Consider the following 461,373-nt stretch of genomic DNA (forward strand, 5'->3'; position numbering starts at 1 on the left):
TTGCATGCCCTCCATGCGATGGCCGTGCTGCCGCTGTGTCTCACGGATGTCGGCCACCATCTTTCTGGTGCCGTTCGCTACTTCATAGAGACCCTCCACATCTTCCTTGAGTTGGCTTATTCGGATCTTGTTGGCGGGAACCGTCATGGCGCCACCCTACCGCCTCCGCTGACCCTGAAAACGTTTTAGCCGCAAGCCGATTTGAGGATCACTCGACCGGGTTGACCTGCGGAAATCCCGATTTCGGCACTCCCGCGGGAGTACTCGTAACTGCATCCCTCAGCCGGACGGAATCAGCGCCCCACGACGGCAGAGTGGACGCCATGAAAGACCGTTGGGCAACCGTGCTCCTAGCCATCGCCACCGCACTCACCGCCGCCAACGTCGGCCAGATCCTCATGACCCACGCGCACTACCAATCCTGGCAACACATGTCCCCGCAAGACATGACCGCCGTGCACGACAGCTGGGCATCCACCGTCGACACCGTCATCATGCCGCTCGCCATCGCCTCCGCCGCCTGCACACTCGCCACGCCCTTCCTACGCCACTCACGACTGCCGTGGTGAACCGTCACCACCGCAGCCACCATCCACGCCGCCGTGTTCATCACCTCGTTCACCATGTGGGCGAAATGGCAGCACCAGATCGGCAACGGCGGCTATGTTCGCGATGCCAACAACACCTTCAGCGTCCCCTCCGAGCGGATCATGGACACCCACTGGCTACGCATCACCCTCATGACCACCCTCGCCATGCTGATCCGCGCCACGCGCAAAACCCATGCGTAACAAAGACATCCTGCTCGGCCTCGTGCTCACCGTGCTCGTGCTCGCCTGGGGCTACCTCGCACCCGAAACCCGGACCCTCGACCTACAGGGCGCCGCTCTCGCCACCGCAGCAACACTCCCGCTCATCGCACGCCGACGCTGGCCCATACCCGTCCTCGCCGTCCACGTCGCACTGTCCACGGCCTACAACACCCTCGACTACCCACACGACGCCCTCATGCCACCCGCGCTCGTCGCGCTCTACACCGTCATCTCAACCGGCAACCGGATCTGGGGGACCACCGCAGCCGCCGTCACCTGCGTCATCGTCCTCGCCGTACGCGCCATCGACGACCAGGCACTCGGCATCGACGCCCTCAGCACACTCGGCTGGCTCGTCGCAGCCATCGTCCTCGGCAAACACGCGCGGCAACGCAACGCCAACCACGCCAAGCAAACCCGTCAGCAAGTCACCGAAGAACGCCTACGCATCGCACGCGACCTCCACGACCTCCTCGCACACACCATCACCACCATCCGCGTACAAGCCAGCGTCGCCGCACACCTGACCACCGACACCACCCAGCCACTCGACCGCGACACCGTCGCACGCACCCTCAACACCATCACCGACGCCTGCGACCAAGCACGCACCGAACTACGCTCCACCGTCGAAGTCCTCCGCGACCCCATGCCCGTCCTGCCCAACATCACCGACCTCGGCAGTCTCGTACGCGCCGTCGGTATCGACATCACGTTCGACAACTCCGGAACCCGACGCCCACTACCACCACACGTCGAAATCGCCGCGTACCGCATCGTCCAGGAAAGCCTCACCAACATCGTGAAGCACTCCAACGCCACCACAGCCACCGTCCACCTCGACTACGGTGCCGACATGCTCACCGTCACCGTCTCAGACAACGGCACCAACCCTGGCGACAGCGACGGCCACGGCATCATCGGCATGACCGAACGCGCGCGCACCATCGACGGCACCCTCACCATCCACACCGACAACGGCTTCACCATCACCGCGCACCTGCCGACAGGACAGTCATGACCATCCGCGTCCTGCTCGCCGACGACCAAGCACTCGTACGCGGCGCGTTCGCCATGCTCATCGACTCCGCGCCCGACATCGAATGCGTCGGCGAAGCCTCCACCGGACGCCACGCCATCACCGCGGCCGCCGAGCTCACCCCGGACGTCGTACTCATGGACATCCGCATGCCCGACCTCGACGGCATCGACGCCACACGCCACATCGTCGACAAGCACCCCGACACCCGCGTGCTCGTGCTCACCACCTACGACACCGACGACAACGTCGCCGCCGCCCTGCGGGCCGGCGCGAGTGGATTCGTCGTCAAAGACATCCGCCCCGCCGACCTGCTCGACGCCATCCGCACCATCGCCGCAGGGGAGCAGCTGCTCTCACCCGGACCCACCGCCACACTGATCGCCCGATTCCTGCGCGCCCCCGACCACGCACCCGTGACGAAACGAATGGACCGACTCACCGAACGGGAACGCGAAGTCCTCACCCTCGTCGCCACCGGACTCACCAACCACGAGATCGCGGACACCCTGGTGCTCAGCCCGCTCACGGTCAAGACACACGTCAGCCGCATCCTGACGAAACTCCACGCCCGCGACCGCGTGCACCTGGTCATCGCAGGCTACGAATCCGGACTCGTCACCCCCGGCTCCAACCCGGACAACGCCCGATAGGTCCGGTTGCCCGCAGCCGCCGCACGACGCTCTTTCCCCGTCGCCTCAATGTAGTTCTGGCTCGTGTTCAGATTCGCGTGCCCCAGCAACGCCATGATCTCCGCCGCGTTCGCGCCATCCTCAGCCAGACGCGTCGCGAACGTGTGCCGCAGTGCGTGCAGATTCGCACCAGTCGGAACCTGATCCCGGATCCCCGCCCAGCGATAACTCGTCTTCACCAGGTAATCCAGCGCGCCACGACCGATCGGCTTCCCCTGATAATCCAGCAACAGCGCCGAACTCGCCCCGAACCGCTGATGCGGGAACCTCGCCGCACACGACGCCAGATACGCGTCGATCACACGCTCCAACGGCGGCTCGATCGGGATCGACCGCTCCCGGCTTCCCTTACCCTGCACGTGAAGCCGCTGTTCACCAGGCCGCCCGACCACCGAAGACCGTTGCAGCGCACGAACTTCCGCCGACCTCAACCCCGCAACCAGCCCAAGCGCGATCACCAGGACGTCACGTTCCGGCCAGGGATCACGAGCCTTACGAGCACCCGACGCCGCAGCGGCCAGCAGCTTTTCCGGGGTGTCCTCGCCACGCAGAGGTTTGGGGGAGGACTGCGGCGCCTTCGGCCGACTCACCGCGCCCATCGGATTGCCATCCAGCAGCCCATCGGCCACACAGAAGTTCAGGAACTGGTTCCACGTCGACCATGCGCGCGCGACCGAGGTTTTCGCGTGCCCGTCGGCGAACTCACCGAACGCTGCCCGCAGCGCCTTCGCTGTCAGGTCGTGAATGGTCAGCTCCGTGATGGATTTGCGTGCAGTGTCGGCGAGGAGAGAGGTGACGCCGTGCAGATCGCGGCGGTAGGCGGCTGTGGTGTGCGGTGAGTCCTTACGAGGTTTGCGGGCGAGGAAGAACGCGTCCTGGGCGTCGAGCAGCTGCACATGATCTTGATACCGGTAACCACCGACAATTCGCGATTCAGCACCGGGTGAATTCATCCGGACGTACGAATGGCCTGGTCAGGCGAAAGGGTTAGAGCTGGTGGAGTTGCGGGGTGGGCTAGGGGAGAGAACCGCCCAGGAAGCCGGGGAGATCAGTGCACACGGGCCTGAGCGGCTGGGGGATTCTGGGCGGTTGTCGCGAGAGGGAACTGGCGTCGGATGGCCGTCGGGCGTGACGAGTCGTCCTGGCGGAGTTTCGAGTCCGCGAGCCATATTTCATGCCCTGTTGAATTGATGCATAACGGTCATTATGCATCAATTAGGACAGAACCCCGCTTGACGAGGTCCGGAGACCCGGGCGCCTTACGTCACGGTGACGATTAAGCGGATGGCTTGGACACCTGCAGCCTGGGGGCCAGGGCGTGGACTGCGCGCCTCGGCGCGGAGGTTCCTTGCGACCAAGGTTGCCGGACATCACCAAGTTCGCCAGGAGTTACCTTGCGGTCAACCTCGGGTCTTGGTCAGTCGCCGCGGCGGCCTGGTTCATCTGTCGTTGCCCGAACCGTCGACTCGACGTGCCTCGCGGCGTTCGGCTCGAGCTTGATCCCGTGCCGCGTTCGCCAGGAGCCAACGACAGAGCGTTTGAGTCTTCGCGGACCGTCGCAACTGCCCAAATGTCGCCGGACGAGCCTCTCTCGGCGGTCTGATATTCGATCTTCGCTAAGTTCGATAATCTACATTATGTCAAGTAATGGGTGCCGGGCTTGGACGATGGTCACGATGTGGATGACGGGTCTTCCCCGGCGTCTGAACCGGAACTTCCGGAACCGGACTGGTCCGCGGCCAGATCGAGGGACGCCTTCTGCAGAATCGCTGGGATGTCCGCGTCTGGGCAGTCCCGTTCGTAGGCCATCGCGACGTCCACGAACGCCTTCACACAGCCGTTGACCATCAACTGCGCTCGGCGGCTCAATTCCTCGGCTACTTGGTGCGCTACTTGCCTTACCGCTTCGTTCTGCTCCGGCGGGATCGCGCTGATGTCGATCTCCAGATCCAGTACGCCGTGCCGGAGAAGCGACAGCGCCGCTTTGACGTCCGTCATGTCCGGACTGCGGATGGCGCCGTGGGCGACGGTCAGGATGCCGACTCCGGCCTGCATAGCTTCGACCCTGTTGATCACGGGCTCAGCATGGCACGCGATCGGCCCTGCTTCAGTCGCCCGTCTGGGCGGTGTCTGCTCCCCTGGCGTCCCGGCTGCCGTGTCAGAAGCCTCGGAAGATTCCGTCGTCGTCAACGGCTGTGGCGAAATCGGCCCAGTCCATGTTTGCCCACGTGATGTTGTTTTCGATCGACCACAGCTCGTGGGCGATAACTCGCAGCTGCTCGGTTCCGCTGTCACGCCCGTAGATTGCCAGTAATGGCTGTTCGGGCGACGTGATGGCTTGTTTGTCGCGAGCTGCTCAGGAGTGACGTCACGGTAGGCGGAATCGTCCACGAAGTGCACGTTCGCCAGGAAATCGTCTTCGTTAGGTGTTGTGACGGCCGTTCGCAGGGCTTCCCAGCCTTCTTGGTCGGAGAAGTCGGTGCGAATCAATAGTGTTTCTTCGGACTGTGGCAAGTTCTTCATGCGCGACATCGTTACACGCTTGTCGTGTCTGGCTTGACGGTCCGAGTAAATGGTGCAGGTTTTTCGGCCGAGTTGTACTCATTCTTGGAAGTGCTCCCGGTGAACCGCGGTCGGTGGGGTTGTTTCGGTGAAGCTGGGTCGTGCGTGCAAAGTTCTCATCGGTTGAGCACTTTGTTTGCGAGACTCTCCCCTATGCGTGCTGATCGGCTTGTGGCGACGTTGCTGTTGATGCAGGCGCGTGGGCGGGTGACCGCGGCGGAGTTGGCTGAGGAGTTGGAGATCTCGGTGGCGACCGCGCGGCGGGATCTTGAGGCGTTGTCGACGGCGGGGATTCCGGTGTATCCGCAGCCGGGGCGTGGTGGTGGGTGGCAGCTGGTTGGCGGGGCGCGAACGGATTTGAGTGGGTTGAGCGCGGTGGAGGCGCAGGCGTTGTTTCTTCTGGTGGGGCCTGCTGCGGCGATCGCGCCGGAGGCGAAGGCGGCGTTGCGGAAGTTGGTGAGGGCGTTGCCGGATACGTTCCGGGCTGACGCGGAGGCGGCGGCGAGCGCGGTGGTGATTGATTCGAGCCGGTGGGGTGAGCGGCAGAAGGTGCGTCAGGGACCGGTTGAGGTGTTGCAGTCGGCGGTGGTGCGGCGGGTTCGTGTGCGGTTTGTCTACAAGCAGGTGGTGCGGGTGGTGGATCCGCTTGGTTTGGTGGACAAGGACGAGGTTTGGTATTTGATCGCGGGGACGGACAAGGGTCGGCGGACGTTTCGACTGGATCGGATGTCCGATGTGGAGGTGACGGACTCCCCTGCTGATCGTCCGGATGATTTCGATTTGTCCGTGGCGTGGGATGAGGTGGTTGAGCGGGTTGAGCGGCGGCGTGGGATGGTTTTCGCCGTTGTTGTGGCGCAGGCGCGGCATGTGTTTGTGTTGCGGGATCAGTTCGGGCGGCATTGTGAGGTTGTGGGTGAATTGCCCGATGGGCGGGTGCGGCTTCGGTTGGCCGCTTCGGCGCCGATCATGATCGCGCAGGTGTTGGCGGGGTGGGGTGCGTTGGTGGAGGTTGAGGAGTCGGACGCGGTGAAGGCTGAGTTGGCCCGGCTTGGTTCTGAACTGGTGGCGCTGTACCGATAATCGGTGCCGTGATGGTGTCGGCTCAGGTTGCGGTGCCAGTACCTAGACGCGGTTTCGTTGAGGTGAGCGCTGCGACGGTGGCGATTCACTTGCGGGCCGGTGCACTGTGGGTTGCGCTGCGTTCGGCATTCTGCACGGTGGCGATCCGCGTAGTTCCGGTCGTGCCTTGCTGGCCTGGTTTTGTTCGTCAGTTGTTGTGACCGCGTTTCTCCGCGAGAACCGACCGCACCGTGTTCGGTGGGGAGGTTTGTGTTCGTGAGAACTGACCGCGCCCGCCCCCAGCGTATGAGGCGGGCACACTCCGCCTTTCCTTGACCCGCGCAGCCCTTTGACTGTTGCGGGATCACCTGTTCCAGATCTCCCGTGAGATCATGGTCCGTTTCCTGCGCGACAAGCTCGTCTAGGTGATTCCGTCCAGCATGAGGCGGACGGCGGCGTCGAGGGTGCGGGTGCGCTGCGCGGGTTCGAGGTTTGGGTTGATGAGCAGGGTTTCGGTGCCGATGATCAGGCCGACAACGGCTCGTGCCGTCGCCGTGCTGTCCAGGTCGGCCCGGAGGTAGCCGCGGTCGCGGCCGTTGTCGAAGTACCCGGTGGTGAGCCTGACAGCGAGTTCGTAGACGCCGAAGATCCGCTGTTCGAGTTCGGTGTCGACGGCGCCGGCCTGGATGAGCATCAGGCGCGCCACGCGGGGGTCGCGGAAGATGTCGTCGAGGGCGATGGCGATCCGCCGTGCCTGCTTGCGGTATTCCTCGGTGCTGGTGGCGGCCTCTGGCGCGTTCTCGGCGGCGAGGGCGGCTTTGATCCGCTCGATCACGTTGGTGACGACCTGGTCGAGGATCGCCCGCTTGGACTCGAAGTGCCGGTAGAAGGTCGAGTGGCCCATCCCCACGCGCGCGGCGATGTCGGCCACCCCTGCCTCGTGGTAGCCCTGCTCGGCGAAGACGTCGAATGCGGTGTTCACGATCTCTTCGCGGAGTTCCCGTTTCTTGCGTTCGGCGTAGGTCAGAGGTTTGCTCACGCCCTCAGGATACTTGATTCCGGAACGGAATGATGGTTCCGTCAATACACACGATGTCTCGTTTCGTCGACCGGAGGGGGCCACATGACCACCGAGTCGTGCGTCACCGTGACCGTGGCGAGCCAGATCGCCGAGCGGCTCACCGCCGCAGAGGCCGCTTGGGCGGCTGTCTCACGCTGTACGCGACCTGGGGCGCCTACACCGGTCATCGGCTCGACGACATCCAGAGCGGGCAGCGCCACCACCGGCCGGCGGCTGAGCTCGTTCGCCGCGCGCCTCCGCTGGCGAGCCCTGCCCGGCATCTTCGCCTCGGCGCTGCGCGGCTGAACACCACCGCCCCGCACGCCGGGGCATCGCACCAGTGCGACCCACCAACCGCAGAGTCAGAGAGGACACGCAGATGGTTCAGGTAGATGTGATCTGGGGATACGGCTTCGGCTCCGGCCTCGCGACCGCGGCCACGTACCAACTGACCAAACGGCGTGACGGCGGCCAGGACACCATGTGGGCGAGCAAGTACACGACGGCCATGTTGCTGTTCATCGCGGTGGCCTTCGCGCCCAGCGGCTTGTGGTTGCTGTTCTCCTTCCCCGACTGGGAGACCATGCAAGTGGCCCACGTGCTCAGCGATATGCCGGTATGGCTGCTGGTCGCGTTCGGCGTCACCAGCATCACGCAGGGCATCCTCGGCTTCGCGGTCACCCGGTGGCTGGTCCAGCGGGGCAAGCCCTACCTGGGCTATCTGCAGTCGGTCTTCGCCTACGCTGGCTTCTTCTTTGTGCTGGTGCACGGCTGGGATGGCCGCGGCTACCAGCGGTTCTTCTCCGAGGGCTACGAGGTGTTCGCCACCTGGCCGGCCAGCCCGACCTTCTCCGACGCGCTGTCCCGCATCGGTGACTGGTTCTCTTCCCCGGTGGCGCTGACCCTCGCGGTAATGACCGTCATCCTGCTCCCGCTGGTGCTGTGGATGACCGTGTCGTGGCTGCGGGATGGACAGCGCACGGCCGTCGCGGCCGGCCAGCTCGACCGCGAGCGCAGCGTCGGCGCCCTGATCGGCTGGTACTTCGTCGGGACCTGGGTGGTTGGTCTGATCACCGCGATCACCGCGAGCGTGATCATCCACTTCGTCGGCTGGTGGATCGGCGTGCCGATCACCTTGGCGCTGGCCTACTTCGGCGTCTTCCGCACCGGGACCGGTGTGGCCTGGCACGTCTACCGCCAGTGGGGCCTTCCCCCGCAGCAGGCCGGCCAGCCCGCTGCCAACGCCGCCCGGCATCCCGCCTCGGTCTGACCACTCGCTCGAAAAGAGACAGCGTCATGAAGCGCAGAAACAAGCCGATCGACCTCGACGGCGCCGTCGTCGCCATCACCGGTGGCGCCCGCGGGATCGGGCTGGAGACCGCCAAAGCATTCACCGTCGAGGGCGCCGTGGTGTTCATCGGCGACCTCGACGGCGAAGCCGCCGCCAAAGCCGCCACCGAGTTCGGCGGCGAGGGCTTCGCGCTGGACGTGCGGTCCAAGAAGTCCTTCGCGGACTTCTTGAGCGGCATCGAACGGGCCGCCGGACCGATCGACGTGCTGGTCAACAACGCCGGCATCATGCCCCTCGGGCCACTGGTCGACGAGACCGACGCCACCACCGAGGCCATCCTCGACATCAACGTGCTCGGCCTGCTGTGGGGCCTGAAGCTGGTGCTGCCCGACATGATCGAGCGCGGCGAGGGCCACGTCGTCAACATCGCCTCGTACTTCGGCCGACTCCCCGGCGCCGGCGCCGTCACCTACTGCGCGAGCAAGTTCGCCGCCGTCGGACTGTCCGAGTCGATCCGCGACGAACTCAACGGCACCGGCGTCACCGTCTCCGCCATCCTGCCCTCGGCCGTGCGCACCGACTTAACCTCTGGCGTCAACCTCGACGGCATCGTGCCCACCGTTGACCCGGACCGCATCGCCAACGCCGTGGTGCACTCCTGCAAACGCCGTCGCGCGATCATCCCCGTACCCGGCTGGATGAAAGCCTACGAACCCATCGCCGCTCTCACCCCACAACCCCTACTAGCCATGCTCCGCGGCAAACTCACCCGAAAACGCACCATCGAAACGATCGACAAGACGGCCCGCGCCTCCTACGACGCCCGCATGCGCGACCTCGAACGCACGCCACAACAGGCATGACCGAAACACTTCCAGCTTCACCCAGCTGCTCCAAGATGAAGGCCGTTTACAGCTGGTCGGGATGTTGACTCTCGGGTCGGGCGAGACGGCACAGTGGCCACGTGGGTGATGCGGAGTTGCTGACGATCGGGCGGTTCGAGCCCGGCCAGGCGGACTCGGGTGCTGGCCGGCCACCGCCAGCGGCTGCTGCGCCGACGCGGTCTGCTCACCGCCCAGATCGACACCGTCGATCGTCTTCTGGAGAAAGGGTCGACCATGTCCGCTCCGCTGTCGGGATGCCGACCGGTCCAGATCAAGATCGCCGTGGATGACCTGGCTTCTCGGCACTTGTGGGCTCTGGCCGCTCCCCTGTCCCCTGTCAGTTCATTGGGTCAGTTTTGTCCATGCACTGAGGCCTAGTTTGGTGGTGTTGCCGAGGTCGATGCCGCCGTCGGGTTCGATTCTTTGGTAGGTGGCGCCGAGTGTTGGTGCGATGTCGAGGTAGACGCCGTGGGTTGCGGTGCGGTCGGGTTCCGTGACCAGGTTGCGCCACAGCAGTCCGACGCGGGCGGATTGGCCGGGTTCGAGGGTGAGGGGTTGGGGTGGGGCGTTGAAGGCGGCGTCCATGGTGGAGATGTCGCTTGAGCCGTGGCCGATGGTGGCGGTGATGGGTTGGCGGTCTTTGTCGAGGATGCGGATGTCTGGGTAGCCGTTGATCTGGGTGGTGTCGGGGCCGTAGTTGGTCAGGTGGATGTCCAGTACGCGGATGCCCATGGCGGCGTCGGTGTAGGCGGGTCTGATCACCAGGCCGGTGGGTGGTGGCTGTGATGTGGTTGTGGGTTGTGGTGGTGTTGGGGTGGGTTCGGGTGCGGTGCAGGCGGTGAGCAGTAGCAGGGTCAGGATGATCGCGGTACGCACATGATCATCCTTTCAGGCGATACTTTCCGTTTACATGTGACCACCGTTCGTAGGTTCTAATCACATGCATGTCACCTCATACTCGCGTTCGGCGCGGCGGTCCTGTTCGTCCCTGCACTGACCGTCGGCCCCATGTGGAGGTGTGTCGATGAAGTTCCGGGTCGGATTGCTGGCTGCGGCGTTGGCGGTGCCGTTGGTGCTGGTCAATACGCCGTCGAATGCTCCGTTGGCGGCTCAGCCGGATGCGACGCCGTATTACTGGCAGGTGCCGGATGCGAGCGAGCGGGTGCTGAAGGCCGCCGGGTTTGATGTGGAGCACGGTGAGGGTGGCGCGTTGCAGGTCGTTGGTGATCAGCGGGTCGCCGATCGGTTGACTGGTATGGGTTTGCGGCCGGTGAAGCAAGACACCGTGTACAAGCCGGTGCTCCCCCGTGTGATGGATGTGGGGGTTCAGTCGTTTTACGGCGGCTATCGCACGCCCGCGGAGAACTCGACGCGGTTGTCGGCGGTGGCGTCGGCGTTTCCGGCGTTGACGCAGCTCTATGACATCGGTGATTCGTGGTTGAAGACCCAGGGTCGTGGTGGGCATGACATCCGAGCGATCTGTATCACCAAGAAGCAGGCTGGGGATTGTGCGCTGAACCCGAATTCGGCGAAGCCGCGGTTCGCGATGATCGCGCAGATCCATGCGCGGGAGTTGGCGACGAGTGAGTTGGCGTTCCGGTGGATCGATCATCTGACCAAGGGGTATGGGTCGGATGCCGAGGTGACGTCCATTATGGACACGACGGAGTTGTGGGTTGTGCCGGTGGCCAACCCTGATGGTGTGGACATTGTGGCTTCGGGTGGGAATTCGCCGCGGATGCAGCGCAAGAACGCCAACAACCCGACGGGGTGTGCGTCGCCGACCGGTGGGGTGGATTTGAACCGGAATTCGACGTTCAAGTGGGGCGGTGCGGGGACGAGCCGGTGTGATGAGACGTATCAGGGCACGTCGGCTGGTTCCGAGCCGGAGACGAAGGCGCTTGAGGCGTGGTTCCGGCAGTTGTTCCCCGACCAGCGTGGTCCTGGTGACACGGATCCGGCGCCAGTGACGACCAAGGGTGTGATGATCACGGTGCACAGCTACGGCAACTTGATCATGCCGCCGTGGGGGTGGACGTGGAACGCGAACCCGAACAAGGCTGGGTTGGACCGGTTGGGTGCCAAGATGGCCGCGTTCAACGGCTATCGGGTGGTGGCCGAGGGTGACACGACCGGGACGACGGACGATTTCACCTACGGCAACTTGGGGATCGCGAGTTTCACGTTCGAGCTTGGTTCCGGTAGCGGCAACTGTGGCGGGTTCTTCCCGCAGTTCTCGTGTATCGACAGTTTGTTCTGGCCGCGTAACAAGGGTGCGTTCGTGGAGGCGGCGAAGGCCGCGAAGGCGCCGTACGCCAGTTGACCTCGACTTCGGTTGAGGTTGCAGGCTGGGTCGTATGACTTCACGTGCGATTCGGCAGTACGAGTTCGGCCCGGCTGAGGTGTTGCGGTTTGAGGAGGTGCCTGCCCCGGTCCCTGACCGGGGTCAGGTGCGTGTTCGGGTTGCGGTGTCGGGTGTGCATCTGGTGGACACGTCGATTCGCAGTGGTGAGGGTGGTGGGCCGTTCGGGTTGCCGCAGTTGCCGATGACGCCGGGCCGTGAGGTGGCGGGTGTGGTGGACGCGGTGGGTGCGCAGGTGGATCAGGCGTGGCTGGGTAAGCGTGTGGTGGCGCATCTGGGGCAGGCCAGTGGTGGGTATGCGGAGTTGGCGGTGGCGCGGGTGGAGTCGTTGCACGAGTTGCCGGTGGGTGTGGATTTCGCTGAGGCGGTGGCGATGATCGGCACGGGGCGTACGACGTTGGCGGTGTTGGAGTCGGCGGGTGTGACGGCCGATGATGTGGTGTTGGTGCCCGCGGCCGCGGGTGGGATGGGTGCGTTGTTGGTGCAGGCGGCCAAGAATGTGGGCGCGTTCGTGGTGGCGTTGGCTGGTGGGTCGCGCAAGGTTGAGTTGGTGCGGGGTTTGGGCGCGGATGTGGTGCTGGATTATCGGGTGGCGGATTGGCCGTCGCGGGTTCGTGCGGCGTTGGGTGGTCGTGAGGTGTCGGTGTACTTCGATGGTGTGGGTGGTGCGCCGGGGCGCGCGGCGTTCGAGTTGCTGGGGGTGGGTGGGCGTGTGGTGATGTACGGGTATTCCTCGGGTGAGCCGTTGGAGTTGTCGGCTGGGGATTTGTGGGCGCGGAGTTTGTCCGCGACTGCGGCGATCGGTCCGCGGATGTTGCGGCGGCCGGGTGGGTTGCGTGATTTGGAGTCTGCGGCGCTTGCGGCGTTGGCTGCGAAGGAGTTGGTGCCGTTGACGCAGAGTTTCCCGTTGGCGGACGCGGCGGCGGCGCATCGGGCGTTGGAGACACGCGGCACGGTGGGCAAGGTGGTTTTGGTGGCGTGATGCGATGATGGCCGGCATGTCTTCGGCCGAGTTCCAGTCGTTGTCGATCGGTGTGGATGAGGGCCCGTCGGGTCCGGTGTTGTCGGTGCGAGGTGAGATCGACACGGTGACGGCGCCGCAGTTGCAGGTGAGTGTGGAGCAGGCGTTGCCGTCGGATGGTGTGTTGGTGGTGGATTTGTCTGGGGTGACGTTTTTGAGCTCGGCGGGGTTGTCGGTGTTGGTGCGGGCGCATCAGCGGGGTGATGTGCGGATCGTGACCAACCCGACGATCCTGCGGGTGTTTACGTTGACGGGGTTGGCGCAGACGTTGCGGTTGTTCGCCTCGCTCGATGAGGCTCGGGTCTGAGCGTCATGTGGGTGTGCCGGGAGCAGCCGGGTGATGTGGCGTTGGCGCGTGCGGTGCACGTGGAGGCGTTTGGGCAGGAGTTGGAGGCGTCGCTGCTGGATGCGTTGCGGGCCAGTGACGCGTGGATTGATGAGTTGTCGTTCGTGGTGCGGTTCGGGGTTGAGGTCGCGGGGCATGTGGTGGTGACGCGGGCGCATGTGGATGATCGGCCGGTGTTGGCGTTGGGTCCGATTGGTGTGCTTCCGCGTTTCCATGGTCAGGGTTTGGGCAGTGCGTTGATGCATACGGTGTTGGGTGCGGCGGATGCGTTGGGTGAGCCGTTGGTGGGGTTGCTGGGTGATCCGCGGTTTTATGAGCGGTTCGGGTTCGAGTTGGGGGCGATGATGCACGTGTTGCCGCCGGATCCGGATTGGTTGCAGCATTTTCAGGTGCGCCGGTTGTCGGCGTATAAGGACAAGATTCAGGGGACGTTCCGGTACGCGGCGCCGTTCGATGAGGTGTAGGTCATCCGCGTACTGTAATGACTTAATGCATTTCAACCCTTACGGCGGTCCTGCTGCTGAGCTGGCCGCGGCGCTGGTCAACCTCGATTCGGGTGACGCGCGGGGCGTGAGCGGGTTGGTGCCGCAGTTTCACCGTAGCGCGGAGCCGATCACGGCGGAGTCGGCCGGGCAGATCCTGGTGTGGGCGCGGCGCCTCTCCCCTGTGTTCGGTGAGCGGGATCTGGATCGCCTGGTGGATAGCGTGAACGGCCTGCTGGCGGATTCGGCGAGCAGGCCGTACATCTCGCGGCATGACGGGCGGGACCCGCATATCCATTACGCGCACGAGCGCGACGACATCGTCACGCGGGTGAAGGCGTTCACCGCGGCGGGCGTGGCGCATGTGCTGTGCCTGGATCCGGCGCGGTTGGGGCGGTGTGACAACGATGGGTGTGAGGTGGTGTACGTGGACACTTCGCGCAACGGGCGTCGCAGGTTTTGCTCAACCCGTTGCGCTACGCGTGTGCATGTGGCCGATCATCGGTCACGGGTTGCGCGGGTCGTCTGACAGTTCTGGTGAGTCGGCCAGGTCCACGCCGGGTCCGGGTGGCTGGGGTGGGTTCAGTGGCTGGCGGCCTGCTGGGGTGGGCCGGACCTGCAGTGGGCTGGGAACTTCCTTGCGGGCCACGGCTTCCGCAGCGCGCACGGCTTCGGCGACGTGCGGGTCGGGTGCGGTGTCGAACCAGTCCTTGATTTCCTCGTCGTCCTGTTCTGGCCGGGACAAGGGGACGTCTTCGACGGGTGGTTCGTAGCGGAACACGCCGTCGTCGCCGGGGGCGCCGAGCATTTTGGCGAATCCCTCGAGGGCTTTGCCGAAGTCGGTCGGGATCATCCAGACCTTGTTCGCGTCGCCCTGTGCCATCTGCGGCAGGGTCTGCAGGTACTGGTAGGCCAGCACTTCCGGGGTGGGTTTGCCCGCTTTGATCGCGGTGAAGACTTTCTCGATCGCTTTGGCTTGGCCTTGGGCTTGCAGGTAGCGGGCGGCTCGTTCGCCTTGGGCGCGCAGGATTCGGGATTGGCGTTCGGCTTCCGCAGCGAGGATCGCTGCTTGCTTCGCGCCTTCGGCCGAGAGGATCTGGGATTGTTTCTGGCCTTCGGCTGTTTTGATCGCGGCTTCGCGCTGGCCTTCGGCGGTGAGGATCATGGCGCGCTTCTCCCGGTCGGCGCGCATCTGCTTTTCCATCGAGTCCTGGATCGAGGGTGGTGGGTCGATCGCTTTGAGCTCGACCCTCGCGACACGGATACCCCAGCGGCCGGTGGCTTCGTCCAGCACGCCGCGTAGCTGGTTGTTGATCTCGTCACGGGAGGTCAGCGTGTCTTCCAGGCTCATGCCGCCGACGAGGTTACGCAGGGTTGTGGTGGCCAGCTGTTCCACACCGACGATGTAGTTGGAGATCTCGTAGACCGCCGCGCGGGAGTCGGTGACCTGGAAGTACACGACGGTGTCGATGGACACGGTCAGGTTGTCCTGGGTGATCACCGGTTGCGGCGGGAAGGACACGACTTGTTCACGCAGGTCGATGCGGGCGCGGACCCGGTCGACGAACGGGGCGAGGAAGTTCAGTCCCGGTTCGGCGACCTTGGTGAACTTGCCGAGTCGTTCGATGACCGCGGACTGTGCCTGCGGGATGACCAGGATCGATTTGACCACGATGGTCAGTACGAAGATCACGATGACCGCGACGATGATGATCGCGACGGCGTCCAAAGCTGTACCTCCACACCTTTCGCGCGCTACTTGAGTTCGTTCTACTCGCTGCCGGCTGATCGCGCCGGTCCTTGGCGCGCGTTTCGGGTCACGGTTCGGGCGCGACGATGGCGGTGGCGCCGGAGATCTCGACCACGACGACCGGTGTGCCGGGTTCGGCGATGATGTCGTCGGCGTTGTGTGCGCGGGCGGACCAGATCTCGCCGCCGATCTTGACCTGGCCTTGGTGTTCGTCGACCTTGGTCACGGTCAGCGCGCGGGCGCCGATGAGTGCCTGTGTGTTGGTTTTGTGGTCGCCGCCGGCGAGCATTTTGCGTTTCAGCATCGGGCGCAGGCCGCCGACGAGCGCGATCGTGGCGATGGCGAACACGATCGCGCTGATCACGAGGTTGCCGCCGAGCGCGGCCGCGCCCGCGCCACCGAGTGCGCCGAGTCCGATCATCAACAGCCACAGGTCTCCGGAGAGCACCTCGGCCGAGATCAGGATGAAACCTGCGATCAACCACACCAGCCAGGCCGCCATGGTCACATCCTGGCAGAGAATGGGGTCATTTCGATGGTGTTGTCACCCGAAGTGACCCACGAAGTCGATGAGCCGTTCGACCGACCCGATCAACGGGGTCTCCAGGTCGCGGAATCCGCGCACGTGACGAAGGATGTGCCGCCACCCCTCGGCGGGTTCGCCCCACCCGAGCTGTGCGCAGACGCCTTCCTTCCACGGCGTGCCGCGCGGGATCACCGGCCACGCCTCGATGCCCAAGGCGGCGGGTTTGACCGCTTGCCAGATGTCGACGTAAGGGTGGCCAGTGATCATGACGTTGGGGTCGGTGACCGCGTCGACGATTCGCGATTCCTTGCTGCCCTTGACGAGGTGGTCGACCAGCACCCCGAGGCGGCGTTCGGGCCCTGGCGCGAAGTCGCGAATGTGTTCCTGCAGCTCATCGATGCCGTCAAGGGGTTGCACGACGATGCCTTCGACGCGCAGGTCATGTCCCCACACGCGTTCGACCAATTCGGCGTCATGGATCCCTTCGACCCAGATGCGGCTGGCGCGCGCGGTGCGGGCCTTGACGCCCTCGACTTTGACCGACCCGGACGCGGACATCATGGGTTTCTTGGCAGCGGCGGCGGGTTTAACCAAGGTGACCGGGGCGCCGTCGAGCAGGAACCCGGCGGGCTGCATAGGGAACACGCGGTGGCGGCCATGCCGGTCCTCCAGAACGACATTGCCATACTCGATCCTGACCACAGCGCCGCAAAACCCGCTGGCCGGATCCTCAACCACCAGCCCCGGCTCAGCAGGCAGTTCAGGAATCCGCCGTTTGGGTTTGCCGGAGAGAATATCGCCATAATCCTGAGATCGCACGAAAGGAACACTACCCACCTCCCATGAAAGAACAGGCGGCTAACCGCACCAACATGTCCGGAGACAAAGGAACATGTCCGGAGACAAAGGGGCTGTCCGTACATGGGTCGAGAGGACAGAGGACTATCCGGTACGTACATCGGTCAAGGGAACAGAGGACTGTCCCGTACGTACATTGGTTGAGGGGATAGAGGGTTTGGGCCTGGAATGTGTGGCGTGCACCCGGTAGCACAATGACGTATCGCCGTGAGCGGTAGCGAACTGGCGGGGAGTCAGTGACGGGTGCCCGCGCGTGTCTGCCGCTCCGGCATGGCGTGTTGAACGCGCGAGCGGCGCACGGCGGCAACCGAGCCACGGCGAGAGCGAGTCGAGCAGTTTGACTCGCCGTGCCGGTGGGGCGGACACGCGGTAGTTCATCCAACCCAACCCGGCAGTGAACGTCAGGCAAGCCATAGGCCGCGTCTGTCGGTCACGCCGGGCCGTAAAAGTCGGGGCTTCCACCGGACGGTGTCTGGCATTGCTCCGCCCTGGCGCGTGTCCACCGTTCCGTCACGGTGTGTCAAACTGCTCGACTCGCTTCCAGCGCGGTTGCTTCTCCCCGGGCGCCGCTCGCGTGTTCAACACACCATGACGGAGCCGGTGGACACGCGAACGCGAGCCCGGACAGCACTTCCAGGGTGTACCTCGTGGCTGGGGTGTGCTTCAGTGGTGGTGGTGGTCAGTGTGGCGGGTAATGCTGCGGCGACGAAGATGATTGCGCGGCGGCCCTTCCGGAGCTTGGCTCGATGCAAGACCGTTCACGATAACCGCGCCGCCGCGCGGTTTTTTGAGGGTCTAACTGCCTAATCCGTTCAGAACGCTGGCCATGGGATCGGGCGGCCGTCCGGGTTGGGTTCGGGATATACCGGCGCGCGCAACACGGCGTCGGTGCGTTCCCGCAAGGCGTGGATCTCGCGGCGGGTCAGGTGTGGGCGCAGCTGCTGACCCAGTTCGCCCTCAAGCTGTTCACGCAGCCGCGTCAGCGCCTCGACCGCATCCTCGGGCAGGGGTTCTCCGAGGAACCCCCACAGCACGGTCCTCAGTTTCGGGTCGGTGTGCAGGCAGATGCCGTGATCCACGCCGTAGACGCGCCCGTCGGTGCCGTGCAGCACGTGCCCGCCCTTGCGGTCGGCGTTGTTGAGCACCACGTCCAACGCGGCCAGCAGTTTCACGCTGGCGTGATCGGCGTGGGTAAGCACCGCCGGGTCGCCGTAGCGGTCGTGCGCGCGCAGCACCGTGCGCCATCCGTCGGGGACGTCCTCAGGTGCCAGGACGTCGACCAGGTCGTCGCCTTCCTTGGTGTCGATCCACAGCTGGACCATGCCGCGGCCGAACGGGCCCGCGCGCAGCACGGTCGGCGGGATCAGGCCGAGCCCGCTGGCCTGGGAGACCAGGTAGGAGGCGACTTCCCGGCCGGCGAGGGTGCCGTCGGGGAAGTCCCACAGCGCGCGTTCGCCGTTGATCGGCTTGTACACGCAGTGCGCCGCGATCCCGTCGTGGCTGATCGCGCCGTAGAGGGTGGCGTTGGAGGCGTCCACCAGACGGCCTTCGACGTCGATCTGGCCGTGGGTGATCAGCTCGAGCGCTGCCGGGTCACCCGCGTGCACGCTCAGCCTTCTTCGTTTCTGCGGTAGCCGTTCTGCCGCGGGCAGACGTGGCCCTCGGCATCCAACGGTTCGCCGCACAGCGGACAGGGTTTACGTCCGGCGCGCACTACCCGGTCGGCGCGGTCGGCGAAGGCTTTGGCCGAGGCCGGGGTGAGGAACACGCGCACGGCGTCCGGGCCTTCCTCGGTGTCGTCGAGCACGACCGCTTCGTCCACTTCGGCCTCGCTGACCGCGAGCAGTTCGATCACCACCGCGCGGGTGTCGGCGTCCCAGCCAAGGCCCATCGTGCCGACCTTGAACTCCTCCTCGACCGGCACCGTGAGCGGTTCGGAGTCCATCTGGTCGTCGGGGGTGTCGGGCGGGACTTCGGCGCCGAAGCGGCGGCCGACTTCGTCAAGCAGTGACCCGATCCGTTCGGCGAGCACCGCGACCTGCTGTTTCTCCAGTGCGACGCTGATCGTGCGGGCGTCTTGCGAGGCCTGCAGGAAGAACGTGCGGTCGCCTGGTTGCCCGACGGTACCGGCGATGAACCGGTCGGGCTGACGGAAGACATGTATGACACGAGCCATGGCACCTTCGACCTTATGGCACGCGGTGGCCCCTCAGCAGCCCGGCCGCCCGAGTTCGCTCATGGCGGATATGTGTCTGCGCCGACTGTTGCGGGCGTGGCGATCCGGTGTGTCCCGGCATGTCCGGATACCGACTCCTCCCACCTGGGTGGTGTCGCGGCGATTACGTCTCACGGACGGTGACCGCGCCTGGTCGCGGCCAGTAGGGTCGTTGCTTGTGGTAAAGATCGCTTCCTACGGGACGTGGGCCTCGCCGATCACCGCGCAGCGCGCGGCGGCCGCGGCGGGTGGCCCTGACTGGGTGGACCTGTACGGCGCGGACGTGTGGTGGACCGAGAGCAGACCCAGCGAGGGCGGCCGGATCGCGTTGATGCGCCTGCCCGCCGGTGGGCAGGCCTACGAAGTCCTCGACACGCGGTGGAGTGCGCGTAACCGGCTGCACGAGTACGGCAGCCGGTCCTGGGTGGTGCTGCACGAGCGGGTGGTGTTCACCAACTGGGCGGATCAACGCGTCTATCAGGCCTCGTGGGAGGCCGGTGGTGAGCCGGAGCCGATCACGCCGCAACCGCAGCGCGAGCACGGCTGGCGCTACGGCGACCTGCAGGCCGGTCCGGACGGCGCGGTGTGGTGTGTACGCGAGACCGTCACCGGGGATCGGCCCACCGACATCCGCCGTGACCTGGTCGCCCTGGCCGACGGTCAGGTGCGGGTGCTGGGAGCGAGCCATCATTTCCTGTCGGGACCCAAGATCAGCCCGGATGGTCGGCACGCGGCGTGGCTCGGCTGGGATCACCCGGAGATGCCGTGGGACGCCGCGCGCCTGTGCGTCGCGCCGGTCCTGGCGGATGGGACGTTCGGTGAGCACCGCGTGGTGGCGGGCGGTCCGAGCGAGGCGGTGTGCCAGTTCGAGTGGGAGGACAGCGCGGCGCTGTTGGTGCTGACCGACCCGAGCGGCTGGTGGAACCTCTACCGGGTCGGTATCGACGGGCGGTCACGGAATCTGGCGCCGTGTGAGCTGGAGTTGGGTGGCCCGTTGTGGCGGATGGGCGCACGGTTTTTCACCCCGCTGGGCTCAGGCCGGTTCGCGGTGGTGCACTCCGGCGGACAGTTGGCGATCCTGGATGAACGCAGCGCCACCGTGACCGATGTGGACACCGACCTCACCGCGTGGCGCGCGGATCTGGTTGCCGCCGATGGGGTGTTGTATGGCGCGGCGGGCAGCGCGTCGTTGCCGATGGCGGTGATGAGCCTGGATTTGTCACGCGGCGAGGTGAGGGCCTATACGCCGCAGCAGGCGCCGTTTGATCCGGTGTTGCTGCCCGAGCCGCAGGCGCGGACGGTCGCAGGCGTCCCAGCGTATGTGTATCCGCCATGCAACCCCGACTACGCGGCGCCGTCTGGGGAGAAGCCGCCGTATGTGGTGTACGTGCACGGCGGTCCGACGCACAAATACACCCCGACGCTCAACCTGGACTTCGCGTACCTGACCAGTCGCGGGATTGGTGTGGTCGCGGTGAATTACGGCGGCTCCACGGGGTATGGGCGGGCGTTTCGTGAGTCGCTGCGTGAGCAGTGGGGCGTGGTCGATGTGGACGACTGCGCCGCAGTCGGGCTCGCGTTGGCGGCCGAGAATGTGGCGGATGGGTCGCGGCTGGCGGTGATGGGCGGCAGCGCGGGCGGGTGGACCTCGGCGGCGTCGATCACCAGCACGAGCGTGTACGCGTGCGCGACGATCATGTACCCGATCCTGGATTTGGCGGGCTGGACGGCGTTGGGTGGCGAGGTCCACGACATGGAGTCGCGGTATGTCGAGGGCCTGGTGGGTGCGTGGCCGGCGCAGCGGGAGCGGTATGCCGAGCGTTCGCCGATCAACAACGTGCACCGGCTGGCCGGTCCGGTGCTGTTGCTGCAGGGCTTGGAGGATGAGATCTGCCCGCCCGAGCAGGCCGACCGGTTCGTGGCGTTGCTGGCGGGTAAGGGGATTCCGTACGCGTATCTGACCTTCGAGGGCGAGCAGCACGGGTTTCGCAAGGCCGAGAACCAGCGCACGGTGCTGGAGGCGCAGTTGTCGTTCTACGGTCAGGTGTTCGGGTTCATCCCGCCGGGTGTGCCGGTGCTGGAGCTGCAGTCATGAAGATCCATCCGGCCCGGTTGCGGCCGGGCAGCCGGGTGGCGCTGGTGGCGCCATCCGGCCCGGTGAAACACCGTCTGCTGGCCGCGGGGATCAAGTATCTGGAGGCGTGGGGGCTGCGCGTCGAGGTCGGCAAACACGTCCTGGACCGCCACCCGACGCTGCCGTATTTGGCGGGCGCGGACGCTGATCGCGCGGCGGATCTGCAGCGCGCGTGGTGCGATCCGGCGATTGACGCGGTGTTGTGCGTGCGTGGCGGGTACGGCACGTTGCGGATGGTGGATCTGCTGGACTGGGACGCGATGGCCGCGGCCGGTCCGAAACTGCTGGCCGGGTCCAGCGACATCACGGTGTTGCACGAGGCGTTTCTGCATCACCTGAACGTGACGACGTTGTTCTCGCCGTTGATCGCCACGGATGGGTTCATCGGCGACGCGGTGGCGCGTGAGCATTTCCGGCAGACGTTGTTCGAGCCGGAGAAGACCCAGGTGCTGACCGGGCCGAACACCGCCACGATGGTGCACGGCACCGCGCGCGGGATGGTGGTGGGCGGCAACGCGAGCCTGCTCGGGTACGGTCCGCCGCCGCAGGAGGCGATCCTGCTGTTGGAGGACATCACCGAGGAGACCTATCGGCTGGATCGGATCCTGACCGGGTTGTTGCGCCAAGGCTGGTTCACCGGCGTGAACGGGATCGCGCTGGGGTCGTGGACCGACTGCGGGGATCCGGCGGTGGTGGAGGCGATCCTGCACGACCTGATCGGGTCGTTGGGGATTCCGACGGTGTGGGAGTTGGGGTTCGGGCATTGCCGTGGGCAGTTGACGGTGCCGTTGGGCGTGGAGGCGGAACTGGACGCCGACAACGGCACCTTGACGATCCTGCAACCCGCGCTCAGCCCAGGTGGTAGTCCAGGCTGATTTCCCCGTGCCGCATCCGGCAGGTCCCGGTCAGTGTGGCCAACTGACCGGTGGCACTGCCCGGGACGATGAACCCGTACTGCTCGCTGCCGTCCGGGCCACCGCACGCGCCGTGCTGCAGTACGAAGGTGCCGGTTTTGCCCTCAAGTTCGCCGGTGACGCGTTCCTGTGCCATGTATCCGGCGCCGTCGCTGGGGTCCTCGCCGGTTTGGCAGGCCAGCATGTGCACCTGCCCGGTGGCCTGCAGCGCGCCGGTGTAGGTCTTGGTGATGGTGGCGCTGGTCAACGGCGGGTGGTGGTCGTCGTAGACCAGCTGGTCCCAGCCGGTGATCTCGAAGGTGGCGGTGAGCTTCATGCCCGGTGATCCTGCCCGGGATACCTGACATCCGCTGTCAGGAAGAGTATCGGGTTTCGCGCTGCCAGGTGTCTCGGAACGTTGCCGCGTTTGTTCGGCGGAGCCGGTCTTCGCTAGCCAGGGTCAATCCGAGGTGGTCCGAGTGACCCCGAATGAGGCATTTCCTCGGCGAGAGGGCTGCCTCCTGCGTCGTGCGCCGCTGGTCACGCCCGCGACTGTTCATGAGGGCCGAGTTAGGCGCGTTCAACGCCGCCAAGGTGACCTTCACGGCATCACCATGGGTAACAAGTGTGGCATGTGCGACAGGTGTGACTCGGGTGACGATTGATCATCCATTACGGACAGACCCGAAGCCCGGCTACATGGTCAACGATTTGAGACGAGCCACCACTAGAGTAATGCGGTTGCTCTACCGGCGGTTTCGTGGTTGTGAATGGATGACGGGTGTCTTGGTCGTTCATTCATGGAGGAGATCACGGCATGAGAAGAATCATCGCCCTCGTGCTTTCCGCGCTGGCCGTGGGAACCGTCGCCGTTGTGGCGGCAACCCCGGCCGCCGCGGCGACGTGCGGTTCGTATCTGCATGTGCACAAGGCCCCACCGAGCGGGTCGGTGTTGTTCGGAATCGGAAACCAGATCGGAGCGGAAAGTTTCACCGGCAGTACGTTGCGGATCAACCGGTTCTCGTTCTACAGCCATATCGCACATTCGGGGACAACATCAAACTGGGTTCGAAGGCTACGTTTATTTATTCGAACACCGCTAATGGGGAGGTGCGCACTCATCAGGCGGGTGCGTCCAGCAACGGTGTTGTCCGTGACGACAACCGGGATGCGGTCAACCGGGTGAACGTCAACAGTTTGCTGTACCCGGGCACGTGGAATGTGCTCGCGCTGTGGGTCGGTGACTGCGGGGATCAGACCGAGAATGAGGAGTTCCTCGGGTACGTCCAGGTGACCTGACCGCGGGTTCCTTCATGGCCGCTCCTGACTATGGGGCGGCCATGAAGCTGTTGCTCTTTCTGTAGCGAATCCGCTACGCGCCGCGACGCTTTCTGTCACGATGAGCGACGCGCGTGTGACGGACGCGTACACGAGGAGGGGACCAGCAATGTCGACACCAGGCGCAGGCAGACATCCAGACTTCGCGATCAACCCAGACGAGCTGACGCTCAAAATCAACAAATTCCTCAGGCCAGTGATTGAGCAGTTGGAAAAGCTCACCGGCCGATACGACCAAGCTCATGGTGACGTGACTGCGGCGCACGCCAGCCAGGCAGGTGGCTGGTTCGGCGGAGTCGGCAACGGCGAGATCCAGGCGGCCAGTAGTTCGTTTCTCAACGCCATGGAGTGGCAGCTTCGTCAAGTCGCGCATGACCAGGAGAGTCTTACCGCCTCACTGCGGGACTACGAGAGCTCCCTGCACCAGATCATCGCCCAGGCCAAACAGACCGACCAGGCGATCGCCGACCGGTTCCGGTCCATCGAGAGCCAGCTCGATGAGATGGGCCGGTGAGAAAGATGCCTCTTCCTCCTGGTCGTGGACCTGCGCCGGTCGCGAGCATCACCGGGGGCGTCCCATCCCGACCTGGCCAGAGCGTCCGCGGAACTCAACTCCTGGGTCGAGTACCTGTTGGCACCCGCCACGCACAACGGCCCGCGTATCTATCGGGCGACTGGTGTCGACGACAGTGGCAGCGTGCCGCCGGATGCTGAAATGCCCCAGCGCATGCCGAATCTCGACGCGGACCCGCTGTATCAGACGGTATCGGTGATCGATGGCTTCGCCGCAGACCCTGGTGCGCTGTTCCGGTCGGCGGAGGCTGTCGCAGGTGTGCAGGACGCGGCGATTGATTCGGTTTACCAGAAACTCGTGACCGGATATTTCACCTGGCAGCATCCGAGTCAAGGCGGCGGCCGCGACGGGAGCAAAATCGTCAACGCGGCCCCGCACGTCAAATATAACGAAGAGTGCAGCGTTCGTGACGACTGGACCGAAATGAAAGAAGGGTGGTTCGGTCGAGCGAGAACGAGTGCCTACGAATACGAGAAGGATTTCATCCGGTATCAGGTTTACACCGAGAGCGTTATTCATGAGGGTTACCAGCCGAGTCGATAGAACTCGAGCGATGTGATGATCCGGATGATGTTGGGGAGCTCGGAAAGGCGTCCTCGATAGCCGGTCGCAATCATCTTCCAGTTCTTGATATGCGCGATACATCGCTCGACGGCGGATCGAAGTGAGGAGATGAATTTATTGTTCACCTTGTCGCCAGCCGAGAGCTCGCCGCCCTTTGGCTTTTTGCGAGGCGTAATCGTGTGAGTGCCCTGATAGGCAGGGTCACCGATGACTGAGGTCTCGGCCAGAAGATCTTCCCAGTCACACTCGGCGAACGCTTTCCGGTCATGCATCGAGCCAGGCAGAGGGGCGGATATTCCCAGCAGGCCTCCCTCCGTATCGGCGGCGACCTGGATGTTCAGCCCCGCGCGGCGCCGCTTGCCGGAGAAGTTGTCTTCGTGACCAGCACGGTTGCCGGTCGGGACATCGGTTCCGTCGACCAGGACGAGCCGGCCGCGGATGGCCTCCTTGAGGTTTGGAATGTGCAGGCACAGGGCCTGCCCAATCAATGGGAGAATGCCTCGATAGATCCGCGATACGGTCGACTGACTGACGCCGAACAGATCGCCCACGGCCGCCTGGTTCAGATTCTGTCGGACGTACACCAAAGTGATCACGACAGCGCGATACAGTCCCACGGTCGGAGGCCACGCTTGGTTCTCATGGCATTGGATGATCTGCCAGATGCGCGCGACAAGCTCCTGGATCTGGTCAGCAGCAAGCCCTGTAGTAGACTGATAACGCAACGACCCCGCCTGTAAGTTGTCTTCTGTGAGAGGAAAACGATCTTACTTGCCTGGGGTCGTTGTCCTATTTTGAGGTGATCAAGTCGCCAGAATAACGCTCCGAGAACCTTGGTTACATCCTGGCCGAACACGTGGCCCGCTATCGGGCGATCTTTGACAAGGCGAGCCAGGACATCGCCGCGCTGATGGACGCGATGACGAAAGTTTTCGCCGGACATGACTGGTATGGCCGCGGCGGTGGCCTGAAAATCGATCTCGCCTCGGTTGTGATATCAGCGATCGCCACCGCGGCGACAACCGTACTGTCCGGGGGTGGCGCTGCTCTGATCGCGGCGGTGTCGTTGATCGACGCGGCCAGCGAGGCGATCAAGACCGCATCTGGGCAACCGGCGAACAAGATCACCGTGTTGCTGGAGGACCACGATTTTCTGCGTGACACGGTGAAGCAGTATCTGGACGCGGTCGCCAAGGTTGAGCGGGACGCCGCGGATGCGATCAGGCAGTTGGCCGAAGCGTTGCCGAACAAGGTGGACGAGATGCGGTTGCATCGTGATCACCCCACCCATCCCGGCAGCACGACGCACTCGGGCGGATCGGTGCCGCTCTACCGTGATTACTTCTGATCTGCCTTGATGTTGGCCAAGACCGCCGATGCCAGGTCCTTCGCTGTCGAGCATCGGGCAACACCGGACTTGTCTTCGGCGGTCACCGAAAAAAACAAGGTGTCTGCCAGTCCGATGGCGAAGCTGCAGAGGTCAGGTCCTGGATCCTCTGGCTTGGTGGCGGTGTATCCCACGGCTGGATAGCCGTCGACATCTGTGGGTTGCCAGTAGTCATAGGACCCTCGCGCGTGTTCCGCGTATCGGTAGCTCAGGCCGATGCTCACTTTGGTGGCGTATTCGACCGCTGAGGCGGTGGGTGTCCAGTTGGGGTAGCCGTAGCGACAGCCGACACCTTCGCGGTCGTCGTCCACGTCGGTTCGGATTATGCCGAATTGCTGTTGCTGCGCGCTGGTCAGGCTGCTGCAGGGGTCGGCGGTGAAGCGGTCGGCCTTCAGCGGGTTCGTGACGCGAGGTGCCAGTGTCGCGGGGTTCACGCTCGTGGTTGTCGCTGGCGTGCTGCTGGTTGTCGTGGCGGGCGGTGGAGCTGGATCGCTGCTGTCGCAGGCGGCCGCGAGCGCCAACGGCAGCAGAACCACGGCGGTGATGCGCGCGCGTCGGCCAGTCATGATCCTCCCCTGTCATCGACTCGTCGCCGAGCGTAGCGGAACCACGTTGGTGCCATGAGCGCTTTGGGGAAGGTGGGTCCGCCGCGGTAGCCGGGTCATGGTGCGGATGTGGCCAGGGTGAAGGTCTGGGTGAGTTCGCGGGCGACTTCGTCGAGGTCCAGGGACGGGTTGGCGACGTATTGGCGTGCTACCTCGTCCAAGGCCGCACGGATCGTCCATGCCATCAGTCTGGGTGAGAAGGTGCGGAATTCGCCGTCGCGTTGTCCTTGGCGTAGGCGTTCTTCCAGGGGTGTGGTGTCTTCGTCCATGGTGATCTGGGTTCGGTGGTAGATCAGGATTTCCGAGACGGCCGCGACATGCTTCGGGTGGGTGCGCATGAAGTCCAGGTGGGACTGGATGTAGGCGTGCAGCATTCCCGCTGAGGTTGTTTCTGCTTGCACGCGGGGCCACATCACGGCCGCTCCTGCTTGGTTGACGTCTGCCAGTACTTGCTGGATCAGTTCGTCTTTGCCCGCGAAATGGTAGGAGATCACGCTTTTGGAGATGCCTGCCCGCTCGGCGATCTGGTTCAGCGACGCTTGTGCGTATCCGAGCACTGCGATGGTTTCGATGGCGCACTCCACGATCTGGGCACGCCTGGCCACCTCGATGAACGATGGCCCGTCCCGGCCGATCGTGCGGGTCTTCGACTGCATCGCCGCAACCTAACACCCATGATCAACCACCCTGTGTGCAGGTCCGGTCACTGCGCGCGTCAGACCGGGTGGCCGGAAAACAGACCACGTGGTCTCGTGCTGTGTGGCCAGGGTGATCCTGATCAGGCGGTGGCGGGGACCGTGGATGGCGCACTGTCGTGGTCACCGGATCGGGTGTACACAAACAAAATGCCCGCGGCCACGATGGCCGGGGGCATGAGGACGATGTCAGTTCGTTTTCACGGGTGTTGGGCCGACGTCGACCAGGGCGGGTCGCTTGTGGCCGAACATGTTCAGCGGGTCGATCATGGTCAGGGCCTTCGCCGCGAGGATCGACACGAGGATCGCGGCGGCCATGAACGGGTAGTTGTAGAGCTGGTCTTCCCCGGCTGGTGAGTAGGTCAGCACGAGGAACACCGACAGGCCGACCACGAACGGCAGTCGCTTTGTCTGCCACGGCAACGCCGCGGCGATGACGAAGCCCCAGGTGAGGTACCACGGCAGGGTCGCTGGGGACAGCAGCGCGATGCACAGCAGCACGATCGCCATGCGGCGCACGGCATCCGGCCCGCCGTCGCGCGCGGCCCACCACTGCCGCACGAAGATGTAGACCAGCAGCAACGCGCCGATGGTGCGGGTGACCATGATGAACGGCTCTTTGGACACGTTGAACACCAGGGACACGAGCCAGTGCAGCAGTTCACCGGCCGCGGTCGGCGGCGACATCCAGTTCACGATCATCGCCGGTGCGCGCAGGGCCGGGAACCAGCCGAGGTTCACGCCCGCGGCCAGTGTCACGGCGGTGAAGGTGGTGGCGAAGATCCCGATGGACACCGAGGCGGCACGCACGAACCGGCGCCAGAAGGTGCCGTCGAGGTGGTTGGCCCAGATCCACACCAGGAACGGCAGCGCGGGCGCGGCCGAGGCTTTCACGGCCATCGCCAGGGTCGCCAGGATGATGCCCAGCGCGTGTTTGCGGTTGAGCATGCACAGGGTGCCCGCGGCGAGCAGGCCGATCATCAGGATGTCGTTGTGCGGTCCGCCGACCAGGTGCACCACGGTCATCGGGCTGGCCACGGCGAGCCACAGCGCGATCGGCAGTTTTCCGCCGAGGTGTTTGACCAGGCCGGGCAGTGCCCAGATCAGCAGGCCGAGGCCGACCGCCAGGGCCAGGCGCATGAGGATGACGCCGAAGATGGCGTTGTCGCCGGTGACCGACACGACGCCTTTGGCGAGCAGGATGAACAGCGGCCCGTAGGGGGCGGGGGTGGTTTGCCAGAACGAGTGCACGTTCTGGGAGATCTCGGGGATGTTCTCCAGGTTGGCCGGGCCGACCAGGTAGGGGTCGAAGCCTTGCAGCGGCAGCATGCCCTGGCCGAGGTAGGAGAACACGTCGCGGGTGAACACCGGCGGGGAGAACAGCAGCGGCGCGGTCCAGCACAGTGCCGCGGTGAGCACCGCGCGGGCGTCGACCCGGCCGGCCAGCACGTGGCGGCCCAGCCGCACCCACGCCCAGACCACGAGGGCGAAGCCGATGTAGAGGATCGCGGTGGCGAGCATCTGGCCGTGGCCGTAACGGATCCACGACATCGGGCCGTCGCCGAGGATCGGGTCGCGAACAAGGATCCCGGCCGCGCCGACGGCCGTGAGCAGGATCAGGACTGTGCCGAGTGTGCCGAGCGCGATCGTGCGTACCGGCATGCCCAGTGCGGGCTTGCCGACGCTCGTGTCGGTGTTGTCGGAGTCAGCACCCAAAGTGGTATCCAGGTTCGGCGCCGGATCTTCAGTGGTGGTGGCCATGGCGTCTAGCAGGTTACACACCGTCCTCAGGCGTGCGGTGAGGGCCACCCGTGGTCAACATCACTGCGACGCGGACACTGCATTGGTCTTAACACAGGACTAACACCGCTAGCCGGGCGTTGCGACGACCGGCACAGCGGCCAGCAGCGATTTGGTGTAATCGTGCTGCGGCGCAAGCAGGACATCCGCGACATCACCGACTTCCACCAGCTCGCCCTGATACATCACCGCGACCCGGTCGGCGATGTTCCATGCCAGCCCCAGATCATGGGTGATCACGAGCGCGGCCAGGCCGAGATCGGCGCGCAGCCGCAGCAGCAGCGCCAGGATCTCGCCGCGCACGGAGGCGTCAAGGGAGGCGACGGGTTCGTCGGCGACCAGCAGCCGGGGTTGCAGCGCCAAGGCCCCGGCGATGACGACGCGTTGCCGTTGCCCGCCGGACAAATGGTGCGGCAGGACCGGCATGAACCGCTCCGCCGGGCGTAGTTCGGCCGCCTCGAGCGCCGCGGCGACCAGGGCGCGCTCATCGCCGGGCACGTTGTGGATACGCAGGCCTTCGGCGATCGACTCATATACGGTGTGGCGCGGGTTGAGCGCGCTGGCGGGGTCTTGCAGGACCAACTGGGCTTGTTTGCGGTAGTCACGCAGCCCCCGTGAGGAACGCGGCAACGGCCGCCCGTCGAACGACACGTCTCCGCTGGTGGGTTGCTGCAGGCCCAGCACGGTCCGCGCCAGCGTGGTCTTGCCGGACCCGGACTGGCCGACCAGGGCGACGATCTCGCCGTGACCGACCTGCAGGCTCACGTCCTTGACCGCCCGGGTCCACCCGCCGCCGCGCCGACGGAAGTCCACGACGAGATTCTCGGTCTGCAGCAACGGTTTCCCCGCTTCTGGCACGACCGGTGCTGGAAGCCCAGCGGGGTTGGTCGTGGCGGGCGCGTAGCGCGAGGCCGGGTCGCCGACGGTCGGGAACGCCGCCGCGAGAGCTTTGGTGTGCTCGTGCTGCGGATCGTGCACGACCGTGGCGGCGGTGCCCAGCTCCACGATCTGCCCGTCGTACATGATCGCCAGCCGCTGGCACATCGACCCGAGCACCGACAGGTCGTGGCTGATCATGACCAGGCCGATGCCGTGCTCGGTGACCAGGCGGGTCATCAGGGCCAGCACTTGGGCTTGGACGATGACATCCAGGGCGGTGGTCGGTTCGTCGGCGATCACCAGCCGCGGCTCGCACGCCAGGGCCATCGCGATCATCACGCGTTGTTTCTGCCCACCGGACAGCTCGTGCGGGTAGGCCTGTGCCTTGTCGACCGGCAGTTCCACCTGGGTGAGCAGTTCGGCCACGCGGGCGCTGATCTTGGCCTCCGGCACGCTGGCGTGCAGGCGCAGCGGTTCGGCGATCTGCCAGCCGATCGTGCGCACCGGGTTGAGCGCGTGCATCGCGCCCTGGAACACCACCGAGGCCGACGACCAGCGCACGGTGCGCAGCCGTCCCCAGCTCATCGTGCGGGTGTCCTCGCCATCCAGCAGGATCTCGCCGGTGACCTGCGCGTCTTTGGGCAACAGCCGCAGTACCGACATCGCCAGGGTCGATTTGCCGCAGCCGGACTCCCCCGCCAGCCCGAGCGTCTGGCCCGCTGGCAGGGTCAGATCGACGCCACGCACCGCCTCCTGGCCGCCCGCATAGGTCACCCGCAGGTCACGCAGTTCCAACACCGGCGTCGTCATCGGCGCTCCCGCAGTTTCGGGTTCAACACGGTCTCCAACGCGCGCCCCACCATGGTGAACGCCAATACCAGCAGCACGATCGCGACGCCGGGCGGAAGCAGGTACCACCAGGCGCCCGCGGTGATCGCGCCGCTGCTGCCCGCCGAGCGCAACAGCCCACCCCAGGTGATCTCGGTCGGGTCGCCCAGGCCGAGGAACCGCAGGGTCGATTCGGCCACGATCGCCGAACCGACCGCCAATGTCGTGTTGACGAACACCAGCGGCAGTACCGAGGGCAGGACGTGCTTGAAGATCACGTGCCCGTGCCCGCCGCCCAACGCCCGCGCCCGCTCGATATAAGGCCGCGCCTCCACCGACAGGGTCTGGGCGCGCACGAGCCGGGCGCTGGTGGGCCAGGACACCAGGCCGATGGCGAGGATGATCGTGCCCGCGCCGCCTTCCAGCACCGCCGAGAGCGCGATCGCCAGCACCAGCGACGGCATGATCAAAAAGAAATCGGTGAACCGCAACAGCACCGCGGAAAACCAGCCGCCGAAGTGCCCGGCCAGGATGCCCACGATCGTGCCGATCAGCATCGACAGCAGCGCCGCGGCCAGCCCCACGATGAGCGAGAGCCGCGTGCCCCACAGCGTGAGCGCCAGCACCGACACGCCGTTCTCGTCGGTGCCGAGCCAGAAGCTGCCGCTGGGCGATTCCAGCCGTGCACCGGTGGCTTTGGTGACATCCAGCGACGCATCCGAGATCAACAGCGGCGCCAGGATCCCCGTCGCGACGAACAACAGCAGGATGACCAGGCCGAACAGGCCGCCTTTGTTGCCAGCGAACTCACGCCACACTTTGCCCGCCGCCGCGCGGCGACGGGCCCACGCCGGACTGGTCATGACGCACGCACCCTCGGATCCAGCACCCGCAGCAGCAGGTCGGCGATCAAGTTCATGATCACCACGGTGATCACCAGCACAATGAAGATTCCTTGCAGCAACGGCAGATCCTTGGCCGCCAGGGCCTGCGCCGTCAGCTGCCCAAGGCCGGGCCACGAGTAGACCGCCTCGACCGTGATCGCGCCGGACACCACCATGCCCAGGTGCAGGAACACCAGGGTCGTGGCGGGCAGCAACGCGTTGGGCAGCGCGTGACGGCGACGCACCAAATCGTCACGCAATCCCTTGGCCCGAGCCGTGGTCAGGTAGTCGGAGTTCATTTCCTCCAGCAGCGAGGCCCGCATCACCAGCTGATACTGCCCGTAGAGCACGAGCACGAGCGTGATCACCGGCAGCACCATGTGATGCGCCACGTCCAGCGCATGCGGGATCAACGCAGTCGGCGAGTCCGGCCGCTGCATACCCCCAGAGGGGAACACACCACCCAGGACCATCAGCAGCACCACACCCAGCCACCACGGCGGGATCGACCAGAACACCAGCGCCACACCACTCGAGCCCCGATCAAGGGGCCCGTTGCGGCGCCACGCCGTTTTCACGCCCATCCACAGCCCGAACGCGGCCGCCAGCAGCGTCGCGGTGCCCATCAACAGCAGGGTCGGGCCGATCCGCTCGCCGATGATCACCCCAGCGGGGGCGTTGAAGGCGTACGAGGGGCCGAAGTCGCCGTGCAGCAAACCGACCAGATAATCCCAAAACTGCGCCAGGATCGGCTTGTCGAACCCGAAATCGGCGCGCAGCTTCTCCAACTGGGCGCCGGACACCGGACGACCGCGGGTCATGGTCACCAACGGGTCACCCGGCATCACCCGGAACAGGAAAAACCCCAGCACCACGACCATGAGCACGCTCATGATCGCGCCACCGATCTTCGTGAGCAGATAGCGAACAACCCCGCCACCGCGCTGCGGCGGCGGGGCTTCCACGATCGACTCCTCGACAGGCGCGAGGAAATCGGTCACCGGTGCCTACTCCCGTTCGTCAGCCGAGCCACGGCGACGCAGCCGCGCGAACACCAACGCGCCCGCGATCACCACGACCACACCACCGCCGACCAAACCAAGCACCAGGCCGGTGTTGCTGCTGGACTCCGCCGTCGCGGCGTTGTCGTCGCTGGTGGTCTTGCCCGGGGTGGCACTGTAGTAACCCCAGTAACCCTGCTGGTTCATGATCACGCCACCGTCGGACGGCTGCGTGGTGAACGGCGCCCACCGGTCAGCCCGGTAGGCCTCCAGCGGGTTGTCATACCCCAGCAGCACCAGCGTCGCCCGATCAGCCAGGACCTGCTGCATCTTCTTGACGATCTCCACGCGCTTGGCCCGGTCGGTCTCGGCCGCCTGCTGGGCATACAGCGTCTCGTATTCCTGGTCGCACAGGAACGAGTCCGGGGTGCCGCCCTTGCCGTCGGCGTTCGGGCGGTTGGCGCAGGTCTGCAGCGACAGCACATAGTCGGGGTCGGGGTTGGCGTTCCAGCCCGACACCGCCAGGTCGAAGTTGCCGCCCGTGGTGGCGTCGTTGACCTTCTGGTCGGACACCATCTGCGGCTCAAGCGCGATACCGATGTCCTTGAGCCAGTTCACCACGAACTTCGACGACTGCTCATCCAGGTTCGTGCCCGCGTGGCCCAACAACCGCAACCGCAACGCCTTACCGGTCTTGTCGACCCGGACGCCGTCCGCGCCCTTGGCGTACCCGGCGGCATCCAGCATCCGGTTGGCCTCGGCCGGGTCGAACTTCTGCTTCTGCGGCCAGTGGAACTCCGAGAACCCCGGCGGGATGTACCCGGCCGCTTCCACGGCGTACCCGCCCCACACCCGGTCCACGATCGTCTTGGAATCGATCGACAACGCGATCGCCTTACGCAACTGGATGTCCTTGAGCGCCGGGTTGCCATCCCCGATCGGCGCGCCATCCTTCGACGTCGCACCCGGGTTGATCAGGATCTCGTTGAACCGGCGGCCCGCCCCGGTGTTCAGCTTGACGTTCGGATCGCTCTTGAGCGCGTCGTACTGGGCGGGCACCAGCCGTGACATCAGGTCGATGTCACCGTTCTTCAGCGCCTGCACCTCAGCGTCGACGTTCTTGTAGTACACGAAATCCAACGCGTCGATCTTCGGCGCGCCCCGCCAGTAGTCCTTGTTGGCCTTCATCTTGATGAACTGGCTGGCCTTGTAGTCCTGCAGAATGAACGGCCCGCTGCCCACCAGCGGCAGTGGCGGTTCGGCCTTCAAGTCGGTGACGTTCTCCCACACGTGCTTGGGCACGATCGGGATGTCCAGCGCCAGCATCGTCGAACGCGGCTGCTTGGTCTTGATCACCAGGGTCTGCGGATCGGGCGCGGTCACCGACTCCCAGCCCTGCACGAAGCTGCCGTTGGCCGTGGCCGCGTCGTCATTGGTCATCATCTTGGTCAGCGTGAACTCCGGGTCCGCCGAGGTGATCGGCTGCCCGTCCGACCACTTCGCCCCAGAGCGGATCTTGAACGTCCACGTCAGCTTGTCGTCCGAGGTCGACCACGACTCCGCCAGACCCGGCACCGGGTGGTAGTCCTTCGCGTCATACGTGGTCAGATACTCATAGGTCAACCGGGTCAGATCCGTACCGATCCGGGTGATGCTGATGAACGGGTTGAGCGAATCCAGATCCTGGGTCACCCCAGCCCGCAACACCTTCTCCTGAGCCTGCGCGGTACCGGCCACCCCCGGCGCGGCCACCGCGACCAGCGCGATCACCCCCGCCACCCCAGCCACCCGACGTCTGACCAGCACGACGAACCACCTCTCCTCCGCAATTCGGAAAGAAATAACCATTCATCAACCTGAGAAGTCAATGAGTACCGGCAGATCGTGCCAAGACGTAACTTAAAGCCTTACGGTGAGCCCGTGCGGATCATGATATCGGCCGATATGGAAGGCGCGACGGGGGTCACCTACACCCAGGACGTCGTGCCCGGCACCGAGCAATGGCAGCGGATGCGACGCCTGTTCACCGGCGACGTCAACGCCTGCATCGAAGGCCTCTTCGACGCGGGCGCCACCAGCGTGCTGGTCAACGAAGCCCACTCCGCGCAGCGCAACCTCCTGCTGGAAGACCTCGACGAACGCGCGACCATGCTCACCGGACGCCACAAGCCACTGTCCATGATGCAAGGCATCGACACCGGCATGGACGGCGTGGTGTTCCTCGGCTACCACACCGGCGCGGGCCTCGACGGCGTCCTGGCCCACACCTACCTGGAAAACTCCATCACCAGCGTCTGGCTCGACGGCGTGCACGCCAGCGAAGGCCGCCTCAACGCCGCCATGGCCGCCGAACACGGCGTCCCCGTCCTGCTGGTCACCGGCGACGACAAGACCTGTGAAGACGCTCGCGATTACGTGCCACACGCACGGGTAGCCGTAGTCAAGCAATGCGTCAGCCGGTACGCGGCCATCTGCTTTCCCCCAGCCAGGACCAGGGAGGTGATCCGCACCCAAGCAGCCGAGGGGATGAAAAACGCTGGCCGTACCGAAAGCCACACCGCGCCGCATCGCATTGAGGTGGAATTCGACGCCACACACCTGGCGCACGCCGCCGCGGTCGTACCGACCGTGGAACTCATCGACGTGCGACGGGTCGGCTTCGACGCAGCCACCATGACCGAAGCCATGAAAGCGTTTAAAGTGGTGACCGCCATCGCGGCGGGCGCCGTGGAGGGTATCTATGGATGACGTTGAAGCATTGTGCTCCCGGCTGATCCGCCTGGACACCACCAACTACGGTGGCGGGCAATCAGCCGGCGAACGCGACGCCGCCGAACTCGTCGCGACCGTCCTGGCCGCCGCAGGCATCGAATCGAAAATCCTCGAACGCGACGCCCGCCGCAGCAACGTCATCGCCCGCGTCACCGGCACCGACTCCACACTGCCCGCGCTGCTGGTACAGGGACACCTCGACGTCGTCCCCGCCGACCCCGCGCAATGGTCACGCGATCCCTTCTCCGGAGAGATCACCGACGGATACGTCTGGGGCCGCGGCGCCACCGACATGAAAGACTTCATCGCCATGGTCCTGACCGTGCTGTCCACCTGGGCACACGAAGACCGCAGACCACGCCGCGACATCGTCCTCGCCTTCGTCGCCGACGAAGAAGACACCGGCGCATACGGCGCCGAATGGCTAGTAAAGGAACACCCCACACTGTTCGACGGCTGCGGCGCCACCATCAGCGAATCCGGCGGCTACTCCTACCACGTCACCCACGCCTCCGGCGCACCCATACGCCTATACCCAATCGGCACCGCCGAACGCGGCACCAGCCACTTGCGACTCACCGCCACCGGACGCGCCGGACACGGCTCCCGCCGCAACGACGACAACGCCGTCGTCAAACTCATCAGCGCCCTCGACCGCATCGCCCACCACGAATGGCCCATCCGCCTCACACCCACCGTGACCGCGTTCCTGCAACGCACCGGCGCCGCACTGGGCATCGACGTCGACCTGTCCGATGTGGACGCCACCGTCCAACGCCTCGGCAAAGCCGCACCACTGGTGGAAAACACCGTCCGCAACAGCACCCGCCCGACCGTGCTCAAAGCCGGATACAAGGTCAACGTCATCCCATCCACCGCAGAGGCCGAAGTGGACACCCGCACCCTGCCCGGCACCGAACAGGAACTGCTGACCACCATCGACTCCCTGCTCGGACCGGGCGTCACCCGCGAATTCGTCTACCGCAACCCCGCCATCCAGGCACCCGTCGACTCACCCTGGTTCGACGCCATGGCCGCCGCCATCCGCACCCAAGACCCCGACGCCGTCGTCGTGCCCTACTGCATGGGCGGCGGAACCGACGCCAAAGCCTTCGCCCGCCTAGGAATCCCCGGCTACGGCTTCGCACCCCTATCACTGCCGGAAGGCTTCGACTACCGCGCCATGGCCCACGGCGTCGACGAACGCGTCCCCATCGACGGCCTACGCTTCGGCACCCGCGTGCTCGACCACTTCCTGTCAACCGTCTAAGCCAGCTCAGGCACGGTCACACAACAACGGTCAATAATCGGCTTGAGTCTCCAGTCGCTGGAAGGTTGAGGCTGATCACGTGACCGAGTTGTTCAGCATCGGGCAGCTCGCCCGAACCACCGGCCTGCCGGTGCGCACCGTACGGTTCTGGTCCGACCTCGGCCTCGTCCCACCCGCGGGACGCACCTCCGGCAACTACCGGATGTACGACGCCGAGGCCGCCGCCAGACTCGACCTGGTCCGCACCCTGCGCGAACTGGGCATCGACCTCGACACCGTCGAACGAGTCCTGCGCGACCAGGTCACCCTCGCGGACGTCGCCAAAGCACACGTCCGCGCGCTGGACACGGAAATCCGCACCCTGCGGCTCCGCCGCGCGGTACTGAACTCGGTCGCCAGCAGAGGCAGTACGACTGAGGAGATGAAACTGATGCACGAACTGGCCAAGCTGTCCGCGCAGGAGCGGCAGCGAATCATCGACACATTCGTCGATGAAGCCTTCGCGGGCGTCGACAACCGGCCAGAAGGCACACGCATCGCCGACGGCATGCGCACCATGCCAACCGAACTGCCCGACGACCCCACACCCGAACAGGTCGACGCCTGGATCGAACTCGCCGAACTCGTCGCCGACCCGTCCTTCAAACAACGCGTCCGCGAAATGGCCGTCGCGGGCGCGTCCGACCAACAACCGCCAGCACATGGCGACCCACAGAAAGTGTTCGAACACGCGGCACCAGCACTGGCCGCGGGCATCGACCCGACGTCAGCCGAAGGCCAGGACATCCTGCACCGGATCATCCCCGCCGACATGTCCACCACTGAACGCCGCGAACTCGCCGACACGCTCGCCACGTTCAGCGACCGCCGCGTCGAGCGGTACTGGACCCTGCTCGGCAAGATCAACGGATGGAGCGAACGACCCGCGTCCGTCCCAGTGTTCGAATGGTTCATCGACGCCCTGCGCACATAGATAGCTGCTGGGGGCATAATTTCGCCAGCGACACGGTGGCCATGCGCTCCATGATGGACGCATGGCCACCCTCACGGCACAGCAACTCGGGCACCTGCGCCACTTCGACAACCTTTCCCGCCAGCAACCCAACGACTGGTCGCTGATGCAAGGAAAAGGCACCGGGCAAGAAGACTTCGGCAGCTACCGCTTCCAGCTGGCCTACATGGCCTACGCACTCGCCCTCACCCACCGCCACCACCTGCCAGCCGCACCAGGCCTCTTCCAACCCACGATCGTGCGCCTGATCGACAAAATCCTCCTGCCGGAAACCTGGCTCTACTGGCGCGACCTCTCCCGCGGCGGCGCCGTCGCCAACGCCTGGCTCGGCACACTGCCCGAAGAATGGAACCCCGTCGTCCGCGACAACATCATGTACAGCGCCTACGTCCAATCCATGGCACTGCTACACGACTACATGTTCGCCAGCGACCGCTACGCCCAACCCGAATCCCTCACCTTCCACCACTGGTCCTACTTCTGGGGCGGCGAGGAAAAACGATTCGCATACGACAGAGACACCCTCAACGACCACATCTACTGGCAAATGGTCGAAAACGGCTACCTCGGCGTCGCCTGCGAACCCAACTGCGTCTTCCAGATCTGCAACCAACCCGCCATCCTCGGCTTCCGCCTGCACGACCTGATCACCGGCACAACCAGAGCAGACGAAGTCGTCGCGGGCTACGAACAAGCATGGGCCGACTTCGGCCGACTCGACACCAACGGCCACTACAACATGATGATCTCGCAAGACACCCGCGCCGTGCGAGCCAACGAAGCACCCTCACCCTGGGTCGACGCCTGGTGCGGAGCACTGATGAACATGTGGAACCACGACTTCGTGCACGACAACTACCCCAGGCAAAGCAAAGCCTTCTACCGCCACAAACCAGACGGAACAGTGTCCGTCGACCCCGCACCCGCACGCTACGTGCAAGGAAACCGAGTCATCAGCGACACCTGCAACTTCGGCTGGACCGCCGTCTGGGCCGCGGAAATGGGCGACACACCCAACCTGACCGGCATGCTCAAACACGCCGACACGTACATGAACCCCACCTGGCGCGACAGCGGCCTCTACTACCCCCGCAACGACACCCCAACCGACACCGACGGCAACCTCACCGAGATCGAACCGATGACCGGCAACGTCCTACTGGCCTACGCCAGACTCAACGTGCCCGACGGACTGTGGGGTCTCTACAACACCCCCTGGCCACCCAGCCACTTCACCCAACCCGCCCTCGTCTCGGTCTCCCGAGACGTCGACGTGAGCCAGGCCGAAGTCATCGACGGCACACTGATCACCCGGCTACGCCGTGACGAAACCCTGCCCGGCGACGGCATCGTGCACGTCGGCCGCGTCCCCGGCCACTGGCAACTGCGTATCGACGGCCAACCCGCCAACATCCGACGCGTCGACGATCACCTTGTACTGCAAGCAAAACCGCAGTGGCAAACGTACACAGTGGAGCCACGGCCATGACCATCACCGCCACCTTCACCCTCACCGATCATGACGGCAACCCGGTAACCGCAGAGACCTACCACGGCTCGTGGGTCGTGGTGTTCTTCGGCTTCACCCACTGCCGCATGGTGTGCCCGCGCGCCCTGACCCGCCTGTCGACCGTCCTGGACGCCGTCGACAACCCGATCACCGCGCTCTACATCACCGTCGACCCCGACCGCGACCACCCAGTGCGAATGCGCTCGTTCCTCAAGGACTATCCACACTTCACCGGCCTGACCGGCAGCACCGAGGACATCGACACAGCGAAGAAGGCATTCCGCGTGTTCGCCCGCCGCAAAGACGATCCGCAAGATCCCGACGGATACGCCGTCCCACACACCGCGATCACCTACCTGCTCAACCCAGCCGGACAGTACGCGGCCCACTTCCTCGACTCACACCCCACCGACGACCTCATCACCCAAATCCGCGCGCTGACCGGCTAACTCACCAAGCCCTAGAGTGAAGTTATGACCGGCGGGCCAGGCGGTTTGTGACAACCTCGGCGGTGTTCACTGTGGACTGGGGACGCGGGACACCAGCGACGCCGCCACCGCCGCCAGACCTCCAGCGATCGCGATCACCAGGTACACCTCGGCATAACCGACCCGCACCACAGCGATCAACATCGCGATCCCCACCACCGCACCGATCTGCCGGGCAGCCGACGTGATACCCGTGCCCGTCGCCATGCGGTTGGCAGGCAACTGCGACACCGCCGCACTGGTGAACGACGGAATCGACAACCCAACGCCGAGACCCGTCATCAGCATGCCCGGCAAAAACCCCGTCAGATAAGAAGAATCCCCATGCAGCGACAACCACAACGCGCCCGCGCCGAACACCAGACCACCGGGCACCGCGATCGCCCGTGAACCAAAGCGATCCACCAACCTGCCCGCGAACGGCGCCGTTAGCGCCGCCACCACAGGCCCCGGCGTGACAGCAAGGCCCGCGTCAGCCTCCGAATAGTGCCAGACACCCGTCAAAAACAAGATATTGCACAGCAAAACCGCATAGAAACCGACATTGAACACGAACGCACCCGCATTCGCCGCCGAAAAACCCTTGCTACGGAACAAAGACAGCTCGAACACCGGCGACTCGTGCCGCTTGGACCGCACCACGAACCAGACCATCAACCCCACGGCGGCCGCGAAGCCAGCCACCACCCGCACCGAACCCCACCCCCAATCCTCGCCCTTGACCAGCGACAACGCCAGGAAGCCGATCGACAAGGCCAACAACCCCGCACCCACCATGTCCGGCCAGCGCGCCTCGACGTCCTTTGAGGATTCGCGCAACAAACGCACCGCGGGCACGAACACCAGCGCGAACACGATCAAGTTCACGAAGAACACCCACCGCCACCCCTGCCACGACACCAGCACGCCACCCAACGACGGACCCGCCGCCGCGGCGATCGCCCCGGTCATGGTCGACAACGCCACCGCCGTACCCCGCCGCTCGGGCGGAAACTCCGGCAACACCAAACTCAAGGAGATCGGCACCAGCGCCGCGGCCCCAACCGCCTGCACAACCCGGGCCGCGATCAGGACTTCGACACTCGGAGCCGCTCCACACAGGACAGACGCGGCGACGAACACGACCAACCCGGTCAGGAACGTCCGCTTGCGCCCCAACCGATCGGCCAAGCGCCCTGCGGGCACGAGCATCGCGGCGAAGACGACGTTGTAGGCGTTGAGCACCCACGACAGGTCGCTGAGCGGGACGTTCGCGAACGACGCCCGCATGTCCGGGAACGCCACGTTCACGATCGTCACGTCCAGCAACGCCATGAACACCGCGACCGAGGTGACGATCAGGACTTTCCACTGCCGGGCGAGTTGCATGATGAAACCCTAAGCCGAGCGGATTTCATCATGCAACCCTGTTGGTAGAGTTGGTCACATGCTGGGGAAGATGTACGACAACCAGGTCTGCTCGATCGCCAGGACGCTCGAGGTCGTCGGCGAGCGATGGAGTTTGCTGATCGTGCGTGACGCACTGCAGGGCAAACGCCGGTTCGACGAGTTCCAGCAAAGCCTCGGCGTCGCCCGCAACATCCTGTCCGACCGCCTGAACAAACTGGTCGCCGACGGCATCCTCGACCGGGTCGAGTACCAGCAACACCCAGCCCGCTACGAATACGTTCTCACCGAACGCGGCCGAGACCTCCGCCCAGTCCTGATCACCATGCTCAACTGGGGCGACCACCACGCACCCGACCCCGACGGCCCACCTCGCGTCGTCGAGCACGCAACCTGCGGAAACCCCACCACCTACGAGCCCGTCTGCCAGAACTGCGGAATCATCCACCGCGACGAGGTCAGGGTCCTCCCCCGCTCGTGAGCTGTTGGGTGTATTTCGTTACGATGAAAGCCACATAGCCTGTAGTACTCACAGCAGTCGCACAGCGAGCTCGTAGACGACATCCTCGGCGTCCACTGTGGCCGGATCGGCCAGGAAAGTCTGCCGCGGCCGCCAGTCAGACTGTTCCTTGTGCGCCTCAAGCCACCGATACAGCGACTCAAATCCCAGTGCGGTCGCCATATCGGCCTTGGACACACAGATGTACGCCTCCCGGCCCGCGTCCTCCGTGCGCCGGGTCATGTCAGGCACATCGACCTGGTCCCGCGTGACAGGGCAGCAGAATTCGACCAAACCGTCGGTGTCGTTGCTGATTTCCCCGTGATAGCGCAGAAATGGACGACCAGCCACGCCCTCTGGCCGGGCCACCGTTGGACCAGCGAACAGCGCGAACAACGGCGCCGCGAACGCACTGATCTGGTCGGCGGTGAGGTGTTCGCTCGTGGTCAGCAGCGCACGAGCCGGGATGTCACGGACAGATACGTCGAACATGGGGGTTTCCTTGCCAGTCAAGTGGTTCACGAGGAAATCGACCAGTTCCCGTCTCGCCCGCCAGCCCCGTTCCTGCTCTTCCCAGTACGCGCCGAGCTCGCTGGCCAGCGCTTCGGCCGGTAGATCGAGGACCGTCCTGATCCGGGCCAGTGGCATGTCGAGTTGCCGCAACTGGGCGACCTGCCGTGCTCGGTCGAGCTGATCCTCGGAGTACCAGCGGTAGCCGGTATCCGGGTCCACTCGCGCCGGTGGCAGCAGGTTCAGCTCGTCATACAGCCGCAAGGCTTTGGGTGACAGGCGCGCCAAACGTGCGAACGCGCCGATCGTCAGCAGGTCCATGGTCGTCTCCTCGTGTCGGACGCTGCCCACTCTGCGGCCGTCCCCAAGGGCAAGGTCAAGTCCACGGCGCTATCCGCAGCTCGGGCCACTCGCGCTGCCAGCGAGCCGTCTTGGCTTCGTACACGCTCCGAGGGGCGAGCACCCGATTGGGCCGCAGCACGAGGTCGAACATGTCCGCCAGGCCGTAGGGCGCGCAGACCCGCCACTCCCCTCCCCCATCGATGGCGGACACCCACACAGCAGGCAACTGCGGCAAAGGTGCCAATGGCGTCCTCAGTGGAGTTGTACGGCGGGCACGGGACGCCGAACTTCTTCTCGTACCACAGGTGTACCCGGGCTTCGTTGCGGATCTCGACCGGCGCGTCCCCGAACTCAGCCGACCTGATCACCGCGTCTTCCGCCTCCCACGACAGATCCGAGTCGTCGAAGTACATCAGGTCGTAGTCCCTGATGCCGTGTGTCGGCGGCCGTCCGGTCCGCACGTTCCACACCGTCTGGAACACGCACCCGGCTGCCAGATACCAGCCAGGCAACGCCAGTTCCGCAGCGCGATCGAGCACCTCGAGCAGAACCTTGTTGCACGACAGGACATCCCGAAGGTCTGCCGCGTTCACCGACTTCTTGGGATCCATCGGTCTTTCCCTGTGCGGTTTTGGCTCTATTTCGTCAAGATGTAATTCACAGTGTTCGTAGTATCAAGTGAAGTGTATGCACTCGGTTGCTACAACCGGACCATGACCTCCCGAATCACCTCCGTCATCCCCGCTCCAGTAGAGGTACACCCCTCCACCGACAGTTTCGTGATCACCGAGCACACGACAGTCCGCATCACCGACGACACCGCCACCGTCGCGCAGTACCTCGCCGAAACCCTCGCCCTCCCCACAGGCGCAACAGGCGAGATCACGCTGTCGCTGCAGGATGCCGACCCGAGAGTCGGCGACAGCGGCTATCAGCTGGCCGTCACCAACACAGCCGTCGACCTGCGGGCCAACACCGAAACCGGCCTGTTCCTGGCCGTACAAACCCTGCGCCAGTTGGTTTCGGATGAGCAGGTTGTGGACGGCGGCCAGATCCTGGACTATCCGCGATTCGCCCACCGGGGCACGATGCTGGACGTCTCCCGGCATTTCTTCACTGTCGACGAGGTCAAGCGGTTCATCGACCAGATCGTCCAGTACAAGATCAACGTCCTGCACCTGCACCTCACCGACGACCAGGGCTGGCGGCTGGAGATCGCCAGCTGGCCCAAGCTGACCACGATCGGCGCCGCGACACAGGTCGGCGGCGGGCCGAGCGGGTTCTACACACAGCAGGAATTCCGCGAAATCGTTGCCTATGCCCAATCCCGGCACATCACGCTCATCCCCGAGATCGACCTCCCCGGTCACGTCAACGCGGCCCTCGTGGCCTACCCCGAACTCACGTGTGGCGGCGTCGCGCCCGAGCCCTTCATCAGGACCGGTACAGCCACCGGATTCAGTTCACTGTGCACAGACAAGGAAGTCACGTACCAGTTCACCGACGACGTCCTGCGCGAAGTCGCCGCCCTCACCCCCGGCCCGTATCTGCACATCGGTACGGACGAAACCCACGCCACACCCGAGGAGGGCTACGTCAAGTACGTGCGCCGGGCCGTGGACATGGTCAACCGGTATGGCAAACAAGCCATTGGCTGGCACGAGATCCTGCGCGCCGACCCGCCCGCAGGCACCATCCCCCAGTTCTGGAGCAAGGCCGACGACGACCCACGCGTCGCCGAGGCGGCCGCCCGAGGACACAAGATCCTCCTCTCCCCCGCCAACAAGGTGTATCTGGACATGAAATACACCCCCGACTCCCCCACCGGGTACAAGTGGGCCGGTTACCTCGATGTCCAGGACGTCTACGACTGGGATCCCGGCAGCTACCTCGCCAACGTGCCCGAAGAAGCCATCTTCGGGGTTGAGGGTCCGCTGTGGACCGAGCATGTGGAACACCGCGGCCACATCGACTTCATGGTCTTCCCCCGCCTGCCCGCGATCGCCGAACTCGGCTGGTCGCCGCGGGAAAGCCATGACTGGCAAGACTTCCGCAGGCGCCTGGCAACCCACGGCCCGCGCTGGACCGCACAGGGCATCGAGTTCTACGCATCGACCCAGATCCCCTGGGCCGACTGAGCCCACGCCCCCCTCGTGAGTGGTTGGACGAGTTAGAACTCGTCTAACCACTCACGACAGACCTTGTGGCTTGCCTTGGCCACAGGCTCGGCCGGCGCAGGTTTCCCTTCAGGGCTGAGGGGCGTTTTGTCACTCTGAAATACACCGTGTCCGTAGTACTAGCTGCCGCACGGACCGGCTGGAGCTGATTCTTGTGGTGTGGTGTCGAATGGCGTCGAGCCCGTTCGTCGCGAAGGTGAGACAGCACTCACGAAGGAGCCAGCCATGAAGCAGTACCTGCTCGCCGTCCAGCTCGACGAGACCGTACGCGAAACCGGCGACGAGCTGCGGGAAATGATGGCAAGGACGGGCCGGGTCACCGATGAGATGCGGGCCGCGGGCGCGTGGGTCTTTGTCGGCGGGCTGGTCCCCTCGGACGCCAGCACGGTCGTCCGCCCAGCCAACGGCACGACCACGATGACCGACGGCCCGTTCGCGGAAACGAAAGAGCAGCTCGGCGGCTTCTGGGTGATCCAGTGTGACGATCTTGACCAAGCACTGGCCTGGGCGCACAAATGTGCGTTGGCCTGCGGGCGCGTGATCGAGGTCCGCCCCTTCGACCAGGTCGACTGAAATGGATCTGGACGGCGTCTACCGGGCGGAATACGGCCGGTGCGTGGCCACCCTGACACGCCTCCTCGGCGACATCGGGCTGGCCGAGGAGGCCGTGCAGGACGCGTTCACGGTGGCCATCGACAAGTGGGCCGAAGCCCTGCCCGCGAACCCAGGCGCGTGGATCGTGACCACAGCCAGAAACCGCGCGATCGACCGCCTGCGTAGGGAGTCCACGCGCGAAGCCCGTCACGCACAAGCCCTGCTGCTGCATGAACCCGACGAGCCTGGGCAACTAGGACCAGTGCGTGACGACCAGCTCAGGATGATCTTCACCTGCTGCCACCCGGCACTGTCACCCCTCGCCCAGACCGCGCTCACGCTCAGAATGCTCGGCGGCCTGGAAGCCCCCGAGATCGCGCGGGCCTACCTCGTCCCCGAAGCGACGATCTTTCAACGTATCGTCCGGGCGAAGAAGAAGATCCGGGACGCGGGAATCCCCTACCGCGTACCCAATTCCGCCGACCTGCCACAGCGACTGTCCTCTGTGCTCACGGTCGTCTACCTGATCTTCAACGAGGGATACGCGTCCACCTCGGGCCCGCTGGTCCGCACAGACCTGTGCCAGGAAGCAATCCGCCTTGCCAGGGCGCTCGCCGAGCTGATGCCCGACGAGCCTGAGGTGATCGGGCTGCTCGCCTTGCTCCTGCTCACCGAAGCCCGGCGACCGGCACGCGTCGGGCCCGATGGCGAACTCGTGGTGCTCGCCGAACAGGACCGGACACTGTGGAACCAGGACCTGATCGAAGAAGGGCATGATCTGGTACGCCAGTGCCTGCGCCGAGCCCAACCCGGCCCCTATCAGCTACAAGCCGCGATCAACGCCGTGCACACCGACGGGCCGAAGACCGACTGGACGCAGGTCCTGGCTCTCTACGACCAGCTGGTGCAGCACACCCCGACCGCGATCGTCGCCCTCAACCGCGCGGTCGCCGTCGCCGAGGTTCACGGGCCGGCGGCCGCGCTCAACGCCATCGAGGAGCTGGACCTCCCTGGCTACCACCTGTTGCCCGCGACCCGCGCGGACCTGCTTGCCCGCCTTGGGGAAAACGAAGAGGCCAATGCCGCCTACGCCGAGGCAATAGCCTTGGCCACCAACGACACCGAACGAGCCTTCCTCAAGACCCGGCGGGCGAATCTCTAAGAGCACCTCTGTCCATTGAGGACGCCGGCGCCTCGCTGATCAGCGGGTCGAGGTTCTCCCGCACGCAAGCCGTTGCCGCGGCATGGCTGGACGAGACGTGATCGAGTGCGAAGCCGATCGGCACGCCGCACGGGAAGTCACAGATGATTGGCGTGCTGGCGGCGCGACTGGCGCGACTGGCAACGGAGGGCGGCGACGTGGCCGCGCTGCCCACATTGACCGATGTCAGCGGGGTCTTGGAGTCGTTCGTGGCGCCAAGACCGAGACAGGTCTTCCGCGCTTCCGCGAGCTTTTACCGCGTAGCGGCGGCATTCGCGGCTGTGTACGCTCCAGGGGCCTTGATCAAAGATCGTCTGGGGGTTGCCCATGTCCTTATTTCGTCGTGCTTTCGTCGCCCTCGCGACACTCGTTCTCACACTCGGTTTAACGCCCGCCGTCCAGGCGAAGACCGCCGTCGCGAACGCGCCGGTCAGGATCATCAACGTCCACACCGGCCGCTGCCTCGTGATCCAGGGGGCCAACAACGTCAACGGCTCACCGGCGTTCCAGTACGACTGCCTGAACTACCGGGACCAGCAGTGGGTGCTCCAGACGGTCTGAGAGACCGTTGTTCAACTTGATCTTGGTTCGGCGTGCCGTGTAGACGAAGGAACTCCTGGTAGATCGGTCAGCCACCGTCCACCAGGAGTTGCCCACAAGGTTCAGGAGCGCTAAGCGTCCGGCAGACGCTCGCCAGTCTCCTTGTCGAACAGGTGCACCGCGCCCGCCCGAGGCCGAACCCCGAGCTGCTGGCCACGGCTCCAGTCCGACATGCCCGGCGTCCGCACGACAACCGGATGCGGCGCCTCTTTGTGCTCGGCGCTCTCCCCCGCTGCCACCAGTTCAGCGTCCGACGAGCCGTACAGGTACTGGTCGGAACCCAGCTCCTCCACGGCCTCGATGGTCACTGACAGGCCTTCGGCGGCAGCCACGATGTCCCAGCCCTCCGGCCGGATCCCGACGATCACCTCGGATCCCGTCACCGCGGCCTTTTGCTCCGGAGTCAACGGAATCGTCGTACCACCAAGCACAACACCGGAGTCCGACACGCGCGCCGGGATCAGGTTCATCGCGGGCGAGCCGATGAACCCGGCCACGAACACGTTGCGCGGCTTGGAGAACAGCCCAACTGGGGTGTCGCACTGCTGCAGCAGGCCGTCGCGCATCACCGCGACCCGGTCGCCCATGGTCATCGCCTCGACCTGGTCGTGCGTGACGTAGATCGTCGTGGTGCCAAGGCGTCGCTGCAAGGACGCGATCTGCGTGCGGGTCTGCACCCGCAGCTTGGCGTCCAGGTTGGACAGTGGTTCGTCCATGCAGAACACCTGCGGCTGACGCACGATCGCGCGTCCCATCGCCACACGCTGCCGCTGGCCACCGGAGAGCTTGGCGGGCTTGCGGTCGAGGTACTGCTCCAGGTCGAGCAGCTTGGCCGCTTCCCGCACGCGCTCGTCGCGCTGGTCTTTGGGCATCTTGGCGATCTTGAGGTGGAACGCGATGTTCTCGTGCACTGTCATGTGCGGGTAGAGCGCGTAGTTCTGGAACACCATGGCGATGTCACGCGAGCGCGGCTCCATGTCGGTGACGTTCTTGTCGCCGATCCAGATCTCGCCGTCGTCGACGCCTTCCAGACCGGCGAGCATCCGCAGCGTGGTGGACTTTCCGCAGCCTGATGGGCCGACCAGGACGAGGAACTCCCCGTCGGCGACTTCGAGATCGAGTCCGTCGACCGCGGGCTTGTCGTTGCCCGCGTAGTACCGGGTCGCGCCCCGGAACGAGACCGTAGCCATCTTGGAGCTCTCCCTACTTTCCGGCGCCGAGCGTGAGGCCGGTGATGATCCGACGAGCAAGCAGGATGTACATCACGAGCATCGGCAGCACGATGATGGCCACACCGGCCAGCAGTCCGCCGTACTCCGACTGGTAGGACGCGGCGTTGTAGAAGGTGAACAACGCGCGTGCCAGCGTGAAGTTCGCGTTCTCCTGCAGGAACACGATCGCGAGCAACGTCTCGTTCCACAGCCCGATCGCGTTGAGGATCAGCGCGGTGATCATGCCGCCTCTGGCCAGCGGCAGCATGATCGACCAGAACGTGCGGGTGGCTGACGCGCCGTCGATCGACGCGGCCTCCTCCAGCTCGTCGGGCAGTGTCCGGAAGAAGCCGGTCAACAAGAACACCGTGAACGGCAACGACAACGCGATGTAGATCAGCGCGAGCCCGAACAAGTTGTTGTTCAGGTCGATCTTCGACATCGCGATGAACAGCGGGATGATCACCGTCTGGAACGGCACACCCATCCCGATCGCGATGAACGCGGTCATCGGCCCTGATCCGCGCACGCCCAGCCGGGACAGCGCGTACGCCGCGGGCGCGGAGACCAGCACGATCACCACCGAGCAGATCGCGACCAGCAGCACGGTGTTCAGGAACGCCGTGCCGAAGTCCGCGCTGTCCCACGCGTAGATGAAGTTGCGGAACGGCGTGCCGCGTTCGAACAGCACCGCGGGCAACGACAGCGGCTCACGGAAGATCTCCAGCGGTGTCTTGAACGCCGCCATGATCAGCCAATAGAGCACGAGCAGGTTGAACGCGGTGAACAGCCACACAACGGCAAGCCCGATCACCCGCATCGGGCTGATCCGCTTGGTTCCCGGCGCGGGCTTCGGCCGCCTCGGCGCTTTGCGGCGCGGCGGCGTGTCCACAGTGGAAGGTGAAACAGCGGTGGTCGACACTCGCGCCTCTCAGAACTGGATCGCGTCGCGGCGCAGCAACCTGCGCAGCGCCACCACGAAAACCGACACCAGCACGATCATCACGACCGCGCACGCACAGGCCGTGCCGAAGGCTGGCGTACCGCCGAACGAACGGTCGAACACGAAGATGCCCAGCGTCCACGTGTGGATCGGCGGTGCGTAGGTCCCCGAACCGGCCATCACGAAGACCAGCTCGAAGATCTTGATCGCGTTGATCGTCCACAGCACACCGGCGATCCCGACCACGTCCCACGTCAGCGGGAGCGTGATGTTGCGGAACTTCTGCCACGGGGACGCGCCCGCGATCGAGGCGTCCTCGTAGAGATACGGCGGGATCCGGTCGACCGCGGCCATCAGGATGGTGATGTAGAAACCCGCGCTCGCCCAGATGATCGACAGCAGCACCACCCAGGTGATCGACTCGGCGTCGAGGAACTTCACCGCCGAGAGCCCGACGCTCTCCAGCAGGAAGTTCGCCAGGCCTTGCCGGTTGGGCTGGTAGCGGTACACCACGCCGAAGAACATGCCAAGGGCCACCGGGGCGACGATGTTCGGGAAGAACAGGATGGCGCGGACCATCTTGTTGCCCCGCATGTCCCGCAGCACCATTGTGAACAGGAACGCGAGCACGAACGTGCCGACGCCGCCGAGCGTGATGTAGATCAGCGTGTTGACGAAGGCGTTCTGGAACCCCTCGTCGGCGAAGATCTGCGAGTACTGGGTGAACCCGTTGAACTCCGGCGTATCACCGGCGCCGCGCCAGTTGGAGAAACTGAGCACGATCGTGGCGATCGTCGGCGCGACCAGGAACACCCCGTACAGCACCAGCGTCGGCGCGAGAAACGGCCAGAACAGCTTCTTGCGCCGGGCGACGTGCGCGGCGGGCGTACTACGACCGCCTGCCCCCGGCTTGTGGCCGGCGGCAGGCGGCGTGGCCAAACTAGCGGTCATCCCCTCGACTTCCAGAAGTCCGCGGTCTTCGGGCCGATCTGGTCGACGAACTGCTGCGCGGAGATCTTGCCCTTGAGCAGCTCGTTGTTCAGCGGGTAGAAGACGTTCTTGACGTAGGTGCCCTCATAGAGCGAGTCGATCGAGTCCATGAAGATGACCTTCTCCTTGGCGGGGTTGGTCAGGGCCTCGTTGAGCTGTTTGAGGTCGTCGGGCACCGGCAGCTCGGCCCGCGGGTGCAGGTTGTCGGCCACCGCGGGGATGCCACGGGCGAGGTCCTTGTTGGAGAAGTACGCGATGAACGCCTTCGCGGCCTCCGCGTTCTTCGCCTTCTTGGTCACCGACCAGCCGATCGGCAGGAACTCGATGGTGTCGTGGGTCGCGTCGGCTGGCTTGGGGAACTGGAACGAGCCGTAGTCGATGGTCGCACCGCCACCCTGCTTGCCGAGGTACTCGCGGGTCTCACTCGGGCCCCACGAGCCGACGAACAGGAACGCCGCGGTTCCGTCCGCCCACTGCTGCTGGACCTGCGGGAACTTGCTGGCGTCCCAGCCGTCGACGAAGTAGCCGCCCTTGGCGATCCGCTCGACGTACTGCGCGGCCTTGAGGAAGCCGGGCTCGCTCTTCCACAGGGTGCCGGTCTTGTCGTCGACCGCCTTCTGGATCCCGCCGGCGCCGACGTACTTCTCGGCGATCTGGGTCAGGAAGTAGGCGTTGTAGAAGTCGATGTCGCCGTCCTGCGCGATCGCGCCGCCAGCGGCCTTGGCCTTGTCCAGCGCCGCGAAGAGCTCTTCGGTCGTCTTCGGCTCGACGAAGTCCTTCTGCGTCTTCTTGTTGTACCACCAGCCGTTGGACAGCACCTCGTAAGGAACGGAGAAGAGCTTGCCGTCCTTGTCCTTGGCCTGCGGGATGTCGTAGAGGTAGGAGGGAATGACGTCCTTGACGGTCTTGTCACCCTCGCCGACCTTCATCGCCAGCACATCGTCGAGACCCTGCGTGCCGCCCGTGTCCACAACCGCCGCCTTGACCTGGCTGATGTCCTGGTCGATCAGGTCGGGCACGGTGTCGGTGTTCAGCGCGGGCGCGACGTTCTGGGTGAGGAACTTGCGGCCGAACCACTGGACGTTGACCTTGACGCCGGCCTTCTCCTCGAAGCACTTGAAGGCCTTCTGCAGCACGCGGCCCTGCGGTTCGTCCTTGGTCCACATCGACCAGTAGGTGAACTCCTTCTGGGCGGGCTTGACCGCGGCCTCGGGGCAGGGAGCGTTGATGTACTCCTGCTCACCGACAAGCTTGCCGTCATCGCCCGCTGGGGCGTTGCCCGAACCGCCGCCCGCGTTGTCCGTGCCGGACCCGCAGCCGGCCAGCACGAGCGAGACGGCAGCGGTCAGCACAAGAGCGGACGTGCCTCGTCTACCGCCATAGATCGATCGCATCCAGTCACCACCTATGAAGCCTTGTTGGCAAGACGAACCAAGCGCCTTGCGCGGATGTGCAACTATTCCGGCAGTTTCAAGCAGAAGTCAACACAAAGATGCACTCTCGTTGCATTGGTCTGTACCAACCTAGCTCGGGGCAGAGCATGCCTCGCGGGCCCCCACTTGTCCAGTCCCGGGCATCCCCCGCATGAGCGGCCGATTCGCACCCAATGTCCCTCTTCGCGCCTTTGTCTGCACGCGTCGATCCTCGCGGGTCTCCGGACGACCAGCCACCGCACGTGCGAAACCGCAGCCTAACCGTGAAGGACCACGGATCAGCCCATTTCGTTGGGGAATGTCCAACGCGTCCGGTCAGTACGAAGTGGCCATCGCGCGCCGCGGGATGGCCGCGCGCTGAGCGGCGGGCACCGATTCCAGGCCGAAACCGATCACCACCGAGTGCGCGGTCGAGATCGCGGCCTGCGTGCGCAGAACCGCGCCGGACTGGACCCACTGAGCGCTGCGCCAGCCGCCGAGACCAGACTCGAAGTCCATGCTGTCGACCGCGTTCCCGCCCACCACCAAGCTGGCGTTGTCCACGAACGCGCCACGACCGCCGAAGGCCGGGTCAGATATACAGGTGATCGACACTTCGACCTGTTTGCCCGCATAGGCCGACAGATCCACCGTCGTCTGCCGCCAGCCGTTGCTGCTGCCGTGGACGCGGTTCCACGTACCTGTGGTGCCGCGCGGCTGACAGGTACCACAGGACACGGTCAGGTAGTTCGCGAGCGCTGGGTACTGCCCGACCGCCTCGACGCAGCCTTCCGGCACGCCGGTGTCGCTGCCGTTCTGCGGCAGCGTCGTCCAGTCGTCCTGGCCAACCGTGTGTGCCTCGATGATCAGGTTGTCGTAGCCGGGTTCAGTATCATACGACAACGCGAACCGAAGTTCCGGCGTCTGATCGGCCCGCACTCCCGTCAGGTCAGCGGTCCTGGTCAAGCGTGCATAGCTGTTGTCCGCGTGCCGGGTCGCGGCGAATCCGTTGCCTGCGAAGGGCTCGAACGGGCCGCGTACCCCGTCGTACGTTCCCGCGAGGGCGCTGCGGAACTGCGGGTACTGCGCGGCAGGCAGGATGTCGCTGATTGAGGTGAATCCGGCGGCCGTGGCCTGCGACAACGAGGCCGTGGTCCCGGACAGGGCACCTGTTCCGGTGAATCCGGTCGGTCCGTGCGGCCAGCCCGCCCTGAACCACCCTGCCGCCTTCATTGAGGTAATCACGCACGGCCAACGTGGTCGCCACGTTCGCAGCCTGGAATCCAACCGCCCACACCACAGTCTTGAAGTGGCTCAACACGCCCAACGCGTCCGGGGCACCTTGGGTACGCACATCCCATACAGCCACATCGCCCGCGAGCGCGTCGACATACGTCTTCGGGTCGGCGCCGTCAGCCACAACCAAAGTGTCACTGTCAGCGGGATTGGCGACGGTGCGGGTCACGTGCGGGCTCGTCACGGTCGTGCCATTGGCCACGCCCGAAAACCAGAACTCGACAGTAGAACCCGGCCGGGCGCCATCGATCCTGCCCCGGTACTCGTCGTAGTACTTGTTGTTATGCCCGCCGTAACCTTGCCGCCCGCCCACGCGGCAACGGCCACGGAGCGCGGACTGCCCTGGTCGATCCGGTAGTGCAACTGCTTGGTGCCAAGGTTCTTGCGCCCGGTGACAGCGACGGTCTGCGCTCCCCCATCCGCGTACGACGTGGTGAAAGCCCTTGGGGTCAGCGGCGTGGCGGTTCGACCAAGCACCGACACTGGCTCGTCCGGCCGCGGAGCCGACTGGGCCACCGACAGCGCGAACGGCAGGTTCGTGGCGTACTCGGCCTGGATCAGTTTCTCGCTGTCCGGGAACGCGAAGCCGCTGGGGATGCCCTGCAGCAGCCATTCGTCGTTCGGATCCCTCTGCGAGGCCACCTGGCAGCTGGACATCTCGTCGGCCAGCATCAGCACACCGTGCACGTTGGCCGCATGCTGCATGGAATCGCCGTTGGATGTGGAGATGTCGGACGTCACCTGCGGCCGGACACCAGGGATCGCGGGGTTGGCCGGGTCACCGGTCAGCACCTCGCGCAGCAGCCTGCGCGTCATCTCCGGGGTGATCCACTCCCGGGCGTGTTGCGCGCCAAGGTACAAAGTGCCAGGCCGGGTGCCATCGGCACGGTCCGGGCGTTCTTCGTCACCTTGACAACGAGAATGTCCTTGCCCTGCACCGATTTCCCGATCGACTCCAGTTTGGCCAGAGTCGGATACTGGTCAGCGAGACTGCGCATTTCCTGCGCCAGTCCCGTACTTCCGCTGTACGGCCGGAAAACGCCTTCCGCCCACGGGGTCGCGTTGGCCATCGGGGCGGCTAACACCCCTGTGCTCAGCGCAGCCGTCAACGCCATCGCCGCAGCGATCTGTCTCATGTAGAAACCTCCGGAACCCGGAAACCCCGGGTGTTACGAAGAAGCGAGTGTCACGGCCGTTGTTCCCCTTTGCTGGCCGGACTGTTCGAGTTTAGAACGCCCGGTGCGATATGTCTGGGCGTCTTCTCACCAGGCGTATCGCTGAATTGGAGCAGACCGAGCGCGTGAGCCCGTTGGATCGCACTGAGCCGGTCGGAGGTACCAAGCTTGCGATAGAGGTTTTCCACGTGCTTGTGCACGGTTCGCGGGGAAATCCTTAACTGACGGGCGATCGACGGCGCCGTACGGGCCTGAGCGAGCAAGTGCAACACCGTTATCTCACGCGAAGTCAGGCGGAAATCCTCGGCGACCTCGGCGGCACGCGCGGGCGAGGCAATGCTTGTGTGCCAATGGCGATACGTTCGCTGATGCCGGTCCAGGCTCATCAACAAAGCCTGAACTCGTTCCAACAGGGCAAGCTCTGCCGCCGAATAGGCGCCATCCGAACGACCGAGTGAGTAGCCGCGCATCGCGCCCAGCGGAATGGTCACGTGCTCACGGATGTCAAGTAACGCACGGGATATCGAGAAGATCTCGTGGTTACGCCACAACGATCCGCCCAGCAGCGTGCGGGCGTCGAGCACCTCGTGCGTTCCGGTGTCGCGATAGTGCTGGAACAACGGATGGGACGCGGCCACCGTCATCATCGTGCGAAACGCACCGGGGTCACGGTCAAAGCTGATCGCCGACACGTCGGCTGATTCGACGCCAATGTCTATGTAGAACGCGACATTCGAGCGCAGGATCGAGGCAAGGGTCGTTGCGATCGTCGTCGATGGCGCAGACTCAGGATTGTCGAGGATGTCCACGGCGAGGTCCAGCACCCGCTGGTACCCCGTAAGCAAACTGTCGGGCACGGCCGGTAGATCGCCGGACACGCACCGCGCGTGATCAGCATTGCGGGCTGGCCGCCCGAAAGGACGGCCAGCCAGGCCGATCAGAAGTTGGTGTTCCAGTACTGCTTGTGCCCGCCGACGCAGTCCGACTGCGCGAGGAACAACCCGTTGCCCGTGTTCCAGCCGGGGATCTCCAGGCACTTCTCGCTGTTGACGTTCACCAGCCATGACGAGTTGGTCGCGTTCGGGAACGGGTTACGCACCCGGTTCCACTGCTGCGCCCTGTCACCGGGGATGCAGTCCCAGACCACGGCCAGCGCACCCGACCGGGTGTCGCGGCCGTCGATCATCAGGCATTTCCCGCTGCGCTCACTGATCAGCTGGAAGAACCCGTTGGGCTGCTGCACCGGCAGCCACCGCTGGTTGGACACGCTCTTGCAGTCCCATTGCTGCACATGCGCGCCGTTGACCTGACGGTCCTGGTCCTTCTCGTCAACGCACTTCGTACTGAACTTGTTCTGGATCTGGCCCCACGTCGCCGCCTGTGCCGGTGCGACGAGCACCGCGAGCGCCGTCATGGCCAGTACGGCCACGTAACCCAACCGCCGCAATCGAATCAGCCTTTCTCTTCTGCCGGATCTTGCGTAGAGAAGGCTCGTCGAACGGCCGACCATGATCCATACGCACAACTGCGTAGATCCACCGATGAGTTTCGCCGCGGCCTGGAGTCCATCCAGCGACCGAAAGAAGGAGACCGATGGACACCCTGGCCGCGATCCACGCCGAACGCCGTTCCCTTGCCGATTTCCTCGACACCCTCAAGCCCGAGGACTGGCACGTCCAGTCGCTCTGTACGGCATGGACCATCCACGAGGTACTCGCCCACATCACGCTGTCCACGCGCCAGTCGCTGCCGAAAACGCTGCTCAGGGTGGCCAAGGCGAAAGGCAACTATCCCAAGGCCGAAGCCGACTGGGCCAAGGAACGCGCCCGCGACCTCACGCCTGAGCAGCTCATCGCCCAGCTGCGCGAAGACGCCACCAGCGACAAGAAATTCGCCCTCGGCGGCCGAGTCGACGCTCTGGTCGACCTGCTCGTGCACGCCCAGGACATCGCCCGCCCGCTGGACCGTGACCGGCACATGTCCATCGAATACGTCGTTACCGCCCTCGATCACGTCTGGCCGAGCAGCTTCTACGGCGGCAAGAAGCGGTTCGCCGGGATGCGGCTGATCGCCACCGACGCGGACTGGCAGGGCGGCGACGGGCCGCAGGAGCTGCACGCAGCAGCATCCGAACTACTGATGCTCGCGACTGGGCGAGTGGCTAGGGTCAGTGGGCCTGGTGCGGAGGAAGCGACAGCGAGGGTTGTATGACTGATCCGTGGTCCGAGGTCGCCGAGACCTGGGCGCAGCTGTGGGGTGGGTTCGCCGGACCCGCCCAGCGCGAGATCGCTGAGGTGACCGGCATCGGGCCCGGTGTGCGGGTGCTGGACATCGGCTGTGGCAGCGGTGAGTTCCTGGCGTACGTGCATGAACTGTGTGGCGAGGCGGTGGGGATCGACTCTTCGCCGGGAATGGTGGCCTTGGCCAAGCAGCGGGCGCCGCACGCCGAGGTCAGGCTCGGTGACCTCGACCGGCCGCTGCCATGGCCGGACGACGACTTCGACGTGGTGACGGCCTTCAACGTGCTGGAGTTCGCGGCCGATCCGGTCAAGAGCGTCGACGAGTTCGCCTTCATGGGCACCCAGGTCGCGCTCGTCGGATGGGCCGAACGTGCCCGCAACGACTTCAACGCGATCGACGAGGTGTTGGCCGACGAGCCCTCAGCGGATGGCGAGTTCCGTAAACCCGGTGGCTTCGAGGCCGTGCTGCGCGAGGTCAACCTGAAGGTCAGCACGAGCGGTCTTGTCGAGGTCGTGTGGGAAGTGCCCGATGAGGAGACGCTTCTGCGCGGCATCCTGCTCGGCGAGAACCCGCAAGACGCGCCGACGGTCGTGCAGGCCGCGAAGCCCTTCAAGACCGCCGACGGCGGATACCGCCTGGTCAACCACTTCCGTTATGCCATCGGAACGCGGCCTTAGGCGTTCTCCACGCGGGCCCGGTTCTGCTCGGCGGCTTCCTCCATCGACTGCGGCCGCTGCGGCCAGCCGACGTTCGGCCGGGCCAGCAAGTCGTTCAACGGTTCCGGCCGGCCGAGGTGGAAGCCCTGGGCGACCCTGACTCCCAGCCGGGACAACGCCTGCACCTGCGTCGGCCGCTCAACCCATTCCGCCACAACCGAAAGCCCGAGACCGCGGGCGATATCCACGATGCCGCTGACCAAAACGGTGTCGCGGCTGCCGTAGTCGATGCCGTGCACGAACTCGCCGTCGATCTTCAGCCCGGTGATCGGCAACTGCTTCAGATGCACGAACGAGCCGAATCCGGAGCCGAAGTCGTCCAACGTGATCCGGCAACCGCTGGCCCGCAGCTGCTGCGCCAGGCTGCGCGCGGCATCCAAATTGGTCACCGCCGCGGTCTCGGTGATCTCGAAACCCAGCCGTCCCGGCGCCACACCGGCGGCCGCGATCCGGTCGAGCACGAAGTCGCCGAAGTCCTCGTCTTCCAACGTGCGGCCGGAGACGTTCACGTTGAACCGCAGACCCGGGTACGGGTGCTCGACCAGCGCGTCGATCGCCGTGCCCGCCACCCACCGGTCGATATCCAGGACCAGGTCGCTGCGCTCGGCGGCGGGCAGGAACTCTCCGGGGCCCAGGCGCGGGTGCTTGTTGTCCTCAAGACGCAGCAGAAGCTCGTGGCCGACCACGCGTCCGCTCGCGAGCTTGACCATCGGCATGGCGTGCAGCGCGAAACCGCCGTCCTGCAACGCTCCTCGCAGACGGTCCAGTACCGACACTCGCAACGCGGTGTCCTGGTAGTGGCCCTGCTCGTAGACCGTGACCCTGTTACGGCCCGCGGCCTTCGAGGCGTACAGCGCCAGGTCCGCGTTGGCTAGGATCGCCTGCCAGCTCTCCCCCGAGTCGAACCGTGCCACGCCCGCGCTGATCGTCGTACGAGCCGCGCCAGAGCCACCGCTGAGCGGAATCGCGGCCACGGCCGTGCGCAACCGGTCGGCCACCGCGACTGCTTCCCGCTCGTCCGCCCCAGGCAGGACGACCGCGAACTCGTCGCCGCCGAGGCGTCCGACGATCTGCCCGTCGGTCAGCCGGTCGCGCAGCAGGTTGGCCAGCGTGCACATCACCCGGTCACCGGCAGGGTGGCCGCGCAGGTCGTTGATGTCTTTGAAGTTGTCGAGGTCAAGCAGGAGCAACGCGCCCCGCACGCCCAGCGCGAGCTGGCGCTCCAGCTCCCTGGTCAGCGCGCGGCGGTTGGGCAGGCCCGTGAGCGGGTCTTCCTCCACCATCCGCAGCAGGTCCTCGTGCCGGTGCCCGAGCTTGGCGGCCCGCAGCTCCTGGTCACGCCAGCGCGTCACGTCCACCGCGCGGAACAGCAGGTCGTTCTCGGCCATCGGGGCGCAGAAGATCTCCAGCCACCGGTGGTCGAGCTCGTCATGGGACCGCCACGAGACCACGACAGCCTCGTCGGTCGGCGACTCAGGCGCGCCCGCCAGCAGGGCAGGCAGGGACCGGCCCACACTCTGTTCGGCGCTCAGGCCGAGCAGCTCGGCCATCCGGGGGTTGGCCCACTTCACCCGGCACCGCTGGTCGGTGACGGCAAACGCGATATCGCTGGCCGCCAGCACCTCGCCCAATGAGGCGCTGTCGTCGCTCACTAACACCCTCGCAGGATCTCTGGCACAGCAGGTTATCGGTCTTTCTCATGCGCGCACGAAGCGTAGCCGACCGGCTTCGTCAGCGCAGACGCTCCAGCGCATCCGCTGAACGCAGGATCTGTGCCGCCAGACGGCCCAGCTCCGCCGCGTCCGCCCCATCCTGCGCCGCAGTCACCACATCCTCTGCCGCACACCGCAATTGAAACAACCTGTCCTGCAGATCCGCCAGTTCCGCGGTGGACAACACGACCGCGTCGTCCGGCAACCCGCTGCGCTGAAGGGCGGACCGGCGTTCATAGGCACGTTGCCGGCATGGTTGCGCACAATAGCGCCTCGGCCTGCCAACCCTGTCCTCGTCGGGCAACCTGCGGCCGCACCAGCCGCAGTGCTTCGGCTCGGCGCGCAGCGGATCCCGCTGCAGCCCGGATTCCGTCCCGGAAACCACCGTCATGACAATTGACCGTATCTGGACATCGCGTCGCCACCCATCCGCCACGCCGCCGGTGCACACTCGTATTGTGCGCGAACACGACTATCTGGCCGGACCCTACCCTCGGGCATTCGCCCACCGTGGGTGGCACCTCGGCGATCTCAAAGACATGGAGAACTCCCTCAGCGCCTTCAAGCGCGCGGTCCAAGAGGGCTACAGCTATCTGGAAACCGACGTGCACGCCACATCGGACGGAGTGGTCGTCGTGCACCACGACGACGCGCTCGACCGAACGACCGACAGCAAGGGGATAGTCGGACGTCTGCCGTGGCGAAGCGTTCGGACGGCCAAGATCGGCGGCAAGGAACCGGTCTGCCGCCTGGAAGACCTCCTCGAAGAGCTGCCGGACGCGTTGATCAACATCGACGTGAAATCAGACGCGGCAGTCGAGCCCGTGGTCCGCACACTGCGCCGAACCGGCGCGCTCAACCGAGTCTGCCTAGCGTCCTTCTCCGACTCACGGCTCCAGCGGCTGCGCACCCGCATGGGTCCGCGTCTGATGACCTCAATGGGCCCCCGATCAGTCGCAGCCCTGTGGGCCGCTGGCCGGGTATGGGCGCCCCGGGCCTGGCGGGCGATCCGTGGCCGGATGGCTCAGGTCCCGGTGACCCAGGGCAAGCTCACGGTGGTGGACCGGCGTCTGGTGACCGCGGCGCATCGGCGTGGCATGGAGGTGCACGTCTGGACGATCGATGACGCGCCCCAAATGCACCGCCTGCTGGACCTTGGCGTGGACGGCCTGGTGACCGACCAGCCCTCGATCCTCCGGGACGTGCTGCGGGCGCGTGGGATGTGGCCAGCCGCCCAACCCGCCTAACCCACACCCACCGCTCCCCCAACGCCGTGTCCACCATTCCGGCACATCGTGTCCACCGTTGCGGCACATGGTTTCGCACGGTGCCGCACATCGTGTCGGCCTTTCGCGCGCCATAGCGGGGCGGCAGCGAGCGCCGGGGTGAGGGCCGAGTTGGCTGCGTTGAACGCCGCCAGGGTGACCTTCACGGCATCACATCCCGTCACAGGTGAGGCTTCGCGCACCGGAGTTTGGCTTTCGCCTGAAATCGGCTATTCGACTCGCGGTTCCGATCAGCGAATGGCAATAACGAGCCGTTTTCACGCGGTCACTGCCCGTAAAACACGCCGTTGCCAATGGCCCTGCCAGTCACTCTGTCGTGAACATTCGATACCGCATCGATGAGCCGGTCACAGTGCGTCGAAATCGACCAGTACAGTCCGCGTACCAGCCGACTGGGAGGACCCGAGTGAGCACTGAGACAGAGGCCCAAAGCCGCAGGCGTGAGCAGCGCGGATGGGTGTGGTACGACTGGGCGAACTCAGTTTTCCCGACGTCTGTCACCACGGTTTTCGGGTCGCTGTATCTCACCGCGATCGCGGCCAACGCGGCCAAGGCCGACATCGCGTTGAACGGGCCCAATGCCTGCCCGGCCGACGACCGGCTGCGTGACTGCGACATCTCCCTGTTCGGCCTGCAGTTCCCGGCCGGTTCGCTGTGGGGCTACCTGCTGTCGTTCGCGACCGTGATCCAGGTCCTGGTCGTGCCGCTGATGGGCGCGATCGCCGACCGGACGCAGAACAAGAAGCGGATGCTGGCCGTCTTCGCGTTCTCCGGTTCGGTCGCCACCGCGCTCATTGCCTTGGTCGCGGGCGAGAACTGGCAGCTTGGTGCCATCTTGTTCATCCTCGGCAACATCTGTTACGGCACCTCGGTCGCCATCTACTACTCGTTCATCCCGGACATCGCCACGGGCGAGGAGCGCGACGACCTGTCCACCAAGGGCTGGGCGTTCGGCTACCTCGGCGGCGGCGCGGCGCTGGCCCTGCAGCTGGTGCTCGTGCTGTTCGGCGACAGCATCGGCGTCGACGAGAGCACCGCCGCCCGGATCGCGTTCCTCACCTCCGGCCTCTGGTGGGCGATCTTCACAGTGATCCCCCTGCGGCGGCTCAAGGAGCACCAGCCCGCGCACGCCCCCGAAGAGGGCACCTCGGTGTTCAGCGCGGGCTTCAAGGAGCTCGGGAGCACGCTGCGCGGCGCCAAGGCGTTCCCGCTCACCCTCGCGTTCCTGGGCACCTACCTGATCTTCACCGACGGCATCTCCACCGTCGCGAACGTCTCAGCCCAGTACGGCAGCGAGGAGCTCAAGTTCGAGCAGCAGGTGCTGATCACCACGATCCTGATCGTGCAGTTCGTGGCCTACCTCGGTGGCGTGCTGCACGGCATGGTCGCGCGCCGGATCGGCGCCAAGCGCACCATCCTGATCAGCCTGGGGATCTGGGTTGTGGTCATCGCTGGCGCGTACTTCGTGCAGGCGGGCCAGCAGTTGCAGTTCTACCTCGTCGCCGCGGGCATCGGCATCGTGCTCGGCGGGACCAACGCACTGGCGCGGGCGCTGTTCAGCCAGATGATCCCGCCGGGGAAGGAGGCGCAGTACTTCTCGGTGTACGAGGTCGGCGAGCGTGCCACGTCGTGGCTCGGGCCGTTGCTGTTCGCGTTCATGGCGCAGCAGACCGGGTCCTACCGGTACGCGATCATCTCGCTGGTGATCTTCTTCGCGGTCGGGTTCGTGCTGATGATCTTCGTGCCGGTCAAGCGGGCGATCGAAGCGGTCGGTAACACCGTGCCACAGACACTTGAGAGCAAGGCGTGACAATCGATAAACGCTGAGTGGTGTTCGTATTCGAGTACGAACGACTACTTCACGTCATCATTTCTCACCCGTCCGATCGGCGTTTACAGTTTGGTCGGACCGGGTACCTGCGGAACTTGGACTGACCTGTGACATAACTCCTCCGAACGGGTGAGATGTTGGTGTCGATTGTGGGATAACGCGTCACTTTCCCGCGCCGATTGCCTCCCTTAGGAGGAAGCTGTTGTTGACGGGTGAAACATGTCACTGTGCGCGACGAAGTGCCGGGCGAAGGGAATCTCCCGGCCGTTCCGTTCGTTGCACACGGTGAGCACCACCCTGGTCCGAGGGAACTCGGGCCGAACGAAAGGACACCGCCATGGCCGACCGTGTTCTCCGTGGAAGCCGGCTGGGAGCGGTCAGTTACGAGACTGACCGGAACCACGATCTCGCGCCGCGTCGTACGGTCAGGTATGCGTGCCCGAAGGACCACGATTTCGAGGTGCCCTTCTCGGACGACGCCGAAGTGCCGCCGGTGTGGGAGTGCCGACTGCACGGCTTGGAATCCAAGATGATCGACGGCTCCCTGCCGGAGCCCAAGAAGGTCAAGCCGCCGAGGACGCACTGGGACATGCTGCTCGAGCGCCGGACCATTCCGGAACTCGAGGACCTGCTCACCGAACGGCTTGAAGAACTTCGTGGCCGGCGCAGCCGGACAGCCTGACAGCCTGTGACGTAACTCCCACCACGAGACAACCCCGCCCAGACCTCCCGCCTGGGCGGGGTTCTTCGTGTCCACACTTTTGCAGGAACCTGCGGCGGATTCGCGCCACGGTATTGCCGATAACGGCCAAAACGCGGCCGGTCCGCGATTCACCGGACATACCGTGATCGCGTGCCGCATTTCCCGCTTGAGCCCGATCCGGCCGAGATGGGGCAGCTCGTCTGGATCATCTCGTCGACTTCGTCGAGACACTTCCCGACTTGCTCGATCGGCTCGGCCAAGCGACCACGCGCGGGCTTGAGTTGATCAAGTCATCGGTACCAGACGCGGAGCGGCCCTAGCGCGGCGAATCCGACCTCGATCGCCGCCTCAAGATCGTCGCCGTGCTCGTACCCGACCAGCGAAACGCCAGGAAACCTCGCTGAGGCCGCGGTGATCGCGGCAGCCCAAAGGTCGCTGTCATCGACCGAGAAGAGGTTGGAAACGCCCACCACCCCGGCACTGTGGTTCAGCACCACGCCACCGGCCAGGTCATCGCCACGATAAAACGCCAGCACCCGGACCGACGGATCGTCGAGCAGCGCGGGCCGCAAGACATCCACGTCATCCCACCCGGTCCGCCACGCGGCCAGCTCGACAGCGGTGGAGACCTCCTCGACGCGCACGTCTAGAGCCGGTGCCGCAACGTCTGGTGGGCGGTGGATCCACTGGGCCGTGAACAGTTCCGCGAAGCCGTCACCAATCAGGTCCTGGGTGGCGAAGCTGTCTTTCACCGAGCACCCAGGCGACGTGTCGATGCCCGCCAAGAACCCGTTAGCGTTGGGCTGCAACGTAACCGCATCGGGGTAATACATCGGGGTACGGCGTGCACTGCGCCAGACCGCCTCATCGAAGGTGCTCTAGATACCGTGCGACCGGCACATCGAAGCGCACCACTCGGCGTTGTTCCGAGCCGCCGTAGCCACGTTCATTCGAACAACCCACTCGATAAGTACTTCAGTCCACTGTCGACCTGAACAGTCAGCACGCGATGCCCCGAGCCGAGACGCCTCGCGAGCCGCGCGGCCGCCACGAGGTTCGCGCCCGTCGACGGGCCGGAGAACAACCCATACTCCGCGGCCGCCACACGAGCCATCTCAAGCGCGTCAGCACTCGTCACGCTGATCACCTCGTCGAAGTCATACGACTCCAGCAGCGGCGGCCAGAACCCGATGCCCGCGCCCTCGATCTGGTGTGTCCCCGGCTCGCCACCCGACAACACAGGCGACTCCGCAGGCTCGACCGCGACGCGCAACATCTCCGGGAACCGTTGCCGCAGCGCGCGCCCGGCACCGATCAGGCAGCCGCCTGTGCCCACGGACACGCAGAACGCGTCGATCTGACCAGGGACCTGGGCTGCGACCTCGTAGCCGAGCGGCTTGTAGGCGTTGATCACGTCCTGGTTGTGGAACTGGTCCGTGGCGAACCCGTCCACCTGGTCGGCAACCAGCCTCGCCAGCTCGATCAGCTGCGGCCACAGCTCAGGCTGGAACCCGCCCGGCGGGCTGGTCACCATGTCGACATCGGCACCGAACGCCCGCATCGCCGACAGCTTCTCCAGCGCGAACGCGTCCGACGTGACCACCCGCAACGGGTGACCGGTCAGCGCGCACACCATCGCCAGCGAGGCGCCGGTGCTGCCACCGGTCGCCTCGACCACGATCTGCCCTGGACGTAACCGGCCGGTCTGCTCGGCGCCGCGGATCATCGCCAACGCCATCCGGTCCTTGTACGACCCCGTCGGGTTGGCTGCCTCCAGCTTCACCCAGACCTCGGCGTCGTTCGCGCCGGTCAGCCCGTCCAGCCGGACCGCTCTTGTCCAGCCGATGCCAGCGAGTAAGCCTTGCTCCGCCATGCGTCAGGCGGACTTGCTGCCGCCCTTGACCAACGACCGCAACTGGTTGCCGCGCAGCCGCACACCCCACTTGAACACGCGCCACAGCGCCTCACGCACGATCGCGCCGTCCATCTTGGACACGCCGATGGCCCGCTCGGTGAAGGTGATCGGGGTTTCCGACACGGTGAACCCGGCCTCCAGGGTGCGCCAGGTCAGGTCGATCTGGAAGCAGTAGCCCGCCGAGGCGACGTTGTGCAGCTTGACCTTCTCCAGCACCGCCCGGCGGAACGCGCGGAAGCCCGCGGTCATGTCGTTGACCTTGGCCCCCAGCCAGATCCGCGAGTACAGGTTGGCGCCCTTGGACAGCAGGAACCGCCGCTTTGGCCAGTTCACCGTCTTGCCGCCGGGCACGTAGCGCGACCCGATCGCCAGGTCGGAGTCGTGCAGCGCGTCGATGATCCTCGGCAGGTCCTCCGGCGAGTGCGAGCCGTCGGCGTCCATCTCGACGATGACGTTGTAGTCGCGCTCAAGCGCCCAGCTGAAGCCGGCGACATACGCGGCGCCGAGACCGGCCTTCTCGGTTCGGTGCATGACGTGCACACGGTCGTCGGTCGCGGCCATCTTGTCCACGACCTCCCCAGTACCGTCCGGGCTGCCGTCATCGACGACCAGCACGTGCGCCTTGGGCAACGCGGCGTGCAGCCGGGAGATGATCGGCGTGATGTTCTCCCGCTCGTTGTACGTCGGGATCACCACAAGCACCGGCTCGAGCTCCGCCATACGTTCCTCTCCTACTCTTTCCCTGTCCGCGGTCGCTGGTGTCGGACCCGCGAGCCGACGCTGAACAGCAGCGCAAGCAAGCCCCCGAGCACCATGACGAGTTCAGGCCAGGCGCCCATCCGGGTCGCCAGGGTAACGGTCGACTTTTTGGCCACGGTGGCCACCAGCGTGTCGGCGGTGTACAAGTCAGTCTGACGGGTGACCGAGCCGTCCGGTTGCACAATCGCGCTGACGCCGGTCGTGGCGGACACCACTACCGCCCGGTCGTGTTCGACCGCACGGATCCGCGACATCGCCAGCTGCTGGTAGCTCATCTCCGTGCGTCCAAACCAGTTGTTGTTCGTCGGGACGGTGAGCACCTCGGCGCCGTCCCGCGCGGCCTGCGTGAGGACGTCGTCGTACGCGACCTCGAAGCAGATGGCCACACCGAGCTTTGTGCCCGCGGCGGTCAGTATCGGGGGCTCGACACCCGGCTGCATATCAACTTGACCGTCCACGAAAGGTGTAAAAAGGCGCGCGATCGAGCGAATCGGCACAAACTCCCCGAACGGCACGAGCTTGCTCTTCGCGTACTGCGCCCCAGGCCCGGAAACCGGATCCCACACGACCATGACGTTCTGATCAGTGCCGTTGCCGTGCGACTGACGCGCACCGATCAGCGTGGGAACGCCGAGATCGGTCACCATCCGGTTGAGCGCGACATCGTCAGCCGGATCCGGGCCGAGCCCGGTGAACGTCTCCGGCATGATCACCACATCCGGCCTAGCCACCCGACCAGCCCGAATGTCGGCGGCCAGCTGCTCAGCCCGCGCGATGTGGTTGCGCCGCATCTCGTCACCCGCGCCGAGCGCCCCCAACCCCTCCGGCGCGTTGCCCTGCACGATGGCAACCGTCAGCGTGCCGTTCTGCGCGTCGGTACCGACGAACGGCAGTGTCGCGAACGCGACGGCGAGTGGAACGACGGCCATCAAGGCAGGAGAAACCCGCTTTCGGAACAGGAACTCGGTGATCGCGCACCCGGTGAGCACCACCGCGAACGAAAGAAGTGGAGCGCCCCCCAGCGACGCAAGAGGCAGGTACCACCCGTCGGGCTGTCCGAAACCAACCCGCGACCAAGGAAACCCACCGAACGGAAAACGCCCCCGCAGAGCCTCCCCGGCGACGAACAGCGCGGCCATCCACACCGGACCGCCACGCATAGTGCTGACGACAGCCATCGCAGCACCCGCCACGGCGATGAACAGCGAAAGCACCGCCGACAAACCAACCCACGGCGACGGCCCAAACCCAGACCCGAGGAAATCCTGCAGCCAAAACAGCGATGGGAGTAGGAAGGCCATCCCGAAGAGGAAGCCATAGCCGAACCCAGCCCGCGCCCGCCTCCCCCGGATGGCCACGGCGAACAGCGCGAACGCCGGAACAGCCAGCCACCAGACGGTCCGAGGCGGAAAGCTCAAGAAGAGAAGCAATCCGGCGACAACCGAGACTGCCGACCGCCAGATCACCGGATGCCGACGGACGTACGAGACCGTGCGCCGAGCAGGCGTCGGCTTAGGCGACACGGGAGCAGCGATCACGCAATCAGACTACGGGCGCGGTGTGAACGCTCCGTGACGAGCGTGCCCATGCGACCATTGCCCGCTGATGGATACCGAGCAGCGCCGAGCCGCCGTAGCGCTAGCGCTCATCGCGACGAGCACGCTGCTCTCGATGAGCGTCTGGTTCTCAGCGTCGTTCGTCGTCCCCCAGTTGCGGTCGCTGTGGGACTTGAGCAGCGGCCAATCCTCTCTGCTGACCATCGCCGTACAACTGGGTTTCGTGGTCGGCGCGCTCACGTTGGCCGCGAGCGGTCTCGCGGACGCGGTGCCAGGGCGCGTGCTGATGAGCGTTGGGGCGTTCGGCGCGGCCGTGGTCAACCTGGTTCTGTTGTGGGCTCCCGGTTTCGCGGTCGCGTTGGCGTTGCGAGCACTCACCGGTGCGTTGCTCGCGGCCGTGTATCCGCCTGCGTTGAAGGAAGTCTCGTCGTGGTACCGATCGGGCCGTGGGACGGCCTTGGGCATCATGATCGGCGCCCTGACCTTGGGATCCGCGGCTCCGCAGCTGGTCAAGGCGTCCGGCGGGCTGAGTTGGCAGGTCGTGATCGTGTCGACCACGGTCCTGACTGCCCTTGGCGGGGTGATCGTGATGCTGGTACGCGGGAAGGGGCCGTATCCGTTCCCACGGTCGGTGTTCAGCCTGCGTGCCGCGCTGCGTGCGATGCGCAGGCGCGCTGTCGTGTTGGCCAATGTCGGGTATGTCGGGCACATGTGGGAGCTGTACGCCATGTGGGCGTGGATCGGCACGTTCCTCAGTGGACTAGTGCCGTTCACGCAGACGGCCGACGGGCAGAGGTACGCGGCCTTGGCGGCTTTCGGATGTATTGCCGTGGGTGCGGCGGGATGTCTGGTCGGTGGGCGGATCAGCGACAGGTTCGGACGGGCCCAGGCGGCTTTGGTGAGCCTGATCTTGTCTGGTGGGTCCGCGGTGACGTTGGCTTTCGTCCGCGACCTGCCGGTGCCAGTGGTGCTTGTGGTCTGCGCGTTCTGGGGCTTCTGGGTGATCGCGGACTCCGCCCAGTTCTCCGCGATGGTCACCGAAAGCGCGGACCCCAGATACGTTGGCAGCGCGGTGTCGCTGCAGTTGGCGTTGGGCTTCACCACGACCGCGGTGACGATCTATCTGGTTCCAGTGCTGGCGGAAGACGTGTCGTGGACGGTGGCGTTGCTTGTCCTCGCGCTGGGACCCGCTGTTGGCATCACGGCCCTGGTCGCCTACCTGCGCCGCCCTGCCGGGACGGTGCCCTAGTGCCGTGAAGGTCTTCCTACCTTCACGGACATGCTCCTCATTGGCTCCCAGCCCTTGTCCCTTTGCTCTTGCCCTTGATGCATCGCCGTAGTTTCGTCATTTATTAATCAACCGTGTCCGTAGTACTAGACGTTGTCCAGATCGGCGACGGATTTCCGGCGGCCACATCGGCACCTCGGATGATCTGGATCCGGTACGGCCTCAACTCCCACGCCGCGAAGTCCGGCGACTCAGGGCCGTCTGGCCACAGCGTCGACGGGTCATACCCGACCGCGAGCCGGTCCCAAGCCTCCGCCCCTACCCACAAAACTTGACAGTCCACGAACGCGGCATCGTGCTCGGGCGACCAATAAGCGCAGCTCACCCACGGCGACCTGGCCACATGGGCAGTCTTGACCGGGGTGCGGCGGGTGCCGATGAAGCCGATCACCGCCTCGGGGCTGATCTCCCAGACCGGATGCATGATCCGGACTCGTGGCCGACCAAGGTGGTCCGTTGTCGAGACCGTGCTCCAGACGATTCGGCCAGTGATCTCGGTCAGTGGGGCGACGATTTCGTCAAGGGGAACGGGACGTCCGGCGACCATGACTGCACCTCCATGAATATTCAACCTAAGTTGCACAACCATGGTTGCATATTAGACCCTGAGATCGTGACCGCCCCTGAGCCGATCGCCGAAGATCTGGTCCTGTTGTTCGCCGCCCTTGCCGCGACCACGCAGGCGCAAGTCACCGCAGAGATCGCCAAGGCGGGTTTCGGCGACCTGCGGCCATCGGACGGATACGTGGTCCAGCACCTGCAGCACGGCCCGCAGACCATCGGCGAACTCGCGACCAAGCTCGGCATCACGGCCCAGGGCGTCTCGAAAGCTGTGATCGAGATGGAGCGCAAGGGCTACGTCTCGCGCACGCCATCCTCAGGCGACCAGCGCAAACGGCTCGTCGAGTTGACCATGCGCGGATGGGACGCGATCTACGCGAGCCGGAAAGCCCGCGCGCACGTCAACCGGGACCTGCGAGCCAGCTTGGGATCGGGCGCCCGTGCGTTCCTCGACCAAGTTCACCACCTCGCCGAGAACACGGGCGCCCTCGCCGCTCTCACCGAGCGACGGCTGAGGCCCTAGGCGGCGTCGTGGAACACCAGGCCGAGCGTGTGCCGGATCCCGGAGCGAACAACGCTCACCCCATGCCGCACGGGTGATGCCGACCAGCCACGGGCAGAGCGCACCGGACGGTCCCGAGTGGTGAAGATCAAGCCGTGCCCCTGCGGCAAAAGTGTTGCCATGCCACGAGATTGCGCACGCGGGCGCTGCTCGACGAGCATGAACTCCCCGCCGGAATGATCGACCCCAGGCACGTTCAACCCGATCACCACCTGAAGCGGGAACACCAAGTCACCATACAGATCCCGATGCAGCGCGTTCCAGTCGCCTTGCTTGTACCGCAACAGGATTGGCGTGGGTTTCACCTGCCCCGCACGGTGGCACATGTCGAGCCACGCGTCCAAAGTGTCCGGCCACGGCGCTGGTTGGCCGAGCTTCGCGGCCCAGTCACGGGCGATCGGCAGCAGGTGTGGGTAGAAAGCCTGCCGCAGCTCGGAAACCACTGAAGGGAAAGGCGAGGAGAAGTACCGGTACTGACCGGAGCCAAACCGGTAACGCGCCATGTCGATGGTTGAGCGGAACCGGGAGACATCGTCGTACAGCGCCGCGATCTTCCCGCATTCCGACGCCGTGAGGATCTGGGGCGTCAGCGCGCACCCGTAGGTGTTCACCTCGTCGACGAGGACAGTCCAGTCAGCTGAAGACACAGATCTCATGTCTCCAGCTTGTGCCGGAACCCGCGAACAAGCTGGCGGCTTTCAGACGGCACTCTGTGGCACCACCACGGTTCCCTGTGCACGCGTGACCGGGATCGGCGGGTCCAGCACGTCTGCGGCGGACGGTCCACGGTCGGGGTTCGCGCGGCAGACGACGCGTGCCTCGAACGCGATCTCCCGGGACCGGTTGCCGACCCGGATGATGGTTCCGGTCGCCTCGATCACGTCACCTGCCTGGATCGGCGCCAGGAACTCCACGATCGAGTAGCCCGCGAACAGACCTTCATCGCCATCCGTCCAGATCATCATCTCGGTCGCCACGTCGCCGAACATGCCAAGCCCGTAGGCTCCGTCGACCAAGTTGCCGCCGTAATGGGCGTGCGAGTGCGGCACGTATCGCCGCTGAGTCACGGTGAATCCCTCGACCAACGCCCCGCTCAAACTCCGGCTCCTGTCTTGTGTCCCAACGCATGAACTAGAAAACTCGCGACTTCACCGGGAGTGGTACCACGGCCGAAGACACGGTCGACACCAAGTTCCCCAGCCATCAGCGGATCAAACCGGGGCCCGCCCGCGATCAACAGCGGCCGCTTCTGCCCCATCGCTTCACGGAACGCGGCCGACATCTCCTGCGTGTTGTGGATGTGCGCGTCGCGTTGCGTGACCACTTGGGACACCAGCACCGCGTCGGCTTTCTCCGCGCGAGAGCGTTTGACCAGTTCAGGTACGGAAACTTGGGCGCCGAGGTTGATTACGCGCAGTTCGCGGTAGTACTCGAGGCCCTTCTCCCCCGCGAAGCCTTTGATGTTCAGGATCGCGTCGATGCCGACCGTGTGGGCGTCCGTGCCGATGCAGCCGCCGACCACGACCATCTTGCGGCGCAGGCTTTTCTTGACCGTCGAGTTCACTTCGGACGGTGAGAGCAGCGGGTATTCCTTTTCCACCACACGGATTTCGTCCATGTCCACAATGTGCTTGACCGAGCCGTATACCACGAAGAACGTGAAGTCCGGGCCGATCGGCTTGGAGTGCACGACCATCGCCGGGTCCATGCCCATCTTGTTCGCCAGCTGCAACGCGGCGCCGTCGGCGCGTGGGCCGTGCGGTACCGGCAGGGTGAACGATGTCTGGATCATGCCGTCGCCGGTGGTGTCGCCGTAGGGCCTGATGTGGCGTTTCATGCTGAGCCCTCCTCCAACAAGTCGCTGGCCGGGTTGCGGTAGCCGTCGGTTTTCTCGATCACGCCGTCGGCGCCTTTTCCGCCGGTGGGTGGGCGTTTCATCAGGCCGAATGTGCCGTCGGCGATCGCGTTGAGCAGGCCGTCGGCCACGATCCGGTCAAGCAGGTCGACGGCCTCACCAAGCACTTGGTGGGCTCGTTTGACGATCAGGCCGTCCGGCGCGGGCCGGAAGTCCTCACGCAGGCTTCCTGCCGCGTTCAGCACGTACCGCACGTTGGCCAACGCGAGATCGCGGTCGGAAAGGAACGGTGTGACAACGGCTTCCGTCATCATTCCGACGAGCAAAATGGACTGTCCGGTCAGGACACCGGCGAGGTTGAAGAACCCGTCGAGCAAGTGCCCGTTGAACACGTCGCCGGTCATATGCTTGGTTGGTGGCATCCACTTCAGCGGCGCGTCCGGGAACAGTTCCCGTGCAAGCAAAGCATGTGCGAGCTCTAGCCGGAAGGAATCTGGGATCGACGGGTTGATCTCGAACGCGTGCCCCAAACCGAGCAGCGAGTCAGGCAGTCCCGCTTCGTGCGCGAAGTGCTCGTTCAGCAGCTGTGACACGGTGACCGTATGCGCGGCGTCCACCGCGTCGGCGGTGGTGAGGTAGTTGTCCTCGCCGGTGTTGATGATGATTCCGGCGCGGGCGTGTACCTGGCGGGAGAACCGTTGATCCACAAAGGTCCGGATCGGGTTGATGTCACGGAACAGGATGCCGTACATCGAGTCGTTGAGCATCATGTCCAGCCGCTGCAATCCGCCCAGCACAGCGATTTCGGGCATACACAGCCCGGAGGCGTAGTTGGTCAGCCGGATGTATCGACCGACCTCTTTGGACACGTCATCCAACGCTGCCCGCATGATCCGGAAGTTCTCCTGGGTCGCGTATGTGCCCGCGAACCCGTGATGAGTGGCACCTTCCGGCACGTAGTCCAAAAGCGACTGTCCAGTTGAGCGGATCACGGCGATGATGTCCGCGCCCGCTCGTGCCGCGTTCCCGGCCTGCACAACGTCTTCGTCGATGTCCCCAGTTGCCACGATCAGGTAGATCCACGGACGCTGCGCGGGATCACCGAACTTCGCGATCAGCTTGTCGCGCTGGGCACGGTTGCGGTCAACCGTCCGCATCCCCTTCCCGACCGCAGTGCGAGCCAGTTTGTAGGCACGTTCCGCGTCCCGGCCAGTAGGCACCTTGTACTGGATCTGTCCGGCCGCGGTCGCCTCGGCCAGTTCGGTCAAGGACGCGAGATCGTGTTCCCGCAACGCATGGAAAGCGGGCAGGACGGAACCCTGTTCCAGTCCACAGTGGTCACGGATGGTGTCCACGACCCGGTTGACCCACGGCACATCACCGGCGCGGTGAGCGGTGTCCGCGCCGGTGATGCCCGCGAGGCGGAGGGTCGCGCGTTCGACGGCGACCGTCGTATGCGCTTTGGCCAGCGCGATCACTGGTTCGCTCGCCCTGGCCGCGAGCTGCCGAGCCTTGGCCACGACGCTGGGGTCGAGGTTCAGCAGATCACCCATCCGCTCATCCTTCCTGGTAGATCGTCTTTCCGCGCAACACAGTCCGAATGCACCGAGGCAGCTTCACGCCCGGCTCAAGCGAAGGCAAGCCCGGCACGCCGGAGCGTGGATCCATCGACCAGCGCTGGACCCGGCTGTCGCTGCCCGCGACCACAAGATCACCGGTCTCCCACACCGCATAAGTCGCCGGAGCGCCCGGCTGAAGCGTCCCAGTGACGCCGTCGTCCACGCCCGCCGCACGCCAGCCGCCCCGCGTGTGCGCGGTAAACGCGGCCCGCGCCGAAACCCCATGACCAGAGGTTTTGTGATGTACGGCAGCCTGCACGGAACGCCACGGGTCCACGGGCGTGACCGGCGAGTCAGATCCGAACGCCAGCACAACCCCGGCGCGCGCGAGCGCCGAGAACGGGTTCAGTGACGTGCCCCGCTCCCCCAGACGCTGCACGTACATCCCGTCCGGGCCGCCCCACGCGGCGTCGAACTGCGGCTGCATCGACGCGATGATGCCCCACGAAGCCAATTGCTCGGCCTGCTCCGCTGTGACCATCTCGACGTGTTCCAGCCGGTGCCGGGCCGCCGCGAGGGCATCGCGACCAACGGACTCCTGCGCCTTGGCGAAGCCGTCGACGACCGCTGACACCGCGGCGTCGCCGATCACGTGAAATCCGGCTTGGATCGAGGCATTCGTGCACGCGATGAGGTGCTCGGCGATCTCGCCCGCGTCCAAGTAGCGCGCTCCGCTAGTTGGCGCGTCGGCGTAGGGCTCGTGCAGCGCCGCGGTTCGTGAGCCGATGGCGCCGTCTACGAACAGGTCACCGGCCAGTCCCTGCAGGCCCAGTTCCGCGGCGAGTTCGAACGCGCCGATCTCGCCCCAGTAGCCCACGACATCAGGCAGCGTCTCCGCGCGCCCCAACTCGAGGACCTCGGCCAGGTCTTGCTTGCTGGAGATGTCCGGGCCCGCGCACTCGTGCACGCTGGCAACCCCGCGCGAGGCCGCGTGCTGCAGGAACGCCAGCTTGGCCGCGTGGCGCTGGTCAGCTGACAACTGGCGAAGAGCAACGCGCCGGACGCGGTGGTGAGCGTCGCGAGACAACGGCCCGACCCGGTCCCATCCATCCGCTCCCTCGGCGTCCGGGGCGTGCTCCACCGTGGCTGACGACACGAGCGCCGAGTGCACGTCGATACGCGACAGGTACACCGGGCGCCCGCCCGTCGCCTCGTCTATTTCCGCGCGCGTTGGCGGCCTGCGCTCTGGCCACGCGGTTTCGTCCCATCCATGGCCCCAGATGGTGGCGCCGTCAGTTTTCCGCAGCGTGTCGAGCAGCTCAGTCAACGAGCGGCACCCGGTCAGGTCCAAGCCCGTGAGCAGCAATCCTGACGCGGTGGCGTGCACGTGCGGGTCGACGAACGCGGGCGCGACGAAGGCTCCGTCCAGCTGGACGGTCTCCGCGTCCGGGTACAGCGCTTTCGCCGGGCCGTCCTGGCCGATCCACACCACTGTGCCGTCTTCGACCGCCATCGCGGTCGCGTCCGGCGCTCCCATGGCGTGGATCCGTCCGCCCAGCAACAACATCCTCATGCCCCGGAAGTCTGCCGTTCGCGGGCTTCGAACAACTGGCGGACCCCGGGTTCGGAGCGCAGCAGGTCGAGGGCGAACTCGGCGTGACCAGGCACGTACCCGTTGCCGATGATCATCTCGACGTCCGCGGCCAGTCCTTCGGCGCCCAACGCGGCCGCGGAGAACGACGTGGCCATCGAGAAGAACACGATGGTTCCGCCGTCCGCCGTTGCCAAGACGGCGCCGTGTTCGCATCCGGGCACGTCGACGCACACGATCGTGACGTCCACCTGGTCGCCGACCCCCTCGGCGACGGCGACCGGATTGCGCGCGTCCGCGACCACGACGGAGTCGGCCAAGCCGACCTCCCGCACCGACTTGGCCTCCCTCTCTGTGGGCACCAGTGCGACGAGCCTGCTGGCGCCCGCCCGGCGCGCCGCCGCGAGCGACAACGAGCCGGACTTCCCTCCCCCGCCGAGTACCAGCACCGACGGCTTCCCGTAGCGCCGGACCACGCGATCAGTCAACGCGGGCGCACCACACACATCCAACACAGAAAGCGCCAGCCGGTCGGGCATGTCGTCAGGCAGAACAGCCACGATTGACCTGCCGAACAGGATCGCCGTTGCCTCGCACGGCACCTGCTCGCTCGTTCCGTCCCATTTCACCAGGTCATCGGTGATACGCAGGGGTGTCAGCGTCAACGAGACGAGCGTGGCGATCCGGTCGCCCGGTTTGAGCCCCAGCGGCGACTCCGGGCCGACCGCGCGGACCGTGCCCAGCAACATGCCACCCGATCCAGTGACCGGGTTATGCATTTTCCCGCGTGCCCGGACGATCTCCAGGACGGCCGTACGGATTCCGTCGCCGTACTGCTCCCTGAGCTGGCGAAAGGACGCCGCGTCCAGGTTGAGGCATTCGACGTCGACAACTACCTCGTCCGGCCCAGGTTGCGGGCTCGCGTCCAGCCGTTGTGCCTGCTGCGGAAGCACGCCGACGGGCTCGGCCACCCGGTGCAGACCGTACGAGGACATCCACGCACCTCCGAAAGATTTACGTTGTACTGTCGTTCTGACAGTATATCTTTACGCAACGTTGACGGCGAGGAGGAGATATGACTGCAGCAACCACGGTGACCGCAGCTATCCAGGCCACTGATGAGCAGCCCTACTCCTACACGCGGCATGAGCTGGTCGAGCCCGATTGGCGGCGCTTCCCAGGCTGGCGGGACGTGACCGAGGCGCAGTGGCGTGACGCCCAATGGCAGCGTGTGCACTGCCTGCGCAACATCAAGCAGCTGCGGGCGTTGCTCGGCGACTTGCTCGAGGAGCGGTTCTACGATGACCTCGCCGCCGACCAGCAGCATCTGGCGACCATGTCGATGTTGCTGCCGCCGCAGATGCTCAACACGATGGCGCCGGACGCGGGCGACGATCCGGTGAAGTTCACCGAGGCCTTCTACGCCGACCCGATCCGCCGCTACATGCTGCCGGTACGCAGCGACCGTGACCCGCGCTGGCCGAACCACCCGTACTCGTCACGGGATTCCTTGCACGAAGCGGAAATGTGGGCCGTGGAAGGCCTGACGCACCGCTACCCCACCAAGGTCCTCGCCGAGATGATCTCGACGTGCCCGCAGTACTGCGGGCACTGCACGCGCATGGACCTGGTCGGCAACTCGACTGCGCAGGTGGACAAGCACAAGCTGGCGCTCAAGCCGGTTGACCGCCAGGACCTGATGATCGACTACCTGAAGAAGACCCCGGGTGTGCGGGATGTCGTGGTGTCCGGCGGTGACGTGGCGAACGTGCCGTGGCCGCAGCTGGAATCGTTCCTGATGCGGCTGATGGACATCGACACCGTGCGCGATATCCGCTTGGCTACCAAGGCGTTGGCCGGTCTGCCACAGCACTGGATCCAGCCGAAGGTCGTCGAAGGCCTTGAGCGCGTTGCCCGCACGGCGCATCGCCGGGGCGTGAACCTCGCTATTCACACGCACGTCAACCATGTTCAGTCGGTGACGCCGCTCGTGGCCGAGGCCGCGCGGACGGCGCTTGAGGTGGGCGTGCGCGATGTGCGTAACCAAGGTGTGCTGATGCGTGGCGTGAACGCGACCCCGGCCGACTTGCTGGACCTTTGCTTTGCGCTGCAAGGGGAAGCGAACATCCTGCCGTACTACTTCTACATGTGCGACATGATCCCGAACGCCGAGCACTGGCGGGTGGCGGTGTGGGAGGCGCAGGAGCTGCAGCACGCGATCATGGGCTACCTGCCCGGTTACGCGACGCCGCGCATCGTCTGCGACGTGCCGTACGTCGGCAAGCGCTGGGTGCACCAGTTGCACGAATATGATCGTGAGCGCGGTATTTCATATTGGACAAAGAACTACCGGACCGGAATCGAACACCACGACCCGGACGCGTTGACCCGGCAATACCCGTACTACGACCCGATCGGAACATTGCCGGACGCCGGCCAGGAATGGTGGTCCCGCCAGTCCTGAAAGACCTCGTGAGTGGTTAGCCGTGTTCTAACACGACTAACCACTCACGAGTGTTTTACGGGCCGGTGTAAAGCAGGCGGTTCGGTGAGCCTGCGCCCGGGTTATTCACAATTCCGGGAGTCGCTTTGCTGACCAGTGCCGACGAAACCTGCGCGGGTGTGGCCGTGGTGTTCGTCGACAGGAACAGCGCGGCCGCACCCGCGGCGTGTGGCGAGGCGAAGGACGTGCCGTTGCCGGTGTAGGTGGCCGTGTCGCTGGTCGCCCAGGACGAAGTAATGGCCGAACCCGGCGCGAACAGGTCGAGCGCGGCCCCATAGTTGGAGTAGGACGCGCGGGTGTCCGTACGGTCCGTCGCGCCGACCGTGATCGCCTCACGGACACGCGCCGGGGAGAACGAATCCGCGTTGGTGTTCGAGTTACCGGCGGCAACAACCCAGGTCACGCCAGACGCGACCGAACGTCGCACGGCGTCGTCCAAGGTCGCCGAGACGCCACCGCCGAGGCTGGCGTTGGCGACCGCGGGCTTGCGTGCGTTCTGTGTGATCCAGTTGACGCCCGCGATGACACCGGCCGTCGTGCCGCTGCCCTGGTTGTTCAACACGCGGACTGGGTAAACCGACGCTCCCTTGGCAACGCCGTACTGCGAGCCCGCGATCGTGCCCGCGACGTGCGTGCCGTGTCCATGACCGTCGTTGGCGTCGGTGTCGTTGTCCACGAAGTCGTAGCCCTGACGAACGCGACCACCGAACGTCTGGTGCGTCGTGCGTACACCGGTGTCGAGGACGTACACGTTCACGTTGGCGGCCGTGGTCGCGTAGGTGTAGCTGTTGTTGAGGGGCAGTTGCCGCTGGTCAACGCGGTCCAGGCCCCATGACGGCGGGTTGGGCTGGGTCGCGGTGATGCTGACGGTCTTGTTCTGCTCGACGTACTCCACGTTCTTGTCCGCGGCCAGTCGCTTGGCCTGCCGTTCGCTGGCGTGGACCTCGACGCCGTTGACCGCCTCGAACGTGTAGCCAAGGGCGCCGACCTTCCCTGCAAGGTCGGCGGCCTTGGCACCCTTCTTCAGAATGACGATGTAGCTGTCGTGAACAGCGCCTTCCGCGCCCGCGCCGACAATGTTTCCCTCGGCTGCTTGAGCGGGCGCGGCAATCGCGGCCAGCACCGCGATACCGGCGACGGAAATCCCTAAGACTTTGCGCACTTTCTATTCTCCCTCGCTGCCGGGCCTCCTTGGGTGGGCCCGCTATTGAAGTTAAGTGCGTGCGCAGCGGGGTTCCAGACCGTCTCATTTACAGACAATCGGGTTATTGCCAGTGTTTTACTTGTTAACCGCAGGTTTCCGGATACTGTTGGGCACGAGCGGACTGCGGCGGGCGTGGGACAACTACGACGTCCGGCTGACTGGCATCGACTTCAGCCCGGCATGCCGCCGCACTCGTGAGTGGTTACGCGTGTTCTAACCTGTCTAACCACTCACGAGGTCTTTGATGAAGTCGATCAGGACCTTGTAGACGTCGTCGCGGTCTATCTCGTTCAGGATGTTGTGCAGGTCGTCCGGGAAGATCACCGCGCGGGCGTTGGGCAGGAGGCGAGCGGCTTCTTGGGCGCCTACAGCGGGGGCCATGTCGTCTTTTTCGCCGTGTAGCAACAGGACTGGGACGTCGAGTACTTCGGACTCCAGCACGGCCGATACCCTGGCGGCCGCGATTCCCAAGGCTTGCAAGGTTTCCAGGCGGATGCCGCCCTGCCAGGTCAATGGGTCTTCGCGGATCTGCTGGGCGTATGCCTCGTCGCGGGACATCTCCCCCGGATCTTTGCGTAGGTCCATGGGGTCGATGCCGGACGCCAGCATGTCCACCAGGGCACTGTCGGCACCGGGCACGTGAACCAGGGAAGATCCTGCGAGGACTAGGGCCCGAGGTGAGTGAAGGGTCGGCAGCAACCGTTCGGCCGACAGCAGCGTAGCTGCGGTGGCACCCAGGGAGTGGCCGGAGATGACCAGAGGCAAAGTGGGATGAGCTGCCCGGGCGAGTGAGAGCAAGGAAGCGGCGTCGTCCAGCACGTGGTCGATGTTGTCGACCAGGACCCGCACGCCCTCGCTCTGCCCATGACCTGCGTGATCATGGGCCCAGACAGCGATTCCGGCTGCGTTCAAGGCGGCGGCGAAGGGCTCGTAGAGCCCGGTGTGTTCGCCGAGGCCGTGGAAGTGGACGAGCAGTACTCGCGGGTCCTCGGGGTCCCAGTTGCGGTAGAAGATCTTGCCGGTGCTGCCGGTGAACTCAGGCATCCAAACCCCGCTTCAGGTCCGCGATCAGATCATCGATACCCTCCAGGCCCACGGACAGCCGCACAAGCCCCGGCGTGACACCGCTGGCCAGCTGCTGGGCCGGGCTGAGTTGGGCGTGGGTGGTCGAGGCGGGGTGGATCACCAGGCTGCGCACGTCCCCGATGTTCGCAAGGTGGCTGAACAAGGACACGCTGTCCACGAACTTCTTGCCCGCGTCCACTCCCCCGGCGAGCTCGAACGCCACCACCGCACCGACCCCGGAGGGCAGATACCGCTGCGCCGCGGCATGCCAGCGACTGGACGGCAGGCCTGCGTAGTGCACCTGCGTCACGCTGGGGTGGGAGGAAAGGAAATCCGCGATCGCCACAGCATTCGAAACATGCCGTTCCATCCGCAGCGACAAGGTCTCGATACCTTGCAGCAGAAGGAAACTGTTGAACGGCGACACCGCGGGACCAAGATCGCGGACCAGCTTGGTTCGCAACCGCAGAAGATACGCCAGTTTGCCGAACGACGGGCCGAACTCCAGGCCGTTGTAGCTGGGGTCCGGCTGGGACAACGACGGCCACCGAGAAGGCGCGGCATCGAAAGGGAACTGTCCACTGTCGATGATCACGCCACCGATGCCGGTTCCATGACCAGACAAGAACTTCGTGGTCGAATGCACCACGATGTCCGCACCATGATCAATCGGGCGCGTCAGGAACGGTGTGGGCACGGTGTTGTCGACGATCAACGGCACACCCGCAGAATGCGCGACCGAAGCAACGGCCGTGATATCGAGGACGTTGCCAAGCGGATTGCCGACGGTCTCGGCATAGAAAGCCTTGGTATTCGGACGAACCGCGGCACGCCACGCGTCAAGGGAGTCGGGATCGGTGACGAACGTGACCTCGATCCCCATATCCTGCAACGTGTACGCGAACAAATTGTACGTCCCGCCATACAGAGTCGCCGCTGACACGATGTGGTCGCCAACCCGGGCCAAGTTCAGGACCGCCAAAGCCGAGGCGGCCTGCCCGGACGCGACAGCCACAGCCGCATAGCCGTTCTCCAGGTCCGCCAAGCGACCTTCAACCACAGCCGTCGTCGGGTTGGACAATCGGCTGTAGGCGTGGGTTTCCAAGTCCTGCAAGGCAAATGCGGCCGCCGCGTGATCGGCGTTGTCGAACACGAACGACGTCGTCTGGTACAGCGGCGTGGCTCGGGCACCGGTGGTCGGGTCGGGTTGTGCGCCCGCGTGGATCTGGCGGGTTTCGAAGGACCAGCGCGTCATCCGACGACGTCCGCCCACCAGCGCTCGGCCACCTTCGGGTGTGACCGGAGCCAGCCGACCAGCGCGTTCGCGCCGAACTGGGAGTGCAGCGGGTTGTCCTCCTCCGCGCTCACTCCCCTGGCTTGAGCCGCGAGCGAGGGCGGAAGCGTGAGCGGGGAGACGACCGCGTCGAGCCGTGGGCCCAGGAAGAACGGAATGGAGAACCGTTCGACGCCTGCTGGCGGGCTGACCACTCGGTGGCGGGTCGCGGTCAGGTAGCCCTGGGTTGCGATCTCCAGCATCTCGCCGATGTTGAACACGAAGCTGCCCGGGATCGGGGTCGCGTCGATCCAGCTACCGTCCTGGGCCTGGACCTGCAGGCCACCGACCGAATCCTGCTGCAGAAGCGCCAGGTAGCCGTAGTCCTTGTGCGCGCCGACACCCTGCTGGACGTCGTCGCGGCCGGGATAGCGGACGATCTTGACGTGGGTGGAGGCTTCCTCGTCGAACCAGGCGTCGAAGTAGCTCTCGTCCTGGCCCAAGGCCGCGGCCAAGGCACGCAGGACCTCCAGACTCACCCGCAACGCCTCGTCCTGCCAGGCGAGCACGGTCGCGCGCAGTTCCGGCAGTGCGGCGGGCCATTGGTTCGGGCCGATCAGGCGCTGCCAGGTCGGGCCGCCCTCCGGGACAACCGCGCGTTCGGGGCCGATGTCGATTTGTTCACGCCAGTCCTGTTTGCCGCCGGTGAACTCGTAGCCCGTCCTGGTGTAGCCGCGGAACTGGGGTGAGTTGATGTTCTCGATCGCCAGCCGATGCTCCAACGGCAGCGCGAAGAACTTCTTGGCGACCTCGTAGATGCCTGTGGTCAGCGAGTCAGGGACGCCGTGCCCGACGACGTAGAAGAAGCCGACGTCGTGGGCGGCGTGCCGCAACTCGTCGAGGAAAGCCGCCCGGTCGGCCGTGGGATCACGAAACCGGGACAAGTCGATCAACGGCAGTGCACTCACACATTGCAGCCTATTGGCCCAACGCAACTTGAGTCCCATGAAGTGGACCTAGATGACTGATTCCGTGAAATTGGTGTTCAGTGATCGAACGCGATCAGTGACCGCTTGCTGGTCACGCCGGTTTCCCAGTTCTGCCAGATCCCGGCGGCCATGGCCAATAGCCGCTGGGCGACGCGGGTGAACACCCCGGCTGGAGTGCGGGCGCCGTGGTGCTCCAGGTCGAGCTGGCCTTTGAGGGTTTGGTTGACCGATTCGATCCACTGGCGCACGTGGCCGAGGTTGCCGTGGCGGTAGGTCTCGTCGCGGCGGTCCGGGCGCAGCAGTCGCAGGCCCAGCGCCGCGGTCAACTCGTGGAAGTGCTTGCCGGCGAAGCCTTTGTCGGCCAGCAGGATCTGCCCGGAACGGATGAGGTGGTGGTTGCGCTCCAGCAATGCGGCGAGTACCTCGCGCTCGCCGAGCTTCGGGTTGGCCAGGCACCACATGATCGGCATCCCGTCGCCCGCGCAGACCAGGTAGAGTTTCAGGCCCCAGTAGAACCGGGAATGCGCGGCGCAGTAGCCGTAGCCGGCGTGCCCGGCCAGGTCCGAGCGTTTCACCGTCTCGCGCGACATGCCGCACGGAACGGGGGTGGCGTCGGCGATCCACACATCGTCGAACCAGGACGGGCAACACGCAGCCAGGACAAGAACCGCCTTGCACAGCAACGGATGGACGTTCTTGAGCCGCTTGTGGTAGCCGGACTGCTCCGGCAGGTACGGGAACATGACCTGCCACTCGGCGCTGGAGCGGATATGCCGGATCCAGCGCCGCTCGCTGGGGTACCGCAGCAGCACCTGAGCCACGGCCAGGGTGATCAGCTCGCTGTCGGACAGCAACGGCCGACGGCCGCGTCCGGCGCGGGGTGGTACCACGTGATCGTCGATGAGCACGTAGAGTGCGGTCAGGAGGGTGTTCAGTTCTTTCGTCACACATTGATCTTGAACACCCTCCTCTCATGTCCGCGCCCCGGCCTCACTTCACGTGATCTTCACGGAATCAGTCATCTAGGCTGGGTACATGACGCGAGTGCTGATCACGGGATCCGCCGACGGACTCGGGCAGATGGTGGCCCGTGGACTGATCGAGAAAGGGCACGAGGTCACCCTGCACGCACGCAGTGAAAGCCGGGCGCAGGACGCCCTGAAAGGCGCGCCGGGAGCGGCCGGTGCGCTGGTCGGGGATCTGTCCAGCATCGCGGAGACCAAGAAGATCGCCGAACAGGCCAACACGTCCGGACGATTCGACGTGATCGTGCACAACGCCGCGATCGGCTACCGGGAGCGGCGGCGCATCGAGACAGCAGCCGGCCTCGCCCACGTCTTCGCGGTCAACTCGCTGGCCCCCTACCTGCTGACGGCCTTGATCGACCGGCCCGATCGGCTGATCTACCTGAGCTCAGGCATGCACCTCGGCGGCAATCCCGACCTGACTGACCTGCAGTGGGAACGCCGCCGCTGGAACGGCTCGCAGGCGTACTCCGATTCGAAGCTGCACGACGCCCTGCTGGCGTTCGCCGTCGCCCGGTTGTGGCCGGACGTGCAGTCCAACGCCGTCGACCCGGGCTGGGTGGCCACGAAAATGGGTGGGCCCGGGGCGTCGAGGGATTTGTCTCGCGCGCCGGAAACCCAGGTGTGGCTGGCGACCGCGGACGAGCCCGGCAGCGGCGGCTACTACTACCACCGCAAACCGCACCGGACCCATCCCGCGGTCTCGGACACCCGCATACAGGACGGGTTCCTCAAGGCGTGTGCAGACCTCACGAACGTGACCCTCTAGTCCGCGTGCGCCCACGCCTTCTTCAAGGCAACCTTGCCACCGGTCTGTAGCAACGAACCGCTGAACAACCTGCTGGCCAGCTGCACAATCAGCACGACCGTCACAGCCAGGATGCCCAACGAGACGAAGGCCTCCCACGCCTGGGCGTCGCCCGTGAACATCCGGATCGGCATTGCCACACCCGCCGAGAACGGGATGTACGACAGCACGGTCATCAGTGGCTGGTTGTCGGACGCGAACACGACCGCGAAGTACGGCGCCATCACCAGCAACATCACCGGACCCGTACTAGCCCCGAGATCCTCCTGACGACTGACCAAAGCCCCGGCAACCGCCCAAATCCCGGCCAGCAGCACAAACCCGACGACCAGGAACGGCACGAACCAGCCAAGCGCGGGCGCGACCATGTTCACCAGTTCCGTATGGCCACCGATGCTCAACGCGATCGGCGCCGCGATGGCGATCAGCAGCACCTGACCAAGCGTCAGGATCGAGTGGCCGATGATCTTGCCTGCCAGCATGGCCCTGACCGGGATCGTGGCCACCAGGATCTCCACGATCCTGGTCTGCTTCTCCGTGACTGTGCCCTGGGCGATGGCCACACCGCCCATGCCGAACAGGAAGAAGAACAAGGCGAACAGCTGCGTTACGATGCCCTGCACGTCCTGACTGACCGCAGACGGCTCCAGCAACTGCACCGGCGGTGCCGTGCCCAACGCCGCCACCACAGCGTTCGGCGGGTCGTTCAACGCGATCACGCGAGGCCCCGGCAAGACCGCAGCCCTGACCTCCTCCGCGCGCACGAGTTGCTCCGCCGCGGCGACATCCGGCACCTCACGGACGTCGAAACCGGTGTTGGACAACAGTTGCCGGGCCTCCGCGCCCACCACGGCCACTGTGGGGCCTGATCCGCCGATCACGGTAGGCAGGATGGCTGCCGCAAAGAGTCCAACCAACAGAACCGCGACGCTGATCCAGAAGCCCTTGGTCCGGGTGTAGGTCTTGATCTCCCGTTCGGCGATGAGTTTGGTCGCCGGCCAGAACGCCGCCATCAGATCGCCTCCTTGAAGATCTCTTCCAACGACGGCACCACCGGGCTGAAGCTGCGGACCGCGCCGCGGCTCAGCGCCGATTCCAGCACCCGCTGGTCGGTCTGCCCGTTCTGTTCGGACAACGGGTCCACTTCGAACACCGCGCGTGGACCGTCCACATCCACCACTCGCACGCCGGGATGGTCACGAAGCCAGCCCGCGTCGGAGTCCACGACCAGCTCGAACCGTGTGGTGCCGTACTTGGCCCGCAGCTCTTCCCTGCCGCCGCTTGCCTTGATCTGGCCGCCTGAGATGATCACGAGGTCGTCACACAGCCGTTCGACCACGGCCAGCTGGTGGCTGGAGAACAGTACCGGGACGCCGCTGGATGCCCGTTCACGCAACACCTTCAGCACGGTGTCGACGGCGATCGGGTCGAGTCCGGAGAACGGTTCGTCGAGGATCATCGCGGTTGGTTCGTGCACGAGCGCGGCCGCGATCTGTGCGCGCTGCTGGTTGCCCAGTGACAGCTGTTCGAGCATGTCGTTGCCGCGCTCGGTGAGTTCAAGCTGCTCAAGCAGGTCCGCGGTGTTGGCTTTGGCCTTGGCCGACGACAGTCCGTGCAGCTGGCCGAGCCACTGGATCTGTTCGGCCACCTTCATTTTCGGGTACAGGCCGCGCTCTTCGGGCATGTACCCGAAGGTCTGCCGTACCGGCTGCGTGATCGGTTCGTCGTTCCACGTCACCGTTCCGCCATGCGGAGCCAGGACGCCGAGGATGATCCGCATGGTCGTCGTCTTGCCGGAGCCGTTCGCACCGAGGAAACCTGTCATCCGTCCAGGCCGGACGTTGAACGAGATCTCATCGAGGACCCGGTGGGTGCCGAAACTCCGGCTGACCCCCATCACCTTCAACATGCCGGGCAGCGTAATTCGGTGGTCGGGTGTCCCGCGTCCGGCGCGCGCCGGATAGTCCATCCTCCGCGCGGACTACGACCGGCCCGGCGCGACGATTCCGTTCTCGTAGGCGTAAACGACCGCGTGCGTACGGTCACGAAGCCCCAGTTTGGTGAGAATCCTGGACACGTGTGTCTTCACGGTCGTCTCGCCGAGGAACAGCTCGCTGGCGATCTCCGCGTTGCTCACCCCGCGCGCCAACTGAATCAGCACCTCGCACTCGCGCTCGGTGAGCTCCGGCGGGCGGTGCAACGGTTTCGCGGGTTCGTTTCCGCTGAACCGCGCGATGACCCGGCGCGTGACCTCGGGCGACAGCAGTCCATCGCCGCGTGCCACGACCCGCACCGCGTCCACGAGGTCCTCCGGAGACGCGTTCTTCAGCAGGAATCCGCTTGCGCCTGCCCGCAGGGCTTCGAACAGGTAGTCCTCGCGGTCGAACGTGGTCAGGATGACGACTTTGGCCACGTCCACGACCCGCCGGGTGGCTTCCAGACCGTCGATCCCTGGCATCTGCACGTCCATCAGCACCACGTCCGGGCGCAGCCGCGTGACCATCTCGACCGCGGCGAGACCGTTGCCTGCCTCCCCGACGACCTCGATGTCGTCCTCGGCACCGAGAATCACCCGGAACCCGACACGCACCAGGTCGTGGTCGTCGGCAAGGACCACCCGCAGCGTCACACACCCTCCTCAGTGGACAGACGTCGGCAGGCTGACCCGTACGCGGAACCCGCCGTCGCGGCGCGGTCCGGCGTCCAGTTCACCGCCGTGCACCGCGACCCGCTCGCGCATGCCGAGCAGACCGAACCCGTTGGATCCTTTCACGTCGCCGCGGCCGTCGTCAGAGACCTCGATCTCCAACGCTGTTTCCAAAAACCGCACCCGCACATCGGCCCGGCGCGCGCCCGCGTGTTTCACCACGTTGGTCAACGCCTCCTGCACCACGCGATACGCCGACAGCGCCACGCCTTGCGGCACCGGCCTTGGCTCACCGTAGACGCCGTGCACCACCTCAAGCCCGGCGCTCTTGGCGGCGGAAAACAGTTCTGGCAACTGATCCAGCCCTGGCGAGGACGTCGTGTCGGACGCCTCGGTGTCCTCCGCGCGCAGCACACCGAGCAGGCCGCGTAGCTCGGTGATGGCCGTGCGCGCGGTCTGCTCGACTGTGCGCAACGCTTCGCTGGCGACGTCAGGATCCTTGCCGAGGACGCTGCGTGCGGCGCCTGCGTGCACGCCCATCACCGAGACGTGGTGTGCGACGACATCATGCAGGTCACGGGCGATCCGCACCCGCTCGGCCACGATCGCGCCCCGCGTGTTCTGCTCCTGCGACAACCGGAGTTCCTCGGCACGCCACACCAACTCGGCCTGCCGCCTGGCCGACAACCACGCCATGTTGCCGAAGAAGTAGGCACCGGCGAAGAACAACAGGTTCATCGCGAGCGTGTACAAGACACCTGCCAGTACCGGGTTCATCGGCCCGGCTGCGTGCGGCAGGTCCGGCGGGTCGGCGATCGCGGTCAGCAGGTTGTAACCGAGCAAGATAAACATCGCCGCGATGACCGCGATCCGCGACCAGCGCGCCCACGTCCGGTTCTGCGCCCACGCACCGACCGTGTAGGTCGCGAGGAACACCGCGATCGACGGCATGAGGTTGTCGCCGACCGCGCGGATCGCTGCCGCGATGAACACCGCGCCGACCAGCAGCAGCACAACGATGGGATAGCGCCTGCGCAGTGCGAGCGGCAGCGCCAGACTGGCCGCCCAGACGAGCTGTTCCCATAACGGTGGGGCATTGGGTGTGCCGACGCTTTTCACGAGCACCATCGCCACGAGGGCGCCGACCAGCACCAGCAAGGCGATCCAGACGTCCTGCCGTTGCTCAGCGGGCGTGGGCGACGGCCGCCGCCAGTACGCCGGATCCACTCCTGTCCCCATACCCGCAAGGTAGCCCTCGTGAGTGGTTAGCCGTGTTAGAACACGACTAACCACTCACGAGTCATACCCTGGGGCTATGACCTTGGTCTGAAGTGCCCGCTACCGCGCTCGCGCGTGCGCGGAGATCCTGTGAGCTATGTGGGTTGCGGTAGCGGGTGCGGCGGTCGCACTGGTGGTGAACTACTTCGTTCCGGTGCTCAGCGCGTTGACGGTCGCGGTCCTGCTCGGCGTGATGGTCCCGGTCCGGGCCGATCTACAGCTGGTGACACGGCGGTTCCTGCGTACAGGTGTGGTGTTGCTCGGGTTGCAGCTGAGCCTGACCGAGGTGACCAAGCTGGGATTCGGGACCGTGCTCGCGGTCGTGGTCACGGTGTCTGCCGGATTCTTCGGCACATTGGCGATGGCGCGCTGGATCGGGGTGTCGCGTGGCCTGGGGTTGATGGTCGCGACCGGGTTCTCGATCTGCGGTGCGTCCGCGATCGTCGCGATGGACAGCGTCGCCAAGTCTGACAAGGAAGACGTGGCCGCCAGCGTCACGCTCGTGACGTTGTACGGCAGCTTGGCGATCGCGCTGGTTCCGTTGATCGGCAGCGGGATGGGCAGCGAATTCCTTGGCAAATGGGCAGGTTTGAGCGTGCACGAGGTCGCTCAGGTGGTCGCGGCCGCCTCCCCTGCCGGGGCCGCGGCGGTCGGGATCGCGGTGGTCGTGAAGCTGACGCGGGTCGTGCTGCTGGCTCCGATCGTGGCCGGTGTCGGGTTTTTTCAGCGCCAGGACGGACCGCGACCGCCGATCGTGCCGTTGTTCGTCGTTGGCTTCTTGGCCATGGTTTTGGTGCGTAGCACGGGATTGCTGCCCGGTCTGGTCTTGGATGGCGCGAAGTTCAGCACGACCGTCTTGCTGGCTGCCGCCATGTTCGGGCTGGGTACGACGGTCCGGATCGGGAAAGTCCTGCGGTCCGGGCGTAAGGGACTTGTCCTCGGCGCGCTGTCGACCGTGTTGGTCGGCGGGGTCGCGTTCGGCTCGCTCATGTTGATCGAGCCTGCGCCCACAGCGCCGCCGCCCCAGGCGACAGCCGTCGTTCGTTGAGGCACGCCAGGCCGACGCGCCGGGAGAACCGTGGCGTGATCCGCCGGTAGACCACGCCTTCGTGCTGGTCAGGCAGGGCTAGCGAGGCCACGATCGTCACGCCGTGTCCCAGTGCCACGAATTCGAGGATCGAGATGATCTGCTGCAGCTCGTGGGTCACCCGCGGCTGGATGCCCGCCATGGCGAACATCCGGTTCACCAGCTCCTGCGAGCCAGCCTGCGCCGCGCTGCCAACGCACCCACGCCAAGGACGCCTGTGCTCAGCAGGATGAACAAACCGAGTTCGGTGAACTGGAACCGCCAGAACTGGGTCGGCAGGTGCACCTTCGCGTAGGACTTGGCGTACTGATTGACGTTCGTACAGCCCGGCACGTCCGTTGAACTCATGCAGTTGCTAGCGCGGATATGGTTGCCGTTGGCATCCACCAAACCGGACTCGACCATCCAGGAGTCCGTCGGTTGGGCTTGGCCGGTGACGGTCTGGACCTCGGACTCGAAGTACGACGGGGTGGCGTAGTGCTCCCTGACGTTGTGGGCCACGGTCATCACCACGACGGTGTACAGGATCAGGGTGACCACCATCGCGGCCAAAGTGTTACGCAGCACCAAACCCGCTACCGCGCCGACCGCGAACGCCAGCAGTGTGTACCCGACGAGCGCGACGCCTTGGACCTCGAACACGCCGTTTTCCATCCTGCCCTGCATGACGAAGTTGATCGGTTCCAAGGCCCACACGCCGACGAGGCCGAGGATGACTGTCGCCGCAGTGAGAGCACTGCCGGCCATCGCCAGTTTGGTGACCGCCCAGCGGGTCCGGCTGACCGACTGGGTGAGGCCGAAGACGTGCGTGCCATGTTCGATTTCCCGTGCGAACAGCGGAGCACCGAAGAACATCCCGAACAGCACAGGAAAAACCAGCAACAGGAACACGTAGTACTGCAGGAACATGTTGTAGGTGTCGCTGACGAGTGCCTTGTCCGGCAACAACGTCACGGCGTCCGCCCGCACGTACGCCAGAACTGCCGAGATCACCGCGACAACACCGAACACTGCGAAGATCTGCAGCCGCTGTTGCCGCCAAGCTACCCAGATCATGTTCTCCCCTTAGGTCAATCTGCGTTTGCCTGCTATCGCCAAAGCACCGAACACACCCGCGCTGAGCAGCAGGACCAGTCCGAGTTCGGTGAACTGGAACCGCCAGAACCGGTCGGGCAGATGCACCCGCAGGTACTCGCCGACGAACCGCGAGTCGTTCATACAGGCCACCATCTGCCCGGAACGCGTGCACTCCAAGACGCTGATCCGTGAACCGTCCGCCTCCATGAAACCCCGTTCGAGCAGCCACGCTTCCGGCGGCTCGATACGGCCGCTCATACCGTCCACACGGGTTTCGTACACGGTTGGCGCGGCGTAATGTTCCCTGACTTCGTTTGCCACAGCCATCAACACGACCGTGTACAGAGCCAGAGTCACGACCATCGCCGCCAAAGTGTTACGCAGCACCAAACCCGCCGTCGCACCGATCGCGAACGCCAGAATCGCGTACCCGCCGACGACCACACCCTGAGCCTCGAACACGCCGGTCCCGATCCGGCCGCGTAACACGAAACTCACCGGTTCCAACGCCCACACCGACACCATGCCGAGAATGAGCATCGCCAGCGCCAGCGACCCGCCCGCGATCGCCAGTTTGGTGACGATCCAACGGGTTCTGCTGACCGACTGCGTCAACCCGAACACGTGCGTGCCCGACTCGATCTCTCGCGCGAACAACGGCGCACCGAAGAACATCCCAAGCAGCACAGGTAATGCCAGCATCAGTAACGAGAAGTACTGCAGTGGCAAGTTGTACTCGTTCATGACGAGTTCCTTGTCCGGCAACAAGGACACCGCGTCCGCCCGCACGTACACCAGCACTGCCGAGATCAGCGTGACGATGCCGAAGACAGCGAAGATCTGCAGCCGCTGCTGCCGCCACGTCACCCAGATCACGTCAGCCTCCGCTTGGCCATCACCGCACCGCCGCCGAGCACAACCATGCTCAGGGCAAGCACCAGGCCGAGTTCGGTGAACTGGAACCGCCAGAACTGGCTTGGCAGATGCACTTTGACGTACGAGGCCACGAGGTTCAACCCGTCCAGACAGCCCTTGGGGTCCACTACGTTCCTGCACTCGGTCATGGTCAGCCCCGAGTATTGTTTGCCGGTGGCGTCGACGTAACCAAAATCGACCTGCCATGACCTGGCTGTATCGGCCTCACCGGCGACCATGTTCTTCGGTGCCTCGAAGTACGACGGCTCGGCGTAATTCCCCCGAATGCTCTGACCGAGGGTGAGTAGCACGGCTCCGTACAGGATCAGCGTGACCACCATCGCGGCCAACGTGTTACGCAGCACCAAACCCGCGGTCGCACCGACCGCGAACGCCAGAATCGCGTATCCGCCGACGACCACACCCTGAACCTCGAACGCGCCGGTTTCCATCCGGGCCAGCGTCGACGACTGCAGCGGTTCCATCGCCCACTCGGCGACAACGCCGAGCACGAACATCGCAACCGCGAGCGAGCCGCCCGCCATCAAGCCCTTGGTCAGCAGCCATTTCTTGCGGCTGATCGACTGGCTCAGCGCGAAGATGTGCGTGCCCGATTCGATCTCCCGCGCGAACAGTGGCGCACCGACGAACATGCCGACCAGGGCAGGCAAAACGGCTATCAGCATAACCATGTACGACAGGAGCAGATCGTTGCTGTTAGAGGATGCCTGCGAACGCAGGACCGCCAGCACGACCGACACCGCCGCGACGACCGCGAACACAGCGAGAATCTGGACCCGCTGCTGCCGCCACGTCACCCAGATCACGCGGCTCCCTTCGCCGAACGCAGGTAGGCCAGCGTGAGTTCTTCCAGCGTCGGTTCGTGCGGTTCCCAGCCCTCGGCGGCCGTTCTCGTCCTGGCGACCAATGTGGCCTGTCGTTCGGTCGTCCTGCTGTCGACAATGGACACATCGGGCGTCGCCAGCTCGCGTGAACCGATCAGCACCCGGTGCTCGGCCAGCAGTTCGTCGACATCCCCGGCCAGCCGGATCCGCCCGTTCGCGAGGAGAATCAGATAGTCGCAGACGCCTTCGAGGTCCGCGAGCACGTGCGAGGACAGCAACACTGTCATCCCGGTGTCCACGACTTCGCCGAGCAGTGCCTGCATGACCTCGGTACGGGCCAACGGGTCCAAATCGGACAGTGGTTCGTCCAGCAGGATCAGGCTTGGCCTGCGGCCCAACGCGATCGCCAGCGCGACCCGGGTGCGCTGGCCGCCGGACAAGGTGCGGATCTTCGCGTCGAGCGGCACGTCCGCTTCTTTGATCAGCTTGATCGCGTATTCGTTGTCCCACTTGGTGTTCATCGACGCGCCCGCGCGCAGCATCTCCTCGACTGTGAAGCCCTTGTACAACGGCTTGTCCTGGCTCAGAAACGCCAGGGTGTCACGAGCGTGGACGCGCCCGGTGGTCGGTTCGAGCAGCCCGACCGCCAGCCGCATCAGCGTGCTCTTGCCAGCGCCGTTCGGGCCAACCAGCGCCGCGATCCGGCCTTCCGGCAGGTCGAACGTGCATTCGCGCAGGGCCCAGCCGCGGCGGTAGCGCTTGCCCAGGTCGACCGCCTCAAGTTCGGTAGTCACATCTCCCCTTGGTATTTCTCATCGAGCGTGGCCTTGACCAGCGCTTCTACGTCTTCACGCGCCAAACCTGTCTGCTTGGCGCGGCCCACCCAGTCCGCGAGTTCGTCCCGCAACGGACCGTCAGCGGCGATCTCGGGCATCGCCAGCGACCGGGACACGAATGTGCCCATCCCCCGTCTGCCCTCGACCAGGCCGTCGCGCTCCAGCTCGCGGTACGCCTTGAGCACGGTGTTCGGGTTGATCGCGGTCGCGGCCACCACCTCTTTGGCGGTGGGCAACCGGTCCCCCGGCCGCAGCAGACCAAGCCGCAGCGCGTGCTTGGTCTGGTCGACGATCTGCTGGTAGGTGGCCGTGCCGGAGCGACGGTCGATCCGGAACTCGATCACCCAAACACCCTTTCACTAATTAACTAGTGAAAGCATGCCACGCCGGTCCGGCGCCGTCAATGCAGAATGGTGGCCATGAGCAAAGTCAAGCTGCACACGTCGCACGGCCCGATCGTTCTCGAGCTCGACGCTGCGAAGGCTCCCGAGACCGTGGCGAACTTCCTGCAGTACGTGAACAGCGGGCACTACGACGGCACGATCTTCCACCGCGTGATCAAGACCTTCATGATCCAGGGCGGTGGCTTCGAGCCGGGCCTGCGGCAGAAGCCGACCGGCACCCCGATCAAGAACGAGGCCCAGAACGGGCTCCGCAACGACCACTACACCGTGGCGATGGCCAGGACTGGCGACCCGCACTCGGCGACCGCGCAGTTCTTCATCAACACCTCGACCAACGACTTCCTCAACCACACCGCACCGGCCGGTCAGGGCTGGGGCTACGCGGTGTTCGGCAAGGTCGTCGAGGGTACGGACACCGTTGACGCGATCGCGGGCGTGCCGACCGGCAACGCGGGTGGCCACCAGGACGTGCCGAAGAGCGATGTCATCATCGAAAAGGCCGAGGTCCTCGACTGACGTTTTGCCGTGAAGGTCACCCTCGCGGCGTTAGACGCGCGAGGGCCTCCCCTGACGCGTTAGACGCCGCATGGGTGGCCTTCACGGCATTACATCCTGGCCGCTAACCGGGGCTTACCTGGACCTGCCAGCTCATCTAGGGCCACGTCCCGCCCGGCGATCGCCAGCAGCACGGCCTCCCCAGGTCCGCGCACCTCAGGACCGGAGCCACGCGTCCAGTCCACATCGGTCGCCACCAGCCTCAGGCCACGTGCCCGCACGAACGCCCGGATCGGCGGCGCCTTCATCGCCAAGCCCAACGCGGTACGCAGACGCTCCGCCGGAATCTCGCGCCGCATTCCCAACGGGCGCCGGATGTCCTGCTGGTGGATCATGCAGTCCAGCAACGCCACCATCCCGCCGAACGCGGCGACCAGCCCGCGAGGCCGCAGGTGGGCGCGCAGAACGTCAAGCAACTCCGCCGGCCCGCGAGTGTCCTCACGAACCCCGACGGCATTCGTCCCGTTCAGCCCGAATCTGCCGCGGACCATCCGTTTGACCGTCTCCGGCCAGGTCAGTTCGTCGTAGCTGAGGTGGTGGGCCACGACGTCACGGACCGTCCAGTCCGAGCACAGGCTCCGCACCTGCCACTGCTCTTCGGTCAGCGTTGCCAGGAAGTCGGCGAAGTCCGACCGTTCCTGGATCGCATGGGTCATCAGGTCCACATGGGCCAACCTAGACAAGGCAGCACCTCGGTGCTGCCTTGTCTAGGTTTCTCGGCTACAGCAGTTTGTCCTGCGAGATGGGCAGGTCACGGATCCGCCTGCCGGTGGCGTGATACACCGCGTTGCCGATCGCCGCTGGCACACCGGTGATCGGGGTCTCACCGAAACCCTTGGCACCCAGCGCCGAGCTGCCCGGATCCGGCCGGTCGACGAACATCGACTCGATCACCGGCACGTCCGCGTTCACCGGGATGAGGTACGTCGACAGGGTGGGATTGACCACGCGCGCCGTGTGCGGGTCGTACACCGTGTGCTCCATCAACGCATAGCCCATACCCCACGTCACGCCGCCGATGACCTGGCTTTCCGCGGTCTTCTTGTTCATCACGCGCCCTGGGTCGTGGGCCGCCACGACGCGCGTGACACGCACGGCACCAACCCGAGGATCCACACGGACCTCAACAAACACGCAGCCCGTGGTGTAGCCGCGCTCGTTCGGCACGGTGGCCGTGTTGCTCACCGGCTGTCCGTGACGACGCATGACCGCGCGATACGTGTCGTTGCGGTAGCGCCGGTTCTTCACGTACATCACGCCGTGGTCGACCTCGATGTCCGTGGGCGCGACCCCGTTCAGTGGCGAACGTGGGTCGGCGACGGCCAGTTGAATCACCGCGTCACGGACCGATGTCGCCGCCTTCGACACCGAGCCGGTCACGCTGTTCACCGTGGCCGAGGCCGCGGAGATACCCGCTGCCGGGAAGTTCGTGTCACCGAGGTCGAACTTCACATCGCCGAGGTCCATCCCCAGCGCGGACGCCGCCACCTGGGTCATCACGGTGTACGTGCCCGTGCCAATCTCTTGGGTCCCGCACTGCGCGACGACCTTGCCGTCCTGGTTCATCGTGACAGTGGCCCCGGAGAGGAGCGCGTTGAAGGTATGGCCTTCGGTGGCCATGCCCCACCCGATCAGCTCGTGCCCGTCGCGCATCGACCGCGGCCTGGGGTTACGGCGTGACCAGCCGAACCTCTTGGAGGCCATGTCGTAGCACTCCCGCAGGTACTTGCTCGACCACCGGACGCCGGTCTCCGGGTTGACCTCCGAGTAGTTCCGCAGCCGCAGCTCCAGCGGGTCGATGCCGAGCTTGTAGCTCAGCTCGTCCATCGCGGTCTCCAGCCCGAAGTGCGAGGTCGTCTCCGGCGAACGCTGGAAACTCGCGGCCGCGATGTCGAGCTTCACCCCTTGCTGGCGCACATGCATGTTCGGCACGGCATACAGGAACATCGACGATTCGCTCAGGTTGAACACGATCTCGCTGGTCGTGGCCACCTGCTGGGTGCTGATGTTGGCCAACGCGGTCAGCGTGCCGTCCCGCTTCGCACCGAGCGTGACGCGCTGGTGGAACTGCGCACGATGCCCGTGCGAGGTGTACATCTGGGCGCGGGTCAGCGTGAACTTGACCGGTTTGCCGAGCGCGCGGGCCACCGCCGCGGTCAGCAGGGTGTGCGGCCAGACCGTCCCCTTGGCGCCGAACCCGCCGCCGAGGTACTTCGAGATGATCCGGACGTTCGCCTGCGGGATGCCCATGGCGTTGGACACCGCGAACCGGGAAAAGCTCAGGCCCTGCGCGGTTTCGTACAGGGTCAGCTGGTCGCCTGACCACTGCGCGATCGTGCTCGACGGCTCGATCGGGTTGTGGTGATGGGTCGGACTGCTGAACTCCAGCTCGACTTGCACGTCGGCCTGGTCGAGGCCAGCTTTGACGTCGCCTCGGATGAACTCGTTCTCGCCGTTGCGGCTGGGCGGCGGCAGGTACGCGTCGGCCATGTTCGCCGACAGCGACGACTTGGGCTGCGCCTCCTCGTACTTGGCCGTGACAAGGTTCGCGGCCTCGATCGCCTCTTCGAGCGACCGGGCGACCACATAGGCGATCGGCTGTCCATTGTGGTGGATCCGGTCGTCCTGCAGTGGATAGAAACCCTTGACGTACGGGAACGGCGGCTGCGCCACCAGCTTCGGCATGTTCACATGCGTGAATACCGCGACGACGCCCGGCGCGGCCAACGCGCGGGCGGTGTCGATCGAAACGATCCGGCCCCGCGCGATCGTGCTCATCACCAGGTGGCCATACAGCGCACCAGGCACCTGGTAGTCCGCGGTGTAGACGGCCGCACCGGTCACCTTGGCGCGGCCGTCTACCCGTTCGATGGGCTGGCCGACCAGCTGGCTCATCGCAGATCCTCCAGAATTACCGGGATGGCCCGTTTCAGCAGTTCGATCTTGAAGGCGTTCCCGTGCCTGGCGACCGCGCCACGCAGCACGACATCGGCCGCGGCGGCCATCGATTCGGTCGTCAAGGGCTTGCCCCGCAGCACGTTCTCCGCTTCGAGAACACGCCATGGTTTGGTCGCCACGCCACCGAACGCGAGCCGGACGTCCTGTACGACCCGGCCGCGCATCCGCAGCGCGCCACCGACGGCGACGACCGCGAACTCGAACGTCGTGCGGTCACGCAGTTTCAGGTAGCTCTGCTTCATGTTCAGCATCGGCACCTCGACCGCGACGATCAACTCGCCGTGCGACAAGGCGGTCTCCCGATGCGGAGTGGTTCCCGGCAGCTGATATAATTCCTTGAACGCGATTCGACGACTGTTGGTCACCACGGTCGCGTCGAGTGCGAGCAGAGCTACCGCCAGGTCCGACGGATTCACCGCGATGCAGTGATCGCTGCCACCGAGCACCGCGTGGCCCCGGTTTTCTCCTTCCAACGCAGGGCATCCGCTGCCGGGAGTGCGCTTGTTGCACGACGATCCGGCGTCGCGGTAGTAGCCGCATCGAGTGCGTTGCAACAGGTTGCCGCCGATCGCGGCCATGTTGCGTACCTGCGGCGAAGCCGATGCCAGCAGGGCTTGCGACAGCATCGCGAAGTTGCCGCGCACCAACGGGTGCGCCGCCACGTCGGTCATCCTGGCGAGTGCGCCGATCGTCAGGACGCCGTTGCGCATGCGAATATCCGCTAACGGTAGCGAGTTGATGTCGATGAGACGGTCCTGGCTCTGCGCACCGTCTTTCATCAGGTTGAGCAGATCCGTGCCACCCGCGATGAAGGTCGCGCCGGGGTTGCTCGCCACGGATCTGACGGCCTCGTCGACGTTACGGACTTGGGCGTACGAGAAAGCCTTCACCAACCGGCTCCCTTGCGCGCTGCGGCCTTCACGGCCGAGACGATGTTCGGGTAGCAGGCGCACCGGCACAGGTTGCCGCTCATCCACTCCCTGATCTCGTCGTCCGAGCCGGTATGGCCCTCCTTGATGCACGCGACCGCCGACATGATCTGGCCGGGTGTGCAGCCTCCACATTGGAACGCGTCGTGCCGGATGAACTCCTCCTGCACCGGGTGCAGCCGGTCGCCTTTGGCAAGGCCTTCGACCGTGGTGACCGACGCTCCCTGCCGCATGACAGCGAGTGTCAGGCACGACTTGATCCGTTTGCCGTCGACAAGGACCGTACATGCGCCACACTCGCCCCGGTCACAGCCCTTTTTCGTCCCGGTAAGCGCCATTCGCTCACGCAGGGCGTCCAACAGGGTCGTCCGGGGTTCCACTGTCACGCGCTTGGTGACACCATTGACCTTCAGCGTGACGTCGACCGTCCCGCTCGCTTCGGCTGCCACCGCCTCGGTGTCCACTGTGACCGCCGCCGCAGCAGCGGCAACGCCAGTGGCTTTGAGCACGGTGCGGCGTTTCAGGTTGTCCTGCATCAACCCCTCCAGACCTGACTAATTTCCGTCAACCTAAGCCAGCACCGAGTCAACATGCTGTCCCCGGATTGCTCGGCCATTCCCCAAAATTGCTCTCGCGCCTTGTTGCTTGACACCACGGGGTGTGATTGCCTGCGAAACGTGAAACCCTGGCAGGCTTTGGGGATCCGGACCGACACTGATGTCGAAGGCGTTGGCTCGTTGCAGAAACAGGCCACTGACGTGCTCAGTATCGTGGTGATGGTGGACGGCGCGTGCTGGCTGGAGTCACGCAAGGGTGCGAACTGGCGGTCGGCTACGTTCAGTACCGGCGACATCGGAATCACCGTGCCCGGCAAAGAGATCACCATCCGCTGGCGAAAATTCGCCGCCGCCCCGCTGCGGACCGTCCACATAGACCTGCCACGCGCACTGTTCGATCAGGACGTGGATCTCGCACCCCTCGACGTACTCAGCCGCCCAGACCCGGTGATCGCAGCGATGGCGACAGCAATGGCGAAGGCGAAAGCCGCAGGCGCGGAAGAGTTGTACGCCCAATGCGCGGCGCAGTACCTCGCGGCGCATCTGCTGGCGCCAGACCGGGTGCGCGAGCCGGAGCGGCACGCCTTGAGCGACGTGCAGATGCGCAAGGTCGTCGAGTACATGCGCGGAAACCTCCCTGGCCGCATCACCTTGGACGATCTGGCGAAAGAAGCCGCGCTGAGCAGGTTCCACTTCCTGCGCCTGTTCACGGCAAGGACCGGGCGGCCGCCGCTGAAGTTCCTGACCGAGTTGCGTATCGCAGAAGCTCGTCGCCGCCTGCAGAACAGCGATGAGCCAGTGGCGACGATCGGCAGGCGGTCGGGATTTCCCAGTGCCAGCCACTTCTCCGCGACCTTCAGCCGCTACGTGGGTTGCTCGCCAACGGAGTACCGGTTGCGTAGCCGCTGAAACCCATACGGAATCGACAGGTTCATCGCGGCGCGCAGGGCGTACAATTACCGGTCCACTGTGGAAGTCCGGTCTTCGTAAGTGGTTAAGCGCGTTAGAACACGGCTAACCACTCACGAGGGATCCCCTTGATGGCGGGCACCCGTTTGGCCTATCGGCAACAGGAAACCCGTCGGCTGCTCTTCCCTCGCGCGGTACCGTGCACGGGGGAGGTGCGCTGGATGAGCCACGAATTCGGCGCCGAGTTACGGCGACGGCGCGTGCATGCCGACATCTCCCTCAACGAGATGGCCAGGCGCCTGAACTTCAGCAAGGGCTACCTCAGCAAGATCGAGAACGGCAGGCAGCCACCCACCGAGCAACTCGCCCGTCTCGCCGACGCCGAACTCGGCGCCAACGGCAAGCTCGCCGCGCTCGTCCAACGGACCGGGCCCGATCAACCAAACGGGCCCGACACCGAGTTCACGCACCCAGGCAGGCGCGAAGTGCTCGCCTTCGGCAGCTCGCTGTTCCTTCCACTGGGGATCACCGAGGCCGACGCCGAGATGGCGGCCGAGGATCCCCAGACGCGCCTGTACTACCGCGACCAGTTCGATCGACTTCGCAAGCGCGGGCAGCAAAGCGCGCCAGGGCTGGTGCTGCGCACGGTCGCCATCGAGTACTGCACGCTGGTCGAACTCGCCGAAGCCGCGCCACACCCACAGGGTCGCGCGACCTTCGAAATCCTTGCCGCCCGCTACGCCGAATACGCCGGCTGGATGGCACAGGAAGCCGGGGACAACCAAGCTTCCATGGCGTGGACCCGGCAATCCGCCAAGCTCGCCGCCTCCGCGGGCGATCAGGCCATCTCGGCATACGCTCTGGTCAGGGAAGCCGAACTGGCCATGTACGCCCGCGACGCCACTCGGACGATCTCCCTTGCGCAGCAGGCACAACACCATGTGGGCGCCGATCCGCGCGTCAAGGCGTTGGCCGCGCATCGCGAGGCGCAGGGGCACGCGATGCTCAACAACGGCCACGAATGCCGTGCCGCGTTGGACCGGGCCGAAACGTTGCTGGGCAACGGAGTCCATGACGGCCCAGGCGGCTCACCGCTCGGCTCGACCACGGTCAAGGACCTCAACCTTGCCGTCTCCGGATGGTGCACCTTCGATCTCGGCAGGCCCAAGCAAGCGGCTGAGCTATTGGAACGAGCGCTATCCCGGACCGCGCCCACCGCCCGGCGAGCGCGCGCGATGTACGGCGCGCGGCTTGCGTTGGCTTACGAGGCAACCAGTGACCTCGACCGGATGTGTGAGGTCGCGTCGCAGGTCATCGCCATCGCGCAGCCGATCGGTTCGGCGACCGCACGCACCGAGCTGCGCAGGCTGACCCGCGCCATGGCGCGCAGGCACAACTACCGTCCGGCCAAACAATTGCACGTCGAAATCACCGCCGCTCTTTTCGGGTTTCCTGTTTCCTGATCGTTTCCACCACAGGAAACGCCTTCCGGGCCAGGCGTGTGCCGACCATTGTGGTGTTCACCAGCTGGTGTGCAGATCCACGAAGGTCGGCCTTGTGGGTCACGCATGGCTTCCTGAAGGAGGAAATACCATGGAGCCACACTGATTCTTCTCGCTTTCGGTGACGTCCGGGGTGACGCTTCCCTGGACGTCACCGCCATTGAATGCCGTACGCACAGCCATTGATGAGATCCCGGAACTGGGCGCTGACCTCGTTGGCCAGGTTCGGTTCCAGCTCACTGCCCGGCTTCGGCTCGTCGTGCACCGCACTGTGCGGTACGCCTTCGTGCCGCCAGATCCGCTGCGGCACATTGTTCGGCGGAAATCTGACCAACAGGGTGAAATAACGGCATTGCCGGTAGGGCACGTACACGTATCTGTTCACCATTTCCTGACCTGGCGGAATTCGGGCGATCAGACCGTACGTGTGCCGTTCGCCCCGGCGCAGGGTCCTCGGCAGGATGATCTCGGTACTGAAATTGGTACTCGATCCCATGCCGGTGCCCGCGACCACGCCGCCGAACATCATTTCGCGGGTGAGCTCGACCCGTGTGCTGTGGTTCGAGGGGTGCCTCGGTACGTCGATCGACGTCTCGATCCGGTCGAGCGAGCCCGCCGTCGCCACGATCGTGCGCCGTTCGATCGCCTCCGGGTTCGCCGTGTCCAGCCGCAACACGGCGTCGAAAATGTCGACGTACCAACCTATCCCGCCGTGCCCGACGCCCGGCATCGGGACCTGCCCGCGGTCGGCGTTGCCTGCCATCTGCAGGAAGGCCTCGTCCATCCGCCTGCGCGCGGTCCGCTCGTCGCAGAAGAATTCGGCCGCCAGCACGGAAAGCCGCTGCTGCAACGTCTCGCCGTCGGTGGACGGCGGCAGGTTCAGACCACACCTCGCCGCCCGGCGCCATTGCGTGGGCAGCGCGACCATCAACTCCTCGAGGTAGCCGATCACCTTCTGGCGCAACACACTTCCGGTATCGGTCGTCGCGCCGAAAAGCTCGGCGAACTCCGGCCGGACCCGCGATTCCAGGTCCCGCGCCAAAACACCTCGCCCTTTCCGTAACCGGACGAGGTTCTCTTTCACGATCTCACCGACGGTCCGAGGGTGCACAGGCTGAAATCTTTCGTCAGATGGCCGGTTTGTAGAAAAACGAGCGGCGGCGGCAGATCCTGTCGGCCTCGAAAACATACCAGTCGGCGAACAGCTCGAACAGCGGTTCACCCGAATGGGATACGCCTTCGAAACTGCCCCAGCAGAATCCTTGCCGCTCGTCGGTCAGCAGGCTTTCCAGCTTGTGCCGCCCGTCCGCGATCACCCTGGTGTGCCGGTAGAAGTCGAGCAACTGCGCGACTCCGTGAATAGTCGGATAGCCGGGCCGGTCGTAGCGGATGTCCGGCGTCACCAATGTGCCAAGCTGTTCCCAGTCACGCAGGTCAATGACCTTCAGCAGGTGCTGGACCAGGTCGTCGGTCATCATCGGAGCCCACCTCGCGTTTCGTCAGATCCTTCACCCTGATCTCCTCTGATCCCCGGTTGAGCTCGGTGAACCACTGCATGAACCGTGGCACGAGCAAGGCGTCAGGGTCGGTGATGATGAAGACGCCCATGATCCGTTCGAACTCCTTGGCGGGCGCGCTCGGATCGTGCATGTTGACCTGCCAGATGATCCGCCCGCCGGACGAGTTGCGGTCCTTGACCACCACGAACGACGCTGGCAGCTTGGCCGGAACCTTCACGATCTTGACGTCCTTGCTCGGATTGCGCTCGGCGAACGTGGCCATTTCCAGGTAGTGCTCCAGGTACGCTGGCGCGAGCGAGGTCGCGAGGTCGTACTTGCCGTTGTCCTTGTTGTCCTTGAAATGACCAGTCTCTACCTGGATCAGCCGGTGATACAGCACCGATTCGAACTTGCGCTCGAACTGTTTCAGGTAATCGCGTTGCTCACGCACGTCCTTCTCGGACTCGACGCTGCCCGCGCCTGCGGCCTTGCGGAAGACTTCGACGTACGAGTTCACCGCGTAGATCTGCGCTTCCGAGCCCGCCTGGCTGATCACCTCCCGGCTGCGCTGGTACAACGTGTCCGGCGCGTCGGCCGGGTAGTAGCGGATGGAGAACGCGGCCTTCTCGATGAGGTGGTCCACCTTCGTCGACGTCCGGGTGACCACCCCGATCAGCACGCACACCGCGACGATCAACGCGACTATCACCCAAACGACGGAACCGGACAGTCCGTCGATGACCCCGTCCCACGCCAGCTTCGCCCCGACGCCGATCAGCGTCGCGACGATGCCACCTGCGGCGAAAGCTGTGAGATTCCCACGCGAATTGACCACGTCGGTGCCGCCTCTCCCTCGTCCACCGATACCTGCCCATGGACTAGTCGCCGTTACTCCCCCGCACGCTACAGTCGGGCAGATGAGCCAGAAGAGCTTCGCCTCATCGGCCGACCTCGCCGACAAGGAGCGAACCCTGGAAATCCTCGGCGACGGCGTCTACGCGCTGACCGCCGAAGGCGATCCGAACATCGGCGCGATCGAAGGCGAAGACTTCCTTGTGTGCTTCGAAGCGATGGCAACCCCAGTCGCCGCACAGGAATGGCTCGCCCGGCTGCGCGAACACACCGACAAGCCCGTGCGATACCTGGTTCTGTCGCACTATCACGCGGTCCGCACGCTCGGCGCCTCGGCGTTCGATGCTGAGGTCATCGTCGCGCACGAGAACACCAAGGCACTCATCGCCGAACGCGGCAAGCAGGACTGGGCCAGCGAGTTCGCCCGGATGCCACGGCTGGCCAAGTCCCCGGAGTCGGTGCCCGGCCTGACCTGGCCGACGCTGACCTTCGCCGACCGGATGACGATCGACCTCGGTGGCGAGCGCGGCGATCTGATCCTGCAGTACTGCGGACGCGGCCACACCGAAGGCGACATCATCGCCTGGCTGCCCCGGCGGAAGATCCTGTACGCGGGCGATCTCGTGGAAGCGCAGACGGCCTTGTACACCGGTGACGCGTTCCACCGCGACTGGTCAACCTCCACTTTGGACAAGGTGAGGTCCTACGACGCGACGACACTGATCGGCGGCCGCGGCGCGGTCACGCACGGCCGGGACGCGGTCAACGCCGCGATCGACCAGACCAGGCACTTCCTGACCGTGCTGCTGGCCGAGGTCTCGTCGGTGTTCGAATCGGGCGGGGCATTGAAGGAAGCGTTCGAGCGGACGCACGCGGCTTTGGCCCCGCGATACGGCAAGTGGCCGATCTTCGAGCACTGCCTGCCGTTCGACGTCTCCCGCGCGTGGGACGAACTGGCCGGAATCGAGCGCCCGGTGATCTGGACGGCCGAGCGCGATCGTGAAGTCTGGGACCAGCTGGCATGAGTGTCGTGGTGGTCGGCAACGGACCCGTCGGTCAGACGACGGCGTTGCTGCTCGCCCGTTGGGGTATCGAGACGATCCTGTTGGACGGTCGCGCGCAGCGGGATCCGATCGGCTCGAAGTCGATCTGCCAGCAACGAGATGTGCTGGACATCTGGCATTCGGTCGGCGCGGGCGCGCAGATCACCGCCGAGGGCCTGACGTGGACGACCTCGCGGACGTTCTACCAGGACACTGAGTTGTTCGCGCTCACTCTGCCGACCGGCGGTGAGTTGCCGCCGTTCGTGAACCTGTCGCAGTCACGCACCGAGGAAATCCTCGATACCTGGATAGCCAGGCAGCCGTTGATCGACGTCCGCTGGGGCCATCACGTGATTGGTGTGGACCAGGACTCGTCCGGCGCTACGGTCCGAAGTGCCAACGGCTCGGCGATCAGGGCTTCGTATGTGGTGCTGTGCGCGGGTTCGCACGCAGACGACTTGCGGGCCGCGCTTGACGTCACGTTCGACGGGCAATCCTTCGACGACCAGTTCCTGATCTGCGACATCCGTGCCGACCTGCCGGGCTGGGCGCGGGAACGCCGGTTCTACTTCGATCCACCGTGGAACCCGGGCCGCCAGGTGCTGATCCACCCGTGTCCCGACTCGACATTCCGGATCGACTGGCAGGTCCCGGCCGACTACTCGATCGAGACGGACGATCTGGACGAACGGATCCGCGCGATCATCGGCGACGCGGACTATTCGGTGGTGTGGCAGTCGGTGTACCGCTTCCATTCCCGTGTGGCTTCACGGATGCGCGTCGGCCGCGTCCTGCTCGCCGGTGACTGTGCGCATGTCATGGCACCCTTTGGCGCACGTGGCCTGAACTCGGGTGTTGCCGACGCGGAGAACGCGGCGTGGAAGATCGCCCTTGTCCTGCGTGGGGAGTCTACTGAGGAGCTGCTGGAGACGTACCACATCGAACGCCACGCGGCCGCGCTTGACAACATCAGAATCACCACCGACACCATGGATTTCCTTGTCCCCCAGACGGATGTGCAGCGCCAGCACCGCCAGTCCATCCTTTCGAGGGCCCGGCATGATCCGTCGGTGCATTCCCAGGTGAACTCCGGCCGCCTGTCAGCGCCGTTCCCCTACCACTCCTCTCCCCTGACTCATGGGACGCACCCGGCGGCTGGCTTGCTTGTCCCGGAAGAACTCCGTGCTCGTTCGCGCAGTGGTTTGCACGTGGTCTCGTATTCTGACTTGTTGTGGGTGATCCGCCCGGATGCTTATGTCGCCGCGGTTGTCACATCGTTGGCAGAGGCGGATTCCGTGCTCTCCCAGTTCTGACGCCGCCACGGCATCGACAGCGGGATCAGCAACAACAGCACCCCAGCGATCGCTATGGCCGTCCTGGAACTGGTCAGGCTGCCCAGCACTCCCCACAACGCGGTCAATGCGGCGATCGTGGCGCGGCTGCTGATCGTCCACGCTGTCAGGACGCGTGAGACAGTCTCTTTGTTGGCGCGCTGCAGGCGATGCGCGGCGAGCACGGGATTGAAGATCCCCATACACACGATCATCGTGAACTCCACACCGATGAACACCAGCAGCCCGACCAGGCCCGGCTGGATGAACACCAACCCAGGCACCCAGATCACCCTGGCGATCCCGAAGCCAAGCAGGATTCGCCGCTGCCCAAACCGGTTTACCAGTGACCGGGACATGCGGGCGCCGAGAACCCCACCGAGACAAGAGATGCCGAGCGCGAGCCCGTACTGCAGGGTGGTGAAGTTCAGCTCCCGCACCATCCAATAGAGAAGGAGTGGCGCGGTGGCCATGATCAACCCATTCGTCAGCAGGCTGTAGATGAAGAAGCCGCGCAGGTTCGGGTCTTTCGTGATCGCCCGCCACCCTTCGGCTATCCCGGTTTTGTCCCGCTGTTTCGCGGGCGGCTCAGGCTCCGGAGCTTTGATCATCCGAATGGCCAATGCGGACAACAGGAAGCTGACGGCATTGAGGATCGTGGTGATGACCGGGCCGAGAAGCTGCAGCAGGCCACCGCCCAACGGCGGCCCGACGGCCGAGGACGTCCACATGACGTTCTCGAACTTCCCGTTCGCCGCAACCAGATGTTCCTTCGGTACCAGGGCTTTCAGATGCGCGCCGCTGGCGGCGAAGAAGACGATGTCCGCGACCGCTACCCCGACGGTGACCACGAGAAGTTGGCCGTAGGTCAGCATGCCGAGCAGGTATGCGACTGGAACCGTGAGCAGGATCAGGAATCGCAGCAGGTCCGCGTGGATCATCAGCGGCCGCTTGCGCCGGAACTCCACCCATGGCCCCAATGGAAGCGCGAGCAGCGCCGCCATCGCGCCACCGACCGCTGCCAGCAGCGAGACTTGAGCTGGGGTCGTGTGCAGGGCGAGGATCGCTATCAGGGGAAAGGCATCCAGCGCCAGCCATGTACCCGCTGCGCTGATCGTGTACGCCCGCCACAACCACCCGAAGTCCCGCCCCACGGGAACATCCAATCACCCTGGTCAGACCTCGTGAGTGGTTAGGCGCGTTCTAACCCGCGTAACCACTCACGAGGTCTAGCCATCATGGCCGCGCTTCTATTTCGTCACGAACTAAACAACACTGGCCGTAGTCCGAACCACTGTCCGCGCCGGGTTTGTCTTGTCACGAACCAATCCCCGCGCCCGAAGTTGGGTGTCTCACGAAAATGACAGAAGTCTGTCCGATTCGTTACGCCGTTTGGCCCTTAACTTTTGTCTGCAGAATGCATAAGTTGCATGGGATCGACACGAAAGAACACCGGACCCGTCGAACTGAGGCCAGACAACAACATCGGCAGCCGTCCATGCAAGCGCGGCATGGATGGTTTTACCGATTGCTGGGGATGAGCGAGCCGCCACGCTGAGGTCGCGGCGTGCCGCCATGCCCTCGTAGCGCTGTCGAAGACGCTTCGAGGACCGTTCGGATTTTTGGCCGCTGACCCGAATGGAGAAGGATGGACAAGCACGCCCAGACCGGCTGGTTGAGCAAGCTCGTCACCCGCCGCTCTGTGCTCGCGACAAGCACCGTCGGGCTGGCCGTTCCGGCCGCCATGACGTTGGGTACCGGTGCTTCGGGTGTGCACACCGCCCAGGCGCAGACCGGCGTCGTCAAGAAGATCACGATGTACGTCGAGGACCTGCCCGGTGGTCTGCTCGGCTACGGTCTCGAGCCAGGCAAGGCCTCGATTCCCGGCCCCCTGCTGGAGATCTACGAGGGCGACACGCTGGAGATCACGCTCGTCAACCGGACCACCCAGCGGGTGTCCATCCACCCGCACGGCGTGGACTACTCCGTCGAGTCGGATGGCAGTCCCCTCAACGCTTCCTTCAACGGCCCGGGTGAGACCCGCGTGTACACCTGGCGTTCACGCGAGATGACGTCCGCGGGCGTCGGACGGCTCTTCACGCCGGGCAGCGCGGGCTACTGGCACTACCACGATCACGCCAACGGCACCGACCACGGCACGGGTGGCCTGGCGAAGGGCCTGTACGGCGGCCTGATCGTGCGGCGGCGAGGCGACGCGTTGCCAGTCAAGACCTTCGTGGCCGTGCTGAACGACACCATGATCAACCACAAGAAGGCACCGAACACGCCGATGTTCGAGTGCAATCTCGGTGAGCGGGTCGAGTGGCTTGCCATTGGTCACGCCAACTCGCTGCACACGTTCCACCTGCACGCACACCGCTGGGCGGACAACCGGACCGGTTACCTCGAGGGACCGGCCGACCCCAGCGCGATCATCGACATCAAGGACCTCAACCCGGGTACGTCGTTCGGGTTCCAGGTCATCGCGGGCCAGGGCGTCGGGCCCGGCGCGTGGATGTACCACTGCCATGTCCAGAGCCACTCCGACACGGGCATGGCCGGGATCTTCCTCGTCCGCAACGCCGACGGCAGCATGCCGCCAGGCGCGCAGGAGGCGATCGACCGGTTCCACGGCCACGTACACGCCGCCGGGCCAGCAGTCGACGTGCCGCCGCCGGCGAGCACTGAGGGGCACAGTCACAACTGACGCTGGCAACAACTAGGACCTCCTGGCCTGCCTACGACAAAGGAGTTAGGGATGGGGCGACGGTTCACAGCCGGTCGATTTCGCAGGAGAACAGGGAGACAAGCCTTATTGGTGCTGACCGCCACCGCGGCCATGGTCGGCGGCACCCTGACCACGGCCGCGGCAGCACCGCAGCAGGCACCAGCCGCTGCCGTCGCGGACAGCCCGATCAAGGTTCTTGTGTTCCACGGCCCATTGGCCGATCAGCAGGACCCGGTGGCCAAGGCGGCCGCCACTTTCCAGGAACTCGGCGCGGCCAACGGGGTCGGAGTCGACACGACCTCGGACCCCGCCGCGTTCACCGCGGAGAACCTCGCCAACTACCGCGGTGTGGTGTTCCTGTCCGCGGAGAAGGCGACGCTCACGCGTGACCAGGAAGGCGCGCTGCAGGCCTTTGTCAAGGCAGGCAACGGCTTCTTCGGCATCGGCGACGCCGCCAAGGCGCAGGCCGAGTCGAGCTGGTTCACCGGCCTGATCGGCACCCGCCCGGTCGGCGCCGTCTCCACCCCTGAGGCCGTCGGCACGGTCACCGCGAGCGCGGAGAACCCGCCGAACGAGACCAAGGAAAAGGCCGCGGACAACGATCCGCAGACCAAGTGGCTGACTTTCGCGACGACCGGCTGGATCGCCTACCAGCTGCCCGCGGCCAAGGCGGTCAACCGGTACACGCTCACGTCCGCCAACGACTTCCCCGGCCGTGACCCGAAGGACTGGACGCTGGAAGGTTCCAACGACGGAACCAACTGGACCACGGTCGACACGCGGACCAACCAGACCTTCGACGCACGCTTCCAGACCAGGCTGTTCACGATCGCCTCGCCGGTGTCCTACAGCCGCTACCGGCTCAACGTCACGGCCAACGGCGGCGAGCCGATCATCCAGCTGGCCGGTCTGACCCTGTTCGCGGGTGACCCGGCGCCCCCGCCAACGCCCGGCATCAACCAGGCTGTCGTGAACATCCTCGACAGCAGGCACCCTGCCACCAAGGGCCTGCCGCAGAACATCACGCGGTCGGACCGTTGGTACAACTGGGATCCCAACCCGGTCGGCGCCGTGCACACGGTCGCGCAGGTCGAGGAATGGCGCTACAACCCGGGTCCCGGCGCGAACGGGCCGTTCCACCCGGTGTCGTGGTGCCGTGACTACGACGGTGGCCGTTCCTTCTACACCGGCATGGGCCACACCGAGGGCAGCTACAGCGAGCCCGCGTTCCGTAGCCATCTGACCGGTGCTCTCAAGTGGACGACCGGCATCGTGCGTGGCGACTGCCAGGCCACCATCGCCGCGAACTACAAGATCGAGCGGCTGACCGCCCAGAACCAGACAGGTCAGCTCGACCAGATCGGTGAGTCGCACGGCATCACTGCCGCTCAGGACGGCACGATGTTCTACGTCGGCAAGGCGGCCTGCCCGAGCGGCCCGATCGCCAGCTGGGACAACCCGAACGTCGGCCTCGGCTGTGGCACGATCCACCAGTTCAAACCGGACACCAACCAGGTCAAGCTGCTGGCCACGTTGCCGGTGATGGGCAACAGGGGCAGCGGCACCGAGCTGACGAAGAACGAGGAGGGTCTCCTCGGCATCGTCACCGATCCGAAGTTCACCGAGAACGGCTGGATCTACGTCTACTGGATGCCGCACGACACCGTCGACCGGGAAAAGCGGATCGGCAAGCGGACGGTCTCGCGGCTGACCTACGACCGGGCCGCGCAGACGATCGACCTGTCCTCGCGCAAGGATCTGCTGCAGTGGGAAGTCCAGCAGCACAGCTGCTGCCACGCCGGTGGTGGCATGGCGTTCGACGCCAAGGGCAACCTGTACGTCGGTTCCGGTGACAGCAACTCGTCCGAGGCTTCCTCCGGCGGTTACTCCGGCAACAACTGGACCGCGGACTACCAGGGGCTGTCCTTCCAGGACGCTCGCCGGACGGCCGGTAACACCAACGACCTGAACGGCAAGATCATCCGCATCCACCCGGAGGCGGACGGCACGTACACCATCCCGCAGGGCAACCTGTTCCCGCCGGGTACCGACAAGACCCGCGCGGAGATCTACGTGATGGGCGTGCGGAACATCTCGCGCCTGCAGATCGACCCGGTCACGCAGTGGCTGACCGCCGCGTGGGTCGGTCCGGACGCGCCTTCGCCCAACCCGGAGCTCGGCCCGGCCAAGTACGAGACCGCCACAATCATCACCGAGGCGGGCAACCACGGCTGGCCGTACTGCATGGGCAACAAGCAGCCGTACCGCGACCGCAGCAACACCGACGCGAGCGTGTTGACCGGTTGGTACGACTGCAACGCGCCGAAGAACAACTCGCCGCGCAACACGGGTCTTGTCGACCTGCCGCCGGTGAAGAACAACATGATCTGGTATTCGCCGGACGGCGGCGGCGCGGTCTTCCCCGCCCGGACGGACGGCAGTGGCATCCCCACGTACAACAAGGCGGACGCCATCTACACCCAGCCGTACCTCAAGGGTGGCAACCAGGCCGTCATGACCGGCCCGACCTACCACCGTGAGCTGGTCGACACCAACAGCGGCCGGGCGTGGCCGGAGTACTGGAACAACAAGTGGTTCATCGGTGACCAGGGCAACGACCAGAACCGCATCGCGGTGACGGTCGACCCGGCCGGCGTGGCGACCGCACAGCCTCCGGTGTTCGCGGAGTCGCTGCGGGCGATCGTTCCGGGTGGCCCAGGAAACCTGCAGCTGCAGCAGTGGATGGACGCGAAGTTCGGCACGGACGGCGCGCTCTACGTGCTGGACTACGGCGGCGGGTTCTTCAGCCTGACCCGTAACCAGAAACTGCTGCGGATCAGCTACCAGGGTGGTGCGCCAACGCCACGGCCTGCCGCGACTTCCGTCGCCGTGCAGAACAAGCCGCTGACCGTCGGGTTCTCCGGGTCCAAGTCCGGTGGCGTGTCCTACCGCTGGGACTTCGGTGACGGCACGCAGTCGACCGAGGCCAACCCGCGTCACACCTACGCCCGCGTCGGTAACTACAACGCGAAGCTGACGGTGACCTACGCGGACGGCGAGACCCAGGTTGTGCCGGTGGCTGTGAACGTCGGCTGCGCGGTGCCGGACAGTCGCGGCACAGTGTTCATGGGCGACTCGGACTCCGGCGTTGCCAACAAGCAGGTCGGCAGTGGCTGCACGATCAACGACCTGATCGACGACGAGAGCCCGTGGTCCGACCACGCCGCCTTCGTCCGGCACGTCGAGGCGGTCGCCGCGCAGCTGCAACGCGACGGCGTGCTCAACGCCAGGGACAGCTCGGCACTGACCAGGACCGCGGCGGGGTCGAACGTCGGCACCGCGGCGAACACCGGGTACGAGCCGATCTTCGACGGCACCGAGGCGTCGCTGAAGGGCTGGACGCAGGCGCCTGGCGGGTCGTTCTCGATCCAGCCGGACGGTTCACTGCGCTCGGCAGGCGGGCTCGGCATGCTGTGGTACTCGCAGAAGCAGTTCGGCAACTTCTCGGTGAAGCTCCAGTTCCGGGATTCCTCGCCGGGTGACACCCGTGCCAACAGCGGTCTGTTCACCAGGTTCCCGGATCCGCGGATTCCGCTGGAGCAGCGTCCGCCAGGCAGCTGTGGCACGGTCGGCTCCGCTCGTACTTCGCCTGCCTGGGTCGCGATCTACTGCGGCCAGGAAGTCCAGATCTACGACGGCGAGACCGGTGAGCCGCAGAAGACCGGGTCGATCTACAACTTCGACCCGATCGCACTGCCGGGTGCCGGTGCCACTCCGAAGGGCGTCTGGAACGACTACGAGGTCAAGGTTGTCGGACAGCACTACACGATCATCCGCAACGGCAAGGTGATCAACGAGTTCGACAACACGCCGGGCAAGCAGTCGTCAAGAGCCGGTGACCCGCCGACGGATCTGCGCCAGTTCCTCAGTGGACACCTTGGTCTGCAGAACCACGGCAACGCCGACGTGATCGATTTCCGCAACATCCGAGTGCGGTCGCTCTAGCGACCACGACCGGCCGGTGCGCCATCCCCTCGGCGCACCGGCCGGTTCCGGCGCACTCATGGAAGGTGCAGTATGTTTCGACGCTTGATCGCTGGGGTGGCCGGCGCGTTGATGGCGACATCGATCGTCGTTGCCGTTCCAGCCTCCGCATTGCCCGCCCCGCCACCGGTTCCCGCACCCGCACCTTCGCCCGCGCCCGTTGCCGCGCAGGCCCAGGAGCAAGTGCTGGAATGGACAACGGACGACGACCGAACGCGATACTTGACCGCGCCGTCCGGTGCGGTCGCCGGTCCAGCGAAGTTCGTCTTCGTGAACGCTTCGCCCAAAAGCGCGACGCCGCACACACTCACGTTCGACACAGACACGCCTGGCTACAACCATGACGTGACCACCAACGTCTACCTGGACCCGTTCGATCCCGAAGCCAACGGCAGGTGGGAGGGAACGGTCACCCTCACGCCCGGCAAGTACCGGTACTTCTGTGCACTGCCTGGGCACGTCATGAGTGGTGAATTCACCGTCACCTCCGGCGAACCGGACACCACGCCGCCGGTGGTCAACGCGACGGTCACCGGAACCAAGGACACGAACGGCAACTACGTCGGCAAGGCGACCGTGGCCGTCAGCGCCTCGGACAACCAGTCCGGCGTGAAAACGGTCGAGTACCAGATCGACGACCAGAGCTGGCTGCCGTACACGCAGCCGTTCGACGTGACGGCGATCGGCGACCACTCCGTGCAGTACCGCGCGACGGACAACGCGGGCAACGTCTCGCCGACTGGTTCGCAACAGTTCAGAGTCGTCGAGACGCCGCCGGACTCCACTCCCCCGACGGTCAACGCTACCGTTGCCGGTGACAAGGACCCGCAGGGCAACTACATCAACAAGGCCACTGTCACCATCACCGCAACCGACGCGCAGTCGGGCGTGAAGTCCATTGAGTACAAGGTGGACAATGGCAACTGGACTCCGTACACGGTCCCGGTCGAGGTGACCGGCGCCGGTATGCGCATGGTTTCCTACCGTGCCACGGACAACGCGAACAACGTGTCGCCGGAAGGCATGGCGCACATCGTGATCGTGGCACCGCGGGACACCACGCCGCCGACCGTGAATGCCACGGTTGCCGGTGACAAGGACCCGCAGGGCAACTACATCAACAAGGCCACTGTCACAGTCACTGCTACGGACGCTGGCGGTATCAAGTCCACTGAATACAAACTGGACTCCGGCGCCTGGACCGCGTACACGGCGCCTGTCGAGGTGTCCACTGTGGGCGCACACACCGTCGCCTACCGGGCCACGGACAACGCCAACAACGTCTCGCCGGAGGGCAGCGTCAACTTCACCGTTGCGCCGCCGAGGGACACCACTGCCCCGACGACAAACGCGACAGTCGCCGGTGATCGTGATCCCAACGGCAACTACATCGGCAAAGCGACCGTCACGGTCACCGCGACGGACGCCTCGGGCATCCGGTCGACTGAGTACAAATTGGACTCGGGCGCCTGGACTGCTTACACCACACCGGTCGAGGTGACCGCCGTCGGAGCCCACACGCTCTCCTACCGGGCGACGGACAACGCGGGCAACGTCGCGGCGGAGAAGTCGGTGAACTTCACGGTCGCCGGGCCGCCGGACACGACTCCGCCGACCGTGAACGCGGCGGTTGCCGGTGACAAGGACCCGAACGGCAACTACATCGGCAAGGCCACGGTGACCATCACCGCGACTGACGCCTCCGGCATCAAGTCCACCGAGTACAAGTTGGACAGTGGAAACTGGACTGCGTACACGACACCCGTCGAGGTGACCGGTGCCGGTGCGCACACAGTTGCCTATCGCGCCACGGACAACGCGAACAACGTGTCACCGGAAGGCACGGCGATCTTCACGATCATCACGCCTCCGGACACTACGGCGCCTGCCATTGACGCGACCGTCACCGGCCCGAAGGATCCAAACGGGAACTTCATCGGCAGCGCATCAGTAACCGTCACCGCCTCAGATGCGCAGTCCGGCGTGAAGCTGATCGAGTACTCATTGGACAACGGTGCCTGGCAGCAGTACCTGAACACCGTCCAGGTCACGGCCAAGGGCGCACACACCGTCAAGTACCGGGCCAGTGACAACGCGGGCAACGCGGCACCGGAGAAGGCGGTGGCCTTCACGGTGGTCGAGCAGGGATCGGATGCCTGCCCGAACTCCGACACACGGGAAACCGTGATCATCAAGCAGGACAACACCGGTGTGGCCAATGTGGACACCGGGAACGGCTGCACCGTCAGCGATCTCGTGGACCAGAACCGCAGCTGGCCGAGCCACGGGGAATTCGTCAGGCACGTCGACACGGTGACCAGCGAGCTGGTGACCCGTGGCGTGCTGTCCCGCCGGGACGCAGGCACGATCGTGCGCGCGGCCTCGCGATCCGACATCGGCAACTAGTTCCTTTCAACGCAGCAGGGAGAAACGAAGATGGCTAGACGGACCGCATCAGCGCTCGCGACCCTGAGCGCACTGGCGACCGCGTCCGTGATGATGGCCGCGCCGGCGAACGCCGATCTGGTCATGTACTGCGTCGGGACGGGCGGTGCCGTGACGGTGCCGAGCGACCTCTATGTTCCGCCGGGCGAGTCCTGCTCCCTGCAGGGCACGACCATCACCGGCAACGTCAAGATCGCCAAGGACGCCAACCTGGTGATCAAGGGCGGCACCATCAACGGCGAGGTCCAGGTGGCCGCGAACGGCTACTTCGACTCGGTCGACACCAGGGTCGACGGAGACGTGACCCTGGCAACCGGCGGCTTCGGCATGTTCCTGCGCAACACCGACACCGGCCGGATCGTGACGCAGCCGAAGGGCTCACAGCAGATCGAAGGCTTCCTGTTCGTGGAAGCCGGCTCGAAGGTCGACGGAAACATCAACGCCCAGGTCGGCGAAGTCAGCGTGGCCGACAGTGAAGTGACCGGCAACGTCAGCTCGACCGGCGCGTACTTCACGGACGTGCAGAACACCTTCGTCGACGGAACCCTGTCGGTGCTCAACAACGCGAACGGCAGCGTGGTCTGCGGTTCAGCGGTGCAGGGCAAGGCAACGTTCGCCGGAAACCAGGGCGGGGTGCAGCTCGGCCCGAACGGCGGCCTGGACTCGTGTGCGACCGGTGGTTACTTCGCGAGGGATGTCAGCATCTCGAACACCGCTGGTCGTTCAACGTTGGATGACAACATCATCCAAGGGCAGCTGCAGCTGACCGCGAACAACCCGGTGACCGAGGTCGCCGCGAACAACAAGATCCGCGGTGGCATCTCCGGCGAGTCGGCGTCCCCGACGGCTTCTCGCGGTTTGGCGGCGGCTGAGCGGGATGGCACTGCCGCTGAGCGCGCTGCCGCCCGTCTGGCCGCAGCCAACGACGCAGCTGCCGCCAAGGGCAAAGCGCGTCTCTGAAAGACCCTCGTGAGTGGTTATTCGTGTTCTAGCACGGATAACCACTCACGAGCTTTTCTGGGCCAGGCTGTGAAAGGCTGGGCCGTGTGGACCGATCGTTCGACACGCCAGAACTCCGGGCGTTCCTGGAATCACTGAGTTGGGGCGAACTTCTTTCTGGGACCGTGGCGGCGATCGAACGGTTCGGCGTGTTCGTCGCGTTGGACAGAGGACCCGAACATCCGCTCTTTCCTGGAGTTGGTTTCATCGCCATTCCTGAGCTCTCATGGCGACGCTTCGCGGCAGCTACCGAGATCGTTCAGGTTGGGAAGCGTGTCACCTGCGCGTTCCTTCAGTTCGACACATGGAATATGGAAGCCCGGCTGTCGCTGCGAGCGACCCACCCGGATCCGTTCAAGCTGTTCGCTGATCGCGTTGCGGTAGGCGACGAGCTCAGTGGCCGGATCACCGTGGTGGTGCCGTTTGGTGTCTTCGTTCGAGTCGCTGATGGCGTCGAAGGACTCATCCACCAGCCCAACCCCACGTCGATGATGCCCGGCGACGAGCTCTCGGTCGTCGTCACTGGCGTCGACCGAGAGCGCCGCCAACTGGCACTACGCAAGTCCGAGTAGGGACACCATCAGTGGCAGTCCAATGAGGATCAGGATCGCACCGAGGATGTCGAACGAGATCCCGGACCGGATCATCCGGGTGATCGACACCGCACCGGAGCCGTAAACCACAGCGTTCTGTGGCGTGGACACCGGCAGCATGAACCCGAACGAAGCCGCGGAAGTCGCAGCCAGTGCGGGAATGAACGGATTCGCCCCCGCGGCAACGGCAATGGGGATGATGATCGGCACGACAACGGAAGCCGACGCCGTATTGCTCGTCGTCTCCGACACGATCACGGCAAGCAGCACCGCGAAGATCGTGATCGTCACCGTGCTCGATCCGCCATGATCGCCTCCCATCCACGCTGGGTAGATGGTTCAAGAGGGTGGCACAGTGTCCCGATACCCGAAACACCGCCGGGCAATGCGCGGGTTCGTGGCCGTGGCGTTGAAGAATGTGGGCTTGTGATCAGCGTTCCGAAGGTCCTCGAGCAGCAGCTGCGCACGGCGGATTCCTTGCTTGGCAAGGTCTTGTCCCTGGACTACGCAGTCCACGTACACGAGGTCTGTCACGAGGAGTTGACGCCGGAGCAGCAGGACCTGTCGGCGATCTACCTGCGTACGGCCAAGGCGCTGTTCGATGGCGAGGCGAGCATGACCGCGCTTGCCGATGCGAGTTCCGCACACGCCAAAATCAGGATTTCCGGGAGCCGCCTGGCCGAGGAGATCATGTGGGTCGGCGTTCTGGCAGTCTCCGTCTGCTGGCAGCGGGAGTTGGTGCGGGAGGGATTGAGCCGCGGTGAGCTGAAGAATGTCACCGTCAAGACGGTCGCTGCCGAGGCGCAGAACGTTGTCCGGTTGTTCTCCGGGGCGCGGGAGGCGACCTGGCAGTTGGTTCATTTGCTTGAAACCGCCGACCGGGTGGATCCACAGGTGCTCGTCAATCTCATCGACGAGGTGTCCGCGGAGCAAGCCGCGTTCCTCAAGGTGGAGTATGCCAAGCATGCGTTGGCACGACACCCGGATGCTCGTTATTTCCTAGCGGTGCTTGACGATCCTGATCGGTTGCCGCTGGCCGTCGTCGCCAGGCAGGCTCAGCACATGATGGGCCCGGCGGAGGCCATCTGGCAGCTGATCACGCTGGTGGTCTCCATCGAGCAGTAGGAACGTCCGCAGTGGCCGCGCATCCGGTCCACCAATTCAACTATTGCGTTCCGCGCATCCATTCGCATCTTTCGCAGGCGTTTCCGCACGCTCCGCGCGGCGCACAATGGGCGTTCGGTCACCTCTTCGTTTTGTTCCATGCCAGCCAGTCTGCTCCCGTTCGGGCATAGGCCCACAGTACACGATTAGGTGATGCCATTGACGCAAGAACACCCACTAACTTATCGCAGTCATCTCCCGATTTGGCGGGATTCAATGGCGAATCCAGAAATGGGATTTCCACATTACCCGAGAGAATAGAGTCATGGCAGGCCTCACCCCGGAACCCAACTATTACGGCAGACAACTCCAGCGCGAGGTGAAAAGACTCCGCGAACAGGCCAGGCTTACCCAGGAGGAGGCTGGCGAGCTCGTCCACATGGAGTTCAAGAAACTCAGCCGGATCGAGCGCCGCCAGCTGCCGACCTACCACGAACTGGTCATGCTTCTCGACGCGTACGGCGTCTTGGCCTGCGACTACGGGCCATACATCGAACTGTGGGAGTTGGCGAAGCAGCGCCCGTGGTGGCGCGACTTCCACCTCGAGGACACGCGCTACGTCCGGATGGAGGATGAGGCGGACACCAAATACGAGTTCCAGCTCGGGCATATTCCAACCCTGTTGCAGACCGAGGAATACGCCGAGCTGTCCATCAACGCAAGCAAACGCTCGGTCAGGAAGTTCACCGACCTGCGGATGCGTCAGCAGGAGCGCCTCACCAGCGATCCTCGGCTGCAATTGCAGGCGCTGATCCACGCGCCGGTACTACACCAGGGGGTGAATCGGGAGCAGATGAATCTCCTCATCGAGAGAGCCGAATTGCCGAACGTGACAATTCAGATCGTGCCGCAACGAAATACTCTACATGACGGCCTGCACGGCTCCGTGATTTTGTTGTCCTTCGACGACCTCAACGAGCCGGACGCGGCTTTCTCCGAAACCCTGGTCGGCCTGCAGGAGACACAGGATCCGGAACGCACGGCAACCATCCGGCACGCGCTCGACCGCATCAGCGAGCAGGCGATGAGCCCGGAGGAAACCCTGGCGTGCCTGAAATCGGCGAGGCCCGCGCTCTGACCAGAGTGCTCCGTCCGGCCCTTGTGGACCCCTGAACAGCGCATTACTGTCCGCGACACAGTGATCACCTGGAGGAACCTGTGCGCGGTCGGCATCGGGGCCCAGTCGCTGGGGCCATGGTTATCGCTTTGATAGCAACGTTTTCATCGCCACCAGGGCACGCCGCTCCGGCACGGACGCAGGCTGAGGCGATCATCCTGCTCACGGGTGATCGGGTTTTCCTTTCAGGACAAGGAACTCCCCGATACCTTCAGCCCGCGCCCGGCCGGGAGCGGCACAACTTCTCGGTGTACCAGTCAAAGGGACATACCTACGTCGTCCCTGCCGACGCGATGCCGTTGCTGGCCAAGGGTGTGCTCGACGAGCGCCTTTTCGACGTGACCGAGCTGCGGCTGAATGGCCACGTCAAGGGCACGGTCCCGGTGATCGTGCAGTACGAAGCCGGGCGCAGGCCACTGACCGCGCAGGTCACAAAACTATTGCCGAGCATCGACGCGGTCGCCCTCAAAACCCGGGGCTCCGACGTGTGGGAGACCGCGAAATCCGGCAGTGCCAAGAAAGTCTGGCTGGACGCCACCCGCAAGGCCACGCTTGATCAGAGTGTCCGGCAGATCGGCGCCCCCGCGGCGTGGCAAGCCGCATACACCGGCAAGGGCATAAAGGTCGCGGTGCTGGACACGGGCGTCGACCAGACACACCCGGACCTGGCCACACAGGAGATCGCCGAGAAAAACTTCTCCAGTTCACGCGACAACGTCGACCGGTACGGCCATGGCACCCATGTGGCATCGATCGTCGCGGGGACCGGCGCCAAGTCGGGAGGGAAATATCGTGGTGTGGCGCCGGATGCCAAGATCCTGGACGTCAAAGTGCTCGGGGACAACGGTTCCGGCACGGACTCCGGAATCATCGCGGGCATGCAGTGGGCGGCCGAGCAAGGCGCCGATGTGATCAACATGAGCCTCGGCTCCTTCGACGGCCCAGAGGTCGACCCGCTCGAAGAGGCCGTGAACACGTTGTCCGCCAAGTACGGCACGCTGTTCGTGATCGCGGCGGGCAACTTCGGGCCTGGCGACGGCACAATCGATTCGCCGGGCAGTGCCGATGCGGCATTGACGGTCGGCGCGGTCGATCGTGCCAACAAGATCGCTGATTTCTCCGGCCGTGGCCCCCGTGACGGCGGCGGCATGATCAAGCCGGACATCACAGCCCCTGGCGTGGACATCATGGCCGCGCTACACGCGGCTGGGCGGATAGGTGAGCCGATCGTCGACGGATACACAGCGCTGTCGGGCACATCGATGGCCGCGCCACACGTGGCGGGCGCGGCTGCTTTGCTTGCACAGCAACATCCTTCGCTGAGCGGCAGCCAACTCAAGGCGCGCCTGGTCGGGTCGAGCACGCCGACTCCAGGCCTGACGCCGTTCGAGCAAGGCGCCGGAAGAGTTGATTCGGCGGCAGCGTTGAAGCAGACCGTGGACGCCCGGCCGACCAGTGCGAGCTTCGGCCAACACCGCTGGCCGCACAGCAATCAACCCGCGGTGACCAAGGAAATCACGTACACCAACGATAGCTCTGAGCCAGTCACGCTTGACCTGACAATGGAAACCAACGCACCGGCGAACCTGTTCACGATATCACCGGCACAGCTTGTGGTTCCCGCCCGCTCCAAGGCAACCGCGGTCGCAGCGGCGGACATCCGCAACGTTCCCGATGGCGGCCAGTTCGGTGGCGCGATCGTGGCAACCGGTGGCGGACAACAAGTACGGACCGCGATCGAGGTCGAGCTCGAAGTCGAGAGTTACGATCTGACGCTGAACGCGATCGCCCGCAGCGGAGAACACGCGGACTTCGCATCGGCCTACCTGATCAATGTGGACACTGGCGACCGGATCTTCCCCGAAGCCACTGTGGACGGCAAGCTTGTCCAACGGTTACCAAGGGGACGCTACATCCTGTCCGGTTCCGTGCTCGGACACGATCCGTACACGCATGACGTGCTGAACTATCCGGACCTCACAATCACCGGGCCCGCGACGATCGATCTGGACGCACGACTGACCAAACCGGTATCGATCACCCTCCCCACCGAGAAGCCAGTCACGTTGTCGTTGCTGCAGACCGGATTCGAACGTAAGACCGAAAAGGACAGTTTCAAGGTCTCGAACCTGTCATTGGGCGGCGACATCGACCACATCGGACTCGCGCAACTCGGGCCAGATTCCGACGAGATACTCGGCCAGCTCAGTACAAGTTGGACAGTCGAGAACGACTTCTACGGCCTGGCCTGGTACACAAAGGGCAGTTTCCCCTCAGGCATCACCAAAGAAGTTCAACCGAGCGAGCTCGCAACCGTGAAGGTCGACGCGGGACCGCTGTTGCCCGGCCAGTCCGCACTGATCGGCGCGACGTCCTCGCCGCGAGACCAAGGCAACTGGGGCCTTGGCGCCCTTGGTACCTTCGCCCCGCCCGGAATCCGCACCGAGTATTACGGTGGTGAGAACGCGGACTGGGCGCGTCGGATGACCGTGTCGGACAGCAACGGTTATCAGGGTGGAGTGGACGGTCCACTCAGGACATACGTCCCCGGCAAAGCGTACACAGAGTCGTTCTACCGTGGCGTTTTCGGTCCGTCCTTCTCGGACAACAGGACAGACCCATGGGTTCAGCAACGCGGCGATTCGTTGATCGCCCACGTCCCACTTTTCGGTGACGGCGCAGGCAACGCCGGATTCTCGACGGCCTCAGAGGCCACGACGAAACTGTATCGCGACGGGGAACTGATGGCCGAAAGCCCGGATACCGGGTTCGTACGCATGGTCGTCCCGCGAGGATCAGCCAAGTACCAGCTCACCGCGGAAGCCACCCGCGCGGGTTACAGCAAGTCAACGCATGTGGCCGCGTCGTGGACCTTCACCTCCGACCACAGTTCGGGTATCACGGCGTTGCCCGTGTCGGCGATCCGGTACACGCCGAAGCTCGACGCGTCGGACAAGGCCAAAACCGGAATCCTGTTCGCGGTACCGATCCAGGCGCAGCCCCAGGCCGCAACAACGTCCAAACCTCGGCTGACGTCGACTGAGGTCTCCTACGACCGCGGCGCGACCTGGCAGCAAGCCGCGCTGTTCGGCGACTTCCTGCTGCTGTACCACCCGCCGGGCGCTGCCTCGGTGTCGTTCCGCGCCAGCGCGGCCGACGACGCGGGCAACAAGGTCGAGCAGACGATCATTGACGCCTACCTGTTGGTTTGACGGCAGTTCCCTGGGCGACCGCGCACAGCTCATCATCGGAGTAGACGTCACACCGGCAGGTCGCCCGGGAACCGCTGGACTGAACCACCCTCGCCTCCGCGCGCAGCGTGCGCCCACCAGCAGGCCGGACATAGTCGATCGAAAAACCGGCGGTGAGCAGAGCCGGTCCCAGCACAGAGCCCGCGGCGAAAGTGAGCGTGTTGTCCGCCGCGTAGGCCACAACGCCCCCGTGCAAGTAACCGTTTTGCTGGCGAAGGTCGTCCCGTGCGTCGATCTCGATGACCGCCTCCCCTGAACCGAACGCCATCAGCCGCGCGCCGACCAGCACACTGAACGGTTGGCCCGCCAAACCCTTCCGCGCGTCGTCGAAATTCATCCCATCCCCTCACTTCACTACTGAAGTGAGGATGTGCCCGGCGTGGTTCTTTGTCAATATCTGGAGCCATGGCGGACGAGCGGCTGTACTTCCAGCTCCAGCGAGCGGCACACCACCTGCGCGTCGCGGCTGACCGGCGATGCATGGGAGCAGCCGGAATCACCACGGCCCAACTGGGCGCACTGTTCGCCGTCCAGCAACAACCAGGCGTGACCCAGCAGGAACTGGCGCACACCCTCGGACAACGCGAGTCCGCGATCACCTCGATGGTCACGCGACTCGTGGACGCGGGCCTGATCAGCAAGAGGACTCATCCCCGCCAATACCGTGCGATCGCCTTGGAGCTCACCGCGTCCGGCAAACGAGCGCTTGACCGAGTCCGCCCGGCGATGGACGAGTTCAACGAGCAGATGCGCGCAGCCATCGGCGCCGACAAGTTCACCGAGACAGCGGAAGCATTGGCCCGATTGGACCAATGGTTCGAGGCCACCTAAAGCCGTGTCCACCGTTGCGACACACTGAAACACACGCTCCGACACCATGAGTTGCACGTTCCGGCACAGCGAGATCGCTGGGCGGTCGGCGCTACATCGAGGAGCGGCGAGCCAGGGAATGCCCGCTGCCGGTCAAGGGCATCGGTATGCCGGAGTGGTGAACATGGTGTGCTGGAACGGTCGACACGATGTGCCGCAACGGTCGACACGGTATGCCGGAGTGGTGGACACGATGTGCCGGAGTGGTGGACACGGTGTGTCGGAACGGTGGACACGGTGTGCTGGAACGGTCATCTTGGGGTGTTGGAATGGTGGACACGCCGGGTTTTTGCCCATATTCGGGGTCTGTTGCCTTTGATTCACGCTCAGTAAGGTCGGAGGTATGAAACTCTGGCGACTCGGTCTTGCCCTGGCTGTCGGTCTCTCCATCGCCGCGGCGGCCCCCGCGCAGGCTGAATCGAACGGCGGCGTGCGCGTCATGCCGCTTGGCGACTCGATCACTGACGGCTGGAACGTCCAAGGTGGATATCGGGTCGGTTTATGGCAACGCGCCACCGGCCGGTACACAGTGGACTTCGTCGGGTCCGGCTTCAACGGCCCCGCCAGCCTTGGCGACCACGATCACGAAGGCCATCCTGGCTGGCGGATCGACGAACTGGACAACAACATCGTGTCGTGGATCCGCTCGGCCAATCCACGGACCGTGCTGTTGCACATCGGCACCAACGATGTGAACCAGGACCACGACATGGCCAACGCCCCGGCGAGGCTTGGCGCGTTGATCGACAAGATCCGGGCGAACGCCCCGCTCGCGGAGATCTTCGTCGCCCAGTTGACCCCGGAGGTCAACCCGGCGTGGGAGGCTCGGATCCGGACGTTCAACGCCGCTGTCCCCGGCGTGGTCGCGGCTAAAGGTCCGAGGACTCACCTCGTTGACATGCACACCGGGCTCACTGAGGCGGATCTCGCGGACGGCGTGCACCCCAATGAGGCGGGGTACGACAAGATGGCCGCCCGATGGATCGCCGCGCTGGAGAAGGTGCCAGGCAGCCTGCGCCACATCCTCGAACCGCCGGTCAACGAGGACGCTGTGCTGTCGAACCCGCAGTCGAAGCGGTGCATGGATGTCGCGGGCGGCGGCAACGGGCCAGGTTCGCAGATCATCATCTGGGACTGTCACGGCGGCGCGAACCAGCACTGGGTCCGGACCACCGCCCGTGAACTGCGCGTTTACGGCGACCGCTGCCTTGACGTGAGCAACGGCGCCAAGATCCAGCTCTGCAACGGCTCCCCGGGGCAGCAATTCGTGTTCGCCAGCAACGGGTCCATTGTGAACGCGTCAGGCAAGTGTGTTGACGTCACGCAAAGCGGCACCGAGAACGGCACCCACGTGCAACTCCACCGGTGCAACGGGACAGGCGCGCAGGTCTGGTCCGTGAGGTAGATCCACAAGCGGGCGTCCTATTCGGTCACGACCGGGACGCCCGCGTCCTCAATCCGTTGCCTGACACCCAAATCCACATCCTCGGCGGTGATCAGCGCGGCCACATCGGTCAGCGGGCAGATCCGGGCGAACGCCGCCGCGCCCACCTCGGGAGTGTCGAAAACCGCGAGAGTGCGGGCCGCGGATTCCATAAAGGACCGTGCGGTCTGCGCGACCTGGACGTCCTCAGTGGTCAGCCCGGCTGCCAGACTCACGCCGTCACCACCGATAATCGCCAGGTCAAGGTACACATCGCGCAGCACTGAGCCGGTCAGCACCGACGCCCCCACGCTTGTGACACCGCCAGGCACCATCACGCGCACACCAGGCCGCAAAGACGCCTCGTAAGCCGCTTCCAGTTCGTTGGTGACCACAGTCAACGACGAGCGGTCAGCAAGGCTACGCACGATCAACACCGACAAAGACCCTGCGGCAAGGGCAATCCGAGCGCCATCGGGCACCTGCGCGGCGGCGAGCTCGGCAATCCGGAACCGCTCAGCCTGCCGTTCGGCCACCAAAGAGACGCTTGCGGGCAACGCCGAGCGGGCGACTGCGCCGCCGTGGGTCCGGGAAAGCCACTTCTGCGCTTCGAGGAACGACAGATCTCTGCGCACCGACGCTTCGGAGACGCCCAGCCCGCGCGACAGCGCGGTCACGGCCACGCTGCCGTCCTTGGCCAGGCGCTCCATGATCGCATTCAACCGATCAGATCGACGCACTCCAGAAGCATACGAACCGCTGACGAAAGGTCAATCGAGCAATAACGCGCAAGATATCTGCGCGGTTCTGCTTGTCTCGTCTTCATCGACGGTGTTACGTTGCGGACTTCCTCCAGCGGAAGCTGAACGGAGCGCGCCCATGTCGGTCGGTCAGGCTCTCTTACTCGCGTTCATCGCGGGCTTCGCCTACTTCAGCCGCCGGTTCATGGGCGATTTGTTCCTCGAACGGGCCATCGTCCTCGGCCCGGTGACCGGTCTGATCCTCGGCGACCTGCCGACCGGCCTGATCGTGGGCGCCTCGCTCGAACTGATCTTCATCGGCGCGGCCGACATCGGCGGATCGGTCCCGCCGAACCTGGCCATCGGCAGCATCATCGGCACCGCGCTGGCCATCGACAGCGGACTGGATCCCGGTCAGGCCTTGCTGATCGCGGTGCCCGCGGCGCTGCTCGGCTCGTTCGGAGAACTGCTGGCCAAGGCGGTCAGCTCGGTCTTCGTCACTGGCGCGGAGAGATACGCCGACCGAGGCAGTACGCGCGGCATCACCGCGATGCTGCATCTCGGCAACCTGGTGCACTTTCTGTGTATCGCGGTGCCCACGTACCTCGGGCTCGTGCTTGGAAACGACGTTGTACGCGGTCTTGCCGACAGCATCCGTGGCCCTGTCGGCGATGGCCTCGCGGTCGCCGGGGCGGTGCTGCCCGCGCTCGGTTTCGCGCTGCTGATGAACACCCTGGTCACGACGTCCCTGCTGCCGTTCTTCTTCATCGGCTTCCTGCTGGCCGCGTACACCGGGTTCGGCGTGCTTGGGGTGGCACTGCTCGGCGCCATGGTCGCAGCGCTATGGATCTCTCATAAGGGCGGAATCCGCCTGGTCCGGTCGGATTCCGATGACGAAACCGGCGCTCTGGTGTCCAAAAGAGACCAGCGCAGGCTGTTCTGGCGGTCGTTCGCCGTGCAGTCGGCGTTCAGTTTCGACCGGATGCAGGCGATCGGCTTCACCTGGGGCATGATGCCGCTGCTCAAGCGGATCTACCCGGAACGCCAAGACCTCAGTGCGGCCCTCAAACGGCACCTGACCTTCTTCAACACACACCCGTGGCTGCCCGGACCGATCTACGCCCTGGTGGCCGACCTGGAAACCCGGCACGCGACGAAACCTGCGAAACCGAAGACCGACAAGGAAGTCAATGGCGCCGCGGTCGCCGACGGCATCGGCGCCTCGGACGTCAGCGTGCAGACCATCCAAGGCGTCAAAGGCTCTTTGATGGGACCGCTGGCCGGTGTCGGCGACTCGGCGTTCCACGGCACACTCCGGCCGATCTTCTCGGGCATCGGCGCGTCCCTCGGGATGCAGGCCAACCTGCTGGCGCCGTTGATCTTCCTTGTGCCGGTCAACATCGTGCACGTCGTCGTGCGCTGGCTGACGCTGAAAGCCGGATTCCGGCTCGGCAGCAGGCTCTTCGAACGAATCGACCAAAGCGCGCTGCGCAGGTTGATGGAAGGCGCGTCGATCACCGGTCTCATGGGTGTCGGGGCGCTCGTGGGCACGTGGTTGGTGGTCAACGTGCCGTTGTCGTACATCGAGGGCAAGGCCACTATCAAGCTGCAGGAAATGCTCGACCACATCATGCCCAAGCTGGTTCCGTTGCTGATCACGTTGCTGGTGTTCTGGCTCGTGCGGCGCGGCGCCAACGCGGTGCTGATCCTCATCGGGCTCGCCGTCGGCGGGTTCGCACTCGGAGCGTTGGGGGTTCTTGGTGTCCCGTCCTCATGACGAGGTCGCGATCGTGGTGTCCGGCCACGGCGACTTCGCCCTCGGCCTGGCCAGTGCGGTCGAAGTGATCATTGGTCCGCAGCACGACTTCGCCGCGATCTCGCTGCCGGCCGAGGAGTCGCCGAGCGACTTCCTTGCCCGATTACGCGAAGCGATCGAGGACATCGACACTGGCGCCGGAGTCGTCGTCCTCGTGGATCTGCCCGGCGCGACGCCGTTTTCCACCGCTGCCCGGATCTCCCACGAGCGCGCGGGCGTCGAAGTGATCGGCGGGGTGAACCTGCCGATGGTGCTCGAGGCGTTGGTGCGCAGGCAAGGCAGGCAGCTCGACGAGCTCGTGAAGATCATGATCGAGGCCGGGCCCGCTGGCATCATCCGCTGGCGCCCGCCATCCGAGGAGACATGAGTGCCGATCGAACTGGTCCGCGTCGATCACCGGCTCGTGCACGGCCAAGTGACCATGGGGTGGTCACGGGCCGTCGGCGCGGACGTCCTGCTCGTCGTCAGCGACCGCGTGGCCGCGAGCCCTTTCGACATCAGCTTGATGGAAATGGCCGTGCCGACAGGCGCCCGGCTGGTGGTGTGGAGCGTCGAGCAAGCCAGCCAAGCAGCTTCGGATGGCACGTGGCCGGACGGCAAAGTCCTGATGCTCGTGGCCAACCCGGTCGATCTGGCACGCGTGGTAGCGGCCGGGTTGGAGCTCAGCGAGGTCAACATCGGCGGCGTACGTTCGGAAGGCGCGCGGCACAAGCTGACCAAAGAGGTACACGCGACCGACGAGGAGATCCTGGCCTGGAAAACTCTCGCTGACCACGGCATCCGGTTGTCCGTGCAGTGGCTGCCCGCGCAGAAACGCAAGCTGTTGAACGACGAGATCGCCAAACGATGACCGAATACCAGATGTGGGGAGGCATTCTGGCCATCCCCGACGCCTTGCGCCACTCCCCCATCGGTCTTGGGATCGCTGCGGAAGCTGTCGCGTCACGGCAGTCCATAGACCTGATCGGTTGCGGTACATCACATTTCGCCGCCATCGCCATCGCCCACGCGTTTCAGAACTTCGCGGGAATCACGGCCCGCGTGCACAATGCTTTCGAGTACGCGGCCTACCCGCCACCGCATCCCGACACGTTGATCGCCTTGTCGCACACCGGTACCACAGCTGACGTCATGGCCGCCGTGACCAGCCACACTGGACTGTCGGTCGCGTTGACCGACGCACCGATGTCACCACTCGCGCAGGCGTGTGACCACGTGCTGGTCGGCCCCGGTGGCCTCGAACCGCCGTTGACCAAGACCCGGAGTTACGCGACCACGTTGGCGCGCGGGTACGCGCTCGCGCTGGCCGTGGCCAGGTTGCTCGGCCGTCCAGTCCCTGCGATGGAGAAAACTCTCGCTCAGGCTGGTGACCTGGCTGCCTTCACGCTGGCCACGAACTCGGCGGACGCGACCGCACTGGCATCGAGGTTCGCGTCGGCAAGCAGAATTGTCGTGGTCGGCGGCGGCCCGGAGCTGGCGACGGCTCGTGAAGGCGCGTTGAAGGTGACCGAAGCGGCGGCCATGCATTCGGAGGCGTGGCAAGTCGAAGAGGCAGCACATGGCACGTGGGCGAGCACCGAACCCGGCGAACTGGTCATCGTTCTCGCGCCACACGGTCGTTCCGAGGCCCACGCGCACCGCATCGCCGAAGGAATGCGGCTTGTGGGAGCCGAGGTGTGGTTGCTGCGCGACTCGCTGCCCGACGTCGACGAGATGCTGATGCCGCTGTTCAGCGTGCTTCCCCTGTACGTCTTCGCCTACCGGCTGGCGTTGGCACGCGGGCTGAACCCGGACATCATGCGTACCAACGAGTCAAAGCACCGTGCGGCGCGGGAAATCATGCGCCGCTCAGTCACCGCTTGATGACCACGGTGTCGTCGGTGCGCGGCAGAATGACCGTATCGGCTGATTCCGGTGCGGGACGCGGTTTCCGGCCGAACTTCGTCACCAGGATGGTCATCGTCAGGCCGACGATTCCGCCGCAGATCACGTCCGACGGCCAGTGCACGCCGACGTACACCCGTGAGATCGCGACCAGAAGCGCCGGGGCGAACAGGATCCAGCCCCACTTGCGGGAGATCAGGAAGCCGATGACGAACGCGAAAGTGAGTGCGGCGGTCGCGTGATTGCTCGGGAACGACACGCCCGGGTCGTGCTGGACCAGTTGGTTGACTTGCCGTGTCTGGAACGGCCGCTCGTGAAACGCCAGGACCCGCAGCATTCGGTTCACCACGAACGACGCGACCAGCGCGACTGCGGCCTGTCCGACGAGCCAGAGGTTCGATTTCCGGTCCCGATGCCGCATGTGGACCAAGGCGACGGCCAGCGCGGCCGCGCCGAGGATGTAGATCAGCGGTCCCGCTGCGAAGAGCATCACCGCGTCCAGTACGGCGTTCTGCCCGGCCAGTCCGTTGATCACATCGAACAACACACAACCCCCTGAAGATGAACGGCAGATGAATAATGATCATGGTATCGAGCCGTGTCGACGCGAGGACGAGGCATCTGAGCTGCCGTATCCTGACGCGCATGCCAAGCCAGCGGGGCCTGTTGACCGAACGCATCGCCTTGCAGCTTGAGCACGACATCCGCAACGGCGACATCGCGGCAGGCGACAAACTCCCGTCAGAGCGGGAACTCGCGGCACAGTTCGGCGCCAGCCGCAACGTGGTCCGTGAAGTCCTCCGACGCCTCGAAGCGCAACACTTGATCGAGGTCGCGCCTGGCCGCGGCGCGTTCGTCAGCGACCGCTCATCGGCACATGCCCGCAGCTACGACGCGCTCTACCGAGCCGGACGGCCGACCGTGCGGCATCTGATCGAGGCCCGGATCCCAGTCGAGGTCGAAATCGTCGGCCTAGCCGCCAAGCGCGCCTCCGACACGCAGATCGCCACGATGCGCGAAGCGAACGCCCGGATGGAGGCGGCGTCCGACGTCGTCGACAAGGCGCATGCGGACCTCGATTTCCACGACACCATCGCGGCTGCGAGCGGCAACCCGGTGCTGCGGATCATGTTGGCGTCGATCAGCGGCATGATGTTCGAGATGATGCTGCGGTCGCACTCAGATCCGTCGATCGGCGAGCCGGGCGTGCCGCATCACCCGGAGATCATCGAGGCGATCTCGGCGCATGACGTCGAACGGGCCCGCATGTGCATGCGTGAGCACCTGGCTCTTGGGCTACGCACATACGGGCCTTCGCTTGATATGAGTGTGGACCTGATGGCCACCGAACACATTGAACGGCTCCTGCGCCGCTAGCGTCGCTCCCCTCGGTTCACCCACGAGTCGAACGCGACGATCAGCCCAGCGAAGACGACAAGGACCAAGCCGAAGAGCACCACGCCATTGAGCAGTAGGACCAGCGCAAAACTCGCCACCGCCGCCGTCGGCAGCAGGGCATATGGATCGATCGGCCCGAATAACGGGCGCCCGTTGTTGCTCACCAAAGACCTCCTCGCCGTACAGTCTGGCCGAAATGGGCGTCGCGTGCCGATTAACCCGATTGTTTGATCCAACCGGATCGTCCGGCGGGCGGCTCGCGGGCATGGTCGACTACTCCGAACGCTCGCACGCTGGCTACGCCGCTGGCCGCAAGATGTCGCCCGTTTCACTGCGAACCTGGATGGCGGCACCTGCCGTCTTCGGGCCTGTGGCCTGGGTGGACGTGGGTTCGGGCGCGAGACGGATGACTTTGGTGGGCGGCCAGTAGGACGCGGTCCAAGCCTTCGGCATCGGTGATCAGTGACTTCGTCTCAAGGCTGGTCACCACCCCCTTCGACTTGCTATGGTCCGACTGGTCCTACCAGTTGGACCAGTAAGGACGATGATGTCCCTGAGCCGTCGTAACCTGGGAAAACTTGTTCTTGCGGGCGTGGGGGGCGGGCTGTCGCTCGGTTCGTGTGGGAGACCGAGCGCCAGCCCGGCTACCCCGCTGCGCATCATGGCCGTCAACCACGTCTGGCCCCGCGCGATCAACAAGCGGATCGGCGAGTTCGAGCAGCGGATCAGCCGCAGGGTCTCGATGTCCCTTCTCACCGCCGATCAACTGGCGAACAGCTACAACGTCAAACTCAACGCCTCGGCCACCGACATCGACGTGATGATGGTCCGTGCGCTGCAGGAACAATTGTTGTTCGCACGCAACGGGTGGCTGGCCGATCTCACCGGACTGGTCAATGATCCGGCCTATCAGTGGGACGATTTTCAGGACGCGCCAAGGCAACGCTCGAACACGGCAGGCAAAGTCCTCAGTGTCCCCGTGGTGACCGAGCGGCCTGCGTTGTACTACCGCAAGGACTTGACTGAGCCACCGGCCACTTTGGACGCACTAAGGACAGTGCGTTCAGGCTCAAGAAAAACGGCTTCTTCGGCTACGTCGGCCGAGGCCAACGAGCGGGCGCGGTCAGCCAGTGGTCAAGTTTCCTCTACTCGTTCGGCGGCGACTTCACTGTGGATGGCAAGTCCGCCATCGCCACACCCAATGCGATCGCCGCGTACGAGTACTACGGCCAACTGCTGGGACGAGCCGGGCCGCCGGGTGCCACAAACATGAGTCTCGAGCAAGCCATGCCGATTTTCGCCCAAGGCAAGGCCGCGTTCTACATCGATGCCGACGCGATCTACACCAGCTTCCTGGACCCCAAGGTTTCCACGGTCAAGGACACCATCGGATACGCGCCCTTCCCGGCAGGACCGGCAGGGTCGAAGCCGTACAACATCCCCTCGTGGAGCCTGGCGATCAGCAAGTTCTCCCTGCTGCAAGACCATGCCTGGGAGTTCATCCGCTGGGCCTCCAGCCCGGACGTGGTCGGACAGATCCAAGCCGACGGTATCCCTGGCGCGAGGCAATCCGCCTGGCAGAACCCGGCGACTGTCAAAGCGTTCCCGCCGGACCTCGCGAGGACCATGCAGACGAGTGCCGCGACCGGGGTCAGTCATGATCGGCCGGATGTGGTGCAGGTTGGGCGCGCCAGGGACATTGTCGGACGCCCGCTTGTGGCCGGAATCTTGGGCAATCCAGTTGCCAATGTCGTACGAGACGCCGATGCCGAGTTCGCCACTTTCCTCGCGCGGGACAACAGTTACCGGGCGGCGGAATGACCCGGTCGTTGAAATGGGCGATGCTCGCACCCTCCCTCGCGTTCATCGGGCTGATGATCATATTTCCGCTCGTGTTCACGGTGAACCTGAGCTTCACCAACGCCTTCGGGGCAGTGAACGCGGACGAGCGTTATGTCGGACTCCTCAACTTCATCGACGCCATTGAGGACATTCGCAGGTTCTGGCCCGCGGTCGAACGGACGATCTACTTCACGGTCGTGGCCGTGGTGATCGAGACCATCTTCGGGCTCGCGCTGGCCATGCTCATGCGCAAGGCGTTCCGTGGCAACAGGATTGTCCGCACTGTGCTCGTGATTCCGTTGCTGGCGACGCCGGTCGCCGTCGGCATCCTGTGGCTGCTGATTCTCGATCCGACCAACGGCATCGCCAACCACCTGCTGAGCGCTGCCGGTCTGCCGAGGCTGGAGTTTCTCGGGTCGGCCAGCCAGTCGTTGCCGACGTTGATGGGCATCGACATCTGGCAGTGGACGCCGATGATGACTCTGCTGACACTCGCTGGATTGTCCACATTGCCCAGTGAGCCGGAAGAGGCGGCTCAAGTGGACGGTGCCAACGCGTGGCAGCGGTTGCGGCACGTGGTCCTGCCGCTGCTGTGGCCGACGTTGGTCGCCGCGATCGTGCTGCGCAGTGTCGACGCGCTCAAGACGTTCGACATCATCTATGCCACCAAAGGCCCGGGTGGCGGGTCGGATTTCGAGGCGGAAACCCTGAACATCTACGCATACGGCCTGACGTTCGACTACCAGGAATACGGCTTCGCCGCAGCCGTTCTGGTGTTGTTCACGCTGGTGATCGTGGGGGTCGTGGTGATACTGCGGCGGGGTGGCAGCAGGGAGGCGAAATGAGGATTCTCCGGCTGACCGCCATCACTCTTGTCACTCTTTTCTTCTCTCTGCCCATCCTCTGGTTGTTCGCCGCCGCCTTCAAGACCAATATCCAAGTGACCGATCCGAGCGTCGGCCTGTTCTTCGACCCCACCCTCGCCAACTTCCAGGCGATCTTCAAGGACGGCGAGATCCTCAGATCCCTGCTCAACTCGGTGATCGTCGGCGTCGTGTCGACCGCACTCGCCGCGCCAGGAACGGCGACCGCGTGTCTGCTGGCCTTTGTGTCCAGTTGGAACAACTTCATGTTCGCGTTGATCTTTTCCAATGAGGACACCAAGACCGCGCCGGTCGCCTTGTTCAACTTCATTTCCTACGCGAGCACGGACTGGGGCGGGTTGATGGCCGCGGCGACGTTGATGACGTTGCCGGTCGTGCTCGCCGCAATCCTCGGCCAGAAGTACATCGTCTCCGGTCTAACGAAAGGGATATCTTGAAGATCGTCGCCGCGACCGTGGTCGTGACAAGTCCCGGTCGCAACTTCGTCACCCTCAAGATCGAGACGGACGAGGGCGTGACCGGCCTTGGCGACGCCACCTTGAACGGGCGCGAACTGGCCGTGGCCAGCTACCTCACCGACCACGTGGTGCCACTGCTGATCGGCACGGATCCACACAGGATCGAGGACACCTGGCAGTCGCTCTATCGAGGCGCGTACTGGCGACGCGGACCAGTCACGATGGCGGCGATCGCCGCGGTTGACGTCGCACTCTGGGATATCAAAGCGAAAGCGGCCGGGTTGCCGCTGTACCAGTTGCTAGGCGGACAAAGCCGCGAACGCGTCCGGACGTACGGTCACGCACACGGAAGCGACATCCCCGAGCTGTTCGATTCGGTGCGCGCGATGCTGGCTCAGGGATACAAGTCCATCAGGATCCAAACTGGAATCCCCGGCCTGCGGAAGGTGTACGGCGTAAGGTCCACATTGGACCAGGCGGATCTGCCTGTGGTCGAGGACTGGGACACCGGCGCCTATCTGCGGCACGTGCCCAGGGTGTTCGAAGCAGTGCGCACCGAGTTCGGCCCGGAACTGCCGTTGCTGCACGACGTCCACCATCGCCTGACGCCAATCCAGGCCGCGCGCCTAGGCAAAGACCTTGAACCCTACGACCTGTACTGGCTGGAAGACTGCACTCCGGCGGAGAACCAAGACGGGCTGCGCCTGGTCCGCAAGCACACCACAACCCCGCTGGCGATCGGCGAGGTCTTCAACACCGTGTTCGACTACCAGACCCTGGTACAGGAACAGCTGATCGACTACGTCCGGTCCTCGGTCACGCATTTCGGCGGTGTCACACCGCTCCGCAAGCTTTTCGACTTCGCCGCGATCCACCAGATCAAGAGCGCCATCCACGGCCCAGAGGACATCTCCCCCGTCGGCATGGCCGCCGGAATCCACCTGGACCTGGCGATCCACAACTTCGGAATCCAGGAGTACGCCGGATACACCGAGCAGACCGACGAGGTTTTCCCGCACGCGTTCACCTTCAGCGACGGCTACCTACACCCGGGCGAGACGCCCGGAATCGGTGTCGAGCTGAACGAGGAACTGGCCGCCGCGCACCCGTACGCACAGGCATATCTGCCGGTGAATCGGCTGCACGACGGCACAGTTCACGACTGGTGATCAGTCGATCGGGAAAATCGACGCGCTCCCCGCGGCAGCCGCGCCCTCGCCGGACACGTCGGTGCGCGGCTGCCGATGCCCCACAGTGGATGGTGCATCCAGGACGAAGTCGAGCGAACTCGTGACCTGGTGTCCAACCGCGACTCGATCGGCAGCGGCCCGGTAGCGCGGCGAGATCACAATCACGGTCACGTACTGCGGTGACACGTCGGTCAGCGAGAACGTGTACGTCCCATTGTCCTTGATCCGCGTGATGCCGAGCTGCTTGCCCGCGTGGTCGGTCACGGTCACCGTGCCATCGGTAACCGGCCATCCGTTGCGGTCACGCACCTCGCCCATCAACACGCGTGCCTCGTGATGCCCTGGCTGTGGGTCCAATTTGGACAGCTCGGCATCGAGGTCTTCAGCCTCTGCGTCAGCCGTCTTGCGGTTGCGCCAACCCGCGAACACCAGCAAGCCGACGCCCAGCAAGAACCAGGCGAACAGGCCAAGCAGCGGACCCACGACGCCTTTGCCGTCGAAGTACAGGATTCCTCGCGCCGCGTCAATCGTCTGTCCAAGAGGCATGATCGGGTGCAGGGCACGGAAGAAGCCAGGAACCATCTCCTTGGGAATGGCGCCACCGCTCGACGGGATGCTCATCAGCACGAACAAACCCATTGCCACGCCCGGGATGTACTGCCGCACAAGAGGCTCGAGGCCGAACGTGACCCACGAGGTCGCCTGAGTCAGCAGGAACAGCACGGGCAACAGCCACAGGTCGAACGGGATGACGTCCAGCGCCAAACCGGTCGCGAAGACCACAATGGACGTCGCCGCTCCAAACCCAGCCAAGGTCAACAGCTTGCGTTTGCCTTGAATGGCCGTGGCCTGCAACAACATCATGACACCGATGTAGCCGACGAGGTTGCACACCATTACGAGATAGAACAAACCGGTTCCGGTGCTGTCCCCTGGCGCGCCAGAAGCCAGGTCGACGACCGTCGGGTTCTGCGAAGCAAAAGTCGCCTGCAAGACCGGCAACAACGGCGCGCCATTCACCTTCGCCACGAACAGCGTGTGCGTGCCAGGGTCGTACGCGCCGACGACATCTCGATCAAGCACGGCTTGCCTCGCGGCCTGCTCGGAGCCAACGGCCGTGATGTCGAAAGCGCCGGGCGCACGCTGCTCAAGTGCCGTGGATAGGGAGCCCGCGGCCTGCTGGCCCACGACGGCGACCGGAACGTGATGCGGCGCGGGCGCGTGGAACGGAACCAGGTAGAAGACCATGAACCCGACCACGAAGAACGCCGGAAACCACAACGCCTGGACCAGGGCCTTTCCCATACCCGGCGTCTTTGTTGCTGCCGCTGGCACCACTTCCGCCATAACGACCTCCTCTGCCGTCCTCCACCGTAGCCCGATCTTGCAGCACTGCAAGTTTGCAGTAGTGTAAGATCGAGCACATGGAGACGATGGGGCTGCGCGAGCGCAAGAAACTCGCCACCAGGCAGGCGCTGCACGAAGCCGCGCTGAAGCTGATGCGCGCCGCGGGCCCCGACGCGGTGACGGTTGAGGAGATCTGCCGGGAGGCAGGCGTCTCCCCAAGGACGTTCTTCAACTACTTCGAGACCAAGGAAGATGCCGTTTTCCTGCCGCGGCAAGGCATGGCCGCGCAGATCATCGAGTCGATCACGTCGTATCGGCGCGACGCGACGATGTTCGAAGCCGCCGCGCAGGCCGTGGGCGATGTGTTCCACACCGCGATGAACTCTGATGTCTGGCAGACCCAGCAGGCCCTGCTCCAGGCGCATCCGCATCTCATGATCACGGGCCTGCGGCTGGGCAAGGACCTGGAACGCGCCGTCGCCGCCGGTATCGCCAAGCGAACGGGACTGCCGGAGACCGATATCCGGGTCCGGACGGTCGCGTCCGCCTCGATCGCGGGCTCCCGGCTCGTGATCGAGAGCCTGCGTGACGACCCCACGGCCGACGTGAACGACCTGTTCGAGCAGGTCTTCACGGCACTCGCGACCCTAGGTGACCGCGACGTCGACCGCTGGCACATTGGCGCAGCTGCTGACTGAGGCCACAGCGGCGCCCAACCGTCTGGCCGCCTCGACGAGCTGGTCTGGCGGCAACGTGAAGGGCACCCGCAACCACCGTTCCAACCCGCCGTGCACGCCGAACCGCGACCCTGGCGCCAGTTGCACGCCATGATTGGCCGCCGACACCGCGATCCGTGTACTCATCGGGTTAGGCAGCCTGCACCACAACGACAGCCCGCCGTCCGGCAGGTTGAACGTCCAATCCGGACAGTGCTCGCCCAGCGCCTGAGCCAGCACGTCCCGCTGATGCCGGAAGTCCTCCCGGCGCCGCGCCAAAGGCTTGTCGGATTCCAGCAGTGACGCCAGCACGAGCTGCTCGAACGCCGGCGCGCCGAGGTCAACGGCGACCCGGGATGACAGCAGCCGGTCCAGCAGGTCGACCGACGCCCGGATCCAGCCCAACCGCAGCCCGCCCCAATGCGACTTCGCGGCCGAACCCATGGTCAGCGACAGGTCACCCGCGAACGCTGCCAGTGGTGGCGGCCCGCCGACCGGATCACCCTGATAGTCCAGTTCCACAAGGGACTCGTCGATCAGGACCGGAGTCCGTGTCCTGGCAAGCAATCCGCCGAGCCGCTCGCGTCCTTCGACGTCCAGCCGCAGCCCGGTCGGGTTCTGGAAGTCCACGACCAGATAGGCGAACCGCGGTGACGCCTGGCGCAGCGCGGCCTCGACCCCGGCGAAATCCCAGCCACTCACCGAATCCAACGCGACCGGAACCGGCAACGCATGCGCGGCACGGACGGCGTCGAGCGCGTTAGGGTACGTCGGCTGCTCGACCAGGACCCGATCACCCGGACCGGCGAGCATCCGCAGGCACAGCACGAAAGCCGAGTACGCACCGCTGGTGATCATGACCTGCTCGGCAGTCGTCGGCAGGCCACGAGCCGTGTAGCGCTCCGCGATCCGCTCACGCAGCAGCGGCAGACCGCCAGTGATGTACCCGTTGCCGCCGATGTACGCGGCCAGCTCGTGCGTCGCCGCGTCGACCGCCGCCGTCATCCCCGGCAGAGCTGGCGGAGCGGCTTTCGCCAGGTCAAACAAGGCGTCGGTGGTCGGCATCGTGGGTTGCTGCCGCCGCGCACCCGTGCCCGCGATCCACGACCCCGCACCTTGGCGGCTCGCGACGATGCCGTCTTCGCGCAGCTTGTCGAGGGCCGCACCGATCAGCGTCCGGCTCACCCCGAGCGACGCCGCCAACTCGCGTTCGGCAGGCAGCCGCGTCCCGATCGGCAACTGGCCGTCGCGGACGTAGAGCTCGATCGCCCCAGCGAGGTTGATCGAGCCTTGCCGGGCGCCCCGACGACGCCACTCGCCCAACAAGACAGCCAATCGCTCGCCCGAAATGCGGCTCCCGAGGGGGATGATGGCGGTCATAAGGCCAATTATCGCGTATTGGCTCTGGAATGCCAGACCAGTTGTGCCAGAGACTGCGGAAGTGGCATCAGTCGATTTCAGTCCGCTCAGTCTCCGTCGCGCCCCTGTCCGCCGGTCCGCCCAGCTGCTCATCGGACTCGTGCTCTATGGCGTGAGCACGGCAATCCTGTCCCGCTCCCTGCTCGGGCTGTTTCCGTGGGGCGTGCTGACGGATGGCCTGGTCAAGCGGACCGGGCTGACATTCGGCACGCTCACGGCCATCATCTCCGTGTTCGTCATGCTGCTCTGGATCCCGCTGCGACAACGGCCAGGGATCGGCACGATCGCCAATATCGTCGTCATCTCGATCGCGGTCGACCTGACCCGCGCCATCGTGCCTGACCAGCACATTCTTGGGTGGCAGATCGCGCTGATGATCGGCGGGATCGTCCTCAACGCCATCGCGACCGCGGTCTACGTCGGCCCCCGGCTCGGCCCCGGCCCCCGTGACGGCCTGATGACCGGCCTCGCCGCCCGCACAGGCCGGTCGATTCGCCTCGTGCGCACCGGCATCGAGCTCACGGTGCTCGGCGTGGGGTGGCTGCTCGGTGGCACGGTCGGTATTGGCACTGTCCTTTATGCGCTCGCGGTCGGCCCGCTCATGCACCTACTCCTGCCTTTTGTCACGTGGAAATCGGCGGAGGTGCCGCAACCCGTCTGACACTGTGCAAGAAAATCACAAGCGCGGTCCACGAGACTCACGTCGTTCTTCTACAGCGGGAAAACGGAGGGTCTCGGATGCGCACACGCGCGCTCGCCATCATTACCAGCCTGGTTACCGCAGGTGCTGTGCTAATGCCAGGCACAGCGTCCGCCGAGCCGTGGCCGTCGAACTGCGATTGGGGCATCTCCGGCCTACGCACCACGAGCGCCAAGTGCAAGGCGGGCGGGGGCTACTACCGTGCGGTCGCCAAGTGCACAAGCTCAAGCTATGCCTATGGCAGCTGGGAGCCGGCAGGCACCTATCCCGGGTTCTCACAAGCCACCTGCGGCAACAGCCCGATCGCCGCGAACATCGGACTTTGCCGGGTCCAGCCGTCAGGAAAGAACCCCTGTCCCTGATCGACCTGCGGTGTCCACTGTGTACTCCTACGATCCACCACGGTGATCATTCACGTGGGGAGTCGCTTGTGGACCGTCGGACACTCATCGGTGTCGCTGCGGGATCGGTCGTCGCGGCCACCGTCGTACCAGGGATCGCGTCGGCCGGCACCGACTTCCCGCCGGTACCGGGCATGCTCGGTGACCGGCGGGCGAACGAGTTCTGGTACCGGTTCGACGAAGCGTCGACACAAGGTGCCGCCGACGAGACGGTGGCCGCGTACAACCAGATGCAGGAGTTCTTCGGCGGCGCGCCGAACTACCTGCCACTGTTCCTGAACAAGTGGCAGGAGCTCAGCAAACTACCGGACTACCCACAACTGGGCGGAGTTCGTGACGCCACTGCGGGCGCCGCTGACCTATCTCTCCCAGTTCCAACCGGGCCTGTTCGACCGCATCCACCAGCCCCGATCCGCGGACTTCGTGCTGGCGTTCTCGTGGTTCGGCCAGGGCGTGCTCGACGACCCGCGGCGGGCGAACGCCACATCGGACATCGCTGCCGAGATCCACACCATGGACGGCAACCCGCCGAGGGCGTACCACGGCTGGTTCGCGTTCATGCGAGCCATGATCCTGCTCGGTATCGACGTGGACCGGTGGACGAGGATCGCGCCCGTGGTCGCGTTCGCGTGGGCCTTGCAATCCATCGCCAAGCCTCATCCGCGCGATCCGAATCCTGGCCTGCCCGCGGCCGTGGTCACTGAGCAGGCCGCGCGCTGGCTGCCACGGACCATCAAGCAACTGGACAAGGATTTCCAGTCAGCGCCCTACCCCCAGGGAATCGGCTAGCAGAGCGCCTTGTCGATGACGTCCTTGGCAGCCTTTACCCCGGCCACCGGGTCGCCGAACGTTCCCGGCAAAGCTGTCTGTGCCATCGCGGCTGCCCGGCCGGTGTCGGTCGCGGCCGCGATCGTCATGTAGCCGTGAATGCCGCCGCCATGTCCCCACGCGACACCGCCGCAACTCAATTCCTGAGACACCAGACCGAGTCCATAGTGGACGCCAGGCTGGCCTGCGTCGACCGTCTCACGCATCTCGGCCAGCTGCGCAGGCGGTAGCAGGGTTGGCAGCTTTCGGTAGAAAGTGGCCAGATCGGCCGGAGTGGACACCATCTGCCCGGCTGCCCAGGCCCACGACGGGTCCATCTCGGTAATGTCGATCACCGGCGACTTCGGGTCGCGCTCGTCGGTCAGGTGGTAACCGCGCGGATGCTTGCCGCGCAAACCCAGCTCGCCTTCAGCGGGCCAATACGTGTCGCGCAAACCAAGGCGGTCGATGACCCGCGAGGTGATCTGCTCCTCGACCGGCCGCCCGGTCACCTGCTGCACAAGCAACCCGGCAACAATGTAGTTCGTGTTGGTGTACTGGAACTTCGCGCCAGGTTCGAACTGAGCTGGCTGTGCCAGCGCGATGTCGAGCAGGTCGTGTGGCCGCAGGTAGCGGTTACGGACCTCCCCAATCCGGTCAAGCCCGATGCTTTCCGTGTACTCCGGCAAACCACTGGTGTGCTGCAACAATTGCCTTACAGTGATGCGCTTGTCCTTGACAGCAGGCACATACCGCTGCGCCGGGCCGTCAAGGGAAACCTTCCCCTCGGCGACCAGTTGCAGGATCACCACGGACACGAAAGCCTTGGCGTTACTCCCGATTCGGATATGCCCGTTCACCGGAACGTTCCTGCCCGCGACATAGGAGCGTAAGGTGCCATCGCGCTGAATCGCGGCCAACGCACCAGGCGCGTATCCCGAGTCAACGATCGGTTGCACGGGATTCCTGCCCGGTGCGGCAACCGCGAAGGACGCGGGAACCAGCAGTGCCACAGCCATCACAGCACCGACCAACGCACGTTTCATCACTTGTCCCCCTTGCAAAATGCCTTGTCCACAGTGGATACGACGCCCGCGTGCGCACGATCGGCGTTCGCCGGGTCGAACGTGCCCGGCAGCGCAGTCACCACGATCGACACCCGACGACCGTCCTCGGTCGCACCACCACGAGTCTCGAAACCAGGGATATCGCCACCATGACCCCAATACACGCCCCCGCAACTGAGCGGGATACGAGCCAACCCAAGCCCATAGCCCGATCCCGGGAACATGTCCGACGGAACCGTCTTCTGCATCTCAGACAACTGCGCGGCAGGCAGCAATCGGCCGTCCAGGAGCGCGGCGAAGAACGTCGAGAGGTCACGCGGCGTGGAGATCAGCTGCCCGGCGGCCCATCCCGCGGACGGATCCAACGAGGTCACGTCGATAACCGAGCCATCCTTGGCCAAGCCATATCCCTGTGGGTGCTGGCCACGGATGGTCTTGTCCCCCACACCCGGCCAGTACGTGTCCCGCAGGCCGATCTTGTCGATCACTCGCTTGGTGACCTGTTCGGCGACCGGGCGTCCGGTCACCCGCTCAATCACCATCCCGGCGAGAATGTAGTTGGTATTGCTGTACTCCCAGCGCTCCCCCGGCTGGAAATTCGCCGGATGCGCCAACGCGAGCTCGAGCAGCTGCCGTGGCTCGTAATAGCGGTTCCGGAACGCCTCGAAGTCCTCCAGCCCGATGTACGCGGTGTAGTTCGGCAACCCAGTGGTGTGCTGCAACAGCTGACGCACGGTGATCTTGCGACCATCAATGCCGTCCCCGCGCACCAAACCCGGCAGATAGGTCTCGACAGGCGCGTCCAACGCGATCTTGCCCTCGGCCACCAGCTGCAGAATCACCACGGCAACGAATGTCTTGGTGTTGCTCGCCGCCCGGACCCTGCCGTTCACCGGCGGCTTCCCAGGTTGGCCGCGTCGTGCCACCCCAGCGGTGTACGAAGTGGACTGTGTGACCAGGACGGCACCAGGGAACTTCTCGTTCTTGACCAAGTGCTCCAGGTCATTCGGCGGTGCCGCCGACGCGGTGGCCGCACCGGCCGCCACCCCGAAGGCCACGATCAGGCTCGCAAGCTTGATTGTCGTTTTCACGCCACAAACCCTGTCAGTCACGGGCAGTCACGCGCGATCGTGGAAAGTTGCCTATTCGTGGTGTAGGTGGCTCCACCCCTGCTAGTAGGTTGTTCGCACCCTGCCAATGTCGCCCATGGGAGTTCGGATGAGATCACGCCTGCTCGCCGCACTCGTGTCTGTGCTGTTAGCCGTCTCAGCCTGCGGTGCCCCGCCGCCCGCACCAGGCAAGATCAAGCTGGGGTTTTCCGCGTGGCCCGGCTGGATGCCGTGGCAGGTCGCCAAGGAGCGCGGCTTCTTCAAGATCAACGGCGTCGACGTTGATCTGCGGTACTTCGACAGCTACACCGACAGCCTCACCGCCTTGTCGACCGGGGCGATCGACGCGAACAGCCAGACCCTCAACGACACCATCGCCTCCGCCAGCAGCGGCGGGCGGCAGAAGATCGTGCTGGTCAACGACACCTCCACGGGCAACGACCAGATCATCGCCCGTGACGGCATCACCCGCGTCGCCGACCTCAAAGGCAAGAAGGTCGCCGTTGAGCCCGGCACGGTCGACCACTATCTGCTGTTGCTCGCGCTCAACCGGGCCAAACTCCACCAAGGTGACGTTCAGCTCGTCTCGACATTGACCGACTCCGCGGCAGCCGCCTTCGCCGCAGGTCACGTCGACGCGGTTGGGGCTTTCGCGCCGCATACGTCGATCGCGTTGTCCCGGCCGGGCAGTGGTCCGGTGACCAGTTCAGCGGACTTCCCGACCTCGATCCCTGACCTGCTTGTGGCCAGGGCAGACCTGGCTCGCAGCCGGCCGGACCTGGTGCAGCGCCTGGTCAATACGTGGTTCGAGACGCTCGCGTGGATCGAACGGAATCCGGACGAAGCCATCGAAATCATGGCCCGCGGGGCAGGCGTGGCCACTGTGGCCTATCGGGCGTATCAGCCAGGAACGACTTTCCTGACCAAGCAGGAAAACCAGTCCTTTTTCGGCACCAAGAGCTTGCAGCAACGGGCCGGTCAGGTCGCCGACTTCATGGTCGACGCCGGTCTGATACCCGCCCGGCCGTCCCTCGACGGGCTGTTCGACGACCAGTTCGTCAACGCACTGTAGGTCCGTGTCGCATTTCCGCTAGCGAGGTGCCCGGCCAGGGACGATGCTAGGACGCGTGGACGAGGAGACCTACGCGCGGGCGGTGCTGGCCAAAGACGCCCGCTTCGACGGCTGGTTCTACGCGGCAGTGACCACCACCGGCATCTACTGCAGACCCAGCTGCCCGGCGCAGCCGCCGAAGGTCGAGAACCTGCGCTTCTACCCAAGCGCGGCAGCTGCTCAGCAGGCCGGTTTCCGGGCATGTCGGCGCTGCAGGCCGGACGCCAGTCCAGGCTCGCCACACTGGAACGAACGCGCTGACCTGGTGGCGCGCGCGATGCGACTGATCGCGGACGGAGTGGTCGACCGGGACGGCATCCCGGGTCTGGCCGCGCAGCTCGGCTACAGCGTTCGCCAGGTCCAGCGGCAGCTCCAGGCGGAGCTGGGCGCGGGGCCGCTGGCCATCGCACGGGCGCAACGCGCACAGACCGCGCGCCTGCTGATCGAGACGACCGAGGTGCCGCTGGGCGATGTCGCGTTCGCCGCCGGATTCGCCAGCGTACGGACCTTCAACGACACCGTGCGTGAGGTCTTTGCCTTGACGCCCAGCGACTTGCGGGTACGTGCCCGCCGACACCAGCAGTCCGCGGCGCCCGGGACCTTGTCCCTGCGGTTGCCGTTTCGTCAGCCGCTCAGTGCCGACAACCTGTTCAGCCAGCTCGACGTCCTGCCCGGCGTTGAGGAATGGCGCGATGACACGTACCGTCGGACGCTGGATTTGCCACACGGCCACGGCATTGTGGCGCTGAGACCGCATCCTGACCACATCGACTGCCGGCTGACCCTGGCTGACCTGCGCGACCTTGCAACGGCCATCACCCGGTGCCGATGGCTGCTTGACCTCGATGCCGACCCGGTCGCCGTCGACGAGCTGCTGCGAGCCGACCCAGTGTTGCAACCGTTGGTGGACAAGGATCCTGGCCGTCGAGTGGCTCGGACCGTGTGCCCGGACGAGTTCGCTGTCCGAACCGTGGTCGGATCGGGTGAGCTGGTTGCCCAGGGCACTCCGGTGCCGGATCCGGTGGGCGGGCTCACCCACGTGTTTCCGAGTGCGATCACGTTGGCAGCGCTCGATATCGGTGGCGAACTCGTGCGAGCATTGGCCGATCGTTCACTCGATCTGGGAGTCGGCAGCGACTGGGTTCGGGTTCGGGCCCAACTCGCGGCGATGCCCGGTATCAGCGCCCTGCCTGTGGAGACGATCGCCAAGCGCGCCCTCGGCGATCCCGACGCCTTCAGCGCTGATGACCCCGTTGTCCAGCGGTTCGGCCTGGCACAGCAGGCGTCCGCATGGCGTCCGTGGCGTGCCTACGCGACCGAGTACCTGAGAGGCTGATGTCGCAAATCTGCCAGCCTCCTGCCCGTGGCCGAGCCATCCTCGAAGGCAGAGACCACAGAGGAGGAAGAAGATGGTACGTCCATTCCGGATCGACATCAGCGAGGAACAGCTCACGGATCTGCGGGATCGGCTGGCAAGGACCCGGTTCGCGCCCGCACTGTCCGGACAGGACTGGACGCTGGGCACGCCACCCGGTTATCTCGAAGAACTGGTGGAGTACTGGCACACGAAGTTCGACTGGCGCGCGGTCGAGGCACGGCTGAACGAGCTGCCTCAGTTCCTCACCGAGGTCGACGGCCAGACCGTCCACTTCGTACATGCCAAGGGCGTGGGGCCCAAGCCGTTGCCGCTGCTGTTCTCGCACGGCTGGCCTGGTTCGTTCTACGAGGTCACCAAGATCATCGGCCCGTTGACCGACCCGGCAGCGTACGGCGGAGACCCGGCCGACGCGTTCGACGTGGTCGCGCCCAGCCTGCCTGGCTTCGGCTTCTCCCCGCACCCTGGTACGCCCGGGATGAACCCGACGGCCATGGGAGCCTTGTTCGCCAAACTGATGACGGACGCCCTCGGCTATGCACGGTTCGGCGCGCAGGGTGGCGACTTCGGCGCACAGGTCACCAGCCGTCTCGCCCGCGACCACAGCGACCACGTCGTCGGGATCCACTTGAACCTCATGGGCGCGACGCCTGTGCTCGACGACACCCCGCTCACCGCAGCCGAGCAGGACTTCCTGGCCGCCGCTGACCACTTCTTCTCCGCGGAGGGCGCGTACGCCCAGATCCAGGGCACCAAACCGGCCACGCTGGGTGCCGGTCTTTCCGACTCACCCGCGGGCTTGGCCGCGTGGATCGTGGAGAAATTCCGTGCGTGGAGCGACAACGGCGGTGACCTCGAGTCGATCTTCAGCAAGGATGAACTGCTCACCGACATCACCCTCTACTGGCTGACCAACACGATCACCACGTCCGCCCGGCTGTACTACGAGACCATGCACACCGAGGGCATGCTCGGCCGCAACGTGCCCGGTTACGTCGACACGCCGACCGGCTTCGCCTCATTCGCCAAGGACAACTTCGTCCCGCCCCGGGAGTGGGTCGCGCGTGCGTACAACCTGCAGCGGTACACCCACTTCGACAAAGGCGGCCACTTCGCGGCGCTGGAACGACCGGGAGACCTGGTTAACGAGATCCGCGAGTTCTTCCGGCCGCTACGGTGACGCCAGGTACAACCCAGCACGCACGACAGCCGCGGCGGACCAGGCCTGCGGCACACACGCGTTCGGGTACGCCAACGGTTGATCGTCCAAAACCGCGTACAACTCAGGGGTGTGGCCGCCGAAGTGCTCGCTGCCTCGCAGAATCCCTTCAGCCAGCAGGGTTGCGAGCTCGTGTTTCCCTTCGGCGGCAAGGCCGACCATGGCGATCGCGGTGTCATGCGGCCAAACAGAGCCCCGGTGATAGCTGAACGGGTTGAACGTCGGACTGTCGGCGGTTGCGGTGCGTAGTCCGTACGGCGTCAGCATGTCCGGGCGGCTGAGACGGGCCGCGACCAGCTCGACCTCCTCGGCATCGAGCAGGCCCGTGCCCAGCAGGTGGCCCATGTTGGATGTCGCTCCGATTATGGGCTTCTTGTCGCCGTCCAAGGCGATCGCCGGATACCGGCCGGAGGCGTCCTGCACCCAGAAGGTCGCGCGGAACCGTTCTTTCAGCCGCTCGGCCCAGTCCATCCACTGTGGACTTCCGGTCAGTGCGGCCGCGGCGTAGGCGTATCCGTGGACCTCAGACAGGGCGATCGGGCCGGTCGGCTGACGGCCGTCCTGATGCAGGAACGCGTCGTGCGAGTCTTTCCAGCCGTGGTGGGTCAGCCCGCCGGACGCCGAGGGCAAGTACTCGATCAGGCCATCGCCGTCCGGATCGGCGTCCGGGCCGGTCAGCCACTCCATTGCCGCCGCCAGCTGGGGCCCGAACTGCGCGGCCAGCCCGGCTTCGTGCAGCAGGCAGATCCACAACGGTGTGGCGTCGATCGTGCCGTAGTAGCGCGAGGCCAGCTGCACCTGGCCGGTGTCGATCGGGCCTGGCCGCAGCTCGTGCGGGATCTTTCCCGGCTGCTCCTCGGAATCCGGGTCATGCCGGGTTCCCTGGCGTCGGGCGAGTGCACGGACAGTGCCCGCGGCGAGCTCGGTTCCCAACGGCAGCATCAGCCGGGCGGCCCAGATCGAGTCACGGCCGAAGAGCGTGAGATACCAGGGACTTCCTGCCGCCGCGTAGATGTCGTCGCCGTCAGCGAGCACCAACGCCCGCAGGTCTTCAAGGTTGGCGTCGGCGACGTCGTTCGCCGTTTTCGTCCACTTTGGACTAATACCCGGATTCGAAGCGAAATCCGCGGGATCTGGCGAGGCTTCGGCGTGTAGTGCAAGCCGCCATGTCTCCCCCGCGTTTAGGGAGACCTGCCAGGTCATTTCGGCGACGCCGCCACGGATCGCGACCTCGCCAGCCGGAGAAGCACGCAGCGTCACAGACTCCTGCCAGCGCAGACCTTCGCCGGTGACGTCAGGCGCGATCAACTCAGTGACACGACCGGCTTTCACCGCATCCACACCCGCGAAGTCCGTAGCCACGTACAGAGTCACGGTCAGTGTCCGGTTTCTGGCATCAAAGTTGGTTACTTCAAAACCTTCCATCAGGTTCGATGCCTCAAGCACGCGCGACCGCCGGACATGCAGCGTCGAATCCCGCCACTGCGCCCCGGAATCCCTTGCCACCGAGTGAAACGACGCTGTCCACGGGCTTTCCTGATGACGACCAACCGTCACCACGTCCGTATTCGCGATCGTCAGCTGGACACGAGCAAGCGCACGCTTGTCCCTGATGAACCATCCGGACGGCCCCGAACCGGACAGCTGCCCGTCTTTGTCCGACAGCACAAGGGAAGGCGCCTTCAGCACGGTGACGAGCGAGTGCAGGGATGTGCTCGGTCCGGTCACAAGTCCTCCCGCCGTACTTGACACGGGCGACTGCCGTCAGCGACAGTTACCCGTCCAATTTGACCGGTCAAATCGCGGACAGTATGCCAGCTGCCACGCTCAGCGACCAACAGTCTGGAGTGGACAGTGAGACAAGCGGTCACGCTTCGCCAGGTCGCGGCGCATGCCGGGGTGTCACGTCAGACAGTGTCGAACGTGCTCAACGCGCCACACCGGGTCGAGGAGATCACGCGGGTCAAAGTCCAGGCCGCGATCGAGGCGCTCGGCTACCAGCCGAATCGCACCGCGCGCAGCCTCGCGACCCGCCAGGCCGGGCTGATCGGCTACTGCCTCGCACGCCGTCCCGGCCGGAGCCTGTTCATGGATCCGTTCCTGCACGCGCTCACCGAGGCGATCGAGGGAACCGGCAGGCGAATGCTCGTGTTCACCGCACCGGACGGCGAGCAGGGCATCGCCACGTACGCCGATCTGATCGCCCAGCGAGCGGTTGACGCGTTCATCCTCTCCGACACCGTGCCCGACGACCCACGGCATTCCTGGCTGGCCAGCCGTGGCGTGCCGTTCGCGTCTTTCGGTCGTACGTGGCCTGAGCAGGGTGAACAGCCCGGGCCGTGGGTGGACGTGGATGGCGCGGGTGCGTGCGCCGAACTGGTTCGCAGGCTGCATTCGGCCGGGCACGACCAGATTGCCTTTGTCGGCTGGTGCGATCTCCTCGCCATGGGCGCCGGGAAGGACCGGCAGCGCGGATGGCAGGACGAATGCGCCCGGCTGGGCCTGTTGGAGCAGGCCGCGTACGCCGATTCCGACAGCATGGACGGCGCCGCAAGCGCCGCGGCGCAGCTGCTGGACGGAAGTACCCCGCCGACAGCGATCGTCGCGGCAAGTGACCTGCTCGCAGTGGGTGTCGTCGGCGAGCTCAGGCGCCGCAAGCTGCGTCCTGGACATGACGTGTGGGTGACCGGTTTCGACGACTCCGTGCTTGCCAGTTCGGTGGAAGGCGGCCTGACTTCGGTCAGCCAGCCGACAGCGGAGATCACATCGGCCCTGGTCAAGCGGCTTGACGCCGAGCAGGACCCGGCCGGTGTGCTGCTGGCCGGTCAGATCGTGTCCAGATGCAGTGCGCCAGTGGATTTGTGACCGACAAACTGGGATGGGAGACAAGCTGATGGCAGGGTCAACGAGGACCGGACTGCGCATGGCTGCCTTGGCCTGCGTTGCGCTTCTGGCCGCGTCGTGCGGCAGCGACAGCGGTTCAACGGGATCGACCGGCGGCACTGGCGCCGCTCCGGCACTCGAAGGACGTGGCGACATCACGCTCGTCACCGGCAAGGACACGTCCAACAACATGCAGCGGCTGACCGACGAGTGGAACAACGCGCACCCGACCGAGAAAGTGCGGATCGTCGAACTGCCGGAGTCCGCGGACGCCCAGCGCCAGCAGCTCGTGCAGAACGCGCAGGTGAAGTCGGACGCGTACACCATATTGACCCTTGACGTGGTCTGGACCGCGGAGTTCGCGGCCAACCGATGGGCCATCGAACTGCCGCGTGACCAGTTCGGCTTGGAGAACTTCCTCAAACCTGCCGTGGAAACCGGCGAATACCGCGGCAAGCTGTACGCGGTTCCGGTCTACTCCGACGCGGGATTGCTGTTCTACCGCAAGGACTTGCTGGACAAGGTAGGCCTGACGGCGCCGAAGACGTGGGATGAGCTGACCGCGGCCTGCCAGAAGGTCAAGGCGTTGCCCGAAGGCGCGAACATGAGCTGCTACACCGGGCAGTTCGAGAAGTACGAGGGCCTGACGGTCAACTTCGACGAGGCCGTGCACACCGCTGGCGGCGCGATCGTCAACGAAGCCGGGCAGCCCACTGTGGACACTCCGCAAGCCAAGGCCGGGCTGGACAAGCTCGTCGAGGGCTTCAAGAACGGCACCTTCCCGCAGAAGGCGATCACGTTCAAGGAAGAGGACGGCCGCCGCTCGTTCCAAGCCGGTGAGCTGATCTTCATGCGCCAATGGCCGTACCAGTGGGCGCTCGCGAACAAGACCGACGGTTCCTCGCAGGTCGCGGGCAAGTTCGACGTGGCTCCGCTGCCCGGCGTCGGCGCAGGCCCGGGTGCGGCCAGCCTCGGCGGGCACAACTTCGCGATCTCGGCGTTCGCCAAGAACAAGGCCACCGCGCTGGACTTCATCAAGTACTTCACCACCGACGCCGCCGAGCGGTCGAACCTGCTGGCCACCTCGCAGGCGCCGACCCGCGCCAACCTGTACGACGACCCTGAGCTGGTCAAACAGTTCCCGTACCTGCCGACGCTCAAGGAAGCGATCATGGCAGCCAAGCCGCGTCCGAAGGCCGTCCGGTACGGCGATGTCACCACCGCGATCCAGGAAGCGGCGTACGGGGCGATCACCGGAGCCAAGGACAGCGGCACAGCGCTGAAGGAACTGCAGACCAAGCTGCAGGATCTGCTCAAGTGACTCCGACGAGCCGGGGCAGCAGGGCGACGAGCGAAGCCGGACGGCTCGCCGCCCTGCTGCTCTCCCCCACGTTCGTCGTTCTGGGTCTGGTAGTCGGCTATCCGCTGGTGGCGGCACTGCGTGAGTCGCTGTACCGGACCGGGCAGACGATCGACGCGGACGGATTCGTCGTCCAGGGCGAGCAGTTCGTGGGTGTGGACAACTACGCGGCGATCTTCACCGGGGACGCGGCCGGCCGGTTCTGGAACGCCTTCGGCAACACCACTTTGTTCACGGTGGTGACGGTGACCGCCGAAATGATCATCGGTGTCGCGATGGCTTTGGTTATGCACCAGGCGTTACGCTGGCGAGGCATCGTGCGCGCGGGGATCCTGGTTCCGTGGGCGATTCCGACCGCGGTGTCCGCGATCCTGTGGCAGTGGATCTTCCAGGCCGACGGCGTGGCCAACGCGATCATCGGCAGCCAGGTGCTGTGGACGACCGAGGGCTGGCAGGCGAAGGTCGCGGTGATGATCGCGGATACGTGGAAAACCGCGCCGTTCATCGGTTTGCTCGTACTGGCGGGGTTGCAGATCATCCCTCGGGACATCTACGAAGCGGCCAGAGTGGACGGTGTGGGTCCGGTACGGCAGTTCTGGTCCATCACCCTTCCCCTTGTCCGACCGGTACTCGTCGTCGCGGTGTTGTTCCGAGTGCTGGACTCGTTGCGGATGTTCGACTTGCCGTTCGTCCTCATTGGAAACCGCAAGGAATCCGTTGAGACACTGACCATGCTGGCGTGGGATGAGGCAAGCAACCTCAGATTCGGGCCTGCGGCCGCGTATGCCACGGTGTTGTTCATCTATGTGGCGGTTGCCGCGCTCGTGTTCGTGAAACTGCTCGGGGCCGATGTCATTGGCGAGGCGCGAGAACGCACTCGAAAAGCGCCTCCTCGGTTGGCGAAGCCTGAGGTGGTGCACGCGTGAACACTCGTGTTGCGCTTCGATACGTTGGCCTCGCGGCGATTCTGTTGTACTGCCTCACGCCGTTCTACTGGATGCTGGCCTCCGCGTTCCGGCGCCCGTCGGACCAGTTCTCGCTTTCGCCGTTTCCGGCCCCGATCTCTGTCACGAACTTCGCCGCGGTGTTCGGTGTGGACGTCGGCTTCGGCCGTGCGCTGCTCAACAGCGTGGTGGTGGCTGGGATCGCCACAGTGTTGACACTGCTGATCGGACTCTCGGCGGCGTACGCGCTGGCGCGGCTTCGGTTCCGGTTCAAGAACGCGGTCGCCGCGATGATCATCGCGACTTCCATGTTCCCAGGGATCTCGTTGGTCGTGCCGTTGCTGAAGCTGTTCACGGACATCAACTGGATCAACACGTACCAGGCGATGATCGTGCCGAGTATGTCGTTCGCGCTGCCGTTGGCGGTGTGGAATCTCAACGCGTTCTTCCGGCAGATGCCAGGAGAACTCGAGGAAGCCGCGATGATCGACGGATGCACGCGGCTGCAGGCGTTCCGCAAGATCATCCTGCCGCTGGCCGCGCCCGGCGTGTTCACCACCGCGATCATCACCTTCATCACGGCGTGGAACGAGTTCATCATCGCGCTGTCGATGGTTAACGACAAGAACATGCAGACCGCGACCGTCGCCATTTCCCGGTTCACCGGCGCGTATGCGTTCGACCAGCCGTTTGGTACACAGATGGCGGCAGGCGTGGTCGTCACCGTCCCCTTGGTCATCCTCGTTCTGGTGTTCCAGCGACGGATCATCGCCGGGCTGACTGCCGGAGGTGTCAAGTGAAAACCTTGGTAGTAACGGCTTTGGTGGCTGCCCTGTTACCCGTGTCGACCGCGTCGGCCACTGTTTCGGATGAATTGTCGGAGACCGCCCGGCTCAGTGATCGGCGCGCGTTGGTCGCTGGAGATCGTGCGTTCACGATGGGTGACGAATCCGGCTTGTATCCGGCGACTGGCTGGCACATCCGTGGCGAGATGGGAGGTTTCTGGGCGCCGCCGGTGAAGCTACTGGATGGCGTGTGGTTCGCGGCGGACGGATCGTGGCTCGGGAAGGACATTCCCGCGATTCGGTATTCCCGCGGTCATGGGTATCAACGGTTTTCGTACGGCGGCGGTGGGATATCGGCGGAACGCGTGGAGTTCGTGCCTTCTGGGAGCCGGGCGACCGTGATCGGGCTGACTTTGCGGGCCGATCGCCGCCGTGACGTTCGGCTGGCCATGGACGCCCATTCTGAGTTGATGCCCGCTTATCCTTGGGGCTGGACGACTCCCAACGCGGGCACCAACGCTCCGGACTCCGGGTCTTTCGGGGATGGCGCATTGGTTTTCCAGGATCCCGTTGGCGCGGCAGCGGTTGGGGCTTCGGTGCGTCCTGTTGACCAAGCGCTAGGTCCTCACTACCGAGGCCCGCAGGATCCCGCTGTCATCTGCCCGGCCGATGGTCCTGCTCCCCCACGATGCGACGATTCCGCTTTTGGCAAGGGAACCGGCGGCCGGTTGACGTACTCACTCCAGCTGACCGCTGGCCGTCCGTCCACAGTCTGGTTCGCCGTCACCGGCGGTGACAACAGCGCCGAGGCACGGTCCTTGTTGGACAAGGTGTTACGTGATCCAGCAGGCAGTCTTCGTGAGACCGTCGCAGCGCGACGCGCGGCGGCTTCGTCCACGGTGGTCGACCTGCCGGGTGACCGGTTGTTGCAGCAGAGTATCGAGTGGAGCAAGCACAACCTGCTCGACTCGGTCCAGGAAGCCCGCGACGCGCGGATTCGTGATGTCAACGAGGGCAAGGACTATCCCGCACCTGTGGGTACCGTACCCAAGATGCGGTGGCTCGCCGCTGGATTCCCAGACTATCCCTGGCTTTTCGGGACAGATGGTGAATACACGGCCTACCCGGCCGTCGCGGCTGGCCAGTTCGACATTGTCCGCGATCACCTCCGAGCACTGCGCAATGTCAGTGACATGCTGAACAATCGCAGCGGCAAAGTGGTGCACGAAGTCGTGTCCACAGGAGACGTCTACTTCGGAAGCAACAAGTCCGCGGGTAACACTGACGAGACCGCCAAGTTCCCGAGCACAGTCGCGCTGGTCTGGCGCTGGACCGGTGACTCCCGATTCCGCGACGAGATGTACGACTTCACCGTCCGGAACATGCGTTATATCACCGAAACACTGGACAAGGACGGCGACGGCTGGCCTGAGGGCCTTGGCAACGTCGAACGCCAAGGCATGGGCGAGGAGAAGCTGGACAGTGCCGTGTACTTGATCCGCGGCCTGCGTGACCTCGCCGATCTGGCTGCCAGCAAGCATGATCAGGCGGTCGCCTCGTGGGCCGCTTCGAAGGCTTCCTCGTTGCTGAGCCGGTTCGAAGCGCAGTGGTGGGTCCCGCAGGGCGTCGGATACGCGGAGTCGATCGACGACCCAGCCGATCCTTCGAACGACAACAAGCCAGTGTTCCAACGGCACTGGACCGGAATCACACCGATGGAGGCAGGTCCGATCGCCTCAGCCGCGAGAGGCCACCAAGCGCTCGTGCAACGTTCCCGCGACTGCTACAACGGCGAATTCGGGACCTATCACACGGGCACCGGCCCAACCAGCGCCCCAGCTGGCAACCCCGGGCCGTCGTGCGATCCTCTTGTGTCCACTGTGGCAAGCGAACGAGCCACGTATTCCTTGAACACGGCCGTGATGGCGGTGGCGCTGGGCAACTTCGGCCTTTCCGCGCGGCGCTACACAACCGGCAACGCACGGATCCAACTCGATCCCGCGGTCTGGGAGACCCCGGGCGCCATGCCAGAGGTCGCGCCCTCACCCGATTTCAAGGCCAACATCGATCGGCCGTTCTACGACCGGTCCATGACGCTGCAGGCGTGGGGCACGTACGGCACGCTCTGGCCGGTCGTCAATCAGCAGCTCGGAGTTTCGCCGGACCTCGGCAACGGCCGCCTCGCTGTGATCCCGCAACTGCCGCCTGACCAGAACTCCATCAGCGGCAGGGACATCCGTGTCGGGGCCGGTTGCGTGGATGTCTCTGTATCGCGCAGCGGGAACGTGTTTCGCACTTCGGTACAGTCACGTTCGGTCTCCGCAGCACTGACTGTGGGCCTTGTCGTTCCTTCGCCGGTGTCCTCAGTGCTCCTGGACGGCAAGCCCGTCAAGTACTCGCTGGTTCAGACAACCCGCGGCACGGAGGTGCACGTGGCAATCGCTGCCACCTCAGCCCGCGTGGAAGTTCGGACGCGATAGCAGGTGGGGCCGCTCCCCCTCGGATACGGCCCCACCCTGTTCAACTCAGGCGGCCTTGAAGCTCTTGCCGACGAAGTTGAAGCTGCGCAGCTCGGTCGACGGGTACGCCCGCTTGACGCCCGAGCAGTCCGAGGTCTCGAACACGTAGATGTCGGTGGGCGTCTGGTTGGACACCGAACCCGCACCGAACGGGATTGCCGTGCAGCCCGCGGGAACCGCGGCGTAGTTCTTCTCGACCCCGGTCAGCACACCCGACCAGAAGTTCAAGCCCTTCGGCAGCTCGGACGCGGCGGCAGGGGCCTGCAGGGCAGCGGTCATCGCACCCGCGACAGCAAGGGTCGACGCGATCTTGATGGCGGTTTTCCGCAAGGGGATCTCCTCAATACGACGAACAGGAAATAACGGCGGCACAACGCAACCATCTTTGTTGAACGATCAAATGTCAACAACCATGCCTATATAGCAGCCATTCGCACGAACGCAATGGCACAATCTTGCCACGATGCCCAGGGGCATTGAACCGCTCGCTCAACTGTCCACTGAAGACAGTTCCCGGCGAGCTTCCAGTCCGATGTAGACGGTATGTTTTGGCCGGTGACCGACTTGCCGCACTCGATCATGAGTGAGGTCCAGGCTGTCACACACCCATTGCCAGGCAACCTCATTGAACGTGATACAACAAGTATCGCCTGTGGCGCAAGCGAACTACCACCTGATAGAAGCCGGGTGCGCAGACCGCACACGCGACCGGATGGAATGCCGCGAAGGCCACCCTCGCGGCGCTCAACGCGCCAAAACCGGCCCTCGCGGCACCAAGACCCGGCACCCGCGACCGTTGCGCGCCCAGAAAACCTTGGCCAGCGATCTGCTGCTGTCCACCAGCCGATTTCTCACCAAACAGGAGGTGTCCGACGACCTGCGTGCGACGTTCCGCCAAGGCGGACGCGTTCTACCGCGACCGCTGGAGCCACGACAAGGTCGTCCCGTCGACACACGGGGTCAACTGCACCGGCTCGTGCCGGTGGAACGTGTACGTCAAGGACGGCATCATCACCTGGGAATCGTCGCGCTCGGCTTGTTACACACCCCGCTTCAGCTGCGATTGATCATGCTGAGCGTCGCCGTGCTCACCCTGCTCGGCCGACTCAGCAACCGGCTCGGCGGGTTCATCGCAACGCGGCGACAACGTGGTTCGCGGTATCCACACTCGACTGTGGGTTCTGGCCGGTGATCAGGGTGCCGTCCGCGACCACTGTGTCCGACCAAGGCGCACCGACTTCGACAATCGCCCCGAGTTCCCGCAACCTGGTCTCAAGGAAGTACGGAGTCTTCTCCCCCGTACCACCCTTGAGCTCCTCAGTATCGCTGAACACGGTCGGCCGCTTACCCACAAATGCGAACTCGCCATCCACAGCCGTGCTCAAAAGTGCGGCTTGGCCATGGCACAGAGAACCGACAATCTTGCCCTGGTCAACCGCGGCCCGTAGCAGCCTCGCCACGTCCTTGTCCTCCGCGAGATCGGTCATCGGCCCGTGGCCACCTGGGAAGTAGATGGCATCGTAGTCGCCGAACGACACCTCCCTGAGCACCAACGGCTTGGCGAGGGCGTCGGCGATGCTGTCGAGGTACTCGTCGAATGGTGCGACCAGGCTGCCCTTGTCGGGCGTCGCCCGCACACCGCCAGGTGTGGCGAAGTCGACATCGACGCCAGCCTCGACGAAGACCTTGTGCGACGCCGCGACCTCCTCGGCCCAGAACCCAGTGGGATGCACGGAACCGTCTGTCAGCACAAGCGAGTCAGCGCCGGTGATGACCATGAGGACCCTTGCCATGAATGTCGTCCTTTCCTCGACTGGTGATCACGACAACGGCCATTCCACCAGAAGTAATCCACCCACGCTCAACCGAACCCGGAGCGAAGCGACCGGATACCTGCACGAAGGGCGCGCGGTCAAGGATGGCCAAAGCAAAGCCGGGTGCCCACGAAACAACCCAGCTGGAAGCAGCAAACCCGCAAGCAGCGGTCAACACGCTGTGCCGCAATGGTGGACACACCGTTCAGCAACGGCGGACACGGTCTTCAGCAACGGTGGACACGGTGTTCAGGAATGGTGGACACGGGGTGTTGTTGGGTGGGGTGTGAGGCCTAGTTGGGTCATCAGGAATGTCAGGATTTCGGCGCGGGTTTCGGCTGCGATCGTTGGGTTGAGGCTGCCGTGGCCGACGTCCGGCCAGATTCTCAGCAGTACTGGGTTGTTGCTGGTTGTGGCGTGCTGCAGGGCTGCGGTGAACTTTCGGCCTTGGAAGGGTGGGCAGCCGATGTCGTGCTCGCCGATGACCTGCAAGACTGCCGGATAGGACACTCCCGGTTGGACATTCTGGTACGGCGAGTACGAAGCAAGGGTCTTGGCGTCTTCCTCTGGGGAGCCATAGTCCTTGGCGTACACCGCGAGGATAGCGTCCGCGCCCTCCACTCCGGACAGTGGTTCCAGGACGTCGAGCACCGGGACCTGTGCCACGATCGCCTGCCATAGGTCGGGCTGTTGCACGGCCGCGACACCCGCGAGCAGGCCACCGTTGGAAGCCCCATGGAAGGCCAGTGAGCTGGCAATGCCGCGCGCCCGCAGGTCCTCGGCGACGGCACGCAGGTCGTCGAAGACGTTCTGTTTGTCCTGCCGTCGCCCGGATTCATACCATTCGCGGCCGTATTCGCTGCCGCCTCGGAGGTTCGCGCGGACATAGATCCCGCCAGCTTCGATGAACGGCAGAGTGTTGCCGAGAAAGACCGGCAGCCACGGGATGTTGAACCCACCATAGGCGTTCACCAAGGTCGGCCGTGGCATCTCGACACCGGCTTTGGCAATGACGAAGTACGGGACCTGCGTGCCATCCCCCGAAGTGGCGAAGTGTTGCGTGACTTCGATGCCATGCAGGCTCGGCCCTTCTGAGAGCACGGCAAGATCGACCGCGCGGACATCAAGGCAATACACCGTGTCAGCTGAGGTAAAAGTGTTGGCAGCGAAGATGAACGAGTCCGATCGCGGCCGCACCCGATCAAGCACAAGGCCAAAAGACGCACTAGCGGGCGGCAGCGGCGCGGTGCCCACGAACGTGCCGTCGAGTTCGTGCACGCTGATGTCCAACGAAACGTCCCGCAAGGCCGAGATGACCAGCCGACCATCCACAATGTCCAATGCGCGTAGAACTCGGTCACCAGCTGGAATGATCTCACGCCAGGTGGCACGGTCGGTGGATGTCGCCGCAGGGATCGCGACTACGCGCCCTCGTGGTGTGTCGGTCACGATCGCCAGATAGGTGTCGTCGTCCAGCCACGCACCGTGGAGTTCCTCACCAAAATCAGGTGGTGTGAAACGTCGCCATTGGCCTGTCGACAGATCCCCGATCACCGAAGCCGTGTACTCATGCGGGACCGTCACCCCAAGCACATACCGACCGGATGGCGAGACCTGTGGCGTCAACCCGAGCGCAGTCGGTGACACATTGTCAAACGAGAACACAGCTTCCGGCCGTTCCGCCGCGGTCACCGAGACAAAGCGGAGTGCGTGCATTCCTTCCGGTGTACGGCCGCTCAGGAAGAAACCCGTCCCATCCGGCAGCCAGTCGACGCGGAGCATGTTGCCCTGCATGGTCGGCGCGGCCACGTCAAGCAAGCGTCCTGTTTCCACCTCGACCACGCCGTACTGGCCGAAAGCTTCGCCACCTGCAGAGTGACTGAACGCCACCAAGCGCCCGTCAGGCGACGGAATCACGTAAATGAAGGTCGTTGGACGCTCATCCCCGCGCCTGGCAGTCATTTCCGCGGCGTCGACGAGCACCCGACCGGGACCGTCCAGCGAATCGGAGACGAGAAGTGCCTGCGCCGGACCATTGCGTCCTAACCAGAACCATCGCCCGCCCGCAGCAACACGAACACCTAGCAGGCTGTCCACGCTCGACGGCATGGCGCGCAACGACTCCAGCACGACCTCGAAGTTCGGCGACTCGCGGATCGTGCGAACAGCCCGCGCCACCTGACGGTCCTGCCATTCGCGTACCTCGTCGGAGGAGTCCCGCAGCCAATCGTACGGGTCCTCAAAGGTCACGCCGCCAATCGTCTTGCTGACCGGTCGCCGAGGAGTCACGTCAACCCTTCCACTTGAGATGCTGTCATCATTCGCATGATGTCATCATCTCAAATACCACGCAAGGCGGCTTACCGTTCCGCGACCAAGCTCTCCCGGTGCTGCCGCGGACTCACGCCACGGACCCGCTTGAACGCCGCACTGAGCGCGAAACTGCTGCCATAACCGACTTTCCGGGCAACCGAACCAACCGTCGCATCGGGTTCCTGCAACAAGTCAGCAGCCAGGACCAGCCGCCAGTCGGTCAAGAACGCCATCGGTGATTCGCCGACGAGCTCGGTGAACCGGCGCGCGAACGTGGCCCTGGAAACCCCCGTCGCATCCGCGAGACTGGCGACCGTCCATGGCTGCGCGGGGTCGTTGTAGATCATCCGCAACGCGGCACCCACCACCGGATCGCCGTGTGCGCGATACCAAGCTGGCGTTTCGGCTTCCGCACGGGCGAACCACGCTCGCAACACCGTGATCAGCACCAGATCAAGTAGCCGGTCAAGCACGACAGACTGGCCCGGTTCGTCCTTGACGATCTCGTCGGCCAGAACCGGGATGATCGGCGAGTCCCACGTCCCCGCCGGCACGATCATCATGGGCGGCAACGCGTCCAGCAGCCGCCTACTCACCTCGCCGGATATCTGGTACGTCCCGATCAGCATCATCGTGCCGCTGTCGACGCTGTCGCCCCACGTGCGGATGCCCAGCCCCAGTTTCTCCGCCAACGGCTCACCCCACAGCGTCACGCAGTGGTCTCCCGGCAGGATGACGACCTGCGGCGGCGTGGCCGGATCGTCGGCGAGGACATACGGCGCCGGACCTCGCGCGATCACGACATCGCCGACATTCATCCGCATCGGCGCAGCGTCGCCCAGCATCACCCATCCACCGCCGCGCATCATCGTGACCAGCGCGAGTGTCGCTTCGTCCTTGACGTGAATGCCCCATGGCGGATCGAGCACGACCTTCAGCAGGAACGCGCCTCGGGCGCGCGGACCGTCCAGGAGATTCGCGAGTGCGTCCACACGGCCAGATTAGACGCATGATTATGGAAACGAGCTTCTCAACCATGGTTCGTCTCACGAAGATCACGTGTACTTGGGCCATGACAACGAAACCAATCCTGATTCTCGGCGGCACCGGCAAGACCGGCGGCCGCATCGCCAGCCGTCTCACCGCCATGGACGTACCGATCCGGATCGGCTCGCGATCGGCGCCGGTGCCGTTCCTCTGGGAGGACGAGACCACGTGGGCGCCGGTCCTCAACGACGTCAAGGCGGTCTACATCGCCTACTACCCGGACATCGGCGCGCCCGGCGCGTCGGCCAAGATCGCCTCGTTCACGCAGCTCGCCGTCTCGATGGACGTCACCAGGATCGTGCTGTTGTCCGGCCGTGGCGAGGACGAAGCCGAACGCAGTGAGCAGGAGCTCCAGAAATCCGGCGCGGACTGGACGATCCTGCGGTGCAACTGGTTCGCGCAGAACTTCAGCGAAGGCATCACGTACGACCAGGTCATCCGCGGCGAAGTGCAACTGCCAGGTGGCAGCGTGCCCGAGCCGTTCGTCGACATCGAGGACATCGCCGACGTCGCCGTGGCCGCGCTGACCGAGCCTGGTCACGAGGGCGAGCTGTACGAACTGAGCGGTCCGACCGCGTTGACGTTCGCTGAGGCTGTCTCGGAGATCGCGGCCGCGTCCGGCCGTGACGTCCGCTACCGGCAGATCTCGGTCGAGGAGTTCTCCACGGCCCTTGCCGCCGAGATCGACGAGCCGGACTACATCGAGTTCTTGACCTATCTGTTCACCGACATACTGGACGGGCGCAACGCCAAGCCGACCGACGGCGTGTTCAAGGCCATCGGCCGGCGGGCGCGCTCCTTTCGTGACTACGCCAAAACCACTGCGGCCACTGGGGTGTGGGCCGTCAGCGAATGAAGTTCGCGATCGCGTCGGCGAAGTCGTCCGGCTGCTCGATGTGTCCGAAGTGGCCACTGTCAGCGAGTGCGACCAATGTGGAATCCGGGATCTTGTCGTGCAGCTCGCGCGCCCATCGCGGACCACAGATGAAGTCGTAGAGGCCGACGATCACCAAGGCAGGAACGGAAAGCATACCGAGCACAGCTCGATCGTCGATCATTTCCGGAACCAGGTCATCGTCCAAACCGGACACGTGGCGACCGGTCACCGCGGCCCGTATCGCCACGAGATCCGCCTCCTTGGCCCAGTAGTTCTTGAAGTAGACGGGAAGCAGCGTGCGGATGGTCCGCGTGGTCGACTCGTCGTCCTTGAGCGTCGGCACCGCCTGCCATGCCTTCAGGATCTCCGGCAGTTCCGGGTGGCCCGCGTACCTTGCGGTGAACTCGTCGAACTTGCTCTGGGCCTCGGTGAACAGTTCAGGCCCGGTGACCGGTGAGGTGTCGTACAGGATGACCCCGGCGAGATTCTGCGGGCGGGTCAACGCGTAGTGCTGGGCCACGAAGCCACCGGCCGAGTGGCCCATCAGGTACACCTGCTGCTCGCCGAGGTCGTCGATCACGGCGTCGACCGCCTTGGCGTACCGCTCGCGTGTGTAGCCGTGCGGGTGGTTCGGCAACTGGTCGGCGCCGGGCGTGCCAACAGGCTCGATGTATACGGCTGTCACGTGCTTCTCGACCTCCGGCATCCGCAGGTACTCCCACGCGATGCCGGGACCGCCCGAGTGCATCAGGCACACCGGGCCCTGGCCGTGCACGTGGTAGCGCTGGACAGTGCCGTCGATCTGGATGGTGTGTGTCGTCATGCCCGCAAGATGCAGCCGTTGTCGGGAAGTTCGATTTCTACGCTGTGACCGTGGTCACAGGGTGGATCAGCCGGATTCGGCTTGGCCTGCCGTCCTCCAACGTCATCAGCCACACGACCGCGGGTGGGCAGTGGAACGGGTCGTCCGGCGGATTGATCATGTCCATTTCCCAGATGGTGACGTCCTTGCTGGCCACCGTGTGCCGCATGCGCTGTCGCACGCCGTCCGCGAGATCGCCGTCCATGCCTCGGATGACGAAGTCGGCGCCACCGCGCAGCGGCCCAGAGCTCAGCTCCATGCGAGGTGACCATCCGGCGACGACCTCGGCGAACCTGCCTTTTTCGGCCGCTTCGAGGGTCTCGATCCCCTCGTTGCGGCGCTGCACGGTCAGCTTCGCGGCATCGTCGTGCGCCTGCTCCGCCGTGTTCTGCAACGCCGCCGCCAGCTTGGCGCTTGCCTGGTTGAGCCGACTCCGCACGGTCCCGACCGGCACCTCACAGGCCGCAGCGATCTGGTCGTAGGACGTCACTCCGGTGAAATGCCTGAGCATCAACGGAAGCCGCAGTTTCGGGGACAGTTCCCCCATCGCGTGCCAGATCCAGTCCCGCAACGCGTGCTGCTCGATAACTTTGTCCGGCCCCGCGTCACCGGCTCGCAGGTCTGCACCATCGAACGGGATTTCCTGCGGGCGACGCAGCCGCATCCGGCACTCGTTGCGAACAATCATTTTCAGCCATGGACCGATGGCTGCCGGATCCCGCAGATCGCCGATGCGCCGCAATGCGATCAGGGACGCGTCCTGGATGACGTCGTCAACGTCCGGGCCGTAGCCGAGAATGCTCAACGCGACCGCGCGCATGCCCGCTTCGTGCCGGGCAAGCAGCAGTCCGAGAGCTTCGACGGTGCCCCGCTTGGCGCTGAACACAAGCTCCACATCAGACGGTACGACGATCACACATCCACTCTAACTCGTTCAGGGCGGCCCAACATGGCCAGATCCGGCCGCCCCGACGCTTACCACCAACCGTCGCAGCGGTTGGCGAGCCAGTCGCAGAGCCTGAAATGGATCTTCTTGACACATCCTGGTAGCTGCCTGAGTAGGCGGAGTTCTTGACAACCCCGGCCTCCGATCGCTGCAGATACGTCTGCGACGGCAGCGAAGACGGACCATTGGTCCACCACTTACCGTCATAGTCGTTGCCGTCCCAGTTCCACGACTTGCACAGCGGAAGCGATCCGCCCGCGGGCCCGCCGAGGTTGCCGCACTGCTGAGCGGCCGCGGCGGGCGACGCGACCATGATTCCGGCGCTGACCACAGTGGCCGCGACAACACCGATCTTTTTCACGAAAGGCACAATTCCCCCAATGGGATTCCGGTGAACGGCGGAACCGTAGCCACGACGCATCAAGAAGCCGTGCAAATTTGACGTCGCTCGGCCAATGGCCGCGATTTCCCCACCGGTTCGTTCATACTCCGTTCATGTTCGCGTCATCTAATAAGGCCAGGCGCGAAACAAATGAGAGGACCGAGGCAAGCATGGACACCACCACGCATTCCATCGAAGCCACCGCCGGCCGGACCGACACTCATCTCGACCAAGTCGAAGACCGCCTGATCAACCGCTATGAGAAGACCGTGCCACCCGAACAGGTACGCCAGACCATGCGTGCCGAGGCACACCGTTTCGACGACGCACCCGTCAAGTCGTTCGTGCCGATCCTGGTCGAACGCGCGGTCCGCGCCCGCCTCGACCGCCCCGCTTAGCCGACGAAAGCCCGGCTCCGACGGGAGGCCGGAGTCGGGCTTCAGGTTTGAATGTCCGCTCGCCTGATCGAGGAAGGCCTCTGATCATCGAAGATTCGCCGTGGCGCGAACGCGATGAGGCGGTTGCCCACTGGCATCCCTTGGCTGCCACCATGCGCATCTTCACCAGCTGGGACTGTCTGGACGTAGTAGTGCAGCCACTCGGGAGGACTCCCCACCGGTATGCCGTCAAATTGGGGCCGGGGTATCGATCGGGGAGGTTCAGAGTGAACATCGGCATGCTGCTGGAGGCGGCCACTTCCGAGGTCGTCGTGATGAGCAGCCTTTCCTGCGACAGACACGACCCGATCAGCTCCGCGCGGCTGGCCCAGCATGTTCGGCCGGGCGTGCGGTATCGGGTTTTGGTGCCCGACTGGGCCAGAGTCATGCCGGTTCTGGGAGCGCTCACACTCGCCGACGCCATCGTGCGGACTGTGCCGCACGTGCCGTCCGACGCCCTTGTGGTTGACCGTCACACCGTTCTGGTTCCCGCTGATCAGGCCAGGTTGGCTGTGTTCCAGTTGCCCGCTGTCGTCACGACGACGTTGGAACTGTTCGAGCAGATCTGGCCGCGCGCGGTCCCGTTGTTCACCTCCGACCTTCCCGATTCTGCTGAACTGACCGTGCGGCAACGGGAAATCCTCACTCTGTTGTGGGAAGGGCATACTGACGAGTCCGCCGCGGCGCGTTTGGAGATCTCGGTGCGGACTGTGCGCCGGTCGGTTGCCGAGATCATGTCCCGGCTCGGTGCGCGTAGCCGGTTTCAGGCGGGTGCCAAGGCTGCCGATCGTGGTTGGCTGCTTGCTGACGCGAGCTGATTCGTCCACAAGGGAGTTTTCATCTTCCGTTGGTTGATATTGGGCATCGGGTCCACTTAGGTGTTACTTGGCTGGCGCACTCTTGGGGTGGCTTCGAGAGGTAAGCGCCGTGGATCTCACCGAACTGGCCGATCTCGCCCACACCCGACGCGTCAGCCTGTACCGCTTGCGCCCGAGCGAAGATCTCACCGAGATGTGCTCGGATCGCGTGATCCAGGACGACCACGAGTTCATCACCCTGCGAGTGTTCGTCGGCGGCCTGCCCGCACTGCTGGTCGCCGGTCTGCCCGAAGACGATCCGGCCGAGTGGGGCGCGATGGTACGCAGCCTCACCCGCGTGGACATCGACTTCCGCACCAGGACCGCGTCCGCGGCGTTGATCATCCGCAGCGGTGCCGAGGTGTACGCGGTCACGTTCGGCCAAGGCTGGCGGTTGATCCGGGAAAGCCGTATCGACAGGGACTTCGGGCTGCAGTTCGCGGTACGTGTGCTCGATCCCGACGAGATCCGCCAGATCACCCGCTGGGCATTGAGTGCTCAAGCGCGCGTGGATCGCAGTTCGGTTCCCGGCGGCCAAGGTTTGTGGGCGTTCGGTCTACGCGAGCACGCCGAACTCGTCCGGCAACTGACCGGCTACGTCCGCGCCGAACTGCCTGTGGAACTCACGCATCTGCGCCGAATGCGTAACCGCGCGAAGTTCCGGCTGCGCCTGGAGTTCGGTGACGGTGTTCGGATGCCGTTGAGCAGTGACGGCGCCGGGATGGCGGCCGATCTGGCCGAGATCACCAGGATTCTGCGCGACAACACCATCGATCCGCGCCTGCAGCCGCTGACGTGGGTCCGGCGCATCTCCTCGCGCGACGAACGCCGGGCCGCGCTTGACCGCGCCGTGCTGGATCTGCTGGCTGGACGCGGCGAAGGTGAAGTGGGCATCGCGTATCCAGCGCGATATTACGAAGGTCCGGCCGTGGACCATTTCAGGGGCCGGATCAACGGAACCGAGATCAACACACCGGATCTGACGCTCGCAGATCTCACCCGGCCGCTGTTGGATCCGCTGTCCACCGGACGGCTGGACGCATTGAGGTAATCTCACCAAGATTCTGGTTCGTTTGTTGAGCCGCGAAGCTGCTCGGACGAGCGCTGGTCGATGTGCTGGGGAGTGGTGAGACCCGGGGAAAGATGGGCGGGGAGCCCTTGGTAGAACTGGATTGCGAAGATCAAGTCCGGACCAGAAGGCTCCCCGTGATTGCGTATCGTGCCATGCTCGATGTCCCGCGTGAACTGGCCCTCTACCTCAGCCGGCTGCTGCACGCCGAACGCCGCCGACGCGGCACCCGCAAGAACAGCAGGGCGTTGACCTGCTTTCGCCACGCGGTGCTGGGCCTGCGCTGGTTCCGGCAGAACACCGACGTCCCCGCCCTGGCTCGCGATCACGGCATCTCCCGCGCCACCGGCTACCGCTACTTGGATGAGGTCGTCATCGTGCTCGCCGAGCAGGCGCCGGACCTGCATGAGGCCCTGCAGCGGGCCAAGGATGAGGGCACGGCCTACGTGATCCTCGATGGAAAGGTCTTCTCCGCCGATCGCTGTAGCGAGAAAACGTTGAGCGTGAAAGGCGAGCCGATCGACCTGTGGTACTCCGGCAAAGCCCGCGAGCACGGCGGCAACATCCAAGCGCTGTGCGCGCCGGACGGTTTTCCGTGGTGGGTCTCGGATGTCGAGCCCGGTTCACTCCATGACTTGACCGTGGCGCGCGAGCATGTGCTGGGTGCGCTGTACTGGGCCGCCTCGCACCTTGATCTGCCGACGCTGGCCGATGGCGGCTACGACGGTGCCGGCATCGGCGTGCACACCCCGGTCAAACAGCCTGCCGATGGCCAGGTCCTCGACGTGGACACCCGCACACGCAACGCTCTGCTGCGTGGCCTGCGGTGTCTGGGCGAACGTGGTTTCGCCCTACTCACCGGACGCTGGCGCAGCCTGCGGCATCTCACCGCCAGCCCCAGCAAGATCGGCGACATCGTCAAAGCCGCCCTTGTCCTCACGCATTTCGAACACGGCAAGATCGCGTGAAAGTCGCTGAGATCACCTCATTGCGGGCCGGTCGGATCGGTGGTTACGACGAGCAAGGGCAGACCGTCGGCGGAGACGTCCCCGCGCTGCATTGGATCGCCGCCGAGGTGGCGTACGGGGAAACACGCTGCGTGTTGCTCGACGGCGACTGGTACGAATTGGGCGACGAATATATCCGGCACGTCCAAGCCGTGACCGAACGTGCATTTGCACATGCGCCGGAATGGGCGCTGCCCGCGTGGAACGACTCAAGCTGCGAGCCGTCTCCGAATGAGGACACCTACAACCGATATGTCGCCAGGATGGACCCGAGGTTTCTGTTGATGGACAAGAACCTGGTGTTCACCAGAGCGCATCGGCGCGGTTTCGAGGCATGCGATCTGCTCGGCCCGGACAACGAGTTGGTGCATGTCAAACGTACTAGCGCGCGAACTGGGTCATCCCCGCTGAGTCATTTGTTCGCACAGGGACTCGTTGCCGCCGAAACACTCACCGACCCGCGAGCATGGCAGGACTTCACCGCCCTTGTCGCCGACCGGTCGCCGGAAAGAGCGGCCCGTCTCGGGCATCGGCCGTCGGCTATCGTCTACGCGATTCACCGGTCGGATCGGGCCCTGACTCCAGATACCTTGTTCACGTTCGCAAGGTCTGCCTTGGTATCCGCGTGGGTAACGCTAACGACGTATGGAATCCCTGTGTACGTGCACGTTATCCCCTGATGTCGGCGAGAATAACTCTGCCAATTCGCCCGATCGGCCTAAGTTAGTGGCATTGTTACGCCACCAGTGTCACGCGGCCCGTTGACGATTCCACCGAGTGAAGAGGCGGCACAGCCGCAGGGCTGAGGGAAATCGGCCGGCCGGGCCCGATCGCCGAGTGGACACCAATAGCGATACACCGCGTGAATGTCTAGGCTTGCTGGCGACCGCTCGCTCCCGTTTACCGACACCGTGAGGGCATCGCAGCATGGAGGCACTACCGGCGTTCTCGCACGATGAGCCCCTCACCCGCCGGGATCTGGAGTCGATCACCGATGAACGTCACCGCTACGAACTAGTCGACGGAACTCTGATCATGAGCCCGTCACCGCGTCCGTTGCACCAGCGAGCGGTCGCTCGGCTGCTGGCGGCGTTGACGAAAGTGTGCCCGGCAGGCTGTGAGGCACTGCCTGCTCCCGTGGACGTGTGGATCACCGACGACACCGTGCTGATCCCGGACGTTGTGGTCGGCAGGCGTGAGGCGTTCACCGAACGCGCCCTGATCGGCGCCCCGGAACTGGTGGTCGAGGTGATGTCACCGTCCAGCGAGCACATCGACCGCTTCCTCAAACCGGCCCGGCTGGCCACAGCGGGCTGTCCGTACTACTGGCTGATCGACCCCCGCGAACCGAGCATCGCCTGTTATGCCCTGCGCAACGGCGGTTACACGCTCGCCGCCGAAGCGCGCGGCACGGACCAGATCCACCTCACCGAGCCGTATCAGATGACGTTGGTCCCCGAAGATCTAGTCACGCCCTACTGACAAGAGGTTGAGATTCGGGCCGCCATCCGGCCCAAAGACCCACCGAACGGAGGAACCGCCCTGGCGGAGGCCGCCGTACGGCACGCGATCGCGGTGAAGTTGATGGCGGGAATGATCGATCAGGCTTGACCTTGCTCGGCGATCGAGGCCCTGACCTCGTCCATGTCGAGGTCCTTCACCTTGCCGATCAGCTCAGCCAACGCGGGCGCTGGCAGCGCGCCTGGCTGCGCGTACACGACCACGCCGTCCTTGACCGCCATCAGCGTGGGAATCGACGAGATGCCGAACGCCTGAGCCAGTGCGACCTGGGCCTCGGTATCGACCGTGCCGAAGGTGATGTCCTCGTGTTCCTCGGAGGCACTCTCATAGACGGGAGCGAACTGGCGGCACGGGCCGCACCAGGACGCCCAGAAGTCGACGAGCACCGTGCCCGGTGCACTCACGACCTCGTTGAAGTTCTCCTCGGTCAGTTCCACGGTCGCCAACGCGATCTCCTTCTATTCGGACCCTCACCAACACAACACGACCACGGCCCGCAATGTTCCTCAGACCTCCGCGACCACGCAGTAGCGCTCGTCGCTGATGTCGCGTCCCCACAGGTCAGCGTCGGAAAGTGGCTCGACACGAAGCTCAGTGACGAGCGGCCGCACCGTGGCGGTCAGTTCGTTGGCCGTGATCCCGGTTGTCCCCCATCGACCTTCGATCAACACCAGTCGGCCACGGCAGTGCCCGATCCAGTGCCGCAGGGCCGCCTCGGGATCAGGCAGCGTCCAGACCAGGTGCCGGACCACGACCACATCGACCTCGTGCTCGATCCGTACATCGGTGGCGTCGGCGACCGTGAAGCGCGCGTCCCGCCCGGCGAGTTTCTGCCGCGCGATCTCGATCATTTTCGGCGAGAGGTCGACGCCGGTGACACGGTGACCAAGCTCGGTCATCAGCAACGTCAACGAGCCTGTGCCGCAGCCGACGTCCAGGATGTCGGACGGCTCAGCGGGCAGCCATGACTCGAACCGTGTTCTCCAGGCCTCGCGAACCCGCGGATCACGCAGTCCATGGTCGGCTTCGTCGTCGAAGGAAACCGCGGCAGCATCCCAGAAATCGGATATCGACATGCGGCCGATTCTTCCGCAGCAACGTGACTTCGTTCAGCCGGTCACCTGGGCGTAGGTCTTGTACTCCTGGAACTCCTCGAGTCCGCGCAGGCCGTTGAGCCTGCCGAGCCCGCTTTGCTTGAAACCGCCCTCTTCGAACTGGTCAACCACCAGTGCCCAGGTATTCGTCCAGACCGTGCCAGCGCGCAGTTGCCGTCCGACACGTCGTGGACGGTCGATGTCGCGCGACCAGATCGAGGCCGACAGGCCATACTGCGTGGCGTTGGCCAGCCGGACGGCATCGGCCTCGGTGTCGAACAGTTCCAATGTGGCCACCGGGCCGAAGACCTCCTGCTGCACGATCGGCGTCGCCGGATCGTCGACCTCGATCAGCGAGGGGTGGTAGAAGGCATCGCCGACGGTCCCGCCCCGGACCACGATCTTCGCGTAGCTCGCAGCCTCGTCGACCAAGTCGTTGACCCGGCGCGCACTGGCCGCGTCGATCATCGGGCCCATTTGACTTTCCGGATCGTCGCCAGGGCCGACACGTACCGCGGTGAGCGAAGTGGACAGTCGTTGACGCAGTTCGTCCGCGATGCCTCGCTGGGCGAGGATCCTGCTTCCGGTCATGCAGAACTGCCCGGCGAAGGTCGTCACAGCCGCGGTCAGGACAGGAACCACGGCGTCAAGGTCGGCGTCATCGAACACGATCATCGGTGTCTTGCCACCAAGTTCGAGGGACACACGCTTGAGCGTGTCGCTCGCGTTGGCCATGATCAACCGCCCGACCTTCGTGCTGCCGGTGTAACTGATGGCGTCGACGTCCGGTGCCGCGACAAGGGATCGTGCGACGTCATCGCCGGATTCGGTCAACGAGTTGAGCACGCCGGGCGGCAGGCCGATCACGTCGGTGTAGATCTCGTGCAGGATTCCGTTGACCAGTCCGGTCTGGCCGGGCATTTTGACGACCGCGGTGCAGCCGGCGGCCAGTGCCGGTGCGATGGATCGGATTGCCAGCACCACGGGCGAATTCCATGGCACGATCATCCCGGCGACCCCGATCGGCTCCGGCACCGAACTCATCTGGACCCCACGCGAGACCTCGGCCGCGCGGCCGCTTTCGGTGAGGGCGAGAGCGGCGTAGTAGCGCAGCTTCGGGGCCGTGAGACTGAGCTCAAAACCCGCCTCAGCGAGGATCTTGCCGTTTTCCCTTGCGAGCATGGTGATCAGGTCGTTGGTACGCCGCTCGACCTCATCGGCCAGCGCGTTCAGTACCCGGTGGCGCAGTACCCGGTCCCGGGACCAGTCCGACTCGACGAACGCGGCGCGCGCCGCCGCGATGGCCTGTGCCGCCTGACCGACATCGGCATCGGCGAAGTGGCCGAGTATCGAGTTGTCGGCAGGGCTGGTCGAGGCACTCGTGCGGTCCGACGACACGAGTTCGCCCTCGATGAAGTGCCGGGCCTCGGCTGATGTCGTCAACTTCCTCGCCGCCTATGGTCGCAGGGTTCGATGGGACAAGCATGCTTTGCTTCCCGCTCTGAGGTACGCTCTTTTCTGTTATGCAGAACAAACCTCCGTACCCCGTCAATTCGGTCGACCACGCGCTGCACCTGGCGACCCTGCTGCAGCAGGAAGGTCCGCTGCGTGTCCGCGACGCCGCCGGCCGCATCGGCGTGTCACCGTCCACCGCGCACCGACTGCTCGCGATGCTCGTCTACCGGGGCTTCGCCGAACAGCGTCCCGATCGGCGCTACCAGGCCGGGGATATCCTGCGCCCGGCCGCGCCTTCCCTCGCGCCCGTGGCACTGCTGCGCCAGGTGGCCCTGCCGCACATGCAGGAACTCGTCGACCGTGTCCAGGAATCGGTCAATCTCATGGTCGTCGCCGCTACCGAGGCCCGGTTCGTCGCCAGCGTCGAATGCACCCAGGTACTGCGAGTCGGCAGCCGTGTCGGGCGCACCCTGCCCGCGCATTTGTCCTCAGGGGGCAAGGCCATCCTCGCCGCACTGCCCGTCGACCAGATCACGACGCTCTACAGTGGATCAGACGATGTCGGCCTTCCTCGGCTGCAGCGAGAACTCTCGCTGGTGCGCAAGCGTGGTTTCGCCATCAACGACCAGCGCACCGAGGCCGGGCTGACCGCGATCGGTGTTGTCGTGCGGGATTTCGCCCGAGCTCCGGTCGCCGCCGTGGCGATCGCGATGCCGACCGTCCGATTCCATCGTGATCGGGTGCCCAGCTTGGTCAGCGCCCTTGGCGCCACCGTCGCGGCCGTCGAGCAGGATCTGCAACTGCACGGTTGACGACTGTTCCGCACAGCAGAAAATGTTCTACCGCCTGGCGGGAGATCGGGCAGGCTTGCGATATCACTCCGCACGTCTCGTCTCGGGAAGCGCAGGCATGACTACACTTTCCTCACCCGTTAAGATCACAGCGACCGACGCGCCGGACCAACCCGTCCAAACACCGGAGTTGGCGGCGCTGTACCAGAGGTTCGAGGCTGAACTGCTCGTACCGCTCTGGACAGAGATCGGTGAACTGATGCCACCCATGCCGTCGTCCAACGCACTGCCGCACCGGTGGCAGTGGAAACAGTTGCTGCCGATGGCCGAGCAAGCCGGGCATCTCGTACCCATCGGCCGTGGCGGCGAACGTCGCGCTATCGCGCTGGCCAATCCCGGCCTCGGCGGGCGTCCATTCGCAACACCGACGCTGTGGGCCGCGATCCAGTATCTCAACCCGCGCGAAGACGCGCCGGTGCACCGGCACACCCAGAACGCCTTCCGTTTCGTGGTGGAAGGCGAAGGCGTGTGGACAGTCGTCAACGGTGACCCGGTCGCCATGCGCCGCGGCGACTTCCTGCCACAGGCCGGATGGAACTGGCACGGGCACCACAACATCAGCGACGGCCCAATGGCCTGGATCGACGGCCTGGACATCCCCTTCCAGCACTACACCGACTCGACGTTCTTCGAGTTCGGACCGGACGAAGTGGACACTCGGGACGCCCCAGACCGGTCAAGGGCCGAGCGGCTGTGGGGACACCCCGGGCTGCGTCCACTGACCCACCTGACACCGACACCGGCCACACCGCTGCTCGCATACCGTTGGGAGCACACGGATCGAGCACTGTCCGAGCAGCTCGCGCTCGAAGCCGAGGGCTACCCGGCCACGACCGAGCCTGGTCACGCTGCCGTGCGGTACACCAATCCCACGACTGGTGGCGACGTCCTGCCGACGGTCCGTACCGAGTTCCACCGGCTGGCCCCAGACACGCGGACATCCACGCAGCGTGAGGTTGGCTCGTCGGTCTACCAGGTATTCGACGGAGCGGGCGAGATCACCGTCGGCTCAGTGCGCTGGACTGTCGAACGCGGCGACCTGATCGCAGTCCCGTCCTGGCACGCCATGAGCCTCGCCACCGACACCGGGATGGACCTGTTCCGGTTCAGCGACACCCCGATCTTCGAACGTCTACACCTGGACCGTGTCGTGCGGGAAGGAGCCGTGACGTGAAGCTCGCGACTCTGCGTATGGATGATGGGCTGCATGTCGCACGCGTGCACGGTGACGGGTACGTGGATCTCGGCAAGGGCGATGTCGGCGAGCTGCTGGCCGATCCGGATTGGCGGTCACGTGCCGCAGCCGGTGGAACCTACGTCGAGCGCCGTCCGGGAGACCTCGCGCCCGTGATCCCGCGACCGGGCAAGATCGTGTGTGTCGGATTGAACTACCGCACGCACATTGCCGAGATGAAACGGGAGGTTCCTCGTCACCCTGCCTTGTTCGCGAAGTTCCCAGAGGTCCTAATAGGACCGTACGACGTGCTGACGCTGCCGCCAGAATCGGCGGCAGTGGACTGGGAAGCCGAACTCGTCGTTGTCATCGGCCAGCGGGTACGGCGGGCCGACAAGGCATCGGCACAGGCCGCCATCGCCGGATACACGATCATGAACGACGTGTCCATGCGGGACTGGCAGTTCCGCACCTCGGAATGGTTGCAGGGAAAGACATGGGAGGCGACCACTCCCCTCGGTCCGTATCTGGTCACCCCGGACGAACTCGCACCCGACGCCACCATCCAGTGCACTGTGGACGAAGAGCGTATGCAGCACTCGACCGTCGACGACCTGCTGTTCGGGCCGGTCGATCTGGTCGAGTACATCTCGGCGATGGTCACGCTCAACCCAGGTGACCTGATCGCCACCGGCACCACCGGCGGCGTGGGGCATGCCCGGACTCCCCCGCGATACCTGCGGGACGGGCAGACGTTGGTCACCGAGATCTACGGTATCGGCGCGATGGCCAACCAGGTGCGATGCGAAACGACGTGACCGACGCCATCCGGTGGATGACCGACGGGCACGCGTACTTCCTCTCCCGCCTGGCATCGGCCAGCGACGACGACCTGATCGGCGCCAGCCGACTGCCCGGTTGGTCCGGCAGACATGTGCTCTCCCACGTCGGCCACAACGCCCGCGCGTTGGGACGACTGGCCCATTGGGCGGCGACCGGAGAACGTACGCCGATGTATCCCGACCCTCAGGCTCGAATTGACGAGATCGAGTCCGGCGCACAATGGCCAGTTCGTTACCTGCGTGAATTCGTTGACGTGGAACAGAACAAGCTGGCCGAGGCCTTGGCCAGCCTGACTGATGCGATGTGGCACGCCGAAGTCGTCACGGCACAAGGCCGCGTAGTTCCCGCAAGTACCGTCCCGTGGTTACGCAGCCGTGAAGTGTGGGTGCACGCGTGCGATCTGCCTTCAGGCGGAGATTTCGCGCACTTTCCCGCAGACTTCCTCGATGCCCTGATCGACGACGCGCTCGCCCGTCGTGCCGCCCAGTCGGTCGTGGTGAACGTGTCCTCACGCGATCGAACAACAGAATTCGCACGATGGCTCACCGGACGCGGCGAAGCCCCACGCACGAACTCACCGTTGCCAGATCTTCCACCGTGGCTGTAACCCACAAAGAAATGAGTATCGAGATGTCATCCGCCGACACGGCCACCCACCCCACTGTCGACGTTCGCGTCTACGACGCTGGCCTGTTGCTGCTTCGCTTGGGAATAGGTCTTCTCATGGCGGCACACGGGGCACAGCACCTGTTCGGCTGGTTCGGCGGACTCGGTCTTGACGGGACGGCGGCCTACTTCACCTCAAGCGGCTATCCGATGGGCGGGGTGATGGCTGTCGTCGCAGGCGTCAGCGAGCTACTCGGCGGGCTGGGTCTCGCGTTGGGGCTGCTGACGCCACTGTCGGCGGCCGCGATCCTCGGAACCATGATCAACGCCGTCGCCGTGTCGTGGGAAGGCGAAGTGCTCAACCCGTCTGGTGTCGAGCACGAGCTGCTGCTCGCTCTCGGCGCGGCGGCCCTTGCGCTGACCGGGCCTGGCCGGATCGCGGCAGACCGTTTCCTTCCCGGAGTTCGCCTGCATCGCATCGAGTACGGGCTGGCCGCCGTGGTTCTGGGGGCGCTGACCGCGCTGGCGGTGCTGTTGGTACGCAACTGACTGGCAATGCCAAGATCCACGAGAGCGCTTGAACACCACCATTCAGCCAGCCAGATGGGCACGGACCTGTTCGGCGTCCGGATGGCCCAGCTCTTCCAGGATCTCCAGCGCCTGACGCCATGCGGCCCGAGCCGACTCGACCTCGCCGAGCGCTTGATACGCCTCACCGATGTGCGTATACGTGTACGCCACAAGGGACAGATCGTTGATGTCCTGGTACAGCCGCAACGCCCGTTCATACCACTGGATCGCCTCGATGTCCTTGCCCAGGTGGTGGTACGCGTATCCGACGCTGTCCACAGCGGACGCCTCGCCGTTGCGGTTGCCGAGCTGTTCCTGCATCGACACGGCACGTTCGCATTCGATCAGGGCCTTGGTGTAGTCGCCGGACAGGATGTACGTCCAGCCGACTTCATTGTGGACAGTCGCCTGGCCGCTCCTATCCATTGTGGATTCATAACAGGACAGTGCGACCGTGTAGTGCTGTAGCGCGTCCGAGTACCTGGTTCGCCGGTTGGCGAGGAAAGCCTGGTTCCGGTTGGTGACAGCGATGCCATCCAAGTCCCGGAGTTCCTCGAACAAGGCGAGCGCCGAGGCCAGGTTCGAGTCGGCCTCCTCGTAGGAATCCGATCTCCCCAACGCAAATCCGAGCGCGCGTTGAGCGCGGGCGCGTCCAGGGTCATCGGTCGCGGTCGCCAACGCGTCACGTTGCAAGGCGACCTGATCGCGCCATCTTCCTTGCCGGTCAAGGAAGATCTCCAGTGCGGCGGCGATGGCACCATGCGTCTGCCCGGCGATCGCCAGCAGCACTGGCAACTCTGTCCGCAGCCACGATTCGGCTTGCTGGTTGGCGGCGAACTGCATGACCGTCACCTCGGCGCCGGGTGGTTGCAGCCTTGTGTGGCTTCGATACCAGTACGGATACAGCAGCGTTGCCGCGGCACGAGCTGAATGGAGGTAGTGCCGGACCAGCCGGGACTTCGCCTCCGCCGCTTCATCCGCGGCCACCAGTTCGGCGGCGTGAACGCGCACGAGGTCGTGGAAGGTATACCGGCCCGGGAGTTGCTCGTTGATCAGATGTGCGCGGGACAGTTCGGCCAGCAACGCAGTCGCCCGGTTGCTGGGCAGCGCGGCGATGCTGGCCGCGGCCGCGCCGGAGATGAACCCACTGGGATGCACTGACAGCAGCCGGTACATCCGGGCCGCGGCAGGACTGACCGCTTGATACGACCACGAGAAGACCGCGTACACGCTGCCGTCCAGCGCGGCCAGCCGGTCGGCGCCCAGTTGCTTGGCGATCTCCGAGAGTGGCAGGTCCGGTGTCGCGGCCGCACGCGCCGCGACGACACTCAGCGCGAGCGGGAGATATCCACAGTGGACGATGATTTCCGTCGCGGCAGCTGGTTCCGCGGCCACCCGTGCGGCACCGATCAGACGCGCCAGCAGTTCACGAGACTCGTCCAAAGAGGGCAGTCCGAGCACGACAGGATGCGCGCCATTCCTCGCGACCAGTCCAAGAAGCCGGTCCCGGCTTGTCACGATCACCGTCGCGTCGGGCGTCCCCGGCAACAACGGGCCCGCGTGTTCCGAATCGCGCGCGTCATCAATCAAAACAAGGACGCGTTTGCCTGAAAGCATGCTGCGATACAACGCGGTCCGGCCATCGATTCCATCCGGCACCCGTTGCGGCGGAACCCCCATGGCCTCCAACAGCGTGCCGAGTGCGTCATTGGTACTCAGTACGTCGCCAGAACCGTAGCCACGCATGTGGACGTACAACAAACCGTCCGGGAAACGATCAGCGATCATGTGTGCAAAATGGACGGCCAATGTGGTCTTACCGACTCCCGCCATTCCGGAAATCGCAACACAGGTCATGCCCGGCGTCCCAGCCTTGAGCAGCGCCATCGTTTTGGCCAATTCACCCGCGCGGCCAGTGAACGATGGCAGATCCGCTGGCAATTGCGCTGGGATGGCACGATGTTGCCGCAATGCCCGACGCAATTCGGGCCCTGGATCCACTCCCAGCGTATCCGCCAGCCGGGCACGCGTGGACTCGTACACGTCGCGAGCCTCGGGCTGCTGGCCGGTCGCGGCCAACGCGGTGATCAGCTTGGCGTGCAGTCTCTCGTCCAACGGATGGTCCCGTGCCGCTTGCCTGAGCAGCGGCAGCACCTCACTTGCTGAACCGGTGTCAACCGCTTCGCCAAGTACAGCAAGGTATTCCTGCGTGACAGCTTCGAATTCGGGGCGCCCACGGACGTTCTTGGGCAGATCGGACGCGATCGGCCCACGCCACAACGCCAATGCCTCGACAACCGCGCCAGCCGCCCGCAACTGCCGAAAGCGCACCAGATCCAGCGTGTCCGCGTCGACAACCAGCCGATATCCACCGGAACTCGGCAGCAGCAGCCGTCCAGCGGCCCTGGCCGGCAGGCTCGGATCGGTCAACCGCCGCAACGCACCCACCGATCGGTGGACGATGTTCATGGCTGTCCGAGGCGGATCGTCGCCCCACAAGGCGTTGATGATCTCGGTCATCGTCACCGGCTGACCGGCATGGACGAGCAGGATGCCAAGCAGCGACACCTGCGTCGGCGGGCCCGCGTCCACTTCGGCGCCGTCCAGCCAGATCCTGACTGGACCGAGGATCTCGAACCGTGCGCGCACGACGGTCAGGGTCGCATGATCCGGCGCGGCGCGCGGAACGAGTCCGTCGCTGCCGAATAAGGAAATATTCGTTCAGCTGCTGAAAACACAGTTGAACAAAAGCATGGAATCCGCACATCGTGTTCGGTGGAATATGTCGATGTATAACTGCGGAACTTTGCCGGTTGTACGGTCACAGACAGTTGATCTTGACGTGGCCAGCGGTATAAGTACGATGGAATGCGTCGCCACACCGTTGGCGAAATACCGAAGCAGAAACCTTGTACTGAGGTCCGACGCTGTTCACCGTCAGCCGCCAATCTGTCACGGTGTCAGCGATTCACCATGCTTGGAAACGACGACATGCCACAATCTGACAGCTATCTTTACCGCGCCACTTCGGATATCCCGTATTTCAGCTCGGACGCCGACACATATCTCGCCAAGACGCCGTTGCGCGATGTGCACAAAACACAGCCACTGCGTGTGCTGTCCGAAGAGGACTTCGCGCAGTGGCAGACGTACGGCTACGTCGTGGTCGAACAGGCCATTCCGCATGCCAAAGAGCTGCTGGACTTCGCGTGGGAGTTCCAGGGCCTCGACCCGAAGCGGCCGGAGACCTGGTACCCGGAGCGCGAGTTCCGCGACGACCTTGAGCGTGACCTGTACGTCTACGGGTTCGTCGAGGCATACCAGCACCAGCTGATCTGGGACAGCCGCCAGAACCAGCGGGTGTACGACGCATTCGTCGACGTGTGGGACTGCGAGGAGCTCTGGGTCACGCTCGACCGGCTCAACCTCAACCCGCCGAACGTCGGCAACCGCTCCCGTTCGCTCATCCCGGCGACCGAGAAGGGTTTCGACATCGACCTGCACTGGGACGTCGACAGCACGCTCAGCGTTCTGCCGCAACGGGTCCAGGGCATCATCGCGCTGACCGACACGACCGAGGACGAGGGCGGCTTCCAGTGCTGCCCGGAGCTGTTCCGCCAGTTCGACAAGTGGAAGGTCAGCCAGCCGGCCGACCGCGACCCGATCCGTCCCAAGATCGACCGCACCGAGCTCCCGGTCATCCGGCCGCAGCTCAAAGCGGGCGACATGCTGATCTGGAACGGCATGGTCGCGCACGGCGTCGCTCCGAACCTGTCCAAGGACGGTGTGCGCTCGGTGCAGTACCTGTCCATGATGCCCGCGCTGGAATCCCACGAAGAGCTGGTCAAGTCCCGGGTCAACTCGTGGCGCACGCTCAGCACGCCGGAGTGGAACAAGACCTTGGTCGGCGACCCGATCAGGCACGAGGCCCTGCGCTACCCGGCAGCCGAGCTGACCGGACTCGGCCGCAGGCTGCTCGGCCTTGACTCGTGGAAAGACAAAGCCGGTGCCGCGATCGGAGACTCGGCATGCGCCGCATCTGCCTGACGCTACCGACCAACCGGGCCTGCTCGGTCACGCTGAAAGCCGTGGCCGAGGAGGCCGCGTACGCGGCGAAGAACTTCGACGTCGAGGTGGTCCTGCTGGTCCTGGATTCGTCCAGTGAGCAGCATCGCGCCGAGCACGCCGAACTGCTCGCCGGTCTGCCCAAGACGCCCGGTGTCGTGCCGCTGCACATGGATGAGGCCGAGCAGCGGGTGTTCCTGCAGCAGTCGATCGAGCTGGCTGACCTGGCCAAGCCCGATCTCGTGCTCGACCTCATGCTGCCGGACGCGGTGTCCTACGGCGCCTGCACCAACCGCGCGTTCCTGATCGCCAGTGCGCTCGGCTGCGACTCCGTGCACCGCAGGGATTCCGATCTGCACTACCAGGTGAAGGATGGCGAGCAGGCCTTCCCGATCCACCACGAGCTCACGTCGATCGGCAAGCGTGCCGGGGACGCGAAGCCCGGTGTGTCCGCAGTGGCGCTCGACGAGTCCGATGAGGACAAGCCGGTTGTGCTGGTGGGTGGCTCGTTCATCGGCGACCTGTCGGTGGACATCAGCGAGATCCAGGAGCTCGACCCGGCCCTGTACCACGACGTCGTCAGCCTGTGGGCGCACAGCGGCGCGACCGAAGCCGAGAAGCGCGACCTGGTCGAGGAGTCCTTCAAGGGAGCGGGCACCGAACCGTTCACTGAGGACCACTCGATAATCACGATCGTCGATCCAATGCGGATCGACATGAGCAACATCGCCTTCCACCGTGTGCAGGAACAGGTTCCGTTGCCGCCAGCGCGGGACACCATTGGCAGTGACTACTTCCACTTCCACCTGATCCACGATTCGCGGCTGCCAGGCGTGCTGCACAACCGGCACATCGTGAACTTCCACACCGGCGAACGCAAGACCGACGCCGGGTTCGCGGCCTACCAGCTGCGGTTCGCGAAGTTCTTCCTGTCGATGTTGTACTTCCACCACATCTACCAGCGGATGGCCGAACTGGGCCAGTCGCTGCTCGACGAGCGATACGACGTCAAAGCGTCCGTCATCGCCGATCTGGCCAGGGAAAGCACATCGCTGGCCAAGGACGAGAACACCGCACGGCTCGACACGATCGACCGTGCCTACCGCGAACTGGGCGGGCGGTACGCCACGTTCGCCGAATCCCTTGTACCGCAGCGAGACCGGCTGCTCGCCGACGCGCAGCAGGACATCGAGGACTTCGCTCTGCTCATCGAGGTGTGGGCGCCGTTGGTGCGGGCGAGCGAGTCCACCGACCTGGCCAATGCGTGGCGCTAGGGCGTGTTTCGAATGTCCCGGTCGATGAGAGCCGGGATCGGGGCGGTTCCTGGCGACGCCGCGGCGACGCCGCGAATACTGGTTGTCTTTGGGCGTTGCCGCGGTGGCGTCAGGGGCCGCATCCGGCCCGGCTATCGCGATCGGGCATTTGAAACACGACCTAGGCAGAAGCGGGCTCATGAGTTTTCGTGTTAGTTCCAGGATGCGGGCCGCGTTGGCGGCCGCGTCGGAAGACCAGATCATTTTCGACCTTGCCGGGATCGAGCGGGCGTACGACTCGTTGGTCAGCGAGTTGCCAGGGATCTCGATCCGGTTCGCGATGAAGGCCTGCCCGGTCGACGAGGTGCTGGCGAGCCTGGCGCGCCGAGGCGCCGGTTTCGACGCGGCCAGTCCAGGAGAAATCGTCCAAGCGTTGGGCACTGGCGTGCCGGCCGGGCTTGTGCACTACGGCAACACCGTCAAGTCCGATCGCAACATCGTCGACGCGTACCAACTGGGCGTCCGTGACTTCGCCACAGACAGCATCGCCGACGTCACGGCCATTGCAACATACGCACCGGGTTCCCGTGTGTTCTGCCGGCTGGCGACCACGGGAGCGGGAGCCGTGTGGGGCCTGAGCCGCAAGGCTGGCTGCTCTGGTACGGACGCGGTCCGCGTGCTCGCGGCCGCCGAAGAGAAAGGCCTGACACCATCGGGCCTTTCGGTACACGTCGGCTCGCAGCAGATGACAACCGCTGCGTGGCAGGACGCGTTCAACCGGCTCACCGGAGTCCTCATCGCACTGTCCCGGTTGGACATCCGGATCGATCACATCAACCTTGGCGGCGGCTTGCCCGCGCTCGGTTATCGCGACCGGGCTGGTCATGCGCTCAACCCGCCGCTGGACGCGATCTTCGCGACCATCCGCAACGGCATGTGCCGCCTGCGTGAAATCGCGGGCACACCGCTGGATTTCATCATGGAGCCCGGCCGCCACCTGGTGGCCGATCATGGTGCGATCCGGGCGCACGTCTCCCGGCTGTCGTCCCGGCGGCAGCTGACCGGGGACCGTGAACACTGGCTGTATCTCAGCTGTGGCAAGTTCAACGGGCTCTACGAGATCGACCAGTTGCAGTACCGGCTGGCATTTCCAACACATCACGACGGCCACACGGTCCCGGCGATCGTGGCGGGACCGACGTGCGACAGCGACGACACCTTCGGGCACGAGCACAATCTCGTCGAGGTGCCGGAAGCGGTCGCGTCCGGCGATCCAGTGTGGATCCTGTCGTGCGGTGCGTATTCGACCAGCTACACAACGCAGGGATTCAACGGGTTCGCGCCACTGCCGGTGACGCTGTTGCCCAGCGAGCAGATGGCGCACGTCGATGCTTGTTGAGACAGTGCGTATCCGCCCCATCGGTGCAGCCGATTGGGCCGGTATCGCCACGCTGGAACACAGCGTGTACGCGCCCAAAGGCCTGTCCGAGGGCCAGGCGGTGCTGGAATCCAAGGCAAACGCGTCACCGGAGACGTGCTTTGTCCTGACGTCTGACGAACAGATCGCGGGCTATGTACTGGCGATGCCATACCCGGAAGGCCAGTTCCCGGATCTGGACTCGCCGGAGGCTGCCGGTTGCGCGTCCCGCAATCTGCATCTGCACGACCTCGCCATCGCCGCTGCCTTCAGGGGCAGCGGCCTGGCGGGGCGGCTGCTGCGGCATCTCACCGCGACGGCCCGATCACGCTCATACAACCGGATCTCGTTGATCGCCGTTGCGGGCAGCGCAACCTTCTGGTCCGCCAACGGTTTTCAGCCCCACCCCGAGATCGCGCTGCCCGCCAGCTACGGCGCGAACGCGATGTACATGTCCACGGCAATCTAGGAAAAACGATAATGCGCAACGAGTTCCGTCGGGCCCAGCTGGCCATCGCGGCACTGTTCTTCTCGCTCGGCTTCCAGTACGCGAGCTGGGCCGCACGGATCCCGGTGATCAAGGCATCGCTTGACTTGACGCCTGCCGAGGTCGGTGTCCTGCTGCTGGCAACGGGTGTGGGCGCGGCAGCCGCGTTCCCGCTCGTGTCACTGCTGATGAAAAACCTCGGGTCACGACGGCTCGCGACGCTCTCCTGCCTTGGGCTCGTCCTTGTTCTCGGCGGAATCGCCTCGGCACCGAACTATCCGGTCGCCCTGGTGGTCATGCTCGCTGATGGCGTGATCGTCGCGTGCCTCAACGTGGCGATGAACGCCCAAGGTGCTGCGCTGGAGGTCAAGTTCGAGCGCAACACCATGGCGAAGCTGCACGCGGTGTTCAGCGGTGGCACGTTCATCGCCGCATTGCTCGCTTCCGGGGTCACGGCGGCGACCGATTCGCTGACCGTGCACTTCGGAATCTCCGCGGTGATCTTGCTCGCGTTGACAGCTTTCGCATGGCCTGGACTGCTTCTTGAAGACCTGCCCGCGCAGGAAAAGAAGCGTAGCAAGTTGACTCTGCCGTCCAAGGTGACCGCGTGGCTGGGACTGGCCATGGTGTTCGGCACGATCGTCGAGGGTGCCATGACTGACTGGTCAGCGCTGTACCTCAAGGAAATCGCGGGTGCTCCCGAGGAACTGTTGCCGATGGGCATTGCTGTCGTGTCGGCCATGATGGTTCTGGCGCGCTTGTTCGCCGACGGTTGGCGTGCACGCTGGGGCGACCGGCAAATCGTCATCACCGGCGCCACGCTGGCCGCGGCCGGTCTGGCCGTTGCCTTGCTACTCGGCGGTTTGGTGCCCGCGCTGATTGGGTTTGCCTGCGTTGGTCTCGGTATGGCGGCGGTCACGCCTTGTATCTACGTTGCCGCTGCCAAGGAAGGCCCGAACGCGCTGACTCTCGTTGCCACCATGGGAACGACAGGATTGCTCGCTGGGCCGCCCGTGATTGGCTTCATTACCAACGCAACCACGTTGGTGTGGGGCATGGCGGCTGTGGCATTGTCCGCTTTGCTCGTCACCGCGTGCGTGTCACAGGTCCGTTGGCACGCACGCAGCTCGGAGAACGTCCCGGCATGAAGGTACGGCGGGTCCTTTAAGCGGGGGCCCGCTGTTCCAGCCGTTCAGCGAATTCGCGCCACGAGTCACTGCATTGGCGCGCTATGTCGGCCACCGTGTTCGCGCCCCGTCCTTGCGCTTCGTCGACGAGGGCCTGCCATTCCTCGGCTCCGATGCCGTCACTGGCCAGCCAGCGCAGCAAACCGCGGCCGGACTCCGTGTCCCGCAATGACGGGTCGACCAGCAGGACTTCCATCACCATCGTGATGATCCGCTGCGGGATCGGCTCGGCCGCTTGCTTCGCACGGTGTTTCGCCGGCACGGGGTCCTCGCCGCGCAGCACGCGCTCACGGACATCCGCCGCCGTTCCCAGCGAGATCCCTGCCTGCTTGGCGATCTGCCGTAACGGCATCCGTGGATTGGCCTTAACCAGCTCCCCAGCCGACCTGCGACCCTCCACACTGCTCAGTGGACGACGTTTGCCGTCGCGCCCGATCCGCAACGACGCGACGTCCGCGGCGGAATCCCTGCGGATCCCGGAGACTGTCTTGGCCGCGAGGCCGGTCGCCGCCGCGATCGCCCGATCCGACCACTGCGGATGGGAAATCAGGATGCGCGCTGCCGCGGCCCGCCTGTCGTACAGCGACAGTGGCAGCCCGTGGGCAAGGTTGAGCCGCACGGCAAGCAGAAACATCTCTTCGTCGGTTCCCTCGACGAACCGCGCTTCGACTGTCTGCCTGCCTCGCGATATCGCGGCCTTGACACGGTGTACACCGTCGACGATCCGCATGCTCGGTCTGTGCACGACGATCGGCGGGAGCGGCAGTTCGGACTCGGCGAGCATCCGGATGTGGTCGGCGTCTTCGCCTTGCAGTCGTGGCGAGTCCGCCGGGCGTAAGGACGTGATCACGACCGGCTCGCACGGACCAGCCGGATCGATCTCCACAAGCACTGGGCGATTCCCCCTTGTTACTGGCACTCGGTTCTCCCCTCGGCATGCACTCCCCCAGCGACAACCCTTCGGCGCGGTGTGATGGTTCAATTGATTCAAGCCGTGAAAAAAGCCGGCTCGACGTGACCCCTTACAGTCTTCACCACTGGTTTAGACCAATACCACCGTCCCAGCAGTCGGCGCACGCTGTCAAGTGCGACACGGCGGCCGTCCGATTTCAGACAAGACCCAATTGGCCCGATAGCACAGGACTTGGTGAATATCCACCATGGGTCGGTCCATAAAGGACATGGGAAGGGCGGCAAATCCGGCTATTGTGGACAATCTTCCGGGCATGGGAAGCGCCCGAAGGGGCATGCCAGTAGCGGCCATGACCAAGGTGGGCATAGCCGGGTGGGCGGGCTTGGGGTCTTCAGCAGGGTGGGTGGTAGTCCAGTCCTGGGAAGTACTGGTTCCACTCCGGTTGGCTGATGCTTGGGTGTGCGAGCGCGCACACTCTGTTCGCCGCGTTGTTCACGTCCGTCTGCCACAACCGGGCTGTTCGGTCGTGACTACCAGTCGCAACGGTCCGACCGTCCGGGCTGAACACCACCGAGACGACCACGCCGGTGTGCCCTGCCAGAGTGGCTACTTCGCGTGGATTGGCGGGGTCACGGACATCCCATAGCCTCGCGGTCCTGTCGTGGCTGCCCGATACCAAGGTCGAGCCGTCTGGGTTGAAGGCGACCGAGGTTACGGTTTCCGTGTGGCCCTTGAGGATGCCGATCTGCTTGGGATTGGCCATGTCGGCTACATCCCATAGGCGAACATCGTGATCCCAGCTGGCTGTGGCGAGGACACGTCCATCTGGGCGGAACGCGACTTGGGTGACGCGGGAGGTGTGGCCGCGCAAGGTGTTCACTTCACGCGGGTGCGCCGGGTCAGTCACGTCCCACAGGTCAGCCGTGTTGTCCGCGCTCGCCGTGGCCAGGGTGCGGCCGTCGGGGCTGAAGCGGACCGAGGTGATCGGCTTGCCCTCGATCGTGCCGAGTGGCCTTGGGTTTGCGGGATCCCTGATGTCCCACAAGCGGACCGCGTCCCCGCCGACCGACGCCAAAGTCCGCCCATCTGGGCTGAATCTGGTCGACCATACGGCCTCGGCATGCCGGATCTCCCCCATCGGCCGTGGGTGTGCCAGGTCGCGTACGTCCCACAGCCGCGCGGTCTGGTCCTCGTGACTGGTCGCCAACTGTGTGCCGTCCGGGCTGAACAACGCGGACCACACGGTTGTCTCCAGTTGGATCACCGCGAGCTCGCGTGGCCGCATGGCATCGCTGATGTCCCAGAGACGCACGGTCTGGTCGTTGGCCGCGGTCGCCAGCGTGCGCCCGTCAGGGCTGAAGACCGCCGAGCGCAGCGAGTCGGCGTGCTTGCCGAAGATCAACTGGGCGAAGTTTTCCACCCGGGTTGTCTTGTCCGCGCTGCTTGTGATCAGGCTGCGGCCGTCGCGGGTGAAGGACACCGCTTTCACCATGTTCGTGTGCCCGTTGAGGATAGTGATCTCGCTGCGCTCAGATACGTCCCACAGCCGCACGGTGTAGTCGTTGCTACCACTGGCTAGGTACCGGCCGTCGTTGCTGAAGGCCACCGTGTTGACGATGTCCGTATGTCCGTTCAGGACGGCCATTTCACGGCGTTCACGTACGTCCCATAGCCGAACCGACTTGTCGCTGCCAGCCGAGGCGACGGTAAAACCGTCCGGACTGAAGGTGACGCCGTTGATTCCACCCGGGGTTGAGAACTTGACGATCTCGCGTTGCGCGCGTACGTCCCACAGCCGGACCGTCTTGTCGTTGCTGCCGCTGGCGAGCGTGATTCCGTCGGGACTGAACATCAGCGCCCTAACGCCGCCGGTGTGCCCAGGCAAGGTAGCGACTAGGCGGCGGTCACGGACGTTCCACAGCCGAATAGTCTTGTCGTTGCTGGCCGTGGCCAACGTGCCGTCTGGACCGAACGCTACGGCGTTGACCGCGCCCGTATGTCCGTCCAAGGCACCAATCTCGCGGCGCTGATGGACGTCCCACAGTCGTACGGACTTGTCAGCTCCACCGGTGACCAGGATGCCGTCTGGGCCAAAGGCCACGGCGTTGACGCTGTCGGTGTGTCCAGTCAGCGTGCCGAGTTCGGTCACGTTCTGCGGGTTGCTGATATCCCATAGGCGCACGGTCTTGTCCGAGCCTGCCGTGGCCAGCATGCGGCTGTTGGCATCCTCAGCAGAGGCCAGCACCTCGGCGGTGTGCGCGGCGAGCCTGCTGGCGATCGGGTTCGATGTCGTCGCCAGCAACCTGTCGCGTGTCTCCGGGATCGCGCTCAGCCGGTACGCGGCGAGGCTGAGCTGAGCGGCCAGTGCGGGGTTTGTCGCCTCCAACGCGGCCGCGTCGCTGACAACCTTGTTGGCGAGCGCGATGTCGCGTTGTGCTGTGGCGTCGCGTTGGGACTGGATGGCGTAGACCGTCGCGCCGGACGCCAACATCAGCAGCGCCGCGAGCAAAGCCACGAGCTGACGCAGCCGACGAGTGCGGCGCCGGGCAGTGGCCTGTTCCACGGCCAAGGCCCGCTGGCTGGAGTCGAGGAACTCGCGTTCCCGCTTGGTCAGCATCTCGCCGTGCGCGGCCGCCCAGTCGCTCGCCCTGGCCAGTCGTGTGCCACGAAGTAGCGCGCCTGGATCGCGCTCCGCAGTCTCCCAAGCGTCGGTCGCGTCCGTGAGCTGCCGGTGGACCCGCAGTCCTTCGCGGTCGTCGGACAACCAATCCCGAAGGCGAGGCCAGGAGCGGATCAACGCCTCGTGCGCGATGTCGACGGTGTCGCTGTGCAGCGTCAGCAGCCGGGCGCTGGCGAGCCTTTCCAGCACGGCCCGCGTGTCTGGATTGTCCGCATCGAGTTCCCGTCGGTGGACGCGGCGTTTGGTGTCCTCGGTTCCTTCGCCCAACGCGACCAGTCGTAGGAAGATCCGATGAGCTGTCTCGCGCTGCCCGGCGTCCAGGCCGCTGTAGACGTCCTCCGCGGTGCGCGCGATGGCGTGGTGGATTCCGCCCGCCGCCTCGTAGCCGCCGAGAGTGAGGCGGGCTCCGCTACGCCGACGCCAGGTCTCCAGCAACGCGTGCGACACCAGCGGCAGGACCGCGCCCTCGCCCGCGGTGTCGGCGATCAGTTTGGACACCAGCGCCGTTTCGACCATGCAGTCCGCACGCGCCGCAGGCCCGGTGATGGCCTCGCGCAGCTCGTCCGCGGACATCGGTCCGACCAGAACCTGGGCGTCTTCCAGGGCTTCCACGAGCTGCGGGTACTGGGCGCAGTGGCCGTAGAAATCCGCCCTGACGCCGATCACCACCCGGGCCCGGCTGGTCTCCGACCTCGCTGCGTAAACCAAAGCCGCGATGAACCGGGATCGCTGGTCGCGGTCGGCGCACAGGGTGAACGCCTCTTCGAACTGGTCGATCACCAGCAGCAGATCCGTCCCGTCCGGCTCGCGGGCCACAGCCTGGCGGATGACCAGGTGCAGGTTGTTCGGATCCGCGTCCAGCTCGGCACGTACCGACCCCGCTGACCCGCTGGTCAACGCGGCAAGCCGGACCGCGCACTCCTCCATGGGATTCGGCCCTGGCGTGAACACCACGCTCGGAGTGGAAGTCCCAGCGATCAGGCCCGCCCGCAGCAAGGACGACTTACCTGACCCGGAGGCGCCGAACACCCCGACGAACCGCCGCTGGTCAACCCGGGCGCGAAGCGTGTTGACCAGTTTCTCGCGGCCGAAGAACCGGTCGGTGTCGTCCGGTTGGAACGCAGCCAGCCCCACGTAGGGCGGGACCTCGTCATCCGAGGTCGCGACCGCCGGTTGCCGGTCGTTGAGGGCGTGCCAGCGCTGCTCCCACTCGTCGCGGTCGCCCCCGCAGGCGTCGACGTAGGCCAATGTCACGGCGAGGCTTGGCCTTGTCCGGCCGTTCGCGGCCTCGGACAGGACGCTCGGCGAGTAGTGGGCGACCTTGCTCAGTTCGCGGTACGTGGGGCTGCCGGCCTTGTCGCGCAGGCCGCGCAGATCCGCGGCGAACGAGAGCAGGACGTCGTCCGCGGACTCGAGCGGACGCTCTGGTCGTGGCACAGCTCGTCCTCGTCTTTCCCAGTCTTTTCCACTTGACCAGTGGTCATACCCAGTATCCCATTGGTTGTTTTTGATTGATCGGCGGTTACGCTCCGGCGCCGATCAACGGATCTACCGTAGACACAGCGTTATGGGCGAGCTGGGGATCGTCGGCCGTGCGGCGGAATTGGCGCGGATCAACTGGTTGCTTGACCACACGTCCACGCTGGTGCTCGAAGGGCCAGCGGGGATCGGTAAGACGACGGTCGTGGCGGCGGCCGTCGCGCAGGCGCGGGCGCGCGGCTGGACCGTGCTGCAGTGCAGTCCTACGCCTGCCGAAACCGGCTACGCGTATGCCGGGTTGTCGGACCTGTTCACGTCGTTGCCGGAGATTCCGGCCGTCCAGCGTCGCGCGTTCGAAGTCGCTACGCACCGCGCGGACGCTCACGAACCGGTCGACCCTCACGTGGTCGCGGCTGCCACCGTGAGCGCGTTGCGTGCGTACGGTCCGGTGCTCGTGGTCGTGGACGACGTTCAGTGGTTGGACCCGGAGACCAACGCGGTCCTGGACTTCGCAAGCCGCAGGTTGGGCGGTGCGCCCGTCGCGCTGCTGGTCGCTCGGCGCGCCGCGCGTCCAGGCGCGCCGCCCTGGGGTCCTTGTTCACAGCTGTGGCTGGACGGGTTGTCCGAGGGCGAGTTGCACGACGTGGTGTATCGGCAGCGTGGCAAGAGTCTGCCGCGGCCGACGGTGGCTCGGCTGAACGCGGTGTGCCAGGGCAACCCGCAGATGTTCCTGGAGATGGCTGGCTCGGACGCGATTCCAGCGTCGCTTCTTGGTTTGGTTCCGCCTCGTCCCTCGGGTGACGTGCTGCTGACCGCCGCGGCGATGACGTCTCCGACCGTGGAAGGGCTGTGCGCGGCGCTGGATGACGACGTGGCCGCTGAGCTTGAGGCAGGTGAGCTCGCTGGGCTCATCGAGATTGACGGCAACGACGTCAGGTTCGTCCACCCGCTGTTCGCGGAGGTGATCTATGGCGAGGCCGCCGCGCCACGGCGACGGGCCGTGCATCGTCGCCTCGCCGAGGTCTCGCGAGACCCTCGGCATCTCGCGTTGGGCGTGATCGGGCCGTCTGAGCCGGTCGCTCAGATGTTGGAGGACGCGGGCGGCGTGGACATGCTGCGGCTGTCGCTGGCCAAGACGCCGAGCCAGGGCCCCCGCGGCAGGCGTGTGGTGTCGCTCGCCGAGGCACTGTTCTCTTCCGGCGACCTTGATGCCGCCCGGGAGTTGCTTGAGGAGGAAATACCCGGGTTGGCTGGGCCGTTGCGAGCGCGGGGGCTGATGGTTCGCGGCACGATCGCGTGGTATCAGGAAAGCAGCGTGGTGGCGGCGAAACTCCTGGAGTCAGCCCTCGATGACGCCGATGAGGAACTGACTGGTGAGCTGCACTCGCGGCTTTCGGTGTTCTACGAGAACGACCGGGCCGAGGCCCACCGGCATGCCGAAGCAGCGGTGGCGACGCATCCGGACGCGTTCGCCAACCTGTCCTATATCGAGACGCAGCTCGGCCTGCCACCTCGGCAAGTCGACAATGGCACGTGGCACCTCGCCGTTGACTCCACAGTGGACCGTGCGCGGGACTGGTTCACCACCAGGCTCGCGTCCAGCCGGGACGTACCCAGCGAGGCCGATCTGCTTGTCCGGCTCGGCGAGGTCGAGCTGATCGCCGACAACCTCGTTGCCGCCCGGGACTACGCCAAAGCAGCAGCTACCGCAGCTCTGCAACTCGGCCAACCGTTCGCGGACTCCGCGCTCCGATTGCGCGCCCTTGTCGATGCTTATCGAGGCGACCTCACCGCGGCCAAACAGGTAGCGGAGGATGGCGCGGACCGGGCCGAAGCCAGCGGTGAACTCGCCGTGGCCGTCGAGTACCTGCGCGTGCTCGCCTTCATCGCCGCTTCCTCAGGCGATCCCGAAGCCGTCGTCGCGTACACCGGACGCAGCCGCCGACACCTCGAAACCATGGGAATCAAGGAGCCGATCGGGCGCCACGACCCCGCGGCCGAGCGGATCTGCGCGTTGGCCGAGCTCGGCCGGATCACGGAAGCCTCCGCCGAACTCGCCGCCTTCGAACAGCGTTATGCGCGGTTCCCGCGGCCGTGGATGGAGCCGGTGATCGCACGTGCCCGTGCGACGATCAGCGGTGCAGCGCTTGAAGTTTCCCCGCAGTGGGGACAGTTCGAGCAGGCTCGGGCCTTGGTGCTGCGCGGCCGTTTGCTCCGCCGCGCCCGGCAACCCGGCGCAGCCGCGGCAGCACTCACCGAAGCCGAATCGATCCTGACATCCCTCAACTACCTGGTGTGGGTGGAGATGGCTCGCGCCGAACTGGCGAGAGTCAGCCGTCGCCGAACCGCGGCCGCCCAGCTGAGCGAAACCGAACAACGCGTCGCCGAACTGGTGGTCACCGGCATGACCACCAAGCAGGTGGCGGCAACCCTGTTCATGAGTCCGCGGACGGTCGAGTCGCACGTTGCCCGTTCGTACCGGAAGCTCGGCATCCATTCCCGCGCCGAACTCGGGCGGGTGATCGGGTAGCCGTAATCTATTGCCATGACTGCAGAAGAGCGTTCGGCTCAGATCGCTGACGTCCTGTCGACTGAGTTCGCAGCGCTGATCGCCTTGGACCGCGCCGCGTTCCGCCGTAAGTTCCGCAAGATGGCGGCTTCGCCGTTCGCGTTCTACCGTGGCAGTGCCTGTCTGTTCTACGCGGACATGACCGGCAGGTACGCCGCCACCGATTTTCTTGACTCGGAAACCAGCCGGGTGTGGATCCATGGTGACCTGCACGCGGAGAACTTCGGAACGTACATGAACGGTTCCGGACGGCTCGTGTTCAACGTCAACGACTTCGACGAGGCCTACGTCGGACCGTTCTCATGGGACCTCAAGCGCCTCTCCGCCAGCGTCGCCTTGATCGGTTACGCGAAGGCCTTATCAGACAAGGTGATCACCGACCTGGTCACCCGATTCGCAACGGCGTATCTGACCGAACTGCGGGCAATCGTCGCCGGCGGAGAAGAGGCGATCGGCTCGATCACCCTCGACAACGCCAACGGCGTCCTGCTCAGGGTGCTCCAGCGCGCCCGGCTCAACACCCGCGTCGAACTGCTCGCCGATCAGACCACACTAGACAACTACGAACGGCGTTTCGCCGACGGTGACGGCGTTTTTCGGATCGACGAGGACACGAAGCAGGCCGTTCTCGCTTCGTTCGAGAACTACCTCGGCACACTCCCCCACCCGGCGACCACCCTGCAGTCAGTGGCCACCCAGGTCAAGGATGTGGTGCTGCGTAAGGGAGTCGGCATTGGCTCTGCCGGGCTGCCGTCGTACAACCTCCTGCTGGAGGGGCACACCGAAGCACTGGAAAACGACGTCGTGATCTACATGAAGCAGGCCCAGGTCCCTGCCGTCGCCAGGCACATCTCGGACGCGTCCGTGCAGGGGTACTTCAAGCACCAAGGGCACCGGACTGTGGAGTCCCAGCGGGCGCTGCAGGCGCATGCCGACCAGTGGCTGGGTTACACGGAGTTCAACGGCATCGGTCAGATCGTCGCCGAGGTGTCGCCTTATGCGGCCGATTTGGACTGGTCGGACGTGAACGAGCCGGAAGAACTGTCCGGTGTGATCGGTGACCTTGGCCGCGCGGTGGCCAGGATGCACTCGGTCGCCGACGACGAGTCCGGGCACGATCTTGTCGACTTCGCGACCGAAGAGGCGATTGTGGCCGTAGTGGACAAGGATGAAGACGGGTTCGTCGCGCACCTGGTCGACTTCGCCCACGCCTATGGCGCGCAGACCCGCCAAGACCACCAGAGCTTTGTGGACCTGTTCCGCAACGACCAGATGCCCGGCCTTTAGCCTGGTCACCCCTCGTGAGTGGTTAGCAGCGTTAGAACACGCGTAACCACTCACGAGGGTTTTAGATCCGGCGGGCCGCGCGGAAACCACGGGAGTACATGCCGCCATCGTCCAACAGGGACGTTCCACCGACGTCGCCGAGGGTCGGGCCGTTGACGCGTTCGCGGCTGGACATGAACCTGTGCCGCCCGTCGGAGTCGACACCGAGGTAGATGCCCGCGTGGTCGAGTTCGTCCGCGCCGCCCTCGACCTCGAAGAACACCAGGTCCCCTGCTTGCAAGGTCTCGAATGTGGTGCTGCGCCGCCCGGTGTTGGGAATCGGCGTGACCCCTGGCCCGAACTCAGCCATCGCGTACGCCCGTCTCGGCAGCCCTGGGCCGGGGGTGTTCGTGCCAAGCAGCGGGAAATCGTGGCGGTAGCCGTACACCAGCCGAACGAACCCTGAACAGTCGACGGCACCATAGTGCTTGCTGTCGGGTTTGGTCCGCGTGCCGTCCTCGAATTCCCATGGCACGCCTAAGTAATCGTAGAAGTCCGAGCGTTCTAAGCGGCCCGCGCCCGTCGCCGCCACCGGGCCGAAGGCGGCGTCGCCGCGGAACCGTACGCCCTCGGCATTCTTCTGCGCGGCGGCGCCGTCGATGTATTCCATTGCCACTGCGAGGATGTCCGGGCTGGTGTCGCGCAAGGCTTTGGTCAACCATGGCTGGAACCAGGAGGCTTGTTCGTCGCCTTGACGCCATGGTTGCGGCGCCAGGCGTACCCAGGCGTCGGTCGTGACTTCGGCTTTGGTGGCTTTGGGCTCGCCGAATGTCCTGCTCGCGCCGGTGATCACGACCGTCCTCGCGCCGTCGGTCATCGTCGCGGCCACGGCCGTTCCATTCCGGACGACCGTGCGCGCCGGATTGTCCAGCCGCTCGAAGGTGTAGCCCTCTTGTTGTTTCGACGTCACGGATTGAGGTGCCGTGGAGCTGCTCTGGGCCGGTTCCTGATCAAAGTAGACGAAGGCAACGGCGGCCACACCGATTGCCACGATCAAAGCGATCGTCGCGATTCTGGACATGTCACATCCTGCCTTTCGTCATGTGGTCGGCACCAATCCGATCAGGACACCGCTGATCAAAACGCCATAGCTGGCCAAACTGACCGCGGCCGTGCTCAGCACTGTGGCAACCGGCGGCTGCCGCACAAGCTGGTACGCGATCAACCCTGGCACAACGAAACCGAGCGTCTGATGGGCGAACAACAACGGAAAATCGCTCTGGATCAACACGAACAACGAGGTCTGCAGGAGCACACCGGTCAGGACGACCGAGGCGAACAGCCGCTTGCCATACAGGATGACCACTCGTTGCAGGACTTTGGTCAGGATGAAGGTCGCGATCGTCGTGCCGACGATAATGCCTGCGCGGCGATAATCCTCGACCATTGTCAACGCGATCCAGCCGGGGGTGATCATCCCACCTGGCGAGAGGTTGGTTGCCAGGTAGCAACCGAGGGAGAAGACGAGTCCGATCGCGAGCCCGAGGGTGGCGACTTCGCTCAGCAGGTTACCCGTGATCATGAGGTTGTCCCCGGTGGTCTACGGGGTAATGGGGTTGTCTCATGGGTCCACCGTGGAACGGGACTCGGCCGGAATCCAAGAGGCTTTTGTGGCACTACAACCGCCTCTTCCGCCGTCACCTCTTTCAGCTCCTTCAACCCTTGCAGGAGCACTTCTCCTTGTCCGTGGATATTGCCGATCGTCACAAGCGAAACCTCTGTGCTTCCCCTCGTAGCGTGGAGACCTGAACCAAGAGAGATGATCAGGTCGTGGGAGATAAGAGGCGCCGGTTTGATCCGGAGTTTCGGGCGGGTGCGGTGCGCATCGTGTCCGAGACCGGCAAGTCGGTGGCGCAGGTCGCACGGGATCTGGGGATCAGCGCGTACACCCTGCACAACTGGGTACAGGCCGACCGGCGCCAGACCGGGCAGCCCGCAGACGGGTTGAACGAGGCCGAGCGTGCGGAGTTGGCCCGGCTGCGGGCCGAACGAGCACAGTGGGCGAAGGAGAAGGCCGAGTTGGAGATGGAGCGTGATGTGCTCAAGCGCTCCGTGGTCCTGTGGGTGAAGGACGCGATGAACCAGTGATCGTGGCGGAGTTCATCGCGTCCCAGAGGACCAAGCACGGTGTCCCGCATGCGATCGCCTGCCGGGCCTTGGAGGTCTCGCAGTCCTGGTTCTACAAGTGGATCAACCGCAAGCCCACTGCCCGTGATCAGCGGCGGGAGCAGTTGGATGAGCAGATCAGGAGGTTGTTCACTGTTTCGGGTGAGACCTATGGCAGTCCCCGGATCACCCGTGACCTGCGGGAGGCCGGCTGGAAGGTCTCGGAGAACACCGTGGCGGCGCGGATGGTCGAGCTCGGTCTGGCCGGACGACCGCCGAAACGCCGGCGGTCGCTGACCCGGCCGGGGAAACGGCCAGTGGCTCGCGATCTGGTTCGGCGGAACTTCACCGCGGTGGCACCGGATGTGTTGTGGTGCGGGGATGTCACGCAGATCGACACCGATGAGGGGCCGCTGTATCTCGCGACCACTGAGGATCTGTTCTCCCGCCGGATGCTGGGTTACGCGATGTCCGCCCACCATGACGCGGCTGTGGTGGTGGCGTCGCTGCGGATGGCCGCGACCACCCGGGGCGGGGACGTGGACGGGGTGATCTTCCATACCGACCGCGGATCGGAATACACCGCCGCAGCGACCGCGGCGGCCTGCCGGACGCTGGGTGTGGTGCAGTCGATGGGCCGGGTCGGGTCCGCATTGGACAACGCCGCGGCCGAGGCGTTCAACAGCACACTCAAGGTCGAATTCGTACACCGACACCGGTTCACTACCCGAGCTGAGGCGCGGATCAAGGTCGCGACCTGGATCGCGGACTTCTACAACACCACCCGCCGGCACAGCGCCAACGACGGCCTGGCCCCGATCCCGTTCGAGCATCAGATGGCACACGCACGAGCAGTATCAGCGACGCAGGTCAGAACCGAAGTGGCATAAACCGTCTCCACGATCTGAGGGGATTGACACCTCACCAGCCAGTCCATCCAAAACCCCGCCGAGCAACCGCGCCGGATCCCGCTTGCCGCCGAGGTCCACCACTTCCCCACGCCAATCCCCCGGAATCGCCAACCGGGCACTGCGCGTCGACTCGCCGATCAGCACGACACGATCCGGCGCGATATCCGGGATCAGGGCACCCATCTGCCCATTGCGCTCCACCCGGTCAGCCCGGCAATTGATCACTACGTGCATCGGCCGTCCGATCGCGCCACGGTCAAGCAACTGTGTGATGTTCATCAGAGTCGACTCCGGGTCATTGGCCGCGAACACATTCGCGAACCGAAGCCGCACGCCATCCGCCTGATACCGTTGTACGGTAAGCACTCCGGGATCCGGCGCGGCGGCCCACATCCCGGCGAGCGCCGACTGTCTGTTCACTCCAAGCAAATCGGCCACGGCAAGCGCGATGGCGACGTTCTCCTTGAAGGTGATCCAGCTGAATCCGGCCATCTGCTCGTCGGTCACCGAAGACGCATCCACCGCGATCAGCGAGCAATCCCGCCGAGCGGCCTCTTCCCGCAGAATGTGCAGACGGTCCTGCTCCGCGGTCACGCACACGCCACCAACCGGCATCGACCGGCTCAGTGAACGCGCCACGTCATCCAGGGTTGGCCCCATTTCGGCCAAATGGTCCTCACGGACGTTGCACAGCACGCCAATGGTCGACTGGATCAGCTTGCTCTGATTGATTTCCTGCAGATCTGGTTGCACAGCCATACATTCGATTGCCAGCACGTCCGGTTTGTACGCAGCCGCACGCCGCACAATCCAGATTTGCTCGACCACATTCGCAATCCCGAACTTCCGGTACACCGGTTCCTCGCTGCCATCGGGATGGATGAACCGCGCTGCCGTGCCGGTCGTCTTGGCCACGGTCACCAAACCGCCGCCCCGCAAAGCGCCTGCGCACAGCCGGGTGATCGAGCTCTTGCCACGAATCCCGTTGATGAGCACGCGGGTCGGGATCTGGCGGAGGCTGGCGTAGTGCCGACGCTGCTCGGCCAGCCCGAGCACGAGTAGCGCCAGGCAACTGGTCGCGAAGACCACGAAGAGGAACAACACCGTCAGACCTCGGTCAATGGGTCGTCAACAGGGATCCGCGGTATTTGTGCGGTTTCATCGGTCGCGGCCCCACGGGGACGGCGCGCCGAGCCGAGTCTGCCGACCCCCTCGGATAACGCCTGCCGGCAGATCTCCAGGCAGCACGCGATGGTGCCGATCTGGTCCTGGCGCTGTGGATAGATCACGTCCGTGAACTTCCCGGCGGCTGCGACCGCACGCAGCGGCCGGACCAGCACCAAGTAATGCCAGCCGAACAACAAAACCGCGAGCAAACCGCCGACCAAAGCCACGAGCATCGCCCGGTTACGCACCTCGTTGCCAGGCAAACTCAACTCTCGCACAGGTTTCGTGGACACCACGGCCCACGGAAGGTCGTCGACGGCCCGGGCTGTGATCACTGACCGGTCGAGGCCAACGCCATCGACTCGAGCAATGGACCGGCCTGCCAGGGCATCCGTCACGCCACGCCGCGCATCTTCGCCGCGAAGTTGTTCGAACGCCACGAAACCATCGGTCGCGGCCAGGGTGTTCAGCTCCGAATTGACCAGTCGCACCTGCCCCGGCGCCCGCCGCAACAGGTCCGACAGATGGTCCACATCGAACTCCGCGACCAGCGTGTAATTCCCACCGGCCAGCAAAGCGTGCGCGAACAACACCGGCACCCGGCCAGCGGTGTCCTGTAATCGCACGCCAGGATCGGGCGGGAGCACGTTGATCCCGCGCAACGGCGGCCTGCCCGCGGATGTCGACGTCACCAGACCCTGCTGATCAACGACGTAAACGCTGCGAAACCGCTCCTGCCCAGCGAGTTCCCGCACCACAGGCAACAGCGACGACGGATCCTTGGCGCCGTTGAGCCCAGCGACCGATCGCAGGTCGGCCAGTCCATCATTCACAGTCCGGCTGATCGTCTCGGCCGCGTTGCCCACCTGGCTGCGATGACCGCTGACCACCGAGTCCGGCACCTTGGGAACGCCACCACCCACCGTCACCGCGACCCATCCTGACCACCCGAGCACGCCAAGCGCGGCCACAACAACCGCCACGCGAGCCGACAACCGTGGGCGACGCTTCACCACAGGCGTCGGGTCGCCAAGCAACGTCTGACGGCAATGCTCGAAAGCCACAGCGATCCGACGAGCCTCCGAAGCATGGGGAAGCCGCACCCGATGCCGCAGGTTGCCACTCGCGACCTGCAACGCGTCCGCACGTAACCGCCGAACCGGGCTGACGAGGGTCGCGCGAATGAGCCCGTACCCAACCAGCACCACGATGATCAGCGCCAGGGCAGGCCGTAACCCTTGCCGCGCAGGACCAGCCTCGGCAACAGGCGCCCGCGCAACCGACAGCAACGCAAGCCCCAAGGTTGTCCCCACTGGCGCGTAAGCCACAACCAAAGCACGGTTGTTGTTGCCGGGTTCACCGACGTAACTGCCCGTCTGCCCAGCACTGGCCGCAGCCGCCGCGTCCGCCAGCAACGACTGCGCCGCCGCGTCATCGGTTTTCGGCAGCGTGCCTCGGGAATCGACTATCTGGCTCTCCCGATTGGCCAGCACAAGGCCGTGCTGCAAGTCAGTATCCAGCGGCGCCGACGGAATGCCCGCAGGCGTGACCGCCGAGAGGACACGTTCCGAGCCGGGTATCGGCACAGACACCTGCATCCGCAGTTGGCCGTCCTGTCCCACGACTGGCGTGACCGTGGCTTCACCGGCCGCCAGAACTGGTTCGCCACGGGTGACAATCGGCTTGCCCGACCGTTCCGCCAATGTCAGGCCGCGCCACTTCGGCTGGTTCTGGTTCACCGCCGCCAGCAGATCAGCGGGCTGGCTGGCGGGATCTGAGACCGTGACGGCCGCACGAAGGTCTGACGCGGTCTGCTCCGCTGTCGCGGCCATGGATCTGGCCAGGCTCTCCACCAGTGCCTGCTGCGACTCCACGACCGCCTTCGGCGCGGACGCCGCAGGCTCTCGTAACTGCAGTACGCAGAAACCGGCGAGCAGAACCAACAGGACCGCGACGACGGTCGAAGGAACGCCGACACCAGCGGGAAACCCGCCTTCCGCCAGCTGCCCCTCCAGATCCGTACGCCTGCGCCCTTTCTCTTTGCCCCTCAAGGCCACTCCGATACGTCGGCTGCGGTGGCACACATCGCATACGGATTCATGCGCGGAGTGGTTCATCCGGATTCAGATCCGCTTGAATCCCGTACACTGCCCGGCGATGACGTTACGCACGCGGCACTGGATACCGATCGTCACTGTCGCGGTCGCTCTCGTGGCAGGAGTGGCTCTTCTGGTGGGTATCAGTGGCGACGATCCACCACCCCCCACGCCCGACAACCCGCCGCCGAGCCTGGACGACGTGCTCACCAATTTCGCAGCAGGGCTACGGCCGGACGCGTCCTACAAACCGCCAACCGCGGATGAGCGCAATGACGTCGTCAACGCCCTGGAGCCGTTGCTCAATCAGGACGCGGGACCTCAAGTGGCCTCGTCCTTACGGTCCTTGGGGTTCACGCTGGCCGTCGAAACTGATGCGGCGACTGGCCGTCAATACGCACTGGTCCGCAGCGACCGTGCCTGGGGCGTCTACGTGTTCGACCTGTCGAAACCGGTAGGACGGGCCGTCGAGGTGCCGCACCCGAACTCCGATCTACGCACCGAGCGCATGGGGTTGGCGCTGTTTCGTGCCATGCCAGGGTCAGTCCTGCTAGTTTCCGGGACCCATCGCCGGGTGGAGCGCGGCGACGTCGCACATCGCACCGATTCGGCATTCCACGCCCTCGCCGCCGAGCTCGCTGCACGGAAGGTTCCGCAGGTGCAGGTGCACGGCTTCCACGATGACAGCCTGCCGGACACAGACGTGGTGATATCGCCGGGCGCCGGGAAACCGAGTTCCGAGATTCGCCGGATGGCCGACGGCATCAGGGATGACGGGTTGTCGATCTGCCGTTCAGGGGAACGTGAGTGCGGCAAGCTCGAAGGCACCCGCAACGAACAAGGCAAGGTAGCCGCCGACCACGACGCACTGTTCGTCCATCTGGAGACGAGCCGCAGTGTTCGCGACGATGAACAACTGTGGCCAAAGCTTTTTAAGCCGATTGCCGACGAGTTGACGAAATAATTCCACTCGCCTTCGCTTGCCTGCCGTTCCCGCCTTACCTTCCCTGCCTTGCCGCCTCGGAGTTCCCTTCCCGCCTTACGCCTTGCCCTGCCCTTCCCCTTGTCGCCTTGACCATGCCCTTGCCGCTTCGCCACCGCGCCCCCTTGACCTCCGCCTTCCCCCATCGCTACCTTTCCCTCCGGCAGAACGAACGTTCTTTCTTTCGACTCGGAGGATGGCATGGCCCCCACGGTGGTGCTCGTACACGGCGCCTTTGGCGAGGCAGCAGCTGGTCAGGCGTGATCCGACGCCTGCCGCAAGCCGACGTGACCGCGCGAGCCGTGGCCAACCCGCTGCGCGGCCTCACCTACGACTCGGCATACGTGGCCAACGCAATCGCCGATGTCGAAGGCCCTGTCGTGCTGGTCGGCCACTCCTACGCCGGGGCAGTGATCGGAGCCGCGAGCGCCCAGGCCCAGAACGTAACGGCCCTTGTCTACGTAGCCGCGTTCGTGCCCGACGAGGGCGAAAGCCCGTTCGAGCTAACCGCGAGGTTCGCCGAGTCTGACCTGGGCAATAGCCTCCGCCCGAGCAGCTATCCGTTGCCCGAGGGTGGAACAGCACTGGAGATGTACATGAGCGACGACGCCTTCCGGCACGTCCTAGCCGCGGACCTACCGGAAGATGTGACCAGTGTGCTTGTCGTGAGCCAGCGACCAGTCGCGGCGAACGCGCTCGGCGAGAAGTCCGGTCCCGTCGGGTGGAAGTCGCTGCCGTCCTGGCACGCCATCGCTACCGCTGATCACGCCCTGAACCCTGAGGTGCAACGGTTCGGCGCGAAGCGCGCGGGCTCAACGACTGTCGAGATCGACGGATCGCACCTGATCCACGTAACCTACTGACACCCTTTTGGACGGTGTTCGTCGAACGGAAACCAGGTATAGCAGGTCCATGCCAAGAATTTCCGGACGAGCGCTGGCCGCGGCCGCCTGATCACGTTGACCGCTATCGCTACCCCTGTACGGGCAGCGGAACCGACCGCGCCCAAGAAGTTCGTCGCGTTGTCCGACATAGCGCCGACGATCATCCACGAGATGCGCTATTTAAAGACCTTTCGGTATTTGGGTGAGTTATGTCATAGGGAAAGGCCGGTGTGGTCGAGGAAGTTGAAGCACAGTTGGTAGCTGCTGCCGACACGTTCCAGGCCGGCCTGGGTGGCGGTGTGGGCTTCGTCGAGGGTGTCGGGGCACAAGTTGGCCAGCTCGGTGGCTTTGACGTTGCCCCACACCATTTCCATCGGGTTGAGGTCGGGGGCGTAGCCGGGCAACGGTTCCACGCGCAGCCAGTGTCGTTGGGTGGTCAGCCATGCCTTCATGTCGTTCGATCGGTGGGCGGGCAGGCCGTCCCAGATCAGGGTGACTTTCTGGCGGTCAAGGTGCTCGTGCAGAGCGGTGAGGAACTCGATCAGCGAGGCGGTGTTGTAGGCGCCTTCTTTGATGCCGAACACGAACACCGCCTCGCTGCGGTCGGGCCGGTAGGCCAGCGCGCCGGACATCGACAGGCGTTTCCAGGAGAACCGGTGGGTCAGCACCGGGGTCTGGCCGCGTGGCGCCCAGGTGGCCCGTACTACGGGCAGCAGGGAGAATCCGGACTCGTCCTGGAAGCAGATCCAGGCCCCTCGGCGCCGGGCGCTTTTTTTATGCGTGGCCACTCCTTTTTCACCCACCTGTCGATGGCCTCCTGGTCGCGTTCGGTGGCGCGGCGGGCGGGACGCTGCCTGCTCCAGCCCAGCCGCTCGCGCAGGATCGTCCAGGTCTGGGTTTGCGAGTACCGCACCCCGGTGACCTTCTCGATCACCTTGGCCACCCGCGCCAGCGTCCACATGTCGGTCGGGAATCCGTTCGCCTTCGGCCCCTGCGCCAGCGCGCCTGCCACCGCGGCTACCTGCTCATCGGTCAGCTTACGCAGCCGCCCGGCACGGCCAGCCCCGGCCAATGCCTGCCGTCCGCCGGTCGACCACGCCCGGTGCCACCGTGAAGCGGTCTGCGCCGAGACTCCCAACTCCACCACCACATCGACCTGCCGCTTGCCGCGATCGAACATCTCCGCAGCCCGCATCCGGCGTTCCCGCAACGCCTCAAAATCACGGCGGGCAGCTACTTTCTTGCCGCTCCGGGCTTTCCGACGCTGGCCGGCCGATCGTGACGGTTCTGGCATACCACGATTGTCCTACCAGGCAAGGCGAATCACCCGCAACGACTCACCCTATTACCGAAAGATCTTTAGGTCAGCTCAACTTCGTGGGCACGCGGATTGACGGATACGAACAGCCGCTCTGCATCCTCACCCGCCCAGCGGCCGAAGCGTTGCGCGATGCCCAAAGGCGACTGCTGCGGCACGGATACACCCTGAAGGTGTACGACTGCTACCGCCCGCAGCGCGCGGTCAACCACTTCGTCCGCTGGGCCAAGGATCTGGCTGACGAGAAGATGAAGGCTGAGTTCTATCCCAACGTGACCAAGAACCGCCTGTTCGAAGACGGCTACATCGCTGAGAAGTCTGGCCACAGTCGAGGGAGCACAGTGGACCTGACGATCGTGAAGCTGCCTCCGCGCTGGCAACGGCCGTACATCCCAGGCGAGCGGCTCGCGCCGTGTTTCGCGCCGAACCGCTTCCCTGACAACACAGTGAACATGGGCACCGGCTACGACTGCTTCGACACACTGTCCCATACGGACAACCCAGCGATCACTGGCGAAGCACGGGAAGATCGGCAGCTACTCAAGAACACGCTCGCGGCGGTGGGTTTCCGTAACCTGCCTGAGGAATGGTGGCACTACACACTCAACGGCGAACCGTTCCCCGGCACGTTCTTCGACTTCCCGGTCAGCCGTCGGTCCCTATCGGACTGTTAACTCGCTGTACGTCGCCAGGTCGGCGTTGGCGCCGGTGAGGACGACCGCTAGCACGTCGCCGGGAACATCGTGCCCGGCGACGGCCGCGAGTCCAGCGGCACCGGCAGGTTCGAGCAGTACACCGAGGGTTCGGGCAGCGAGGTGCATCGTGTCCACGATCGCCGCGTCCGCCACCAGGATCATGTCGTCGACCAGGTCACGCATCCGCGTCACGGCCTCCGGCCACGGCTTGGAAATCGAGATCCCCGCGGTGAACGTGTTGCGGCGCTCGATCTCGATCACGGTGCCGGCGCGCCAACTCTCGGCCATCGCAGGCGCGGCCGAAGTGCCGACGCCGACGATGCGGACGTCCGGTCGCTGCGCCTTGATCCACTTGGCCACACCTGTGGCCAACGCGCCATCGCCGACCGGCACCACCACCGTGTCGATATCAACGCGTGAGCGCAGCAGTTCGACGCCGATCGTCCCTGCGCCCTCGGATATCCGAGCGTCCTTGCCGTCGGCAACCAGTATCCGCTCGGGTTTCTCGGCCGCGTACGTGGTAGCCATCGCCTTCGGGTCATCGTGAGTCTTGTGGACGGTCGCGCCCAGCGCGGTCATCCGGTCGAGCTTCACTGGGGACATGCTCGCGGGCACAAAGACTTCGGCTCGAAGCCCGTGGCGCCGGGCCGCGTAAGCAATGGCTTGGCCGAAGTTTCCGCCACCGGAACCGCACACCGCCGTGCTACCCGGCGGCAAGGCGCCGACCATGAAGTCCGCGCCGCGCCCTTTGAAGCTACGCAACGGGTTCAACGTCTCCACTTTGGTCAGTACGCGCCTTGACCTGGTGCAACAGGACGCGACCCGGCCGTTGCGCGAGCTCGGCGACCGCGTCGGCCTGTCACCCAGCGCCGTGCAGCGACGCCTGACCCAGTTGCGCCGGGCAGGCGTGATCCGAGCTGAGGTCGCGGTTGTGGATCCGCGCGCTGTCGGCGTGAGCTTCACGGCCGTGGTGCTTGTGGCGTTGGTGGACGACAAACCGGCGCGGCACAAGGAGTTTCGCGCCAGCATGGTTGCCGAGCCGTGCGTGCAGCAGTGCTTCAGCATCGTGGGCCAGTGGGATTACGTGGTCATCCTGGTCACGACCGATCTCGCGGCGAACCGTGAGGTGTCGCAGCGACTGTTTGCCGAGGTCAGCCGGTATGAGACCCTGCCAGCCGCCACGGCGGTCAAGGCTGGGCTCACAGTGCCGGTAGGTGGTCCACAAGCAGGTCGTTGAACAGGGCGCGCCACCCACCATCAGCAAGAAAGAACGATCGTTCTGTACCCTGGCCTCGTGACCGAGACACCCCGTGACCGCCTGTTGCACACCGCAGCACGGCTCTTCTACACGGAAGGCATCCGCGCGGTCGGGATGGATCGGCTGGTCGCCGAGGCCTCAGTCACCCGGGCCACGTGCTACCGGCACTTCGCGGGCAAAGACGACCTCGTGCTTGCCTACCTCGACCTGGTCGACGGGCAGATCCGCGACGAGATCGGCGCCATCATCGCCAAGCGCCCGCCAGCCGAGGCCCTGATCGAGATCTTCGAATACTTCGGCGCCTACACCAACAGCGCGGGCTTCCGTGGCTGCAACTTCCTCAACGCGGCCGCCGAACACCCCGACCGCGACAGCCCGGCCCGCAAGCTGATCGCCACACACCGTGCCTGGCTGCGCGAAACCTTCCGGGAGTTGCTGGAAAAGTCCGGGCACCCCAAGCCGGACGAAGTGGTCGGCACCCTCGTCCTGCTGCGGGACGGCGCCATGTCCGGCGGCGAACTGGACGACCCGAAAGCCGTCCGCGCGGCACTGCGCAACGCCGTCAAAGCGATAGTCGGCTGAGAACCTCGTCCGGCCACGGGGTCGCAGCCGACTCAGCAGGATCAGAGTGGACGATCACGACCGCACCTTCCGCTGCGAGCCCGCGCTCGCCATGCACCTCGAACGTCAGTCTCATCGAGGTACGCCCGACGTTGTCGACCGCGATCCGGGCACGGATGCGTTCGCCAGGCCACAAGCGACTCAGGTAGTTGACCTCGTGCCGCACGCGGGGCGTCCGTCCCCAAAGGTCGTTCAGGCCGAGTTGGCGGAACAACTCCCCTTCGGCTTCCTCGGCCCAGCGGATGATCGCCGAGTGGTGCTGATGCCCGGCAGCATCCGTGTCATGCCACTCGACCCAGCGTTCGATGGTCGCTTCGGGCACCGCGCATCTCCATTCAGGCTGGGTTGAACCTCGGCAACTGCCGATATGTCTGCGGATTGGCCAGCGCACGGGAGATCCCGCGCGACGCCACGGTCAACGCCGGAACCAAAGTCATCGGATTGCAGTCGTGAATCGGCACCGCGACCGTAAGCGCGGCAACGACTTTGCCCTGGGCTGACCACACTGGAACCCCAACGCCCATCGCATGCGGCGAGACGTAACCCTTGCACACCACATAACCGTGCTCTCGCACACCGGCGAGAATGCGCCGAATCTCCGAAGGCGTCGTTGGCGTGTTCGGTGTGTACTCCCGCAATGGCACAGACAGGAAGGTGTCCTGCAGTTTCTGATCAGCGTGCGCCAGCACGATCAAGCCACCCGTCGTCGCGTGCATGTTCTGTTCAGTGAGAATCGAGGAGGTGGCGAATAGTGGCTCGTCTCAAATCATTGACCATGTCACCAAGCTTCCAGTCTGTCCTTAATACGACAGCAGCACAGTGTGATCTTGGTGCGGGGTCGTGATCATGGGTGCGGCCACCGCGTGATCAACTTCGAGGTGTGATTGGACTCGAGGAAGACGCGGTGGCCGCGTCGGAGACTGTAGTAGACGAGGGTTTCGCCCGCTGGCAGGCCGGGTTTGACGACATGTTCGCGCTGGTAGCTGGCCGGTTCGCGCAGGCCGATTCGCGTGCCCGTGCTCAGAAGTACCTACTAGGGCTGCTGTCTGGTGTGGAGCGCAAGAACTCCTGGTCGTTGGCGGAGCTCGCCGGGGACAGCAGCCCGGACGGCATGCAGCGCCTGCTGAACTTCTACCGCTGGGACGCCGAGGCGGTGCGCGACGATGTGCGTGGCTACGTGCTGGCGCATCTGGATGACCCGAGTGGGGTGTTCGTCGGCGACGAGACCGGATTCATCAAGAAGGGCACCAAATCCGCGGGTGTGCAACGCCAGTACACCGGCACCTCGGGCAAGATCGACAACTGTCAGGTCGGCGTGTTTCTGACCTATGTCTCCCGGCATGGCCGGGCGTTGATCGACCGGGAGCTCTACCTGCCGCAGAAGTCCTGGTGCGCCGACCGGGATCGCTGTCGCGAGGCCGGGATCGACGACGAGGTCGAGTTCGCGACCAAACCCCAGCTGGCCTGCCGGATGCTCGCCCGGCTGCTGGACGCCGGGGTCACAGTGGGCTGGTTCACCGCGGACGAGCTCTACGGCGACAACCCAGCCCTACGCAACTGGCTGGCCGAGCAGGCAGTGAACTACGTGCTGGCCGTGTCGTGCGATCACCTGCTGACCACGCCGACCGGCCCGGTACGAGCGGACGTGCTGACCGGCCAGGCGCCGGCACGGGGCTGGCAGCGGCTCTCCGCCGGGCGGGGCAGCAAAGGCCACCGCTTGTATGACTGGCTGCTGATCGATCCCGGTCCCGGCGAGCGGCACCACCTGCTGGTGCGCCGCTCGATCACCGACCCGACCGACCTGGCCTACTACGTCTGCCACGCTGGCAACCCCGTGCCGCTGGCCGAGTTGGTCCGGGTGGCCGGATCCCGCTGGGCGGTGGAGGAAACCTTCCAGTTCGCCAAGAACGAGACCGGCCTGGATCACTACCAAGTCCGCAAGTACATCGCGTGGTACCGGCACATCACCCTGGCCATGCTCGCCGCGGCGTTCCTGGCCGTGACCGCCCATACTGAACGCATCCGCACCCCACCACCGCCCCATCCGGCGCCGGAAAAGGGGGCGCCAGAACCGATCCTGATCGGCTGATCCCGTTATCCTGCAACGAAATCCGACGACTCTGGGCCACCCTCACCCGTCCAGTACATCCCCGAGCACACATCCAGCACTGGTCTACCTGGCGCCGACGCCACCAAACCCGCGCCCGTCACAGCCACTACCAGCGACAACACCGCACATATCAACAGGCATAACACTGTGCTGCTGTCGTACTAACCGCCGCGCGACCAGCGACACCTGATCGCCCTGCAGACGCATGGAATCCGCGACCGTTCCCCGCTGGGACTTCGCCAGCGTTTCCACGATCCGCTGATGCCGAGCGGGATACGTCCACTCGAAACCGAGTGGGTAGGGATAGTTCGGCGGCAGGTTGAACTCGTTGGCTGTGGCGATGAATCCCTCGGTGGGGTTGTACGAGCGCGGCAGGATGTCGCCGTTGTAGAACCCGTCCCATTCGTAGCGGCCGTCTCCTGGGATTGGCATCAGGCCGTCATATCCGCGCCGGATCGGCGCCAGCCCGCCTGGCACCCAGCCGATGTTGCCGTGGACGTCCGCGTAGACCTGGTTTTCGGTCGGCGCGCCCCAGTCGCGCATCGCGTCGGTGAATTGGGTGAAGTTCTTGGCCGTCATGTACTTCTGGCTGCCGTAGTACGGGCTCATCCCCGGCTGTAACCAGGCTGTGCGTACGGCGTAGGCCCGGGTGCCGTCGACTGCGATCACCGGACCGTGCCTGGTGTACGACAGTTCGACCTGACGCGCGGGCTCACCGGCCACAGATACCTTCTCTGTGCTGGTCCGGAGGCGTTCCCAGCCGTCGCCGTAGCGATATCGGCTGTGGTCATTGGGGTCCAACTGGTAGACGTAGAGATCTTCTTGGTCCATCGGCATGACAGTCAGCCCGAACGCGATGGTCCCGTTGTGCCCGATCGAGATCCCGGGCAAGAATGGTTCGTTGGCGCCAATGACATTCATCCCAGGCGCGACCAACTGGGAGATGTAACGCAGCGATGGCGCCGAATACACGCGGTGCGGGTCGTTGGCCAGGATCGGACGACCAGTCGCGGTCCGCTTTGGCGCGACGACCCAGTTGTTGCTGCCCTCCAAGGCTTCGTCAGGTTGGGACGGCAACGCACGGACCTGCCCGTTGGCGAACGTCACCTCCTGCGTCGCCAACTGGAACACCCGCAGCACGTCACTCGGCAGCGCACAGGGATCGAAACCAACAGGAACAACCGTTTCCCGTTTGGGCTTGAGCGACACGCGCACCAGGTCAGCGGGCAGACCAGCCACGCACGCAACCTTTGACCTCGCCACCTCACTGGTGAGATTTCTGGTCAGCCCATGGCTGCGGATCCGGACGATATCCGTTGCTTCCCAGTGGTCCGGGGTGTAACCGAGGATCCGGAACTCCTCAGGCATGGCCTCAGGATGCCTGCCGAGCCAGTCGACATAGGCATTGATCCCCTGCGTGAAACGACTGGCCGCGAGCTCGGCGTTGGGGCCGTAGCTGTCCCATTCCCGCCGCATGTCCCCGCGATACAGGAACAATCGCGCGGCCCGATCCTGCTCCACATAGGACGGACCAAGGACCTCGGACAGCTTGCCGAGGCCGCGCCGACGCCACAGGTCAATCTGGAACAACCGCTCACGCGCGGCGTTGAATCCCTGTGCGAGGAAGGCATCCGCGACAGACTCGGCGTACATGTGCGGAACACCCCAGCGGTCCACCACAAGCTGAACCGGCTGCCGTAAACCAGGAATGCTGAATCTTTCCAGCTGTGTCGCCATGGCTGGCGTCACACCGAACACCAAGCCGAGAACGAAGATCACGACCACAAGTCGCTTGCTGAGCCTCCGTCGGGTCACCATCTCGTTCTACTCGGTAACCATCACATGAACAACACTGGTCGCCGCTTCCTGCCCGCCCGGGAACGACGACACGCACCGACGGTCCCGGCGACCAACTGCCCAATAAGGACTGACACAAGGGCTTTGTGTCGCCAGTGGCCACGCCGGTCATGGCCCGTCGTTCACCAAACGAACAGTTTTCGTGTTGACCTTGTCGGTCTGATCGGGACATCCAGCAGGCATCGGCTTGAATCTCACAGTGCCGTCACTATCTGGCGTCCTGCCCCTCAGCGCCTCACTGCATGGTGCGGATACGCGAAGTGCGACGATCGGATAAACCGTCCCCTTCTTGTCACCAGCATTGCCGATAGGCGCATTGTGAAAACTCCACTTCCCATCTACCACCGGGACAGGATAAGGATTCACTTGATAGTAGTAGCCATCGGTCGGATCAAAGTCCACCAGCCAAATCAGATCACTCTCGCACGCAGTCCCTTCGAACAACGCACCACCCGCTGCCGATATCTTCGTGTTGTCAGCGGGCGCGGTGACGGCGAAAGCGCAGGTAAGGGATGTTGCCGCGCTCGGTGGCGGAGGCGCGTCGGGAATGATCGGCAGCGATGGAGAAGAGACAGGCGTTACGGAAGGCTTGGAGGCAAGGATGATCGCAGCCACGATCGCGCCCACAGCGGTCAGCACGGCGGCAACGATCGCACCAACAGGCGCTGCCCAATGGGTTGAGCTCCGCGTTTTTCCTGACTCCTGACCAGAGTCTCCCTTGGTGTCGTCTGCCATTAGGCCTCTCCAGCACTTCAAGCATCGGGTGCACGATCTATCACCGCACCGTGTTGCCCTGTACTCGCGAAAGAATGGTGCGACATTACAATTCCTTGCAATGTTCACCCTTTTGGTAGTCCGAGGACCGTCGATCGGCGGTCGTCACCACCACAACGGACAAAATCACGAACACAGAGCCGACGATCGTGGTCGCGGGCAGTGGTTCGTCCAGCACGAGCCAGCCGAGGAACAACGCGACTGCCGGATTGACGTAGGCATACGTCGTGGCCAGCCAGACCGGAACGTTGTCCAACAACCACACCAGCGACACATACGCCACCCCAAGCAGCTAGTGGCTCGTCTCAAGTCGTCGACCATGCAACCGGGCTTCCGGCCTGTCCATAAAGGATGATCAATCGTCACCTGAGTCACACCCGTCGCACATGCCACACCTGTTACCCAGGTTGACGCCGTGAAGGTCACCTTGACGGCGTTCAATTGAACGCACCTAACTCGGCCCTCACGAACAGTCGCGGGCGTGACCAGCGCCAGACGACGCAGGAAGCAGCCCTCCCGCCGATGAATGCCTCATTCGGGGTCACTCGGACCACCTCGGATCGATCCTGCTAGTGGCTCGTCTCAAACCGTTGACCATGCAACCGGGCTTCCGGTCTGTCCATAATGGATGATCAATCGTCACCTGAGTTACATCCGTCGCATGCACCACACCTGTTACCCACGTTGATGCCGTGAAGGTCACCTTGACGGCGTTGAACGCACCGAATCTTCCCCTCGCAAAGGCCTACCGCCCGCACGGCGCCGCAGCACGCCAGCGTGACCGTGGCAGCCTTCGCGCTGTATCACCAGGCAAACCTGCAGGTCACCGACCCGAACACGGTCCAGCAGGATGAAGCCAGCGACGAGAAACCGGATGCCCATGCCGAACAGTGGCGGGCTTGTCCGAACGGCCGCGGTGATGGCCAGGTACGTCGAACCCCATACCAGGTACAGGATCGCCAGGTTCGTCGCCGCCAGCAGCCTCATCGGGCTCGCAGGTGGGCGCCCCGTGGACGGTCCGAAACTGGCCACACGTAAGGCAGATCGTCGGACACGTCCGGAAAGAACGGGCGATAGTGCTCCGGGTCCTTGCGGACAAGCGCTGACTGGTGGCTCTCATGGAATGCGGCTTCACCCAGCCACGGCGGAAGCTCGCCCGCTTCGGCCAGTGCGGTCTGAGCCCGAACGTCAGCAGACCCGACCGTGCTACGGAAATCCGTCAACAGAGTCGCTGCGCAGGTGTCGCGTCGCCCCAGAGCACACCACACGTCACATACGTCCAGGCCGTACCGGGTGAGCGCCTCGTCGTACCCTGCCCACATGGCCGCAGCCGGGTGGTGCCGCCAGCCGTAGTCCGCGATTGTGAGCGCCCGCAATACTTGGATCGCCTCGACGCGTTGTTTGCCGAGCCGCCGAGCATCCAATACCGCCGCGGTTGCACGGAAGTCGGGATACGGCAGGAAAGTCTGCATCTCCTCAGCGATTACCAGCGGGCACTGTGTCGACGAGCGTGAATCGTTGCGCTAGTCCAGTCAGCTCGATCGTGCGCCGGGACGCGGGGCCACAGACCAGCCGGACTTCGACTCCGCGCAACGCGGCCTCGTCCTGGAACCGGATCAACGCCGCCAGCCCGGCCGAACCAAGAAAGCTGATCTTGAGCAGGTCGACGAACAGGACACCGCCACAGGTAGTCAGGGCTGCACTGAGCTGCGTGGCGAAGTGCTGCCCGGTCGCCACGTCGACCTCACCCCGCAGCGACAGCACAGACGGGGAATGGGTCAAACCGTCGCCTGCCTCGTTCATGGCATCCTCCGATTCACCGGCGCGGTACTCACCGCCGACGGATACCCGAGCCTGATTGCCACGAAACGCCCGCACAAGGCGCACTCGGCTGGAGCCGGACCGAGCCAAGCCTGCCAGCAAGCTCGGCGGACAAGTTCCGAGAGCTCCTTGTCCGTTTCGGCACGGACGTCTGAAGTTTCTCACCGATTCCACCGGGTAGACGCAATGAGTACCCGGCAAAAGGAGAAGCGCCATGGTCGTCAGGGACGGCATTGGGCAGCCTTGGGGCGCTCGAACTCCGTACGGCGCTGGTCAGAGCTGGCCTGTCCGCGTCGACAGTCACCTCGCCGACGGTGTCACGCCTGAGGACGTCGACAAGTGGGTGCACACCGCGGCGGTGCTGCATTCCAATGGCGACGGTCTGGATCTGGCGGTCAAGGACGGCCGCATTGTCGGGGTTCGCGGTCGAGCTGACGACCGGGTCAATCACGGCAGGCTCGATCCGAAGGACCTGTTCGGCTGGCAGGCCAACAGTTCACCCGATCGACTGACGACTCCCCTTGTTCGCGATGGCGACCGGCTTGTTGAGTCCACATGGGACGTCGCGATGGGACGTGTGGTCGACCACAGCAAGAAGCTGTTGGCCGAGCAGGGCCCCAGCGCCTTGGGGTTCTACACCAGCGGCCAACTGTTCGCCGAGGAGTACTACACCCTCGCCGCCATCGCGCACGGCGCCATCGGAACCAACCACCTGGACGGCAACACCCGGCTGTGTACCGCCACAGCCGCCGAAGCGCTGAAACAATCGTTCGGCTGCGACGGTCAACCCGCCTCCTACACCGATGTCGACCATGCCGACGTCATCGCGCTGTTTGGGCACAACGCCGCGGAAACCCAAGCCGTGCTGTGGAGCCGCATCCTCGATCGTCTCGCCGGACCGAACCCGCCGCGCCTGCTGTGCGTCGATCCACGGGAGACCGCGGTGGCACGCGCGGCGACTGTCCACTTGGCACCACTGCCCGGCACGAACCTGGCTCTGATGAACGGGATCCTGCACGAGATCATTGCGAACGACTGGGTCGATCACGGTTACATCGAGCGGAACACCGTTGGATATGACGATCTCGTCCAGCAGGTCGCCGACTATCCGCCAGACCGTGTCGCGTCTATCTGTGGCGTTTCCATCGGTGAGATCCGTGACGCCGCACGACTTCTTGGCCAGGCGGAACGTCTACTGTGCACGGTGTTGCAGGGTTTCTACCAGTCACATCAGGCAACAGCGGCGGCAGTTCAGGTGAACAACGTCAACCTGATCCGCGGGATGATCGGCAAACCAGGCGCGGGCGTCCTGCAGATGAACGGGCAGCCGACAGCCGAGAACACCCGCGAGTGCGGCGCGGACGGCGATCTGACGGGATTCCGCAACTGGGCCAACGATTCTCACGTCGCCGAACTGGCGAGGCTGTGGAACATCAACCAAGCCCAGATCCCGCATTACGCGCCGCCAACCCATCTGATGCAGATGCTGAGGTATGCCGAGAACGGCACGATGAGATTCCTGTGGGTCTCGGCGACCAATCCCGCTGTGTCGTTGCCCGAACTGCGCCGGATCCGGTCGATTCTCAGCCAGGACCGGCTTTTCCTCGTTGTCCAGGACGCGTTCCGGACCGAGACGGCCGAACTCGCCGATGTCGTCCTGCCCGCTGCCATGTGGGGCGAGAAGACCGGCACCTTCACAAACGCAGACCGCACCGTGCACCTGTCGGACAAAGCAATCGACCCACCAGGGCAAGCGAAGTCCGATTTGGACATATTCTTGGACTATGCACGCCGCATGGACTTCCGTGACAAGGACGGCGAACCGTTCCCGCCTTGGCACGACCCGGAGTCGGCATTCGAGGCCTGGAAAGCGGCATCCGAGGGACGGCCGTGTGACTACTCCGGCTTGAGCTATGACAGACTACGTGCCGTCGGCGGAATCCAATGGCCGTGCAACACCGGCAATTCCGACGGAACCGAGCGTCTCTACGCCGACGGACAGTTCTTCGCCCAACCGGACTACTGCGAAAGCTACGGCCGAGACCTGATCACCGGCGCATCGGTCGAACCCGACGAGTACCGTGCCATGAACCCCGACGGCAAAGCCATGATCAAAGCCGCCGAATACCTGCCACCGCACCAGCAAATGACGGAGGAATTCCCATACGCGCTGATCACCGGACGCACAATCTACCACTTCCACACACGCACGAAGACGGCCCGAGCGCCCCAGCTCCAGCACGCCGCACCGGAAGTGTGGGTCGAGATATCCACTGTGGACGCGAAGAAACTCGGTATCACCGAAGGCGACCTCACCGAGATCCGCACTCCGCGAGGAGAAGTGCATGCACGAGCCCGCATCTGCGGCATCCGGGAACACGTGCTCTTCCTCCCATTCCACTATGGCTACTGGGACACCGGGATGGACGGGCATCGAGCCGCCAACGAACTGACGCCGACGGAATGGGATCCAGCATCCAAACAACCTCTGTTCAAAACCGCCGCGGCCGCCATCAGTCTCCTCGCGCGCGGCGACGGTCCTTCTCCCGCGCCCACCACCGCCGCGTCAGCACCGGCTGCCGCTGACGTCCCCGACACCCAAGGTGACGCCAGCGCGCACGTGACCGAACAGGACGGTCAGGGATGAAACTCGACCTCGCCCTGCGCGAACTGCACCGCTCCGAGACGTCATTGGCCAAGGACCTGCGCAAAGTCTCCCAACGGCACGCAGCCGACCACGACATCCACTACGTCACCCATGACCTGGCCGGATGGTCGGCGGATCATGTCCGCGGACTGGCCGAAGCCGCCCGGCACTACGACCTGGAGTTGTCCGGCGACGTGCCAGAGACCATCCTCGCATCGATCCGCACGGCCATCAGCACATTGGCCGCCACCCGGCCGGAGCCGGGTCTGCTCCTCCTCGCTGATCTACGCCGCTTGCACCGCAAGGCCGCTGGCGTATCCCTCGATTGGGAACTACTGGCCCAAGGCGCGCAAGCCGCCAAGGACACCGAGCTGCTCAACCTGACGCAACGCTGCCACCCACAGACACTGCGTCAGATGAAGTGGACCAACGCGATGCTCAAAACCTTGTCGCCACAGGTCATCACTAGCTGACGTGCTTCGTGTCGCGGGCCAGCACATCGAGGTAATGCGGGTTGTACGTCAGCCCGAGCACATTCCCGAAGGGGTCGAGCACCGACGCACTGACAAACCCGCCTTCCATCACGGTCTTGGGCTCGTGTGCAGTGGCCCCCATCGCAATGAGCCGCTCCAATGCGGCGTCGATGTCGTCGACGTGCCAAGCAACGGCCGCACTACCTGGTTGACCGGCAGCGGCCGTGGCGTAGCGGCGATCGAGGATGCCGAGCTCATGCTCATAGTCACCCACCCGGAACTCGACGTAGGCCGGGTTTTCGGCGTCGGGGCGCAGGAAGTACGGCTCAATGCCGAGAAAGTCCGCGTACCACTTGGCGGCGGCTGGGACGTCGTCGGCGACATAGCCAACGGTGGCAAGTCCGCGCAACATCGCAACTCCTCTCATCGAGAACAACCTGACGTACCAACCCTATGAACGATTGAGGTCACTTTCTGTCCCCATCGGCAACAATCATGTCGCCGACGGGACGTAGAAGTTCCGCTCGGCCACCTCGGTCCGCAGACCGGCCGTGTTGACGCTCCACAGGCGCAACACCAGGTAGGCATTGGAAGGCTGATCAGCGGGCACGGTGAACTCGATCGCCGCCGTGCCGTCCGGCCCTGGCGGCACGGTGTTCTCGGGTCCGTTCTCAAGGGCCCAGCCGAATGTCGCCACGTTGGCCTGCACCGGGTTGAGCGTGCACCGGACAACCTGGCCCGGCTTGACGTATCCCTGGTCGTCGCAGGTTGCCTGGGGTGCCAGGTACCTGACGGAGATCGCGTAGGTCGCGGTCTCCGAAGTCCCGCCACCAGGGAGGGGGCTGGTCACGGTCAGGTGCGTCCAGTCCGGCTTCGTCGGCGTGAAGGTGATCGACGCCTTGCCGTCCACGTCGGCCGGCACCGTGACCGGTGGCGCGGAATCGAACGAATAGGTGTACGCGGTGACGCCAGGGAACAGCGAAGTGAACGTAAACGTGCCAGGGATGCCAACCCCGCCACTGGATACGTACTCCGGGTACTCCGCACTGAAGATCCGCGGCTTGTTCGACGCGACGTCCACGTTCATGTACTGGAGGCCCGACTGCTGGCCCTGTGCGGTGACGCTGCGGACGTACAGCATGTTCCAGCCGGAAGCAGGGGCGTTCAGGCGCAGGGCCGCGGTTCCGTCCGGTCCAACCGGGACAGTCGTCCATTCGCCGTCGGCCCAGCTGTACGTGAACGTCTCCGAGCCTGGCAGTACCGCGCGCAGGGTGAAGTCGACCGGCTGGCCGAAGATGGGTCGCTCGGTCCGCCGCTCGATGATCGGACGGCCGGGGTCGATGTCGAGCCCGGCCTCGCTGGACGAGGTCAGGTAGCCGGTGCTGAGCTTGGCACGGACGTGGATCCAAAATTGGTGGTCGGGATTGTCCGGGTAGACGGTGACAGTCGCGGATCCGTCCGGACCAGCGGACACAGTGGACTCGGTTTCTTGGTTGAGCCGGTAGGCGTACCCGGCGACGAGGGTGTCGCCCCGCGGCTTGAAGGTGCACTGCCGTGGCGCGTAAACATAGGCGGTGTCAGGGGTGCAGCTGACCTCGGGCTGATTGCGGAAGACCCAGAAGCGGTAGTCCGTGAAGGGAGAGCCGTTGCCCGCCGCGTCCACGCCGCGCACCGACAGCGTGTTCGCGCCTGAATAGTCGGGGGTGTACCGGACAACGGCCTTGCCACCGGGGCGGTCCGCGGCCGCGTTCATGGGCCTGCCGAGGATGTCGGTGTAGAAGAAGCCGACCACGTCGGTGTCCCCGCCCGCGTCGAAGATGAAAATCCCGGGCACGCCGGTACCGCCGGTGCCCTCCTCGCTGTCGAAGTAGTCGGACGAAGTGACCGTCGGAGCCTTGGTGGGCGAGGTGAAGTCGGTCGTGAACTTGCAGACCGCGCTCCACGGCCCGAGCCCGCCTGAGTCGTCCTTGCCTCGCACCTGCCAGGCGTAGGTGACGTCCCCGGTCAGCAGGCGTCCGACGTCAGCCCACACCTTGTCCCCGACGGATCTGCCGGTTTCGGGAAACGTGACCCGCTGGTCTGGGCGATCGACGGGCCAGAGCGCGTACTCGGCGCCGATGTTGGAATGGTCGCCGTCCTTGACGGTCGCACCGAGATTCACCGAGCGGCTGACCATTGTGGGTTTGGCGGCGCACGGCTCTCGGTTGATGGTGAAGTCCGTGGCCTTGCCGGGAAGCTTGTTGTGACTGAGGGTCAGCTTCATCTTCGGCGAGTATTCGCGACCGAACCGAACATCGGCCTGCTGAGCCTCCGGCAGCCGGAACGCGAAACTCACGTTCGGGCGACCGGCGGCCACAGCGTTGCGGACGCCTTCCGTGACCGTCCACGTGAGACTCGGTGACGGGCAACGGTCATCGATGTACGGCCCGCCCATCTTGACCAACTCCGCGGGCTGGTTGTTCCAGGTCGGCTTCCTGACAGGTTCGGTGAGCCAGACCTCGGTCGCCCGCGGCTGTGCGCAATCGGTCACCCCGGTTTCGGCGGTGCTCAAGACGGCGAAGGTGAAGTCGCTGCCCCGCAACGTCGACAGATCGAAGGTCACGTAGGACTTGGAGATGTGGGTCGAACCGTTCGCGTAGGTACGGGCTCCTACGGGGGCATTGCCCGGATGGTCGACGAAGCTGGCCTTCGGCGCGGCCGAGTCGATGTAGGCCCATGACGTCGGTGCGACATCGGTGACGGTCGCGGCCGCGGCTGGCGTGACCGCGATGCCCGCGATGAGCAGTGCGCTGAGAAGCGCGGTGCCGATTGAGCGTGTACGCAACTGGTCCTCCCCCCAGAGGTGCGACGAACGCGAACGCCGTCGCACCGGTCTGCACCTATGGATTACGCTTCGAACGGACCCGCGGTGACCGGAAGTTCGGTCCGCTTCCAGGTGACCCAGAAGTAAGTGACCGGGTTGCTCGCGGTGCCCGGAAATACCTCGCTGCAGCCAGATGAGCTGCCGTTGGCGTCATCGACGTACCCCTTCACCCCGTTGCGCAGCTGGTACGTCGTACGGAATCCGTAGCCGTCGCTCTTGGTGTCACAGGCGTAGACCCGCGTGTGATTGTTGGTGACACCGCCGTAGCCACATCGGCCGTTGCAGTTGTTGATCGACCCGATGTTGTCGTGTGCCAAGGCTGCAGGCGCGACGGCCAGCACACCACCCACCGCAAGCAGCACTGCCGTCAAGCCCCGCACTGTTCCCCGCATGAATTGTCTCTTCTCATCTCAGCCAACATCCGGACGTGCCCAAGCATTCATTGGCCGAGTAGGTGGCTGGGAGGGGTTTCCCGTCGACTGCGGCAGTGGGAAACGGGCAACGCGTGACCAGCAAGGTCTTGAAGAGGGTCGGCGACTGGCTACCGGCCCTTCCACCAGGTCAGCACCTCTGGAGCCAGGTCGCGTGCTTGCTTGGCGCCCGCGGCGGCCCCGGCGTCGATGAAGCGCGGATCAATCAAATCCATGGGCGCGTTGTAGAAACGTTCCGCGACGATGACATGGACGCGGTACCCACGCTCGGCCAGAAAGGCCTCCTCGCGCACGAGGTCGTTGCCTCCTATGGGTGCGACTACCAGCACCTGCCCCGGGTCGCTCTCGGTAACCAGGTCGGCATTGGTGCCGCTACGCACTCCCCCGTCCAGCCAAACCTCGCCATTTACCGCGACCGGTGGAGCGATACCTGGTGCCGCTGTGGAACACGCGACCCCGACGGCGAGTGGAATGCCATCCCGAGCCGACCACGCCTTGGGCTGGCCGGTACTGGCGTTCACCGACATCATCCGCAGCCGGGGCGACCACGCGCCCTTCGGCAGCATCGCCTTCCACAGATCGTTGGCCTGCCCAACGGAAATCGGCGGCATTGCCGCGACCGCGCCCCGGCCGACTTCCTCTGGCGAACCGGCACCCGCCAGGACTGTCTCGAACAAGCTGGTGTCCGGGCGCCCAGCTGAGGCGTTGTTCGCGTGCCAGGCGGCACGCTTGTGCATCAGAGCAGGCACCTCCGCGAGGCCGTCCGGCTCGACAGTCAGCCACGCGCCGACCACCGCGCCAGCCGACGTCCCGATGACGACATCGGAGTCGGCCACCGGGACCCCAGCACTGCGCAATCCGTTCAGCAGAGCCGACGTCCACGACGCACCGACGGGCCCGCCGCCGCCCAGAACCAGAGCGTTGTTCGGCATCGTCATGACCCCTTCTGATTTATGTCGTCCGTCATACATGATAGCCCGTATACTCGGACTATGGCTCGACGTTCAGACACCAAACAGCGCATGGTCGGGGCTGCCCGCCAACTCATCCGCGAGCATGGCTACAACTCCATGGCACTGTCGGACGTGGTCGAGCGCAGCGCCTCCCCGCGCGGATCGCTCTACTACCACTTCCCCCAGGGGAAAGTGCAGATGGCGACCGAAGCGGCCGAGGCGCATACCCGCGAGCAGGTCGACTTGATCAACCAGCTCGCCGGACAGGCGGCGACGGCCGAGGATCTGGTCCGGGCCTACATCGACCTGGCCCGCGACAACATGCAGGTCAGCGGCTACGGACGTGGCTGCGCCATCGCCCCGTTGGTGATCGAGGTCGGCGAGTCCTCCGAGGAACTGGCCGCCGCCAGCCGACGCGCGTACTTCCTCATTATCGAGACCCTGGCGCTTCAATTCGTCGTGCTCGGTGCGGACAATGCCAGCGCCCGTGAGCTGGCGCACGCCACGCTGGCTGGCGTCCAGGGAGCGATGGTGACCTCACGCGCACTGCACAGCCTCGAACCGTTCAACGCCGTCCGGGACGCCATGGCCAGCCGCGCGCATGCCCTCACCGTGTCCAGCGACTGACACCCTGCCCGTCGGGTGAATCGTCGCGCCTCGAAATTATGTCGCTCGACATATATATTTGGTGGCCACAGCCGGCTGTCACAAGCCCATCAGCTCAACTGGAGATCCAGACATGTCCTCAATCCTCATCACCGGTGCCTCACAGGGAATCGGTCGCGCCATGGCACTCAAGCTCGCCAGCCGCGGTCATCGCGTCATCGGCACCGCCCGTAACCCGGACAGCCTGGCCAGCCTCCCCATCGCCGAGCGGCTCCAACTCGACGTCACCGACCAGACCAGCGTCGACACCGCGATCAAAGCCGCTGGCCAAATCGACGTCGTGATCAACAACGCGGGCGAGACCATGCGCGCCCCGCTGGAGACCGTCCCGGTGTCCGAGGTCGCCCGCCTGTTCGACCTGAACACGCTAGGCGCTCTGCGCGTCGCCCAGGCCGCCCTGCCTGGCATGCGCGAACGCGGCAAAGGCCACTTGATCTTCATGTCCAGCATCCAGGGCCGAATGGTCCTGCCGATCATCGGCCCATACGGAATGAGCAAATGGGCAACGGAAGCAATGGCGGAAGTCCTGGCCATCGAAACCGGACACTTCGGTGTAAAGGTCAGCGTCATCCAACCGGGCGTAGTAGCCACCGACGGCGGCGCGAAAGCCAAGGTCTACCGCACCGACGACGACCCATACGGCCCACTGTTCGACGAACTGGTCAAAACCCGAGGCGAAGTCGTGACACCGGAAGAGGTGGCCGCGGTCGTCGCCGACACGATCGAGCAGGAAAACCCGCCGCTGCGCGTGACAGCAGGTGCGTCCGCCGCCAAGGTCCTGGCCACCCGCAAGACCTCGCCAGAGGATGAGGTTTTCTTCCCCTACGACATCAACTGGTAGCCCGCAACAGACCCAACAGAACGAGCTCGGCCAGGGTGTCGGCATCCTTGATGATGTCGGCGTCCGCCGGACGACCCAGCCGTTGGGTGAGCGGGGCCTGCGTCAAGGCGATCGCAGGTCCGGTCAGTGCCACGAAAAGCATGTGCATCGGCACATCTGGCAGGCGTCCGGCCTTGACGAGCCGCTGCAGCGTTGGTTCCAGCGCGGTGAGGATCGGTTGGAGGTACGTGGAATGCACGAAGTCGAGCCGGTCTGATTCCCGGTTGGACTCGTCGGCCATCAGGCGGTTGACATCGGGCTGCCTCCCGGCGGCGCGATAGAACGCGCGGACCATGTTGCCGAGACGGTTCGCGTCGTCGTCGCCGTGTTCGGCGATCGCGGCTTCGATATCCGTCTTGATCCGGTTGAACGCGCCGTGCACCGCCGCGCGCCAGAAGGCTGCCTTCGAGCCGTAACGGTCGTTGATGAAGTTGTGGCTCACGTTCAGCCGCTTCGCGAGTTCCCGCACGGACGTGCCGTCGTAGCCGAGTTCGGCGAAGGCATGTAGCCCTTGATCGAGGATCTCTTGCTCGTCGGGCACCGCGGGTTGGTCCGCGGTGCGACGACCTGGGCGGCGTGTCACGAGTCCGGACTCTACTTGACGGATGTCAGAACGGGCCTGAAGTGCCGTGCGGCGGCGGTGGCGGCCGTCTCGACCGCCTGGCAGCAAGCATCTTCCCGCAGACACCAGGCGCGGAATACCCCGAACTCGAACGATGGACAAGAGAACTGAGCGCAGGAAACGGCGACGACATCTTCCGCGTCCACGGCCCAGGGGAAACACTGGTGTGGAACGGCGTCGACTTCGACAACTTCCTCGAACCCATGCCGGTGTTCCCACCGGAAATGGAAGCCGACCTCACCCGTGTCGTCCGGATGACCGTCGAACGCGGTTGGCCGTTCCGCTATCACGCGAGCTACGACCAGTCGATCGAACGATTCCTCGGCGTGATGGAAACCATCAACCAAGACCTCCCGGTCGGCAACGTCCGATGGATCCTCGACCACGCGGAAACCATCAGCGCCCGAAACGTCGACAGAGTCGCCGCATTGGGCGGCGTGATCGCCGTCCAACACCAGATGGCGTTCCAAGGAGACATCTTCCGCGAACACTACGGCGACCAAGTAGCACGCCGTAGCCCACCGGTCGGTGAAATGCTCCGCGCCGGAGTCCACGTCGGAATGGGAACCGACACCACCCGAGTCGCCAGCTACAACCCATGGGTCGGCCTCTGGTGGCTGATAACCGGCAAAACCCTGGCAGGAACGAAGATGCGCGCCGCGGAGAACAACGTCGACCGCCTCACGGCGCTAAGGCTCTACACCCAAGGCAGCGCCTGGATGGAGAGCAAAGAACAAGACAAAGGCACCCTCATGGCAGGGCAGTTGGCCGATCTCGCCGTGCTGTCCGACGATTACCTCAAAGTGCCAGTCGACCGGATCAAAGAGATCGAATCCGTGCTGACCGTCATGGACGGCAAGACGCCTTCGGCAACCTCTCCCCCGCACCATTGCCCATCAGTTCCGACTGGTCACCTGTCGGCCCCTTCGGCGGATACCCCCGCTCCGGCGGCACCGGACACCTCTGCTGACAGCAGTGGACAGTCAGCTTCCCTTGCCAGGGAAGAAGACCCAGCGATCGACACGCGCACAGCTGGCGAACCCGAAGCGCTGCGCTGCCGCCCCGGCATCCTTGGCCGCACTGTCCACGACGTTCATTCCCGCAGCGACATACAGGTCCGCGCCGCGTGTCGCGTTCTGGGAGAAGTTGCTCCGCCTCGCCGACTCGAAGGCGAAGGTTTCCAGCTTGTCCATCCAGTCGCGCAGTTCGTCCTGTCCGGACTCCGGCGCTGGCAAGCCACGCACATGGTCCCGCAGGTCCCTGATGAGCGCCACCCGGTCGGTCATCTTCCGGTAGTCTTCGTCCCCGCCGAAGCCGTCGCCAAAGGACAGATCCCCGGCGAACCGCTGGCTGATCGTGTCGCACTTCTGGTCGGCGCTTGTGATCAGCTCCTGCTTCGGCGAGGACGAACACCCACCAACGGCAAGCAGCACGACCATGGCACCAGTCATGGCGAGGTCTCGCGCCTGTGTCATGCCACGCACGGTACGACTGGTAACCGGGAGCGGTCCCGACCTCGCCGATGTCACAACGTGGCGACCTGTCTGGTCTTAGCGGATATGAGCCAATCCCTGGAGTCGAGCACCGGCGTTGACACGCCGGTCACCGTGATCAAGAACTACACAGTGCCAGCGGACGAAGCCGAATACTTCGTCGAGGTATATCGGGAGAACGCCTGGATCATGTCGGCCCAACCCGGTTTTGTCCGATCCCGGTTGCACAGGGCACTTGCCGACGCACCTGAGGTACGGTTCGTCCACATTGCCGACTGGAATTCGGGCACCGCGCTCGACAAAGCCACCGCCAACCCCGAGTGGCTCGCGTCACTGCGACAAATGTTCGACGATCCCGGCCTGCACATCACCTCAGAACCCGCTGCCTACCGCGTCGCGGTCGAACTTCACCCCTCCTGACCTAGCCGCCGTCACGTCGACCGCACAATGATCTCCGGCGTGTCCGGCACCGACTGCGCGACCAGCTTCCCTGCCTCCGCGGTCGACAGCAACCCCAACTCGTGCAGGATCGTGATCGCCTGGTCCCAGGTCGCCCTTGCACCTTGACCAAGCGCATGCTGGGCCTGGCCGAGGCCCCACAGCGCCTCGGCCTCCAGGTATCGGTCGCCGACCTCGCGCGCGATCGTGAGCCCGTCGGTGTGATGTCCGATGGCTTCACCCGCACGGCCAGCGCGCAGATGAGCCCAGCCGAGGTTGGCGTACGCGACGCCTTGCCCGTAGCGGTTCTCCAAGTCACGGTCAATTTCCAGGCAATCGGTGTGACAGGTGATCGCCTCAGCCAGCTGCCCCATTCGCTGGTACGCCAGGCCGAGCGTGTTCAGCACTCGAGCCTCTCCCCTGCGATGCCCAGCTGTACGGCTGATCCGCAGGGCCTTGGTCAGACACTCGACAGCTTCCGAGTAGCGCCGCAGCTGCATGTAGTCGCGCCCAAGGATGTCAAGGCAGCTCGCCTCGCCCGTGGTGTCACCAGATTCCTGATAAATGGCCATGGCTTCGCCAACCGCGGCGATCGCCTCGGCATACTGTCCACTTCGGCCGTACACATAGGCCATATCCTCCTTGGACTGCGCCTCGGCTGCAGCGTCACCAAGGGATCGGGCGGAGGTCGCGGCCAGCCGCAGCAGCACGATCAAGTCTGTCCAATGGCCACGGATGTCGAACGGCCGGAACAACGCAGCCGCCAACGCAATGGCGTCCGCCGGGGCGGCCTGATGCACAGTGGCCACGAGGTTCGCACGCTCGGTGTCCACCCACGAGATAGCCTCGGCCGAAGTCGTCAAGGACGGCTCAACCGAACACTGTGGAAGCCGACGAGTACTGCTCGGATGCAGCAACACACTCGCCTGACGCGCATCGGCCAAGTAAGCATGGAACGCACGCTGCCGGGCATCCTCGGGAGCCGGGAATTCCCGGGCATAAAGCCGGATCAGGTCGTGCATCCGAAACCGGCCGGGCGCGGGCGAACCGAGTAGCTGCGCGTCCACGATCTCGTACAGCAGCTCCTCCACGTCACCGCCGTCGACCAACGCGGCCGCGATCCGGACACCGAAATCCGGCCCATCAAGCAGACCTATCAACCGGAACAACCGGGCGGCCTCGGCGGACAACCCCTCATAACCAATCGCGAAACCCGCCCGCACAGCCAAATCAGCGACTTGAAGCTCATCAAGACGTTTCCGTGAATCAGCCAACCGAGCAGCCAGATCAGCCAAGGACCAATGTGGACGAACCGCCAGCCGGGCACCAGCGATGCGCACAGCCAACGGAAGCAGTCCGCACAACCCGACAATGGCCCGAGCCTCGGCAGGTTCCGCGGCCACACGTTCGGCCGGAGCGAGCAGAGCCACCGCGCTCTCCTCGCTCAGAACATCCAGGCTCACGTGTTCCGCACCGGCCAAAGTGGTCAGTGCCCGTCTGCTGGTGATCAGCACCGCACAACCCGGGCTGGCCGGAAGCAACGGCCGGACCTGGGCAGCGTCCAAGGCATTGTCCAGAACCACAAGGAGCTTGCGACCGGCCACAAGGGACCGAAACCGGCCGGCAGCCTCCGACACATGGACATGACCCACGTCGTCGCCGAGCGTGTGCAGCCAGCGGTCCAGTACCTCGCCCGGGGTCAACGGCGCCAGCCCGGCCGTCGCACCCTGCAAGTCCACGTACAACTGGCCATCCGGGAACTCGGACCGAAGCCGGTGCGCGGCATGGATCGCGAGGGTGGACTTGCCGATCCCGCCAGGGCCGTTGATCGCCACCATCCGGACCGGCCCAGGCTTGGCCAAGGCACGGCACAGCAGGTCAACCTCGAAGGTCCGGCCGGTGAAGTCGGGGATGTCCATCAGCAGTTCCGCGGGCACCGGCGCGGTCACGGGCTTCGAGGTGCCGAGGGACGGATCGTCCCGCAGGATCAACGAGTGCGTGCGCCGCAACTCCGGGCTCGGGTCCGCGCCCAGCTCATCGGCAAGCCGGGTCTTGATGTCCGTGAACATCGCCAAGGCCTCGGCCGGACAGCCCGACCGGTACGCCGCGACCATGAACTGAGCAGCCAGCCGTTCATCCAGAGGCCTCTCGGCCAGCAAGGCCCGCAGTTCCGGCAACAACGCGGCGTGCCGTCCGAGGCGCAGCTCAAGAGCATTGCGTTCCAACACGGCCGCGGCCCATTCGTTGACCAAAGCAGCCCTGGTATGCGTGGCCCAATCACCGGTGACATCCGCCAAGGGCGTGCCTTGCCACAGCTCCAAGGCATACCCGTACAGCGAGGAAGCTTCCTCGTCACCAGCAGCCCTGGCCCGGGTCACCAGTTGGCGGAACCGGTGAATGTCCACAGCCGACTGATCAACACTCAGCAGATAGCCACCCGATCGTCGGATGATCTCCATCTCGGGCCCGAGTGCCCGCCGCAGCCGAGCGATGTGCGCATACAGCGTGTTACGGACCGAAGCAGGCGGATCGTCGCCCCACACCCGGTCGATCAGCGAGCTGACGGCGACAACGGAGTTGGGTTCCATCAGCAGCACAGCAAGCACGCATCGCTGCCGCGGCGTGCCGATATCGGCGAATTCGCCGCGAACACGCACCTCGACCGGGCCCGCCAGACGGCACCAGACAGCCACTCCCCACCTCCCCTGTTCTCCGCAAGGTTCCCACAAGGTTCCGGGCATCTCGACCACTGAGGGTTGTGACGTCACACCGATTCAGAGGGGAGACAGCGTGCTACGAAGAGCTGCTGCACTGCTGACCACAACCGCCGCCATGCTGGCCGGACTGGCCGTCACGCCAGCGTCGGCGCACACATACAGCATCATCAGCGGCCACACGGTCACCGTCCGGTCCGGACCGGCCACCACATACGGGTCCAAAGGCAGCGTCACCGGCGGCCAACGCGTCGCCATCGCGTGCACAGTCCGGGGTCAGTCGGTCACCGGGCCCTACGGCACCACGGATGTCTGGGACTACATCCACCTTGAGGGCTACATCTCCGACGCGTTCGTCTACACCGGAGTGTCCGGCCCGGTCGGTCCGCCCTGCGGCAGCGACCAGCTGCACTGGGATCCGTCCGAGATGCGCCTTGGCGTCGACCAGCCCGGCACCCGCCGGCTCTACAACGAGATGAAGGCCAAACCCGCGTGGAACCTGCGCGGCGGGGACGCGCACTTCGCCGGGATTTACGTCAACAAACCTGGCGAGCACGGCGAAGGCCGCGCGCTGGACTACTGGATGGACATCGACCGGCCAGCGGAATTCCAAGCGGGCTGGAACATCGCGAACTTCATGAAGGACAACGCCCGCTCGTACGGCGTTCAGACAGTCATCTGGAACGACAAGGTCTGGCTGGCCAGCAACCCGAACGCGGGCTGGCAGGAGTACGACGAGATCGGCAACTGCGGCGATTCGAGCAAGCGCTGCAAGCACAACGACCACGTGCACATCAGCCAGAACTGGGCCGGTGCCGTGCTGAAGACCACGCACTGGATGTGACATGAGAGTCCTTCTTCTCGCAGCTTGCCTCGCGCTCGTCGGGGCGCCGATGGCGCACGCGGCGACCACCGCGAAAATCGACACGAGTGGCAGCGCGGTGAACCTCCGGTTCGGACCAGGCACGCAGTACGGCATCACCGGCAGCGTGTCCAACGGCCAGACCGTGACCATCGTGTGCACGACGAGGTCTGAACCGGTGACCGGGAAGTACGGCACCTCGACCATCTGGGACAAGCTCAGCAACGGCTCATGGGTGGCGGACGCGTTCGTCTTCACTGGGACATCCGGCCCGGTCGAGCCGGAGTGCGGACCGACGGGCATCCGGCCGACTGCGGATGACTATCCATACCGTGGCAACCCGAACGCCGTGGATCGCTGGTTCATGTATTCCGGGCAGTGCACGTCTTGGGTCGCGTGGCGGATGGAGCAGGTGAACGGCTACTTCCACAACAACGGCTGGCGCAACGGGATCTCCGGCCACTGGGGCGACGCACACGAGTGGAACGACAACGCGGTACGACTGGGGTATCGCGTGGACCGGACTCCTCGGGTCGGCGCCATCGCCCAATGGGAACGTGGCGCGGGCGGCGCGTCGGGCTGGGGTCACGTCGCGTACATCTCGGCGGTGAACGGAAACACGGTCACCGTGCAGGAATACAACTGGACAACGGAGTTGGGCTTCGGCACACGGAATGTCCCATTGAGCGAGATCAGCAACATCATCCACCTCCACTCGTGAGTGGTTATGCGCGTTCTAACGCGCGTAACCACTCACGAGTCCTGAGCTGGGCACATGTTGAACCTTCGCGGCTGACCCGGAAACCGGAAACTTCCGACACTTTTCCCCTCGTGGTCACGAAGTTACCCGCCTTAAGGTTGCGGGCAACTTCGCACCCGAGGGGAAAAGTTGAGTCGTTCTGCAGTGGTGCTCTTCGCGGTCGCCGGAGGCGCTTTCATCGCGGCGACCACGCTCACCGCCGTGGTGATCTCCGCCGACATCCCTGAGCCCTCCGACAATGCCCCGCCGACGATCACCCCGCTGGCAGCAACCGCGACAACCCAAACAACGAGGCCAGTCGGCCCACCCGCATGTTTGATCGGGACCTGGCGGAGCACCGACGAGCACACGACGGTCAAGTTTTACACCGATCAGCCGCCATTCTCGTTCACCGGGCGTGGCCGGTTCTTGATTCTCCGGCCGGACGGAACTGGCGGCGAGCGGCGCGAGGGCTTCACGCAGACCGCCCAGTATCGCGGCCGTGAACAGCGGATCGTCAGCGACGGCAAGTACGAGTTCCGGTGGAGCGCGGACGCCAAAGCCATCACCTACGAAGGGCCGTCAGCCGCAGAGATGACCTTCCGGTACTTCGACCATCGCGGGCTGCTCAATACGCAGCCGCTGGTCCCGGACCCGAACTGGAAAGAAGTCGACAACTACACCTGTTCGGCGACACGGCTGACCGAGACCGCCACGAACAGCTCGGGCTATCGGTCGGTGTGGGTCCGTACCAAGGAAACCGGGGTGTACGGATGATCCGCGTCCTGCTCGCAGCAGCCCTGATGACCTTCCCCGCACCGCCCGTCGACCCGGTGGACATCGCCGAACCCGCGTTCGTGGCGGTCAGCGTAACCTGGCACGGCTGGGTCCGTGACAAGCAAACCGGCGAGGTTTTCGGCGGCGCCAAGGGATACGAGGTCAAAGCGAACTGCCCAGGCGCGGTGATCAACCCGGCCGGATACGTCGTGACCACCAGCCACTGCGTCCACAGTAGAGCAGGCAGCGAAGCGTTGTTCGACCGAGCCATCGCGGATCTACGGAAGGTCGGACGGGTCGGTGATGCCTTAAAGGCCCGCACTATGTTGGCAGAGAAAGCGATCGCCGAAGGCCCCGCGCAGGACCGATCGCTCGGTCGTGTGATCACAGTGGACAGGGACACCGCCACGGTCGTCGATCTCAAAGCACCGGATGACGGCGATATAGCAGTGCTCTGGATTCCCCGCACCGGTTTGCCGTCGATCGAAGTCGCGGCCGGGCCGGTCGACGTCATGCAAGACGGCCGCGCGCTTGACAAACAAGGCCGCCTGCTCGGCCTCGCACGCCACAGTGGAGGAATCGCGCAGGCGAAGGCAGTGCACGACCTGATGCGGGACATCAAACCCGCGCTAGGTGTCCACGACCGCAACTACCGCACCGGCCTAGAACGCTTCTACGCCGGAAGCTACGACTCAGCCGTGGACTACTTCACCGCCGTGGTCAAAGACTCCCCAACCAACACCCAAGCCGCCGATTTCAGAGACATGGCCCTAGCCAAAGGCGGTTCGCCGAGCGACGGCCGCGAACTGACAACTCTTCTCGCGTACATCCTCGGCGGGATCACGCTGGTTACCGCAGGTCTGGGGGTGTGGCTGGTCCTGCGTCGGGCCGCTGGCGCGCGGATCGCTCAACCGCAGCCAGATCCGTCACTGTGACCAGGCGCATTTCTGCCGCACGACGGGCGACAGCGAACCGAATGTTCTGCAACCGCCCGTCGTGCGGCGCCAAGTACGGATCGTCGCGCGCGCCGAACGCGATCGCGGAGATGACCCGGATGGCGTCGTCAACCCGTTGCGGCCGTTGCAGATTCCAGGCGTAGCCGTGCCAGTACAGCACCCGTTCGTAGATCTCACGGTTCGACAGCGGCCTCGGGTAATCGTCCTTCCCAACCAGCCAGGGCTCAGTCAACGCAAGCGCCACGTACCAATCCCGGCTCTCCCGGATGAGGCCTGGCCCGGCGGTCGTGATCTGGCCGGTCGGGTTCGCGGCAACCTCCGCAGGCGGTTGCCCGAGAGTGACATCGATGCTGATCAGCAGGTCGGCGAAGCCCTGGTCGGTCTGCCTGCCGAGCAGTACGACCAGTTGGTTCTCGCCATCGTCCAGCAGCGCGGACATCGATCTGGTCATGATCACCCGACGGGCGCCACCGGGCGCGTCGAACAGTCCCGAAAGCTGCCCTTCCCCCGCACCAAGCCATTTCAGCGTCACGGTGTCCGTGCCGACCACCAGCTCACCGACCAATCGTGAGATGTGTGGCGCGCAGTTGGGCAACGTCAACGCGATGGCGCCGGGTTTGAGCGCGTGGTGTGGCGCACGGCCGAACAGCAACGACTCCCCCGGTTTCAGGACGACTGAAGCAATCCCTGGCCCGCGAACAACTACTTGGGACACGTTGGCACACTACCGCGATCCGGTCCGAGCGACGCCCATTGATCGGCCATCGCGTCCTTGTCCAACCGGCCACAGATATCCCGGACCGCGTTGTCCGCATTGAGATCCCAGATCCGTGCGCTGCCGTCGGCCGAGGCACTGATCACCCGCGTTCCGGTGGCGTCGAAGGTCGCGTCGTTCAGCGAGTCGTCATGCCGGTCAAGGCGCGCGAGTTGCTTGCCGCTCGGGAACTCCCACAGCCGCAGCACGGTGTCCTGGCTGGCGGTGACCATGGTCTTGCCATCGGGCGTGAACCGGATCCGGCGGATTGGGGCGTCGTGCCCGTTGATCTCGCCAATTGCTTGCCCGTCTTGCACACGCCACAGGCGCACGACCCGGTCCGATCCGCCGGTCACGAGGGTCTGACCGTCCGGGGTGAACTCGGCGTCCATGGCCAGGCCGTCGTGCCCAGCCAGGATCTTCATCGGCCCAGCGGGATCGGCCATGTTGAGCAGCCCGACCTTGCCCGCGGACAACGCGACCGCCAGGAACCGGCCGTCCCGGCTGTACATGACCGAAGTCGGGTAGTTGGCCGAGATCACGGTGACGTTCTGCGGTTCCTGCCTGGTCGGCCGCCTGCTCGTCATCGTGAGGTCATCGGCCTTCAGGAAGACGATCTCGTCCCGGTCGGCGTCTTTGCCCGCGTCCGCTGGGCTCTTGCCCGCCAGTGCGATGGTCTGGCCGTCCGGGCTGATCGAGAACTCGCCGAACTCCGTGCCAGGCCTGGAGAACCTTGCTTTCTCTGCCCCGGTGGCCACGTCGAAGGCAACGACCGCGCCATCCGAACCGGCCGTGATCACCCTGGACCCGTCCGGGGTGAAGGCAACCGAGGTGGCTTTGCCGCCGTGTGAGAACTGTCTGATCAGGTCGCCGGTTGTGCTGTCCCACAACCGGCCCCTGCCATCGCCGCCAACCGTGGCCAGCAGTTTCCCGTGGCTGGCGACACCGACCATCGCCGCGTCACGCGGGCCCAGCACAGCTCGTTGGAAAGCCCAGACCGTGATCTGGCCTGCTGAGTCGGCGCTGAGGAACGTATGGCCGTCGCCGCCGGTCGTGAGCGCGAACGTGGTGACCGAGCCTGTCCCGAGGCTCAGCATCGATTGGCCGGACGCGATATCCCAGATATGGATGGTCGTCCCCGCTCCCGCGGCCATCAACACCGTTCCGACGGAGTTGAACGCCACCGCGCTGAATCCGCCTTCGGCCGCTTGCTTTTCCATCACCTGTGTCCACTTTGCCGTGTCCCACAGTCGTAAGTGGCCGTCCGGATCGACCGTCGCGAACGCGGTTCCGCTGCGATCGAACGTCATCGCGCTGACCTCATCGGTGTGGCCGGTCAAGGTCGCGACCGTAGCGCCATCACGCGCTTGGCGGACAACGACATCTTTGCCGCTGGTGGATGCGACGAACTTGCCGTCCGGGCTGTAGGACATCACAAGCGAGCCGGGTGCGGCGAATTTCGCGGTTTCGGTGAGCTTGGCCGTGTCCCACACGGCCATGCCCTGTTCGGTGAACGCGGCGAAGGACGATCCGTCCGGCGAGATCTGGCCGTCGATCGCCTTGCCGGGCAAAGCAAAGATCTGCTTGCGTTCCGGGACGTTCCACAGTGTCAACGACGCCTTGAGAACGTTGACAGCCAACAGGAATCGGCCGTCCCGTGACATCGAAACCGAGCGGTACCAGCCATCATCGTCGTACAGGACGGCCAATTGCTTGCGGTTGGGCACATCCCACAACCGCAGCGAGCCGTCCCGGCCACCGCTGGCGGCGATCTTGCCGTCGTCACTCATCGCGACTGCCGAGATTGGACCGTCGTGTCCGGACATCCGGCCGCGGTAGTGATCAGTCTGCACGCCAAGCAAAGCGCTACGGCTTTCGATCGTCTGCCCGGCTTGCCAGGAACCCAACGCCAGCAAACCCGTTCTGGCGTGGTCGATCCCTCTGGCCAATTCGGATTCCGCGGCGAGCTGACGTGACAAGTTCAGCTGCCGTCCCAAATCAGCGCGGTCACGCTCGTTGCTCGCGTCCTGTTGCAACTGAGTCGCCACCACGACAGCACCCGCAGCCACCAGCAACAGCACACTCAGCGCGGCAACCATCGTGCGCAGGCGCCTGGTCCGCTTGCGTGCCGCGATCGCGCCCGCGTGCTCGGCCGCGTTCGAACGCTCGAGAAACTCCTGTTCAGCGGGTTGGAGCTGGGTTCGTCCCTGCTCAAGCCACGCGTTGACGGTCCCGAGCCGGACCCCACGATAGAGGTCGTCTTCCTGCTGCCCGGAGTCCACCCAAATCCGGACCGCGTCCGTGAACCGCCGGTGCTGGATGAGGCCAGCGCGGTCCTCGTCGATCCAGTCGCGTAATCGCGGCCACGCCGTCAACAGCGCCTCATGGCTCAACCGTGCCCCGGTGTCGTCCACCGTGACCAGGCGGGATGCGATCAGGCCGTCCAGGATGTGCCCGCCGATCTCACGCGGATCCACCCGCCGCCGCGCGACCGCGCCATCGTCGGACACCGTGACCAGGCGCAACAACACCGCGCGGAGCACCTCACGCCCCGGCGGGTCGAGCTGGGCATAGATGTCCTCCGCGGTACGGGACACCGCGCCGTCGATCCCGCCTGCCCGGCGATACGCGGCGAGCGTGAGCGTCGAGCCTTCGCGGAAGTTCCATGCTTCTCGCAGCGCGTGTGCCATTCTCGGCAACGCTCCGGGGTCATACCCGGCCTCGCCCCGGACTCCAAGATCGGCGATCAGCCGTTCCGGCAGCCCCGGCTCGATGTCCACACCGAAGTCCCGCGCTGGCTGCACGATCGCCTGCCGCAGCTCGGTCGCGTCCATCGCGCCCAGCAGCACAGGCGCGGTCAGGGCCGGGATCAGCGGCGACAGTTCGATACACCGGTCCACCAGGTCGGCCCGCACAGCAAGCAGCACCAACACTGGTCGGGCGTTGGCCAGGGCCGTGGCGAACGCGCGGCAATCTTCGTCCGGGACGCCATGCGTGAACAGCTCCTCGAACTGGTCGACCACGATCACCATGCGTTTCCCGCACAACGACCCGAATTCCTGCGGCTGCTGCCGGATCCTCGCCGCCAGCTCAGCCGGTTCCCCGCCGACGTGCGGCGCGATCGCCGCGGCCAGCGTGCCAATCGGGTCCGGCCCTGGCGTGATCACGACGTGCTGCCAGTCGATCAACGTCGGCATCAGGCCCGCGTGCAGCACCGAGGACTTGCCCGCGCCAGAAGCACCGACCAACACGACAGGTTCGCCGCCGTCGAGCTGCTCTGCCATTCGTACCAACAAATCCGTGACGACGTGCGCGCGGCCATGGAACAGATCGGCGTCGTGTTCGTCGAATCCAACCAGGCCCGGGTAAGGCGTGGTCGCGGTGATCGGCAAGGTCGGTTTACGGCGTGGCGAGGACGATCGCAGGATCGCTTTGACCAGTTTCGCCTGGTCCTCGGTGGCGGGCGCGGCCTTCTCGGTGGCACCGGCATAGGCGGCCGCTTTCGCCTTGTCCACGAGCTCGGCGGTCGTGGTGAACCGGCGTGCCGGATCTTTGGCCATCCCGCGCATCACCACAGAGTCCAGTTCCCTGGTGATCGCCGGGTGAAACACCGAGGGCGCGGGCGGCGGCTGCAACAGATGCGCCGCGATCTTGGCCGCCGGGTCGGACGCTGGATGCGCCAACCGCCCGGTCAAGCACTCGAACAGCACGCAGGCCAGGGAGTATTGGTCGGACCGGCCGTCGACGGGACCTGCCGACAGCCGTTCCGGCGCCATGTAATCCCAGGTGCCGATCAGGTCGCCGGACCTGGTCAGCGCGGTCGCTTCTGGTGAGGTTTCCCTGGCGATGCCGAAATCGGCGAGATAGGCGTGGTCGTTCTCGTCGAGCAGGATGTTCGAGGGCTTCACGTCCCGGTGGATCAGGCCTTCGGCGTGCGCGGCATCCAGGGCGGACGCCACCTGGGCGAGGATTTTCGTCACGCGATCGGGGGCCATCGCGCCATCGCCCAAGGCCCGGCGCAGGTCGGTCCCTTCGATCAGCATCATGTCGATGAACAGGTCGCCGTCGACCTCGCCGAAGTCGTTGACCGGGATGACGTTCGGGTGCTTCAACGCGGCCGCCAGCCGTGCCTCCCGCTTGAACCGGGCCCGGTAGTCGCGATCGGTGACCGAATTGGGCAGCCGCTTGAGGGCGATGACCCGGTCGTGCACGGTGTCGTAGGCACGGTGAACCACGCCCATCCCGCCCGTGCCAAGCAGTCCTTGGATCCGATACGGGCCAAATACTGGGACGTCCGTGGGTTCCGCGTTCAGCGCACCGGCCACCATGTGGGAAACCTACCGATGCCTCGCCCCTCTCCGCGGCGGCAAGTTTGCCGTCAACGGCGGATACTTGATCGCGATGGGAATCGTGTACTCGAGCGTCCTGGACGCTCCACTGCAGCAGGTGTTCGACTGGCACGCGCGGCCGGGTGCTTTGGTCCGGCTCAGCCCGCCGTGGCAGCCGGTCCACGTCGTGCAGGAGTCCGACTCACTCCGGGACGGCACAGCAATCCTCGGCATGCCCGGTGGCGTGCGGTGGATCGCCCAGCACCAAGCCGCTGGCTATCACCCGCCGGACGTGTTCGTCGACCATCTCGAAGGGCCTTTGTCGCGGGTCACGTATTGGCGCCATCGGCACGAGTTCACGGCCGAGGGCCCGTTGCGGACTCGGTTGACCGATCGGGTCGAAACTCCGGTGCCGAAGGCCGTGCTTCGGCCCATGTTCGACTACCGCCACCAACAGCTAGCGGCCGATCTGGCCGTACACGCGGCATACAGCAAGACTCCGTTGACCGTCGCGGTGACAGGTTCCGAAAGTGCGATCGGTACTGCGTTCACCGCGTTGTTGTCGACGGGCGGGCATCGCGTTGTCCGGTCATTGGACGGAGTCGATGGCGTTGTAGACCTGGCTGGTTCTTCCATCGAGCTTGCTCGGCGCGCTGCCAGTGCTGGCGCACGGGTTTTCGTGAACACGTCACGTTACCGGGAGGACACTCCTGGGATTCGGATGGTGTGGGTGCGTCCGTCGAGCCTTTCTCGTGATCATCTCTGCGATTTCTACCTTCGGGCACTCGTGGACGATCGGTTGAGCGGCCCGGTGAACGCCGTTTTGCCCGAAACCACAGTGGTTCGTCCGCGGGGGAACTTGCTGAAGTCCATAGTGGACCGGCTGACCAGCCGGTAGGCTCCGCGCCATGAAGTACCGCACGATCGGTCAGGATCCCAAGACACGCCGTGAAGTCAGCGTGCTCGCGCTCGGCACGATGCACTTCGGCACGGGGACAGATGAGGAGACCGCGTTCGCGATCCTCGACCGGTACGTCGATGCCGGGGGCACGTTCATCGACACGTCAAACAACTACGCGTTCTGGGTGAACAGCAGCCAGGGCGGGCAAAGCGAGGCCGTCTTAGGCCGCTGGCGGGCAAGCCGCCATGTCCCCGACAGCGTGCTGATCGCGACCAAGCTCGGCGGCCGTCCCAACGCGGCGGGCCTCGACTTCGCCGCGACCGCCAAGCCAGAGAACATCGAAGGCCTGTCCGCCAAGGTGATCCGCGAATCCGCCGAGCGCAGCCGGGACACCTTGGGGGTCAACAAGATCGACCTGCTCTACGCCCACGTGGAGGACACGGCCACACCATTGCAGGAAACCGTCGAAGGTTTCGCCGAACTGGTCACGGACGGAACGGTCGGGCTGCTTGGCGTGAGCAACCACTGGTCCTGGCGGGTCGAGCGGGCTCGCGCGCTCGCGGCGGCCGCTGGTTTACCGGGTTACGAACTCCTGCAATATCAGTACAGCTATCTGCGGTCCCGGACCGACCGGCCGGGACGCCGTTCCCAGGACGGGAATCAGGGGTACTTGAGCGGCGATCTGTTGGCGTACCTGCGTGAAACGCCAGATCTGTCGTTGGTCGCTTACTCACCACTGTTGGGTGGCGCGTACGCCCACGCGGACCGCGACCTCGGCCCGGACTGGGATCACTCCGGAACTCCATTGCGGCGCACGGCTTTGCAGGAAGTTGCGAAGGAGACCGGCGCCACGGTCAACCAGGTCGTCCTGGCCTGGATGCTCGGTGGCGACCTGCCAATCATCCCGCTCGTCGGCGCCTCATCGGTCAAACAGATCGAGGAAAGCATTGCCGCTGTGGACCTTGAACTGTCCGCGGACCAGCGGCTCAAACTCAATTCCACGCACTGAAGCCTGTCGTGAGTGGTTATCCGCGTTCTAACGCGCCTAACCACTCACGAGGAAAGAATGGGAACAAACCGATCCGAACGGACCTACTTCGGACACCGACGGGCGGGGAAGCTCACGTGAATGATGCGTACGCGAACCCTGCTAGCCACCCTCACAGCCAGTGCGCTGGCCGTGGGCGGGCTGGTCATCGGATCATCAACCGCGACGGCGTTACCGGCGAAGGCCCTTGCGGCGCCGGACATTTCGCTGACCAACGTGCAAGCTCACCTGAACACCTTACAAACCATCGCGAACAACAACGGCGGCAACAGAGCACACGGCCGTCCGGGCTACCGGGCGTCGATCGACTACCTCCAGTCACAGCTCAACGCCGCTGGCTACACCACGAGCCTGCAGCAGTTCACCAGCAGCGGCGCCACCGGATGGAACCTGATCGCGGACTGGCCTGGCGGGGACGCCAACAATGTCCTCATGTCCGGCGCGCACCTGGACAGCGTCTCCGCGGGCCCAGGCATCAACGACAACGGATCCGGGTCATCCGGTTTGCTCGAGGTCGCGTTGACGGTTGCCCGGACGAGCTTCCAGCCAGACAAGCACTTGCGGTTCGGGTGGTGGGGCGCCGAGGAGCTGGGCCTGATCGGGTCGACGTACTACGTCAACAACCTGCCAGCGGCCGAACGGACCAAGATCAAGGGCTACCTGAACTTCGACATGATCGGCTCGCCGAACCCCGGCTACTTCGTCTACAGCGCAAGCGGACAGCCCACGGGGTCGATCGAATTCCAGCGTGCCCTTGAAGCACACTTCGCGGGCATCGGCGTGCCGACCGAGCTGACCTCGGTGGGTGGACGGTCAGACCACGCGGCCTTCGCCAGGGCAGGTATCCCGACCGGTGGACTGTTCACGGGCGCTGAGGTGATCATGACAGCCGCTCAGGCGCAGAAGTGGGGCGGCACCAGCGGAGTCGCGTTCGACCGTTGCTACCACCGCGCCTGTGACACGACGACCAACATCAACGCCACGGCGCTCGACCGTAACAGTGACGCGATTGCCACGGCGATCTGGGCGCTGTCGGGACCGGTCACGCCTCCTGGCCCGCGCTTCGAGAACCCTGACGACGTTGCCATCCCGGACCTCGCGACGGTCGAAAGCCCGATCACGGTGACGGGCGTGCCGGGTAACGCCCCTGCAGCGCTCGCGGTTGGCGTCGACATCATCCACACCTACCGTGGCGACCTCATCGTCGACGTGGTCGCGCCCGATGGCACGGCCTACAACATCCATAACCGCGGGGGCGGTAGCGCCGACAACCTGACTGGAACCTTCACTATCAACGCGTCCAGTGAGGTGGCCAACGGAACGTGGAAGCTGCGTGTGCGTGACGCGGCCAACGCGGACGTCGGCCGCATCAACGCATGGAGCCTGCAGTTCTGACGATGCTCACGGGTTGGCCGGGCTCCCCGGCCAACCCGCCTTCAGCCACGCGTCCACCTGACACTGGCCACGCAACCGGACGACCACCAAATGCGGAAAACGCTTCTCCCGCAGGACTTCGATCACCTGCTGCCGGATCTTCGGGTACATCCGCCACGAGAGCTTCACGATGTGGTCCGGATCCTTGAAGACATCGCGCAGCGGCCCTTCGGTGTTGCCCGACCAGAGCTCGGTCTTGGTGATCCGCCGGTGCAGTGTGCGCTTGATGACCCGATACATGGTCAGCCACCTCGGGTGATCAAGCCACACCAGCAGTTCCGCGTTCGCGCCGATCTGGTCACGGACCTCGTCGCCCTGCCATTCGATGACCCATTCCGGACCGCTGACAACCTGCTTCACGTCATCGATCCAGGTCTCCCTGACTGTCCAATTAGGTCCGTGGAACAACGAGTCGATGTCCACATATGGCACGCCAAGCGCACGGGCCAAGCTCGACTTCCCTGAACCAGCGGGACCGGCCACAGCGATCTTGCGCGGGCGAATGGGCAACGGGTCATCGAAACGCAGCAACGGCACGGTGTTGATCTTATTGCTCGACCAGTCCACTCAGTGCCTGCGGCAACCAGCCTCGGTGCAGAACGCCGAGACGTTGGGTCGCACGCGTGAGAGCGACGTAGAGCTCAGCCGCGCCACGAGGGCCATCGGCAAGGATCCGCTCCGGATCCACGACCAACACCGCGTCGAACTCAAGCCCATTGGTCTCCGACGCGGGCACCGCGCCAGGCACTCCCGGCGGCCCGATCACGATGCTGGTTCCTTCACGACCGGCTTCCTCGCGCACGAATTCCTCAATGGCGCCAGGCAATTCGTCCGCGGTGACCTGCCGGGACCATGGCTGGACACCGGATGCGCGGACCGACTCCGGCGGTTGGACGGTGGGCGCGAACTCGGCGAGCACCGCGGCCGCGACGTTCATGATCTCAGCCGGGGTGCGGTAGTTGACCGTCAGCGACCGGTAAACCCAGCGGTCCGGCACGTACGGCGCCAGCATCGCGTCCCACGAAGTCGCTCCGGCCTCCGACCGGCGTTGCGCGAGATCCCCCACGACCGTGAAGGATCGGTTGGGGCAGCGCCGCATCAGCACCCGCCAGTCCATTTCGGACAGTTCCTGTGCCTCGTCGACCACGACGTGCCGATAGGTCCAGTCCCGGTCCGCCGCAGCACGTTCGACCAGTTCACGGGTGTCGCGCTCGACGAACCGGTCGGCCAGCGCCCCGGAGTAGAGCAGGTCGTCCACGCGCACAAGGACGTCCTCATCCATCTCCGCGTAGTCCAGCCGGAGGATGTCCATGACACCAGCCGCATACTCGGCTTCCGCCTGACGTTCCCGCTCGATCGCCTGCTCAGCGACCTTGTCGGCTGCCTTGTCGCGGCCAAGCAGGTCCACGAGCTCGTCGAGCAGCGGCACGTCCGACACTGTCCACGCCTCTCCGTCAGCGCGCAGCAACGCTTGGTCAGCGCCCGCCGCACGCAGCCGTGACGCAGACGAGTAGAGCGGCGCCAACAGCGTCTCCGGCGTCAGGATCGGCCAGAGCTCGTCCATCGCGACCGTGAACGTCTCATCTGCCGCCAACTCTTTGAGCAGGTCCGTACGCATCTCCTCCCACGCTTCCTTGTCGGATCGCGTCAGCCAGCCCTTGCCAATCCGAGCGATCGCCCGCTCAGTGAGCACATACGTGACGATCTCGATGAACACCGAGCGGGCCTCGTTGTGCGGCAACCCGCTGATCCGCGCTTCATCCCTGGCCCACTCCGCGGTTTCGGCGTCGATCCGGACCGTGACGTCACGCAACTCGATGGGTATCGGGTTCTCCGGCAACCGCTGACGGTCAGCGATCGCGGCCTTGAGCACGTCAAGGATCTTCAGCGATCCCTTGAGCCGGGCGGCTTCCGGCGTGTCCTCGGCGGTGACGTGCAGACCGGGGACGAGGTCGCCCGGCGTCATGAACACGACATCGGACTCGCCAAGCGACGGCAGAACGCGGCCGATGTGGTTCAGGAACGCCGGGTTGGGCCCGACCACGAGCACGCCGTGACGCTCCATCCGTTCCCGCTGGGTGTAGAGCAGGTACGCGACGCGGTGCAGCGCGACCACGGTCTTGCCGGTACCTGGGCCGCCCTCGATCACGAGGACTCCCGGGTGGTCGAGCCGGATGATCTCGTCCTGCTCGGCCTGGATCGTGGCCACGATGTCGCGCATACCCTCATCACGCGGCGCGTTGACCGCCGCCAGCAGGGCCGCGTCGCCGCGCTCATCGGCACTGGGACGGCCGAACACCTCGTCGGTGAAATCGACTATCCGCCGCCCCTTGGTGAGGAACTGGCGGCGCCGGCGCATGTTCTCCGGGTTCGCGCCGGTGGCGACGTAGAACGCACGTGCCGCGGGCGCGCGCCAATCGAGCAGCACCGGCTCGTACTGGTCGTCCTCGTCGAAAAGGCCGATCCGGCCGATGTACGAATGCTCGCCCGAAATGGTGTCCAACCGGCCGAAACACAATCCGTTGTCGGCGACGTCCAACCGCTTCGCCTCTTTGGCCAAGGCGCGAACCTCGACGTCACGCTCCATCGGCGTACCGCCGTTTCCGCGCAATGCCGCGGTGTATTCGCGCCTCACCCTGGCACGTTCGGCGTCGAGCCGGGTGTAGAGCCCGGATACGTAGTTCTGCTCGGACCGCAATTCCTCGTCGTACCCCAGAGTTGACACATGCCCCTCACAGCGGCTAAGTTGGTACCAGGAAGGCGGGTTTGCCATTCATTGAATGGCGAGCACGCCAATTTTTTATTCTCCCTACCTTGTCAAGTGGCGCCGTACGACGACCGCGTTTCCTGCCCGATATCTCCCAATCGCCACCCAAGATCCGCAGCACCGGTAAGCTGGCGGCAAGAGGGGTGTCGTTCACGTCCACTTTCCGGGACGGTTGTTTGGCGTTGAGATTGGGCGAGTACTGGGGCTATGACTGACTTGATCATCGCGGTGGTGCTGTGTGTGATCGTCGCGATCGCGTACGCCGCGGCAGCGCTCATCCAGGCGCGATACGCGCACCTGACGGTTGCCCAGCTTGCCCGCGTGCCGGTGTTATGGCTGGCGATCGGCCTCAACGTCCTCGGCGCGGCGCTGCACGTCGCCTCATTGAACTTCGGTCCGCTGTCCCTGATCCAGCCCCTCGGCGTGCTCACGCTGGTGATCGCGGTGCCGTTCGCGGCGTGGACCGCCCGGCGCAAGCCGACCCGCCTGGAAATGACCGGCATGACCTACACGGTCGTCGGCCTCACCGGCCTCGCCCTGATCATCACCACATCCGGCAAGGCCGACACGCTCACGTCGCTTGAACTGGTCCTCCTCGTCGTCGGCACGACAATCCTCGTCACGGTGCTTGCCCTCATAGGCCGCCGACCGGGCGCGTCGACCTTATGGGAGGCCATCGCTGGCGGTGTGGCGTTCAGCGTGTGCTCGGCCTTATGCCAGACGATCGTGGTCACCGCAGGCAATAACGGTTTCGCAGCGTTGTTCTGGCCCACGACAATCCTCGCCATGGTCGCGGTGGGCACGTTCGCGATCACCGCGACGATCCTGACGCAGCGCTCGTACCGCAACGGACTCAGCGCGCCACTCGCCGTGACCAACCTCGTCAACCCCGCCAGCGCCACCATCATCGGTGTGTCACTGCTCGGCGAAAACCTCGCCACCACCAACGTCGAAATCGCCCTGGCAGTCATTTGCGGCGTGCTCGCTGGCCACGGCGTCGCCCAGCTCGCCCGTGCCCGGGACGTCGCGGCGACGATCACCGTGCCGCCGACGACGCCCCAGAAGGACGCGCAGCCCGTCCCGTAGCTACTTGAAGTCGACCTCGGCCGCCAAGCGCACGGTCAATTCGCCGCCGGGATGCACAGCAGTGCTCAGGATCCGGTTGTGCCGGTCGATGATCTGCTCCGCAGTCAGCCCCGCGGCAGGATCGCCATCCGCCGCCGGTGCGTGCCCATCGCCAACAAGCACCACATCCAACCCGTGGCTCAACGACGACCGTGCGGTCGCGTCCACGCAGTAGTCGGTGGCAACCCCAGCCAGCACAACGGTGTCCACATCGTGTTCGAGGAGCAATGCGGCGAGGTTCGTGCCGTAGAAGCAATCCGTTGCGGTCTTACGAATCACCACGTCGTCGGGTTGCAGGTCAAGCCGGGCGGTGAGCTGCGCGTCCGGCGACTCGGGATCGAACGTCGTCCCACTCGGACCGATCTGCTGAAGCGCGATCACCGGAATGCCGCTGTCACGCGCCTTTCGGGCAACGACAGCGATCCGATCAGCCAGTTCCTCCCCGCGCCACACCTGTGGCATGAGAACTTCCTGCATGTCCACGATGACCAACGCCGTACTCATTTGAGATCCCTCCAGACAGCGGCCACAGCCGCGAGGTCACGCCATGCCCGCTCAGGATGCTTGAGTTCATCGGGATCGCCCCCGAACGTGTCCAGCAGCACCGCCTCAGCCCCAAGGGACCGCAGCGTTTCGAGGTCCCCGGCAATCTGTGCGAGATCACCGACGCCCGCCAGCCGGTCATCACCGGTCACCTGTTCGTCTGACGGCCGGAGCACGATCCGCGGCGCCAACCCGGGAACCGGAAGGCCTTCTTGGGCGGCAACGGATTTCAGCCATTCGGCGGCTTCGTCCAACCAGGATGCCTTGCAGCGCAGCGGATGCCACGCTTCGCCGAGCCGTACCGACCGCCGGACCGCCGCCGCGCTGTTGCCGCCGACCCAGATGGGAATCCGGCCTGCGCGGTAGTCGTCTTCCCGCTGCCACGCTGTTCGCACCGCCAGCAGGTGCTCGTCGGTGAGCTTTCCGCGCTGCCTGAACGGCACGCCGAGCGCGTCGAACTCCTGCTCGGCCCAGCCGACGCCGACCCCGAGGACGAACCGGCCGCCGCTGAGATCGGCCAAGTTCGCCGCCATCCGCGCGGTCAGCAACGGGTGCCGGTAGGGCACGATGAGCACGGTCGTGCCAAGCATGATCCGTCGAGTGGCACCGGCGAGCCACGAAAGCGTGGTGAACGGTTCGAAGAACGGCGCCGGGTACTTCTTGGCGACGTCCGGCGTGACCGCGATGTGGTCGGACATCATGAGCAGGTCGAATCCCAGGCCTTCGACCGTCTGCGCCCAGTCGCGCAGCACACCTGGATCGGTGCCTGGACCATAGTTGGGGACGTTCACGCCAATCTTCATGAAACGCTCGAATCCATGGCGCGACCCTAGCGACGCTTGCCCTTCAGCGGCAGTGGCGATCGCAGCTTCGGCGTGCCGAACGCGAAGGACGTGTCGATCGACGCGAGCGAGGGGATCGTCCGGATCTTGGTGCGCAGCAGGTCCTCGTACCCGGGAAAACTGTCGACGACGACCCTGAGCAGGTAGTCGGCGTCGCCTGCCATCAGGTACACCTCGACGATGTTGTCGATCTCGCGAAACCGCTGCTCGACCTCATCCACCACGTCCGCCGAGTGGGATTCGAGCCGGATCCGGACGAACGCGGTGATCGTGAGCCCGACCGAAGGCGGGTCCACATTCGCCGTATACCCGGTGATGACGCCGTCCCGCTCCAACTGCCGGACCCGGCGCAGGCATGGAGATGGCGACAGCCCGACCCGGTCCGCCAGCTCCTGGTTGGTCAGCCGTCCGTCGGTCTGCAGGTGCGTGAGGATCTTCAGGTCGATGTCGTCCACGATCCATTCTTAGCAGAATCTGCCAATCCAGGCGTCTGTCGAGGCAGAACTAGCAATCATTTGCCAGCCCGAATTACATACCCTGCCAGCATGAAGTCACGGATCGGACTGGCGGCAATGTTGGTCACAGTCACGGTGTGGGCGGCCTTCGCCCTCAGCATCCGAGGAGTCGCGTCCTCGTCCCTGACGCAGGGCGACCTGGCCGTGCTGAGGTTCACGATCCCCGCCCTCGTTCTGCTGCCGTGGCTGCCGCGGACCATCCGCAAATGCCGCACCGCTCCCCTGCCCGCGCTCCCCGTGATCGCACTCGGCGCAGGCCTGCCTCACCTGCTTGTCTCCGAGGCAGGCGGCGCCATGACCACGGCACCGCTCGTCGGATTGGTGATCCCAGGGACTGTCCCACTGTTCGTCAGCATCTTCGCGAGGAAACGCCTCAGCAAAGCCAAAATCGCGGCTCTCGGGTTGATCATCACGGGCGTGGCCGTGACTCTCCTCTTTGGACCCAATGGCGCCCCGGCTGGCGGCGTCGCGTTCCTGCTCGCCGCAGGCGCATTGTGGAGCGCCTACACCGTCGCCTTGCGACGCCTCGACCTGGAACCCGTCGAGGTCGCCGTGCTGATCTCTGGGATTTCCATGCCTTTCGCGATCGCCGCAAGTCTGCTCGACAGCAACATCCTGCGCGGCAACGCAACCCTGCACGACATCGTCACTTTTGGACTCATCCAGGGTATCGCGGTCGGTGTGCTGTCGACCCTTTGCTACTCCTTCGCTGTACGGCGCATCGGATCAGCGACCGCGGCAACTCTCGGCGCCTTGAGCCCTGGGCTGACTGCGATCCTAGCGATCCCCTTGTTCGGTGAGATCCCGGACGGCCCGATGACCGTCAGCCTTGTCCTCATCGTCGCCGGTGTGATCGCTCTCAACGCGCCGATCCGTGTGCCCGAGGCTCCTGCCGGGGGCGATCCTGTCCCGGACCAGCCGCTTGAGCTCGGCGAGATCCGGGAACCCGCCCTGCTGCTTGCGCGACCAGAGCAGGTCACCGTCCAGCCGGACGTCGAAGACCCCGCCTGTCCCGGGGATCAGCGCGACCTCGCCGAGCTCGACGGTGAAGGTGGTCAGCAGTTCCTGTGCGGTCCACCCCGCACGCAGTAGCCAGCGGCATTGCGTGCAGTACTCGATCTCGAGACGAGGATGCCGGGAAGTCATGGTGATCAGTATGCGGCCGCGTACGCCAGGATGAAGCAATGATCGAGGTGACTGACCACGACGGCGTAGCGATCCTGTCGCTCAACCACGGCCCGGTGAACGCGCTTGACCTGGAGATTCTCACCGAGCTGCCCACCGCATTGGCCCGCGTGGCCGATGCCCGAGCGGTGGTGCTGACCGGCGAAGGCCGCTGCTTCTCCGCAGGTGTGGACCTCAAGCGGGTGATCGACGGCGGCGCGGGCTACGTCCAGGAATTCCTCCCGGCGCTCAGCACGGCTGCCTTCGCGTGGTTCACGCACCCGAAACCGACTGTCGCGGCGGTCAACGGGCACGCGTTGGCCGGTGGATGCGTGCTCGGCGCGGCCGCCGACGTGACGCTGATGTCGGGCGGCACGATCGGGCTGACCGAACTGGGCGCCGGAGTGCCCTTTCCGACCGTGCCATTGGAGATCATGCGGTACGCGTGCGCCGCAGTCTCATCGCTTGTGCTGACAGCCAAGACAATCGGCCTAGCCGAGGCGGTCAGTATCGGGCTGGTTGATCAGGCCGTCATCCCCGAAGAGCTGATGTCCACGGCACTCAAGCATGCGCGGAAACTTGCCGCTGTTCCCGCGGATGTCTATGCGCTGAGCAAGAAGCAGCTGCAACAGCCTGCCGTGCAACGCATCGAGACGTTGCGGGAACAGGACGATCCCGGGGTGACCGAGATCTGGGGATCGCCCGCGACACGGGACTTCCTTGCCGAGTTCATGCGCTCGCTCGGCCGTAAGTAGGGCCGCTCGGGCCGGGCGGCGCGACCACCGGGCACCCTAAGAGGGCATCTGATCTTGGTTGGGGCGATATGTCTGTGTCGGGTGACGGCTGATACCTTGATCAACTTGTGGGGTCCCGGCGTGCGTACCGCAGCGACTTGTCCGATACTCGCTGGGCGTTGATCGAGCCAACGCTGACGGCGTGGCGTGCTGCCCGGCGTGGGCCGGGAACCGTGATGCGCGTGCATGACTTGCGGGAGATCGTGAACGCGATCCTGTACGTGTGCCGGACCGGGATCGCCTGGGAGTATCTGCCGCACGACTTCCCGCCCTGCAAGACGGTTTATGACTACTACGCCAAGTGGGAAGCCGATGGCACAACGGAAACGCTGCATGACCTGTTGCGTGACCAAGTCCGCGTCGCGAAAGGCCGCGCTGCTGCCCCGACGGCGGCGATCATCGACTCGCAGAGCGTGAAAACCTCCTGCAATGTCAGCGAATCCAGTCAGGGTATCGACGCGGGCAAGAAGATCAAGGGCCGCAAACGGCACATCGCCACCGATGTGCTCGGCCTGCTGCTGGCGGTAATCGTGACCGCGGCGTCGGTGCAGGATTCCGCTGGCGGGCAACAGGTTCTCGATCATCTCGCCGCTGCGCATCCGACCGTGTCGGCGGCATGGGTGGACGGTGGCTACAACAACACAGTCATCCGTCATGGAGCCCAGCGGGGTATCCGGGTTGAGGTCGTCAAACGCCCTTCTGCCAAGGGATTCCACGTGTTGCCCCGGCGGTGGGTAGTGGAGCGCAGTCTGGGCTGGCTGATGCAACACCGCCGACTCGCGCGCGACTACGAAGCCCTGCCCCAGCGGTCGCGCACGATGGTCCACTGGGCGATGACTAACATAATGAGCCGCACCCTGACCGGGGAATCCACCCAAACCTGGCGAAACGATCCACCCAAAGCAGACATTCTTGCCTAACTAAGATCAGATGCCCTCTAAGGGGTAGATCGTCGACATGGTCGGCGCGTGGTCCAAGTATGAACCCATGCGCTACGCATTCAAACGGGCGACCGTTCTCGGGATCACGGTGTTGACCGCCGTGGCCCCGGTCGTGGTTGCCGCCCCTGCTGTCGCGGACGGCCGCGTCATCGGGACCGTCCAAATGGGGACGAACTCCCGATTGTCGGCCGCGATCTACGACGAACGGGGCCAACTCGTCCGCCATCTCTACGACCTCGCGCCCAGATCCGGTACCGTACAGCTCAAATGGGACGGGAAGCACGACGAAGGCTACGACGTCCCCAAAGGCAAGTACAACTGGCGCGCCGCGACCACCGGCGCCGTCGGCTCGTACGACGGCAGTGCCGGTGACAACGGCAAGCCGGTCGAGGGCGAATCCTTGGACTTCACCGAGAATCCCGGCAATGCCACGGCCGTCGCGTACGGACCCGAAGGCGACCTCTACACCGTGTCGAGGTACGAGGAAACCGCCAACCACGTCCGCCGGTACTCGCCTGCGGACATCGCGACGGGCAAGCAGAAGTGGCTTGCTGCCACCGGATGGGACCAACGAGGCCACGCCGTCACGGCCGACGACAAGTACGTCTACAACGCGGGCTGGGGCAATGGCTCCAACAACTCCAATCACTTCTACCAGATCTATCGGCACGCGGCCGACACCGGCCGGACCGTGAACTGGAGCGGCAAACCCATCGAGTTGAAGGCGGGATGGAAGTCGGGCGACCAGGTGGTCACCGGTCTCGCCGTGGACGCGACGCACCTCTGGGTCTCCGACGCCATCAACAACCAGCTTCGCGTGTACGACAAGGAAACCGGCGCGCCAGCGCCGATCCTTGGCGGCCAGAGCACGATGCCGCTCACCGATCCACGTGGGATCGTGACCGACGGTGCCGGGCGGTTCTGGGTCGTGACCGGCAACGAAGTCCGGCATTACACCTACGATGCCACGGCCAAGAACCTCAAACAGACCAACAGCATCACGCAACTGGATCGCCCCTATGGTCTGGCATGGGACCGGTCCGGCGGTAAGTCCATTCTGTACGTGTCCGAAATAGGCACTGGCAACATCAAGCGGTACAACCTCGCTTTGGGCATCCCATTGCAGGTACTGCCCGCGTGGTCGTTCTCGAACATGGCCGGTGCTGGCAAAGTCAGTGACACCACGTTCGGCTGGAAGTACGACACCGCCTCGGCAGTGCCCGGCGGTGACGCCGCCATCGCGGTCTCCCCGGACGGCAAAACCCTTGCCGTGGTCGACTACTGGAACAGCCGCACTCTGTTCTACGACACGGCAACGGCTACCGCCAAAGAGGAACGTCTGCAGAGCAACAACAACCCGCAGCCCGATGTGGACGTGCTCGCCGGCGAAGACCGGATGACAAGCCAGAGCTACGAGTACACAGTAGACTTCACGAAGCCGAACGCCGCCCACGGATACACATGGGACCTGACGGCGAACTGGAAGCCGACAGACGACCTCAAGTCCGAGTACACCGCCTCGACCTCTGTACTACGCAAGATCAACGGCAACGAGTACCTGTACGTGTTCGTCAACCCCCGCTGTACCGTGCCGAACAACCAGAACTGCGGGGACCTGCAGCCAGGAACGTTCGCCTATGGCGGCGTCATCGTCTACCGGCTGAACACCGAAGGTCCTGGTCGCGGCATGAAACGGATCGCCCAGATCCGCAAGCACATCCCCGACCCCGGGCCGCGTACCGAGATCGAAACCAAGAACAAGCACCTGACGATCACCAACGACACCAACGGAAACGGCGTCCTCGACAACGACGCGACGCCAGGTGACGTCGCCGATCCCACCAACAACAAGGGTTACATCGTCGGCAACCCGTCGGTTTCGGTGGACAGCACGGGTACGATCTGGTTCGCGAACGCGGCCACATACGACACCGCACACCACTCGGGTGTCGGCCGCCTGAAGGTCAACAGCTTCGACGCGCAGGGCGACCCGGTGTACCGAATCGCCGACTTCACTGTGCCGGACCAGACTTCCTACGACATCGACCTCGGGACCGGGTCTCCAGTGGAGCTTCCCAGCAGACCGCGTACGACGTCACGAACAACCGGCTGTACACCACAGTGGACACCGACGAGTTCAACCCGATCGCCAACGCGGGCGGCAACGCGGTCCGGATCATCGACCTCAAGCCCGGTGGCCAGCAGACGACGATCAGCGGACGAGCCCGCCTTGACGGCCCTCTGCACCTGCTGCGGGACTCCGTCACCGGCCTCGCCGTCGACGGCGCCGGTTTCTTCTACACTGGCGGCAACTCCGGTGAAGGCCAGCGGGTTTCCATGCACACATGGGACGGTCTGCCGATCGCCCGTGCCTTCTCCCCCTTGCCGGCAATCGCGCCTGGATGGTTTGACCGTGGCCAGTCACTGACCGCGTTCAAGCGCAGCAACGGAGTCCATTACGCCTACTCACAGGACAACTGGTACGGAACCAATCAGCGTTACGCGTTCAGCAACGTCGCCAGCACGCAACGCTCGGGCAGCGACCCGGCGACCGGTTCCACCCTCGGCGCGTTCGACTGGGCAGGCACGGCAACCACGAACGACTTGATCGGCTGGTGGCGGCTCGACGCGGGCCGCACAAAGGCGGAGTACGTCACCGACAGCTCGGGCGGCGGCCATTGGGGCCTGTATGAGAAGGCTCCGGAACAACCCAACTGGTGGCGTCCGGCCGGCAGCATCGACGCCGACGGCGTGCACGCCGGAAGCCTGGCGTTCACGGGCCAGAACGCGGTGAACTTCGGCCAGGAGAGCCGAGGCGCGAAACCGGACACCATGGCCGACAATCCGGACAATCCGGCATTGAGTGTTGGAACGTGGTTCAACACCAAGGCATCCGGCGTTCTCGTCGCGTACCAGAACGCTTGGGCGCGCGAGGCCGGGCCGCCACCAACCGCCTCCGCACCTGCGCTCTACGTCGGCCAGGATGGCAAGCTGCGTGGCGGAGCGCTGACGGCCGCTGGATGTGCTACGCCGCAAGTAGTTTCACCGGCTGCCGTCAACGACGGGAAGTGGCACCACGCGGCACTGGTGGCAACCAAGACCGGCCAGACGCTGTATATCGACGGGAAACCGGTCGGCACCATCCCCTGTGGACGGGTCACCGGCGGCCTGGGCTTCACCGTGCTGGGCAAGGGATACACGACGCGAACCGGTGGCACCTGGCCGTCGACTCCTGGCGGGTATTTCTCTTACACCGGTTCGCTTGACGACGTCCGGATGTACCGCAAAGAACTGTCCGCTTCGGACGTCCAGGCCCTGGCAACGAAGCCAGTACCGTCAGGTCCCTTGGCGCACTGGAAGTTCGACGAGGCAAGCGGAACCACTGCGGCGGATGCCAGTGACCACGGCAAAGAAGCCACCGCCGCAGGTACAACATGGCAACCACAAGGCGGCCGGAACGGTGGCGGCGCGATTGCCTTTGACGGCACCACGTCACGGGTGACAGTGCCGAGCACCATGACGACCTTCGCTCCGGCCAGCATCGCGGTCTGGGTCAAAACGACCAAGGGTGGCCCGGTCCTCGGCGACCAACGCGGCCCGTATCCGACCAAGATGGTCGATCACTGGTTGATGTCCGGTGTTGCCGAGCGTCCGTACAACGAGACGATCTCGATCCTGCCGGACGGCTCGGTACGAACCCAGGTCGTGTCGGTGTCGCTCACCGGTCGTCCCAAGTCAGGCGCGAGCCTGCTGGACGGCGGATGGCACCACATCGTGGTGACGGCGCAACCCAAGCGAAACCCCACCCCGGTTGCGTCCAAACCGGACGAACCGGTCTACACCAGCACCCTGTACATCGACGGCCAGCAAGTCGCGCAGGGCCCGGTGGCCCCGACCGACCAAGGCGGTTACGCGAAGATGCGGCCGAACGCCCAGTTCGGTGCGGCCAGGGACGCGGCGAACAAGTGGAGCTACTTCAACGGTTGGATTGATGACGCCAAGATCTACGACCGTGTGCTGACTGCCGAGGACGTACAGCAGCTGTTCAGCTCGTGACCACCGTGGCCCGGCATCGCTCCCGCGGTGCCGGGCCACCGGCTCACTTCCTCCGAAGTGGACGGAACGCGGCGCGGATCTCCCGGCTGAACAGCTCGGGTTCCTCCCACGCGGCGAAGTGACCGCCCTTGTCCACCTCGTTGAAGTAAATGAGCTTGTGGTAAGCGCGTTCGGCCCAACTGCGCGGCGCGCGATAGATCTCGCCGGGGAACACCGTGATGCCAGCGGGAATGTCGATGTCCACCGCGTTGAAGTTGTTCGCGTTGTTCTCCCAGTACAACTGAGCCGACGAGATCGCGGTGCCGGTGAGCCAGTAGAGCGTGATGTCGTCGAGCATCTCGTCCCGGGTGAGCGAGCGCTCCGGTTCACCGCCGCTGTAGGTCCACTGCGCGAACTTGTCGTACATCCACGCGGCCAAGCCCACTGGCGAGTCGATCAGTCCATAACCGACAGTCTGCGGACGCGTGACCATCATCGCGGAATAGCCGGTGTTCTTGCGATAGAACTCATCCAGCGCGTCGAAGGCCCGCTTCTCGTCCGGTTTGAGGTTTTTCGGGGCCGGTTCCCCATCATTGAGGATCTTGGCGATGTCCGGCGGGACGGTCGCGGGCATGTTGATGTGGATCCCGAGCAGCCCAGCCGGTTTCTGGGCCGCGAGCTTGTCGGAGATCACCGCACCCCAGTCACCGCCCTGCGACACGTACTGCTCGTAACCGAGGCGCCGCATCAACTCCTGCCACGCCCGCGCGGTCCGGTCAGGACCCCAGCCAGGTTTGGTCGGGATTTCGGAGAACCCGTAGCCAGGCATCGACGGAATCACCAGGTGGAAGGCATCCTCGGCCTTACCGCCGTGGGCGGTCGGGTCACTCAGTGGCCCGATCACCTTGAGCAGCTCAGCGACGGACCCCGGCCATCCGTGCGTGATGATCAGCGGCAACGCGTCCCGATGCTGGGACCGGACGTGCAGGAAGTGGATATCCAGCCCGTCGATCCGGGTTTTGAACTGGGGGAACGAGTTCAGCCTCGCCTCGAACCGGCGCCAGTCGTACTTGGTGGTCCAGTGGTCGACCAGCGCTTTCAGCTTCGCGAGCTGGACACCTTGGGACTGATCGGACACGGTTTGGCTGCCCGGCCACCGCGTCGCAGCGAGCCTGCGGCGCAAGTCGTTGAGTTGTCCCTGCGGAACGGCGACCTTGAACGGCCGGATCGCCGTACTGGATTCCGTGGCTGCTTCGGCATGTCCGGACAGCGACACCGCCGCGACCGCGGCCGCCGACGTGCCGATGAACGTACGCCGTGGCATGTCTGTCATTGTTCGTCTCCATCGATCGACGCGGCGCCACCCGACGACGCCTGCCTGAGACGAATGCTGACCCCGCGATGTTGACGACGGATTGACGATTCGTCTACACGAGAGCCGACCCCATTCCGGTCAGTTGGGAACTGACATCCCACAGCCGTTCGACCGAGCGCCGGTCCTGCACTTCGGCGGACGTCGGCGCGAGACGAAGATGCTCGTCGTAGTAGCCGCCATTGATCACGCGCATCGAGCACAGGCGCGCGACGATCGCGGCGTCATCGCTCGGCCTGCCCAGTCCGGGGTGGACACTCACCGCCTTGACGCCGACCGGACCGAATTCCGGAAGCGCGTTGGCGAACATGGCCATCGCCAGCTTCGACTGGGCGTACGCGGCCCCACGCGTGTAGCGGCTGTTCCTGTTGAGGTCGAGCCAGTGGATGTTCGAGCCGCGGTGCACAGTGGACGACACGTTGACGATCCTGGCGTTGGCAAGGCACCGTTCCAGCATCGTCGTCAACAGATAGTGGGACAGGTAGTTCACCTGGAAGGTGCGCTCGTGGCCGTCCTCGGTCAGCACGCGTTTGTGGTCGCCCGCGGTGGAGGCGTTGTTCACCAGGATGTCGATCTGGGGATGCGCGTCGGCGATGAGGTGCGCCATCGTCGCGACCTCGGTGAACCTGGCGAAGTCGGCGACCGCCAGATCCAGCCGCGCGGGGTTCACGCCGTCCTTCACCAAGCGCCGCAACGCGGCTTCGCCACGTTCGTCGGAACGGGCATGGACGATGACCGCACAACCTTCCGCAGCGAGCAGACGAGCGGTTTCGTAGCCGATGCCATCAGTCGCGCCAGTAATCAACGCAGTACGAACTAGAGTCACACTTCAGCTAACACCCGCCTGAACCACTGGGTGACGCGCCCATACACCATCTTGACACGATCACGCTCCGGATTGACGCGCCTCGAACTACCCTTACCCAGTGGCCGTCGATCTGATCCTGTTGTCGCGAGTGTCCTACTGCGGCAAAGAGATCACCGGCCCACGGATGCGTAACCTGTTCGCCGCGCTCGCGGGCGACCTGCGGACCGGGTGCAGCGCGGCGCGCCTGGTCAACGAGCTCTGGCCGGACCAGCAGCCGGAGAAGCCAGCCAAGGCGCTGCAGATCCTCGTCTCACGCGCCCGCTCGCAACTGGGCAGCGACCTGATCGTGAGCACACCGACCGGCTACCGGCTGTCGCTGAACGAAGACCAGGTCGACACCTCGGCCGTACTGCTCAGCGCCTCCGCGAGCGCCCAGTGCTACCGCGAAGGCGACCACGCCGCGGCCCTGACGCACGCTGAAGCGGGCCTCGCGTGTTGGGACGGCGCCGAGCCGAGTGACGACCTGGTGGATCCGCTGTCGATGCTGCGTGCCGAACGGGTGAGCACATACCGTTCCCTGGTCCGGATGCGCGCGATGGCGCTGTCACGGCTGGGGCGTCACGCGGACGCCGTCGAGCCGCTCATCGAGGTGTTCCGCGAGCGGCCTCGTGACGAAGAAGTGCTCCTGGAGTTGCTGCGCTCTGAATCGGCGACAGCCGGGCCATCGGCGGCGATAACGAGATACGAGTCCTACCGGCGTTCCCTGCGCGACGAGCTGGGCACCGACCCAGGCCACGGCCTGCAGGACATGCACCAGCAGCTGCTGCACGGGTCCCTGCCGGTCCGCGCGACTGTCCCGGCCGACCCCAATCCCATGGTCGGCCGTGACGCCGACATCGCCGCCGTGACCAGCATGATCTCCAGCTCACGGGTCACTTCGATCGTTGGCCCCGGCGGGCTTGGCAAGACACGCCTCGCCTACGCCGTCAGCCGCCAGGTCACGCAGCAGGCCGTCTACCTCGTGGCGTTGGCGGGCGTCGCCGCCGATGAGGAGGTTATCGGCGCGGTCTCGTCAGCCCTGGGTGTCGGCGGGAAGGCGTCCGAGGCGGTCAGCGGCATCGCCACCGCTGTCGGCAACGGCCCGACCCTGCTGGTGCTCGACAACTGCGAACACGTCGTCCACGGCGTCGCCGAGCTCGTCCAAGCGCTGGTCGCGATGCGCGCGGACCTGAGCGTGCTCACCACGAGCCGCGCGCCGCTCGGTATCTCCTCTGAGTCGGTGTACTTGTTGCCAGAGCTCAGCCTGCGGGCGAGCATGGAGTTGTTCGTCAACCGCGCGAAGGCCGCACGCTCCACTGTGGACCTGAACCCGGCCGCTGTCGAAGACATCTGCCGCAAGCTGGACGGGTTGCCGCTCGCACTGGAACTGGCCGCGGCGCGGGTGCCGGTGATGTCCATTGCCGACATCGCGGCACGGTTGGCAGACCGCTTCGCGTTGCTGCGCAGTGGTGCCAGGGACGCGCCCGAACGCCACCGCACGCTGCAGGCCGTGATCGACTGGAGCTGGAACCTGCTCGATGCCGGATGCCAAGCCGCGATGCGGGCGTTGTCGATCTTCCCCGACGGGTTCACCGCCGACGCCGCGCAGCACATGCTCGAAGCCGGAGACGTGCTGGACGTGCTCACCCAGCTGACCCAGCAATCCCTGCTCAAAGTCACCGACACGCCGTCAGGCACGCGGTACCGGATGCTGGAGACAGTGCGCGAGTTCAGCACCGCGCGCATGGAGCCCGGCGAAGTCGAGAAGGTGACCAGGCGTTTCGTCGAATGGGCGCGTGATTTCGGGATCGCGCACCACGAAGCGCTGTTCGAAACCCACCCCGCACCGCTGGCCAACATGCTGCGCGCGGAACAGGACAATCTCCAGCTGGCCCTGCGGCACGCGCTCGACCTGCACGACAGCGTGACCGTGGCGGCGACCACATCGACTCTCGGCATGTTGTGGCTCGTGGAGTCCAACTTCGCCCGGCTCGCGTGGCTGATCACCCAGTCCGAATGGATCCTGTCCCACGCCCGGCCGCAACCGGCGCACGTCGGCATCGTCCGGATGGCAGCGGCCGTGTCCGCCCTGTACGCCTTCATCATCAGCGGTCCACATGCGACTCGATCGACGGTCACGTTGCGCCGCCTGCCATCGGGCTCGCCGCGGACATTCGCTGGCGCCATCCAAGAGATCGTGCGCACCGATGATCCGTCATCACTGTGCGACCGCGATGAACCGATGCTGGCGGTCATGGCGTGCTTGACCGTGACGTTTCTCCGTCAGGTGAGCGGCGATATGGCCGGTGCGCTGGCCATGTCCGAGCGGACGTTGACCGTGGCCAAGGCAATACCCGGTCCGCTGATGACGGCCATGGCCCACTCCCGCGTCGGTGAGCTGTATCTGAAGGCTGATCAAGGTGCGCGGGCGCAACGACACCTGGCCACGGCGTTGTCGTTGCTCGGCGACATGATGACGACCGCAGGCGCCATCCGTGGCACCTGGGCGCTGACCATGGCCAGTCTCCAGACGGGCGACCTCGACACGGCCGAGCGCTTGGTCGAGGAAGTCGCCTTGCTGGGCGGGCATGATGTGGTCGGCTTGGCCATCCGCAGCGAACTGATGCTGGCTCGTGGTCAGATCGACGCTGGCCTGCGCTCATGGCGGCGAGTGGTCGACCGGATGAGCACAACCGACGACCTGGTGCTCGGCATCGAGCGGTCCATCCAGGAAGCCTGGTGGCTGGAGACGCACGCGGCCAGCCTCACCGCGCACGCCCAACACGGCCGCCTCGCCGTGGTCCAAGACACCGCGCAAATTCTTCGAGAAGTCCTGACAGACATTCTCACCAACCGCCCGTCCCCGCCGAATTTCCCTTGCTACGGAACGGTGTTGCTTGCGATCGCCACAGTCCTCATCAACTCGGGACGGCCGCGAGAGGGCGCCCGAATGACCGCCTTGGCCGAGGCTTTCCAGTTCTCGCACGGATTCCAGCCGACCCTGGCGCCTGCCCGTGCCCGCGCGGCGGCCGAACAAGCAGACCAGCAGGCGTACGCCGAGGCGCAGGCGACGTACGCCAAACTGGACACTCACTCGCTACCAGCAGCAGCCCTTGCCGCTATCGCACAGGATCGCGGTTGAACAGCGCACGCGCCCAGAAGTAACCACCCACGGCCATCACCACACACCACCCAACCGCGAAAACCCCACTGTTGCCGATCGGCGTCCCGGTGAGCAATCCACGCAAAGTCTCGATGACCGGCGTGAACGGCTGGTTGTCGGTGAACCACCGCACGCCATTTGGCATCGTCCGCGTTGGCGCGAAAGCACTGCTGACGAACGGAAGGAACACCAAGGGAAACGTAGCAAAGCTCGCCCCTTCGGGAGTCTTGGCGGCAAGTCCAAACGCGACAGTCAACCACGTCATCGCCAAGGCGACGAGGAGAACCAACCCCGCCGCCCCAAGCCACTCCACAAAGCCCGCGTTCGGCCGAAACCCCATCAGCAGCATGACGCAGACGACCACCGTGACGGACACCACCGTGCGAATCACGCTGCCCACCACATGCCCGGTAAGCACCGCGGTCCGGCTGATGGCCATCGTCCGAAACCGCGCGATGATCCCGGCCGTCATGTCGTTGGCCACACCGATCGCCGTCGACGAAACGCCGTATCCCATGGTGAGCATGAGGATGCCGGGAGCGATGTAGTCGATGTAGTCGACGCCGACACTGAAGGCGCCACCGAAGATGTAGACGAAGATCAGCAACAGCAGGATCGGTACCATCAGCGACCCGAACAGCGTGGTCGGATTGCGCATCGTGTGCCGAAGGTTGCGCCCGAGCATGAGGGTCGAGTCGATCATCGGACAACCTCCTGCTGCTTGTGCCCGGTGAGTGCGAAGAAGACGTCATCGAGATCCGGCGTGTGCACGGACAGCTCCTCAACCTCAACCCCGGCGGCATCAAGCCGGTCAAGCACCTGCCGCAACACCCGCACCCCACCATCACTCGGCACCTGCAACGCGAGCCCCTCGTCATCCCGCGAAACCCTGCCGAGCAACCGCCCTGCGGCATCCAGACTCGGCACATCCGCGAACCGCAACCGGACGTGTCCGCCCGGAACCCGCCGTTTGAGCTCGTCAGGAGTGCCCTGTGCGACCAACGTGCCCTGATCGAGCACGGCGATCCGGTCCGCGAGCTGATCCGCCTCCTCCAGGTACTGAGTGGTGAGGAAGATCGTGACCCCATCAGCGGCCAATTCCCGGATCCGCTGCCACATTGTCCGCCTGCTGCGTGGATCCAACCCGGTGGTCGGCTCATCGAGAAAGATCACCCTCGGCTTGCCGACCAGCGTCATCGCCAGGTCGAGCCGTCGCCGCATCCCACCGGAATACGTGCTGGCCATCTTGCTGGCAGCTTCGGTCAAGTCGAACTGCGCCAGCAGTTCCTCGGCCCGTCGCCTGCCCGCTTCCCGCCCAAGCCGGTGCAACCCGGCCATGAGAACAAGGTTCTCGGTCCCGGTGAGCAGCGTGTCGACTGCCGAGAACTGGCCAGTGACCCCGATCGACGCCCGCACGTCATCGGGCGCGTTCGCCAAGTCATGCCCAGCGATGCGCACCTGGCCGCCATCCGGCCGGATCAAGGTGGAGAGTATGTGCACGGTCGTGGTCTTCCCGGCACCATTGGGCCCGAGCAGGGAGAAAATCGACCCCTCGGCGATGTCCAGGTCGATCCCGTCGAGCACGACCTTGTCACCGAACGACTTACGCAGCCCACTGGCCACGATCGCCGCTCCGCTCATCGCCCCTCCTTTCGTAGTTCGTGGCTACGAGGATGCGGGGCGGACGGTTTGCGGCGGTTTCACCGCGGTTTCACGAGGTTTCATGGCCATCGCGAAAACCACCGCGGGAAGGACGACGGTCGTAACCAAGTTGGTGATGGTCAGCATGGTCGCGTCAGCAGCACTCATGTGATCCATCCGAAGGATGTGGAACACCATGTGTGGCAGGCCGAACACGAACAACGCCCCTGCGCTGACGCGGACCATGGTCGGAGTCAGCGTGATCGCGGCGACGATGAAAAACAGGGTCATTCCGAGGTTCATGAAGCCGTAGTCGCGCACCAGATGCTCGTTGTACGGCGGCAGCATCGCCATCCAGGACGCTCCCAGACGCGCCCACGCCCAGTCGACCACGCGGGCGTGCGGGGCCATCAGGATGTTCAATGACTGCAAGTCCGTGTGCAGCACTGGCCTCGACAGTCCAATGCAACGCGATGGCCAATGCTTGGTCCACCACGCGGACTACCAAAGCCGGTTCGTATCCCTCCTCCATGGCAACCCGCTGGGTCAACCGCGCGAACAACTCTCCCGTCGCCAACGAACGGCCTGTCAGTCGATCCACTGCGACAGCGGTCATCGTCTCGTCCCCAGGCTTACTGCCTTTCAACTAAGGTCGACATCCACAGCGCAGCCCCACGAGCACGAGGAGCAGAGCAATGACCTCCGCCGGTCCGTGGACAAGTGTGTCAATGCCCTACGTGACCGCACGCCCCAGTGACGCATGGGGCGCTGAGGCTGCCGAGCACGGAGGCAAGGGAACCCAGAAGCTGCTAAGCGTCGACGAGGTCGAAGCATCCGCGATGATCGCCGACGTGCTGAGCCTGGCCGCTCGGGAGCCGGTTGTCGTGCGGCGCCGTCTCATGCTATTCAACGAGCACCCGGTCGAGCTCGTGGACTCGTACTATCCGGCGACCATCGCCCGAGACACTGCACTCGCCGAACATCGCAAAATCCGCGGCGGCGCCGTCGCATTCCTGGCGGAACTCGGCTACCCGCCTCGCCACGTGCGCGAGGACATCAGCGCCCGCCTGGCGACACCAGAGGAACAGACCGCGCTGCAGTTGGATGGTCCGTCCTGCGTGCTGCTGCTCTCCCGCACCCTCATGACCAACAACCAACTGCCGGTCGAAGCCAGCGTCATGACGATGGTGGCCGACGGGCGGCGGCTGCGCTACGAGCTGACACCATGACCACCTCAACGAGCGCACCCGGAGTCGGCTCTGCCTCGCGCACATGACAACCGGCCGCGGCACCAGCTGATCGCCGCGGAACTGCGCGACCTCATCATGCGCGGCGAACTCCCTCCAGGCACTCAACTGCCGTCCACCGCGCAACTGGTCGAGCGATACGACGCGGCCCACGCCATCATCCAACACGCGCTCAAAACCTTCAAAGACGAAGGCTTCCTCGACAACCGCGTCGGCATAAGGCGTCTACGTCCGCGACCGCCAACCCTTCGTCATTGACGCCGCGCACAGAGTTTTGTGACACGAGAAGGAATCAGCTGGCACAGACCGGCGCGGGCGCGTCCTCAGACGGCGGGCTCCCCGTAGGCAATACGTAGAGGACCTTCAGCGCGGTCGGCTCCGGACCAAGGTTCTTGCCGATGTGCACCGCGTCAGCACCCGGCGGCTCGTAAACCGGCGCCCCCTTGGGATACACACCGTCGACCGCACACGAGTCGTCATAGTGAGTGAGAGTGCCCGCGACGATCACTGCGTACAGTGGACCGTCGTGGTAGTGCCAACCCGTGCTTCCACCAGGCTGAATAGTGATCTCTTTGCCGATGTAGTCAGTGCCATCGACGGTGAACTTGAACAGTTCCTTGGCGCTGACACCCGAACCAGGAGTCGCTGAAGCCCCAACCGCGGTCCCAGTCAGCACCGAGGCGGTCAGTGCGCAGGCAGTGGCCGCCCGCGAAATAACGTTGCCCATGAACCTTAGGACCGGATGGCCCCAGGTTTTGTGACACCGTCGCCATCGAGTGCCGCAAGCCAAGGGTTCGGTGGGGTTTCGGGCACGGGAGGCAAAACAACAGCGTGCTGGCGGACGGTGTCGACCCCAGCGGCCTGGGCAGCGGCGAGATCCACATCCGTACTGCCGATGAAGACGCACGATTCCACAGGGCGGGTACCTGCGGCCAAGGTGATGAGGTCCGGCGCGGGCGGCAAGATCGCACGATCAGGCCCGGAGCGTCCGGCGACCTGGTGCACGTACTGCTCCAACCCATGCAACACAAGGAAAGCACGAACCGCCGAAACGTCCAAACTGGTCACCACAGTCACCCGGGTACCCGCCGCGACGGCCACAGCCAACGCATCATGAACGCCCGGCGTGACCCCAGCGGCGCTCACGAGCGAGTGCTCGATCCGGCATAGCTGGGCATAAACCGCCCGCGCGGTGGCTGGACCAATTGTCGCCGCATGCGAGAGGACGATGAACGGGTCATCCGTGCGACGAACCTTCCGCGGCAACGGCGCATCGGCGATCAGCACCCGCAGACGGGAAGCGGGAGAAGACAGAACAGGCAGCTGCGCGATGGGCCCATCGAAGGCCACAAGTAAGTGATCTCGCTCAGTCAGCACGTCCATAACACCCATAATGCCCGTCAAGCGCGCAAAGTGGTGTCAACGAATGCCTGAGTCGCAGCAGTCAACTGCCCGCGCCGATACACCAGCCATTGCGGAAGACGTTCCGGCGGCGAAAACCGGTACACCGAAGCCCCAGCACGCACCGCGAGATCGGCCCACCCATCAGGCATCAACCCGGCGCCAATTCCCTTCAACACCATAGGAAGCACGACACTCCGGTCACCAACCTCAGCCGCGATCGTCATATCCCCAACGGTGGCAGCGAGCCGGTCGAACAGCGCGCGAACAGCAGTCGCAGGCTGCGTCACGACAAACTGCATCCCGCGCAACTGCGCAGGAGTCACGGTCGGCCCAGGAGAAAGCGTTCCCGGTGGCACAACAAGCAAAAACTCCTCGTCCCGCAAATGATGAGCCACGAGCCCACGGCCAGTGGGACGTTCGGCATGGCCGCACACGCCAACCTCGCACCGTCCCTGCAGCACCATGGCGATCACCTCAGCCGCAGACAAAGCGGACGAAGTACTCACCACGACGCCAGGATGACGAGCCCGCAGCTCAGCAATGATGCTCGTAACCGGCTCCAAAGCCGACGACGACGTAGCCGCGACGTCAACCCGGCCAACAGCACCCTCGCCAATAGACCGCGCCGCAGCCCGCATCGCGTCCAGGTCACGAAGCACAAGCCGCGCCCGATCGGCAAGCATCTCCCCAGCGCTACTCAACACCACATTGCGCCCCACCCGGTGAAACAGCGACACCCCAAGCTCATGTTCAAGCTTGGTGATCGCGCGTGACAGGGACGGTTGGGCCACACGCAGAGCACGGGCAGCGTGAGTGAAACCGCCATGTTCGACGATGGCGACGAAGTATTCGAGCTGGCGGCGTTCCATAGCAAGACGCTATCGGAATGGTGTCTTAGATGTCTTGGACATCTCACCCGGCCGGGGTGTGTACTGCCAGAACGGCAGGCGAAAGGACCCGATGTTCACCACCCGGCCCACCTTGCAGGGCACATTCGGCATGGTGTCCTCCACCCACTGGCTCGCCTCGGCAACAGCCATGGCGGTGCTGGAGGACGACGGCAACGCGTTCGACGCGGCGGTCGCCGCGGCCTTCGTCCTTCACGTGGTCGAACCACACCTCAACGGACCCGCGGGCGAGGTCCCGATCATCCTCGTTCCCCGGGGAGGACGGCCGCAGGTCCTCTGTGGACAAGGCCACGCCCCCGAAAAGGCCACGATCGACCACTACACCTCGCTGGGCCTTGCCCTCGTCCCAGGCACGGGCCCGCTCGCGTCCGCCGTTCCCGGAGCGTTCGACGCGTGGATGCTCCTGCTCAGGGACCACGGCACAAAGCGAATGGCCGAGGTGCTGAAATACGCCATCGGTTACGCCGAAAACGGACACCCGGCGGTCGAACGGATCGGCACGACGGTCGAAACGGTCCAAGAGCTGTTCGAAACCGAATGGACCAGCTCCGCCGAGCTGTACCTGAAAGACGGCAAGCCACCGAAACCCGGCGCACTGCTGAAAAATCCCGCACTGGCCAGCACCTGGCTACGGCTCATCGGCCAAGCCACCGGCCCAACCAGGGAAGCCGAGATCGACAAGGCACGGCAGATCTGGCGCGACGGATTCATCGCCGAAGCGCTCGCCGAAGCGGCCGCACAGCCCACAATGGACACCTCAGGCGAACGACACGTCGGCACCCTGACCCAGAACGACACCTTCGAAGCCAGCTACGAAGACCCAGTCACCTACGACTGGAACGGCTGGACAATCGCGAAACCAGGCCTCTGGAGCCAAGGCCCGGTCTTCCTCCAGCAACTCGCCCTGCTGCCAACCGAGCTCGAGCACGGCACACCGGACTATGTCCACACCCTCGTCGAGGGCACGAAACTCGCGATGGCCGACCGGGAAGCATGGTACGGCGACAGCACGCCGATCGAAGCCGGAGCCCTACTCGCCAAGGAATACAACGAATCCCGCACAATCGGCGACACCGCGTCGTTCGACCTGAGGCCAGGAAGCCCCGGTGGGCGCGCGCCGAGACTGCCGAAACTGCTCATCGACGGCACCCTGCACGACGTCCCGAAAGCCGCAGGCGCCGGAGAACCGACCGTCGCCAAGAACGGCCAGACGCGCGGCGACACATGCCATATCGACGTAGTCGACAAGTGGGGCAACATGATCGCGGCCACGCCAAGCGGCGGCTGGCTGCAATCCAACCCGGTCATCCCAAGCCTCGGTTTCCCATTGGGCACCAGGCTGCAAATGGCCTGGCTCGAACCCGGACTACCCAACTCACTCACCCCCGGACGGCGCCCGCGAACCACGCTGTCGCCATCGTTGGCCCTCCGGGACGGGACACCGGTCATGGCATTCGGCACGCCAGGAGGCGATCAACAAGACCAATGGAGCCTGCATTTCTTCCTTGCCGTCGCCATCGCCGGAAATGACCTGCAAGGCGCTATCGACGCACCAAACTGGCATACCAGCAGTTTCCCCAGCTCCTTCTATCCACGCGAGACGATCCCGGGAAGTGTGACGGTCGAATCGCGTATCGGCGATGACGTGATCGGCGGTCTGAAAAACCGAGGCCATCAGGTGACCGTGGGCGAACCCTGGTCGGAGGGCAGATTGTGCGCCGTGGCGCGTGACCCGGAAACGGGCGTGCTCTCCGCTGGGGCCAACCCGCGCGGCATGCAGGGCTACGCCGCAGGGCGATAGTGCCGCACGGGTAGGAAAATAGCGGTCCGACCACCGGACCGCTATTTTCCGCGCCATTTTTCGACCGAAACATTTTAACTGTTTCGAAATGCAAAATAGCGAATAGGTGTCGTAGGTTACTGGCCATGCGAACCCCACGCGCGCTGGTGATCGCGACAGCCGCCGCCACACTGGCCGCCTGTGTGCCGATCCAGGCGGTCACATCGAGCGGTGAGCGTACCGACAACTTCGGCGTACCCATTGGCGCCCAACGGGTCCGCGAGGGCGGCGAGCTGGTGATGGGCCTGTCCAACGAACCCGACAAGCTCGACCCGACGACATCGAGCTCGCTGTACACGCGCTACGTGATGAGCACGATCTGCGAGAAGCTCTACGACCTTGACGCGAAAGGCCAAGTCGTCCCCCAGCTCGCCACCGCGCTCCCGACGATCTCAGAGGACGGCCGGACCGTGACGTTCCCCGTCCGCACCGGAATCACCTTCGCCGACGGCACATCGTTCGACGCCAACGCGGTGACAACGAGCCTGCAACGGCATCTCACGCTGAAAACCTCGCAGCGCGCCAGCGAAATGGGTCCGATCGAAAGCATCGCGGCGACAAGCCAGGACACGGTCGTGATCCGCTACAAGCGCCCGTTCGCGCCGATCACAGCGGCACTCGCGGACCGCGCCGGGATGATCATGTCCCCAGCGGCCTTGCAAGCCAAGGGCGACAGCTTCGGCGAAGCGCCGGTCTGTGTCGGGCCGTTCAAGTTCGTCCGGCGCATCCCGCAGACCTCGATCGAGGTCACGCGTGACCCCCGGTACTACGACGCGGCCAAGGTCCACTTCGACAAGATCGTCTACCGGATCATGCCGGACACCAACAGTCGTGCCGCGAACCTGCGCTCTGGGGATGTGCAGGTCGCGGACACCATCTCGCCCCAGGACGTGGATGCACTGGCCAAGGACAGCTCGCTGCGCGTGCTGCAGTCAGGATCCCTTGGCTACCAAGCCGTCACGATCAACACGGGCAACGTGGACGGCGCGGGCAAGCCACCAAAGCCGATCGACACACCGCTAGGCCGGGACCCGCGCGTGCGGGAAGCCTTCGTGCTCACGGTGGACCGCAGAACGCTCGTCAACACGGTGTTCAACAACTGGTTCGAGCCTGCGTGCTCCCCCATCGCCCCGCAAAGCCCGTACGCCTCAGCGGCGAGCAACACCTGCCAGAAGTTCGATCCAGCCAGGTCACGACGGCTACTGGCCGAAGCCGGAGTGCCGATCCCGCTGACCGTGAACCTTCAGGTCACCAACACCCAGGACCAGCTGAGGTTCGCACAGGCGCTGCAGGCCAGCGCCGCGGAAGGCGGGTTCGACGTGCGGCTGGTCCCTGTCGAATATTCCACGCTGCTGGACGTGCAGAAACGCGGCGATTTCGAGCTGCTGCAACTGGGCTGGTCCGGACGAATCGACCCGGACGGCAACATGACCCGGTTCCTGGTGACCGGCGCCGCGGCGAACTACGGTGGCTTCTCCTCGAAAGAATTCGACGACCTGCTGGCCCAGGCTTCCCGGACAAACGACGTCGCACAACGGTCCGAGTTGTACGGCAAAGCGATCGGCATCATCCAGCAACAGAACCCGATCGTGTACACGTATCGGCTGCGCAATCTGACCGTGCACAGCAGAAGTGTCGCTGGCATCGAGGTCTACTCCGACGGTGTCGTCCGGCTCGGCAAGGCCGCCTTCGTCGAAGGTCAGGAGGGATGATGGCCCGCCACCTGTTGCACCGGCTCTGGCAGTCCGCGCTCACCCTGGTGCTCGCGTCGGTGATCGTTTTCATCGGAGTCCGTGCCCTGCCAGGCGATCCGGCATTGGCGATGGCCGGTGAGGAAGCCGACCCGGCGACTGTCGCCGCGGTGCGCGCCGAGCTCGGCCTGGACGAATCCCTTGTGTCGCAGTACTTCAAGTTCGCGGGCAACGCGTTGAGCGGCGACTTCGGCGAGTCGGTCCGGACCAGAACCCCGGTCAGCGAGATGCTCGGCGCGACCTTGCCGGTGACCATCCAGCTCGCGATCTACGCCATGCTCATCGCGATGCTGCTCGGCCTTGCCGCGGGAGTGGCCGCCGCCGTATATCGTGGCCGCTGGCCAGAGTGGACAGCCAACGGGTTCTCGCTGTTCGCCTTGTCCGTGCCCACGTTCTGGCTCGGAATCCTTGCCGTGCTTTATCTTTCCGTGCAGCTTGGCTGGTTTCCCGCATCCGGGTACGTGTCGCCGTTCGAGCATCCGGTGCGCGGGGTCTACTACCTGACCTTGCCCGCGTTGATCCTCGGACTGACGCACGCGGCCGTGGTGCAACGACAGACCAGATCCTCGATGGTCGAAACCTTGACCGCCGACTTCGTGCGCACGGCACGGGCCAAAGGACTCGGTCGCGGCACCGTGATCTTCCGGATCGGCCTGCGTAACAGCCTTATCGTGGTGACCACGATCGTCGGCCTGCAGCTTGGCGGGCTGATCGCGGGGGCGGTGGTCACCGAACGGATCTTCAGCCTGCCAGGGATCGGCAAGCTCACCCTGGACTCGGTGTTCACAAGGGACTATCCGGTCATCCAAGCGGTCGTGTTGGTGATCACCGCCGCGTACATCGTGATCAACCTGCTGGTCGACTTCCTCTATACGGTCATCGACCCCCGCATGCGCGTCTCCGGGAGGGCCTCATGACCACCCAACTGCAGCGCGTACGCGGCCGCACGCTGCGAAAACTGTGGCACAACCCGTTGGGCGTCGTCGGCGGCGTTTTGCTGCTGATCGTGATCATCGCCGGGGTGTTCGCGCCGTTGCTGGCGCCCTACTCCCCAGCGCAGGTCCATTTCACGACACCGTTCCAGCAGCCGTTCACGGTCGGGTTCGCACTCGGAACCGACGACCTCGGCCGTGATGTGTTGTCCCGCGTGCTCTACGGCACACGCGCGTCACTGGAGGTTGGCGCGCTGTCGGTGCTGCTCGCGGTGGTCGTTGGGGTGCCTTTGGGGCTGCTGGCCGGGTATTGGCGGTGGCTGGACGCTGTGGTGTCGCGGATCGCGGACGTGATGCTGGCGTTCCCGTTCCTCGTGCTGGCTGTGGGTCTTGCCGCGATCAACGGCGGCGGGATCGGCAACGCGGCCATCGCCCTTGGCATTGCCAACATCCCGACCATGATCCGCGTGGTGCGCGCGGAGACGTTGCGCCTCAAGGAATCCGACTTCGTCCTGGCAGCGCACACAATGGACGCGAGCGCCACCCGGATCCTCGGCACGCACATCCTGCCGAACGCCTTGTCCGCGATCATCGTGCAGGCCACGGTCATCATGCCATCGGCGGTGCTTGGCGAGGCGATCCTGTCGTTCCTCGGCCTTGGCATCCAGCCCCCGGACCCAAGCCTTGGCATCATGTTGTCCGACGCACAGCAATACCTGTTCCGCACGGTCTGGCCTGGCGTGTTCCCCGGTGTGGCGATCGCGTTGATCTGCCTGGGATTCAACCTGTTCGGCGACGCATTGCGCGACGCACTCGACCCCAAGACATGAGGAACGCAGGATGAGTGAGCCGCTGCTGGAAGTCAGCGACCTTGAGGTGGCCTTCGGCTCCGTGCCCGCCGTGCGCGGCGCCAGTTTCCGCCTGATGCCAGGGGAACGCGTCGCTGTCGTCGGTGCGTCCGGTTCAGGAAAGTCGACCACGGCGCACGCGATCATGGGTCTCCTGCCAGGATCCGGTCACATCACCGGCGGCCGGATCAGTTTCCGCGGCGAGGACATCACCCATATCGGCGAGAAGCGGCTTCGCCGGTTGCGTGGACGCGAGATCGGCCTGGTCCCGCAAGACCCGATGTCCAACCTCAACCCTGTGGCACGCGTCGGCCGTCAAGTCGCGGAAACCCTTGTGGCGCATGGCTTGACAGGCCGCCTCGAAGCTCGGACCCGCGCGGTGGAAATCCTTGCCGAAGCTGGGTTGCCTGATCCTGAACGGCGTGCGCGGCAGTATCCACACGAGTTTTCCGGAGGTATGCGGCAACGTGTCTTGATCGCGATCGGGCTGGCGTGTCGTCCGGATCTACTGATCGCCGACGAGCCCACGTCAGCTTTGGATGTGACCGTGCAGCGGCAGATCCTGGACCACCTGGAGAAACTGACCCAGGATCTCGGCACAGCCCTGCTCTTGGTCACCCATGACCTCGGGCTGGCCGCGGATCGCGCGGACCACGTCGTGGTGATGTCCGAAGGCAAGGTCGTGGAAGTCGGTCCCGCGCGCGATATTCTCACCTCACCGCAACACGAGTACACCAAACGCCTCGTCGCCGCCGCACCTTCGCTGACAAGGTCACCGACCCGCTCGGGCGCTTCAGCCGATCCCATCCTTGAAGTCATTGGGGTGTCGAAAGAATATCGGATCCGTGGCGGCGGTGGCGTACTGCAAGCCGCCGACGACGTCTCCTTCACTGTCCGGCGTGGACAGACAACCGCGATCGTCGGCGAATCAGGTTCCGGAAAGACCACGACCGCCCACATGGTACTCGGCCTCGTCACCCCGACCGCCGGAACAATCCGCTTGCACGGAACCGAATCGCGCCGCCGAGCGATGCAAGCGGTGTTCCAGGACCCGTACGGTTCGCTCAATCCAATGTTCACAGTGGAACGACTGATCACCGAACCACTGCGCATCTTGCGTGTTGGCGACCGTACCTCCCGCCGGGCACGGGTGGCCGAACTGCTTGACCAGGTCGGCCTTCCGTCCACAATGGCCCAGCGATACCCGAACGAACTCTCCGGCGGCCAACGCCAACGCGTCGCGATCGCACGAGCACTGGCGCCCGCTCCACAGCTGGTGGTGTGCGACGAAGCCGTATCAGCACTCGATGTCCTTGTGCAGGACCAAATTCTACGGTTACTCGAATCGCTTCAGCAGGAGCTCGGGCTCAGTTACCTGTTCATTTCCCATGACCTCGCGGTCGTCCGATCCATCGCGCACGACGTGGTAGTCATGCGCAATGGCCGCGTGGTCGAACAAGGACAGGTCGCCCAGGTACTCGATTCGCCCGCCGATCCATACACCCGGCAACTGCTCGACGCCATCCCGGGCGCCGGGGTGTTCGGTTAGTCGTCGACCCACTCAAGAAGATCCCCTGGCTGACACTCAAGCACGCGGCACATCGCCTCCAATGTGGAGAACCGGACAGCCTTGGCGCGACCGTTCTTCAGCACAGCGACATTGGCTGGCGTCAAGCCAACCTTCTCAGCGAACTCCCCGACACTCATCTTGCGTTTGGCCAACTCGACATCGATACGGACAACGATCGCCATCAGATCACCGCGTCCATGTCGGTACGCAGTGTCGTGGCCTGCCGAAGAAGCGCCCGCAACACCACAACGAGCAAAACGAAGACAGAGACAGCCCCCATGACCAAAGCCAGCACCACCCCAGTCCCAGGATCATCCGCGTTGACAAAGACAACGCCAACCACACCCAACAGAACCACCCACCCGGCACCAATCGCCCACAAGATCACATTGACCCACACCATAGCCCCCGCGGTGAAGATCCTGTCCTTACGTACCAAGGTGAGCAACTGCCAGATGCACACAATGACAACCTGTGCGCACACAACCCAGAAGATCGTAACGGCGGTCAAAGGCCAGCGAAGATGAGCGTCATCGGGCGACTGCCGCGCCATATGAGCAAACTGCCCCGGAAGCGAAACAGTCTCCAACATAACCATGAGCCCAAAGAGCAGAACTAAAAGGACCCGCAGCGGAACAACCGCCCGACGCACAGTGATCATACATCGAGTGTCGCGCGAAACCTATCGAAAGTCAATCGATACCAACCGTCAGTCAACACGGGAGGTCCATGCCGCGCGAGGGGAAGGTTTGACGCGTTGGATGCCGCGAAGGTGACCTTCACGGCATCCACTGGCGGTCAGCCAGTCACCGGTTCGCCGGACAATGCCGCTGCGAGCCGCAGCCACGGAGTCGCCTCCTCGTGACGACCCTGCCGTTGCAGCGTCCGCCCAAGCATCAAATGCGCGTAATGCTCAACCGGATCCCGCTCAACCACCGCACGCAACTGCTCCTCAGCGCGCCGCAACTGCGCGGAGTGGTAGTAAGCGCGAGCCAAAAGCAGCCTCGGCGCGACCTGCTCCGGAACCTCAGCCACAACGTCAGCCAGCACCGCCGCCGCCTTGGCATAGTCCCTATCCGCGAACAGCATCTCGGCTCGTTCCCAGCGCTCGGCGATGGTCTCCTCATGGTCGTCGTCGAACAGGTGCAGCGCGGTTACCCAACGGTCCGCGGCCACCCCAGTCGCTTGGTAGTTGGTCACGAGTGGTTCAACGTTCAACCACCTTCGCGGCATTCCCGAGTGATGTCACACGCGCTGGATCCAGCCTTTGCCCTCAGCGGCGATGCCTTCGAGGATGTGGAGCCGTTGACGCGTACAGGCGTTCCTCGTCGAGGTTGTTCAGAAACCTTTCGAGTGGTTGGCGAGCGGATCTATCGTGAAGATCCGCTCGCCGACGACGAGGATGTGACTGTTCCCGTGGCCCCACAGGAGATCGTCGACAGAGCTGCGGACGGCCTGACCGAACTGTCGGCAACTATCGCGGATTTCCTGGGCAGGCCACCGACCCTCGCCGAACTCCTCGACGTGCTCGCCTGGGCGGCCGCGCCGTTGGCGGGCGGGCCGGTGAAGATCACGGCCACGCCAAGTGGCGAGAAGGCCGGGCTGTCCGACCTGCCAGCGGAAGTGTTCGTCCAAGCCGCCGACCTTGTCACCGATATCGCCTCCGACCTTGCAAGCCTCGGCGACCTTCTGCTCAGGGGCCTGCGCCGGGCCGGAGTGCTGAGCGACGGCGTGACCATCGAGGTCCAGGCCGAATGGCGAACCTCTGCCTCCCAAGTGGACGACGCGACCACGCAGCGTTAACTTAGTTGCTGTACGCACCTAAGGACTCTGGGTGCTGGCGACGGGAGACCGCGGATGTCCGGATATCGCGAGGACCGCACGGCCGAAACGCTGTACCAGAACGACCGGCAGATCCGGGACGCTCGACCAGACCCGCAGGTCATGGCCGCCGCCAACCGGCCGGGAATCAGTATCCCCGAGCTCGTCGACACCCTGGTCCGTGCCTACGCCGACCGGCCTGCTCTCGGCCAGCGGGCGACACAGCCAGTGACCGATCCCACCACCGGCCGGACCTCGAGACGGCTGCTTCCGCACTTCGAAACCATCACTTACCGTGAGTTTGGCGAATTGGTCGACGCTGTCGCCGCGGAATGGCAGCAGACACTGCGTGCAGGCGACTTCGTGGCCGTACTTGGCTTCGGCAGCACCGATTTCGCGACCGTCGACACGGCCTGTTCGCGCCTGTCCGCTGTCGCCGTGCCGTTGCAGGCGAACACGACGGCCGCGAACTTGCAGCCGATCATCGCGGAGACCGATCCGCGCATTGTCGCGACAAGTGTGGAGTTGCTGGATATTGCGCTCGAGGCGACCGTCGACAGTACGTCGCTGCAGCGTGTTGTGGTGTTCGACTATCACCCCGAGGTTGACGACGATCGCGAGCTGCTCGAAGCGGCCCGCGCCCGCAGCGCACTCCCGATCGACACCCTCGCCGAGGTGATCGAGCGTGGCCGGGACCTGCCTGCACCGCCAATCCCAGCTCTCGTGCCGGACCGGCTGTCCACGCTGATCTACACCTCCGGAAGCACCGGTGCGCCGAAAGGCGCGATGTACACCGAAGCGATCGCCGTGGCCCTGTGGCAGCGTTGCGTTCCCCGCCCGGCGGAAATGCCGGTCATCAGCCTCAGCTACATGCCGCTCAGCCACGCGGTCGGCCGCGGGATGTTGCAGATGACGCTGGTGTGGGGCGGAACCGTCTTCTTCACCGCCAAGAGCGACCTTTCGATGCTGTTCGACGACATCGCCCTCGTCCGGCCGACCGAAGTGCTGCTCGTGCCGCGTGTCTGGGACATGGTCCGGCAGCGCTACGAGACGGAACCCACCGGCGATGAAGCCGCGAAGCGGGCCTGGGTGAAAAACGACGTGCTAGGTGGACGGATCCTGAGGGCGATCACCGCGTCGGCGCCGTTGTCGGCGGACACCGCCGAGTTGATGGAAGCGTGTCTGGAGACGCCACTGCACGAGATGTACGGCTCGACCGAAGCCGGTATCATGATCGTCGACCGCCAGTTCGTCGCGCCGCCTGTACGCGACTATCGGCTGGCCGATGTGCCAGAGCTCGGGTACTTCCGCACCGATTCCCCTTATCCGCGCGGTGAGCTGCAGATCAAGACCGACATCATTGTGCCCGGATACTACAGGCGGCCGGACGCCACCGCGGATGTGTTCACTGAGGACGGTTTCTACCGGACCGGTGACGTGATGGCCGAGATCAGTCCAGGCGAATTGGTGTACGTCGACCGTCGCAACAACGTCCAGAAGCTCTCACAGGGCGAGTTCGTGACAGTGTCCAATTTGGAAGCTATGTTCGCGGCCGCTGATCTGGTCCGGCAGATCTTCATCTACGGCAACAGCGCCAGGGCATATCTGCTCGCAGTCGTCGTGCCAACACCCGAAGCGCTTGAATCCGGTGATCTCAAGGCACGGCTGACCGAGTCTATCCAGCGGCTGGCTAAGGAAAACGGGCTCAACTCCTACGAGGTCCCGCGTGACTTCCTGATCGAGACCGAGCCGTTCACCATCGAGAACGGACTGTTGTCTGGCCTTCGGAAGTCGTTGCGCCCCAAGCTCAAAGAGCACTATGGCGAACGCCTGGAACAGCTGTACGACGAACTCGCGGACCGCGAAATCCAAGAGCTGAACCGACTCCGGCAGGCGGGCTCGGACCAGCCGGTGTTCGACGCCGTGATCCGGACCGCCAAGGCCATTCTCGGCACGCAGGACGACCTCGCGCCGGACACGTACTTCATCGATCTCGGCGGCGACTCGATGTCCGCGCTGTCGTTCTCGAACCTGCTGACCGAGATCTTCGGTGTCGACGTGCCGGTTGGCGTGATCATCAGCCCGGCGACCGACCTGCGAGCGCTCAGCACCTACATCGAGTCAGCGCTGGCAACCGACGCCAAACGGCCCACGTTCGCCGCAGTGCACGGCGAAGGCAGCGCGTCAGCCCGCGCGGAAGACCTCACGCTGGCCAAGTTCATCGCCCCCGAGATCCTGGCGAAAGCCACATCGCTGCCCTTGCCGGAAGGCCCAGCGCGTACGGTCCTGCTGACCGGCGCGAACGGCTATCTCGGCCGGTTCCTGTGCCTTGAATGGCTCGAACGGGTCGCGGAACTCGGCGGCAAGCTCGTGTGCATTGTCCGTGGCGCCACAACGGAAGCAGCCCGCGCGCGGCTCGAAGACGCGTTCGACAGCGGTGATCCCGAACTGCTGCGACGGTTCAAGACCGCAGCCGAGAATCTCGAAGTGCTCGCCGGTGACATCACCGAACCGAACCTGGGCCTTGACGAGCAGACGTGGCAGCGGCTCGCCGAATCCGTCGATCTGATCATGCATCCGGCCGCGCTGGTCAATCACATGCTGCCCTACGAGCAGTTGTTCGGCCCCAACGTCGTCGGCACGGCTGAGCTAATCCGACTGGCGCTGACGAGCAAACTCAAGACGTTCAGCTATCTGTCCACAATCGCCGTTCTCGCCTCGCAGAACTCCTCACCCGCTGAGGATCCGGACATTCGTACGACCAGCCCGGTCCGCGATCTCGACGAGCGCTACGCAAGCGGTTACGCCGCAAGCAAATGGGCGGGCGAAATCCTGCTGCGCGAAGCAAACGACCTCTGTGGACTGCCGGTCACGGTCTTCCGATCGGACATGATCCTCGCCCACAGCCGCTACCGCGGGCAGCTCAACGTGCCAGACCTGTTCACCCGGTTGCTGCTCAGCCTGATCGTCACGGGCATCGCGCCACATTCCTTCTACGCGAACGAAGTGACGAAAGCACACTACAACGGGCTGCCGGTGGACTTCACCGCGGAGGCGATCGCCACCCTGAGCAACGTGACGTCGGGCTATCACACCTACAACGTCCTCAACACCCACGACGACGGCATCTCGCTGGACGTGTTCGTCGACTGGCTTGTTGAGGCAGGCCACCGGATTCAGCGCATCGACTCGTACGCCGACTGGCTGGCACGATTCGAGACGGTGTTGCGTGCCTTGCCGGAGAAGCAGAAGCAACACACTGTGCTGCCTCTGCTTCACGCCTACGCCAAGCCTGATGACCACAATGGACTCGGCATCCCCACGGACCGCTTCCGTTCAGCGGTCCGGAAAGCGGGTGTCGGCCCGGACAAGGACGTCCCGCACATCACGAAGGCACTGATCCGCAAGTACGCCACCGACCTTGCGCAACTCGGCTTGATCTAACGGTCGATCGGCAGCTGCTCCACGCCTTCCCGCGACACGCCACAGCTCGGCGCCGACCAGAAGCGGGAAGACCGGTGCGCGACGTGCACGTGATCGTCGTGACCGACATAGCCAGGACCGAGGATCTCGCTGAAGCCGTGGTTACGCGCCTGCCGTGCCAACGCGCAGAAACCTTGCGGGCCAGCGCCAAGGTCGACCGCGTCGCCGTAGAGATGACGGCTCGCGGGCGCGCCACCGACAGCGTTGTTGCAGGCAACGCTGCGGAAGCCGCCGTTGACGTCGATCGGCCTGTCCCCCATGGCATGCCGCATCGCCTGCAGCTTCCACATGGACACCAACGCGTTGGCCCGCGCCGTGGCCGCCGAGACGTTTCCGCCCGACCAGTCGGAGTTGCAGTTGTTCAGCTCGTCATAGCTGAAGTTGACCGGCGTGCAGTCGTTGTCCTGCAACTCATAGATCTTGGTGTACGTCGCCGGGCCCGCGATGCCGTCCGCGCCGAGACCGTAGGCCTGCTGGAACCGCGTGACAGCGGCCTTGGTCCCTGGCCCGAACTGCCCGTCGAGGGCGAGCACGCCGCCGTAGCCCGGATAGCCGGCCACCCGGATCTGCAGCTGGCGCACGTCATCACCGGACGCGCCTTCGGAAAGCGTGCGTCCCCAGGTGTAGCAGGCATCCAGGGGCGCCGGTTCGGCCACCGCGGGAGCGACCGCACCGGCGCCGATCCCGGCCATCACGGCGAACAGGGCTAAAACCGATCTAAGGTTCATATCGGCAGGACCCTGACGACCGAGTACGGCGTTGTCAAGGAGCAACCAAGTCAATCGCAGGTATGGGCAGAACTAACCACCCGATCGGCCCACGACCCTCGCGTGCAGGTGGATTCCGTTGCTCCCGGTCACCAGCGCCTTGACGAGATCGCCTGGCTGAAGCTCCTCATCGAACGTGACCTTGCCGTCGACCTCCGGCGCCTGGTGCTCAGCCCAGCCGATACCACCGGACCCGACAAGAACCTCGATGGTCGTGCCAATTCGTTGCTCGGCACGCTTGCCGCACATCTCGTCAGCAAGGATCGCCAGCTCGTCGGCACGCCGGGAGATCACCTCGGCCGGTACCTTGTCATGGAAACCCGCTGCCTCGGTGCCTTCTTCGTCGGAGTAACCGAAAACGCCGATGGCATCCAGCCCGGCCTGCGCGACGAACTGGGACAACTCCGCGAAGTCTGATTCGGACTCACCGGGGAACCCGACGATGAAGTTCGACCGGATTCCGGCATCCGGCCGCAGTGCCCGGATCGACTCGATCAGCTCGAGAAATCGTTGCCGGTCACCGAATCGCCGCATCCGGCGCAACACCGGCCCGCTCGCGTGCTGGAACGGCAGGTCGAAGTACGGCGTGACACCGGGGGTCGACGCGATCACCTCGATCAGGTCAGGCCGGAGCTCCGCTGGCTGCAAGTAGTTCAGCCGGACTCGGTCGACCACCTCGGCCAACCGGGGCAAGAGCTTGTCCAGCGCGCGGATGTCACCGAGATCCTTGCCGTAGGACGTGGAGTTCTCGCTGACCAGAATGACTTCACGAACACCGTGCGCGGCAAGCCATTCCGCCTCAGCCACGATCTCATCCGGTGTGCGGGACACGAACGCCCCGCGAAAGCTGGGAATAGCACAGAAAGCGCAGCGACGGTCGCATCCGGACGCCAGTTTCAACGGCGCGATCGGGCCGCCGCCAAGCCTGTGCCGCAGGACGCGCGGCCCACTGGCCGGTGCATGACCCGGCACGTAAGCCTCAGATTCCCTGCGTCGCACTGGAGTCAGCGGCAACAGTTTCCGGCGATCCCGTGGCGTGTGCGCTGCCTTGATCCGTCCTTCAAGGACATCGTCGAGCCGCTCACCGATTTCCGGATAGTCGTCGAACGACAGCACGGCGCTGGCTTCCGGCAGCGCTTCGGCGAGTTCCTTGCCGTAGCGCTCGGCCATGCAGCCGACCGCGACGACCTTGGCGCCCGACCCGGACGCCGCGAGCATGGCGTCGATCGAGGCTTTCTTCGCGGGTTCGATGAACCCACAGGTGTTCACGACGACGACATCGGCCTCGTTCGTCTCGGCGAGCCGCCACCCGGCTTGGTCAAGCCGGGCAGCGAGCTCATCCGAATCGACCGAATTTCGCGTGCAGCCCACTGTCACAACGGACACAGTGCGATCGGTCGTCATCGGCTAACCGACGATCGTGAAATCTTCGACCGGCTCATCCGGGCTCAGCGCACCGGCGACAACGACGTCGGAACCGATCTCCGGTATCACGGCACTCACGCCGAGATACGCGGTGACAACGAATCCACTGGCCAGCAGGATGCGGGCCACCTTACGCAAGCCGATCTCGTACACCCCGACACATTTGCCGCTGTGCTCGCCGGGGCGATTGCGCGGCTGGGGGTTGTTCCGGCGTTCTTCTGCCATCTGCCTGATCGTGTTCAGGATTCCTCCTCAGGTGAGGTCCTTCACTGACGTCAAGGCACGATCGCAGGGTGATCTTGCAGGATTCTTGTGGTCAGCTCGGGCCGTGGTTCGTCACGCGCTGACCAACGTTGACCCGCACGCCGTTGCGCATCGCGTAACCGTCATAGGCCTGTGAACCCTCATAGAAGGTCCACCCGCCGATGGTCTGGTTGTTCACGCTGATGTGCGTGTTGCCGCGGAGCAACGAGAAGTGCACGTGCGCGCCTGTGCTCGAACCACCACAGGGCAACTCGTTGCCGATGTGCCCGAGGTAGGTCCCGGTCTGCACGTTCGCGCCGTTGGCGAGCGTTGTCAGGTCGTACATGTGGTAGTAGGTCGTGCTCAAACCATTGCCGTGCATGACTTTCACCAGTGCGCTGCGGCCACGGACGCAGCTCTTGTAGACCTTTCCGGCTCCCGCGGACAGGACGCGACCGTCGCCACCGTTGAAGTCGATCGAGCTGAACGGACGACTGCTTCCGCTGTCACCGTGCGGACCGCCGCCCATCCACCAGGAGACGCCTTGCGGCCACGGCAATCCAAGACCCGTGGCGGCAAGTGGCTGAACGCCGGTGAACAGATCCTTCTCGCTGTCACTGACGACTTCGCTCGGTGCTTGCTTGGTGAGTTCGGCGAAACCGGCGGTGCCTTCCAGTTCGACCCGCCACTTCTTGCCGAGGTTGCGGGCCACGAACAGCGAGCTGCGGGGCGCCTCGTGCGCGTGCCCGGACAACGGCACTGTGCTCGACCCGAAGACCCAGCCGTCGTGGCTGCGGTCGGGTTCGACGAGGGCGTTGTTGGCGCCCATTGAGGTAATCTCACCAAGATTCTGGTTCGTTTGTTGAGCCGCGAAGCTGCTCGGACGAGCGCTGGTCGATGTGCTGGGGAGTGGTGAGACCCGGGGAAAGATGGGCGGGGAGCCCTTGGTAGAACTGGATTGCGAAGATCAAGTCCGGACCAGAAGGCTCCCCGTGATTGCGTATCGTGCCATGCTCGATGTCCCGCGTGAACTGGCCCTCTACCTCAGCCGGCTGCTGCACGCCGAACGCCGCCGACGCGGCACCCGCAAGAACAGCAGGGCGTTGACCTGCTTTCGCCACGCGGTGCTGGGCCTGCGCTGGTTCCGGCAGAACACCGACGTCCCCGCCCTGGCTCGCGATCACGGCATCTCCCGCGCCACCGGCTACCGCTACTTGGATGAGGTCGTCATCGTGCTCGCCGAGCAGGCGCCGGACCTGCATGAGGCCCTGCAGCGGGCCAAGGATGAGGGCACGGCCTACGTGATCCTCGATGGAAAGGTCTTCTCCGCCGATCGCTGTAGCGAGAAAACGTTGAGCGTGAAAGGCGAGCCGATCGACCTGTGGTACTCCGGCAAAGCCCGCGAGCACGGCGGCAACATCCAAGCGCTGTGCGCGCCGGACGGTTTTCCGTGGTGGGTCTCGGATGTCGAGCCCGGTTCACTCCATGACTTGACCGTGGCGCGCGAGCATGTGCTGGGTGCGCTGTACTGGGCCGCCTCGCACCTTGATCTGCCGACGCTGGCCGATGGCGGCTACGACGGTGCCGGCATCGGCGTGCACACCCCGGTCAAACAGCCTGCCGATGGCCAGGTCCTCGACGTGGACACCCGCACACGCAACGCTCTGCTGCGTGGCCTACGGTGTCTGGGCGAACGTGGTTTCGCCCTACTCACCGAACGCTGGCGCAGCCTGCGGCATCTCACCGCCAACCCCAGCAAGATCGGCGACATCATCAAAGCCGCCCTTGTCCTCACGCATTTCGAACACGGCAAGATCGCGTGAAAGTCGCTGAGATCACCTCATTGACTTACGTACTTCGTCAGCCAAGGTAGGTGCCGCGGACGCTGAAGGCGATACGACGAACGCCCCTAAGACGACCACGACCATGGCTCTGACCAAAAACATGTGTCCTCCAACAGGGATAGGGACACGAGCAGGGTGACCAGAAGAAAAGCCATGGCCGTCGCGGACGTCAAGGCGTTCGTGTCGCCGCTGTAAAACTCTTTGAACAGTGTGTTCAAAACTGTGAATGACCGTGACCAGGGCCGTTTTGTGCCGTTAGATGACCAAAAGCTGCGAACACTGTGTTCGTTCACAGAATCGACCGGGGGTGAATGGATGCCCGATCAATTCCATTCCGCGCTCAGAGCCGCCATCGAGGACAGCGGCCTGACGCTTGACCGGCTGCGGCACCGGTTGGCGCAGCGCGGCATCCAGGTCAGCGTGACCAGCCTGAGTTACTGGCAGCAGGGGCGCAGCAGGCCGGAGCGCGCCGATTCACTGCGGGCCGTGCACGCGATCGAGAACATCTTCGGAATGCCACGGCATTCGCTGTCCGCGCTGCTCGGTCCACCCCGGCCACGCGGCCGGTGGACCAGACGCGACCGTGATTACGACGGCATTCTGGCGCCATCCGACGCGCTGGCCGAAGCCGTGACGCCGATGCTCGGCCCGTCGGACTCGAAACTGCGCGTGTTCAGCCAGGAAGACACCGTTCACGTCAGCGCCGAACGCACGATCCAGTCCGTGCACACGCGGTTCGTGGTCGAGGCAACCGCGCAAGGACCGGACAGGCACCTCGCGGTCTATTGCGCCGAACCCGGCACCGATTCCGCGGACATCAGCCTGCAGGCCGTGGCGAATTGCCGCATTGGCCGTCTTCGGCGGCACCCCGACGCCGCGGTGATCGCCGCGGAGTTGCTGTTCGATCGTCGGCTGCGATTCGGTGAAACCCACTTCTTCGACTACTCGATCACCGTTGCCGCGCCCGTGGTCAGCTTCGATTACCGCCGTGGATTCCGGTATCCAGCCGATGTGTACGTCCTGCGCGTGCAGTTCGCCGACGATGTCCTGCCGACTCGCGTGCGCGGCTTCACCCAAGTCAAGCCGCACGCGGGTGTCACGGTCGACGACGAGCTGATCGTCACTTCGGGACGGTGGGTGCACCGCGCCGAACGGGCCGTCAAGCCCGGTGTGATCGGCATCAGCTGGGAGTGGGACTAAATCATTTGCCCGGCCAAGGAAGATCATTTGCGTGACGACGACAACGGATGGACGAGCCGGAATCGACGCCGCGTTGGTCAGCCGATTGGTCGCCGCACAGTTCCCGCGGTGGGCAGGCTTGCCGGTGACCCCGGTGCCAGTCGACGGATGGGACAACAGGACCTACCGCCTCGGCGACAAGATGACCGCGCGCCTGCCGACCGCCGCGACCTATGCCCTGGCCGTATCCAAGGAAACCCAGTGGCTGCCACGACTGGCGCCGTCGTTGCCGGTCGCCGTGCCGCCGATCCTTGGCGAGGGCGCTGCGGGCGAGGGGTATCCGTTCCCGTGGTCGATCCGTGGCTGGCTGCCAGGCGAGACCGCCGCTGACCTCGGGCGTATCGCCGATTTGTCGCAGTTCGCGGTCTCAGTGGCCGAGTTCATCCGTGCCCTGCAGGCCTGCGACACGACCGGCGGCCCGGTCGCCGGGGAGCACAGCTTCTACCGAGGCTGCCCGCCTGCCCACTACGACGACGAATTCCGGCGCTACCGGACCGAGCTCGACACCCGAGTCGACGCGGCACGGGCAACCGCCGTCTGGGACGCGGCGCTGGCTGCCGAGTGGCGTGGCACGCCGGTGTGGTTCCACGGCGACGTCGCCTCCGGCAACCTGCTGGTCGAGGATGGCAAGCTCGCGGCCGTGATCGACTTCGGCACCTCGGGTGTCGGCGACCCGGCGTGCGACCTGGTGATCGCGTGGACGATGTTCTCCGGCGAGAGCCGCGAGGCGTTCCGGCGGGCAGTGGCCCAGGACGAGGGCATGTGGGCGCGCGCCCGCGGCTGGGCGCTGTGGAAGGCCATGCTGACCATCACCGAGTCATCGGACGCCGATCAGGTTGCCGCGAACGAGCGCGTGATCAACGACGTCATCGCCGAGCATGCGGGAGTCGCCTGACCGTTCACAATGGACGGTCAAAGAGTGAGAACTACCCCATGCGGCCGTACCATCCGCGTCGATGATCGACTACTCTGAGTAAGATCACGACGGAAAGGAGTAGGTACGAATGACCATCATCACCGGTGCGCCGACGTGGACGATCACGGTTGCCGGTGACACCGTCAGCTTCGGCTATACAGGTTCGAGCAGGTACTCGACGCCGCGGGTGTGGGGCGGACGAGGCCTCGGCATCACCCAAACCGACCTTCCCGGTTTCGTCCAGGCACTCGCCACAGTGCCCGAGTACGAGAGTCTGGTTCCCTCGCAGGACGACCGCGCGCCGATCTGGTCGAAGCCCCGGTACGACCCCGATGAAGCGTTCGTATATGTCACCGGCCCATGTCAGCTGCCCGTTGTCCTTCCTGGATACGCGCCTACGGCGACGTTCACCATCCAGCTGCGCCACATAGCCGCGCTACGGGCCCGCCTGACCGCATATCTGAGCTGAGAACCGCGAGGGCTCACCTGATGAGCCCTCGCCCGCTCGGCTCCACTTGTGGTGCCGTGAAGGCCACCCTTGCGGCGTTCAACGCCAATGCCAGGAACTTAACCAAGTCCGCGGGCTGACCGCTGCCGAGCCCCTCAAGGTCCACTAAGGACAAAAAATCGCCTCATTAATCACACATGTCACACCAGCCCCACCTACCACGGGAGGGGATGCCGTGAAGGTCACCTTGGCGGCGTTGGACGCACCAAACTCGGCCTTCGCACCCTGAACGTCACGTCATGCCCGCACTCCTCGCCCGGGCGGCCGTTCCCACCCGCGCCAGCCATAGATCATCGCAGGTCAACCGCCCGCGCCCGTCGACAGTCTCGATCGAGCTCCGAACCTTAAGTTCCTGACATTGCGGTTCAACGCACCACACTCGGCCCTCACGACGACACCCGTGGCCTCAAGCGACGCCGCGATGTCCACAATGGACACATCACGCCCCCGCACGAACCCACTACGATGATCACGTGACGACGAGCAAGGAGCTGGCAGCGCAGGAAGAGCGGCTGCAGTTCGACCGATTCGACAACGACACTGCCATCGCACTCGGCCAGCAGATGCTCGCGGCCGCGGCCCAGCGCGGCCTGCCAGTGGTGATCTCGGTACGACGCAACGGACAGCGCCTGTTCCACGTCGCACTGCCCGGCACCTCACCGGACAACGACGCCTGGATCGAGCGGAAGTCTCGGGTGGTCGACCGCTACGGCCACAGCTCCTTCCACATCGGGACACAAGCCCGCGAATCGGGCAGCACCTTCGAGGAGCAGTCCCGGCTCGACCCCGACCTGTACGCAGCCCACGGTGGCGTGTTCCCGGTCGTCCTGCGCGGCACAGGTCCTATTGGGACAGTCGGAGTGTCCGGGTTGCCGCAGGCCGAGGACCACGCGTTCGTGGTCGAGCAGCTCACCGCGTTCCTGAACGCCTGAGCGAGCGAACTCGCCCGAACCGGGTGACAATCAAGGTATGGCCGACATCGAACGTCCCGGCGTCAACGCCGGGCGGCTCTGGGCGAGTGGGCTGGCGACGGCGGTGGTCGCGGCGCTGCTCGCCATCGTGGGGATCATGATCGCCAGGGGCCTCGTCGAAGTGGCCGTGCTGGCGCCGAAGGGCGAGGGCGTCTGGGGCAACGCGAACACCTTCACCTACGCCTTGCTGTCCGGTGCGGCGGCGCTACTCGCGACCGGGTTGATGCATCTGCTCATCCTCGCGGTCGCCACGCCGCGCCAGTTCTTCACGTGGATCATGGTGCTCGTCACGCTCATCGCTGTCGTCCTACCGCTGTCGCTGACCGTCGACCCTGGGGCGAAGGTGGCCACGGCGGTGATCAACCTGGTGATCGGACTGGCCATCACGATCATCATCAACAGCGCCTCGTCCGCTGCCCTCGTGATCAGGCGAGACCCGCCGACCGAGCAGTGGCACCAACCGCCGAACACGTATTAGTACCCCTATTCGGTGATATGCACTCGGACGGAGTTTTTGTGTGATAGGGGGCACGTAGAGCCGTCCATATGGCTCGAAGGCACCTGTTTTTTGGCAGGTATCTACAAAGGCGGGGGCATGGCGTGTTCCCCTGGCGACATTTCGTTACTGGCGAGTAGACGAAAAGCTAGACCCAGCGCGCGAGGGGTGCCATCCGGTGGCGTGCGCACAGTCAACCTGAAAGGGCTCGGTCGAGTGTTCAGTCGTGTCGCCATCGTCAACCGTGGAGAGGCCGCGATGCGGCTCATCCACGCAGTCAGGGACCTGGCCGCCGAGACCGCTACACAGATCGAAACCATCGCCCTGCACACCGACGTCGACCGCACCGCCACATTCGTGCGCGAGGCCGACGTCGCCTACGACCTCGGTCCAGCGTCGGCGCGCCCGTACCTGGACCTGAAGGCGTTGGAGCGGGCACTGGTCGAGACCAAGGCGGACGCCGCGTGGGTGGGCTGGGGCTTCGTCGCCGAGGACCCGGCCTTCGCGGAACTGTGCGAGAAGGTCGGAGTCACCTTCATCGGCCCGAGCGCCGACGCCATGCGCAAACTCGGCGACAAGATCGGCGCCAAGCTGATCGCCGAAGAGGTCGGCGTGCCGGTCGCGCCGTGGAGCCGCGGCGCGGTCGAGACCCTGGAAGCCGCCACGGAGGCGGCGGCCGAGATCGGCTACCCGTTGATGCTGAAGGCAACCGCCGGTGGCGGTGGCCGTGGTATCCGCGTGATCACGAGCGCGGCCGAACTGGCGGACGCCTACGAGCGCACGAGCCAGGAAGCGGCGCGCGCGTTCGGTAGCGGCATCGTGTTCCTTGAGCGCCTGGTCACGGGCGCGCGCCACGTCGAGGTCCAGGTCATCGCCGACGGCCAGGGCACCGCGTGGGCGCTGGGCGTGCGTGACTGCTCGGTGCAGCGCCGCAACCAGAAGGTCATCGAGGAGTCGGCCTCGCCAGTGCTCAGCCCCGAGCAGACGGCCGAGCTCAAAGGGTCCGCCGAGCGCCTGGCCGTCGCGGTCGGGTACCGCGGCGCGGCGACCGTCGAGTTCCTGTATCACCCTGGCGACAAGCTTTTCGCGTTCCTCGAGGTCAACACGCGGCTGCAGGTCGAGCACCCGATCACCGAGGCGACGACCGGGTTCGACCTGGTCAAGGCCCAGCTGCACGTGGCATCCGGCGGCAAGCTCGAAGGAACGCCGCCAGCCGAGCGCGGACACGCTATCGAGGCCCGCCTGAACGCCGAAGACCCCGACCGCGACTTCGCGCCCTCCCCCGGCCGGATCGCGCGGCTGGATCTGCCTGCCGGACCGGGTATCCGGGTGGACACCGGTGTCAGCGAAGGCGACACGATCCCGGCGGACTTCGACTCGATGATCGCCAAGATCATCGCGTACGGCAAAGACCGCGACGAGGCGCTCGGCCGCCTGCGCCGCGCGATGACCGAGACCACCGTGGTCATCGAGGGCGGCGCGACCAACAAGAGCTTCGTACTCGACCTGCTCGACCAGCCCGAGGTGATCGACGCCAGCGCGGACACCGGCTGGATCGACCGGGTTCGCGCCGAAGGCAGGCTCGTCTCGCACCGCCACTCCGCTGTCGCCGTCGCGGCAGCCGCGATCGAGGCGTACGAAGACGAAGAGCAGGTCGAGCGGCAGCGTCTGCTGTCCACCGCGTTCGGTGGACGCCCGCAGGTGCGGCACGAAAGCGGCCGCGCCCTTGATCTGAAACTGCGTGGCGTCGGCTACCGCGTGCGGGTCGCGCGCGTTGGCGCGAACCGGTTCCGCGTTGGCATCGAAGCAGGTGAGGACGTCCGCGCCGTCGATGTCGAGCTCGAGCGCTTCGACGAGCACACCGGCCGCGTCATCGTCGACGGCACGCGCTACCGCGTGCTCACCCACACGCACGGTCCGATCCACTTCGTCGAGGTCGACGGCGTGACTCACCGCGTCAGCCGTGACGAGGGCGGTGTCGTCCGCTCCCCCGCGCCCGCGCTCGTCGTCGCTACGCCCGTACAGGTGGGCAGCGAGGTCGAGGCAGGCGCGCCCGTACTCGTGCTGGAAAGCATGAAGATGGAAACGGTGCTGCGCGCGCCGTTCAAGGCACGCCTCAAGGAATGCGTCGTGTCCGTCGGCAGCCAGGTCGGCACGGGTGCGCCCTTGCTGCGTCTTGAGCCGCTCGCCGACAGCGACGCCGAGGAGACCGCGCAGGAAGAGTCCGTCGAGCTGGACCTGCCTGCCGCACCCGAGGTGACCCCGGTCTGGGAGCGCGTGGCACGTGGCCAGGAGGACCTGCGGGGTCTGCTGCTCGGCTTCGACGTCGACCCACACGACGAGGGCCGGGTCCTTGACGACTACCTCACCGCCCGCCAAGCCTCCATTGTGGACGGTAACCGGCCGCTGGCCGAGGAGCTCCAGCTCATCGACGTGTTCGCCGACCTGGCCGAGCTGAGCCGCAACCGCCCGTCGGGTGAGGACAACAATGGCGACTCGCACGTGCACAGTGCGCGCGAGTACTTCCACACGTACCTGCAGAGCCTGGACGTCGAGCGGGCCGGGTTGCCGGAGTCCTTCCAGGCCAAGCTTTCCAAGGCGCTCGGGCACTATGGTGTGACCGAACTGGAGCGCACCGGCGAGCTCGAAGCCGCGGTGTTCCGGATCTTCCTCGCGCAGCAGCGTTCCTCCGCTGACGCCGCCGTGATCGCCAAGCTGCTGCGTTCGTGGCTGCAGGAGCCGCCGCCGGACGAGACGCTGCGTGAACCCGCGGGTCTCGCGTTGGAGCGGCTCGTTTCCGCGACACAGATCCGTTTCCCTGTAGTCGCTGACATCGCACGTGGTGTGGTGTTCGCGTGGTTCGGCCAGCCGTTGCTGCGCCGCAACCGTGCGCGCGTCTACGCCGATGTCCGTAAGCACCTGCGTTACCTTGACGCGAACCCGCAGGCGCCAGACCGCAGCGAGCGCATCGCCGAGATGGTTCGCAGCACCGAACCGTTGGTGCGTGTGCTTGGTCAGCGCCTTGTCCGTGCGGACGTGGACAACTCGGTCATGCTGGAAGTGCTGACGCGTCGCTACTACGGCAACAAGGGCCTGACCGGCGTGCGTACGAGTCACGTCGCGGACTGCACGTTCGTGGTCGCCGAGCGCGAGGGTTCGTCGCTTGTCTCGGCCGCGGTCGCGTTTGAGGCGTTGGGCGGCGCGCTGACCGGGCTCGCGCAGTTGGCCGACAGCACGGCCGCCATCGACGCGGACATCTACGTCGCGTGGGAGAACCAGCCCGAAGACTCCGACGCGATGGTTGCCGCGCTGCTTGACGTGATCAGCGCGCACCCGTTGCCTGAGCAGGTCCGTCGCCTGACGGCCACGATCGCGGGCGCGCGTGGCGCGGTCATGCACCACCACGTCACGTTCCGCCCGTCGGCCGCCGGCATGGTCGAGGAACGCCTGATCCGCGGCCTGCACCCGTACATCGCGCAGCGGATGCAGATGGAGCGGCTCAGCAAGTTCGACCTCACCCGCTTGCCGTCCTCCGACGAAGAGGTCTACCTCTTCCAGTGCGTGGCGCGGGAAAACCCGTCGGACGACAGGCTTGTCGCGTTCGCGCAGGTGCGTAACCTGACCGAGCTGCGTGAGCAGGACGGCAGGCTGGTCGCGCTGCCCACGGCCGAGGACATCATCGCGACGTGCCTCGACTCGATCCGCCGGGCGCAGACGCGGCGGCCGTCGAAGAAACGCTTCAACACCAACCGGATCGTGGTGTACGTGTGGCCGCCGAGCCACATCACCCGCGCCGAGCTTGAGATGATCGTCAAGCGTGTCCTGCCGACCACGGCAGGCGCGGGCCTTGAGGAGATCCTGTTCATCGCCCGCCAGCGGGACGAGAAGACCGGCGAGCTGAGCAAGAGCTCTGTGCGGATCGCCTTCAACGCCACCGGCGGCATCGAGCTGACCGTCGGCGAGCCACCGGCCGACCTGGTCGAGCCGCTCGACGACTACCGCCTGAAGGTGCTGCGCGCGAGCAGCCGTAACACCGTCTACCCGTACGAGTTGACGGGTCTGCTGGGCGACTTCACCGAGTACGACTTCGACGACGCCAAGAAGCTCGTGCCGGTTGACCGGCCGAAGGGCCACAACAAGGCGGCCATGGTCGTTGGCGTGGTCACCACGAAGACCCGACGGTACCGCGAGGGCGTGACGCGTGTCGTGCTGCTCGGCGACCCCACGAAGTCGCTCGGCGCGTTGTCAGAGCCGGAGTGCAGTCGCGTGATCGCCGCGCTCGACCTCGCCGAGCAGATGCGAGTTCCGGTCGAGTGGTACGCACTGTCCTCAGGCGCCCGGATCTCCATGGAGTCGGGTACCGAGAACATGGACTGGGTGGCCGCGGCGCTCAAGCGGATCGTCGAATTCACCCAGGACGGCGGCGAGATCAACATCGTCGTCAACGGGATCAACGTCGGCGCGCAGCCGTACTGGAACGCCGAAGCCACGATGCTCATGCACACCAAGGGAATCCTGGTGATGACACCGGAGTCCGCGATGGTGCTCACCGGCAAGCAGGCGCTGGACTTCTCAGGCGCCGTGTCGGCCGAGGACAACTTCGGTATCGGTGGCTACGACCGCGTGATGGGCCCGAACGGCCAAGCGCAGTACTGGGCGCCGGACCTGGCCTCCGCGCGCGATGTGCTGATGTCGTACTACGACCACACGTATATCGCGCCCGGTGAGAACGCACCGCGACGGGCGAAGACGAACGACCCGGTCAACCGGGACATCTCGGACTTCCCGCACACCTTGGCGGACAGCGACTTCACGACCGTCGGCGAGATCTTCTCGGCCGCCAAGAACCCGGACCGCAAGAAGCCGTTCGACATCCGGACCGTGATGCGTGCCCTGTCCGACCAGGACCACCCGGTGCTGGAACGTTGGGCAGGCATGGCCGACGCGGAGACCGCGGCCGTGCAGGACGTGCACCTCGGCGGAATCCCGGTGTGCCTGCTCGGTATCGAGTCCCGATCGGTGCAGCGCCGCGGCTTCCCTCCCACCGACGGCCCGGACACCTATACAGCGGGCACGCTGTTCCCACGGTCGTCCAAGAAGGCCGCGCGGGCGATCAACGCGGCCAGCGGCAACCGTCCGTTGGTGGTGCTGGCGAACCTGTCGGGCTTCGACGGCTCGCCGGAGTCGATGCGCAAGCTGCAACTGGAGTACGGCGCGGAAATCGGCCGGGCGATCGTGAACTTCCGTGGCCCCATCGTGTTCTGTGTGATCTCGCGGTACCACGGCGGCGCGTTCGTGGTCTTCTCCAAGGCGCTCAACAAGAACATGACCGTGCTCGCGCTGGAGGGCTCGTTCGCCTCAGTGCTCGGTGGCGCTCCGGCCGCCGCCGTCGTGTTCTCCGGTGACGTCAACGCCCGCACGGCAGCGGACCCACGCGTTCGCGAGGTCGAAGCTCGCCTCGCAGCCGCATCGGGCGCGGACCGCGCGGCGCTGTCGGCCGAACTCGACGAGGTCCGTTCGTCGGTCCGTGCCGAAAAGCTGGGCGAGGTGGCCACGGAGTTCGACCGTGTGCACAACATCCAGCGTGCGGTCGAGGTCGGCTCGGTTGACGCGGTGATCAAGGCGGCCGAACTGCGGCCGAAGATCATCGAAGCGATCGAGGCCCGGCTGGAGGCCTGAGTGGAGACAATGCCCGCACTCGGGCTGGGCACTTGGTATTTCGCCGAGCGCCCGGCCCGGCGCGAGCAGGAGATCGCGGCGTTGCGGCTGGGCCTGGACCTGGGCATGACGCTCGTCGACACGGCCGAGATGTACGCCGACGGGGCCGCGGAGATCCTCGTCGGCGAGGCCATCGCCGGTCGCCGTGACGAAGTGTTCCTTGTGGACAAAGTCCTGCCGCATCACGCGACCCGTGCCGGGACGGTCACGGCCTGCCAGGCCAGCCTCGAACGCCTCGGCGTCGATCACATCGACCTGTATCTGTTGCATTGGCGTGGCCGGGTGCCGTTCGAGGAAACGATCGCCGGGTTCGCGGATCTGATCGACGCTGGCCTGATCCGGCATTGGGGCGTCAGCAACCTCGACCTCGAAGACATGCGTGAAGTGGCAAGTGTGGCCGACGGATGTCAGACGAATCAGATCCTGTACAACCCGAGCAGGCGAGGCCCGGAGCACGACCTGATGCCCTGGCTGTCGCAGCAAGGCATCCCGGTCATGGCGTACTCCCCCATCGAGCAAGGCCGCATCCTCAACAACCGGACGCTGACCGCAGTCGCCCGCAGGCACAACGCGACCGCGGCCCAGATCGCGCTGGCGTGGGTGTTGCGTGTGGACGGTGTCAACGCCATTCCCCGGGCCGCGAATCCGGAGCACGTGCGGCAGAACGCGGCCGCGGCCGACATCGAGCTCACCCCGGAGGACCTGGCTGAGATCGACAGGGAGTTCCCGCCACCGACCCGGCCCCAGCCGCTCGAAATGCTGTGATGAAAAAACGGATGACTGCCTCGCTGGCGGTGATCTACTCTGCCTGACGTGATACAGCAGCTGTTCTACCTCTGAGGAGACGACGCCTCCCATCGGTGCCGCGGACCGCGGTGCCGTTGCTCGTCATTCCTTCTGTATCACCTCTTGTCGGAGGCATTTCTTCATGTCATCTCGAATCACGCTCGCCCCTGCGCGCGCGGCGCACGTCCGCGCGTCCGGCGTACATCTGTCTTACGGCGGCCGTCCTGTGCTCGCCGGAGTCGACCTTGTGGCCGCTGCGGGCGATCGCGTCGCCGTAGTCGGTGAGAACGGTCGTGGCAAGACAACGTTGCTCAAGGTGCTCGCTGGTGAGCTTGCTACGGACCGCGGCGAAGTGCATCTCGCGGGCTCGCTCGGTGTCGCGGCACAGCAGATCCAGGTCGACGGGACTGTCGGCGACCTGATCGACCTCGAACTGACGGCGGTACGGCGTGCGTTGGCCGACCTGGAAGCCGCAACCGAGGCACTTTCCGAGGATCGCCCGGGCGCCGAGGACGCTTTCGCCAACGCGCTGGCGGAGGCCGAAGCCCTCGACGCGTGGGACGCCGACCGCCGCGTCGAGGTCTCGCTCGCTGCTTTGAACTCGGTCAACTCGCGTAGTCGCGCGCTCTCGTCGCTGTCGGTTGGGCAGCGTCACCGCGTACGGCTCGCTTGTTTGCTCGGGGCACGGCATTCCGTGTTATTGCTTGATGAGCCAACGAACCATCTGGACGCGGGTGGACTGCAGCACCTGACTGAGCAACTGCTCACCTACCCAGGTGTGGTTGTGATCGTGAGTCACGACCGCGCTTTGCTTGCGGACGTGGCCACCACGGTGGTGGACCTGGATCCGTCGAGCGACGGCAGGCCGCGGGTGTATGGCGGCGGTTACGCCTCGTACGTCGACGGCCGTCGTGCGGAGCGCGCTCGTTGGGAGGCTGCTCATAGCGCCGAAGTCGCTGAGCGACAGCGGCTTGCGGATGACCTGTCTACGGCACAGAGCCGTCTGCGTGACAACTGGCGCCCAGACAAGGGCCACGGCAAACACACGCGGGCTACCCGGGCGTCTGGGCTCGTACGCGCGGTTCACCGCAGGCAAGAGGAGCTGGAGGCACACGTGGTGGCGGTACCTTCGCCGCCCAAGCGGTTCACCATGCCTTCGTTGCCGGAGTTCCGTGGCGCGACCTTGTTGCGAGCTGACGAGGTGACGGTCGATGGTCGGCTCACGCGTCCCGTCTCGCTGGCGTTGGATTCCGGCTCTCGCATGGTGGTCACCGGGCCCAATGGCGCGGGCAAGTCGACGCTCCTGGGCGTGTTGTCCGGCGACCTTGCGCCAAGCAGCGGCACGGTCAACCGCGCGCGGCCCGTACGAATCGGATGGTTGGGGCAGGAGTCCGAGCCGTCAGGTAGTCGTACTGCGCACTCGCTGTACGCCGAACAGGCTTCCGCATGGGCGCCTGGATTGGGCGAGTTGGGCTTGCTGGATTCGTACGACATGCATCGGCCGTTGACTGAGTTGTCGGTCGGTGCACGGCGACGGCTGGATCTAGCTTTGGTATTGGCGCGCCAGCCGCACGTGTTGCTGCTCGACGAGCCCACCAACCACCTGTCATCCTCGCTCGTTGACGAGCTGACAGACGCCCTAGGGGCTACGTTGGCGGCTGTCGTACTCGCGACACACGACCGGCAACTGTTGCGCGACACTGCCTCCTGGCAACGCCTGGCGCTTTAGGAATGCAGCGCTTTTGCCGTAGGTGAGCTCGGAACGTCGCCAGGGTTTGGGTACGTGCCCAACACCCTGTCGGCGGTTCCGGACGTGGTCACGGTGAACCAGTAATGCTCGTTCTTGAAGTGGTGCAGCCGGTGATTACGCCACACCGCACGGAACAGCGCGGTACGCGGCTTGTAGTCGCTGTGGATGAGGTAGTGCGTCCACTCGTAGCCGATGCCAAGCAGCCCAAGAAATGTCAGGAACGTCAATCCCGTCGCCGTGCTGGGGAATGCGAGCAGCCCGATCGCGATCACTCCTGGCAGCAACCAGAGCAACGTCTGCCACGGGATGAAGATCAGCGGGACGTCGCGCGGGTCGGCGTGGTGCTCCCGATGCTTGCGGGCCAGTAGTGAATCTATCGTGACCGAGCCAAGCCGCCGCGGCCGCCAATGCAGGATCACGACGTGCACGATCCACTCGAACAGCGGGAACACGGCCAGCATGATCGCGGGGACCAGAGCATCAACCAGCCGCCAACCACCGAGCGAGATACGGGCGATCGCGGCGCCGATGAGGACCGCGGTGATCATCCACGGTGATGGATAGCGCCAGAACACCCGGGCGGCTTCGGTCAAGGAGAGTTTCGCGGCGCGTTCCATCGCCATCCATCCTTCAGCTGGTCAAGTGGTCAGACCACTGTAGGCACATCTCGCCACAAAGGACAAGTGGTATGACCAGTTGACCGCCGCTACCCTGGGCGACGTGGCATTCAAACGTGTCGAGCGCCGATCGGTCCCCGACGAGGTCTACGAGCAGCTGCTCGCCGACGTCGTAGGTGGCGAGCTCGCCCCCGGCAAGAACCTCCCAGCGGAGCGCCAGCTCGCGGAGGTGCTCGGCGTCTCCCGCCCGGCGGTCCGCGAAGCCCTTCAGCGGCTCGCCCACTCCGGCCTGCTCGCGGTTCGCCAAGGCGACGGCACCACAGTGCTCGACTACCGCAAGCACGCCGGGCTGGACCTGTTGCCACGCCTGCTGATCCGCGACGGCGAACTCGACTTCGACGTGATCCGCAGCATTGTCGAAGCTCGCCTGCTGATCGGCCAGGAAGTGGCCGCGCTGGCCGCCGAACGATCCGGCGAAGACCTGAAAACCCCGCTACAGCAAGCAATCGCGGAACTCGCCGCCGCGACCGACCCGGTCACCCAACAACGCTGCGCCCTCGTCTACTGGGAACACATCGTGGACGCCGCCGACTCCATCGTGTTCAGGTTGATGTTCAACAACTTGCGTGCCGCATACGAACCCGCCATCGACGCGCTCGCAACGGTCCTCAGCGCCGAAGTCAGCCGCGTCGACAGCTACCGGGACCTGGCTGAGGCCATCACATCCGGCGACGGGACGCGCGCGAAGCAGTCGGCCGCCAAGCTCCTTCGCCTGGCGACCGACGAAATGCTCACAGTCATCAACAACCTCGTGAGTGGTTAAGCGCGTTAGAACACGTCTAACCACTCACGAGGGGAATCCGTCGCCGTCGACGTCCATTGCGGAAAGACACTCTGGACCTTGCGGATGGTGACGTGGGTCCGGTTCGCCGATTCCGGCACTGGCAAGCAGTTCGTCGTGGTCAACACGCATTTCGACCACGAGTCGGAGAACTCACGCGTGCGTAGCGCCGAACTGGTGCGAGACCGGATCAACGCCATCGCCCCAGGCCTACCAGTCGTACTCACCGGCGACTTCAACGCGGCCGCCCAAAGCACGCCGACGTACGACATCCTCATGTCCGGCGCCAGGTTGACCGACACCTGGCGTGCTGCCGCAGAACGCCGCACACCGTTGTACGCCACATTCCACGGCTATCGCCCACTGGTACCCAATGGCCCACGGATCGACTGGATCCTGACCCGAGGAATCACCACAATCCAAGCCGCGGCCATCAACACTTTCGCGGCAGGCAACCAGTTCCCGTCGGATCATCTTCCCGTTCAGGCATTGATCACCTTCAGTCCAGCACAGCAGTAGCCTCGACTTCGACAAGGAGATCCGGCTCGCCCAACGCCGCAACGCCGATGAGGGTGATCGGTTTGACCGGATCGACACCGAGTTTCGCCGCGGCCCTGGCAACGCCTTCGCCAAGCAACGGCATCTTCTCGGGACTCCAGTCGACGACGTAGACCGTCAGCTTGGCCACGTCGCCGAACGAACCGCCGATCTCGGCCATCGCCCGGCCGATGTTCAGATAGGCCTGCTCGATCTGCGCGGCCAGGTCGCCCGCGCCAACGGGGTTGCCGTCGGCGTCGCGGGCGACCTGGCCTGCCATGAACACCATCCTTGATCCCCGCGCGATCGACAGCTGCCGGTAGACCTCGGGTTTCGGTAAGCAGTCCGGGTTGACCAGCTCGACAGCCATAGTTCCTCCTCCAGCTCGAAACCTGACCATAGCATTGCAATGCTATAGTTAGGAGCATGGCGAGGACCAAGGATCCGGCGGTCCGGTCCCTGCTGATCACCCGGGCCGCCCACATGCTGCGTGTGCGCGAGCCGATCACCCTGCGGTCCCTTGTCGAAGGAACCGGCGTGTCAACAATGGCCGTCTACACCTATTTCGGCAGCATGGACGGCCTGTGGCGAGCAGTACGCCAAGAGGGATTCCGCCGGTTGGCCACACGACTGGACACAGTCGGCAAGACCCGTGACCCCGTCCGTGACCTCGCGGCCCTTGGCGCCTGCTACATCTCCCACGCGCTGACCGAGCCCGATCTCTACCGGGTCATGTTCGACGACGGCTTCGAACTCGAAGATCCCGAACAGGCGGATCGGGCGTTGCACCATCTCGTCGAGACAGTGCAACGAGCCCGATCCGCCGAACGGTTTCGCGCTGACGTCAACCCGTTGACGACGGCCATGCAAAGCTGGGCGATCGGGCACGGGCTGGCGTCATTGGTCGCCTGCGGCCCGCTCCCCCGCGACACCCTCGCCAACGGCATCCCGATGCTGACCGCGTTGTACGTCAGCTACGGCGACGATCCTGTCCGATGTCGACGGTCGGTCACGCGGGGGTGGCGTGCCGGTTAGGCGAGGCCGATCTGCTGATAGAACGTCTGGTTGTCCCAGAACAGGAATTCCTCGTCCATCGTTCCGCGCCTGTTCCAGATGCCGACCGTGGCCATGTTGATCGCGTACTTCTTGCCGGTCGGCTTGATGAAGCCGCCTTTGCCGTCCGGCATCGGCCGGGTGAACGTCCCTTGCATCACGCCGGTGACCGCGGTCAGTTCGTTCTTGGCCACCCGTAGTGGATGCGAGAGGATCCGGGTGTCGGGCGCCCACACGAACAGCGCGGCCAGATCCGCGATGTGCTTGTCGATGCCGTCCGTGTAGTGCCCGTCCGGCCAGTGCACACGGATGTTGCGCGCGTGGCTTTCGGCCAATCGGTCCCATTTCGCGTGGGTGAAGACGTCGAAGTCCAGCTCGTCGAACGTCTTCAGGTGCTCCCGCTCGCCGCGCGTCAGGTTCTTCGGGAACGGTGGGTTCGGCACCGGGGTTGCCGCCGGGTCAGGCATCGGAACCCACGGATGGGCCGATGTCGCCTCGGCAACGCTCGTGCCACTGGCCACAGCGGACAGTGCCACGGCCCCCAATGCCGCTGCTCCCAGTGAACGACGGTCGATCATGGTTCTCCTTTTGCTACGACCGCGGCGATGTCAGCGCCACGGCCTCGATCTCTACCAACTGCTGGGGAAACGCGAGATCGACGACACCGACGATCGTGTCGGTCGGCCGGTGCCGTCCGAAGTACTCCTTGTGTAATCGGGCGGCGGTATCGAAGTTCGCCGGCAGGTTCTTTGTGTAGATCTTCACGCTGATGATCTGGTTGCGCGGGATCCGGTAGTGCGCGAGTACCTTGTCCAGATTGCCGAACGCGGTACGGACTTGGAGCTCGAAATCGCCTTCGCCGATGAAGTTCCCGGCCGCGTCGTGCGACAGCTGCCCGGAGATGTACACCATGTTGCCCGCCCTCGCGGCCTGTGAGTATCCGTACGAGTCCTCCCATGGCACTCCGAAGTTGAAGTGGTCCCAGCCGCGGCGCTGCTCCGCACTGGCGCCCTGCAGTCCGACGATGACGATCATCACCGCGGCCAGCACGGCAAAGCCGAGTCTGCGTCCTGTCTTGCTCATCAATTGTCCTTTCGTCCCAACGGAACCCGCAAAACAATGCCCTGCGGGCCGAGCACCGCAAAGGTCGAAGAAGGACGACGGATGGTCATAACGGGACATTTCGGTACGCGGCACGGAAAGCCATCGGCGGCATCCCGGTGCAGCGCTCGAAGAACTTTCCGAAGTTGGTCGGCTCGCTGAACCCGAGCGAGACCGCGATCTCGGCGGCGTTGGCATCGCCGTACACCAGGAGTCGTTTCGCCTCAAGGACGATGCGCTGAATGATGTACTCCTTGGCGGTCATCCCCACGGCCGCCTGAGCCGATCGGTTGAGCGTGCGGGACGAATATCCAAGCGCTGTCGCGTACGCGTTGACCTGATGGTTGTGGCGGTAATCGCGTTCGACCGCCTCATGAAACCGAGTGAAGACGCCGTCGGGCTCGCATAATCGACGCTGCGGCACCTGCCCGAGCAAGAGCAACAGCACAGACAGCAGTGAGTGCCACAGCTCCATCCGGACCTGTACCGCAAACTTCTCAGTGAACTGCAACAGTCGCAGCACCTGCAAGAGCTGTTGCTGTGTCGATGGATCCGGCAGCCAGTGCGCCGGGCCGCACGTTCTGGTCAACTCCTGCGCGAGCAAGGTCTGTGGTTTGAGCAGGCATGGTTCAAAAAGGACAGCTGTCGCCTCGTAGGTCAACGGATCGATCCACCGGTGTATCGGCCCTGGCCGCACCCACAGCCAACTCCCGGTGGACAACGAGTATTCGGCGGAGTCCACTTCGTGCACACCGCTACCACCGGTGACTGCGAGCAACCAATGGAACTCCGACCGCGACGATTCCGCGGCCGTCCGGGCACGCAGATCGGCGGCGGTGATGACTTCGAGCAGACTGATGTCCTGCTGCTGCAAACCTGAACCCTACTTTCACAGACGGTCGGCGCCCACCACGGGCGGCGAGTGCCCTCGGATGGACTTCCGGTTGGTCACCTCAACTCAACGCGGCGAACCGGACAAGTGGGATCACGATCGGCGAGGCGATTCATTCGCGGAATTGGGTTGTCCCTGGCTCTTGTTAAACTGTCTCGACTGTGAACAGTGGATTGACCACAGCCGAATTATCCGCGTTACGCACCTTCCTCGCGGTGTACCGCTGGGGTGCCGTCGGCAAGGCAGCGGAAGCGCTGCACCTGTCCCAGCCTGCTGTTTCGCATCACGTCAAGGCGCTGGAGCAGGTCACGGGCCGTCCGCTGTTCGAACGCTCCGGCCGTGGCATCGCCCCCACCGCCGCCGGTCACGCGCTGGCCGCCGAAGTCAGCGAACACGTCGACGCGATCGAGCGCGCGATGCACTCGCTGCGGCCAACGGTCGCCACCGAAACCGGCATCGTGTTCCTCGGTGGCCCGATCGAACTGCTGACCGGGATTGTTCCGCGACTTGCGCCGTTGCTCGACACTGGTCTACGGATCCGGTGCCGTCACGGGCTGGCGGACGACTTGCTCGACGGCCTGATCGCCGATCAACTGGACATCGCGGTGCTCACCAGGATCGAAGGCGCGCCACAGAAGAAGCTACGCCTCGTGCAGTGGCAGGAGGAGGAGTTCGTCCTGATCGGACGACGCGGCGAAGCACCCTATGATCCGGCAACGGACACGCGACGGTTCATCGGTTACGGCGAGGAAATGCCGATGACGCGCCGCTACTTCCGAACCTGCTGGGGCATACCCGCGCCAGCGCCCGCGCTGACCGTGCCGAACCTGCGCGCGGTCGTCGACGCGGTGAAAGCGGGTGCCGGTCTTGCCGTTGTCCCGACGTACCTGTTCGGCCAGGAGATCGCCGACGGGACGTTGGACATCGTGCACACGCCGCCGAAACCGGTACTGAACTCGATCTACCTGGCCACGCGCCGTGGCCGGGAACACGAGCCCCGTGTACGGATGGTGCTGAGCCACCTCGTCACGTGAGCTGCCACGTCGCCTGAATCCACCACCGGTCGCCGTTCTGCATGGCTGAGATACTCACATCGCCCATGTCCGATGTGGACGAGAACGGTTCACACGCGGCCAGCACGCTGACCGTGACGGTCTCGTCTGTACCTGTCACGGTCACGCGCGCCTTTCCACGTGCTGTAGCCAAAGCCGCGATGGTGGGTTCGGTCAGGCGCCGACGAATCTGCGCGGGCAACGTCGGACGCGTGCCACGCTCCGCAAAGGACACTGGCACACCAAGGCGCTCAGCCGTTTCGATGCACGCCCGCAGTTCGTGCAGCAGCGGGTCGCTGACCGTGCTGCCTTCGGCGAACAGGCGACGCATCCTGGCCGCCTCCACCGCGCACCCCCGCCGCACAGTCTCCTCGGCTGGATCCAGGTCTCCGGAAGCCAACCCTTGCAACAGTGGCACGGTCGTGTCCGCCAACCCGGCGTAGCGTTGCTTGCGGTCCTCATGTAGTTGCTGGGCAACAGCTTCAGCCGTGCGCAATTGTTCTTCGTCACGCGCGACCTTCGCGGATCTCACTGCGAGGCCTCGCAACACGGCCGCGATCATCGCGATCGCCAACTGGTACGTGAGCACGGCCCAGGTCGCGTTCACGACACCGACGACCGACAACGCTGACTGCCCAACGAAAATAGCCACACCGAACGTCATCAGGTATTGCGCGACAAGGACACTGGCGAAGACCACGACACGGCTGTCCATCAACAGCAGCACAACCTGCCAACCGGCGTCGCCTTCCGACCAGTGCGCGGGCCCCAACAAGTACTCCGGCCGCATCGACAACGCACCCAGCAACGATAGCCCGAACACAACCACGAGAAGCGGCCATCGCCAACGACCCAGAGGCTTGTCACGCCAGGTCGCAACGGCAACCACCAACGTCACCGCCAGCAAACCAAACCACGTCACATACTGCGGCCACATGACGTAATACGCGTCCTGGCTCGACAGCAGCCTCGGCAGATCCAGACCGAACAGGATGGCCGTGCTCATCACGATGACGCCCCAACGCAAGCCGCGTTGGAAAGAGGTGCCGATCAACTTCGCGTCATCGCCCGACGGTTGTTCACGCCTGAGCGGAACCGCCATCCGGACCGTGGTTCCCGCACCCGGGCTACTGATGATCTCCGCGCTGCCGCCCGCGCGCGTCATCCGTTCCACCAAGGAACGCGTTACGCCATAACGGTGATCCGGGATCTGCTCGGGCGTGAATCCCTTGCCCGTGTCCTCAACTTCAACTGTGACAGCGTTTTCTTCCTGAAGCACGCGGATCCCGACATGATCGGTGTCGGCGTGCCGGACGACGTTCGTCAACGCCTCCCGCACACCGCGACTGAGCAAAACCGCGTCCACGGCAGGTAATCGCACATCTTCACCAGCCCAGGAGATCTGCAACGGCGTGTCCGCGGCAACTTCCCTGAGGAGCTCAAAGAGCCCGGTTTCCGCTGTCGGCTCGACCTGTGACCCGCTGACCTCACGAAGATCCCGCGCCGCCTGTTCGGCAAGCCAGGATTCGCGCCCCTGAACCACTCCCGCGCCAACCATCAGCAAGGTGGCCGACGCGGTGTCGTGCAATGCAGCAAGATATTCACGCTCGTCCGCACGCCTCGCCGCCGACACCGCGGCTTCCCGCCGCAACGCCTCTTCCCGCTCGACAACCCGATCCGCCGCCCGCGCGCTGCGACGCACAAACCGATAGAGCCCCCACGACAACGCAACCTCAGCGACCGTCCACACCACGACCGCTTCACTGACAAGCCATCCGCCCGGATCCGCCAACCAGGTCCCGGCGTAATGCAGGCCGACGATCAGGACGGTGATCGCGGCCAGCACCCAGCCTCGGACCAGCCAGGGGTACGTGATCAGGCTGATCGCCATCGCGATCAACACCCAGGTCCCGCCCGCGCGGGGATCGGATGTGACCGTCCAGAACTGGGTCAGCACCACCCCGCACAGCAGGACGACGTCAACCGCCACCAGCCAATGCCGCCGAGTGGACCTGGGCAAAGCGTAGGCGTACCACAGGTTCCAGAGGTTCAGCCCGAGGATGATCACCGTCGTGATCGCCTGGTTGGGCGCCACCGCGAACAACAGCGACCACAGGCTGGAGGTGCCGACCAGAACGAGCCGCAACCCCAAGGCGTAGCGCATTCCTTTCGGAAGCAGCTCCCGCTCTGCCGAGCCCATCATGCGCAGAAAATAGCGGTTCCCCCGTCGCCGGGGGAACCGCGGTCTCTCAGCCCACGCGAAGCCGGAAAGCCCCTCGTGAGTGGTTAGCAGCGTTAGAACGCCGCTAACCACTCACGAGGTCTGATCAGGCGATGTCGTAGCGGTCGGCGTCCATGACCTTGGTCCACGCGGCGACGAAGTCCTTCACGAACTTCTCCTTCGCGTCGTCGCTCGCGTACACCTCGGCAACCGCCCGCAGCTCGGAGTTCGAGCCGAAGACCAGGTCGGCGCGGGTGCCGGTCCACTTGACCTCACCGGTCGCGCGGTCACGGCCCTCGAAGACCTCGCCGTCGCCGTTGACCGACTTCCACTCCGTGCCCATGTCGAGCAGATTGGCGAAGAAGTCGTTGGTCAGCCGACCCGGAGTCGTGGTCAGCACGCCATGCGTGGACTGCTGGTAGTTCGCGCCGAGCACACGCAGACCACCGACGAGCACGGTCAATTCAGGTGCGCTGAGGTTGAGCAGGTTCGCGCGGTCGATCAGCAGGTACTCCGCCGGGAGGCGGTTGCCCTTGCCACGGTAGTTACGGAAACCGTCGGACTTCGGCTCAAGCGGGGCGAACGACTCGGCATCCGTCTGCTCCTGCGAAGCGTCCGTACGACCCGGGGTGAACGGCACCTGGACGTCGAAACCGGCGTCCTTGGCGGCCTTCTCCACCGCGGCAACGCCACCGAGCACGATCACGTCGGCCAGCGAGACCTTCTTGCCGAAGGACTGCTGAACGCCTTCCAGGGTGCGCAGCACCTGGGCGAGCTCGTCGGGCTCGTTGACCTCCCAGCCACGCTGCGGCTCCAAGCGGATGCGCGCACCGTTGGCGCCACCGCGCTTGTCGCTGCTGCGGAACGTCGAAGCCGACGCCCACGCGGTCGTGACCAGCTGCGAGACCGACAGGCCCGAGTCGAGGATCTGCTGCTTGAGCGCGGCGATGTCCTCGGCGTTGACCAGCTCGTGGTCCACCGCGGGCACGCGGTCCTGCCAGATCAGCTCCTCCTGCGGCACCTGCGCGCCGAGGTAACGCTGGATCGGGCCCATGTCGCGGTGGGTCAGCTTGAACCACGCACGCGCGAACGCGTCCGCGAACTCCTCCGGGTTCTCGTAGAACCGGCGGGAGATGCGCTCGTAGATCGGGTCGAAACGCAGCGCCAGGTCCGTGGTCAGCATGCCAGGCGTGCGGTTGAGCTTGCCGTCCTCCGGGTCCGGCACGGTGTTCTTGGCCTTGCCGTTCTTCGGCGTCCACTGGTTGGCGCCGGCCGGGCTCTGGGTCAGCTCCCAGTCGTACTCGAACAGGTTGTGGAAGAACCAGTTGCTCCACTGCGCCGGAGTCGGCGTCCAGGTGACCTCGAGGCCACTGGTGATCGCGTCGCGGCCCTTGCCGGTGCCGAACTTGTTGCTCCAGCCGAGGCCCTGCTCCTCGATCGAGGCGCCCTCGGGCTCCGCGCCGACGTACTCGTCGGGGTTCGCGGCACCGTGCGTCTTGCCGAAGGTGTGGCCACCGGCGATGAGGGCGACGGTCTCCTCGTCGTTCATCGCCATCCGGCCGAACGTCTCACGGATGTCGCGGGCCGCGGCCAGCGGGTCCGGGTTGCCGTTCGGGCCTTCCGGGTTGACGTAGATGAGTCCCATTTGGACAGCGGCGAGCGGGGCTTCCAGCTGACGGTCGCCGGTGTAGCGCTCGTCGCCGAGCCACGTGCGCTCAGGACCCCAGTACACGTCCTGGTCCGGCTCCCACACGTCCGCGCGGCCACCGGCGAAGCCGAAGGTCTTGAAGCCCATGGTCTCAAGGGCGCGGTTGCCCGTGAAGATCATCAGGTCGGCCCACGAGATCTTGCGGCCCCACTTCTTCTTCACCGGCCACAGCAGACGGCGCGCCTTGTCCAGGTTGCCGTTGTCCGGCCAGCTGTTCAGCGGTGCGAAGCGCTGCATACCGGCGCCGGCGCCACCACGGCCGTCCTCGACGCGGTACGTACCGGCGCTGTGCCACGCCATCCGGATCATGAACGGGCCGTAGTGACCGAAGTCGGCCGGCCACCACTCCTGCGAGGTGGTCAGCACGGCATCGACGTCCTTGGCCAACTCGTCCAAGTCAACGGTCTTGAACTCGGCGGCGTAGTCGAACCCGTCGTCCATCGGGTTGGCGACCGCGGAGTGCTTACGCAGGATCGCCAGGTTCAGCTGGTTCGGCCACCAGTCACGGTTGCTTCCACCCTCGGTGGGGTGGTTGAAACGACCGGACGAGACCGGGCACCCGCCCGCTTCCGGCTCGTTCATCTCACCAACGACGGCGTCAGGCTTGTCGGACACGAGAATCCTTCCAGGTGTTCAGGAACTAGTCGGGATGCGGCAGCCGGGGCACAGGCCCCAGTAGATGACCTCGGCTTCGTCGATCTGGAAGCCGTGGTCGTCGGACGCGGTCAGGCAGGGCGCGTGGCCGACGGCGCAGTCGACGTCGGCGATGACGCCGCACGATCGACACACGACGTGGTGGTGGTTGTCCCCGACCCTGGCCTCGTAACGCGCCACGGAGCCCTGCGGCTCGATGCGCCGGAGCAGACCTGCCTCGGTCAGGGCGCGTAGCACGTCATAGACGGCTTGGTGGGACACGCCGCCGAGTTCGTCACGAACAGCACCGATGATCGAATCGGTGTCGGCGTGCGGATGGGCGTACACCGCGGACAGCACAGCGAGCCGTGGGCGCGTCACACGCAGTGCGACGTCCCGCAGCATCCGCTCGTAGTCCGTAGTGGGCACGACGCAGAGTCTGCCCTGTTTTCTGGAATGAATCAAGTTTAGGAAGTAGGCGTGTCTTTCACCGATCACAGATCGCGGTCGACGATCGCGGTGGCCGCGACCTCGTGCAGGTAGCCCTCCATCCACAGGCCAGGCACTGCCGCGGCGGTCCACGCCGGTGAATTCTCGCCTAGGTACTGCTTGGCCACGGACAGCACTCCCGGCAACGACCGCGGATCCTTGTGGTACGAGTTGATCTCCACAATGTCGGCCATGCTCGCCCCGACGCCAGCGAGCGCCTCGCGCATGCACTCGAAGATGTACGCGGCCTGCCGATCCGGATCGCCGGGCGCGTGAATGCTGGCGTCCGGATTGCACGCCACCTGACCAGCGACCGTGACCACCCGGCCCTGGCGTTTGCGCGCCGCGCCCGCGATCGGGAGCACGCCTTTCCACCAGATGCTGTCCGGCGTGCAGCCGACGCGGCCGCCTCCCGACAGGTCCGCCAGTGCATGGAACGTGCCAAGGGCGCCGCGGGTCATCAGGCCGGTCGATCCCAAGTGGCTGGTGGTGGCCGACAGTTCAGTGTCCACTCCGGCCATGATCTCCGGGATGTACACGTCGTCCATTGTAGGCAGTGCACCTCGGATGTCCTCGTGGAACGAGGTGAAGTCGAGGACGTCGGCGAAATCGCCACCGGCCTGCTTCAGGCATTCCAGCATGCCCGCGTAGCACTCTCTGGCCTGCTTGACGTGGTCGTAGGGCCGCTCGACCGTGCCATCGAGTTTGGTCGCGAGCTGACCGCTGACGAAGACAAGCGGCCCTTTCATCACGGCCGCCGACATCGGGTAGTCGTCACGCCAGGTCTGCGTGTGCGGCGTGATGCACGTTTTCGGCTCGTCGCCCAGGTACGCGACCGCGCGGACCATCACCAGGGCATCGGGCGATCCTGCGGCGCCGGTGAATCCAGCGAGCGTCCACGCTGGCGGGTTCTCTGGGAAGAACGGCCTTGCTACTTCGAGCACGTCGACGCACCAGCGCGGATCCTTCACGAATGCCGTGATGTCCACGACGTCCTGCAGGCTGGCTTCGTGCGTCGCGAGTTGCTCCTCGATCAGCCTCAGGACCTCGGTTGTCTGCTCGCAGATGTCACCACCGGCCGCTGGCGCGATTTGGCCAGACACGAACACCAGGTTGCCAACGCGTCGAGACGGGCTGAACGTCAGCATGCCGAGTACCCGCCGTCCACCAGCAGGGATGCGCCGAGTACGTAGCGCGACAGGTCGGATGCCATGAACACCACGGCGTTCGCGATGTCCTGTGGCTCCCCGATCGTGCCGACCGGGGTCGCGTCGAGCGCTTCTCGTTCGAGCACCGGATCTTCCAGGCGTGCGGTCATCTGTGTCCGGGTCATACCAGGGGACACGATGTTCACCCGGATCCCGCGGGGCGCGAGTTCGATCGACAACGCGCGCGCCATGGCTTCCAGGCCGCCCTTTGTCGCCGAATACGCGGCCGTCTGCGGCCATCCGATGGATGTGACGTTCGAGCCGACGAACACGACCGACGACCCTGCGGCCAGGTGCGGCAGCGCCAGCTGCGTCAACACATAGGGCGCTCGGACATTGCTGCGGAACTGGGAGTCCAGGTCGTCCACAGTGGTCTCTTCGAACGGGCCGAAGACGAACGTGCCCGCGTTGTGGACCAGGGTGTCGATCTTCCCGAACCGGTCGAGCGTGTGTTCAACGGCCTGCCTCGGGCCGTCGTCGCTGGCCAGGTCGACGGCGAAGGCCGATGCCACACCGCCGTTGGCCTCGATCCCGCTCGCGACGTCACCCAGACGCTGGGCGTCCCGGCCTAACAGCACGACGTTCGCGCCACAGGCACCGAACGTCTCCGCAGTGGCGACGCCGATGCCCGCGCTCGCGCCGGTGACAACCACGGTGCGGCCACGCAGGTCGACGTGCAGGCGAGGGTCCGACATCGGCACTCCTGTTCACCTGGTGTTCAGTTCAAATGAACATAGCACCGTATGCGGCGTTTGTGTAGCGCCCACCACCCTGTTGAACCACTGTTTCGTTCGCTACAGTTGAACAGTATGAGATAGTCACTAAACAGTGACTAATTTGATTCCCGAGGAGCGCACCCCCATGACCAGCCCGTTCGACCCAGTCAAGCTCGGCGACCTGATGCTGCCGCATCGCATCGCGATGTCCCCGATGACCCGCAACCGGGCATACGGGCAGATCCCCAACGACCTGATGGCGGAGTACTACTCGCAGCGCGCCAGCGCCGGGCTCATCATCACCGAGGGAACGCAGCCGTCGGTCGTCGGCCAGGGCTACATGAACAGCCCAGGCCTGCACAGCGAGGAGCAGATCCACGGCTGGCGAAAAGTGACCGACGCCGTGCACGCGCGCGGCGGCCGGATCTTCGCCCAGCTCATGCACAGCGGCCGAGTTGGCCACTCCAGCCTGCTGCCGGACGGCGTGCAGCACGTCGGACCGTCGCCGATCAGGGCGAACGTCCAGGTCTTCATCGGTGACGGCATGGGCGACGCGCCGGTGCCCGTCGAGCTGACCGAAGCAGGCATCGCCGCGACCATCGAGGACTACGCCTCCGCCGCGGCGAACGCGATCGAGGCAGGCTTCGACGGCGTGGAACTGCACGGCGCCAACGGTTACCTGATCCACCAGTTCCTGTCGACGAACGCCAATCAGCGTACGGACAAGTGGGGCGGCTCCCGGCACAACCGCGTCCGGTTCGCCATCGAGACCGCCAAGGCCGTCGCCGACCGGATCGGCTCACACCGCGTCGGCCTGCGCGTCTCCCCTGGCGTGACCAACAACGACATCCACGAGGCCGACCCGCACGAAACCTATGCCGAGCTCGTCGACGGCCTCAAGCCCATCGGCCTCGCCTACCTGCACGTCTTCGAGGGCCCGTACCGCGACATCACCTTGTTGCTGCGCAAGGAGTTCAACGGCACGTTCATCCTCAACCCGTCCACGCCAGGCGGGTTCACCAGCAAGGAGAACTTCGACCTGATCGAGGACGGCACGACCGACATCCTCACCTTCGGTGCCCTGTTCCTCGCCAACCCGGACCTGCCCCGGCGCCTTGCCGAAGACAAGCCCCTCAACACCCCAGACCCCAAGACCTTCTACGGCGGCGACCACCACGGCTACACCGACTACCCAACCCTCTGAAAAGACCTCGTGAGTGGTTATCAGTGTTCTAACCCTGATAACCACTCACGAGGGTTGAGCTGGGGTTATTGTTCGCCGCGGCCCGCTGGGGTGTTCAGGTGGGACTGTGACTCCCGCAGCAGGTTCATCGGCCCGTCCACGCTGTAGTACCGGCGTCCACCGGCAACAAGCAGTTGCTCGGCCGGGAACTTGGTGATCACTTCGCAGCCGTCGGCCGTGACCACGACTTCTTCCTCGATCCGGGCGGCACCGACCCCATCAGCCGACGGCCAGTACGTTTCCAGGGCAAAGACCATGCCTTCTGCAATGGTTTCCGGGTGTTCGAGCGACACCAGCCGCGAGAAAATCGGCTTCTCCCAAATGGACAGTCCGACGCCATGCCCGTATTGCAAACCGAACGCCGCTTCCTCGTCCGCGAACCCGAATTCCTGGGCCGTCGGCCACAGGCGCACGATGTCCGCAGTGGTCACACCAGGTTTCACCGCCGCGATCGCGCGATCCATGTACTCACGTGACCGCGTGTACGCGTCCCGCTGGGCGACACTGGCCGAGCCGACCGCGAACGTCCGGTAGTAGCAGGTGCGGTAGCCGTTGAAGCTGTGCAGGATGTCGAAGAACGCCGGATCGCCAGGCCTGATCAGCCGGTCCGAGTAGACGTGCGGATGCGGTGAACACCGCTCGCCGGAGATCGCGTTGACGCCTTCAACGTACTCCGAGCCCAGGTCATAGAGCTTCTTGGCGACCAGGCCGACCGTCTCGTTCTCCCGCACACCGGGCCGGAGGAATTCGTACAGATCCTCGTACGCGGCATCGACCATCGCGGCCGAGTGCGTCAGCAGCGTGATCTCGTCCGGCGTCTTGATCCGACGCGCCTCCATGAACACCTGCTGCCCGTCGACCACACGGATTCCCGCCTCCTGCAAGGCAAAGAGCACCGGTGGTTCAACGACATCAATCCCGAGCGGTTCGCCCGACAGACCCTGCGCGTCGAGCTCGCGCTTGATCTTGGCCGCGACTTCCCGCGCGATTCCAGCGTCCGGGTGAAACGCCCCGCGCAACGTCGAAATGCCCGCCCGGGCCCTGGGCTCGCCGTCCATCAGCCACGGGTTGTGCAGCTGGTGGTGTCGTGCCGCCGAACCGAAGTCCCACGAAATCGGCTTGCCGGTCCGGGTGAGCAGGCTGAAGCGGATCAGCTTGTCCATCGCCCACGTGCCGATGTGCGTCGCGGTCATGTACCGGATGTTCGAGAAGTCGAACGCCAGGACCGCGCCAAGCTCCGAACGCTCGAGCTGGGCGCGCAACCGGTCGAGGCGGGCGTGGCGCAACCGGTCGAAGTCCACGCGCTGTTCCCAGTCCACGGCCATCGTTCCCGACGTCGCCGTCGCACTGCTCACGGTTCTCCCCTTTTCCTGTGGAATATCGCAATCACTGGCTCGCCGAGACAGTGAAGCCTTCCGGGTACAGATCGGCGTTGGCTGTTGGCGACCCGATATCCGCCTTGGCAAGCGCGGGCGCGGGCAGACATGTGGTGACTGGCGGCTTTTCACCGTTGAGCACGCTCACGGTCCTTGCCAACGTGATGTACCCGAGCTTGACGTTCTGCACCGAGGTGGTGGCGGTCAGGCTGCCGTTCTGCAGCGACTTGATCGCGGTCGGTTCATAGCCGGTTGTGATGAACGGAATTCCCTTGAACTGTGCGGGAATCGACTCCGGCAGCAGCTGGTAGTAGTACACCGAGTACACCCACTTGATGCCAGGGTTGGCCTGCGCGGCGTTGGTGAAGTCCTTCAGCCCCTGCGCCGGATCCACCGGCTGCGTCGGGGATGCCACGATCTTCAGGTTGGGATACTTGGCTTTCAGCTGATCCTCGAACCCGGCGACCCGGCGCAGCGACCACGTCGCGTTGGCCGGCCCAGCGATCACGATCCCCTCGCCGCCCTGCGGCGCCGCTTGCGCGAGCTGATCGGCACCGATCTTGCCGAGCGTGTAGTCGTCCTGGATCACGGACGCGGCCGTATCGGTGGACGCCAGCTGCGTGCTCATCACGACCACTGGAATGCCCTTGGCCTTCGCCTTGTCCACCACAGGCACGGAACCGTTGATGTCACTGGGGAACAGGATGATGGCGTCGGGGTTACGCGCGAGCACGCTGTCCACTTGCGACACCTGTAGCGCCGGGCTGGCGTAACCTTGACCGGCCACTGTGGTCAGCTCGACACCGGCATCCTTGGCAGCTTGCTGAGCGCCATAGACGTTGGCCTGGTAGTAGTACCCGGCGAGGCTGACTTCCATCAGGCTGATCCGGTAAGGCCGGTTTGCCTTGGGGGCTTTGAAAGCCAGCACTTCGTCCTGTGTTGGGCTGGCGTCACACGCGGTGGCCTGCCGTAAGCCGTCTGGCGCACTGGCTTCTTGTGGTTTGGGCGTTGCCGTGCATCCTGCGAGGAGGGCGACGGCGAGTATCCATCTGATCATGCTGGGACTCCACGGTTCGATCTGGCCTGCGACTGTGCGAGCAAGACGGCGAGCACCAGCACGGCGCCCGTGATCATCTGCTGCGTGAACTCGTCAACCGCCCCTATGTCCAACCCTGTGGTCAGCACGGTGAACAGCGATACCCCCAACACCACGCCGATCAACCGCCCAGCCCCACCACCAATGACCACGCCACCAATCACAGCCGCGGCAATGGAAAGCAGGTCATAGCTCAACCCCAACGCCGCCTGCCCGATCCCGACCCGCGCGGAGAGCAAAAGCCCAGCCAACGCGGACAGCACCCCACACAGGCAGTATGCCCCGGCCTGAACTGCGGCAACCGGGACACCAGCCAGTTTGCTGGCCTCAGTGCTACCACCAACCGCGAACAGATAGAGCCCGAACCGCATCCGCGCGGTGATCACCCAGGCAACGATCAGAACGATGATCGCCACTCCGACACCGGCAGGCAGCACTCCCCATTCACCACTACCTAGGTACTGCGTGAACACCGGATCGAGTCCAGATACCGACTGCCCACCGGCCAGCAGATTGGCGTAACCAGTCAGGAACGTCAGCATGCCAAGCGTGGCAACGAACGGACTGATTTTGAAGTACGCGATCAGGACGCCATTCACCGCCCCGATCACCGCGCCACACCCAAGCCCAGCCAGGATGGCGGTGGCGGGCGCCGCCCCGTTCTGCATGAGCAGCGCGGAGATCGTGCTTGCGAACCCCATCGTCGCCGCGACCGACAGATCGAACCCGCCGACGACCAGCGCGAACATCTGTCCAATCGAGACGACGAGCAGGATGCTGCCCTCCCGCGACATGTTGTCGAGGTTGGTCAGATCAGCGAACATCGCCCCCTGGCTGATCGTGAAGTAGCCGACGAGGACAACGAGAGCGATCAGGATCTGAACCTCGGCCCGACCGAACTGGGTTAACCGACGCTGAACACTCAGCCGATCTCGACTCTCACTGTCCATCATGACTGAACACCATGCGCCTGTGTACGATGAAAGTCAACAGTCGTGTTAACCAAGGAGACGCGCCGTGCAACTAACAGGGAATGTGCTCGGCGACATCGGCTCCCGGCTCCGCAAGGCCCGAACCGACGTCGGCATCAGCGTCCGCGAGCTCGCGCGCAAGGCTGGTGTGTCCGCGAGCCTGGTCAGCCAGATCGAAACGGGCAAAGCCCGCCCGTCGGTGGCCACCCTGTACGCCCTGGTTCAACACCTGAACCTGCGCGTCGACGAACTCTTCGAAGACACTCCCCCCGTGCCCACCCCAGAAGAGCCAGAGTCCCCCTCGACTCCCGCACCCGCAGGCTTCGCAGTGATGCGCAAGCTGATCAGCGCTCCCATGATCCAACACGCCGAAACTCGAAGCACACTGAAGCTCGAAGGCGGCATCACCTGGGAGCGTCTGACCCCATTCGACGTACCAGGAGTGGACTTCCTGAAGATCACCTACGACGTGGGCGGCGCGTCATGCCCGGATGGTCTGCGGCAGACCCACAGTGGGCATGAGTTCGGACATCTGCTGAGCGGACGCCTTTGTGTCACGGTGGGTTTTGACACGACCGAGATCGGCCCTGGGGATTCCATCTACTTCGACTCGTCGACGCCCCACAGGCTGCACAACCCGGGTAATGAGCCAGCCGTGGGAATTTGGATGGTCCACGCGCCATTCGGAGAGTGACTGGGCACTGTTTGTGACCCCGCGTGGGTGATGGGCCGTTGCGAGGGGAAGATCCGTGGCGTTCAACGCCGCGAAGGTAAGAAGACCTTCACGGCAAAGCGTGATGCAGGATCTCCCGGTAGCTTGTCGCATGGCCGTCAAGGCGCGCCACAACTCTCCCCGCGCGCATCACCAGAATCTCATCGGCGAGGCCGATCAAATCCTCGAACTCCGAGGCCGCGACGACGACGCACCTGTCCTGGCCTGCCGCTTGCCGTAACAGCGCGCGGATCTCGGCCTTCGCGCCGACGTCCACTCCCTGTGTCGGTTCGTCGATCAGCAGCACGGTCGGGTCGGACGCGAGTGCGCGCGCCAGGGATACCTTCTGCTGGTTGCCGCCGGACAGCGTGCCTGCCGATTGACGCACATCCCGGCACCACACCCCGAAATCACGCACGTAACCACGCGCGAGACGGGCTTCGGCGCGCAGTCCGCGGAAACCGAACCGGCGGGTACTGCGGTCGGCTCGAGCCGGGAGAGCGAGGTTCCGTTGAATCGACATCCCGCCGACGATCCCCGCGCCTCGTCTGTCCGCGGGCACGAGCGCCATCCCGGCACGATAAGCCCGATGCACCGAGCCTTGCGGGACCGGCGAGCCTGCGACACGCACGGTCCCGCTGGAATACGTGCCCTGACCAGCGATAGCCGCGAGAAGCTGCCCTTGGCCGGAGCCCTGCACACCGGCGATGCCCAAGATCCGGTGTCCAGCCACACTGAACGAGACGTCGGAGAACCGGCCAGGCGAACTGAGCCCGTCGACCGACAACAGCACAGGCCCCGACTCCAGCACCGGAGACGACTGCGGTGGAGAGGTGTGCTTGGTCATCAGCTCAACGATGGTCGCCCGGTCGAAAGAGGACCGCTCGAAACGCCCCACGGCCTGACCATTGCGCAGCACAGTCACCACGTCCGCGAGCCGGAAGACCTCGCTGAGCCGATGCGACACGTACACGATCGCCTTTCCGTCGTCCCGCAAAGCTTCCAGACGCGACAGCAGATGATCGGCATCAGCCGCGGACAACGCCGCAGTCGGCTCATCAAGCACAACGGTGTGGCCGGTGCCGATCAACGCCCGAGCCAACTGCGCCAGCCGCAACTGCGGGACGCTCAGCGAAGCAGTCGGAGCCGAAGCCGAGAAGTCCGCGCCGACCTGCCGCAACGCCGTCGAAACAAGGTCACGCTCGGAAGCTGACAACACCGACTTCCGAGCCAAACCCCCTTCAAGCCCAAGCAGCACATTGCGCCCGATCGAAAGCTGGGGCACGAGCACGACATCCTGCGGAACGGCCGTGATGCCCAACTCCCTGGCAGCACGCGGTGAATGCAGCCGTACCGGCCGATCGAGCGTGATCGAGCCGCTGTCCGGCTGGATCACGCCGGTCAGCACCTTGATCAGCGTGGACTTGCCCGCACCGTTCTCGCCGAGCACGGCATGCACCTGACCTGGCGCGATGTGCAGGGACACGTCCCGCAGCGCCTGCACGCCGCCGAACCGCTTGTGAATGCCCGTCACGTCCATGATCCACCTCACCACTGTTCAACGTGACTGTACGTTCAGTGGTGAACACGGTCAATGGGCGTTGGCGAGGTCCAGCGCGATGTCGATGATCATGTCCTCCTGCCCGCCGACATACCGAGCCTCGCCGACCTTCTGCAGGATCTCGTGCGCTGGAACGCCGTACCGTTCCGCCGCTCGCTCGGCGTGCAACAAGAATGACGAGTACACACCGGCGTATCCCTGGACGATGGCGTTACGCCCGGCCCAAGGACGGCGAGGGATGAACGGAAGGACGATTTCCTCAGCGGCGGCAAGCAAAGCCGGAACGTCCACACCGGTCTGAATGCCGACCTTGTCGAACACGGCGGCCAGCACCTCGATCGGCGCATTGCCCGCGCCCGCGCCCAAAGCGCACAGCGTCCCGTCAACCTGACGAGCACCGGCGTTGTACGCCGCGAGCGAGTTGGCGACGCCCAAGCTGAGGTTCTGGTGAGCGTGAATCCCGACCTCGGCCTCGTCGCCCAACTCGTCAATCAGCGTATGAACCCGAGCCGTCACGCCCTCGGGCACCAGAGCACCAGCGGAGTCCACAACGTACACACACTGGCAACCGGCGTCAGCCATGATCCGAGCCTGCTTGGCCAGGTCCGAAGGTTCGATCATGTGCGACAGCATCAAGAAGCCGACGGTCTCCATGCCAAGTTCGCGCGCCGCACCAAAGTGCTGGATCGAAACGTCAGCTTCCGTGCAATGAGTGGCAATCCGGGCCACCCTCGCGCCCGCGTCGTAAGCCTCGCGCAGATCGTGCACGGTTCCCAGCCCAGGAAGCAGGAGTACGGCGATGCGCGCTTGCTTCACGGTTTCCGCCGCGACGCCAACAAGTTTGATGTCGTCCACGGCGGAGAAGCCGTAGTTGAAACTGGATCCGCCAAGTCCGTCGCCGTGAGTCACCTCAATGACCTCGACACCTGCGTTGTCCAGGGCAGCGCTGACCGCGCGCACCTGGTCCTCGGTGAACTTGTGGGCCATCGCGTGGCTTCCGTCGCGCAATGTCGTGTCGGTCAGCCTGACGTCGTGCTTCATCGGGTCACTGCTCCTGCCTTGTCGGTGGCTATGAGGTCACCGACGCGAGCGGCCGCGGCGGTCATGATGTCCAAGTTGCCCGCCCACTCCGGCAGGTAGTCGCCGTTGCCGCGAACTTCGAGGAACACGCCGATCCGGGCATTGCCGCCCCAGTCCTCCCGCGGGTCGTCGAACTGCGGGTCGGCGCGCAGGGTGTAGCCGGGGACGTAGTGCTGGACCTCTTTGATCATCCGGTGAATGGAGTCGGTGACCGCATCACGATCCACATCCGGCGACACAGCGCAGAACACGGTGTCCCGCATGATCATCGGCGGCTCGGCGGGATTGAGGATGATGACGGCCTTGCCGCGTCCCGCGCCGCCGACTTCCTGGATCGCCCGGGCCGTGGTCTCGGTGAACTCGTCGATGTTCGCCCGAGTTCCCGGCCCAGCAGAGCGCGAAGCGATCGAAGCGACGATCTCGGCGTACGGAACCGGAGTCACGCGGGAAATCGCGTGCACGATCGGGATGGTCGCCTGACCGCCACAAGTGATCATGTTGACGTTCGGAGCATTCAAATGCTCGGGCAGGTTCACCGGCGGACAGACGAACGGACCGACCGCAGCCGGAGTCAGGTCCACCGCCTGAATACCGGCCTCGGCGTACAACACGGCGTTGGCCTCGTGAGCCTTCGCACTCGTAGCCTCGAAGACAATGTCCGGCAGTTCCTTCTGCGCCAACAACCAAGGCACACCCTCAGCACTGGTCTGGATCCCAAACTTGGCCGCCCTGGCCAGACCATCAGATGCCGGATCGACGCCGACCAGGTACTGGATCTCGACGAGATCGCTACGCCGCAACTTGGCCAGCAGGTCCGTGCCGATGTTTCCCGGCCCGACAATGGCCGCCGTCACCTTGCCCATCAGCCGCTCACCTTTCCGAACCGTGCCGTCACCGTGCCGAGCCCGTCGAATGTCGCGACCACCTCGTCGCCGTCGGAAACCGCCACCGCCGCCGTGATGGAACCGGGCAGCACTACGTGCCCTGCTTCCAAACTCACGCCGCGCTCGCCAAGGACGTTCGCCAACCACGCCACCGCGCTCAGCGGATTGCCAAGCACCGCGCTGCCCTTGCCGGTGCCGACGATCGAATCGTTGACCTTCAGGGAGCCGGTCGTCTCGACAACATCCACATCGGACAACTTGGCCCGCGCGGTCCCGAGTACCAGACCGCCGGAGGAAGCGTTGTCAGCGATCGTGTCCACAATGGAGATCTTCCAGTCGCGGACCCTGGAGTCGATGATCTCCAACGACGGCACGACCCACTCGACGGCATCGGCGACCTGTTCAAGGGTCACCCCCGGGCCAGACAGCGGCTTGCCGAGAATGAACCCGATCTCCGGCTCCACCCTTGGCTGCAGGAAGGCGGAGATGTCGATCACCTCGGACTCGCTGTGGAACATGCCGTCGGTCAGGTGGCCGAAGTCCGGCTGGTCGACGCCAAGCTGCTGCTGCATCGCCGCGGAGGTCAGGCCGACCTTGTGTCCTTTGACGACCGCGCCGCCGGCCAGCCACTGCTCGACCTGAGCCAGCTGGATGGCGTAGGCGCCGTCGATGTCGAGCCCCTCGACCTGCTTGGCCAGCGGTTCGACGGGTTCCCCTGTGCGGTAGGCCTGCAGCAGGGCTTTGGCCGCGGCCGGTACGTCAAGAGTCATTGTTGAACCGTGCGCTCAGTCCGGCGACAATGCAACGCATGCGTTCCACTCAGCTGAACGCTCGGAGCGTCCTCGACCGAGCCTTCGCCATCCTCGGCGCGTTCAATTCGGAGGACCGTGAACTCGGGATTTCGGAGTTGGCGCGCCGAACCGACATGGCAAAGTCGACGGTGCACAGGCTGGTCACCGAGCTGGAGGCGCATGGCATGGTCGAACGCCGGGGGAAGTCCATCGTCCTCGGCCTGCACCTGTTCGAGCTTGGCGAACTCGTGCCACGCAAACGACGGCTGCGCGACGCTGCCCTCCCCTACATGGCCGACCTGCGGGGCGCTACGCGGCAGACCGTCCACCTGGCCGTGCTCGACGGCACCGAGGTGGTCTACGTGGAGATCCTTCGGCACACCGACGCGCCCGCGCTGCCCTCCCGGGTCGGCGGGCGGCTGCCCGCGCATGCTACCGGCGTCGGCAAAGCCATCCTGGCGTTCTCCACCCCCGAGGTGGTCGAGAATGTCATGCGCACAGGCCTGCCGAGGCTCGCCGAACGGACCAAGGTTGTCCCTGGCTTGCTGCGCCGTGAGCTCGCGGCCATCCGGGCGACCGGGATCTCTTACGACTACGAGGAGTCCCGCGCGGGCCTGGTCTGTGCCGCGAGCCCGGTGACCGGGTCTGATGGCGAGGTTGTCGCCGCGCTGTCGGTCTCCGGGTGGACCGGGAGGCTCAACGTCCGGCGGATGGCACCGGCAGTCCGCACTGCGGCGTTGGCGTTGTCACGCGACCTCGGCGCGCCCCGCAACTGACCTCCGGGCCTGCGCGACTGGACCGCCGGGCCACGCGCAACCAGCCACGGCACGCCCCGCAACCGGACTCGCCCCGCTGACCTCAACCGCAATTGGCTCGCGCGGTCCACCTCACGGGCAGCAATGAGGGACTTCCGGTCCCGGACTGCTGCCCCCGCCAGCTTTGCCCACACCGCTGACCTCAGCCGCTACTGACGCGCGCTGCCCACCTCACTCACGCGCCACCACCACTTCGCTTTTACCATATCCGTCTGACATTTCGGCGCCCCCAACCCATTCACCTGGGATTTCGAGGTTGACCGTGATGTCACGGAAGGTCACCTCGATCCGGTCTGGGTCGGTTGTCAGCGTAACCTCCTCGGCGTTGGCGGGCTCGCCGGGATCGCGGCCCCAGGCCCACGCGACGATCGCCCGCATGCAGCCCGAATGGGTGGCCACGACCAGATGTGAGTTGGACTCCCGGTCGACCGCGCCGCGGACGAATCGGGCGACCACGTTGGCGGGACTTTCGTGCCACAGCAAGGGAGTGGCGAGCCAGAAGCCCATGGCGTCGCCGCGTTCATGGGCCTCCCAGAACCTTCGGGCTTCGACTGCCCAGCCGCGCTCTCCTGCGATGCTGGCCATGGCGCGGACCTGTGTGGGTTCGTGGTCCACGCCATCCACTCGGACCTGGAGGTTGCGGAATTCTGGCATCTCCTCGAATGACCCGACGTTGAAGTCGTTACGCAGGGATGCGCGCAGCACAGTCGCGGTCTGGCGGGTTCGTTGGGTTGGGGCGTAGCCAATCTGGATCGACGCGCCCGCTGGCAGGGTTCGACGCAGCACTTTGCCGCGCGAAGCTGCTTGTTCGATTCCTACCGATGTCAGGCCTGCGTCGGTGGCGTAGCTGCTGGTTTCGCCGTGCCGGATCAAGTGGACGATCATGGGCGGAACACCCGATTCTGGCCGTTCGATGGCGGGATCCCGATCCGCTGCAGGATTCGGCGCACCGATCCTGCTGGATCTGTGACGTCGAAGAGTTCCACGTTCATCCCTACCGCCGTGGCTCCGGCCAGGTTGCTTGGCAGGTCGTCCACGAACAAGCACTTGGCCGCCGGTTCGTCGAGATGCGCGAGCGCCCATCTGAATACGGCCGGGTCCGGTTTGAGCACGCCTGACTGCGCGGCTTCCAACAGCACGTCGAACCGCGCGAACTCAGGGAAGGTTTCCATCCATTGTGGACCGAACCAGTGGGCCATGTCGTTGGTCAGCGCGACGACCCGCACCCGGCCGCCGACTTGCGCCAACATCGCCGTCACCTCCGCGCGGACCGCGATCCGGGTTCGCATCAGCCTGCCGATGTCCAGATCTGGCCTTGCCGCGGCCAATGCGGCCCAGTAGTCACGTTCCTGCAGTTTGCCTTGCTCGACACCGTCATAGAGAGGATCCGCGCCGAATGGTCCGCGCGGGAACGTCGGGTCATCGTCGACGACCTCGAACAGGGTCGGCACCACGACCCCGCCGAGGTCGAGCACGATCGTCGTCAGCCCAAGCCAGTCATTGCCGCCCCGGGCCCGAACTGCCGCCGTACGCCGGAACGCGCGCCGCCGTCGATCAGTCCAATATGGTGACGACACCAGTGTTCCCATCCACCCGGACACGTTGACCGTTGCGCAGCGTCGAGACGGCCCGGCCGGTGCCGACCACGGCGGGCAATCCGTATTCGCGGCAGACGATCGCGGTGTGGCTCATGATCCCGCCGACATCGCTGACGGTGGCCGCGATCCTGGAGAACACCGGCGCCCACGCAGGCGACGTGGCCGGGCAGACCAGGATCTCGCCTTCCTGGATCTGGCTCAGCTGCTCTGCCGATTGGACCACCCGGACCGGTCCTTCGACCACGCCAGGCGATCCGGCCACACCGCGCAGCGTGCCAGGTTCCGCGGCGTCCTCCAGCCAGCCCGCGACCGAATCCGTCGTGATGCCCCACAGCATGACCGTCAACGGCTCGGTGACTGCCTGGGGTGGTGGGCCGAGGGCCGGTGGTGGTTCCCAGGCTTCCAAAGCGGCGAAGATTTCCCTGCGGCGGGCGATGATTGGCGCCCAATAGGCGCGACCTCGCCCTGGAGCGCCCGTAGACCACGCAGCGACGGTGTCGAAGATCAGTTCGGCGACTTCGCTGCGGCGCAGGAAGAACAGGTCCTCCGGGTCAGCGAGAACGTCCATAGCGGACAGTGATCGCGCGAGTTCCTTTGACTTGCCCCAGAAGGCTGCCCACATCCAGTGTTCGATGTAGAGCACGTGTTCCTCGATGTAGACGAACACCTTGCGGGCCAATGTCAGCAGCTCGTCGAACGCGGCGACGTCGTCCGGGTTGAGCAGGTCTCGATACTCGCCGCTGATTCGGTCACGCTCAGCTAGCACTTGCTCGGTTGGCCGGTCGATGATTTCGCCGTCCCTGAGCCGCTTGACGTAGTTCTGCACCGCGGCGTACGGGATTCCGAGGTGGTCGTCCCATGTGCCGAACCGGTGGTCGCCGCCAGGATGCCCGGGGTCGCTGTTGATCTGGAACCATGGGTCGCGTGTGGACTCCCAATCCTCGATCCACTTGCGACCGTCCTCAGTGGTTGTCAGCTTCTCGAAGACCGAGTGCACGTCGTGAGCCACGATCACATCGCCGACACCGAGTTGCTCAGCGAGTTTGGCGAGGCGTTTGAGCTCGTCGTCCGGTCGGTAGAGCTCGACATGCAGGCCACCGACCATTCGGGACACCGACTGGTCGCCGATTCCGGGAAATGCCTGCTGACAGAACTGGAAGAACGTCAGATAGGCGGCGTACCCGATGTTGAGCAGCTCGAAATGCCACTGGTAGGTCTCGTACATCGTGCTGATCATCAGCGCGAAGTCGCGTTCCCAGCGGAATCCAGCCGAGTGTCCAATGTGTCCAGTGACTGTCTCAAGTGGCTCGCGGTCCGGCAGCGGCTGGAAGTTCAACGACCGCACGAGGTTGACGCGGTCGAGGACCTTCTCCTTCCACTCACCGTAGATCTTGTCCCAGTTCTGGTAGTAGTATCCCGCGCGCTCGGCGAATTCCTCGGCCCGCGCGGGAATGTCCACTTCGGCTGCCGCGACCGGGGAGACGTACAACCTTCCATTGAGGATCCGTTGTTCGAGGCCGAGAGCCGGTGGTACGGCGAAGATCCGCGTGTTCATCGCACCGAGGGCCTGCCACCAGCACTCACATTGGATCTCGTCGTACGGGTGCATCACGTACGGGTGGTGTAATGCGTCCTGGAACCAGAATTTGGTCTCGTCGGCCGGGCGGCGGTCCTCGCCGAACAGGTGGTACCAGTTGTACATGGATTCCCAGCCCTCGGCGCCTGGCGGTGCCTCGAAGTCGAACGGGCTGGGGAAGGACGAATCGGCCATCGGTTGTCCTTAGTTCTTGGGCTTGGTACCGGATATCACACGCAGGACGTGAGCCATGGCGCCGGTTGTGCCGTCGGTGACGCGCTGCGTGGGTTTGGCGCTCCACACGGTTTCCGGTCGCGCCTGCACGAGGTGGATCCCTGAGTCGTCGATCGCGAACTCACAGTCCTGTGGCGTTCCCGCATGCCGCTCGACCTTTCGCGCGATCTCCAACAGTTCGAGGATCTCGGCATCGGTGAGCGAGGGTTGGTCGGCCGCGGGCGCGCGGGTGACGATCTCGCCGGACACCTTGTCGACCACGAACCGGTCCGGCGTGACCAAGCCACTCACCAGCGGCTCGCCAAGGCCGAGAACGGACTCGATGACCACTTTGGACCGATCGCCGTTCACGGGGTTGAGCGTCATGAACACGCCAGCGGCCCGTGGGTCGATCATTCGTTGCACGACAACGGCCATCGCGTCGCTCGGAACGTCTTCACGCGCACGGTAGCTGATCGCACGCGCCGTGAACAGGCTTGCCCAGCATCGCCGGACGGCTTCACTGACGTTGTCTTCCCCCATCACGTTGAGGTAGCTGTCGTGTTCACCGGCGAAGCTGTGCTGTGCCCCGTCTTCGGCCGCGGAGCTGGAGCGGACCGCGACCTTGCCGGACAGCTTCTGGTAGTTGCTCCGGATCTCGGCATCGGCCTGGTGGCCAAAGGTTTCCGCGAAGAGCCAGTCCCTAATGGACTCAGCGGCTGCTTCGAACTCGGTCATGTCCGCATCGGGGTGTAGCCGCGCCACGCGACGATCGAGCTCCTGCGCGTCGACCGCGGCACGATAGGCCTCAGTGGTCACCACGAAAGCCGCCGGAACACGCAAACCCAAGCGCGCCAGAGTATCCAGCGACCGTCCTTTGCCGCCAGCGAGTTCGGTGGTCAGCCCGTCGCCCACCCAGACGGTGTACGTCATGCGCCCTCCTCGTAATCGCTGACCAGCGCGACCACGGCAGCGTCCACAGAAGACACTCCCGAAGCCGCGGCCGCGGCCTCATCCGTCGCCACCAACACTGTGACACCAACACCAACATCCAACAGGTCGACAGCAACGGTCGTCGTGCCCGCCGTGAGGTCGTTGACCAGCAGGAACCGGTGCCCGGCCAGTGCTGGTACCTGGCGGTCCGACCACGCGCGGCCGATGACCTTGCCGAGAATCATTGCCCGGTCCCCGCTGGCAGGGCCTCGCGGAACGTGGCTGTCCGGCGGGTGTCGAGCAGCTGCGCGGACTCGCTGCTTGGCCGTGGGTAGATCTGGGCGGCCCTGAGCTCGCCATACCGCTTCACGGCCGATGACCCGGCCTCAAGGGCCTGCCGGACGGCCGCGAGCTGGCCTTGAATGGCGGCCACGAGGTAGCCACTGGACACCCGGTCGACGGCGATGCAGCGGACGTCCGCGGTCTTGATCATGGCCTCGATGCCTGCCGACAACGCGACGATTCCGCGGGTTTCCAGCAGGCCGATGGCTGCGGTTTGCTCAGTCATGTCAGTTGCCTTCGAGTAGTCCGGGGTGGGCGGCGAGCGCGGCGACTGGGTCGCACGGATTGGCGAACACGATGGAGTTCACCGATCCGCCGGAGATGGCTTTCGCGGTCTCCTCGGCGATCTCGGTGGCTTCCTCGACGGTCGCCAGGTCACCGGAGATCGCGACGGCGACCAGTCCGCCGCCGAGCCGTACGACACCTTCGACGATCACGTTGGTCGCTTTGACCATGGCGTCGACCGCGTCGAAGATCGGCACGAACCCTTCGGCCTCAATGAAACCGACAGCTTGATTAGCCATCACTCATCCCTTTCGAAAACTGGCCAATGCACGACGGCGGCACCCGTGCCCCAGATGGGCCCGTATGCGAGAAGTTCGGCGGGTTTGCCGAGAACACCGGCGCCGCGCAGGAACGCCAGTGCGCGGAACTGGCTGTCGGCGGCGGCTTCCCTGGCGAAGCTCTCGCGCAACCGCAGTGCCTCGTCGGCGTCGCCTTCGACCACTGCTGCCAGCATCCGGCGGTTCCAGGCGTCCTGCTCAGGCGTGGCGATCCGGTCCTGCGAGGGCTCGATCCACTGCTGGATCAGGCCTGCCGAGAGCCCGGAGACCACCACGACACCGATCCGTCGGCCGACGCTGGCAGCCGCGGCCACCCCGGTCTCGCCGAGGGCGGCGATGCTGTCCACCTCGGCGTAGAGGTTGCATGACACCAGTGCGAACTTGAACTGCCTGCCGGGGTCGAGCAGGGCGGACACGGTGACTGTGCCGGTGTCGATCGGAAAGCCCGCGTAGTGGGTGCGTCGTGCCTGCATGCCCCGCGCGGCCGTCTGTTCGACCCAGCGCTCGGCCAGTTCGGTGTCGATGCGCAGGTCGTAGTCGATGTGTCCGTAGTCGTAGGCATACCAGTTCTCGTCGAGCCGTTGGCCACGCGGGTTCGGGTCCAATTGGAATTGGTGCCCGAGGACCGTGAACCACTGTGTTGACAACATCAACACGGTGTCCACATCGGACTCACGGAATCGTTCGCCGACCTGTTCCACGCCCGCTCGAAGATCGGCCCAGCTCGGCCCCGGATCTCCGGCCAGCAGCTGTGGCATGCCGGGCAGCAATGCGGCACTGACGACCTCAGTCATGGCAACGCCATTCGATAACGGCGTTGCCCGTGCCGATGATCGTGCCGTAGCCAAGGACGTCACCGGTCGTGGCAGGCCAGTCCAATGCGGACAGCAACCACGTCAGGCTGCCCGATTTGGTCTCGGCTTCGGTTTGCGCGATATGTTCGGGAATGGCCGTTTTGAGGGCCGACGAAGGCTTGGTGCGAACGGTTTCCAGCAGTGCCATGTCGGCGCGGTACTGGGAGTTGTTGTACGGATGCTCGTGGCTCATGTCTTCGGGAACCGGCGTTTCCCGGTCGAAGTGCAAGTGCGACAGGGAGTTCGAGGCCAGGAGCACCGCGCGTCGGCCGGTCTGTTCGATGGCTTTGCGCGTGGCGCGGCCGAGTACTTCCATCTGGCCGAGTTCGGCTTCGGCGTAGAAGTACGGGTTGTTGTTCGCGCTGATCGACACGACCGGGATGTCCCATTTCGGGTTCACCATGTGCAGCGCGCCGATCGTCGCGTAGTCGACCCGGACGCCTTCCTCACGCATCGCCCTGGCGACCAGGCCGTGGTTCTCGAAGCTCGTCACGAGAGCTTCGGCCAGCTCGACGTCGGTCCGGAAGTCATAGTGGTAGCGGAACAGGTTCGGGAAGATCGGCTCGACGGACAGGCCGCGAGGGTGCGGGACGCAGTTGACGTGGTGGCCGACCATCGTGATCCAGTGCGGCGCGTGCACGACCAGCACGTCCGGTTTCATCGCCCGTACCCGGCGCCGGACCTCGTCGTACGCCCACCGCAGCACCTCCCATCCGCCGGTGCTGCGTGGCTCGTTCTGTGGTGGGTTGTCCGCGTAGATCAGGTGCGGCGGATGCGGCGACAGGTAGCCGGCGACGATGCCGCCCTTGGCTTGGTCGCGCTCCGGAGCACTGGGCTCGAGGCGGAAGACGCGTGACATGAGAAGGACGCTAACTGCGAAAACAACCCAGGTCAGCTCGGTTGTCCCGTGCCACGGGACACGCTTCGGGCGATCCGCCGGTGGTCGTTTTACAGTTTGAGCGTGGAACAAGGTGTAGCCCCAGTCGTCAAGGCGATCAAGGTGTTGCGGGCGTTCACTCCCGCGGTCGGTGCGCTGTCGGTGCGTGAGATCGCCGTGCGTACCGGCATTCCGCGCAGCACTGCGCATGCGCTGTGTCAGACACTGGTCACCGAGGGCATGCTGCGTCGGTCGGACGATGGCTACCAGCTCGGGCCGCTCGTGCTGGAGCTTGGCGGGCTCGTGATCGAGCGGACCGGCCTGGTGCGTGCCGCCGAGGGAATCCTCGAACGCCTCGGGCGCGTGCCCGAACAGGAGGTCCACCTTGGACAGCTCACCGAAGGCTGGGTGGTGTACCTGAATCGGAACGCGGGGCCACGGCGCCCGGAGATGCACAATCGCGTCGGGCAGCGGGCGCCAGCGCACCTCACCGGCTGTGGCAAGGCCGCGTTGTCGGTGCTGCCGTTCGACGAGGTGATCAGTCACGTGCAGCGCTGTTGCGCCGACAGTGACATCCCCACGCCGGACATGGGCGCGTTGGAAGCCGAGCTTGCCCAGGCGCGGCGGGATGGATTCGTTGTATCGACGTCGTTTCAGCGTGGCCGGACGTCTGTCGCATCACCCATTGTGGACGGTTCCGGACGGCCCGTTGGCGGGGTTTCGCTGGCCGGGCCGGGCGGCATGTTCTGTTCCGTGGTCATCGGATCGTCACGGGACGCGGTGGTGGAAGCCGCGTCGGTGATCAGCTCGCGGCTCGTCAACGGTTCCCTGCTGTGGGCTACCCGGCCCGCTTGATCGCGATGGCCTGGATCTCGATCAGCAGGTGCGGGTGTGGCAGCTGGTGCACCGCGACCGTGGTCCGCGCCGGGCCGGTTTCGTCGAAGTACAGGCCGTAGACCTCGTTGTAGCCGCCGAAGTCGTTCATGTTCACCAGGAACGTGGTCACCTGCACCACGTCGTCAAGGTCGCAGCCGACCTCCTTGAGGATGACATTGATGTTCTCGAGGACGGCCTCGGTCTGGACCTTGATGTCCAACCGCGTCGTCCCGAGCTCATCGGCGTCGGCGCCCGCGATCGTGTTGTCCGGGCGCCTGCTGCTCGTGCCGGAGACGAACACCATGTCTCCCACGACTTTCGCGTGTGGATAGCGGCCTCTGGGGGTCGCCTTGGCCTTAGCCAACGGACACCGCCAGCTCGCCGAGGCTCTCGATCTTCGTCGTGACCCTGGTCCCCGGTGTGATGGCCACGGCAGGGGTGGCGGCTCCGGCCAGCAGGATGCTTCCGGCGCCGAACGGGATTCCGTGCTCGGCCGCCAGGCGGGTGGCTGCCTCGATCGACAGCATGGGATCGCCGAGAATGTCGTTGGTGGAGCCGGATTCGATGATCTGGCCGTCGAACTGCATGAGCACGTCTCGGTTTGACACGTCGGTGACCGGCTGCCACTCCCCTATGACGAATCCGGCGGCCGATGCGTTGTCCGCGACCACGTCGGACAGGGCGAACGTGAAGTCCCGGTACCGCGAGTCGATGATCTCCAACGCGGGCGCGACGGCTTGTACCGTGCCGCCGTGCCCCATCAGGAACGCGATTTCGGGTTCGATCCGGGGATGGATGTACGGACCGAGATCGAAGGTGTGGCCGAGCAGCATTCCCGAGGTGAGCTGTCCGGCGATCACGTCGGACACGCCCATCTGCGCGGCCTTGGCGCGGCTGGTGAAGCCGAGCTTCACGCCCAACAGTCGTTCACCGCGGTTGAGCCGTCGGTTCACGACCGCGCGCTGGACTTCGTATGCTGAATTTAATGTGAGTTCGCCCAGTTGATCACAAGGGGTGCGGCTGATGGCCGCGTGGTCGAGCCGGTTGGCGAGATCGTTGATGGTCATTGGTTCACCACCCCACACAGACGTTGGTCAGTTCGCTGTAGAAGTTCAGCGAGTGCGGGCCGCCTTCCCTGCCGATGCCGGACAACCCGGCACCGCCGAACGGCGTCCTCAGGTCGCGGACATACCAGGTGTTGAGCCAGGAAATGCCCACTCGCATGGCTGCGGCGGTTCGGTGCCCGCGCTCCAGGTTCGTGGTCCACACGCTGGCCGCGAGGCCGTAGTCGGTGTCGTTGGCCAGCCTGATCGCCTCGTCTTCCGTATCGAACGGCACCAGGGCCGCGACCGGCCCGAAGATCTCCTCACGCAGGATCCTCGACGAGTTGTCCAGCCCGGTCCACAACGCCGGTTCGACCCAACTCCCGTTGTCCATGCTCGGCCCCAGCTTCGGCACGCCGCCACCGGCCAGTAGCTCGGCGCCTTCCTGCTGGGCAACGGCGTAATAGTCGAGGACCTTCGTGCGGTGTTCCTGGGAGATCAGCGGGCCGGTCGTGGTGTGCGGATCATCCGGTCTGCCGAACCTCAGGCTTTTGGCTCGTTCTGCCAGTCCGCTGGCGACCTCGTCGAAGACACCGCGTTGCACGTAGATGCGTTCGGTACACAGGCAAATCTGGCCAGTGTTGGTGAACGTCGATCGCGCCAGCCCGTCGATGGCCCGCTCAAGATCGGCGTCGTTGAAGACAATGGCCGCGTTCTTGCCACCCAGCTCGAATGACACAGGGGTTGTCCGGGGTGCGACCGCTTGCATGATCGCGGCGCCGGTCCTGGTCTCGCCGGTGAAGGTCACGCCGTCGATCCCAGGGTGCTTGGTGAGAAACTCACCCGCCGAGTTTGGCCCGAAACCGTGCACGACGTTGTACACGCCATCGGGCGCACCGGCTTCCGCGATGATCGACGCCAGCAAGGTCGCGGTGGTCGGGGTTTCCTCGGAAGGCTTCACCACAACGGTGTTGCCCGCGGCGAGGGCGGGCGCGACTTTCCAGGTGAGCAGCAGGAGTGGCAGGTTCCAGGGGACGATGATCGCGACCACGCCAAGTGGCTTGCGGATCGCGTAGTTCAGCAGCCGCCCGGTTTGGTAGGCATCGATTCCTTGTGCGGCAAGGATATCCGCGGCTGCCCGGAAGTTCGCGGATGCTCGCGCGATGTCCAATGTGGTCGCGAGTGGTACTGGTTTGCCGGTGTCCGCGACTTCAGCTTTGAGGAGTTCGTCGGCGCGTTCGTCGATCTTGTCGGCGATCCTGCGGAGCAACGCCACACGTTCCGCTTCGGTGTAACGGCCCCAGACGCCGTCTCGCGAGTTCCGCGCGGCCTTGACTGCTTTGTCCACAACAGATTCGTCAGCCTCGGCGACCTTGGCCACCAACGAACCGTCGACCGGGTTCACCTTGTCGAACAGCTCGCCGGTGTCGATGAACCCGCCATCGACGAAGTTACTGAGCAGCATAAACACACCGTAGGTGCGGTGTGCGGGTTGCTCATCGGGCTCGTCCCGCGTCGCCGGACAGCAAATCCCGTTGGACGCCGTCTGATCGGCGTTGCTATGTTGTGCGCGTGTCCACGCCTGAGGCAGACAGAAGCTAACCACCGGTCTTCCGGTGAACTGTGTCCTCTTCAAGCTGCGATGGATGCGGAGCTTCTTCATGCCTTTCGCCATTTACGTTCTCGGGCTGGCCGTGTTCGCCCAGGGAACGTCCGAATTCATGCTGTCCGGCCTCGTCCCGGACGTCGCTGACGACCTACACATTTCCATTCCCGCCGCCGGTTGGCTGACTTCCGCGTACGCCGTCGGCATGGTTCTCGGCGCGCCACTTGTCGCGATGCTCAGCATCCGCTGGCCGCGCCGCCGGGCGTTGCTGATCTTCCTTCTCACGTTCCTGCTCGCGCATGTCTTGGGCGCCATGACAAGCAGCTTCGAGGTCCTGCTTGGCACTCGGATCGTTGCCGCGCTGGCCAATGCCGGTTTCCTCGCGGTTGGGTTGGCTGCCGCGTCGGCCATGGTCGGGTCACAGGCCAAGGGCCGGGCTACTTCCGTGCTGCTCAGTGGCGTGACTCTTGCTTGTATCGCAGGCGTTCCGCTTGGCGCTGTGCTCAGTGAATTTTGGGGTTGGCGGTCCGCGTTCTGGGCAGTGGCAATTGTTTCTGTTCCTGCGGTGATTGCCATTCTTTGTGCTGTGCCCGCTTCCGCGGTCGATCCCAATGCGCCAACCGCGCGTCACGAGTTGCGGGCGCTGCGAACCCCACGGTTGGCTGTCACGCTGCTGTTGGGGGCGTTGGTCAATGGCGCCACCTTCTGTACGTTCACCTATCTTGCCCCGCTTGTCACCGATGTCGCCGCGCTCAGTACCAATTGGGTGCCGGTCGCGTTGGCGTTGTTCGGCATCGGGTCCTTTGTGGGCGTCACGATTGGCGGGCGTTTCGCGGACACCAAACCCTTGCAGCTATTGACGATTGGCGCGATCGCTCTACTGGGCGGCTGGCTGCTGTTCGCGCTCACAGCAGCCAATCCGATTACCGCCCTGGCGCTGGTGTTCGTTCAGGGAACGCTTTCCTTCGCCGTTGGCTCCACTTTGATCGCGCAGGCCCTGTACGCGGCGACGGATGCACCTACTCTGGCAGGCGGTTTCGCCACCGCGGCGTTCAACGTCGGCGCCGCCGTAGGTCCCGTTCTTGGCGGTATCGCCATCGACGCGGGGCTCGGCTACCGCTCGCCTCTCTTGGTGAGTGCGGCGCTGGTGGCTCTCGCGCTGGTGTCCTATTCAGTCGCCAGGAACGCGGCCCATCGCTCGAACCACTCACGGGGTCGCAGCCCGGAGAGCTTCTGACCGTCCGCGATCCACGTCGGCGTGCCGTCGACACCGTTCGCACGGGCCGAAGCCTCCGACTGGTCGAGCGCTTCGGACGTCAGGCCAGTCAGATCGCCGCCCGCTTCCTTGGCCAGCTCGGCCAGTAGCTCCGCGGACTCGATGTCCTGGCGCTCAGCGAAATAAGCGGTGAACACCGACTCGGCGAACCGGCCCGCGACCGCCGGGTCGGTCTGCTTGAGCCACTCGAAGGCGGCCAGCGCGGGACGCGAGTAGCCGATCCGGTCTGTCCAGTTCAACGGCAGTCCGGCGGCTTCGGCTTCGGCGGAGAGGCGGTCATATCGAGGGCCCGTCCGGGGTCCGATCACCACTCCGCCGGGGCCGACCTCGGGGTGGATCTGCATGCCGTGCTCCGCCACCGTCAGCCCGTGCTCGCGCAGGATCTTGGTGCGGTCTTGCCCGACGTAACAGTAAGGGCAGATGAAGTCGAACCAGTGCTCAACGACGGCCATGCCGTCCTCCATTCCTTCACCACAGTTACAATCAGTTGTTGTAACGAAACTTCGGCATGAAATAGTCCGGTGATGCACCCTCGACCAGGTGGACGGCCACGCGACGCCGCGCTCGACGAAGCGATCATCCTCGCGACGCGGGAGCGCTTGGTCCAGGACGGCTACTCGCAGATGACTATCGGCGACATCGCCGCCGATGCCGGTGTCAGTCGTCCCACGCTGTATCGCCGGTGGAGCACCAAGCTCGAGCTTGTCGTCGACGCGCTGGACTACGGGTTCCGGATGCAGCGCGACATGTACACAGTGGACCTGAGCAAGATGGAGCCGCGGAAGGCGTTCACCGAAGCCGTCCGGCGCCTTGACCCGGCCTACTTCAATCCGGACGCGATGGTCCTGATGGGCAACTTCGCGGGCGAGGCGCTCCGGACTCCGGAGCTGTTGGGCATCCTGCGCGAGCACGCGGTCGAGCCCCGGGTCGAGCTGCTGGAGAACTGCTTGTCCCAGTTGCAAGATCGCGGCGCTGTCCGCGACGACGTCGACAAACACACCATCGCGACCATGTGCTTCGGCAGCTACTTCGCCGCTTTCTATCGTGGCGACGACACCAAGAAGACCGTCGCGGCTGTCGTCGATGCGCTCTGGCCCGCCATCGCCAAGACAGCCAGGCATGGCGCGCCGGCTGAACCCGTCAGTAATTGACACGATAAGTAGAAAATTAAAAACGAGTAGATTGCCGTACGAACACTAAAGGGTTTCACTCGATCGTGTAACTCTCGGCATAAAGGTGGACCTGAGGTAGTTAAGGTGCCAGTCTCCCGAGAGTTAAAAACCTGATCGGGTAGTCAATTGCCGAATAGTCCGATTGGCCGAACCCTTTAGTTAACGCGGAGTGACCTCCTCTGAGACACGATCATCAAGCAGCATTCGACGTTCTCGCGAACGCGTTGGCGCGGTGCCAGGCGGATCGAGTCAGCGGCGCGGTGCGGATCGTGGGCAATCCGGGCGGGCTGTTCCACTTGCGTGACGGCGCGGTGATCGCCGTGGACAGTCCTGGGGCGCCCGGAGCCGAAACACTGTTGATGCGCTCGGGCAGGATCAGTGAAGAGGACTGGAACGCGGCGATGCGTGCCATGGCCAGGTCCGGGTCCACGCAATCGGTGCTAGGCACCATCGGGTCCGCTGAGCTGCGAATTCTCGTCATGGCAGTCACTCAGGACGGGACATTCGCCACCGCCGCGGGCGTCATCGAGCAGTACGACATCGACGCCCCTGTCGATGTCCTGCTCTCGATACCGGGCGGTGTCGGCCTGGACATACTGCTGCGGGAAACGGCCCGGCGCCTGGATGCCATCGCCTGCCTGTCGTTCCCCGTCTCGCCCTTCCGGGAACGCGTCAAACCCGCGCGCGGGACCAACCCGCAAGGCCTGACGACGGGGCAACTGGAAATCCTCGCGAACGCCACCGGCAGACGCACCGCTCGGGACATCGCCTTCGCGATCGGCCGCGGTGTTTATCCGGTGACCACGGAAATTTCCCGGATGCTCGATGATGGTCTGTTGGAAATTTCCACCGAGTCGTTTCGCTTTTCACACTGGGGCGTGACCTCGTTGCGGTCTCGGGCGGAGATCGCGCAGTCTGAGACCAGAAAGGAAACATATTGAACCATGAGGCTCTCGCTGCCGAATTGCAGAAGCTTCGAGAACAGGTGGCCGGAGTAACCGACACGGTCATCGCCGCCGCCGACGGAATTCCCATCCTCGCCGACGCGGCGGAAACCATCGATCCCGCCAACATCTCCGCACTGGCCGCCGCCGACCTCGGGATCGCTCGTCAGGCAGCCGAGCTCACCGGTCAGGGCACACTCCGCCAAACCGTCGTGTACAGCAGCGACGGCTACATGGCGGTGTACGCCATCGGCCGGTTCGCCTTGATGGTCGTCCTAGGGGACAAGGGCCTGAACGTCGGGCGTCTGCTCTACGAGTCCCAGCCCATGATCGAACGGATCAGCTCGATTCTCGCCTCATAGCGAGTCAAACCACAGATGAAAGAAGAGAACATTGAGCGTCGTAGGCAACAATCCACGGGGTATGGCTGACCACGTGGTCTCGTTGACCAAGCGGTTGCGCCAGGAAATACCCTCCTGCCTGGCCACCGGCGTCGTCGACATGGCCACCGGCATGTTGCTGACGTACGAAACCACCGACACGCACCCGGCCGAGGTACTCGACCTGCTCGCGGGGGCCACCCTCGACCTCTTCCAGGGCCGCACCGTCACGATGATCGAGGACGTCTTCAAGGAGCGTCGCGGCATCAGCAGCGCGGAGCACTACTTCCAGGAAATCCTGGTGAACAGCACGAACCTGACGCACCTGTTCATCAGGAACACCATGAACGAAGACGTGGTCGTGGTCGTCGTCTGCCCCAAATCGGTCAACATCGGAATGCTCTTCGCCGCGGCCAGGCGAGTGGTCAAGGAACTCCGCGCCTTCTGACGCGTTCGCACTCAAGTAAGGAAAGTTCCGTGAACATCGATACAGCGTTGAAAGAAGCCATGTCCATCTCCGGCGCCGTCGGCGTCGCGTTGGTCGACTACGAGAGCGGCATGTCGCTCGGCACCGCCGGCGGCGGCGACTGGCTGAACCTGGAGATCGCTGCCGCGGGCAACACCGAAGTCGTCCGGTCGAAACTCCGGGTGATGTCCGCACTCACCCTCAACGACAGCATCGAGGACATCCTGATCACACTGCACCGCCAGTACCACATGATCCGCCTGCTGGACGCGGTGAAGTCCAGAACCTCGCTTTTCCTGTACCTGGTACTGGAAAGAGAGGTGGCCAACCTCGCGCTGGCCCGGCACTACCTCAAACGCATCGAAGCCGATCTGCAGGTCTAGCGGGCGGTGACACGGACCGGGCCCGCGACCGCGGGCCCGGTCCTGAACTGTCCACAACGGACATTCGAGTCAAGCTGGCGCGGGACTCCTAGTGTGTCGGCCCGTTGAGCCCGTACCGGCGCACGACATCGTCCAGCCAGTCCGGTGTGTCGTAGACAAGGCCGTACTTCTCGGCCAACGCGGCGAATTCGGGCCCCGAGTTCTTGCCGGAGAGGAGCAATTCGCTGAGGTCCATGAAGTAGTCCTCGAAGCCGCCTGGCGTGATGACCTCGATGATGCGGCCGGGCACGGTGCCCGCGTTCCACATCGCGTGCATCTGCCCGCGTGGCTTGGTGATGTACCCGCCGGGGCCCAGCACGATTTCCGTGTCGTCGGACCGGAAACCGATCTCGCCTGCCAACACGATCGAGTGCTCGTCCTCACGGGTGTGCAGGTGCGGCCGGGTGATGCTGCCAACCTCGAACGGGTGCTCGACGATTGCCACCTGTCCCCCGTTGGCCTGGCTGTGCAGTTTGTAGACCGCACCGAACCCGGGAAGCCGCGCGATATCGCCTTCCCCTGGCTGCACCACCGTCACGTCGGTCATCTCAGCCGCCTCCGCACTGTCGCAAGTTACGTTACAATGTCTAACTGTAACTGTATAGCGTCACGAGCAGTACGGCCTAGGTCGTGTCTCGAAGTCCCCGTTCGATGAGAGCCTGCCCCGTCCGGAGGCCGGAGTCGGGACACAGCGGGGTGGTTCCTGGCGACGCCGCGGTGACGCCGCGAATACTGGTTGTCTTTGGGCGTTTTGTCTTTGGGCGTTGCCGCGGTGGCGTCAGGGGCCGCATCCGGCCCGGCTATCGCGGACGGGGCTTTGAGACACGGCCTAGAGCAGGCCACGCTCACGTGCCACGGAAATCGCGTCACGCCTGTGCCGGACGCCCAGCTTCCGGTAGATCCCGCGCAGGTGTGTCTTGACCGTGTTCACCGACACGAACAGGTTCTGTGCGATCTCCTCGGTCGTTCGCATCGACGGAAGCTCGGCGAGCAGAACCTGTTCCCGCGCGGTCAGCCCGTCGGCCAGGTCAGGAACGTGTGCCGGGAGCGCGTCCCGAACACTGGTCGCGAACACCTCCAGCCTGCCGAAGCGTCCAGCCCCTCGCGCAAGCAGCGCACGGACCGAATGCCCGGCGTCACGAAACGGTCTGCGTGCGTTGTGCGGCGCTGCGATCGCCAGCGCACGGCACAGTGCTTCGTGTGCCCGTTGACGCTCTCCTATCCGGTCCGCCAGGTGAGCCTCCAGGAGCCAGGCCTCGACCACGGTCGACGCGGCGACGGCCCGCGTCTGTCCGGAAAGCAGCGGCGCGAGGATCCGTCGAGGTGACCCCATTTTCCCTTTGTGGACATAATGCACAGCACGCAGCAGATCCTGTTCCCCACATCGGATTCCGATCTTCTCGATCTCGTCGAGGACCTCGAGCGCCCATGGGTACTCCCCCACGCGCAGCGCCATCCGTTGCCGGGCAGGCGCGGCATAGGCGATCATCGCGGGCGAGATGTCCCGCTTCGCCAGACGTTTCCAGTGTCCGCGCAGATCGGCGACGATCTCGTGCGGATCATGGGAGGTGTCGAACTCGATCATCGCGTCGAGCGTGTGCACACACAGTTCGATGGTGGCATCGGTGACGGCCGGCATCAGACCGGCGGCGACTGTGGCGAGCCGACGAGCCTTGTCGTCCTCAAGTCGTTGGTAGGCGGCGACTCCGAACAGTGTGTACGCGTACGCCGCGCGAGAGCTCTCGGCCCAGCCTCGTGTTCTGGCGAAAGCCAGTGTGTCGGCGATTTGTCTGTCCACCGCCGACAGATCGCCGTGCACAGCCGCGATCGCGACCAGATGCGTACGGCACTCCAGCGCGATGGCGTCTCGCTGCTCACTGCCGGCCATGCTCAACGCCTGGCGAAGTGCCGCTTCGGCCGCCTGCTGCCGACCGAGCCACGCCTGCGCCACGCCCGCGTTGAACGTGGCCATCAGGTCGAGGTCGAAATCACCGGTGCGGCCCGCGTTGGTGGCACGCAGTTCGGTCAAGGCCGGGCGAATGTCTCCGGCCAATCGGGACCGATGCAATTGGACGGTGGCACGCAAGGCCTTCAGCCGTTGTGTCCGCGGTGGATAGACCGAGTCGGCGATCCGGCGCAGCCAGCGGTCCGCTGCGGGTACGTCACCGAGATCCAGCGCCGCCGCGGCGGCCACGAGGGCGACCGACGGCCGGTTGAGCACGTGTTCCGGTGCGGTCCGCAAGATCCGCCACAGCAGTGCCGACTGTCCTTTCAGAATGTGGCCGAGCCCGGACCGGGCGGCAAGCCGCGCGGCCAGCTCGTGGTCGCCCGCCTTCAGACTGTGCTCCAACGCTCGCAGCGGATCACCGTTGGCGTTCAACCAGACCGCGGCGATCCGGTGCTGACGTTGCAGTGCCGAGAACCGGCGGCGGCCGAGCTCGGCACACAGATAACCACGCAGCAACGGGTGATACCGGAATTGCGCCGGTGCTTCATCGGCTGTGGACGTCAGGATACTCGTGCGCTCCAGCCGATCGATGATCTGCCCGGCATTCTCCCGCCCGGAGAGCTCCACCGCGAGATCGGTGGTGAACGCCCGGCACACGCACGTCGCCAGCATGAACTGCTGTACCTCGTCGGGCTGCCGGGCGAACACCTCCCGCAGCAGGTAGTCGGCCACCACCCGGTCGTCTCCGGTGATCCGGGGCAGCGCCGAGTCGGCGCTCAACGACGCGAACCTCAAGCCGGCGGCCCAGCCTTCGGTCCGTTCCATCAAGGCGGCGAGCCCTGCCCGGGTCAGGGTGATCCCTTCCTTGGCATACAGCAGACGGGCTTCGGCCGCGGTGAACGTGAGCTCCTCTGGCCCGATCTCCCTGAGCCGGTTCTCCAGCCGCAGCCTCGGCAGCACGAGCGGCGGCAGAAACCGGGTCGCCAGCACGACTCGCAGTGCGCGTGGTAAGTCGCGCAACAGCAGGTTCATCGTACGCACGGCCGCGTTGGACTGGATCTCGTGCACCCCGTCGATGATCAGCACCACCGGCTCGGACACCCGCTCGAACTCGGCGACGATCGCGTTGACAAGCACCGCATACGATTCGCCGCGCGGGATGGGCAGATCGCCCAGCGGAAGTGCGCAGCGCTCGCGTAGTGCTTGCAGGATGACCGTCCACAACACTGTGGGATCGTTGTCCTCAGTGTCCACCGAGACCCATGCGACCGGCGTGTCCCAGCGTTCGATCCGGCGCCGTGCCCACGCCGCGAGCATCGTCGTCTTGCCTGCTCCCGCCGGTGCGCAGACAACCGTCACCGGTGGTATAGCGTCGCCGTCGAACACCGCCGCGTCCAGCAGCGTGTGTAGCCGGTCCCGGATCAGCGTGGTGGGTGGGACGTCCGGGATTCTGGTTCGCGCGGCAGGCACCGGTCCGCGGTGGCCGAGGCAGTTCCCTGTTCTGCCGGCTCGGCCTCTCGATCCCGTCAGCTGCATTCTTCTCCCCGATGCGTGTTTGCCCTGATTCGTTGCCCCGACTTGAAAGTCCACTTATCTAGCAGCCGGGAACAACCGCGCACTTCGTCCGCACGGGGTGATTCACACCATCAAATCCACTGTGGACCTGTGTTGTCCAGTGCGTCGTCAAGGGTGATCGCCGCGTCGATCAGGGAAAGGTGCGTGAACGCCTGCGGGAAGTTGCCGAGCTGTTCTCCGGTCGGACCGATCTCTTCGGCGTACAGGCCCAGATGTGTGCTGTAGGTGAGCATCTTCTCGAACACCAGTCGCGCTTTGTCCACGTATCCGGCCTTGGCCAGCGCGTTGACGTAGGCGAACGTGCACAACGAGAAGGTTCCTTCGCCGCCGCGCAGGCCGTCCGGGGCCGCATCGGGGTTGTAGCGGTAGACGAGGCTGTCGACGACGAGCTCTTCCTCCATGGCGGTGAGCGTGGAGAACCATTTCGGGTCACGGGCCGCGACGAAGCCAACCTGGGACATCCGGAGCAATGACGAGTCGAGCACGTCCGAGTCGTAGCGTTGGACGAACGCCCGGCGTCCCTTGTGCCAGCCGCGTTCCCAGATCTGCCGGTAGATCCGGTCCCGGTGCACCCGCCACCGGCCCGCCTGGCCGGGACGCCGCAGCGACTCGGACAGCCGGATGCCACGGTCGAAGGCCACCCAGCTCATCAGCCGGCCGTAGGTGAAGTCCGCCCGCCCGCCACGGGTCTCCCAAATGCCTTCCTCAGGCTGGTCCCAGTTGTCGCCAAGCCAGTCAAGCACGCCCGTGATCGCCTCCCAGCCCCGGTAACCGACCGCCAGCCCGTGCCGATGGCCCTGGTAGACGCTGTCGAGCAGCTCACCGTAGATGTCGAGCTGGAGCTGTCCCGCCGCGCCGTTGCCGATCCGCACCGGCCACGAACCCCGGTAGCCCGCCCAGTGATCGAGCGTCTGCTCGGTGAGATCAGTCGTACCGTCGACGCGGTACATGATCTGTAACCGGCCGGTTGTGTCCTGGTAGCGGTCGGCCAGCCAACCGGCGAAGTCCGCGGCTTCCTCGGTGAACCCCATACTCAGCAAGGAATACACGGCGAACGAGGCGTCCCGCACCCACGTGTAGCGATAGTCCCAGTTACGCAGTCCACCGATCTGCTCGGGCAGCCCTGCCGTCGGAGCCGCGACCATGGCCCCGGTCGGCGCGTAGGTCATCAGCTTCAGTGTCAGTACCGAGCGGTTCAGCATCTCCCGCCACCGGCCTCGATACGTCGATCTGGCCAGCCACGACCGCCAAAACCGGACGGTGAGCTGGAACAGATGCTCGAGCTCGGATGGCGGGATGGCCCGTGGCGGGCCGTCCGCGGCAGACTCGAGCACGAACCCACGCACCTCGCCCGCGTCCAATGAGATCCGGCCGCGCACGGCGTTGTCGTCACCGACCCGGATCGCGGCCAGGCGCGTGTCCCCGGATTCGCGCACAGCATGCAGTGTCAGTGTCATTCCGCCGCTGTCGAACACCACGCCGTCGTCGGTCAGGTGGGTCTTGTGGGCCTGCCTGCCGTAGTCGAAGCGTGGCACGACCTCGACTTCGAAGTCGATCTGGCCACGGACAGAGCGCAGCATCCGGACAAGACGGTGGTTGTCGGTGGCGTGGGTCCGTGGTGCGAGCGGCATGAAGTCGACGAGCTCACCCGTGCCGGATCGGGTCATGAACCTCGTGATGAGCACGGCCGTGTCCGGCAGATAGAGCTGTTTCACCCGGTAGTCCTCGCCCACCGGCCGGACCACGCACCAGCCGCCGTGCTCGTGATCGAGCAGCGCGCCGAACACACTGGGCGAGTCGAACCTGGGGCAGCAGAACCAGTCGATCGCACCGTCGGCGCTGACCAGGGCCGCGGTCTGCAGGTCCCCGATCAGGCCGTGGTCGGCGATCATCGGATAGGCGTTCACGTGCGACTCCTTGCGTAGTGCGGCAAGAACAGGGCCTCAGCCAGCGCCATCCGCGCGATTTCGCCAGGGTCGACGCTCTCGTTCGCCGCGTGGATCAGCGCCTGTGGCTCCTCGACACCCATCAGGACCAGCTCGGCTTCGGGATAGATCGAACTGAGAACTGTGCACAGCGGAATGGATCCGCCCTGACCGAGCTTGGCGGGCGGCCGCCCATAGGCCTCGGTCATCGCCATCGCGATGGCTTTGTGCGCGGGACCGTCCACGCGGGTGCGGAACGGTTCGCCGACGGCTTCGGTCTCGACCTCGACTTGCGCTCCCCATGGGGCACTGGCGTGCAGGTGTTCGATGAGCGCGTTCCCGGCGGCAACGGGATCCATGCCCGGTGGGACACGCAGGTTCAACCGTGCGGCCGCCGTTGGCATGATGACCGCGCGCGATCCGGTCACCGGCGGGCAGTCGATACCGAGCACAGTGACTGCTGGACGCGCCCACAGCGTGTCGGCGACACCACCGTCGCCCAGCAACTCGACGCCGTCCAACACACCCGTATCGGCCCGGAACCGCGCGACCCGATACGGCTCCCCGGGCCAAGACTGGCCACGATCGAGTCCGAGCACGGCCGTGTTGCCCAGATCGTCCCGCAGTGTCGCCAGCATCGCGATGAGTGCGGCCAGAGCGTCCGGGGCGGGACCGCCGAACGTGCCCGAGGGCAGGGAAGCGGTCATGGTCTTCACCGTGACGACGATGTTCACCATGCCGCGCAGACTGACTGTCACAGCCGGGTGTCCGACAGCCGCGTTTCCCGTGTCGCACATGAGGACCGCGTCGGCGCGGAAGAGCTCTGGGCTCTGCCGGACGAGGTTCGCGAGTCCACCGGTACCCAGTTCCTCGGAACCTTCGATGGCAAGTCTCAGATTCACCGGCACGTGGTCCAACGCGCGCAGGGCCGTCAGGTGCATGACGATGTTGCCCTTGCTGTCCGCGGTTCCGCGGCCGTACCACCGGCCGTTCACGCGGCTCAGCACGAACGGCAGTGTGTGCCAAGCGGCGTTCTCGTCAAACGCGGGTTGCACGTCGTAGTGGGCGTAGAGCAACACCGTGGGCGCATCGGGATCGTCGCAGGCCCGCGAGCCGACCACGGCAAGGCTTCCGTCTGAAGTCTGCATGACGCGCGCGTCCAGGAAGCCTACATCCGCGAACTTGTCCGCGACCCACTGGGCCGCAAGACGGCATTCCACCGGCTCGGCACCTGCGACCGATCGGATCGCGACGAGTTCTTCCAGGTCCGTCCAGGCGCGCGCCATCAGCCCGGCCACTCGCTCACGCATCACGCATCGACCTCCTTCTGTTTTCATGAGGGTTTGCGGGCCTTGTAGAACAGCAGCGGGACGCCGATGCCAAGGCGATCCACGCATGTCTCCACATGCCGTCAGATTCGCGATCTCGTCGGCGTACCGATTCGTCCGTCACGGGTGAGATGCCCGGATCACCCGCCGCAGCAGATCCATGACGACGGCCAGTACGACCACCCCGACCATCGCGACCAAGGTCGCGGGCGCTGTCTGCGCCGTGTGCACCACGAAGACGATCAGGACAGCCGCCGTGAGCTGGACCCCCACGACCAACGGCCATGCCCGCGCCCCGGTCTGCGATCTGAGCCGGAACGCGGCAATGGATGTCACGAGGAAGATCACCAACGCGACCGCGCTACCCACCGAGGCGATCGCGGTCAAGCCGACCAGATTCGCGATCAGCAGCACGATCACCACCGAGATCACCACGCCCCGCATACCGCCGACGCGCGCACGACTGCCGATCACCTTGGGAAACGTGCTCGAACCGGCCAGCTCCATTGTCGATCCCATGGCAGCGAACAGGTTCGCGTTCACCGACGACGACGTCCCGAGCATCGCGACGAGCGTCATCATCACAAATCCCGCCGTGCCCAACGAAGGCTCGGCCGCCACAGCCAACGCGGTTTCGCCGTTGTCGATCACCTGTGGCACGGTCAGCGTTCCGAAGACACCGAGCGCGATCAGGACGTACAACGGGATCGTGATCCCCAACGACAAGTACATCGCCCGCGGCAAGGACTTGGCGGGATCTCGCAGCTCCGCACCGGTGAAACTGACCACGACGAAACCAAGGCACGCGAAGAACGCCAGCGCCACGCTGGACACCATGTGCATCGCGGACAGGTAGGACGATGGCGCGAGCAACCCCGGTTCGATGTCGATGAACGTCACCATGACGAACACCGCTAACACGGCCAGCATCACCACGACTATCAAAGTCCGCAGTCGTTCGATCGACTTCGCGCCCGCGATATTGGCCGCCGCGGCCGCCACGATCACCGCTGTTGTCAGCACTTTCGCCCAGCCGGTCGAACCGTCGAAAAACAGAGCGGATCCGTAGTGCCCGAACGACACCGACACCATCGCGGTGACGATCAGGGCAGCGAAATACAGCAGCCATGATGCCACCGAACTGATGTGCCCCCGGCCGAACCCCTTGAGCAGATACGTCACCATCCCGCCGGAAGACGGGTAGCGCGCACCGAGTTTCGCGACGGCGTATCCCTGTAACAACGCAAGCACACCGCCGAACAGGAACGAAAGCCATACCGCCGAGCCGGCCATCGCGCCCGCTTCACCGAGCAGAACGAAGACTCCGGCGCCCACCATCGAACCGATGCCAAGGAATGCGGCACCGCGGATCGTCATCCCCATCCGGCCTCCTCATTGGTCGGGGCCATCGACGCTATGCGCGCAGCAGGCGACCACGGATCGCTCGGCCAGGGTGAATCGAGGCGCGACTCACCCGGATCGGACGAGGAAACCGCTCAACGGATCGGGTGACCGTGTCGGTGAGACAATCGAAGGAGGCGTCGAGATGTCCCGCGAATCCGGCGGCAAACGACGACGAAGGCTCTTTCTCGCCGGCCTCGTCCTCGCTCTCATACCGATGACCACGGCACCACATCGAGAGTCCACATGCGACTCCGATTCGCTGGTGTGCGCGTCGATCGACCTGTTCAGGACGTTAGGTCCACTGGTCCGATATCTCCTGCCCTGAGGCCTACGGCCGCAGCCGCCACAATCCGGGTCCCGCTGCGCCCGGTCCGTCGCGACCGGCTGTTCGAAATGCTCAACGTCTCGATCAACACAGTCAAGGCTCATCCGCGCGGCATCCACGTGGCCTCCTGTGATCACAGTCATCCGCTACGGGTGACGCGCGATCCCTTGTTGCCACAGCACATTCAACCCAGTCACGAAGCTGCGCGAAGGAGGATCCATGGAAGTGCGGATCGAGGACCTCATGTCGGATGTGCTCGCCGGTATGGCGCAGGAAATGCCGTGGTCGCTTGGCGCGGACGTCATCGCGTTCCGGCATGATCACCCGGTCGTCTACTCCACTTACGGCGTGGGCATCACCTTGCAGAACGTCCAGGAGCATCTTCGAACCGGACCGACTCGCGAGGCCGCGACCACCGACGGCCCGATCATGAGCGACAACATATGGCACGACAGGCGATGGCCGGCGCTTGACCTGTCTCGGACACGCGCCTTGTATCCCCAGCACGCACGTTTGCTGGAGAAGGTGCATGGCGTCGTGGCGGTGCCCGGCTTGCAGGACGACAGCGGGCTCGTTGTCATCACCGCATACCTCGGCGAAGCGCCCAACGACAGCGTGTTGGACACAATGTCGCGCTACGAACGGCTCGTCAGCGCCGACGTAGCTGTGCTGTCGTCGTTATCCGACACTGACCAGCGAACCAGCCGGGTGTTGGCAGCATTGCACCGCAGGGACGTGATCGAGCAAGCAAAGGGTGTGGTGATGGCGACCTGCCGGACCGACCACACGATGGCGTGGTTGTTGCTTCAGGACGCATGTCGCCGGACGAACACCACCCTCAACGCGCTGGCGGCCGAACTCGTCAGACAGGTCAGGTCCGAAGCGGACACACTCGGCGAGTCCGGGACCGGTCGCGCCGCCGGTGAACTGTGGTCGGCGTTGCGGCACATCCACGCCACGGCCGGTATCTGACCTCTCTGCCCCCTCGTCCCGCGCCCACCTCGATCGTCCGCCTCTAGGGCCTGTTTCACAAGTTGATCAAGGTTTGAGATGATCTTGATTCGTGGGGCGTGGTGATCTGACCAACGAGCAGTGGGCGAAGCTGGAACCCTTGCTGCCCAGGGGCAAGAAGCCTGGCAGGCCGCCGAAGCATGCGAAGCGGAAGCTTATTGACGGGATCCGGTTTCGGGTTCGAACCGGTGTGCCGTGGCGGGATCTGCCGGAGCGTTACGGCCCGTGGGAGACGGTGTATGGCTTGTTCCGGCGGTGGCAACGGGATGGCACGTGGAAGAGGATTCTGGTCGCGTTGCAGGCGGACGCGGACGCTGCGGGCCTGATCACCTGGGATGTCAGCGTGGACTCCACGGTGGCTCGTGCGCACCAGCACGCGGCTGGTGCGCGTCAAAAGGGGATCTCCAGAAGGAGTCTCCGGGCGGGGTCGAGGTCGAACCGGCCGATCACGGGCTGGGGCGCTCCCGAGGCGGGTTGACGACCAAGACTCACCTGGCGGTCGAGCAGGGACAAAAGCCCTTATCAATCGTGATCACCGCTGGCCAGCGAGGTGACTCGCCCCAGTTTCAGGTGGTGCTCGACCGTATCCGGGTACCCCGGCGGGATCGCGGTCGGCCGCGCTGCCGCCCGAATCGGGTGCTCGGCGACAAAGCCTACGGGTCCCGCGCCAACCGCGCCTACCTGCGCAGGCGCGGTATCCGCTGCACCATCCCGGACAAGGCCGACCAGGTCCGCAACCGCAAGAACAAGGGCTCACACGGAGGACGACCACCCGCATTCGACAAGGAGATCTACAAGCAACGGCACGCTGTCGAGTGCGGGATCAACCGTCTCAAACGAAACCGAGCCGTCGCCACCAGATACGACAAGCTCGCCGTTCGCTACGAAACCACGGTCACCATCGCAGCGATCAACGAGTGGCTCCCATGACTTTCGAAACAGACCCTAGGAGACTTGATGACTGACTTCCCGAAACAACGCTCCGACAGCCGAATCACTATGTGGTCGGGCTGGATCTGGTTCGCGGCCATCGTCATGGTGCTCACGGGCGTCTTCAACGCCGTCGAAGGCCTCGTGGCGTTGCTCAACCGCGCGTTCTACGTGACCAACGGCGAAGACCTGGTCGTGCTCAACCTGACCACGTGGGGATGGGTGCATCTACTGATCGGCCTCCTGGTCGGGGCGGCCGGACTCGCGTTGCTGACCGGGGCCGCGTGGGCCCGGGTCGTCGCCGTCGCGATCGCGTCGGTGAACGCCATCGCCCAGGTCACGTTCATCTCAGCCTATCCAGTGTGGTCCACAATCGTGATCGCCCTGTCGGTCCTGGTGATCTGGGCGATCGTCGTACATGGCAGGGACGCCACGGACGAACTGCCGTGACCGAGGCGATGCCACGCGCACTGGTCTTGCTACTGGGCGCGGCAGCGACCGTGATCACTGTCGCCGGTCTCAAGACCATCGCGTGGCTCGCGGCGCCGGTGCTGCTCGCGCTCGTCATCGTGATCGCGGTCAGTCCGGTGCACCAATGGCTCAGACGGGTGGGCTTTCCCGCGTGGGCGGCGACGTTGGTCCTTGTCGTACTCGTCTACGGCACACTGATCACATTCGCAGTGGTCACGTTCGTGTCATTGGCGCAACTGGCAGCGACCTTGCCGAGGTACGCCGATCGCTACAACGGCCTCGTGGTAGATGTGACCCGCGCGCTGCGGAGTATGGGTATCGCGCCGGAGCAGGTCCGTGACGCGCTGTCCACAATAGACTTCGGCAAGATCATGCCGTACATCGGCGCGATCATCCGCAACCTCACCGGACTGACCACCAGTCTGATCTTCCTGCTGGCGTTGCTGTTGTTCTTGAGCGTCGAGGCGACCGGAGTGGACGCCCGGCTCTCCGACATCGCCGCCGACCGTCCACAAGTAACCGCCGCACTGCTCACCTTCGCCAGGCGAACCCGTAGCTACCTGACCGTGACGACCATCTTCGGACTCATCATCGCGGTCATCGACGCGATCGCACTCGCGCTGCTGGGTATTCCTTTGGCCGTCCTATGGGGATTGCTGTCGTTCGTAACCAACTACATCCCCAATATCGGCTTCTTGATGGGAGTCGTCCCACCGGCGGTGCTCGCCCTGCTGGTCGGTGGCTGGCAACTGATGCTGGTCGTGATCCTGATCTACTGGGCGGTCAACTTCGTGGTGCAGTCCGTGATCCAACCGATCTACGTCGGCGACAGCATCGGTCTGTCACCGGTAATGACCTTCGTGGCGCTGGTGTTCTGGGCGTGGGTGTTCGGGCCGCTGGGCGCGTTGCTCGCGATCCCGATGACAGTGCTCGTCATGGCGGTGCTTGTGGACAGCGATCCACGGGCGGGGTGGGCCGCGGCACTGACTCGGCGCAACAAACGATCAACAAGAAAGGACAAGTTGTGACCACATTGACAGTATGGCGATTCACCACCTCGGACGGAGCCGACCGCGCGGCGGGCATCCTGAGCCGCCTCTCGCAGGACAATCTGATCACAGTGCACGACGCGGCGACAGTCTCGTGGCGGACCGGCACGAAGAAGCCCAAGACACGGCAATTGCACAACGTCATGGGCACCGGCGCGCTGGGCGGGGCGTTCTGGGGCATGCTCTTCGGCCTGATCTTCTTCGTCCCCCTGCTGGGCGCCGCGGTCGGTGCCGCGGTGGGCTCGCTCACCGGCATGCTCACCGACGTCGGCATCAGCGACGACCTGATCCGCAGGCTGCGAGCGGATATCGGGCCGGGCACGTCGGCCCTGTTCATCCTCAGTTCGGACGCCGTGCTCGACAAGGTCCGGATGGCCTTCGAGCCCGAGCGACCGGAGTTGATGTTCACCAACCTCTCCGAAGAGGAGGAGAACCGCCTGCGCGAGACGTTCAGCGAGGAACATCATCCAGTCTGATCGTTCATCCGGAACGATCGGCGCATGGAGCTGACGTTGCCCCTAGTCTTGGGGCATGCCTGATCTTGTTGAGCTGCTCGCCCGCCTGGTCGCCATTGATTCCGTCAACCCCGGCCTGGTACCCGGCGCGGCCGGCGAGAGCGAGATCGCTGACTTCTGCGGCTCCTGGCTGGCCGACCGCGGCTTCGAGGTGACCCGGTTGGAGAAGAATGCGGGCCGCCCGTCGATCGTCGGGGTCGCCCGTGGCACGGGAGGCGGGCGTTCGCTGATGCTCAACGGTCACCTGGGCACGGTCAGTGTCGCGGGTTACGACGGCGACCCTTTGGATCCGCAGATCCGCGACGGCAAGATGTTCGGCCGGGGAACGTTCGACATGAAAGGCGGCATCGCGGCCATGATGTTCGCCGCCGCCCGGGCGACAGCGGCGGGCCCGCTGCGCGGCGACGTTCTGGTTGCCTGCGTGGCCGACGAGGAACACGACAGCCTGGGTACTGAGGAAGTCCTGGAGTCGTTCACGGCCGGTGCCGCGATCGTCACCGAGCCGAGCAACCTCGAAGTTACTTTGGCGCACAAGGGTTTTGCCTGGTTCGATGTGGACATTGAAGGTCGTGCGGCGCACGGCTCACGGGCAGACCTCGGCATCGACGCGACCGTGAAAGCCGGGCATTTCCTTGTGGCTCTTGAAGAACTGGGGCGGCGGCTGGCTGAGGGTCCCGCGCATCCGTTGCTGGGGACAGGGACGGTGCATGCCGGGGTGATTCAGGGCGGGGATGGGCCTTCGACTTACCCTTCTTCTTGCCGCGTCACGGTTGAACGCCGGACCGTGCCCGGGGAGACGATTGAGGTTGTCGAGGGTGAGCTTGCTGGTGTTCTGGAGGCCGTGGCGGCGGCTGTGCCTGATTTCAGGTACCGGCTTGTGCGTGGGTTGAACCGTGGGCCGTTCCAGGCTGACCCGGAGGCTGTGATTGTCCGGACTTTGAGCCGTCACGCGGAGAAGGCTTTGGGACAGGCTCCGACAGTTCGGGCTGAGCTGTTTTGGACGGATGCCGCGCTTCTTGATCAGGCGGGGATTCCCGCGTTGTTGTTCGGCGTCAGTGGAGAGGGCGCGCATGCGGCGACCGAGTGGGTCGATCTTGCGTCGCTCCAGCAGGTTGCCGATATTCTTACGGGGACGATTGCCGAGTTCTGCTCCTGAGCGTTTCGGCTTGGCCGGGTCTTGGTTGGCCGGTTTCGAACCGGCCTTGTTTTCGACTGGGCTTGGCTCGGCAGTCCACTTTCAGGTTTCGGGTTGGTTCCAGCTATACACTTCCGGCTTGGCTTCTACTTCCGGCCTTACTTCTGGTTTGGCTTCCGGTTTCAGCGGTGAACTTTTCCGGTTTGGCTTCAGTTTCCGGCCAGGGTCGCTGTGGCTATGTTCCTGTTCCAGCTCGGTCGCTTTGCTTTGTTCCTGTTCCAGGGTGGTTGCTGTGGCTTTGTTCCTGTTCCAGCGCTTCGGCGGTCACCGCGGCTCGATTTGATGTGATGAAGGAGCGGGGCCTCGCTCCTGGTGGGTTCCGAGCGGACACTCGGGTTTGCCTTAAATCTCACGCAAGGGAGGCCCCTGGTGTCTGAGTATGACGGACAACAGTACGTCGGGATCGATTTACATCGGCATCGGTCGGTGATCGTGCGGTTGAACGCCGCTGGTGAGCGACTGGACGCGGTGCGGATCGACAACGACCCAATGACGTTGATGGCCGAGATCGGCAAGGCCGGACGGTGCCCGGAGGTGGTGCTGGAGGCCACGTATGGCTGGTATTGGGCCGCGGACGCGCTGGCCGAGGCGGGTGCGCGGGTGCATTTGGCGCATCCGCTGGGGATCAAGGGCTGGACCACGCGGCGGGTGAAGACCGATTGGCGCGACGCGGCGGATCTGGCCGAGGTGTTGTGGCGGGGCCGGTTGGCTGAGGGCTGGATCGCGCCACCGCGGGTGCGTGGCCTGCGGGAGCTGGTGCGTCACCGCGCGAAACTGGTCAACCTGCGGACCGGGGTGAAAGCCGGGGTGCACGCGGTGCTGGCCAAGCAGGGCGTCCGGCTGCCGGTCAGTGATGTGTTCGGGGTCCGGGGCCGGGCCCTGCTGGCCGAAGCGCCGTTGGATCCGCCGTTCCGGGCGAGGGTGAACAGTCAGTGCCGGTTGATCGAGGCGTTGGGTTTCGAGATCGCCGTGGTCACCAGTCTGATCACCCGCCACGTCGCGGCTGATCCGGGATACCTGGTGCTGCAACAGATCCCCGGTGTCGGCCCGATCCTGGCCGCGGTCCTGATCGCCGAGATCGGTGACATCACCCGGTTTCGCTCGCCGCGGCAGTTGTGTTCCTGGGCCGGGCTGACCCCGAAACACCACGAATCGGACCGGAGCGTGCGCCGGGGCCGGATCACCAAACAGGGCTCTCGGCTGGTGCGCTGGGCGGTGGTCGAAGCCGCCCAGAAAGTCCCCGCCGGCACAGGCTGGCTGGTGGCCACCCGGGAGGGGATCCAGGAGCGGCGGGGCCGCAACATCGCGACCGTCGCGGTCGCCCGCCGCCTGCTCACGCTGGTGTTTTATGGCCTGCGGGACGGACACATCCGCGCCCTGCACCCGCGGCAGGCCGGATGAGGACTGGTCGTGACCAGGCGCGGATCGGCCCGTGTCTGACCCCCACCCCCGGGGTGGCGTGGTCGTCGATTTGATTGATCCCGCCTGGCCACGGTCGCACCTCACCATGCACACACCCAGCGGATAGATGACCGACAACCAGCCCCCGAGGGTTGGTCTTTGTCACCCGGACTATTTCCGGGCACCGGCGAACGCGACCACACACCTCACACGAACCCACCACGAAAAAAGGGGACCACACCACACAATTTTCCTGGCTTGAATAGCGTGACATCTCCGACGGTATCGGCGTCAAGACCACGCCCCTTCCTGCGGAAGGGGTGGCCCTCCGGGCCAGTCATTGACCCCCACACCGCGGACCTCCCTGCCCGCGATCGCCAGAAAAACCCAGAAAAACAATCCCCCGGACTTGACCGGCCCCGCTCCTTCATAGATGACATGGGAACCCCGCGCGGGGCAATGCCATTGACTTAAAGATCTTTCGGTAATAGGGTGAGTCGTTGCGGGTGATACGCCTTGCCTGGTAGGACAATCGTGGTATGCCAGAACCGTCACGATCGGCCGGCCAGCGTCGGAAAGCCCGTAGCAGCAAGAAAGTAGCTGCCCGCCGTGATTTTGAGGCGTTGCGAGAACGCCGGATGCGGGCAGCGGAGATGTTCGACCGCGGCAAGCGGCAGGTCGATGTGGTGGTGGAGTTGGGAGTCTCGGCGCAGACCGCCTCACGGTGGCACCGGGCGTGGTCGGCCGGCGGACGGCAGGCATTGGCCGGGGCTGGCCGTGCCGGGCGGCTGCCCAAGCTGACCGACGAGCAGGTGGCCGAGGTGGCCGGCGCGCTGGCGCAGGGACCGAAGGCGAACGGATTCCCGACCGACATGTGGACACTGGCACGGGTGGCCAAGGTCATCGAGAAACTCACCGGGGTGCGGTACTCGCAAACCCAGACCTGGACGATCCTGCGCGAGCGGCTGGGCTGGAGCAGGCAGCGTCCCGCCCGCCGCGCCACCGAACGCGACCAGGAGGCCATCGACAGGTGGGTGAAAAAGGAGTGGCCACGCATAAAAAAAGCGCCCGGCGCCGAGGGGCCTGGATCTGCTTCCAGGACGAGTCCGGATTCTCCCTGCTGCCCGTAGTCCGGGCCACCTGGGCGCCACGCGGCCAGACCCCGGTGCTGACCCACCGGTTCTCCTGGAAACGCCTGTCGATGTCCGGCGCGCTGGCCTACCGGCCCGACCGCAGCGAGGCCGTGTTCGTGTTCGGCATCAAAGAAGGCGCCTACAACACCGCCTCGCTGATCGAGTTCCTCACCGCTCTGCTCGATCACCTTGACCGCCAGAAAGTCACCCTGATCTGGGACGGCCTGCCCGCCCACCGTTCCGCGGCCATGAAGGAATGGCTGGCCACCCAACGACACTGGCTGCGCGTGGAACCGTTGCCCGGCTACGCCCCCGACCTCAACCCGATGGAAATGGTGTGGGGCAACGTCAAAGCCACCGAGCTGGCCAACTTGTGCCCGGACACCATCGACGAGGCCCACACCGCCACCCAGGCCGGCCTGGAACGTGTCGGCAGCAGCTACCAACTGTGCTTCAACTTCCTCGACCATACCGGCCTTTCCCTATGACACAATTCACTCAAATACCGAAAGATCTTTAAGAGAGTTCTCGCACTTCAGAGGTGTCCTGCGGGCGTGGGGCACGAAGTTGATCTTGAGAGGCGCGGAACGCGAGTGGCCCGGCCCGCAAGCACGGACCCGCGCCACCGATGGACGGGACTGTCCACAATGGCCTTCATCCCGGCCCGCCACGGTCCGCGAGGGGAACCTTTGGCGCGTTGGACGCCGCGAAGGTGACCTTCACGGCACCAACCTGGGTAACAGGAGTAACGCGCGGGGTAAGTGCTACTAATGTGACGATCAATCGTCCCTGCGCAGCTTGCGACCAGCCAGAATGCTTGAGTCAGTGGCATTGCCGCGCGGGGTTCCCATGTCAAATCGAGCCGCGGTGACCACCGAAGCGCTGGAACAGGAACATAACCGCAGCAACCACGCTGGAACAGGAACAAAGCCACAGCAACCACGCTGAAACCCGAAGCCGAGCCACAGCAACCTGGCCGGAAACCGAAGCCGAGCAGAAAAAGCACACCGCTGAAACCAGAAGCCAAACCAGCCAACTGAGCCGAGAGAGCCAACTGGGCCGATGAAGCCGATGAAGCCGATGAAGCCGATGAAGCCGAGCTAACCGATCGAGCAACCCCACCACGGCCGCCCTGACCAGCCCCCTCCCCCAAGGTGTGACCTGTCAGCCACCTTCAACCCTTGACTCACATCGTGGGTGTGAGCTCATAATATGAGTAACCTTCGACAGGAAGGTCACGCCCCACTGGGTGCAATGTGGCACGAGTGAACGGGAACATGCGGATGTCGGACACAGCGATCCTCATCAACACCGCCATCGCGGTAGTAGCCATCGTGGTGCTCATCGTTCGGTTCAAGCTGAATCCCCTGGTCGCCCTCGTCCTTGGTTCCTGTTACCTCGGGTTGGCGACCGGCCTTGGGGTGAGCAAGACGGTCGAAACCGTCGGCACGGGGTTCGGCGAGATCCTCGCTGAGATCGGACTGCTGATCGCCTTCGGCGTCCTGATGGGTGCGATCCTCCGCGACCTGAGGGCGATCGAGCGCTTGGTTGACAAGTTGTTCCACGTTTTCGGGCCCAAGCGGATCCCGCACGCGATGGCCCTCACCATCACCACGTTCCTACAGTCGATCTACCTCGATGTCCTGCTCGTCATCTCCGCTCCCCTCGCCAGGGCGATCGCGCCCAAGCTTGGCAAGTACGGCACCGCGCGGATGGCGACCGCGCTGGCTATCGGCCTGGAATGCGGCATCGTCTTCACCGTCCCCGGTGTTGGCGCGCTCGCCCTCGCTGGGCTGCTCGATGTTCCTCTTGGCACCTACCTCATCTATGGCCTCATCGTCGTCATCCCCACTGTGGCCACCGCGATCACCATCACCACCTTCCTGCTCACGAAAGGCTGGTGGAAGCCGGAGCTCGACGAGCAGGAGTTACCGCAGGAACCGCAGCCCGCGGAACCGGCCGCCGCAGGAACCACCACCCTGACGAAAACCAAGACCGAGCCACGACTGGTCCTGCTGTTCGCCCCATTGCTCACCGCATTGCTGCTCGTGGCGACGGGAGCCATCGCGAAAATGGCGAACTGGTCCAACGCGGTCGTCGATCTGTTGTCCAGCCCGATGATCGCGCTCCTCATTGGACTCGTCGGGACCTGCCTCATTGGACGCAAGTACATGGGACAGCCCAAAGTGGACGAGTCCATCGCCACCGGTCTACGCCAAAGTGGACAGATTCTTCTACTCAGCGGTGTCGGTGGTTCGCTCGCCGCGACCATCAAAGCCGTTGGCGTAGGCGACATTCTCGGCAAGTACCTGTCGGCAAGCACGTGGGCTCCGCTCCTTGTCGTGTGGGCGTTGGCCGCAGTCCTTCACGTGGCCGTCGGCTCAGTCACGATCTCGGCGATCACGGCCGCGGGCCTCCTCGCACCCATCGCGCCCGCGCTCGGGCTTTCCCCTGTGCTCATCGCGTTGGCCGCGGGCGCGGGGTCTCTCTTCCTCGTCCATCTGACCAGCAACACGTTCTGGCTATTGCAATCCCTGATGGGACAGACCACCAGGGGAACGCTCAAGACTTGCTCAGCTGGTGTCTCGATCGCGTCCGTTGTCGCGATGGGACCGATTCTCGCGCTGAGCATCTTCGTCTAGAAAGGACAACAATGCGCCTGCCACTGCATGGCCTGCGGGTCCTCGAACTCGGCAACTACATCGCCGGGCCGACCGCCGGACGGATGCTCGCGGACTTCGGCGCAGAGGTCATCAAGGTCGAACGGCCTGGCAAGGGCGACGAACTGCGCAACTGGCGGCTCTACGCCGGTGACGTGTCCATGCTTTTCCGGACCATCAACCGCAACAAGAAGTCCGTCGTCATCGACCTCAAGACGCCTGACGGCCGCGGCACCGTGCTCGATCTCGTCAAGCACTGCGACGTCGTGATCGAGAACTTCCGCCCGGGCACACTGGAACGCTGGCAACTCGGTCCGCGGGAACTGGAAGAAGCCAACCCGGACATCATTCTCGCGCGTATCTCCGCCTTCGGACAGACAGGACCGTTGGCGGGACGGCCAGGGTTCGCGGCGGTCGCGGAAGCCATGGGCGGTCTACGAAACCTCGTCGGCGAGGCAGACCGGCCACCGTCACGCGTCGGCGTATCCCTCGGCGACTCGGTCGCCGGGTTGTACGCGGCATTCGGCGTGATGGTCGAACTTTTCCAACGCCACAACGGCGGATTCGCAAGGCCGCTCACCGAGCGCGTCATCGACGTTGCCTTGCACGAAGCCGTGTTCTCGATGATGGAATCGCTCGTGCCGGACTACCAAGCGTATGGAGTGGAAAGGAAACGAGTCGGTGGACGAATGGAAGGCATCGCGCCGTCGAACGCCTACGAATGCCTTGACGGCGCCAGTGTGGTGATCGCGGGCAACGGCGATTCGATCTTCCAGCGCTACATGCGGGCGATCGGCAGGCCGGATCTCGCCGACGATCCCGGCCTCGCGAGCAACGCGGGCCGGTGGGCGAGGCGCGACGAACTCGACGAAGCCATTGCCGCGTGGACGAAAACGCTCACCCGGGCCGAAGCGCTGAAAATCCTTGACGACGCAGGGGTTCCGGCCGGACCGATCTACACGGCGGCCGATATCTGCGCGGACGAGCAATACCGCGAGCGCGGCATGATCCAGCACTTCCCGGTCGACGTCGGCGCCGATACCCCGGCTGTGGTCGGCTTTCCCGGGATCGTGCCGCTCATCGGGCCGACGTCACTGCCGGTCCGGTCGATCGGCCCGGATCTCGGTGCCGACACCGACGAGGTACTCAACACAGTGAAGGCGCGATCATGACCACAATCAGGGATGTCACGCTGCGAGATGGCCTGCAGCTGACTGGAAAGCAGCTGTCAACGGACCGGAAGGTCGGCATCGTCCGTGACCTTCTGCGGCTCGGTGTGCCCAGTATCGAAATCGGCTCGATGGCCAGGCCGGATCTGGTCCCCTCCATGGCGAACACGCTCGAAGTGATCGAACGGCTCGAACCAGACGAGCGGGCGCGCTGCTGGGTCTGGGTAGCAACCCCAAGGCACGTCGAGAAAGCAGCGAAGGCAGGAGCCACCAACTTCCAGTACTGTCTGTCCGCTTCGGACAAACACAACCTGGCGAACATCGGCCGGACAACGGAAGCCAGCCTCGAAGCCATGCCAGCGGCCATCGACAAAGCAGGCAGGATCCAGTTGTGCATCGCGACCGCGTTCACGTGCCCGTTCGACGGCCCAGTGCCCGAGGAACGCGTCCTGGAAATCGCCAACGATCCCCGAACCGAAGGCGCCGAGGACATCGTCATCTGCGACACCCTCGGACAAGCGGTTCCCGCCCAGGTCACGAGCCTGATCAGCAAGGTCGGCGGGCGCAGGATCGTGTACCACGGTCACGACACGTGGGGCCTCGGCGTCGCGAACTCCCTGGCCGCGATCGCCGCCGGAGCCGACGAGGTCGACGGCGCCCTCGGCGGACTGGGCGGTTGCCCGTTCGCGCCCGGTGCCAGCGGAAACGCCTCAACTGAAGACCTGTTGTTCGGGCTGCGCCCAGACTGGCTGACGCCCGCGATCTTCGCGGAGCTGGTCAACCTCACCGATGGATTGCTCGCTGAGCTGGGCGAACCGAACCGGTCCCGTGCCGTGCAAGGCGCGCACTCCAGTGCGACAGCCTTCCCCTGGGCGAGCGCTAGTCGGGTAGCCGACCACCAAGCGCACGAGTGATCCGCTCAGCATTCTCGACCAGCACGTCCACCCATTCGTTGCACGTCTCGTACGGCATGCGCAGCGTCGGCCCCTGCACGGTCACGGCCCCAACCAAGTCAGCCGCCGAGTCGAACACGGGCGCAGCGATACCGGACGCGCCGTCGACACGCTCGCCCACGGTGATCGCGTATCCATCCGCGTGGGTCTGCTTGATCAGGGTCCGCATGGTGTCGCGATCCGTCACCGTGCTGTCGGTGAGCTGCGGCAACTCGTGCGAAAGGACCTGGTCAGCGAGCTTCGGCTGCCACGCGAGCAGTACCCGGCCGGACGCGCCGACGGTCAGCGGCGCGATCCTGCCGACCGACACCTCACGCCGCAGGATGTGGTGCGTCTCAGCAACCGCGATGCAGACACGCACCTCACCTTCGGACCGGAAGAAACACGCCGTCTCGCCCGTCAGGTCACGCAGGTCCTTGAGCACGGGGGTGATCACGGCGAGGTCGTCGAAGTCCTTGGCCGCGGCCGCGGCCCAGAACGCCATCCGGACACCGATCCGGAAGCGGTCGTCGACCCGGTCGAGGAATCCGTGAGCGACCAGGTTGGTGACCAGACGCTGCACGGTCGAGGTCGGGATGCCGGTGGCCTTGTGGAGCTGCCGCAAGGTCAGCACCGGCTGCTTGAGCGTGAAGGCGTTCAGGATCTCGGTGATCTTGCCGAGGACGAGCAGGGGCGTATGCCCGGATGTGCCTGCCTTCTGCTCTTCCTTGCTCATACCCTTGAAAATACGGCAGAGTGCCGCCGAAGTCCTCGGCGGCACTCTGAACAGGCACTTAGGCCATACTGAACTTCTCGGTGTGGATCTGCGCATCGGGCACGCCGAGCTTGCGCAGGGAATCCTCGACAGCCTCGGTCATCGCGGTCGGGCCGCAGATGTACACGTCACGTTCCCTGATGTCCGGAACCGCGGCACGCAGCGTGCCCGGCTCGAACGGACGCGCGCCCTGGTCACTGCGGCCGGTGAGCACGTGCAGCCTGCCCCGGCGGACCGACACCAGATGCTGAAGTTCGTGCAGCAGAACGGCTTCGCTCTCGTGGCGAACCCGGTAGAGCACGATCACGTTGCCAGTCGGGTCTTCCTCCAGCAAAGCCCGGATCGGCGTGACGCCGACGCCACCCGCGATCAGCAGGATGCCGTGCTTGGTCCGGTGCTGAGCGGTGAAGGCGCCGTACGGACCTTCCATGAAAACCCGGTTGCCGACCTGGATGTTGCGCAGGTTGGCGCTGCCGTCGCCGACCGCTTTGGCAGTGAGGCGCAGGCCCTGGCCGTTGGGCGCGGCCGACAAGGAGAACGGGTTGGCCAGCCACCAGTGCCGGTGACCAGGGAAGCGCCAAATCGAGAACTGGCCTGCCCTGGCGCGCAGCTTGTCCAGGTTACGACCGGTGACGTGCACCGAGACCACGTTGGCCGACTCGGGAACGACCGCGGCGACCCGGAACTGGTGGTACCTGTTGCGCCACACCGGAACCACGATCCGGCCGATGATCAGCGAGCCGAAGGAGAACAGCCACAAGGCCCACCAGTAGATCATCGCGAAGGTGGAGGACGCGAACGTCGTCGTCTCCAGCAGTTGGTGCACGAACGCCAGGCCCAGGGCCACGTACAGCAGCATGTGCACGCCGTGCCAGGTCTCGTAGCGCAGCTTGCGGCGGATGGGGCGGATGGACACGACCCCGATCACGATGATGATGGCCGCGGCGACCATGCCGAGCAGCGAGGCGGTCACCCCCGCCAGCGCGCCGAACGTCTTGAACATCGAAACGCCGTCGAGCGTCGCGTAGCCGAGCACGACGATCGTGGCGTGCGTCAGCACAGTCCACAACAGCGTGAACCCGATCCACCGGTGCCACACCGTCAGTCTGTCCATGCCGATCCGGCGGTCCAGCCATGGCAGCCGCGCCACCAGCAACAGCTGGAACATCATCACGACCGCCGCGTGCAGGCCGAAGAACTTGGCGACGGTCAAGATCTCGTTCTTGCCCGTGCCGACGGTGAAGAACAGAACCTCGACGATCGCCAGGTTGACGACCACGAACGCCCACATCGCCAGCCGCGCCTGGGTGACTGGCGATAAAGACTTTTGCCGTACCTGTGTACTCGTCGCCACTGCCGTACCTCTCCGTATCCTGCCCGATTCGTCCAGTCCCGATCGGGGGGTGCACAGTATCCACTCCCCTGACGGCGAGTCGGTTCACTGAAACCCGGATCGTTACCGCGACCGGGCTCCGGTCCACGGTGGACACAACCGCACCAGGCCGTCGGCGCGAAAATCCCGCACCCGGCACAGATGTCGAATCCAGTTCAATGAATGCCGTGCCCAACATCTCCTTCCTGTCGAATTTCTGAGTTTTTCTGAACACCCAATTCGCTATGCGAGCAACATTTCAACCAATGGCGAACTTACGGTCCGTGACATTCCGTTCACAGAATCACCACATCTGTTGACCACGCGCCGGTGGCAACATCTCGCCACCGCTCTTGAACACGCTCTCACATGATCTACTAGCCCATATTTACAGTTCAGAGCGTCTGCAAGATGACAGTGAGTGTCACGAGAAAATTACGCCGAACGAACTACACCGCGCTTAACACTTCGTTTGACACCTCATCACACGCGTATGTATCTGAATGAGAGACCCTCATTTTCAAGTGGCTCGTCAGGAGTTCCATGTCACACCCTGGTGTTGCGCTGTCCAAAAGAGAACGGACCGTTCCCGACGCACCCGGCGCCTGGCCGCTTCTCGGTCATATAGTCCCTATTCTCCGAAACCCGTTGGGTTATCTGTCCTCGCTCGGCGAGTACGGCGACGTCGTGCGACTGCGGTTCGGCAAGCTCGCTGTCTACGTGGTGACCGACCCCGATGCCACGCGGGACGTGCTCGTGCCCGGTGACCTCGAGTACAAGCGAGGGATCTGCTTCGAGAAGCTCGAACCCGGTCTTGGCAAGGGGATCGCGACCGCGTCCGGTGATGAGCACAAGCGAGGCGGCCGAAGAGACCGCCACGTCCTGGCATGACGGCCAGACCATCCAGGCCGACGAGGTCATGAACGACCTCGCGCTGACCGCACTGACCCGGAGCCTGTTCAAGTTCACGGTGAACCCTGACACCGCGGACGCGATCAAGCACGGCATGCGGATGCTCACCCACAGCCTGCTCAAACGCATTGTCCTGCCCACGGCATGGGAACGCCTGCCCACGCCCGGCAACATCCGGTTCAACCGCGCGATGACCAGGATGAACAACGCGATCGCGGACGTCATCGCCGAGTACCGCGACGCCGGGGAAGACCGCGGCGACGTCCTGTCCGCGCTGCTCGCGGCCCGCGATGACAACGGCAACCCGTTGTCCGATCAAGAAGTCCACGCCCAGGTGATGACCTTGGCGCTGACCGGCATCGAGGCGCCGGGCGCGACGCTGGGCTGGGTGCTCTACGAGATCGGCAACAACCCCGAGGTCGCCGCGCGCGTGGCCGCCGAGTTGGACAGCGTCCTCGGCGGCCGGACACCGGCGTACGAAGACTTACCCAAGCTGGAGTACCTCGGCCGCGTGATCAACGAGGTGCTACGGCTGCGTACGCCCATGCTTTTTCTCCCGGCGGACTCTGCGGACCGTCCACGCAGGCGAATCGGTCATCCCCGCCGACCAGGAACTGATCTACAGTCCATACCTGCTGCACCACGACGCCCGGTGGTTCGAGAACCCTGACCGGTTCGACGCCGACCGATGGTTACCGGAGAACGCCAAGAAGATCCCCAAGGGCGCGTACATCCCGTTCGCCGCAGGCTCTTTCCAGTCCATCGGCAAGATCTTCGCGATCACCGAGCTGACCATGATCACCGCCGTGCTCTTCGGCCGATGGCAGATCCGGCTGGTTCCAGGAACTGAAGTGCGCGAGGTCGCCAGCGCGCTCATCCGGCCAAGCCAGCTGCCGATGACCGTCGCGGCCCGGTGACCACTGTGGACACATACAAGTTACCGGATCTGCGGTTGCCGTTCGCCACCGCGACCCATCCGCAGACACAGCAGATCCAGGAATCGACCGAGCGCTGGTGCCGGGAGTTCGGCCTCTTGCGTTCGCCCAGCGTGGTCAAGAAGTTCCGCGCCCTTGGCTACGGGCGCATCATGTCGACGCTCACCCCGTACGCGCCCTTCGACGGCCTTGCCCTGATCGCCCACTGGAACAGCTTTTTCTTCGTCACCGACGATCAGCAAAACATCGCCGTCACGTCGAACCGCACGGCACTCTACGAAGACCTCGTCGCGAGCATGCGGCAGCTCATCGCAGGCTTCGGCTCGACGGCGCACGATGATCACCCGCTCATCGGCGCTCTGCGTGACCTGTTGATCCGCACACTGCCTGACCGTCCTGCCTATTGGATCACGAGGTTCCGGCACAACCTGGACCTGTGGCTGACCGGGCACAAGACCGAGAACAGTTATCGGGTGGCCAACAAGGTTCCCGAGGTCGAGGACTACATCGCGGTACGGCGGGACGCGTCGACCGTGTTCCCCACGCTCGATCTGGTCGAGATGGTCGAGCAGGCCACCATCCCTAACGATCTTTACCACTCGCCGGAGTATCAGACCCTGGTACTCGGCACGGCCGACATCATGTGCTGGATCAACGACATTCACTCGCTGCACATGGAAAAAGGCGATCCGATCAACTTCGTCACGGTTCTTGATCACCACGAGCACCTCGGTATCCAGAAAGCCATCGACGCTGTGGCCGCCCGTATCTCGAGTCGCGTGCTCGACCACCTGAACGCGGCCCACAAGCTGCCCGAGACGATGACCGCGTTTGGCATCGGTTTCGACGAGGAACCCGCTGTTCTACGGTGTGTGCAGGACCAGCAGTCGTGGGCCGCGGGCATGGAGGCCTGGGACCGCACGGGCACCATCCGCTTCGCCGATTCGGAAGTGCCCGGACACGGCACCAAAGCGTCCTATGTAGAGGATCTGTTGTGATGACTACCGCTCCTGGAGAGCTGCCACTGCTTGGACATTCACTTGCGCTGTTACGCCGTGACCGGATCGGATATCTCACGTCGTTGCAGCGGCTCGGCGACATCGTCGAGGTCAAGATCGGCACTCGGCCGTACCTCGTGCTCAACTCGGCGGACTTGGTCCGGACCGTGATGGTCGAGCAGGCCAAGAGCTTCGCCCCTGGCCGCATCTTCAACAAAGCGCGGCCGTACGTCGGCGACGGCTTGTTCACGGCAGAAGGAACCGAGCACAACCGGCAGCGCCGGATGGTGCAGCCCGCGTTCCATCGCGCCGAGGTCGCTCGTTACGTCGCGCGGGTCAGCGAGGTCACCCGTAAACAGGTGGCGGAGTGGACGCCCGGCGACACCGTCGAGATGGGCCGCCAGATGCACATCCTCACCAGCGAGATCATCGGCCAGACGATGTTCCGTGCACCCGAGGCGTGTGAGGTCGTGCGAGTCGCCCGCGATCAGCTGCCCGCTCTGTTACAGGGCTTGGGGATGCGCACGCTGCTGCCGGACCTGTTCACCCGCATCCCCACCCCGGTCAACCGCCGTTTCGACGAGGCGTGCGACAGCCTTCGGAACAGCTCGCAGCGACTGGTCGAGTCCTATCGCAAGAACCACAGCGATCTCGGTGATTTCATCTCGATGCTGATGGCGGCTCGGGACGGCCGAACGGACACCGCGTTCACCGACGCCGAGATCCGCGATCAGGTCATGACCTTGCTGATCGCCGGGATCGAGACACCCGCGACCACGCTGACCTGGGCGCTGTACGAAATCGCGCACCGACCGGAGCTGCAGGACCGGATCGTGGCCGAAGCCACCGATCCGGCGGACGTGAATTCGTTGCAGTTCACGGATGCTGTAGTCCAGGAGGCACTGCGGCTGCACCATCCGTTGTGGATGCTGATGCGACGGGCCGTCGAGCCAGTCACCATCGGCGGCGTGTCCATCACGCCGGGTACCGAGGTGATCTACAGCCCGGCGGCACTGCACCGCGACCCGACGATCTTCGCGGATCCGTTGCGGTTCCAACCGGAACGGTGGCTCGACGCCACTCCGGAGATGCAACGCGCGCTGATTCCGTTCGGGGTGGGCAACCGGCAGTGCATCGGTGACCATTTCGCGTGGTCGATGATGAAGATCTGCATCGCCACGATCGCCGCCGAGCGACGGCTCACGCTGCCTGCCGGATTCACGCCCAAGACGATCATTTCCAGCATCGTCCACCTCGCCGATCTGCCGATGGTCATGCACCGCAGGGAGAGAAACTCATGATGCTGCGAGGCAAGGTCGTGGTGATCACCGGCGCCGGATCCGGAATCGGCCGCAGCGCGGCGTTGGTGATGGCCGGGCATGGAGCGAGCCTCCTGCTCGCCGACATCAACGAAACCACGTGCAAGGAAACAGCAGAGCTCGTCCTCAGCCAAGGTGGCACGGCAACAGCCGTGAGCGCCGATGTGTCCAAAGAGGACGATGTCGAAGCGATGCTTGATGCGACGATCAACGCCTACGGCCGGGTCGACGGCGCGTTCAACAACGCTGGCATCGACGGTGCTTTCGAGCCGTTCGCCCAGACCACACCGGCGAACTGGGATGCTGTGCTCGGCGTGAACCTGACGGGTGTCTGGCTGTGCATGCGCGCGGAGATCCGCCGGATGCTGGAATCCGGCGGTGGCGCCATCGTGAACAACTCGTCGATCGGCGGCATGGTCGGGATGGGCCTCGGCCTGTCCGCCTATGTCGCGGCCAAGCACGGCGTGTTGGGACTCACCCGGGAAGCCGCGCTCGAGTATGCGACACAAGGGATCCGGGTGAACTCCATCCTCCCTGGAACCGTGCGTACCGGGATGTACGAACAGGTTGTCGCGACCGGAGTGGTGACCGAGGAGCAGATCGCCGCCATGCAGCCGATCAACCGCTCGGCTCACCCGGACGAGATCGCCGAGGCGGCCGCATGGCTGTTGTCCGACCGGGTTTCGTTCGTCACTGGCCAGGCCGTGCCCGTGGATGGAGGATTGGTGGCTCGCTAGGTCGTGTTTCGGATGGCCCGGTCGACTATCGCGATCGGGCATTCGAAACACGACCTACACGTCGATGTGCGAGCCCATGATCACCGTGCGGTCGCGCGGCAGGGCGAAGTGCTCGGCGGCGTCGGCGGCGATGTAGGACGTGGCGATGAACAGCCGTTTGCGCCACGGGGCCATGGTCGGGGCGTCCCCGCGCTGGAGTTCGATCTTCGACAGGAAGTACGAGGCCTGCTCCAGTTGCACGGGCCGCCCTTCGACCTCGTCCGCGTCCAGCATCGCCAGCGCTTCGGGCACGTGCGTCCGCTCCATATAGCCCCAGTGGGCGGTGACGTGCAGGATCCCGTCGTCGGCGTAGCCGAGGTCGTCGACCTCGATCCGGTCCTCCGCGCGGACGCGGGGCACGGGTTCGGTTTCGATCGAGAGGATGACGACCTTCTCGTGCCGGACATGGTTGTGTTCGACGTTGGCGCGCATGGCCAGCGGCGCGGTTTCCTTGCCACGGTTGAGGAACACAGCCGTGCCCGGCACACGTTGGGTCGGCAACCGGCCGTCCCGAAGTTCATCGATGAACTCCCGCAACGATCCCTCGGCGCGTTCACGGGCCGCGGTGACGATCTCGCGGCCGCGTTGCCAGGTCGTCATCACAGTGAACGCGGTCAGGCCGATCAGCAGTGGCAGCCAGGCGCCGTGGATCAGCTTGGTCATGTTCGCCGCGAGGAACAGCAGGTCGACGGACAGCAGGATCGTCGCGCCGATGCCGATCAGCCACGGCGAAACGTTCCATTTGTGCCGTGCCACGAAGAAGAACAGCAGGGTCGTGATGGTGATCGTGCCGGTCACCGCCATGCCGAAGGCGAAGGCCAGTGCCGTTGAGCTGCGGAACGCGAACACCAGCGTCAGCACCGAGATCATCAGGACCCAGTTGATCCATGGCACGTAGATCTGGCCGACCGTGGATTCCGAGGTGTGCGCGATCCGCAGCCTAGGCAGGTACCCGAGCCGCGCGGCCTGCGACGCGACCGAGTAGGCGCCGGTGATCACGGCTTGCGAGGCGATCACCGTGGCCGCCGTGGCCAGCAGCACCATCAGCAGCCGTCCCCAGCCGGGGACCAGCAGGAAGAACGGGCTGCTGATGTTCGCTGGGTCGTCAAGGATCAACGCGCCCTGGCCGAAGTAGCTCAGCACGCACGCGGGCAGCACCAACCCCAGCCAGCCGCGGGTGATCGCTTTGCGGCCGAAATGTCCCATATCGGCGTAGAGCGCCTCGGCGCCGGTCACCGCGAGCACCACGGCGGCCATCGCGAAGAAGGCGATGCCGAAGTTGCCGACCAGGAAATCCAGTGCGTACGTCGGCGACAACGCCTTGAGGATCTCCGGATGGCCCGCGATGCCCACGATGCCGAACGCGCCGATGGCCACGAACCACGCGATCATCACCGGCCCGAACACCCGGCCGACCGTCGCCGTCCCACGCTTCTGCACGAGGAACAAGCCGACGATGATCACCGCCGTGATCGGGACGATCAGATTGTCCAGGTCGGGATCGATCACCTTGAGCCCCTCGACCGCGGACAACACCGAGATCGCCGGGGTGATCATGCTGTCGCCGAAGAACAGCGCGGCGCCGAAGATCCCCAGTCCGGCCAGCACCGCCGCCGACCTGCCACCCCATTGCGCGGCCTTGCGCCGCAACAGCGTGATGAGGGCCATGATGCCGCCCTCGCCGTCGTTGTCAGCGCGCATCGCCAGCAGGACGTACGTGACCGTGACGATGATCATCACCGACCAGAACACCAGCGAGACCACGCCGTAGACGTTCTGTGTGCTGATCGGCACCGGATGCGGGTCGGCCGGGTTGAACAGCGTCTGCAGGGTGTAGATCGGGCTGGTGCCGATATCGCCGAACACGACGCCGAGGGCACCGATCACCACTGCGAGCCGCACCGCGTCACCGGTGCCCGAACTGTCCGATGTGGTCTTCTGCTGCACGCCAGGGACGATACCCGGGTCAGCGGCTCATGCGCTGGAACCTGTTCACCGAAAGCGGGAAGAAGACCAGGATCAGCACAACCGGCCAGGCGATGGCCATGAACAACGGGTGTTGTGCGGCCCACGTCTCCCCGCCGACGTCCGGGTTGCCGAACAGCTCGCGAGTCGCCGCCACGGTCGCGGACATCGGATTCCATTCAGCCACGTGACCGAGCCACGAAGGCATCAACGCGGGCGGCACGAACGTGTTGGCGATCATGGCGAACGGCAGGACGAGCAGGAACAGCGCGCTTGTGCTTTCCGGAGTTCGCAGCAACAGTCCAATATAGATACCCAGCCAGATCAACGCGAACCGCAGCAACAACAGTAGCCCGATCGCTGCCATGGTCGCGGCGAAACCACCGTGCGGCCGCCAGCCGACCAGAAGGCCACAAAGGACAAGGACAGCGAGATCGAGCGTGGCCCTGACCATGTCGGCGACACTCCGGCCGCTCACTACGGCCGAGCTGGCCATGGGCATCGAGCGGAAGCGGTCCGTGACGCCACGGGCCGAGTCGATCGCGATAGCGTTGGCCGTGATCACCAGGCCGAACACCATGGTCATCCCGAACAGTCCCGGCAACAGGAACTCCCGGTAGTCACCACCGCCAGGGACCAGCATCGCGCTGCCGAACACGTATCCGAAAAGGACTACCGAAAGGATGGGAAACAGCAGCCCGCCAAGGACTTCCTCGGCCGACCGGATCCAGTGGGTCAGATCGCGCCTGGCCACAGTCAGTCCATCGTGGATGGCCCACCGCAGCTTGGCGCCGATCGTCCTCGGAATAGGTACGGTCGTCATACCAGCTCCTCCTTCCGGCCGGTCAGCCGGACGAACACTTCGTCCAAAGTGGGCTGCCGGATACCTATGTCGCTCACCACGATCGCCTCGGCGTCCAGCCGCCGTACCGCCTCGGTCAACGTCGCCGCGCGGTTCATCGCTGGAGCGCTGATTCGGGCCAATTCCTTGTGCACCACCGGTTGTTCGCCGGTGACAGCGGCCAGAATCGCGGCGGCCCGGCTGACCTCATCCTGTTTGGACAGCGCGACGTCGAGTTGGTCGCCGCCGATCTGGGACTTCAGATCTGTCGGCGTGCCCTCGGCGATCACGGTGCCGCGGTCGATCACCGAGATGATGTCGGCGAGTTGATCGGCCTCGTCCAGATAGTGCGTGGTCAGCAGGACCGTTGTGCCGTTGCTGACCAGTTCGCGGACGCCCTGCCAGACCTCCATCCGGTGCCTCGGGTCCATTCCCGTGGTCGGCTCGTCGAGGAACAGCACCTGTGGCGCCATGATGAAGCTGATCGCCAGATCCAGCCTGCGCCGCATGCCACCGGAGTACGTCTTGGCCTGCCGGTCCGCGGCTCCGGTCAGCCCGAACTGAGCAAGCAGTTCGTCGGCTCGGCGCCGGGCCTGTTTGGCGCCGAGGTGGTACAGCTTGCCGAACAGCTCCAGGTTTCCCCGGCCGGTCAGTACATCGTCGACGGCCGCGTTCTGCCCGGTCAGCCCGATCCGGTAGCGGACCTCCAACGGCTGACGCACCACGTCGAACCCGGCGACCTCGACACGCCCGGCCGTCGGCCGCAGCAACGACGACATGATCCGGACAGCCGTGGACTTGCCCGCGCCATTGGGCCCGAGAAGTCCGCGCACTGTGCCAGGCCGCACCGCGAGATCGACGCCGTTCAGCGCGCGCGCTGCCATACCGTTTGACCAGGCCTTCAGTAAGGATCGATAGCTCCATGACCCCCCTTCCCGCTTACTAAGTATACTATTGAATATACACATCAGAATCTACTTAGCAATGAGTACACTCCCGCGAGTGACAGACGAAGAGGCACGTCCGCGCCGAATGCGCCGCGAGGAACGCCGTGAGCAGATCCTCGACGCGGCCACGCGCGCCTTCGCGACCGAAGGTGGGTTCGCGTCGACCAGCCTTGACGACGTGGCCGCCGAGTCCGGGGTGACGCGGATGATCCTTTACCGGCACTTCGACTCGAAAACCGATCTCTACGAAGCAGTTCTCGAACGCGCGGCCCTTCGAATGCACGCGGCGACCACGGTCGGAGGAGAACTCGGCGAGCACAGCGTGCCCGGCATGCTCAAGTGGGCGTCCGCGGACCCAGCCGGATTCCGCCTGCTTTTCCATTACGCGGCAAAGGAACCCGAGTTCAGCAAGGATTTCACCGAGATACGCCAGGCGATGGTCGCCGCGCTGCTGCCGCACATGGAGGAAACCGCAGTCAGCAAGCCGTGGGCGGCATGGGCGGCGAACCTGGCAACGACAATGGTGATCGAGGCGATCATGGCGTGGCTCGACGCGGGCCGCCCCGACGAGGACCAGGCGGTCGACCGGATCGCGCGCGCACTCGACGGTATCTACCAAGCTGCCACCGAAAACGTTTCGTGAGTGGTTATTAGGGCTCTAGCGTTGATAACCACTCACGAGGTTGAACCAGTCCCGGTGCACGCCGGACGCCGGATACACCGCCCTGCTCGGCGAACGCGTGGGCACTGCGCAAGAACCGTGACGGCACGTACACCAATGCCCGCATCGGCCAGTTCCCTGCCCAGGTCAGCTCGTTCGACCAGGACAAGTTCGGTGAGCTGTACGTAGTCACCGACCGCGCGGGTCAGCTGTTCCGCGTCGGTTTCGAACGCGTCAGCTGATGCGATGAGAGCCCTGGGTCAGCTCAGGGCTCTCTGCACAGCATCCCGCAGCACCGGCAAGACCTCACTGACAAACCAAGGATTCTTTCCCTGCCAACGGAAATTCAGCGGCGACGGGTGCACAAGCGGAATGATCTCGGGTAGATAGTCCTGATAGGACCGGACGGTCTCGGTCAGGCTCGGCTTCAACCGGCCTTTCAGATAAAGCTTCTGCGAGTAGCCACCGATCAGCAAGGTCAACCGGACGTCATTCAGCTCAGCCAGGATCTGTGGATGCCATTGCGGCGCGAAGTCGGCACGCGGCGGCAGATCACCACTCGCGGCCTTGCCGGGATAGTAGAAATCCATGGGCAGGATCGCGAACAGCGACGGATCGTAGAACTGCTCATCGGTCACGCCGAGCCAGTCACGCAGCCGCACGCCACTGGGATCGTCGAACGGAACACCACTATCCTGTGCCCGTTTCCCCGGCGCCTGCCCGATGATCACGATCCGCGCGGCTGCCTCAGCCTGGTAAACCGGCTGACGGCCCGCATTGGCGGCGATGATTTCATCGCGGATGCGCGCAAGCCTTGATGTCACGGTTGTTCCTTGGTTCGACGCAACAGCCAGTCGCTTGACGTGTGGATCAGCGCGTACCGGACCGAGTCCTGCCTGCCGTGCAACGTGAACACCATCCGCCGCTCGTTGCGGTCGTGTTCCTCCCACCAACCGATGTCGGCGATGGACTTGTCGGCATCCTCGTAGGTCAAGTGGTCCATGTCGTGATCAGGGACCGCGACCGCCAGCCTGTTCTCCCCCAGTTTCCGTGGCAGGCCGCGAGGGACGGCCCAGGACCGCAGAACCCCGTTCTCCTCAAGTCTGAGGTCGAAATGCGGCCTCGGCTTCCGATGATCATGCAGGACGAACGCGGGCCGGGTCACCCACCCACTATGAACCATCTTTCGTCGCCGTGCGTAACTTAGCTGCATGACCAAGACGCTCGCTCCCGTCAAGCCGGTGGTAGTGACCGGCTTTCTCATTGCCGCCGCCGTCGTGGCGTGCGCCGTGAACATCGGCATTGCCGCGCTCGCACACGCGGCGGGCGCGTCTGAGGACTTCGGGCCGCTCACCATCGGCGCGTATGTGCCGTACTCGCTGTATGGCTTCGCCGCTGGCGCGATCGGGTGGGCCGTGCTCCGGTGGAAGGCGTCCGATCCAGCGAAGGTGCTGCGTTGGCTGGTGCCGACCGTCCTGGTCCTCTCCTGCATCCCGGACCTCGCGATGTTCTTCAGTGACTTCGAGCCGAACGCCAACGCGGTCGGGATCATCGCACTGCTGCTGATGCACACGGTCGTCGCGGTGTGCGCGGTCCTGGCGTTGGGTAAAGCCCTTCCGGTGACCGCGTAATCGGATACATTCGGGAGTATGGAGGGGAGGCTGCTCGCTGAGCAGGCAGGAGGCTGGGAAGTCGTCCGCGTGCCCGAGCAGGATGGCGTGGAGCTCGTTGGCTACCACGACCGCGCCGGGCACGGGCTGGACATGCGGATCCTGCCTCAGCCAACGCTGACGATCGTGCTGATGCTCGACGGTGAACTGCACGTCGAACACGAGCGTCCGGTCGCGGCGGGGATTGCCAGTGGGCTTGGCGTGAATTCGGTACGCGTGCACGGCCAGGATGTGGCCTGTGTGGACATCCACCTCTCACCTCTCGCGGCCTACTCCATCCTGGATGGCCAGGTCGCTGATCTGGCTGGGACGGTCGTCGGGTTCGAGGATGTCTGGGGTGCGCAAGCCCACCAGCTCAGCACGGCAGTGGCCCGGACCGACCGGTGGGACGAGCGGTTCAGGAAACTGCAGGCAGCGCTGGCCGCGAAGCTGCACACGAACCGGTCCGTCGATCCAGAGATCGCATTCGTCTGGCGGGAGTTGATGGCCAGTGGCGGGCGGCGCCGGATCACCGACCTCGCCGCGGAAACTGGGTGGAGCCGTAAACGCCTGTGGTCAAGGTTCACCGCGCAGATCGGGCTGACTCCCAAGCGGGCAGCCATGATCGTGCGCCTCTCCCCCGCGATCCAGGCCATCGTGGACGGCGAAAAAGCAACCGAAGTCGCGGCGAACCACGGCTATGCCGACCAGTCCCATCTCACCCGTGACCTGAAGGAACTTTCCGGCTACACCCCCGGCGAGTTGTACCGCGACTGGCGAGAGGGAACATTCGTTCAAGACGCCGTGAGGTGACCTGCGCCAGAGTCTCCCCATGTCTAACCCGCTCATTCGTCCTGTCGCAGGGCGCATCCGGTTGGCGTGCGTGCTTGGCGCCCTTGGCGCGTTGGCAGGGCTGGCTCCGTTCATAGGTCTCGTCGAGCTGACGGACGCACTGCTAGCCAAGGACCACAGCCACATACCCACAATCGCAGCGTTGATCATCGGCGGGTTGGTGCTGCGGGGCGCGTTGATGAGCGTGGCATTGAGCATCACGCACGTGGCTGACGTACGGCTGCAGGCAATCCTGCGGCGGCGCATGATCTCGCACCTCGGCCGTGTCCCGCTTGGCTGGTTCGCCAAGAACTCCTCGGGCCGGTTACGGAAGACCGCGATGGGTGACGTCGACGCCTTGCACCAAGTGGTTGCCCATCAAGCGGTTGAGATGACCGCGGCTGCGGTGACACCGCTGGGAGCGCTGGCATACCTCGTCGTCCTGGACTGGCGGCTGGCGTTGCTCGCCATAGCCACCATCCCGCTGTACATAGCCGCTTACGCCTGGATGGAGCGTGGCTCGAACGACGTCATCCGCAAGCTCGACGAGAGCAACGCGCGGCTGAGCGGCGCGGTGGTCGAGTTCATCTCGGGCATCGCGGTCGTCAAGTCGTTTGCCCGCAAGGCACACGCTGCCTACCGCCAGGCTGCGAAGGAGTACACGGACTTCTTCGCCGCGTGGGTCCAGCCGATGACCCGCGTTGAAGCCCTGGCAGGGCTCCTGGTCTCCGCGCCTGTGGTCGGCTTGATCACGGTCGCGGGTGGCGCGTGGTTCGTCAGCCAAGGCTGGGTCAGTCCAGGCGAGGCCGTCGCCGGTGTGCTGCTGGCATGCATCATTCCGGTCGCGATCGAGCCGCTCGGTTTCGCCTCGATGAACCAGCGCGCGGCCAAGGCTGCCGCGCAACGGATCCAAGAGTTACTCGATGTCCCAGCACTACCAGCACCAACATCGCCACAACGTCCCAAGGGCTACGGAGTCGAGTACCGCGCGGTCCGATTCGCCTACGACGGCCACGAAGTTCTGCACGGCGTGAGCTTCACGTGCGAGCCCGGTACGGTCACAGCGTTGGTAGGCCCCTCTGGTTCGGGCAAGTCGACGCTGGCCACACTGCTGCCACGATTCCACGACGTCACCGGGGGCGAGATCCGGATCGGTGGCGTGGACGTCCGGGACATCCAAGACCTCTACCGTCACGTCGGTTTCGTGCTGCAGGACGTGCAACTCCTCAACGGCACCATCCGGGAGAACATCACCTTTGGCCGTCCACAAGAGACAGACGAAGAAGTCGTAAACGCCTGCCGGGCAGCGATGATCCACGACCGGATCACGACACTCCCGCACGGCTACGAATCCGATGCCAACAGACTCTCCGGTGGCGAAGCACAACGGATCAGCATCGCACGAGCACTTCTAGCCGACACACCGATTCTGGTACTCGACGAAGCCACAGCCTTCGCGGATCCCGAGTCGGAAGCGGCAATCCAGGACGCACTCTCAAGCTTGGTCGCCGGGCGCACGGTCCTCGTGATCGCGCACCGGCTGGCCACCATCTCCAACGCCGACCGCATCATCGTGCTCGATCACGGAAAGGTCGTCGAAACCGGCACCCACATCGAACTGCTGGCCGCACATGGCCAGTACACGCGCATGTGGGAAGCACACGAAGGAGTCGCAGCATGATCACCGACCTGCGACTGCTGCTTGGGCCAGGAAAAACACAGATCCTGACCCGCTATGTGGCCTGGACTCTCCTGTACGGCGTGCTCAGCGGCATCGCCGCGGCGCTGCTCGTACCGGTGATCGCGGACCTCGCGTCAGGCGACTGGGACGTCATCGACAACCATCTAGCGGCTCTGGCGATCGTGACCCTAGCCGCAGGCGTCGTGCGATACATCCAGACCGTGCGCGGCTCGAAAGCGGCACTGCAAACGCTGACCTCAACGCACCAACGGCTCGGCGACCACCTGGTAAGCCTGCCGCTTGGCTGGTTCGACGGCGACCGCACTGGACGGCTGACCCGCGTGGCCACCGACGGCACAATCATGATCACCGGAATCTTCGCGCACCTGCTGGCACCGCTGGTAGTCAGCGTCGCCGCGCCCATAACGGTGACGATTGCCCTGTTCTGGTACGACTGGCGCCTCGGCCTCGCCACAGCGCTGTCCATTCCCGTGCTGGCGTTGGCGTTCCGGTTCGCGGCAGCGAGCGTGGCCCGTGGAGACGCACGCAACCATGCCGCCGACGTAGCAGCAGGCGCCAGAGTCATCGAGTTCGGCCAAAAACAGCAAGTACTCCGCGCATTCGGCCGAAGCGGCTACGAGCCTCTAGAACAAACCATCGAGCAGCAGCGTCGAATCCGCCGTCGCACGATCAGCCAAGCGGTAGTTGGCCTGAGTGTAAGTGGACTCGCGGTACAACTCGCGGTAACCGTGCTGATGTTGGTCGGAGTATGGCTCGCACTCGACGGATCCCTCGCACCCACGACCGCGGTCGCACTCATCGCACTCTCGTTCCGCTTCGCAGGTCCCCTCGCCGACGTCAGTGAATACGCAGGCGCGATCCGGCTCGCAGGCAACGACCTGCGCCGCTTGACTGACGTACTACGAGAAAAGGGAATGCCGGAGCCAAAGGTGTCCGCGCCACTCACCCACCCAGGCCAGGTCGAACTCGATCACGTGACCTTCGGCTATCAAACCCCTGTCCTACGCGACTTCTCGCTGACAATCCCAGCAGGGTCGGTGACGGCACTGGTCGGCCCATCAGGTGCTGGCAAGACAACCGTGATCCGGCTCATCAGCCGGTTCTGGGACACCCAACAAGGAGCGGTACGAGTCGGCGGTGTCGACGTACGCGACCTGCGCACCGACGACCTGACCAGCCAAATCGCCCTGGTGTTCCAAGACGTCTACCTGTTCGACGACACTTTGGCGGCCAACATCCGGCTCGGCCGCCCGGAAGCCACCGACGCGGAACTCGCCGAAGCCGCCAGGCTTGCCGGAGTGGACGAGATCGTCACAAGGCTCCCGCACGGCTGGGACACCCAAATCGGCGAAGGCGGAGCGGCCCTGTCCGGCGGCGAACGGCAACGCGTATCGATCGCACGCGCCCTGCTCAAGCGGGCGCCAATAGTCCTGTTGGACGAAGCGACCGCCGCGCTTGACCCAGAAACCGAGCGCTACCTGCAGCGTTCCATCCGCCAACTCGCCAAGCACAGTACCGTGCTGCTCATCGCACACCGATTGACCAACGTCGTCGACGCCGACCAGATCGCGGTCGTCAACCAAGGCCATGTGGTCGAGGTCGGCACACACGAATCCCTCATCGCCGCCGATGGTGCTTACGCGAGGCTGTGGCGCGCGAAGTCAACTGGCCAAGGATGGCGCCTTAGTCCAGGGGCTTCTCGTACACAGACACGTGCTTGGTGCTCTCGTGCGTGAAGACGTGCCGAGTCCAGCCTCCCCAGCGGTTCCACAGCCGCAGGCCCGCGAGCTGGGCCATCAGGTCCAGTTCCGAGGGCCAGACGTACCGGAACGGGATCGACTGGGACTCGCCGCGGCCGTTGTTGACCTCGACGTAGTTCGAGGTCATCGACTGGGTGGCGAAGTCGTACACGTCGAATGCCCACTGGGTCGGGCTCGCGTACAAGGGCACGATCTTGTGACCTGCCGGGAGCTTGCGGACCTCGGGGATCTCGACCTCGACCACGAACCGGCCGCCGGGCGCGAGGTGGTCGGCGACGTTGCGGAAGCACGCCACCTGCGCCTCCTGGCTGGTCAGGTTGGTTATCGTGTTGAACACGCTGTAGACCAGCGAAAACGTGTCAGGGATGCGGGTGGTGGCGAAGTCGCCGATGGTCACGTCGATCGCCTGGCCGCCGGGTTTGGCGTGCAGCCTGGCCACCATCGCCCGCGACAAGTCGATCCCGCGCACCTTGACCCCGCGCTGCGCGAGCGGAAGCGCGATCCGGCCGGTCCCGATGCCCAGCTCCAGCACCGATCCACCGGCGGCGAGATCCGCGAGGACGTCGACGGCGGTGTCGACAATGCCTGGCAGGAACATGTCCGACGACGCGTCATCCCACCGCCGCGCCACACCCTCACCGAAATACCCGTCTTCACCAATCACACCGGAACACTATCGGTTCGTCCAGAAAGGACGAATCAACGGCCCTCACCCAATCGGCTGATATGCGCTAGCCGGTGGCTGGGACATCTCGTGGACACGGCGGTCAATGACCGCTATACCGGGTGGCATGAGCCGGATCGTTGCGATGAAGGCGTATGGCTACGACTGGAGCAACATCCACGGCCTGACCATGGCGCAAGCGGCGAGCACGATGGCCGGCCATGGCGTGGACTGGGCGCTCATCCAGAACCAGATCGACCCGTTGCCGGGCAGTGCCGTCGACCAGCGACCACCCGAGGGCGCGTACAGCGACAAAGGGTTCCGGGAGGCGTTGGGCGAACGCGGGATCGTGGTCTACGAGTCCACCTCGGTGTTCTTCGATCCCGAGTCCTTCGCCGCCGACCCTTCGCTGCGGCCGATCGACCAGCATGGCCGGGTGTTCGAACCATCGGGTTGGTACGTCGGAGTATGCCCGTCGGACCGGAAGTACCTGGCCCGCAAGGCCGAGCGGATCTCGGAAGTCGTCGAGAAGTTACGGCCGGACGGCATGTTCCTGTCGTTCATCCGGTTCCCGGGGTTCTGGGAGCTGTGGATGCCCGAGACAGTCCGGGAAGACATCGCCGAATACTGCTTCTGCGATCGATGCCTCGACCGGTTCGAAGAGGAAACCGGGCATTCGGATCGGCGCCCGCAGGTCCTGCTCGGTGAATTGCGCCCGGCATGGACAGCGTGGAAATGCGGCGTGATCGCCGAGGCCGCGGCCGTGTTACGTGCCGCGGCCGGCGAGACCACCGTGCTGCTCAACGGATTCGGCCTGGGCACGGACGACTTCGGCAACGCGGTCGAAGAGCTTCTGGCGCAACGGTTCGGGGACCTGGACGCGTCGGTCGACCACTACGAGCTGATGTTCTACTACCAGATCCAGCGCCGGGATCCAGCCACCTGGATCCCGCGCCGGATCGCGGACGCCCGTGCCAAGACAGACCGCACGCTGCTGGCATGTTTGCAGGCTGGCGCGGAGTATCTCGAGCCCGAGTACGCCTCAGGCAACCGAAAGCGCGAGATCACCGACGCGGACTGGGTTGCCGCGCTGCGGGCTTCGGCTGACGCGGACGGCGTCGCGGTGTACTCGTGGCGCGATCTACTGGCCAACCCCACGAGGGTGGCCGCGTTGCTGGACTACAAGAACGGTTTCTAGTTGTACTGCCCCGAGAGGTTAGGAACGCGGCTGGCGGGTGGCCTGCGAGTGCGGTGTGGCCGCGGTGGTGAGCGTTGGATGGTGCCGTTGGCGAAAACCGGAAGCTCAGCATTTGCCCAGTTCAGGACTCGTGAGTGGTTATGCGTGTTAGAACTCGCGTAACCACTCACGAGTTCTTTGTGGCAGGGAACCGTAGATCATCGTGCCCGCGGGTGCCGGATCCTCCGCACGCGCGACGCGGACGACGGCGTCTTCATACCCCGCACGGAAAACCACCGACCATGCGTTGGCGACGTACGTCGAATCAACCGGGCCGTAGTCCGCGCGGCACGGGCTGCCCGCGCTCGAACAGGTCGGCCGCTTTGTTGGCAGGGGCGGAAACAACGACTCCACCGCTGGGGCCTTCGCGACGACTTCCGCTCGTTCCTGCGCAGTCAGCTGTGTCCTGCGCGCGGAGTCCAAGGCTTGCCGTTCACACGAATCGTCCGACCCCGAAACGGCTATACAGGCGTGCGCGCTTCCCCCAGCGTGAAGCACCGTGGATGAGGGCGGCGCGGCCGTCGGTTCAGGACTGTCCAAGGGTCTCAGGACTAGCGCCGCGCCCACGACCGCCGCCACCACGGCAAGTGCGATCAGCAGCCGTGGCAGGTTCATTCCGGCACTTTAGCGGGGCCCGAGCAGGGCAAGTGTCGAATTCACCGCGACTTCCGAGATGTCCGACGGGCGACCGCCGTCCTCCACGGTTGTCGCGATCAGCTCGCGCAACCCGCCGAGCAGGATGATCGCCTCCTGCCTGGACACCTGGCGGACGCCCGCCGCACGCAACTCGTCCGTACTGGCCAGCGTCTGCACCATCTCGATGAACGCGTCCATCATCTGCCGCTGCAACTGGCGGGCAGCCGCGCCCAGTGATGGCAGGTCACGGATCCAGCTGACCATGATCGCCGGGGTGGATTCCGCACACCCGATCCACGCCTCGATGGCCTGCCGGATCTGGGTCTGCCATGGCGCTTTCGGATCGACGGCGGCGGCAATGTACCGGATCATCTCGGCGTTCGACTCGGTCAGCAGCGCCGCGAAACACTCCTGCTTGCTGGCGAAGTGCTCGTAGAAGGTCCGCCGCGAAGTGCGGGCGCGGCGCACGATGTCGGCGACTGTCGTGGCGCGATAGCCATCCTCGACTATCGCGGCGGCAAGGCCGTCGAGCAGGCGTTGCCGGAAGCTGGCTTCAACAGTCGTCACGGCTACCACGATATCCCTTGAAACCGGATGGTACGACCGCGTACCGTCGAGATGGTACGGTTACGTACCACGGCGGGAAGGAAACCGATGACGCTCCCTCCAGGCCCAAGGGCGCCCCGCATCGTCCAGGGCATCTACGCCCTGACCCGGCCGCAGCGCGGGATGCGACTGATGCGCGAGCGATATGGCGACGCCTTCGCCATCAACGTGCCGATCTTCGGGCGGGCCGTGGTGATCAGCGATCCCGGCCAGATCAAACAGGTCTTCACCACCAGTACCGACATCCTCGACAACGCCGACCGCGACCTCGGCAGGGTGCTCGGCAAGGGTTCGATGTTCGCGCTACGCGGCGAGAACCACCAGAAGCAGCGAAAACTGCTGGTCCCGCCGTTCCATGGCCGCCGCCTCGCGGCATACGAGAAGATCATCGAGGACGAGACGATCCGCGAACTGGCCACCTGGCCGCAAGACCAGCCGTTCCCGGTGCAGCCGTCGATGATGCGGATCACCCTGAACGCCATCCTGCGCGCGGTGTTCGGCGCGGAAGGCGCGGAGTTCGACGAGTTGCGCGACCTGCTGCCAAGGTTCGTCGAACTGGGTTCCCGATTCGCGGTCTTGCCGATCCCGCAGGGCACATGGGGGCCGTGGCGGAAGTTCTGGGCGATGCGCCGCGAGTACGACGCGATCGTCGAACGGCTGATCGCCAAAGCCGATGACCTCGATGAACGCGACGACGTCCTCGCCATGCTGCTGCAAAGCCGGTACGACGACGGCTCGTCCATGCGTCACAGCGACATCGCCGATCAACTGCTGACGCTTCTGACCGCCGGGCACGAGACCACGGCGACGACGCTGGCGTGGGCGGTCGAGCGCGTTCGCCGTCACCCCAAGATCTTGAACGACCTCGTCGCGGAGGTGGACGCGGGCGAGAAGACCTTGCGTGAGGCGACGATTCTCGAGGTTCAGCGGATCCGGCCGGTGATCGACCTGGTTATCCGCCAGATCAGGCCGACAGTATGGACCTGGGCCCGTGGACGCTGCCCAAGGGCTACACGATCATCGTGAGCATCTCGTTGATCCACTCGAACCCGGACGTGTTCCCGAACCCGCGTACGTTCGACCCGAACCGCTTCCTGAACGCGAAACCCGACTTCTCCCAATGGATTCCGTTCGGCGGCGGGACCAGGCGCTGTCTCGGCGCGACGTTCGCGAACATGGAGATGAACGTCGTCCTGCGCACGATGCTGCGTGAGTTCACCTTGCTGCCCACGACGGAACCAGGCGAGCGGTGGCACTCGCGCGGCGTCGCGAACGCTCCGCAGCAGGGCGGTGTGGCGATCGTGCGCCGCCGTGCCCGATCAACCCAATCCCCCATCGAGACGAGCACAGCGGGAGCCCAATCGTGACCACAGTGGAGGTTGGGCGCGGCATTTCCCTTGCCTACGACCAATTCGGGGACGAAGGCGCCGAGCCATTGGTGCTCGTGGCCGGACTCGGCCAGCAGTTACACAGCTGGCCGACGGCGTTCTGCTCGCAGCTCGCTGATCGCGGATACCGTGTCACACGATTCGACAACCGAGACGTGGGCAAGTCGACTCACATGCGGTTCCGGCCATCCACTCCCATTGCGACCGTGCTGGGCCGCTTGCCCGCACAGCAATACGACCTCACCGACATGGCCACCGACACCGTCGGCCTGCTCGACGCCCTGGGTTACGAATCCGCCCACCTTGTCGGCGTGTCCATCGGCGGCATGATCGCGCAGACCGCGGCCGCACTGAACCCGGAACGCGTACGGACCCTTGTCTCGATCATGTCCACGACCGGCGCGCGCCGGGTCGGCAGGCCCGCGCTGTCCACGTGGCTGCTCATGGCGGGCAAACCCGGGCGAACACGCGAGGAAGCCGCCGACCGAGCGGTCCGGATGTTCCGGCACATCAAGTCGCACGGCTTTCCGTTCGACGAAGCGTGGGTACGTGAGCGTGCCGGTGAATCCTGGGATCGTGATCCTTCTCCCAGCGGGGTCGCCAGATAGCTCGCCGCGATCTTCCGGTCGGGTGACCGAACCGTGCTGCTGCGCCGGATCACCGCGTCCACGCTGGTTATCCACGGTGACCGCGACCGGATGGTCGCTCCGACCGGCGGCGCCGCGACGGCCAGGGCCATCCCGTGCGCACGGCTGGAAACCATCAAAGGTCTCGGCCATGACTTGCCAACAGGGGCGTGGCCAGTGTTGCTTGATCTCATCGACCAACACGCGGCTCGGAGGACTGATGCGTCGACTTCCTAGGCTCACCGGCAGGCCAGTGATGATCACCGGCGCCGCATCGGGTATCGGCCGCAGCCTCGCCCAGCGGCTGTCCGGGCTGGGTTCGCCGGTCGCGATCGCGGACGTGAACGAGACCGAGCTGGAGAAAACCGCGGCCTCGCTGTCCGGCCAGGTGCTCACGCGTGTCCTGGACGTCAGCGACGCCGCCGATCAACTGCGGTTCGCCGACGAGGTACGCGAGTGGCTGCCCGCTCCCCTGGCCGCGGTGTTCAACAACGCTGGTGTGTCCACGTCTTCGAGCGTCATCGACCCGGACATCGAGGCCGACGAGTGGCTGCACAACATCAACTTCCACGGGGTCGTGCACGGCACTCGTGCCTTCCTGCCGATTCTGGTCGCGCAGGACGAAGGCGTCATCGTGAACACCTCGAGTGTGTACGGGTTGGTCGGTATGCCCAATCAGAGTGCGTACTGTGCCGCGAAGTTCGCCGTGCGTGGCTTCACCGACTCGTTGCGCCAGGAGTTGCGCGGCACCGGAGTGAGCGCGGTGAACATCCACCCGGGCGGCATCGACACCAACATCGTCCGCAATGGACGGTACCGCAAGGACCCCGAAGGCCGTGGCCGCGCCAAGGACGACCTCGCCGAGCAGTTCAAGGCGATGGCGATGACCTCGCCGGACAAAGCGGCGGAGATCATCCACCGAGGTGTCGAAGGCGGCAAGGCACGAATCCTGATCGGCGCGGACGCCTATGTGTTCGACACGCTCGCCCGGGTCACGCCGACACGGTACTACTCCGTCATGGACGCATTCCTGTCCCGGGTACGCAAGAACCAGGAGCCCACGTGATGACCGAGCATGTCGACGTGTTGATCGTCGGTGCCGGATTGTCCGGTATCGGTGCGGCACACCACATCCAGTCGGCGTTCCCGCGCCGGACGTACGCGATCCTGGAAGCCCGCGAAGCCATCGGCGGAACGTGGGACCTGTTCCGGTATCCCGGGATCCGCTCGGACTCCGACATGCACACCCTCGGCTACCGATTCCGTCCGTGGACAGCGGACAAGTCCATCGCGGACGGTTCAACGATCCTCACGTACATCAAACAGACAGCGGCTGAAGCCGGAATCGACCGGCACATCCGCTTCGGCCACAAGGTAATCCAAGCCTCATGGTCCACAGCAGAGTCATTGTGGACAGTGGAAGCCTCGCATGACGGCAAGCCGGTCCGGCTGACTGCGTCATTCCTGTACCTGTGCACGGGCTACTACCACTACGACGCCGGACACACCCCGGACTTCCCAGGAATCTCACAGTTCAAGGGAACTGTGGTCCACCCACAGCACTGGCCAGCCGACCTTGACTACAAGGGCAAGAAGGTGGTCGTGATCGGCAGTGGCGCGACCGCCGTGACACTGGTGCCCGCGATGGCCTCCGACGCCGCCCATGTGACAATGGTTCAGCGCTCCCCCACGTACATCACTGCATTGCCGGGCAGGGACAAGCTCGCGCTGCGGCTGCGCAAGTTGCTCGGCAATCGCCGCGCCTATTCGGTCACGCGGTGGAAGAACGTCACGCTCACGACCCTGTTCTATCAGCTCAGCCGTCGCCGCCCTGGCATCGTGAAGTCGTTGCTGCGCAAAGCGGCCATCAAGCAGCTGCCGCCGGGTTTCGACATCGACACCCACCTCACGCCGTCCTACCAGCCTTGGGACCAGCGCCTGTGCGTCGCTCCGGACGGTGACATCTTCCGCTCGATCCGCCGTGGCCAGGCCTCGATCGTGACGGGTCACATCCGGGAGTTCACGCCGACCGGGCTACGCCTCGAATCCGGCTCCACAGTGGACGCCGACATCGTGGTGACCGCCACCGGCCTGCGCCTGCTCGCGATGGGCGGTATGCGACTGGTCGTCGACGGCAACGACGTGAAGCTACCGAAGACCATGGCTTACAAGGGAATGATGCTCAGCGGCGTGCCGAATCTCGCGTTCACGGTCGGCTACACGAACGCCTCGTGGACCCTCAAGGCCGACTTGGTCAGCGAATACGTGGTCCGCCTGCTGAAGCATATGGACGCCAACGGTTACGTTCGCTGCGTGCCGACCAATGACGACCCGACCGTGACCGAGCAGCCACTTCTGGACTTCCAGGCCGGGTACGTCCTTCGCTCGATCCACGAATTCCCGAAATCCGGATCCCGGGCACCATGGCAACTGGGGATGAGTTACGCCCACGACGTCGTCAACCTCCGGTACGGCAAAGTCGACGACGGCGCGATGCGATTCGCCAGAACCTGACCTCAATACGGGTACACCCAGGTTCCGCCGGAATACTGGCCGGATACACCACGTGCCACGTCAAGTCGCGTCCGGGCCAAGCACCGGCCCAACTAATCCGTATCGGGTGATAGTGGCGTAAGTCAAGGTCCGCCGGACCGCCCATCGGCAGACCTGTGTTTACAGTGGGGACGTGAGCACCCTTGCCTTGGAGTTGTTCTCGGAAGTACGCCCACGGCTGTTCGGGATCGCGTACCGCATGCTCGGTAGCGCGGTCGACGCCGAAGACCTGCTGCAAGAAGTCTGGTTGCGTTGGCAGAACTACGACCACGCCGAGGTGAAGAACCCCGCTGCCTTCCTGGCGACGGTCACCACTCGGCTGGCGATCAACGCTGGGCAGACCGCGCGTGCGCGGCACGAAACTTACGTCGGGCCGTGGCTGCCCGAGCCGGTCGACACCTCGTCGGACCCGCAGCTGGGCGCCGAGCGGGATGCGGCGCTGGAGATCGCCGTGCTGGTCCTGCTGGAAAAGCTCACGCCTACCGAGCGGGCTGCCTACGTCCTGCGGGAGGCGTTTGACTATCCGTATCCGCAGATCGCGGAGATTATCCAGGTCAGCGAGGCCTCGGCGCGTCAGCTGGTCAGCCGGGCGCGTAAGCATCTGGCCGCCGAGCGTCGGACGCCGGTGACCCCTGAGGAACAGCGCAGGCTGCTGACCGCGTTCATCGCGGCCGCGAAGAACGGGGACATGGCTGAGCTGGAGAAATTGCTTGCCGCGGATGTCGTGAGCTACGCGGACAGCAATGGCGCGGTCCGGATGGCGTCCAAGGTTCCGCTGTTCGGCCTGCCGGTTGTCGCGAAGGTCATCGTGGCGTACGCGCACTCGTTCTGGGAGGGCGTGGACGTCACGTTCACCGAGGTCAACGGGCTGCCCGCAGCCGTTCTGCGCAAGGACGGGCAGCCGTATGGCGTGGTCAGCATCTCGACCTCGGAAAACGGCATCGACCAGGTGCTGTGGCTGATGAACCCGGAAAAATTGGCGCAGTTTCGCTGAGGGTGTCCCAGAAGGCTGTCACAGTTCGGTCGTTGGCCCTGTCTTAGTGGTTGCGATCGGAAGTTCGTTGGGGGTATCCGGCGGATCCAGGTTTTCGCTGAGTGTGCCGGGCAAAGGGGCCGGTACCGGTGTTGTACCGGCGCCTTTGGCCGGTGCTGCCCAGAGGAAAATCTGGCTAGGAGGCCGCTGAATTAGGGTGGTTTGCGGGTTGGTTGTCACCGAGTGATGGCAGGCGAGGACCTGGGCCTTGCTGATTCATGGGCGATGCTGGGCGTTCAGGGAGCCCAGGGCGGTTGCTCGACGAGGTTCACAACCCCCAAGACTGGGGGTTGGGCCGTGGTTTCCCTCAGGTAGCCAGGGTCCAAGCGCCCGCCGCATGGGTCAGGCCGCGACCGATGAGGTTGCGGAGGTTCAAGGCTGCGGTGCGGCGTTTGAGCCAGGCGTTGTTCTTGCCGGTGCCTAGATATCGGAGTTTGAGACGTCGGCCACCGCGGCTGGCGATCTGGGAGATGACCCGTTCCACGTTGGGGCGGAACGTCCTGTAGCTCTCGCGCAGTTCGGGCTTGTCCGCCCAGTCGCGTCGGGCTTGGCGCAGCAGGTCATCTCGTGGGTGCAGAACGATTTTACGGCCGGTCTTGGACGTGGTGCACTGTGCACGCAGTGAGCAGGCACGACAGAGAGCGCCAAAGGTGGCGACCCGGGTCCGGCTGATCGGGCGGGTGATGTCGTTGGGGCAGGTGACCGTGCCCGCTTGCTCGTCCACGGTGAAGTCGTCCACGGTGAATCCGCCCTCGACCGGAGCCCGCAGCGGCTTGGGCTTGATCACCGCCTCATGCCCGGCATCGTCGATCCCACCGCGTAGATCCCCTGTGCCATAGGCGGAATCGCCGTACCACGCGCGCTTGCCGTCCTCGGCGTCGAGGAACTCCTCGGCCACAGCGGGGTCGGAGTTCTCCGTGCCGGCGGCCGTGGTCACCTTCTCGTCGGTGACGATCCCGGTCTCGGGCTCGGCCGCCACGTGCGCCCGATACCCGTCCCGCCGGTTCTCCGGGGACTTGCGGGTATGCCGCGCATCCGGATCCACTGTGGACACCACCCGGTCCGGGGCGACCTTGCGGGCGATCCGCCACCGCCCATCAGTGCCGTCACTGCCCTCGGCGGGCTCGACATCCTGACCGGCGACCAACGCCAGCAACGCCAACGCGAACTCCGCGTCGCCTTCCAGTTCGGTATCGGCCAGCGCCGCCACCAGCGCGTTCGCATCGTTGACCAGCGCGGAGACCAGCGCGTCCCTGGCGGCCGGGTCGTCCCAGTCGATCCTCGGCTTGTCCGGCCGACTGTAGTCATGGCCGGTACACACCTTCGCGATCTGCCCCGCCGCGCCGGGCACCTGCCGATCCACCCGCCGGATCGCCGAGATCAGCTGGGTGATGGTGTCCTGGGTGGCGACCGCGTCGGCCAGGATCGTGGAATCCACCGCCCGCTTGCGGCGGCCACGCAGGATCCCGGTCTCCTCGACGACCGTGCGCACCGCGTCGTTGATCCGATGCGGCCGCCCCGAGGTGGCCAGTCGTTTGCGCCAGTACACCAGCGTCGAGGGGTCGAATCCCTTGTCGTCCAATGCCATCCCGGTCGCGACCTTCCACCGCAGGTCACACCGGGCCGCCTCAGCGGTCTCCCGATCCGAGAGATCATGCAGGGTCTGCAACACCAGGATGGAGGCCATCACCGACGCCGGGATCGAGGGCCGTCCCTTGCCCGAGGGGAACAGATCCTCGAACTCTCCATCGGGGAACAGATTCCGGCGATGCCCGGCCAGGAACGCGAACATGCTCCCCGCCGGGACCAGATGACCGACCAGCGCCTCCGCGTCCAGCAGCTCCCGATCACCACGCTCCACACCCTGCATGAAACGATTCTCCCAGCTCAAACCCACATCCTGGGGCGACACGCCGATTATTCAGCGGCCTCCTAGCGGGAAGCTGGGCCGTCGAGACCCCCGACAGACTTCCGATCGTGACCACTTAGCTGACGACCGAGCTAGCACCCAGTGAAAGGCGCACCATGAAGATCGTCGTCCTCGGCGGATCCGGCCTGATCGGCTCCAAGGTCATCGCTCATCTGACCAGCCACGGCCACGAGGCGGTCGCGGCGTCACTCCAGTCCGGGGTGAACGTCCTCACCGGCGAGGGCCTCAAGGAAGCACTGGCTGGCGCGGACGTCGTACTCGACGTCACCAACTCGCCGTCGTTCGCCGACGACGACGTGATGGACTTCTTCCGTACCTCGACCGAGAACCAGATCGCCGCCGAGCGTGAGGCAGGCGTCGGCCACCACGTCGCGCTGTCGATCGTCGGTGCCGACCTGCTTCCGGACAGCGGCTACCTGCGGGCGAAGGTCGCGCAGGAGAACCTGATCAAGTCATCGGGTGTCCCGTACACCATCGTGCGCTCCACCCAGTTCTTCGAGTTCGGCAAGGCCATCGCCGATTCGGCGACCCAGGACGGAGTTGCCCGGCTGTCCAGTGGCGCTGTCCAGCCGATCGCGTCCGACGACGTGGCCAGGATGGTCGCCAAGGCGACCGCGGGCGCCCCGGTGAACGGCGTCATCGAGATCGGTGGCCCGGAGAAGTTCTCGATGGCCGAGTTCGCCAGCAAGGCCCTTGCCCGCGAAGGCGACACTCGTGAGGTCATCGCCGACCCAGCCGCGCCCTACTTCGGCACGCTCATCCACGAGGAGCTCGTCCCGGGTCCCGACGGTCAACTCGGCGAGACCCGGTACGACGACTGGGGCAAGTGATCAGCTCAGCTTGGGTGTGCTGTTGTACGCCTCGGCCAGTAGACGGGGATGGCTGACCGAGCGTTGCGGGTTGATCGTGACCGTCCGGCTTTCCCCTGGCAGCAACCAGAAGTAGTTGTCGCCGTACAGAGTCGGCAGGACACGGTCAGTCCCGTTGCGTTCCCGCAGTGACAGCCGGACCATCGCGGCAACGGTCTTGCCCGTGTTGCGGATCGTTGCCGTGTATCCGTCCTTTGTGGAGCTCATGGTCACTGCGAGCTGCGTGTAGGACAGCTGGTTGAGCGCCCGCATCGACGTGTCGGTGCGGTAGCGCCAGTAGGTGTTCTCGGAGATCACCGCGCCGCCCGCGTCGGTCATGGTCAGCCGCAACAGATGGAACGCAGGCAGCGTGTCATCGAACGGCACCGTGAACGTGGACGTGGTCTACGATGGCGCGACATCGATCTTCTGCTCCTGAGGCGCCCCAATGGTTTTGCCGTCCAAGCCGAACAGTTGCGCCCTGACCGTCACGCCGGACAAGGCCGTGGCGGTGTGGTTGATGGCAGTTACTTGCCAGTTTTGCAGGTTGGCCTGAATGTGCCGTTGCTCGCAGCCTTTCCTGGCGCCGTAGACGCTGCCGTTGACGTCCATGTCGTAGTCATAGGTCTGCCAGACCGTGCTGTGCCACGCCGGATGCGACATCCACAGCAGAACACCGGACGCGTCGTTCCACAGCCTCGTGTTCCAGGCTTCGAAGATCGCGCGCATGCTCTCGTAGTTGACGAACTGCGCCTTGCGGCAGAACTCGGCAAGGCTGGTCGACGGCGCGAGCCTGGCGTCGATCGCGGCCTGATATCCCTGCGGCTGCTGGTTTCCGTTGGTCGACCAGTCGTGCATGTACCACGCGGCACCGATCGGCCAGCCCGATTCCCCGGGCCCGACGAGGTTGCGCATACTCTCCACAACGGACACCGTCGGCAGGCCGATCTCGCTCCAGAAACCGGATTTTCCGCCGGTGGCCTCGAAACTGAAGTACTGCCGCGGGTCCAGCCAGCGGTAGGTGCCGTCGCCGGTGATCACACCACTGGCCGAGTTGGGCGCGTACAGCATGTCGGTGTTGCTTTCGACAATTTCGCGCAGCACCTTGTCGACGGACGATGGCGGGCTGCCCTCGTTACACCCGAACCACACGGTCGCGCAGGCGTGCGAGCGGTAACGCAGCACGGTGTCCTTGGCCTGCACGAAAAACGTGTCATGGTTGTCTGGATCGTAGCCCCAGCCGAGCCAGAACTCGTTCCACAGCAGGATTCCGTACTTGTCGCACGCCTGGAACAGTTCCTCGCGATAGGACGAGCCGACCCAGTTACGGATCAGCGTGAAGTTCATGTCCCTGTGCAACGCCACCGCCGCGTCGACCCGCGAGGCAGGCATGCGGCGCAGCAGTTCGTCCCAGCCCCAGCTACCGCCGCGGGCGAACACCTTGACGCCGTTGACAATGAGGACAAGTGGCTTCGGCGCGTTGTCCACAGACGACACATCGGTCCAGGACTGGCCGTCCTGTGAGACCTGGATCTTGAAGGTCGCCGCGTACGCCGTCTCCCAGGTCAGCACGACCCGGTCGAACGTCACCGCCGAGCCGAAGTCGACCTGGACCCACTCATTGTCCTGGTAGTTCGAGGTCCAGCGCGACCCGGAGTTGCCGTCGAAGGCATTGGCAGGCGAGGTACCGTCCGCTGAGGACGATGCCTCGGCCGTCTTGTTCAAAGCCAAGTCGGTGCCCGCGGATTTGCTGTCCACAACGGACATCGACCACAGCGAGAAGCCCCAACTGGTGGCGCGCCTGCCACCCTGCATTCGGACGTACCGGGCCTGCTGTGGCGCGAAGTCGACCTTCTGCTCGGCACGGCCGTCGACGACCGTGATCGGCAGGTCGTATTGGTACTGGATCTGCCGGATACCGATCTTCTGGGTCTTGCGGTCGCTGACCGTGCTGCCAATCGCCGCTGTGACGGTCAGCTCGTGCAAGGTCGGGTCGCCGTAACCGTTGGGCCACCACAGTTTCGGGTTCTGGATCCGCATCTGGGCGTGCGTCTTCGGCGCGAAGACAACGGCGACTTCCTGGCCTGCGGGCACAGTGACCGTGGAGCTGATCTTGATCCCGTTGAACGCCGCGGTCACGGTCGTGCGCTGCGCGGTCGGAGCGACGTTGCGGACCGGCACGGTCAGCGTGACCTCGGCAGTGGACAGGTTCGGCACAACGCTGTCGACGCGAAGATCACCCACGAGCACAGCACCGGTCGACCGGAGCCGGACGTGGTTCCAGATACCCGAAGCGCGGTCACGAACCGCGGGCATCCAGTCCCACCCGGACGCGGCCAGATAGGTCGGCGAGTTCTTGAACATCGTCGTGTTGGCGCTGACCCACGCCTCCCCGCGAACCCCCTTGTCACCGGGGCTGCCGGGGAACGGCATCGGCGAGATCTTCACGGCGAGGTTCTGGTCGGCGTTGCGACGCAGCGCTGCGGTCACGTTCAGCACCGAACGGCCGAACGCCGAGACGATGGATCCGATTTTGGCTCCGTTGAGCCAAAATTCCGCTTCGTGGTTGATGCCGTCGAACTCCAACCAGATGTACTTACCCGTGCTGGTGTCCAGGCCGCGCGGCACGCTGAACGTGCGGCGATACCACCACGCGTGCCGGGACAGCGCCTCCGGGATCTTCAGGTTGTTCATGCCGTACACCGGATCCGGCAGGTGTCCTTGCTCGACAAGCGAGGCCAGCACTGTGCCGGGCACGGTCGCGGGCACCCAGCCGCGCGTGTCAACTGACGGGCCGGACAGCACAGCACCGTCGGAGCTCGGCGCGAAGTCCTGCATGGTCAGCACCCAGCCGGACTCGATCGGCACCGACCCATCGGGCGCGACGGTCAACGCGGGCGGGTTGTCCCGGTCGCGGACCGGCCAGTTCGTCCAGCCGCGCACGGCCGGGCGGTTGTCCCTGCTCGTGCCGTAGACCTGGAAGCCGTTGAGGCCCACCAGGTTGGTGTTGGACCGGCGTGACGACGAGAACCGGACCCATCGCGTCCGGACGGTCGGCGTCAGCGGGATGTTGACCACGCCTCCGGCGCCGGACTCGGTCCGGTAAACCGTCCGCCAGGTCCGGCCGTCCTCGGAAACGTCCAGGTCAAAGATCGTGGCGTAGCTCGACTGGATCTCGTTGCCCAACGTCCGGTCACGCGGGCCGTTCGCGTCGAACGGGCCGTCACCAGGCTTGGCCTCGAAGGTGAGCACGACCGAGCTGACGTCGCACCGGCCCTGCAAGTCCACAATGAGCCACTGCGAGTCACCCTGTGCCGCGCGCCAGCCCGATCCCTGCACGCCAACCTGTGCGAGACCGTCCACAGCGAACTCGGCCGGGGTGGCCGCGTAGTCCGTCGACGAGACCGTCACCGGCCGGAACAGTGCGAGGTCACTGAGCTGTCGTTGCACGTCAACCTGGTCGGGAGCGGCCGTGGGCGACACCGGGCACCATGGTGGTCAGGCCGAAGCCGGCGAGTAAGCCGGATCCGGTGGTCAACACCTGACGCCGGGAAACACCGCCGCCGTCGTCATGCGCCATTGCAAGCTCCGATCAGATCTTTGACAACGTTGACAGGAAGCTTCGGGGTACTCGGCGTGAAGGTCAAGACGACAAAGTGGACAAGAAATTATCAAGCGATGTACTGGGCGATCCCGTTACCGAACGACCAGTCCGTTGGCTGGTTTTCAACCAGATGGACAAATACGTTCCGCGGCTCGACCGACGTGTACTTCTCGACGAGCTCAGCGATCCGCTTGTACAGCGCCACTTTCTGCTCGGTCGTCCGGCCTGATCGGAACGTGATCGACACGAAGACAACGTCGTCATCCCGCTGAATGCCTAGGAAATTGGCGTCATAGCGGATTCCGTCGTGGCTGGTCAGGACCTGGAACTTGTCGTCAGGCGGAATGCCGATCGTGTCCACCATGGCCTCATGGACAGCTCGGCCAAGCCCGTCGAGCCGATCGCTGTCGGCACGCATCGTGTCTATCCGGACAAACGGCATGTCAGTTCCCTTCCGGAAGGTGACCTTCCAGCAGGCCGAGGGCGCCATCGACCGCGTCGGCGTACACATCGGCCGATCCAGCGGCCCGCGCGAGCACGTAACCGCCTTGCAGAACCGCGACCAACGCGGTCGCTGTCGTCCGAGGGTCCAATCGGGACTCTTCGGCCAGGATCCCGGCGATCCGGTCGGTCAACCACGCGAACGTGTCCTCGACCGGTTTACGCAGCGCCGAATCGGCCATCACGTCAGGATCCTGGGTCAGCCGCCCGACCGGACAGCCTCTGAGCGCGTCCCGTTCCCTGCGCAGGTAAGCCGCGATCCGGTCAAACGCCGGGCCGCGCTGAGTGAAAGCGGCCTCGGCCCTTGCCCGCAGGTCCTCAGCGTTTCGGGTGATCGCGGCCAGCGCCAGGTCGTGCTTGCCGCTGAAGTGGTGATACATGCTGCCCTGACCCGCGCCGGAGTGCGCCTGGATCGCTTTCGGGCTCGTTCCCACGTAGCCGCGCTCCCATAGCAGTTCCCGCGTGCTCTCGATCAGCCGTTCCCTGGTGTCCACCCGGCGAGTGTACATACTAGTAGGTACAGAGTGGATGGGCGATTGCCAGATTGTTGACGCCGCAGGTCAGCGGCCTTTCCCACGGTTTGCCCGCGACGAGGCCGACCGGCGATCCTGTCGGCCATGAAGCTGAAACTCGAAGTCGTGGTCCTGCCCGTGTCCGATGTAGACGTATCAAGGGAGTTCTACGAGGCCCTCGGCTTCCGGCTGGACGCTGACTTCCCGGTCAGCGAGAAGAACTTCCGGGTCGTGCAGCTGACCCCGCCCGGCTCGGAGTGCTCGATCATCTTCGGTGACGGTGTCACGGTCGCGCAGGCCTCGGCATCTCCGAGGTCTTCCACGACGCCGACGGCGTGTTCCACCACGCGGGCACGGAAAACCGGGTCACCGGCCCGCACCCGAAGCGCGCCGACTACGGCTCCTTCGCCACATTCAGCGACCCGGACGGCAACGGCTGGGTACTCCAGGAGGTGAAAGTCCGTGCTCCCGGACGATGACGTGATCGAGGTCCTGCTGGCCGTATTGAAGAAAACGGCCGCGGCGCACGGCGAATACGAAGAATCGCAACTGGGTGGCGAGTACGACGAGGAATGGCCAGAGTGGTACGCGGAGCACATGGCACAGAAGCTGCGGGACTCCGGCTACCGGATCGTCAGATCACCAGACTAGGAAGAGGGACACGTGTACGACCTCATCGTGCTTGGCGCCGGGGCCGTCGGCGAGAACGTCGCCGACAGAGCCGTCCAAGGCGGCCTGACCGTCGCCCTTGTCGAGCATGAGCTCGTCGGCGGTGAGTGTTCGTACTGGGCCTGTATGCCGTCGAAGGCGTTGTTGCGGTCGGGCGCTCTGCTGCGCGCAGTGCAACACGTGCCCGGCGCGGCCGAGGCCGTGACGGGAAAGCTCGATGTGCAGGCGGTTCTGGCGCGCCGGAACTCCTTCACCCACGACTGGTCCGACGACGGCCAGGTGGAGTGGGTGGAGGGCGCGGGCATCTCGCTCGTTCGCGGGTTCGGCCGCTTGACCGGCACCAAAGAGGTCACGGTCACCGCATCAGATGGGTCCAAGACTGTGCTGACGGCCCGGCACGCCGTCGCCATCGCCACGGGGTCGAACGCGTTGATCCCGGACATCGATGGGCTGCGCGCCGCGAAACCGTGGACCAGCCGTGAGGCGACTAGCGCGCAGCAGGCGCCGCACAGTCTCGCCATCATCGGCGGCGGCGTGGTCGCGACCGAAATGGCCACCGCGTACGCCGGGTTCGGCACGACCGTCACGTTGATCTCTCGCGGCACCTTGCTCAGCGGCCTGGAGCCGTTCGCTGGCGAGGCGGTCGTCAAGGCACTGCGCGATCTTGGCGCGACAGTGCTGCTCAACACCGAGACGAAACGTGTACAGCGCAACGAAAACGGTGTTGTGATCGAAACCGGTGACGGTTCGGTGGTCACCGCGACCGAGCTGCTTGTCGCGACCGGCCGGACGCCGCGGACCTCGGATATCGGCTTGGAAACCATCGGCCTGACGCCGGGCAAGTGGCTTGAGGTCGACGACACGATGGTGGTTCCCGGCTTCGACTGGCTGTATGCGGTCGGCGACGTGAACCACCGGGCTTTGCTTACCCACCAAGGCAAGTACCAGGCACGGGCCGCCGGTGACGTCATCGCGGCACGGGCCAAAGGCGCGCTTGTCGCCGATCAGCCCTGGGGCACGCACGTCGCGACGGCCGACCACGAGTCCGTGCCACAGGTGACGTTCACCGATCCGGAGATCGCTTCGGTCGGCCTTACCGCCGATGCCGCCAAGAAAGCTGGCTACACCATCCGGGTCGTGGATTACGACATTGGCAATATCGCAGGCGCGAGCGTGCACGCGGATGACTACGAGGGCAAGGCCCGGATGGTCGTCGACGAGGACCGCTCGGTGATCCTTGGTGTGACGTTCGTCGGACCCGATGTCAGCGAACTGCTGCAGGCGGCCACGTTCGCGGTTGTCGGCCAAGTGCCGATCGCCAGGCTGTGGCATGCCGTACCCGCTTATCCGACGATGAACGAGATCTGGCTGCGTCTACTTGAGACCTACGGCAGGCCCGCGTGATCGATCCGTTCCGCATAGCGGTTCCCGATGAGGATCTGGCTCTGCTCAGGACGAAGCTGCGATCGACCCGGTGGCCGGAGCGAGAAACGGTCGATGACTGGTCGCAGGGCGTACCGCTTGGCTACCTGCGTGAGCTGTGCGAGTACTGGTCTGAGCAGTACGACTGGCGGGCGACCGAGGCGCGGCTGAACGCGATCCCGCAGTACCGCACCGAAATCGACGGCCTGGGTATCCATTTGCTGCACGTGCGATCGCCCGAACCCGACGCGGTCCCACTGGTGCTCACGCACGGCTGGCCTGGGTCGATCGTCGAGTTCCTCGACGTGCTTGGGCCGCTGACCGACCCGGTCGCGTATGGCGGCAATCGTCAGGACGCGTTCCATGTGGTCTGTCCGACGCTGCCTGGCTTCGGTTTCAGCGACCGCCCTGCCTCGCGTGGCTGGGGTATCGGGAAGATCGCCGAAGCCTGGACTGTCCTTATGGGACGATTGGGGTACGCGCGGTTCGGGGCATCCAGCGGAGACTGGGGCACGAGTGTCTCGACCGAAATCGCCCGGCTGCACCCCGAGAACCTGATCGGGATGCACCTCTCACCACCGCTGGCACCACCGGACCCGGCCACTTTGGACGCACTGACCGATCGAGAGCAGGCCGCACTGGCCACATTGGAGTATGCGGCCGAGTGGGAGTCCGGGTACTCCCGTGTGCACGCGACCCGCCCGCAGACTGTCGGTTATGGACTCGTCGACTCGCCCGCGATGCTGTGCGCGTGGATCGTCGAGAAGTTCTGGGCGTGGACCGACTGCGACGGACATCCGGAGAACGTGTTCAGCCGCGACGCGTTGCTCGACAACGTGATGTTCTACTGGTTGACCGGCACCGGCGCGTCGTCCGCCCGGCTCTACTGGGAAAGCATTCGCGAAGTGGACGAGTGGATCACGGGCACTGTGAGCGAGACGATTGACGTGCCGTGCGGTTGCTCGGTGTTTCCCAAGGAGATCCAGCGGCCGTCCCGGCGGTGGGCCGAGAAGCGCTACCGACATCCGCTACTGGAACGAGCCCGCTCGTGGCGGGCATTTCGGCGCGTTCGAGCAACCGGAGTTGTTCGTCGAGGACGTCCGCGGGTTCTTCCGTACGGTACGTTTGTGACCAATGAGGACAATTCGCTGGTCATTGACTGTCTGGCAGACTTGACAGGTGCGGGTGTCCACAGGGGTGCTTGACCGGCCACGCAGTCTGGCCGTGTCAGGCGGAAGGAAAGCACGCCGTCCGGTATGGCCGTTTGGTCTTGTTACGGCGGGTTTCGGGGTGATCGCGGCATTGTCCGCGGTTCGGGTGGCGTTGCCGAGCTGGGTCCGGCCCGCGGCGCACATGGTGACCTGTTACGGCAGGTTGCCCGGCGGGCTGTTCGCGATCGTGCTGCTCGTCGTGGCGCATGGCTTGCTGCGCCGCAGAAAGGCCGCGTATTGGGTGGCGCTTGTCTTGGCAGCGTGCGGAGTTCTTGCCGCCGGGCGCAGTTTGCTCGCGTTGCTGCTCGTGATCGGCGGTGTGGCGCTGGCTCTGCGGCGCACGTCGTTCCCTGCCGTGCCGACTCCGGCCCGAGTTCGCGGCGCGACAGTGTCCGGTATGACGGTTCTGGCCGTTGGCGGGATCTACGACGGTGTCTTCCACGGCAGGCTGAACCTCGGGTCCCTGATCGTGCTCGGTGTGAGCGTCGCCTTGGCGGTGCTGCTGGCGCCTGCCCCCTCGCCGAAGCCCGGGGACGACGCCACGAGGGAGCGCGTGAAGGATCTCGTCGGGCATCCGTCCGCGGACACGTTGGCGCCCTTCATGTTGCGTCGCGACAAGGCGTACGTGTTCAGCCGTGACGGCCGGGCGGTGCTTGGCTACCGGGTGCTGTTCGGGGTCGCTGTGGTGGGCGGGGATCCCGTGGGCTCCCCCGGCTCCTTCCCCGACGCGGTCGACCAGTTCGTCCGGCTCTGTGAGCGATCCGGGTGGCGGCCTGCGGTGCTCGGGATGCGTGATGAGCTCGCGCCTCTCTGGCATCGGCACGGCTTGCGTACCGTGGGGATCGGCGACGAAGTCATTGTCGATGTCGACGCCTTTTCCTTGACTGGCCGGGAAATGCGCAACGTCCGGCAAGCTGTCCAGCGCACGTACAACGCTGGTGTGACCACAACCGTGGTGCGTGAGGACGAACTGGCGCCCGAGCTTCGCGCGGAGCTGGCTGAAGTGTCGGCGCAATGGCTCAACGGGTCACGGGAACGCGGGTTCTCGATGATCCTGGACGAACTACTCACCGGGACGCACCCGGACTGTGTTCTCGTGATCGCCCGTGAAGGCGACCATGTTGTGGGTTTCCAGCGTTACGCTCCTGCCGGTCCGGCCCTGTCGCTCGACTCGATGCGCAGGGTTCGTCACGGCCCCAATGGGTTGAACGAACGGATGATCGTCGACCTGGTGGCGTATGCGCGTGTCCACAATGTCCGGACCGTGTCGCTGAACTTCGCCGCGTTCCGGACGTTGATCGACGCGGGCGGCGAGCGGACCAGGCTCGGCAAGCTTGGCTACTGGGCGATGCACCGGCTCGATCCGTTGATCCAGGTCGAGTCGCTCTACCGGTTCAACGCAAAGTTCCGGCCCGGTTATCTGGCTCGCGGTGTCGCGTTTCCTTCGTGGGTAACCATCCCGATCGTCGCGGCCGCGATGATCGGGATGGAGTTCACCCATATCAAGAAGATCAGTCCAGCAGGTCCTCGATCATGATCGGGATGTGCCGGACGCGGATGCCAGTGGCGTTGTAGATCGCGTTCGCCACCGCCGCCGCCATGCCGACCACGCCGATCTCACCGACACCCTTGGCGCCGGACGAGTTGTGCAACGTGTCCGGGTACTGGACAAAGTGGACATCGACTTCCGGGATGTCCGCGTTCACCGGTACCAGGTAGCCGGCCAGGTCGGCGTTGGCGAACCGGCCGTTCGCCTCGACATCGAGGCTCTCGTGCAGCGCGGCCGAGACGCCCCAGATCATGCCGCCCATCAGCTGGCTGCGCGCGACCTGCTCGTTGATGATCCGGCCGGCGTCGAACACGCCGAGCATCCGCGACACCCGAGCTTCCCGCGTCCACTTGTGCACGCGGACCTCGACGAACTGCGCGCCGAACGAGCTGAACGAGTGCTTGGTCATCTCTTCGCCCGGCCCGGCCGACCCGGTCGCGGAGATCGAGATCCGGTTGGTCGCCCGCAACAGCTCGCCGAACGTCATCGACCGGCCGCCCGCGATCACTCGGCCGTCCTCATAGGACACTTCCTGTCCCTCGAACGGCGCTCCCTGCGACGAGGCCAGTGCGGTCAGGTCGTCGATCACCTGCGCGGCCGCGACCATGATCGCCGAACTCACGCTCGCCGTCGCGGTCGACCCGCCGGACATCCCGCCTGGTGGCAACGCGGAGTCGCCAAGCAGCGGCGTGACCCTGTCCGTGCCGATGTCCAGCGATTCCGCGCCGATCAAGCCCATCACGGTCAACAGGCCGGTACCAGGGTCGGCGCCGCCGGTGGCGACCTCGGCGGTGTCGTCTTCGCGGAAGGTGATCCGGACGGTCGCCGGGAACCTGCCCGCCGGGAACACGGCCGTGGCCATCCCCATCCCGACCAGCCAGTCGCCGTCCGTACGGCCGCCCGGCCGACGGTCCGCCCAGCCGAAACGATCCGCCCCGAGCCGGTAGCACTCGTCCAGATACTTGCTCGACCATTTCAGATCGTGCCCGCTCGGCCCGGTCGAGTTGTTCCGCAGGCGCAGCTCGATCGGATCCATGTCCAGTGCGACGGCCAGCTCGTCCATCGCACTCTCCAGCGCGAACGACCCCGGCGCCTCACCCGGCGCCCGCATGAAGGTCACCGGCGGGAGGTTCAGCGGTACCCGTCGCTGGCTGATGGCCAGGTTCTGGGTGGCGTACCACTCGGGAGAGGTCGAGTGCGAGGTCGGTTCGGTGAAAACCCGGTCGATCCCGGTACTGGACCACGAGTCGTGCCGGACCGCGATCAGCGTGCCATCCCGTTGCGCACCAAGGGTGACCCTTTGAATGGTCGAGGCCCTGCCCGCGGTCGCGGTGAAAGCCTGTTCCCTGGTCAGCGCCGACTTGACGGGCCGTTCGAGCTCTCGCGCCGCGGCCGCGGCAAGGAAGGCGGGAGCCGACGCGAACGCCTTACCGCCGAACGCGCCGCCGACAAACGGGTTCACGACCCGGACCGTCGACTCCTCCACGCCCATCGCCTGCGCCAGCTGCGCGGCCGGGAGCATGCCCGCCTGGTTTCCGGTGTAGACGGTCAGGCCATCCGCATCCCACACGGCGACAGCCGAATGCGGCTCCATCGCGACATGGTGCTGCGTCGCAGTGGAGTACGTGCCGTCGACGACGACCGGACTACCGGCCAGTGCGTCCTCAATAGACTCCACACCCTCGGCGAGAGCGATCACCTCGGGCGGCGCGTTGCGCGGCGGCACCGGCGCCAGCTCGGCGGTGTCCATGCCATCTTCAATCGAGGTCGCCGCGGGCCGCTCGGCATAGGTGACCGTGATGGTCATCGCCGCGTCACGGGCCTGCTCGAACGTCTCGGCGACCACGAACCCGATCGGCTGGCCGTAGTAGCGGACTTCCCTGTCCTGCAAGGGAACCCACCACTCGCCGCCGAACATCGGCATCTGGACCGGCCTGATCACCAGCGGGTCGAGCGGGGTGTACACGGCGATGACACCCCGCGCGTTCCTTGCCGAGGTGACATCCATGGCCGTGACCTCGCCGTTGGCGATCGTGCTCAGCACGACGTAACCGTGCACGGTCCCGGGAATGACGTTGTCCGCGCCATACTTGGCCCGGCCGGTGACCTTCAGCGGGCCGTCAACCCTGCTAGGCATCAGCGACTCCCCTCGATCAGCGCCCGGACAACCGTCCGCCGCAGCAAGGACGGCTTGAAACTGTTGTGTGACAGAGGCTTTGCCCCATCGGCCGCGATCGCCCCAGCCTCCTCAAAGGACTCGACCGTCGCGGGCTTGCCGCGCAGAGCCTCCTCGACCGCAGTCAGCCGCCACGGCTTGGTCGCCACGCCACCGACAGCAACTCGGGCATCTGCAACGTGCCCGTCCTGGATGCCCAAGGCAACCGCGGCGGAACACAGCGCGAACTCGTAGGACTGCCGGTCGCGGACCTTGACGTAGGTCGACCGCTCGGCCCAGGCCAGCTTCGGGACTACCACCTCGGTGATCAGCTCGCTCGGCCGCAAGTCGTTCTCGACCTCCGGCGTGTCCCCAGGAACACGGTAGAAGTCGTCGAGCTTGATCGTGCGCGTGCCTGCCGCGCTGGCCAGCGTGATCTCCGCGTCCAGCGCGACCAGCGCGACGGCCACGTCACTGGCGTGCGTCGCCACACACGAGTCGCTTGTCCCCAGGATCGCGTGCATCCGGTTGACCCCGGTGATGGCCGAGCACCCGCTGCCCGGATTGCGCTTGTTGCAGGGCATGTTCACGTCACGGAAATAGCCGCACCTCGTGCGCTGCAACAGGTTCCCACCGATGCTGGCCATGTTGCGCAGCTGCTGCGACGCGCTCTGCAGAAGAGCACTGGAGATGACCGGGTACACGCCGTGGTGCCGGGCGACGTCGCTCATCCGCTCCAGCGCACCGACGCGCAGCCCGTTGCTCGTGTCGATGCCTCTCAACGGCAACGCGTTGATGTCCAGCACGTGCTGCGGCGTGAGGACATTGAGTTTCATCAGGTCAACGAGGGTCGTGCCGCCGGCCAGGAAGGTCCCCTTCGTCGCCAGCGCCGCCTCGATTGTGGCCGGTGCCGCGAGCTCAAACGGTCGCATCGGCCCGCCTTGCCTGCTCGACGGCCGCGACGATGTTCGGGTACGCCGCGCACCGGCAGATGTTGCCGGACATGAATTCGCGCACGTCGTCGACATCCTGCTCAACCGCGGCGACAGCTGACATGATTTGGCCAGATGTGCAGAACCCGCACTGAAGGGCGTCCTGGTCGACGAACGCCTGCTGCACCGGGTGCAGCTCGTCTCCGGTCGCCAGCCCATCGACAGTGGTCACAGGCCCTGTGACGGTCGCAGCAAGAGTGAGACAGGAAAGGACGGGCCTGCCGTCCACGTGGACCGTGCATGCGCCACACTGGCCACGGTCGCAGCCCTTCTTGGGACCAGTGATCCCGAGCCGTTCACGTAACGCGTCGAGTAACGTGACACCAGGATCGATGCTCAGCCGTTCTGTCCTGTTGTTGACTTCAAGGGAAACGTCCACCAGATCTCTTTTCCCCGGTGTGGTGGGAGTGAACCGGATATGTATCCGGTTCACTGAACGCTAGCGGATTCCTATCCGGTTCGCAAACGTCGCGGCGAACGCTCCAGGTCTGAGCTACATTTCTGACCGAGAGACAGACCGAGACGATCAGCAGGAGCAAGAGATGACCACCGGATCCGTGAGCCCGAGGCGCGCGGACACCCGGCGTAACAACGAACGCATCATCGCCGCGGCCAAAGACTCACTGACGTGTTCAGGCGAGGTGTCCTACAACGCGATCGCCAAGAAGGCAGAAGTGGGCGTCGGCACGGTCTACCGCCACTTCCCCACCCCGGAGTCGCTGATCCTGGCCGTCTACCAGCGCGAAGTGCGAAACCTGGTCGAGGTAGTCCCGGACCTACTCAAGGACAACCCACCGGATCAGGCATTCCGGCAGTGGATGTGGCATCTGGCCGGTTACCTGATGACCAAGCGCGGCCTGGCGTCGGCGATGCAGGCGGCCCGAACCTCACCCGAAGACCTCCCCGCGAAGTCGTTCACCTCGATCCTCGACGCCCTGACCACGATGCTCGACGCCAACGTCGCCGCCGGGACAATCCGGCCTGGACTTGAGCCGTTGACGGTGATGCGAGCTTTCGGTGGCCTGATGTTCCTTGATCCCGACGGGGACTGGGAAGACGCCACCCATCAGCTGTTCGACTTGCTGTGGCAAGGAATGCGCGCCACCTGAACGCATGATTCCATAATGGACACCCAAAGATCGGGTGCCATCGAGGTAACCGATTCGTGTCGCTTGTGGACAAAATTCCTGTCCGAACTGGCCGGTCTAGACCTGTCGTGACAACCTTGCGCCAGCAGATTGGTTCTCGTTGTGACCGCGTCATAGCGTGTTGCTATGAAACGAATTCCGCTACTCGTGTTGTTTCTTTTTCTCACAGTCGTTGGCGCCGTGCCCGCGACCGCGTCCACTGAGGCCGGTTGGAGTGGCCGCCTTGTCGATGTCGGACCGTTGCCGCCGGACCTGTGGTTGCCCGGCACGGGCAAGGCTTACCGAGTCCGGTACACGTCCACCTACAGCCGGGGCGGCACAACCGTTGTCAGTGGGGCGATCTTCACCCCGGCGGGAACGCCTCCCGCCGAGGGCTGGCCGGTGGCCGCGTGGGCACACGGCACAGTCGGTCTCGCGGACGTGTGCGCACCATCCACAGCCGGGCGATCCGAACGTGACATCAACTACCTCAAAGGATGGCTCGCGGCGGGCTACGCCATCGTCGCGACGGACTACGAAGGACTGGGAACACCAGGACCCCATCCGTACCTCAACGGAACGGCGGCGGCACACGACGTGATCGACATCGTGCGCGCCAGCCACCAGGTGCATGCCGACCTGGGCAGCCGCTGGCTGGTCGTCGGCCAGTCCCAGGGCGCCCAAGCCGCGATGTTCACCAGGTCGCTCGTCGACTCCTATGCCCCAGGGCTGGACTTCCGCGGCACAGTCGCGACCGGTTTGCCCTCACAGTGGCGCACGACATCAGAAGTCGCGCACGCGTTCGATCCAGCCGCACCGGCGCGCGTCGAGCCGCTGCTCATCGCCGCGGGACTGTCCGTGACGCACCCCGTTGAGGTGAACACCGACGACCTACTCACTCCGCTCGGCCGCGACATCCTGGCCAAGACACGCACCACGTGGTGCTACGACGAGATTGAAGACGCCATCGCGGGAAAAACCAACGGCGATGTGTTCACCTACAGTGCCGCCCAGAAAGAGGAGCTGCTGACCCTCCTGGACCGTGATGCCGAAATCCCAATCACGAAGTACGCCGGCCCGGTCTTCATCGGTCAGGGCACCGCAGACACCGTGGTCTATCCACTCGCCACCCAGACCACCGCCCAGAAACTGGCTGCGGCAGGCACCAATGTCGATTTCCGCTTCTACCCCGGAGCCGACCACGACACCACGCTCGCGACAGCGCTGCCTGACATCATCGCCTGGGCCCGAGCGCGCACAAGCTAGGCTCATCACGCAACGTTGACCGGGTAACCGGTCTTCGGACGGTCCGCGATTGTCACACCTGTTACCTGGGTTGGTGCCGCGAGGGCTGACGCCAAGGCCATGAGTTAACGGGTTCCGCGCACTCGGCGTTCGGTTGGAGCTTGGGATGGCCGGCACCCCGGGATCGACCCCGTCGCCGCGGTCGCCAGGATCAGGAGTGTCCATTGTGGTCCGTCAATGGCCTCGCCAGACACACGTGTCCCGCCTGTGACGGAACCGGGCGCCGTGAGGGTGTTCTTATCTTCACGGCATCCAACGCCAATGCCGGGAGTTGTCGGTTTGCTGGTCGGCCGTGGCCGGACCGGTGTTCGGGTCGACGACCTGCGGGTGTGCCTGGCCACACAGCACGGAGACCGCGGCGGCCGCAGTGAGGAGCGTTGCCGAACTCGGCGCGGGTAGTAAGGCCGGCGCGAGGGGAAGATTCGGTGCGTTCAATGCCGTCAAGGTGGCCTTGACGGCATTGAATCCCGTCACAGGTGTGGTGAATGGGGCAGGTGTGACTGCTGGAACATCCGGGTGTCCACAGTAGAATCCCAGGTGTCCCACGGGCCCCTTGTGACACACGCGTCACCTTTCCCTGTGTCCCGAACGCCACGGTGGGGAGAATCTCGCCGACCAGCGAGGCGCACCCGCGACTCAAGATCAACGTGGGTACCCGGGGCACGTGCAGCCCTAAAACTCCTGGCATTGCCGCTGGACGCCCCAAACAGGCCCTCACGAACAGTCGTGGACGTGACCAGAGCGTCAGCACCATGTGAGGCAGTCCACCCGTCGAGGACGAGCCCCGTTCGGGTCACCCTGGCCCAGCTCAGATTGAGCTTGGCTAGCGGCATCCGGATCCGCCGAAGAGACCCGGCAACCTTACGAAACAAGCCACTCGAAGATGACTGTCCCTCGCCCGGAACCATCGAGGCTGGCACTGATAGAACTACGCGCGTGCGCGACTTCGTCAAGGGTGTGGGGATGTTCGGGCGGGGGTTGGGCATCCTGCTCCGGCGGCCCAAGCTGCTGCTGATCGGGGCGATACCGGCTGTCGTGACAGCTCTGCTGCTCGCGGGTGGGCTCTGGGCGCTAGTGGTGTGGATCGACGATCTCGCCATCTGGGTCACGCCGTTTGCCGATGACTGGTCGTCAGGGTGGCAGTCGACCATCCGGATCGCGGCTGGGGTCGTGATGTTCGCGGCCGCGGTGGCCCTTGGGTTGATCACCTTCTCGGCCTTGACGCTGGCTATTGGCGCGCCGTTCTACGAGTACATCGCCGAGAAGGTCGAGGATGACCTTGGTGGCGTGCCCAATGCGGTCGATCTGCCGTGGTGGCGGTTGTTGGGGATGGGGATCAGGGACGGCGTTCTGCTCGTCCTGTGGTCGTTGATGTACACGATCCCGCTGTTCTTCGCAGGTTTCATTCCGTTTGTCGGGCAGTTTGTCGTGCCGGTGATTTTGGCATTCGTCGTGGCGTGGTTCCTGGCGCTCGAACTCGTCGCGGTGCCGTTCTACCGGCGCGGGATGGCGGTGAAGCAGGTACGCGCGCACCTGAAGAAGCGCCGCATGCTCGCGTGGGGCCTGGGGCTGCCCGCGTCACTGCTGTGCGCCATCCCGCTGCTGGCGATCGTGGTCATGCCGATCGCGTTCGTCGGCGGCGTGCTCGTCGCCCGCGAGGTGCTAAGCCAGGCTCACCTCGACGCGTAGGTCGGCCGCCGCCTGGACATCCAGCGACGCGATGTTCCCGGCCGCGGCCAGGTCCGGGCCGATCGACTTGATCACCTCAAGTTGAGCGGTCGGGGCGAACACGGCCACCTTGGACACTTCGGCCTTCATGGACAGTTTCGCGGCCGACTTCTCCCTGCGCACCACCGTGATCACCGAGCTGGCCAAGTCAAGAGCGGCGCCATCGGCCGAGGCACCGCCGCAAACAGGCCAACCAGCGGCGTGCACGGACGAAGAATGCCACCACGACCACGCCTCCTCCGCGCTGTACGGAAGGAAAGGCGCGAACAAACGCAGCAAAGTCTCCAGTGCCGTACGCAAAGCCAACCGCGCCGAGTCCGCATCTCCTGAAGCGCCGTAAGCCCGCTGCTTGACCAGTTCGACGTAGTCGTCGCAGAAAACCCAGAAGAACCGCTCGGTCCGCTCCAAAGCAGTCGTGTACTCGAACGCATCGAGAGCCGAAGTCGCTTGGCGCACAACGTCATCCAGCACCGCGAGCATCGCGACATCGAGTGCGGGGGTAACCCGGGCGTCGGCACCGGGAGCGGGGAACGAAAGCACGAACTTGGCCGCGTTCAACAGCTTCGTCGCCAGCCGACGGCCGATCTTCATCTGCCCCTGGTCGAACGTGGTGTCCGTGCCCGGCCGCCCGCTGGCCGCCCAGTACCGGACCGCGTCCGGGCTGTACTGGTCGAGCAGGCCCATCGGCGTCACGACATTGCCCTTGGACTTGCTCATCTTCTTGCGGTCCGGATCAAGGATCCAGCCGGACAAAGCCGCATGCCGCCATGGCAACGTGTCCGCGCGCAAGATCGTCGCGAACAGCCAGGTCCGGATGATGTCGTGCGCCTGCGGCCGCAGATCCATCGGATACGTCAACGCGTACAACCCGGGATCCGACTCCCAGCCACAGACAATCCGCGGAGACAGCGAAGAGGTCGCCCACGTGTCCATCACGTCCGGCTCACCGACAAAACCACCAGGCTCCCCGCGTTGCGAAGCCGTATACCCAGGGGGCACATCAGAGGACGGATCAACCGGCAGCGACGATTCATCGGGCAGGATCAACGAGCCGAGTTCCCCCTGATCGTCCACCGCGTACCACACCGGAAAAGGCACTCCGAAGTACCGTTGCCGAGAGATCAACCAGTCGCCGTTGAGGCCACGAACCCAGTCGTCGTAACGAACCTTGAGCCCAACCGGATGCCATTGCAGTTCCGATCCACGCGCCAAAAGCACGTCCTGATGCGCGATCGACCGGATGAACCACTGCTTGCTGGCAACAATCTCAAGCGGCTTGTCGCCCTTCTCATAGAAAGCCACCGGGCGAACGATCGGCCGCGGCTCACCGTCAAGCGCGCCAGAAGAACGCAACATGGCCACGACCCGTTCCCGAGCAGTGTGCACGGTCGCGCCAACAAGCTGTTGATACGCCTCAGCGGCAACCCCCTCAGGAGCGTCTGGCAGGATCCGCCCATCGCGGCCGATAATCGTGCGCGTAGGCAGCTTCAGCTCACGCCACCAGCGCACATCGGTCAAATCGCCGAACGTGCAACACATCGCGATACCGGCGCCGCGATCCGGCTCCGCATCCTCATGCGCCAGAACAGGAATCTCCACACCGAACACCGGTGAGGTGACCGTGGTGCCAACCAAATGCCGATACCGCGAATCGTCCGGATGCGCGATCAAAGCGACACAGGCAGGCAGCAACTCGGGCCGAGTCGTCTCGATGTACAACGGCGCACCAGCCGGAGTACGAAAGCCGATGCGATGCCACGCACCAGGATGATCCCGAAACTCAACCTCCGCTTGAGCCACAGCGGTCCGGAAACCGACGTCCCACAACGTCGGCGCCGAAGACTGATACGCCTCCCCTGCCTGCAACTGACGCAGGAACGCCAACTGCGAAACACGCTGCGCACGAGCCCCGATCGTCGTGTACGTCATCGACCAGTCGACCGACAAGCCGAGCTTGCGCCACAGCTGCTCGAACGCCTTCTCGTCCTCGATGGTAAGCCGTTCGCAGAGCTCGACGAAATTACGCCGGGAAATATCCTGAACGTTCTTGTTCCCGGGCGCGGGCGCCACGAACGAGGGGTCGTAAGGCAACGAAGGATCACATCGGACACCGAAGTAGTTCTGCACGCGGCGTTCGGTCGGCAGGCCGTTGTCGTCCCAGCCCATCGGATAGAAAACGTGCTTTCCGCGCATCCGCTGATATCGCGCGATGATGTCGGTATGGGTGTAGGAGAACACGTGCCCGACGTGCAGTGACCCGCTGACTGTCGGCGGTGGCGTGTCGATCGAGAATACGTCGGCGCGCTGTTCCGGGGCGTCGAACCGGTACTGGCCCGCCGCCTCCCATCGCTCCGACCATTTCTCGGCCAACCCGTCCAGCGACGGTCGTTCTGGGACACTCATAAGGGCCAAGGTTAGCCGCGCCACGCTGGCTCACCGAGTGAATATGGCCGCGGCGAGGCAAGATGCCAGCCATGACCGCACCTTCCGCGTGGGCGCCGATGCGCCGTGCCGCATACCGTGCGCTGTGGATCGCCCAGTTCGCGTCGAACATCGGCACGTGGGCGCAGACCGTCGGCGCCCAGTGGCTGATGGGTGACCTCGGCGGCACCGACTTGCAGGTCGCGCTCGTCCAGGCGGCCACAACGCTGCCGGTGTTCCTGCTGGTCGTGCCGTCTGGCGCGCTCGGCGACATCCTCGACCGGCGCAAGGTGCTGATGTTCGGCCAGGCGCTGATGCTCATTGGCGCGGGAGCGCTGATGATACTGACGACGACCGACGTCACCACGCCGACCATATTGCTGCTGCTGATCGCGTTGATGGGTGTCGGGCAGGCCGCGTCGATGCCGTCGTTCCAGGCGATCCAGCCTGAACTGGTGCCGCGCGACGAGATTCCGCAGGCGGCGTTGCTCAACGGCGTCAACATGAACGTCGGCCGGGCGATCGGTCCGGCGCTGGGTGGCGCGCTGATCGCGGCCGCCGGGCCGGAAGCGACCTTCGCGTTCAACACGGTCTCGTTCGTTGGCGTGCTGCTGGTGCTCGGATTCTGGCGACGTCCGGCGGACAAACAGCCCATGGGCGCCGAGCACATTCTCACCGCGGTACGCAGTGGCGCCCGATACGTCCGCAGTTCGCCCGCGTACGCCCGAGTTCTGGTGCGCTGCGCGCTGTTTGTGACGTTCGCCAGTGGACTGTGGGCGCTGCTGCCCGCGATCGCCCGCGGCTCGCTCGGCCTCAACGCGAGCGGTTACGGCCTCCTGCTCGGCAGCGTCGGCACGGGCGCGATCGTTGGCGCGTTCCTCGTGCCGAGAATGCTGCGGACCATCGGCAAGAACATGGTGATCACCCTCGCGACCTGTGCGTACGCCCTCACGACGGCGATCGCGGGGATCACGACGTCGATCCCGCTGGCCATCGTGGCGATGCTCATCACCGGCACGGGCTGGATCGCGGTGTTGTCCACGTTCAACGCCGAGGCGCAGGTGCTGCTGCCCGCGTGGACTCGTGCGCGCGCCTTGGCCTACTACCAACTGATCCTGATGGGCGGGCAGGCCATCGGCGCGGTGCTGTGGGGTGCCGTGGCCAGCGTGCTGGACCTGCGTTGGGCAATGATCATCCCGGCGATCGCGATGGCGTTGGCCGCGTTCTACGCGCTACGAAAACTGCCGCTGACCGAACAGCAATTGGACGTCACGCCCGCGAGCGTCTGGGACGAGCCACCTCAGGGACCCGACGAGAAAGACGGGCCAGTCCTCGTGACGCTGGAATGGCATGTCACGGAAGCCAACGCCGCCGAGTTCGCCGACGTCATGCAACGAGTCGGCCGTTCCCGGCGACGGACCGGCGCGTCCATGTGGGGGCTGTTTCAGGACGCCGAGGCGCCCGAGCTGTTCCTTGAGACGTTCGTACTCGCGACCTGGCAGGAACACCTACGGCAGCACCTCGAGCGAGGTACTGCCGTAGATGCCAACGTCCAGCAGCGAGCCAGGGACCTTGCGCAGGGAAATCCCCAGGTCCGGCACCTGATCTGGGCGCTTTAGCCCATGTACTTCGGGTCACCGGGTGGCAGCGGAACCGGGCGGATGTCCTTGTGCAGCGGTTTCATCGCCTCGAACCAGGTCTCCGCGGGGACCTTGCCGCCGTAGATGTTGCCGGTTCTGCACAGGGTGGGCCGGGCGCCGTCGCAGATCGGCTTCGGCGAGTCGCCGTCACTGAAGGTCATCACCGCACCGGCCAGGTTCGGGGTCGCGCCGATGAAGCCAGCGGACTGGTGGATCTGGGTGGTGCCGGTCTTGGCGACCATCTGCCGGCCGTCCCAGCCCATCCGGTTGGCCGCGCCAGCCGCCGTGCCGCTGATCGTGTCCTGGCTCATCCCCTGGCCAAGGCTGCGTGCCAGGCCGGGCTCGACGGCCTGATCGCAGGACGGCTCGTTGACCGTGACCGGCTTGCCGTCGCGGTCGGTGAGCTGCTCGATCGGGCTCGGCGGGCACCACTTGCCGTCGCTGACAATCGTGGCGGCGACGTTGGCCAGCTCGAGCACACTGGTCACGGTCACGCCAAGGGTGAACGAGCCGATCTTGCTGTCCTTCACCCACTGTTCCTGGCTGATCCGCTGATCCGCCTTCTTGGCGTTCGGGTCCGGCTTCTCGCCGCCACTGTTGACCGTCTGCATGCTGTCGCGCAGTCCCAGCCGCACGGACATGTCGACCACGTTGTTGAGGCCTGCGCGCTCCTCAAGGATCACGAAACCGGTGTTGGGCGACTTCGCGAGCGCCTGCTGCAGAGTCATCTGCGTGTCACCGGCACTGCTGTCGTTCGTGACCGTGTACGCCTTGCCCCCGTTTTTGTAGATGGGCGAGGTGTACGACGCGGGAACGTTGACCGTGTCCAGAACACCGACGCCCTTCTCCATCGCCGCGGCCGCCGTGAAGACCTTGTAGATCGAACCGGCGCCGAACCGGGTGATCGTGCTGGGCAGGCGGTACGCCGTCTGGCCCTTCGACGCGTCGACACCGAAGTCACGGTTGGCCACCAGAGCCCGGACCGGGTGCTTGTCGCTGCCCGGTTCGACGATCGCCATCACGTTGGCGATGCCCGGCGTGTTCTTGGCGACCTGGTTCTCCGCGGCCTTCTTGGCCTGCTCCGTGGCGACCGGGTCCATCGTGGTCTTGATGACGTACCCGCCGCGCTTCAGCTGATTCTTGGAGAAACCGGCCTTGGCCAGGTAATCCAGCACGTACCCGCAGAAGAACCCGGTGGTGGTGCCGCCGGAGAGGTTGCCGCAGTCGTTCGGCCGGTTGTTACGTCCCTCGACCAGGCCAAGAGGTGCCTTCTTGGCAGCGTCGGCCGCGGCCGGGCCCTCCTTGAGGAAACCGGTCGCCAGCATCCGATCGATCACCAGGTTGCGCCGCTCAAGGCCCTGGACCGGGTCTTTCAGCAGCGTGCTCGGCTTGTTGACCAGCCCGGCGAGGAACGCGGACTGCGGCAGGGTGAGCTTGTCCGGCGTGGTGTCGAAGTAGGTGCGTGCCGCGGCCTTGATGCCGTACACGTTGCCACCGAAGGGAACCAGGTTGAGGTACCGAACCAGGATCTCGTCCTTGGTCATCAGCCGCTCGATCTCAAGGGCGAGCTTGGCCTCACGGATCTTGCGTGCCGGGCTGTGCGCCATGGCCTCCTTGCGCCCGGCCTCGTCGGTCGCGACGACGAACGCGAGGTAGTTCTTCACGTACTGCTGGGTCAGCGTCGAGCCACCACCGGCCGACTCGTTGGCGATGAACCCGCCGACCGCCTTGAGGCTGCGCTGGGTGTCCAGTCCTTTGTGCTCGTAGAACCGGTGATCCTCGATGCCGACGATCGCGTCGCGCATGTGCTGCGGGATCTCCTCCGGCTTGGCGATCTCGCGGTCCTGGTCGTAGAGGTACGCGATCGGCTGGCCGTTGCGGTCGAGGATCGTGCTGCCCAACGGCAGATCCGCCGCCACCAGATCCGCGGGCACAGCCGCGATGGTGTCACTGACGCGGTTCGCCGCCACCCCCATTCCCCCGACGTACGGGAACAGGATGGCCGCGAGCACGACACCCGCGGTCACGCACAACGCCAACAACTTGCCGAGCGCCTTCGCCTGAGAGGCGGCCACACCAAACCCCAATCACCCGTGAAGATCGTTCCCCATGTAATAGATGCACCAACACCCCGTAAAGTTGCTTCGTCGCGGCATCCGTGATCCAGACAACGAAATTCCCCAGGTGTCGCCTAACATCGATCTCACACGGATCCGCTGAACGACGCCTTTTCCAGTGCCGCGGCGCAGGATGGCGAGGATAGCGGGCCCCTCGTGAGTGGTTAGCAGGGTTAGAACACGGCTAACCACTCACGAGGGCTTTCATCACAGGTGCGCGCGAACCTTCTTCGCGGCAGCCACCAGGTTGCGCAGGGCTGCCTCGGTTTCCGCGTAGCCGCGCGTCTTCAGGCCGCAGTCTGGGTTGGCCCACACGCGTTTCGCGGGAACCGCACGGACAGCGGCTTGTAGCAGTTCGGTCATTTCGGACTCGCTTGGCACGCGAGGTGAGTGAATGTCGTACACACCTGGGCCGACACCGCGGCTGTATCCGATGGCCGCGAGATCGTCGAGGACCTCCATCTTGGATCGTGCCGCTTCGATGGTGGTGACGTCGGCTTCCAGGCCGTCGATGGCCTCGATGACGTCACCGAACTCCGAGTAGCACAGGTGCGTGTGGATCTGCGTCGCCGCCGCAGCACCGGACGTTGCCAGCCGGAAGGATCCGACCGCCCAATCCAGGTACGCTTTTCGATCCTCGGCACGCAGTGGCAGCAGTTCGCGCAACGCGGGCTCGTCCACCTGGATGATGCCGATCCCGGCAGCCGCCAAGTCGGCGATCTCCTCGCGCAACGCCAGCGCGACCTGATCCGCTGTCACGCCAAGGGGTTGGTCATCGCGTACGAACGACCACGCCAGGATGGTCACCGGGCCGGTGAGCATTCCCTTGACTGGCTTGGTTGTCAGGGACTGGGCGTACGTGCTCCACTCCACTGTCATGGGCGCGGCACGGGATACGTCGCCGTGCAGGATCGGCGGGCGCACGCATCGCGATCCGTAGGACTGCACCCAGCCGTTGTCGGTGAACGCGAAGCCGTCCAGCAGTTCGCCGAAGTACTGGACCATGTCGTTACGTTCGGGTTCGCCGTGGACGAGGACATCGAGGCCGATGTCCTCCTGGAACCGGATCACCCGCTCGATCTCGGCCCGCATCCGGTCGGCGTATCCGGCCCCGTCGAGGCGTCCGGCCCGCAGATCCGCCCTGGCTTTGCGGACTTCACCGGTCTGCGGGAAGGATCCGATCGTCGTGGTGGCCAGCGGCGGCAGACCCCAGCGTCCACTCTGGACCTCGGCCCGTTCGGCGTAGGGCGCGCGCCGACGGTGTTCTGGCCGCAGAGAGGCGATTTCAGCCCGGACCCGCTCGTCGCGCCTGGCTTGTTCGACGCCCTTGCGCACGGCTTCGCCCGCGGCGACGAGTTCCTTGACCAACATGGGATCGTTGCGTTTCAGCGCCTTGCCGAGCACCACGACCTCGTCGACCTTCTGGCGCGCGAACGCCAGCCGTGCCGCCACATCCGGGTCGAGCGACTTCTCCGCTGCCAGGTCGTAGGGCACGTGCAGGAGCGAGCAGGACGTCGACACCGCGAGCTCGCCGACGGATCCCAGCAGCTGGGCGCAGCGTGACGCGGCCGCGCTGAGGTCGGTGCGCCAGATGTTGCGGCCGTCCACCACCCCAGCGACGACTGTTTTGTCACGAAACCCGAGGGTTGACGGAATTCGTTCGGCGACGTTGGGCCCGGCGACCAGGTCAACCGCGATCCCGTCAACCGCGGTGTCCGCGAGGACCGGCAACGCGGGGCCGAAGTCGCCGAAATACCCAGCCACCAACAGTTTCGGCCGCTGCGGCAGGCCGGACAATTTGTCGTACGCACGACGCAGCGCCGCCAGTTCCTCGTCGGTTCGGTCAGCGACGAACGCGGGCTCGTCCAGCTGCACCCATTGCGCGCCCGCGCCCGCCAGCAGGCCGAGCAGTTCGGCGTAGCACTCCAGCAACTCGTCAATCAGCTCAAGCCGTCCCTCCCCTTTGGACAGCAGCAGGAAGGTCACCGGCCCGAGCAGGACGGGCCGCGTGTCCACGCCCAACGACTTCGCCTCGAGATACTCGGCGACGGGCTTGTCCCCGGTCAGCGCGAACTTGGTGTCCGGGCCGAGCTCGGGCACAAGGTAGTGGTAGTTGGTGTCGAACCACTTCGTGAGCTCCAGCGCGCCGACGCTGTCGCGGCCGCGGGCCATCGCGAAGTAGGTGTCCAGCCCGGTCAGGCCGAGATCGCGATACCGCTGCGGGATCGCGTCGAACAGCATCGCGGTGTCCAGCACCTGGTCGTAGTAGGAAAAGGTGTTTGACGGCACCGAGTCAAGGCCACTCGCGGCCAGTTCGGCCCACGTCGACACGCGCAGATCCCGTGCGACCGCGCGCAACGCGGGCGCCTCGATCTCACCGGCCCAGTATTCCTCCAACGCGCGCTTGAGTTCCCGCCGCGGACCAATCCGCGGATAACCAAGCACCGTCGACCCTATTGGGGACAAAGCTCTCTCCTCGCGAGCTCTTGAACCCCACGAGCAGCAGCGCACGCGAAGGAAACGCCGCATGAGCCCGCCCGAGAGGCTCCGGACCACCACGCACCGGCGGTACGTGCACTAGTGGCAGGTCTTCGGACTCGCGGGCACACACCTCGGACCTACTGGCCGTCGCTTCCCAGACTTTCGCCCAGTGCTTGATGACGGCGGTCGTTCCCGCTCACCGCTGCGGGGCAGTCCCGGATTCCCACCGGGTTCCCTCTTGCCTCGCCGCACCACGGGATGTGACCGAGGCACAGCGAACCACCAGCATTCGCGAGCCTAGCCCGGATTGGCTCAGCCCAGACGTCGGGCTTGGTAAGCCGAGCATGCGATCGATATGCTTCCGGTCAAGCGATCAAACGAACAGGATGGGTCATGCGGCAACCTGGCAGCGTGCGGCGGCAGCGCATCCTCGCGATGGTCAGCTCCCGTGGCGCTGCCCGGGTGAGCGATCTGGCCGAGGAGCTGGAAGTCTCGATCGTCACGGCCCGGCGCGACGTCGAAGAGCTCGCCCGAGCGGGCAAACTACGTCGTGGCCATGGGGTCGCTCGATCGATCGTGCCGGTCGAGACGCCTGCGGACCCCGTACCCGCGGATGAGCGGGCGATCGCGATCATGGTTCCTGAACGGCATACCTATCTCTACGAGACCCTGCATGGCGCTCGCTCCACATTGGAGGAGGCCGGAATGCGGGTGGTGCTGCACATCACGCCGAAAGACACGGGCGTCGAGCAGTCGTTGGCCGAACGGGCGTTGGCGGACAACCCGCAGGGACTGTTGATCGCACCGCGCTGGCGGACCGCCGAGGACCAGGAAGCGGCCTGGACCTGGCTCGGGGACGTCGGTGTGCCGATGGTGATCATGGAACGACGGCCGCTCACCGGCAGCATGCTGCACGCGGTCGACTCCGTGTGCTCCGATCACTGGTACGGGGTCTGTCTCGCGGTCGAGCACCTGGTTGGGCTTGGGCATCGGCGGATCGTGCTTGCCGCGCGCGACGACAGCCCGACCGCGCGGGCCATCCGTGCCGCGTTCGTGCAGATCGTGGCCGATCGTCCGGAGATCGAGGACGCGACTGTGGTGCTGAGCAGCCGGGGCGCGGGCATCGACCCGGCACAGGAGCCGCCGGATTTCGCCGGTGTTCTGCGTGAGCACCGGGCGACGGCGGCGATCCTGCATGGCGACGAGGACGCGTTGATGCTCGTCCAGCAGCTGGCCGAGGCCGGTATCCGGGTGCCGCAGGATTGTTCGGTCGTTGCGTACGACGATGTCGTCGCTGCGCTCGGCAGCACTCCGTTGACGGCCGTGGCGCCGCCGAAGGCCGAGGTTGGCCGGGTGGCTGCCGAATTGCTGCTTGAACGACTGAGCAGGCCGGGGTGGGGTCGGCCAAGGCGGATCGAGTTGTTGCCCGATTTGACCGTTCGCGGGTCGACTGATCGTTTGACCGATTAGCTCGGTAGTATTGACCGTTTATCGTTCAGCCGATCAGGATGGCGGGGTCTCGATCCGAGGAGGCACCGTTGCCTTTCATGAGGCCGCCTTTTGTGAGGCCGTCTGTAGTTAGTCGCCGCTCTCTGCTTGCTGGGGCCTTGGCCGTTCCGTTCGCTGGTGCGTGCGCGCCCAGTGCGACGCAGTCCTCGGGCGGGCCTGTGCAGATCACGTTCTGGTCGGCGCTGCGCGGCAGTCAGCCCGTCGTCGACGCGTTCAACAAGAGCCAGAGCAAGATCAAAGTGGTCTTCCAGCAGATCCCTGGCGGTGACCAGGGCGGGTACGCCAAACTCAGCAACGCCGCACGCGCGGGCAACGCGCCGGACATCTGCACGATCGAGTACATGCAGCTGCCGGGATTCGCGATCGACGGCGTGGCAACCGACATCACCGGCTTGATGAGCGACCGGCTGCGCAGCCAGATCGTGCCGCAGGCATGGCAGCTGACCACCTTCGACAACAAGACGTTCTCGGTGCCGTTCGACATCGAGCCGATGGTCATGCACTACCGCAAGGACCTGTTCGAGCAGTACGGGATCAGCGTCCCGCGAACATGGGACGAGTTCGCCGAAGCCGCCCGCAAGGTCCGCGACAAAGCACCGGACAAGCGCATCGCGATCTTCCCGACCGACGGGACCTACAACGTCGCCGCATACGCGTGGCAAGCGGGCGGCCAGTGGTTCGACATCTCCAAGGGCGTCTGGAACGTGTCCATGGCCGACGCGCCGACCCGGCGGATCGCCGAGTACTGGCAGCAGCTGGTCGACGACGGCCTGCTCTGGCTCAACCCCAGCAACGGCAAGCAATACGACGCCCAGATCGGCCAGAGCCTCATCCTCGTCCGGTTCTCGGGCGCATGGGAGGCGGCCGCGCAGATGAAGGCCCGTCCGAAGCAGAAGGGCCAGTGGGCCATCGCGCCGATGCCGCAATGGGACGTCAGCGACGCGGTCGTCGGCACCCAGGGCGGTTCCACGTTCGCGATCAGCAAGGACAGCCGCCACGCGGAAGCCTCGATGGAGTTCATCGAATGGCTTGTCACCCATCCCGACTCGCTGAAAGCCCGGCTCACCAGCGGCGCCAGCAGTGCCTTCCCGGCCGCGCCCGCGTTGATCCCCGTCGGCAGCCAGGCGTTCGACCGGGCTTACTACGGCGGGCAGGACATCTACCGCCTGTTCGACGAGGAGTCGCGCAAGATCAGGGACGGCTGGGTCTGGGGTCCGCGGATGTCGGCGACCCAGCGAGTGATGAACGACGGGATGGCTCGGATGAGCGCTGGCGGCACCATCATCGAGGCACTGCGGCACGCACAAAGCGGAACCATGCCCGACCTGAAAGCGCTCGGTCTGTCCACTTCGGAAAACAGCAGCTGAGAGGAGGAGCCATGACGCTGACCGCATCCCCGCCCCGTATCCCCAAACCCGCGGTGAAGCCCGAGACGAAGGCCACGACCCGGCGACGGGAGAAGCGCGCGGGCGCCGTGCTCATGGCGCCGTTCTTCGCACTGTTCATCATCGTGTTCCTGGTCCCACTGGGCACATCACTGTGGCTGAGTCTGTTCAGTCAGGACGAACCAGGACTGGGCTTCGGTCCTGAACACACAGTCTTCATCGGACTGCGTAGCTACGCTGCCGTGCTGACCGATCCGACCTTCCTCAATGGACTGCTGGTCGTCCTGCTGTACTGCGCCATCTACATCCCGCTGATGGTCGTCGGCGCGCTCGCATTGGCGCTGCTGCTCGATTCCGGGATGGCCAAGCTGACCCGCTGGGCGCAGCTGTCGTTGTTCCTGCCGCACGCGGTTCCCGGCATCATCGCCGCGATCATCTGGCTGTATCTGTACACGCCGGGCTTGAGCCCGATCATCGACCTGTTCGCACAGGCCGACATCACCATCAATTTCCTCGGCCTGAACGCGGTCCTGCCGTCCATTGTGAACATCGCGTTGTGGAGCAACCTCGGCTACAACATGGTGATCTTCTACGCGGCACTGAAAGCCATCCCGACCGAGGTGGTCGAGGCGTCCGTAGTGGACGGCGCGGGCCCTGTCCGCACGGCGGTGTGGGTCAAGACGCCGATGATCCGCGCGTCGATCGTCACGGTCGTGATGTTCACGCTGGTATGGTCGTTGCAGCTGTTCACCGAGCCGGTACTGCTCAACCAGGCCACACCGGCGATCAACTCGCGGTATTCGCCGAACATGTACATCTTCGACGCCGCGTTCACCCGGAACAACTACAGCATGTCCGCCGCGGCAGCGGTGATCCTGCTGGTTTTCACGATCGCCCTGTCCTACTTCGTGACCCGCTGGACAAATCGGCAGGAGGCCTCATGAAACCCCTCCTCGGCCGGACCACCGTCAACATCGTCGTCGGTATCGCGGTGCTCTACACCCTGCTGCCGGTGCTCTGGCTCGTGCTCGCCGCGACGAAGAACACCGACGCGCTGTTCAACAGCGATGTGTTGTCGATCAAGGACTTCTCCCTGTTCGACAACCTCAGCAACGTGTTCACGATCGACAACGGGATCTACGGCCGCTGGTACGTCAACAGCCTCATCTACGCCGTGCTCGGTGCCGCGATCGCGGCGATGATCAGCGTGGCCTGCGGTTACGCCTTCGACAAGTACCAGTCCCGGCACAAGGAGAAGCTTTTCGGCCTGGTGCTCGCCGCGGTGATGGTGCCGCAGACCGTACTCGCGCTGCCGCTGTACCTGATGGCATCGGGAACCGGTCTGGTCAATACCTTTTGGGCAGTCTTCATTCCCCTGTTGTTCAATCCGTTCGGCGTCTACTTGGGACGGGTGTTCAGCCAGGGCTACGTGCCCAATGAGGTACTTGAGGCTGCCCGAATGGACGGCGCCGGTGAGCTGCGGATGTATGCCAGGGTGTCGTTGCGGATGCTCGGGCCCGGGCTGGTCACGATCTTCCTCTTCCAGCTCACCGCGATCTGGAACAACTTCTTCCTGCCGATGGTGATGCTGTCCGACCAGAAGCTCTATCCGGTCAGCCTCGGCCTGTTCCAGTGGACGAGCCAGGCAACGGTGTCGCCGGAGTACTACCCGGTGGTGATCATGGGGTCGTTGCTGGCGATCCTGCCCCTGATCCTCGCTTTCGCCCTGCTGCAAAGGTTCTGGAAATCCGGTCTGACAGCAGGAGCCGTTAAATGACACTTCCTCGTACCGCGCTCGCGATGGAAACCGACGCCGCGGACGCGGTATTCACCCCGGCCGCGTTGACCGCGCTTGGTGAAGTCTGCGATCTCGCGCCGGGGCTCATCACGGATTTCGGCAGCGCACATGAGGTCCTGCGGGACGTCGAGGTCCTGGTCACCGGGTGGGGATGTCCACCGATCGACGAGGAAGTGCTGTCCAATTCGCCCAAGCTGCGTGCGATCGTGCACGCCGCCGGGTCGGTTCGCGGGCACGTGACCGAGGCATGCTGGGAACGTGGAATCCTGGTCTCCTCAGCGGCTTCGGCCAACGCGTTGCCGGTCGCCGAGTACACACTGGCGATGATCCTGTTGTCCGGCAAGCGAGTCCTGGAACGCGCCCACGAGCTGCGCACCAGCCGGACCCGTGACTACTGGCTGGCCACTCCGCAGTCCATCGGGAACTACGGCCGCACGGTCGGCATCCTGTCGGCGTCGATGATCGGCCGACGCGTGATCGAACTGCTGCGCCCCTTCGACTTCAAGGTCCTGCTGCACGATCCATATGCGACTGACGCGGCCGAGCTCGGCGTCACCGCTGTCAGCATCGAAGAGCTGTTCGCCAGCAGTGATGTGGTCAGCGTACACACTCCCCTACTGCCCGAAACCCGCGGCCTGGTACGCCGTTCGTTGATCTTCTCGATGCGCAAGGACGCGGTGCTGATCAATACCGCCCGCGGGGCGGTGGTGGACCAGGAGGCGTTGCTCGACGCCGAGCACATCCGCGCGATCCTTGACGTGACCGATCCAGATGTTCTGCCTCCGCAGCACCCCCTGTGGCAGCGGGAAAACATCATCATCACCCCCCACCTCGCCGGTTCGCAGGGCAACGAATGGCAGCGCCTTGCCTCTTTGGCCAGTACCGAAGTGCGGCGGTACGCGGCCGGGGAGCCATTCGCTTTTTCGGTGTTGCGCGAACGATTCGACCAATTGGCCTGACCGCTTTCTCGACAGGTTCGACCATGCGGGGTACGTCTAGTAGTCCGGGTGGAACCAATACAGTTCGAGGTGGGCATATGGGTACGGCTCCGCGCGTCATTCTTCGCGGTGAATGGGGTGCGAAACACGACAATGGGGCCGGTTCAGCGCCGGTTCCCGCAGCCGAGGTGTGGCTACACCACTCGGTCACGGCAGCGCCCGACGTAGTGCCGCCGTTCGATGACGACTATGCGGCCGTCCGTGCGTTGGAGGAGATCGGCGAACGAAGCTTCGGCAAGGGTATTGCCTATACCTGGCTGATCACGCCTGCCGGGCTGATCTTCGAAGGCCACTCGCACGACCGGCTCGGCACGCACACGGGCGGGCGTAACTCCAAATCGCGCGCGATCTGTTTTGTCGGCGACTACGACAACCAAAAGCCGACCACCGCACAGATCCAAGCGGCCGCGTGGCTGCTGCAGGAAGCCAAGAGCCATGGCTGGATCAAAAACGCCCGGCTCGACGGCGGCCACCGTGACGTGAAAGCCACGACTTGTCCGGGAGACCACGCCTACGAGGCCATCGAGTCGATCAACACCCTCGCAGCCGGGCCGTCCGTCACCGAGATCGACTGAGGTCCCCTCGTGAGTGTTTTCGCCGGTCTGGTGTTTTAACGTTCCGGGTGGTTGATCTTTGACATGGAGGCGGCCACCGCTCGATGATCTTGGTTCGTTCCACAGAACTTTGATCACGAAAGCGGTGGCCGTGTCTGGCAGTGTGCCTGATGGATCCCTTGTAGGCCAACTCCGGCGGCTGCGGCGGTTCCGCCGGGCGGTGTATGAGTCGTTCACGAGGTGGCCGGATGTGTTGTTCGAGATGGTGGACGCGTTGTTGTGTCATCCGGGCCGGTTGGAGTCGTTGCCGTATCTAAGCTTGGAGCCGGTGTTGCGGCGTGGGCATGGCAGTGTGTATGCCGCGTTGGATCGGGGCCGGATCGACGCCGCGGTGTTGGCGGGTGTGTTGGCGGGTGTGGTGGATCGGTCCTCGGGGCTGGTGTTCGCGTTGGATTGTTCGCAGTGGCCGCGTCCGGATGCGCCGACCAGCCCGGACCGGACGTTGAACTACGACGCGGGCAAGGATGTTGGCGGTGGCAGCGGGGTGGTGACTCCGGGCTGGTGGTTTCAGTGGCTGGCCGCGACCGGGACGAGCGGTTCGTCGTGGGCGTCGCCGGTGGCGGTGGCGCGTATCGCGGTGGGTGAGAACCACAATGTGGTTGCTGTCGGGCAGATCGAGGCGTTGCTGAAGCAGGTGGCTGCCGACCGGGACCCGGACGGTGGTGATGATGGTGGTGGTCTGGTTCCGATTGTGTGTGCTGACGGGGACTACAGCCCGGTGTATCTGGGTGGCCGGTTGACCGGCGAGCGGGTGCAGATCGTGGTCCGGTTGCGTAAGGACGCGGTGGTGATGGCCGATCCGCCGCCGCGGGAACCAGGCACGATCGGGCGGCCGCGAGTGCACGGGCCAAAGATGAAACTGTCCGATCGCCGTAGCTGGCGTGACCCGGACGAATACCTCGCGGTGCCCGCCGAGCCTGGGCGGGCCGCGGTGAGTGTGTCGGTGTGGCATGGGATGCACCCGCGTGCCTCGGAATCGGCGGCACTGCGGGAACCTGGCTACCGGCCCGGGTACTCCCGCCCGGTGACCCGGGGCAGTGTGGTCTGGGTGTGTTCGGCCGACCCGGCGTACCCGCCGATGTGGTTGTTCTGGACCGGGCCTGAGGGCTCGTTCGATCTTGACCGGGTGTGGCGGGCGTATCTGCGCCGTTACGGCATCGAGCACCTCTTCCGGTTCCTCAAGCAATACCTGGCTTGGACCCGCCCTCGAGTGCGTGGCCCCGAGCAAGCCGAGCGGTGGAGTTGGCTGGTGGCTGTGGCTTATGTTCACCTGGTCCTGGCGCGTGGGCTCATCGCCGATCAGCGACTGTCCTGGGAACGACGCCGGGGACCGCTCAGCCCGCTACGGGTCAAACGCGGGTTTCGTGGGCTTCATCCGCGCCTGGGATCTCCGGCGAAACCGCGAAAACCTTCACGGCCCGGTCCGGGCCGCCCGACAGGGCGTACATCCATCCCCGCGACGCGGCATCGCATCGTCCGTCCAGTGACAAAAACCTAAACCCAGCAACGAAAGCAGGGCCGCCGCTCCGCGACGGCCCTGCCCACCATGCCCTCACAACGTTAAAACACCAGGCCGGTTAGAACCGGCGAAAACACTCACGATCCTTTTTCAGCTGACGGACGGCGAAGAACCCTGGCGAACCACCAGCCTGGGCGCGCCTGAACCATCCGCTGGAGTCGCCCAGATCTCGCCGTCGGGCATGCCGTACGCGACCGTGGAATTGTCCAACCAGATCGCCTGATCGTCCACGCTTCGCGTTTCCGCCAACGGGATCTCCGTCATTGTGGCCAGGTCTAGGACGTATTCACGCCACGGCCGCGCGCCATCCTGGGCAATGCGTTTCTTGAACGCGACCCGCGTGCCGTCCGGTGACAGCGACGGGCATTCCACGTTCTCCCGCACAGCTTCCGCGGACCAGGCGACAAGATCTCCTTTCACCAAATGGGTTTGGCCTCCTGTGGACACGGTCGCGTAGAACGTTCGGCCATCAGCCGCGACTGTGACGCCCCAGAAGTTGACGTCTTCGGCGCGATGCTGCCGACCGCCGATTCGCAAAGGCATGTCCTCGATGTTGGTATCGGTCTCGTCCGAGGTCATGATTCCGGTGCGCGTTGAGAATGTGCCGCTCCGGTTGTACGAATCACCGGTGACGAACGTCGTCCATGACGCGATCTTCCCGTCGCCCGAAAGCTTGGCGCGATTGGGAATTCCGGCGACATCGATTCGTTCGGCCTCGGTAAGACTGGAATCCGTCGTGGCCACCGTGGCACTTGGCAATGGACCCGGTGACTCGGCGAGACACAAACCCCGGCCCGCACTGGTGTAGAAACGTTCGCACCGCAGCTGGCTGATGCGGCGCGGCCCTTGCGGATCGGACAGGGACACCGACGCGATCTTGCCGTAGTCGGGGCCGGGCGCCTCATTGCGGAACAACAATCTGCCAGGGTCGGTCAGCGTGACCATCCCCTGTTCCACCACAATGGACACATTCACGGCCTGACTGCGCGGATCGGTCGCCTTGGCCTGCTGGATGTAGACGAAGGCGATTCCAGCAAGCAGCACCGCGGCAACGAACGTGATGGACAGTTTGAGCCTCATGTCTTCCCTCGCACGCAGGCCAAGGCAACAACAGCCCCGAACGCCACGGTCGCTGTGATCACCGCCGCCTGCATTCCCCAGACAGTCCACGCCAGTCCGAAGAGCACCGCGGAGAACATCTTCGCCACGGCCTGCCCAGTCTGCAGCAACGCCATCCCGCTGGTACGCAGTTCAGCAGGCACCAGCGGAGATGCCGCCGCCATCAGCACACCGTCCGTACACGCGTAGAAGGCCCCGTGCGCCAACAAGGTCAGGCACAGCAGTGCGATACCGTCCGCCGCGCCGACCAGCGCCACGTAGGCACCAAGTAGCAGAACGTGTCCAATCAGGAACATCCGCCAGCGGCCAACCCGATCCGCGATCCACCCGACCGGCACGGCCAACGTCAGATAAACCGCGGCCGTACCAAGAGGCAGCATGGCGAAGTACGCCGGTTCGATGTCCAACCTGCTTTGCAGCAACAGATAGACGAACGAGTCACCGACCGTCACCAACCCAAGAACCACTGTCCAGCCACACACCCGCCGGAAGTCGTTGTCCCGCAGCAATCCAAAAGCAGCACGCAACGAGACCCGCTGGCGAACCGGTCCACTGTGGTCATGGACGAACAACACCAGCAGCAGAACACCGAGCACGGCGAAACAGAAGCTGACGAAGAACACGACGTCGTACCCGCCTGCCACCGTCCACAGCAGAACGAACGCGACCAAGGGGCCGAGCAAGGCCCCGATTGTGTCCATCGCACGGTGTACGCCGAACGCTCTGCCCAATGTGTCCGGTGTGCTGCTCAGCGAGATCAACGCGTCCCGAGGCGCGGTCCGCAGGCCTTTGCCGGTCCGATCGGCCGCAAGCACAACGCCCAATGTGGACGCCGAACTGCCCGCGCTCATCAGGCCGAGCTTGGCGACGGCCGAGATGCCGTAACCGATGCCAGCCATCAGTTTGCGACGCTGCCACCGGTCGGCGAAAGTGCCACCGATGACCCGGACGAACGCCGTCACGCCGGAGTAGAGACCGTCAAGTATGCCGAACTGCAGAGGCGAGAAACCCAGTCCCAGTACCAGGTAGAGCGGCAGGATCGCGGTGACCATCTCCGAGGAGACATCCGTGACCAGGCTGACCGCGCCCAGCGCGATCACATTGGCCGACACGATCCTGCCGCTGCTGTTACCCCGGAACTCGGTATCCCGCGCTGAGGCGATATACACGAGCCCCTCTTTCTACCGGCAGGTGTACGGGCCGGCCTTGTCCAGAACCTTGCCGTCCGTGCCGATGATCTCCCACGAGTACGACTTGCCGTTGAGGACCAGCTTCATCACGCCGTGCTTGGCGAAGGACTTCTCCACGCCAACCCGCGGCTTGATCTGCGTGTACAGGCTGTCGCCGCCGATACCGACGATCGCCGTGCGGATCCCGTTGGCTTCGTCGACCTTTCCACTGGCGTTCAACGGCTTGATCCGCTCGTAGTGGTGGTCGTGTCCGCCGAAGACAAGATCGGCACGGACCTTGAGCAGCTCTGTCCAGAATGGAGCCGTGCTCTTGTCGTCGCCGTACTTGCCCGAGTTGAACCTCGGGTGGTGCCAGTAGCCGACCACGCAGGCTTTCTGGTTGCGGGCGAGATCGTCCCGCAGCCAGGCGAGCTGTGCCGCGTCCGAACCACCGTCGGTCAGCGGGTCGGAGTCCAGCGCGACGAAATGGAAGTCACCGACGTCGTAGCTGTAGTACGGCTTGCCTTGCGGGGTCGCGATCGAGCCGAAGTACGCCTTGTATCCCTTGAGCTGGTCGTACCATTCGTGGTTGCCCGGCGTCGGCCTGGTGATGTTCTTGAACTTGCCCCAGGTCTTGTCGTAGTACGACTGGTACTCCGAGAGAGTGCCGTTGTCGTACTGGTTGTCGCCGACCGTCAGCACGTAGCTCGGCTTGATTCCTTCGATCAACTTGGCTGTCTTGGTGTGCTCGCCGGGCAGTTCCGGTTTGGCGATGTCACCGGCGACCACGAGGACGGTGCCATTCGAACCGCCGGGCTGGGTCGCTCCCTGGACCGGAGCACTCGCCGCGGACAGGTTCCCGGCCGCGTCGCGTGCCCGAACCGTATAGGTGAAACCGGTCCCGGACGCCAGGCCGGTGTCAGCGAAGCTCGTCGTGGCTGAAGTGGCTACCACGTTGCCGTTGCGCAGAATCTCGTAACCGGTTACGCCCACGTTGTCGCTGGCTGGATCCCACGCGAGGCTGACAGAGTCCGCAGTGGACGAAGTGACGCGCAGGCCTGCTGGCGCGGTCGGCGGATCGACGTCACCGCCACCGGACCGGGTGCCGTACACCTCAAGCTCGAACAAGGAATACCCATACGGAGTAGCACGCTTTGTGCCATATATCCGCACATACTGGCCGGACGCACTCAGCCCGGCGACCTCGTCGACTGTCCCATCGGAACCGGTTACGGACTTCACGTCACTCCACGATGTTCCGTCCGATGAGGTCTGTACTTTGTATTCACTCGCGTATGCGGCCTCCCACAACAGTTTCACCTTGGTGATGGCGGCGGGACCACCGAGGTCCACGCTGATCCACTGCGGATCGGAACCCTCCGCACTCGCCCACCGGGTGGCGGCATCGCCGTCCACCGCGTAGTTTCCGGCGAAGCTGGCGTCCTCAATGGAGGACGTCGTGGTGGGTTTGTTGTATGACAACAGGTTCTCCGCCGCGTTGGCCGGGACAACCGGTTGCACGACGAACATGAGCACCGCGCCGAGAGCAATGGCTCGGGGCAGGGCAAAACGGGTCACAGAACACACTCCTCGACTGGCAGGGGTCGACGAGGACCGGCACTTGGCGGCGGCACGAGTAGTGATGAGCCGGGACGTCAGGATCTTGGCGGAGTCTTCATGAGACTTTGTTAAGGAACTTTCCTAACGAACGCGAGGTTAACGGCGGTTGAACGACAGTGTCAACCCATACATCGGAACATTCACCCCCGCGAGCTGGCTTCCTACCGAAACGTCAAGATCCGTCGGTTCGTCCGGTCGGGCAGCCGTCGCGCATAGTGCAATCAGGGGCATCAACCTGCAAGCCGGTCAGGTGCAAGATCGTCACAAGCTAGTCTCGATAAGCTGAGCAACGTCCAAAGATCCAACCTTTACCTGGGGTGTCGATGTCGATGAGTAAACGCATGCTTGTCGGATGCGGCGTGGCGATCGCCGCCGTGGCGCTGGCCGGTTTACCGGCTTCCGGGTCGGCGCAAGCAGGCACAAGACTGGTGACGGACCTGAACGCCCTCGTGCACGACCCGAGCCTGCAGGGCGCGAGCGTCGGCCTGGTTGTTCGCAAGGCCGACACCGGTGAAGTGCTGTACACCAACGAGGGCACCGCGCGGCGCCAGCCCGGGTCGGGCATCAAGCTGCTCACCTCGGCCGCGGCGCTGGAGATCCTCGGCCCGGACTACCGTTTCACCACATCCGTGCTGAAGCAGGGTGACGACCTGTACATCAAGGGCACCGGCGACCCGACCGTCCTCGCCGCGAACCTCGACGACCTTGCCGCGAAGGTCGCCGCGAGCGGAACCACCACGGTGCCAGGCAAACTGATCGCCGACGACACCTGGTTCGACTCGACCCCGCTCGGCGTCGGATGGGCCTGGGACGACGAGCCTTATTACTACAGCGCGGAAACCTCGGCGCTGACCATCGCGTCGAACACCGACTACGACGCCGGAACCGCGGTCGTGTCGGTCATGCCCGGCGCGCCTGGCAAGGCGGCGGTGGTCTGGTCGGACCCGGCGAACACGTATCTGACGTTCGAGAACGCCACCATCACTCGTGGCCCTGGCCTGCCGAACACGATTTCGGTGGAACGCAAGCACGGCACGAACGTGATCCGGGTCAGTGGATTCATCTCCACCGGGGCCGCGACGACGCGGGCGCTGACCACCGTCAAGGAGCCAACCGGTTACGTGGCAGCCCTTTTCCGCGAAGCGTTGAAGAGGAAGGGCGTCGAGGTCGTCGGACCGACCGCGACCAGGGTCGCGACCCCGGCGAACGCCACGCTCATCGCCGAGCACAAGTCGATGCCACTGTCGCAGATGCTGACGCCGATGATGAAGCTGAGCAACAACATGCACTCCGAAGCCCTGGTCAAGGCGGCCGGACGTGCGGTGGCCGGACAGGGAACCTGGGACGCCGGGCTCGCGGCGATGACACAGCGCCTGAGCGGCCTCGGAGTCCAGGGCCCGACCTACCTTGGCGACGGTTCCGGGCTGTCCCGGTTCAACCAGGTCGCCCCGGACCAGATGACCTCCCTGCTGCGGACCGTGCGTAGCAAGCCGTGGTTCAACACCTGGTACAACTCGCTGCCGATCGCGGGCGTGTCCGACCGGATGGTGGGTGGCACCCTGCGCAGCCGGATGACCGGCACGGCGGCCGCGAACAACCTGCGCGGCAAGACCGGAACGCTGACCGGGGTCAGTGGTCTGTCCGGCTATGTGACCTCAGCGGACGGCCAGCCGCTGGTGTTTTCCATGCTGAGCAACAACTTCATCGGATCGGCCAAGGCGATCGAGGACCAGGTTGGTGTCCGGCTCGCGAAGTACCGCGCCGATGAGCCTGCCGAGGCGCCGAACGCGCGGGCGAGCGTCGTCTCGACCCCGGACCTGCCGACCAATGTGGAATGCAGCTGGGTCAAGGCCTGCTAGAAAAGCTCGTGAGTGGTTATCCGTGTTCTAACCCGGATAACCACTCACGACCTACTCTTCGTCATCGGGTTCGGAAAGCCTGAACGGCCCCAGCTTTCCCTTCAGTTCCTCCACAGTGGTCAAAGCGCCGAACTGCTCAGCCACGTCCAGTGCTTGTTGCCACGCCCGCTGAGCGCCCTCGAAATCCTTCTGCGCGGTCCGCACATCGCCGAGCAGCACCAGATTGTCGATCTCCATCAACCGGTGGCGGCTCTTGCTGTGCAGGTCGATCGCCTTGTCCAGCCACGCAGCGGCTTCATCGAGCCGTCCCAATTGGAGATACGTGTCCGCGAGTCGCGCGTACGCGTACCCTTCGCCGGTCCGGTCATTCAACTCACGGTGCAACGGCAACGCCTGGTTCAGCAGATCGATACTGCGTTCCGGATCACCCGTCCGCATGTAAGCCACAGCAAGGCCTTCAAGCGTGTACGCCACGCCCTGCACGTGGCCCATCTTCGTGTAATGCGCATAAGCGCGGTCGAAATGCTCGATCGCGGTCTCGTAGTCCGGCGGAACGTCCACTGTGCCCGTGATCATGACTTCGCCGATATTCCGTTCGACGTAAGCACTTTCCTCGTCGGACCAACCACCAGCGTTGATCAGGTCCAGCGTGTTGTACAAGTGCTGCAGCGACGTTTTCCCGTCACCGAGCATGAAGTACGCGCCAGCCAGACTGCGCTCGGTGACCACTTGCCCTCGTAGGTCGCCAGCGGCACGGGTCGCTTCCAGCGTTATCTCCGCGGTGAGCGCCCAGTCACGCAGGAAACCCATGTAGTGCTGGTAAAGCTGGATCGCCCAGGCAAGCCGCCACGCGTAATCCGATCGTCCACGTTCGACCGCTTGCGTAACGGCCATCAGCACGACGTGATATTCGGTGGCCAGCCATTGGATCGCACTGTCGTCATCGAACATCGACTCCGGCGTCACACCCGGCGCAATCGCAGTGAGCGGCACAGACCGGTGCGGCATCAGCGGTTCGCTGGCCGCGTGCGTCGAATGCAAGTAATAGTCGAACATCCGGTGCGCGGCTTGGTCACGGACTTCCGGCTCGTCGAACTCCATACTGAGTTCCATCGCGTACGCACGGACCAAGTCGTGCATCATGAAACGCCCCGGCACGTGTTCGGTCACCAGTCGCGTGCGGTTCAACTCGACGAGCGCTGTCTGTGCCTCCCGTACCGTCACGCCAAGCAGACTGGCGCACGCGCGGCCGGAAATATCCGGCCCCCAATGCCACGACAACAGCCGGAACAACAACGCTGCCTGCGGCCGCAAAGCCTGATAGGACCAAGAGAACACGGCCCGCACACCGCGGGTTTCGTCGTGGCTGAGCGCGTCGAGATTGCCGTGACCCATCCTGAGTTCGTTGGCGATCGCCGTGAGCGGCAGGTCAGGATAAGTCGCCGCCCTTGCCGCAACCATGGCCAGCGCCAAGGGAAGCCCGCTGCAGACCTCGACGATCCGGTCGACCGCCTGCTGCTGCTCCGCACTGCGGGCACCGAGTCGCAGCGACAGGATCTCGCGCGCCTCGTCAGCCGACACAGCGTCCAAAGTGTACGGTCGAGCGCCTTCCATAGCGACGAGACCGGTCATCCGGTTGCGGCTGGTGACAATGACAAGACAGCTCGGCGAACCGGGCAGCAACGGCAGCACTTGTTCGCGGTCCCGCGCGTTGTCCAGCACCACAAGCATTCGCTTGCCCGCCAGGCACGTCCGGTAGAGCGCCGACTGCGTCGCGAGATCCGGCGGCACACGGTCGCCCTGCACTCCCAACGCCGCGAGGAAACTCAACAGCGCGCCGGTCGGCGGCACAGCGAGGCCACTCGGGTCGAAACCACGCAGGTTCACGTAAAGCTGGCCATCCGGGTACCGGTCCACGACCTCGTGCGCCAGGTGCACGGCGGTTGTCGTCTTGCCGGAGCCAGGCATCCCGTCGATCGCGACGATCGTCACCGGCGGATCGCCGGAGTCCAGCAAGCGCCGCAGGTGATTCAGCTCGGTCTGCCTGCCACCGAACGTGGCCAGATCCATCGGCAGCTGCGCGGGCCGGGTCACCGTCGCCGCGGCGGGGTGCCCGGCCGGTTGCTCCGCGCGCGACACCCGGGCGTGCGCCGAACGTAGCTCCGGACCGGGATCGATGCCCAGTTCATCAGCGAGCCGTGCGGTCGTCGACCGGTAGACCATCAGCGCCTCCGCTTGGTTGCCGGTCGCGGCCAGCACGAGCATCAGCCGGGCCTGGATCCGCTCGTTGAGCGGAAAACGCTCCGTGATCGTGCGCAGGATCGGCAAGGCGTCCTCTGCCCGGCCGCAACGCAACGCCACCTCACCCATCGCGTCCGCGGCGACCGCGAACTCGCTGTTGACCGAGGTGAAGAGGTCTTTGGCTTGCGAGGTCAGCACCAGACCTTCACCGCACGGGCCACGCCACAGCTGGAACGCCTCGACGTATGAGGTCATCGCTTCGTCGTCGCTCTGCGTACGCGCCTGGTTCACCAGGTCACGGAAGGCCACGATGTCCGCGTTCGCGCCATCGACGCGCAGCACGTACCCGGAGCCCTGACGCACGAGCCAACGCCCGGCCGCACGTGACGGCAGGTCAGGCTCGAGCACTCTGCGTAAGGTGCCGACATACCGATGGATGAGGTTCTTCGCGCTCGCTGGGGCTGAGCCCTCCCACAACGCGTCGACCAGATCGTCGGCGCCAACCACGTCCCCCGGCCGGACGAGGAGCACCGCGAGGATCAGCCGCTGCTGCGGCGGACCGAGATCCAGTTCGTCTCGTCCACGCCAGACCCGCAACGGTCCAAGGACACCGAAACGGACGATTTCGGTCATGGCGCACGGCGCGTGGTCGGCGTAGACATCGGCGTCATTGTGACGTGTCAACTCTGGACATGTCCACGCCGGTTCCGGTCAGTGAAAGCCGGTCAAATGGTCCGCTTCCAGGCATTACCTGACCAGGGGCGCGGAGCTGGGCAGTTTCTTTATGACCAAATCCTCCGGTACATGCCGCCCTGTCACCAAGACACAGTTACAGGCGACCTCAACCGCTGAAACCAAGCTGTTGCCGGGGTGAAAACGCCGTTGGTCACTATCAGCGAGCAAAGTCCACGAGGACGGCCGTCAACCCACGATAGGACGATTCAACTGAGGCTGTTCTCGAGTTTCGGGGGGTGCACATGACTGGGGTTCAGCCGGACCATCTCGAAATCAACCTGTCGGGGATGGTGCTGCGGGTAAGCCGCGCCGCGATCGCCGACGCGATCGGAAAGCGGCGGACCAACCACGACCCACACAACGGCGAAGCATGGCTCGCCACCGCGTCCGCACTCGGCGACGGCGCGGTCGCCAACCTCTTCACGCGGTCCCCACTGGCGGCCGCCCACTTCGAACAAGTACTCATCCACGGCCTGCTCGACAGCCAACCGGAGACGCTGCTCGACCAAGCCGACTCGATGCCCGACGCCGTACGACGCGCGGTCGACTTCTGCGCCGACCACGCAGGCGATCCCATCACCACCTCGGACATAGCGCTCGCCGCGCGTACGAGCGTGCGGTCGTTGCAGCGAGTGTTCCGTACGTACCTCGGGATGAGCCCGCTCGAGCACCTGCAACGAGTGCGGCTCAAGCGTGCACACGACGACCTGGAGGCGATCGCCGCCGGACGTGCCGAAGGAACTGTGGCCGAGGTAGCGAGTCGCTGGGGATTCGCGCACCTCGGAAGGTTCGCCGGTCTGTACCGCAGGACCTACGGGCATTCGCCGGTCCAGACCCTGCGTGCCGCGACCCGGCCGTCACCCAACAAAAGAGCGCCACGCGCGGACAACTTGTGCACCGCCGCACCATTGTGCCGATGAGTGACCACGAGGCCGGCGTCTCGTAACACCGTGACGTGTTGCGAGGCACCGGACAGCGAGATCCCCGCGGACTTGGCCAAGGCGGACGTGTTCTGCAACGGCATGTCCGCGATAGCCCTGAGAACGGCCGCCCTGGTGCGACCCAATAAAGCGGTGAGCGACTCCGGGCGTGGCGCGATGCTGTCGACGTCACGCCCGGACGGCCAACTCAGATCCCGGTCAACGGGGTAAACCAACACTGGGGCGCGAGCGGGGTCAGCGGACTTGATCGGATTGCGCCAACAGAAGAACGACGGGATGAGCACGAGACCGCGGCCGTCCAGATGCAGATCCTGCTCGACGGGATAGTCCACCTCAAGCACCGGCGCCCGCCACCGCATGGTCGGATGCAACGTGTTGAGCAGCTTCTCGAACCCACGATCGGTCGCCAGATCTGCGCGTTTGTCCCGATCGGTCCGGATGTGCGTGCGGATGTTCGGCCAGTACGGGAGGACCGCGGTCGTGAAGTAGGCCTTGATCGCGGACGCGACCTCCTGCAGCACACCGGCATCGCCGTCCGCGAGCATGGAGGTCCACCGTGGAACAGGCGATCCCGCCGCGAGCCTGGCCATGTCCTGGTGGAGCTCGTCGCGTGATGTGGCGAGCAGCCTTTCGAGGCCGTGGTCAATGTCGGCGCTGTCGCAGTCGGGGGTGAGGAAGTCCGGCGAGTAACCAGTGGGCGGCGCGAGGGCGGTCAGCAGACTGACCGAGGGTCTCAGGACGCGGCGTACTTCTTTGCGCCAACCGTCGAAGACGATCGCGCCATGCCCGGTTTGGAGCATGTGCAGGCTGAGTAACACTTCCCATAAGGGATCCGGCTCGGTTCTGATCCGGATCCGCATCAGGTCGGCCGCGGTGAAGTGGATGCGCAGCAAGTTTCCCCCAGTGTCGCAGGCTCCCTCACCCGAGGCTGCCACGTGCGCCGTCGCCCGAAAAGCCGCTCACCGCCAACTTTCTGGCGCTCAGTGGATACCCTTGCGGGATTCCACTGTGGACCTACTGGAGAATGGCCGGATGGTGGATGCGGTGTTCAGCGCCGGGGTGATCGCTTACGTCGGGGAACCCGGGCGGTTGCGGGAGAAGTCTCCTGAGCACTATGTGGTCGCTGAGGTCGGTGAGCCCGCGTTCGACCTGCTCCCCCGGATCAAGGGCCTGCTGCAGGCGATGCACGCCGCCGAGCCTCCGCTGTGGAACCATGCTTCCCTCGTGGAGATGGGCTTGCTGGTTGAGGGGTGGTTGCGGGCCAACCATCCCGAGCTGACCCCGGAGGCTGTGGCCGCGCTGCGCAACAGGTTTACGTACGACTACAAGTGAGTCGCGTGTGGACGCGGACGGCCAGGGTTTGCGGCAAGGGTCGGTTTGGGTTCCCTTTCCCTTTCCCCTCCCTCGGTCTTCTGGTCCTCACTGCTCGCCCTTCGCTCTCTCCCCTTCGCTCCTTCTCTCCGCTCCTTCCCTTCTCCCCTCCCCTCTTCCCCTCCCTACTTCCCTGCACCCCTTCCCCTCGTCACTCCTTCTCTCCAGCGTTCCCCCTTCGCCCTTCCCTCCCTTCGACCCGTCCTCTCTTCTCCCCTTCCTTCTATCGCGGCTTTTCCGTATTTTCGTCACTGCGAAATCGACCGTGGTCGTAGTCCTGACTGCAGTTGCAGGATCTCGCCAGGCCGGGGATGGTGACAGACGGTACGATTCGCCCGATCCGGGGACGTTCTCTGGTATATCGCGTGCTTTTGGGAGGACACCGATGCAGGTGGCCGCGAACATCGTGATCGGCATCGTCGCCGCGATCCACGCCTACATCCTGGTGCTGGAGATGTTCCTGTGGACAACGCCGCGTGGCCAGAAGGCCTTCGGGCTCACGCCGGAATTCGCCAAGGAGACTGCTGTCCTCGGCGCGAATCAGGGACTGTACAACGGTTTTCTTGCCGCTGGTCTGGTGTGGGCGTTGATCGCCGGTGGCACGACCGGGTTCCAGTTCGCCGTGTTCTTCTTGATCTGCGTGATGATCGCCGGTCTTTACGGCGCGGCCACGTCGAGCAAGCGGATCCTTTTCGTGCAAACGGTTCCGGCGACCATCGGGTTGGTTCTGGTGCTACTGGCCCAGTAGGACGGTCAGCTTTCCAGCCAGCCATGGGCGTGCGCCAGCTTCGCGATCCGCTGTCGCACCTGGACGATCTGGGCCGCGGTCAACGTCGGCGCCGCTTCGAGCAGTGCCTCGGTCAACTCTTGCATCAGTTCGCGGGGCGACAGGACGTCGCACATCACCTCGTCGTCCTGCGAACTGCTTGCTCTGGCCTGGCCACGGTCGAGGATCTTGACCGATGAGGCCTTCAGGCCGCGGTCTCCTTCGACGACTTCGAACTCGACGGTTGTTCCCGGCGTGAAGAGGAACTTCTCATCACGCAGGTCGTTGGCGTGCATGAAAACGTCTTCGCCACCGTCGTCCGGTGCGATGAACCCGTATCCACGAACATCGTCGAACCGCAGCACTTTGCCAGAAATCACAACGCACCTCACCCAGCAACAACAGACCGACTACGGACGATACAACATCACGCGCGAAGCCTGTGGTCAAGGGCAGTGTGTCTGCGGCCAGTACTCGCCGTGCGCACCGCCTGACCGATCGCCTTGGCCGAACCTACGAGAACAACCAGTTTCTTCGCCCTGGTCACGGCCGTGTACAGCAGGTTTCGCTGCAACATCATCCATGCGCTCGTGGTGATCGGGATGACCACGCACGGATACTCGCTTCCTTGCGACCGATGAATAGTGACCGCGTACGCATGAGTCAGCTCGTCGAGTTCACTGAACTCGTATCCGACTTCTTCGTCCTCATCGGTCCGAACGGTCAGTGTCTGCTCCTCGACGTCAAGGCCGGTGACCACGCCCATGGTCCCGTTGAACACGCCGTTCGCGCCCTTGTCGTAGTTGTTCCTGATCTGCGTGACCTTGTCGCCGACGCGGAACACGCGGCCGCCGAACCGGCGTTCCGGCAGGTTCGGTTTGGACGGTGTCAAAGCCTCTTGTAGCAGCGAGTTCAGCGCGGCCGCGCCCGCTGGGCCGCGATGGGTCGGCACGAGGACCTGGATGTCCTTGCGCGGGTCGAGCCGGAATTTACGCGGGATCCGGTTGGCCACGATGTCCACTGTGAGCGCCGCGGTCTGCTCGACATCGTCCACGGAGAACAAGAAGAAGTCCTCTAGTCCCTTGGTGTGCGGATGTTCGCCCGCGTTGATCCGGTGGGCGTTGGTGACCACACCGGACTGTTGCGCCTGGCGGAAGATGTGCGTGAGCCGCACGTGCGGGATCGGAGTCCCTGGCGCGAGCAGATCGCGCAACACCTCGCCAGCACCGACCGACGGCAGCTGGTCAACGTCGCCAACGAGCAGCAGATGTGTACCAGGAGCTAAGGCTTTTACCAGTTTGTTGGCCAGTAGAAGGTCCACCATGGACGCCTCGTCCACGACCACAAGATCGGCTTCCAGCGGCCGGTCCTTGTCGAAGGCCGCGTCACCACCCGGCTTGAGCTCAAGCAACCGGTGCACAGTGCTCGCCTCATGTCCGGTCAGCTCGCTCAGCCGCTTGGCAGCCCGGCCAGTGGGCGCGGCGAGCACGACCCGAGCCCGTTTCGCCGCCGCGAGCTCCACAATGGAACGGACCGTGAAGCTCTTGCCACACCCAGGCCCGCCTGTCAGCACGGCCACTTTGGAGGTTAATGCGAGCCGCACGGCCTGCTCTTGCTCAGGAGCAAGCGAGGCGCCCGTGCGCTTGTGCAACCACGCCAGCGCACGTTCCCAGTCCACGCCAGCGAACGCGGACATTCGGTCCGCTGAGGACGCCAGCAGCCTGGTCAGTTGACTTGCCAATGAGATCTCGGCCCGGTGGAACGGGACGAGGTAGATCGCGACTTCGTCCACTTCGGCGTCTTCGCTGGGTACGAGCTCACGAACAACGCCCTCTTCAGCGACCAGTTCGGCGAGGCAGTCGATCACCGCACCGGTGTCCACCTGGAGGATCTTGACGGCCTCAGCGATCAGCCGTTCCTCTGGCAGGTAGCAGTGACCGTCACCGGTCGACTCCGACAGGGTGAACTGCAGGCCGGCCTTGATCCGTTGTGGACTGTCGTGCGGGATGCCGACGGCCTTGGCGATGGTGTCCGCGGTACGAAACCCGATCCCCCACACATCCGACGCCAGCCGATACGGCTCGGTCCGCACAACGTCGATGGATTCGTCGTTGTACTGCTTGTAGATCTTCACGGCCAGCGAGGTGGACACGCCAACGCCCTGCAGGAAGACCATCACTTCCTTGATGGCCTTCTGTTCCTCCCACGCGGCCGCGATCAGCTTTGTCCGCTTCGGACCGAGTTTGGGTACCTCGATCAGCCGCTCCGGCTGCTGCTCGATCACGTCGAGCGCGTCAACCCCGAAATGCTCGACGATCCGGTCGGCCAGCCGCGGGCCGATCCCTTTGATCAGCCCGGAGCCGAGATACCGCCGGATGCCCTGCACGGTCGCGGGCAGGACAGTCGTGTAGTCGTCGACGTGGAACTGCTTGCCGTACTGCGGATGCGAGCCCCACCGGCCTCGCATCCGGATCGACTCCCCTGGCTGCGCACCGAGCAGCGCGCCCACCACGGTGACCAGTTCGCCGCCGCGCCCGGTATCGACGCGGGCGACGGTGTACCCGGTGTCCTCGTTGGCATAGGTGATCCGCTCGAGAACAGCCTCCAGTACGGCTCCCCGAAACGGTTCAGCGTTGCCCACTCGACAGAGGTATCACACGATGCCTATGGCACGCGAAGGGTGGTGGCGCCCGCGGCGAAACTGATCCCGAAGGCCACGACCAGGTTCTCCCCAGATGGCAGGCCTGCCGGGCTGTCGATCATCAACGGCACCGAGCAGCCGGATGTGTTGCCGTATTCACGCAGCACCCGGTACGACTCGGCCACTTTCGGGCTGTCGGTCGGCACATCGAACTCCGCGCACAGGCCGTCAAGGATCCGCGCGCTGCCGGTGTGCATGAGCAGGCTCTCGGCCTGGTTCGGCGCGGAAATCTGGTAGTCCGGCCGCGCCAGCAGCTCGTTCACGGTGGTTTTGGCGTAGTGCAGGCCACGGGCGGGCACGTTCGCACTACGGGCGTTCGTCCTACGCCCGTTGATCACCGGCACATCCGAGCCGCCTTCGGGGATCGTGCCCAACTCGGCGTCGTCGGGTAACTCATTGGTCAGGTGAGTGACCGGACCGAAGGTCGGTCCATTACCGTCAGCGGTCAGTAACATGGCGACCGCCGCGTCACCGAACAGGAACGCGTTGATCACGTCGGTCACATCCTGCGGGTGACCACCTTCGGTGAAGTGTGCCGTCCACGGTTTCAACGGCGGCATCAGCGGTGTGTGAGACTCCGTGAAGCACACGAGCACGGACGATTGCGGATGCACGCTGAGAAACCAGCCTGCCGTGTCGATGGCTTTCGCCTGGACCGAGCACCCCATGTAAGTCAGGCCAAGCGACATCGCGCGACGCGGAATCCACGGCAGGGCGGCGAACAAGTCGCAGACGAGGTTGGGCATCAGCCGCCCAGGGCTGCTGGTCACCGCGATCACCAAACCGATCGACGCCGGGTCGCGGTCGGCGCGGTCGCCGCATCTCCGCACAGCCCGGGCGGTCAGTGCCAGTGCCGTTTCGCGCACTTCCGGATCGGCGCCTTTGGCCAGCACGTCGGTCAGGTTGGCCAGCACTGAATAACGGTTGTCCACGCCAAGCCGCGTTACGGCCGCGGCGAGCCGATCGGACATCAGATGACAGGTCGCATCGAGTAGTTCTGCTGTGTTCCAACGGGTTTCAGGAAACGCGGAGGCGATGGCTGCGATCCTGGGACGTAACATTGACTTCCCTTCACCAGGCAAATCGGTCACGTATGTATCGCCGCGGACATAATGAAAATTCAACGATCTGCCCTTGCGCGCTCACGGTGTTGCCCTGCGGCTCGCGCATTCGGCGGATTACCTACCAAGGTGGGTGAGCCGGTCTAGACCGTTCGGCGTAAGGTGACGTAACGTGACAAGGCCGGTTACTGAAACACCGCAACGCGGATTCTTCGGACATCCCAAGGCACTGGCGAACCTGTTCGGCACGGAATTGTGGGAGCGGTTCTCCTACTACGGGATGCAGGCAATCCTCGCGTACTACCTCTACTACAGCGTGACCGACGGCGGGCTGGGCCTGCCGCAAGCCACCGCGGCCGGCATCGTCGGCGCGTACGGCGGCTTGGTCTATCTGGCCTCGGTCGGTGGCGCCTGGGTGGCGGACAGAATGCTCGGCGCGGAACGCACGGTGTTCTTCGGCGGCGTGTTCATCATGCTCGGGCACATCGCGCTGGCGCTGATCCCCGGCCTGACCGGCGTCGCGGTCGGCCTGATCCTGGTGATCATCGGTACCGGCGGGCTGAAGTCGAACGTCAGCGCGCTGGTGGGCTCGCTGTACGCCGAGGGCGACGAGCGCAGGGACGCCGGATTCTCGCTGTTCTACATGGGTATCAACCTCGGTGCGATGTTCGGTCCGATCGTCACCGGCTGGCTGCAGACCGATGTGAGTTTCCACGTCGGCTTCGGCGCGGCCGCCGTTGGCATGGCCGCCGGTCTGGTCCAGTACGTGCTCGGCCGCAAGAACCTCGGCCCTGCGGCCAGGGCGGTGCCCAACCCGTTGACCGGCACCGCACGGGTGCGTGCGCTGGCGATCATCGCGGTCGGTGTGGTCGCCATTGTTCTGCTGGTGCTGCTCGGTGCGATCACGCCGGACAACCTGCCGTCTGTCGTGACGTGGGTCGTGGTCGCGGCCGCTGTCGCCTATTTCGCGGTCATTCTGTCCAGCAAGAAGATCACCGCGGTGGAACGCAGCCGGGTGTACGCGTTCATCCCGCTTTTCATCATCAGTTTCGGGTTCTGGTCGCTGTTCCAGCAGCAGTTCACCGTACTGCCGATCTTCGCGGACACCCGGATCGACCTTGACGCGCTTGGATTCCATATCCCGCCAGCCGTGTTCAATTCGGTCGAACCGGCGTTCGTGATCGTGCTCGCGCCATTGTTCGCTTATCTCTGGACGAAACTCGGTGAGCGCCAGCCGACCACGACGGTGAAATTCTCGCTCGGTGTCATCGGTATGGGACTGGCGTTCCTGCTGATGGTCGCCGTCAGCCAGACCGGCTCAGGCCCGGCGGTGAACCCGCTTTTGCTCGCGCTGATCCTCGTGGTTTTCGCCGTCGCGGAAATGTGCCTTTCCCCGGTCGGTCTCTCGGTCAGCACAAAGCTCGCGCCCAAGGCGTTCCAGGCGCAGATGGTCGCGTTGTTCTTCCTGTCCATCGCGCTGGGTTCGTCGGTCGCGGGTGAGCTCGCCGGGTATTACTCCGCCGACAAAGAACCCGCGTATTTCGGCATTCTCGGTGGCGCGGCAATCGTGCTAGGCCTCATCCTGCTCGGCCTCCGGCCGCTCCTGCGGCGGCTCATGCAAGGTGTCCACTGAAATATCGTCCACGCCATCCAGATAACGCGTGACCCACAACATGTCGTCGAGCGCGACCGGCCCGGTCTGCTGGCACGCTTCGAGCCAGTCGGCCGAGGTCGAGTCGATGTCCTTGCCGATCAGCACGAGCTGGGTCTCCGGCTTGGTGCCACGCGGCCACGGCGAGCGGTGGAAACGCAGGTAGTTGCCGACGGTCTGGACACCGAACCGGTCGGTGTGGCCGGGCAGTCCGAAGTAGACGAACCCCTTCATCCGGTATAGCCCGGCAGGCCGGTTGTCCAGGAAGTCCATCAGCAGCACCGGATGCATCGGCTCGGTCGTGGTGAACGTGATCGTGTCGTACACGGCGTGTGCGTGCTCGGAATGATCGTGCAGGTCGTCGAACGTGAGCTGCCGGGCAACCGGCAGCTCCGGCGCACGGTCGAACAGCAGCGACGGGTCGATCCGGCCGTGTGCGACCGGCACGATCGGCGCTGTGCTGTTGTAGGTACGGACAGACTCGATCACCGGGTCGGCGAGGTCGGTTTTGTTGAACACGAGCAGGTCCGCGATCGCCAACGCCTTGGCCAGCTCTGGATGCTCGGCGTGCGTCCGCTCGAACTCGACCGCGTCGAGGACCGTGACCAGCCCGCCGTAGCGCACGCGATCGTCCTTGCTGGCCAACAGCTTGCGGACCATGGCCTGCGGGTCGGCGAGGCCGCTTGCCTCGATCACGATCACGTCCAGCTTGGCCCCGGCGAGCTTGCCGAGCATCTCGTCGATGTCTTCGGTATCGGCGACACAGCACAGGCAGCCGTTGCCGAGCGAGATCATCGAGTCGACCTGGCCCGCGACGGCCATCGCGTCCACGTTGATCTGCCCGAAGTCGTTGACGATCACGCCGATCTTGGTGCCACGGGCCGAGCTCAGCAGGTGGTTGAGCAGCGTCGTCTTGCCGGAGCCGAGAAAGCCGGTGAGAAGGACAACCGGAATCACCCGGATAACTTTATACGGCCCTCATCACATGCAGCCGCGACACCATCCGGACGTACCGGCTGCCTCGCCCGTCGCGCGGCATGACCAGCGTGGGCAGCGGCAGGCGGTCGCCGTTGTACCTGGTGGCCAGCACAGCCGAGCAGGCACCGAACTCCGGGTCGAGCTCGGCCCATGACAAGACGACCTGATATCCGTCCTGGCCACTGACCCGGACCATGAACATCAGGTGGTCCATCTTGGCTTCGTTCCGCACATCGAGCCCGATGCCGGACAGCAGGGAATGCATCTCCACGCCGTGCACGCGGTCCATCCGGTCACAGCTACGGGTCACGTAGTGCACTTGCATCGGACCTTGGGCAGCGCAGTCCAGGTCCTCGATCGAGACCGAGGTACCCGGTGCCCGCACGGCGCCGGTCACCGTGAGACCAGCCATGGGTCTCACGGTAGGACCGGTTCGCCGATTAGAGGATCCTCCGAACGGCCGGTTTCTCCGCAGATGCGGAGTGATCAATGCATTTGAACCGTATTCGCGGACTCCTCTGCCAGTCGCTCGGCACCGCTCTGGGTCTTGAGCGGAATGTGCCTGAGGAAGAAGACCACCGCGACCGCCACGGCCGCGAACGGGAGGCAGTACAGGAAGATCTCGCTGGTCGCGACCCCGTACGCGTCCCTGATCACGTTCGCGATCGGCTCGGGCAGCGTCGCCAGATCCGGCACCGCGGACGTGCCATTGCCGGTTGGCAGCGGGCCGAGGTGGGACGTGATCTCGCTGGTCACCCGGTTGGCCAGGACCGCACCGAGCACACTGACGCCGATCGTGCCGCCGAGGCTGCGGAAGAACGTCAGCACCGAGGTCGCGGCGCCAAGATCCTGCGCGGCCACGTCGTTCTGCGCGACGAGCACCAGGTTCTGCATCAGCATGCCGACGCCGGCACCCAGCACGAACATGTACGCGCTGAGCAGCAGGATGCTCGTGCCCCGGTCGATCGTGGCCAGCAGGATGAACCCGGCGATCATCAGCACACCGCCGAGGATCAGGTGGCCCTTCCACTTGCCGGTCCGGCTGATCAGCTGCCCGGACATGGTCGAGGTGATCAGCATGCCGAAGATCATGGGCAGGCTCATCAAACCGGCCACGGTCGGCGACTTGCCCAGCGAGAGCTGGAAGTACTGGGACAGGAAGACCGTGCCGCCGAACATCGCGACACCGACGAGGAAGCTGACGATCGTGGTGAGCGTGACCGTGCGGTTGCGGAAGATGCTCAGCGGCACGATCGGCTCGGCCACCCGCGACTCCACCCAGACAGCCAGTGCGAGCACCACGAGACCGCCGCCCGCCAGCAGGAACGTCCAACCCGACAACCAGTCGAACTGATGCCCGGCCAGCGTCGTCCACACCAGGATGGTGGACACGCCCAGCATGATCAGGAAGGCGCCGAGGTAGTCGATCTTCACGCCCTCCCGCTTCACGGTCGGGATCTTCAGCGTGCGCTGCAGCAGCAGGATCGCCGCGACCGCGAACGGCACACCGAGGAAGAAGCACCAGCGCCAGCCGAGCCACGACGTGTCGACCATGACGCCACCGATCAGCGGACCGGCGACCGTGCCAACGGCGAACACGGCGCCGAAGATGCCCATGTACTTGCCGAGTTCACGCGGCGACAACATCGCTGCCATGACCACCGACACCAACGCCGTCAGACCACCGGCGCCGACGCCCTGCACGACCCGGCTCGCGATCAACGTCCCCATGTCCTGCGAGAACCCGGCGACCAGCGAACCGGCGACGAACATCAGCAGCGACAGCTGGGTCAGCAGCTTCTTGTTGTAAAGGTCGGAAAGCTTTCCCCAGAGCGGAACCGTCGCGGTCATCGCGAGCAGTTCGGTGGTGACCACCCAGGTGTACGACGACTGCGAGCCGCCGAGGTCCGCGACGATCCGCGGCAACGCGTTGGCCACGACGGTCGACGCGAGGATGGCCACGAAAATGCCCATCATCAAGCCGGACAGCGCCTGCACGATCTGTGCACGGCTGAGCTTCACGCCCTCAGCGGGCGTGTCTGCCGTGACTGTCATTTCTTCCCCTCTTGTGTTCCGGCCGTGCCTGTGGGCACGGGCATACCCGCGACGACCGTGTCGATCGCCGTGTCGAACAGCTCGGTCAGCAGCGCCGAGCCCCCCAGCGAGATCCAGCGTTTGACCGCCGCCCGGAACGCACCGGCGACGATCATGAAGACCAAGGTCGGGTAGAGCTCTGTGTCCGGATCCAGCGCGCACCGCCGCCCGAGTGCTTCCAGCACCATGCGCTCGGTTTCCTCGCGCGCGGTGAACATCTTGACCACCAGCGAGGGGTCACGTTCGATGATCGAGATCCGGACCAGCCAGTCTTCTCGCTCCGCGTCGAGCCGGGCGGTGATGTGCCGCATCGCGTGCGCGTACGCCTTCACAGGGCTCAGCTCGGCCGGTGCCTCGAGCAGGTTGTCGATGATCTTCTGGGTTTCGGCGATCGGATCGGCGTCCGGCCGCAGCACCGCGTCCTCTTTGGACGGGAAGTAGTTGAAGAACGTCCGCGCCGACACTCCGGCCTCAGCCGCGATGTCGTCGACGGTGACGTGCTCGATGCCCTTGGCCGTGGCAAGGCGGATGGCGGCTTTCACCAGCTTCGCCCGCGTCTCGAGCTTCTTGCGCTCGCGCAGGCCCAACGGCTGCTCCCCCTCGGTCATGACTCCACGTTACCGAGGATCTTGCAGACCCTGCAAACTTTCAGACTGTGAAGCGAGTCTCCACCCCGCGCCGTGTCCACCGTTCCATCACACCGTGTCCACCGTTCCGGCACAGTGTGTTGACCAATCCTGAACAGTGAAATTCCCAGTGCCGCGCGCAGCGTGCAACTCACCGTGCTGGAAAGTGCATTTCAGTGTTCCGGAACGGTGGACACGGTGTTCCGGAACGGTGGACACGGCGTATGGGCTAGCGGCGCCTACCTTGGACCTTTTCGTTCAGGACCGCGTTGAGGCCGTACATTGTTGCCCGTAGGTCGTCTACCTCGGCATTCGGTGTGGTCAGGTGGGCGCCGAGCCTGCGGACCTGGCGTTCGATCTCGCCGGTTCGCTGTGCGGGCACGACGTGGTCGGCCATCAGGTGATAAGCCCTGAGCACGGATTGTTGGGCCTGTGGGGTGAGGCCGGTGGAGAGGTCGGCGGCGGCTTGGCGGACCGCGTGCCGGACTGGGCTGAGGTGATCGGGTTCGCGCACGTATGGCCGCGCGACGGGCCGTCCTGGCTTCAATGCCTGTAGCGCGGCGCCCATGGTCAGGCCGTCCAAACCGGCCCTGACCAGCACCGCGAACATCGGCGCCAGCCAACCCAGGGTGGACACGGCCATCGCACTGAGGATGATCGTCAGCCCTACGGTCGCGGCGATCACGCCGATCCACCGTGTCCGCCGCGCGGTTCGTACGGCGTCGGCGAGGCGCGCCACCTGACCGTCAGCGATGATCACGTCGGCGACGCACGCGCCACGGCCACTCAGCGCGACACCGACATCCGCCGCGCCGACGGCCGGGTCGTCGCCGACCATCAGGGTCAGGCCGTGACGTCGTTCCTCACGGACACGCTCCACCTTGTCCGCGGTCCCGCAGTGTGTCCACAGCTCGTCGACGCCCAGTACGACGCCGACGTCCTCGGGGGCGTTGAGGTGCCCACGGTTCACGAGCACCAGGCGTCGCATCCCGGCTCGCCGCAACGCCCGTACCGACTTCGCGGCGTCCGGCCGGACCTCGTCACGGACCAGTAGCGCGCCGATCGGCTGTCCGTCCACAGTCACCCAGGCGACGCTCGCGTTGTCCAGGCTTCCCCTGGCCAGGGCCACTTTTACCCAGTCGAGGGCGCTGTCCGGCTGGGTCTCGGCAAAGGTGACCTTGCCGGTGTGCGAGGCCCGTACACCCGCGGCCTTCGCCGCACGGACAACGGCCCCAGCGAAAGCGTCCGGCCGCGCGCGTTGGGCGGACGCAGCGCACGCGAGCACGTCGTTGGTCAGCCACCCGGGCGCGGCGACCACTTCCGTCACGGCCAATGTGCCTGAGTACATGACTCCGGAAGCGTCGATGACCCCGATCCGTGTGCGTGCCAAACGCTCCAGGACACCCACGTCACCCACGACAACGCCCTGACGCGCAGCACGCGTCAACCCAGCGGTCAAAGACAACGGCACCGCAAGCAGAACCGGCCCCGACGCAGCCACAGCCAGCACACCAAACGCGGCCAGCGGATTCCATGTCACCAGCCACACGACAACCGCCGCCACGATTGCCAAAGGCGCGAACACCAACGCAGCACGGTTAGCCCGTCGCAATGGCCCGGCGCCGTCGGTGACCGCGCGGTACGCGAGGCGCGCCATCGCCGCCCACGTGCCCTCGGTGTCTGGGACCGCCGCGATCAGGTCGATCGGATCGCCCACATTGATCACGCCACTGCGGACCGATTCACCTTCCTTACGGCGAACCCTGATCGGATCGCCGGACAAGGGCGATTCGTCGAGCACCGCGTCGTGCAGCAACCGGCCATCCACCGGGATCGGCGAGCCTGCGCCAACCGTGACCCGCTCCCCTGTGCGGATCTTGGTTTCGGAGGCAGCACGGGCGATCTCCGCGACCTCGCGGCGGGCACGGCGGCGCACGAGAACCTCAGCGCCGCGCATGCCGCAGGCCAGCAGGCCCGCCGCGGCACCGACTTCATGCTCACCGACCAGCAGCGCGGCGGCGATCACCGGGATGGTCAGCAGCGCGCCGCCCACCCGGCGATCAAGCACCAGGTCTTCGATCGACCACACGGTCAGCGGGGCGAGACCGGCCGCCGCCGCGACCGTCCACAGTAGAGAGGCGTCCGGCATGCCGAGTAACCACAGCAGACCAGCCAGAGCCGTGAGCAGGACGACCGCGACGAGCGCGGGTACGCTGATCAGCCGCCATGGTTGGCGGTCCGGACCGGTGATCATGCCGGATCTCCCAGCTGTAGCAACAACCTCTAGACATAGAGGTACCCGTACATCGGTGTCCGGCACAACCGATGCATTGATCTTTTTAGACCAATTTCGCGTTGCTTTGGTTGAAACCTCGCAAAGCGCGCTGAGCCCGGTGCAGGTTCGAGGGAGTCACGGCGGTGCTGCCGTAGCTCTCCAGCTTGGACCGCAGTGGCCCGGTGAAGTCCGGCCGGTCGATCTGCCCGAACTCACGAACCGTAGAGATACCAACGGTCGCGCTGCACGGCGCCACGTGGTCGATCTTGACGCAGCCCGCACGCTGGTTGGTCACCGTGATGTTCCAGTGCGCGAATCGCGCGCCGTACAACGGACCCGCGTCGGCGCTGCCGCCGTGTGAGCCGTCGTTGAAGATCTCCACCTCGGTTCGGACGTTGCCGAAGGGCAGCCCTCGGTGGGTGTCGAACGTCCCGGCTTCCATCCGGCCGCGTGACCAGACATTCCCACAGGACAGGCCTTCCACGTTGATCCCGTGGTGTCCGGAGCCCGGTGTCGGCGGTTCGGTGAACTTGCCGATGGCGAAGTCGTCGGTCAGGTTGTCGTGCGACTGCTCGCGGACCGCGTAGGAATGGTGCTGCCCGCGACCGCTCACCCGGGTCCGCAAAAGCGACACGCCCTTGGCCGAGACCAGCAGGAACCCATTGTCACTGTCCACAACAGACACATCGTCGGCCCAGCAGTCCCATGCGCATTGGAACACTAGTCCGTTGTAGCCCTTGTCCTGCAGGTGGGCCGGGCGGACCGTCTTGACGAACTGGATGGTCAGCCCTTCGACGCCCGCGCCGGTGATCGCCGGAGCGCTCGTGGTCAGCCGCGCGTTCCACTCCGCGCGCAGCTCGACCGGCAGCGGTTGGGCCAGCGTGACCTCGTTGCCCTTGACCGCCGCTATCCGCACTGGCCACATGAACGGTTTGTACGAAAGCAGCTTGGTCTTGTCGGTCCATATATACGACTCCGTGCCGGGAATGTCGCCGCACATGTGTTTGAGCAGGCCGTGCGCCGGATCGTCGTCGACCTGCAGCAATACCCGCTTGCCTGGCTCAAGGCCGCTGGCGTCGGCCACCGTGACCGTGAACGAGCCACGCGGCACCTCGCCGGAGATCGTGGTGATCACACTGCTGTCGGCGCCTTCGTTGCCGATCCAGCCTTCCAGCGGCCATTGCTGCGCCTTGATCGCCTCGATCAACGGTTCGCGCCGGTCGCGGTGGCAGACCCAGACCAGGCCGCCGCACCAGCTCCACGCCGAGTTCGGCCCGCCGTAGCGGCTGCGGTTGATGCCGATGATCTGCTCGAGCGAGCGCGTGGCGAACAGCGTGGTCCGGCCGCTGCCCGCGCCTCTGAGCACGACGTTGTCGGAGCCGATCTCGATGATGTGGTCGATCCGGTACGTGCCCGCTGGCATGAACACGACGCCGCCACCCGCGCTGCCGACGTCTTTGATCGCTTGGTTGATCGCGGCCGAGGCGTCCGCCGACCCGTCGGGCTTGGCCCCGTAGCGCAGGACGTTGGTCCGCGAGGGCCGGGCGGGCGGCCGCTCGCCGAGCCGGAAGCCCGCGTACGCGATGTTGGGGATCTGCGGGTGGTTGTAGGGGTTGCTGACGAACTCGTGCCATAAGTCCGGGCTGCTGGCGTGCGCCTGCCCCGCCGTGGCGAGGTACGACGCCGTCGCCGCGCCCCCTACCAGGAATTTCCGCCGGTCAAGCGCCATCGACTGTTCCTCACATCCATGTCGGTGGCGGCGGCGTTGGACGTCGGACTCCGGTGTAGCAGAGGCGGGTGTCACAGGGAAAGCACCATTTGCCCCGATCAGCGTCGGTAGGCTTCGGTACGTGAGCGGGACACCACAGCTGCTGGCGATCAGCGATCTGCACATCGGCCATGCCGAGAACCGGGCGATCGTGGAGGGGCTGCAACCGGACCACCCTGGTGACTGGCTGATCGTCGCCGGTGACGTCGCCGAGACCACCACGGACATCAAGTGGGCGCTCGAGCTGCTGAAATCGCGGTTCGACACGGTGATCTGGGTGCCGGGCAACCACGAGCTGTGGACCACGGCCAAGGACCTCGTGCAGCTGCGTGGCGTGCGGCGCTACGAGCACCTGGTCGCGATGTGCCGCAGGTTGGGCGTGCTCACGCCGGAGGACGAGTTCCCGGTCTGGACCGGCGACGGCGGGCCCGTCCGGATCGCGCCGCTGTTCGCGCTGTACGACTACAGCTTCCGGCCAGAGGGCGCGAACACCAAGGAAGAGGCGCTGGCCATCGCGCACGAGGCCGGGATCGTCTGCACCGACGAGTACTTCCTGCACCCGGACCCGTACCCGTCGATCGACGCCTGGTGCCACGCGCGGATCGCCGAGACCGAGCGCAGGCTCGCCGCGTGCGACCCGGATGTGCCGTTGGTGCTGGTCAACCACTGGCCGTTGGTACGGCAACCAACGCGGGTCCTGCGGTACCCGGAGTTCGCTCAATGGTGTGGGACTGAACTGTCTGCCGACTGGCACACCAGGTTCAACACCGCGACCGCGGTCTACGGGCACCTGCACATCCCGCGGCACACCGAGTACGACGGCGTGCCCTTCCAGGAGGTCTCGTTGGGCTATCCGCGTGAGTGGAAGCCGCGTGGCCTGCCCGCGAAGCTGCTCAAGCCGGTCCTGCGGGCGCGGGTGGCGTCGTGATCGAGAAGCTGATGCCCGCTGGAGTGGCCAGCAGGGAGATGTTCACCAACGCGGACGAGTCGACGATGTTCCCCGAGGAGGCGGAACACGTGCGCAAGGCCGTGGAGAAGCGGAAGCTCGAATACGCCACGGTCCGGTACTGCGCGCGCCAGGCGTTCGCCGAACTCGGTATCGAACCCGTGGCGCTGTTGACCGGCGAGCGCGGCGCCCCGCAGTGGCCATCGGGAGTTGTCGGCAGCATGACGCATTGCGCTGGGTATCGCGCGGCGATCGTAGCCCGCTCGAGGGACATCCACACGCTCGGGATCGACGCGGAGCCGCACGCGCCGCTGCCCGAAGGGGTGCTCGGCGTGATCTCCCGTGACGAGGAGAAAGGGCGCCTTGCCGAGCTCACGGCCGCGGACTCGACGGTGCACTGGGACCGGATGCTGTTCTGCGCCAAGGAGACCGTCTACAAGGCGTGGTTCCCGTTGACTCGTAAATGGCTCGGGTTCGAGGAAGCGTCGATCACGCTGGCCACGGACGGCACGTTCGAGGCGAAGTTGATCGTGCCGGGGCCTGTTATCGCAGGTGAGCAGGTTGACGGGTTCAGTGGCAAGTGGATCGTCGGGGACGGCTTAGTGATCACCGCGATAGCCATCCCGGTCGTCTAACGGGATGCGCGCCTGAGAGCGCGCTGCTATGGTTCGTGCCATGGGCATCTGAGACCTCCGCGCGAACTGCGCTCTTAGGTTGAGAACTACACGCCACCGCAGGCTGTTCATTCGCCGCGTGGCCGACCCCTTATCAACTTTCCCTTCGCAGGAGGATTGCTCATGGCTACGAGCCCGAAGAAAAACAGCAAGAAGGCCCCGAAAGCCAGCGCGAGTGAAGGTTTGTCCTTCATGAAGCCGATCGAGGCGCCGGAGAACACCGAAGAAGCGCCCAAGCTCAGCCGTGCCGAGCGCCGCGCGGCGAAACCGCAGGCCAAGACATACGGCAAGGTGCAGAGTATGCGCAGCCAGTCGACGCCGACGCACCGCAACTTCACCAGTCGCCGCAGCGGCGGATGATCAGCGAACGTCCCCAGGATTTCACGTCCTGGGGACGTTTCCTTGATTAGGCGTGCTTCGGCGGCAGCGGGAAGAAGCCGCTGGTGCGGTCGGCGTACGCGGCGTATTCCGGGCGCGATTTCCGCATGTGTTTCTCGGTCAACGGCTTGCCTGAACCCTTGACGAGCAGCCAGGTCATCAGAACTGGCGAGAGAATAGTCGCCGCGCCCCACCAAGTCCCACATGCGAGCAGATAGAGGCCAGCCCACACGGCCGCGTCACCGAAGTAATTCGGGTGCCGGGTGTAGCGCCACAATCCGGTGGTCATCAGCTTTCCCTTGTTGGCTGGGTCCGCTTTGAACCGGGACAGTTGCCAGTCGCCGACGGTTTCGAACACGAACCCGATCAGCCACACGAGCACGCCGATCACCTGTAACCAGACCGGCGGCGCTGGAATGTACTGCGCGGCCTGGACCGGCAGGGACACGAACAGCAGAATCATTCCCTGGGTCAGGTAGACCTTGTACACCAAGGTAAGGGTGCCGTTGGCACGTTCGCGGATCGCGACATATCGCGGGTCTTCGGGCTTGCCGTGGTTGCGTACTCCAATGTAGACGGCCAGCCGGACGCCCCAGACCATCGTGAGCACGGCGATCAGCACGTTCGGCTGCGCGGCGAGCACCAAGGACACAGCCGCGACCACCGCGAAGCCCAGTCCCCACGCCACGTCGATGAGGTCGTGGCGGTCCCGGCGGACCGAGATGGCGAACACGAGGCCAAGCAGCACGACGATCGCGCCCGCGCTGACAGCCAGGTTGGTCAGGAACATAGCCCCTCCATGCCACTACGACCGTCCACTGTGGTCCGGACGGCGACGATCTGGTCGACGCCCATCCGGTTCTCCTCGAACGCCAACGCGCCGCCTGCCAGGTACAACCGCCAGATCCTTGCCTGCTCGACACCGACGAGGCCCACTACATCATCCCAGCGTTTCTCCAAGGTCTCCGCCCAGGCACGGCAGGTCCGGACGTAGTGCTCACGCATCGCCTGCACGTCACGGATCTCGAAACCCGCGGCCGCGAGGTGGTTCAACGTCGACCCGATGGGCCGCATGGTCATGTCCGGCGCGATGTAGGTCTCGATGAACGCGCCACCACCCGGCGCGGTCGCACCCCGGGACATCTGCTGCAGGACAAGCCTGCCCTCGGGCTTCAGCATCCGGAACAGCGTGGCCGCGTAGGCCGGGTAGTTCTCCTCGCCGACGTGCTCCCCCATCTCGATCGACGCGACGGCATCGAACGGCTCAGCCGGAAGCTCGCGATAGTCCTGCAACCTCACCTCGACCGACAGTCCCTCGGCCCGCTTGAGCACGTGATCCCGTTGCTGCTGGGACAAAGTGATGCCGGTGGCGTGCACGCCACAGTTACGGGCCGCGTAGATGACAAGTGAACCCCATCCGCACCCGACATCGAGCAACCGCATGCCCGGGCGCAGGCCGAGTTTTTGGCAGATCAGGTCCAGCTTGGCGGCCTGTGCGTCGCTCAGTGACGCCTCCGGCGAGGTCCAGTACGCGCACGAGTAGGCCATGCTCGGGTCGAGTAGCAACTGGTAGAAGTCGTTCGACAGGTCGTAGTGATGCGCGATCGCGGCACGATCCCTTGTGCGCGTGTGCAGTTTCCCGCCCAGCCTTGCCTCGGCGACCGGTGGCTTCGGGCGTGGCCCGATCACGCCGAGCCGCAGTGCCAGCTTGACGATCTCACCCCACTGCTTGGCCGACGGCCGAACCTTGCGCCCCACTTGCCAGAACCGGCTCAACCCATCGGCCAGGTCGCCGTCGACGTCCAGGTCACCCGTGACATACGCCCTGGCAAGGCCCAGCTCGCCGGGCTGCCAGAGCACGTGCCGCAGGGCCCGGCGTGAATTCAGCACCACGCACGGCCCATCGGAGTCGCCCGCCCTGCTGCCGTCCCACGCCAGCACACTCACCGGAATCTTCGCCCCAAGCAACCGCTCGACCAGTCCCACCAGCTCAGGTGCCACGCGCACAGGTACCCCTTTCGTCAATGCCACTGACTTGCCACGCACACCACACCTGTTACCCAGGTGGATGCCGTGAAGGTCACCTTGACGGCGTTCAACGCGCCTGACTCGGCCCTCACGAACCGTCGCGAGCCCGAGCGGCGGCCACTGTGGACAGCGAGCCGACCATCAACACTGCGACCACACGCCGTTTCCACGCCTACAGACCACCTCTGAGGTGCGAAAACTCTCCAAATTCAATGGCGTTGCCCCTTTCGTCACCCGTGATTCGCGACCACGAGCCCGACGGATTGGCCGCGCCCCGTTTTTGTCGGTGCCCACGGCTAGCCTCGGCGCATGACAGAAACAGACAATGTGCACCGGCTCACGACCGTCACACTAGGCGACCATAGGGCTGAGGTCGATGAGCAGCTGGCTCCGCTCATAGCCGCCCTGTGGAGCAACGGATTCGAGACGGTCAGCTGCTGCCAGGACCTTGGTGAGAGTCTCGCCGCCATGGTGGAAAGTAAGCCGCACATGGCCAGTTACGTGCAGGCACACAGAGGATGGGCACTGGTCGACTTCCCCATCGGGGACGGTCTCGCTTTTCTCACCGCCATCGCACGCGCCGGGCCACGCGACGACTTCTACGAGCGCATGACGTACTGGGCCTTCCCGGACGCATGGGACATCAACATCAAACCGATGGACGAGGCGTTGTTCGACTACCGGCTGCCGTCGAGGTTCGGACTGCACCTGCTGCAGGTCAGCTTTCCGTTGCAGGATCTCGACGAGATCCAGGAGCGCCTTGAGTGCTACGACGCGGGCGACCTGGTCGTGTCCGGACCGCCCTAACCGAAAGAGTGAACAAACCCTAGCGCGACCGGCTCCGAATCACGGGCGTGCTACCGAACCGAGTGGCTGTCATTGGCGCGGGCGTCGCCGGGTTGACGGCCGCGTACCTGCTGCAACGCCGTTACGACGTTGTCCTGTTCGAGGCGGAGCCTCGGCTGGGCGGGCACGCGCACACGCATGATGTGCCGACACCGGACGGCGGCGTGGTCGCGGTCGACACCGGGTTCATCGTCCACAACGACCGGACGTACCCGAATCTTCTCCGGCTGTTCGGGGAACTCGGTGTCGCCACGCAGCCGACCGAAATGTCGATGAGTGTCCGATGTGCCGGGTGCGGGCTTGAGTATGCGGGCGCCAAAGGCCTCCGTGGCTTGTTCCCCCGGCTGGACAATCTGCGGCCGAAGTATCTTCGGATGTTGGGTGAGGTGCTGAGGTTTCACCGGCACGCGCGGCGAGTACTGGCCGACGACTCCCTTGATGACGTCACCTTGGGCGCCTTTCTGACCATCGGTGGGTATTCGGACTACTTCGTCCAGCATTTCGTGCTGCCTGTCGTCTCGTCGGTGTGGTCGGCGGGTCCGCGGGTGTCGCGTGAGTATCCGGCGCGGTATTTGTTCGCCTTCCTGGCCAATCACGGGATGCTTTCGGTGACCGGGTCGCCGCAGTGGCGGTCCGTTGTGGGCGGTTCTCGCACCTATGTGGACCTTGCGGCCAAGAATCTGTCCGCTGTGCACGTCAGCACTCCGGTTCGGGCCGTGATTCCTCGAAAAGACACTGTCGAGATTCGGGATGACAGTGGACAGTCGCATCACGTCGACCGCGTCGTGATCGCGACGCATCCCGATCAGGCGTTGGCGATGCTGGCGGAGCCGACGGACAAACAACGGGAGGTGCTGGGCGCGTTCACGTACTCGCGCAACGAGACGTGGCTGCACACCGACGCATCCCTGCTGCCAGTGACCTCGGGAGCGGCGGCCTCGTGGAACTATCTGAAGACCGCGTGTCATGAGAATGACGGGCCAGTATTGGTCAGCTATCACATGAACCGGTTGATGCGCTTGGCCGAGCCGCTCGATTACGTCGTCACGCTCAACGCGACCGGGCGGATTCCGCACAACTCCGCGATCGCGAAGATGGTGTACAAGCATCCTGTGTACACACCTGCTTCGGTTGCTGCGCAACGGAAGCTTCCGGAGCTGAACTCGGACAGGATCGCGTTCGCTGGCGCGTATCACGGCTGGGGGTTTCATGAGGACGGTTGCGCGTCAGGTGTGCGGGCCGCCGAGGCACTAGGAGTGTCGTGGTGACCGCGCTCTACCAGGCTGTGGTCGAACACGTCCGCCAGGTTCCGCCGAAACGGGCCTTTCAGCACAAGATCTATCTCTGGCTGGTCGACTTGGACCGGCTGCCAAAAGTTGTGTGGTGGTTGCGGCCGTTCGCCCGGTTCGAGGCGAGGGATCACCTCGGCAGTCCTCACCGGACTATTCGGCAGAACCTGGATGCCTGGCTGGGTCGTTACGGCATCGACCTGCGGGGTGGTCAGGTGTTGATGCTGGCCAACGCTCGCGTGCTCGGGCACGTGTTCAACCCGGTCAGTGTTTTCTGGTGTCACCGGCCGGACGGAACATTGGCGTGTGTGGTCGCTGAGGTGCACAACACCTACGGCGAGCGGCATTGCTATCTGCTCGACACCGATGAGAACGGGAATGCCATCACTGCCAAGGAATTCTATGTTTCACCGTTCCAGCAGATGGGTGGCGACTACGTCATGCGGCTGCCCAAGCCCGATGAGAAACTCGCCTTGGCCATCCGGCTCATCCACCATGGACAGACTCCGCTCGTCGCCACGCTGCGCGGTGTTCGCACGCCCGCGTCCACTCGGGACATTGTCCGGGCGGTACTCAACCGCCCGCTGATCACGCGGCTGGTCAGCGCTTTGATTCGTCGGCACGGCATCGCCTTGTGGTTACGCCGTGTCCCGATTGTCCGCCGAACGCCGCACGCTCCTCAGGAAGGTGTCCAGTGACCGCGACAGCTCTCGAGCTTTGGCCCGGATTGACTACACCATCCCGATCCGCCGTGCGATCGTGGGCCGCCGAACGACTGTTCCGGCAAGCCGTCCGGCGCCTGCCTGTCCAGGTCGTTTTTCCTGGCGGGGAACGGATCGGGCTTGGTGGTCCGATGATGCGCCTGATCCGGCCGGACGACTTCTTCCACCGGCTGGGAGTGGACGCGAAGATCGGCTTCGGCGAGGCGTACATGGCTGGTGACTGGACCAGCAACGACCCTGCCGGTTTGCTGACTCCGTTCGCGCGGCGGATGGCGACGTTGATTCCCAAGCCGCTGCAGGTGATGCGGCGCTGGGTCGATGCGACACGCCCGGACGACGAACGCAACACTGTGGACGGTGCGCGCACCAACATCCACCGGCACTACGACCTGTCCAACGACATGTTCGAGGTCTTTCTCGACCCGTCGATGACGTACTCCTCCGCGTGGTACCAGCCTGGTGACGACTTGCATCAGGCTCAGCTGCGTAAGATCGACGGGATTCTGGACCTGGCCGACGTCCGGCCCGGCACTCACGTGCTTGAGATCGGCACCGGCTGGGGTGCGCTGGCGATCCGGGCCGCGCAGCGCGGCGCATGCGTGACGACGTTGACGATTTCCGGCGAGCAGAAGGAACTCGCCGAGCGCCGGATCGCGGAAGCCGGGCTCACTGGGCAGGTCCAGGTTCTGCTCCGGGATTACCGTGACGCACAAGGAACTTACGACGCCGTCGTGTCGGTCGAGATGATCGAGGCGGTCGGCGAGGAATACTGGCCGACGTACTTCCAGACCATCAACCGGGTGCTCAAGCCGGGCGGGCGCGTCGGTCTACAAGTGATCACCATGCCGCACGACCGGATGCTCGCGACACGGCGTTCCTACACGTGGATCCACAAGTACGTGTTCCCAGGCGGTCAGCTTCTCTCAGAGGGCATCTGATCTTGGTTGGGGCGATATGTCTGTGTCGGGTGACGGCTGATACCTTGATCAACTTGTGGGGTCCCGGCGTGCGTACCGCAGCGACTTGTCCGATGCTCGCTGGGCGTTGATCGAGCCAACGCTGACGGCGTGGCGTGCTGCCCGGCGTGGGCCGGGAACCGTGATGCGCGTGCATGACTTGCGGGAGATCGTGAACGCGATCCTGTACGTGTGCCGGACCGGGATCGCCTGGGAGTATCTGCCGCACGACTTCCCGCCCTGCAAGACGGTTTATGACTACTACGCCAAGTGGGAAGCCGATGGCACAACGGAAACGCTGCATGACCTGTTGCGTGACCAAGTCCGCGTCGCGAAAGGCCGCGCTGCTGCCCCGACGGCGGCGATCATCGACTCGCAGAGCGTGAAAACCTCCTGCAATGTCAGCGAATCCAGTCAGGGTATCGACGCGGGCAAGAAGATCAAGGGCCGCAAACGGCACATCGCCACCGATGTGCTCGGCCTGCTGCTGGCGGTAATCGTGACCGCGGCGTCGGTGCAGGATTCCGCTGGCGGGCAACAGGTTCTCGATCATCTCGCCGCTGCGCATCCGACCGTGTCGGCGGCATGGGTGGACGGTGGCTACAACAACACAGTCATCCGTCATGGAGCCCAGCGGGGTATCCGGGTTGAGGTCGTCAAACGCCCTTCTGCCAAGGGATTCCACGTGTTGCCCCGGCGGTGGGTAGTGGAGCGCAGTCTGGGCTGGCTGATGCAACACCGCCGACTCGCGCGCGACTACGAAGCCCTGCCCCAGCGGTCGCGCACGATGGTCCACTGGGCGATGACTAACATAATGAGCCGCACCCTGACCGGGGAATCCACCCAAACCTGGCGAAACGATCCACCCAAAGCAGACATTCTTGCCTAACTAAGATCAGATGCCCTCTCAGTGCCCGCGATCCAAGACAATGTGGACAGTGTGGGTCTGAAGATCGCCACACAGCGCCAACTGGGGCCGCACTACGCCCGCACACTGCACGAGTGGCGGGCGCGGTTCCTCGCGGGCTGGGACAAGGTCGCGGCAGCGGGTTTCGATCCGGTTTTCCGCCGGATGTGGGATTTCTACCTGGCTTACTGTGAAGCCGGGTTCCGCTCCCGCTACCTCGACGCCTGGCAGCTCGGCCTGGTCAAACCAGGGCACGCTCGGTGATCGCCTTGGTGTCCACACCGGACGGCAAAGTCCCCAGCGCGACGCCCCAGTCACCGGCGAACCTGGACGCGCAGAACGCGTCGGCGACTGCGGGTGTGCCGTGCCGGACGAGAAGGGAGCCCTGAAGCACCAAGGCCATTGACTCGACGACGCGCCGCGCACGGAACTCGATGTCCTCCAGGTTGGACAGTTCCTTGCGCAGACCCTCGATCGCGTCGTCCAGCCTGGTGTCGGCGCCGGAGGCCTGTTCGACCTCGGTGAAGAACGCCTCGACGGTCTCCGGCTGCCGCGCCATGGCCCGCAACGCGTCCAACGCGGCCACGTTGCCCGAACCCTCCCAAATGGACTGCAGCGGCGCCTCGCGATAGAGCCGCGCCATCCCAAAGTCCTCAATGTACCCGTTGCCACCAAAGCATTCCAGCGCCTCAGCCGCATGGACGGGAGCACGCTTGCACACCCAGTACTTGCTCACCGCGAGCCCGATGCGACGGATGGTCTCCTCGCCGCGGTCGGTTGCTCCTGCCAGTCGCATCGCCACCGCGGTCGCGGCCTCGGACTCAACTACCAGGTCCGCCAACACGTTGCGCATCAATGGCTTCTCAAACAGCACTGAGCCAAAGGCACTGCGGTACCGCGCGTGGTGAACCGCTTGCACCGCGCCGAAACGCATCCCGGCCGCGCTGCCCAGCAGGCAGTCGAGCCTGGTGTTGTTGACCATCCGGAGGATGACCTTCACACCCTCGCCCTCCTCACCCAGCCGCCAGCCAATCGCCTCGTCGTACTCAAGTTCCGCCGACGCGTTGGACCGGTTGCCCAGCTTGTCCTTGAGCCGCTGGATGTGCATCCGGTTACGCGTCCCGTCCGGCAGAACGCGTGGCAGCAAGAAGCACGTCAGGCCGCCCGGCGCCTGGGCGAGCGTTGCGAAGATGTCGGACATCGGCGCGGACGTGAACCACTTGTGACCAACCAAGCGATAGGTCCCGTCGCCAGCCGGGGTCGCCAGGGTCGTGTTGGCGCGCACGTCCGAGCCGCCCTGCTTCTCGGTCATCGACATACCCGCGATCAGGCCCTGCTTCGACGCGGGAACCCGCAGGCCGAAGTCGTACGTGCGGTTGGTCAGCAACGGCTCGTACTGCGCGGCAAGCTCGGGATTGGCCCGCAGAGTCGGGATCACGGCGTAGGTCATGCTGATCGGGCACGTGTGCCCGGCATCAACCTGGCCCCACACGAACAACTTGGCCGCCCTGGCGACGTGCGCGCCCGGCGTGGAATCAGCCCAAGGCGCGCCGTGCAGGCCATGCTCGACGGCGACGTTCATCAAGGAATGCCAGTACGGATGGAACTCAACCTCGTCGATCCGATTGCCATACCGGTCATGCGTGTGCAAAACGGGCTCGTTCTCGTTCACAACCCGGCCCCACTCCTGAGCCTGCGCACTGCCCGCGAGCCGCCCCAACTCATGGAGCTCCGCCTCGGCCCAGCCTGCGCCTTCCCGACGCAGCCCTTCGAGCAGCGAAGGATCCTCGGCCGCGTCATAGTCCACGAGCGGCGGGACCTGGTTGGTGACCTCGTGTGTGGTGCTCATCCATGACCTCCCAAGGCACGCAGGCAGAAAGTAGTCAGTGCGGGCAAGACGTCGTCCTCGGTCGCGTGTTCGGCCAACGGCCCGACCAGGATCTCGCTGAGCGCGCCGATCAGCGCGGCAGCGGTGAATTCAGGGTTCTGCGGGGGCAGGGCGCCAGCGTCGACGGCGTGCGCGATCTGCTCGGCGGCGACGTCGCGGAACGCGCGCCGGAACACCAGGCGCTCCTGCTCGACCGGCAGATCGACCGGTTCGACCAGCAATGCGTACGCCAACTGAGGCGCCCGCAACGCGCGTGAGGCGAACGTGACAGCGACCGAGACGATCCGTTCGACCAGGTCACCGGGTTGCGCGGCGGCTTTGGCGACCGCGTCGACCTCGTGGTTGACCACGTATCGGAACAGCTCGACGGACAACTCGGCCTTGCTGGCGAAGTGCTTGTAGACGCTGCCCGTGGCAATACCCGCGCGCGCCGCGACAGCAGCCACGGAACACCCGGCATAGCCCTGCTCGGACAGCAGATCGACGCCCGCGACGAGGATCGCGGCGCGCACGTTGTCCATGCGCGCCTGTACTCGCGGGGTCCGGCGGTACGGCACGCAAGAAGTGAACCAGTGATTCATTGCTTCACGCAAGTACGCTCGCGAATGTGCCATTCGACGTAGCGGCTGTGCGTGCGCATTTCCCGGCCCTGCAAGAGGGCGTCGCCTACTTCGACGGCCCAGGTGGGTCACAGGTGCCTGATGTGGTGGCGAAAGCCGTCGCCGACGCCATGGTGTCCGGGCTGGCCAACCGCGGGTCGGTGACCGGCGCTGAGCTGCGCGTCGAGCACATCGTCGCCTCTGCTCGGCAGGCCGCGGCCGACCTGCTCGGAGCGCAGCCGTCGGGCATCATCTTCGGCCGCAGCATGACCCAGCTGACCTACGATCTGTCCCGCACGCTGGCCAAACAGTGGCGGCCGGGCGACGAGGTGATCGTCACGAGGCTGGACCACGACGCCAACATCCGCCCGTGGGTCCAGGCGGCGGAAGCCCACGACGTGCGAGTTCGTTGGGCGGACTTCGACCGCGCGACCGGTGAGCTGCCTGTCTCGGCGGTCACGAGCCTGCTCACCGACCGGACCAAGGTCGTCGCGGTGACCGCGGCCTCGAACCTGTTGGGCACCAGGCCATCCATCGCCAGGATCACGCCACACGCCCGCAAAGCAGGGGCACTGGTCTATGTGGACGGAGTACACCTCACGCCGCATGCGTGGGTGGACGTCGAGTCGATGGGCGCGGACTTCTACGCGTGCTCGCCGTACAAATTCCTCGGCCCGCACATGGGAATCGTCGCGGCGCGGCCTACTTTGCTGGAAACCTTGCGACCGGACAAGCTGTTGCCTGCGACCAATGCCGTGCCGGAACGCTTCGAGTACGGGACCTTGCCGTACGAACAGCTCGCCGGAACCACGGCGGCGATCGACTTCCTCGCCAACCTCACCTCCGGCACCGGACCTCGCCGAAGCCGTCTCGCACAGTCGATGCAAGCGTTGGAACAGCACGAAAGCACGCTGCTGAAACGGTTGGAGGCCGGACTGTCCGGAGTGGCCCGTCTGCACGGCTCACCCAACCGCGACCGCACGCCGACCGCACTGTTCACAATGGACGGCGTACCGCCGGCCAGGATCTACCGCGAACTGGCGGCACGTGGCGTGAACGCTCCGGCGGGAACGTTCTACGCCTTGGAGTGCGCGCGGTGGCTGGGTCTCGGCGATGCGGGCGCGGTCCGAGCCGGAATCGCACCCTACACCAACGAATCCGATGTGGACAGGCTGATAGCAGCCGTCCACGCACTAAAACCCTCGTGAGTGGTTAGACGGGTTAGAACACGGCTAACCACTCACGAGCTTCTACCTGGCACCGAGCGCGTGTTCGAGGGCCAGCTGCGACAGTTGGACGAAGCCGTAGCCGCGCTCGGCCGCTTTGTCCGGGTCGAAGTCCTCGTAGGCCGAACGATCCGCGCGCAGCTCCTGCCAGGTCTCCCCCGGCGACAGCGTCGAGACGGACAGCTCCGGCACCCGTGAGGCCGCGAGGGCCTCCTGCACCTCAGGGTCGGCCCGGAATGCCTTCGCACGCTCACGCAGCAGCAGGTAGCTGCGCATGTTGGCGGCCGCGCTGGCCCAGACGCCTTCGCTGTCCTCGGTGCGCAGCGGCTTGTAGTCGAAGTGCCGCGGGCCTTCGTAGCCACCGGTTTCCAACAGGTCCACCAGGAAGAACGCGGACAGCAGGTCGCCGTGGCCGAAGATCAGGTCCTGATCGTAGCGCGGGCCCTTCTGGCCGTTGAGGTCGATGTGGAACAGCTTGCCCTGCCACAGCGCCTGGCCGATGCCGTGCACGAAGTTCAGCCCGGCCATCTGCTCGTGGCCGACCTCGGGGTTCAGCCCGACGATCTCATGGTGCTGCAGCGTCGAGATGAACCCGAGCGCGTGCCCGATCGTCGGCAGGAAGATGTCACCGCGCGGCTCGTTCGGCTTGGGCTCCAAGGCCAGCCTGAGGCCGTAGCCCTGGTCGATCGAGTACTGCGCGAGCGTGTCGATCCCCTCGCGGTAGCGGTCCAGCGCCGCGGCGACGTCCTTGGCCGCGTCGGTCTCCGAGCCCTCGCGGCCGCCCCACAGCACGTACGTCTGCGCGCCGAGTTCGGCGGCCAGGTCCATGTTGCGCATGACCTTGCGCAGCGCGTACCGGCGGACCGCACGGTCGTTGCTCGTCAGGCCGCCATCGCGGAACACCGGATGGGTGAACAGGTTCGTCGTGGCCATCGGCACGACCAGGCCGGTGTCCTGCAGGGCCTGCTTGAACCGGCTGATCTGGCGGTCACGTTCGGTGTCGTCCGAGCCGAACGGGATCAGGTCGTCGTCGTGGAAGGTGACGCCGTAAGCGCCCAGTTCGCCCAATCGATGGACCGTCTCGACCGGGTCGAGGCCGGGCCTGGTCGCCTCACCGAACGGGTCAACCGCCCGCCACCCGACGGTCCACAAGCCGAAGCTGAATTTGTCCGCACGAGTTGGCAGGTCAGTCACGGTATCTCCCGAGATCGAGCCGTTAATAGTTCGATGCCTAAACTTATCTGGGGCGCACTGGTGAGGCAACCGCTGGTTCGTCACTTGTCCCACTAGCATGACGTGGTGACCCAGCCGAGGCCAGCCGGCCAGCACACCGTCCGCCGGCACAACTCCGCGCTCGTGCTCGGCGCGATCGCGGACTCCCCTGGAATTTCACGCGCAGGCGTCGCCGCCCGGACCGGGCTGACCAAGGCGACGGTGTCGAGCCTCGTCGACCGGGCGATCGCCGCCGACCTCGTCGTTGACGGCGAACCAGCGCGTCGCGACGGCCCCGGCAGGCGCGGCACATCGCTGTCGCTCTCGCCCGACGGTCCACATGGGCTTGGTGTGGAGATCGGCGTCGACTACATAGCAACCTGTTTGGTCGATTTGACCGGATCGGTGAGCAGTCAGCGAATCCGCCCGGTGGACAACCGTTCCCAGCCCGCGAACCGCGTACTGGTCAAAGTTGCCCGTGCGATCCGCACAGCTGTGGCGGAACTGCCCGTCCGGGTCGGTGGCGTCGGCGTCGCGGTCCCCGGCCTGGTCGAGTCGTCGACCGGGTTCCTGCGCACCGCACCGAACCTGGGCTGGCGTGACGTGGACGTGCAAGCCGAGTTGCGTGACCGGACGGACCTCGGCGACACCGCGATCATGGTCGGCAACGAGGCCAACTTCGCTGCCCTTGGCGAAATGTGGGGCGGCGGGCACGAGGACCTGCGCGACTTCGTGCACGTGTCCGGCGAAATCGGCATCGGCGCCGGCATCGTGATGGACGGCGTGCTGTTCGAAGGAGTCCGTGGATTCGGCGGCGAAATAGGTCATCTGCCCGTGGATTCCAAAGGGCCCCAATGCTCCTGCGGCGCACGCGGCTGTCTCGAGGCGATGGCGGGCCAGGACACGATCCTGCGGCAGGCCGACGTGCCCGACGTGGACACACTGGTACTCCGCCTGCAGGACAACGACCGTAAGGCAATCACCGCAACACGTTCAGTCGCCAGATGGCTCGGCACCGCACTGTCCAATGTGGTCAATTTGTTGGACGTGCCGACGATCGTGCTCGGCGGAACCTACGCGCGCATCGAACCATGGCTGCATGAGTTGTTGCTCGACGAGCTGGACGTGCGAGTAGTCAGCGCGGCATGGTCGGAAATGCGAATCCTGCGCTCGACCCTGGGCACGGAAGCCGCTGTGCGCGGCGCCGCGTCCTCGGCGGTCCGGGCCATCGTCGCCGACCCGGACCCGTTCATCACAGCGACCGTGGCCGGTTAGCTCACGACCCGGCGGATGACCGTGATCGGGCCGATCGCGTTGATCGGCTGGATCTTGACGTTCTGACCCGCGCTCGGCGCGTGCACGGCGCGGTTCGAGTCGATCGCCATGGCCACGTGATGCACCGGGTTGAAGTAGAAGATCATGTCGCCCGGCCGGACCTGGTCACGCGGAATCGCCTGGCCAACGGTCGCCTGCTGGATCGAAACGCGCGGCAAGTTCACGCCAGCGACCTTGTACGCGGTCTGCATGAGGCCGGAGCAGTCGAACGAATCCGGCCCCTCGGCGCCCCAGACATACGGACGGCCGATCTGGGCGAGCGCGTACTGCAGGACCGGACCGACGTTGCCCTTGGGGATGTTCACCGTCGACGGGCTGTCCCCACGGTCGGTGAGAACCGCCTTCTGCTCGGGCGTCAGCTGGTCGATCGCCTTCTTGACCAGCTCGATCTGCTTGGCCAGCTCGTCCCGGCGGCGTTGCACCTGAGCCGCGCCAACCTCCAAAGCGGCCTCGGACCGGCGGACCTCGTTCTGCGCGGCGGTGGCGTCCTTCGCGGCCAGTTCAGCCTCGACGATCGCTCGCCTGCCCTGCTCGGCCGCGGTGCCACTGAGCTGCGAGGCCATGCTGGCGGCTTGCATGCGTGACACAACGTCATCACGGCTACTGCCCGTGAGAAAGGCGTTCATCGCGTTCAGGTCACCGGTGCCGGACAGTAAGGCGTCAACCTTGGACTTGTCCTGCTGGGCCTGGGCGACCCGGGCCCGGGAAGCGTCAGCCTGTTTGCGGGCGGTGTCCGCGCGCGCCCCGGCCTCCTGGGACTCGGTGCGCTTGGTTTTAAGGTCCTCCTGGATACGCAACAGGTCCTCGTTGACGCGCTCTGCGCGGTTGCTCAAATCCTTGTAGTAGCCGAGAAGACCGGCGACTGTCGTCGGCTGCTCAGGCTCCTGCTCCTGGCCCGCTGCTGGGATCGCGCTCACCAGACCGGCGATCAACGTCCCGAGCGCGGCAAGGACAACCTTGCGCACCAAGGCACCCCGCCAGCCACCCGACCGCACCAGCACAGACACAGTCCCATCCCCTCACCGTTGCACGCGGGCGCCATTGTGCCTGATCTTGCCGGTCAACGGCACCCGACTACCGGCTGTAGAGCCTGCCAGACGAGGTATGCGCCCAGTGTTAAGTCGACGTGTGGACCGACTGGGTTGATCACATCGGCCGAATGGGCGATTTGAGCGGAACTCCAGTGGGTACCTCACACGTTGAAGAGCTTGCAAGCACCCGCTCGCGAAAGGTTCGCCATGGCAGGAATGTTCAAGAAGCTGACCGTGCTGGCCGGTGCGGCGAAGGCCGCCCGCCGGTACGCCAGAAAGAACCCGGAGAAAGTCGCCCGAATGGCCGACAAAGCAGGCAAGTTCGTCGACCGGCAGACGAAGGGTAAGTACCACCACCAGATCGAGAACGCGGTCCGTAAGGTCCGGCGTCCCGGTTCGAGTGGGCAACACGGGCAGCAGCATGGCCCCTACTGACTTTGATTGAGGAAAGGGCGGCCTTCGGGCCGCCTTTTCTTTACCTGTTTTGGTCTCCGGTTGTTGCTTCCTTCGACTCCGGGCCGCTTCTGGCTGATGGATCTTGGCTTCGGCCACTTTTGTCTTATGGCTCTCTTCTGGCTTCGGTCGCCTTTGGCTTGCGGCTCTTCTCTTGACTCGACTTTTCTTCCAGCGTGGTTCGTTGGCTATGTTCCTGTTCCAGCGTTTCGATGGTCACCGCGGCTCGATTTGATGACATGGGAACCCGCGGGGCAATGCCGCTGACTTATTTTAAGAGAGTTCTCGCACTTCAGAGGTGGCCTGCGGGCGTGGGGCGCGAGGTTGATCTTGAGAGGTGCGGAACGCGAGTGACCCGGCCCGCAAGCACGGCGTACCCGCGCCACCGATGGACGGGACTTGTCCACCGTGGCCTTCATGCAGGCCCGCCACGATCCGCGAGAGGAACCTTTGGCGCGTTGGACGCCGCGAAGGTGACCTTCACGGCACCAACCCGGGCAACAGGAGGGACACGCGGGGCAAGTGAGATTGATGTGACGGTCAAACGTTCATTGTGGACATCAACGCCACCGGCAATCGACCCTGCGCCGTCTGCGACCAGCCAGAATGCTTAAATCAGCGGCATTACCGTGCGGGGTTTCATGTCAAAACGAGCTGCGGCGACCACCGAAACGCTGGAACAGAAACACCACAGCGACCACGCCGAAAACCGAAACCGAGCCCGAGCAACCAAGCTGGAAACCGAACCGAGCCACAGCGATCCGACCGGAAAACGAAGCCAAACCAGACAAGCCAAACCAGACAAAGCAAGCACTCAGAAAGCCAAAGAAAAGCCAGACAGGCTAAAACCAGGATCCCTCAGTTACAAGACTCAACCGAAAGCCAAGCGGGAGCGGGCTGAGCCTCCTCCTCACACCATTCAAGCAACCCAATTGTCCACAGCAAAGAGTGAACCACGACATCCAGAGTCGTAGGCACGCTCCGTTCCCGAAGAGCCAAATCCAGCTGAAACCCGGCTTCCTCCGGCCGCCCATTCAACTCGGCAAGCAGCGCCCGAACGGTAGCCCGAAGCGGTGGCTCCAACTCGTCAATAGGCACCGCGAACTCATCATCGTCCCGCAGGTCAACGGCATAGGTGACGTCCGAAGGCGGCTTGCCGACCCGCAACAGCATCATCTGCGCGGACGCCGATACGAGCTGACCCACGATCAGCCGGGTTTCCACACCCACCACGCCCGAGTCGCCTGTCAGCCTGTGCAGGGCGTCGAAAACGCTGTTGGTGTCGCCTTCCCGGGCCACGTGGACCAGCTCACGAGCGCCTGCCCTGGCCCGGTGAAGTAAGTCTCTGTCGTCGTCCATCGACCACGGGTACCCCGCATGGCTTGCCAACAATCGCTACCGTATAGGGATGGCACAGTTCGGTGAGCTCTTCGGCCCCGGGAAGCTTCGCAAAGAGAGCTCGGACGACCAGGGCACCGGCGATCCGTTCGAGCCTGGCTCACTCGATCTCGACGCGGGCGTGATCCGGATCCGAGCGGTCCCGAAGAAGCCGGTAACACCGGAAGAGTCCGAGGAGTGACGTGGCCGTGGCGCGAGCTGGAAGGCCTGTTCGCCGCCGGTAAGGCCCTGATGTCGTCGGGCAGCCCAGCCGCAGTCCTGCAGGCCGCTGTCCGTGCCGCGGGTGATCGGGTCATCGGCCGCGAGCTGACAATGCGGGTCGGTGACGCTGATGTCACCCTCACACCTGTCGAAATCGACACGGAACTGGACACCGTCGGCCTCGCGCTCGGGCAGGTCCCCCGCGTCCGGGTCGTGGCCATGGATGTGGCCTGGCCCGGCACGCCCGTACACCAACTCGCGATCACGGCAAGCAAACTGCAGTTCCAGTCGCTGCCGACCCCAAGCGTGCTGGCCAACGAGGTGTCCGTCGAGATCACGCTGGCCGCCGATGTCGTGAAGGCCAAAGTCGCCGAGCTGCAACCCGATCTGATCGTGGACATCGGCGAGGACGCCGTCATGCGGGTCAAGTGGGCGCCGCGCCGTACATGGGGGCACGTCGAAGTCGAGCCGATCGTCGTTGGCGACTGCGTGCACCTCAAGCCCAAGGTTCTGCAGCTGCGGACCATGCGGTTTCGCAGCGCCGAAAAGCTCAAGCCGACCGTCATCGAGATCCCTGATCTGCCACGCGGATTACGGCTGACCGACGTCGAACTCGGCGAAAGCGAGCTTGTGCTGCGGGGCGAGGCCGAACGGTGGCACGAGAAGATCCCGCTGACCGACCTACTCACATGGCTCGCGACCGCGGCGGCCACATTCACCCTTCCCCAATTCCCTGGACGAGATAACGTCAACGGATGACCAGCGTTGGGATCATCGGCTCGGGGTTCGCGGGTATCGGGGTTGCGATCGAGCTGCGACGCGCGGGGATCACCGACATCACCCTGCTGGAGAAGGCCGCCGAGTTGGGCGGCGTGTGGCGGGAGAACACGTATCCGGGCGCTGCCTGTGATATTCCGTCGCCGCTGTACAGCTTTTCCTACGAGTCACACCACGCATGGGGCTACCGCTACTCCGGTCAAGCCGAGATCCACGACTACCTGAAGAACGTCGCGAACAAGTACGGCATCGACGAGCTCATCCGGTACGAAACCGAGGTGGCTGACGCGGAGTACGACGGACGTTGGCACGTGACCACGACCGACGGCCAGAAGCTCGAGTTCGACGTGCTCATTCCGGCCGTCGGCCAGCTTTCCCGGCCCGCGCTGCCGGAAATCCCTGGGATGGAAACGTTCCAGGGCACCATGTTCCACTCCGCGCGCTGGAACCATGATCACGACCTGACCGGCAAGCGCGTCGCGGTCATCGGCACGGGCGCCAGCGCGATCCAGTTTGTACCCAGGATTCAGCCGCAAGTCCGCAGCCTCAAGCTGTTCCAGCGCACCCCGCCGTACGTCCTGCCGAAGCCCGACCGGCGGTACACGCGCTGGCATCAGGCGCTGTTCCAGCGCTTCCCGAAGACGCGTACCGCAGGCCGCGCCGGGATCTGGGCGGTCGGCGAGCTGATGACCAAAGGCTTGATCGGCCACCGGGGCATCGCCAAGGCGGTCCAACGGCTCGCTTTGACGTTCCTCAAACTTCAGGTCAGGGACCGCAAGCTGCGCGCCAAACTCACGCCGGACTATCCCGCCGGGTGCAAGCGGATCCTGTTCGCCAACGACTACTACCCCGCGCTCGCCAAACCGAACGTGCGGCTGGAGACGGGCCGGATCACCGAGATCACGCCGCGTGGCGTGCGGACCGAGGACGGCGTCGAGCACCAGGTTGACACGATCATCTTCGGAACCGGTTTCGACACCACGGATTTCCTCGCGCCGATGCGGATCCGCGGCCGTGACGGGCAGGATCTGCGCGCGGACGCGTGGGCAAAGGGTGCTCGCGCGTATCTCGGCATCTCGGTACCGCGATTTCCCAACCTGTTCCTGATGTACGGCCCGAACACCAACCTTGGCGGCGGGTCGATCGTCTACATGATCGAACGCCAGGCGCGCTACATCGCCCGGTTGGTCCGTTATCTCCGGCCTGGGCAAGCGATCGAGGTTCGGCCCGAAGTGGCAGAGCGGTTCGACGAGGAGATGCAACGGCGCCTCGCCGACACTGTGTGGACATCCTGTGACAACTGGTATCGCGTTTCGTCCGGACGGGTGATCAGCAACTGGCCTGGCCTGGTTTCGGAGTATGACCGGCGAACCAGGACCTCGGACCGGGCCGCTTATGTCATACGGTGAGACGCGTGCAGACGCTCGAATCGATCATCGAAGGCAAAACCTTGTCGACCGGGGGCACCGACTACAAGTCGCTCAACCCCTCGAACCTCGACGACGTCGTGGCGACGGTCCGCTTGGCTGGCCCGGATGCCCTGAAAGCGGCCGCTGAATCCGGCAGGCGCGCGCAGCGTGAATGGGCGGCCGTACCGCCGCCGGTGCGCGGCCAGTTCGTGGCGGCGCTCGGCCGGTTGGTCGCGGCCAACAAGGAGACCCTCGCCCAGATCGTGACGCGGGAAATCGGCAAACCCATCGCCGAGGCCCGTGGCGAAGTCCAGGAAATCGTGGACACGTGTGACTTCTTCCTCGGTGAGGGACGGCGGCTCTACGGCCAGACCGTGCCGTCGGAAATGCCGGACAAGCAGTTGTTCACGTTCCGGGTCCCGGTCGGCGTGGCCACGATCATCACCGCTGGCAACTTCCCTGTCGCGGTCCCGTCCTGGTATCTCGTGCCAGCTTTGTTGTGCGGCAACGCCATTGTCTGGAAGCCCGCGGAGTGTGCCGCTGCCAGCGCCAAGGCGTTCGCTGATCTGATCTGGCACGCCGGGCTGCCGCAAGGCGTGCTGAACCTCGTGTTCGCGGATGGACAGTCCACTTTCGATGGTTTGCGGGACTCGCTTGAGGCCGGGTTGGTCGACAAGGTCGGGTTCACTGGGTCCAGTGTGGTCGGTTCGAAGATCGGCGAGCTGTGCGGACGTCACCTGCAGTCGCCGTGCCTTGAGCTCGGCGGCAAGAACCCGATGGTGATCACCGAGGACGCGGATCTGGACCTGGCCGTGGAAGGCGCGCTGTTCTCGGGTTTCGGCACGGCTGGGCAGCGCTGCACTTCGCTGGGCAGTGTGATCGTCCACGAGAGCGTGCATGACGAGTTCGTCAGCCGGTTCGACGCGGCCGTCAAGACAGCAACGGCAGGCGAACCGGACGGCGATGTCCTTTTCGGACCGTTGCTGGACGAGAAGTTCGCCAAGTCCTATGAGGAGTATCTCAAGTGGATCGGCGACCACCACACCGTGCTCGGCTCGACCGGTATCGGCCGGATCACCGCGGACAATCCGCGTGACGGCTTCGTCGGCGACCCGTCGAAAGGCCTGTTCTACCACCCGGTGATCTTGGATGGTGTCAAACCGGACGACCGGGTGTTCCTTGAGGAGACGTTCGGCCCGATCGTCGGCGTGACCACGTATCGCACTTTAGACGAGGCGATCGAGCTGGCCAACGCGCCGGGCTATGGACTGTCCTCTTCGGTCTACACAACCAATCCGACGATCGCTTTCCGTTACCGGCAAGGCATCAGTGCCGGCATGGTCAGCGTGAACAATTCGACGTCCGGCGCCGAGGCACATCTTCCCTTTGGTGGCAATGGAAAGTCCGGCAATGGCAGCCGCCAGTCGGGTATCTGGGTACTGGACCAGTTCACCCGCTGGCAGTCGATGAACTGGGACTTCTCCGGCAAGCTGCAGAAGGCGCAGATGGACGTTGCCGAGATCCAGCCGGATGAGAGTTTCCGTCTGTGACGGACGTGGTGATCGTCGGCGGCGGCGTTGTGGGCGCGAGTACCGCGTTTCACCTCTCCGAAGCCGGTGCCAGCGTGGTGCTGCTGGAGCGGGACACCCTCGCTTCCGGCAGCACCAGCCGCGCGGCCGGCGGCGTGCGTGCGACGTTCTCCGATCCGGTGAACATCGCATTGGGACTGCGGAGTCTTGAAGCGTTCGAGCGGTTCGGCACGCGCCCTGGCGCCGAGATCGACCTGCGGCAGCACGGATATCTGTTCCTGTTGGACGACGCCGAAGATGTCGCGGTGTTCCAGGCCAGTGTGGACCTGCAGAACTCGTTGGGCGTGCCCAGCCGGATGATCTCGGCGGAGGAGGCCCGCTCGCTGTCGCCCTTGATCTCGACCGAGGGCTTGCTTGGCGCGTCCTTTTCCCCACGGGACGGGCATTGCACGCCCGAAGCCGTGGTTCATGGCTACGCGAGCGCGGCAAGGCGACTCGGTGCCGACATCCGTCAACATTGCACTGTCACGGAAATTGATGTCAAGGATGGCGAAATCCTTGGCGTGCGTACTTCCCAAGGGTTCGTTCAAACTTCGACGGTTGTGTGCGCGGCTGGCGCATGGTCGGCGGCGGTCGGCGAGATGGCTGGCGTCGCGTTGCCGGTTCGGCCGTTACGCAGGCAGATCCGTGTCACTGAGCCAGTTTCGGTGCCGCCGGACCTGCCGTTCACGATCGACTTCGGCACCACGTTCTACTTCCACCCGGAAGGTCCCGGACTGTTGATCGGAATGTCCGATCCTGAGCAGGATTTCGGGTTCGAGACGCATGCATCCGACGAATGGCTGGAAAGACTCGCCGCCGCGGCAGCCCGGCGCGCGCCGCTGTTGACCGAGATTGGCCTCGCGCGAGGTTGGGCAGGCTTGTACGAGGTGTCGCCCGACCACAACGCGATCGTCGGCGAATCCCGTGCGGTCAGCAGATTCCTTTACGCGACCGGCTTTTCCGGGCACGGTTTCCTGCAGGGACCGGCGATCGGTGAGGTCATGCGTGACCTGGTACTAGGACATTCACCAGTCGTCGATGTGTCCTCTTTGGACGTCACGCGGTTCGCCGCCGACGCCATCCGTCCCGAACACAACGTGGTCTGACCTGCGATTCGGACAAACCTCCCGCCGCGTTGAACCACGCTGCGCTCACGTCCGTATCACGGAGTGTGGAGGAAACGGAGGTGCGATGCGTAAAGGACTGATGGCGATCGGAGCAGCCATCGCGTTGGCAGTGACGGGATGTTCGTCCTTAGGTGGCAGCTCGACCGCCGCCGTGCCCCCTGCCCAAGCGAGTTCCCACAATCAGGCGGACGTGAAGTTCGCGCAGGACATGATCCCCCACCACCAGCAGACGATCCAGATGGCCGACCTTGCGACACGGCAAGCGACCGGCCAGAAAGTGAAGATCGTCGCAGCCTCGGTACTCAGTGCCGAGGAAAAAGAGATCCAGATGATGAAAGGCTGGCTGACCCAGTGGAAAGCCGCCCACCCGGACGCTGCCAAACACGGCGGCCACGACATGCCCGGCATGATCTCCACATCGGACATGACAGCACTTGAGGCGATGTCAGGTGCGGCGTTCGACAGCCAGTGGCTGTCAATGATCGAGAAGCACCTCGAGTCCGGTGTGACGATGTCGAAGACAGTGCTGGCCGAAGGTCAGAGCGCGGAAGCGAAAGCGATGGCGAACGAGATCATCGAGAACCAGGAAGCCAAGATCAAGGAGGTCCAGGCCCTGGGCTGAAACAGAACGTTGGCGGGACAGCTTGAACCAGCCCTGTCCCGCCTAGCCAACCCAAGGTCAGCCCTCGTGAGTGGTTTTGCCGGTTAGAACCGGCAAAACCACTCACGAGGCGCACGCTGGGAATTCAGCGCCAGAGATTGCGCCAGATTGGGCGGGGCACCAGCCGCAGCACCGCGAACAGCCACCTCAACACCCCTGGCACCCAGATGTCAGACTTCTTACCCCGCAAAGCCTTCACCGTCGCGTCAGCCACCTTGTCCGGTGTGGACGGGAACGGCGCGGGTTTCATCCCCGCGGCCATCCGGCCGATCACGAAACCCGGCCGGACAACCAACACCCGGACCCCGCTGCCATGCAGTGCGTCCGCCATCCCGGAAGCGAACCCGTCCAGCCCAGCCTTGGTCGAACCATAGACATAGTTCGCCTTACGAACCCTGACCCCGGCGACCGACGAGAACACCACGATCGTCCCGCTCCCCTGGGCTCGCATCAAGCGGCCCAAGTGGGTCAGTACGCTCACGTGCGCCACATAGTCCACGTGCACGATCTCCAACGCGTGTGCAACGTCCACTTCGGCCTTTTCCTGCGAGCCGAGGATGCCGAAGGCGGTGACCACAACGGACACCGGGCCGAATCGGGCGAACACGTCCTCCAGCAAGGGACGGTGCGAAGCCACGTCGGCGGCGTCGAACTCGACCCGTTCGACACGATCCGCGCCCGCGTCCAACAGCAGCTGGGATTCAGCATCGAGCGAAGCACTTCGCCGTGCTGCCAGCACAACTGTGCCTGATGCCAGGCGTTTGGCGACTGCCAGGCCGATCTCACTGCGTCCGCCGAGAACCAGAATGGTCATGTCCTCGATTCTTACAAGCGCTGCGAAGCGGGGTTTCGGGAGTACCGTTTATCGGATGAGCACCTGGGTATCGCCGATCCGGCACGGCTGGGTGGTCCGTGACCTGGTGCCTGGCCCGGACGTCGACGAGTTCGCCGAGCCCGACCGGGTGATCGCGGCGCTCGCCCAGCCCGGCGCGGCGAACGACACGCTGCTGGCCGTCCAGCATCCCCATCGCACGCCCACGGCCCGGGAACAGAACTTGGACCTGCGGGCAGCGTTGCCAATCGCCCATACCGCCCTGAATCACCTGCGCGAGAGCCACTACCGCCCGGTGACCGACGTCGTCGGGCTGGCATGGCGTGAAGGACCGCAGGGTTCGGCGCTCGGGTTGCTCTGCCTGGTCGATCCGGCGGCCGTCAACCCCGATGGGCTGACGTGGGTCCGGCACACCGAAGAGGTCTACTTGGATGTCGTCGGTGAGCGGGCCGCGATGCTCAGCGGGCTCGGGTGCGCGACCAGCGCGGCCATGCTGGTACCGGTCGACGGCGGCGAGCAGTTCACCCGCTTGCTGTGTGACGCGGTCGGCCAACTCCACCAGCCCGACGTGGAACTGACTGATTCACGGCTGTGGCTCGCGGGCAAAGGTGAGCTGCAGGACAAGCTGATTGAGGCCGCCTGTTCGCAGTCGCTGATGGTCGCCGACGGCAACCACCGGGTCGCCGCGGCCGCGCTGGCCGGGCACGGTTCGCTGCTCGCCCTGATCACCGCAGGCCCTGACCTGCGGATTGGGCCGATTCACCGGGTGCTCGTCGGGACCGGGCTCAGCCTCGACGACCTTGCCGAGAAGTGGCGGCGGATCGGCCTGGACGTGCAGCCCTCCGAGGACCACACGCCGCCGGACATGCCGGGCACGGTCGTCGTCACGGCCAAAGGCAAGGCGTTGCGCGTCAAGCTGCCGGGCCTGGACATCGACCATCGGCAGGTCGAGAACGTGCTGATCGAGCAAGCGCTAGGTCTCGACCCAGCGGGACCTAAAGTCTGGCCATTGGCGCCAGGCCGCCCGGCACGGCCCGACGCGGACGCCACGTTGTTCATCGCGCCGATCCCGCTGGCCGACGTGCTGGCGGTGCACGCCGCCGGGGAACGGATGCCCCGCAAGGCGACCTACTTCACCCCGAAACCCCGCAGCGGATTGGTGCTCTCGCACATCCCGTCGAACCCGTGAGTAGAGTTAGGCGTTGATGAACTCCCAGGTCGTCGGGCGGGACCCGGAGCTAGACGTGCTCGCGCGAGCTCTGGATCGACCGGGCGGAACGATCCTGCTGCGCGGGGAGGCGGGGATCGGAAAGTCAGCCCTTGCCCAGCACACCCTTGACCTCGCGGACAAGCACGGCCTGACGGTCCTGCACGGCCAGGCGCACCCGTTGCAAGCCGGACTCGCGTACGCCCCGATAGTCGCGGCGGTCCGACCGTTACTCGCCAAGATGACCGAAATGGACGGGCTGACTCAGCTCGGCAGGCTTATGGCTGACCCGCGCCTGCCGTCCATGGCGCCAACCGACAACCCCGAACTCGACCGCACCCACATGTTCGAGGCGGTGGCGCGGCTCGTGGAACGGCACGCGCCTGCCGTGTTCTTCATCGACGACCTGCACTGGGCGGATCGCGGCACGATCGAGCTCGTCCACTACCTCGGCCGCAATACTGAGAACGTTCTCGTCCTCGCCGCATACCGACCAGGCGAGGCCAACCCCACCCTGGACGACCTGGCCACGACGGTCCGCCGGACCGGCACCGAGCTGGAACTGGCCCCGCTGACCGACGATGACGTCGCGCAGATCGCCCATAACCTCCTTGGCGCAACGCCGGAACCGGCGTTCCTCAACGACGTCACGCAGCGCGCCAAAGGTGTGCCCCTGTTCGTCACGGCCCTGGTCCAAGGCGGTTTCCAGGCGGTGCCGACGATCGTGCGGGACGTCGTGCTCGGCCGTCTGCAGCGGCTCGACGAACCCGAGCGCAGGCTCCTGGAGGTCGTCGCCGTCGCGGGCGAGGCGGCGACAGACGCGGTGCTGCAGGCCGTATCGGACGCTCCCCGAGCACTGCACAACCTGATAGTCGACGGGTTGGTCGTCGAACGCTCGACGGTCCGCGCCGTGGCGTACCGGGTGGCGCATCCGTTGTACGCCGAAGTCGCGTACGCAGAGATGACGCTGAGCGAGCGACGGTCGTTGCACGCGGCCGTGCTGAAAGCAATCGAACAAACCAGCCCAGACGACACGCTCGCGCTCGCCCCGCACTACCGCGAGGCTGGCACGCTGGCTGCCCCCGCGCGGGCCGTCGCGGTGATGGCCGAAGCGGGCTGGCGCGCGTTGGCCGTGCGTGCCGCAGAGGAAGCCGTGCGGTACCTCGAAGCGGCCATGGAACTGGCCGAGCCGCACCAGCGGCCGGACCTGCTCGACGGCATCGGCCGCGCCCACATGCACCTCGGGGACATGGATGCCGCGTCGGCCGCGTGGACAGCCGGCATCCAGCTCGCCGATCGGCTGGAACTGGAGAAACCCCTGGCAGTGCTGCAGTTCCGGCTGGCGATGCTTGATTCCGAACGGCTGGACTCGGCGAGCGCCAACACCAGGCTGTGGACCCAGTTGCGCGACATCCCACTGGAATCGCCCGAGATCGCGATCCACTCGATCATTTACACCCTGCGGCACGGCACCCTTGACGACGTCCGCACGCTGAGTTCGAGCCTGGCCGAGTCGATCGGGCCCGATCATCCGGCGCCAGCCCGCGCGGTCGCCCACTTCGGGCAGGCGGTCTGCCTGCTGATCGACCAGAAGTTCCAGCCAGCGCTTGGCCACGCCAAGAACGCGGTCACCCAGGCCAAACGCTGCGAAGCCGAGCTGCCGTTCTACACCCAGTACTTCACGCTGTTCCTCAGCGCGCTGCACACGTTGAACGGCGACGTCGCGATGGCCATCGAGTGCGCGCAGGAGACCGTGAGCGCGGGCACGTTGGTCGAGCTGCCGTCGCTGAAGTGCTTCGAGCACTATGCCTTGGCCTTCGGGTACTTCCTCGCCGGTGACATGGACAACGCCTTCGCCGAGATCGACACCGGCGTCGCCGTTGCCAAGGAGTCCGGGATGCCACGGTCCATCTCGCGAGTCGTGGCCTTCCGCGCGTTCATGCTCGCTGAGCAGGGCAAACTCACCGAAGCAAAGGCAGCTCTCGCCGAAGCGGAAGAGGCATATCGCTCGCCTGAGCAGAGCCTCGTGGAGATCGTCGCCCTCGCGTCGACCGCGATCGCGCTCTACAGCGACGAGCCACTGCCCGAGATCCCGTTCGACGCTTCGCAGACCTATAGCGACCCGGTCGCGACCAT

The 461,373-nt window shown here is 65.0% G+C and carries 433 protein-coding genes, 10 pseudogenes and 1 riboswitch (2 of these 444 cut by a window edge); of the genes and pseudogenes, 229 read left to right on the top strand and 214 right to left on the bottom strand.

Annotated features, from left to right (window positions below; genetic code table 11):
- A protein-coding gene (locus LWC34_RS14755) for a hypothetical protein (RefSeq protein ID WP_233725625.1) crosses the window boundary here: on the bottom strand, positions 1–147 show its beginning. Its footprint begins 354 nt before the window's first position; only the first 147 of its 501 coding nucleotides appear in the window; it begins with the start codon at positions 145–147; the stop codon falls past the left edge of the window.
- A 176-nt stretch (positions 148–323) separates the two neighbouring features.
- On the opposite strand from LWC34_RS14755, the gene LWC34_RS14760 reads away from it, so the two are divergent.
- Genes LWC34_RS14760 through LWC34_RS14775 form a run of 4 tightly spaced genes read left to right on the top strand, consistent with a single transcriptional unit; the run spans position 324 to position 2,504 of the window.
- Positions 324–569, top strand: a complete 246-nt coding sequence (locus LWC34_RS14760) for a hypothetical protein (RefSeq protein WP_233725626.1) — start codon at positions 324–326, stop codon at positions 567–569.
- Between the two features lie 33 nt (positions 570–602).
- On the top strand, positions 603–791 hold the full coding sequence (locus tag LWC34_RS14765) for a hypothetical protein (RefSeq protein WP_233725627.1): 189 nt from the start codon (positions 603–605) through the stop codon (positions 789–791).
- The gene (locus LWC34_RS14770; RefSeq protein ID WP_233725628.1) at positions 784–1,833 is read left to right on the top strand and encodes a sensor histidine kinase; all 1,050 of its coding nucleotides are present in this window, start codon (positions 784–786) and stop codon (positions 1,831–1,833) included. Before LWC34_RS14765 ends, LWC34_RS14770 begins: the two co-directional genes overlap by 8 nt.
- The gene (locus tag LWC34_RS14775) at positions 1,830–2,504 is read left to right on the top strand and encodes a response regulator (protein ID WP_233725629.1); all 675 of its coding nucleotides are present in this window, start codon (positions 1,830–1,832) and stop codon (positions 2,502–2,504) included. Before LWC34_RS14770 ends, LWC34_RS14775 begins: the two co-directional genes overlap by 4 nt.
- On the opposite strand, the gene LWC34_RS14780 is transcribed toward LWC34_RS14775, so the two are convergent.
- The 3 genes and pseudogenes from LWC34_RS14780 to LWC34_RS58810 form a co-directional block, all read right to left on the bottom strand.
- On the bottom strand, positions 2,453–3,439 hold the full coding sequence (locus LWC34_RS14780) for a tyrosine-type recombinase/integrase (protein ID WP_372496495.1): 987 nt from the start codon (positions 3,437–3,439) through the stop codon (positions 2,453–2,455). The two genes, LWC34_RS14775 and LWC34_RS14780, sit on opposite strands and share 52 nt — an antisense overlap.
- Positions 3,440–4,214: 775 nt before the next feature.
- Positions 4,215–4,619, bottom strand: coding sequence for a hypothetical protein (locus LWC34_RS14785; RefSeq protein ID WP_233725631.1), 405 nt, complete (start codon positions 4,617–4,619; stop codon positions 4,215–4,217).
- Positions 4,620–4,701: 82 nt separating this feature from the next.
- Positions 4,702–5,075: pseudogene (locus LWC34_RS58810) on the bottom strand (DUF6924 domain-containing protein).
- 183 nt (positions 5,076–5,258) lie between these two features.
- On the opposite strand from LWC34_RS58810, the gene LWC34_RS14790 reads away from it, so the two are divergent.
- On the top strand, positions 5,259–6,185 hold the full coding sequence (locus tag LWC34_RS14790) for a helix-turn-helix transcriptional regulator (RefSeq protein WP_233725632.1): 927 nt from the start codon (positions 5,259–5,261) through the stop codon (positions 6,183–6,185).
- 400 nt (positions 6,186–6,585) lie between these two features.
- On the opposite strand, the gene LWC34_RS14795 is transcribed toward LWC34_RS14790, so the two are convergent.
- Positions 6,586–7,203, bottom strand: coding sequence for a TetR/AcrR family transcriptional regulator (locus tag LWC34_RS14795; RefSeq protein WP_233725633.1), 618 nt, complete (start codon positions 7,201–7,203; stop codon positions 6,586–6,588).
- An 84-nt stretch (positions 7,204–7,287) separates the two neighbouring features.
- Between LWC34_RS14795 and LWC34_RS14800 the strand changes: the two genes are divergently transcribed.
- From LWC34_RS14800 to LWC34_RS14810, 3 genes are all read left to right on the top strand, one after another.
- Positions 7,288–7,530 (top strand): hypothetical protein, encoded by a 243-nt coding sequence (locus LWC34_RS14800; RefSeq protein WP_233725634.1) that lies wholly within the window; start codon positions 7,288–7,290, stop codon positions 7,528–7,530.
- A 73-nt stretch (positions 7,531–7,603) separates the two neighbouring features.
- On the top strand, positions 7,604–8,494 hold the full coding sequence (locus LWC34_RS14805; protein ID WP_233725635.1) for a hypothetical protein: 891 nt from the start codon (positions 7,604–7,606) through the stop codon (positions 8,492–8,494).
- A 26-nt stretch (positions 8,495–8,520) separates the two neighbouring features.
- A complete protein-coding gene (locus tag LWC34_RS14810; RefSeq protein WP_233725636.1) occupies positions 8,521–9,378 on the top strand; it encodes an SDR family oxidoreductase in 858 nt (285 codons plus the stop codon).
- Positions 9,379–9,741: 363 nt separating this feature from the next.
- On the opposite strand, the gene LWC34_RS14815 is transcribed toward LWC34_RS14810, so the two are convergent.
- The gene (locus LWC34_RS14815) at positions 9,742–10,275 is read right to left on the bottom strand and encodes a DUF4232 domain-containing protein (RefSeq protein WP_233725637.1); all 534 of its coding nucleotides are present in this window, start codon (positions 10,273–10,275) and stop codon (positions 9,742–9,744) included.
- Between the two features lie 148 nt (positions 10,276–10,423).
- Between LWC34_RS14815 and LWC34_RS14820 the strand changes: the two genes are divergently transcribed.
- Genes LWC34_RS14820 through LWC34_RS14840 form a run of 5 tightly spaced genes read left to right on the top strand, consistent with a single transcriptional unit; the run spans position 10,424 to position 14,139 of the window.
- Positions 10,424–11,722, top strand: coding sequence for a M14 family zinc carboxypeptidase (locus LWC34_RS14820; protein ID WP_233725638.1), 1,299 nt, complete (start codon positions 10,424–10,426; stop codon positions 11,720–11,722).
- Between the two features lie 34 nt (positions 11,723–11,756).
- Entirely contained in the window at positions 11,757–12,743 is a 987-nt protein-coding gene (locus LWC34_RS14825) for a zinc-binding dehydrogenase (protein WP_233725639.1), read from the top strand.
- A 16-nt stretch (positions 12,744–12,759) separates the two neighbouring features.
- The gene (locus LWC34_RS14830) at positions 12,760–13,089 is read left to right on the top strand and encodes an STAS domain-containing protein (RefSeq protein WP_233725640.1); all 330 of its coding nucleotides are present in this window, start codon (positions 12,760–12,762) and stop codon (positions 13,087–13,089) included.
- Between the two features lie 5 nt (positions 13,090–13,094).
- Positions 13,095–13,592 (top strand): GNAT family N-acetyltransferase, encoded by a 498-nt coding sequence (locus tag LWC34_RS14835; RefSeq protein ID WP_233725641.1) that lies wholly within the window; start codon positions 13,095–13,097, stop codon positions 13,590–13,592.
- Positions 13,593–13,617: 25 nt separating this feature from the next.
- Positions 13,618–14,139: a CGNR zinc finger domain-containing protein gene (locus LWC34_RS14840; RefSeq protein WP_233725642.1), complete on the top strand. Its 522-nt coding sequence runs from the start codon at positions 13,618–13,620 to the stop codon at positions 14,137–14,139.
- On the opposite strand, the gene LWC34_RS14845 is transcribed toward LWC34_RS14840, so the two are convergent.
- From LWC34_RS14845 to LWC34_RS14865, 5 genes are all read right to left on the bottom strand, one after another.
- A complete protein-coding gene (locus tag LWC34_RS14845) occupies positions 14,116–15,339 on the bottom strand; it encodes an SPFH domain-containing protein (protein ID WP_233725643.1) in 1,224 nt (407 codons plus the stop codon). The two genes, LWC34_RS14840 and LWC34_RS14845, sit on opposite strands and share 24 nt — an antisense overlap.
- A gap of 88 nt (positions 15,340–15,427) precedes the next feature.
- Positions 15,428–15,862 (bottom strand): NfeD family protein, encoded by a 435-nt coding sequence (locus tag LWC34_RS14850; protein WP_233725644.1) that lies wholly within the window; start codon positions 15,860–15,862, stop codon positions 15,428–15,430.
- Between the two features lie 42 nt (positions 15,863–15,904).
- Positions 15,905–16,705, bottom strand: a complete 801-nt coding sequence (locus LWC34_RS14855; RefSeq protein ID WP_233725645.1) for a DUF3097 domain-containing protein — start codon at positions 16,703–16,705, stop codon at positions 15,905–15,907.
- Positions 16,706–17,556: 851 nt separating this feature from the next.
- Positions 17,557–18,357 (bottom strand): SCO1664 family protein, encoded by an 801-nt coding sequence (locus LWC34_RS14860; RefSeq protein ID WP_372496541.1) that lies wholly within the window; start codon positions 18,355–18,357, stop codon positions 17,557–17,559.
- On the bottom strand, positions 18,354–18,920 hold the full coding sequence (locus tag LWC34_RS14865; protein ID WP_233725647.1) for a DUF3090 domain-containing protein: 567 nt from the start codon (positions 18,918–18,920) through the stop codon (positions 18,354–18,356). The genes LWC34_RS14860 and LWC34_RS14865 overlap by 4 nt, the downstream gene beginning before the upstream one ends.
- Before the next feature lie 217 nt (positions 18,921–19,137).
- On the opposite strand from LWC34_RS14865, the gene LWC34_RS14870 reads away from it, so the two are divergent.
- The gene (locus LWC34_RS14870) at positions 19,138–21,054 is read left to right on the top strand and encodes a prolyl oligopeptidase family serine peptidase (RefSeq protein WP_233725648.1); all 1,917 of its coding nucleotides are present in this window, start codon (positions 19,138–19,140) and stop codon (positions 21,052–21,054) included.
- Positions 21,051–21,968 carry a S66 peptidase family protein gene (locus LWC34_RS14875; protein ID WP_233725649.1) on the top strand — a complete coding sequence of 306 codons (918 nt, stop codon included), beginning with the start codon at positions 21,051–21,053 and terminating at the stop codon, positions 21,966–21,968. The genes LWC34_RS14870 and LWC34_RS14875 overlap by 4 nt, the downstream gene beginning before the upstream one ends.
- On the opposite strand, the gene LWC34_RS14880 is transcribed toward LWC34_RS14875, so the two are convergent.
- Positions 21,943–22,323: a DUF3224 domain-containing protein gene (locus tag LWC34_RS14880; protein WP_233725650.1), complete on the bottom strand. Its 381-nt coding sequence runs from the start codon at positions 22,321–22,323 to the stop codon at positions 21,943–21,945. The two genes, LWC34_RS14875 and LWC34_RS14880, sit on opposite strands and share 26 nt — an antisense overlap.
- A 773-nt stretch (positions 22,324–23,096) precedes the next feature.
- On the opposite strand from LWC34_RS14880, the gene LWC34_RS14885 reads away from it, so the two are divergent.
- From LWC34_RS14885 to LWC34_RS14895, 3 genes are all read left to right on the top strand, one after another.
- Complete coding sequence (locus LWC34_RS14885) at positions 23,097–23,285, top strand: hypothetical protein (protein WP_233725651.1); 189 nt, start codon at positions 23,097–23,099, stop codon at positions 23,283–23,285.
- A 148-nt stretch (positions 23,286–23,433) separates the two neighbouring features.
- On the top strand, positions 23,434–23,838 hold the full coding sequence (locus LWC34_RS14890) for a hypothetical protein (RefSeq protein WP_233725652.1): 405 nt from the start codon (positions 23,434–23,436) through the stop codon (positions 23,836–23,838).
- Between the two features lie 24 nt (positions 23,839–23,862).
- Positions 23,863–24,441, top strand: a complete 579-nt coding sequence (locus tag LWC34_RS14895) for a hypothetical protein (RefSeq protein ID WP_233725653.1) — start codon at positions 23,863–23,865, stop codon at positions 24,439–24,441.
- On the opposite strand, the gene LWC34_RS14900 is transcribed toward LWC34_RS14895, so the two are convergent.
- Positions 24,423–25,187 (bottom strand): transposase family protein, encoded by a 765-nt coding sequence (locus tag LWC34_RS14900; protein ID WP_233724674.1) that lies wholly within the window; start codon positions 25,185–25,187, stop codon positions 24,423–24,425. The genes LWC34_RS14895 and LWC34_RS14900 overlap by 19 nt on opposite strands.
- 131 nt (positions 25,188–25,318) lie before the next feature.
- On the opposite strand from LWC34_RS14900, the gene LWC34_RS14905 reads away from it, so the two are divergent.
- The gene (locus LWC34_RS14905; RefSeq protein ID WP_233725654.1) at positions 25,319–25,810 is read left to right on the top strand and encodes a hypothetical protein; all 492 of its coding nucleotides are present in this window, start codon (positions 25,319–25,321) and stop codon (positions 25,808–25,810) included.
- Here the strand turns inward: LWC34_RS14905 and LWC34_RS14910 are convergent.
- From LWC34_RS14910 to LWC34_RS14940, 7 genes are all read right to left on the bottom strand, one after another.
- Positions 25,801–26,415: a DUF3558 family protein gene (locus LWC34_RS14910; RefSeq protein WP_233725655.1), complete on the bottom strand. Its 615-nt coding sequence runs from the start codon at positions 26,413–26,415 to the stop codon at positions 25,801–25,803. The two genes, LWC34_RS14905 and LWC34_RS14910, sit on opposite strands and share 10 nt — an antisense overlap.
- Positions 26,416–26,510: 95 nt before the next feature.
- Positions 26,511–27,110, bottom strand: a complete 600-nt coding sequence (locus tag LWC34_RS14915; protein ID WP_233725656.1) for a TetR/AcrR family transcriptional regulator — start codon at positions 27,108–27,110, stop codon at positions 26,511–26,513.
- A 228-nt stretch (positions 27,111–27,338) separates the two neighbouring features.
- Positions 27,339–28,910: a polyprenol phosphomannose-dependent alpha 1,6 mannosyltransferase MptB gene (gene mptB / locus LWC34_RS14920; RefSeq protein ID WP_233725657.1), complete on the bottom strand. Its 1,572-nt coding sequence runs from the start codon at positions 28,908–28,910 to the stop codon at positions 27,339–27,341.
- Positions 28,911–29,018: 108 nt separating this feature from the next.
- Complete coding sequence (locus tag LWC34_RS14925; RefSeq protein WP_233725658.1) at positions 29,019–30,638, bottom strand: dipeptide ABC transporter ATP-binding protein; 1,620 nt, start codon at positions 30,636–30,638, stop codon at positions 29,019–29,021.
- On the bottom strand, positions 30,635–31,519 hold the full coding sequence (locus LWC34_RS14930; RefSeq protein WP_233725659.1) for an ABC transporter permease: 885 nt from the start codon (positions 31,517–31,519) through the stop codon (positions 30,635–30,637). Before LWC34_RS14930 ends, LWC34_RS14925 begins: the two co-directional genes overlap by 4 nt.
- Complete coding sequence (locus LWC34_RS14935) at positions 31,516–32,541, bottom strand: ABC transporter permease (RefSeq protein ID WP_233725660.1); 1,026 nt, start codon at positions 32,539–32,541, stop codon at positions 31,516–31,518. Before LWC34_RS14935 ends, LWC34_RS14930 begins: the two co-directional genes overlap by 4 nt.
- 6 nt (positions 32,542–32,547) lie before the next feature.
- A complete protein-coding gene (locus tag LWC34_RS14940; protein WP_308200042.1) occupies positions 32,548–34,347 on the bottom strand; it encodes an ABC transporter substrate-binding protein in 1,800 nt (599 codons plus the stop codon).
- 114 nt (positions 34,348–34,461) lie between these two features.
- Between LWC34_RS14940 and LWC34_RS14945 the strand changes: the two genes are divergently transcribed.
- The 5 genes from LWC34_RS14945 (at position 34,462) to LWC34_RS14965 (ending at position 39,554) form a co-directional block, all read left to right on the top strand.
- A complete protein-coding gene (locus LWC34_RS14945) occupies positions 34,462–35,289 on the top strand; it encodes a M55 family metallopeptidase (RefSeq protein WP_233725661.1) in 828 nt (275 codons plus the stop codon).
- Positions 35,282–36,583, top strand: a complete 1,302-nt coding sequence (locus LWC34_RS14950; RefSeq protein ID WP_233725662.1) for a M20/M25/M40 family metallo-hydrolase — start codon at positions 35,282–35,284, stop codon at positions 36,581–36,583. The genes LWC34_RS14945 and LWC34_RS14950 overlap by 8 nt, the downstream gene beginning before the upstream one ends.
- A 79-nt stretch (positions 36,584–36,662) precedes the next feature.
- Positions 36,663–37,556 (top strand): helix-turn-helix domain-containing protein, encoded by an 894-nt coding sequence (locus LWC34_RS14955; protein ID WP_233725663.1) that lies wholly within the window; start codon positions 36,663–36,665, stop codon positions 37,554–37,556.
- A 61-nt stretch (positions 37,557–37,617) separates the two neighbouring features.
- Positions 37,618–39,084: a linalool dehydratase/isomerase domain-containing protein gene (locus tag LWC34_RS14960; RefSeq protein ID WP_233725664.1), complete on the top strand. Its 1,467-nt coding sequence runs from the start codon at positions 37,618–37,620 to the stop codon at positions 39,082–39,084.
- Positions 39,081–39,554 carry an SCO family protein gene (locus LWC34_RS14965; protein ID WP_233725665.1) on the top strand — a complete coding sequence of 158 codons (474 nt, stop codon included), beginning with the start codon at positions 39,081–39,083 and terminating at the stop codon, positions 39,552–39,554. The genes LWC34_RS14960 and LWC34_RS14965 overlap by 4 nt, the downstream gene beginning before the upstream one ends.
- 66 nt (positions 39,555–39,620) lie before the next feature.
- Here LWC34_RS14965 and LWC34_RS14970 read toward each other — a convergent pair whose 3' ends face one another.
- The gene (locus tag LWC34_RS14970; protein WP_233725666.1) at positions 39,621–40,961 is read right to left on the bottom strand and encodes an MFS transporter; all 1,341 of its coding nucleotides are present in this window, start codon (positions 40,959–40,961) and stop codon (positions 39,621–39,623) included.
- A 58-nt stretch (positions 40,962–41,019) separates the two neighbouring features.
- On the opposite strand from LWC34_RS14970, the gene LWC34_RS14975 reads away from it, so the two are divergent.
- Entirely contained in the window at positions 41,020–41,460 is a 441-nt protein-coding gene (locus tag LWC34_RS14975; protein WP_233725667.1) for a winged helix-turn-helix transcriptional regulator, read from the top strand.
- A gap of 48 nt (positions 41,461–41,508) precedes the next feature.
- Here LWC34_RS14975 and LWC34_RS14980 read toward each other — a convergent pair whose 3' ends face one another.
- Together LWC34_RS14980 and LWC34_RS59295 are read right to left on the bottom strand one after the other, a co-directional pair.
- Positions 41,509–42,309: a MerR family transcriptional regulator gene (locus LWC34_RS14980; RefSeq protein ID WP_233725668.1), complete on the bottom strand. Its 801-nt coding sequence runs from the start codon at positions 42,307–42,309 to the stop codon at positions 41,509–41,511.
- A complete protein-coding gene (locus LWC34_RS59295) occupies positions 42,297–42,941 on the bottom strand; it encodes a nucleotidyltransferase family protein (RefSeq protein WP_443667748.1) in 645 nt (214 codons plus the stop codon). The genes LWC34_RS14980 and LWC34_RS59295 overlap by 13 nt, the downstream gene beginning before the upstream one ends.
- Positions 42,942–43,043: 102 nt before the next feature.
- On the opposite strand from LWC34_RS59295, the gene LWC34_RS14990 reads away from it, so the two are divergent.
- From LWC34_RS14990 to LWC34_RS15005, 4 genes are all read left to right on the top strand, one after another.
- Positions 43,044–44,468: a beta-N-acetylhexosaminidase gene (locus LWC34_RS14990; protein ID WP_233725669.1), complete on the top strand. Its 1,425-nt coding sequence runs from the start codon at positions 43,044–43,046 to the stop codon at positions 44,466–44,468.
- Positions 44,469–44,732: 264 nt separating this feature from the next.
- On the top strand, positions 44,733–45,080 hold the full coding sequence (locus LWC34_RS14995; RefSeq protein ID WP_233725670.1) for a YciI family protein: 348 nt from the start codon (positions 44,733–44,735) through the stop codon (positions 45,078–45,080).
- A 1-nt stretch (position 45,081) separates the two neighbouring features.
- Positions 45,082–46,263, top strand: coding sequence for an RNA polymerase sigma factor (locus LWC34_RS15000; RefSeq protein ID WP_233725671.1), 1,182 nt, complete (start codon positions 45,082–45,084; stop codon positions 46,261–46,263).
- Between the two features lie 366 nt (positions 46,264–46,629).
- Complete coding sequence (locus LWC34_RS15005) at positions 46,630–46,863, top strand: RICIN domain-containing protein (protein WP_233725672.1); 234 nt, start codon at positions 46,630–46,632, stop codon at positions 46,861–46,863.
- 110 nt (positions 46,864–46,973) lie between these two features.
- Here LWC34_RS15005 and LWC34_RS15010 read toward each other — a convergent pair whose 3' ends face one another.
- The 9 genes from LWC34_RS15010 to LWC34_RS15050 form a co-directional block, all read right to left on the bottom strand.
- Positions 46,974–48,092, bottom strand: a complete 1,119-nt coding sequence (locus LWC34_RS15010) for an ABC transporter ATP-binding protein (RefSeq protein ID WP_233725673.1) — start codon at positions 48,090–48,092, stop codon at positions 46,974–46,976.
- A gap of 13 nt (positions 48,093–48,105) precedes the next feature.
- Positions 48,106–49,035, bottom strand: coding sequence for a carbohydrate ABC transporter permease (locus LWC34_RS15015; protein ID WP_233725674.1), 930 nt, complete (start codon positions 49,033–49,035; stop codon positions 48,106–48,108).
- A gap of 9 nt (positions 49,036–49,044) precedes the next feature.
- Entirely contained in the window at positions 49,045–50,007 is a 963-nt protein-coding gene (locus LWC34_RS15020; protein ID WP_233725675.1) for a carbohydrate ABC transporter permease, read from the bottom strand.
- Entirely contained in the window at positions 50,004–51,440 is a 1,437-nt protein-coding gene (locus tag LWC34_RS15025; protein WP_233725676.1) for an ABC transporter substrate-binding protein, read from the bottom strand. The genes LWC34_RS15020 and LWC34_RS15025 overlap by 4 nt, the downstream gene beginning before the upstream one ends.
- A gap of 354 nt (positions 51,441–51,794) precedes the next feature.
- Positions 51,795–52,703, bottom strand: a complete 909-nt coding sequence (locus LWC34_RS15030; protein ID WP_233725677.1) for a M6 family metallopeptidase — start codon at positions 52,701–52,703, stop codon at positions 51,795–51,797.
- Positions 52,704–52,934: 231 nt separating this feature from the next.
- On the bottom strand, positions 52,935–53,570 hold the full coding sequence (locus LWC34_RS15035; RefSeq protein ID WP_233725678.1) for a hypothetical protein: 636 nt from the start codon (positions 53,568–53,570) through the stop codon (positions 52,935–52,937).
- Positions 53,567–53,890, bottom strand: coding sequence for a M14 family zinc carboxypeptidase (locus tag LWC34_RS15040; protein WP_233725679.1), 324 nt, complete (start codon positions 53,888–53,890; stop codon positions 53,567–53,569). The genes LWC34_RS15035 and LWC34_RS15040 overlap by 4 nt, the downstream gene beginning before the upstream one ends.
- A gap of 50 nt (positions 53,891–53,940) precedes the next feature.
- Positions 53,941–54,786 carry a helix-turn-helix transcriptional regulator gene (locus tag LWC34_RS58045; RefSeq protein WP_250109441.1) on the bottom strand — a complete coding sequence of 282 codons (846 nt, stop codon included), beginning with the start codon at positions 54,784–54,786 and terminating at the stop codon, positions 53,941–53,943.
- Positions 54,787–54,866: 80 nt separating this feature from the next.
- Positions 54,867–55,376 (bottom strand): RICIN domain-containing protein, encoded by a 510-nt coding sequence (locus tag LWC34_RS15050; RefSeq protein ID WP_233725681.1) that lies wholly within the window; start codon positions 55,374–55,376, stop codon positions 54,867–54,869.
- A 146-nt stretch (positions 55,377–55,522) separates the two neighbouring features.
- Between LWC34_RS15050 and LWC34_RS15055 the strand changes: the two genes are divergently transcribed.
- Positions 55,523–56,140, top strand: a complete 618-nt coding sequence (locus LWC34_RS15055; RefSeq protein ID WP_233725682.1) for a maleylpyruvate isomerase family mycothiol-dependent enzyme — start codon at positions 55,523–55,525, stop codon at positions 56,138–56,140.
- Positions 56,137–56,847, top strand: coding sequence for a class I SAM-dependent methyltransferase (locus tag LWC34_RS15060; protein WP_233725683.1), 711 nt, complete (start codon positions 56,137–56,139; stop codon positions 56,845–56,847). The genes LWC34_RS15055 and LWC34_RS15060 overlap by 4 nt, the downstream gene beginning before the upstream one ends.
- Here LWC34_RS15060 and LWC34_RS15065 read toward each other — a convergent pair.
- Together LWC34_RS15065 and LWC34_RS15070 are read right to left on the bottom strand one after the other, a co-directional pair.
- Positions 56,844–58,538 carry a putative bifunctional diguanylate cyclase/phosphodiesterase gene (locus LWC34_RS15065; protein WP_233725684.1) on the bottom strand — a complete coding sequence of 565 codons (1,695 nt, stop codon included), beginning with the start codon at positions 58,536–58,538 and terminating at the stop codon, positions 56,844–56,846. The two genes, LWC34_RS15060 and LWC34_RS15065, sit on opposite strands and share 4 nt — an antisense overlap.
- A gap of 79 nt (positions 58,539–58,617) precedes the next feature.
- Positions 58,618–58,989 (bottom strand): hypothetical protein, encoded by a 372-nt coding sequence (locus LWC34_RS15070; RefSeq protein ID WP_051794028.1) that lies wholly within the window; start codon positions 58,987–58,989, stop codon positions 58,618–58,620.
- A gap of 64 nt (positions 58,990–59,053) precedes the next feature.
- On the opposite strand from LWC34_RS15070, the gene LWC34_RS15075 reads away from it, so the two are divergent.
- The 3 genes from LWC34_RS15075 to LWC34_RS15085 all read left to right on the top strand — a co-directional run bounded on the left by LWC34_RS15075 (position 59,054) and on the right by LWC34_RS15085 (position 62,397).
- Positions 59,054–59,845 carry a glycerophosphodiester phosphodiesterase family protein gene (locus tag LWC34_RS15075; RefSeq protein WP_233726446.1) on the top strand — a complete coding sequence of 264 codons (792 nt, stop codon included), beginning with the start codon at positions 59,054–59,056 and terminating at the stop codon, positions 59,843–59,845.
- Between the two features lie 445 nt (positions 59,846–60,290).
- Positions 60,291–61,694 carry an MFS transporter gene (locus LWC34_RS15080; protein WP_233725685.1) on the top strand — a complete coding sequence of 468 codons (1,404 nt, stop codon included), beginning with the start codon at positions 60,291–60,293 and terminating at the stop codon, positions 61,692–61,694.
- Between the two features lie 358 nt (positions 61,695–62,052).
- Positions 62,053–62,397, top strand: coding sequence for an RNA polymerase-binding protein RbpA (locus LWC34_RS15085; protein ID WP_033391943.1), 345 nt, complete (start codon positions 62,053–62,055; stop codon positions 62,395–62,397).
- 311 nt (positions 62,398–62,708) lie between these two features.
- Here the strand turns inward: LWC34_RS15085 and LWC34_RS15090 are convergent, their stop codons facing one another.
- From LWC34_RS15090 to lnt, 4 genes are all read right to left on the bottom strand, one after another.
- Complete coding sequence (locus LWC34_RS15090; RefSeq protein WP_233725686.1) at positions 62,709–63,251, bottom strand: hypothetical protein; 543 nt, start codon at positions 63,249–63,251, stop codon at positions 62,709–62,711.
- A gap of 113 nt (positions 63,252–63,364) precedes the next feature.
- Entirely contained in the window at positions 63,365–64,291 is a 927-nt protein-coding gene (locus tag LWC34_RS15095; RefSeq protein ID WP_233725687.1) for a PLP-dependent cysteine synthase family protein, read from the bottom strand.
- A 3-nt stretch (positions 64,292–64,294) separates the two neighbouring features.
- Entirely contained in the window at positions 64,295–65,053 is a 759-nt protein-coding gene (locus LWC34_RS15100) for a polyprenol monophosphomannose synthase (protein WP_233725688.1), read from the bottom strand.
- An 11-nt stretch (positions 65,054–65,064) separates the two neighbouring features.
- Positions 65,065–66,630: an apolipoprotein N-acyltransferase gene (lnt, locus tag LWC34_RS15105; RefSeq protein ID WP_233725689.1), complete on the bottom strand. Its 1,566-nt coding sequence runs from the start codon at positions 66,628–66,630 to the stop codon at positions 65,065–65,067.
- A gap of 67 nt (positions 66,631–66,697) precedes the next feature.
- Between lnt and LWC34_RS15110 the strand changes: the two genes are divergently transcribed.
- Positions 66,698–67,897 carry an MFS transporter gene (locus LWC34_RS15110; protein WP_233725690.1) on the top strand — a complete coding sequence of 400 codons (1,200 nt, stop codon included), beginning with the start codon at positions 66,698–66,700 and terminating at the stop codon, positions 67,895–67,897.
- A gap of 103 nt (positions 67,898–68,000) precedes the next feature.
- Here the strand turns inward: LWC34_RS15110 and LWC34_RS15115 are convergent, their stop codons facing one another.
- Positions 68,001–68,483 (bottom strand): pyridoxamine 5'-phosphate oxidase family protein, encoded by a 483-nt coding sequence (locus LWC34_RS15115; RefSeq protein WP_233725691.1) that lies wholly within the window; start codon positions 68,481–68,483, stop codon positions 68,001–68,003.
- 66 nt (positions 68,484–68,549) lie between these two features.
- On the opposite strand from LWC34_RS15115, the gene LWC34_RS15120 reads away from it, so the two are divergent.
- Positions 68,550–69,020, top strand: coding sequence for a MarR family winged helix-turn-helix transcriptional regulator (locus LWC34_RS15120; RefSeq protein WP_233725692.1), 471 nt, complete (start codon positions 68,550–68,552; stop codon positions 69,018–69,020).
- Here LWC34_RS15120 and LWC34_RS15125 read toward each other — a convergent pair.
- The 6 genes from LWC34_RS15125 to kdd are packed head-to-tail and all read right to left on the bottom strand — an operon-like array spanning position 69,017 to position 75,059.
- Positions 69,017–69,715, bottom strand: coding sequence for a 2OG-Fe(II) oxygenase (locus LWC34_RS15125; protein ID WP_233725693.1), 699 nt, complete (start codon positions 69,713–69,715; stop codon positions 69,017–69,019). The two genes, LWC34_RS15120 and LWC34_RS15125, sit on opposite strands and share 4 nt — an antisense overlap.
- Positions 69,716–69,757: 42 nt before the next feature.
- Positions 69,758–70,156 carry a 3-aminobutyryl-CoA ammonia lyase gene (gene kal, locus LWC34_RS15130; protein WP_233725694.1) on the bottom strand — a complete coding sequence of 133 codons (399 nt, stop codon included), beginning with the start codon at positions 70,154–70,156 and terminating at the stop codon, positions 69,758–69,760.
- Positions 70,153–70,896, bottom strand: coding sequence for a lysine 5,6-aminomutase subunit beta (kamE, locus tag LWC34_RS15135; protein WP_233725695.1), 744 nt, complete (start codon positions 70,894–70,896; stop codon positions 70,153–70,155). The genes kal and kamE overlap by 4 nt, the downstream gene beginning before the upstream one ends.
- A complete protein-coding gene (gene kamD, locus LWC34_RS15140; protein WP_233725696.1) occupies positions 70,893–72,467 on the bottom strand; it encodes a lysine 5,6-aminomutase subunit alpha in 1,575 nt (524 codons plus the stop codon). The genes kamE and kamD overlap by 4 nt, the downstream gene beginning before the upstream one ends.
- A gap of 4 nt (positions 72,468–72,471) precedes the next feature.
- Positions 72,472–74,046 (bottom strand): amidohydrolase, encoded by a 1,575-nt coding sequence (locus tag LWC34_RS15145; protein ID WP_233725697.1) that lies wholly within the window; start codon positions 74,044–74,046, stop codon positions 72,472–72,474.
- Positions 74,043–75,059 carry an L-erythro-3,5-diaminohexanoate dehydrogenase gene (gene kdd / locus LWC34_RS15150; protein WP_233725698.1) on the bottom strand — a complete coding sequence of 339 codons (1,017 nt, stop codon included), beginning with the start codon at positions 75,057–75,059 and terminating at the stop codon, positions 74,043–74,045. Before kdd ends, LWC34_RS15145 begins: the two co-directional genes overlap by 4 nt.
- An 80-nt stretch (positions 75,060–75,139) precedes the next feature.
- Here kdd and LWC34_RS15155 point away from each other — a divergent pair, with 80 nt between their 5' ends.
- A complete protein-coding gene (locus tag LWC34_RS15155; RefSeq protein WP_233725699.1) occupies positions 75,140–76,528 on the top strand; it encodes a KamA family radical SAM protein in 1,389 nt (462 codons plus the stop codon).
- A gap of 55 nt (positions 76,529–76,583) precedes the next feature.
- Here the strand turns inward: LWC34_RS15155 and LWC34_RS15160 are convergent, their stop codons facing one another.
- Positions 76,584–77,729: a S8 family peptidase gene (locus tag LWC34_RS15160; RefSeq protein ID WP_233725700.1), complete on the bottom strand. Its 1,146-nt coding sequence runs from the start codon at positions 77,727–77,729 to the stop codon at positions 76,584–76,586.
- 112 nt (positions 77,730–77,841) lie between these two features.
- On the opposite strand from LWC34_RS15160, the gene LWC34_RS15165 reads away from it, so the two are divergent.
- On the top strand, positions 77,842–77,988 hold the full coding sequence (locus LWC34_RS15165; RefSeq protein WP_233725701.1) for a hypothetical protein: 147 nt from the start codon (positions 77,842–77,844) through the stop codon (positions 77,986–77,988).
- A 5-nt stretch (positions 77,989–77,993) separates the two neighbouring features.
- On the opposite strand, the gene LWC34_RS15170 is transcribed toward LWC34_RS15165, so the two are convergent.
- From LWC34_RS15170 to LWC34_RS15185, 4 genes are all read right to left on the bottom strand, one after another.
- Complete coding sequence (locus LWC34_RS15170) at positions 77,994–78,815, bottom strand: alpha/beta fold hydrolase (protein ID WP_233725702.1); 822 nt, start codon at positions 78,813–78,815, stop codon at positions 77,994–77,996.
- Positions 78,808–80,091, bottom strand: coding sequence for a bifunctional o-acetylhomoserine/o-acetylserine sulfhydrylase (locus LWC34_RS15175; RefSeq protein WP_233726447.1), 1,284 nt, complete (start codon positions 80,089–80,091; stop codon positions 78,808–78,810). The genes LWC34_RS15170 and LWC34_RS15175 overlap by 8 nt, the downstream gene beginning before the upstream one ends.
- The gene (locus LWC34_RS15180) at positions 80,088–81,077 is read right to left on the bottom strand and encodes an isopenicillin N synthase family dioxygenase (protein WP_233725703.1); all 990 of its coding nucleotides are present in this window, start codon (positions 81,075–81,077) and stop codon (positions 80,088–80,090) included. Before LWC34_RS15180 ends, LWC34_RS15175 begins: the two co-directional genes overlap by 4 nt.
- A 77-nt stretch (positions 81,078–81,154) precedes the next feature.
- Positions 81,155–82,045: an IS982 family transposase gene (locus LWC34_RS15185; RefSeq protein WP_233723300.1), complete on the bottom strand. Its 891-nt coding sequence runs from the start codon at positions 82,043–82,045 to the stop codon at positions 81,155–81,157.
- 88 nt (positions 82,046–82,133) lie between these two features.
- On the opposite strand from LWC34_RS15185, the gene LWC34_RS15190 reads away from it, so the two are divergent.
- A complete protein-coding gene (locus LWC34_RS15190) occupies positions 82,134–82,892 on the top strand; it encodes an SDR family NAD(P)-dependent oxidoreductase (protein WP_233725704.1) in 759 nt (252 codons plus the stop codon).
- Here the strand turns inward: LWC34_RS15190 and LWC34_RS15195 are convergent.
- From LWC34_RS15195 to LWC34_RS15210, 4 genes are all read right to left on the bottom strand, one after another.
- The gene (locus LWC34_RS15195; RefSeq protein WP_233725705.1) at positions 82,889–83,944 is read right to left on the bottom strand and encodes an ABC transporter permease; all 1,056 of its coding nucleotides are present in this window, start codon (positions 83,942–83,944) and stop codon (positions 82,889–82,891) included. The two genes, LWC34_RS15190 and LWC34_RS15195, sit on opposite strands and share 4 nt — an antisense overlap.
- The gene (locus LWC34_RS15200) at positions 83,944–84,840 is read right to left on the bottom strand and encodes an ABC transporter ATP-binding protein (RefSeq protein ID WP_233725706.1); all 897 of its coding nucleotides are present in this window, start codon (positions 84,838–84,840) and stop codon (positions 83,944–83,946) included. The genes LWC34_RS15195 and LWC34_RS15200 overlap by 1 nt, the downstream gene beginning before the upstream one ends.
- A gap of 72 nt (positions 84,841–84,912) precedes the next feature.
- Positions 84,913–85,560 (bottom strand): response regulator, encoded by a 648-nt coding sequence (locus tag LWC34_RS15205; RefSeq protein ID WP_233725707.1) that lies wholly within the window; start codon positions 85,558–85,560, stop codon positions 84,913–84,915.
- 9 nt (positions 85,561–85,569) lie between these two features.
- Entirely contained in the window at positions 85,570–86,817 is a 1,248-nt protein-coding gene (locus LWC34_RS15210) for a sensor histidine kinase (protein WP_233725708.1), read from the bottom strand.
- 136 nt (positions 86,818–86,953) lie between these two features.
- On the opposite strand from LWC34_RS15210, the gene LWC34_RS15215 reads away from it, so the two are divergent.
- Entirely contained in the window at positions 86,954–87,904 is a 951-nt protein-coding gene (locus LWC34_RS15215; protein ID WP_233725709.1) for a YeiH family protein, read from the top strand.
- Here LWC34_RS15215 and LWC34_RS15220 read toward each other — a convergent pair.
- Genes LWC34_RS15220 through LWC34_RS15245 form a run of 6 tightly spaced genes read right to left on the bottom strand, consistent with a single transcriptional unit; the run spans position 87,843 to position 91,960 of the window.
- Positions 87,843–88,094 carry a LysR family transcriptional regulator substrate-binding protein gene (locus tag LWC34_RS15220; protein ID WP_233726448.1) on the bottom strand — a complete coding sequence of 84 codons (252 nt, stop codon included), beginning with the start codon at positions 88,092–88,094 and terminating at the stop codon, positions 87,843–87,845. The two genes, LWC34_RS15215 and LWC34_RS15220, sit on opposite strands and share 62 nt — an antisense overlap.
- A 5-nt stretch (positions 88,095–88,099) precedes the next feature.
- A complete protein-coding gene (locus tag LWC34_RS15225; protein WP_233725710.1) occupies positions 88,100–88,999 on the bottom strand; it encodes an ABC transporter permease in 900 nt (299 codons plus the stop codon).
- A 9-nt stretch (positions 89,000–89,008) separates the two neighbouring features.
- Entirely contained in the window at positions 89,009–89,896 is an 888-nt protein-coding gene (locus LWC34_RS15230; RefSeq protein ID WP_233725711.1) for an ABC-2 membrane transporter-related protein, read from the bottom strand.
- Positions 89,893–90,762, bottom strand: a complete 870-nt coding sequence (locus LWC34_RS15235) for an ABC transporter permease (protein WP_233725712.1) — start codon at positions 90,760–90,762, stop codon at positions 89,893–89,895. The genes LWC34_RS15230 and LWC34_RS15235 overlap by 4 nt, the downstream gene beginning before the upstream one ends.
- Positions 90,759–91,574, bottom strand: coding sequence for an ABC transporter ATP-binding protein (locus LWC34_RS15240; protein WP_233725713.1), 816 nt, complete (start codon positions 91,572–91,574; stop codon positions 90,759–90,761). Before LWC34_RS15240 ends, LWC34_RS15235 begins: the two co-directional genes overlap by 4 nt.
- The gene (locus tag LWC34_RS15245) at positions 91,571–91,960 is read right to left on the bottom strand and encodes a GntR family transcriptional regulator (RefSeq protein WP_233725714.1); all 390 of its coding nucleotides are present in this window, start codon (positions 91,958–91,960) and stop codon (positions 91,571–91,573) included. Before LWC34_RS15245 ends, LWC34_RS15240 begins: the two co-directional genes overlap by 4 nt.
- A gap of 75 nt (positions 91,961–92,035) precedes the next feature.
- On the opposite strand from LWC34_RS15245, the gene LWC34_RS15250 reads away from it, so the two are divergent.
- Positions 92,036–92,536 (top strand): peptidylprolyl isomerase, encoded by a 501-nt coding sequence (locus LWC34_RS15250; RefSeq protein ID WP_233725715.1) that lies wholly within the window; start codon positions 92,036–92,038, stop codon positions 92,534–92,536.
- Between the two features lie 89 nt (positions 92,537–92,625).
- Here the strand turns inward: LWC34_RS15250 and LWC34_RS15255 are convergent, their stop codons facing one another.
- From LWC34_RS15255 to LWC34_RS15270, 4 genes are read right to left on the bottom strand one after another with little or no spacing between them, the layout of a single operon-like run.
- Entirely contained in the window at positions 92,626–93,258 is a 633-nt protein-coding gene (locus tag LWC34_RS15255) for a maleylpyruvate isomerase family mycothiol-dependent enzyme (protein WP_308200045.1), read from the bottom strand.
- Between the two features lie 37 nt (positions 93,259–93,295).
- Complete coding sequence (locus LWC34_RS15260; RefSeq protein ID WP_233725716.1) at positions 93,296–95,470, bottom strand: xanthine dehydrogenase family protein molybdopterin-binding subunit; 2,175 nt, start codon at positions 95,468–95,470, stop codon at positions 93,296–93,298.
- Positions 95,467–96,423 (bottom strand): FAD binding domain-containing protein, encoded by a 957-nt coding sequence (locus LWC34_RS15265; protein ID WP_233725717.1) that lies wholly within the window; start codon positions 96,421–96,423, stop codon positions 95,467–95,469. Before LWC34_RS15265 ends, LWC34_RS15260 begins: the two co-directional genes overlap by 4 nt.
- The gene (locus tag LWC34_RS15270; RefSeq protein ID WP_233725718.1) at positions 96,420–96,998 is read right to left on the bottom strand and encodes a (2Fe-2S)-binding protein; all 579 of its coding nucleotides are present in this window, start codon (positions 96,996–96,998) and stop codon (positions 96,420–96,422) included. The genes LWC34_RS15265 and LWC34_RS15270 overlap by 4 nt, the downstream gene beginning before the upstream one ends.
- Positions 96,999–97,139: 141 nt before the next feature.
- On the opposite strand from LWC34_RS15270, the gene LWC34_RS58050 reads away from it, so the two are divergent.
- Both LWC34_RS58050 and LWC34_RS15280 read left to right on the top strand, forming a co-directional pair.
- Complete coding sequence (locus tag LWC34_RS58050; protein ID WP_233725719.1) at positions 97,140–97,928, top strand: helix-turn-helix domain-containing protein; 789 nt, start codon at positions 97,140–97,142, stop codon at positions 97,926–97,928.
- Between the two features lie 221 nt (positions 97,929–98,149).
- Complete coding sequence (locus LWC34_RS15280; RefSeq protein WP_233725720.1) at positions 98,150–99,391, top strand: helix-turn-helix domain-containing protein; 1,242 nt, start codon at positions 98,150–98,152, stop codon at positions 99,389–99,391.
- Between the two features lie 190 nt (positions 99,392–99,581).
- Here LWC34_RS15280 and LWC34_RS15285 read toward each other — a convergent pair whose 3' ends face one another.
- Genes LWC34_RS15285 through LWC34_RS15295 form a run of 3 tightly spaced genes read right to left on the bottom strand, consistent with a single transcriptional unit; the run spans position 99,582 to position 101,764 of the window.
- Positions 99,582–100,514, bottom strand: a complete 933-nt coding sequence (locus LWC34_RS15285; RefSeq protein WP_233725721.1) for a hypothetical protein — start codon at positions 100,512–100,514, stop codon at positions 99,582–99,584.
- A 43-nt stretch (positions 100,515–100,557) separates the two neighbouring features.
- Positions 100,558–100,905: a nuclear transport factor 2 family protein gene (locus LWC34_RS15290; protein ID WP_233725722.1), complete on the bottom strand. Its 348-nt coding sequence runs from the start codon at positions 100,903–100,905 to the stop codon at positions 100,558–100,560.
- Positions 100,865–101,764: a hypothetical protein gene (locus LWC34_RS15295; protein ID WP_233725723.1), complete on the bottom strand. Its 900-nt coding sequence runs from the start codon at positions 101,762–101,764 to the stop codon at positions 100,865–100,867. Before LWC34_RS15295 ends, LWC34_RS15290 begins: the two co-directional genes overlap by 41 nt.
- A gap of 82 nt (positions 101,765–101,846) precedes the next feature.
- Between LWC34_RS15295 and LWC34_RS15300 the strand changes: the two genes are divergently transcribed.
- A complete protein-coding gene (locus tag LWC34_RS15300) occupies positions 101,847–102,806 on the top strand; it encodes an MBL fold metallo-hydrolase (RefSeq protein WP_233725724.1) in 960 nt (319 codons plus the stop codon).
- Complete coding sequence (locus LWC34_RS15305; RefSeq protein ID WP_233725725.1) at positions 102,803–104,137, top strand: FAD-dependent monooxygenase; 1,335 nt, start codon at positions 102,803–102,805, stop codon at positions 104,135–104,137. Before LWC34_RS15300 ends, LWC34_RS15305 begins: the two co-directional genes overlap by 4 nt.
- Here LWC34_RS15305 and LWC34_RS15310 read toward each other — a convergent pair.
- Positions 104,077–105,309, bottom strand: a complete 1,233-nt coding sequence (locus tag LWC34_RS15310) for an MFS transporter (protein WP_233725726.1) — start codon at positions 105,307–105,309, stop codon at positions 104,077–104,079. The two genes, LWC34_RS15305 and LWC34_RS15310, sit on opposite strands and share 61 nt — an antisense overlap.
- Positions 105,310–105,803: 494 nt before the next feature.
- On the opposite strand from LWC34_RS15310, the gene LWC34_RS15315 reads away from it, so the two are divergent.
- From LWC34_RS15315 to LWC34_RS15335, 5 genes are all read left to right on the top strand, one after another.
- Complete coding sequence (locus LWC34_RS15315; RefSeq protein WP_233725727.1) at positions 105,804–106,862, top strand: multicopper oxidase domain-containing protein; 1,059 nt, start codon at positions 105,804–105,806, stop codon at positions 106,860–106,862.
- A gap of 51 nt (positions 106,863–106,913) precedes the next feature.
- Complete coding sequence (locus LWC34_RS15320) at positions 106,914–110,888, top strand: ThuA domain-containing protein (RefSeq protein WP_233725728.1); 3,975 nt, start codon at positions 106,914–106,916, stop codon at positions 110,886–110,888.
- 72 nt (positions 110,889–110,960) lie between these two features.
- Complete coding sequence (locus LWC34_RS15325) at positions 110,961–113,333, top strand: OmpL47-type beta-barrel domain-containing protein (protein WP_233725729.1); 2,373 nt, start codon at positions 110,961–110,963, stop codon at positions 113,331–113,333.
- Between the two features lie 30 nt (positions 113,334–113,363).
- A complete protein-coding gene (locus LWC34_RS15330; RefSeq protein ID WP_233725730.1) occupies positions 113,364–114,332 on the top strand; it encodes a hypothetical protein in 969 nt (322 codons plus the stop codon).
- An 86-nt stretch (positions 114,333–114,418) separates the two neighbouring features.
- Positions 114,419–114,943 carry a S1 RNA-binding domain-containing protein gene (locus LWC34_RS15335; protein ID WP_233725731.1) on the top strand — a complete coding sequence of 175 codons (525 nt, stop codon included), beginning with the start codon at positions 114,419–114,421 and terminating at the stop codon, positions 114,941–114,943.
- Here the strand turns inward: LWC34_RS15335 and LWC34_RS15340 are convergent.
- Positions 114,926–115,285 carry an anion permease gene (locus LWC34_RS15340; RefSeq protein ID WP_233725732.1) on the bottom strand — a complete coding sequence of 120 codons (360 nt, stop codon included), beginning with the start codon at positions 115,283–115,285 and terminating at the stop codon, positions 114,926–114,928. The genes LWC34_RS15335 and LWC34_RS15340 overlap by 18 nt on opposite strands.
- 105 nt (positions 115,286–115,390) lie before the next feature.
- On the opposite strand from LWC34_RS15340, the gene LWC34_RS15345 reads away from it, so the two are divergent.
- From LWC34_RS15345 to LWC34_RS15355, 3 genes are all read left to right on the top strand, one after another.
- A complete protein-coding gene (locus LWC34_RS15345; protein WP_233725733.1) occupies positions 115,391–116,089 on the top strand; it encodes a hypothetical protein in 699 nt (232 codons plus the stop codon).
- Positions 116,090–116,393: 304 nt separating this feature from the next.
- The gene (locus LWC34_RS15350) at positions 116,394–117,206 is read left to right on the top strand and encodes a helix-turn-helix domain-containing protein (protein ID WP_233725734.1); all 813 of its coding nucleotides are present in this window, start codon (positions 116,394–116,396) and stop codon (positions 117,204–117,206) included.
- Between the two features lie 128 nt (positions 117,207–117,334).
- A complete protein-coding gene (locus tag LWC34_RS15355) occupies positions 117,335–120,457 on the top strand; it encodes a S8 family serine peptidase (RefSeq protein ID WP_233725735.1) in 3,123 nt (1,040 codons plus the stop codon).
- Here LWC34_RS15355 and LWC34_RS15360 read toward each other — a convergent pair.
- On the bottom strand, positions 120,432–120,833 hold the full coding sequence (locus LWC34_RS15360; RefSeq protein WP_233725736.1) for a PaaI family thioesterase: 402 nt from the start codon (positions 120,831–120,833) through the stop codon (positions 120,432–120,434). The genes LWC34_RS15355 and LWC34_RS15360 overlap by 26 nt on opposite strands.
- Before the next feature lie 68 nt (positions 120,834–120,901).
- Between LWC34_RS15360 and LWC34_RS15365 the strand changes: the two genes are divergently transcribed.
- Together LWC34_RS15365 and LWC34_RS15370 are read left to right on the top strand one after the other, a co-directional pair.
- The gene (locus LWC34_RS15365; protein ID WP_233725737.1) at positions 120,902–121,327 is read left to right on the top strand and encodes a MarR family winged helix-turn-helix transcriptional regulator; all 426 of its coding nucleotides are present in this window, start codon (positions 120,902–120,904) and stop codon (positions 121,325–121,327) included.
- 382 nt (positions 121,328–121,709) lie between these two features.
- A complete protein-coding gene (locus LWC34_RS15370; RefSeq protein WP_233725738.1) occupies positions 121,710–122,771 on the top strand; it encodes a ricin-type beta-trefoil lectin domain protein in 1,062 nt (353 codons plus the stop codon).
- A gap of 17 nt (positions 122,772–122,788) precedes the next feature.
- Here LWC34_RS15370 and LWC34_RS15375 read toward each other — a convergent pair whose 3' ends face one another.
- The gene (locus tag LWC34_RS15375; protein ID WP_233725739.1) at positions 122,789–123,529 is read right to left on the bottom strand and encodes a DeoR/GlpR family DNA-binding transcription regulator; all 741 of its coding nucleotides are present in this window, start codon (positions 123,527–123,529) and stop codon (positions 122,789–122,791) included.
- A 139-nt stretch (positions 123,530–123,668) separates the two neighbouring features.
- On the opposite strand from LWC34_RS15375, the gene LWC34_RS15380 reads away from it, so the two are divergent.
- Genes LWC34_RS15380 through LWC34_RS15395 form a run of 4 tightly spaced genes read left to right on the top strand, consistent with a single transcriptional unit; the run spans position 123,669 to position 127,208 of the window.
- The gene (locus LWC34_RS15380) at positions 123,669–125,306 is read left to right on the top strand and encodes a PTS system mannose/fructose/sorbose family transporter subunit IID (RefSeq protein ID WP_233725740.1); all 1,638 of its coding nucleotides are present in this window, start codon (positions 123,669–123,671) and stop codon (positions 125,304–125,306) included.
- Positions 125,290–125,712, top strand: coding sequence for a PTS sugar transporter subunit IIA (locus LWC34_RS15385; RefSeq protein ID WP_233725741.1), 423 nt, complete (start codon positions 125,290–125,292; stop codon positions 125,710–125,712). The genes LWC34_RS15380 and LWC34_RS15385 overlap by 17 nt, the downstream gene beginning before the upstream one ends.
- A complete protein-coding gene (locus tag LWC34_RS15390; protein WP_233725742.1) occupies positions 125,713–126,195 on the top strand; it encodes a PTS sugar transporter subunit IIB in 483 nt (160 codons plus the stop codon).
- Complete coding sequence (locus LWC34_RS15395; protein WP_233725743.1) at positions 126,192–127,208, top strand: SIS domain-containing protein; 1,017 nt, start codon at positions 126,192–126,194, stop codon at positions 127,206–127,208. Before LWC34_RS15390 ends, LWC34_RS15395 begins: the two co-directional genes overlap by 4 nt.
- On the opposite strand, the gene LWC34_RS15400 is transcribed toward LWC34_RS15395, so the two are convergent.
- On the bottom strand, positions 127,198–127,776 hold the full coding sequence (locus LWC34_RS15400; protein WP_233725744.1) for a phosphatase PAP2 family protein: 579 nt from the start codon (positions 127,774–127,776) through the stop codon (positions 127,198–127,200). The genes LWC34_RS15395 and LWC34_RS15400 overlap by 11 nt on opposite strands.
- 98 nt (positions 127,777–127,874) lie before the next feature.
- Between LWC34_RS15400 and LWC34_RS15405 the strand changes: the two genes are divergently transcribed.
- Positions 127,875–128,606 carry a FadR/GntR family transcriptional regulator gene (locus LWC34_RS15405; RefSeq protein ID WP_233725745.1) on the top strand — a complete coding sequence of 244 codons (732 nt, stop codon included), beginning with the start codon at positions 127,875–127,877 and terminating at the stop codon, positions 128,604–128,606.
- Here the strand turns inward: LWC34_RS15405 and LWC34_RS15410 are convergent.
- Positions 128,603–128,791, bottom strand: coding sequence for a hypothetical protein (locus LWC34_RS15410; RefSeq protein WP_233725746.1), 189 nt, complete (start codon positions 128,789–128,791; stop codon positions 128,603–128,605). The two genes, LWC34_RS15405 and LWC34_RS15410, sit on opposite strands and share 4 nt — an antisense overlap.
- Before the next feature lie 59 nt (positions 128,792–128,850).
- Here LWC34_RS15410 and LWC34_RS15415 point away from each other — a divergent pair, with 59 nt between their 5' ends.
- The 6 genes and pseudogenes from LWC34_RS15415 to manD all read left to right on the top strand — a co-directional run bounded on the left by LWC34_RS15415 (position 128,851) and on the right by manD (position 132,980).
- Positions 128,851–129,057 carry a hypothetical protein gene (locus LWC34_RS15415; RefSeq protein WP_233725747.1) on the top strand — a complete coding sequence of 69 codons (207 nt, stop codon included), beginning with the start codon at positions 128,851–128,853 and terminating at the stop codon, positions 129,055–129,057.
- A 312-nt stretch (positions 129,058–129,369) separates the two neighbouring features.
- Positions 129,370–129,666, top strand: a pseudogene (locus LWC34_RS56900) (extracellular solute-binding protein); the annotation flags it as partial.
- Positions 129,667–129,758: 92 nt separating this feature from the next.
- Positions 129,759–130,448 (top strand): annotated as a pseudogene (locus LWC34_RS15420) (extracellular solute-binding protein); the annotation flags it as partial.
- Positions 130,445–131,314, top strand: a complete 870-nt coding sequence (locus tag LWC34_RS15425; RefSeq protein ID WP_233725748.1) for a carbohydrate ABC transporter permease — start codon at positions 130,445–130,447, stop codon at positions 131,312–131,314. The pseudogene LWC34_RS15420 and the gene LWC34_RS15425, both read left to right, overlap by 4 nt.
- Complete coding sequence (locus tag LWC34_RS15430) at positions 131,311–131,790, top strand: ABC transporter permease family protein (RefSeq protein WP_233725749.1); 480 nt, start codon at positions 131,311–131,313, stop codon at positions 131,788–131,790. Before LWC34_RS15425 ends, LWC34_RS15430 begins: the two co-directional genes overlap by 4 nt.
- Complete coding sequence (gene manD / locus LWC34_RS15435) at positions 131,787–132,980, top strand: D-mannonate dehydratase ManD (RefSeq protein WP_233725750.1); 1,194 nt, start codon at positions 131,787–131,789, stop codon at positions 132,978–132,980. The genes LWC34_RS15430 and manD overlap by 4 nt, the downstream gene beginning before the upstream one ends.
- Here manD and LWC34_RS15440 read toward each other — a convergent pair whose 3' ends face one another.
- Positions 132,981–134,348, bottom strand: a complete 1,368-nt coding sequence (locus tag LWC34_RS15440; RefSeq protein WP_233725751.1) for an ABC-2 transporter permease — start codon at positions 134,346–134,348, stop codon at positions 132,981–132,983.
- A 77-nt stretch (positions 134,349–134,425) separates the two neighbouring features.
- Here LWC34_RS15440 and LWC34_RS15445 point away from each other — a divergent pair, with 77 nt between their 5' ends.
- The gene (locus LWC34_RS15445) at positions 134,426–135,046 is read left to right on the top strand and encodes a TetR/AcrR family transcriptional regulator (protein ID WP_233725752.1); all 621 of its coding nucleotides are present in this window, start codon (positions 134,426–134,428) and stop codon (positions 135,044–135,046) included.
- On the opposite strand, the gene yczR is transcribed toward LWC34_RS15445, so the two are convergent.
- Positions 134,996–136,444 (bottom strand): MocR-like transcription factor YczR, encoded by a 1,449-nt coding sequence (yczR, locus tag LWC34_RS15450; protein WP_233725753.1) that lies wholly within the window; start codon positions 136,442–136,444, stop codon positions 134,996–134,998. The two genes, LWC34_RS15445 and yczR, sit on opposite strands and share 51 nt — an antisense overlap.
- A gap of 61 nt (positions 136,445–136,505) precedes the next feature.
- Here yczR and yczE point away from each other — a divergent pair, with 61 nt between their 5' ends.
- The 3 genes from yczE to LWC34_RS15465 all read left to right on the top strand — a co-directional run bounded on the left by yczE (position 136,506) and on the right by LWC34_RS15465 (position 138,373).
- Positions 136,506–137,144, top strand: coding sequence for a membrane protein YczE (gene yczE, locus LWC34_RS15455; protein WP_233725754.1), 639 nt, complete (start codon positions 136,506–136,508; stop codon positions 137,142–137,144).
- Positions 137,145–137,221: 77 nt separating this feature from the next.
- Complete coding sequence (locus LWC34_RS15460; RefSeq protein ID WP_233725755.1) at positions 137,222–137,545, top strand: hypothetical protein; 324 nt, start codon at positions 137,222–137,224, stop codon at positions 137,543–137,545.
- A 372-nt stretch (positions 137,546–137,917) separates the two neighbouring features.
- Positions 137,918–138,373, top strand: coding sequence for a hypothetical protein (locus LWC34_RS15465; RefSeq protein ID WP_233725756.1), 456 nt, complete (start codon positions 137,918–137,920; stop codon positions 138,371–138,373).
- On the opposite strand, the gene LWC34_RS15470 is transcribed toward LWC34_RS15465, so the two are convergent.
- Both LWC34_RS15470 and LWC34_RS15475 read right to left on the bottom strand, forming a co-directional pair.
- Positions 138,370–139,437: a serine hydrolase domain-containing protein gene (locus LWC34_RS15470; protein WP_233725757.1), complete on the bottom strand. Its 1,068-nt coding sequence runs from the start codon at positions 139,435–139,437 to the stop codon at positions 138,370–138,372. The genes LWC34_RS15465 and LWC34_RS15470 overlap by 4 nt on opposite strands.
- Complete coding sequence (locus tag LWC34_RS15475) at positions 139,437–140,549, bottom strand: serine hydrolase domain-containing protein (RefSeq protein ID WP_233725758.1); 1,113 nt, start codon at positions 140,547–140,549, stop codon at positions 139,437–139,439. The genes LWC34_RS15470 and LWC34_RS15475 overlap by 1 nt, the downstream gene beginning before the upstream one ends.
- A gap of 127 nt (positions 140,550–140,676) precedes the next feature.
- Between LWC34_RS15475 and LWC34_RS15480 the strand changes: the two genes are divergently transcribed.
- From LWC34_RS15480 to LWC34_RS15490, 3 genes are all read left to right on the top strand, one after another.
- Complete coding sequence (locus LWC34_RS15480; RefSeq protein WP_233725759.1) at positions 140,677–141,639, top strand: ABC transporter substrate-binding protein; 963 nt, start codon at positions 140,677–140,679, stop codon at positions 141,637–141,639.
- 43 nt (positions 141,640–141,682) lie between these two features.
- Complete coding sequence (locus LWC34_RS15485; RefSeq protein WP_233725760.1) at positions 141,683–143,014, top strand: bifunctional transcriptional activator/DNA repair enzyme AdaA; 1,332 nt, start codon at positions 141,683–141,685, stop codon at positions 143,012–143,014.
- 73 nt (positions 143,015–143,087) lie between these two features.
- Entirely contained in the window at positions 143,088–144,233 is a 1,146-nt protein-coding gene (locus tag LWC34_RS15490) for an epoxide hydrolase family protein (protein ID WP_233725761.1), read from the top strand.
- Here LWC34_RS15490 and LWC34_RS15495 read toward each other — a convergent pair.
- Positions 144,225–146,000, bottom strand: a complete 1,776-nt coding sequence (locus tag LWC34_RS15495; RefSeq protein WP_233725762.1) for a glycogen debranching N-terminal domain-containing protein — start codon at positions 145,998–146,000, stop codon at positions 144,225–144,227. The two genes, LWC34_RS15490 and LWC34_RS15495, sit on opposite strands and share 9 nt — an antisense overlap.
- Positions 146,001–146,126: 126 nt before the next feature.
- Between LWC34_RS15495 and LWC34_RS15500 the strand changes: the two genes are divergently transcribed.
- From LWC34_RS15500 to LWC34_RS15520, 5 genes are read left to right on the top strand one after another with little or no spacing between them, the layout of a single operon-like run.
- Positions 146,127–147,137 (top strand): LacI family DNA-binding transcriptional regulator, encoded by a 1,011-nt coding sequence (locus LWC34_RS15500; RefSeq protein ID WP_233725763.1) that lies wholly within the window; start codon positions 146,127–146,129, stop codon positions 147,135–147,137.
- Positions 147,138–147,195: 58 nt separating this feature from the next.
- Complete coding sequence (locus tag LWC34_RS15505) at positions 147,196–148,476, top strand: ABC transporter substrate-binding protein (protein ID WP_233725764.1); 1,281 nt, start codon at positions 147,196–147,198, stop codon at positions 148,474–148,476.
- Positions 148,473–149,441: a carbohydrate ABC transporter permease gene (locus LWC34_RS15510; protein WP_233725765.1), complete on the top strand. Its 969-nt coding sequence runs from the start codon at positions 148,473–148,475 to the stop codon at positions 149,439–149,441. Before LWC34_RS15505 ends, LWC34_RS15510 begins: the two co-directional genes overlap by 4 nt.
- Positions 149,438–150,259 carry a carbohydrate ABC transporter permease gene (locus LWC34_RS15515; protein ID WP_233725766.1) on the top strand — a complete coding sequence of 274 codons (822 nt, stop codon included), beginning with the start codon at positions 149,438–149,440 and terminating at the stop codon, positions 150,257–150,259. Before LWC34_RS15510 ends, LWC34_RS15515 begins: the two co-directional genes overlap by 4 nt.
- A complete protein-coding gene (locus LWC34_RS15520) occupies positions 150,256–152,724 on the top strand; it encodes a glucosidase family protein (RefSeq protein ID WP_233725767.1) in 2,469 nt (822 codons plus the stop codon). Before LWC34_RS15515 ends, LWC34_RS15520 begins: the two co-directional genes overlap by 4 nt.
- 45 nt (positions 152,725–152,769) lie before the next feature.
- Here LWC34_RS15520 and LWC34_RS15525 read toward each other — a convergent pair whose 3' ends face one another.
- Positions 152,770–153,093 (bottom strand): hypothetical protein, encoded by a 324-nt coding sequence (locus LWC34_RS15525; RefSeq protein ID WP_233725768.1) that lies wholly within the window; start codon positions 153,091–153,093, stop codon positions 152,770–152,772.
- Positions 153,094–153,475: 382 nt separating this feature from the next.
- On the opposite strand from LWC34_RS15525, the pseudogene LWC34_RS15530 reads away from it, so the two are divergent.
- A pseudogene (locus LWC34_RS15530) lies at positions 153,476–153,788 on the top strand (hypothetical protein); the annotation flags it as partial.
- Between the two features lie 102 nt (positions 153,789–153,890).
- Here LWC34_RS15530 and LWC34_RS15535 read toward each other — a convergent pair.
- The 3 genes from LWC34_RS15535 to LWC34_RS15545 form a co-directional block, all read right to left on the bottom strand.
- A complete protein-coding gene (locus tag LWC34_RS15535) occupies positions 153,891–154,556 on the bottom strand; it encodes a type 1 glutamine amidotransferase domain-containing protein (protein ID WP_233725769.1) in 666 nt (221 codons plus the stop codon).
- A gap of 270 nt (positions 154,557–154,826) precedes the next feature.
- A complete protein-coding gene (locus LWC34_RS58055) occupies positions 154,827–156,866 on the bottom strand; it encodes a prolyl oligopeptidase family serine peptidase (RefSeq protein ID WP_308200046.1) in 2,040 nt (679 codons plus the stop codon).
- A gap of 71 nt (positions 156,867–156,937) precedes the next feature.
- Complete coding sequence (locus LWC34_RS15545) at positions 156,938–157,882, bottom strand: AraC family transcriptional regulator (RefSeq protein WP_233725771.1); 945 nt, start codon at positions 157,880–157,882, stop codon at positions 156,938–156,940.
- 80 nt (positions 157,883–157,962) lie between these two features.
- On the opposite strand from LWC34_RS15545, the gene LWC34_RS15550 reads away from it, so the two are divergent.
- The gene (locus LWC34_RS15550; RefSeq protein WP_233725772.1) at positions 157,963–158,793 is read left to right on the top strand and encodes an NAD(P)H-binding protein; all 831 of its coding nucleotides are present in this window, start codon (positions 157,963–157,965) and stop codon (positions 158,791–158,793) included.
- On the opposite strand, the gene LWC34_RS15555 is transcribed toward LWC34_RS15550, so the two are convergent.
- From LWC34_RS15555 to LWC34_RS15565, 3 genes are read right to left on the bottom strand one after another with little or no spacing between them, the layout of a single operon-like run.
- Positions 158,783–159,637, bottom strand: coding sequence for an alpha/beta fold hydrolase (locus LWC34_RS15555; RefSeq protein ID WP_233725773.1), 855 nt, complete (start codon positions 159,635–159,637; stop codon positions 158,783–158,785). The two genes, LWC34_RS15550 and LWC34_RS15555, sit on opposite strands and share 11 nt — an antisense overlap.
- A 37-nt stretch (positions 159,638–159,674) precedes the next feature.
- Positions 159,675–160,592, bottom strand: a complete 918-nt coding sequence (locus LWC34_RS15560) for an RNA polymerase sigma factor (RefSeq protein WP_233725774.1) — start codon at positions 160,590–160,592, stop codon at positions 159,675–159,677.
- Positions 160,573–160,983, bottom strand: coding sequence for a hypothetical protein (locus LWC34_RS15565; RefSeq protein ID WP_233725775.1), 411 nt, complete (start codon positions 160,981–160,983; stop codon positions 160,573–160,575). Before LWC34_RS15565 ends, LWC34_RS15560 begins: the two co-directional genes overlap by 20 nt.
- A gap of 191 nt (positions 160,984–161,174) precedes the next feature.
- Between LWC34_RS15565 and LWC34_RS15570 the strand changes: the two genes are divergently transcribed.
- From LWC34_RS15570 to LWC34_RS15595, 6 genes are all read left to right on the top strand, one after another.
- Positions 161,175–161,402, top strand: a complete 228-nt coding sequence (locus LWC34_RS15570; RefSeq protein WP_233725776.1) for a three-helix bundle dimerization domain-containing protein — start codon at positions 161,175–161,177, stop codon at positions 161,400–161,402.
- 266 nt (positions 161,403–161,668) lie between these two features.
- Positions 161,669–162,259: a helix-turn-helix transcriptional regulator gene (locus tag LWC34_RS15575; RefSeq protein ID WP_233725777.1), complete on the top strand. Its 591-nt coding sequence runs from the start codon at positions 161,669–161,671 to the stop codon at positions 162,257–162,259.
- Between the two features lie 109 nt (positions 162,260–162,368).
- Positions 162,369–163,349 (top strand): DUF6119 family protein, encoded by a 981-nt coding sequence (locus LWC34_RS15580; RefSeq protein WP_233725778.1) that lies wholly within the window; start codon positions 162,369–162,371, stop codon positions 163,347–163,349.
- A gap of 155 nt (positions 163,350–163,504) precedes the next feature.
- Complete coding sequence (locus tag LWC34_RS15585) at positions 163,505–164,335, top strand: transposase family protein (protein ID WP_233722715.1); 831 nt, start codon at positions 163,505–163,507, stop codon at positions 164,333–164,335.
- Positions 164,332–165,054: a DUF6119 family protein gene (locus LWC34_RS15590; protein ID WP_233725779.1), complete on the top strand. Its 723-nt coding sequence runs from the start codon at positions 164,332–164,334 to the stop codon at positions 165,052–165,054. The genes LWC34_RS15585 and LWC34_RS15590 overlap by 4 nt, the downstream gene beginning before the upstream one ends.
- A gap of 247 nt (positions 165,055–165,301) precedes the next feature.
- A complete protein-coding gene (locus LWC34_RS15595) occupies positions 165,302–165,856 on the top strand; it encodes a Uma2 family endonuclease (protein ID WP_233725780.1) in 555 nt (184 codons plus the stop codon).
- Between the two features lie 119 nt (positions 165,857–165,975).
- On the opposite strand, the gene trxA is transcribed toward LWC34_RS15595, so the two are convergent.
- From trxA to LWC34_RS15610, 3 genes are read right to left on the bottom strand one after another with little or no spacing between them, the layout of a single operon-like run.
- Positions 165,976–166,341 carry a thioredoxin gene (gene trxA, locus LWC34_RS15600; RefSeq protein ID WP_233725781.1) on the bottom strand — a complete coding sequence of 122 codons (366 nt, stop codon included), beginning with the start codon at positions 166,339–166,341 and terminating at the stop codon, positions 165,976–165,978.
- A gap of 60 nt (positions 166,342–166,401) precedes the next feature.
- Positions 166,402–166,971, bottom strand: a complete 570-nt coding sequence (locus LWC34_RS15605) for a class I SAM-dependent methyltransferase (RefSeq protein WP_233725782.1) — start codon at positions 166,969–166,971, stop codon at positions 166,402–166,404.
- 33 nt (positions 166,972–167,004) lie between these two features.
- Entirely contained in the window at positions 167,005–168,432 is a 1,428-nt protein-coding gene (locus tag LWC34_RS15610; RefSeq protein ID WP_233725783.1) for an aldehyde dehydrogenase family protein, read from the bottom strand.
- Positions 168,433–168,512: 80 nt separating this feature from the next.
- Between LWC34_RS15610 and LWC34_RS15615 the strand changes: the two genes are divergently transcribed.
- From LWC34_RS15615 to LWC34_RS15635, 5 genes are all read left to right on the top strand, one after another.
- A complete protein-coding gene (locus LWC34_RS15615) occupies positions 168,513–169,256 on the top strand; it encodes an IclR family transcriptional regulator (RefSeq protein ID WP_233725784.1) in 744 nt (247 codons plus the stop codon).
- Between the two features lie 97 nt (positions 169,257–169,353).
- Entirely contained in the window at positions 169,354–170,469 is a 1,116-nt protein-coding gene (locus LWC34_RS15620) for a cupin domain-containing protein (RefSeq protein WP_233725785.1), read from the top strand.
- Positions 170,466–171,287 (top strand): fumarylacetoacetate hydrolase family protein, encoded by an 822-nt coding sequence (locus LWC34_RS15625; protein ID WP_233725786.1) that lies wholly within the window; start codon positions 170,466–170,468, stop codon positions 171,285–171,287. Before LWC34_RS15620 ends, LWC34_RS15625 begins: the two co-directional genes overlap by 4 nt.
- A complete protein-coding gene (locus LWC34_RS15630; protein WP_233725787.1) occupies positions 171,272–171,919 on the top strand; it encodes a maleylpyruvate isomerase family mycothiol-dependent enzyme in 648 nt (215 codons plus the stop codon). Before LWC34_RS15625 ends, LWC34_RS15630 begins: the two co-directional genes overlap by 16 nt.
- 11 nt (positions 171,920–171,930) lie before the next feature.
- Positions 171,931–172,467 carry a DoxX family protein gene (locus LWC34_RS15635; RefSeq protein ID WP_233725788.1) on the top strand — a complete coding sequence of 179 codons (537 nt, stop codon included), beginning with the start codon at positions 171,931–171,933 and terminating at the stop codon, positions 172,465–172,467.
- Between the two features lie 42 nt (positions 172,468–172,509).
- On the opposite strand, the gene LWC34_RS15640 is transcribed toward LWC34_RS15635, so the two are convergent.
- Complete coding sequence (locus tag LWC34_RS15640; RefSeq protein WP_233725789.1) at positions 172,510–175,137, bottom strand: AfsR/SARP family transcriptional regulator; 2,628 nt, start codon at positions 175,135–175,137, stop codon at positions 172,510–172,512.
- Between the two features lie 342 nt (positions 175,138–175,479).
- On the opposite strand from LWC34_RS15640, the gene LWC34_RS15645 reads away from it, so the two are divergent.
- The 5 genes from LWC34_RS15645 (at position 175,480) to LWC34_RS15665 (ending at position 180,858) form a co-directional block, all read left to right on the top strand.
- Positions 175,480–176,535, top strand: a complete 1,056-nt coding sequence (locus tag LWC34_RS15645; RefSeq protein ID WP_250109442.1) for a phytanoyl-CoA dioxygenase family protein — start codon at positions 175,480–175,482, stop codon at positions 176,533–176,535.
- On the top strand, positions 176,517–177,827 hold the full coding sequence (locus tag LWC34_RS15650) for a DUF6271 family protein (RefSeq protein WP_233725791.1): 1,311 nt from the start codon (positions 176,517–176,519) through the stop codon (positions 177,825–177,827). The genes LWC34_RS15645 and LWC34_RS15650 overlap by 19 nt, the downstream gene beginning before the upstream one ends.
- A 178-nt stretch (positions 177,828–178,005) precedes the next feature.
- On the top strand, positions 178,006–179,205 hold the full coding sequence (locus LWC34_RS15655) for a type III PLP-dependent enzyme (protein WP_233725792.1): 1,200 nt from the start codon (positions 178,006–178,008) through the stop codon (positions 179,203–179,205).
- Complete coding sequence (locus tag LWC34_RS15660; RefSeq protein WP_233725793.1) at positions 179,195–179,692, top strand: GNAT family N-acetyltransferase; 498 nt, start codon at positions 179,195–179,197, stop codon at positions 179,690–179,692. The genes LWC34_RS15655 and LWC34_RS15660 overlap by 11 nt, the downstream gene beginning before the upstream one ends.
- An 11-nt stretch (positions 179,693–179,703) precedes the next feature.
- Positions 179,704–180,858, top strand: coding sequence for an MFS transporter (locus LWC34_RS15665; protein ID WP_233725794.1), 1,155 nt, complete (start codon positions 179,704–179,706; stop codon positions 180,856–180,858).
- A gap of 16 nt (positions 180,859–180,874) precedes the next feature.
- Here LWC34_RS15665 and LWC34_RS15670 read toward each other — a convergent pair whose 3' ends face one another.
- Together LWC34_RS15670 and LWC34_RS15675 are read right to left on the bottom strand one after the other, a co-directional pair.
- Positions 180,875–181,789: a ParB/RepB/Spo0J family partition protein gene (locus LWC34_RS15670; RefSeq protein WP_233725795.1), complete on the bottom strand. Its 915-nt coding sequence runs from the start codon at positions 181,787–181,789 to the stop codon at positions 180,875–180,877.
- Between the two features lie 412 nt (positions 181,790–182,201).
- A complete protein-coding gene (locus tag LWC34_RS15675) occupies positions 182,202–185,927 on the bottom strand; it encodes an nSTAND1 domain-containing NTPase (protein ID WP_233725796.1) in 3,726 nt (1,241 codons plus the stop codon).
- Between the two features lie 130 nt (positions 185,928–186,057).
- Between LWC34_RS15675 and LWC34_RS15680 the strand changes: the two genes are divergently transcribed.
- Both LWC34_RS15680 and LWC34_RS15685 read left to right on the top strand, forming a co-directional pair.
- The gene (locus LWC34_RS15680) at positions 186,058–188,499 is read left to right on the top strand and encodes a helix-turn-helix transcriptional regulator (RefSeq protein WP_233725797.1); all 2,442 of its coding nucleotides are present in this window, start codon (positions 186,058–186,060) and stop codon (positions 188,497–188,499) included.
- 15 nt (positions 188,500–188,514) lie between these two features.
- The gene (locus tag LWC34_RS15685; RefSeq protein WP_233725798.1) at positions 188,515–189,825 is read left to right on the top strand and encodes a DUF2252 domain-containing protein; all 1,311 of its coding nucleotides are present in this window, start codon (positions 188,515–188,517) and stop codon (positions 189,823–189,825) included.
- 61 nt (positions 189,826–189,886) lie between these two features.
- Here the strand turns inward: LWC34_RS15685 and LWC34_RS15690 are convergent, their stop codons facing one another.
- Both LWC34_RS15690 and LWC34_RS15695 read right to left on the bottom strand, forming a co-directional pair.
- Positions 189,887–190,885, bottom strand: a complete 999-nt coding sequence (locus tag LWC34_RS15690; RefSeq protein WP_233725799.1) for an NlpC/P60 family protein — start codon at positions 190,883–190,885, stop codon at positions 189,887–189,889.
- Between the two features lie 18 nt (positions 190,886–190,903).
- On the bottom strand, positions 190,904–191,386 hold the full coding sequence (locus LWC34_RS15695; RefSeq protein ID WP_233725800.1) for a poly-gamma-glutamate biosynthesis protein PgsC/CapC: 483 nt from the start codon (positions 191,384–191,386) through the stop codon (positions 190,904–190,906).
- 248 nt (positions 191,387–191,634) lie between these two features.
- Between LWC34_RS15695 and LWC34_RS15700 the strand changes: the two genes are divergently transcribed.
- Together LWC34_RS15700 and LWC34_RS15705 are read left to right on the top strand one after the other, a co-directional pair.
- Positions 191,635–191,952 carry a transposase gene (locus LWC34_RS15700; protein WP_233722568.1) on the top strand — a complete coding sequence of 106 codons (318 nt, stop codon included), beginning with the start codon at positions 191,635–191,637 and terminating at the stop codon, positions 191,950–191,952.
- Positions 191,949–192,860, top strand: coding sequence for an IS3 family transposase (locus tag LWC34_RS15705; protein WP_233722569.1), 912 nt, complete (start codon positions 191,949–191,951; stop codon positions 192,858–192,860). The genes LWC34_RS15700 and LWC34_RS15705 overlap by 4 nt, the downstream gene beginning before the upstream one ends.
- Here LWC34_RS15705 and pgsB read toward each other — a convergent pair.
- Both pgsB and LWC34_RS15715 read right to left on the bottom strand, forming a co-directional pair.
- A complete protein-coding gene (gene pgsB, locus LWC34_RS15710) occupies positions 192,828–193,985 on the bottom strand; it encodes a poly-gamma-glutamate synthase PgsB (protein WP_233725801.1) in 1,158 nt (385 codons plus the stop codon). The genes LWC34_RS15705 and pgsB overlap by 33 nt on opposite strands.
- A 2-nt stretch (positions 193,986–193,987) precedes the next feature.
- Positions 193,988–196,099, bottom strand: a complete 2,112-nt coding sequence (locus LWC34_RS15715; protein ID WP_233725802.1) for a HAMP domain-containing protein — start codon at positions 196,097–196,099, stop codon at positions 193,988–193,990.
- Between the two features lie 106 nt (positions 196,100–196,205).
- Between LWC34_RS15715 and LWC34_RS15720 the strand changes: the two genes are divergently transcribed.
- Both LWC34_RS15720 and LWC34_RS15725 read left to right on the top strand, forming a co-directional pair.
- Positions 196,206–197,108, top strand: coding sequence for a hypothetical protein (locus LWC34_RS15720; RefSeq protein WP_233725803.1), 903 nt, complete (start codon positions 196,206–196,208; stop codon positions 197,106–197,108).
- A gap of 278 nt (positions 197,109–197,386) precedes the next feature.
- Complete coding sequence (locus LWC34_RS15725; RefSeq protein WP_233725804.1) at positions 197,387–197,989, top strand: alpha/beta hydrolase; 603 nt, start codon at positions 197,387–197,389, stop codon at positions 197,987–197,989.
- Positions 197,990–198,222: 233 nt separating this feature from the next.
- Here the strand turns inward: LWC34_RS15725 and LWC34_RS15730 are convergent, their stop codons facing one another.
- Together LWC34_RS15730 and LWC34_RS15735 are read right to left on the bottom strand one after the other, a co-directional pair.
- Positions 198,223–198,900 carry an IS630 family transposase gene (locus LWC34_RS15730; protein ID WP_308200089.1) on the bottom strand — a complete coding sequence of 226 codons (678 nt, stop codon included), beginning with the start codon at positions 198,898–198,900 and terminating at the stop codon, positions 198,223–198,225.
- Positions 198,813–199,304, bottom strand: a pseudogene (locus tag LWC34_RS15735) (winged helix-turn-helix domain-containing protein); the annotation flags it as partial. The gene LWC34_RS15730 and the pseudogene LWC34_RS15735, both read right to left, overlap by 88 nt.
- Before the next feature lie 83 nt (positions 199,305–199,387).
- On the opposite strand from LWC34_RS15735, the gene LWC34_RS15740 reads away from it, so the two are divergent.
- Positions 199,388–200,002 (top strand): M15 family metallopeptidase, encoded by a 615-nt coding sequence (locus tag LWC34_RS15740; protein ID WP_233725806.1) that lies wholly within the window; start codon positions 199,388–199,390, stop codon positions 200,000–200,002.
- On the opposite strand, the gene LWC34_RS15745 is transcribed toward LWC34_RS15740, so the two are convergent.
- Positions 199,988–200,785, bottom strand: coding sequence for a threonine ammonia-lyase (locus LWC34_RS15745; protein ID WP_233725807.1), 798 nt, complete (start codon positions 200,783–200,785; stop codon positions 199,988–199,990). The two genes, LWC34_RS15740 and LWC34_RS15745, sit on opposite strands and share 15 nt — an antisense overlap.
- On the opposite strand from LWC34_RS15745, the gene LWC34_RS15750 reads away from it, so the two are divergent.
- Positions 200,751–201,260, top strand: a complete 510-nt coding sequence (locus LWC34_RS15750) for an Lrp/AsnC family transcriptional regulator (protein ID WP_233725808.1) — start codon at positions 200,751–200,753, stop codon at positions 201,258–201,260. The genes LWC34_RS15745 and LWC34_RS15750 overlap by 35 nt on opposite strands.
- Positions 201,261–201,317: 57 nt before the next feature.
- Positions 201,318–201,863, top strand: coding sequence for a TetR/AcrR family transcriptional regulator (locus LWC34_RS15755; protein WP_233725809.1), 546 nt, complete (start codon positions 201,318–201,320; stop codon positions 201,861–201,863).
- Here the strand turns inward: LWC34_RS15755 and LWC34_RS15760 are convergent.
- Positions 201,844–202,224, bottom strand: coding sequence for an acyl-CoA thioesterase (locus LWC34_RS15760; RefSeq protein WP_233725810.1), 381 nt, complete (start codon positions 202,222–202,224; stop codon positions 201,844–201,846). The genes LWC34_RS15755 and LWC34_RS15760 overlap by 20 nt on opposite strands.
- A 13-nt stretch (positions 202,225–202,237) precedes the next feature.
- Positions 202,238–202,636: an IclR family transcriptional regulator domain-containing protein gene (locus LWC34_RS15765; RefSeq protein WP_308200090.1), complete on the bottom strand. Its 399-nt coding sequence runs from the start codon at positions 202,634–202,636 to the stop codon at positions 202,238–202,240.
- A 233-nt stretch (positions 202,637–202,869) separates the two neighbouring features.
- Here LWC34_RS15765 and LWC34_RS15770 point away from each other — a divergent pair, with 233 nt between their 5' ends.
- Positions 202,870–203,991 carry an IS701 family transposase gene (locus tag LWC34_RS15770; protein WP_233726450.1) on the top strand — a complete coding sequence of 374 codons (1,122 nt, stop codon included), beginning with the start codon at positions 202,870–202,872 and terminating at the stop codon, positions 203,989–203,991.
- A gap of 84 nt (positions 203,992–204,075) precedes the next feature.
- On the opposite strand, the gene LWC34_RS15775 is transcribed toward LWC34_RS15770, so the two are convergent.
- From LWC34_RS15775 to LWC34_RS15800, 6 genes are all read right to left on the bottom strand, one after another.
- A complete protein-coding gene (locus tag LWC34_RS15775; protein ID WP_250109443.1) occupies positions 204,076–205,827 on the bottom strand; it encodes a penicillin acylase family protein in 1,752 nt (583 codons plus the stop codon).
- A 150-nt stretch (positions 205,828–205,977) separates the two neighbouring features.
- Positions 205,978–206,604: a hypothetical protein gene (locus LWC34_RS15780; protein ID WP_233725813.1), complete on the bottom strand. Its 627-nt coding sequence runs from the start codon at positions 206,602–206,604 to the stop codon at positions 205,978–205,980.
- Between the two features lie 85 nt (positions 206,605–206,689).
- Entirely contained in the window at positions 206,690–206,917 is a 228-nt protein-coding gene (locus LWC34_RS15785) for an EamA family transporter (RefSeq protein ID WP_233725814.1), read from the bottom strand.
- Positions 206,918–207,342: 425 nt separating this feature from the next.
- A complete protein-coding gene (locus LWC34_RS15790; protein ID WP_233725815.1) occupies positions 207,343–207,630 on the bottom strand; it encodes a hypothetical protein in 288 nt (95 codons plus the stop codon).
- Entirely contained in the window at positions 207,627–208,115 is a 489-nt protein-coding gene (locus tag LWC34_RS15795) for an MSMEG_6728 family protein (protein ID WP_233725816.1), read from the bottom strand. Before LWC34_RS15795 ends, LWC34_RS15790 begins: the two co-directional genes overlap by 4 nt.
- Before the next feature lie 4 nt (positions 208,116–208,119).
- Positions 208,120–208,446, bottom strand: coding sequence for an STAS domain-containing protein (locus LWC34_RS15800; RefSeq protein ID WP_233725817.1), 327 nt, complete (start codon positions 208,444–208,446; stop codon positions 208,120–208,122).
- A 232-nt stretch (positions 208,447–208,678) separates the two neighbouring features.
- On the opposite strand from LWC34_RS15800, the gene LWC34_RS15805 reads away from it, so the two are divergent.
- Together LWC34_RS15805 and LWC34_RS15810 are read left to right on the top strand one after the other, a co-directional pair.
- Positions 208,679–211,111: a molybdopterin oxidoreductase family protein gene (locus tag LWC34_RS15805; protein ID WP_233725818.1), complete on the top strand. Its 2,433-nt coding sequence runs from the start codon at positions 208,679–208,681 to the stop codon at positions 211,109–211,111.
- Positions 211,108–211,584: a hypothetical protein gene (locus tag LWC34_RS15810; RefSeq protein WP_233725819.1), complete on the top strand. Its 477-nt coding sequence runs from the start codon at positions 211,108–211,110 to the stop codon at positions 211,582–211,584. The genes LWC34_RS15805 and LWC34_RS15810 overlap by 4 nt, the downstream gene beginning before the upstream one ends.
- Here the strand turns inward: LWC34_RS15810 and LWC34_RS15815 are convergent.
- The 4 genes from LWC34_RS15815 to LWC34_RS15830 all read right to left on the bottom strand — a co-directional run bounded on the left by LWC34_RS15815 (position 211,577) and on the right by LWC34_RS15830 (position 215,816).
- Positions 211,577–211,996, bottom strand: coding sequence for a VOC family protein (locus tag LWC34_RS15815; RefSeq protein WP_233725820.1), 420 nt, complete (start codon positions 211,994–211,996; stop codon positions 211,577–211,579). The genes LWC34_RS15810 and LWC34_RS15815 overlap by 8 nt on opposite strands.
- An 81-nt stretch (positions 211,997–212,077) precedes the next feature.
- On the bottom strand, positions 212,078–214,408 hold the full coding sequence (locus tag LWC34_RS15820) for a DNRLRE domain-containing protein (RefSeq protein ID WP_233725821.1): 2,331 nt from the start codon (positions 214,406–214,408) through the stop codon (positions 212,078–212,080).
- Positions 214,409–214,470: 62 nt separating this feature from the next.
- Positions 214,471–214,818 carry a hypothetical protein gene (locus LWC34_RS15825; protein ID WP_233725822.1) on the bottom strand — a complete coding sequence of 116 codons (348 nt, stop codon included), beginning with the start codon at positions 214,816–214,818 and terminating at the stop codon, positions 214,471–214,473.
- 170 nt (positions 214,819–214,988) lie between these two features.
- Entirely contained in the window at positions 214,989–215,816 is an 828-nt protein-coding gene (locus tag LWC34_RS15830; RefSeq protein WP_233725823.1) for a patatin-like phospholipase family protein, read from the bottom strand.
- Positions 215,817–215,870: 54 nt separating this feature from the next.
- On the opposite strand from LWC34_RS15830, the gene LWC34_RS15835 reads away from it, so the two are divergent.
- Both LWC34_RS15835 and LWC34_RS15840 read left to right on the top strand, forming a co-directional pair.
- A complete protein-coding gene (locus tag LWC34_RS15835; protein WP_233725824.1) occupies positions 215,871–216,458 on the top strand; it encodes a TetR/AcrR family transcriptional regulator in 588 nt (195 codons plus the stop codon).
- A gap of 112 nt (positions 216,459–216,570) precedes the next feature.
- Entirely contained in the window at positions 216,571–217,338 is a 768-nt protein-coding gene (locus LWC34_RS15840) for an SDR family oxidoreductase (protein WP_233725825.1), read from the top strand.
- Here LWC34_RS15840 and LWC34_RS15845 read toward each other — a convergent pair.
- Complete coding sequence (locus tag LWC34_RS15845; protein WP_233725826.1) at positions 217,328–217,960, bottom strand: TetR/AcrR family transcriptional regulator; 633 nt, start codon at positions 217,958–217,960, stop codon at positions 217,328–217,330. The genes LWC34_RS15840 and LWC34_RS15845 overlap by 11 nt on opposite strands.
- A gap of 41 nt (positions 217,961–218,001) precedes the next feature.
- Here LWC34_RS15845 and LWC34_RS15850 point away from each other — a divergent pair, with 41 nt between their 5' ends.
- Positions 218,002–219,912, top strand: a complete 1,911-nt coding sequence (locus LWC34_RS15850; protein WP_233725827.1) for an amidohydrolase family protein — start codon at positions 218,002–218,004, stop codon at positions 219,910–219,912.
- 11 nt (positions 219,913–219,923) lie between these two features.
- Here the strand turns inward: LWC34_RS15850 and LWC34_RS15855 are convergent, their stop codons facing one another.
- On the bottom strand, positions 219,924–222,623 hold the full coding sequence (locus tag LWC34_RS15855) for an AfsR/SARP family transcriptional regulator (RefSeq protein ID WP_233725828.1): 2,700 nt from the start codon (positions 222,621–222,623) through the stop codon (positions 219,924–219,926).
- A 97-nt stretch (positions 222,624–222,720) separates the two neighbouring features.
- Between LWC34_RS15855 and LWC34_RS15860 the strand changes: the two genes are divergently transcribed.
- The 4 genes from LWC34_RS15860 to LWC34_RS15875 all read left to right on the top strand — a co-directional run bounded on the left by LWC34_RS15860 (position 222,721) and on the right by LWC34_RS15875 (position 225,957).
- Positions 222,721–223,488, top strand: a complete 768-nt coding sequence (locus tag LWC34_RS15860; protein WP_233725829.1) for a VldE C-terminal domain-containing protein — start codon at positions 222,721–222,723, stop codon at positions 223,486–223,488.
- A gap of 1 nt (position 223,489) precedes the next feature.
- Complete coding sequence (locus tag LWC34_RS15865) at positions 223,490–224,227, top strand: CHAP domain-containing protein (protein ID WP_233725830.1); 738 nt, start codon at positions 223,490–223,492, stop codon at positions 224,225–224,227.
- A gap of 168 nt (positions 224,228–224,395) precedes the next feature.
- Entirely contained in the window at positions 224,396–225,022 is a 627-nt protein-coding gene (locus LWC34_RS15870) for a hypothetical protein (RefSeq protein WP_233725831.1), read from the top strand.
- Positions 225,019–225,957, top strand: coding sequence for a hypothetical protein (locus LWC34_RS15875; RefSeq protein ID WP_233725832.1), 939 nt, complete (start codon positions 225,019–225,021; stop codon positions 225,955–225,957). The genes LWC34_RS15870 and LWC34_RS15875 overlap by 4 nt, the downstream gene beginning before the upstream one ends.
- Here LWC34_RS15875 and LWC34_RS15880 read toward each other — a convergent pair.
- Both LWC34_RS15880 and LWC34_RS15885 read right to left on the bottom strand, forming a co-directional pair.
- A complete protein-coding gene (locus tag LWC34_RS15880; protein ID WP_233725833.1) occupies positions 225,872–226,693 on the bottom strand; it encodes a hypothetical protein in 822 nt (273 codons plus the stop codon). The two genes, LWC34_RS15875 and LWC34_RS15880, sit on opposite strands and share 86 nt — an antisense overlap.
- Positions 226,681–231,060, bottom strand: coding sequence for a serine/threonine-protein kinase (locus tag LWC34_RS15885; RefSeq protein WP_233725834.1), 4,380 nt, complete (start codon positions 231,058–231,060; stop codon positions 226,681–226,683). Before LWC34_RS15885 ends, LWC34_RS15880 begins: the two co-directional genes overlap by 13 nt.
- Between LWC34_RS15885 and LWC34_RS15890 the strand changes: the two genes are divergently transcribed.
- From LWC34_RS15890 to LWC34_RS15900, 3 genes are all read left to right on the top strand, one after another.
- Positions 231,029–231,958, top strand: a complete 930-nt coding sequence (locus LWC34_RS15890; RefSeq protein WP_233725835.1) for an SRPBCC family protein — start codon at positions 231,029–231,031, stop codon at positions 231,956–231,958. The genes LWC34_RS15885 and LWC34_RS15890 overlap by 32 nt on opposite strands.
- A gap of 10 nt (positions 231,959–231,968) precedes the next feature.
- Positions 231,969–232,970 carry an aldo/keto reductase gene (locus tag LWC34_RS15895; RefSeq protein ID WP_233725836.1) on the top strand — a complete coding sequence of 334 codons (1,002 nt, stop codon included), beginning with the start codon at positions 231,969–231,971 and terminating at the stop codon, positions 232,968–232,970.
- Positions 232,971–233,090: 120 nt separating this feature from the next.
- Positions 233,091–234,404 (top strand): M28 family peptidase, encoded by a 1,314-nt coding sequence (locus LWC34_RS15900; RefSeq protein WP_233725837.1) that lies wholly within the window; start codon positions 233,091–233,093, stop codon positions 234,402–234,404.
- 6 nt (positions 234,405–234,410) lie between these two features.
- Here LWC34_RS15900 and LWC34_RS15905 read toward each other — a convergent pair whose 3' ends face one another.
- The gene (locus LWC34_RS15905; protein WP_233725838.1) at positions 234,411–234,980 is read right to left on the bottom strand and encodes a P-loop NTPase family protein; all 570 of its coding nucleotides are present in this window, start codon (positions 234,978–234,980) and stop codon (positions 234,411–234,413) included.
- Positions 234,981–234,990: 10 nt separating this feature from the next.
- Positions 234,991–237,168 (bottom strand): RNA polymerase recycling motor ATPase HelR, encoded by a 2,178-nt coding sequence (helR, locus tag LWC34_RS15910; RefSeq protein WP_233725839.1) that lies wholly within the window; start codon positions 237,166–237,168, stop codon positions 234,991–234,993.
- Positions 237,169–237,417: 249 nt separating this feature from the next.
- Between helR and LWC34_RS15915 the strand changes: the two genes are divergently transcribed.
- On the top strand, positions 237,418–238,296 hold the full coding sequence (locus LWC34_RS15915; protein ID WP_233725840.1) for a DMT family protein: 879 nt from the start codon (positions 237,418–237,420) through the stop codon (positions 238,294–238,296).
- On the opposite strand, the gene LWC34_RS15920 is transcribed toward LWC34_RS15915, so the two are convergent.
- Genes LWC34_RS15920 through LWC34_RS15930 form a run of 3 tightly spaced genes read right to left on the bottom strand, consistent with a single transcriptional unit; the run spans position 238,297 to position 240,175 of the window.
- Complete coding sequence (locus LWC34_RS15920) at positions 238,297–238,839, bottom strand: isochorismatase family protein (RefSeq protein WP_233725841.1); 543 nt, start codon at positions 238,837–238,839, stop codon at positions 238,297–238,299.
- The gene (locus LWC34_RS15925; RefSeq protein ID WP_233725842.1) at positions 238,836–239,681 is read right to left on the bottom strand and encodes an LLM class flavin-dependent oxidoreductase; all 846 of its coding nucleotides are present in this window, start codon (positions 239,679–239,681) and stop codon (positions 238,836–238,838) included. Before LWC34_RS15925 ends, LWC34_RS15920 begins: the two co-directional genes overlap by 4 nt.
- A gap of 26 nt (positions 239,682–239,707) precedes the next feature.
- Entirely contained in the window at positions 239,708–240,175 is a 468-nt protein-coding gene (locus LWC34_RS15930; RefSeq protein ID WP_233725843.1) for an Lrp/AsnC family transcriptional regulator, read from the bottom strand.
- Positions 240,176–240,529: 354 nt separating this feature from the next.
- On the opposite strand from LWC34_RS15930, the pseudogene LWC34_RS15935 reads away from it, so the two are divergent.
- Positions 240,530–241,084 (top strand): annotated as a pseudogene (locus tag LWC34_RS15935) (EamA family transporter); the annotation flags it as partial.
- Here the strand turns inward: LWC34_RS15935 and LWC34_RS15940 are convergent.
- On the bottom strand, positions 241,013–241,381 hold the full coding sequence (locus tag LWC34_RS15940; RefSeq protein ID WP_233726451.1) for an Rdx family protein: 369 nt from the start codon (positions 241,379–241,381) through the stop codon (positions 241,013–241,015). The pseudogene LWC34_RS15935 and the gene LWC34_RS15940 overlap by 72 nt on opposite strands.
- Before the next feature lie 38 nt (positions 241,382–241,419).
- Here LWC34_RS15940 and LWC34_RS15945 point away from each other — a divergent pair, with 38 nt between their 5' ends.
- The 4 genes from LWC34_RS15945 (at position 241,420) to LWC34_RS15960 (ending at position 247,190) form a co-directional block, all read left to right on the top strand.
- Positions 241,420–242,154 (top strand): enoyl-CoA hydratase/isomerase family protein, encoded by a 735-nt coding sequence (locus LWC34_RS15945; protein WP_233725844.1) that lies wholly within the window; start codon positions 241,420–241,422, stop codon positions 242,152–242,154.
- 107 nt (positions 242,155–242,261) lie between these two features.
- Entirely contained in the window at positions 242,262–243,113 is an 852-nt protein-coding gene (locus tag LWC34_RS15950) for an IS5 family transposase (protein ID WP_233723124.1), read from the top strand.
- A 67-nt stretch (positions 243,114–243,180) separates the two neighbouring features.
- The gene (locus tag LWC34_RS15955; RefSeq protein WP_233725845.1) at positions 243,181–245,562 is read left to right on the top strand and encodes a FlgD immunoglobulin-like domain containing protein; all 2,382 of its coding nucleotides are present in this window, start codon (positions 243,181–243,183) and stop codon (positions 245,560–245,562) included.
- Positions 245,472–247,190 (top strand): LamG domain-containing protein, encoded by a 1,719-nt coding sequence (locus LWC34_RS15960; RefSeq protein ID WP_233725846.1) that lies wholly within the window; start codon positions 245,472–245,474, stop codon positions 247,188–247,190. The genes LWC34_RS15955 and LWC34_RS15960 overlap by 91 nt, the downstream gene beginning before the upstream one ends.
- Positions 247,191–247,233: 43 nt before the next feature.
- On the opposite strand, the gene LWC34_RS15965 is transcribed toward LWC34_RS15960, so the two are convergent.
- The gene (locus tag LWC34_RS15965) at positions 247,234–248,502 is read right to left on the bottom strand and encodes an epoxide hydrolase family protein (RefSeq protein WP_233725847.1); all 1,269 of its coding nucleotides are present in this window, start codon (positions 248,500–248,502) and stop codon (positions 247,234–247,236) included.
- A 94-nt stretch (positions 248,503–248,596) separates the two neighbouring features.
- On the bottom strand, positions 248,597–249,367 hold the full coding sequence (locus LWC34_RS15970) for an SDR family NAD(P)-dependent oxidoreductase (protein WP_233725848.1): 771 nt from the start codon (positions 249,365–249,367) through the stop codon (positions 248,597–248,599).
- A 100-nt stretch (positions 249,368–249,467) separates the two neighbouring features.
- On the opposite strand from LWC34_RS15970, the gene LWC34_RS15975 reads away from it, so the two are divergent.
- Complete coding sequence (locus tag LWC34_RS15975) at positions 249,468–252,530, top strand: ATP-binding protein (protein WP_233725849.1); 3,063 nt, start codon at positions 249,468–249,470, stop codon at positions 252,528–252,530.
- On the opposite strand, the gene LWC34_RS15980 is transcribed toward LWC34_RS15975, so the two are convergent.
- Genes LWC34_RS15980 through LWC34_RS15990 form a run of 3 tightly spaced genes read right to left on the bottom strand, consistent with a single transcriptional unit; the run spans position 252,508 to position 254,639 of the window.
- On the bottom strand, positions 252,508–253,254 hold the full coding sequence (locus tag LWC34_RS15980) for an ABC transporter permease (RefSeq protein ID WP_233725850.1): 747 nt from the start codon (positions 253,252–253,254) through the stop codon (positions 252,508–252,510). The two genes, LWC34_RS15975 and LWC34_RS15980, sit on opposite strands and share 23 nt — an antisense overlap.
- Positions 253,251–254,192 carry an ATP-binding cassette domain-containing protein gene (locus tag LWC34_RS15985; RefSeq protein WP_233725851.1) on the bottom strand — a complete coding sequence of 314 codons (942 nt, stop codon included), beginning with the start codon at positions 254,190–254,192 and terminating at the stop codon, positions 253,251–253,253. The genes LWC34_RS15980 and LWC34_RS15985 overlap by 4 nt, the downstream gene beginning before the upstream one ends.
- Before the next feature lie 24 nt (positions 254,193–254,216).
- Entirely contained in the window at positions 254,217–254,639 is a 423-nt protein-coding gene (locus LWC34_RS15990) for a hypothetical protein (protein ID WP_233725852.1), read from the bottom strand.
- Positions 254,640–254,887: 248 nt separating this feature from the next.
- On the opposite strand from LWC34_RS15990, the gene LWC34_RS15995 reads away from it, so the two are divergent.
- On the top strand, positions 254,888–255,421 hold the full coding sequence (locus LWC34_RS15995) for a GntR family transcriptional regulator (RefSeq protein WP_233725853.1): 534 nt from the start codon (positions 254,888–254,890) through the stop codon (positions 255,419–255,421).
- A 96-nt stretch (positions 255,422–255,517) separates the two neighbouring features.
- Complete coding sequence (locus LWC34_RS58815) at positions 255,518–255,697, top strand: GntR family transcriptional regulator (RefSeq protein ID WP_372496499.1); 180 nt, start codon at positions 255,518–255,520, stop codon at positions 255,695–255,697.
- A gap of 34 nt (positions 255,698–255,731) precedes the next feature.
- Here LWC34_RS58815 and LWC34_RS16000 read toward each other — a convergent pair whose 3' ends face one another.
- The 3 genes from LWC34_RS16000 to LWC34_RS16010 are packed head-to-tail and all read right to left on the bottom strand — an operon-like array spanning position 255,732 to position 257,712.
- Positions 255,732–256,166: a cupin domain-containing protein gene (locus LWC34_RS16000; protein WP_233725854.1), complete on the bottom strand. Its 435-nt coding sequence runs from the start codon at positions 256,164–256,166 to the stop codon at positions 255,732–255,734.
- 5 nt (positions 256,167–256,171) lie between these two features.
- On the bottom strand, positions 256,172–256,822 hold the full coding sequence (locus tag LWC34_RS16005; protein ID WP_233725855.1) for an HAD family hydrolase: 651 nt from the start codon (positions 256,820–256,822) through the stop codon (positions 256,172–256,174).
- A 17-nt stretch (positions 256,823–256,839) separates the two neighbouring features.
- Positions 256,840–257,712 carry a LysR family transcriptional regulator gene (locus LWC34_RS16010; protein WP_233725856.1) on the bottom strand — a complete coding sequence of 291 codons (873 nt, stop codon included), beginning with the start codon at positions 257,710–257,712 and terminating at the stop codon, positions 256,840–256,842.
- Between the two features lie 91 nt (positions 257,713–257,803).
- Between LWC34_RS16010 and LWC34_RS16015 the strand changes: the two genes are divergently transcribed.
- The 5 genes from LWC34_RS16015 (at position 257,804) to LWC34_RS16035 (ending at position 264,671) form a co-directional block, all read left to right on the top strand.
- On the top strand, positions 257,804–259,552 hold the full coding sequence (locus LWC34_RS16015) for a gamma-glutamyltransferase family protein (protein ID WP_233726452.1): 1,749 nt from the start codon (positions 257,804–257,806) through the stop codon (positions 259,550–259,552).
- A 125-nt stretch (positions 259,553–259,677) separates the two neighbouring features.
- Positions 259,678–261,303, top strand: a complete 1,626-nt coding sequence (locus tag LWC34_RS16020; RefSeq protein WP_233725857.1) for an ABC transporter substrate-binding protein — start codon at positions 259,678–259,680, stop codon at positions 261,301–261,303.
- On the top strand, positions 261,303–262,259 hold the full coding sequence (locus LWC34_RS16025) for an ABC transporter permease (protein WP_233725858.1): 957 nt from the start codon (positions 261,303–261,305) through the stop codon (positions 262,257–262,259). The genes LWC34_RS16020 and LWC34_RS16025 overlap by 1 nt, the downstream gene beginning before the upstream one ends.
- Positions 262,256–263,104: an ABC transporter permease gene (locus LWC34_RS16030; RefSeq protein ID WP_233725859.1), complete on the top strand. Its 849-nt coding sequence runs from the start codon at positions 262,256–262,258 to the stop codon at positions 263,102–263,104. Before LWC34_RS16025 ends, LWC34_RS16030 begins: the two co-directional genes overlap by 4 nt.
- Positions 263,105–263,114: 10 nt before the next feature.
- Positions 263,115–264,671 (top strand): ABC transporter ATP-binding protein, encoded by a 1,557-nt coding sequence (locus tag LWC34_RS16035; protein ID WP_233725860.1) that lies wholly within the window; start codon positions 263,115–263,117, stop codon positions 264,669–264,671.
- Here LWC34_RS16035 and LWC34_RS16040 read toward each other — a convergent pair.
- From LWC34_RS16040 to LWC34_RS16050, 3 genes are all read right to left on the bottom strand, one after another.
- Positions 264,668–264,874, bottom strand: a complete 207-nt coding sequence (locus LWC34_RS16040) for a helix-turn-helix domain-containing protein (protein ID WP_233725861.1) — start codon at positions 264,872–264,874, stop codon at positions 264,668–264,670. The genes LWC34_RS16035 and LWC34_RS16040 overlap by 4 nt on opposite strands.
- Positions 264,874–265,353: a DUF2975 domain-containing protein gene (locus tag LWC34_RS16045; protein WP_233725862.1), complete on the bottom strand. Its 480-nt coding sequence runs from the start codon at positions 265,351–265,353 to the stop codon at positions 264,874–264,876. The genes LWC34_RS16040 and LWC34_RS16045 overlap by 1 nt, the downstream gene beginning before the upstream one ends.
- A 137-nt stretch (positions 265,354–265,490) precedes the next feature.
- The gene (locus tag LWC34_RS16050; protein WP_233725863.1) at positions 265,491–265,910 is read right to left on the bottom strand and encodes a tetratricopeptide repeat protein; all 420 of its coding nucleotides are present in this window, start codon (positions 265,908–265,910) and stop codon (positions 265,491–265,493) included.
- Between the two features lie 135 nt (positions 265,911–266,045).
- Here LWC34_RS16050 and LWC34_RS16055 point away from each other — a divergent pair, with 135 nt between their 5' ends.
- Positions 266,046–266,495, top strand: coding sequence for a hypothetical protein (locus tag LWC34_RS16055; protein ID WP_233725864.1), 450 nt, complete (start codon positions 266,046–266,048; stop codon positions 266,493–266,495).
- 54 nt (positions 266,496–266,549) lie between these two features.
- Positions 266,550–269,957 (top strand): carboxylic acid reductase, encoded by a 3,408-nt coding sequence (gene car / locus LWC34_RS16060; RefSeq protein ID WP_233725865.1) that lies wholly within the window; start codon positions 266,550–266,552, stop codon positions 269,955–269,957.
- Here the strand turns inward: car and LWC34_RS16065 are convergent.
- The 4 genes from LWC34_RS16065 to LWC34_RS16080 form a co-directional block, all read right to left on the bottom strand.
- Positions 269,954–270,724: a D-Ala-D-Ala carboxypeptidase family metallohydrolase gene (locus LWC34_RS16065; protein WP_233725866.1), complete on the bottom strand. Its 771-nt coding sequence runs from the start codon at positions 270,722–270,724 to the stop codon at positions 269,954–269,956. The two genes, car and LWC34_RS16065, sit on opposite strands and share 4 nt — an antisense overlap.
- A gap of 72 nt (positions 270,725–270,796) precedes the next feature.
- Entirely contained in the window at positions 270,797–272,167 is a 1,371-nt protein-coding gene (gene rimO, locus LWC34_RS16070; RefSeq protein ID WP_233725867.1) for a 30S ribosomal protein S12 methylthiotransferase RimO, read from the bottom strand.
- Between the two features lie 3 nt (positions 272,168–272,170).
- Entirely contained in the window at positions 272,171–272,413 is a 243-nt protein-coding gene (locus LWC34_RS16075; RefSeq protein WP_233725868.1) for an uS12 family ribosomal protein, read from the bottom strand.
- Between the two features lie 91 nt (positions 272,414–272,504).
- On the bottom strand, positions 272,505–273,260 hold the full coding sequence (locus LWC34_RS16080) for a M23 family metallopeptidase (protein ID WP_233725869.1): 756 nt from the start codon (positions 273,258–273,260) through the stop codon (positions 272,505–272,507).
- Between the two features lie 163 nt (positions 273,261–273,423).
- On the opposite strand from LWC34_RS16080, the gene LWC34_RS16085 reads away from it, so the two are divergent.
- The 9 genes from LWC34_RS16085 (at position 273,424) to LWC34_RS16125 (ending at position 286,638) form a co-directional block, all read left to right on the top strand.
- Entirely contained in the window at positions 273,424–274,254 is an 831-nt protein-coding gene (locus LWC34_RS16085) for a transposase family protein (RefSeq protein WP_233722716.1), read from the top strand.
- Positions 274,255–274,590: 336 nt separating this feature from the next.
- On the top strand, positions 274,591–275,475 hold the full coding sequence (locus tag LWC34_RS16090; RefSeq protein WP_233725870.1) for a hypothetical protein: 885 nt from the start codon (positions 274,591–274,593) through the stop codon (positions 275,473–275,475).
- A gap of 31 nt (positions 275,476–275,506) precedes the next feature.
- Positions 275,507–276,409, top strand: coding sequence for an aminoglycoside phosphotransferase family protein (locus LWC34_RS16095; RefSeq protein ID WP_233725871.1), 903 nt, complete (start codon positions 275,507–275,509; stop codon positions 276,407–276,409).
- A gap of 109 nt (positions 276,410–276,518) precedes the next feature.
- Positions 276,519–276,899, top strand: a complete 381-nt coding sequence (locus LWC34_RS16100; protein ID WP_233725872.1) for a hypothetical protein — start codon at positions 276,519–276,521, stop codon at positions 276,897–276,899.
- 512 nt (positions 276,900–277,411) lie between these two features.
- Entirely contained in the window at positions 277,412–277,870 is a 459-nt protein-coding gene (locus LWC34_RS16105; RefSeq protein WP_233725873.1) for a heme-degrading domain-containing protein, read from the top strand.
- A gap of 37 nt (positions 277,871–277,907) precedes the next feature.
- The gene (locus LWC34_RS16110) at positions 277,908–278,387 is read left to right on the top strand and encodes a DUF6069 family protein (RefSeq protein ID WP_233725874.1); all 480 of its coding nucleotides are present in this window, start codon (positions 277,908–277,910) and stop codon (positions 278,385–278,387) included.
- Positions 278,388–278,621: 234 nt separating this feature from the next.
- Positions 278,622–284,084 (top strand): ATP-binding protein, encoded by a 5,463-nt coding sequence (locus LWC34_RS16115; RefSeq protein WP_233726453.1) that lies wholly within the window; start codon positions 278,622–278,624, stop codon positions 284,082–284,084.
- Positions 284,085–284,093: 9 nt separating this feature from the next.
- The gene (locus tag LWC34_RS16120; RefSeq protein WP_233726454.1) at positions 284,094–284,888 is read left to right on the top strand and encodes an aldo/keto reductase; all 795 of its coding nucleotides are present in this window, start codon (positions 284,094–284,096) and stop codon (positions 284,886–284,888) included.
- A 163-nt stretch (positions 284,889–285,051) separates the two neighbouring features.
- Entirely contained in the window at positions 285,052–286,638 is a 1,587-nt protein-coding gene (locus tag LWC34_RS16125; RefSeq protein WP_233725875.1) for an ABC-F family ATP-binding cassette domain-containing protein, read from the top strand.
- Here the strand turns inward: LWC34_RS16125 and LWC34_RS16130 are convergent.
- Entirely contained in the window at positions 286,635–287,282 is a 648-nt protein-coding gene (locus LWC34_RS16130; protein ID WP_233725876.1) for a sterol desaturase family protein, read from the bottom strand. The two genes, LWC34_RS16125 and LWC34_RS16130, sit on opposite strands and share 4 nt — an antisense overlap.
- A 97-nt stretch (positions 287,283–287,379) precedes the next feature.
- Here LWC34_RS16130 and LWC34_RS16135 point away from each other — a divergent pair, with 97 nt between their 5' ends.
- Complete coding sequence (locus LWC34_RS16135; RefSeq protein WP_233725877.1) at positions 287,380–288,099, top strand: FadR/GntR family transcriptional regulator; 720 nt, start codon at positions 287,380–287,382, stop codon at positions 288,097–288,099.
- A gap of 84 nt (positions 288,100–288,183) precedes the next feature.
- Complete coding sequence (locus LWC34_RS16140; protein ID WP_233726455.1) at positions 288,184–288,636, top strand: endonuclease/exonuclease/phosphatase family protein; 453 nt, start codon at positions 288,184–288,186, stop codon at positions 288,634–288,636.
- On the opposite strand, the gene LWC34_RS16145 is transcribed toward LWC34_RS16140, so the two are convergent.
- Positions 288,617–289,024, bottom strand: coding sequence for a RidA family protein (locus LWC34_RS16145; RefSeq protein ID WP_233725878.1), 408 nt, complete (start codon positions 289,022–289,024; stop codon positions 288,617–288,619). The two genes, LWC34_RS16140 and LWC34_RS16145, sit on opposite strands and share 20 nt — an antisense overlap.
- A 56-nt stretch (positions 289,025–289,080) precedes the next feature.
- Here LWC34_RS16145 and LWC34_RS16150 point away from each other — a divergent pair, with 56 nt between their 5' ends.
- Positions 289,081–289,689 carry a TetR/AcrR family transcriptional regulator gene (locus LWC34_RS16150; RefSeq protein WP_233725879.1) on the top strand — a complete coding sequence of 203 codons (609 nt, stop codon included), beginning with the start codon at positions 289,081–289,083 and terminating at the stop codon, positions 289,687–289,689.
- On the opposite strand, the gene LWC34_RS16155 is transcribed toward LWC34_RS16150, so the two are convergent.
- The 3 genes from LWC34_RS16155 to LWC34_RS16165 all read right to left on the bottom strand — a co-directional run bounded on the left by LWC34_RS16155 (position 289,686) and on the right by LWC34_RS16165 (position 291,682).
- Entirely contained in the window at positions 289,686–290,285 is a 600-nt protein-coding gene (locus LWC34_RS16155) for an ester cyclase (protein WP_233725880.1), read from the bottom strand. The genes LWC34_RS16150 and LWC34_RS16155 overlap by 4 nt on opposite strands.
- A gap of 13 nt (positions 290,286–290,298) precedes the next feature.
- The gene (locus LWC34_RS16160; RefSeq protein WP_233725881.1) at positions 290,299–290,790 is read right to left on the bottom strand and encodes a RidA family protein; all 492 of its coding nucleotides are present in this window, start codon (positions 290,788–290,790) and stop codon (positions 290,299–290,301) included.
- Positions 290,791–290,875: 85 nt separating this feature from the next.
- Positions 290,876–291,682 carry an AraC family transcriptional regulator gene (locus LWC34_RS16165; protein WP_233725882.1) on the bottom strand — a complete coding sequence of 269 codons (807 nt, stop codon included), beginning with the start codon at positions 291,680–291,682 and terminating at the stop codon, positions 290,876–290,878.
- A gap of 179 nt (positions 291,683–291,861) precedes the next feature.
- On the opposite strand from LWC34_RS16165, the gene LWC34_RS16170 reads away from it, so the two are divergent.
- Positions 291,862–292,734 (top strand): LysR family transcriptional regulator, encoded by an 873-nt coding sequence (locus LWC34_RS16170; RefSeq protein ID WP_233725883.1) that lies wholly within the window; start codon positions 291,862–291,864, stop codon positions 292,732–292,734.
- Here LWC34_RS16170 and LWC34_RS16175 read toward each other — a convergent pair.
- From LWC34_RS16175 to LWC34_RS16195, 5 genes are all read right to left on the bottom strand, one after another.
- On the bottom strand, positions 292,727–294,955 hold the full coding sequence (locus tag LWC34_RS16175; RefSeq protein ID WP_233725884.1) for a sensor histidine kinase: 2,229 nt from the start codon (positions 294,953–294,955) through the stop codon (positions 292,727–292,729). The two genes, LWC34_RS16170 and LWC34_RS16175, sit on opposite strands and share 8 nt — an antisense overlap.
- A gap of 124 nt (positions 294,956–295,079) precedes the next feature.
- Entirely contained in the window at positions 295,080–297,296 is a 2,217-nt protein-coding gene (gene katG / locus LWC34_RS16180) for a catalase/peroxidase HPI (RefSeq protein ID WP_233725885.1), read from the bottom strand.
- A gap of 18 nt (positions 297,297–297,314) precedes the next feature.
- On the bottom strand, positions 297,315–297,743 hold the full coding sequence (locus LWC34_RS16185; RefSeq protein ID WP_308200050.1) for a Fur family transcriptional regulator: 429 nt from the start codon (positions 297,741–297,743) through the stop codon (positions 297,315–297,317).
- 65 nt (positions 297,744–297,808) lie between these two features.
- Positions 297,809–298,951, bottom strand: coding sequence for a RidA family protein (locus tag LWC34_RS16190; RefSeq protein ID WP_235728826.1), 1,143 nt, complete (start codon positions 298,949–298,951; stop codon positions 297,809–297,811).
- A complete protein-coding gene (locus LWC34_RS16195; protein WP_233725887.1) occupies positions 298,945–299,706 on the bottom strand; it encodes an SDR family NAD(P)-dependent oxidoreductase in 762 nt (253 codons plus the stop codon). Before LWC34_RS16195 ends, LWC34_RS16190 begins: the two co-directional genes overlap by 7 nt.
- Before the next feature lie 166 nt (positions 299,707–299,872).
- On the opposite strand from LWC34_RS16195, the gene LWC34_RS16200 reads away from it, so the two are divergent.
- Positions 299,873–300,931 carry an alkene reductase gene (locus LWC34_RS16200; protein WP_233725888.1) on the top strand — a complete coding sequence of 353 codons (1,059 nt, stop codon included), beginning with the start codon at positions 299,873–299,875 and terminating at the stop codon, positions 300,929–300,931.
- Between the two features lie 65 nt (positions 300,932–300,996).
- Here the strand turns inward: LWC34_RS16200 and LWC34_RS16205 are convergent, their stop codons facing one another.
- The 3 genes from LWC34_RS16205 to LWC34_RS16215 are packed head-to-tail and all read right to left on the bottom strand — an operon-like array spanning position 300,997 to position 304,395.
- The gene (locus LWC34_RS16205) at positions 300,997–302,325 is read right to left on the bottom strand and encodes a M24 family metallopeptidase (protein WP_233725889.1); all 1,329 of its coding nucleotides are present in this window, start codon (positions 302,323–302,325) and stop codon (positions 300,997–300,999) included.
- Between the two features lie 31 nt (positions 302,326–302,356).
- A complete protein-coding gene (locus LWC34_RS16210; RefSeq protein WP_233725890.1) occupies positions 302,357–303,403 on the bottom strand; it encodes a sugar ABC transporter substrate-binding protein in 1,047 nt (348 codons plus the stop codon).
- A complete protein-coding gene (locus LWC34_RS16215; RefSeq protein WP_233725891.1) occupies positions 303,400–304,395 on the bottom strand; it encodes an ABC transporter permease in 996 nt (331 codons plus the stop codon). Before LWC34_RS16215 ends, LWC34_RS16210 begins: the two co-directional genes overlap by 4 nt.
- 64 nt (positions 304,396–304,459) lie before the next feature.
- Between LWC34_RS16215 and LWC34_RS58060 the strand changes: the two genes are divergently transcribed.
- The gene (locus LWC34_RS58060; RefSeq protein WP_233725892.1) at positions 304,460–305,107 is read left to right on the top strand and encodes a helix-turn-helix domain-containing protein; all 648 of its coding nucleotides are present in this window, start codon (positions 304,460–304,462) and stop codon (positions 305,105–305,107) included.
- 88 nt (positions 305,108–305,195) lie between these two features.
- On the opposite strand, the gene LWC34_RS16225 is transcribed toward LWC34_RS58060, so the two are convergent.
- The 4 genes from LWC34_RS16225 to LWC34_RS16240 are packed head-to-tail and all read right to left on the bottom strand — an operon-like array spanning position 305,196 to position 309,420.
- Positions 305,196–306,665, bottom strand: a complete 1,470-nt coding sequence (locus LWC34_RS16225; RefSeq protein WP_233725893.1) for a sugar ABC transporter ATP-binding protein — start codon at positions 306,663–306,665, stop codon at positions 305,196–305,198.
- Between the two features lie 51 nt (positions 306,666–306,716).
- Positions 306,717–307,727 (bottom strand): 4-hydroxy-2-oxovalerate aldolase, encoded by a 1,011-nt coding sequence (gene dmpG / locus LWC34_RS16230; protein ID WP_233725894.1) that lies wholly within the window; start codon positions 307,725–307,727, stop codon positions 306,717–306,719.
- Complete coding sequence (locus tag LWC34_RS16235; RefSeq protein WP_233725895.1) at positions 307,724–308,629, bottom strand: acetaldehyde dehydrogenase (acetylating); 906 nt, start codon at positions 308,627–308,629, stop codon at positions 307,724–307,726. The genes dmpG and LWC34_RS16235 overlap by 4 nt, the downstream gene beginning before the upstream one ends.
- A complete protein-coding gene (locus tag LWC34_RS16240; protein ID WP_233725896.1) occupies positions 308,629–309,420 on the bottom strand; it encodes a 2-keto-4-pentenoate hydratase in 792 nt (263 codons plus the stop codon). Before LWC34_RS16240 ends, LWC34_RS16235 begins: the two co-directional genes overlap by 1 nt.
- 38 nt (positions 309,421–309,458) lie before the next feature.
- On the opposite strand from LWC34_RS16240, the gene LWC34_RS16245 reads away from it, so the two are divergent.
- On the top strand, positions 309,459–310,217 hold the full coding sequence (locus tag LWC34_RS16245) for an IclR family transcriptional regulator (protein WP_233725897.1): 759 nt from the start codon (positions 309,459–309,461) through the stop codon (positions 310,215–310,217).
- Positions 310,218–310,427: 210 nt separating this feature from the next.
- Here the strand turns inward: LWC34_RS16245 and LWC34_RS16250 are convergent, their stop codons facing one another.
- Genes LWC34_RS16250 through LWC34_RS16290 form a run of 9 tightly spaced genes read right to left on the bottom strand, consistent with a single transcriptional unit; the run spans position 310,428 to position 317,194 of the window.
- The gene (locus LWC34_RS16250; RefSeq protein ID WP_233725898.1) at positions 310,428–311,141 is read right to left on the bottom strand and encodes a histidine phosphatase family protein; all 714 of its coding nucleotides are present in this window, start codon (positions 311,139–311,141) and stop codon (positions 310,428–310,430) included.
- Entirely contained in the window at positions 311,138–311,833 is a 696-nt protein-coding gene (locus LWC34_RS58065) for an HAD-IA family hydrolase (RefSeq protein ID WP_233725899.1), read from the bottom strand. Before LWC34_RS58065 ends, LWC34_RS16250 begins: the two co-directional genes overlap by 4 nt.
- Positions 311,811–313,625 carry a PEP-utilizing enzyme gene (locus LWC34_RS16260; protein WP_233725900.1) on the bottom strand — a complete coding sequence of 605 codons (1,815 nt, stop codon included), beginning with the start codon at positions 313,623–313,625 and terminating at the stop codon, positions 311,811–311,813. Before LWC34_RS16260 ends, LWC34_RS58065 begins: the two co-directional genes overlap by 23 nt.
- Before the next feature lie 9 nt (positions 313,626–313,634).
- A complete protein-coding gene (locus LWC34_RS16265) occupies positions 313,635–314,576 on the bottom strand; it encodes a PEP/pyruvate-binding domain-containing protein (RefSeq protein WP_233725901.1) in 942 nt (313 codons plus the stop codon).
- Positions 314,573–314,821: a EutN/CcmL family microcompartment protein gene (locus LWC34_RS16270; protein WP_233725902.1), complete on the bottom strand. Its 249-nt coding sequence runs from the start codon at positions 314,819–314,821 to the stop codon at positions 314,573–314,575. The genes LWC34_RS16265 and LWC34_RS16270 overlap by 4 nt, the downstream gene beginning before the upstream one ends.
- The gene (locus LWC34_RS16275) at positions 314,818–315,144 is read right to left on the bottom strand and encodes a BMC domain-containing protein (RefSeq protein WP_233725903.1); all 327 of its coding nucleotides are present in this window, start codon (positions 315,142–315,144) and stop codon (positions 314,818–314,820) included. The genes LWC34_RS16270 and LWC34_RS16275 overlap by 4 nt, the downstream gene beginning before the upstream one ends.
- A 1-nt stretch (position 315,145) precedes the next feature.
- A complete protein-coding gene (locus LWC34_RS16280; protein WP_233725904.1) occupies positions 315,146–315,442 on the bottom strand; it encodes a BMC domain-containing protein in 297 nt (98 codons plus the stop codon).
- Entirely contained in the window at positions 315,442–316,275 is an 834-nt protein-coding gene (locus tag LWC34_RS16285) for a DODA-type extradiol aromatic ring-opening family dioxygenase (protein WP_233725905.1), read from the bottom strand. The genes LWC34_RS16280 and LWC34_RS16285 overlap by 1 nt, the downstream gene beginning before the upstream one ends.
- Positions 316,268–317,194 carry a DODA-type extradiol aromatic ring-opening family dioxygenase gene (locus LWC34_RS16290; RefSeq protein WP_233725906.1) on the bottom strand — a complete coding sequence of 309 codons (927 nt, stop codon included), beginning with the start codon at positions 317,192–317,194 and terminating at the stop codon, positions 316,268–316,270. Before LWC34_RS16290 ends, LWC34_RS16285 begins: the two co-directional genes overlap by 8 nt.
- Positions 317,195–317,296: 102 nt before the next feature.
- On the opposite strand from LWC34_RS16290, the gene LWC34_RS16295 reads away from it, so the two are divergent.
- Positions 317,297–318,067 carry an IclR family transcriptional regulator gene (locus LWC34_RS16295; protein ID WP_233725907.1) on the top strand — a complete coding sequence of 257 codons (771 nt, stop codon included), beginning with the start codon at positions 317,297–317,299 and terminating at the stop codon, positions 318,065–318,067.
- Here LWC34_RS16295 and LWC34_RS16300 read toward each other — a convergent pair.
- Genes LWC34_RS16300 through LWC34_RS16310 form a run of 3 tightly spaced genes read right to left on the bottom strand, consistent with a single transcriptional unit; the run spans position 318,051 to position 320,596 of the window.
- Positions 318,051–318,452, bottom strand: coding sequence for a RidA family protein (locus LWC34_RS16300; RefSeq protein ID WP_284051449.1), 402 nt, complete (start codon positions 318,450–318,452; stop codon positions 318,051–318,053). The two genes, LWC34_RS16295 and LWC34_RS16300, sit on opposite strands and share 17 nt — an antisense overlap.
- Complete coding sequence (locus LWC34_RS16305) at positions 318,445–319,155, bottom strand: 2-keto-4-pentenoate hydratase (RefSeq protein ID WP_233725909.1); 711 nt, start codon at positions 319,153–319,155, stop codon at positions 318,445–318,447. Before LWC34_RS16305 ends, LWC34_RS16300 begins: the two co-directional genes overlap by 8 nt.
- Positions 319,156–319,159: 4 nt before the next feature.
- Positions 319,160–320,596: a 2-hydroxymuconic semialdehyde dehydrogenase gene (locus LWC34_RS16310; RefSeq protein ID WP_233725910.1), complete on the bottom strand. Its 1,437-nt coding sequence runs from the start codon at positions 320,594–320,596 to the stop codon at positions 319,160–319,162.
- A gap of 196 nt (positions 320,597–320,792) precedes the next feature.
- Between LWC34_RS16310 and LWC34_RS16315 the strand changes: the two genes are divergently transcribed.
- Positions 320,793–321,974: a Cmx/CmrA family chloramphenicol efflux MFS transporter gene (locus LWC34_RS16315; protein WP_372496542.1), complete on the top strand. Its 1,182-nt coding sequence runs from the start codon at positions 320,793–320,795 to the stop codon at positions 321,972–321,974.
- Here the strand turns inward: LWC34_RS16315 and LWC34_RS16320 are convergent.
- The gene (locus LWC34_RS16320) at positions 321,905–322,465 is read right to left on the bottom strand and encodes a DsbA family oxidoreductase (protein ID WP_233725912.1); all 561 of its coding nucleotides are present in this window, start codon (positions 322,463–322,465) and stop codon (positions 321,905–321,907) included. The genes LWC34_RS16315 and LWC34_RS16320 overlap by 70 nt on opposite strands.
- Positions 322,466–322,537: 72 nt before the next feature.
- Between LWC34_RS16320 and LWC34_RS16325 the strand changes: the two genes are divergently transcribed.
- The 5 genes from LWC34_RS16325 (at position 322,538) to LWC34_RS16345 (ending at position 325,358) form a co-directional block, all read left to right on the top strand.
- Complete coding sequence (locus tag LWC34_RS16325; RefSeq protein ID WP_233725913.1) at positions 322,538–323,164, top strand: TetR/AcrR family transcriptional regulator; 627 nt, start codon at positions 322,538–322,540, stop codon at positions 323,162–323,164.
- A 290-nt stretch (positions 323,165–323,454) separates the two neighbouring features.
- Positions 323,455–324,126: a hypothetical protein gene (locus LWC34_RS16330; protein WP_233725914.1), complete on the top strand. Its 672-nt coding sequence runs from the start codon at positions 323,455–323,457 to the stop codon at positions 324,124–324,126.
- The gene (locus LWC34_RS16335; protein WP_233725915.1) at positions 324,123–324,491 is read left to right on the top strand and encodes a roadblock/LC7 domain-containing protein; all 369 of its coding nucleotides are present in this window, start codon (positions 324,123–324,125) and stop codon (positions 324,489–324,491) included. Before LWC34_RS16330 ends, LWC34_RS16335 begins: the two co-directional genes overlap by 4 nt.
- 31 nt (positions 324,492–324,522) lie before the next feature.
- Positions 324,523–324,957 (top strand): hypothetical protein, encoded by a 435-nt coding sequence (locus LWC34_RS16340; protein ID WP_233725916.1) that lies wholly within the window; start codon positions 324,523–324,525, stop codon positions 324,955–324,957.
- 29 nt (positions 324,958–324,986) lie between these two features.
- Complete coding sequence (locus LWC34_RS16345) at positions 324,987–325,358, top strand: hypothetical protein (RefSeq protein ID WP_233725917.1); 372 nt, start codon at positions 324,987–324,989, stop codon at positions 325,356–325,358.
- Positions 325,359–325,446: 88 nt separating this feature from the next.
- Here LWC34_RS16345 and LWC34_RS16350 read toward each other — a convergent pair whose 3' ends face one another.
- The 5 genes from LWC34_RS16350 to LWC34_RS16370 all read right to left on the bottom strand — a co-directional run bounded on the left by LWC34_RS16350 (position 325,447) and on the right by LWC34_RS16370 (position 333,556).
- On the bottom strand, positions 325,447–325,944 hold the full coding sequence (locus LWC34_RS16350; protein WP_233725918.1) for a cupin domain-containing protein: 498 nt from the start codon (positions 325,942–325,944) through the stop codon (positions 325,447–325,449).
- A 282-nt stretch (positions 325,945–326,226) separates the two neighbouring features.
- The gene (locus LWC34_RS16355) at positions 326,227–328,815 is read right to left on the bottom strand and encodes a winged helix-turn-helix domain-containing protein (RefSeq protein WP_233725919.1); all 2,589 of its coding nucleotides are present in this window, start codon (positions 328,813–328,815) and stop codon (positions 326,227–326,229) included.
- A gap of 176 nt (positions 328,816–328,991) precedes the next feature.
- Positions 328,992–330,812, bottom strand: coding sequence for a glycoside hydrolase family 15 protein (locus LWC34_RS16360; RefSeq protein ID WP_233726457.1), 1,821 nt, complete (start codon positions 330,810–330,812; stop codon positions 328,992–328,994).
- Between the two features lie 11 nt (positions 330,813–330,823).
- Positions 330,824–332,155: a dipeptidase gene (locus tag LWC34_RS16365; RefSeq protein ID WP_233725920.1), complete on the bottom strand. Its 1,332-nt coding sequence runs from the start codon at positions 332,153–332,155 to the stop codon at positions 330,824–330,826.
- 138 nt (positions 332,156–332,293) lie between these two features.
- Positions 332,294–333,556 carry an APC family permease gene (locus tag LWC34_RS16370; protein ID WP_233725921.1) on the bottom strand — a complete coding sequence of 421 codons (1,263 nt, stop codon included), beginning with the start codon at positions 333,554–333,556 and terminating at the stop codon, positions 332,294–332,296.
- Positions 333,557–334,121: 565 nt separating this feature from the next.
- On the opposite strand from LWC34_RS16370, the gene LWC34_RS16375 reads away from it, so the two are divergent.
- The 12 genes and pseudogenes from LWC34_RS16375 to LWC34_RS16430 all read left to right on the top strand — a co-directional run bounded on the left by LWC34_RS16375 (position 334,122) and on the right by LWC34_RS16430 (position 346,350).
- Positions 334,122–334,874, top strand: coding sequence for an ANTAR domain-containing protein (locus LWC34_RS16375; protein ID WP_233725922.1), 753 nt, complete (start codon positions 334,122–334,124; stop codon positions 334,872–334,874).
- Positions 334,875–334,965: 91 nt separating this feature from the next.
- Positions 334,966–335,843, top strand: a protein-coding gene (locus LWC34_RS16380) for an IS5 family transposase (protein WP_233723324.1) whose coding sequence is annotated in 2 segments (ribosomal slippage) — positions 334,966–335,304 and positions 335,307–335,843 — 876 coding nt in all. Because the reading frame shifts where the segments join, the coding sequence is not laid out codon by codon here.
- Positions 335,844–335,870: 27 nt separating this feature from the next.
- A complete protein-coding gene (locus LWC34_RS16385; RefSeq protein ID WP_233725923.1) occupies positions 335,871–336,293 on the top strand; it encodes a DUF7144 family membrane protein in 423 nt (140 codons plus the stop codon).
- Entirely contained in the window at positions 336,290–337,342 is a 1,053-nt protein-coding gene (locus LWC34_RS16390) for an AI-2E family transporter (RefSeq protein WP_233725924.1), read from the top strand. Before LWC34_RS16385 ends, LWC34_RS16390 begins: the two co-directional genes overlap by 4 nt.
- On the top strand, positions 337,339–337,839 hold the full coding sequence (locus tag LWC34_RS16395) for a DUF1269 domain-containing protein (RefSeq protein ID WP_233725925.1): 501 nt from the start codon (positions 337,339–337,341) through the stop codon (positions 337,837–337,839). Before LWC34_RS16390 ends, LWC34_RS16395 begins: the two co-directional genes overlap by 4 nt.
- Before the next feature lie 55 nt (positions 337,840–337,894).
- The gene (locus tag LWC34_RS16400; protein WP_233725926.1) at positions 337,895–339,034 is read left to right on the top strand and encodes a M20/M25/M40 family metallo-hydrolase; all 1,140 of its coding nucleotides are present in this window, start codon (positions 337,895–337,897) and stop codon (positions 339,032–339,034) included.
- A gap of 408 nt (positions 339,035–339,442) precedes the next feature.
- Positions 339,443–340,474 (top strand): IS110 family RNA-guided transposase, encoded by a 1,032-nt coding sequence (locus LWC34_RS16405; protein WP_233725474.1) that lies wholly within the window; start codon positions 339,443–339,445, stop codon positions 340,472–340,474.
- Between the two features lie 638 nt (positions 340,475–341,112).
- Positions 341,113–341,505: pseudogene (locus LWC34_RS16410) on the top strand (winged helix-turn-helix domain-containing protein); the annotation flags it as partial.
- Positions 341,445–342,095, top strand: coding sequence for an IS630 family transposase (locus LWC34_RS16415; RefSeq protein WP_235729494.1), 651 nt, complete (start codon positions 341,445–341,447; stop codon positions 342,093–342,095). The pseudogene LWC34_RS16410 and the gene LWC34_RS16415, both read left to right, overlap by 61 nt.
- Positions 342,096–342,890: 795 nt before the next feature.
- Positions 342,891–344,249, top strand: a complete 1,359-nt coding sequence (locus LWC34_RS16420; RefSeq protein ID WP_235729495.1) for a GntP family permease — start codon at positions 342,891–342,893, stop codon at positions 344,247–344,249.
- Between the two features lie 11 nt (positions 344,250–344,260).
- A complete protein-coding gene (locus tag LWC34_RS16425; RefSeq protein WP_233725929.1) occupies positions 344,261–345,439 on the top strand; it encodes a CaiB/BaiF CoA transferase family protein in 1,179 nt (392 codons plus the stop codon).
- Positions 345,436–346,350, top strand: coding sequence for a hydroxymethylglutaryl-CoA lyase-like TIM-barrel protein (locus tag LWC34_RS16430; RefSeq protein WP_233725930.1), 915 nt, complete (start codon positions 345,436–345,438; stop codon positions 346,348–346,350). Before LWC34_RS16425 ends, LWC34_RS16430 begins: the two co-directional genes overlap by 4 nt.
- On the opposite strand, the gene LWC34_RS16435 is transcribed toward LWC34_RS16430, so the two are convergent.
- Both LWC34_RS16435 and LWC34_RS16440 read right to left on the bottom strand, forming a co-directional pair.
- On the bottom strand, positions 346,316–347,104 hold the full coding sequence (locus LWC34_RS16435) for an IclR family transcriptional regulator (RefSeq protein WP_233725931.1): 789 nt from the start codon (positions 347,102–347,104) through the stop codon (positions 346,316–346,318). The two genes, LWC34_RS16430 and LWC34_RS16435, sit on opposite strands and share 35 nt — an antisense overlap.
- A gap of 58 nt (positions 347,105–347,162) precedes the next feature.
- Complete coding sequence (locus LWC34_RS16440) at positions 347,163–348,497, bottom strand: ferredoxin reductase family protein (RefSeq protein ID WP_233725932.1); 1,335 nt, start codon at positions 348,495–348,497, stop codon at positions 347,163–347,165.
- Positions 348,498–349,163: 666 nt separating this feature from the next.
- Here LWC34_RS16440 and LWC34_RS56930 point away from each other — a divergent pair.
- From LWC34_RS56930 to LWC34_RS16460, 5 genes and pseudogenes are all read left to right on the top strand, one after another.
- Positions 349,164–349,406, top strand: coding sequence for a hypothetical protein (locus LWC34_RS56930; protein WP_284051450.1), 243 nt, complete (start codon positions 349,164–349,166; stop codon positions 349,404–349,406).
- Between the two features lie 28 nt (positions 349,407–349,434).
- Positions 349,435–350,344 (top strand): annotated as a pseudogene (locus LWC34_RS16445) (cytochrome P450).
- Between the two features lie 5 nt (positions 350,345–350,349).
- On the top strand, positions 350,350–351,360 hold the full coding sequence (locus LWC34_RS16450) for a terpene synthase family protein (RefSeq protein WP_233725933.1): 1,011 nt from the start codon (positions 350,350–350,352) through the stop codon (positions 351,358–351,360).
- Positions 351,360–352,661: a cytochrome P450 gene (locus LWC34_RS16455; RefSeq protein WP_233725934.1), complete on the top strand. Its 1,302-nt coding sequence runs from the start codon at positions 351,360–351,362 to the stop codon at positions 352,659–352,661. The genes LWC34_RS16450 and LWC34_RS16455 overlap by 1 nt, the downstream gene beginning before the upstream one ends.
- Entirely contained in the window at positions 352,658–353,416 is a 759-nt protein-coding gene (locus tag LWC34_RS16460) for an SDR family NAD(P)-dependent oxidoreductase (RefSeq protein WP_233725935.1), read from the top strand. The genes LWC34_RS16455 and LWC34_RS16460 overlap by 4 nt, the downstream gene beginning before the upstream one ends.
- 54 nt (positions 353,417–353,470) lie before the next feature.
- Here LWC34_RS16460 and LWC34_RS16465 read toward each other — a convergent pair whose 3' ends face one another.
- The 3 genes from LWC34_RS16465 to LWC34_RS16475 are packed head-to-tail and all read right to left on the bottom strand — an operon-like array spanning position 353,471 to position 357,145.
- Positions 353,471–355,402: a potassium transporter Kup gene (locus LWC34_RS16465; protein WP_233725936.1), complete on the bottom strand. Its 1,932-nt coding sequence runs from the start codon at positions 355,400–355,402 to the stop codon at positions 353,471–353,473.
- A 19-nt stretch (positions 355,403–355,421) separates the two neighbouring features.
- A complete protein-coding gene (locus tag LWC34_RS16470; protein WP_233725937.1) occupies positions 355,422–356,243 on the bottom strand; it encodes an ABC transporter permease in 822 nt (273 codons plus the stop codon).
- Positions 356,240–357,145, bottom strand: coding sequence for an ATP-binding cassette domain-containing protein (locus tag LWC34_RS16475; protein WP_308200052.1), 906 nt, complete (start codon positions 357,143–357,145; stop codon positions 356,240–356,242). The genes LWC34_RS16470 and LWC34_RS16475 overlap by 4 nt, the downstream gene beginning before the upstream one ends.
- A 118-nt stretch (positions 357,146–357,263) precedes the next feature.
- Here LWC34_RS16475 and LWC34_RS16480 point away from each other — a divergent pair, with 118 nt between their 5' ends.
- The gene (locus LWC34_RS16480) at positions 357,264–357,851 is read left to right on the top strand and encodes a TetR/AcrR family transcriptional regulator (RefSeq protein ID WP_233725938.1); all 588 of its coding nucleotides are present in this window, start codon (positions 357,264–357,266) and stop codon (positions 357,849–357,851) included.
- A gap of 278 nt (positions 357,852–358,129) precedes the next feature.
- Here the strand turns inward: LWC34_RS16480 and LWC34_RS16485 are convergent, their stop codons facing one another.
- Entirely contained in the window at positions 358,130–358,693 is a 564-nt protein-coding gene (locus tag LWC34_RS16485; RefSeq protein WP_233725939.1) for a uracil-DNA glycosylase family protein, read from the bottom strand.
- Entirely contained in the window at positions 358,690–359,034 is a 345-nt protein-coding gene (locus tag LWC34_RS16490) for a DNA polymerase ligase N-terminal domain-containing protein (RefSeq protein WP_233725940.1), read from the bottom strand. The genes LWC34_RS16485 and LWC34_RS16490 overlap by 4 nt, the downstream gene beginning before the upstream one ends.
- A gap of 46 nt (positions 359,035–359,080) precedes the next feature.
- Between LWC34_RS16490 and LWC34_RS16495 the strand changes: the two genes are divergently transcribed.
- From LWC34_RS16495 to LWC34_RS16510, 4 genes are read left to right on the top strand one after another with little or no spacing between them, the layout of a single operon-like run.
- On the top strand, positions 359,081–359,500 hold the full coding sequence (locus LWC34_RS16495) for a DUF6069 family protein (RefSeq protein ID WP_233725941.1): 420 nt from the start codon (positions 359,081–359,083) through the stop codon (positions 359,498–359,500).
- Positions 359,501–359,518: 18 nt separating this feature from the next.
- Positions 359,519–360,331: a helix-turn-helix transcriptional regulator gene (locus LWC34_RS16500; RefSeq protein WP_233725942.1), complete on the top strand. Its 813-nt coding sequence runs from the start codon at positions 359,519–359,521 to the stop codon at positions 360,329–360,331.
- A gap of 19 nt (positions 360,332–360,350) precedes the next feature.
- The gene (locus tag LWC34_RS16505) at positions 360,351–362,030 is read left to right on the top strand and encodes an ABC transporter ATP-binding protein (protein WP_233725943.1); all 1,680 of its coding nucleotides are present in this window, start codon (positions 360,351–360,353) and stop codon (positions 362,028–362,030) included.
- Positions 362,027–363,787 (top strand): ABC transporter ATP-binding protein, encoded by a 1,761-nt coding sequence (locus tag LWC34_RS16510; RefSeq protein WP_233725944.1) that lies wholly within the window; start codon positions 362,027–362,029, stop codon positions 363,785–363,787. Before LWC34_RS16505 ends, LWC34_RS16510 begins: the two co-directional genes overlap by 4 nt.
- On the opposite strand, the gene LWC34_RS16515 is transcribed toward LWC34_RS16510, so the two are convergent.
- A complete protein-coding gene (locus LWC34_RS16515) occupies positions 363,735–364,475 on the bottom strand; it encodes a class I SAM-dependent DNA methyltransferase (RefSeq protein ID WP_233725945.1) in 741 nt (246 codons plus the stop codon). The two genes, LWC34_RS16510 and LWC34_RS16515, sit on opposite strands and share 53 nt — an antisense overlap.
- 127 nt (positions 364,476–364,602) lie before the next feature.
- Between LWC34_RS16515 and LWC34_RS16520 the strand changes: the two genes are divergently transcribed.
- Entirely contained in the window at positions 364,603–365,673 is a 1,071-nt protein-coding gene (locus tag LWC34_RS16520) for a hypothetical protein (RefSeq protein WP_233725946.1), read from the top strand.
- Positions 365,674–365,820: 147 nt separating this feature from the next.
- On the opposite strand, the gene LWC34_RS16525 is transcribed toward LWC34_RS16520, so the two are convergent.
- Both LWC34_RS16525 and LWC34_RS16530 read right to left on the bottom strand, forming a co-directional pair.
- A complete protein-coding gene (locus tag LWC34_RS16525) occupies positions 365,821–366,327 on the bottom strand; it encodes a hypothetical protein (protein WP_233725947.1) in 507 nt (168 codons plus the stop codon).
- 9 nt (positions 366,328–366,336) lie between these two features.
- Entirely contained in the window at positions 366,337–366,924 is a 588-nt protein-coding gene (locus tag LWC34_RS16530; RefSeq protein WP_372496502.1) for a TetR/AcrR family transcriptional regulator, read from the bottom strand.
- Positions 366,925–367,002: 78 nt separating this feature from the next.
- Here LWC34_RS16530 and LWC34_RS16535 point away from each other — a divergent pair, with 78 nt between their 5' ends.
- From LWC34_RS16535 to LWC34_RS16560, 7 genes are all read left to right on the top strand, one after another.
- Complete coding sequence (locus LWC34_RS16535) at positions 367,003–367,980, top strand: cytochrome P450 (protein WP_284051451.1); 978 nt, start codon at positions 367,003–367,005, stop codon at positions 367,978–367,980.
- Entirely contained in the window at positions 367,932–368,321 is a 390-nt protein-coding gene (locus tag LWC34_RS56935) for a cytochrome P450 (protein WP_284051452.1), read from the top strand. Before LWC34_RS16535 ends, LWC34_RS56935 begins: the two co-directional genes overlap by 49 nt.
- The gene (locus tag LWC34_RS16540; RefSeq protein ID WP_233725949.1) at positions 368,318–368,950 is read left to right on the top strand and encodes an alpha/beta fold hydrolase; all 633 of its coding nucleotides are present in this window, start codon (positions 368,318–368,320) and stop codon (positions 368,948–368,950) included. The genes LWC34_RS56935 and LWC34_RS16540 overlap by 4 nt, the downstream gene beginning before the upstream one ends.
- Before the next feature lie 33 nt (positions 368,951–368,983).
- Positions 368,984–369,205: an alpha/beta fold hydrolase gene (locus tag LWC34_RS16545; protein WP_233725950.1), complete on the top strand. Its 222-nt coding sequence runs from the start codon at positions 368,984–368,986 to the stop codon at positions 369,203–369,205.
- A complete protein-coding gene (locus LWC34_RS16550; RefSeq protein WP_233725951.1) occupies positions 369,189–370,034 on the top strand; it encodes an SDR family NAD(P)-dependent oxidoreductase in 846 nt (281 codons plus the stop codon). The genes LWC34_RS16545 and LWC34_RS16550 overlap by 17 nt, the downstream gene beginning before the upstream one ends.
- The gene (locus LWC34_RS16555; RefSeq protein ID WP_233725952.1) at positions 370,034–371,482 is read left to right on the top strand and encodes a flavin-containing monooxygenase; all 1,449 of its coding nucleotides are present in this window, start codon (positions 370,034–370,036) and stop codon (positions 371,480–371,482) included. The genes LWC34_RS16550 and LWC34_RS16555 overlap by 1 nt, the downstream gene beginning before the upstream one ends.
- Before the next feature lie 172 nt (positions 371,483–371,654).
- On the top strand, positions 371,655–372,515 hold the full coding sequence (locus tag LWC34_RS16560; protein ID WP_233725953.1) for an RNA polymerase sigma-70 factor: 861 nt from the start codon (positions 371,655–371,657) through the stop codon (positions 372,513–372,515).
- Positions 372,516–372,861: 346 nt separating this feature from the next.
- Here the strand turns inward: LWC34_RS16560 and LWC34_RS16565 are convergent, their stop codons facing one another.
- Positions 372,862–374,424 (bottom strand): IS1182 family transposase, encoded by a 1,563-nt coding sequence (locus LWC34_RS16565; RefSeq protein ID WP_233723308.1) that lies wholly within the window; start codon positions 374,422–374,424, stop codon positions 372,862–372,864.
- A gap of 155 nt (positions 374,425–374,579) precedes the next feature.
- Between LWC34_RS16565 and LWC34_RS16570 the strand changes: the two genes are divergently transcribed.
- Positions 374,580–375,314 (top strand): SDR family oxidoreductase, encoded by a 735-nt coding sequence (locus LWC34_RS16570; RefSeq protein WP_233725954.1) that lies wholly within the window; start codon positions 374,580–374,582, stop codon positions 375,312–375,314.
- On the opposite strand, the gene LWC34_RS16575 is transcribed toward LWC34_RS16570, so the two are convergent.
- From LWC34_RS16575 to LWC34_RS16590, 4 genes are all read right to left on the bottom strand, one after another.
- On the bottom strand, positions 375,315–375,719 hold the full coding sequence (locus LWC34_RS16575) for a glycoside hydrolase family 2 protein (protein WP_233725955.1): 405 nt from the start codon (positions 375,717–375,719) through the stop codon (positions 375,315–375,317).
- 18 nt (positions 375,720–375,737) lie between these two features.
- Complete coding sequence (locus LWC34_RS58070; RefSeq protein WP_233725956.1) at positions 375,738–378,815, bottom strand: discoidin domain-containing protein; 3,078 nt, start codon at positions 378,813–378,815, stop codon at positions 375,738–375,740.
- Between the two features lie 188 nt (positions 378,816–379,003).
- On the bottom strand, positions 379,004–379,378 hold the full coding sequence (locus LWC34_RS16585; protein ID WP_233725957.1) for a tautomerase family protein: 375 nt from the start codon (positions 379,376–379,378) through the stop codon (positions 379,004–379,006).
- A gap of 1 nt (position 379,379) precedes the next feature.
- Positions 379,380–379,931 carry a TetR/AcrR family transcriptional regulator gene (locus tag LWC34_RS16590; RefSeq protein ID WP_233725958.1) on the bottom strand — a complete coding sequence of 184 codons (552 nt, stop codon included), beginning with the start codon at positions 379,929–379,931 and terminating at the stop codon, positions 379,380–379,382.
- 123 nt (positions 379,932–380,054) lie between these two features.
- Between LWC34_RS16590 and LWC34_RS16595 the strand changes: the two genes are divergently transcribed.
- From LWC34_RS16595 to LWC34_RS16615, 5 genes and pseudogenes are all read left to right on the top strand, one after another.
- Positions 380,055–380,405 carry a hypothetical protein gene (locus LWC34_RS16595; protein WP_233725959.1) on the top strand — a complete coding sequence of 117 codons (351 nt, stop codon included), beginning with the start codon at positions 380,055–380,057 and terminating at the stop codon, positions 380,403–380,405.
- Positions 380,406–380,411: 6 nt separating this feature from the next.
- Positions 380,412–380,600: a cupredoxin domain-containing protein gene (locus tag LWC34_RS16600; RefSeq protein WP_233725960.1), complete on the top strand. Its 189-nt coding sequence runs from the start codon at positions 380,412–380,414 to the stop codon at positions 380,598–380,600.
- 12 nt (positions 380,601–380,612) lie between these two features.
- Positions 380,613–382,022: a dihydrolipoyl dehydrogenase family protein gene (locus tag LWC34_RS16605; protein ID WP_233725961.1), complete on the top strand. Its 1,410-nt coding sequence runs from the start codon at positions 380,613–380,615 to the stop codon at positions 382,020–382,022.
- Positions 382,019–383,171, top strand: a pseudogene (locus LWC34_RS16610) (epoxide hydrolase family protein). The gene LWC34_RS16605 and the pseudogene LWC34_RS16610 overlap by 4 nt, the downstream one beginning before the upstream one ends.
- 48 nt (positions 383,172–383,219) lie before the next feature.
- Positions 383,220–384,788: a bifunctional lysylphosphatidylglycerol flippase/synthetase MprF gene (locus tag LWC34_RS16615; protein ID WP_233725962.1), complete on the top strand. Its 1,569-nt coding sequence runs from the start codon at positions 383,220–383,222 to the stop codon at positions 384,786–384,788.
- Here the strand turns inward: LWC34_RS16615 and LWC34_RS16620 are convergent.
- Genes LWC34_RS16620 through LWC34_RS16630 form a run of 3 tightly spaced genes read right to left on the bottom strand, consistent with a single transcriptional unit; the run spans position 384,763 to position 388,326 of the window.
- Entirely contained in the window at positions 384,763–386,937 is a 2,175-nt protein-coding gene (locus tag LWC34_RS16620) for a xanthine dehydrogenase family protein molybdopterin-binding subunit (protein ID WP_233725963.1), read from the bottom strand. The genes LWC34_RS16615 and LWC34_RS16620 overlap by 26 nt on opposite strands.
- Positions 386,937–387,887, bottom strand: a complete 951-nt coding sequence (locus tag LWC34_RS16625) for an FAD binding domain-containing protein (RefSeq protein WP_233725964.1) — start codon at positions 387,885–387,887, stop codon at positions 386,937–386,939. Before LWC34_RS16625 ends, LWC34_RS16620 begins: the two co-directional genes overlap by 1 nt.
- Positions 387,874–388,326, bottom strand: coding sequence for a (2Fe-2S)-binding protein (locus LWC34_RS16630; protein ID WP_233725965.1), 453 nt, complete (start codon positions 388,324–388,326; stop codon positions 387,874–387,876). Before LWC34_RS16630 ends, LWC34_RS16625 begins: the two co-directional genes overlap by 14 nt.
- A 163-nt stretch (positions 388,327–388,489) precedes the next feature.
- On the opposite strand from LWC34_RS16630, the gene LWC34_RS16635 reads away from it, so the two are divergent.
- Together LWC34_RS16635 and LWC34_RS16640 are read left to right on the top strand one after the other, a co-directional pair.
- On the top strand, positions 388,490–389,056 hold the full coding sequence (locus LWC34_RS16635) for a TetR/AcrR family transcriptional regulator (protein WP_233725966.1): 567 nt from the start codon (positions 388,490–388,492) through the stop codon (positions 389,054–389,056).
- A 165-nt stretch (positions 389,057–389,221) separates the two neighbouring features.
- On the top strand, positions 389,222–390,340 hold the full coding sequence (locus LWC34_RS16640; protein WP_233725967.1) for a lipase family protein: 1,119 nt from the start codon (positions 389,222–389,224) through the stop codon (positions 390,338–390,340).
- 282 nt (positions 390,341–390,622) lie between these two features.
- Here LWC34_RS16640 and LWC34_RS16645 read toward each other — a convergent pair whose 3' ends face one another.
- Entirely contained in the window at positions 390,623–390,853 is a 231-nt protein-coding gene (locus LWC34_RS16645) for a hypothetical protein (RefSeq protein ID WP_233725968.1), read from the bottom strand.
- Between the two features lie 462 nt (positions 390,854–391,315).
- Here LWC34_RS16645 and LWC34_RS16650 point away from each other — a divergent pair, with 462 nt between their 5' ends.
- Positions 391,316–392,068, top strand: a complete 753-nt coding sequence (locus tag LWC34_RS16650) for an EI24 domain-containing protein (RefSeq protein WP_233725969.1) — start codon at positions 391,316–391,318, stop codon at positions 392,066–392,068.
- Here the strand turns inward: LWC34_RS16650 and valS are convergent.
- The gene (gene valS, locus LWC34_RS16655) at positions 392,042–394,510 is read right to left on the bottom strand and encodes a valine--tRNA ligase (protein WP_233725970.1); all 2,469 of its coding nucleotides are present in this window, start codon (positions 394,508–394,510) and stop codon (positions 392,042–392,044) included. The two genes, LWC34_RS16650 and valS, sit on opposite strands and share 27 nt — an antisense overlap.
- Positions 394,511–394,581: 71 nt before the next feature.
- On the opposite strand from valS, the gene LWC34_RS16660 reads away from it, so the two are divergent.
- Positions 394,582–396,147, top strand: a complete 1,566-nt coding sequence (locus LWC34_RS16660; RefSeq protein WP_233725971.1) for an MFS transporter — start codon at positions 394,582–394,584, stop codon at positions 396,145–396,147.
- On the opposite strand, the gene LWC34_RS16665 is transcribed toward LWC34_RS16660, so the two are convergent.
- Together LWC34_RS16665 and metE are read right to left on the bottom strand one after the other, a co-directional pair.
- Positions 396,144–398,243 carry a transglycosylase domain-containing protein gene (locus tag LWC34_RS16665; protein ID WP_233725972.1) on the bottom strand — a complete coding sequence of 700 codons (2,100 nt, stop codon included), beginning with the start codon at positions 398,241–398,243 and terminating at the stop codon, positions 396,144–396,146. The two genes, LWC34_RS16660 and LWC34_RS16665, sit on opposite strands and share 4 nt — an antisense overlap.
- 249 nt (positions 398,244–398,492) lie before the next feature.
- The gene (metE, locus tag LWC34_RS16670; RefSeq protein WP_372496504.1) at positions 398,493–400,814 is read right to left on the bottom strand and encodes a 5-methyltetrahydropteroyltriglutamate--homocysteine S-methyltransferase; all 2,322 of its coding nucleotides are present in this window, start codon (positions 400,812–400,814) and stop codon (positions 398,493–398,495) included.
- A 36-nt stretch (positions 400,815–400,850) separates the two neighbouring features.
- Positions 400,851–401,065, bottom strand: a riboswitch (cobalamin riboswitch).
- Between the two features lie 94 nt (positions 401,066–401,159).
- On the opposite strand from metE, the gene LWC34_RS16675 reads away from it, so the two are divergent.
- From LWC34_RS16675 to LWC34_RS16705, 7 genes are all read left to right on the top strand, one after another.
- The gene (locus tag LWC34_RS16675; protein ID WP_233725974.1) at positions 401,160–402,236 is read left to right on the top strand and encodes a substrate-binding domain-containing protein; all 1,077 of its coding nucleotides are present in this window, start codon (positions 401,160–401,162) and stop codon (positions 402,234–402,236) included.
- Between the two features lie 137 nt (positions 402,237–402,373).
- Entirely contained in the window at positions 402,374–403,642 is a 1,269-nt protein-coding gene (locus tag LWC34_RS16680; RefSeq protein WP_233725975.1) for an ABC transporter substrate-binding protein, read from the top strand.
- A gap of 11 nt (positions 403,643–403,653) precedes the next feature.
- Entirely contained in the window at positions 403,654–404,604 is a 951-nt protein-coding gene (locus LWC34_RS16685; RefSeq protein ID WP_233725976.1) for a carbohydrate ABC transporter permease, read from the top strand.
- Positions 404,601–405,437 carry a carbohydrate ABC transporter permease gene (locus LWC34_RS16690; RefSeq protein ID WP_233725977.1) on the top strand — a complete coding sequence of 279 codons (837 nt, stop codon included), beginning with the start codon at positions 404,601–404,603 and terminating at the stop codon, positions 405,435–405,437. Before LWC34_RS16685 ends, LWC34_RS16690 begins: the two co-directional genes overlap by 4 nt.
- Positions 405,434–406,417 (top strand): hydroxyacid dehydrogenase, encoded by a 984-nt coding sequence (locus LWC34_RS16695; RefSeq protein ID WP_233725978.1) that lies wholly within the window; start codon positions 405,434–405,436, stop codon positions 406,415–406,417. The genes LWC34_RS16690 and LWC34_RS16695 overlap by 4 nt, the downstream gene beginning before the upstream one ends.
- A 77-nt stretch (positions 406,418–406,494) precedes the next feature.
- Positions 406,495–407,031, top strand: a complete 537-nt coding sequence (locus tag LWC34_RS16700) for an N-acetylmuramoyl-L-alanine amidase (RefSeq protein ID WP_233725979.1) — start codon at positions 406,495–406,497, stop codon at positions 407,029–407,031.
- Between the two features lie 199 nt (positions 407,032–407,230).
- A complete protein-coding gene (locus tag LWC34_RS16705; RefSeq protein ID WP_372496514.1) occupies positions 407,231–408,568 on the top strand; it encodes a transposase in 1,338 nt (445 codons plus the stop codon).
- 111 nt (positions 408,569–408,679) lie between these two features.
- On the opposite strand, the gene LWC34_RS16710 is transcribed toward LWC34_RS16705, so the two are convergent.
- From LWC34_RS16710 to LWC34_RS16720, 3 genes are read right to left on the bottom strand one after another with little or no spacing between them, the layout of a single operon-like run.
- Positions 408,680–409,669 carry a TolB-like translocation protein gene (locus LWC34_RS16710; RefSeq protein ID WP_233725980.1) on the bottom strand — a complete coding sequence of 330 codons (990 nt, stop codon included), beginning with the start codon at positions 409,667–409,669 and terminating at the stop codon, positions 408,680–408,682.
- On the bottom strand, positions 409,666–410,877 hold the full coding sequence (locus LWC34_RS16715; RefSeq protein WP_233725981.1) for an MFS transporter: 1,212 nt from the start codon (positions 410,875–410,877) through the stop codon (positions 409,666–409,668). The genes LWC34_RS16710 and LWC34_RS16715 overlap by 4 nt, the downstream gene beginning before the upstream one ends.
- Positions 410,878–410,889: 12 nt before the next feature.
- Positions 410,890–412,407 carry a discoidin domain-containing protein gene (locus LWC34_RS16720; protein ID WP_233726458.1) on the bottom strand — a complete coding sequence of 506 codons (1,518 nt, stop codon included), beginning with the start codon at positions 412,405–412,407 and terminating at the stop codon, positions 410,890–410,892.
- 419 nt (positions 412,408–412,826) lie between these two features.
- Here LWC34_RS16720 and dacB point away from each other — a divergent pair, with 419 nt between their 5' ends.
- Positions 412,827–414,356, top strand: a complete 1,530-nt coding sequence (dacB, locus tag LWC34_RS16725) for a D-alanyl-D-alanine carboxypeptidase/D-alanyl-D-alanine endopeptidase (RefSeq protein ID WP_233725982.1) — start codon at positions 412,827–412,829, stop codon at positions 414,354–414,356.
- Between the two features lie 51 nt (positions 414,357–414,407).
- Here the strand turns inward: dacB and LWC34_RS16730 are convergent, their stop codons facing one another.
- A complete protein-coding gene (locus LWC34_RS16730) occupies positions 414,408–417,281 on the bottom strand; it encodes an AfsR/SARP family transcriptional regulator (protein ID WP_233725983.1) in 2,874 nt (957 codons plus the stop codon).
- Positions 417,282–417,574: 293 nt separating this feature from the next.
- Here LWC34_RS16730 and LWC34_RS16735 point away from each other — a divergent pair, with 293 nt between their 5' ends.
- Positions 417,575–418,252 (top strand): helix-turn-helix transcriptional regulator, encoded by a 678-nt coding sequence (locus tag LWC34_RS16735; RefSeq protein ID WP_233725984.1) that lies wholly within the window; start codon positions 417,575–417,577, stop codon positions 418,250–418,252.
- On the opposite strand, the gene LWC34_RS16740 is transcribed toward LWC34_RS16735, so the two are convergent.
- Entirely contained in the window at positions 418,144–419,166 is a 1,023-nt protein-coding gene (locus tag LWC34_RS16740) for an ArsR/SmtB family transcription factor (protein ID WP_233725985.1), read from the bottom strand. The two genes, LWC34_RS16735 and LWC34_RS16740, sit on opposite strands and share 109 nt — an antisense overlap.
- Before the next feature lie 115 nt (positions 419,167–419,281).
- Between LWC34_RS16740 and LWC34_RS16745 the strand changes: the two genes are divergently transcribed.
- Positions 419,282–419,605 carry a hypothetical protein gene (locus LWC34_RS16745; protein WP_233725986.1) on the top strand — a complete coding sequence of 108 codons (324 nt, stop codon included), beginning with the start codon at positions 419,282–419,284 and terminating at the stop codon, positions 419,603–419,605.
- A 424-nt stretch (positions 419,606–420,029) separates the two neighbouring features.
- On the top strand, positions 420,030–420,392 hold the full coding sequence (locus LWC34_RS16750) for a DUF1304 domain-containing protein (RefSeq protein WP_233725987.1): 363 nt from the start codon (positions 420,030–420,032) through the stop codon (positions 420,390–420,392).
- A 5-nt stretch (positions 420,393–420,397) separates the two neighbouring features.
- Here LWC34_RS16750 and LWC34_RS16755 read toward each other — a convergent pair whose 3' ends face one another.
- From LWC34_RS16755 to LWC34_RS16765, 3 genes are read right to left on the bottom strand one after another with little or no spacing between them, the layout of a single operon-like run.
- Entirely contained in the window at positions 420,398–420,790 is a 393-nt protein-coding gene (locus LWC34_RS16755; RefSeq protein WP_233725988.1) for a cold-shock protein, read from the bottom strand.
- A gap of 47 nt (positions 420,791–420,837) precedes the next feature.
- Positions 420,838–423,051, bottom strand: coding sequence for an SF1B family DNA helicase RecD2 (gene recD2, locus LWC34_RS16760; RefSeq protein WP_233725989.1), 2,214 nt, complete (start codon positions 423,049–423,051; stop codon positions 420,838–420,840).
- A 23-nt stretch (positions 423,052–423,074) separates the two neighbouring features.
- A complete protein-coding gene (locus tag LWC34_RS16765; protein WP_233725990.1) occupies positions 423,075–424,082 on the bottom strand; it encodes a beta-ketoacyl-[acyl-carrier-protein] synthase family protein in 1,008 nt (335 codons plus the stop codon).
- 262 nt (positions 424,083–424,344) lie between these two features.
- On the opposite strand from LWC34_RS16765, the gene LWC34_RS16770 reads away from it, so the two are divergent.
- Positions 424,345–425,805, top strand: coding sequence for a peptide MFS transporter (locus LWC34_RS16770; protein WP_233725991.1), 1,461 nt, complete (start codon positions 424,345–424,347; stop codon positions 425,803–425,805).
- Here LWC34_RS16770 and LWC34_RS58075 read toward each other — a convergent pair.
- The 6 genes from LWC34_RS58075 to LWC34_RS16800 all read right to left on the bottom strand — a co-directional run bounded on the left by LWC34_RS58075 (position 425,743) and on the right by LWC34_RS16800 (position 433,525).
- A complete protein-coding gene (locus tag LWC34_RS58075; protein ID WP_372496543.1) occupies positions 425,743–426,786 on the bottom strand; it encodes a CobW family GTP-binding protein in 1,044 nt (347 codons plus the stop codon). The genes LWC34_RS16770 and LWC34_RS58075 overlap by 63 nt on opposite strands.
- 4 nt (positions 426,787–426,790) lie before the next feature.
- Positions 426,791–427,213: a molybdopterin-binding protein gene (locus tag LWC34_RS16780; protein WP_233725993.1), complete on the bottom strand. Its 423-nt coding sequence runs from the start codon at positions 427,211–427,213 to the stop codon at positions 426,791–426,793.
- A gap of 74 nt (positions 427,214–427,287) precedes the next feature.
- Positions 427,288–428,856 carry an MDR family MFS transporter gene (locus LWC34_RS16785; RefSeq protein ID WP_233725994.1) on the bottom strand — a complete coding sequence of 523 codons (1,569 nt, stop codon included), beginning with the start codon at positions 428,854–428,856 and terminating at the stop codon, positions 427,288–427,290.
- Positions 428,853–429,503: an acyl-CoA-like ligand-binding transcription factor gene (locus LWC34_RS16790; RefSeq protein WP_233725995.1), complete on the bottom strand. Its 651-nt coding sequence runs from the start codon at positions 429,501–429,503 to the stop codon at positions 428,853–428,855. Before LWC34_RS16790 ends, LWC34_RS16785 begins: the two co-directional genes overlap by 4 nt.
- Before the next feature lie 247 nt (positions 429,504–429,750).
- Positions 429,751–431,775, bottom strand: a complete 2,025-nt coding sequence (locus tag LWC34_RS16795; protein ID WP_233725996.1) for an HAD-IC family P-type ATPase — start codon at positions 431,773–431,775, stop codon at positions 429,751–429,753.
- Positions 431,776–431,860: 85 nt separating this feature from the next.
- Entirely contained in the window at positions 431,861–433,525 is a 1,665-nt protein-coding gene (locus LWC34_RS16800) for a glycosyl hydrolase family 28-related protein (protein WP_233725997.1), read from the bottom strand.
- Between the two features lie 121 nt (positions 433,526–433,646).
- Between LWC34_RS16800 and LWC34_RS16805 the strand changes: the two genes are divergently transcribed.
- The 3 genes from LWC34_RS16805 to LWC34_RS16815 all read left to right on the top strand — a co-directional run bounded on the left by LWC34_RS16805 (position 433,647) and on the right by LWC34_RS16815 (position 435,544).
- Positions 433,647–434,492 (top strand): metallophosphoesterase family protein, encoded by an 846-nt coding sequence (locus tag LWC34_RS16805; protein ID WP_233725998.1) that lies wholly within the window; start codon positions 433,647–433,649, stop codon positions 434,490–434,492.
- Entirely contained in the window at positions 434,489–435,145 is a 657-nt protein-coding gene (locus tag LWC34_RS16810) for a 4'-phosphopantetheinyl transferase family protein (RefSeq protein WP_233725999.1), read from the top strand. Before LWC34_RS16805 ends, LWC34_RS16810 begins: the two co-directional genes overlap by 4 nt.
- 162 nt (positions 435,146–435,307) lie before the next feature.
- The gene (locus LWC34_RS16815; RefSeq protein WP_233726000.1) at positions 435,308–435,544 is read left to right on the top strand and encodes a hypothetical protein; all 237 of its coding nucleotides are present in this window, start codon (positions 435,308–435,310) and stop codon (positions 435,542–435,544) included.
- Positions 435,545–435,590: 46 nt separating this feature from the next.
- On the opposite strand, the gene LWC34_RS16820 is transcribed toward LWC34_RS16815, so the two are convergent.
- Both LWC34_RS16820 and LWC34_RS16825 read right to left on the bottom strand, forming a co-directional pair.
- Complete coding sequence (locus LWC34_RS16820) at positions 435,591–436,352, bottom strand: DUF1295 domain-containing protein (RefSeq protein WP_233726001.1); 762 nt, start codon at positions 436,350–436,352, stop codon at positions 435,591–435,593.
- Positions 436,343–437,569 carry an SAM-dependent methyltransferase gene (locus LWC34_RS16825; RefSeq protein WP_233726002.1) on the bottom strand — a complete coding sequence of 409 codons (1,227 nt, stop codon included), beginning with the start codon at positions 437,567–437,569 and terminating at the stop codon, positions 436,343–436,345. Before LWC34_RS16825 ends, LWC34_RS16820 begins: the two co-directional genes overlap by 10 nt.
- 330 nt (positions 437,570–437,899) lie before the next feature.
- On the opposite strand from LWC34_RS16825, the gene LWC34_RS16830 reads away from it, so the two are divergent.
- The 6 genes and pseudogenes from LWC34_RS16830 to LWC34_RS16855 all read left to right on the top strand — a co-directional run bounded on the left by LWC34_RS16830 (position 437,900) and on the right by LWC34_RS16855 (position 442,574).
- A complete protein-coding gene (locus LWC34_RS16830; protein WP_233726003.1) occupies positions 437,900–438,397 on the top strand; it encodes a hypothetical protein in 498 nt (165 codons plus the stop codon).
- A 38-nt stretch (positions 438,398–438,435) separates the two neighbouring features.
- Complete coding sequence (locus LWC34_RS16835; RefSeq protein ID WP_372496544.1) at positions 438,436–439,704, top strand: NAD(P)/FAD-dependent oxidoreductase; 1,269 nt, start codon at positions 438,436–438,438, stop codon at positions 439,702–439,704.
- Positions 439,698–440,423: a DUF1365 domain-containing protein gene (locus LWC34_RS16840; RefSeq protein ID WP_372496505.1), complete on the top strand. Its 726-nt coding sequence runs from the start codon at positions 439,698–439,700 to the stop codon at positions 440,421–440,423. Before LWC34_RS16835 ends, LWC34_RS16840 begins: the two co-directional genes overlap by 7 nt.
- Positions 440,420–441,373, top strand: a pseudogene (locus tag LWC34_RS16845) (class I SAM-dependent methyltransferase); the annotation flags it as partial. The gene LWC34_RS16840 and the pseudogene LWC34_RS16845, both read left to right, overlap by 4 nt.
- Before the next feature lie 67 nt (positions 441,374–441,440).
- Positions 441,441–442,292: an IS5 family transposase gene (locus LWC34_RS16850; protein WP_233722595.1), complete on the top strand. Its 852-nt coding sequence runs from the start codon at positions 441,441–441,443 to the stop codon at positions 442,290–442,292.
- A gap of 21 nt (positions 442,293–442,313) precedes the next feature.
- On the top strand, positions 442,314–442,574 hold the full coding sequence (locus tag LWC34_RS16855) for a class I SAM-dependent methyltransferase (RefSeq protein WP_233726006.1): 261 nt from the start codon (positions 442,314–442,316) through the stop codon (positions 442,572–442,574).
- On the opposite strand, the gene LWC34_RS16860 is transcribed toward LWC34_RS16855, so the two are convergent.
- On the bottom strand, positions 442,552–444,159 hold the full coding sequence (locus LWC34_RS16860; protein ID WP_233726007.1) for an acyl-CoA dehydrogenase family protein: 1,608 nt from the start codon (positions 444,157–444,159) through the stop codon (positions 442,552–442,554). The two genes, LWC34_RS16855 and LWC34_RS16860, sit on opposite strands and share 23 nt — an antisense overlap.
- A complete protein-coding gene (locus LWC34_RS16865; protein WP_233726008.1) occupies positions 444,156–444,755 on the bottom strand; it encodes a TetR/AcrR family transcriptional regulator in 600 nt (199 codons plus the stop codon). The genes LWC34_RS16860 and LWC34_RS16865 overlap by 4 nt, the downstream gene beginning before the upstream one ends.
- A gap of 50 nt (positions 444,756–444,805) precedes the next feature.
- On the opposite strand from LWC34_RS16865, the gene LWC34_RS16870 reads away from it, so the two are divergent.
- Positions 444,806–446,005 carry a cysteine desulfurase-like protein gene (locus tag LWC34_RS16870; protein ID WP_233726009.1) on the top strand — a complete coding sequence of 400 codons (1,200 nt, stop codon included), beginning with the start codon at positions 444,806–444,808 and terminating at the stop codon, positions 446,003–446,005.
- 42 nt (positions 446,006–446,047) lie between these two features.
- Here the strand turns inward: LWC34_RS16870 and xylA are convergent, their stop codons facing one another.
- Positions 446,048–447,217 (bottom strand): xylose isomerase, encoded by a 1,170-nt coding sequence (gene xylA, locus LWC34_RS16875; RefSeq protein ID WP_233726010.1) that lies wholly within the window; start codon positions 447,215–447,217, stop codon positions 446,048–446,050.
- 105 nt (positions 447,218–447,322) lie between these two features.
- On the opposite strand from xylA, the gene LWC34_RS16880 reads away from it, so the two are divergent.
- Positions 447,323–448,510, top strand: coding sequence for an ROK family transcriptional regulator (locus tag LWC34_RS16880; RefSeq protein ID WP_233726011.1), 1,188 nt, complete (start codon positions 447,323–447,325; stop codon positions 448,508–448,510).
- On the opposite strand, the gene LWC34_RS16885 is transcribed toward LWC34_RS16880, so the two are convergent.
- Positions 448,507–449,577 carry a C40 family peptidase gene (locus tag LWC34_RS16885; RefSeq protein WP_233726012.1) on the bottom strand — a complete coding sequence of 357 codons (1,071 nt, stop codon included), beginning with the start codon at positions 449,575–449,577 and terminating at the stop codon, positions 448,507–448,509. The genes LWC34_RS16880 and LWC34_RS16885 overlap by 4 nt on opposite strands.
- Positions 449,578–449,808: 231 nt before the next feature.
- Here LWC34_RS16885 and LWC34_RS16890 point away from each other — a divergent pair, with 231 nt between their 5' ends.
- The gene (locus LWC34_RS16890) at positions 449,809–450,036 is read left to right on the top strand and encodes an antitoxin (RefSeq protein ID WP_372496506.1); all 228 of its coding nucleotides are present in this window, start codon (positions 449,809–449,811) and stop codon (positions 450,034–450,036) included.
- Between the two features lie 876 nt (positions 450,037–450,912).
- Here LWC34_RS16890 and LWC34_RS16895 read toward each other — a convergent pair.
- Positions 450,913–451,413, bottom strand: a complete 501-nt coding sequence (locus tag LWC34_RS16895) for a hypothetical protein (protein WP_233726013.1) — start codon at positions 451,411–451,413, stop codon at positions 450,913–450,915.
- A 49-nt stretch (positions 451,414–451,462) separates the two neighbouring features.
- On the opposite strand from LWC34_RS16895, the gene LWC34_RS16900 reads away from it, so the two are divergent.
- The 6 genes from LWC34_RS16900 to LWC34_RS16925 all read left to right on the top strand — a co-directional run bounded on the left by LWC34_RS16900 (position 451,463) and on the right by LWC34_RS16925 (position 457,159).
- Positions 451,463–451,633 carry a hypothetical protein gene (locus tag LWC34_RS16900; protein WP_233726014.1) on the top strand — a complete coding sequence of 57 codons (171 nt, stop codon included), beginning with the start codon at positions 451,463–451,465 and terminating at the stop codon, positions 451,631–451,633.
- Positions 451,630–452,412 (top strand): hypothetical protein, encoded by a 783-nt coding sequence (locus tag LWC34_RS16905; RefSeq protein ID WP_233726015.1) that lies wholly within the window; start codon positions 451,630–451,632, stop codon positions 452,410–452,412. Before LWC34_RS16900 ends, LWC34_RS16905 begins: the two co-directional genes overlap by 4 nt.
- Positions 452,409–453,839 carry a flavin-containing monooxygenase gene (locus tag LWC34_RS16910; RefSeq protein ID WP_233726016.1) on the top strand — a complete coding sequence of 477 codons (1,431 nt, stop codon included), beginning with the start codon at positions 452,409–452,411 and terminating at the stop codon, positions 453,837–453,839. The genes LWC34_RS16905 and LWC34_RS16910 overlap by 4 nt, the downstream gene beginning before the upstream one ends.
- Before the next feature lie 5 nt (positions 453,840–453,844).
- A complete protein-coding gene (locus tag LWC34_RS16915) occupies positions 453,845–455,389 on the top strand; it encodes an aldehyde dehydrogenase family protein (RefSeq protein WP_233726017.1) in 1,545 nt (514 codons plus the stop codon).
- Positions 455,386–456,516, top strand: a complete 1,131-nt coding sequence (locus LWC34_RS16920) for an NAD(P)/FAD-dependent oxidoreductase (protein WP_233726018.1) — start codon at positions 455,386–455,388, stop codon at positions 456,514–456,516. The genes LWC34_RS16915 and LWC34_RS16920 overlap by 4 nt, the downstream gene beginning before the upstream one ends.
- A gap of 85 nt (positions 456,517–456,601) precedes the next feature.
- Positions 456,602–457,159: a DUF305 domain-containing protein gene (locus LWC34_RS16925; protein WP_233726019.1), complete on the top strand. Its 558-nt coding sequence runs from the start codon at positions 456,602–456,604 to the stop codon at positions 457,157–457,159.
- Positions 457,160–457,283: 124 nt separating this feature from the next.
- Here the strand turns inward: LWC34_RS16925 and dprE2 are convergent, their stop codons facing one another.
- A complete protein-coding gene (dprE2, locus tag LWC34_RS16930) occupies positions 457,284–458,012 on the bottom strand; it encodes a decaprenylphospho-beta-D-erythro-pentofuranosid-2-ulose 2-reductase (protein ID WP_233726020.1) in 729 nt (242 codons plus the stop codon).
- A 55-nt stretch (positions 458,013–458,067) separates the two neighbouring features.
- Between dprE2 and LWC34_RS16935 the strand changes: the two genes are divergently transcribed.
- Positions 458,068–459,219 (top strand): DUF1015 family protein, encoded by a 1,152-nt coding sequence (locus LWC34_RS16935; protein WP_233726021.1) that lies wholly within the window; start codon positions 458,068–458,070, stop codon positions 459,217–459,219.
- Positions 459,220–459,235: 16 nt separating this feature from the next.
- Positions 459,236–461,373, top strand: partial view of an ATP-binding protein gene (locus tag LWC34_RS16940; protein WP_233726460.1) — the 5' portion only. The gene runs 559 nt beyond the window's last position; only the first 2,138 of its 2,697 coding nucleotides appear in the window; its start codon is at positions 459,236–459,238; the stop codon falls past the right edge of the window.

Source organism: Kibdelosporangium philippinense (assembly GCF_021390435.2).
Taxonomy (GTDB): domain Bacteria; phylum Actinomycetota; class Actinomycetes; order Mycobacteriales; family Pseudonocardiaceae; genus Kibdelosporangium; species Kibdelosporangium philippinense.

What these genes read in the sequence shown, in the direction of transcription:
- LWC34_RS14760 (WP_233725626.1), top strand. Translation starts at nt 324, where the DNA reads ATGAAAGACCGTTGGGCAACCGTGCTCCTAGCCATCGCCACCGCACTC.
- LWC34_RS14770 (WP_233725628.1), top strand. Translation starts at nt 784, where the DNA reads ATGCGTAACAAAGACATCCTGCTCGGCCTCGTGCTCACCGTGCTCGTG.
- LWC34_RS14775 (WP_233725629.1), top strand. Translation starts at nt 1,830, where the DNA reads ATGACCATCCGCGTCCTGCTCGCCGACGACCAAGCACTCGTACGCGGC.
- LWC34_RS14790 (WP_233725632.1), top strand. Translation starts at nt 5,259, where the DNA reads ATGCGTGCTGATCGGCTTGTGGCGACGTTGCTGTTGATGCAGGCGCGT.
- LWC34_RS14800 (WP_233725634.1), top strand. Translation starts at nt 7,288, where the DNA reads ATGACCACCGAGTCGTGCGTCACCGTGACCGTGGCGAGCCAGATCGCC.
- LWC34_RS14805 (WP_233725635.1), top strand. Translation starts at nt 7,604, where the DNA reads ATGGTTCAGGTAGATGTGATCTGGGGATACGGCTTCGGCTCCGGCCTC.
- LWC34_RS14810 (WP_233725636.1), top strand. Translation starts at nt 8,521, where the DNA reads ATGAAGCGCAGAAACAAGCCGATCGACCTCGACGGCGCCGTCGTCGCC.
- LWC34_RS14820 (WP_233725638.1), top strand. Translation starts at nt 10,424, where the DNA reads ATGAAGTTCCGGGTCGGATTGCTGGCTGCGGCGTTGGCGGTGCCGTTG.
- LWC34_RS14825 (WP_233725639.1), top strand. Translation starts at nt 11,757, where the DNA reads ATGACTTCACGTGCGATTCGGCAGTACGAGTTCGGCCCGGCTGAGGTG.
- LWC34_RS14830 (WP_233725640.1), top strand. Translation starts at nt 12,760, where the DNA reads ATGTCTTCGGCCGAGTTCCAGTCGTTGTCGATCGGTGTGGATGAGGGC.
- LWC34_RS14835 (WP_233725641.1), top strand. Translation starts at nt 13,095, where the DNA reads ATGTGGGTGTGCCGGGAGCAGCCGGGTGATGTGGCGTTGGCGCGTGCG.
- LWC34_RS14840 (WP_233725642.1), top strand. Translation starts at nt 13,618, where the DNA reads ATGCATTTCAACCCTTACGGCGGTCCTGCTGCTGAGCTGGCCGCGGCG.
- LWC34_RS14850 (WP_233725644.1), bottom strand. Translation starts at nt 15,862, where the DNA reads ATGGCGGCCTGGCTGGTGTGGTTGATCGCAGGTTTCATCCTGATCTCG.
- LWC34_RS14865 (WP_233725647.1), bottom strand. Translation starts at nt 18,920, where the DNA reads ATGGCTCGTGTCATACATGTCTTCCGTCAGCCCGACCGGTTCATCGCC.
- LWC34_RS14875 (WP_233725649.1), top strand. Translation starts at nt 21,051, where the DNA reads ATGAAGATCCATCCGGCCCGGTTGCGGCCGGGCAGCCGGGTGGCGCTG.
- LWC34_RS14880 (WP_233725650.1), bottom strand. Translation starts at nt 22,323, where the DNA reads ATGAAGCTCACCGCCACCTTCGAGATCACCGGCTGGGACCAGCTGGTC.
- LWC34_RS14890 (WP_233725652.1), top strand. Translation starts at nt 23,434, where the DNA reads ATGTCGACACCAGGCGCAGGCAGACATCCAGACTTCGCGATCAACCCA.
- LWC34_RS14910 (WP_233725655.1), bottom strand. Translation starts at nt 26,415, where the DNA reads ATGACTGGCCGACGCGCGCGCATCACCGCCGTGGTTCTGCTGCCGTTG.
- LWC34_RS14915 (WP_233725656.1), bottom strand. Translation starts at nt 27,110, where the DNA reads ATGCAGTCGAAGACCCGCACGATCGGCCGGGACGGGCCATCGTTCATC.
- mptB (WP_233725657.1), bottom strand. Translation starts at nt 28,910, where the DNA reads ATGGCCACCACCACTGAAGATCCGGCGCCGAACCTGGATACCACTTTG.
- LWC34_RS14925 (WP_233725658.1), bottom strand. Translation starts at nt 30,638, where the DNA reads ATGACGACGCCGGTGTTGGAACTGCGTGACCTGCGGGTGACCTATGCG.
- LWC34_RS14930 (WP_233725659.1), bottom strand. Translation starts at nt 31,519, where the DNA reads ATGACCAGTCCGGCGTGGGCCCGTCGCCGCGCGGCGGCGGGCAAAGTG.
- LWC34_RS14950 (WP_233725662.1), top strand. Translation starts at nt 35,282, where the DNA reads ATGGATGACGTTGAAGCATTGTGCTCCCGGCTGATCCGCCTGGACACC.
- LWC34_RS14960 (WP_233725664.1), top strand. Translation starts at nt 37,618, where the DNA reads ATGGCCACCCTCACGGCACAGCAACTCGGGCACCTGCGCCACTTCGAC.
- LWC34_RS14965 (WP_233725665.1), top strand. Translation starts at nt 39,081, where the DNA reads ATGACCATCACCGCCACCTTCACCCTCACCGATCATGACGGCAACCCG.
- LWC34_RS14970 (WP_233725666.1), bottom strand. Translation starts at nt 40,961, where the DNA reads ATGCAACTCGCCCGGCAGTGGAAAGTCCTGATCGTCACCTCGGTCGCG.
- LWC34_RS14975 (WP_233725667.1), top strand. Translation starts at nt 41,020, where the DNA reads ATGCTGGGGAAGATGTACGACAACCAGGTCTGCTCGATCGCCAGGACG.
- LWC34_RS14980 (WP_233725668.1), bottom strand. Translation starts at nt 42,309, where the DNA reads ATGGACCTGCTGACGATCGGCGCGTTCGCACGTTTGGCGCGCCTGTCA.
- LWC34_RS59295 (WP_443667748.1), bottom strand. Translation starts at nt 42,941, where the DNA reads ATGGATCCCAAGAAGTCGGTGAACGCGGCAGACCTTCGGGATGTCCTG.
- LWC34_RS14990 (WP_233725669.1), top strand. Translation starts at nt 43,044, where the DNA reads ATGACCTCCCGAATCACCTCCGTCATCCCCGCTCCAGTAGAGGTACAC.
- LWC34_RS14995 (WP_233725670.1), top strand. Translation starts at nt 44,733, where the DNA reads ATGAAGCAGTACCTGCTCGCCGTCCAGCTCGACGAGACCGTACGCGAA.
- LWC34_RS15000 (WP_233725671.1), top strand. Translation starts at nt 45,082, where the DNA reads ATGGATCTGGACGGCGTCTACCGGGCGGAATACGGCCGGTGCGTGGCC.
- LWC34_RS15005 (WP_233725672.1), top strand. Translation starts at nt 46,630, where the DNA reads ATGTCCTTATTTCGTCGTGCTTTCGTCGCCCTCGCGACACTCGTTCTC.
- LWC34_RS15010 (WP_233725673.1), bottom strand. Translation starts at nt 48,092, where the DNA reads ATGGCTACGGTCTCGTTCCGGGGCGCGACCCGGTACTACGCGGGCAAC.
- LWC34_RS15020 (WP_233725675.1), bottom strand. Translation starts at nt 50,007, where the DNA reads ATGACCGCTAGTTTGGCCACGCCGCCTGCCGCCGGCCACAAGCCGGGG.
- LWC34_RS15025 (WP_233725676.1), bottom strand. Translation starts at nt 51,440, where the DNA reads ATGCGATCGATCTATGGCGGTAGACGAGGCACGTCCGCTCTTGTGCTG.
- LWC34_RS15035 (WP_233725678.1), bottom strand. Translation starts at nt 53,570, where the DNA reads ATGACGCGCAGGCTGCTGCGCGAGGTGCTGACCGGTGACCCGGCCAAC.
- LWC34_RS15040 (WP_233725679.1), bottom strand. Translation starts at nt 53,890, where the DNA reads ATGAGACAGATCGCTGCGGCGATGGCGTTGACGGCTGCGCTGAGCACA.
- LWC34_RS15055 (WP_233725682.1), top strand. Translation starts at nt 55,523, where the DNA reads ATGGACACCCTGGCCGCGATCCACGCCGAACGCCGTTCCCTTGCCGAT.
- LWC34_RS15060 (WP_233725683.1), top strand. Translation starts at nt 56,137, where the DNA reads ATGACTGATCCGTGGTCCGAGGTCGCCGAGACCTGGGCGCAGCTGTGG.
- LWC34_RS15070 (WP_051794028.1), bottom strand. Translation starts at nt 58,989, where the DNA reads ATGACGGTGGTTTCCGGGACGGAATCCGGGCTGCAGCGGGATCCGCTG.
- LWC34_RS15085 (WP_033391943.1), top strand. Translation starts at nt 62,053, where the DNA reads ATGGCCGACCGTGTTCTCCGTGGAAGCCGGCTGGGAGCGGTCAGTTAC.
- LWC34_RS15090 (WP_233725686.1), bottom strand. Translation starts at nt 63,251, where the DNA reads ATGTATTACCCCGATGCGGTTACGTTGCAGCCCAACGCTAACGGGTTC.
- LWC34_RS15095 (WP_233725687.1), bottom strand. Translation starts at nt 64,291, where the DNA reads ATGGCGGAGCAAGGCTTACTCGCTGGCATCGGCTGGACAAGAGCGGTC.
- LWC34_RS15100 (WP_233725688.1), bottom strand. Translation starts at nt 65,053, where the DNA reads ATGGCGGAGCTCGAGCCGGTGCTTGTGGTGATCCCGACGTACAACGAG.
- LWC34_RS15110 (WP_233725690.1), top strand. Translation starts at nt 66,698, where the DNA reads ATGGATACCGAGCAGCGCCGAGCCGCCGTAGCGCTAGCGCTCATCGCG.
- LWC34_RS15115 (WP_233725691.1), bottom strand. Translation starts at nt 68,483, where the DNA reads ATGGTCGCCGGACGTCCCGTTCCCCTTGACGAAATCGTCGCCCCACTG.
- LWC34_RS15125 (WP_233725693.1), bottom strand. Translation starts at nt 69,715, where the DNA reads ATGAGATCTGTGTCTTCAGCTGACTGGACTGTCCTCGTCGACGAGGTG.
- kamE (WP_233725695.1), bottom strand. Translation starts at nt 70,896, where the DNA reads ATGAAACGCCACATCAGGCCCTACGGCGACACCACCGGCGACGGCATG.
- kamD (WP_233725696.1), bottom strand. Translation starts at nt 72,467, where the DNA reads ATGGGTGATCTGCTGAACCTCGACCCCAGCGTCGTGGCCAAGGCTCGG.
- LWC34_RS15145 (WP_233725697.1), bottom strand. Translation starts at nt 74,046, where the DNA reads ATGAGGATGTTGTTGCTGGGCGGACGGATCCACGCCATGGGAGCGCCG.
- kdd (WP_233725698.1), bottom strand. Translation starts at nt 75,059, where the DNA reads ATGTCCTCGTACGGTCTGCACCGGGTGGCCGAGCCCGTCGGCGTGCTT.
- LWC34_RS15155 (WP_233725699.1), top strand. Translation starts at nt 75,140, where the DNA reads ATGACTGCAGCAACCACGGTGACCGCAGCTATCCAGGCCACTGATGAG.
- LWC34_RS15170 (WP_233725702.1), bottom strand. Translation starts at nt 78,815, where the DNA reads ATGCCTGAGTTCACCGGCAGCACCGGCAAGATCTTCTACCGCAACTGG.
- LWC34_RS15175 (WP_233726447.1), bottom strand. Translation starts at nt 80,091, where the DNA reads ATGACGCGCTGGTCCTTCGAAACCCGCCAGATCCACGCGGGCGCACAA.
- LWC34_RS15190 (WP_233725704.1), top strand. Translation starts at nt 82,134, where the DNA reads ATGACGCGAGTGCTGATCACGGGATCCGCCGACGGACTCGGGCAGATG.
- LWC34_RS15195 (WP_233725705.1), bottom strand. Translation starts at nt 83,944, where the DNA reads ATGGCGGCGTTCTGGCCGGCGACCAAACTCATCGCCGAACGGGAGATC.
- LWC34_RS15200 (WP_233725706.1), bottom strand. Translation starts at nt 84,840, where the DNA reads ATGTTGAAGGTGATGGGGGTCAGCCGGAGTTTCGGCACCCACCGGGTC.
- LWC34_RS15210 (WP_233725708.1), bottom strand. Translation starts at nt 86,817, where the DNA reads ATGGGGACAGGAGTGGATCCGGCGTACTGGCGGCGGCCGTCGCCCACG.
- LWC34_RS15215 (WP_233725709.1), top strand. Translation starts at nt 86,954, where the DNA reads ATGTGGGTTGCGGTAGCGGGTGCGGCGGTCGCACTGGTGGTGAACTAC.
- LWC34_RS15220 (WP_233726448.1), bottom strand. Translation starts at nt 88,094, where the DNA reads ATGTTCGCCATGGCGGGCATCCAGCCGCGGGTGACCCACGAGCTGCAG.
- LWC34_RS15225 (WP_233725710.1), bottom strand. Translation starts at nt 88,999, where the DNA reads ATGATCTGGGTAGCTTGGCGGCAACAGCGGCTGCAGATCTTCGCAGTG.
- LWC34_RS15250 (WP_233725715.1), top strand. Translation starts at nt 92,036, where the DNA reads ATGAGCAAAGTCAAGCTGCACACGTCGCACGGCCCGATCGTTCTCGAG.
- LWC34_RS15260 (WP_233725716.1), bottom strand. Translation starts at nt 95,470, where the DNA reads ATGAGCCAGCTGGTCGGCCAGCCCATCGAACGGGTAGACGGCCGCGCC.
- LWC34_RS15270 (WP_233725718.1), bottom strand. Translation starts at nt 96,998, where the DNA reads ATGCAGGACAACCTGAAACGCCGCACCGTGCTCAAAGCCACTGGCGTT.
- LWC34_RS15280 (WP_233725720.1), top strand. Translation starts at nt 98,150, where the DNA reads ATGAGCCACGAATTCGGCGCCGAGTTACGGCGACGGCGCGTGCATGCC.
- LWC34_RS15290 (WP_233725722.1), bottom strand. Translation starts at nt 100,905, where the DNA reads ATGACCGACGACCTGGTCCAGCACCTGCTGAAGGTCATTGACCTGCGT.
- LWC34_RS15300 (WP_233725724.1), top strand. Translation starts at nt 101,847, where the DNA reads ATGAGCCAGAAGAGCTTCGCCTCATCGGCCGACCTCGCCGACAAGGAG.
- LWC34_RS15305 (WP_233725725.1), top strand. Translation starts at nt 102,803, where the DNA reads ATGAGTGTCGTGGTGGTCGGCAACGGACCCGTCGGTCAGACGACGGCG.
- LWC34_RS15315 (WP_233725727.1), top strand. Translation starts at nt 105,804, where the DNA reads ATGGACAAGCACGCCCAGACCGGCTGGTTGAGCAAGCTCGTCACCCGC.
- LWC34_RS15320 (WP_233725728.1), top strand. Translation starts at nt 106,914, where the DNA reads ATGGGGCGACGGTTCACAGCCGGTCGATTTCGCAGGAGAACAGGGAGA.
- LWC34_RS15325 (WP_233725729.1), top strand. Translation starts at nt 110,961, where the DNA reads ATGTTTCGACGCTTGATCGCTGGGGTGGCCGGCGCGTTGATGGCGACA.
- LWC34_RS15330 (WP_233725730.1), top strand. Translation starts at nt 113,364, where the DNA reads ATGGCTAGACGGACCGCATCAGCGCTCGCGACCCTGAGCGCACTGGCG.
- LWC34_RS15340 (WP_233725732.1), bottom strand. Translation starts at nt 115,285, where the DNA reads ATGGGAGGCGATCATGGCGGATCGAGCACGGTGACGATCACGATCTTC.
- LWC34_RS15350 (WP_233725734.1), top strand. Translation starts at nt 116,394, where the DNA reads ATGGCAGGCCTCACCCCGGAACCCAACTATTACGGCAGACAACTCCAG.
- LWC34_RS15360 (WP_233725736.1), bottom strand. Translation starts at nt 120,833, where the DNA reads ATGAATTTCGACGACGCGCGGAAGGGTTTGGCGGGCCAACCGTTCAGT.
- LWC34_RS15365 (WP_233725737.1), top strand. Translation starts at nt 120,902, where the DNA reads ATGGCGGACGAGCGGCTGTACTTCCAGCTCCAGCGAGCGGCACACCAC.
- LWC34_RS15370 (WP_233725738.1), top strand. Translation starts at nt 121,710, where the DNA reads ATGAAACTCTGGCGACTCGGTCTTGCCCTGGCTGTCGGTCTCTCCATC.
- LWC34_RS15380 (WP_233725740.1), top strand. Translation starts at nt 123,669, where the DNA reads ATGTCGGTCGGTCAGGCTCTCTTACTCGCGTTCATCGCGGGCTTCGCC.
- LWC34_RS15395 (WP_233725743.1), top strand. Translation starts at nt 126,192, where the DNA reads ATGACCGAATACCAGATGTGGGGAGGCATTCTGGCCATCCCCGACGCC.
- LWC34_RS15405 (WP_233725745.1), top strand. Translation starts at nt 127,875, where the DNA reads ATGCCAAGCCAGCGGGGCCTGTTGACCGAACGCATCGCCTTGCAGCTT.
- LWC34_RS15425 (WP_233725748.1), top strand. Translation starts at nt 130,445, where the DNA reads ATGACCCGGTCGTTGAAATGGGCGATGCTCGCACCCTCCCTCGCGTTC.
- LWC34_RS15430 (WP_233725749.1), top strand. Translation starts at nt 131,311, where the DNA reads ATGAGGATTCTCCGGCTGACCGCCATCACTCTTGTCACTCTTTTCTTC.
- LWC34_RS15440 (WP_233725751.1), bottom strand. Translation starts at nt 134,348, where the DNA reads ATGGCGGAAGTGGTGCCAGCGGCAGCAACAAAGACGCCGGGTATGGGA.
- LWC34_RS15445 (WP_233725752.1), top strand. Translation starts at nt 134,426, where the DNA reads ATGGAGACGATGGGGCTGCGCGAGCGCAAGAAACTCGCCACCAGGCAG.
- yczR (WP_233725753.1), bottom strand. Translation starts at nt 136,444, where the DNA reads ATGACCGCCATCATCCCCCTCGGGAGCCGCATTTCGGGCGAGCGATTG.
- LWC34_RS15460 (WP_233725755.1), top strand. Translation starts at nt 137,222, where the DNA reads ATGCGCACACGCGCGCTCGCCATCATTACCAGCCTGGTTACCGCAGGT.
- LWC34_RS15470 (WP_233725757.1), bottom strand. Translation starts at nt 139,437, where the DNA reads ATGAAACGTGCGTTGGTCGGTGCTGTGATGGCTGTGGCACTGCTGGTT.
- LWC34_RS15480 (WP_233725759.1), top strand. Translation starts at nt 140,677, where the DNA reads ATGAGATCACGCCTGCTCGCCGCACTCGTGTCTGTGCTGTTAGCCGTC.
- LWC34_RS15485 (WP_233725760.1), top strand. Translation starts at nt 141,683, where the DNA reads ATGCTAGGACGCGTGGACGAGGAGACCTACGCGCGGGCGGTGCTGGCC.
- LWC34_RS15490 (WP_233725761.1), top strand. Translation starts at nt 143,088, where the DNA reads ATGGTACGTCCATTCCGGATCGACATCAGCGAGGAACAGCTCACGGAT.
- LWC34_RS15505 (WP_233725764.1), top strand. Translation starts at nt 147,196, where the DNA reads ATGGCTGCCTTGGCCTGCGTTGCGCTTCTGGCCGCGTCGTGCGGCAGC.
- LWC34_RS15535 (WP_233725769.1), bottom strand. Translation starts at nt 154,556, where the DNA reads ATGGCAAGGGTCCTCATGGTCATCACCGGCGCTGACTCGCTTGTGCTG.
- LWC34_RS15550 (WP_233725772.1), top strand. Translation starts at nt 157,963, where the DNA reads ATGACAACGAAACCAATCCTGATTCTCGGCGGCACCGGCAAGACCGGC.
- LWC34_RS15555 (WP_233725773.1), bottom strand. Translation starts at nt 159,637, where the DNA reads ATGACGACACACACCATCCAGATCGACGGCACTGTCCAGCGCTACCAC.
- LWC34_RS15570 (WP_233725776.1), top strand. Translation starts at nt 161,175, where the DNA reads ATGGACACCACCACGCATTCCATCGAAGCCACCGCCGGCCGGACCGAC.
- LWC34_RS15595 (WP_233725780.1), top strand. Translation starts at nt 165,302, where the DNA reads ATGGAGGCACTACCGGCGTTCTCGCACGATGAGCCCCTCACCCGCCGG.
- LWC34_RS15605 (WP_233725782.1), bottom strand. Translation starts at nt 166,971, where the DNA reads ATGTCGATATCCGATTTCTGGGATGCTGCCGCGGTTTCCTTCGACGAC.
- LWC34_RS15615 (WP_233725784.1), top strand. Translation starts at nt 168,513, where the DNA reads ATGCAGAACAAACCTCCGTACCCCGTCAATTCGGTCGACCACGCGCTG.
- LWC34_RS15620 (WP_233725785.1), top strand. Translation starts at nt 169,354, where the DNA reads ATGACTACACTTTCCTCACCCGTTAAGATCACAGCGACCGACGCGCCG.
- LWC34_RS15630 (WP_233725787.1), top strand. Translation starts at nt 171,272, where the DNA reads ATGCGAAACGACGTGACCGACGCCATCCGGTGGATGACCGACGGGCAC.
- LWC34_RS15635 (WP_233725788.1), top strand. Translation starts at nt 171,931, where the DNA reads ATGAGTATCGAGATGTCATCCGCCGACACGGCCACCCACCCCACTGTC.
- LWC34_RS15645 (WP_250109442.1), top strand. Translation starts at nt 175,480, where the DNA reads ATGCCACAATCTGACAGCTATCTTTACCGCGCCACTTCGGATATCCCG.
- LWC34_RS15650 (WP_233725791.1), top strand. Translation starts at nt 176,517, where the DNA reads ATGCGCCGCATCTGCCTGACGCTACCGACCAACCGGGCCTGCTCGGTC.
- LWC34_RS15655 (WP_233725792.1), top strand. Translation starts at nt 178,006, where the DNA reads ATGAGTTTTCGTGTTAGTTCCAGGATGCGGGCCGCGTTGGCGGCCGCG.
- LWC34_RS15660 (WP_233725793.1), top strand. Translation starts at nt 179,195, where the DNA reads ATGCTTGTTGAGACAGTGCGTATCCGCCCCATCGGTGCAGCCGATTGG.
- LWC34_RS15665 (WP_233725794.1), top strand. Translation starts at nt 179,704, where the DNA reads ATGCGCAACGAGTTCCGTCGGGCCCAGCTGGCCATCGCGGCACTGTTC.
- LWC34_RS15680 (WP_233725797.1), top strand. Translation starts at nt 186,058, where the DNA reads ATGGGCGAGCTGGGGATCGTCGGCCGTGCGGCGGAATTGGCGCGGATC.
- LWC34_RS15685 (WP_233725798.1), top strand. Translation starts at nt 188,515, where the DNA reads ATGACTGCAGAAGAGCGTTCGGCTCAGATCGCTGACGTCCTGTCGACT.
- LWC34_RS15690 (WP_233725799.1), bottom strand. Translation starts at nt 190,885, where the DNA reads ATGTCCAGAATCGCGACGATCGCTTTGATCGTGGCAATCGGTGTGGCC.
- LWC34_RS15695 (WP_233725800.1), bottom strand. Translation starts at nt 191,386, where the DNA reads ATGATCACGGGTAACCTGCTGAGCGAAGTCGCCACCCTCGGGCTCGCG.
- LWC34_RS15720 (WP_233725803.1), top strand. Translation starts at nt 196,206, where the DNA reads ATGACGTTACGCACGCGGCACTGGATACCGATCGTCACTGTCGCGGTC.
- LWC34_RS15750 (WP_233725808.1), top strand. Translation starts at nt 200,751, where the DNA reads ATGAAGTCCGCGCCGCGCCCTTTGAAGCTACGCAACGGGTTCAACGTC.
- LWC34_RS15770 (WP_233726450.1), top strand. Translation starts at nt 202,870, where the DNA reads ATGTTCGCGCTGGTAGCTGGCCGGTTCGCGCAGGCCGATTCGCGTGCC.
- LWC34_RS15780 (WP_233725813.1), bottom strand. Translation starts at nt 206,604, where the DNA reads ATGGCAGACGACACCAAGGGAGACTCTGGTCAGGAGTCAGGAAAAACG.
- LWC34_RS15790 (WP_233725815.1), bottom strand. Translation starts at nt 207,630, where the DNA reads ATGAGGCTGCTGGCGGCGACGAACCTGGCGATCCTGTACCTGGTATGG.
- LWC34_RS15795 (WP_233725816.1), bottom strand. Translation starts at nt 208,115, where the DNA reads ATGCAGACTTTCCTGCCGTATCCCGACTTCCGTGCAACCGCGGCGGTA.
- LWC34_RS15800 (WP_233725817.1), bottom strand. Translation starts at nt 208,446, where the DNA reads ATGAACGAGGCAGGCGACGGTTTGACCCATTCCCCGTCTGTGCTGTCG.
- LWC34_RS15805 (WP_233725818.1), top strand. Translation starts at nt 208,679, where the DNA reads ATGGTCGTCAGGGACGGCATTGGGCAGCCTTGGGGCGCTCGAACTCCG.
- LWC34_RS15810 (WP_233725819.1), top strand. Translation starts at nt 211,108, where the DNA reads ATGAAACTCGACCTCGCCCTGCGCGAACTGCACCGCTCCGAGACGTCA.
- LWC34_RS15815 (WP_233725820.1), bottom strand. Translation starts at nt 211,996, where the DNA reads ATGTTGCGCGGACTTGCCACCGTTGGCTATGTCGCCGACGACGTCCCA.
- LWC34_RS15830 (WP_233725823.1), bottom strand. Translation starts at nt 215,816, where the DNA reads ATGACGATGCCGAACAACGCTCTGGTTCTGGGCGGCGGCGGGCCCGTC.
- LWC34_RS15835 (WP_233725824.1), top strand. Translation starts at nt 215,871, where the DNA reads ATGGCTCGACGTTCAGACACCAAACAGCGCATGGTCGGGGCTGCCCGC.
- LWC34_RS15840 (WP_233725825.1), top strand. Translation starts at nt 216,571, where the DNA reads ATGTCCTCAATCCTCATCACCGGTGCCTCACAGGGAATCGGTCGCGCC.
- LWC34_RS15865 (WP_233725830.1), top strand. Translation starts at nt 223,490, where the DNA reads ATGAGAGTCCTTCTTCTCGCAGCTTGCCTCGCGCTCGTCGGGGCGCCG.
- LWC34_RS15875 (WP_233725832.1), top strand. Translation starts at nt 225,019, where the DNA reads ATGATCCGCGTCCTGCTCGCAGCAGCCCTGATGACCTTCCCCGCACCG.
- LWC34_RS15885 (WP_233725834.1), bottom strand. Translation starts at nt 231,060, where the DNA reads ATGGTGGCCGGTGCGCTGAACGCGGAACCCACGGACGTCCCAGTATTT.
- LWC34_RS15895 (WP_233725836.1), top strand. Translation starts at nt 231,969, where the DNA reads ATGAAGTACCGCACGATCGGTCAGGATCCCAAGACACGCCGTGAAGTC.
- LWC34_RS15900 (WP_233725837.1), top strand. Translation starts at nt 233,091, where the DNA reads ATGATGCGTACGCGAACCCTGCTAGCCACCCTCACAGCCAGTGCGCTG.
- LWC34_RS15915 (WP_233725840.1), top strand. Translation starts at nt 237,418, where the DNA reads ATGACTGACTTGATCATCGCGGTGGTGCTGTGTGTGATCGTCGCGATC.
- LWC34_RS15920 (WP_233725841.1), bottom strand. Translation starts at nt 238,839, where the DNA reads ATGAGTACGGCGTTGGTCATCGTGGACATGCAGGAAGTTCTCATGCCA.
- LWC34_RS15925 (WP_233725842.1), bottom strand. Translation starts at nt 239,681, where the DNA reads ATGAAGATTGGCGTGAACGTCCCCAACTATGGTCCAGGCACCGATCCA.
- LWC34_RS15940 (WP_233726451.1), bottom strand. Translation starts at nt 241,381, where the DNA reads ATGACTTCCCGGCATCCTCGTCTCGAGATCGAGTACTGCACGCAATGC.
- LWC34_RS15945 (WP_233725844.1), top strand. Translation starts at nt 241,420, where the DNA reads ATGATCGAGGTGACTGACCACGACGGCGTAGCGATCCTGTCGCTCAAC.
- LWC34_RS15955 (WP_233725845.1), top strand. Translation starts at nt 243,181, where the DNA reads ATGCGCTACGCATTCAAACGGGCGACCGTTCTCGGGATCACGGTGTTG.
- LWC34_RS15960 (WP_233725846.1), top strand. Translation starts at nt 245,472, where the DNA reads ATGCACACATGGGACGGTCTGCCGATCGCCCGTGCCTTCTCCCCCTTG.
- LWC34_RS15965 (WP_233725847.1), bottom strand. Translation starts at nt 248,502, where the DNA reads ATGACAGACATGCCACGGCGTACGTTCATCGGCACGTCGGCGGCCGCG.
- LWC34_RS15980 (WP_233725850.1), bottom strand. Translation starts at nt 253,254, where the DNA reads ATGATCGACTCGACCCTCATGCTCGGGCGCAACCTTCGGCACACGATG.
- LWC34_RS15985 (WP_233725851.1), bottom strand. Translation starts at nt 254,192, where the DNA reads ATGAGCGGAGCGGCGATCGTGGCCAGTGGGCTGCGTAAGTCGTTCGGT.
- LWC34_RS15995 (WP_233725853.1), top strand. Translation starts at nt 254,888, where the DNA reads ATGACCTCCGCCGGTCCGTGGACAAGTGTGTCAATGCCCTACGTGACC.
- LWC34_RS58815 (WP_372496499.1), top strand. Translation starts at nt 255,518, where the DNA reads ATGCGCGGCGAACTCCCTCCAGGCACTCAACTGCCGTCCACCGCGCAA.
- LWC34_RS16000 (WP_233725854.1), bottom strand. Translation starts at nt 256,166, where the DNA reads ATGGGCAACGTTATTTCGCGGGCGGCCACTGCCTGCGCACTGACCGCC.
- LWC34_RS16005 (WP_233725855.1), bottom strand. Translation starts at nt 256,822, where the DNA reads ATGGACGTGCTGACTGAGCGAGATCACTTACTTGTGGCCTTCGATGGG.
- LWC34_RS16010 (WP_233725856.1), bottom strand. Translation starts at nt 257,712, where the DNA reads ATGGAACGCCGCCAGCTCGAATACTTCGTCGCCATCGTCGAACATGGC.
- LWC34_RS16015 (WP_233726452.1), top strand. Translation starts at nt 257,804, where the DNA reads ATGTTCACCACCCGGCCCACCTTGCAGGGCACATTCGGCATGGTGTCC.
- LWC34_RS16020 (WP_233725857.1), top strand. Translation starts at nt 259,678, where the DNA reads ATGCGAACCCCACGCGCGCTGGTGATCGCGACAGCCGCCGCCACACTG.
- LWC34_RS16025 (WP_233725858.1), top strand. Translation starts at nt 261,303, where the DNA reads ATGGCCCGCCACCTGTTGCACCGGCTCTGGCAGTCCGCGCTCACCCTG.
- LWC34_RS16030 (WP_233725859.1), top strand. Translation starts at nt 262,256, where the DNA reads ATGACCACCCAACTGCAGCGCGTACGCGGCCGCACGCTGCGAAAACTG.
- LWC34_RS16035 (WP_233725860.1), top strand. Translation starts at nt 263,115, where the DNA reads ATGAGTGAGCCGCTGCTGGAAGTCAGCGACCTTGAGGTGGCCTTCGGC.
- LWC34_RS16040 (WP_233725861.1), bottom strand. Translation starts at nt 264,874, where the DNA reads ATGGCGATCGTTGTCCGTATCGATGTCGAGTTGGCCAAACGCAAGATG.
- LWC34_RS16045 (WP_233725862.1), bottom strand. Translation starts at nt 265,353, where the DNA reads ATGATCACTGTGCGTCGGGCGGTTGTTCCGCTGCGGGTCCTTTTAGTT.
- car (WP_233725865.1), top strand. Translation starts at nt 266,550, where the DNA reads ATGTCCGGATATCGCGAGGACCGCACGGCCGAAACGCTGTACCAGAAC.
- LWC34_RS16065 (WP_233725866.1), bottom strand. Translation starts at nt 270,724, where the DNA reads ATGAACCTTAGATCGGTTTTAGCCCTGTTCGCCGTGATGGCCGGGATC.
- rimO (WP_233725867.1), bottom strand. Translation starts at nt 272,167, where the DNA reads ATGACGACCGATCGCACTGTGTCCGTTGTGACAGTGGGCTGCACGCGA.
- LWC34_RS16075 (WP_233725868.1), bottom strand. Translation starts at nt 272,413, where the DNA reads ATGGCAGAAGAACGCCGGAACAACCCCCAGCCGCGCAATCGCCCCGGC.
- LWC34_RS16080 (WP_233725869.1), bottom strand. Translation starts at nt 273,260, where the DNA reads ATGGGCGCCAACAACGCCCTCGTCGAACCCGACCGCAGCCACGACGGC.
- LWC34_RS16090 (WP_233725870.1), top strand. Translation starts at nt 274,591, where the DNA reads ATGCCCGATCAATTCCATTCCGCGCTCAGAGCCGCCATCGAGGACAGC.
- LWC34_RS16100 (WP_233725872.1), top strand. Translation starts at nt 276,519, where the DNA reads ATGACCATCATCACCGGTGCGCCGACGTGGACGATCACGGTTGCCGGT.
- LWC34_RS16110 (WP_233725874.1), top strand. Translation starts at nt 277,908, where the DNA reads ATGGCCGACATCGAACGTCCCGGCGTCAACGCCGGGCGGCTCTGGGCG.
- LWC34_RS16120 (WP_233726454.1), top strand. Translation starts at nt 284,094, where the DNA reads ATGCCCGCACTCGGGCTGGGCACTTGGTATTTCGCCGAGCGCCCGGCC.
- LWC34_RS16125 (WP_233725875.1), top strand. Translation starts at nt 285,052, where the DNA reads ATGTCATCTCGAATCACGCTCGCCCCTGCGCGCGCGGCGCACGTCCGC.
- LWC34_RS16130 (WP_233725876.1), bottom strand. Translation starts at nt 287,282, where the DNA reads ATGGCGATGGAACGCGCCGCGAAACTCTCCTTGACCGAAGCCGCCCGG.
- LWC34_RS16140 (WP_233726455.1), top strand. Translation starts at nt 288,184, where the DNA reads ATGGTGACGTGGGTCCGGTTCGCCGATTCCGGCACTGGCAAGCAGTTC.
- LWC34_RS16145 (WP_233725878.1), bottom strand. Translation starts at nt 289,024, where the DNA reads ATGGCTGTCGAGCTGGTCAACCCGGACTGCTTACCGAAACCCGAGGTC.
- LWC34_RS16150 (WP_233725879.1), top strand. Translation starts at nt 289,081, where the DNA reads ATGGCGAGGACCAAGGATCCGGCGGTCCGGTCCCTGCTGATCACCCGG.
- LWC34_RS16155 (WP_233725880.1), bottom strand. Translation starts at nt 290,285, where the DNA reads ATGATCGACCGTCGTTCACTGGGAGCAGCGGCATTGGGGGCCGTGGCA.
- LWC34_RS16160 (WP_233725881.1), bottom strand. Translation starts at nt 290,790, where the DNA reads ATGAGCAAGACAGGACGCAGACTCGGCTTTGCCGTGCTGGCCGCGGTG.
- LWC34_RS16175 (WP_233725884.1), bottom strand. Translation starts at nt 294,955, where the DNA reads ATGATGGGCTCGGCAGAGCGGGAGCTGCTTCCGAAAGGAATGCGCTAC.
- LWC34_RS16190 (WP_235728826.1), bottom strand. Translation starts at nt 298,951, where the DNA reads ATGCTGACGTTCAGCCCGTCTCGACGCGTTGGCAACCTGGTGTTCGTG.
- LWC34_RS16195 (WP_233725887.1), bottom strand. Translation starts at nt 299,706, where the DNA reads ATGTCGGACCCTCGCCTGCACGTCGACCTGCGTGGCCGCACCGTGGTT.
- LWC34_RS16200 (WP_233725888.1), top strand. Translation starts at nt 299,873, where the DNA reads ATGACCAGCCCGTTCGACCCAGTCAAGCTCGGCGACCTGATGCTGCCG.
- LWC34_RS16210 (WP_233725890.1), bottom strand. Translation starts at nt 303,403, where the DNA reads ATGATCAGATGGATACTCGCCGTCGCCCTCCTCGCAGGATGCACGGCA.
- LWC34_RS16215 (WP_233725891.1), bottom strand. Translation starts at nt 304,395, where the DNA reads ATGATGGACAGTGAGAGTCGAGATCGGCTGAGTGTTCAGCGTCGGTTA.
- LWC34_RS16225 (WP_233725893.1), bottom strand. Translation starts at nt 306,665, where the DNA reads ATGGACGTGACGGGCATTCACAAGCGGTTCGGCGGCGTGCAGGCGCTG.
- dmpG (WP_233725894.1), bottom strand. Translation starts at nt 307,727, where the DNA reads ATGAAGCACGACGTCAGGCTGACCGACACGACATTGCGCGACGGAAGC.
- LWC34_RS16235 (WP_233725895.1), bottom strand. Translation starts at nt 308,629, where the DNA reads ATGGGCAAGGTGACGGCGGCCATTGTCGGGCCGGGAAACATCGGCACG.
- LWC34_RS16240 (WP_233725896.1), bottom strand. Translation starts at nt 309,420, where the DNA reads ATGACTCTTGACGTACCGGCCGCGGCCAAAGCCCTGCTGCAGGCCTAC.
- LWC34_RS16245 (WP_233725897.1), top strand. Translation starts at nt 309,459, where the DNA reads ATGCGTTCCACTCAGCTGAACGCTCGGAGCGTCCTCGACCGAGCCTTC.
- LWC34_RS16250 (WP_233725898.1), bottom strand. Translation starts at nt 311,141, where the DNA reads ATGATCGTCCACTTGATCCGGCACGGCGAAACCAGCAGCTACGCCACC.
- LWC34_RS16260 (WP_233725900.1), bottom strand. Translation starts at nt 313,625, where the DNA reads ATGGCCGATTCGTCCTTCCCCAGCCCGTTCGACTTCGAGGCACCGCCA.
- LWC34_RS16265 (WP_233725901.1), bottom strand. Translation starts at nt 314,576, where the DNA reads ATGACGTACACCGTCTGGGTGGGCGACGGGCTGACCACCGAACTCGCT.
- LWC34_RS16270 (WP_233725902.1), bottom strand. Translation starts at nt 314,821, where the DNA reads ATGATTCTCGGCAAGGTCATCGGCCGCGCGTGGTCGGACCGCCAGGTA.
- LWC34_RS16275 (WP_233725903.1), bottom strand. Translation starts at nt 315,144, where the DNA reads ATGACTGAGCAAACCGCAGCCATCGGCCTGCTGGAAACCCGCGGAATC.
- LWC34_RS16280 (WP_233725904.1), bottom strand. Translation starts at nt 315,442, where the DNA reads ATGGCTAATCAAGCTGTCGGTTTCATTGAGGCCGAAGGGTTCGTGCCG.
- LWC34_RS16285 (WP_233725905.1), bottom strand. Translation starts at nt 316,275, where the DNA reads ATGACTGAGGTCGTCAGTGCCGCATTGCTGCCCGGCATGCCACAGCTG.
- LWC34_RS16290 (WP_233725906.1), bottom strand. Translation starts at nt 317,194, where the DNA reads ATGTCACGCGTCTTCCGCCTCGAGCCCAGTGCTCCGGAGCGCGACCAA.
- LWC34_RS16305 (WP_233725909.1), bottom strand. Translation starts at nt 319,155, where the DNA reads ATGACCATCAACGATCTCGCCAACCGGCTCGACCACGCGGCCATCAGC.
- LWC34_RS16310 (WP_233725910.1), bottom strand. Translation starts at nt 320,596, where the DNA reads ATGCTGCTCAGTAACTTCGTCGATGGCGGGTTCATCGACACCGGCGAG.
- LWC34_RS16315 (WP_372496542.1), top strand. Translation starts at nt 320,793, where the DNA reads ATGCCTTTCGCCATTTACGTTCTCGGGCTGGCCGTGTTCGCCCAGGGA.
- LWC34_RS16320 (WP_233725912.1), bottom strand. Translation starts at nt 322,465, where the DNA reads ATGGCCGTCGTTGAGCACTGGTTCGACTTCATCTGCCCTTACTGTTAC.
- LWC34_RS16325 (WP_233725913.1), top strand. Translation starts at nt 322,538, where the DNA reads ATGCACCCTCGACCAGGTGGACGGCCACGCGACGCCGCGCTCGACGAA.
- LWC34_RS16350 (WP_233725918.1), bottom strand. Translation starts at nt 325,944, where the DNA reads ATGACCGACGTGACGGTGGTGCAGCCAGGGGAAGGCGATATCGCGCGG.
- LWC34_RS16360 (WP_233726457.1), bottom strand. Translation starts at nt 330,812, where the DNA reads ATGATCGCCGACCACGGCCTGATCGGGGACCTGCAGACCGCGGCCCTG.
- LWC34_RS16365 (WP_233725920.1), bottom strand. Translation starts at nt 332,155, where the DNA reads ATGCGTGAGCGAGTGGCCGGGCTGATGGCGCGCGCCTGGACGGACCTG.
- LWC34_RS16370 (WP_233725921.1), bottom strand. Translation starts at nt 333,556, where the DNA reads ATGGGGATGACGATCCGCGGTGCCGCATTCCTTGGCATCGGTTCGATG.
- LWC34_RS16375 (WP_233725922.1), top strand. Translation starts at nt 334,122, where the DNA reads ATGGAAGTGCGGATCGAGGACCTCATGTCGGATGTGCTCGCCGGTATG.
- LWC34_RS16385 (WP_233725923.1), top strand. Translation starts at nt 335,871, where the DNA reads ATGACTGACTTCCCGAAACAACGCTCCGACAGCCGAATCACTATGTGG.
- LWC34_RS16400 (WP_233725926.1), top strand. Translation starts at nt 337,895, where the DNA reads ATGCCTGATCTTGTTGAGCTGCTCGCCCGCCTGGTCGCCATTGATTCC.
- LWC34_RS16420 (WP_235729495.1), top strand. Translation starts at nt 342,891, where the DNA reads ATGTCGGACACAGCGATCCTCATCAACACCGCCATCGCGGTAGTAGCC.
- LWC34_RS16425 (WP_233725929.1), top strand. Translation starts at nt 344,261, where the DNA reads ATGCGCCTGCCACTGCATGGCCTGCGGGTCCTCGAACTCGGCAACTAC.
- LWC34_RS16430 (WP_233725930.1), top strand. Translation starts at nt 345,436, where the DNA reads ATGACCACAATCAGGGATGTCACGCTGCGAGATGGCCTGCAGCTGACT.
- LWC34_RS16435 (WP_233725931.1), bottom strand. Translation starts at nt 347,104, where the DNA reads ATGAGCAAGGAAGAGCAGAAGGCAGGCACATCCGGGCATACGCCCCTG.
- LWC34_RS16455 (WP_233725934.1), top strand. Translation starts at nt 351,360, where the DNA reads ATGACTACCGCTCCTGGAGAGCTGCCACTGCTTGGACATTCACTTGCG.
- LWC34_RS16460 (WP_233725935.1), top strand. Translation starts at nt 352,658, where the DNA reads ATGATGCTGCGAGGCAAGGTCGTGGTGATCACCGGCGCCGGATCCGGA.
- LWC34_RS16470 (WP_233725937.1), bottom strand. Translation starts at nt 356,243, where the DNA reads ATGACGACCGTACCTATTCCGAGGACGATCGGCGCCAAGCTGCGGTGG.
- LWC34_RS16475 (WP_308200052.1), bottom strand. Translation starts at nt 357,145, where the DNA reads ATGGCAGCGCGCGCGCTGAACGGCGTCGATCTCGCGGTGCGGCCTGGC.
- LWC34_RS16495 (WP_233725941.1), top strand. Translation starts at nt 359,081, where the DNA reads ATGACCAAGACGCTCGCTCCCGTCAAGCCGGTGGTAGTGACCGGCTTT.
- LWC34_RS16500 (WP_233725942.1), top strand. Translation starts at nt 359,519, where the DNA reads ATGGAGGGGAGGCTGCTCGCTGAGCAGGCAGGAGGCTGGGAAGTCGTC.
- LWC34_RS16505 (WP_233725943.1), top strand. Translation starts at nt 360,351, where the DNA reads ATGTCTAACCCGCTCATTCGTCCTGTCGCAGGGCGCATCCGGTTGGCG.
- LWC34_RS16510 (WP_233725944.1), top strand. Translation starts at nt 362,027, where the DNA reads ATGATCACCGACCTGCGACTGCTGCTTGGGCCAGGAAAAACACAGATC.
- LWC34_RS16520 (WP_233725946.1), top strand. Translation starts at nt 364,603, where the DNA reads ATGAGCCGGATCGTTGCGATGAAGGCGTATGGCTACGACTGGAGCAAC.
- LWC34_RS16525 (WP_233725947.1), bottom strand. Translation starts at nt 366,327, where the DNA reads ATGAACCTGCCACGGCTGCTGATCGCACTTGCCGTGGTGGCGGCGGTC.
- LWC34_RS16535 (WP_284051451.1), top strand. Translation starts at nt 367,003, where the DNA reads ATGACGCTCCCTCCAGGCCCAAGGGCGCCCCGCATCGTCCAGGGCATC.
- LWC34_RS56935 (WP_284051452.1), top strand. Translation starts at nt 367,932, where the DNA reads ATGGACCTGGGCCCGTGGACGCTGCCCAAGGGCTACACGATCATCGTG.
- LWC34_RS16550 (WP_233725951.1), top strand. Translation starts at nt 369,189, where the DNA reads ATGCGTCGACTTCCTAGGCTCACCGGCAGGCCAGTGATGATCACCGGC.
- LWC34_RS16555 (WP_233725952.1), top strand. Translation starts at nt 370,034, where the DNA reads ATGACCGAGCATGTCGACGTGTTGATCGTCGGTGCCGGATTGTCCGGT.
- LWC34_RS16565 (WP_233723308.1), bottom strand. Translation starts at nt 374,424, where the DNA reads ATGCAGGGTGTGGAGCGTGGTGATCGGGAGCTGCTGGACGCGGAGGCG.
- LWC34_RS16570 (WP_233725954.1), top strand. Translation starts at nt 374,580, where the DNA reads ATGAAGATCGTCGTCCTCGGCGGATCCGGCCTGATCGGCTCCAAGGTC.
- LWC34_RS16585 (WP_233725957.1), bottom strand. Translation starts at nt 379,378, where the DNA reads ATGCCGTTTGTCCGGATAGACACGATGCGTGCCGACAGCGATCGGCTC.
- LWC34_RS16595 (WP_233725959.1), top strand. Translation starts at nt 380,055, where the DNA reads ATGAAGCTGAAACTCGAAGTCGTGGTCCTGCCCGTGTCCGATGTAGAC.
- LWC34_RS16620 (WP_233725963.1), bottom strand. Translation starts at nt 386,937, where the DNA reads ATGCCTAGCAGGGTTGACGGCCCGCTGAAGGTCACCGGCCGGGCCAAG.
- LWC34_RS16625 (WP_233725964.1), bottom strand. Translation starts at nt 387,887, where the DNA reads ATGCGACCGTTTGAGCTCGCGGCACCGGCCACAATCGAGGCGGCGCTG.
- LWC34_RS16635 (WP_233725966.1), top strand. Translation starts at nt 388,490, where the DNA reads ATGACCACCGGATCCGTGAGCCCGAGGCGCGCGGACACCCGGCGTAAC.
- LWC34_RS16640 (WP_233725967.1), top strand. Translation starts at nt 389,222, where the DNA reads ATGAAACGAATTCCGCTACTCGTGTTGTTTCTTTTTCTCACAGTCGTT.
- valS (WP_233725970.1), bottom strand. Translation starts at nt 394,510, where the DNA reads ATGAGTGTCCCAGAACGACCGTCGCTGGACGGGTTGGCCGAGAAATGG.
- LWC34_RS16660 (WP_233725971.1), top strand. Translation starts at nt 394,582, where the DNA reads ATGACCGCACCTTCCGCGTGGGCGCCGATGCGCCGTGCCGCATACCGT.
- metE (WP_372496504.1), bottom strand. Translation starts at nt 400,814, where the DNA reads ATGCGGCGTTTCCTTCGCGTGCGCTGCTGCTCGTGGGGTTCAAGAGCT.
- LWC34_RS16675 (WP_233725974.1), top strand. Translation starts at nt 401,160, where the DNA reads ATGCGGCAACCTGGCAGCGTGCGGCGGCAGCGCATCCTCGCGATGGTC.
- LWC34_RS16685 (WP_233725976.1), top strand. Translation starts at nt 403,654, where the DNA reads ATGACGCTGACCGCATCCCCGCCCCGTATCCCCAAACCCGCGGTGAAG.
- LWC34_RS16690 (WP_233725977.1), top strand. Translation starts at nt 404,601, where the DNA reads ATGAAACCCCTCCTCGGCCGGACCACCGTCAACATCGTCGTCGGTATC.
- LWC34_RS16695 (WP_233725978.1), top strand. Translation starts at nt 405,434, where the DNA reads ATGACACTTCCTCGTACCGCGCTCGCGATGGAAACCGACGCCGCGGAC.
- LWC34_RS16700 (WP_233725979.1), top strand. Translation starts at nt 406,495, where the DNA reads ATGGGTACGGCTCCGCGCGTCATTCTTCGCGGTGAATGGGGTGCGAAA.
- LWC34_RS16710 (WP_233725980.1), bottom strand. Translation starts at nt 409,669, where the DNA reads ATGAGGCTCAAACTGTCCATCACGTTCGTTGCCGCGGTGCTGCTTGCT.
- LWC34_RS16720 (WP_233726458.1), bottom strand. Translation starts at nt 412,407, where the DNA reads ATGTTCGTCGTGCAACCGGTTGTCCCGGCCAACGCGGCGGAGAACCTG.
- dacB (WP_233725982.1), top strand. Translation starts at nt 412,827, where the DNA reads ATGAGTAAACGCATGCTTGTCGGATGCGGCGTGGCGATCGCCGCCGTG.
- LWC34_RS16735 (WP_233725984.1), top strand. Translation starts at nt 417,575, where the DNA reads ATGACTGGGGTTCAGCCGGACCATCTCGAAATCAACCTGTCGGGGATG.
- LWC34_RS16750 (WP_233725987.1), top strand. Translation starts at nt 420,030, where the DNA reads ATGCAGGTGGCCGCGAACATCGTGATCGGCATCGTCGCCGCGATCCAC.
- LWC34_RS16765 (WP_233725990.1), bottom strand. Translation starts at nt 424,082, where the DNA reads ATGTCCGATCGGCTCGCCGCGGCCGTAACGCGGCTTGGCGTGGACAAC.
- LWC34_RS16780 (WP_233725993.1), bottom strand. Translation starts at nt 427,213, where the DNA reads ATGGCTGGTCTCACGGTGACCGGCGCCGTGCGGGCACCGGGTACCTCG.
- LWC34_RS16785 (WP_233725994.1), bottom strand. Translation starts at nt 428,856, where the DNA reads ATGACAGTCACGGCAGACACGCCCGCTGAGGGCGTGAAGCTCAGCCGT.
- LWC34_RS16790 (WP_233725995.1), bottom strand. Translation starts at nt 429,503, where the DNA reads ATGACCGAGGGGGAGCAGCCGTTGGGCCTGCGCGAGCGCAAGAAGCTC.
- LWC34_RS16795 (WP_233725996.1), bottom strand. Translation starts at nt 431,775, where the DNA reads ATGATCACCGGTCCGGACCGCCAACCATGGCGGCTGATCAGCGTACCC.
- LWC34_RS16800 (WP_233725997.1), bottom strand. Translation starts at nt 433,525, where the DNA reads ATGGCGCTTGACCGGCGGAAATTCCTGGTAGGGGGCGCGGCGACGGCG.
- LWC34_RS16815 (WP_233726000.1), top strand. Translation starts at nt 435,308, where the DNA reads ATGGCTACGAGCCCGAAGAAAAACAGCAAGAAGGCCCCGAAAGCCAGC.
- LWC34_RS16820 (WP_233726001.1), bottom strand. Translation starts at nt 436,352, where the DNA reads ATGTTCCTGACCAACCTGGCTGTCAGCGCGGGCGCGATCGTCGTGCTG.
- LWC34_RS16830 (WP_233726003.1), top strand. Translation starts at nt 437,900, where the DNA reads ATGACAGAAACAGACAATGTGCACCGGCTCACGACCGTCACACTAGGC.
- LWC34_RS16860 (WP_233726007.1), bottom strand. Translation starts at nt 444,159, where the DNA reads ATGAGCACCACACACGAGGTCACCAACCAGGTCCCGCCGCTCGTGGAC.
- LWC34_RS16890 (WP_372496506.1), top strand. Translation starts at nt 449,809, where the DNA reads ATGGCAGGAATGTTCAAGAAGCTGACCGTGCTGGCCGGTGCGGCGAAG.
- LWC34_RS16895 (WP_233726013.1), bottom strand. Translation starts at nt 451,413, where the DNA reads ATGGACGACGACAGAGACTTACTTCACCGGGCCAGGGCAGGCGCTCGT.
- LWC34_RS16900 (WP_233726014.1), top strand. Translation starts at nt 451,463, where the DNA reads ATGGCACAGTTCGGTGAGCTCTTCGGCCCCGGGAAGCTTCGCAAAGAG.
- LWC34_RS16910 (WP_233726016.1), top strand. Translation starts at nt 452,409, where the DNA reads ATGACCAGCGTTGGGATCATCGGCTCGGGGTTCGCGGGTATCGGGGTT.
- LWC34_RS16925 (WP_233726019.1), top strand. Translation starts at nt 456,602, where the DNA reads ATGCGTAAAGGACTGATGGCGATCGGAGCAGCCATCGCGTTGGCAGTG.
- dprE2 (WP_233726020.1), bottom strand. Translation starts at nt 458,012, where the DNA reads ATGACCATTCTGGTTCTCGGCGGACGCAGTGAGATCGGCCTGGCAGTC.
- LWC34_RS16935 (WP_233726021.1), top strand. Translation starts at nt 458,068, where the DNA reads ATGAGCACCTGGGTATCGCCGATCCGGCACGGCTGGGTGGTCCGTGAC.